We start from the raw sequence: 454,347 nt of genomic DNA, 5'->3' as shown, positions 1-454,347 counted from the left end.
TGGCGGCGAGCGAGGCGGCGACCGGGCTGCTCTGGGCCCAGCGCCCGGTACCGCCGCAGGTCGCCGCCCTGCCGGGAGCCCTGGCCCGCCAACTCATTGCTCCCGCAGCCGCCACAACCCCCGACACCACACCCGCGGGCACCCCGGGGACCGCCGCCACCGACACGCCGCAGCTGCCCGACTGGTCCCCCGACACCCCGGCCCGTCAGGCCCTGGACGCCGCCCTGCGCACCGCCGCCGACGCGGTGGCCGGCCGGGCGGGCGACCCGGCGACCGCCGTCCGGGCCGCCGCCGCACCGCCGCCGGACCCGTGGCGGCTGCGGGCGCGCCTGCTGTCCCGGGGCTCGGTGCGGTACGGGAGCCGGGTGGCACTGTGCGTCGCGGTGGCCGAGCTGGTGACGGCAGGACTGCCGCTGGACCGCGCGTACTGGGTGCCGATGACGGTGGCGTTCGTGCTCAAGCCGGACCTCGGCTCGGTCTTCCTGCGCGCGGTCAGCCGCGCGGTCGGCACCGTGCTGGGGGTGGCGCTGACCGCGGCGCTGCTGTCGCTGACCACCGAGCCCTGGCTGCTGGCCGCGGTCGCCGCGCTCTGCGTGGCGCTGCTGCCCTACTCGGCGGCGGCGCACTACGGGCTGAACACCGCGGTGATGACGCCGATGGCGCTGGTGCTGGTGCAGTTGGGCGGCCAGAGCGGGGTGGCCGAGGTCGGGCCGCGGGTGCTGGACACGCTGCTGGCGAGCCTGATCGTGCTGGTCTTCGGCTACCTGCTGTGGCCCGAGCGGGCGCCGCACCGGATCGAGCCGCGGATCGTCACGGCCACCGGCACGCTGCGCGCCTACCTGCTCTCGGTGACCGGGCCCGCCGAGCCCACCGGACCGACCGGGCCCACCGCACCCACCGCACCGACCGCACCGACCGCACCCACCCCACCCCCCGCGAAGGAGCGCGCCCCCTCCCAGGTCTGGCTGCGCCGCACCGCCTACCGCGCACTGGCGGACGCCCGGCAGGAGGTGCGGTACGGGCTGACCGAGCCGCCGCCGGCCGGGCGCCGCGCGGAGGCCTGGCTGCCGGCCACGGCCGCGCTGGAGCGGCTCGGCGGCGCCGTGGCCGCCTACGCGGCACAGCTGCGCTACGGCGGCCGGACGAACGAACCGGCGGAGGTGGCCCGGGTCCTGGCCGCGCTGGACCGGCTGGCCGCAGCCGCCCGCGCGCACCGCCCGCCGGACGGCCGCACCGAGCGGCCGGCCGGCCCGCACAACCCCGAGCGCAGCGCACTCGCCCAAGCAGCCGGGGAGTTGGAGCAGCTACTCGGCTGAAGCCGACCGGACCGAAGCCGACCGAGCCTCAGCACCAGTCCTCAGCACCAGCCCTCCTGAGGCGTTCTCCTGAGGACGCCTCAGGAGGCGTCCTCGGCCAGCTCCAGCCAGCTCAGCTCCAGCTCCTCCTTCTCCTCGCGCACCTTGCGCAGCTTCGCGTCCAGCTCGGCGATCTTGCTGAAGTCGGCGGCGTGCTCGGCCATCTGACCGTGCAGCTTGCTCTCCTCCTTGTCGAGCTTCGCGATCTGACGCTCGATCCGCTGCAGCTCCTTCTTCGCGGCCCGGGTGTCGCCCACCGGCTTCGCGGGCGCCACGGCGATGGCCGGCGCGGCGGCGGCCACCACGGCGGCGCGGCGCTCCAGGTACTCGTCCACGCCGTTCGGCAGCATCCGCATCCGGCGGTCGCCGAGCAGCGCCTGCACGGTGTCGGTGGTGCGCTCGATGAAGAAGCGGTCGTGGCTGATCACGATCATCGAGCCGGGCCAGCCGTCGAGCACGTCCTCCAGCTGGTTGAGCGTCTCGATGTCCAGGTCGTTGGTGGGCTCGTCCAGGAAGAGCACGTTGGGCTCGTCCATCAGCAGCCGCAGCAGCTGCAGCCGGCGCCGCTCGCCACCGGACAGGTCGCCGACCGGCGTCCACTGCTTGTCCTTGCCGAAGCCGAACTGCTCGCAGAGCTGACCGGCGCTCATCTCGCGGCCCTTGCCGAGGTCCACGCGCGAGCGCACCTGCTCGACGGCCTGCAGCACCCGGGTGGCGGGGTCGAGCTCGGCGACCTCCTGGGAGAGGTAGGCCAGCCGCACCGTCTTGCCGACCTTGATCACGCCGGACGCCGGCTGCACGTCGCCCTGCGTGGCGTAGGCCGCCTGCATGGCGCGCAGCAGCGAGGTCTTGCCGGCGCCGTTGACGCCGAGCAGGCCGATCCGGTCACCGGGGCCGAGGTTCCAGGTCAGGTGCTCCAGCAGCAGCTTGTCACCGGCCTTGACGGTGATGTCCTCCAGCTCGAAGACGGTGCGGCCCAGTCGCGCGTTGGCGAACTTCATCAGCTCGCTCTTGTCGCGCGGCTCCGGCACGTCGGCGATCAGCGCGTTGGCCGCCTCGATCCGGTAGCGCGGCTTGGAGGTCCGGGCGGGGGCGCCGCGGCGCAGCCAGGCCAGCTCCTTGCGGGCCAGGTTCTGCCGCTTCTGCTCCTCGGTCGCCTCGATCCGCGAGCGCTCGGCGCGCGCGAAGACGTAGTCGGAGTAGCCGCCCTCGTACTCGCGCACCTCGCCGCGCTGCACGTCCCACATCCGGGTGCAGACCTGGTCCAGGAACCACCGGTCGTGGGTCACGCAGACCAGCGCCGAGCGGCGGTTCTGCAGGTGCTGGGCGAGCCAGGCGATGCCCTCGACGTCCAGGTGGTTGGTGGGCTCGTCGAGCACGATCAGGTCGGGCTCGCCGAGCAGCAGCTTGGCCAGCGCGATCCGGCGGCGCTCGCCACCGGAGAGCGGGCCGATCACGGTGTCCAGGCCGTTCGCGAAGCCGGGCAGGTCCAGACCGCCGAACAGGCCCTGGATGATGTCGCGGATCCGGCCGTCACCGAGCCACTCGTGGTCGGCCCGGTCGGCGATCACCTCGTGCCGGATGGTGGCCTTCGGGTCGAGCGAGTCGTGCTGCGTGAGCACCGCCATCTGCAGCCCGCCGGAGTGGGTGATCCGGCCGGTGTCCGGCTCCTCGAGCTTGGCGAGCATCCGGACCAGCGTGGTCTTGCCGTCGCCGTTGCGCCCGACGACGCCGATCCGGTCCCCCTCGCTGACGCCGAGGCTGACCCCGTCGAGAAGGGCCCGGGTGCCGTAGACCTTCGTGACGGACTCGATGGTGGCGAGGTTGACGGCCACTAGTGCTGCGCTCCTGGGCTGGACGGACTGGAGCCTCCAGCCTAGGGCCTCGCGCTCGCGCCGTCGGCGCTGGTGATCACCCGGGCCCCCGGCACCGGGCCGTGGGTGGGGTGGGCGGTGCGGCAGGTGCCGGAGGCGGTCAGGGCCTCGGCGACGCTGTCGGCCGCGGCGGCGTCCTTGACCAGGAAGGCGCAGGTCGGGCCGGAGCCGGAGACCAGGGCACCGAGGGCACCGGCCGCGAGGCCGGCGGCCAGGCAGTCGGCGAGGGCGGGGCGCAGCGAGAGGGCGGCGGCCTGCAGGTCGTTGGTCAGGGCGGCGGCCAGCGCCACCGGATCGCCCTCGGCCAGCGCGGCCAGCAGCGCGCGGTCGGCGTCGGGGGTGGGCACCTCGCTCTCGGTGTGGCCGGTGCCGGCGGCCTCGCGCAGCCGGTCGCACTCGCGGAAGACGGCGGGCGTGGACAGGCCGCCCTCGGCCACCGCGAAGACCCAGTGGAAGCCGCCGCCCACCGGCAGCGGCTCCAGCAGCTCGCCCCGGCCGCGGCCCAGCGCGACGCCGCCCAGCAGCGCGAACGGCACGTCGGAGCCCAGCTCGGCGGCGAGCGCGAGCAGCTCGGGCAGCGGGGTGTCCAGGCCCCACAGCGCATCGCAGGCGACCAGCGCGGCCGCCCCGTCGGCGCTGCCGCCGGCCATCCCGCCGGCCACCGGGATGGCCTTGGCGATGTGCAGCTCGACGCCCGGCTCGATGCCGTGGTGCGCGGCCAGCAGGCGGGCGGCGCGGGCGGCCAGGTTGCTCTCGTCCAGCGGGACCAGCGCGGCGTCCGGGCCGGTGCAGGTCAGCGTGACCCCGGTGCCGGGCCGGGCCATCACCTCGTCGCCGAGCGCCACCGCGAAGAAGACGTTCGCCAGGTCGTGGAAGCCGTCGCCGCGCAGACCGCCGACGCCGAGCTGGACGTTGACCTTGGCAGGCACCCGGACGGTGATCACTGGTGGGGCCCCTTCGGCTTGTGCTCGGCGATGGCGGCGAACTGCTCGACGGTGAGCATCTCGCCGCGCAGGGTGTGGTCGATGCCGGCGGCGGCGATCGCCTGCTCGGCGGCGGCCGGCGAGCCGGCCCAGCCGGCCAGCGCGGCCCGCAGCGTCTTGCGGCGCTGGGCGAAGGCGGCGTCCACCACCGCGAAGACCTCGGTGCGCGAGGCGGTGGTGACCGGCGGCTGACGGCGGATCAGCGAGACCAGACCGGAGTCGACGTTGGGCGCCGGCCAGAAGACGTTGCGGCCGATCGCACCGGCCCGCTTGACCTCGGCGTACCAGTTGGCCTTGACCGACGGCACGCCGTAGACCTTGTTGCCGGGCTTGGCGGCCAGCCGGTCGGCCACCTCGGACTGCACCATCACCAGGGTCCGCTCGATGCTGGGGAAGGTGGCCAGCATGTGCAGCAGCACCGGGACGGCGACGTTGTACGGCAGGTTGGCCACCAGCGCGGTGGGCGCGGGGCCGGGCAGCTCGGTGACCTCCATCGCGTCGCTGAGGACCAGGTCGAAGCGGCCGGCCGCGGACGGCATCCGGGCGGCGACGGTGGCCGGCAGGTGCTGGGCGAGCAGCGGGTCGATCTCGACGGCGGTGACGTGCGCGGCCACCTCGAGGAGCGCCAGGGTGAGCGAACCGAGCCCGGGCCCGACCTCCACCACCGCGTCCTCGGGGGTCACCCCGCCGGCCCGGACGATCCGGCGCACGGTGTTGGCGTCGATCACGAAGTTCTGCCCGCGCTGCTTGGTCGGGCGGACCCCGAGCGTGGCGGCCAGCTCCCGGATGTCGGAGGCGCCGAGCAGGTGACTGTCAGGGGTGGGGTCGGTGGTGCTCACCGGGCAAGGATAGGCGTTCGCGTGGCCGCTCGATCAGTAACCGAAGGCACGCGCGGTGTTCGCCGCGATCGCGCTGCTCAGCTCCTCCTCGGTCAGCCCCAGGGTCTGGGCCATCGAGCGCACCGTGACCGGGATCAGGTACGGCGCGTTGGGCCTGCCGCGGTAGGGGTGCGGGGTGAGGAACGGCGCGTCGGTCTCCACCAGCACCCGCTCCAGCGGGGTGACGGCCAGCGCGTCGCGCAGCGGCTGGTTGGCCTTGAAGGTGACCGGGCCGGCGAAGGAGAGGTACCAGCCGTGCTCGGCGCAGACCTTGGCCATCTCGGCGTCGCCCGAGTAGCAGTGGAAGACGGTCCGCTCCGGGGCGCCCTCGGCCAGCAGCACCTCGATGACGTCCTGGTGGGCGTCCCGGTCGTGGATCACCAGGGCCTTGCCGTGCCGCTTGGCGATCTCGATGTGGCGCCGGAAGGACTCCTTCTGGATGTCCACGCCCTCGGGGCCGGTGCGGAAGTAGTCGAGGCCGGTCTCGCCGACCGCGCGCACCTGCGGGAGCGCGGCCAGCCGGTCGATCTCGGCGAGCGCCTCCTCCAGCGCCGCCGACCCGCCCGGGGTGCGCCGCTGTCCCGACCACCCGTCGCCCTCCTCTCCGGGCAGAGGCGTGCCGAGGACCAGCCGGGGCGCCTCGTTGGGGTGCAGCGCGACTGCCGCGTGCACCTGCTCGAACTCGGCGGCGAGTTCGGCGGCCCAGCGCGAGCCCGGCAGGTCGCAGCCGACCTGCACCACGGTGGTCACGCCCACTGCGGCGGCCTTGGCCAGCGCCTCGGCCGGGCTGCCGGACTGCATGTCCAGGTGGGTGTGCGAGTCGGCCACCGCGACCGCCAGCGGTGCGGGCGGCGGGGGCGGGGTGGTGCGGTCGTCCTTGGCAGCCATGGTCCAGAAGCCTAGCGGGGCGTGCCGCGCGGGCCCGTCCGGCGGGGGCGGGCCCGCGTGCGGCGGGCGCTCGGCGCGATCAGGCGGCGGGCAGCCAGAACTGGTACCAGTGCTGCCGGTACCTGGTCTCCTTGGGTGCGGCCGGCTCGGCAGGCTCCGCGTGGGCGGCGTAGCCCGGCGTGTGGTGCGGGGAGCTCTCGACCGCGGCCACCCGTCCCGGACGCATGATCCGCACGGTGTGGCCACCGCAGCCCGGGCAGCTCGGCTGCAGCAGCGGCGAGGGAACCCGCACCCCGTTGGCGTAGTACTGGACGATCGTGTGTCCGTCCTCGGCCCGGTGGTGCTGGATGTCGTACGACTGCTCCCAGCCGTAGCCGCAGCTCAGGCAGGCGAAGGAGTAGGCCTCCTGCACCGTGGCGCCGGAGGGGTGCAGCCCACCGACGTGCTGCGCGGCGGCCATGCCGCCGGTGCCCGGGTGGGGGGCACGGTCCGGGGTGTCCGGGGCCGGCTTCAGGTCGGCCACCGGAGTGCCGCCCAGAGGGCTACCGATTGTGTCGCTCATCGCGGTCTCCCAGCGCCCGCCGGACGTTCGTCCGGTTCGGGTCTTTCCATCCGATGAAATGCCCCAGCACCCCGAACCGATGCCCGGCTTGCCGAGACTTGGCCCCGAGTTGGGGATCCCTGTACGGAGGACCGGTAGAACCCCAGGTCAGTGCGGGTTTAGCAGGTCTCCGCTTTACCTTGTCACTGGACCCCGGGCGCGCGCAGGACGTCGGCGGGCCGTCCGGGGACGACGAGGACAACCGGCGTACGCGGTCGTGTCCATCACTCCACCGTACGCGCGTGCGATCCACCGGGCGAGACCGTATTCACCCATTCTGACCAGCCATGATCACGACCAGCCCGCAATGATCACGCTCCGTGCTCCGAGGGTCGGTTCTTCGCCGCCACCACCGCGTCGAAGACCTCGCGCTTGGGCCGGCCGACCGCCAGCGCCACCGCCGCGATCGCCTCCTTGCGGCGCTCGCCGGCCGCCTCCCGGGCGGCCACCCGCTCGGCCAGTTCGGCGTCCGTCAGCAGCTGCGGGGCGGCGGGCGGGGCACCGGCCACCACCACGGTGATCTCGCCGCGCACCCCCTCGGCGGCCCAGTCGGCCAGCTCGCCGAGCGGGCCGCGCTTGACCTCCTCGTAGGTCTTGGTCAGCTCGCGGCAGACCGCCGCCGGGCGCTCGGCGCCGAACGCCTCGGCCATCGCGGCCAGCGTCTCGGCGATCCGGTGCGGGGCCTCGAAGAAGACCATGGTGCGCGGTTCGGCGGCGATCTCGGCCAGCGCCCGGGAGCGGTCACCGGCCTTGCGCGGCAGGAAGCCCTCGAAGGTGAAGCGGTCCACCGGCAGCCCGGACAGCGCCAGCGCGGTGAGCACGGCGGAGGGGCCCGGCACCGCGGTGACCTTGATGCCGGCCTCGACCGCGGCGGCCACCAGGCGGTAGCCGGGGTCGGAGACCGAGGGCATCCCGGCGTCGGTGACCAGCAGCACCCGGGCTCCGCCGGTCAGCGCCTCGACCAGCTCGGGGGTGCGGCCGACCTCGTTGCCCTCGAAGTAGGAGAGCACCCGCCCGGTGGGGGTGACGCCGAGCGCCTGGGTGAGCCGGCGCAGCCGCCGGGTGTCCTCGGCCGCGATCACGTCCGCCGAGGCGAGCTCGGTGAGCAGTCGGGGCGGGGCGTCCGAGACGTCGCCGATGGGGGTTCCTGCCAGCACGAGTACACCTGTCACGCTCCCCATCCTGTCAGGCCCGCGCCCACCGGAGCGCCCCCGGACGGCCCCGGACGGCGCCCGGTGGCGCCGGACCCGCCAAGTGCGGCACCGGCGGCGAATGGTGACGAACCGGGCAGCTTCGCAGGGCGGGGGCCTGCCGTACGGCCTCGCCCCTACGATGTGCGGGTGAATGGCGAGACGGCGGCAGAGACAGCGGTGGTCGAGACCACCGCGCAGACCCCTGGCGACACCGACCAGGACGGCACGCTCCCGGAGGCCGCCGACGCGGGTGTCCCGGCCGCGCGCACGACTGCCGGGCCGGGCGGCGGCTGGCTGCGCCGGCTGGCCGCGCACGACTACCGGCCGCCGCGCCGGGCCCCGCTCGCCGACCGCCTGGTGCCGCCGATGCCGGACGGTCCCGGGGTCACCCCGAAGGAGGTCGCGCCCTCGCCGCTGCTGCTGCGGGCCGGCATCCGGCTGAACCCGCGGCTGTGGAGCTGGCTCTGCCGCTGGGCGGGCTGGCTGGGCCCACTGGCGGTGGCGCTCTTCGGCGGCCTGCTGCGGTTCTGGCACCTGGGCAGCCCGGGCGCGGTGGTCTTCGACGAGACGTACTACGCCAAGGACGCCTACGCGCTCTGGCAGGGCGGCTACGAGACCTCCTGGCCGGACAACGCCAACGCCCAGCTGGTCTCGCACCCCCAGGTGATCCCCTACCGCACCGACCCGGCGTTCATCGTCCACCCGCCGGTCGGCAAGTGGCTGATAGGCATGGGCGAGCAGCTCTTCGGGATGCATCCGTTCGGCTGGCGGTTCATGGTCGCCCTGCTCGGCACGCTCTCGATCCTGATGCTCGCCCGGATCGGCCGCCGGCTCTTCCGCTCCACCCTGCTGGGCTGCGTGGCCGGCCTGCTGCTCTCGGTGGACGGGCTGCACTTCGTGATGAGCCGCACCGCGCTGCTCGACCTGATCGTCATGTTCTGGATCCTGGCCGCCTTCGGCTTCCTGCTGCTGGACCGGGACCACACCAGGGCCAGGATCGCCCGCCGACTCGGCGAGCTGTCCGACCCCGACCTCGCCCACCGGCTGCGGCTGGGCCTGCGGCCCTACCGGCTGGCCGCCGGCGTCTGCGTGGGCCTGGCCTGCTCCACCAAGTGGAGCGGCATGTACGTGGCCGCCTTCTTCGGCCTGCTGACCGTCTTCTGGGACCTGGGCGCGCGCAAGCTGGCCGGTGCCCGCCGGCCGTACTGGTCCGTCCTGGTCCGCGACGGGCTGCCCGCGTTCGCCTCGATCGTGGTCGTCTCGCTGGTCGTCTACATCAGCTCCTGGTCGGGCTGGCTGGCCAGCAGCACGGCGCCGGGCAAGGGCGGCTACGGACGGGACTGGGCGGTGGGCCGGCACGGCCTGTCCACCGAGTTCGTCTCACTGCCGGTGTTCGGCAAGGTCAAGATGCCGTTCCAGGTGGACATGACCTGGGTACCGGGCGGCCTGCGGGCGCTGTGGCACTACCACGCGCAGATGTACAACTTCAACATCGGCCTCAGCACCCCCCACATGTACCAGTCCAACCCGTGGAGCTGGCTGGTGCTGGGCCGGCCGGTCTCCTTCTACTACGAGTCGCCGAAGTTCGGGGAGAGCGGCTGCAAGGCCAGCGCGTGCGCCTCCGAGGTGCTGGCGATCGGCACCCCGCTGCTGTGGTGGGCGGGCGTCATCGCGCTGGTCTACTGCCTGTACCGGTGGGCGCTGCGGCGCGACTGGAGGGCCGGCGCGGTGCTGTGCGGGCTCGGCGCGGGGCTGCTGCCCTGGTTCGAGTACCAGCACCGGACCATCTTCCTGTTCTACGCGGTGGCCTTCGTGCCGTTCCTGGTGCTGGCCGTGACCATGCTGATCGGCGCCATGATCGGGCCCGCGGATGCGAGCCGCGAGCGGCGGCTGGTGGGCGGCGCGGCGGCCGGCGTGCTGGTGCTGGCCGTGATGTGGAACTTCCTCTACTTCTATCCGCTGTACACCGGGCAGGTGATTCCGATCGACGACTGGCGCTCGCGGATGTGGTTCACCAGCTGGATCTGAGGGCCCCACCGGGCCGCTGGTACGCCCGTTCCCACCTGGGAGGTGTGTACCAGCTCTGTCACGAGGTGCCCCGCTGCGCCGGGGCACCCCCGGCGCAGGCTTAGGCTGGGCTGCCGGTTTCGGCCGGTCACCCAGTCCTCGTCGTCATCCCAAGGGGGAGCACCACCATGCGTCAGGGCGCGAAGACCGCCATCGTCAGCGCCATCGCAGCCGCCATGCTCGGCGCGGGCGGGTACGGGGCGTACTCACTGGTCGGCTCGGACAGCAAGAAGTCCGCCTCACCGGCTGCGCCCAAGCCCCGCACGGTGGTCGCCGAGTCACCCTCGCCCGACCTGGCGGCCAACGGCGCCAAGGCCTTCCTGGCCGCCTGGGCCAGCGGTGACCTGCAGGGCGCCAGCAAGCTGACCGACGACCCGGCGAGCGCGCTGGCCGCGCTGACCGCCTTCCAGCAGCAGGTGAAGCCGAGCGCGATCACCCTGACCCCGGGCGTGCCCACCACCCCCGCGGCCTTCGCCTCGGCCACCGCGCAGCCCTCCGGCGCCGCCGCCAAGCCCTCGCCGTCCGCCTCGGCCGGCACCTCCGGCTCGCCGTCCCCGTCGGCCTCGGCCGCACCGGCCAGCCAGGTGCTGCTCACCTTCAAGTCCCACGTCGAGTTCGCGAACACCAGCAACACCTGGGACTACACCGGGTACCTCGGCATGGTGAAGATGAGCGACGGCACGGCCGCGGTGGACTGGGCGCCGACCGTGATCAACCCACACCTCGGCCCGGGCCAGCAGATCGTCACCCAGCCGGTCTACAACCCGCCCACCCGGGTCACCGACCGCAACGGCCAGTCGCTGCAGAACTCCCCCTCGCTCAACCAGATCCTGGCGAACTTCCAGACGAACCCGCCCGCCCAGAACCCGGCCGACGCCGGCACCGGCGTGGCGATCGTGGACCCGGCGGGCAAGACCAAGCCGCAGCCGCTGTTCACCGTGATCGACCCCAAGCCCGGCCAGCCGATCAAGCTGACCATCGACGCGAACCTGCAGGCGGCCGCGCAGAAGGCGGCCGACGAGCAGTACGCCAAGGACCCGAGCCACAAGGCGGGGGTTGTCGCCATCGAGCCGAGCACCGGCAACGTCCTGGCGGTCGCGAACTCGCCGGCGACCGGGTTCAACATGGCGCTCCAGGGCCAGACCGCGCCCGGCTCCACGATGAAGGTGATCACCGCCAGCGCGCTGCTGGAGGCCGGGGTGGACCCGAACGCGACCATGCCCTGCCCGCTCAGCTACGGCAGCGGCACGATCTACCACAACGACGCCAACTTCAAGGCCGACGAGCCCAACAACACGTTCATGCAGGACTTCACCATCTCCTGCAACACCGCCTTCATCAAGCAGAGCATGGCCAGCCTGAAGTCCGGTCAGCTCAACAAGCAGGCCTCGGACGTGTTCGGGATCGGGCAGAACTGGAAGATCGGCTTCCCCACCTTCGACGGCTCGGTTCCCGGCGCGGGCCAGAGCACGGACGAGACCGAGGGCGAGTACTTCGGCCAGGGCAAGGACCTGATGAACCCGCTGACCATGGCCTCGGTCGCGGCGACCGTGGAGAGCGGCACCTTCAAGCAGCCGGTCCTGGTGGCGGGCATGCCGCAGCTGCCGGCCGCCCGGCAGCTGTCGCCGGACACCCTGACCAAGCTGCGCTCGATGATGAACAGCGTGATGACCAACCCGTCGGGCACCGCGTACAACGCGCTGCAGGGCGCCAGCGGCAACATCGGCGGCAAGACCGGCACCGCCGAGACCTCCAGCGACCCCAAGGCCGCCACCAACAGCTGGTTCACCGGCTACCGGGACAACCTGGCGGTCTCCGTCGAGGTGATCAACGGCGGCTTCGGCGCCGACGCCGCGGTGCCTGCCGCGGCCGAGGTGCTCAAGGTCGGCAACGGGAGCTGACCGGTCCGATCGTCCGACGAGACCCCCGTGCCCGCCGTCCTGGCGGGCACGGGGGTCTCGTCGTCAGGTTCCGTACACCGCCGCCACGTTGTCCTGCGGCGGGTGCGCCGCACCCGCCGGGCCGGCCGCGAAGGCCTGCAGCAGGTTCTCCGTCACCCGCTGGGTCATCGCCGCGGTCCGGGCGTCCATCGCGTGGTCCGCACCCGAACTGCCGTCGCCGCTGGCGTCCAGCGACTCCACCCAGCGCATGGTGCCGCTGGCGAAGACGCCGGCCCCGCTGGGCGCGCGGTAGAAGGCGGTGTCGCTGAAGCTCTTGCGGCCCTCGCAGACCACCGGCGAGTGGGCCAGGATCTCGATCGGGCGCGGCGTGTCGAAGCCGGTGTTCACCCGGTCGTACTCGACCCCGACCAGGTGCGCGAAGCTGTCGCCGGCCTGCACGCCGGTGCCGGCGAAGAGCCAGTGGCCCGGGTCGCCCACCACGTAGGGCGCGTCCACCGGGTAGCCGTCGTAGATCACGCCGAGCAGCGAGCTCTCCGGGTCGGCGTGCGGGGCCACCCGGTAGTCGTTGGTCGGCAGCCCGCCGGCCTTGTAGCCCGGGTCCTGCTGGAAGGAGTCCTTGTAGCAGACCACCTGCCGGTCCGGGCCGGTCGGCGAGGGCTCGTAACGCACCCGGCGGAAGCAGCAGTTGGCGCCCAGGATCGCCAGGTTGGTCCCGGCGTCCCGGGCCGCGGCCACGTTGGCGCGCTGCTCGGGCGACCAGTACTCGTCGTGCCCGAGCGAGAGCACCGCGAGCGCGCCCTTGAGCAGGCCAGGCTGCCCGGCCAGGTCGGTGCTGGTGGTGTACGCCAGCGGCAGCCCGAGCCGCTCGGCCAGGGCTATCAGCGGCGTCTCGTAGACCATGAAGAGCCCGGCGCCGTCGTACTCGTGGTACGGGCGGTCGAAGGAGACGACCAGCGAGCGGGTCGCGTACGCGCCGTTCTCGCCGTTGTAGAGGTTGTAGCCGCTCCAGGTGTTGTAGGCCTGCCAGGTGGCCACGGCGTTCACCACCACCAGCTTCCCGGCGGTCACCGCCGAGCGGACGGTGACCGGCACGTACCGCTGCCCGGCGCCGTCCGCGGCGTCCAGCCGCAGCAGGTAGCTGCCCTCGGGCCAGCCGGTGGTGTCCACCGTGGTGCTCTTCGACCAGTCGGTGCTGATCATCCGGGTGTGCGGGTCCAGGGCGGCGGCCGACTGCTTCGTCCCCGGCAGCTGGTCGGACTGCCAGACCAGCCGGCCGCGCGCGCCGCCGTACCAGCCCATCCGGTAGGCCGAGACCTTGTAGCCGGGCGCGGTGGTGGAGACGTGCAGCCCGAAGCTCTCGCCCGGCAGCACGCTGACCTTGTCCGCCCAGCCCTCGATGGCCTGGTCGGGACCGGCGTTGCCGATCCGCCAATCGGGGTTGCCCGGCTTGTCGTTCTCCCGCTGCGGGCTCGGCGCGGCGCTGCCCGTGCCGCCCGGGGCCGCGCCGGAGGAGCCACCGGCACCGCTGCTCGCCGTCGCGGCCAGGGCCCGGTTCGCCGACCCGGAGCCGGTCCCACAGGCCGTCAGGCCCACCCCGGCCGCGGCCCCGCCGGCCAGACCGAGGAACCGCCGCCGGCCGGTTCCCCGTCGCGCGGCACGCTCGTCAAGGGGCCGCCCATCAGGGGCCCGTTCCTCGGGGGACCGCTCCTCGGGGGATTCCTGCCCGGTCATCCGACTGCCTCCCAAGCACTCCGGTCGGACGCGACACGGGCGCCCTCACACGTGGTCAGCGCCCGCTAGTGGACCACCGCGACGCCTTCGGTCTCCACCGTACGTGCGGTCCCTGAGAGCCGCCCGGTCCAGGAGCGGGCGGCCAGTCGGGGCCAGATCGCCAGCACGGCGGGCAGCGCGAGGTAGCCGAACCGCCCGGCCGGCGCCAGCATGAAGGCGATCGTCAGCCCGCCGGCCAGCAGGTCGGCCGCGGCCACCGCCGAGGTCGGCGGTCTCAGCAGCAGCCAGCCGGCCACCGCCACCCCGCCCAGCACCATCAGCACGATCGAGATGGTGTGCCCCACCGGGCCGAGGTCGGCCAGCACCTTGCCGGGCAACGGGCTGCCGGCCGGGGTGCGCACCGCGGCCAGGCCGAGCGGGAAGCGGATCACCTGGTTGAGGAAGTTCTGGGTCCGGGTCAGCGCGAACGGCAGGATCACCGCCGCGCCCACCAGCACGGCGGTCAGCGCGGCCCGGCCGGCCGGGCGCCGCCCGTAGAGCCGCCAGAGCAGCAGGACGGCCACCGGCAGCGCCGGCCAGGCGGTCCATTTGAGGGTGCAGGCCAGCGCCAGCACCAGCCCCGCGGCGATCGCCCGCCCGCGGGCGGCCAGCGCCATCGCCAGGCAGCAGACGCCGATCAGCGGCAGGTCCACCCCGCCGACGGCCAGCGTCAGCGCGATCAGCGGCGAGCCGGTGAGCACGCCGAGCGGCAGCAGCGCGGAGTACTGGCGGGTGGGCCGCAGCAGCCGCCAGCTGATGGTCAGACAGCCCAGGAAGCTGAGGGCGAACCAGATCCTGGCGTCGCCGAACACCCGGCAGAGCAGGCCGTCCGTGCCGAGCAGGGCGCGCGGCAGCCCGAACAGCGCCATGGCCGGCAGGTAGGGGTTGAAGTCGGTGACCTTCGCCGGATGCGGCAGGTAGGGCGTGCCGGTGTGCAGCAGCAGCTGGGCGGAGCGCTCGACCACCATCACCTCGGACTGGTGGTGCCCCTGCGCGGCCAGCACGCCGAGCGGCAGCAGCACCGCGCCGAGCAGCGCGATCACGGCGGCCACCCGCCCGGCCCAGGGGCGCGGCAGGGTGACCACGGCCAGCCCCGCCAGCAGGTAGGCGGGAGCGGCGACGCTCCCCCAGAGCCGCTGGTTGGCCAGGTCGGAGACGATCGGGAAGGCCGCCGCCCAGCCGGCCGCGACCAGACAGCCGAACAGGTGCACCGAACGCATCCCGCCCAGCCGCATGCCCAGCGCCGCGATCCGCTGACCGCGCCCGGACCCCACGGGATCGGTGGCACTCTCCGTCGGACGCTGCCGGGGCAGTGCCGAGCGCGGCGCCGCACCGGCCTCGAGGCGGGTGCGGTGGCCGACCGGGTGGCCGCCGGGGTATCCCGCGGGTCGGCCGGCGGGCGCCTTCGTGCCGCGTCGGACGCCGAACCGGCCGCGGGCCCGAGGGGCGCCGGACGAACGGGTGGTCACCATGGGGGAAGGTTATTTCGGTGAACCGCCCGCTGTCCTCAGACTGCGGGGGCTAGCCAGATCGCAATCCATCCGTTAGAGCGTCAGTCGAACGCACGCTCCGGTACGGCGGACGCACGCGTGGTGACCTCCAGCCGGGAGTGTCGGATGCCGTAGCCGAAGTAGGCAGCGGCCGCGATCAGCAGCGCGACGCCGAAGAAGAGGAAGGTCAGCGGGTGCAGCCCGCGGATCAGGTAGAGGCAGAACCCCACGCTGAGCAGCGGCGTGACGGGGTACCCGGGCACCTTGAAGCCGCGCTGCAGCCCGGGGCTGCGCCGCCGCAGCACGATCACGCCCACCGAGACCACCGCGAAGGCGCACAGGGTACCCAGGCTGGTCAGATCGGTGAGGATGTCGAGCGGGACGAATGCGGCCAGCAGGGCGACGGCCAGGCTGACCACCAGGGTGTTCCAGACCGGCGTGCCGGTGCGTGCGGAGACCCGGGCGAAGCGCGCGGGCAGCATCCCGTCGCGGCCCATCGAGTACAGGATCCGGGTCTGGCCGTAGATCACCACCAGGGTGACGCTGAAGATCGAGACGATCGCGCCGAGCGCGAAGATCAGGGCCGGCCAGGTCTGCCCGGTGAGGTCCTGCAGGATCTGCGCCAGCCCGGCCTCCTGCCCGTCGAACTTCTGCCAGGGCTGGGCGCCGATCGCCACCAGCGCGACCGCGACGTAGAGCAGGGTGACCACCACCAGCGAGATGATGATCGCCCGCGGCAGGGTGCGGCGCGGGTCGCGGACCTCCTCGCCGGCGGTGGAGACGGCGTCCAGGCCGATGAAGGAGAAGAAGATGCCGGAGGCGGCGGTGCCGACGCCGCCGATGCCCAGCGGCATGAAGTCGTGCAGGTTGCCCGAGTGGAAGCCGGTCAGGCCGACCGCGACGAAGAGGCCCAGCACCACGATCTTGATCGCCACCATGGCCGCGTTCACCTTGGCGCTCTCGCTGACCCCGCGCACCAGCAGCAGGCAGACCAGGGCCACCAGGACCACCGCGGGCAGGTTGAAGACCCCGCCGTCGCCGGGCGGCTGCGCCAGCCAGTCCGGGATGGTGACGCCGAAGGCCAGCTGGCAGAACTTGTTCAGGTACTGCCCCCAGCTGACCGCGATCGCCGAGGCCGAGACCCCGTACTCCAGCAGCAGGCAGACCCCGACCACGTAGGCGGTGGCCTCGCCGAGGGTCGCGTAGGCGTAGCTGTACGAGGAGCCGGAGACCGGGATCGCGGAGGCCAGCTCGGCGTAGCAGAGCGCGCTCAGGCCGGCGGTGACCGCGGCCAGCACGAAGGAGAGCACCACGGCCGGGCCGGCCTCGGGCACCGCCGAGCTGAGCACGAAGAAGATCCCGGTGCCGACCGTGGCCCCGATGCCGATCGCCGACAGCTGCCACAGACCGATCGTGCGGCGCAGACCGCTCTGGGCACCGCCGCCGGTGCTCTCGGCGATCAGGGTCTCGACCGGCTTGCGCCGCAGCATGCGCTGAGCGAGGGGGGCGGTGCTGGGCACGACGGGCTCTCTTCCGGGGTTATGCATAAATATCAGTAACGAAGCATACATAACACCATCAGGCCGCACGGCACCCGGGCCGCTCGCTCCCGGCCCTCTTCGCCCTCGAACCACCCCTGGCCGGCCCCGGCCGGACCCCGGCTCAGCCCGTGGAGCCAAGCACCGCCTGCATGACCGACTTGGCGATCGGCGCCGCCAGCTGGCCGCCTGTGACATCGGTCGCATTGCTGTCCGCGATCACCACGGCGACCGCCACCGGCGGCACGTCCGAGGAGCCGGCCGGCTTGGCCCAGGAGATGAACCAGGCGTACGGCGTCCCGGAGTTGTCCACCCCGTGCTGGGCGGTCCCGGTCTTGCCGCCGACCGTGGCGCCGGGGATCCGGGCGTTGCGACCCGTCCCGTTCTGCACCACGTCGGTCATCAGCTGCTGCACCTGACCGGCCACCGCGGGGCTCATCGCCTGCTTGTAGGTGCGCGGCTTCATCAGCTGGACCGTGTCGCCGTCGGACTTCGCCAGCTTGTCCACAAGCTGGGGATACATCACCGTGCCGTTGTTGGCCACGCCCGCCGCGACCATCGCCATCACCAGCGGGGTGGCGGCGGTGTCGAACTGGCCGATCGAGGAGAGCGCCACCTGGGACTGGTTCATCTGGGTGTCGAAGTTGCTCCGTGCGGCGCGCACCGGGATGTCGAGCTTCGGGTCGTTGAAGCCGAAGTTCTCGGCCATCGCCGTCATCTTGTCCAGCCCGGTCTGCACGCCCAGGTTGCCCATGACGCTGTTGCAGGAGAGCGTCATCGCGGTGTCCAGGTCGATGTTCGGCTGGTCGCAGGAGCTGGTGTCGTTGACCAGCGTGGTGGTGGTGCCCGGCAGCACGTAGGGGTAGGGCGTGCTGGTCGGCGCGTTGATGTCGGTGACCACCCCGTTCGCCAGCGCCGCCGCGGCGGTGACCACCTTGAAGGTGGAACCGGGCGGGTAGGTCTGCCGCAGCGCCCGGTTGAGCATCGGCTGGTCGCTGTCGGCCTGCAGCTTGGTCCAGGCGCTCTGGTCGGCGCTGCTCGTCCCGGCGAACGTGCCCGGGTCGTAGGACGGGGTGCTGGCCAGCGCCAGGATCCGCCCGGTGCTCGGCTCGATCGCGGCCACCGCGCCCTTCTGGTTGCCCAGCCCCTGCATCGCGGCCTGCTGGGCGGCGGCGTTGATGGTGGTGTAGACGTCGCCGCCCGGGTTCTGCTTGCGGGCGATCGCGTTCCAGACCGCCCACCCGTCCAACCGGGAGTCGGTGCCGGAGAGGATGCCGTCCTCGGTGCCCTCCAGCTGGGTGTTGCCGTAGATCTGCGAGGAGTAGCCGGTGACGGCGGCGTACTGCTGGCCGGCGGTGTAGGTGCGCTTGTAGTTGAAGCGCCCGCCGGTGGGCGCGGAACCGGTGATCGGGGTGTCACCGACCAGGATGTTCCCGCGCGGCTGGGAGTAGCGCTCGATGGTCAGGCGTTGGTTGGCCGGGTTGTGGTCGTACCCCTTGGCCTGGAAGACCTGGATCCGGGTGGCCTGGGCGGCCAGCAGCAGGATCAGCACCAGGCAGAACAGGCCGGCCCGGCGCCCGGTGATCGAGATACCCGGCAGCCCCTGGGGGCCGTCGCCCCGGCCGCGCGATCGACGGGCCATCAGCGGGCCACCTCCGGTGGTTCGGACTGCGCACGGGCGGACCCGGGCGGGGCGGGACGGCGCGCGAGGTCGCTCATCCGGACCAGCAGCGCCACGATGATCCAGTTGGTCACCACCGAGGAGCCGCCCTGGGCGATGAACGGCAGCGTGGCCCCGGTCAGCGGGATCAGCGCGAGCACCCCGCCGGCCACCACGAAGACCTGCAGTCCGACCGCGGCGGCCAGCCCGATCGCCAGCAGCCGGCCGAACGGGTCGCGCAGCGCGATCCCGATCCGGAAGCCGCGCGAGATCAGCAGGAGATAGAGGAGCAGCACCGCCACCAGGCCGACCAGGCCGAGCTCCTCGCCGATGGTGGCGAAGATGAAGTCGGACTTGGCGGCGAACCCGATCAGCGCCGAGTGGCCGAGCCCGAGCCCGGCCCCCAGCAGCCCGCCCCAGGCGAAGGCGAAGAGCGACTGCGCGATCTGGTTGGCGCCCTGCCCGGCCGCCACCGAGGCGAGCGGGTGCAGCCACTGGTCGACCCGGGAGTGCACGTGCGGCGACAGCCAGCCGACCACCACCACGCCGGCCGCGGCCAGCACCAGGCCGATCGCGATCCAGCTGATCCGGGCGGTGGCCACGTAGAGCATCACCACGAAGATCCCGAAGTAGAGCAGCGACATGCCGAGGTCGGTCTCCACGACCAGCACGCCGATGAACGCCGCCCAGACCAGCAGCACCGGGCCGAGCACCCGCCCCGGTGGCAACGTCCAGTTCTGATTCCTGCTGGGCCAGATCCGCCGCCCGGTCAGCGCCAGCGCGTCGCGGTGCGCGGCCAGGTACGCGGCGAAGAAGATCACCAGCAGGATCTTGGCGAACTCGCCCGGCTGGATCGAGAAGGGGCCGACGGTGATCCAGATCCGCGAGCCGTACACGGCCGGGAAGAAGATCGGCACCACCAGCAGCACCAGGGCCACCAGCGCCCCGCTGTAGGCGTAGCGCTGCAGCAGGCGGTGGTCGCGCAGCAGCAGGATCACCGCGATGCACAGCCCCACCCCGAGGGTGGACCAGAGCAGTTGGGTGGGCGCCGCCGAACTGTGCGGGGTGGTGCGGTCCAGCCGGTAGATGACGACCAGTCCGATCCCGTTGAGCAGCACCGCGATCGGCAGCGGCAGCGGGTCGGCGTACCTGGCCTTCCAGCGGATCACCCCGTGCGCGAGCAGCGCGAGCACGCCGAGCGCCGCGCCGTACTCGGCCGCGTCCTTGGGAACCGTGCCGTCGATGTTGAGCCCGACCTCGATGTACCCGAACACCGCGATCGCCACCGCGGCCAGCACCAGGACGAGTTCGACGTTGCGGCCGGTTCTGGGACGCGGCCCGGACGGCTCGCCGCGCGCGGCGGTGACGGCGGATGTGGCCATGGGCGACCGCTGCTCCTGTCTGGCGCGACGTCAGGGAGTTCTGCGGGCGATTGTAACCTAATGTCCTATTTTATGTTGACTTTACGTCAGTCGTCTGATCCACCCTGTTCAGTCCGATGCCCCGGCGGGCTCGGCCGCATGCATGAGAACGGCGGCGAGCGGAGTGTTCCGCTCGCCGCCGCTGGGATCGGCCGGCCGCCGCCGGGTCAGATGCAGACCGAGTTGGGCCACCGGTCGACCAGCAGCACCGAGAGCATCTCGTGCAGTTGTTCGCGCCCACCCGCCGACAGCCGGGCGAAGAAGGCGAGCTCGGCCTCCTCGGCCACCTGCTGGGTCTCGGCCAGCGCCGCGCGGCCGGCCTCGGTGATGCCGAGGATGTAGCGGCGCCGGTCGGCCGGGTTGCGCCGGCGCTCGACGTGCCCGGCCTTCTCCAAGTCGTCGATCAGGGCGACCACCGTGGTCGGGTCCAGGTTGATCACCTGGCTGAGGTCCTGCTGGGAGAGCTCGGCCTCGCCGGAGAGCGCGGCCAGCACCAGGAAGTTGCGGAGCTTGAACCCGGCCGCGCCGAGCGCCGCGTCGACCTCCTGCTCGATCAGCAGCCCGGCCTTGTGCAGCAGGATGCCGGTGTGATCGGCGAGCGGGAAGTCGTGGCGCAGCGTGGCGGGGGCGCTCGCCGCGGTGGCGGCGGGGCGCTGGGGCGCCGGCTGGGTGCGGGGCATCGGGGGATCTCCCATCCATCGGGAGTCCGGGGCTCCAGGCCAGGTCGTGCCGCGGTCCCATGAACTCTTGGACTCTTGGACTCTTGGATTCGTGGATTTCCCGAATCCTGCCAAGAATCTATCATCGGCCCTTTCGACCATCAATGAATCGCGGCATGCCCGGCGCTCCGCCGGCGAGCCTCAGTGGCCCAGCTCGGCGCCGGCCAGCGCGCTCTCGTGCAGGTCGCGGCCGCGGATGAAGAGGAAGCCGGCCACCGCACCGACCGCCGCCACCGCACCGCAGCCGATCAGCACGTCGGTCAGCCCGTGCACGAAGGCCTCGCGCGCCGCCGTCTGGACCCCCGCCCGCAGCGGCCCCGGCACCGAGGCGGCCAGGGTGCGGCCCGCCCCGGCGGCCACCGCCTGACCCGCCGCGCCGCCCTGCGGCCCGAGCGCGGCCCCGGCCGCGGAGTGGGCGAAGGAGTCGGCCACCCGGTGCTGGAAGAGCGCGCCGAAGCCGGCGATCCCGATCGCGATCCCCACCTGCTGAAAGGTTTCGCCGATCCCGGCCGCCATGCCCGCCTTGGCCGGCTCGGCCACTCCGATCGCCAGCGAGGAGCGCGGCGGGTTGAACATGCCCATCCCCAGACCGGTGAGCAGCATGGCCGGCAGCAGCGCGAGCCAGCTGCTGCCCGGCTTGACCAGGGTCACCAGGAAGAGGCCGGCCGACATCAGGGTGACCGCGGAGCCGACCAGCAGCCGCGGCGCGACCGAGGCGGTCAGGCTGCCGGTGACCGCGGCGGCGACGAAGAGCGTCAGGGTCAGCGGCAGGAAGCGCAGCCCGGTGGCGAGCGGCGAGTAGCCGAGCACGTTCTGCATGTACGACACCTCCAGGAAGATCGCCGACATGCCGGCCGCGTTCGCCAGCAGGGTGGCCACCGAGATGCCGTTGAAGGTGACGTTGCGGAACAGGCCTAGGTCGAGCATGGCCGCCGCGCCGAGCCGGCGCTCGATCAGCACGAACACGGCCAGCAGCAGTGCCGCGCCGCCGAACATGCCGATGATCGGCGCGCTGGTCCAGCCCTCGGCCTCGCCGCGCAGGAAGCCCAGCACCAGCAGGGCGAGCGCGGCCGAGAAGACCACCAGACCGCCCCAGTCCACCCGGTGCGCGGCCGGGTCGCGCGACTCGGTGATCCGCAGCGCGCCGAGCACCATCGCGACCAGGCCGATCGGCACGTTCACCAGGAAGATCCAGCGCCAGCCGATCCCGTCGGTGAGCGCGCCGCCGATCAGCGGGCCGAAGGCGATCGCGAGGCCGGAGACCCCGCCGAAGACGCCGAACGCCAGCGCCCGGTCCTTGCCGCGGAACTCCTGTCCGATCAGCGCCGGACCGACCGCGAAGAGCACCGCCGCACCCACTCCCTGCACGCCGCGGGCCAGGTTGAGCGCCAGGATGTCCGGCGCCGCCCCGCAGGCCAGCGAGGCCGCGGTGAAGACGACGAAGCCGACCCCGTACACCCGCTTGCGCCCCAGCCGGTCGGCCAGCGAACCGCCGGTGAGCAGGAAGGCGGCCAGGGTCAGCGCGTAGGCGTCGAGCACCCACTGCAGCGCGGAGAAGTCGGCGTGCAGCGCGGTGCGCAGGTCGGGCAGCGCCACGTTCACCACGGTCAGGTCGAGCATCAGCATGAACGTGGCGATCGAGACGATGCCGAGCGTCCACCAGCGGCCGGGGGACCTGACCGGTGGTGCGGCGGAGGCGGCATCCGCCTCGGTGACGGTCGGTGCGACGGACATCGTAACCCCCAGTGATAGGAAAACAAATCATCTAGATTCCGATGATTGACGAAACTAGTGATCCGGATCCAGACTGTCAATCAATGGACGGTCCGGGTACGACGAAGGGCCGCCGATCGGTGATCGGCGGCCCTTCGGTCCCTCGTGGCGGCGCGGCTACTCGGTGCGCCGCCCGGCCAGCACGGCCGCGCCGGCGGCCACGGCCAGCAGCAGCAAGGCGGCGAGTGCCGGGGCGAGCAGCGGGTAGCACACGTGCGCCCGCTGCGAGCCGGTCATCAGCGCCCGCACGGCCTGGTTGGCGGGCGACACCGGCAGCACCCAGGCCGGCACCGTGAGGCCGAGCACCGCCAGGATCCCGTAGGAGCCGCGTAGCAGCACCGGGCGGTGGCTCAACGCGCCGACCACCGCGCCGACCAGCACCCCGCAGACGGCCGCGAGCAGGCCGGCCGCCGCCGCGTGCGGCCAGGACACCTCGAAGCCGGGCCGGATCGTGGTGCGCCCGCAGACCAGCCAGATGACGCCCACCTCCAGCAGCGCCAGCAGCAGTCCCGCGCCCAGCGCAGCGCCCAGCGAGGCCAGGTAGACGCGCGCCGGACCGGCGGGCGCCACCAGGCAGGCCCGCGCGGCCGGCGGGTCGGCGGTCAGCGCGCAGCGCATGTACCAGGCGGTGACCGGGATCAGCAGCGCCGCCGCGTAGGCGTGGCAGTCCATCATGGGCTGATCGCCCGCCACCCCCATGCCCAGGACCAGCGCGAAGCCGAGGAACGGCGGCAGCCAGCGCTGGGAGCGGACCAACAGCTCGAACTGATAGCGGAGCAGCGCGATCACCGGACCTCCTCCCGTGCTTCGGCCCCGGGCGCTTCGGTCCCGGGTGTCTCGGCCGCCGTGCGCACGTCGAGCACCCGCACCGGGGCCGACCCGGTCAGCAACCGGCGCAGCAGCGCGTCCGACTGGCCGGCGCCGACCCGCAACAGCACGGTGCCGTCCGGCTCGCGCTCCCAGCTGGGCGCGCCGGGCAGCCGATCGGGCAGCTCGGCCACCGCCACCCGGATGGACACCAGCTGCCGCGGTGCCTGGAGGGCGGGCAGCCGAACCGGCGTCAGCACGCCCTGCTCGACCCGGTGGGCCTCGGTCACCCGTCCCGCCAGCCGGGCCGGGTCGTGGTCCACGAAGAGCACCGCGCCCCCGGCCGCGGCCCGCTCCACCGCCGCCTCGTCCAGGGTGCCCCGGGCCGCCTGGTCGAGCCCGGTCCAGGCCTCGTCGAGCAGCAGCACGTCGGCCTCGGCGAGCAGCGCCTGGGCGATCGCGACCTTCTGACAGGTGCCCTTGGAGAGCCGGCTCAGCGGGGTGCCGGCCCGGTCGGCGATGCCGAAGCGGTCCAGCCAGAACTCCGCGCGCTCGGCCGCCCGCGCCGCGCTCAGTCCGTGGATCCGGCCGAGCCGGCGCAGATAGGTGGCCGGGTCGAAGGGCAGCGCCGGCGGGAAGCGCTCCGGGACGTAGGCCCGGCGCCCGCCGACCTCGACCCGGCCCCGGCTCGGCGGCTCGACCCCGGCGACCAGCTTGAGCAGCGTGGACTTGCCGCTGCCGTTCGCCCCCTCGATCCGCGCCAGGGCACCGGCCCCGAGCGTGAGATCGACCCCGTGCAGCACCCAGGGCCCCGCGCGCCCGTACCGCTTGGCCGCCCCCGCCAGCCGCAACCGATCCATCCGGTCCTCCCGCAAAATGGGTCGCGGCGGGCGCTCGGCGCCCCGCAGACTCCCCCGGTGAACAGTGCTTCCGATCGTACGGTGAGTGTCCTGCTGTCCTGCGGCGAAATGGAGTTGGGGGTGGTGGGGCCGTTCCCGGTCCCCCGGCCCCGCTGGCACGACGTGGAGCCGGTGGCCGCCCGGCTGACGGCGACGCTCGGCGTGCCGGTGGTGGTGCTGCGCCTGCTGGACGTCGAGGGCGGTGCCGATGGCCTGGGCGGACTGGTGCGCTACCACGCCGAGGCGCTGCGCGAGCCGGTGCGCGGGGCGGACCGGCCCGCCACCCCGCAGGAGTCGGCACTGCTCGCGCAGCCGCACCCGCGCCGCGCCCGCTACGCGACCGCCACCGGCGTCCGGGCCGCCCTGGCCTGGGCCGAGCGGGCGCTGGCCGCGGCCGGGCGGCCGGTGACCGGGCCGGTCGAACAGGTGAAGACCTGGAACCTGGCCGGGCTGTTCCGGCTGCCCACCGCGGCCGGACCTGCCTGGCTGAAGACCGGGCGCGGCTTCTCGGTCGACGAGGCCGCGGTGATCGACCTGTTCGACGCGGTGGAGCCGGGCTTCGCGCCGACCGTGCTGGCCGCCGATCCGGACCGGCGCCTGCTGCTGCTCGACCACGTGCCGGGCGAGGACTGCTGGGACCCGTCCGGCGAGGTCGTCGCGGCCACCGTGCCGCGGCTGGCCCGGGCCCAGGCAGCACTCGCCGCCCGCCACCCGGACGGCGCGCCCGCCGGGCTGCCGGACCGCTCGCCGCAGCGGCTGGCCGCGGCCCTCGGACCGCTGCTGGAGGGCCCGGCGGGCGCCGAGCTGACGGCCGCGGAGCTGGTGCGGGCCCGCCTGATGGCCGACCGGCTGCCCCGGCTTATCGAGCAGCTGGCCGCCTGCGGGCTGCCGAACACCGTGCTGCACGGGGACTTCCACCCCGGCAACTGGCGCTCGGCCGGTCGGGGCACGGTGCTGGTGGACTTCGCCGACAGTCACTACGGCCACCCGGCGATCGACGGCCTGCGCCCCAAGGGCTTCACCTCCCCGCAGCGCTGGGCGCAGGCGGCCGGGGCCTGGGCCGCGAGCTGGCGGGCCCTGGTCCCCGGCAGCGACCCGGTGACGGCGCTACGGCTGGCCGAGCCGCTGGCCCTGCTCGCCTACGCGGTGCGGTTCCAGGAGTTCCTGGACAGGATCGAGCCGAGCGAGGAGCGCTACCACGCGGGCGATCCGGCCGCCCAACTGCGCGCCGCGCTCGACTCCTTCGAGACGCTGACGCGGTAGCGCCCGCAGTCCCGACAGCCCCGACAAACCCCGACAGCCCTGCCCGCACGGCCGAGCCCGCCGACACACCGTCGACACGCCCTCCGGCGCCGCCGCTGCGCGCCGGAGGGCGCCCGTCCGGTTTCCATGGAAAGGAGGACCAAACAGCACAATCCGGACAGAGGAGCCCGCCATGCGCCCAGCCCTGCCGACCCGGCCCGCACCGAACAAGGCCGCACCGGACGAGAGCGGACCGGCCTGGCCCGCACCGGGCCGCCCCCTGCTCCTGGCGGCCGACGGCTCCGGGCTGGTCGCCGAGATCGAGGCCTACCTCGCCTCGCTGCCGCTCCCGGCCCGGACACTCGCGCCGTACGTCTGCCCGTACGGCCGCGTGCTGCAGCCCTGGAACGCCGAGCACCCGCTCCCCCGCCGCACCCTGCTCGACCGGCTGGCGCACCGTGCGGCGCGGCCCGTCCCGCTCAGCGCCGCCGAGCACCTGCGGCTGACCTCCCGCTACCTCACCCAGCACGGCTGGCTGCAGGGCGCGATGTGGGACGCGGCCGGCCGGGTCTGCCTGCTCGGCGCCCAGGCCGCCGTGCTGGGCCACGGCTACGGCACCGTCAGCACGGTGCGGACGGCACGCTGGCAGGTGATGGAGGTGCTGCACGCCACCGGACGGCCCGTCAGCTCGCCCGACGCGTACAACGACCGCCCCGGCACCCGCCAGGCGGACATCCACCGACTGCTGGAGCAGGCCGCGCTGCGCGCCCGCCGACTCGGGCTCTGAGGCTCTGCGAGCGGCGCATTCGTGCTGTTGCACCGCTGTGACAGGCGCTCGACAGTAACCGAACCTCCCACCGACAGTCTTTATCTCGTCCGAACAACAACCCACCAGACCACTTCCGGGGGGAAGTTCACCATGGTTGCTCGCCACCGTCGCCGCCCCGCCACCACCGTCGCCCTCGCCGCCGCGCTGAGCGCGGGTGCCGTCATGCTGCTCTCCGCCTGCGGGCCCGACGAGGTTGCGGCCACCTCCCCCGCCCAGAGCGCTTCGGCACCCGCCGCCCAGCCCGCCGGCTCCTCGCACCCGGGGACCGCCGCACCCACCGCGAAGGGCAAGTCCCCCGGAGCCTCGTCGAGCACCCCCGCCGACCCGAGCGGCACCGTCCACTCGCCCCTCACCGTCAGCAACGGCACCCCGCTGGTCATGATGAACGGCACCTCCGTCGACTTCCACACCCCGGTCCGCGACCTGTCCTGGTCCCCCGACGGCAGCAAGGCCGCCTTCGTGAACGGTGACGGCAGCCTGGTGGTGGCCAACCCCGACGGCAGCGGCCAGGTGACCGTGGCGCGCAACCCCGGCGGCCAGACCTGGTCCCACCCCACCTGGCAGGTGAACGCGGCCGGCGACGCGAACGGGGTGGCCGCCAAGAACAACGTCATCTTCACCGTCGACCAGGGCGGCACCACCCACCTGGCCTCGGTCCCGGCCACCGCCGCCGGGGCCGCCCCGGCCAAGTTGGACCTGTCGCCCGGCATCGACGACCCGGCGGTGCCGCAGAGCGCCAACGCCTGGGCGAACACGGCCGGACCGCACGGCATCACCACGGCCTACGAGAACACCGCCGACGGCAAGATCTACCTCCGCGACGACTACACCCGCGAGCAGACCCGCGCGCTCACCGCGGGCTCCGAGCCGGCCCTCGCCCCCGACGCCTCGACCGTGGTCTTCGTGCGCTCCTCCGGCGGCCACGACCACCTCTTCGAAATGCCGCTGGGCCAGCAGAACGCCACCGCCAAGGACCTCACCCCGAACGCGACCACCGACTACACCGAGCCCGCCCTGTCCCCGGACGGCAAGTTGATCGCCGCCCGCACCCCCACCGGCATCGTCACGCTGCCCACCGACGGCTCCGCCGCCCCCACGATGACCGTCAACGCGATCGGCCTGCCCGCCTTCCGGGCATGACCCGCTCCACCCGGTTTCGGCCCGGAGGTCCGGCCGCTGACTGTCCGACAGCTCGGGCGGCCGAACCTCCACCCATCCGAAGTGACCTGCCTCACAAGACCGTCGGGGAGCATCCGGACGGATCCCGGAAAGCAGAAATCCCCGCCCGGCCGAATCGGCCGGGCGGGGATTTCATGACCACTCTCGTGGCCGTTGGGTGGAGCTGAGGGGATTCGAACCCCTGACCCCCTCGATGCGAACGAGGTGCGCTACCGGACTGCGCCACAGCCCCAACGAGAAGAAACAATAGCACCTTCTGGAGGGGTCCCGTGACCACCCCCCGCTGGTGGGGCGGGGTGGGGCTACTCGTTGGCGGCGCGGGGGCGGGTGGCGTAGTGCTCGTCCGACTGGGGGGCCGACGGGAGCGGGGTCTCGTACTGGTCGAACAGGGGGGTGTGGACCGGCTCGACGGGTCGGCCCGAGCTCCAGGTGCCCGGGGCCCCGAGGTCCAGGCCACGGGAGACGCGCGGGGCCACCGGGGCGGTGACGTAGGTGGGCAGCGGGACCGGGACCGGCTCCCAGGAGTCCGGTCCGGCGGCCGCGCGCTCGCGCAGGCCGTCCACCCACTCCTGGTGGTCGGTCGCCTCGACCAGCGCCTGCCGGGCGCCGCGCGGCTCGGGCGGGGCGGTGGCGACCCGCAGCTCCGGGCGGTCCTGCTCCGGCTCGGGCGCCAGGGCCTCGACCGGCGGGACCAGGGCGACCGTGGCGGCCAGCCGGACCTGCTCGCGCTCGCGTACCCGCTGGGCCGCCTGGGCGGCCCTGACGCGGTCCAGCTTCACCTCGTAGCGCTGGCGCTCCAGGCGGCGCAGGTGGCCGATGTAGAGGGTCAGCAGCAGGGCCGGCAGGGCGGGGGCCCAGAGGAAGTCCACGCCGGCCACGGCCGCCGTGATCGCCCCCAGCGCGAAGGCCAGGAAGAGTACGGTGACCATCCGCCGGCGCCGGGCCAGCAGCCGGGCCCGGCGGTCGCCGGCGGCCGAGGCCCCGGCGATGGCGGCGGCGGACAGGGCGGGGCCGGCCGAGGGCGGTGACATGCCGTCAGCCGTCCCGGCGGTGTCCGTGCCGCCGTTTCGGGGGTCGCTCGCGACGGCGCCCGCGCCGTGGTTCGCGTCGCCGCTGTGGTCGGAGTCCGAGGTCGTGGTGGGGTCGTTGTCGCCAAGGGCCCGGGACGCCCGCCGCTCCAGCCCCGACCGCCCGGCGAGCAGGCGGATGGCGGTGCTGAAACGTTCTGTCGGGCGCGCTTCGTTGAGCTCGTCCTGCCTGCGGAGCCACATGGGCACCAGATAGGCAGCCCAGGCCCCTACGATGACCGCGTAGATGAGGCCGCTACTGCTCACGTTTCACACCGTACGGGCGATGGGTAAGGGCGGACAGCAATTTGACGCGGCGTGTCGCCGCGCCAAGCTGATTCTCTGACTATTTTGCCGGAATTTGTCACCGCTTGCCGAGGCGGTGATGCCATATCGATATGAGTTTCGAACACTTATTCAATTACCCCAAGCGCCAACGGTCCAACAGCCCTTCCGGGACCTCCTCGGCGGTCAGCGCGTAGACCAGGTGGTCGCGCCAGTCGCCGTCGATGTGCAGATAGCGGGGCCGCAATCCCTCCGAGCGGAAGTCGAGTTTCTCCACCACCCGGCGGCTGGGCCGGTTCTCCGGACGGATGCAGACCTCCACCCGGTGCAGGCCCAGCGTCCGGAAGCAGTGGTCCACGCTGAGCGCCACGGCGGTGGGCATGATGCCGCGGCCGGCCACCGCCTCGTCGATCCAGTAGCCGACGTTCGCCGAGCACATCGAGCCCCAGGTGATGCCACCCACCGTCAGCTGCCCCACCAGGTGCCCCTGGTAGAGGATGACGAACGGCAGTATCCGGCCCGCCGCGGCCTCGCGGCGCAGGTAGCGGACCATCTGACGGTAGGTCGGCCGCGGCCCGGAGGGCAGGCTCCCGGGCGGGGCCGGGGGGACGGTGGCCTCCCAGCGGCGCAGCCAGTCGCGGTTGCGCCGGCTCGCCTCCTGCCAGGCCTTCTTGTCGCGCATCCGGATCGGACGCAGCACCACCTCGCCCTCGCGCAGCTCCACCGGCCATCCGGCGCTCAGCTGGTACCCCCTTCGGGGGCGGGGGCATCGGCGGCGGGCGCCTGGGCCGGCCCCGGCCTCGGGTGGTCCCCGCCCGCGAGCTGGTCCACTGCGTGCGCCAGCAGCGGTTCCAGCACCGCGAGCCCGTCCTTGACGCCGCCCGTGGAGCCGGGCAGGTTGACGATCAGGGTGCGTCCGGCCAGCCCGGCCAGCCCCCGGGAGAGCGCCGAGGTGGGCACCTTCTCGCGTCCGTGGGCGCGGATCGCCTCGGCGATGCCGGGGACCTGACGGTCGATCACTGTGGCGGTCATCTCGGGGGTGAGGTCCATCGGCGAGATCCCGGTGCCGCCGGTGGTCAGCACCACGTCGTAGCCGGCCGCCACCGCCTCGCGCAGCACGGCTGCCACCGGCTCGCCGTCCGGCACCAGCCGCGGGCCGTCCACCGTGAAGCCCATCCGGCGCAGGCCCTCGACCAGCAGCGGGCCGCCCTTGTCCGGGTAGACGCCCGCCGAGGCGCGGTTGGAGACGGTGACCGCGAGCGCCCTCACGAGGCGTTCCCGTCGGTCGTGGCCGCGCGGGTCCAGTCACCGCTCTTGCCGCCGGTCTTGCTGAGCACCCGGACGTCCTCGATCGCGGCGCCCTTGTCGACCGCCTTGACCATGTCGATCACGGTCAGGCCCGCCACCGCCACCGCGGTGAGCGCCTCCATCTCCACCCCGGTGCGGTCGGCGGTGCGCACGGTGGCGGTGATCTCCACCGCCTCGTCGGTGACCGCGAGGTCGACGGTGACGCCGGAGATCGCGATGGGGTGGCAGAGCGGGATCAGCTCGGGCGTCTTCTTGGCGCCCATGATCCCGGCGATCCGCGCGGCGGCCAGCGCGTCGCCCTTGGGGACGCCCTCGCCGCGCAGCAGCTCGACCACCCTCGGGGCGACCCTGACCCGGCCGGCGGCGACCGCGGTGCGGACCGTGCTCGCCTTCTCGGAGACGTCGACCATCCGGGCGGCGCCCGTCTCGTCCACGTGCGTCAGGCGGTCGCCAGGGGGTGTGGTCACGTCAGTACTCCAGCAGGACGGGGTGAATACCGCGCTACGGTACCGCTCCGCCCGCGCCGGATCGGCGTCGGTCCGTCAGCGGGACGGTGGCGCTAGGCCGAAGGGCGCAGCTCGGGCAGGCCCTTGGGGGCACCGCAGGTCCGGCCGCGGACCGCTCAGTCGGTGAGCAGGACCACCTCGACGTGCTCCCCCGCCGGCACCGCCTGCGTCTCCTCGGGGACCACGATCAGGCAGTTCGCCCGGGCCAGCGCCCCGACCAGGTGCGAGCTCTCGCCGCCCACCGGCTCGACCCGCCCGTCGGCGGTGTACCAGCCGCGCAGGAACTGGCGGCGGCCGGCCGGCGAGCGCAGCGCGCCGGTGCAGACCGCCCGGACCCGCGGGCGGTGCACGTCCGGGGCGCCCAGCATGGTGCGGATCACCGGGCGGACGAAGAGCTCGAAGGAGATGTAGGCGCTCACCGGGTTGCCCGGCAGCGCCAGCAGCGGGATGCCCGCGGTGCCCTCGCCGATCCGGCCGAAGCCCTGCGGCTTGCCCGGCTGCATCTTCAGCTTGCGGAAGTCCATGCCGGCGTAGTCGGCGAAGACCTCCTTGACCACGTCGTAGGCCCCGACGCTGACTCCGCCGCTGGTGACGATCAGGTCGGCCCGGCCGAGCTGGTCCTCCAGCACGCCGCGCAGCACCGCCGGGTCGTCGGGCACCCCGCCGACCCGGAAGGCGATCGCGCCGGCCTGCTGGGCGGCGGCGGTGAGGGTGAAGCTGTTGGAGTCGGAGATCTGCCCGGGGCCCACCGGCTCGCCGGGCTGCACCAGCTCGCTGCCGGTGGAGAGCACGACCACCCGCGGGCGCGGGCGCACCCGCACCGTGCCGCGGCCGATCGCGGCGAGCAGGCCGAGCTGGGTGGGGCCGAGCCAGGTGTCGGCGGTGAGCACCCTCTCGCCGGCCAGGATGTCGCTGCCCCGGCGGCGGATGTGCGCGCCCTCGGCGACCTCCTGGCGCACCCGCACCTCCTCGCCCGCGACCGGCGGCGCCATGGTGTCGGCGGCCTGGCCGCTGCCGCTGCCGCCGTCGGTCCACTCGACCGGGGCGACGGCCTCGGCGCCGGGCGGCACGGGCGCGCCGGTCATGATCCGGGCCGCCTGGCCGGGACCGACCTTGGGCAGCTCGCCGGCGCCGGCGGCGATGTCACCGACGACGGCGAGCACGGACGGGTAGCGGGCGGTGGCACCGACGGTGTCGGCGGTGCGCACCGCGTAGCCGTCCATCGAGCTGTTGTCGAAGGCCGGCAGGTCACCGGCGGCGACCACGTCCTCGGCCAGCCGGCAGCCCTGCGCGTCCAGCAGCTGGAGCTCGATGGCGGGCAGCGGGGCGACGCCGGCCAGCACGTCGGCGAGGTGCTCGTCGACCGTCCAGTGGCGTTCGCCCGGGGCCCGCACCCCGCAGGCGTCCGCCGCGTCCCTGTGCTGTTCGGTCATCGCCACCGCCGCCTTCCGCTCAGTTCTGCTGCATCTCCGTGCCGACGAAGTCCTTGAGCCAGCCACGGAACTCCGGACCCAGGTCCTCGCGCTCGCACGCCAGCCGGACAATAGCGCGCAAGTAGTCCGCGCGGTCGCCCGTGTCGTAGCGGCGGCCGTCGAAGAGCACGCCGTGCACCTGGCCGCCCTCCTCCGGGCTCAGCGAGGCCAGCGTGCGCAGCGCGTCGGTCAGCTGGATCTCGCCGCCGCGGCCCGGCTCGGTCTTCTTCAGCACCTCGAAGACGGCCGGGTCGAGCACGTAGCGGCCGATCACGGCGTAGTTGGAGGGCGCCTCGGCCGGCTCCGGCTTCTCGACCAGGTCGCTGATGTGGAAGACGTCCGGGCCGAAGCCGTTGGCCTTGACCGCCGCGCAGCCGTAGAGGTGGATCTGCGCCGGGTCGACCTCCATCAGCGCCACCACCGAGCCGCCCAGCTCCTGCTGGACCTCGATCATGCGGGCGAGCAGCGGGTCGCGCGGGTCGATCAGGTCGTCACCGAGCAGGACGGCGAACGGCTGGCCCGCCACGTGCTGCTCGGCGACCAGCACCGCGTGGCCCAGGCCCTTGGGGTCGCCCTGGCGGACGTAGTGCATGTTGGCCAGCGAGACCGACTCCTGCACCCGGCGCAGCTTGTCCGCGTCGCCCTTGCGGGAGAGCAGCTCCTCGAGCTCGTAGGCGCGGTCGAAGTGGTCCTCCAGCGCGCGCTTGTTGCGCCCGGTGACCATCAGTATGTCGGAGAGGCCGGCCGCGGCGGCCTCCTCCACCACGTACTGGATCGCGGGCTTGTCGACGACCGGCAGCATCTCCTTGGGCGTGGCCTTGGTGGCCGGCAGGAATCGCGTTCCGAGACCGGCGGCAGGCACGACGGCCTTGGTGACGGGCATGCGGGGATTTGTCGTCGTCATGCGTTGACCTTACTAAGGCGAATGACCGCCCCGACCGGCACGAGGTCATTCGGTGACGAATGCCTCGTCGGTGCCGGTCACGGCAGCGACGATACGGGTGGCGCCGACCTGGGCGGTGGGCGCGGGAGCGGTGCAGGGCGACAGATTACCGTGCCTTTCCGAACGCCTTGTCCAGCTCTGTGCCTCCGGCAGTCCCCGCCGCTTCGCGGCGGCCAGCGAGCGGTCCGCGGCACGCAGGAGCGGGACGGGGTGACCGCCGTCGGCGGGCAGCACCGCGATGCCGGCCGAGGCGCGCAGGCCGTTGCCGCCGCCCGGGGCCGGCTTCTCGGACCAGGGAGCGCCGGACCAGTCGAGCAGCCGGTGGCGGCGCACCGTCCAGCAGAGCCGCTCGGCGACCTTGGCTGCGCCCGCCGCCCCGGTGTCGGGCAGCACCACCAGGAATTCGGTGCCGCCGTAGCGGCCCAGGGTGTCCGAGCGGCGGACCTCCACGCTGAGCCGCTGCGCCAGGTCGCGCAGGATCACCTGGCCGCGGTCGCGGCCGTGCTCGGCGTTGAGGGCCTCGAAGCCGTCGATCTCCAGCAGCACCACGGCCAGCTGCCGCCGCTCCGCCTCGGGCTGGCGCCGGCAGCGCTCCACCTCGCGCTCCAGGGTGAGTTGGAGGTGTCCGAGGTTCCACACGCCGGTCAGCGGATCGCGCGCCGCGCTGCGTGCCAGCTCCTCGCACTGCCGCTCCAGCTCGGCGAGCCGTCCGCGCAGCCGGCTCTCCCGGGCGGCGCCCGCGCCGGTCGCGCGGCGCAGCCGCACCGCCAGCAGGACGCCGAAGCCGGCCAGGGGTGCGCTGAGCAGTGCGGACGCCTGCACCAGGAGCGCGGCGGGCATCGTGGTACCCCTCTCAGGTGGTGGAGACCTCGCCGGGGCGGATACGGCTCCCGGGTCGGGATACCGCTCGCGGGGACCGGGTGCGGGAGGATCGGCTGGTCCACCCCCGTCCCGAGGAGCGGCCATGCCCGACGTCCCGCCGTCCGGTGCTTCCCTGTCCGGCGATCCCTTGTACAACGACAAGGCCGCCCTGAGGTCACACCTGCTGGCCGAACGGCGTGCACTGTCCCCCGAACGGCGGGCAGCGGACGCGCTGGCGCTGGCCGAACGGGCGCTGCCGCTGGCCGCCCCCGGCAGCACGGTGGCCGCGTACGTCTCGGTCGGGGCGGAGCCGGGCACCGGGCCGCTGCTCGAACTGCTGCGCGGGCGCGGTCTGCCGGTGCTGCTGCCGGTGCTGCTGGCGGACAACGACCTCGACTGGGCCCGTTACGAGGGCGCCGAGCAGCTGGCCCCGGCCGGGCGCGGCCTGCTGGAGCCCACCGGGCCGCGGCTGGGCCCGGCGGCCATCACCACCGCGGACCTGGTGCTGCTGCCCGGGCTCGCGGTGGACCGCCGGGGGCTGCGGCTGGGCCGCGGCGGGGGCTCCTACGACCGGGTGCTGGCCCGGCTGGCCCGGGCCGGCGCCGAACCGCTGCTGGCGACCCTGCTCTACGAGGCCGAGCTGCTGGAGCGGGTGCCGGCCGAGCCGCACGACCGGCCGGTGCACGCCGCCGTGACCCCGGCGGGCGTGCACCGCTTCTGACCGCGCCTGACGCGCCCGCCCCGCTCAGGGGGTGAGGGTCAGCGTGTTCTTGGTCGCGCTGTTCACCGCGGCGCTGGAGTACGCCCAGGTCAGCAGCTTGCCCTGGGACCAGAGCGCGGTCTGGTCGTTGTAGTTGGGGCTGAACGCGTGCCCCGACTCACCGCCCACGTTGATCCACCGGGAGGCGTCGAAGGCGCTCAGGTCGACCACCATCCGCATCGACGGGATCCAGTCCACGTCGTAGCCGGCCGCCGCGTTCCAGCCGGCCGCGTCGACGGCCGCCGAGCCTCCGGAGAGGTTGAACGGGCCGCGGTTGAGCAGCCGGTGGGTGATGCCGGAGATCAGCGAGGTGGTGTCCAGGCCGAGCGTCTGCTCCTTGAGGTTCAGCTGGTGCAGCCGGCCCCAGCTCCAGATTGAGATGTCCTTGCCGAGGTGGGCGGTGAGGTCCTGGCGGGCGTCCTTCATCGCCTCCTTCAGGATGTTGTCCAGGCCGTGCTGCTGCTGGTGGTTGGAGTCGATGTAGGTCCACCAGGAGCTGTTGGGGTTGGCCAGCTGCTGGCGCACCACCTCGGTCCAGCGGTCGCCGCCGTCCGGCTGGGCCAGGGCGGGCTTGCGGGTGCCGCACTGGGTGACCGGCTTGGCCTCGCCGCCGACCGTCCCGGCGGGCTGGTTCGGGTCCGCCTTCTGCTGGACCAGCAGGCAGTCGCCCTGGGCCCGGACGGAGGCCGGGAACTTCTGCCCGAAGGCCAGGATCAGCAGCTGGCGCCAGACGCCGTTGTAGTAGGCGGCGGCGGCCGAGTCGGCGTCCTGGTTGTAGTTCCAGTCCTTGAGCAGGTCCTGGGCCTGGCGCACGTACGGGTCGCTGATCTGCTCCTTGAGCAGCAGCGGGACCAGCGTCTTGGCCATCACGCTGGTGTTGTCCAGCTGCATCGACTGCATGTCGTCCGGCGAGATCTTGCCGCCGCCCGCGAGCTTGGCGTTGATCTGGTCGGTGATCTCCTTGGCCCGGGTGCCGTACTCCCAGTCGCTGGTGATCAGGTACTTGTAGGTCGGGTCCACCACGGCCTGGTTGGCGGTGACGATGTAGCCGGCCGGCGGGTTCCAGGCGTAGGGCAGCGACTTGAAGGGCACGTAGCCCTGCCAGGCGTAGCTCGGGTCCCAGCCCGGGGCCGGGTAGCTGCCGTCGCCCTTGCCGCGGATCGGGATCGCGCCGGGGGCCTGGTAGCCGATGTTGCCCGCGGTGTCGGCGTAGATCAGGTTCTGCGCGGGGACGGCGAAGTCGGAGGCCGCCTTCTGGAAGTCGGACCAGTTGGTCGCCCGGTCGAGCTCGAAGACGGAGTCCATCGTCCTGCCCGGGGTGAGCGCGGTCCACTTCAGCGCGACGCCGTAGCCGGTGGTGCCGCGGTCGGGCGCGGCGTTGCCGACCGGGGCGTACATGCCGACCTGCTGGTCCTCGGTGCTCTGGTCGGAGATCAGCGGAGCGCCGTCGGCGGTGGTCCGCACGGTGATCACCCGGCTCTGGCCGCCGGCCACCTTGATGGTCTCCTGGCGGGTGGTGAACTGGGTGTCCTGCCCGTTGTACAGGTAGGTGTTCGGGCCGGTGATCTTCTCCAGGTACAGGTCCTCGACGTCGGCACCCATGTTGGTCATGCCCCAGGAGATGTTCTGGTTGTGACCGATCATCACACCGGGCATGCCCGCGTAGGTGAAGCCGGTCACGTCGAACGGGCAGCTGGCGCTGACCGACCGGCAGTGCAGGCCCATCTGGTACCAGGAGTTGGGCATGCTCGGGCCGAGGTGCGGGTCGTTGGCCATCAGCGGCTTGCCGGTGGTGGTGTTGCTGCCCGCGACCACCCAGGAATTGGAGCCGATGCCCTGGCCCTGCGGGCCGAGCAGCTGCGGCAGGCCGCCCATCTGGTCGGTGATGTTCTGCAGCAGGCCCTGGGTGATGGCCGCGTTCTGCTGGGTGCCCGGCTGGCCCGCCGCGCCGGCCGCCGGCTTGTAGCTGCCGTCGGTGGCCAGCGTGCCGGTCGGGACGATGGTGCCGTTCCTGCTGTACGGGTAGCTCGGGTAGAGCTGGGCGATCTGGTCCGGGCTGAAGGTCTGGCTCAGCAGCGAGCGGTCGATCTCCTCCTGCAGGTTGCCCGACAGGTTCCAGGCCACCGCCTTGAGCCAGGCCACCGAGTCGACCGGGGTCCACGGCTCCGGCTTGTAGCCGCTGTGCTCGGTGCCGAGCAGGGTGTACTCCAGCGAGGCGCTCGCGCCGCCGGGGTGCTGGCCGAGCCAGGCGTTGACGCCGTCGGAGTAGGCCTGCAGGTACCGCTTGGTGTCGGGGCTGAGCTGGGTGTCGTACTCCTGCTGGGCGACGTTGCGCCAGCCCATGGTGCGGATGAAGGCGTCGTTGTTCACCTGCGAGGAGCCGAACATCTCGGAGAGCCGGCCCGAGGTGATGTGCCGTCGCACGTCCATCTCCCAGAACCGGTCCTGCGCCTGGACGTAGCCCTGCGCCTTGAACAGGTCGTCGGGAGTGTCGGCGTAGATCTGCGGGATCCCGTTGGCATCGCGCTTGACGTCCACCGAGGCGCTCAGACCGGGGACCTTGATCGTGCCGCTGACCTGGGGGAACGAGGACTGCACGGTGTGCACCGCGTACCAGCCGCCGGCCGCGGTGCCGCCGACCAGCAGCACGACGAGGACGAGCACGAGCAGACGGGCGCGCCGGAACTTCTTCGAGCTGCGCGAGCGGGGCATCAGGGTCCTAGCGGCAGGGAGCGGGGCAACGTCACAAGAGCTGGGCGGCCGTGACCGCTCACCACATTAGGACGACTCAGGTGGCATGAGCGCACGGGGGACACCCACGGTGGAACCAGAGGGACCATACCGGGCCCGGGTGAGCGGCAGGACGCAGCCGGTTAGGTCAAAGAGATGGCAAAATGTTAGACTGGTTAACGATCCATCCGCTGATCGTTCTACCGGTCAAGCTATCTGGCTGCCCACCGGCGGCCCGTGACCGTACCTCAGCAGGTCAGGACCGGTCCGATCGGCCGGTGACCAGATTTCCCCAGTGACCCTCCCGTGCCGCCAGCCGACCTTTCCACGGCCGCCTAACGACCCTGAGGTGCCCCTGCGTGACTGTCGACCACCTGAACAAGCTCCTGCTCGAATCCTCCGTCGTCCTGCTGGTCGCGGTGGCCGCGGTGCGAATATCCACCCGCTCCGGCCTGCCCAGCCTGCTGCTCTACCTGGGCATCGGGGTGGCGATCGGCCAGAACGGACTGGGCGTCACCTTCAACAACGCGGAGCTGACCCAGGTCCTCGGTTACGCGGCACTGGTGGTCATCCTCGCCGAGGGCGGACTCAAGACCAGCTGGCGGGAGATCAAGCCGGTGATGCCGGCCGCCACCGTGCTGGCCACCGTCGGCGTGGGGATCAGCGTCTTCGTCACCGCCGCCGGGGCGCACTGGCTGGTCGGCCTGGACTGGCGGCTGTCGCTGCTGCTCGGCGCGATCGTCTCCTCCACCGACGCGGCCGCGGTCTTCTCGGTGCTGCGCACCGTCCCGCTGCCCGCCCGGCTGAGCGGACTGCTGGAGGCCGAGTCCGGCTTCAACGACGCGCCGGTGGTGATCCTGGTGGTCGCCTTCGCCACCACCGGTCCGTTCGACTCCTGGTACGTGCTGGTCGGCACGATCATCGCCGAACTGGCGATCGGCGCCGCGGTGGGCCTGGCGGTCGGCAAGCTGGGCGCCTACGGGCTGCGCCAGGTCGCGCTGCCGTCCAGCGGCCTGTACCCCATCGCGGTGCTCGCGCTGGCCGCGCTCGCCTACGCCGGTGGCGCGCTGCTGCACGGCTCCGGCTTCCTGGCCGTCTACGTCTGCTCCGTGCTGCTCGGCAACGCCAAGCTGCCGCACGGTCCGGCCGTGCGGGGCTTCGCCGACGGGCTCGCCTGGATCGGGCAGATCGGCATGTTCGTGCTGCTCGGTCTGCTCTGCACGCCCGCCACGATGGGTTCGGCGGTGCTTCCGGCGCTGGTCATCGGTCTGGTGCTGGTGCTGGTGGCCCGGCCCCTGTCGGTGCTGCTGACCCTCACGCCGTTCCGGCTGCCCTGGCAGGAGCAGGCGCTGCTCAGCTGGGCCGGGCTGCGCGGGGCGGTGCCGATCGTGCTGGCCACCATCCCGCTGGTGGCCGAGGTGCCGCGGGCCCAGGACGTGTTCAACATCGTCTTCATCCTGGTCGTCGTCTTCACCCTGGTCCAGGGGCCCACGCTGCCCTGGCTGGCCAAGCGGCTGCGGATCTCCGAGGGCGCCATCGGGCAGGACCTCGGCATCGAGTCGGCGCCGCTGGAGCACCTGCACGGCCACCTGCTCTCGGTCTCGCTGGCGCCCGGCTCGCTGATCGCCGGGGTGGAGGTCAGCGAGCTGCGGCTGCCCGCCGGGGCCGCGGTGACCCTGGTGGTGCGCGAGGGCAGCAGCTTCGTGCCGGACCGCACCACGGTGCTGCGGGAGAACGACGAGCTGCTGGTGGTCACCACCTCGGCGGCCGAGGAGGCGACCGAGCTGCGGCTGCGGGCGGTGGACAAGGGCGGCAAGCTGGCCGGGTGGCTCGCGAGGCGCTGACAGGCCGGCGGGGGCGGGGGCGGGCGGGGGCGCTGACAGGCCGGCGGGGCGGCGGCGCACTGGCGGAGCGCCGGCGGGCCTGGTGCGTTCCGGCGCGAGGCCCGATGTTCACGAGTGTTTCGTGCCACGTCCGCCTTGGATTTCCAGTCGGACTCGTGTGATCCTCGGTAGGATGTAATCCCATACGTATCAACTGTGTAAGGGCGTGCGCTCCGGTGCCCGGTCTTGCCCATCCATAGACACCCGCAACATCTGCCTGACGCAGAGTTGGCGCGACCGCTCGGCGGCCGCGGTCCACGGCACCTCATGGCCCCCGCTTCCACGAACTGGCCAGCCGGACCCGGTATCAACCCCGGTCGACGCGCGAGAGGACGACTCTCGGCGCCGTCGGGGTTTCCCCAACCCCGGCCGCGCTACCAGGCAGCAGGAAGGACCGACCGTGGCGGCCCGCCCAACGGTCGAAAGCCCCGTCGTCGTCGACACCCCCAGCGCGCCCACGCGCGTCGGGTACGGCACCCTGCTGCGCACCCCCGGTGCGTGGACGTTCCTCCTGCCCGCCTTCGCGGCGCGCCTGCCCTACGCGATGCTCAGCATGGGCATCTCGCTGCTGATCCTGGGCACCCACGGCTCCTACGGCACCGCCGGCAGCGTGGTGGCGGCCGCCGCCGTCTCCCAGGCCCTGATCGGGCCGCAGACCGGCCGGCTGGCCGACCGCTACGGCCAGGCCTCGGTGCTGGTCCCCAGCGTGCTGGTGCACGCGGTCTCGGTCGGCGCGCTGATCGCGCTGGCGCTGGGCCACGCGCCGGTCTGGACGCTCTTCCTGATCGCCGTGCCGGCCGGTGCCACCGTGCCGCAGATCGGCGCCATGGTCCGGGCCCGCTGGGTGGCCAAGCTGGCCGACCGGCCGGCCCACCTGAACACCGCCTTCGCGTTCGAGTCGGTGACCGACGAGCTCACCTTCGCGATCGGCCCGGTGCTCACCGCCGTGATCGCCAGCACCGTGACCCCCGCCGCCGCGCTCATCGTCGAGGCCACGCTGACCCTGGTCGGCGGGCTGGCCTTCGCCGCGCAGCGCCGCACCGCACCGGCCCGGCTGGTGCGCGAGCCCGGCACGCGGCAGGCGTCCGCGCTCGCCTCGCCCGGCGTGCGGCTGCTGGCCGGCGTCTTCCTGGGCGTCGGCAGCGTCTTCGGCGGCATGCAGATCTCCGTCACCGCTACCGCCGAGGCGGCCGGGCAGGGCGGGCTCAGCGGCGTCGTCTACGGGATCTTCGCGGGCGGCTCGATGCTGGCCGGTGTGCTGTACGGCCTGATCGCCTGGCGGCGCTCGGCCCAGCAGCGGATGCTCGGCAGCTACGGCCTGCTGGTGCTGGGGTGCTCGACGCTCTGGGCGATGCCCAACCTGGTCACGCTGGCGGTTGCCGGGCTGGTCTGCGGGCTGGCCATCGCGCCGACCCTGATCACCGGCTACACGCTGGTCGAGACGCTGGTGGCGGACGGCGCCAAGACCGAGGCCTTCACCTGGCTGACCGGCGCGATCGGGCTGGGGCTGGCGGTCGGCTCGACCGTGGCCGGCCGGCTGATCGACCTGGGCGGGCCGTGGACCGGGTTCCTGGTGCCGCTGGCCGGCTCCGGAATCGGGCTGGTGGCGCTGGTCACGTTGCGGCGACTCCTGGTGGCTCCGGCCACCGAGAGCCGTACCGTTGCCAGGAGTGGCAGTGCGATGCCCTCGCTCGTCGGGGCGTCGGAGCACTGAGGCCGCCGGGGCGTCAGGGCGTCGTGGACCCGGCGGAGCGGGGTGCCGCAGCCGACGCGGTGCCGGCGTCATCGGGTCGGCGCTGGACTGATCCAGCGGAATGCCGCATCATGGACCGTCGTTAGCACTCATCAGGCGAGAGTGCCAGGAGGAAGACAAGTGCCCACGTACCAGTACCAGTGCACCGAGTGCGGCAGCGGCCTTGAGGTGGTGCAGAAGTTCACCGACGAGGCTCTGACCGTGTGCCCGAACTGCCAGGGTCGCCTGCGCAAGGTTTTCTCGGCGGTGGGCGTGGTGTTCAAGGGCTCCGGGTTCTACCGGACGGACAGCCGCTCCTCCTCCAGCAGCTCGGTGGGGGCCTCGTCCGGGGCCGCATCGGGCGGCTCGACCGGCTCGACCGGCTCCGGGGCGGGCGCGTCCTCGGCCTCGCCCGGCGCGTCGTCGTCCTCCTCGACGTCTTCGACGTCCACCTCCTCCGCGTCCTCGTCCTCGGCCGGCTGACCCGACTCGGTCGCAGCCGGCGGGAGCCGTCGCTCAACGCCCCTGGTGGCGCCCCTTCGGGGTGCCGGCAGGGGCGTTTTGCGTGCTGGGGCTGGGCTGGGCTGGGCTGGGCTGGGCTGGGCTGGGCTGGGGGAAGTTGTCCACAGGTGCGGGGTTATCCACAGAAATCCGGTGCGGCGTGGGCACGAGGGCGGCGGCAGCGGATCCTGAGCCCATGACCACGGTTCTCCCCACCCCAGCCCTGACCGCCCCAGCCCTGACCGTCCCAGACCCGACCGCCCTGGCGTCCGGGCCACGTCCCGCGATTCGGCACTGCGCCCGACGGCCGCCGCCGACTCGCGCCTCACCGCAGCCGCCCCGGCGCGCCGTACCGCAGTTCCGCCCGATCCGGCGGGGTGGCAGCGGCCGGTACCGCCTCCATCAGGCGGTGCGGCACCGACCGGCCGTGCTGGCCACCGGCCTGCTGGCGGCTGCCGCGGTCGTCGCCGGGCCGCTGCACCCGGGGGTGCCGGTGCCTGCCCCGCCGGCCGTCCCCGCCGTTGCCCAGGCTCCGCCTGGGCCGGCCGGGCTGCCGCACTGCGGGCCGGGGCGCTGACCGACCACCGGTCCTGGGCCGCCCGGCCCAGGAACTCCACCCACGGGAACTCCGCCCACGAGCAGTTGATCAGTCCCCGTGGTGCGGGGGCCGCTGGCTCTGGTACCAGTCCAGGCCGCGCGTGCCCTCGGACTCGCCCCAGCCCCGGTCGGTGTCATCGCTGGTCTGCCGGCTCAACGGGTCGGTGAAGACCAGCTTGGCCGCCTTCGCGGCGGTCGCCGCCCGCGGGGCCTGCCCTGCGTGCTCGTCCTGCTCGTCCCGCTCGTCCTGTGCTGCCATCGTTCCTGCCTCCGGTGTGGTCCGCTCCGTCCAGCCTAGGACTCCACCGGACGAGACCAGGGGCCGGGCGACTGCCCGACCCCTGGTGCTACCCACCCACCGGCAGGCCCTTGAGCGACCCGGCCTCGGCCGGGCCGGGCTCAGCGGCTCGCGGCTCCGCTCAGCCCAGCTGCGAGCTGAGGAAGTTGGCCCCGTTGTAGGAGCCCCAGCCGGTGACCTTGTCGTAGCCGGCACCCGCGCTGTACGCACCGTTGCTGCCGCTCGTCACGTCGTGGAAGGCGGACTTGTAGGAGCTGGAGGCCGCCAGCGTGTAGATCCGGCTGTTCGCGAACCCGAAGGAGGGCTTGCCCTTGGCCTTGGCCTCGCTGTTGTAGACCGCCGTGAAGGCCGCCCAGTTCGGCGCCGAGGCGCTGGTGCCGCCGTACTCGGCCCAGGAGCCCTCGGTGTAGACGGCCCAGCCCGAGGACGGGTCGGCGTCCGAGGCGACATCCGGCACCGACCGGTAGGTGCCGGTGTTGACCTTCGACTGGTAGCTCGGCGTGTTGAAGTAGGAGGAGACCCCGCCGCCGCTGCCGGACCAGGCCTTCTCGCTCTTCCAGACACCGCCCGAGCCCTGCGCCAGCGTGGTGCCACCGGCGCCGGTGACCCACGGGTCGGCGGCCGGGAAGTCGACCGAGGTGCCGCCGTTGCCGGCGTCGTCCGAGCCGCTGTCACCGGAGGCGGCGTAGACCGACTGGCCCTGCGCCGCGGCCTCCTTGAGGTCGGCGTCGACGGCCACCCGGTTGCTCGCGGTCTCGCCGGCCTCGTAGGTGCCCCAGCTGATCGAGATCACCGGGACGTTGTCGCTGACCAGCTTGCTGTAGATCGCGGTCTCACCGGCGTCGCTGTTCGGGGCCTCGTAGACCTTGATCGTCGCACCGGGCGCCAGCGCCTGGACGACCTCGATGTCCAGGTCGACCTCGTCCTGGCCCGAGGTGTCGGTGGTGCCGCCACCGGCATTGACCACGGTCGGGGTGCTGGGCTTGATGCTGAACGCCTTGTCGTAGGCCGACACGTCGGACTGCGAGAAGGCGGAGAACTCCAGCAGGCCGACCGTGACGCCCTTGCCGTTGTAGCCGGCCTTGACCGTGGAGGTCAGGTTGTAGGCGGCCTGGGCGCTGGTCGGGCTCAGGCCGGCGGGCGCCTTGGGGGTGGCGTCCGGCGTGGCCTGGGCGCTCGACTTGGTGCTGAAGTGGGTGTACTTGGCGTAGTTGTTCAGGCCGGAGACGTCGGTCACCACGCCCGCGATGTCGCCGGGGACGGACGGAGCGACGGTGTTGGCGAAGTAGCTGTGGCCGTCCTTGTTGTCCTGGTAGGTGGCCAGGCTGGTGTTGAAGGCCTTCTGCACCTGGGCCGCGGTGCCGGTGGCCTCGATGGTGAGCCGGTTGGCGGTCACCTCGCCGACCTTCAGGCCCTGCGACGCCAGGTAGGCCGAGACCTTGGCCACGGTCTGCGGGGTGGCGCCGAACCGCTGGGCGAACTGGTCCACCGTCAGGTAGTGCTGGTAGCTGGGCGAGTTCGGGTCGGTCACCTGGTTGAGGAAGGCGTCCAGCCCCGCCGTGTCCCGCTGCGTGAGGCTGACGGCCACGGATATCTGCTGGTCGGCAGCGACGTCCCCGGTCCGGACGGAGTGGCTCACGGCGGAGACGACGTCACCGCGCAGCGCGCTCGGTGACTGCGCGTCGGGCGTGGCGGCGAAGGCGGGCACGGCGGCGAGCGCGATGATCGGCAGCGGGGCGGCGAGCAGCCCGATGACAGGCCTGATGCGGGGCTTCACGGAATGTCCTCCTGGGACGGGGCGATCGACCGAGGGCACCGGCTGCCGGAGGTTCGGTCGGAACCCGGCGCCCTGGACTGCGGAGTGGATGGCTCCACGCTAGGTTTGTCAATCCACCGTCAAAAGAGGGGTATCCCTCGCTTGTTGTATGTCGCGATCGTGTCCTGGGGTGTCGCACGGCATCGTGCGATGTCGCGAGACGTCGCGTGATCGGGGTGTGTACGGGCGATGAACGGGGGACGCGCGGGCGGGCCGGGGCTGTGGGGCGGGCCGGGGCTGTGGGGCTGTCCGGAGCTGCGCGGGCGGGCGAGCCGAATCAGTCGGCTCCGGCCAGGGCGCGGGCCAGCGCGGCCCGCGAGCGGACGCCGAGCTTGCGGTAGACCCGGGAGAGCGTGCCCTCGACCGTCTTCACGCTGACGAAGAGCGCGGCGGCCACCTCACGGTTGGTCGCGCCCTCGGCGGCCAGGCCCGCCATCCGCTGCTCACTGGCCGTCAGCAGCCCGCCGTCCACGCCCGGCGGGGCGATGGGCTGGTCCACCCGCTCCGACTCCCGGGCCACCCGGGCCAGCAGCGGCAGCGCTCGGAGGTCCGCGCAGATCTCCCTGGCCTCCAGCAGCGCGGCCCGGGCACCGGGGCGGTGCCGCAGCCGGCGCTCCACCGAGCCGAGGGCCACCAGGGTTCTGGCCACCTCCAGCGGCAGCCCTGCCGCGCGCTGCCGCTCGGCCGCACCCCGCAGCAGCGCCACCGCCTCGCGTCCGTTGCCGACGCCGGCCTGCACCAGAGCGGTCGCCCGGTCCAGCGCGGCGCGGGCCGGAGCCGCGGCGCTCTCCCACCGTCCGGTCAGCTCCTCGCCCCGGCCGAGGACCCGAGCGGCGGCGGCGTGCTCGCCGAGGGCCACCAGGCCCTCCGCGAGCAGCGCCAGCCTGCGCACCGCGCCCGGATCGGCGAACCCCGCGGCCACGCTCAGCCGGTGCGCCTCCTGGAGCACCTCGACCCCCGCCGCCGTGGCGGCCGGCTCCCCGCGCAGCAGGCCCGACTCCCCCAGCACCCCGAGCGCGCGCACCTGGTGCCATCGGTCGCCGAGGGCCGCCCAGCCCGCCGCCGCCCGCCGGGCCAGCTCCCCCGCCCGCTCCGCGCTGCCGCCCACCAGCTCGGCCAGCGCGACCGCGTGCAGCGCCAGGCCATGGGTGGGGGCAGGTGCGCCCGCGCCCACCCCGGGGGGACCGGCGAGCGGTTCCCCCCGCACCGCGAGGACCTCCTGCAGCTGGACGGCGGCCGCCATCGCCGACGCACCATCGCCGAGCCGCGCGTACGCCGCGCAGCGCGGGATCAGCGCCTCGGGCAGCGCGGGGACGGGCGTGGTCTCGGCGGGCAGCACGGTCAGCGCGGTGCGCAACTGCGCCGGCCGCTCGACGGAGAGTTCCGCGTCGAGCAGCCGGTGGCGCAACTCGCGCCGGGCGGGCCGTGGTTCGACGTTCCGCAGCAGCACGGCCGCCTCGTCCAGGGCGTGGCGGGCGCCGGTGAGTTCGCCGCACCCCGCCAGCGCCAGCGCGAAGACCCGCAGCGCGGCCACCTGCTGCTCGGCCGCGCTGCCCGCGACGGAGGGCGGCACGGCGCGTGCCGCCGCCAGCGCCGCCGCCGCGGCGGTGCGGGCCTGGTCCGCCGCTCCGGTGAGCAACTGCCGCTCGGCGGACCAGCGCAGCAGCTCCGACCGCGCCCAGGAGAAGCCGGCGGCCTCCGTCCCGCCGTAGCTGTGGGGGGACACGGGGGCGAGGGTGGCGGTGGGGGCAGGGCGGGGCGCGGCGGCGACCGGATGGGACGGCAGCCGGCTGGTGGCCGGGAGTTCGGCCAGGCCGGCGTCGATCACCTCGCCCAGGCCGGCGAGCCCCTGGCCGGCCGCACGCAGCAGCACGACACGGGCGCGGGTGCGCAGCGCGAGGTGGGCGGCCAGCAGGCCGTCGGTGGGCGGCGTCCGGCGGTGCACCGCGTGGGAGGCCGACTGCGGCACCCGCGCCCCGGACGGTTCGCCGGCGGCCAGGACCTGCAGGGCCAGCGCACGGGCCTGCAGCCAGTGGCCGCTCTGCACCCCGTACTCCGCAGCGGCCACCAGCTGGCCCACCCGGCGGTGCTCGGACCGGTCGGGGGCCTGGTCGGCGGCGGAAGCGCCGCAGGCCCCGGCGCGGGGCCACAACTCCGGGTCGCCCGAGGGGAGACGGGGGCCGATCCCGCGCGCGGGATCGGCCGTCCGGGCCGCGGCCAGCAGGCACGCCTCGGCGTCCCCGCCGACGGCCACCAGGCCCCGTTGCGGGAGCGGCCAAAGCGGCGCCGTGGGAGGGCCGGGAGGCGGGGCGAGCGGAGCCTGGCGGACGGCCAGCAGGGCGAGTTCATAGGCGAGGGCGGGGGCGTCGCGGTCGCGGGCGGCTTCGCGGGCGGCTGCACCGAGCGAGCCGAGGTCGGCGGTGGGGTCGGCCAGCGCGGTCAGGCGCGCGCGCTCGACCGGGTCGGCGATCACGGCGGCGAACGCCGAGCGGGCGGCGGCGAGTTCGGCCGGCGCGGCCTGCTCCAGCAGGACCATCCGCACCACGGGCTCGCGGAAGTCCAGCTCTCCGGAACGTGGTTCGGCCGGTCTGAGCAGTTCGGCGAGCGGTCCCGCCGGTTCCGCCGCACCGGCCGTGGGTCTTTCGCCGAGCACGTCGGCGTCGTCGCGGGGCTCGTCGAGCAGTTCCAGCAGGCCGAGGCGGAGCGGGGCCTCCAGCAGGCGGAGCAGGTCGCCGCCGGGGCACGCAGAGCTGTTGGGGCGCGGAGAGCCGCTGGGGCCCGCAGAGCCACCCAAGCGCCCGAGCGCCGAGCCCAGTTCGGCCAGCGACGGCCGGGTGGCCACCGCCGCCAGCAGCAGGAGCTGCCGTTCCGCCGCCACCAGCGGGCGCACCCGGTCGAGGACCTCGGCGCGCAGGCCGCGCGGCACCCCGTGCGGGCCGGTCGGCCCGAGCCGGAATCCGGCCCGCGCCAGGTCGAGCGCGTGCCGCGGATTGCCCGCCGCCACCTGCTGGACGTCGCGCAGCAGGGCCACCGGCAGCGGGCCGCCGAGGTCGCGGGCGAGCAGCTCGGCCACGGCGGTGGGCGGCAGCGGCGGCAGCCGCAGTTCGACGGTCCCGGGCGGGCAGAGCTCCCACCAGTGGCCGGGGGCCGGGCTGTCCGCGTCCCCGCCCCTCTCCCCGACCCCGACCCCGACCCCGACCCCGTCCCCGTCCCCGTCCCCGTCCCCGTCCCCGTCCGCAGCGTCGTCCCGCGCCGTGGCCAGCAGCCGTACGCCCTCGCTCGCGTCCGTGCGGCGCAGTGCGAAGCCCAGGGCCGCCGCGCTCGGCCCGTCCAGCCAGGGCAGCCCGTCGACCAGCAACAGCAGGCCGCCGTCCGCGGCCAGCGCCCGCAGCAGCTCCAGCAGGCCGAGGCCCAGCGCCAGCCGGTCCACCCCCGCGGTCGGCAGCAGGTCGTGCAGCAGTGCGGCCCGCAGCGCCGAGCCGGCGGGCTCGGCCAGTCCGGCGAGCAGCGCGCCGAGCTGCTCGGGCGGCAGGCCGGTCAGCAGATCACCGAGGCCCGCACCGGGCAGTCCGCGCTCCGCCCGGGTTGGTGCGCAACGCAGCACGGTCGCACCGGAGTCGGCCGCCTCGGCGGCGAGGGCGGTGGCGACGGCCGTCAGCCCCACCCCGGGCGGACCGGTGAGCAGCACCGCCCCGGCGGTGTGCAGCGCCTCGCGCGCGGCACGCAGCTCCCGGCGGCGACCGCTCAGCTGCGGGCGGCGGAAGGCCGGGCCGGGGACGCCGGGGCCAGGACGGTCCGGGCGGTCAGGATCGTCCGGGCGGGGGAAGGCCGGCCTGGTCGCTCTGGGGTCCGTGCTGCCGCCGTCCGCGCCCATCCGCCGAGACACCCCCTCGTCGCCGCCCCCAGACCACCATGGACCTGACAGGCAGATCGCCAGGCCACGACCGGAGGTCCATCTCAACCCGCCGCTGACACCCCGTCAATATCTCCGACCGGGCAAGTGCGCACACGAAACGGGGAGTTCATACCCGCTTGACGCCGGTTGATCCGCCTCACACCGGAGTTCACCGGCGGCAACACCAGGCTCGGCCAACCCGCCAGAACCCGGGCGCACCAGGCCCCGGGCGCACCAGGCCCCGGGCACACCAGAACCCGGGCCCCGCACAGGGACCCGGGTCTCCGGCTCAGGGCCTGCCGACCGCTCGCGACACGAGCGCCGCTCAGGCGGCTTCGAACCCCGCGTGCCCGGCGATCTTCTTCAGCTCGGCCAGCGCGTGCTTCTCGATCTGGCGGATCCGCTCACGCGTCAGCCCGTGCTGCTTGCCGACCTCCGTCAGCGTGCGCTCCCGGCCGTCCTCCATGCCGTAGCGGGAGCGGATGATCGAGGCGGTGCGGTCGTCGAGCCGGCCGATCAGGTCGTCCAGCTCCTCGCGGCGGAGCATCACCAGCACGGCGTCCTCCGGGGAGACCGCGCCGGTGTCCTCGACCAGGTCGCCGAACTGGGTCTCGCCCTCGTCGTCCACCGCCATGTTGAGGCTGACCGGGTCGCGCGCCCAGTCGAGCACGTCCTTGATCCGGGCCTCGGTGGTGTCCAGCTCGGCCGCGATCTCGGACGGCTCGGCCTCGCGACCCAGTTCCTTGGACTTCTCCCGCTGGACCCGCCGGATACGGCCCAGCTCCTCGACCAGGTGGACGGGGAGCCGGATGGTCCGGGACTGGTCGGCGATGGAGCGGGTGATCGCCTGGCGGATCCACCAGGTCGCGTAGGTGGAGAACTTGAAGCCCTTGGCGTAGTCGAACTTCTCCACCGCGCGGACCAGACCGGCGTTGCCCTCCTGGATCAGGTCGAGCAGCGGCAGCCCGCTGCGCGGGTAGCGCCGGGCGACGGCGACCACCAGCCGCAGGTTGGAGCGGATGAAGACGTCCTTCGCGCGCTCGGCGTCGGCGGCTATCGACTCCAGCTCCTCGCGGGTGACCTCGGCGGGCAGCGCGACCCCGTTGTCGTCGGCCGCGTCCAGCAGGTGCTGGGCGTAGACGCCGGCTTCGATGCGCAGCGACAGCTCGACCTCCTCGGCGGCATCAAGGAGGGGGGTCCTGGCGATCTCGTCGAGGTACATGCCGACCAGGTCGCGGTCGGCCTCAAGGTTGGTCGGGCGGGCCGTACGAGTCCGGTCGGCCCTGTCGCGAACGACGGCACGGGTGGCCATGCTTGCTCCCTTGCTGGTGGATGCCCGGGTCTGGCTCGAGGGTCTTCGTGGGGTTCGTTGGTCTACGACACGCCTCTCGCTGATGCGGGACCCCGGGGGCCTCGCACGTAACAATCCAACGAACAGATTCCGGACAACATTCCCAAGTCGCTCAGATTAATCGGGCGATGCAGTATCCTGCGCGTTCCCGCCCCGGATCCGAACAACCCGCGACCGCTCGGATACGCTCCGACAGCTCGCGCCCACGCGCCCCGCGTCGGCGGTACTCCCACCAACGCCCCGGAGTTCGCGATCGATCCCGCACCAGGTCCGCACAAAAGATGCCAAATCGCGATGCGGCTCCCATCAGATCGACTCACGGCGCTGGGAAGGTGTCAGCCATGCACCTGACCAGCGCCCCCGACCGCCGCGCCCTGCGCGACCGGACCACGCTGCTCGCCCGGCTCCCCCGGTACGCCGCGATCGCCCTGGGCGCGCTCTCGCTGTTCGGGATGCTGCTCGCCCTGGTCGAGGGCCACTGGGGCCCGTTGGCCCGCCTCGACCAGGGCTGGGCGACGGCCCTGCACGACGCCGCCCGCCGGCAGACCGCGTGGACCGCCTCGCTGCAGACGATCACCGCACTGGGCGGCCCGCTGGTGATGCGCACCCTGCTCGGGCTCGCCGCCGCCTGGCTCTGGGCGATCGGCGCGCGCACCCTGGCGGCCTGGACGGCCGCCCAGGCCCTGGTGGGCTGGGGCGTCGAGTGGCTCGCGAAGACCGCGGTGGACCGCCCCCGCCCCAGCTGGCCCGATCCGGTGGCGCACGCCGCCGGCCCGGCCTTCCCCTCCGGCCACGCGATGGCGGCGGCGATCACCGCCGCCACCCTGGTCGCCCTGGTCTGGCCGCGGGCCGACCGCGCCGTACGGATCGTCTGCTGCACGCTGGCCACGCTGAGCACCCTGCTGGTCGGCTTCACCCGGATCGCGCTCGGCGTGCACTGGCCCAGCGACGTGCTGGGCGGCTGGTTCCTCGCGGTGGCGGTGGTCGGCGGGACCACCGTGGTGGTCGAGCTGTGGCAGCCGGGGGCGCTGTCGCGCGACGTCCGGCGGGTGGACTGGCGCACCAGGCCCCGGGTGCAGAGCGTGCTCGCTCCGGCAGTGCCGTTCCCGGACCGGCACTCGGGCGCACCGACCGAACCCTACGGACCACTCGCCGACCCGCTCGGCGGGATCTCCGGCCAGCCCGGCGGGACGTTCGGCGAGGCGTTCGGCGGCCATGGGTTCGACCCTCGGACACCTGACTGATCGTGAGATACCTCACAGGGGTGATCCGGCGCACGAAGGGGAGGGAACCGGGCACGACACCCTGAGCCCACCCAGGTCGGGTCCAGCTGGGAGAAACCGGGACCAATTCGGGCAAACAGTCCGGCAAATCAGCCTCTCGCAGCCCTCCTGGCCGTCTGCGAAACGGCCGGTTCCCGCTCCGGAGATCTCCACCACACGGCACCGGACTCCCCACTGAGTGCCTGGGTAGGGCAGACTGCTTCGGCTGGGCATACCCATGCCCAGTTCGGGGAACCGAGCACGACAGCGCGGCGGCGGCCGGTCGTCCGGAACTCGCGCCCATGCGTCAGCTCCGTACACCGACCCGACCAACGCGCTCGCTCTGCGGCAAGCCCCGCAGCAGCACCTGCCCAGGAACCGAGCGACGGGGGTTCGATGACCACGCACACGGAGGGTGAGCCGTACGGTTCGTACGGCCCGCCCGAGTCGTACGGGTCGGCGCAGCCGTACCCGGCGGCACCGACGCAGGGTCAGGCGGATCCAGCCGGAGCGCAGCAGCCGCAGGCGTACGGGCAGCAGCAGGACCCCTACCAGCAGGGACAGCCGTACGGTCAGCAGCAGCCGGAGTACCCGGGGCAGCCGGATCCGTACCAGCAGAGCCCCTACCAGCAGCCCTACCAGCAGCCGTCGCCCTACCAGCAGCAGCCGCAGGCGTACGGGCAGCAGGCCCCCTACCAGCAGCCGGTGTACGAGCAGCAGCAACAGCACGCCTACCAGCAGCAGGCCTACCCGCAGCCGGAGGGCTACGGGAGCGCGGACGGCTTCGGCCCGGCGCAGGCCTACGGCCAGGTGCCGGGGCAGGCCGGGCAGCCGAGCGCCGAGCAGTACTACGCCGGGCACTACCGCAGCGAGCCGGAGCCGTACAACGTCTCCGAGCCGTACACGCTGCCCGCCGACTACGGCATGCCGCAGATCTTCGGCGACCCGCCGACCATGTCGCTCTCGCTGCGCGCCATCGCCGACTACCAGGAGGCCCACGCCCCGGCCGCCCCCGGCCAACTGCCCAAGCAGCGCGACGCGGGCGAGCAGGAGCAGAAGTCCGCACCGTCCGAGGAGGCGGCGGCCGGACGCAACGGGCTGATCATGGCGATCGGCACGATGGCCTCGCGCGGCCTCGGCTTCGTGCGCAGCGCGGTGCTCGCCTACGCACTCGGCGTCAAGGACGTGGCGGCCACCTTCAACATCGCCAACACGCTGCCGAACATCGTCTTCACCATGCTCATCGGCGGTGCGCTCAGCTCGGTCTTCGTGCCCGAGCTGGTGAAGGCCGCGCGCACCCACAAGGACGGCGGCGTCGCCTACACCGACCGGCTGCTCACGCTGTGCACGGTGGCCCTGGTGGCGCTGACCACGGTGGCGGTCCTCGCCGCACCGTTCCTGGTCAGCGTCTACGCGCCGAGCTGGCACGGCGTGCAGCGCGACCTGACCATTGCGCTGGCCCGGTACTGCCTGCCCGAGATCCTCTTCTACGGCCTGTTCACCCTGCTCGGCCAGGTGCTCAACGCCCGCGGCAAGTTCGCCGCGATGATGTGGGCGCCCGCGCTGAACAACATCGTCGCGATCGCGGTCTTCGGGCTCTACGCGGTGATCGGCGGCCAGGCCGCGGAGGTCGGCAAGGTCACCTCCGGGCAGACCGCGGTCCTGGGCATCGGCACCACGCTCGGCGTGGTGGTGCAGGCCCTGGGCATGCTGCCCTCGCTGCGGGCGGCCAAGTTCAAGTGGACGCCGCGCTTCGACTGGCGTGGCGCGGGCCTGAGCCAGCCGCTGCGGGCGGCCAGCTGGGCGCTGCTGCTGGTCATCGTGACCCAGGTGGCGTACACCGCGCTGACCGCGATGACCACCAGCATCGACGGCGGCGCCAGCAACGCGGCGTACAGCAACGCCTACGCGCTCTTCGTGGTCCCGCAGGGCGTCATCACCATCTCGCTGGTGACCGCGATCCTGCCGGGGATGGCCCGGGCGGCCGACGAGGGCGACCTGCCGAAGATCGGCGCGGACCTGTCCCGGGTGCTGCGGAACTCGGCCGCGATGATCATCCCGATCACCGTGCTCTTCATCGCGTTCGCCGGCCAGCTCGCCGGTCTCGCCTACGGTTACGGCTCCGGCGCGTCGGGCACCTCGCTGATCAGCTACTCGCTGCTGGCGTTCGCGATCGGCATCCCGTTCTTCTGCGCGCAGTACGCGCTCGCGCGCGGCTTCTACGCGATGAGCGACGCGCGCACCCCCTTCTGGCTGACGGTGGTCTCCTCCGGCACCAACGTGCTGGTCTCCTACCTTGCGTTCCTGGTACTCAGCCCGCACTGGAAGGTCGTCGGCATGGCGACCGCCCAGACCGTGGCCTGCGTGGTCAGCATGGTGATCACCGGGCGGGCGCTGTCGAAGCGCCTGAGCAAGCTGCCCCCCGCGCCCGAGGACCCGGAGGCACGCGCCCGGGTGCTGCACGCGGCGCTGGCCGGGCCGCTGCGCAGCGGGCTGGAAGGGCGGCGCGTCTTCGGGCTGCACCTCGGGCTGGTGCTGGCCTGCCTGCCCGGTGCGCTGGTGGGGCACTTCCTGGCGGGCGGGATCGGGAGCATGCTCGGCGGGCGCTTCTTCGGCAACCTCTTCGGGCTCGGGGTCGGCTCGCTCTGCGTGCTCGCCTCGCTCTTCGTGCTGGCCAAGCCGTTCGGCGCCGGCTCGACAGTGGCGCCGCTGGCCCGCAAGCTGCGGCTGCCCTACCCGCAGGAGGCCGAGCCCAGCGGTCGGCGCCGGCGCCGCTGAGCCCGGGTCGGGTCGGGTCGGCCGGGGGCTCGGCCACGGGGCCCCAGCCCAGTGGGGCCTCAGCCCAGCGGGGCGGGCCCGCAGAGCAGGGCCGCGCGCAGGTCGAGCCGGTCGTCCAGGCGGCTCAGGTCGCGGCCGGTCAGCTCTTCGATCCGGCGGACGCGGTAGTGCACGGTGTTGACGTGGACGTGCAGCACCTCCGCCGTGCGGGACCAGGAGCAGTCGTGGTCCAGGAAGGTCACCAGGGTGGCGAGCAGCACCCCGCCGGTGCTGCGGTCGTGCTCGGTGAGCGGGTCGAGCAGCCGGCGCCGGTAGGCGGCGGCCACCACCGCCGGGATGCCGCGGACCAGGGCGGCCAGCGAGTCCAGCTCGGCGCTGGCGCCCACCGAGCAGTCGCGCGGGTGGCTCGCGGCGGCCGCGTCCAGCGCGTAGCCCGCCTGTCCCAGGCCGGCGGCCAGCTCGGCCGCCGGGCGCACGACGCGCGGGCCGACGCCGAGCCGTAGCAGGTGGCGCTCGGGCAGCCGGGCCTGCAGGCGGGGCCAGACCTCGCGCAGGCCGGCGGTCAGGTCCGCCGGGTCCGCGCCGGCCACCACGGCGATCGCCCGCCCGCTCTCGTCGGCGCCGACCACGAAGGCGGGCGCGGAACGCGGTCCGGCGGGCGCCGGTGCGGCGGCGGCCACCTGCGCGGACGGCGCCGGGGACGCAGGCGAAGCCGGGGACGGGCACGGCAGAGGGGACAGGGACGGGGACGGCGGCGGGGACGGCAGGACGCAGCGCAGCGCCTCGGCCAGCGCGTCCGCCGCCCAGGGCAGGTCCAGGCCGTCGATCCGGGCCGTGACCGGCACCAGCGGCCCGCCGGTGGGCAGCTCGCACGCGGCCAGCGCCTCGCCCAGCTCGGCGGCGTGCACCGGTGCCGAGCCGGTCAGCAGGCCGGCCAACCGCCCGGCCGCCCGGCGCTGCGCGGCCGCCTCGCCGCGGCCACGGGTCCAGAGCGTGGCCAGCACGTCGGCCAGTCCGTGCAGCACGGCGGCCTGGCCGAGCGCGGCGGCGTGCGGGTAGAGGTACCAGCCGTCGAACGGGGTGTCGCCGCCCGCGCCCACCGGCAGTGCCGGGGCGCCGGCCGACTCGCCGTCGCGGGCGGGCAGCGCGCGGCGGATCGCCTCCGGCTCCGGGTCGGGGGTCCCGGTGGAGGTGGCGATGGTGCGGCCGGCGGCGGTCACCAGCGAGCAGGGTCCGCAGCCGATCCGGGTGACGGCCCGGTCCAGCACCTCGACGGCGGGCGCGCCGGTGTACATCAGCTCGACCAGCTCGCGGCGCACGGCGTCCGGCACCGCCGCGGCCTCGTCGGCCTGCGCCCGCAGATCGCCCCACAGGCGCAGGTAGACCCGGTCGGTGACCGCGCGGAAGCTGGTGCCGGCCGGCACCGAGAAGAGCGGGATCCCGTGCACCCGGCAGGCCTCGACCAGGCCGTCCGGCACCTCGCCGTGGGTACCCTCACCGGCCAGCAGCGCGGCCACCCTGGCGCTGCGCAGCGAGGTGGCGAAGCGCAGCGCCAGGGTCTGCGCGGCGGGGTGGTCGGGCTGCCACCAGACCAGCCCGGAGAGCACCAGCTCGCCGGGCTGCAGGTAGCGGGCCGGATCCTGGAGGTCGGTGGAGGTGACGCCGGTGACCGGGCGTTCCAGCAGTTCCGGCGGGCCCCAGGCCAGCCGCAGCCGCAGGTCCGCCACGTCCAGCAGATCAGAGACGATCACCGCGACACTCCTTGGTACCGAGCGCCCGCCAGAGCGCCGCACCCGGCCGGCCCTCTTAGCAGCCAGGGATTCAGGTGCAGATGCATGGTAAATGCCAGGCGTGCAGGCCAGTAGCCCTATGGGGTGATCATCCATGGAGCGGGCCGCGGACGCCGCCGCGCTTTGGCGGTCCGGCCAGGCGCCGGTCAGCCGCCGGTCAGCCGCCCAGTAGTGCGCGGTCCACCAGGGCCGCGGCGGCACCGGTGTAGTTGGCCGGGTCCAGCAGCTCGGCCAGCGCTGCCCCGGAGAGCACGGCGCGGACCTCGGGCAGCTCGCCGAGCACCTCACCGAGGCCGCGCCCGTCCTTCGCGGCGGCCGTCGCGGCCCGGTTGAGCAGCTCCTGGGCCACGCCGCGGCCGAGCAGCGGCGCCAGCACCGCCGCGATCCGCTCCGAGACGACCTGGCCGGCGGTGAGCTCCAGGTTGGCCCGCATCCGTTCGGCGTCCACCTCCAGCCCCTCGGCCAGCTCGGCGGCCAGGTGCGCGGCTCCGCCGGCCAGCCGCAGGCACTCGCGCAACAGCTGCCACTCGGCGTGCCAGGCGCCGGCCGAGCGCTCGTCCTCGGCGAGCATGCACTGCGCCAACCCGGCCGAGAGCACCGGCACTTGGAGCGCCGCCGAGCGGATCAGCGTGGCCAGCACGGGGTTGCGCTTGTGCGGCATCGCCGAGGAGCGACCGCGCCCGGCGACGGCCGGCTCGGCCACCTCGCGCACCTCGGTACGGCCCAGCGACTGCACGTCCACCGCGATCTTGCCGAGCGCGCCGGTCAGCAGCGCACAGGCCGCGCCCAGGTCCGCGATCGGCGTGCGCAGCACGTGCCAGGGCAGGGCGGGCACGGCCAGGCCGACCTCGGCGGCGAAGGCCTCGGTGAGCCGCCGTGCATACCCGCCCGGACCGCCCTGGTCGGCCGCGACCCCGTCCGCGTACTGCAGGTAGCCCGCCAAGGTTCCTGCTGCGCCGCCCAGTTGGACCGGCAGGCCGTGGTCGGCCAGCTCCGCCAGGCGGTCCCGGGCGACCGCGACCAGCTGGTGCCAGCCGGCTGCCTTGAGCCCGAAGGTCGTGGGCACCGCGTGCAGCGACAGGGTGCGCCCCGCCATGGTGGTGTTCCGGTGCGCGGCGGCCAGCGCCGCCAGCGCCGCCAGCGTGCGGTCCAGATCGGGCAGGATCACCTCGATCGCCCGCCGGGCGACCAGCATCGCCCCGGTGTCCAGTACGTCCTGGCTGGTGGAGCCGCGGTGCACGTACTCGGCGGCGGCGGGCTCCTCGGCCGCGACCACCGCGGTCAGCGCGCGGACCAGCCCGACCACCGGATTGGCGGCCTCCCGGCCCTGCCGGGCGAGGGCGAGCAGGTCCAGGTGCTCGGCCCGGGCCGCCCGGCCGATCGCCTCGGCGGCGGACCGGGGCACCGTGCCGAGCCGGGCCTGCGCCCGGGCCAGCCCGGCCTCGGCGTCGAGCATCGCCTGCAGCCAGGCCCGGTCGCCCGTCACCGGCTCCACCGGGGTGCCGGCCCGCACCGGCGAGAGCAGGCCGGAGTCCGGCTCGATGTCGGAACGAGCGTCCGTACCAGGGCCCATGGCGCGATCTCCGAACAGTCGGTCGGCTGATCCAACTCGGCCACGATAACGGAGTTGACGCCGCGCCACCCGGCGGTGCTGTGAGCTTCGTTACATCTGACCGAACTTCTGTGCCCTTTCCCCGCGCCTGACACGTCCAAGGGACGTCAGTGCCGTCACGTCCATGGAAAAGCGGTGGGGGACCCATGTCCGATGCTGGGAAGCGCGAGGCCGCCACGGGGCGGAAGGCACTGCGGATCGCGGGCCGCGCAGTGGCCTGCGCGACCTCCGGTGCGACGCTGGCGGCCTGCGGTTTCTCCTGGTACACCTACCACGACCTGACCGCCGGACTGACCACCTCCAACGCGATCCAGGTGGTGCAGCAGGCGGCCAAGGCGCAGGGCGTGGCCGCGCCGCCGCCGCACCTGGACAAGTCGGTCAACATCCTGCTGATCGGTCTGGACAGCCGCAAGGACCAGGACGGCAACGACCTGCCCAAGCAGTTCGTCCAGGACGACCTGATGGCCGGCAGCAGCGACATCGGCGGCTACAACACCAACACGCTGATCCTGATGCACATCCCCGCAGGCGGCGGCAGGGTGGAGGCCTTCTCGATCCCGCGCGACGACTACGTGGACCTGGTCAACGTGCCCGGCGCCCACCCACTCGGCAAGGGCAAGATCAAGGAGGCCTACGACCAGGCCAAGTACTACGCCGAGGAGCAGCTCTCGCAGCAGTACTCGGGCGCCGACCTGGAGCACCGGGGACGCGACGCGGGCCGGGCGGCCACCCTGCTGACGGTGCAGAAGTTCCTCAACGTGCCGATCGACCACTTCGCCGAGCTCAACCTGAAGGGCTTCTACGACGTCGCCCAGGCGCTGGGCCCGATCACCGTCTGCCTGAAGAAGGACATCAGCGACCCGATCATCTCCCGCACCGCCACCACCGCCGGCGGCGGCTCCGGCTTCGTGGGCCACGCCGGTCTCAACCAGCTCGACCCCACGATGGCGCTGGCCTTCGTGCGCCAGCGGCACAACCTCCCCGACGGCGACTTCGACCGGACCCACCGCCAGCAGGCCTTCATCGCCTCGGTCACCACCAAGCTCAAGCAGGAGGGGGTCTTCGGCGACCTGGGCAGGATGCAGGGTTTGCTGAACGCGGTGAAGCAGGACGTGGTGCTCGACAACACCTGGGACCTGCTCGACTTCGCCCAGCAGGCCACCAACCTCACCGGCGGGAACACCGAGTTCAACACCCTGCCGATGGAGCGCTACGCGACGCTGTCCGACGGTGAGGACGTGAACATCGTGGACGTGGCGAAGGTGCAGGCGATGGTGCGCCAGGCCATCACGGGCGTCGACACGGCTCCCCCCTCGGCGGCACCCTCCGACAGCGCCACGCCGAGCCCCTCGGGCAGCAGCAGCCCCTCGACCGGCCCGACACCGGGCAGCCCGACCCCGGCGGCCCCGACGAGTCCGGCCGCGGGCACCGACGACTCGGGGGACGGCGGGGACGCGTCCCAGCCGAGCCCGACCGACAGCTACGCGGGCCCGGCGGTCGACGGCGGCGTCCCCTGCGTGAACTGAGGCACCCCGGCAGCGCTCGGCGCCCCGGCGGAAGCGGCGCGTCAGCCTCCGCACGGACCCGCCCCACCGCCGTCCGCCGCAGGAACGCCGAAGGCCCCCGCAGCTGACCGCTGCGGGGGCCTTCGGACCTGCGTCATCTACGTGCCCCAGGCAGGATTCGAACCTGCGACACCAGCTTTAGGAGAGCTGTGCTCTATCCCCTGAGCTACTGGGGCGGGGATGGACGTCCGGTCCACAGACTAGCGGATCGGATCGGCGCAGTTCTCCTGGGTGAGTGATCCCGCCGCGATCCGTGCCGGACGGGTGTCCCGGGGCGGGTTCCTCAGAGCAGGCCGCGGCCGGCCTTGAAGCGGTGGGAGAGCCGGTCGGGGTCGATGATCGGGGCGGGGTAGTCGGCGGGTGGGGTGGGGAGTTGCCAGGGGCGGTGGACGGCGCGGCCCGGGATGTCGGCGAGTTCGGGGATCCAGCGGCGGACGTAGCTGCCCCGGGGGTCGAAGCGGTCGGCCTGGACGAGCGGGTTGAGCACGCGGTTGGGGCGGGTGTCGGTGCCGGTGCCGGCCACCCACTGCCAGTTGAGCTGGTTGTTCGCCACGTCGCCGTCGACCAGCAGGCGCAGGAAGTGCCGGGCGCCGATCCGCCAGTCCTGGTAGAGCGTCTTGGTCAGGAAGGAGGCGGTCAGCAGCCGGGCCCGGTTGTGCATCCAGCCCTCCGCGGCAAGTTGGCGCAGGCCCGCGTCCACGATCGGGTAGCCGGTGCGGCCCTCGCGCCAGGCCTCGGCCTCCGATTCGCTGCGCCACCAGTGGTCGCCGCGGTCGCGGTAGTCGCGGTGGGCGGCCGACGGGCGGGCGGCCAGTACCTGGTGGTGGAAGTCGCGCCAGGCCAGCTGCCGGACGAAGGCCTCGGCACCGGGGCCGCCGTGGCGCAGCGCGAGCTGGAGCAGTTCGTTGGGCGACAGGCAGCCGAAGTGCAGGTAGGGCGAGAGGCGGGAGGTGCCGTCGGCCGTGAGGTCGTCGTGCAGTTCCTCGTACCGGTCCGGGGACCAGGCCCGCCAGCGCCGGCGGGCCGCGCTCTCGCCGCCGGGCGGCAGCGCGGGCGAGTCGGGGCGCACGGTGGGGACCGGCTCGCCGGTCAGGCCCGCGGGCACCCGCAGCGCCTTGGGGGCCGCTCGCACGGGTCGGGCGGCGAGGCGCTGCCAGGCGCGGAAGTACGGGGTGAAGACGGCGTAGTGGTCCTTGCCGGCCGGGGTCACCGCCCCGGGCGCGGCGACGGTGAGCGACTGCTGATGGACAGTCAGGCGATCGCCGAGCCGCTCGCGCAGCTGCGCCTCGCGCCGCCCGGCGAAGGCGCTGACGCCCCCGGCCACGTGCACCGACGCCGCGCCGAGCTGCTCGGCCAGCCGCGCCGTCTGCTCGGCGCAGCGGCCGTGGCGCAGCACCAGGTGTCCGCCGATCGCGCGCAGCGAGGCGTCCAGGTCCCGCAGGCAATCGGCGAGGAAGGCCTGCCGGTTGGGGGTGGCGAAGCCGGTGGCCGCGAGATCGGTGTCGAGCACGAAGAGCGGCACCACCTCCCGGCCCTCGGCCGCGGCGGCGTGCAGGACGGGGTTGTCCCGCAGTCGCAGGTCCTGGGTGAACAGGGCGATGGTGACGGTCACGGGGTGCTCCGCGGGTCGGGGGCGGGGTGCCGGCCGGCGCGGGAGCGGCGCAACTGCCGCCAGTGGTCGCGCAGCCAGCCGACCGGGTCCCAGTCGCCCGGCTGGTTCCAGGTCAGCGGATAGCAGGCCAGGCCGAGCAGGACGGCGCTGAAGTGGCCGATCGCGGTGAAGTTGAGGTCCTCGATCAGCGGCAGGGTGTAGAAGACCACCACCGCGGCCAGGTAGACGTAGCGCCAGGGGCGCACCAGCAGGTAGGTGAGCACCGCCTGGACGCCGGCCAGCGCGTAGCTGACGCCGTAGTCCAGCGTGTACTTGGCCCGTTCGGGCGCGTGGCCGTGGCGGATCGCCCAGTACAGCACTCCCTCGCTGAGGTAGGTGGCGCCGACGTGGGCGAAGGCCACCACACCGAGCCAGCGGGCGGTGCCCAGCCGGCGCTCCACCGGGGCGTGGAAGATGTTGTAGAGCACGAAGTAGAGGAACCAGCCGCCGCCCGCGATGTAGAACGCGCTGGAGATGAGCACCTGGACCGGGTCGATCGCCAGGTAGTGCAGGTTGGTGGAGCGCCGTTCCAGGATGTGGTGGGCCAGTCTCGGCGAGACGTGTCGGATGAAGACGGTCGTCGCGAAGAGGATCACCAGCCAGATGCAGGTGCCGGGGGCCCCTCGCAGAAAGGCCCAGTAGGCGCGGAGCATCTTGCCGAGGCGGTGGAGCATCTGCCCAGTCTCTCGGTGCGGGGGCCGGGCGCGGACCGTGCCACGCCCGGCCGGATCGGCCATTCGGGTGTGGTCAACGATCGACTGTCCGTCACGGACACGGCAAGTCGGCAGCCGGGAAGGGGGCAGACGGCCCGTCAGGGGACCAGCGGCAGCCGGACCGAGAGCTTGGCCCCGGGCAGCGAGGTCGGCGGCTCGGCGAGGACGGTGCCGCCCAGGCCGTGCGCGATGGTGCGGGCCAGGGCCAGCCCCAGGCCCGCGCCGCCGGTGCTGCGGGAGCGGGCGCTGTCCAGCCGTACGAAGCGCTCGAAGACCCGCTGCCGGTCGGCGACCGGGATGCCCGGGCCGTCGTCCGACACGGTCAGCACCGCCCAGCCGTCCGCGCTCTGCAGGACCACCTCGACCTGCGAACTCGCGTGCCGGGCCGCGTTGTCGAGCAGGTTGCGGACCACCCGGCCGACCGTGGCGTCGCGCCCCGGCACCCGGGCCGGTGCCACACTGCCGTGCCAGGCGAGCCCGGGGTCGGTGTGCCCGCGCTCGGCCAACTGCTCGGCGACCAGGTCGTGCAGCTCGACCGTGTGCTGCGCGGCGGCGTGGTCCTCCTCGGTCCTGGCGAGCAGCAGCAGGTCGTCGGCGAGGTCCTGCAGGCGCTCGGTGCCGGCCAGCGCGTCGACCACCACCGTCCGCCACTCGACGTCCCCGGGGTGCAGCAGCGGCACCTCCAGCGTGGTGCGCAGCACGGCCAGCGGGCTGCGCAGTTCGTGCGAGGCGTCGGCGACCAGGCGGCGCTGTTCGGCCAGCGCCCGTTCGAGTTTGGCCAGCGTCTCGTTGGTGGTCTCGGCCAGCCGCGCGATGCCGTCCCCGGAGGGCGGCACCGGGACCCGCTCGTGGAAGGCGCCGTCGCCGATCCGGTCCATCCGGCGGCGGATCGACTCCACCGGGCGCAGCGCCAGGCCGGTGACGAACCAGGCCATCACGGCCACGAAGAGCGAGCCGCCGGGCAGCAGGTACCAGCCGAGGATCGTGGTGACCTGTGCGGTGGTCCGGTCGGTCTCGTCCTCGTCGATCAGCACGTAGCCGGTGGCCCGCCCCGCGGGGATGCCGGTGCGCCCGGTGTAGGCGGCCAACTCGTCGGTGGTGAAGCTGCGGTTGGTGACGAAGGTGAAGAAGTGGTAGGCGGGGCTGCCTTTCTGCTTCGCACCGCGCAGCCGGTCGGGCAGCCGGATCGTGACCACGGGGTAGCCGCCTGCCGGGTTCTCGGCGAGCGGGTCGATCGGCGGGAAGTAGGACGACCAGAAGGAGTCGGTCGGCGGGTCGCCGGTGAACAACGAGCTGGTGTTGGCCCGCAGCAACTCGCCGTCCTGGGCCACCACCACGTAGTCGGCACTCTGGTAGGCCTCGTTCGGGCTGCCCGGGATCTTCGTCCAGATGTTCTGGAGCGCGGTGAAGGCCCGGTCCTGGGCCCGCACCAGCAGCGCGTCGTGCACCTCGCTGCTGACCCAGGCGGTGGCCAGGCCGAAGACGATCGCCGACGCCGCCGCGGCGGCCAGCGCCGCCCGGGTGCGCACCGCGAGCCGGCGCCACAGCGGCAGGACGGGCACCAGCAGCAGCCGGCCCGGGCGCCCCCCGGCCCGCCCGGCCCCTCCCCGCCCACGACGCATCGGGCCAGCGTAGAGGGTCGGCACGGCTGCGGGTCGGGGCGGGTCGGGTCGGGCGGGTCGGGTCGGGCGGGTCGGGTCGGGTCGGGTCGGGTCGACGCTTATCCGTTGTTGATCGCGGCCCCGTAACCTCGGCGTTATGAACGAGACGATGACGCCGCCGCCCGAGTGGTGCGCGGGCACCGACCTGGACAACTTCGTGCTGCTGCTGAACGGGCTCAAGCAGTCGCTGGACCAGGACCTGCGCGACGGTCCCCGGCCGGCGGCGGCCGGGGACCGGTGAGGCGCGGGCCGGCGGCCGGCCGCGCGGGGGATCAGCCCAGGGCGGCCAGCACCTCCTTGGCCGCCCGCTCGCCCTGCTCGGCGCCGCCGTCCATGAAGCCGGGGAAGTTCACCGAGGTGTGCTCGCCGCTCAGGTGGATGTTGCCCTGCGCGGTGGCCTCGTAGCCCAGGTACCGGTGCCAGTAGTTGACGGGGTAGTAGGAGTAGGCGCCGTACGAGTACGGGTTGCGGTGCCAGGCGGACAGCTGCGCCTTGCCGTTCCACTGCGCCCGGGTGCCGGGGTAGGCCTGGTCGATCTGGTCCAGCATCCGGCCCGCCAGCCCGCGCACGTACGGGTCCTGCTGCGCGGTGTTGAACGGCCCGGCGGGGCTGAGCGAGTGCGCCAGCGAGCCGCCGCCGTACTGCAGCAGGATGCCGGAGGTGCCGGGCTGCGGCTTGGTGGCGTCCCAGGTCTGCTGGAGGTCGAGGTCGCTGAACAGGTCGCCGGCCGAGATGCCGGGCCAGGGGCCGCGGCCCTGCCAGGTGCGCCGGTTGAACTGCATGTTGAGCTTGGTGCAGGTGCCCATCCGGTAGTCGCGCAGCAGGCTGGTCATCCGGGCGTCGAAGCGGGCCCGGCCGAGGTCCAGGCGCTGCATGACGCCCAGCGGCACCGCGAGGATCGTGTGGTCGGCGGTGACCGTGCGGCGGGTGCCGCCGACCGAGAAGGTGAGCGTCTGGGTGCCGTCGTCGTTGGCCCGCACCGCCAGCAGCTCATGGCCGAGCCGGACGGTGTCGGCCGGCAGCGCGTCGGCTATCGCGTGCGGGACCTGGTCGTTGCCGCCGACCACGTGGTAGCGCTCGTCGCTGTCGCCCCACAGGTTGAAGCGGGCCGGGTCGCTCTGGCCGCCGAGCTGCTGGATGATCGAGAGCGCGGACTGGCCGGTGGTGTCGGCGCCGTACTCGACGTTGTAGCCGACATCCAGCCAGCGGCCCAGCTGGGAGTGGGTCCCGCCGGGCACCCGGGACTCGATCCACTGCCGGATCGTCATCGCGTCGAAGGCCCGCCCGGCCGCCGTGCTGGCGTTCCAACTGACGTCGCCGGCGGCGGCGTTGTCGGCCTGCAGGCGTCGCCAGACGGGGGCGAAGTCCGCGTCGGCCTGCTCGCGCGGGTAGTAGCGGCCGTCGAACCAGAGCACCTCGCGGGCGCCGGCCGGGCCCGAGTTCAGGAAGTCGACCAGCGGGAGCCCGAAGCGCTTGCAGAGCGCGAGCAGCGTGACGTGGTCGGTGTCGATCAGCTCGCCGCCGACCTCGCTGGTCTGGCCGTTGTCCCAGTACGTGGTCTGCGAGTACATCCGGCCGCCGATCCGGTCCGGGTTGGCCTCGTAGACCGTGCAGCGGATCCCGGCGTCGGCCAGCGTGAGGGCGGCGTTCAGGCCCGCGATGCCCGCGCCGATCACGGCGATCCGGGCGTCCTTGCGGGGCCCCGGGCCCGCCTTGGCCGTGCTCGGCCGAGCCGCGTCGGCCGCGTGCGCCCGGCCCGCGCCGAGGCCCAGGCCGGTGCCGGCGACCGCGAGCACCGCGCCGGAGAGGGTGGCCGCACGCAGCAGCTCGCGCCGGCCCACCCCGCCGGGCGCGGCGGCGGCGTCCGCACGCAGCTCGCGCAGCTCGCCGACGGGCAGCCGCAGCCGGTCGGCGGCGGCGTGCTCGCCGGCGAGTCGGCGCAGGGCGTGCAGGGGGTTGGTGCGGGGCATGGTCGGTGTCCTTTCGACGGGGGCAGGGAGGGTCGGCGGGGAGGAGGGCGAAGGGCAGTCGGCGGGGAGGGGGAGGTCAGCTCCGGGTGGCGGGCACGGGCTGGGGAGCGGGCCGTTCGGCGGCTTCTTCCAGGATGATCCGGCCCATCCGGGCGTACCGCTCGGGACTGCGGCGCTTCATCACCAGCGCGAGCGTCAGGCCGCCCAGGAAGGTGCCGATCACCAGGTACGGGATCAGCTTGAAGAGCAGGGTGGCGGAGGCGGGCCCGGCCGCGGTGCCCATGTTCTTCACCAGCAGCACCACCACGCAGGCCATCGCCACCCCGCCGATCAGCGGCGCGGTCAGGGTGCGCAGCCAGTGCCTGGTCTCCGGGTGCCGGCCCTGGACGTGGAAGTAGCCGATCACCGCGAACGAGCAGAGCGTCTGGACGATCAGGATCGCCATCGTGCCGAGCAGCGCGAGCAGCGTGTAGAGGTGGGTGTAGGGATCCATTCCGGCCACCAGGAAGCCGGCCACCAGCAGGGTCGCGATCACCGACTGCACCGCGGAGGCGACGTACGGTGAGCCGTGCCGGGGGTGGGTGCGCCCCAGGGCGGGGTGGATGAAGCCCTCGCGGCCGATCGCGTAGAGGTAGCGGGCGGCGCACTGGTGGAAGGCCATCGCGCAGGCGAACGAGCCGGTCACCACCAGCCACTGGAAGACCTTGACCGCCCAGGCGCCGAAGTGCGCGCCCAGCGGGTCGAAGAAGAGGTTGTTGCCGTCCTTGCCCGGTACCAGTCCGTTCGCGATGTGGATGGCGTTCTGGACACCGTTGCCGGAGATGATCATCCAGGAGACGAAGACGTAGAAGAGGCCGACGCCGATCACCGAGATCAGGGTGGCCCTGGGCACCACCCGCTTGGGATCGCGGGACTCCTCCCCGTACATCGCGGTGGACTCGAAGCCCACCCAGGACCAGAAGGCGAAGAAGAGGCCGAGCCCGGCCGCCGCGCCCGAGCCGCCGACCCCCTTGAAGGCGTTGACCGGGTCGATCGCCGCCAGCGGGATGCCGTCGGGGCCGCCGCCGGTGACCGCCACCGCGACCGAGGCCGCCAGCAGCACGGTGATCTCCAGCACCAGCGCCACCCCGAGCACCTTGGCGGTCAGGTGGATGTCGAAGAACGCCATCACCGCGATCACCAGCAGGCCGAACAGCGCGTACCAGCCCCAGGGCAGGTCCAGGCCCAGCTGGGCGGCGACCAGGCCGCGCAGCGAGTAGGCGAAGAAGCCGATGATCGAGGCCTCGAACACGATGTAGGCGAGCACCGCGAGCAGGCCGGAGGCCATCCCCACCACCCGGCCCAGGCCGTGCGAGATGAAGCCGTAGAAGGCGCCGGCGGCCGTGATGTGCCTGGCCATCGCGACGTAGCCGACCGAGAAGACGGTGAGCACCAGGGTGGCGAAGACATAGGCGGCCGGGGCACCGATCCCGTTGCCCTGGCCGATGATGATCGGCAGGTTCCCGGTCATCGCGGTGATCGGCGCGGCGGTGGCGATGGCCATGAACACCACGCCGACCAGGCCCACCGAGTTCGCCTTCAACCGGTTGACCTCGCCCCCGCCTTCGCTGTCGGGGTCTGCGGGCATGCGCACTCCTTCGGGGAGGTTACGGGGGCATGTATTCCGATGGACCGTCATGATCTTTGCCCGCGCTTGACCCCCGCAAGCAACAGGTAGTCAGGTGTTTGCCCCGGTCGGTTGACGCTCTGTCCGGGTCCGGAACGGGGCTCCGGGCCGTGTGCCCACCGGCCCCGGGCGGGCCGCGGCGCCCCGCCAGGGCGCCAGGAGCAGGCAGGGGGCGTGGCCGGGTCTGAGAAAATGGCCAGAAATCGGGCTGGCTAACGACCTCCACCTCAGGGTCGCTACCATCGGCACTGGTGATGAACCCCGTACCAGACTCTCCCGGCGGACCAGCCCCGGGCTCTTGGGGCGGTTCCCACACCGATGCGATCGCTGTGTCCAGGGTGGACGCGGCGCAACCCGAAAGGCTCGTACGTGACTGCGCCCCAGGAGCACTCCTTCGCCGACCTCGGCAAGGTGCTGGTCATCATTCCGACCTACAACGAGGCCGAGAACGTCGAACGGATCGTCTCCCGGGTGCGGACCGCCGTCCCCGAGGTGCACGTCCTGGTCGCCGATGACAACAGCCCGGACGGCACCGGCAAGATGGCCGACGAGATCGCGGCGAAGGACGGCAACGTCCACGTCATGCACCGCAAGGGCAAGGAGGGCCTCGGCGCCGCCTACCTGGCCGGTTTCCGCTGGGGCATCGACAACGGCTACGACGTCCTGGTCGAGATGGACGCCGACGGCTCGCACCAGCCCGAGGAGCTCTACCGCCTGCTGACCGGCCTGCGCGGCGCCGACCTGGTGCTCGGTTCGCGCTGGGTGCCCGGCGGCAAGGTGGTCAACTGGCCGAAGTCCCGCCTGATCCTCTCCCGCGGCGGCTCGACCTACTCGCGCCTGATGCTGGGCGTGCCGATCAAGGACGTCACCGGTGGCTACCGCGCCTTCCGCAAGGAGACGCTGCTGGGCCTGGGCATGGACGAGGTCGCCTCGGCCGGCTACTGCTTCCAGGTCGACCTGGCCTGGCGCACGGTGAAGTCCGGCTTCAAGGTCGCCGAGGTGCCGATCACCTTCGTCGAGCGCGAGCACGGCGCGTCCAAGATGAGCCGCAACATCGTCTTCGAGGCGCTGTGGCGGGTCACCGTCTGGGGCGTGCAGTCCCGGGTGGCCAAGCTGACCGGCAAGAAGAAGTAGCTCCCACGCAGACGCCGAGTGGCCCGTACCTCCTGGTACGGGCCACTCGGCGTCCGTGCGTGCGGGCCGCCCTCAGCCGGTGCGGGTCAGCCGGGACATGATCGACGGCGGCGCCAGGTCGTGCTGGAGCGCGACCGGGACCTGCACCCGGGTCGGGCCGGAGCCGGCCGTCAGGGTGCCCACCGTCGTTCCGGCGGCGGCGTTGTGGCCGAGGCCGCCCGGCAGGCCGGTCAGCTGGAGGGTGGTGGAGATCCCGGTGAAGCCGGGCACCGCCACGTCCTTGGTCGCCACCACCGGCACCTGGCCGCCCATGCCGTCGTCCACGTAGCCGACCACGTCGCCCTGCTTGGCCAGGGTCTGCCCGGTCAGCGCGGCCTGCCCGGCCGTGATGATCTTCGAACTGACGGTCTGCGCAGCCTTGATGATGTTGTCGGTCGCGGTCGGCGGCTGGCCCAGGGTCACCCCGAGCAGCATCTGCCGGCTGCCGGCGACGTCCTTGACGGCGGCCCACATCAGGCAGCTGCCGGCCGGGGTGCTGGAGCCGGTCTTCACGCCGATCACGCCGTTCTTGTTGAGCAGCGCGTTGGTGTTGAGGATCTTGGTGCCGGCGATGGTGGAGTCCGGCTCGGCGACGATCTGCTGGAAGATGGCGTTCTGCATCACCACCTCGGCCAGCTTCAGCTGGTCCTTCGCGGTGCTCTTGGTGTCGTTGCTGTAGCCGGCCGCGTCCGCGTAGCGGGTGTTGCCCATCTGGAACTTGGCCGCCTGGTCGTTCATCTTCTTGACGAACGCGTCCTCGGAGCCGGAGTCCCAGCGGGCCAGCAGCCGGGCGATGTTGTTGGCGCTGGGCAGCATCAGCATCTCCAGCGCCTCGTACTCGCTGATCTGCTGGCCCTCGGTCACCTTGGCGGTGGACTGGTCGGCGTCACCGGACTCGGTGGCCGCCGCCTTGTCCACCGTGATGGTCGGGCCCGACTCGCCCTTCTTGAGCGGGTGGGCCTGCAGGATCAGGTAGGCGTTCATCACCTTGGTCACGCTGGCGATCGGGACCGGGGTCTCCGGGCCCGAGCTGCCGAGGCTGCCGACGCCGAACACCTCGGCGGCGGCCTGCCCCTTGGCCGGCCAGGGCAGCGCCGGCGGAGCGCCGGCGAAGGTGAAGGAGCCCGTGGCGGTCATCCGCAGCTGGGGCTTGGGCAGCGGACGCAGCAGCTGGGCGACGGCGGCGGCGCCGGCCAGCAGAGCGAGCAGCACGGTCCAGACGGTGGCCCGCCTGAGCACCCGGCGGGCCAGGGGAGGCTTGGGGCCGGCCTGACCGCCCTGGGCGGCGAGGGCCGCCACCGCCTCCGGGGCGCTCTCGGGGGCGACGGGCCCGGGGCCGGCCTCGGGGGCGGGGGGTGCGGGAGCGGGAGCGGGCGGCAGGGGCGGGAAGACACCGGACGGCGGGGGCGGCGTGGAGCCGACCGCGAGGGCCGCGGGGGCCGGGGGCGGCGCAGGGGTGGACGGGGCAGGGGTGGACGGGGCAGGGGTGGACGGGGCAGGGGTGGACGGGGCAGGGGTGGACGGGGCAGGGGTGGGCGGGGCGACGACAGCAGGGGCGGGGGCGGGCTCCGCGGCGGGGGCCGGCTCCGGAGCCGGGGCGGCCTTGGCCTTGAGCGTGAGGGTCGGCTCGGGGGCGGCCTTGGCCTTGAGGCTGAGGGTCGGCTCGGGAGCCGCCTTGGCCTTGAGCGTGAGGGTGGGCTCGGGAGCGGGCACCGGCTCGGGAGCGGGTGCATCGGCCGGTTCGGGCGCGGGCTCGACCGCCGCCGGCGCGGGCGCCTCGGCCGACGCGCCGTCGGTCTCCGCCGCCACCCCGTCCGTCTCGTCGTCGGTCCGGATGGCGAGACGCGGGTCCTCGGCCTCGGTCTCCTCCGTCGCCAGCGTCTCGGGCTCCGGCTCGGGCAGGCGCAGGAACGTGGTCCTGGTGTCCACTTCCCGGACGCGCAGCTGGACGGTGGGGCCGCTCTTGGGGGGAACCCGCTGACCCGTCGTCGGTGCCGCCTCGGCACCGACGGGCTGCTCGCGCTCGCCGTCCTGCACCTTCTCCGGGGCGTCGCCCACGTGTCCCTACCTCCTCGTGTTCGTGTGCTGCGAGGCCGTCGCCGCGCTGGGGTCAGACCTGAACAGTCTCCGTCACCGGGGGCCGATCACGGCCCGCCACACCCCGTCCGACCGGCGGTTATTGCGACCGACCCGGTCTGCCGCCAGCGATGACGTCACCCTGTCGGCCGCTGGTTCCCCCCTCGCGCGGGCCTCCCGGGTGGTTCCCGGCCCAAGGTCACGATTCGGAGGCGTACTCGACAAGTCCGTGTGAGAGGCGTCACGCTGTCATTCATCCACGCGGGGAGGCTTGGATGGGCAAGAGCCGTAGAACAATTCCCGAGGAACTTTTGCTGCTCGCCTTGGACCCGACCACGGGTACCACCGCGCAGCCGCAAACCCTCGACCTCGGACTCGCCGGGGCACAGCTCGTCGAGCTGTCCCTGGCCGGACGGATCGTCCCGGACGGGGACCGGATCGCCGTGGTGTTACCACGGCCCACCGGTGACCCCACCCTGGACCACGCCCTGGAGCTGCTGCGCCGTCGCGGCAGCCCGGTGCGTGCCGCGCACTGGATCGGCGGGCCCCGGCTGGGGCTGCGGCAGACCTACCTGGCGCATCTGGAGCGGTGCGGCATGGTCGCCGCCGTCCCGGGCCAGGTGTGCGGGGTGCTGCCGACAACGCGTTACCAGGCATCCGACGACTGTACGAACGCCGCGATCAAGCAGCGTCTCGACACGGCCATCAGGACCGGGGTACCACCGGACCCCAGGACGGCCGCACTGGCCGCACTGGCGCACGCCGTCGGCCTGGGCAAGCACCTCTACCCCGGCAACGAGGGCCGGTCCTCACGGTCGCGGCTGCGCGACCTGATCCGCTACGACCCGTTGGGCGGCATGGTCGCGCACGCCGTGATGGACGTGCAGAACGGCCTGCCGGCACCGGCGAACCGCACCGGCTCGGCAGGTCGGGCCCCGGCGGCGCGCAGCGGAGCCGATCCGGTCCCCCGGGCCCGGTCCGGCTCCGTCGCACCCAGCCAGGTCGGCGTCCGCTAGGCCGTGTCTCATGGGGCGGTCGTTTCCGGCATCCGCCGGGCACGACCGCCCCTGAGTCGTCTACAGATCGCATTACCACTGAAATCGCCCCAGCGGGCGGGTTTCCCGGAGTCGACAGGTGGTCGGACCAATTCACGACGGCGAACTGATCGGAGGTGACATGCTGCAGAGAAACAGGGGGCTGGTACCAGAGCCGAGGCCGACGGACGGCGCCGCACCATTGCCCGCCCCCGCCCGCACACGAACTGCCCCAAGCACCGTAGAGGTACCGCCGGAGGTCGATGTGTCCGCCAGCATCAATCCCACCGTCCGCCGCAGACGGCTGGGCGCGGAGTTGCGCAGGCTGCGCGAGCAGCGCGGCATGACCGCCGAGCAGGTCGCCGACCGGCTGATGGTCTCCCAGTCGAAGATCAGCCGGCTGGAGAACGGCCGACGCAGCATCAGCCCGCGCGACGTGCGCGATCTGTGCGACGTCTACGAGGTCATCGACCCCAAGATGCGCACCAGCCTGATGGAGATGGCCCGGGAGTCCAAGCAGCGCGGCTGGTGGAACGAGTTCGGCGACATCCCCTACAGCGTCTACATCGGCCTGGAGGCCGAGGCGTTCTCGATCCGCGCCTACGAGTCCTCCTTCGTGCCGGGCCTGTTGCAGACCCGGGAGTACGCCGAGGCGGTGGTGCACGGCACCCAGCCGGACACCGACGCGGAGGCGATCCGGCGCCGGGTGGAGGTCCGGCTCAAGCGCCAGGAGCGGCTCACCGGGCAGGACCAACTGGCCAGCTACTGGACGGTGATAGACGAGGCGGTGCTGGCCCGTGAGGTCGGCGGCCCGGCGGTGATGGGCCAGCAGCTGCGCCGGCTGCTGGAGGCGGGCGAGCAGGCGAACGTCAACATCCAGGTGATCCCGTTCCAGCGCGGGGCCCATCCGGGGATGACCGGCACATTCTCCCTGCTGGAGTTCCCGGAGTCAGCCGATTCCACGGTTGTGTACTTCGAAGGGGTGACGAGCGACCTCTACTTGGAGAAGGACGCCGATGTCCGCCGCTATACCGGTCTCTACGACCACCTGCGCGCGGCTGCTCTGAGCGTCGCCGAGTCGAGGTCACTGATAACCACCTATGCGGAGGTATACGACAATGAGCTCCAAGACCCTGACCGTAAGCCCGGCTTGGCGTAAGAGCAGCCACAGTGGCGGCAACGGTGCCTGCGTGGAGGTCGCGGTACCGGCTCCGCTGGCTGTTGCCGTTCGGGACTCCAAGGACCCGGCCGGGCCGTGGCTGCACTTCGCCCCTGACGCCTGGGACGCGTTCGCCGCGGCTGCGGGGCGCGGGGAGTTCGGCACCGTCTGAGCGGATCCGCTGCGAACCGGCCCGCCCACGATCCGGCTCGGTCACCGAGCCCACGTGCTGGCGGGAGCGCTCACCCCACCGGGTAGCGCTCGCGCCAGGCCGGTCCGGCCCCCGGGCCGTGCAGTTCGGCCCCGTGGCTCAGCTCCAGCACCAGGTCGTCGGCGAGCTGCAGGATGGTGCCGCGCCCCTCGAGTTCGGCCAGCCACTCGGCCGGCAGCGCGGTCTCCCCGTGCAGCGCGCCCAGCAGATTGCCGCAGACCGTCCCGGTGGAGTCGCTGTCCCCCGAGTGGTTGACCGCGAGCAGCAGCCCCGCGCGGACGTCCTCGGCCACCAGAGCGCAGTAGACGCCGATCGCCAGCGCCTCCTCGGCCACCCACCCCTCCCCCAGCGAGGCGACCCGCTCCGCCGAGGGCTCGCCGGCCCGCACCGCCGTCAGCGCCGCGTGCAGCGCCGCCGTCGTCTCCTCGTGCCCCGCCCGCTCGGCCAGCAGCGCGAGCGCCAGCTCGACGCCCTCCTCCACGCTCCCGCCGCGCAGCACGCTGTGCACGATCACGGCCAGCGCCCCCGCCGACAGGTAGCCGGTGGGGTGGCCGTGCGTCAGCACCGAACACTCGAGCGCCAGTTGGAAGACCAGCGCGGGCTCCCAGCCGAGCAGCAGGCCGAACGGCGCGGCCCGCATCACCGTGCCGCAGCCCTTGGAGTGCGGGTTCTTGGGCGCCGCCAGGGTGCCCAGCCGGGCGGCGTCCGGCCCGGACAGCCCCGACAGGCAGGCCTGGCCCGGGGCGCGCCGGCTGTAGAGCCACTCCTCGCGCCCCAGCCAGCCCAGATCCGCGCGCCGCTCGTCCGGCCCCCAGCCGTGCTGGGTCTCGGCCCAGCGCAGGTAGGCCTGGTGCACGTCGGTGGGCGGGTGCCAGCCGCCGGTGCCCTGGCGGACGTGGGCCCGGATCAGGCCGTCGACGGTGAACAGGGTCATCTGGGTGTCGTCGGTGACCGCGCCGCGCGCGCCGTACGCCGTGACGTAGCCGGTCACCCCCTGCGGGCCGTGCGCGGCGCGGATCCGGTCGAGCGGCTCGAACTCGATGCCCGCGCCCAGCGCGTCGCCGATCGCGCCGCCGAGCAGGCAGCCGCGCACCCGGCTGCGGTAGTCCTGCTGCTGGGCGCGCGACCACAGGGGTATCACGAGGGAACGGCCTTTCGCTGGACGGCAGGACCGCACCAGGGCCTCCCCCGGGGCGCCCCCGCACTGTAATTCGTCCGGGTGGCGCGTGGCGACCGGCCGCGTCCGGTCCGTGACGACCGGGTCCCTCGTGCCCGGGGTGCTACGGCGTCAGGCGGTTCGGGCCGCGGAAGAGGAAGACCGCCTCGCGCAGCGAGCCCAGACCGAGCAGCGCCATCAGCATCCGGCCCAGCCCCATCCCGAAGCCGCCGTGCGGCGGGCAGCCGAAGCGGAAGCAGTTGAGGTAGTCCGTCAGCGGTGCGGTGTCCATGCCCTTCTCCGCCGCCTGCTCGACCAGCACCTCGTAGCGGTGCTCGCGCTGGGCGCCGGTGGTGACCTCCAGGCCGTTCCAGAGCAGGTCGAAGCTGAGCGTCAGGTCGGGCCGGTCGGCCGGCCTGGCGTGGTAGAAGGGGCGGATGCTCGCCGGGTAGTGGGTGACGAAGACGAACTCGTGTCCCGTCTCGCGCCGCATGTGCGCGCAGAGCGCCCGCTCGCCCTCCGGGTCCAGGTCGGTCTTGGTGCCCTCCGGGTCCCAGCCCAGTTCGGTGCGCAGCAGGTGCTGGGCCCGCTCCATGGTGATCCGCGGGAACGGCGTGCTCGGGACGCGGACCTCGACGCCGAACTGCTCCCGGATCTGCTCGCCGTGCCGCTCGGCGACCAGGGCCAGGGCGTGCGCGATCATCTCCTCCTCGAACCGCTGCACCTGTTCGACGTCCTCGATCCAGGCGAGTTCGACGTCCACGCCGGTGAACTCGGTGGCGTGGCGGGAGGTGTAGGAGGGCTCGGCCCGGAAGACCGGGCCGATCTCGAAGACCCGGTCGATGCCGCCGGCGATCGCCATCTGCTTGTAGAACTGCGGCGACTGCGCCAGGTAGGCGCTGCCGCCGAAGTAGTCGAGCCGGAACACCTCGGCGCCGGACTCGGAGGCGGTGCCCATCAGCTTCGGGGTGTGCAGTTCGGTGCAGCCGGCGCCGTACGCGTAGGCGCGCATCCCCTGCTCGAAGGTGCTCTGGACGGCGAGGACCAGCTGGGCGGCGGGCCGTCGGCGCAGGTCCAGGAAGCGCCAGTCGAGCCGGGGTTCGGGCCCGGAGTGCTCGTCGATCGGCAGCGGCCCGGCCGCAGGGTTGAGCAGCTCGACCGACTCCGGGAGCAGTTCGAGGCCGCCGAGCTTGACCACCGGGTTGGCCACCACCCGCCCGGTGATCCGGACGGCGGACTCGGTGGTCAGGCTCTCCAGCAGGCCGGTCAGCTCGTCGGCACCCTTGCGGTGGGTGACCTGGACGACGCCGGTGTGGTCGCGGACCAGCACGAACTGCATGGTGCTCTGCAGGCGCAGGGTCTGGACCCAGCCCGCGACGGTGACCCTCTCGCCGGTGTGCCCGGCGAGGTCGGCGACATGGGTGCGCTCGGCGAAGACTTGGGGCGAAGCCGCTTCGGGCCGGGTTTCGTGGTGGATCATCGCAGTCCTCCGGGGACCTCGGCTGATCCCTTGGACGTGCGGGCGAGAAGGGTGACTCGCGGTGCCACCGCACGTTCGCCGCCACCTGGCCGGGCTCGGTCGGGTGGCGACCTCATTGCACTGCTCGACGCTCCGGAGTGTCTTCACCGTGGGGCACGGGACCGCCTTCACAGCTGCCGGCGGCTCTCTCGGCCCGCGGAATCCCGCGGCTACTCGTCTCCTTCATCGCGCTGAGCAGGAGGATAGAGCGGGTACCGACGGGCACGCAACGACATTCCGCTGCGTGCCCCCGGTCCGTTCCCCACCGCACCCGTCACACCACCTCGGCCAGCTCGCGCAGCAGCTTGGCCTTCGCCCGGGCGCCGACCATCGACTTCACCGGCTCGCCGCCCTTGAAGACGATCAGGGTGGGCATCGAGAGCACCCCATAGGCGGACTGCGTCCGGGGATTGAGGTCCACGTTCAGCGTGACCACCTTGATCCGGTGCGCCTCCTCCACCGCGACGGCGTCCAGCACCGGCGCGATCATCCGGCAGGGCGGGCACCAGTCGGCGGTGAAGTCCACCAGGACCGGCAGTTCGGACTCCAGCACCTGCGCGGCGAAGCTCGCGTCGGTCACTTCCAGCACGTGGTCGGCCATCGGTTCACCCTCCATGGTCGGTCGGCGATTGTCCGGTCAGTTCGCAGCGGGGTTCGGCGTCCGCGCTCGCCACCATCAGCTCCGCGCGGGCCAGTTGCCCCGCCACCTGCTCGCGCACCGCGCCGAGCCGGGCCAGGCAGTCGTCCAGCTCGGCCAGCTTGCGGCGGTACACCTCCAGCGAGGCCGGACAGGTGTCCCCGTCCGGGTGTCCGGCCCGCAGGCACTCCACGAAGGGGCGGGTGTCCTCCAGCTCGAACCCGAACTCCTGCAGCAGCCGGATCTGCCGGACCAGCCGCAGCTCCTCCTCGCCGTAGGCCCGGTAGCCGTTGCCGGCGCGCCGGGCCGTCAGCAGGCCCCGCGCCTCGTAGTACCGCAGCGTGCGGGTGGTCGTCCCCGCCCGCTCCGCCAGCTCTCCGATCCGCATGATCCGTGCCTCCTGCCCGGGCCCTGCCCGCTCCGTCCCTCGACGGTAGACCTTGACCCTGACGTCAAGGCCAGCGCTTCACCGGCCGGCCGCGCCCTCAGCGGGCGGCGAGGCACCCCGATCGCCCGGGACCGGTCGCCGGGCGTGCCCTGGTCGACGGCGCCACCGCCGGGCGGCCGGGCGGTGCGATGCCGACGGGCCGGAGCGGTCCCCTGTTCCGCTCCGGCCCGGGGCCCGCGGCGTCAGTCGATGACGCAGTCGGCGGGCTTGGAACCCTGCGGGCAGGGCAGCCGGGTGACGGTCCTGGCGTAGGCGACGCCCGCGTCCGCGAGGGACTGGGGGATCTTCATCTGCCACTGGGGGCTCAGCGCGATCGCCTCCCAGCCGGGCAGGCCGACCGGCGGCTTGTCGCGGGTCACGGTGATGCCCGGACCGGCGGCGACCTGGTCGAGCGTGGCGTTGGCCGCGGTGATCGAGACCTGGGTGCCGTCGGGACGGGACACCTTGACGGCCTCGTCGTAGAGGCCGTAGCCGTCGGTGCCGGTGATGTAGCTGAACACCTTGGTGCCGTCCGGCAGCTGTCGTTCCTGGCAGGTCGGATGCTCGTAGCCGGGCTTGCGGTCGTGTCCCTCGTCGGTGCCGCCCATCCAGTTGGCACAGGTCAGGGGGACGGGCGCACCGGGCTTGCCCGGCATCGTCGGCGGGGGGGCGTCGCTCACGTCCAGCATGACGGTGGAGGGGCCCGCGCCGTCGTTGTACTGGAGTTCGACATAGCGCCGCTGGGGACCGGTGTTGAACTTGACCGCGAAGGTGTTCAGCTTGGCCAGCTGTCCGCCGGGCGGCAGCTGGTCGTGCAGGATCTTCAGCATCGCCTGCCAGCTGAGGTCCGCCGTGGCGGGCTCGGCGGCAGCGGTGGCGCCGGTGCTCGGCGAGGCGGCGGCACTCGCGGACGCACCAGCCGTGGGCGTGGCGGCGGGGGCGGTGCCAGCCGGGGGGCTGGGCGACGCGCTCACGGCGCTCGCCGCCGTGCTCTGCGACGAACCGCCGCGCTGCGTCACCACCGCCCCCACCGTCACCAGCGCGGCCACCATCGCCGCCGCGCCGGCGGTCTGCAGCCCCCGGCGGATGCGGCGCCGCTGCCGCCCCGCCCGGCCACCCTCCGCGACCATCGCCGCGACCGGCGGGTCCAGTTCGTGCACGCTCTCCAGGAGCATGCCGGTCAGGTCGTCCTCGAAGTCCATCAGGGATGCTCCTGTTCGTGTCACACGTTCGTGCGTCTGCTCGGTTCCGGTCACTTCCGGAACAGCAACTCGCGGTCGTCGGCCAGCAGTTCACGCAGCCTGGCGAGCGAGCGGGTATTGAGGCTCTTGACGGCACCGACGCTGGTGCCCAGCGCCTCGGCCACCGCCTCGATGCTGTAGTCCTCCAGGTAGCGCAGCACCACCACCGCGCGTCCCCGGGGCGGCAGCTGACGCAGCGCCGCCACCAGGGTCAGCCGCAGCTCGGTCCCCTCCCGGTGCTCGCCGGTCGGCCGGTCGGGGATCGCGGCCACCGCCAGCTCGCCGGAGCGGCGCAGCCGGCGGTGCGAGAGGTAGGTGCGCAGCAGCGCCTTGCGCGCGTACGCGTCGATCGCGACGGTCTGACCGCCGCGCTGCAGCCGCCCCCAGACCGCGAACAGCTTGGCGAGCGTCGTCTGGACGAGGTCCTGCGCCTGGTGCCAGTCGCCGCACATCAGGTAGGCGACCTGGAAGAGCTTGCGGGCCCTGGAGGAGGCGAATTCCTCGAAGCTCAGCCCCTCGTGCATGTGGTTCCCCCGGTGGTCCTGCGGTGTTCGGATCGATCGACACCAGCTAGGACGCCGCACCCGGGGCAAGAGGTATCACGGGGGTTCGCGCGACGGCTGGGAAGCAGCGGTTCGGCAGCGGCGGAGCGGCTCCGTACCGCGGGCCGCCGGCTCAGGCCTCGGCGCCGTGCGCCCGGGCGTTCGCGAAGATCACCTCGATCAGCCAGGCGGTGAGGCCCGGCTCGAGCCGGTCGAAGTGGTCGGCGTACCGGGGGTCGTCGAGGTACGTGCGGCCGATGCAGACGTGCATCGCGTGCGGGCAGTCGAAGTGCTGTGCGAGCAGGGCGCGGTGGCGCTCGGCGAGGGCGTTGGCCGCGGCGGAGCCGGGGGCGGTGCCGGCGCGCAGGGCGGCGGCGAGGTCGGCGTTGAGGGCCTCGGCCGTCGCGGTGTAGTCCTGCCAGTCCTGCGGTGTCCGCTCGGCGGCCCGCTCGGCGTACTGCGCCCACTGCTCGGTGTCGCCCCAGCGCTCGCGGGCCTCCTCGACCCGGGCGGGCTGCCAGTCGTCGCCGAAGATCTCGACCTGCTCCTGCGGGGTCAGCCGCAGCCCGGTCCGGGAGGCCGCCATCATGCGGTCGACCGCGCCGACCATCGTCCGCAGGCGGGCGATGCGCTCCTCCAGTTCGGCGCGCTGGCGGCGCAGGTGCTCGTGCGCGTCCACCCGCGGGTCGTCCAGGAGCCGGCCGATCTCGGCCAGCGGGAAGCCGAGTTCCCGGTAGACGAGCACCCGGTGCACCCGGGCGATGTCCTCGCCCGAGTACACCCGGTACCCCGCCCTGGTGCGCTCGCTGGGGCGCACCAGCCCGATCCCGTCCCAGTGGTGGAGCGTCTTCACGCTGACCCCGACCAGCGCCGCCGCCCGGCCGACGGTGAGGCTGTCGCTCGCTGCACGGGGTTCACTGGTCACCGTGTGATTGTCACGCACCGGAGACGGCAGCCGCCGGGATGTCGAAGCCCACCTCCCGCAGGGCCGCCGCCTGCGGACCGCTCGGGTCCAGCGGGCGGGCGGCGGTCAGCACGATCCGCGCGTTCTCCGGCGTGGTGACGGTCAGCTCGACGGAGTTCCACGGCATCTCCCGCGGGCCGCCGGTGCACCCCGGCAGGAGCGCCTCGCAGCGCGCCGCGATCTCCTCGATCTGGCTCGGCACGCAGGCGACGCCCAGGCTCGTCGCCGGCGCCTGGCGAGCGCGCTCGCCGGGGACCAGGAGCACGTCCTGGAAGGCCCAGCGGCGCAGGTGGGTCAGCCGGCCGGGGATGGAGAAGAGGTCGATGAAGCCGAGCCCGCGGATCCAGAAGTCCCGCGAGGCGTCGAGGTCGGGGGTGGGGACGCTGAGGTACATCGGCATCCCGTAGATGCCCCGGTGGACCTCGGGCGCGACCGCGTCGAGGGCGGGCACGGGGACGGGGCTGGTGTAGCTGGAGCTGGTGAATTCGGTCATGCGCCGATCGTGAAGGCTCCTGCAAGGTCAGGGTCAAGCCGGAACGGTCTCGGGCCTCGGGCCTCAGGCCTGATGGCGGGAGCCGTTCATCGGACGGACTTCCCGTGCCTGGCGCACGCGCGGGCCCGGCGACTGCAGGGTGAGGACGTGGTCGGCCAGCGGGAGGAAGGTCTCCTCGTGGGTGATCAGCACGGTGGTGCGCCCGGCCATGAGTCGGCGCAGTGGGGGGATGAGCTGCTGGACGGTGCGGGCGTCGAGACCGGTGGTGGGCTCGTCCAGGACGAGGACCGGTGTGTCGCGCACGAAGGCGCGGGCGATGGCGATGCGCTGGCTCTGACCGCCGGAGAGCTGGAAGCCGTCGTCGCCGATGACCGTGCCGTAGCCGTCCGGGAGCGCGGTGATGAAGTCGTGGGCGCTCGCGTTCCGGGCGGCGCGTTCGATGTCACCGTCCGATGCGTCGGGTCTGCCGTAGGCGATGTTGTCCCGGATGGACGCGTGGAAGAGCGCTGTCTGCTGCGGCAGGAGGGTGGTGACCCGGCGCAGCGAGGTCAGGGTCAGGTCCCGGATGTCGTCGCCGTCGAGGCGGATCGTGCCGGTCCGGGGGTCCATGAGGCGCAGCACGAGCTTGGCGAGGGTGGACTTGCCGCTGCCGTTGGGGCCGACCACGGCGAGGACCTCGCCGGGGTGGATGTCGAAGCTGACCCCGCTCAGTGCCAGGGGGCCGTGGCGGCCGGGGTAGGCGGCGTGGACGTTCTCGAAGGAGAGGCGGCCCCGCACCTCGCCGGTGTCGTGGGCATCGGGGCGCTCCTGGACCGGGCTGGTCAGGTCGTGGAGTTCGAGGACGCGTTCGCCCGAGGCACAGGCGGCGCCGGCGAGCGGGGCGAGTTCGGCGAGTTGCTGGGCCGGTTCGAACAGCTGGGCCATGACGGCGGTGAAGGCGAGCAGGCCGCCCAAGGTCAGCTCGCCGTGGATCAGCTCCAGCGCGCCCACGCCGACCACGACCACTCCGGCGAGCAGCTGCAGGAAGCCCAGGAAGGGCTGGTAGAGGTCGGCCACCCGGGCGGTGGCGAGTTCGGCGCCGAGCAGGGCCCGGCCCTCCCGGTCGACCCGTGCCACCTCGCGCGCCTCCTGGCCGTTGGTGCGCGTGATGACCGCGTTGCGCAGCGTCTCCTCCAGCAGCGCCGTGACGCCGCCGGCGCGGCGCTGGACCAGCCGTTCCCGATCGCGGATGCGCCGTCCGAACAGACCGGTGGAGAGGACGAACAAGGGGACGGCCACCAGAGCGGCCAGGGTGAGGGGCCAGCTCAGGTAGGCCGCGGCGGCCGCGAACAGCAGCAGGTTGACGGCGGCCACCCCGCCCTCGACGAGACCGGTCGCGACCATCTGCTCGATCGCCGCGATGTCGGAGGTCAGCCGGGCCACCAGGTCGCCGCGCCAGCGGGACTCCAGCGTGTCGGGCGGCAGGGTGTGCAGGTGGGCGAGCGTGTCGGTGCGCAGCCGCAGCATGTACCGCTCGGCGGTCCTGGTGCCGGCGTAGGTGCCGGCGAAGGTGAGCAGGCCGGCAACGACGGCCACGCCGAGCATGGTGGAGGCGAGCGGCCAGAAGTCGGCGAAGTGCCGGGGGACGAGGACGTCGTCGATCAGGTCCTTGAAGAGCCAGACCGAGACGAGTTCGCCGAACGCGCCGAGGACGAGCAGGACCGCGCTCACCGGGAGCCAGCGCACGTCCGGGCGTACCCACGGCCAGAACCGGCGGAACAGCTCACGCAGCTCAATGGCGGGAGCGTCGTCCACCGGGCCCGGGTCGGCGGCCGAGGCCGCCGGCTCCGAAGGCGTGGCACCGCGCATGAAGAACATGACGGGGATGGCGAGGGGCCGACGGCGGAACCGTCGACCCCGGGGTGCGGGCTACGCCGGAACCGGCGCAGCCCGCACCCTCAGCGTCACCAGAAGCCGAAACGACGACGGCGGTGACGACGATTCCTGCGCCGATGGCTGTAGTAACTCATCACGACCTGCCTTTCCGTTGTTTTGGCGCACCGCAACCGTGACCGGTACCAGCGGCGCCGGTCACAGGAGTTGCGCATACTGCCCTGTTGCGAGACGGAATCCGGTGGGCGCATCGGGGACACACCCGCCTGGTCTCGTCCCACTCCCTCCAGTATCCGCCTGATGCCCGCACCCGCCTCTGGGGGCCGCAGGCCCGGACGCAGGCCGCCGCCCGCGGGCCGGCCCGCGGACCTGCAGGGGTGCCGTCACCCTGAGGGCGCGTACGGGAACAGCGCGGGCCAAGGGGCGGTGAACCGCTGAACTGCCCTTTCGCGCCGCGCACCTGACGTCGGCTCAGCCCTCCTTCATCCAGGGCGCCGCTGCTCAGGGGCCGTCCGGCCCCTTCCCCCGGTTGAGCGCTCCGGACGGCGGGGGCACCCGGGCCCGGGCAGGCTGTCCGCATGAGGGTCGCTCCCGGGCGGGGTCAGGTGCTCATCGCCGTCGTCATGTTCGCCCTGACCATGGTGGCCGGGTCGATCGACGCGATCACCTTCCTCGGGCTCGGGCACGTCTTCGCCGCACTCGCCACCGGGAACGTGCTGCTGCTCGGCTTCGGGGTGGGCGGCACGGCGGGGACGCCGATCGCCCGGCCGGCCGAGGCACTGGGCGCCTTCGCGGCCGGGGTGGTCCTCGCCCACGTCCTGATCGTGCGTCGGCTCGGCCGCAGCCGGCGCTGGTTCCTGGCGACGCTGGGCGGCGAGGCCGCACTGCTGGCCGGCACCGGGGCCTGGGTGCTGGCCGGCAACGGCACCGCGCGGCTGCCGCTGCACGGGGCGGGCCCGACCGTCCTGCTGCTCGCGGTCACCATGGGCTGGCACAGCCGGGTGGTCGACGAGGCGCGGATCCCGGACATGCCGACGACGGTGCTGCAGACCTCGCTGGTGAAGGCGATCACGGACCTCCTGCCGTTCCGGTCGGCGGCCGAGCCCGCGCCACGGCTGACCCGGATGCGCCGGATGGCGACGGTGGCCGGCATCTTCCTCGGCGGCGTCGGCGGGGCGCTGCTGCACCGGCTCGGGGTCGGCCCGGCGCTGCTCGGCGTCGCGGGCTTCGAGGCGGCGGTCGCGGTGCTCTACTCCCGCACGCCCCGGCTGGGCCCGGCTGGCCAGCGCGGGCCCTCAGTGGGTCAGGGGGCCGGGGAGGGGTAGACCAGAGCGTCGGTGACGGCGTCGACCTGGTACGAGGTCCCCTGCGAGCCGGGGTCGGAGGAGTTCGCCAGGGTCACCGACCAGCAGGGCCGCCACTGGGTGCCGACCAGCGCGGCCACCATCTGGACCTTCAGCACCGCGCCCGGATGCGCCGCGCCCACGGTCGCGACCGCGACCTGCCGCGAGACGGTGGCCGGGACCAGCTGCGGGTCCGGGACGTTGCGCGAGGTGAACTGTTCGATCCGGCCGGTCGGGTCCACCTGGACGTCCAGGCGGAACGGCTCCAGCAGCCCGTCACCCCGGTAGCGGCGGTACTCCACGGTGCGGCGCTGCTTGGCCGGGTCGGCCTGGTAGACCCGCACGGTGGTATCGGCCAGCTCCGGGGCGTACCACTGCCGGGCGAAGGCGTCCGCGACCGCCCGCGCCTGCGCGTCCGCCCGCGCTGCCGAGCCCGAGCCGGTGCTTGAGCCGGTACCCGAGCCGGGCGAGGGCGAGGGGCTGGGAGCGGCGGTGGCGTAGTCGGTGCCCTGGTTCAGCTGCCCCGACGGCCACTCGATGCTGAGCTGCGCCGTCCTGGTGTTGACCACCAGCAGGTCCGGTGTGCTGTCCGTGGCGGCCTCCTCCTGGACGGAGACGACCTCCGCGCCCGGTCCGTAGACCAGCGCGGCGTCCTTGACCGCCAGCGCCCGCTTCTCGCTCGACACCACGGAGGTGACCTTGCCCGTCACCCAGCGCGGGCTGACGGCCGAGCTCTGCACGGCGAACACGACGACGGCGCCGACCGCCAGCGGCAGCCCGCTCCAGAGCAGCTCGCGGCGGTTCGGCAGGGCCAGGGCGCGGCGGCGCCTCCAGCGCCAGCCGATCGCGAGCAGGATGCCGACGAGCGCGCCGGTGGCGTTGCCGACGAAGTCCTGCGAGTCGCAGGTCCGGCCGATCGGGAGCAGTGCCTGGGCCGTCTCGGTGCCGGCCGAGAGCAGCCAGCAGCCGGCCAGCGCGATCAGCGGCCGGTCCAGCAGCAGGGCGGTGAAGAACGCGAGCGGCGCGTACAGCGCGAGGTTCAGCAGCCCCTGCCGGTTGCCGAAGGCGCGCCACAGCTCCGTGCTGTAGGTGCAGATGTGCGAGCTGGTCAGGTTGTGCCCGGTCGGGCTGAGCGTGAGGGTCAGCTCGCCCGCCAGGCAGAGCGCGAGGAGCACGGCGAGCCTGCGGTCGAGCCCGCGGCGCGGGGCAAAGCGCCAGGCCACCGCGCCGGCGAGTAAGGCCAGCACGGCGAAGACCGGTATGAGGCCCGCGTGCGTGCGCAGGATGGCGGGGATCATGGAGTGTCCTTGCTAGGAGTTCAAGCCCAGTCCCGGGACACTACAGCGGAGATCACGGACGTCGGGAGGAGCCCCCGGGCTCGACCGCCGGCACCCGCTCAGAGCCGGTCGTAGATGTCCACCAGCCGGCGCAGCACGTCGGTGGCGACCCGCAGCGCCTGCGTGTCGTGGCCGCCCAGCTCACCGGCCAGCTCCGCGGCCAGTGCGCGGGTGCGCTCCTCGTGCCGGCGCCGCCCGTCCGGGGTGAGCGCGACCAGGACGGAGCGCTTGTCGCCCGCCGGGCGCTCGCGGGTGACGTAGCCGGCCGCGGCGAGGCCGTTGACGAGCTGGGTGGTGGCCGCGCCGGTGGTCTCGGTGCGGGCGGCGAGCCGGCCGATCGGCAGCGGGCCGTCGTCCGCCAGCACCCGCAGGGCGCGGGCGTGGGTGAGGGAGAGGGCGCCCGGGGTGCGGGTGGCGCGGCCGCGCAGCCGGGAGTCGGCGGCGCTGAGGCTGTAGGCGGCGCGGGCCAGGCCGTCCAGTGCCTGCTCGCGGTCGGACTCGGGGGCGGGGTCGGGAGCGGGTGGCGTCGACACGGGCGGGGCCTCCGGACTGGCGGGACGGAACGGGCGAGTTGACAGCCAGCTTAGCTTAAGTACTTAATGATTAAGTACTTAGCAATCACCGCTGAGCACCCCACTGCACTCCCGAGGAGTCCGTCATGACCATCCGTTCGACCGGCCAGAGCTGGGCCCTGGACATCGCCCTCGCCCAGGGCGGCTTCGACGCCCTGCACCCCGAGGCCAAGGGCACCCTGGAGCAGCTCGGCCACGACCACACCGACTTCGACAAGGTCTTCGACCTGGTGCGCAGCGGCGTGATGCTGCCCAAGGCGTGGGCCACCGTCGCCGGGCAGGCCGAGGAGCGCGCCGCCCACCACGAGCGCGGCGGCTTCGCCCAGACCGCCGCCGACCTGTACGTGCGCGCCTGCGTGATGTGGGGCCGCGCCCAGTACTCGATCTTCGACGCCGCCGACCCGCGCAAGCTCGCCTTCCGCGCCCGCGCCAACCACTGCGTGGAGCGCCTGGGCGCCCTGCGCGGCAACCGGGTGCGCCGCGTCGAGCTGGACTTCGAGGGCGGCCGGATCTTCGGCCTGCTGCACCTGCCCGCCGGCGAGGTGCAGGGCGCCCCCGCGGTGATCCTCGGCCCGGGGATGGACATGATCAAGGAGGACTACATCTACGCGGCCGAGCGCTACTACACCTCGCGCGGCATGGTCGCCCTCTCCATCGAGGGCCCGGGGCAGGGCGAGACCCGGGCCAACGGCCTGACCGTCGACCTCACCAACTACGAGCGCGCGATCGGCCGTTACCTCGACCACCTGGCCTCGCTGCCGGAGGTCGACCCGCAGCGGATCGGCATGTTCGGCATCAGCATGAGCGGCTACTGGGGCTCGCGCGCCGCCGCCACCGACCCCCGGCTCGCCGCGCTGGCCGCCTTCGAGGCCGTCACCGGTGACTTCACCACCATCTTCGAGCGGGCCCAGCCCACCTTCAAGAACAACTACATGTTCATGGCCGGCTACACCGACGAGGAGGCCTTCGACCGCGAGCTGGTCGCCCGGATGCCGCTGGGCGAGCTGGTCGGGGACATCACCTGCCCGGTCCTGTACGGCATCGGCGAGTTCGACGAACTCACCGTCCTGGAGCAGGCACTGGCCAGCTACGAGCGGGTCCGCGCGCCCAAGGAGCTGCGGGTCTACGAGAACGAGTTCCACCCGCTGGGCGGGGTCGCGGCCGAGGTCTTCCGGTTCGGCGCCGAGTGGGTCGAGCGCGCCCTGAACGGCGAGTTCCGCGCGCCCGGCCGCGACGTGCGGCACTACGTGCGCCGCGACGGCAGCACCGTCGACGGCACGGCCAACCCGGCCTGGTGGCTGGGCACCGAGCCCGCCCTGATCACCGGGGCCCGCCGGGCCTGAGCCCGGCGGTCCGGCGGCGGGTCAGTCCAGCACCGGCAGCAGCCGCGGCAGGTGCCCGTCGGAGGCCAGCGCCACCGCGCGCCGCTCCCCGTCCACCTCGCCGTAGGTGGTGGTGCGCTGGCGCGCGGGGCGGCCGACGGCCTCGGCGATCGCCTCCAGGTCGCGGATGGACTTGTAACTCCCGTACGCGGAGCCGGCCATCCGGGAGATGGTCTCCTCCATCAGGGTGCCGCCGAGGTCGTTGGCTCCGCTGCGGAGCATCTCGGCCGCGCCGTCCGCGCCCAGCTTCACCCAGCTGGTCTGGATGTTGGGGATGTGCGGGTGCAGCAGCAGCCGGGCCATCGCGACCACCGCGCGGTTGTCGCGGTGGGTCGGACCCGGCCGGGCGATGCCGGCCAGGTAGACCGGGGCGTTGGTGTGGATGAACGGCAGCGTGACGAACTCGGTGAAGCCGCCGGTGCGCTGCTGGATCGAGGCGAGCAGCCGCAGGTGGCCGAGCCAGTGCGCCGGGGTGTCGACGTGGCCGTACATCATGGTGGAGGAGGAGCGGATGCCCAGCTCGTGGGCGGTGCTGACGACCTCCACCCAGGTGTCGGCGGGCAGCTTGCCCTTGGTGAGGATCCACCGCACGTCGTCGTCCAGGATCTCGGCCGCCGTGCCCGGGATGCTGTCCAGGCCGGCCTCCTTGGCCGCGCTCAGCCACTCGCGGATGGAGAGCCCGGTGCGGGTCGCCCCGTTGACCACCTCCATCGGCGAGAAGGCGTGCACGTGGATGCCCGGCACCCGCTCCTTGACCGCCCGCGCGATGTCGAAGTACGCGGTGCCCGGCAGGTCCGGGTGGATGCCGCCCTGCATGCAGACCTCGGTGGCGCCCACCTCCCAGGCCTGGGCCGCGCGTTCGGCCACCTGGTCGAGCGAGAGGGTGTAGGCGTCGGCGTCGGTGCGGCGCTGGGCGAAGGCGCAGAAGCGGCAGCCGGTGTAACAGACGTTGGTGAAGTTGATGTTGCGGGTGACGCAGTAGGTGACGGTGTCGCCGACCACCGACCGGCGCAGGTCGTCGGCAACCTTGCAGAGCGCGTCCAGCGCCGGGCCGTCGGCCTGGAAGAGGGTGAGCGCCTGGTCGTCCGTCAGCCGGGTGGGGTCGTCGGCGGCGACCGCGAGCGCGGCGCGCACGTCGCCGCCCAGGCGGGCGGCCGGCACCGCGGCGGCCTGCTCGCGCAGCGCCTCCCAGTCGCCGTAGACCTCGTCGAAGTCGCCGCGGCGGTCGCCGGTGCGGCCCTCGGTGTCGATCTCGTGGTGCAGTTCGGTGCGGCCAAAGGAGCCGAGGTCCTCCGGCTCCTGCCAGGGGCGGCCCAGCACTGGCGCGTCCTCGCGGGCCAGCGCCGAGCCGGCCTCCAGCAGGCCCTCCACGTGCGGGCGCAGCCGCGGGTCCAGCCAGGGCTCGCCGCGCTTGAGGAACTCCGGGTAGACGGTGAGCCGTTCGCGCAGCCGGTAGCCCTGTTCGGCGGTGCGGGCGGCCAGTTCGGCGATCTGCGGCCAGGGCGCCTCGGGGTTGACGTGGTCCGGGGTGAGCGGCGAGACGCCGCCCCAGTCGTCGATGCCCGCACCGATGATCAGCCGGTACTCCCCCGCGACCAGGTTCGGCGGCGCCTGCAGCCGCATCCCCGGCCCGAGCACCACCCGGGCCACCGCGATGCAGGCGGCGATCTCCTGGAGTTCCGCGTCCGGCATGCCGCGCATCGCGGTGTCCGGCTTGGCCCGGAAGTTCTGGATGATCACCTCCTGGATGCCGTGGTACTCCCGGGAGACGGAGCGGATCGCGAAGAGCGAGTCGGCCCGCTCCTCGTAGGTCTCGCCGATGCCGATCAGCAGACCGGTGGTGAAGGGAATGGCCGTGCGCCCCGCGTCCTGGAGCGCGCGCAGCCGCACGGCGGGCTCCTTGTCCGGCGAGCCGTAGTGCGGGCCGTCGGGCTCGGACCACAGGCGGGTCGCGGTGGTCTCCAGCATCATGCCCATGCTCGGCGAGACGGGCTTCAGGCGCTGGAAGTCGGTCCAGCTGCAGACCCCGGGGTTGAGGTGCGGCAGCAGGCCGGTCTCCTCCAGGACCCGCACCGAGATCGCGCGCAGGTAGGAGACGGTGTCGTCGTAGCCGTGCGCGTCCAGCCATTCGCGGGCCTCGGGCCAGCGGTCCTCGGGGCGGTCGCCGAGGGTGAACAGGGCCTCCTTGCAGCCCAGCGCGGCGCCCTTGCGGCAGATGTCCAGCACCTCGTCCGGGGAGAGGAACATCCCCTGGCCCTCGCGGCGCAGCTTGCCGGGGACGGTGACGAAGGTGCAGTAGCGGCAGCGGTCCCGGCAGAGCCGGGTGAGCGGGACGAAGACCTTCTTGGAGTAGGTGATGACGCCCTCGCGCCCGACCGCCGCCAGCCCCTGGTCCCGCAGCCGGGCCGCGGTGGCGCACAGGTCCGCCAAGTCCTCGTCCCTGGCCTGCAGGAGGACGGCCGCCTCGGCTCTGTCCAGCGCCACCCCGTCCCGGGCCCGGCGCAGCGCTCGGCGCATCGCGTTCGCGGTGGGCCGCGCGGTGGGTGTCGGCAGCGCGGTCGGCCGCGCGCTCGCGGTCGGCTCCGTCGTCGGCGTGGCAGAGGGCGTGGCGTCCATGCGCCGACCCTACGCCAGCAGGAGTACCCGACGTCCCCCAGAACCCTGATATCGCCTCAGGGTTGCCTGGGCCACAAGGCGTACGGCGCGGCCCCCGGCCGGGCGATGTGAGAAAGCCCTGTGCGGGCTCTAATGGAACGTACAAGGGAACGGCAGAACGCAGAGCGCTACGGAGGGGCTGACGCGATGACGACCGGGTACGCGGGATTCGACAGCAACGAGGAACAGCCGGGCGGTGACGACCCGTTCGCCCGCCCCTACCGCGCGCGCCGCCGCACCGCCGTGCGGGTACTGGTACCGCTCTCGGTCGCGGCCCTCGCGGCCACCGGCGTGGCCGTGGTGCCGGCGCTGGCCAGCACGGACGCGCCGACACTGCCTCAGGTGACGGCCCAGCAGCTCATCACGAAGGTGTTCGCCGATCAGACGCAGGCACTGAGCGGCACCGTCCAGGTCTCGACCGACCTGGGCATCCCGAGCCAGGTGCTCGACCTGGCCGGGCAGGGCGGGCTCGCCGGGACGGCGAACGCCGCGGGGGCGGCGGGCGGCAGCGGCCAGGCCCGGGAGCGCAACGGCGCTGCCGCCGCCGACCCGCAGGCCAAGCTGACCGCGCTGCTGGCCGGGGACCACACGCTGCGGATCGCGGCCGACGGCCCGGACAAGCAGCGCGTCGCGCTGGTGGAGCCGCTGGCCGAGTACGACCTGATCCACAACGGGGACCAGGCCTGGGCCTGGGACAGCGCCAGCAACCAGGCGCTGCACCTGGCCGGCGGGCCGCGCACGGCCAAGGACGCCGCCGGGCACGCTGCCGGGCACGCCAAGGACCCCAGGGGTCCGCTCGACGGGGTGCCGACCACCCCGCAGCAGGCCGCCCAGCAGGTGCTGGCCGACAGCGCGGGCAGCTCGGACGTCTCGGTGGCCGGCACCACCACGGTGGCCGGGCGCAGCGCCTACCAGCTGAGCGTCAAGCCCAAGCAGTCCGGCTCGACGATCGCCGAGGTGAAGGTCGCCGTCGACTCCGCCACCGGCACCCCGCTCGCGGTGGTCGCCACCTCGACCTCGGGCAGCACCGTGCTGGACGCGCACTTCAGCGACGTCTCGTTCACCCGGCCGAGTGCGAGCACCTTCGACTTCACCCCGCCCAAGGGCGCCAAGGTGGTCGAGCAGGCCCCCGCGCAGCACGGGAAGGACGAGGCTGACGTCGCGCAGCGGCCGGGCACCGCGAACGGCGCGAAGGTGATCGGCAGCGACTGGACCAGCGTGGTCTCGTTCGCGCTCCCCGCCGCGACCGGTGCCGCTCCGCAGAGCGGCACCGGGCACCACAAGCAGCTGCCCAGCGCCGCCGAGCTGGTCAAGTCGCTCGGCAAGCCGGTGGCCGGCGGCACGCTGATCAGCACCAAGGTGGTCAACGTGCTGATCACCGACGACAACCGCGTCTACGCCGGTGCGGTCACCCTGCCGGTGCTCCAGGCCGCGGCGGGAGTGAAGTAAGTGACGCTGTCTCCGGCCGTCGACACGGCGGAGACCGCCGAGGGGGGCCGGGTCGCCGAGGCGGCCACGGCCCCCGTCGGCGGCCCGCCGGTGATCCGTACCCAGGGTCTGACCAAGCGCTTCGCCGGCGGGCAGCTGGCCGTGGACGGGCTGGACCTGACCGTGCCGCGCGGCAGCGTCTTCGGGTTCCTCGGCCCGAACGGCTCGGGCAAGACCACCACCATCCGGATGCTGATGGGCCTGATCGCCCCGACCTCCGGGGTGGCCGCCGTGCTCGGCGCACCGATGCCGCAGGCCTCGGCCAAGGTGCTGCCCCGGGTCGGCGCGCTGATCGAGGGGCCCGCGCTCTACGGCTACCTCTCCGGGCGCGACAACCTGGTCCGCTACGACTCGGCCGACCCGACCTCCGACCCGCGCACCCGCAAGGAGCGGGTGGCCCGGGCGCTGGAGCGCGTGGGGCTGGCCGCCGCCGCGGGCAAGAAGGCGCGGGCCTACTCGCTGGGCATGAAGCAGCGCCTGGGCCTGGCCGCCGCGCTGCTGCAGCCGCGCGAGCTGCTGGTGCTGGACGAGCCGACCAACGGACTGGACCCGCAGGGCATGCGGGAGATCCGGGCGCTGGTGCGCGAGGTCGCGGCGGAGGGCACCACCGTCTTCCTCTCCTCCCACCTGCTGGACGAGATCGAGCAGGTCTGCACGCACGCCGCGGTGATGTCCAGGGGCCGGCTGGTGGTGCAGGGCACGGTGGCCGAGCTGGCCGCCCGGGCGCAGGGCCGGCTGGTGGTCCGCACGGCGGACACCGAGGCGGCGCTGGCCGTGCTGACCGAGCACCGGGTGACCGGCCTGCGGGTCGGCGAGGGCCGGGTGGACGGCGAGTCGGGCGCCCTGGACGACGAGGAGGCGCTGCCCGGGCTGTGCGCGGCGCTGGTGGCGGCCGGGGTGCGGGTGCGCGGCTTCGGGGTGGAGCGGGGCACGTTGGAGGACGCCTTCGTGGCGCTGACCGGGGAGGGCTTCGATGTCGCGGGTTGAGACCGCACCGGCGGCCGTGGCGGCGGCGGTGGCCGCCGGGCCGCGGTCGCAGACGGTGCCCGGGTTCCTGGCGCTGTTCCGCAGCGAGCTGGGGCTGACCTTCCGCCGGGTGCGCACGATGGCGCTGCTCGGCGTGCTGGCCGTGGTGCCGATCCTGATCGGCGTGGTGGTGCGGCTGGAGACCGGGAACATGCGCGGCGGCGACGGCGGCCCGGCGTTCCTGGCCCAGGTGACCCAGAACGGCGTCTTTCTGACCTTCACCGCGCTGGCCACCTCGCTGCCGATCTTCCTGCCGATGACGGTGGGCGTGGTGGCGGGCGACTCGGTGGCCGGCGAGGCCGCCACCGGCACGCTGCGCTACCTGCTGGTCGCCCCGGCCGGGCGTACCCGGCTGCTGGCGGCGAAGTTCACCACGGCGATGGCCTTCTGCGTGGCGGCGACGCTCGCGGTCGCGCTCTCCGGGCTGATCATCGGATCGATCCTGTTTCCGGTCGGCGACGTCACGCTGCTCTCCGGCGACACCATCGGGCTGGGCGCGGCGCTGCTGCGGGTGGTGCTGATCTCGGGCGTGGTGGCGCTCTCACTGGCCGGACTGGTGGCGGTGGGGCTCTTCATCTCCACCCTGACCAACAGCGGGATCGCCGCGATGGCGAGCACGGTCGGGCTGGTGGTCATCGTCCAGGTGCTGGACAGCTTCCCGCAGCTGCACGCCGTCCAGCCCTGGTTGCTGACCCACTACTGGCTCTCCTTCGGCGACCTGCTGCGGCAGCCGATGTACTGGCACGGGGTCTGGCAGGACCTGGGCCTGCAGGCGCTCTACGTGGCGGTCTTCGGCTCGGCCGCCTGGGCCCGGTTCACCAGCCGGGACATCACCGCGTGACGCCGGCCGACGCCGGGGCCACGGCCGGCGCCCCGGCGTCGGCCGGCAGCGCCCGGTCGGTGCGCATCCGGCGCAACGCGTCCCAGGTGAGCAGCGCGAGCGCCGCCCAGACCAGCGCGAAGCCGGCCCAGCGGGCGGGCGGCATGGCCTCGTGGAAGTACAGGACGCCGCAGAGGAACTGGAAGACCGGCGCCAGGTACTGCAGCAGGCCCATGGTGGAGAGCGGGATCCGGATCGCGGCGGCACCGAACATGAGCAGCGGGACCGCGGTGATCGGGCCGGTCAGCAGGAGCAGCGTGAAGTGGCCCGCGCCGTGGCCGAAGACGGCGTGGCCGGTGACCGAGCGGTAGATCAGGAAGGCGAGCGCGAAGGGGAAGATGAAGGCGGTCTCCAGCGCGAAGCTCTCCAGCCCGCCGAGCGCGATCTTCTTCTTGAGCAGCCCGTAGACGGCGAAGGAGAGCGCCAGGGTGAGCGCGATCCACGGCAGCCGTCCGTAGCCGATGGTCAGCACCACGACGGAGAGCGCGCCGATCCCCACCGCCGCCCACTGCGCGCTGCGCAGCCGCTCCTTCAGCAGCAGGACGCCGAAGCCGATGGTGACCAGCGGGTTGATGAAGTAGCCGAGGCTGGTCTCCACCACGTGGCCGGAGTTCACGCCCCAGATGTAGACGCCCCAGTTGAGCGAGATCGCCGCCGCCGCGAGCGCGGAGAGCGCGAGCCGGCGCGGCTGGCCCAGCAGCGGGCGCAGCCAGGACCAGTGGCCCCGGACGGTCAGGATCAGCACGGCCACGACCAGCGACCAGCACATCCGGTTGGCCAGGATGTCCCCGGAGGCGGTGGGCTCCAGCAGCGGCCAGTAGAGCGGGAACAGGCCCCACATGCCGTACGCGGCCACGCCCAGCCAGACGCCGCGGCCCAGCTCCCGCTGGCTGCCCTGGCTCCCTCGGGTCTCCGGTGCCATGGCAGGCCTCTTCTCCGCTCGGCGCACGTGTGTCGTGGCGACGGTAGCGGGCGGGAGCCGGGCTTGTCATCTCCGTTCTCATAGTTTGGTCATGACAGAGCCGGCAGCCATGACCAGGTCGGTCATGGCAGGCCGGTCATGACCAGGAGCGCGCGGACCAGGGCACCGCGTCGACCGGCGCGGGCACCGCATCCACCGGCGCGGGCACCGCATCCACCGGCGCCGGCCGGGACGACAGCTCCGCTGCCGCCCGGCGGCCGAGCACCTGCACCAGATCGGTGTAGAGGACGGCGCGCAGCTCGGCCCGCCCGGGCGTCCGCGGCTTGCCGAGCGACACCGGCGCCGGCGTCGCTGCCGCCGTCAGTTCGGCCACCAGCCGCTGCGCCTGCGCCGCCGAGGCCGCCGCCTGCTTCGCGGCCCTGGTCGCCCGCGACGCCCGCAGGGCCAGCGCCAACGAGACGAGGATCAGAAAGTAGACAAGGACACTCGGCACGATTCCCCCCGAAGGACGCGATTTCGCCTGCCGCAGAGGCTACGCCCCGCTCCGGACAGGCCCAAGCAAGGGCCTGTCCGGCGGATCTTGCCGGACAGCCCTAGCCCACCCGCTCCCAGGGAGCCGGGCCGCTCAGGCCGTGCAGCTTCGCCGGGTTGACCTGGGCGCGCAGCTCGTGGAGCAGGCCGTCGCGGATCTCCACGGTGAGGCTGCCGATCGGGGCGCCGTCCTTGGTGAAGAGCATCGCCGGTTCGCCGTTGATCCAGGCCGGTTCGGCCAGCACGCCCACCATCTCGGGCTTGGCCAGCACGCCGAGCAGCCAGCGGGCCACGTGGTCCGGCCCGTGCAGCGGGCGGCGGGCGGCGCGCACCACGCCGCCGCCGTCCGACCAGGCGGTCACCTCGGGGGCCAGGAGCTCCATCACCCGGGCCGCGTCGCCGGTGGCGCAGGCCGCCATGAAGCGCTCGGTCGCCTCGCGGCGCCGGCCCGGGTCGGTCTCGAAGCGCGGTTGCCGGGCGGCCACGTGCTCCTTGGCGCGGTGCGCGGTCTGCCGCACGGCCGCCTCCGACTTCTCCAGCGCCTGGGCGATCTCGGCGTTGGAGTAGTCGAAGACCTCGCGCAGCACGAAGACGGCGCGCTCCAGCGGGCTGAGCGACTCCAGCACCACCAGCATCGCGAGCGAGACGGAGTCCGCGACCTCGGCGAACTCGGCGGCGTCCGGCGCGGTCAGCAGCGGCTCGGGCAGCCAGGGGCCGACGTAGGACTCGCGGCGGGCCTGGGCCGAGGTGAGCTTGTTGAGCGCCAGGTTGCTGACGGTCCGCACCAGGTAGGCCTTGGGGTGCTCGACGGCGGCCTGGTCCACCGCGGCCCACTTGAGCCAGGCGTCCTGCAGGATGTCCTCGGCGTCGGCCACGCTGCCCAACAGCCGGTAGGCGGTGGCGAACAGCAGCCGCCGGTTGTCGAGGAAGGGGTCGTCAGCGCGGGATTCGATCACCCACCCAGGCTGCCAGCGGCTCCCGCCCCCCGGCAAGGACCGGGGGGCGGGAGAACCGCCGGGAGCGGGGTGGCTCAGGCCACCGTCCAGGTGTCCTTGCCGGCCAGCAGGGCGGCCAGGTCGCCGGCCCCGCGCTGCTCGACGGCGGTCTCCAGCTGGTCGGCCATCAGCGTGTCGTAGACCGGGCGCTCGACATCGCGCAGCACGCCGATCGGCGTGTGGTGCAGGCCCTCTTGCCCATGTCCCGTGTTGTCGGCGAGGCGGGTGAGCGCGAAGGCCGTCACCGGGCTGGCCGCGTGCGCGTCGTGGACCAGCACCTCGGCCTGGTTGGCCTCGGTGAGCTCGGCGACGGTCAGCTCGCCGGTGGCCCGGTCGCGGAAGACGCCCTGCCCGGCGAAGGTGATCGGCTGCCCGTGCTCCAGGCGGACCAGCGCCCGCTCGGCGGTGGCCGGGTCCTTGAGCACCTCGAAGGCACCGTCGTTGAAGATGTTGCAGTTCTGGTAGATCTCCACCAGCGCGGTGCCCTGGTGCTCGGCCGCCGCCCGCAGCACCGAGGTCAGGTGCTTGCGGTCGGAGTCGATGGTGCGCGCCACGAAGGTGGCCTCGGCGCCGAGCGCGAGCGAGAGCGGGTTGAACGGCGCGTCCAGCGAGCCCATCGGCGTGGACTTGGTGATCTTGCCGACCTCGCTGGTGGGCGAGTACTGACCCTTCGTCAGCCCGTAGATCCGGTTGTTGAAGAGCAGGATCTTCAGGTTGACGTTGCGGCGCAGCGCGTGGATCAGGTGGTTGCCGCCGATCGAGAGCGCGTCGCCGTCGCCGGTGACCACCCAGACGCTCAGGTCCTGGCGCGAGGCGGCGAGTCCGGTGGCGATCGCCGGGGCGCGGCCGTGGATCGAGTGCACGCCATAGGTGTTCATGTAGTACGGGAACCGCGAGGAGCAGCCGATCCCGGAGACGAAGACGGTGTTCTCCCGGCGGATGCCGAGCTCCGGCATGAAGGACTGCACGGCCGCCAGGATCGCGTAGTCCCCGCACCCGGGGCACCAGCGCACCTCCTGGTCGGTCTTGAACTCCTTGGCGCTCTGCGGCGCATCGGCCTTGGGCACCAGCTTCAGCGAGGGGAAGCCCCGATTGTCAGTGGCACTCATCGTCGTCGCTCCCGTCCAGCGTTCCGATCGCCGCCCACAGCACGTCCGCCAACTGCGCCGCCTTGAAGGGCAGTCCGCGCACCTGGTTGTAGGACTGGGCGTCCACCAGGTACTTGGCCCGCAGCAGCAGGGCGAGTTGGCCGAGGTTCATCTCGGGCACGATGACCTTGTCGTAACTGCCCAGCACGGCGCCCAGGTTGGCCGGGAAGGGGTTGAGGTTGCGCAGGTGCGCCTGGGCGATGTGACCGCCGTCGGCGCGCAGGCGGCGCACCGCCGCGGTGATCGGCCCGTACGTCGAGCCCCAGCCGATCACCAGCACCCGCGCCTTGCCGTCCGGGTCGTCGACCTCGATCGGGGGCACCGTGATGCCGTCGATCCTGGCCTGCCGGGTGCGGACCATCAGGTCGTGGTTGGCCGGGTCGTAGGAGATGTTGCCGGTGCCGTCCTGCTTCTCGATGCCGCCGATCCGGTGCTCCAGACCGGCCGTGCCGGGCACCGCCCAGGGCCGGGCGAGGGTCTGCGGGTCGCGCTTGTAGGGCCAGAACTCGCCCTCGGGGGTGTTCGGGCCGCTCGCGAAGTCCGGTTCGATCGCGGGCATTTCACCGACGGCCGGGATCCGCCAGGGCTCCGAGCCGTTGGCCAGGTAGCCGTCCGAGAGCAGGAAGACCGGGGTGCGGTAGGTGACCGCGATCCGGGCGGCCTCCAGCGCGGCGGTGAAGCACTCGGCCGGGGTGGCCGGCGCCACGATCGGCACCGGCGCCTCGCCGTTGCGCCCGAACATCGCCTGCAGCAGGTCGGCCTGCTCGGTCTTGGTGGGCAGCCCGGTGGAGGGGCCGCCGCGCTGGATGTCCACCACCAGCAGCGGCAGTTCGAGCGAGACGGCCAGGCCGATCGTCTCCGACTTGAGCGCCACACCGGGGCCCGAGGTGGTGGTCACGCCCAGCGCGCCGCCGAAGGCCGCGCCCAACGCGGCCCCGATGCCCGCGATCTCGTCCTCGGCCTGGAAGGTGCGCACGCCGAAGTTCTTGTGCTTGGAGAGCTCGTGCAGGATGTCGGAGGCCGGGGTGATCGGGTAGGAGCCCAGGAAGAGCGGCAGGCCCGAGCGCTGCCCGGCGGCGATCAGGCCGTAGGCCAGCGCCAGGTTGCCGGAGATGTTGCGGTAGGTGCCGGCGGGCAGCTTGGCCGGGGCCACCTCGTAGGAGACCGCGAAGTCCTCGGTGGTCTCGCCGAAGTTCCACCCCGCCTTGAAGGCCGTGATGTTGGCCTCGGCGATGGCGGGCTTCTTGGCGAACTTGGTCCGCAGGAAGCTCTCGGTGCCCTGGGTGGGCCGGTGATACATCCAGGAGAGCAGACCGAGCGCGAACATGTTCTTGGCCCGCTCGGCGTCCTTGCGGGCCAGCCCGCTCTCCTTGAGCGCCTCCAGCGTCAGCGTGGTCAGCGGCACCTTGTGCAGATGGAAGGCGTCCAGCGAGCCGTCGCCCAGCGGGTCGGCCGCGTAGCCGACCTTGGCCAGCGCCCGCTTGGTGAACTCGTCGGTGTCCACGATGATCTCGGCGCCGTGCGGCAGGTCGGGCAGATTGGCCTTCAGGGCCGCCGGGTTCATCGCCACCAGCACGTTCGGCGCGTCGCCGGGGGTGAGGATGTCGTGGTCGGCGAAGTGCAGTTGGAAGCTGGAGACCCCGGGCAGGGTGCCCTGGGGCGCCCGGATCTCGGCGGGAAAGTTGGGCAGAGTGGACAGATCGTTGCCGAAGGAGGCGGTCTCCGAGGTGAACCGGTCACCGGTGAGCTGCATCCCGTCGCCCGAGTCCCCCGCGAAGCGGATGATCACCCGGTCGACCCGACGAATGGGCTTGGGCCGCCGGGGCGCCGCCGCGTCCGGCCGACCTGGTGGGTCGCTCGGACTGCCCCCTACTGCTGCTACCTGATCGACCTCGCTGGTCACTGCCGCGAACCTCCCTCAGGGGTACCAGCCGCGGGCGTGAGCCGTGTGCCCCGTCCGCCTGGTGCACCGATCGAATCCTATGCGGGTGGTGATTCGCTGGGATGTAACTACAGCAAAGGCATTCCCTTGAGTATTTCCGCGTCAGCGCCCAGGAACCGCGGCGTCAGCGCGGTGTCACGGCGGCGTCAGGAATTCAGGTGGACGGCAGCGCGGCGTCAGGGCGGCGTCAGGAATTCAGGTAGGTGAGCACCGCGAGCACCCGGCGGTGGTCCTCGGGGCTCTGCGCCAGGCCCAGCTTCAGGAAGATGTTGCTGACGTGCTTCTCCACCGCGCCGTCGGAGATCACCAGCGTCTTGGCCACCGCCGCGTTGGTCCGCCCTTCGGCCATCAGCGCGAGCACCTCGCGCTCGCGCGGGGTCAGCCGGCTCAGCACGTCACCCTTGCGGCTGCGGCTGAGCAGCTGCTGGACCACCTCCGGGTCCAGCGCGGTGCCGCCGCCGGCCACCCGGACCACCGCGTCCACGAACTCGCGCACCTCGGCGACCCGGTCCTTGAGCAGGTAGCCGACCCCGCGGGTGGAGCCGGCCAGCAGCTCGGAGGCGTACTGCTCCTCCACGTACTGGGAGAGCACCAGCACCCCGAGCCCCGGGTAGAGGCCGCGCAGCGTCACGCAGGCCCGCACGCCCTCGTCGGTGTGGGTGGGCGGCATCCGCACGTCGGCCACCACCACGTCGGGCAGCGCGCCGGCCTCGGCCAGGTCGTGCACCGCCTTGAGCAGCGCCGCGCCGTCCCCGACCCCGGCGACCACCTCGAGACCGCGGTCGGTGAGCAGCCGGGTCAGGCCCTCCCGGAGCAGGACCGAGTCCTCGGCGATGACGACGCGCAGCATGTGATGCTTCTCCCCCGCGATGTGGTGCCCTGTGGTGCCGCATGGCGCTCGGTGGCGCCACGCCTCACATGGTACGGATCGCGACGGCGTCGCAGAGCCCCTGCAGGGCCGCCTTGGCCGGGCCCTCGGGCAGCGGGTCGAGCAGCGCGCGGGCCTCCTCGGCGTAGCGCAGGGTCTCGCGGCGGGCCCGCTCCAGCGCGGGGTGGCGGCGCAGCAGGCGCAGCGCCTCGGCGTGCAGCTGATCGTCCGTCAGGTCCTGCTCGAGCAGCTCGCGCAGCCGGGCGTCCTCCGGGTCGCTCTCGTCCAGCGGCATCGACTGCAGCAGCAGCACCGGCAGGGTGGGCACGCCCTCGCGCAGGTCGGTGCCGGGGGTCTTGCCGGACTCGTGGCCGTCGCTGGCGATGTCGAGCACGTCGTCGGCGAGCTGGAAGGCGATGCCCATCTTCTCGCCGTACTGGGTGAGGATCTCCACCACCCAGGGCTCGGCACCGGCCATCAGCGAGCCGAAGCGCCCGGAGACGGCGATCAGCGCGCCGGTCTTGCCGGCCAGCACCTCGAGGTAGTGGTCCAGCGGGTCGTCGCCGGGGCCGGGGCCCGCGGTCTCCAGGATCTGACCGGTCACCAGGCGCTCGAAGGCGTCGGCCTGGATCCGCACCGCCTCGGTGCCCAGCTCCGAGAGCACCTGGGAGGCGCGGGAGAAGAGGAAGTCGCCGGTGAGGATGGCCACCGAGTTGTCCCAGCGGGCGTTCACGGTGGGCACGCCGCGGCGCACCGGGGCCTCGTCCATCACGTCGTCGTGGTACAGCGTGGCCAGGTGGGTCAGCTCCACGACCACGGCGGCCGGCACCACGCCGGGCGCGTACGGATCGCCGAACTGGGCGGCCAGCATCACCAGCAGCGGGCGGAAGCGCTTGCCGCCGGCCTTGATCAGGTGGCTCGCGGTGACCTGGACCAGGGGGAGCTCGCTCTTGACGGCCTCGGCCATCGCGGCCTCCACCGCCTGCAGCCCCGCCTGGACGTCACGGTTCAGATCGCGGTCCTGCACGCTGAGCCCGAAGGGTTCCACGACGGTCACGAAGACCACTCCTGTCGCCGGTCGATCATGCGGTCCGGTCCCTGTTGCGGCCGCTGCCATCCCCAGCAGCGTATCCGGTCACGAGTGGATCACTGTACGGGCGTGCGGGTAGCGCGGCGAAGATCGCGCCGGGTCCGGGGTGTGCGCCCCGGACCCGGCCTGTCATCGGTACCGCCTCGCGGGGCGGCTCAGCGGGCGAACAGCGCCGCCCTGGACGCGAGGTCCAGGAAGTACTGCGGCAGCAGCCCGAGGCCGAGCGTGACGATCACGCCGAGCGAGATCGCCATCGTGGTGAAGACGCTGGGGATCGCCACCGCCGGGCCATTGGGCTGCGGGTCGGAGAAGAACATCAGCACGATCACCCGGATGTAGAAGAACGCGGCGACCGCCGAACTGAGCACACCGACGATCACCAGCGGGGTCGCCCCACCCGCCGCCGCGGCCTGGAAGACCGCGAACTTACCGGTGAATCCGCTGGTCAGCGGGATGCCGGCGAAGGAGAGCAGGAAGAGCGCGAAGACCGCGGCGAGCAGCGGCGAGCGGCGCCCGAGCCCGGCCCAGCTGGACAGGTGGGTGGCCTCGCCCTTGGAGTCGCGCACCAGGGTGACCACCGCGAAGGCGCCCAGCGTGACGAAGGAGTACGCCAGCAGGTAGAAGAGCACCGCGCCCAGGCCCTGCCGGTTGGTGGCGATCACGCCGGTCAGGATGAAGCCGGCGTGCGCGATCGAGGAGTACGCCAGCAGCCGCTTCACGTCCTGCTGGGTCACCGCCAGGATCGCACCGACGATCATGGTGAGGATCGCCACACCCCACATCACCGGGCGCCAGTCCCAGCGCAGTCCGGGGAAGGCCACGTAGAACAGCCGCAGCAGCGCGCCGAAGGCGGCCACCTTGGTCGCCGCGGCCATGAAGCCGGTGACCGGGGTCGGGGCGCCCTGGTAGACGTCCGGGGTCCAGGCGTGGAACGGCACCGCGCCGACCTTGAAGAGCAGGCCGACCCCGACCATCGCCAGGCCGATCAGCAGCAGCGCGTCGTTGTGCGTGGTGACCGCCAGCGCCGGGGTGACCGGGGCGTTGCCGGAGATGACGTCGGCGATCTCCGGGAGCCGGAAGGTGCCCGCGTACCCGTAGAGCAGCGCGCTGCCGAACAGGAAGAAGGCCGAGGCGAAGGAGCCCAGCAGGAAGTACTTGACGGCCGCCTCCTGGGAGAGCAGCCGGCGCCGGCGGGCCAGCGCGCAGAGCAGGTAGAGCGGGAAGGAGAAGACCTCCAGCGCCACGAACATGGTCAGCAGGTCGTTGGCGGCCGGGAAGAGCAGCATGCCGCCGACCGCGAAGAGGGTCAGCGGGTAGACCTCGGTGGCTGCGAAGCCGGCCCGGGTGGCCTGCCTCTCCTGCTCGCTGCCGGGGGTCGCCGAGGCCTGGGCGACGAAGGGGTCGACCGGCACGCCCTCGGGGCGCGGGTCCAGGCGGCGCTCGGCGTAGAGGAGCACGGCGAGCACGGCGGCCAGCAGGATCACGCCCTGCAGGAAGAGCGCGGGCCCGTCCAGCGCCACCGAGCCCATCGCCAGCAGCCCGCTCCTGGTGGTGCCGTAGCCCTGGGCGGCCAGCACCAGCACCGCGACGAAGGCTCCGGCGAGCCCGGCCAGCGCCAGCGTCACCTGGGTGACGTAGCGGAACCGGCGCGGCACGAAGGCCTCCACCAGGATGCCCGCCACGGCACCGCCGAAGACCACCAGCATCGGGGAGAGCTGGCCGTACTCGATGTGCGGGGCGGGGATGCTCGGTGTGTTGCCACCGGCCGCCGCCATCCACAAGCTGTGGACAGTCACTGCTGCTCACCTCCGGCAGGGATGGCCACCGGGTGGGCCGGGGCCGGGTCGGTCCGGTGGACCTGGGAGAGGGTGTCGGCCACCGCCGGGTTCACCAGGTCGGTGAGCGGCTTGGGGTAGACGCCGAGGACCAGGGTCAGCGCGATCAGCGGCGCGGCCACCAGCACCTCGCGCGCCTTCAGGTCGGCCATGCCGCTGACGCTCGCCTTCACCGGCCCGGTCATGGTGCGCTGGTAGAGCACCAGCACGTAGAGCGCGGCCAGCACGATGCCCAGGGTCGCGATGATCGCCAGCACCGGGTAGCGGGTGAAGGTGCCGACCAGGACCAGGAACTCGCTGACGAACGGCGCGAGTCCGGGCAGCGAGAGGGTGGCCAGGCCGCCGACCAGGAAGGTGCCGGCCAGCACCGGGGCGACCTTCTGCACGCCGCCGAAGTCGGCGATCAGGCGCGAGCCGCGGCGCGAGATCAGGAAGCCGGCCACCAGCATCAGCAGCGCGGTGGAGATCCCGTGGTTGACCATGTAGAGGGTGGCGCCGCTCTGGCCCTGGCTGGTCATCGCGAAGATGCCCAGGATGATGAAGCCGAAGTGCGAGATCGAGGCGTAGGCGACCAGCCGCTTGATGTCCTTCTGACCCACCGCCAGCAGCGCGCCGTAGATGATGCCGACGACGGCGAGCACCAGGATCGCGGGCGCGAAGAACTTGGAGGCGTCCGGGAACAGGCCCAGGCAGAACCGGAGCATCGCGAAGGTGCCGACCTTGTCGACCACCGCGGTGATCAGCACGGCGGTGCCGGCGGTGGACTCGCCCATCGCGTTCGGCAGCCAGGTGTGCAGCGGCCACAGCGGGGCCTTGACGGCGAAGGCGAAGAAGAAGCCGAGGAAGAGCGCGCGCTGGGCGGTCGGGTCGATGACCAGCTTGCCGTCCGCGATCGAGGAGGTCAGCGTCTGCAGGTCGAAGGTGCCCTGCCCCTGGTTCTGCGCGACCACGTAGAGGCCGATCACGGCGGCCAGCATGACCAGGCCGCCGAGCAGGTTGTACAGCAGGAACTTGACCGCCGCGTACGAGCGCTGACGGGCCGCCTCGGGGCCGCCCGCCCGGTCGCCGAAGCCGCCGATCAGGAAGTACATCGGGATCAGCATGGCTTCGAAGAAGACGTAGAACAGGAAGACGTCGGTGGCCAGGAAGGAGACGATCACCATCGCCTCGACCGCCAGGATCAGGGCGAAGAAGCCCTGGGTGCGGCGGCGCCCCTCGAAGGTGTTGGGGTCGGAGTTGCCCTCGGGGGTGGGCGCGGGGTCCGCGTCGTGCCAGGAGGCCAGCATGACGAAGGGCACCAGCACCGCGGTGAGCAGCACCAGCACGGCGCCGATGCCGTCCACGCCGAGCGAGAAGCTGATCCCGAAGGCGCGGATCCAGCTGTGCGACTCGGTGAGCTGGTAGCGCGGGCCGCCGCTCTTGAAGTCGCTCGCCACCAGGGCGGCGAGCGCGAGGGTGACGGCGGAGAAGGCGAGCGCCGTGATCTTGGTGGTGCGCCGGCGGGTGTCGCTGGTGCCGGCCGGCAGCGCGGCGGTGAGGACCGCCCCGACGGCCGGAACGGCACACGTCGTGGTCAGCAGGAAGCTCATGCGCAGGCCTCCTGACGATGCGTCATAGTCATACGGACCTCATCAGGAGGGTGGTGGCGACCAGCACCAGCGTGCCGCCGAACATGGACAGGGCGTAGGAGCGGACGTAGCCGTTCTGCACCCGGCGCAGCCGGCTGGAGACGCCCCCGATGGTGGCGGCCAGGCCGTTGACGACGCCGTCGAGTCCCTTGCTGTCGAAGAAGACCAGCGCGGCGGTCAGCGCGGAGCCGGGGCGGACCAGGACGGCGTGGTTGAAGTCGTCCTGGAGCAGGTCGCGGCGGGCCGCGCGGGTGAGGGCGGAGCCGACCGGCGCGACGACCGGCACCGGGGTGCGGCCGTAGACCAGGTAGGCCAGCCCCACGCCGGCCAGCATGCAGGCGGTGGTGAGCAGGGTGATCGCGATCGAGGGCAGCGGCGAGTGGCCCTCGCTGTGCCCGGTGACCGGCTCCAGCCAGTGCAGGAAGGAGCTGTTGACGCTGAACAGGCCGCCCGCGAAGACCGAACCGAAGGCCAGCACGATCATCGGGATGGTCATCGTCCGCGGCGACTCGTGCGGGTGCGGCTCGTGGCCCTCCGCGTCCGGCTGCCAGCGCTTCTCGCCGAAGAAGGTCAGGATCATCACCCGGGTCATGTAGAACGCGGTGACCGCGGCGCCGATCAGGGTGACCGCGCCCAGGATCCAGCCCTCGGTGCCGCCCTTGGCGAAGGCGGCCTCGATGATCTTGTCCTTGGAGAAGAAGCCGGACAGCCCCGGGAAGCCGATGATGGCCAGGTAGCCGAGCCCGAAGGTGACGAAGGTGATCGGCAGGTACTTGCGCAGGCCGCCGTAGTGACGCATGTTCACCTCGTCGTTCATGCCGTGCATGACCGACCCGGCGCCGAGGAAGAGCCCGGCCTTGAAGAAGCCGTGGGTGACCAGGTGCATGATCGCGAAGACGTAGCCGATCGGACCCAGGCCCGCGGCCAGGATCATGTAGCCGATCTGCGACATGGTCGAGCCGGCCAGCGCCTTCTTGATGTCGTCCTTGGCGCAACCGACGATCGCACCGAAGATCAGCGTCACCGCCCCGACGCAGACGACCGCGAGCTGCGCGTCCGGCGCCAGGTCGAAGATCGCGCTCGAGCGGGTGATCAGGTAGACGCCGGCGGTCACCATGGTGGCCGCGTGGATCAGGGCGGAGACCGGGGTCGGGCCCTCCATCGCGTCGCCGAGCCAGCTCTGCAGCGGCACCTGGGCCGACTTGCCGCAGGCCGCGAGCAACAGCATCAGGCCGATCGCGGTCAGCCTGCCCTGGCTCGCCTCGTGCGCGGTGGCGAAGACCGGGCCGAAGGCGAAGCTGCCGAACTGGGTGAACATCAGCATGATCGCGATCGACAGGCCGACGTCGCCGACCCGGTTGACGATGAACGCCTTCTTGGCGGCGGTGGCCGCGCTCGGCTTGTGCTGCCAGAAGCCGATCAGCAGGTACGAGGCGAGCCCGACGCCCTCCCACCCGACGTACAGCAGCAGGTAGTTGTCCGCCAGCACGAGCAGCAGCATGGCGGCCAGGAAGAGGTTGAGGTAGCCGAAGAACCGGCGCCGGCGCTCGTCCTGCGCCATGTAGCCCACCGAGTAGAGGTGGATCAGGGTGCCGACGCCGGTGATCAGCAGCACGAAGGTGATCGAGAGCTGGTCGAGCTGGAAGGAGACGTCGGCCTGGAAGCCGGCCACCGGGATCCAGCTGAACAGGTGCTCGCTGACGGCTCGTTGGTCGGTCGGGCGACCGAGCATCTGGAAGAAGAGGACCAGTCCGAAGACGAAGGAGAGCAGCGCGGCGAAGGTGCCCAGCCAGTGGCCGAAGCGGTCCAGGGCACGGCCGCCGAGCAGCAGCACGGCAGCACCGAGCAGCGGGGCCGCCACGAGCAGCGGAATGAGAGAGTTCACTTAGGGCCCCTACAGCTTCATCAGGTTGCTGTCGTCGACCGAAGCCGAGTGCCTGGTCCTAAAGATGCTCACGATGATCGCCAGGCCCACCACGACCTCGGCGGCGGCGACCACCATGGTGAAGAAGGCCAGGATCTGGCCGTCCAGGTTGCCGTGCAGCCGGGAGAAGGTGACCAGGGCGAGGTTGGCGGCGTTGAGCATCAGCTCCACGCACATGAACAGGACGATGGCGTTGCGCCTGATCAGCACCCCGCTGGCCCCGATGGTGAACAACAGGGCCGCGAGATACAGGTAGTTGACCGGGTTCACTCCGCCTCCTCCGCATCGTCCCGGTTCGGGGTCTCCCTCGTCGGGCTCTCCTTCGTCAGCGCGGCGGTCAGCGCCGCGCGGCCCTGCCCCGCGTCCTGGGCCGGCACCGGCCGCTCGGACGGCGGGCGGCCCAGCCACTCGGAGGTGGCGTTCTCCAGCTCGGCCATCCGGTGCAGCATGTCCTGGCTGACGTCGCGGATCTGGCCGCGCTCGCGCAGGGTGGCCATCACCGAGTCCTCGGCGATGGTGCCGTCCGGCAGCAGGCCCGCGATGTCCACCGCGTTGTGCCGGGCGTAGACGCCGGGCGCCGGAAGCGGCGGGATCTGCTTGTTGTCCTTGATCCGCTGAGCGGCCAACTCGCGCTGGGTGAGCCGGGGTTCGACGCTCTCGCGGTGGGTGAGCAGCATCGCGCCGACCGCCGCGGTGATCAGCAGCGCGCCGGTGACCTCGAAGGCCCAGACGTACTTGGTGAAGATCAGCCGGGCCAGGCCCTGCACGTTGCCCTCGGCGTTCGCCTCGGCCAGGCCGGTGAAGTGGCCGAGCCTGGCGTTGGCGATGCCCGCGATCAGCAGCGCCCCGAAGCCCAGGCCGCAGAGCACGGCGGCGATCCGCTGGCCCTTGAGCTGCTCCTTGAGGGAGTCGGCGGCCGTCACGCCGACCAGCATCACCACGAAGAGGAAGAGCATCATGATCGCGCCGGTGTAGACCACGATCTGCACCACGCCCAGGAAGACCGCGCCCTGGGCCAGGTAGCAGACCGCCAGCGCCAGCATGGTGGCGGCCAGGCAGAGCGCGCTGTGCACGGCCTTGCGCATCAGCAGCATGCCGAGCGCGCCGCCGACCGCGATCACCGCGAGCACCCAGAACTGGACCGCCTCGCCGGTGGAGGTCATGAGCTCACCTCCCGCTCGTGGCGCTCCTGGGTCTCGGTGCCGGGCGCGGCGTGGGTGACCTCGCCGCGGTAGTAGGCGCCCTCGTCGGTCCCCGGGTACATCGCGTGCGGCGCCTCGACCATGCCCTCGGTCAGGCCGGCCAGCAGCTGCTCCTTGGTGAAGATCAGGTCGGCCCGCGAGGAGTCGGCCAGCTCGTACTCGTTGGTCATGGTCAGCGCGCGGGTCGGGCAGGCCTCGATGCACAGCCCGCACAGGATGCAGCGGGCGTAGTTGATCTGGTAGACCGCGCCGTAGCGCTCACCCGGGGAGTAGCGCTCCTCCTCGGTGTTGTCGGCGCCCTCCACGTAGATCGCGTCCGCGGGGCAGGCCCAGGCGCACAGCTCGCAGCCGACGCACTTCTCCAGGCCGTCCGGGTGCCGGTTGAGCTGGTGGCGGCCGTGGAAGCGGGGGGCGGTGGGCTTCTTCTGCTCCGGGTACTGCTCGGTCAGCCGCTTCTTGAACATGGCCTTGAAGGTCACGCCGAAGCCGGCGGCCGGTCCCAGCAGCGACGGCTTGTCGTCGGACTCTGGCATCTCGGTTCAGCTCCCTTCCACATGGTTGGCGCCGTGGTTGGCACCGTTCAGCGCGTCCGCCAGCTCCTGCGGCGGGGTGGCCCGCGGCACCCGGCTGCGCCGGCGCGGCACCGGCGGCAGCTCCTGGCCGGGCAGCGGCGGGACCGGGTAGCCGCCCGCCATGGGATCGAACTCCCCGGTGGCGGGGGCCGGTTCGACCCCCTTCTCCTTGTCCCGGAAGGCGTCCCAGAGCAGCGAGAGGAGCAGCAGTACGGCCACCGGCGCGCCCACGTAGAGCACCACGTTGCCGAAGCCGTTGCCCTCGTTGCGCAGCGCCCGGACGCTGGCCACCATCACCAGCCAGACCAGCGAGACCGGGATGAGCACCTTCCAGCCCAGCTTCATGAACTGGTCGTAGCGCAGCCGGGGCAGCGTGCCGCGCAGCCAGATGAAGAAGAAGAGCAGCAGCTGGATCTTGATCACGATCCAGAGCAGCGGCCACCAGCCGTGGTTGGCGCCGGCCCAGAAGGTGGAGATCGGCCACGGGGCCCGCCAGCCGCCCAGGAAGAGCGTGCTGGCGACCGCCGAGACGGTGACCATGTTGACGTACTCGGCCAGCATGAACATCGCGAACTTCAGCGAGCTGTACTCGGTGTTGAAGCCGCCGACCAGCTCGCCCTCGGCCTCCGGCAGGTCGAAGGGCGCCCGGTTGGTCTCCCCCACCATCGCGATGATGTAGACGATGAACGAGACCGGCAGCAACACCGCGAACCAGGTGGGCCGTTGGGAGTCGACGATCTGCGAGGTCGACATCGAGCCGGAGTAGATGAAGACGGCGGCGAAGGAGAGGCCCATCGCGATCTCGTAGGAGATCATCTGCGCCGAGGAGCGCAGGCCGCCGAGCAGCGGGTAGGTCGAGCCGGAGGACCAGCCGGCCAGCACGATGCCGTAGATCCCGATCGAGGCGGTGGCCAGGATGTAGAGCAGCGCCACCGGCAGGTCGGTGAGCTGCATCGGGGTGCGGGTGCCGAAGATCGAGATCTCGTTGTCGGCCGGGCCGAACGGGATCACCGCGATCGCCATGAAGGCCGGGATCGCACAGACCACCGGCGCCAGGACGTAGACCACCTTGTCCGCCCCGGAGACCACCAGGTCCTCCTTCAGGGCCAGCTTGACGCCGTCGGCCAGCGACTGCAGCAGGCCCCAGGGGCCGTGCCGGTTCGGGCCGATGCGCAGCTGCATCCAGGCGACGACCTTGCGCTCCCAGACGATCGAGACCAGCACGGTGATCAGCAGGAAGGCGAAGCAGAAGACCGCCTTGAGCAGCACCAGCCACCACGGGTCGCGCCCGAAGAAGCCCAGCGTCTCGTAGCCGGCGGCGAGTTGTGCGTGGAGCATTACCGGTCCCCTTCCGCCGGGGCGATGGTCACCAGGTGACCGACCGTGGTGCCGAGAGTGCGGTGGACGCCCTGCTCGACGGAGTTGACGGGCAGCCAGACGGTGCGGTCCGGCATCTCCGGGGAGAGCTCCAGCGGCAGTTCCAGCGAGCCGGCCGGGCCGCTGACCCGCAGGCGCTCGCCCGCTCCGATCTCCGCCGCGGTGCCGGGCGAGAGCCGGGCCACCGCCCGGTGCCGGGTGCCGGCCAGGTGCTCGTCACCCTGCTGCAGCGTGCCGCGGTCCAGCAGCATCCGCCAACCGGCCAGCACCGCCTGGCCGTTGGCGGGCCTCGGCAGTGCGGATGGGTGGCCGGCCGGGGCGGCGGGGTGGTCGCCGGACCACGGCGCGAAGGTGTCCAGCTCCAGCCGGGCGGCCCGGACGTCGGGCAGCCCGAGGCGGTGGCCGAGCGCGTCGGCCAGCATGTGCAGCACCCGGACGTCCGAGTGCAGGTGCCGGCCCATCTGCTGGTCGGGCTTGAGCGCGGCCTCGAACATCCGCACCCGGCCCTCCCAGTTGAGGAAGGTGCCGGCCTTCTCGGCCACCGCCGCCACCGGCAGCACCACGTCGGCGTGCGCGGTGACGGCCGAGGGGCGCAGCTCCAGCGAGATCACGAAGCCGACCCTGGCCAGCGCCTCCTCGGCCAGCTGCGGGTCCGGCAGGTCGTCCGGGTCCAGGCCGCCGACCAGCAGCGCGTCCAGGTCGCCGTGCGCGGCGGCGGCCAGGATCTGGCCGGTGTCGCGCCCGAGCCGGGCGGGCAGTTCGGCCACCCCCCAGGCGGTGGCGGCGTCGAGACGGGCAGCCGCGACGGTCACCGGACGGCCACCGGGCAGCAGGCCGGGCAGCGCGCCGGCCTCCAGCGCGCCGCGCTCGCCGGCCCGGCGCGGCACCCAGGCCAGCCGGGCACCGGTGGCGTGCGAGAGCCGCAGCGCCGCGGTGAGCGCGCCGGCGGTCTGCGCCAGGCGCTCGCCGACCATGATCACGGCGCCGGGGCTGCGCAGCAGCTCGGCGGCGCGTCCGGCCTCGTCGCTCAGCGGCTCCTCGGCCGCCAGCGCGCCCAGCCACTCGGCCTCGGTGCCCGGGGCGGCCGGCAGCAGCGAGCCGCCGAGCTTGGCCAGGCCGCGCGAGCGGTGGTCGGCGATGGCGACGACCTTGAGGCCCGAGCGGCTCGCCTTGCGCAGCCGCAGGAAGACGATCGGCGACTCCTCCTCGGGCTCGAAGCCGGCCAGCAGGACCACCGGTGCCTGCGCCAGCGCCCGGTAGGTCACCGGGTCCGGACTGCCGAGGTCGACCCCGCGCCCGGCCACGGCGGCGGCCAGGAAGTCCGCCTCCTCGGCGCTGTGCGGGCGGGCCCGGAAGTCCACGTCGTTGGTGCCGAGCACCACCCGGGCGAACTTGGCGTAGCCGTAGGCGTCCTCCACGGTGACCCGGCCGCCGGTGAGCACCGCGCTGCGCGAGCCGCGCAGGCCGTCGGCGGCGGCCGCCAACGCCTGCGGCCAGGAGGCCTCGACGAGCTCACCGGTCTCCCGGTCGCGCACCAGCGGGGTGGTCAGCCGGTCGCGCTGCTGGGCGTAGCGGAAGGCGAACCGGCCCTTGTCGCAGTTCCACTCCTCGTTGACCTCCGGGTCCTCGCCGGCCAGCCGGCGCAGCACCTTGCCGCGCCGGTGGTCGGTGCGCTGGGCGCAGCCCGAGGCGCAGTGCTCGCAGGTGCTGGGCGAGGAGACCAGGTCGAAGGGGCGCGAGCGGAACCGGTAGGCGGCCGAGGTGAGCGCGCCGACCGGGCAGATCTGGATGGTGTTGCCGGAGAAGTACGAGGCGAAGTCGTCACCGGCACCGGTGCCGACCTGCTCCAGCGCGCCGCGCTCCAGCAGCTCGATGAACGGGTCGCCGGCGATCTGCTGGGAGAAGCGGGTGCAGCGGGCGCAGAGCACGCAGCGTTCGCGGTCCAGCAGCACCTGGCTGCTGATCGGGATCGGCTTCTGGTAGGTCCGCTTCATGCCCTCGAAGCGGGAGTCGGCGGCGCCGGTGGACATCGCCTGGTTCTGCAGCGGGCACTCGCCGCCCTTGTCGCAGACCGGGCAGTCCAGCGGGTGGTTGATCAGCAGCAGCTCCATGACGCCGCGCTGGGCCTTCTCCGCCACCGGCGAGCTGATCTGGGTGCGCACCACCATGCCCTCGGCGACCGGGATGGTGCAGGAGGCGACCGGCTTGCGCTGGCCCTCGATCTCCACGATGCACTGGCGGCAGGCGCCGACCGGGTCCAGCAACGGGTGGTCGCAGAACCGGGGCACCTGGGTGCCGATGGCCTCGGCGGCGCGGATCACCAAGGTGCCCTTGGGGACCTGGACTTCGACGCCGTCGATGGTGAGCGTGACGAGGTCGGTGGCGGCCTTGACGGCTGATGGCTCCGTGACGGTCATGCGTGCACCTCCCTCTCGGTGACGGGCTCGGGGGTCGAGGAGCGGGGGCTCTCGGCCCAGACGGTGGCGGCGGCCGGGTCGAACGGGCAGCGGCGCTCGGCCAGGTGCCGCTCGTACTCGGCCCGGAAGTACTTCAGCGAGGAGGCGATCGGGCTGGCCGCGCCGTCGCCCAGGGCGCAGAAGGACTTGCCGTTGATGTTGTCGGCGATGTCGAGCAGCTTCTCCAGGTCGCCCTCGACGCCCTCGCCCGCCTCGATCCGGCGCAGCAACTGGACGAGCCAGTACGTGCCTTCGCGGCACGGGGTGCACTTGCCGCAGGACTCGTGGGCGTAGAACTCGGTCCACCGGGTCACCGCGCGCACCACGCAGGTGGTCTCGTCGAAGATCTGCAGCGCCTTGGTGCCGAGCATCGAGCCGGCCGCGCCCACCGCCTCGTAGTCGAGCGGCACATCGAGGTGCTCCTCGGTGAACATCGGCGTCGAACTGCCGCCCGGGGTCCAGAACTTGAGCTGATGCCCGGCCCGCACCCCGCCGCTGACCTCGAGCAGCTGGCGCAGCGTCACGCCGAGCGGCGCCTCGTACTGGCCGGGGTTGGTGACGTGGCCGGAGAGCGAGTAGAGGGTGAAGCCTGGCGACTTCTCGGTGCCCAGCGAGGTGAACCACTCTTTGCCGCGGACCAGGATCGGCGGCACCGAGGCGATCGACTCGACGTTGTTGACCACCGTCGGGCAGGCGTACAGGCCCGCGATCGCCGGGAACGGCGGGCGCAGCCGGGGCTGGCCGCGGCGGCCCTCCAGCGAGTCGAGCAGCGCGGTCTCCTCGCCGCAGATGTAGGCGCCGGCGCCCGCGTGCACGGTGATGTCGAGGTCCACCCCCGAGCCGAGGATGTCCCGGCCGAGGAAGCCCGCGTCGTACGCCTCGGCGACGGCCGCGTGCAGCCGGCGCAGCACCGGGACCACCTCGCCGCGCAGGTAGATGAAGGCGTGGTCGCAGCGGATCGCGTAGGAGGCGATCACCATGCCCTCGATCAGCGCGTGCGGGTTGGCGAAGAGCAGCGGGATGTCCTTGCAGGTCCCGGGCTCGGACTCGTCCGCGTTGACCACCAGGTAGTGCGGCTTGCCGTCGTTCTGCGGGATGAACTGCCACTTCATGCCGGTGGGGAACCCGGCGCCGCCGCGACCGCGCAGGCCGGACTCCTTGACCAGCGCGATCAGCGCGTCCGGGTCCATCGCCAGGGCGTTGCGCAGGCCCTGGTAGCCGTCGTGGCGTTGGTAGGTCGTCAGCGACCACGGCCGGTGGTCGTCCCAGGAGGCGGAGAGCACGGGGCTGAGCAGCTTCTCGGCCGGCTCGGTGGCGGTCATCACGCTTCCGTCCCTTCGTTGCGCGGGGAGACCACGCGGGCACCGGGCGCGCCGGGCAGCGACTCGCCCTTGGCCAGCCGCAGCCCGGCCAGGCTGGGCACACCGCCCGCGCCGGACTCGTCGTTGGCACCCTCGCGCGCGTCCGGGAAGCCGGCCAGGATCCGGGCGGTCTCCTTGAAGGAGCAGAGCCGGGCGCCCCGGGTGGGCCGCACCTCGGTGCCCGCCCGCAGCTCGTCGACCAGCTGCTTGGCGCTGTCCGGCGTCTGGTTGTCGAAGAACTCCCAGTTGACCATCACCACGGGGGCGTAGTCGCAGGCCGCGTTGCACTCGATGTGCTCCAGCGAGACCGAACCGTCCTCGGTGGTCTCGTTGTTGCCGATGCCCAGGTGCTCCTGGAGCCCGGCGAAGATCTCGTCGCCGCCGAGCACCGCGCAGAGCGTGTTGGTGCACACGCCCACGTGGTACGTCCCGGCGGGCTTGCGCCGGTACATCGTGTAGAAGGTGGCCACCGCCGTGACCTCGGCCGTGGTCAGCTCCACCTGCTCGGCGCAGAAGCGGATCCCGGTCGGGCTGACGAAGCCCTCCTCGGCCTGCACCAGGTGCAGCAGCGGCAGCAGGGCGGAGCGGGCCTGCGGGTAGCGGGCGATCAGCTCCTTCGCGTCGGCGGCGAGGCGCTGGTGCACCTCTGGCGGATAGGGCTTGGCCGGCAGCGCCGGCAGCCCGAGGTCGACGCCCGCATGAGGGTCGGATGTCACCGGTCAACGCCTCCCATCACCGGGTCGATCCCGGCCACCGCCACGATCACGTCGGCCACTTGGCCGCCTTCACACATCGCCGCCATCGACTGCAGGTTGGTGAACGAGGGGTCGCGGAAGTGCACCCGGTAGGGCCGGGTCCCGCCGTCGCTCACCACGTGCACACCCAGCTCGCCCTTGGGCGACTCCACCGCCGCGTACGCCTGGCCGACCGGGACCCGGAAGCCCTCGGTGACCAGCTTGAAGTGGTGGATCAGGGACTCCATCGAGGTGCCCATGATCTTCCGGATGTGGTCCAGCGAATTGCCCATGCCGTCCGGCCCGATGGCCAGTTGGGCCGGCCAGGCGATCTTCTTGTCGGCCACCATGACCGGCCCCGGGCGCAGCCGGTCCAGGCACTGCTCGACGATCCGCAGCGACTGCCGCATCTCCTCCAGGCGGATCAGGAACCGCCCGAAGGAGTCCGCGGTGTCCGCGACCGCCACCTCGAAGTCGTAGTCCTCGTAACCGCAGTAGGGATCGGTCTTGCGCAGGTCGTGCGGCAGGCCGGTGGCCCGCAGGATCGGCCCGGTGGCGCCCAGTGCCAGGCAGCCGGCCAGGTCCAGGTGGCCGACGTCGACCAGGCGGGCCTTGAAGATCGGGTTGCCGGTGGCCAGCTTGTCGTACTCGTGCATCCGGGAGCGGAAGAGCTTGACCGCCTCGCGGATCTGGTCGACCGCGCCCGGGGGCAGGTCCTGGGCCAGGCCGCCGGGGCGCACGTAGGCGTGGTTCATCCGCAGGCCGGTGACCAACTCGAAGATGTCCAGGATCAGTTCGCGGTCCCGGAAGCCGTAGATCATCAGCGTGGTGGAGCCGATCTCCATGCCGCCGGTGGCCAGGCACACCAGGTGCGAGGAGATCCGGTTGAGCTCCATCATCAGGACCCGGATCACGGTGGCCCGGTCCGGGATCTGCTCGGTGATGCCGAGCAGCTTCTCCACCGCCAGGCAGTAGGCGGTCTCGTTGAAGAGCGGGGTGAGGTAATCCATCCGGGTGACGAAGGTGGTGCCCTGCACCCAGTTGCGGTATTCGAGGTTCTTCTCGATCCCGGTGTGCAGATAGCCGATGCCGCACCTGGCCTCGGTCACCGTCTCGCCGTCGATCTCCAGGATCAGCCGCAACACTCCGTGGGTGGAGGGGTGTTGCGGACCCATGTTGACGATGATGCGTTCGTCGTCGGCACGCGCGACGGCCTCCGCCACCTCGCCCCAGTCGCCACCGGTGACGGTGAAGACCCGGCCCTCGGTGGTCTCGCGTGCTCCCGCCTCGTATTCGGTGCTCATCAGGAGTACGACCTCCGCTGGTCGGGAGCCGGGATCTGGGCACCCTTGTACTCGACGGGGATGCCGCCGAGCGGGTAGTCCTTGCGCTGCGGGTGGCCCAGCCAGTCGTCCGGCATCATGATCCGGGTCAGCGCCGGGTGACCCTCGAAGACGATCCCGAAGAAGTCGTAGGCCTCGCGCTCGTGCCAGTCGTTGGTGGGATAGACGCTGACCACCGACGGGATCCGCGGGTCGGCGTCCGGCGCGGTGACCTCGATCCGGATCAGCCGGGTGTGGGTGATCGAGCGCAGGTGGTAGACCGCGTGCAGCTCGCGCCCGGCCTCACCCGGATAGTGCACGCCGCTGACGCCCAGGCAGAGTTCGAAGCGCAGCGCCGGGTCGTCGCGCAGTGTGCGGACGGTGGCCAGCAGGTGCTCGCGGGCGATCTGGAAGGTCAGCTCGGCGCGGTCGACCACGGTCTTCTCGATCACCACGGCCGGGTCGAGCCCCTGTTCCTCCAGGGCGCCCTCCAGCTCGTCGGCCACCTCGTCGAACCAGCCGCCGTACGGGCGCTCGGCCGGCGCGGGCAGCACGATCGCGGCGGCCAGGCCGCCGAAGCCCGAGGTGTCGCCGCTGCCGTGGGCACCGAACATGCCCTGGCGCCGGCCGATCACCTCGAGCGGGATCTCCTTGCGGGTCTCCGGGACGGCGGGAGCGTCCGGAGTCTGCGGGCCTTCGGGCTGCTTGGGAGCATCGGGCTGCTTGGGGGTGTCCGTCATTGCAGCAGCCCCCGCATCTCGCTGGTCGGGGTGGCGAGCAGCGCCCGCTCCTCGGCCGCTTCCTCGGCCCGCCGCCTGTTCACGCCGAGCGGCTCGTGCTGGATCTTGTGGTGCAGCTTGATGATCGCGTCCATCAGCATCTCCGGGCGGGGCGGACACCCCGGCAGGTAGATGTCCACGGGCACGATGTGGTCGACGCCCTGGACGATCGCGTAGTTGTTGAACATGCCGCCCGAGGACGCGCAGACGCCCATCGAGATGACCCACTTCGGGTTGGCCATCTGGTCGTAGACCTGGCGCAGCACCGGGGCCATCTTCTGGCTCACCCGCCCCGCCACGATCATCAGATCGGCCTGCCGGGGCGAGCCGCGGAAGACCTCCATCCCGAACCGGGCCAGGTCGTAGCGCCCGGCGCCGGTGGTCATCATCTCGATGGCACAGCAGGCCAGTCCGAAAGTGGCCGGGAAGACCGAGGCCTTTCTCACCCACCCCGCGGCACTCTCCACCGTGGTGAGCAGAAAGCCGCTCGGCAGCTTCTCCTCGATTCCCATCTACCCATCCCTCTCAGTGGCCTCAAGTCCAGCTGATCGCACTGCTGTTGATCGCCCCCGTGGTGATCGCCCGCCCGCTGCGCGCGGCGCCTAGTCCCACTCCAGGCCGCCGCGCCGCCAGACGTAGGCGTAGGCGACGAAGACGGTGGCGATGAACAGGAGCATCTCGACCAGCCCGAAGATCCCCAGGGCGTCGAAGCTGACCGCCCACGGGTAGAGGAAGACGATCTCGATGTCGAAGACGATGAAGAGCATCGCCGTCAGGTAGTACTTGATCGGGAACCGACCGCCGCCCACCGGCTGCGGGGTCGGCTCGATGCCGCACTCGTAGGCTTCCAACTTGGCCCGGTTGTATCGCTTGGGGCCGGTCAGCGAGGCCATCACGACGGAGCCGACCGCGAACGCCGCCGCGATGGCACCGAGTACGAGGATCGGCGCGTAGGCATTCATCTGCCTCGCTCCCTCCGTCCAGTCGTCCTTGACTGCAGATCGGAACCGCCGGGTCACCCTGGGGTGATCCGGTGATCCGGTTCCCGAGATCCACCCCATGTGAGGCAGTTCACAAAGCCCGGATCGAGCGCATCCTATGCCCGTCCGCTTGTGATCTGCGACACGCAGTCAGAGGGGATCTTTGTGATCTACACCACCTCACAGACCGGTAGCCATGGCGTCAGGTCGCACGATATGAACGCAAAGAACTCAGATGGTCGCAAACAGTCACATTTATCGGCAGAGTGGCTGGTCAAAGCCGCTTTCCTATATCAACTATGCGCCGATCGACGCAAATTTCTGAGACTCAGATTGACGTGATAAGGCGGCCACTCGACCGGGTGACGAGGCGATGGCGGGCGCTTGACCCTTGCTTCACAAGGAGGCCGGCTCGGGTTCCGGGAGGTCCGCCTCGGCCGCGGGGGCGGCGGCGGCCTGGCTCGGGAGGACGGCACGACGGCCGGCCTCGGTGCCGAGCAGGACGAGCACGCCGCCGCAGAGGGCGAGCACGCTGAGGCGGTCGCCGCCGAGGGCCATGCCGAAGACCGCGGCCCAGAGCGGCTCGGTGCCCAGCAGCAGGCTCACCCGGGACGGCGAGGTGGCGCGCACCGCCCACATCTGGACGAAGAACGCGAACAGCGTGCAGAACAGCGCGAGATAGAGCAGCAGTGTCCACTGCCCCGGCCCCCACCCCGCCGCCACCCGCCACGGCGCCGGCCCGCCGAACGGGCTGGCGAGCACGAACACCATGGTGGCCGCCGCCAGTTGCACCCAGGTGAGGGCGAGCGAGTCGACCCCGCGCAGCGCCCGGCTGCGCGACATCGCCAGCACGTGCACGGTCCGCAGCACGGCCGCCCCCAGCACCAGCAGGTCCCCGAGCGAGGGTGCGCGCAGCCCCGAGCCCTCGGTCAGCAGCCCGACCCCGAGCAGCGAGAGCGCCGCCGCCCCGACGAAGGCGCGCGGGATCGCGGTGCGGGTCACCACGCTCTCGGCGAGCGGCGTGAGGATCATCGTCAGGCTGATGATCAGCCCGGCGTTGGTCGCCGAGGTGTGCACCACCCCGTAGCTCTCCAGCAGGAAGATGCCGCCCAGGATCCCCCCGAGCACCGCCCCACCCCGCCACTGCGCCGCCCCCAGGCCCCGCAGCCCCCGCCAGGCGAACCCTCCGAGCAGCGGCAGCACCACCCCGAACCGCAGCACCAGCATGGGCACCACCGTCGTGGCCGAGGCCAGGTGCTTCACCGCGAGGAAGCTCGACCCCCACACCACCGCCACCGCCAGCAACGGCAGATCGGCGAACGGCGAACGCGGGGCGGCGGCTCGCGGGGCAGCGGCTTGTGAAGGGCTTCGCATGCGGGATCCGTCCGGGGGGGGTGGGCGGTGCGTGGTCCGTGGATCGATCATCGTCGCGCATGGCCGATCGGATGATCAACGGATTTGTCTGCCCCCTGAGATGCGCTCCACCCCACCGCGAAGCCCCCCGCACGACGGCACCGGCCGGCCGGGCGGCGCGGTGATGGCGATGGTCTCGGCGATGCCGGTGAGGACGGTGGTCGCGCCTCCTGAGCGAGGCAGTCGCCCACCTTCCTCGCCCGGGTGAACCACACCGACACCGTCGCCCCAGCCCTTTCCCGCCTCGCTACTGGCGGCACGCGCGTCGAACTCGCCCTCACCGGGCGGCGGCGCAGCACGGTCCCCTCGCTTCGTCGTCACTCCTCCGCCCCCTCCGGGACGGTCACACAACCGTGGTCCTCGCCACTGTCGGTGGTGAGCGCCGCGAACAGCTCGGGGTCGGAGTAAGCCTCTGCGGTGTGCTTCCAGGCTGCGATGACGGTGCCGATGGGGTCGATCACCCCGAGGGCCGTGCTCGCCTTGGCCGTGTCCACGAGCTCGACAAGGAACTCGCGAACGGCCTCGGCAGGGAGAAACCGTACCCAGGGGAATGCTTCGGGAAAGACCCTGGTCAGCAACGTGACCGCCTGCGGATCGCTCCGCAGCAGAGCAACGAATATCCGGGTGGTGGAGTCAACGATCTCGACCGCCTGCTCGGCCCGGGCGGCAGTAGTCAGGTAGAGATCTTCGTCTCCCCGGCGCGTGAGCCGGATGCCGTGCCCCGGGGCGCGGTCCATCTTGGCGACGGTGTCCTTGGGCCTCTGAAGGAGTTCGGAGAAGGTGGCTCGCGTCGGGCTCGCAGTTAGAAACTAGTTCAGAAGTCTGGCGGTGTCGACGTCGTTCACCATTCGCCGCAGAGGCTCTGCGGCAGGACCTCGCGCCTCCCGGCATCGGCACAGCCCCCACTCAGGCCGCACTGGTGCTCCTCCCCCGTCGTCGCCCTGGTGGCGGGGCACCCGACCGGAAAGCGGCCGCCCGCCCCCACCCGCACCGTGACGACCGGGGTGCGGGCGGGGGCGGGCGGCCTCGGTGTCCCGGAGCGGCTCGGCCGAGCGGGCGGACCCGACGGCAGTGGGTCAGCAGGTGCCGACGGACCCGTTGTGGGTGGACCAGACCGGCGTCCAGGCGCCGTCGCCGTGCGGGCGGTAGACAACGAGGTTGGCGTCGTCCTGCAGCCGCAGCCAGTTCGCGGACGGGTCGCAGCCGTGGTTCGTGCCGCTGTTCCAACGGGCGTTCTGGAAGGTGTCGTAGATCACGAGGTTGCCGTCGTACTGCATGATCACCTTCCCCGGCGCGGTGTTCTGGGTGCCGCTGTTCCACAGCGCGTCACCGAACCGGTCGTACTCGACCAGGTTTCCGTCGCCCTGGTACACCAGGCGGTAGGCACCGTTCGCGGAGATCATCTGGTCACCGGGCAGCAGACAGCTTCCCCAGTTCATGTGGTCCCAGTTGCCCGGGTTCTCCGAGCAGTTCCAGTTGGTCCCCGCGTCCGCCGACGCACTCGTCGCCGCCGCCAGCCCGGCCCCGCTCACGAGCGCCACCGCCGCACCGGTCAACGCCACAGCGCGCTTCAGATCAGCCACCTTCGACATCCGTGGTCCTCTCTCCTTCGTCGCAGCCGGTCCCTCCGGCTGCGAGAAGGAGCATCCAGGGCACCGATCAACAGGAGCTGGACGGCCGACCGGACCCAGCACCGTCACACCTGCTGTGCGCGGGTGGCGGCGAGTTCGCGCACCGCCCCGGCGACGGCACCGAAGTCCTTGCGCAGGATCTTGGAGTGGTTGCTCGCGGCCTTCGCGTGGACCCGGATGTTCGCGTTGCGGGCGAGCACCGGGGCGAGGTCGGCGCGCATCCGTTCCATCTGCGCGGCGTCCCCACCGAGGTTGCCCCCGGTGGCGAGGACGTACCGGACCGGTGCGGTCGTCCCGTCGAAGACGGGGTCGAGGGCCCCGGGTGCACAGAGTTCGATGAGTTCGAGGTTGATCTCGGCATGCTGCGCGGGGCTCATCCGGGCGGCCATGCCGAGCGGGCGCAGGATCGGCATGAGCGGGCCGAAGCGGCGGAAGAGCTTGTGGACCTGTTCCGGGAGCTCCTCGTTGAACATATCGGTCGGCAGGGCGCCGTCCACGGACACCACGGCCCGGACACGGTCGGGGTGGCGGGCGGCCCAGTGCATCGCGATCATCGCGCCGTAGGACCAGCCCACCAGGATCGGCCGCTCGATGCCCCGGGCGGTGAGGACGGCGTCGAGGTCGCGCAGGCAGGCTTCGAAGGAGTAGTCCGTCGCGGTCCGGGACTTGCCGCGGGCCCGCTCGTCGTAGGTGATGTGCCGGTAGTCGTCACCCAGTTCGTCGATGACGCGCCGCCAGTTCTTCTGGGAGGCGTACGAGCCGTTGAGGTAGACCACGGCAGGGCCGGGGCCCCCGGTGTCGGTGACGGCCAGGGCGGTGTCGTCGACCGGCAGCATGCCGGTCCAGGCGGGCTGGTTGATGCTCATGGGGTGCCTTCTTACGCGGTCGCGGGCGGGCTTCGGGTGCGGATGGCGCTGGAGCGGGCGCTGCTGGAGCGGATGATGCCGGGGCGGACGATGCCGGGGCGCGCGCTGCTCAGAGGCTGCGGGCGGTGATGTCGCCGCAGTTGGTGGTGGCGCGGATGGCGAGTCCGGTGGTGCCGTCGTTCCTGAGGGCGTTGCTGATGCGGCCGGAGGCGGTGCCGGCGTCCAGCGCGGCCGAGACGCCGGCGGCGGCGCCGACCGAGATGTCGCCGGACTCGGTGCGCAGCGCCAGCTCGCCGCGCAGGGCCTCGGTGATCCGGATGTCGCCCCGTGTGGTGCTGATCTGGGCGGGGCCGCCCAGTCGGCCGACCTCGACGTCGCCGTCGACCGCGGTCAGGCGCAGGCTCGCGACCTCGTCGAGCTTGATCTGCCGGTACGCGCCCTCGAAGGCGACGTCGCCCAGGCGTCCGACGACGCGCAGTTCGCAGGCGCCGCTGGTGGCCTGGACGCGGGAACCGGCCGGCAGCTTGACGGTGACCTCCAGCGATCCGCTCGGGCCGAAGAGCTGGTTCTTGGGCTCGGCGGCGCTGATCCGCAGGACGCCGTCGGCGTACTCGACGGTCGCCTGCTCGGCGGCCCGCACGTCGCGGCTCTTGTCGGCATTGGCGGGCCGGACCTCGACGACGGTGTCGGCGCGGTCGGCGGCGATGAGCTGGACGCGCCCGGCCGGGACGTCCAGGACGGCGGTGATCGGGGCGGTGGTGGCGAACGTCTGCATCGTGCTCTCCTGAGCTCGTCCCTCGTTTCTGACAACGGAAACGCTACGTTGCTTTCCACATCTCGGCAACGGACTCGTTGCGCCAAAACCGCATCACTGCAGGTAGATAGCGGAAAACTGTTGCAGCGAGCTGAGACTTAATGCAACGTCAGCCATGCCATCCATTGCAATGAACTGAGCGTGAACGCTATGCGGCGACCGGTTGGGTGACGAGCGGACTCAGGGCACGGGCACCAACCACTCGGGCGACTTCCCGCAGGCCCGCCGCGCCGGACTCGCGCCGGAGGAGATCGGCCTGCCGGCCGAGTTCGGCGCAGCCGGTCGCCGGGCAGCCGTCCGAGCAGGTGCTGGATGCCCTCTGCGAGGCGCTGCGGTTCGACGACATCGAGCGGCGGCACCTGTCGCCCTCGCGGGCACCGCAGCCAGGCGCAAGGACCGGGCCGAGCAGGCGTCACGGCTCCGGCCGGATCGCCCGGTCAGCCGACCGCGCCGGACTGCTCCTGCTCGCCGCGGGAACCGGTCTCCGAGGCCCACCGACTGCTGCGGGCCTCGGTCCCACAGGGCAGCCTGACGTCGTGCAAGTCCGCTGTGTTCGACGCGGGTCAGGATCAGCCGGCCAGTGGGCGGATGCGGTCGGCCTGAGGACCCTTCGGCCCCTGGGAGCTGTCGTACTCGACCCGCTGACCGTCGGTCAGCTCACGGAAGCCGTCGGCTTCGATCTCGGAGTAGTGGGCGAAGAGATCGGGGCCCGGCTCGTCCGGCGTGATGAAGCCGAAGCCCTTCTCCGGGTTGAACCACCTCACGGTGCCGGTGCTCCGCTGCGAGGGGATCCGATCCTGCGGCGGGCGCGGCGGCAGCAGACGCTGCAGCGCGGCGGCACGGCGAGTGAACTCGGCGGCGAGCTCGCCCAGTGCGGCGATCTCCTGCCGCAGGCGCTCGACGTCCGCCGCCGAGAGCGGTGCGGGGTCGGGCGCATCGTGCTTGTCGGCTTTGGAAGGCCAGAACCCCATCATCGCCCTCCTATGCCAGTTCGCCGCGCTTGACACCTGCGACGAACGCGGCGAACGAGGCGGCGGGGAAGACGAGCGCGGGGCCGGAAGGGTCCTTCGAGTCACGGACGGGCAGGACACCGGGGAACCCGTCCGCGACCTCGACGCAGTTGTTCGAGTTCGCGCCGCTGTAGCTCGACTTGCGCCAAGCGGCACGGTTCAAGTCGCTGGTGGAAGTTCCCACGCGTACCGTTCCTCCATCACGTTTCGGATGAAGGCGGCCGACATCTCCGGGTCGAGTGCGGCAGCCTGCACCCGATCGTAGATGACAGTGAAGCGGGCAACATCGTCTGGACTCTCGAAGAACTGGCCGGTACTGAGCCCCTCGCAGTATGCCGCCCGGGAGCCGTCCGGCATGGTGAGCAGGCACAACGATCCACCCAGAGCGGTGCTATCGAGCGCACCGAACGGAACTACCTGTACATCGATCCGAGGGCGCTGGTTCAGCCTCAGCAGGTGAGCGAGTTGTCCGGCCATCACCTTGCGTCCGCCAACGTTCCGATAGAGAGCGGACTCGTCCAAGGTGACCCGGTACCACGGAGACTCCTCACCTTTGAGGATCGACTGCCGGGCGAGGCGGACAGGAAGCGTCTCGCTCACGGCTCCCAGTCCAATGTTCTCGCCTGCCGTGAGGATCGCCCGCGCATAGGCCTCCGTCTGGACCAGGCCGGGGATGATCAGACCGTACTCCTGCATGATCCTGGCCTGGCTCTGCCGCAGCATGAAGATCATCGCGTAATCGTCGACTCTGGCAACGCTGATGTGAAACCAGAGGTCAACCAGGTCGCCGTTCGCGTCCAGCGCCGCATCCAGCAGCTTGATCATCTCCCACCCCGGCGGATCGGTCGCCAGCTCGATCTGGGCGATCCGGTTGTGCGAGACGAAGACCAGCTGCCCCAACTGCTTCTGGGTCAGCCCCTTCGCCTCGCGTCTCTTCCGGATCTGGGCCCCGAGATAAGCGGCCACGGATGCCGTGGGATCGAGTTCTTTCGGCGCGGGCATAGCCACTCCTGTTCACACCAAGCCGATTTGAAGGCTTCCCCCCTGGCGATGCTAACTCCGGAGCGCGACGCTTATTCCACGGATCGTGAGATTCGCCCCGCCTTGCGCACTGAAAGTCAGTTATGACAAATCATCAGATCTACACTCCCCCACCCCCGTTCATCGACCGCGGCCTCCCCGAGTGCCAGTGCCCGGCCGACTGCGGCGGACGCCCGGAGGCGATGCTCCGGCTCGCCCCCAGCTACCCCGTCGTCCGCGACGACGGCCGCATGAAGCCGCCCGAGCACCCCCACGCCCCCACCGCCCGCGGCGAGTTGGTGTTCGACACGCTCAACCAGCGGGTCGGCGCCTTCATGGACCGCCAGCGCGACCTCGTCTACCTGCGCCCCGAACGCGGCGGCCCCGAGTGGGAGGTGGACGCGAAGTGGCTCGTCCGGCACTCGTGAGCCTGCCCTCCCGCCGCCAGGCCAAGGCGGCCATGGACGAGTTGGCCGACGCCCTGGACGACGCGGACATCGACGTGGACGACCTCTCCGCCGGCTGGTACGTCACCCCCGACGGCACCGTCCTCATCCAGCTCCGCCCGCTCCACCCCACCGAGGTGCGCCAACTCGCCAAGGCCATCCGCCCCGTGGACGAGGAGGAGTGACCGCAGGACGGATACCAGCGGAAGTCGGCCGGCCCGGCTTCCGCTCCCGCGTACGGCCTTCGTCACGGGTCACCCACGATCGTCACAGGCGTGCAACACAGGCGACCCGGGCACAGGCCCGGCACGTGATGACTGGGTGAGAGCGGCCGCCGGGTCGCCCTTTCGACCCAGGGGGACACTCACCATGCGCAACCGCCGACTCCTCGCCACCACCACGCTGCTCGCCGCCGCGCTGACCCTGTCGCTCAGCGCCTGCGGCCCCGACGAGACGACCGCCGCCGGCCCGGCCAAGAGCACCGGCCCGAGCGCGACGGCGAACCCGAGCGCCACCACCCCCGCCAGCACCCCCGCGACCGCCCCCGCGACCAGCGCCCCGGTCACCGCGCCCCCGGCCCCGACCCAGACCCCGACCCCGAAGACCACCCCCATCGGGCTGCCGTCCTCGCAGCCCACCTCACAGCCCACCCCGCACCCCACCACGAAGCCGACGACGGCCAAGCCCACCGCCGCCGCCCCCACCCCCGGCTCCGACTGCACGGCCGCCGCTAACCACCCCGGCCACAAGGTCATCAACGCCACCGTGGCCTGGGGCGACCCGAACCGGATCGGCGCCAACGCGACGACGTTCGTCTGCGGCCCGGACGTCCCCAACGACGGCTACTACCAGGCCGTCGCGCCGAACACCGGCTACACCTTCGCCCCGGGCGCCAAGGCCACGCTGCTGGGCCGCTACGTCTCGACCGACCCCAGCACGGCCGTCTCGATCACCGACCTGCTGACGCACATCAACCAGTGCGTCCAGCACCCCGGCGCGGACGGCCCGCACCTCTGCTACGGCAACAACTACGACATCACCGTCAACGGCGCGGGCCAGATCACCACCATCACCGAGCTCTACCACCCCTGAGGGGCCCTCAACGCGCTGCTCACCCGGCCAGCGCGGCGAAGCTCGCCTCCAGCCCGCCCTTCGCCGCGCTCAGCCGCCCGGCCACCGTGTCGAGCCACCCGGTGTCGGCCCGCAGCGCCTCCCGGGCCGCCGCGAGCAGCCGCCGGAACTCCGCGGGCTGCGGCCCGCCGAGTCCCCGGTAGCAGGCCACCATGCTGACCGGGTCCAGTGCCGCGCGGAACTCCTGCTCCGTCATCGGGAGTTCGGCGGCAACGCCGTCGAACTCGGCCGCGATCTCGCGGTACAGCCGAAGCGCTTCGGCGAAATCGAGCCGCTCGACCGTCAGACCGGCGCCGCGCCCGTAGGTGACCAGCGCGGAGGCGAACCGGTGGCCGACGTGGAACGGGACGTCGGCGTCGCGCTGCAGCACGTTCGCCAGCTCGGAGGTGGTCGAGTAGTCGGAGCGCACCTCCTCCAGCGCGGCCCGCTCGTCCAGCCGCAGCCCGGCGACGATGGCGTTGACCTCGCCGAGCATCGCGAGGGCTCGGTCCAGGGTGCGCTGCGCCTCGGCCCGCTTGTAGTCGGTCAGCCCGGAGCAGACGTTGTGGGCGGCGAGCGCGGTGGACACCCCGTCGCCTATCACCTCGCTGGCCAGCAGCCGGGCCCGGTTCAGTGCGACGGGGTTGCGCTTCTGCGGCATCAGGGTGCTCGGGCTGAGCAGGTCGGTGTTGTCCAGGGTGATCCACGGCCGCGCGTGGTGGTACTGGGCGTGCACGTCCTGGACGAAGGTGCCGATCGACAGCGCCAGCCCCATCGCGGCCGACGCCACCTCGAAGCCGACGTCGATCGGCGAGAGCTGCGCGGCGTCGAAGGAGTTCTGCACCGGCTCGTCGAAGCCGAGCAGTTCGGCCAGCCGGTCCCGGTCGACCGGGAAGCTGGAGGTGGCCAGCGCGGCGGCGCCCAGCGGGCAGGCGTTGAGGCGCGGGTAGGCCTCGGCCAGCCGGTCGGCCGAGCGCCGCAGGGTCGCCTCGTAGCCGAGCAGCAGGTGCCCGAAGGTGGTCGGCTGGGCCTGGACGCCGTTGGTGTAGGCGGGCACGATCGCCGTTCCGTACCGCTCGGCACAGGCGAGCAGGCCCGCGCGCAGTTCGCCGAGCGCGCGGTGCACCAGCACCAGGCGGTCGCGCAGCAGCAGCCGGTGGACGGTGGGCAGCATGTCCTGGCGGCTGCGGCCCGAGTGGATCCGCGAGCTGTCCGGCCCCACCAGCCGGCGGACCAGCGGCTCCACCTGCAGGTAGTCGGTGGGCCGGTCGGCGCCGGGCGCCTCGGCGTCGGCGAGCACCTTGACGATCGCGGCGGCCGTGCGGGCGCCCACCTCGCGCGGTGCGATGCCCGCCTCCACCGTCATCACGGTGGAGGCCTTGTCCAGCTCGCAGAGCCAGTGGAAGGTGTCCCGGGTCTTCAGATCATCAGTCATACAGAGGCTCCTCAAAACGATGACGTTGGGGCCGGCCGACCGGGGCCGGCCGCCAGACGGCGAGCGCCACCAGGACGCTGACGCCGACCACCGCCGCCAGCAGCGCGGCGCACGCGCTCCACCCGGCGGCGGTGTAGAGGGGTGCGGGTGCGACGGCGCCGATGCTGCCGCCGGCGTAGTAGGAGGTCAGGTAGAGCCCGACCGCGCTGGACCGGGCCGCTCCCCCGGCCTCGGCGGCGTAGCCGATGGCGCAGGCCTGACCGGAGAAGACGCCGGTCGAGGAGGCCGCCAGGCCCACGATCACGGCCGGTGTGGACGGCACGAGGGTCAGCGCGAGGCCGGCCAGCGAGACCAGGCCGACCAGCAGGTAGGTCCGCAGCCGCCCGATCCGGCCGATCAGCCGCCCGGTGAGCGGGGTGACCACCACCGCGACCAGGAACACCGCGAAGACCGCGCCGATCTCGAAGGTGCTCAGCCCGAACGGCGGGGCCTTGAGCCGCATCCCGGCGTAGGTGAACGCACCCACCTGGAGGAAGAGGATCGACGCCCCGATGACGCAGGTGCCGAGCAGCCGGGCGTTGCCGAAGTGCCCGCCGATGCCGCGCAGGCCGGCCAGCAGCGAGTCCGAGGGCGTGAAGCCCCGCTCCCGCGGCAGCCAGGCCACGGTGGCCGCCAGCGTCACCAGCAGCACGAGCGCCAGCACGACGAACGAGGACCGCCAGCCGAACCGCTCGGTGGCCGCCCCGGACAGGAACCGCCCGCAGAAGCCGCCGAACGCCGTGCCGGAGACGTAGAGGGCGTTGGCCCGCTGCGCCACCGGCCCGGTGTACTCCTCGGCGAGGTAGGAGACGGCCACCGCGAAGACGAACGGGATCAGCAGGCCCTGGGCGAGGCGGAACACCAGCATCGCGGCGAAGTTCCAGGCCACCGCGCAGGCGAGGGTGGCGGCGAGCGCTCCCGCGATCGCCGCCACCATCACCCGCTTGCGGCCCAGCCGGTCCGAGACCGACCCGGCGAACGGGGCGACCAGCGCGACGCCGAGGGTGGTCGCGGTGATCGTCCAGGTGCTGCGCCCGAGCGGGACGTGCAGGTCGTGCGCGAGGTCGGGCAGCAGCGGCTGGGTGGAGTAGATGTTGAGCAGGGCGCACAGGCCGAGCAGGAAGACGGCCGTCCTGGCCCGCAGCGACACTACGCCGACCTGTCGGCCGCACCGGCCCCGGCGGACCCGGCGGACCCGGCGGACCCGCCCGGCGCGGCCCCGGCCCCGGCGTGGTCGAGCTTCCAGGTCAGGTGCCGCTTCACCGCGGGCCACTCGCCGGCGATGACGCTGTAGTAGCAGGTGTCCCGCAGCGTGCCGTCGGGCAGGATCACGTGGTTGCGCCAGACCCCCTCCAGCTTCGCGCCGAGCCGTTCGATCGCCCGCCGGCTCGGCATGTTGAAGAAGGCGGTGCGGAAACCGACCGCGATGCAGTCCGCCTCCTCGAAGGCGTGCTGGAGCAGCAGCAGCTTCGCCTCGGTGTTGAGCGCGGTGCGCTGCACGCTGCCGCGGTACCAGGTGTGCCCGATCTCCAGCCGGCGGTTGTCGGGGTCGACGTTCATGTAGGCGGTCATGCCCGCGACCCGCCCGGCGGCGTCGAGCACCGTGAAGGGCACCATCCGGCCCTGCTCGGCCAGGCCGAGGCGCCACTCGATCTCGCGCCGCATGCCGACCGGGGAGGGCACGGCGGCGAACCAGGTGTCCCACACCTGGCCGTCCTGCACGGCCTCCACCAGCCGGTCCTCGTGCCGTTCCTCGAGCGGGACCAGCGTGACGTGGTCGCCGTGCACGCTGAACGGGTTGATCCAGCGGGCGTGCTGCTGCGTGGTGCCGGTCATGCGGACTGCTCCTTGAGGGACGCGGGGGCCAGGGCGGTGGTGAGGGCGGTGGGGTGCTGCCGCGGCGTCAGCAGGTGGTCGGTCATGGCCCGCACGGCCGCGGCGGCGTCCGCGGTGATCCGGGAGTCGACCCCGGGTGCCGGCAGCATGTTGGTGAAGTAGTGCGCGCCCTCGGTGAGGTGGCCCAGTGCGCAGAGGTTCGGCACGACCGCGCCGTCCGCGCCGATCAACCGCCCGGCGGTGTCGATGTCCAGCCCGCCGGGCCGGAATCCGTCGTTGTCGAAGGGACGGGCGTGCCCGCCGGCGAGCAGCGAGCGGACCAGCGGCGAGGCGTCCTGGTCGGGCAGGAACGAGTCGATCGCGGCGCCCACCAGCACGTCGCAGCGGGTCGCCGGGGTGGACTGCAGGCCGCTCTCGATGACGAACCCGGCGCTGTCCGGGTCCGGCCGCACGGCGGCCCCCGGCCCGGCCCCGAGCTGCAGCAGGCCGCTCTCGAAGAGCGCGCGCCACTCGCGCGAGCGGGAGGCGGGCGGTCCCGCGGCCACGGCGTTCAGCATCGGGGCGTACACCTGGCAGAACCGCCGGTGCGATTCGGCCGTCAGCCCCCGGTGCTCGACGGCCCAGCGCAGCACGTCGCGCAGGTCGCGCAACGCGTCGGTGGCGGCCTTGACCGGATTGCGCAGGTTGCCCTCGGCGGCGCGCCGCTCGTCGGTCCGCAGGAAGTCGACGAGTTCGGCCTGGTATTCGCCGAGGGTTCGGCGAACGGGTTCAGGGGTGCGGAGAATCGACTCGATTTCGTCGGAGCCCGGTATTCCACCGGCCGTTTCGGCGGCCCGGCGCAGTTCGGCCCGCAGCAGCGGCAGCAGGTGTTCCTCGAAGTCGAGCTGCCCGTGTCGCAGTTGCAGGGTGCGCAGCTCCTCCGGGGTCAGGAATGCGGGTCGGTACACGTCCGCCGGTGTTTTCTGGTTCACCGCCCGCGGGGAGAAGATCCGGCCACTTCGTGAGTAGACGTGCAGCTGCGGCTCCTCGCCGCTGGGGCGGTAGACGAGGTCGCCGTCGGCGCCCGGCACGAACCGCCCGCCGCGGCCGGTGGTGAGGCTGGCGACCGTGTCGACCGCCGACAGCCCCATGCCGCGGACCGCGACCCGGGCGCCGGGCTCGATGGTCTCCAGCTTCTGCAGCGGGTAGCAGCTGCGCAGGTAGCGCAGCTTGGGGTTGGCGTGGCGGTGGTCGGCGACGAACTGCTGGATCCGCTGGTCCGCGCCGGTCGGGTGGTTCGTGCCGTGCCCGGTGGTCAGGAAGACGAAGTCGGCGGCGACGATCGCACCGTCCGACAGCTGGAGTACCCAGGACCCGTCCCGCAGCGCGCGCAGCGTCTCGGCGCTCGCCCGGTGCTCGTGGATCCGGACCTTGTCGGGCGCGTGCCGGCGCAGCCGCCGGTAGCAGTGGCCGAGGTAGCGGCCGAGGACGGCGCGCGGCAGGTAGGTGTCCTCGGGGACACCGGCCCAGTCGGCCAGGCTCGGGCCGGAAACCGGCTGTCCGGCAGCGGCGCTGTCGCCGGTGCGGAACATCGTGACCTGGCCGGCGACGGTGTTCATGAGCAGATAGTTCGGCTGATCCGGGTAATGCGTACCGGCGCCGGGCTGGTGCGGGTCGATGAGGTGGACCGACAGGCCGTCCCAGGGAATCCGGGCCAGGCCGCAGATCCGCTCCAGAACGCTGAGCCCGCGCGGGCCCCCACCCACGATTGCTACGGACACGTGTGTCGAACTCAAACCCACCCCTAGGTAAAGGAAACGCAATGGTTCCGGAAATCCCCCTTAATGCTGATATTCAACTTAGTCATAACGATCTGATATTGAGAAGTTGACTTCCGGCCAAGAATGTACTGGGGTTCAGCCATTGGTCAGCAGAGGTGAGCGCAGGTCAGGAGGGCCGTCCATCCTGGCGTTGACCTGCCGGGACGACACCGGCCCGCCGATCCGGAATGACTTGTGTGACCGGTGGGCATGACGTTGTGCGCATGACACCCCGCATGACGCCCCTTCAGCCGTCTCCCGAGAGGTCCCCATGGCCCGCACCCGCCTCGCCACCGCAGCAGCAGCCGCCACCCTGGTGCTCTGCGCGACCAGCGCCGCCTCGGCCGCCACCGTCTCGCCGGACGCCAAGCCGGCCCCGGCCGCCCCCGCAACCGCCGGGGCACCCGCCAACTGCGGCTACACGAAGGCCGTGCCCGCCGACAAGTTCCAGGGCATCCCGGTCTTCGACGCCGCGAAGGCCGCGAAGCCGTACCACGCCACGCTGCGCACCAGCCAGGGCGCGGTGACCTTCCAGGCGCTCACGGCGGCGGCCCCGTGCACCACCTTCTCGTTCCGCTTCCTCGCCGACCACCACTACTACGACGACACCCACTGCCACCGGCTCACCACCCAGGGCATCTTCGTGCTGCAGTGCGGCGACCCCACCGGGACGGGCAGCGGCGGCCCCGGCTACTCCTTCAACGACGAGAACCTGACCGGCGCCACCTACCCGGCGGGCACCGTGGCGATGGCCAACGCCGGCCCGAACACCAACGGCAGCCAGTTCTTCTTCGTCTGGAAGGACACCAAGCTGCCCCCGGCCTACACGCCGTTCGGGCGGGTGACCGGCGGGCTGGACGTGCTGCAGAAGATCGCCGCCGGCGGCGAGGACGACCAGAACGGGGCGGGCGACGGGTTCCCGACCCTGCCGGTGAACATCCACGGCGTGCGGATCAGCAACCACTGACCCGGCGCCACTCGCCGAACGCCTGTGCCCCGCCCTGGGGGGCGGGGCACAGGTACGGCGCGGGCCCCGGGCGGGGACCGGTCAGGCGTTCGGCGCCACCTTGGCCAGCCCGTTGATGATCCGGTCCATCGCGTCCCCGCCCTGCGGGTCCGTCAGGTTCGCCAGCAGCTTCAGCGTGAAGCGCATCAGCATCGGGTGGGTCAGCCCGCGCTGGGTGGCCAGCTGCATCACCTTCGGGTTGCCGATCAGCTTCACGAAGGCCCGGCCGAGCGTGTAGTAGCCGCCGTAGACCTCCTTGAGGGTGGCCGGGTAGGCGTGCAGCGCGCGCTCGCGCCCGCCGTCCGTCACCCGGGCGGAGGCCTGCACGATGGTGCGCGCGGCGATCTGGCCGGACTCCATCGCATAGGCGATGCCCTCGCCGTTGAACGGGTTGACCATGCCGCCGGCGTCACCGACCAGCAGCAGCCCGCGGGTGTAGTGCGGCTGGCGGTTGAAGGCCATCGGCAGCGCGGCGCCGCGGATCGGGTCGGTCATGTTCTCGGGGGTGTAGCCCCACTCGGCCGGCATGCTGGCGCACCAGGACTTGAGCACCTCGCGCCAGTCCAGCTCGCCGAAGGCGGGCGAGGAGTCCAGGATGCCCAGGCCCACGTTGGAGGTGCCGTCGCCCATGCCGAAGATCCAGCCGTAGCCGGGCAGCAGCTTCTTCTCGCCGCCGCGGGTGTCCCACAGCTCCAGCCAGGACTCCAGGTAGTCGTCCGAGCCGCGCGGGGAGGTGAAGTACGTCCGGTAGGCGACGCCCATCGGGCGGTCCTCGCGGCGGTGCAGGCCCATCGCGAGCGAGAGGCGGGTGGAGTTGCCGTCGGCGGCCACCACCAGCGGGGCGCGGAAGACGACCTCGCGCTTGTCCTGGCCGAGCTTGGCGGTCACGCCCACGATCTTGCCGGTGCGGTCGTCCAGCACCGGCCCGGAGACGTTGCAGCGCTCGTAGAGCCGGGCACCGGCCTTCTCGGCCTGACGGGCCAGCAGCTCGTCGAAGTCGGCCCGCTTGCGGACCAGTCCGTAGTCCGGGAAGGAGGAGAGCTCCGGCCAGTCCAGTTCCAGCCGGACCCCGCCGCCGATGATCCGCAGGCCCTTGTTGTGCAGCCAGCCGTTGGCGGTGGAGACGTCGATGCCCATGTCCACCAACTGCTTGGTGGCGCGCGGGGTCAGGCCGTCGCCGCAGACCTTCTCGCGCGGGAACTCGGTCTTCTCCAGCAGCAGTACGTCGAGCCCGGCCTGGGCCAGGTAGTAGGCGGTGGTCGCGCCCGCCGGGCCGGCTCCGACCACGATGACGTCAGCGGAGCTCTCGACGGCGGTCTCGGTCACGGTGGGCACTCTCCTGGCACTACGGGACTGGCTGACGGTCCCGAGCAGTCTACGGCGCTTTGACCCGGCGCCCCGGACAGGTCCGACAGCTCCGGCAGGTCCGGCGGCTCCGGCGGGCTCGGCGCCTCAGGCCTTGGTACCCCGGTGCAGCGCGACGATGCCGCCGGTGAGGTTGCGCCAGGCCACCTTGGTCCAGCCCGCCTCCTGGAGCAGCACGGCGAGCGAGGGCTGGTCGGGCCAGGCGCGGATGGACTCGGCGAGGTAGACGTACGCGTCGGGGTTGCTGCTCACCCTGGTCGCCACCGGCGGCAGCGCGCGCATCAGGTACTCGGTGTAGACGGTCCGGAACGGGGTCCAGGTCGGCGTGGAGAACTCGCAGATCACCACCCGGCCGCCGGGCTTGGTGACCCGGTACAGCTCGGCCAGCGCCGCCTCGGTCCGGTGCACGTTGCGCAGCGCGAAGGAGATGGTCACCGCGTCGAACGAGGCGTCGGCGAACGGCAGCCGGGTTGCGTCGCCGGCGGTCAGCGGCAGCTCGGGGTGGCGCTTCTTGCCCTCGGTGAGCATGCCGATCGAGAAGTCGCACGGGACGACCTTCGCGCCGGCGGCCAGGAACGGCAGCGAGGAGGTGCCGGTACCGGCTCCGAGGTCGAGCACCACGTCGCCGGGGCCGGCGCCGACCGCCTCGGCCACCGCGCGGCGCCAGGCGCGGGCCTGGCCCAGCGAGAGGACGTCGTTGGTCAGGTCGTACTTGGCGGCGACGTCGTCGAACATGGCGGCGACTTCGTGGGGCTGCTTCTCCAGCGAGGCTCGGGTCACGCACCCATTGTTCACCCTGGCGCGGCCTGCCCGGCCGCGGGGCTCGGCGCGCCGACCGCGCGCCCGCCGCTCGCGCGCCCGCGGCCCGGCTCAGCGCAGCGCGCGGCGCCCGCCCTTGCGGCGGCGGCGCGAGCGCTTGCCCTGGGTTATCGCAGGCATCCCCTCGGCCAGCGCCTCGGTGGCCAGCGCCACCGTCGCCACCACCTTGGCGCGCCGGCCCCCGACGCCGGCGGAGCGGCGGTGCCGGGTGATCCGCAGCACACAGAGCAGGCAGAACAGCAGCGCCACCGGCACGCTGATCTGTGCCAGCCGGACGCCGGCCGGCTGCGGGTAGTGCTCGTTGCAGGCCCGCACCGCACCCGCGTCCTGGGCGGCGTGCTCCAGGCAGATCGGGTCGCCGACCTTGACGTCGTCGGGCAGCGCGAGGTCGGTGGCGGTGCGCAGCCGGCCGTCGGCCAGGTACTTGACGCCGCTGTAGCTGGCGCTGCCCCCGGGGAGCTGGGTGATCGTGCCCTGGACCTGCACCGGGTCGGCGCCGATCTTGTCGGCCAGCGCGGCCTGGTGCCACCCCAGCAGGCACATGCCGACCGCCAGCACGGCGCTGAGCACCGCCGCGAGGTACCAGCCGCGGCCGATCCTCTTGACGGCGGGCATGGACGGGGATCGCATGGCTGGGCTGACCTGGCTTCCCGTGAGACATGTGGTGAGGCAGGCCCTGCGCCGACCGGGGGACGGCCGGACGGGCGGAGGACCGACCGGGATCGTAACCGCTGACCGGCCCTCAGGTCACGGCGAACCGGAATCAGAACGGCCGCGCAGGAGGTGAGTTCGAGGACCGACCATCCCGCTCCCCGTTGGGAACAGGCCCCTCAGCGCCCCCGGTACACCAACCTACCGGCGAGTACCGTGCCCAGGCACTGGCCGGTCTCCCGATCGAAGATGGCGAAATCCGCCCGTCCGCCGACGGCCAGCGTCCCGTTCGGGACCGCTTCGAAGGCGAGGGCGTGCAGCGGCTGCGGCGGGTCGAACGGGGCCAGCACCCGCAGCCCCGAGCGGCTCACCGCCGTCCGCACCTCGGGCCGCTCGAACGGGCCGGCCAGGGCCGTCGTCCCGTGCCGGAGCATCAGCTGCAGCCCGCGGCGGGCGCTGCCGCCCGGCCCGCCGTACTGTCCCGCCGCGAAGCCGCCGCTCGGCAGCGGCCGGGGCTCGACGCCGATGCCCTCGCGCGGGTCGGGGTGGTAGTGGTGCTCCAGCAGGAGCGCGCCGTACGGCTGCGCCCCACCCGGGGTCAGCCGCGCGCCGGTCCACTCGCGCAGCCGGGCGTCCGGGTGGGCCGCCGCCAGCTCGGCGTACGGGCCGAGCGCGGCGATCCGGTCACCGTGCACCAGCACCGCCCCGTCGTCGATCGACGGGGCGGTGCCGGAGGGCGCCAGGACCGTGGCCCGGTGCAGCGTGAGCACGGCGGCGGGGCCTCAGTTGGTGGAGAGGATCTTCAGCTCCGGGTGCGCCGTGCCGCCCTCGATCGCGGTGGAGGCGATGTGCGAGGCGACCCGCGGGTCGACCGGGTCGTTGGCCGGGTCGTCCAGCACCCGCAGGTGCTCGTAGGTGGTGGCGCGCTGCGCCGGCACCCGGCCCGCGGTGCGGATCAGGTGGATCAGCTCGGTCAGGTTGGAGCGGTGCTTGGCCCCGGCCGCCGAGACCACGTTCTCCTCCAGCATCACCGAGCCGAGGTCGTCCGCGCCGTAGTGCAGCGACAGCTGGCCGGCCTCCTTGCCGGTGGTCAGCCAGGAGCCCTGGATGTGCGCGATGTTGTCCAGGAAGAGCCGGGCGATCGCGATCATCCGCAGGTACTCGAAGACGGTCGCCTGGGTCGAGCCCTTGAGGTGGTTGTTCTGCGGCTGGTAGGTGTACGGGATGAACGCCCGGAAGCCGCCGGTGCGGTCCTGCACCTCGCGGATCATCCGCAGGTGCTCGATCCGCTCGGCGTTGGTCTCGCCGGTGCCCATCAGCATGGTGGAGGTGGACTCGACACCCAGCCGATGCGCGGTCTCCATGATCTCCAGCCAGCGCTCGCCCGACTCCTTGAGCGGGGCGAGCGCCTTGCGCGGGCGCTCGGGCAGCAGCTCGGCACCGGCGCCGGCGAAGGAGTCCAGACCCGCGGTGTGGATCCGGGTGATCGCCTCCTCGATGGAGACGCCCGAGATCCGCGCCATGTGCTCGACCTCGGAGGCGCCCAGCGAGTGGATCACCAGCTGCGGGAAGTCCGCCTTGATCGCGGAGAACGCGCGCTCGTAGTACTCCACGCCGTAGTCGGGGTGGTGGCCGCCCTGGAACATGATCTGGGTGCCGCCCAGCTCGACGGTCTCCGCGCAGCGGCGCAGGATCTCGTCCAGCTCGCGCGACCAGCCCTTGTCACTCTTCGGCGGCACGTAGAACGCACAGAACTTGCACGCCGTCACGCAGACGTTGGTGTAGTTGATGTTGCGTTCGATGATGTAGGTCGCGATGTGCTCGGTGCCCGCGTACCGGCGCCGGCGCACCGCGTCGGCCGCCGCGCCGAGCGCGTGCAGCGGCGCGGAGCGGTAGAGCTCCAGCGCCTCCTCGGCCGAGATCCGACCGCCGGCCGCCGCGCGGTCGAGGACGGCCTGCAGGTCGGTGCTGGACGCGTCGAGAGTCGCTACGGGCTCGGACACCTGGCGGCCTACTTTCTTGCTCACGGATGCCGGGCCGGCCCGGCGACATGACCGAACCAGCCTACGCCAGGCGTTTCGGCCGCCCGTGGGTGTGCCACCGGTGTGCCCTCGGCGGTCGGGGGCCGGGTCAGGAGACGCGGGTGAGGTCGCCCGATCCACCGTCGACGTCGAGGTGCAGGCTGCCGTCGGAGTTCCGGGTGTACACCCGCGGCTGGTCGTCCGCGATGCAGCCGAGGCCGCCCTTCAGCTGCTTGATCATGAGCACCACCTCGTCAGGGCTGGCCGAGACCAGGTAGTCGGTGCCGGTGCAGGTGGTGCCGTTGGACCAGAAGCTGGTGGCGTCGGCCACCACCTGACCCACCGTGCCCTGCCGCAGCGTGACGCGGTAGGTGACCGAGCCGGTGAGGCCCTGGGCGGTCAGGTCCCCTTTCCAGCTGCCGAGGAACGGCTGCGGTATCGCACCGCCCGAGGCGGGGGTGGCGCTCGACGGGGCGGCGGCCGGGGCGGCGCCCGACCCGGAGGGTGCGGACGCCCCGGCCGGGGTCGGCGACTGGCCGGTCGGGGCTGTCGGTCCGGACGCCGTCGCCGACCGGCCGGCCGTCGACGAACCCGCCCCCTTCGACAGCCACAGCGTGGCTCCCACCGCGACCACCGCGACCAGCACCGAGGCGCCGAGCACGGCGGGCCAGCGGCGACCGGCCCGGAGCGGCGCCTGCGGGTGCACCTGCGGGTGCGGGTGCGGCTGGGCCGGGTGGTACGGCTGGGTGGGGGTGTGCGACGGCGATGGGTACCCCGCCGGGGGATTCCCGGGCGCCGGGCGCGGCCGGGCGCCCGGCCCCGCGTCCACCGTCGTCGCGAGCCGGGTCCGGCTTGGACCCGGATCCGGGCCGGGCTCCGGGCCGTGGTCGAGGTGCAGCAGTTCCACCGCCTGGCGGCCCACCGCCGCCGCCAGCGCCGCCGGCAGCCAGGTCCCCCCGCCCGGCCGGGCGGTGCCGGCTCCGGCCGGGTCCAGCCGCTCGCCCAACCGGGCCGGCGTCAGCCGACCGGCGGGGTCCTTCGCCAGGCAGGCCAGCACGGTCGCGTGCAGGCCGGGGTCGAGCTCGGCCAGCCCGTCGAGCCGCGGCTCCTCGTGCAGCACGTTGTAGAGCAGCACGTACGGGTTGGAGTCGCCCTCCCCGAACGGCGGGACGCCGGTCGCCGCGTACGCGAGCAGCGCGCCCAGCGAGAAGACGTCCGAGGCCGGCCCGGCGGCCACCCCCTGGGCCTGCTCGGGGGACATGAACCCGGGCGAGCCGACCAGGTGGCCGGACCGGGTCAGGGCCGTCCCCGCGTCCAGCGCCCGCGCGATGCCGAAGTCGATCAGCAGCGGGCCGTCCAGCGTGAGGAGCACATTCGACGGCTTGACGTCCCGGTGCACCAGCCCGAGCCCGTGCACGGCCGCCAGCGCCTGGGCCAGCCCCGCGCCCAGCGCGCGCACCGAGGCGGCCGGCAGCGGTCCGAAGTCGCGGACGGCCGCGCTGAGCGCCGGCCCCGCGACGTACCCGGTGGCCACCCACGGGGGGCGGCCCTCGAGGTCCGCGTCCAGCACCGCGGCCGTCCAGCGGCCGCCCACCCGCCGGGCCGCCGCCACCTCCTGCCGGAAGCGGGCGCGGAACTCGGCGTCCTCGGCCAGATCGGCTCGGATCACCTTGACGGCGACGTGGCGCCCGCCCGCCGTCCGCCCCAGGTAGACGCGGCCCATCCCGCCGGCGCCGAGCCGCCGCAGTAACTGGTACCCGCCCAGCCGGCGCGGGTCGTCCGGCTCCAGTGGCTCCACGGTGTGTTCCCCTCCCCGGCCGACACCCCGGCCGGCTGGGCACGACCGTACCGGTCGGCGACACGCCGCGGAACCGCGATCAGCGATCCGTGAAACACATGTGACGATCCATCAGCCGAGGCGGGCGGGAGGTCAGGACGCCACCGGCTCCAGCAGCCGGAAGCTCACATCGGGCTCGAAGCCGCTGTCGTGCGCGACCCGGCGGGCGAACTCCGCGATGCCGGCCAGCTGCCGCTCGCCGAGCGAGAAGTCCAGCGCCTCGCTGAAGTAGCGCTCCAGCACCGTTGCGTCGAAGGCCTCCCAGCGCGCCGCCTGCGCGGCCACCTGGTCGGCCTCGGCCAGCGACAGGTCGCGCGAGTCCAGGAACGCCCGGTGCACGGCCGCCACCAGCTCCGGCCGGCGCTCGACGAACTCGCGCCGGGCCGCCCAGACCGCGAAGACGAACGGCAGCCCGGTCCACGCCTTCCACATCTCCCCGAGGTCGTGGACGGTGTAGCCGCTGTCCGCCCGCGCCTCCAGGGTGGCGCGCAGCGCCGGGTCGCCGATCAGCACGGCGGCGTCCGCCTGCGCCAGCATCGCGTCGAGGTCGGGCGGGCAGCTGAAGTACTCGGGGCGGACGCCCACCTGCTCGGCCAGCAGCAGCTGGGCGAGCCGCACCGAGGTCCGGCTGGTGGAGCCGAGCGCGACCGGGCGGCCGTCCAGCTCGTCGAGCGGACGCTTGCTGACGATCACGCAGGACATCACCGGTCCGTCGCTGCCGACGGCGATCTCCGGCAGCAGCACCAGTTCGTCCGCGTGCCGCAGGTACTCGACGCAGGTGATCGGGCCGATGTCCAGCGCGCCGTTGACCAGCAGGTCGCTGAGCTTCTCCGGGGTGTCCTTGGTGAGGTCCAGATCGAGCAGGCTGCCGGTGCGGGCCAGGCCCCAGTAGAGGGGCACGCAGTTGAGGAACTGGATGTGGCCGACCCGGGGCCGGGTGAGCGGTGCGCCGCCCGAGCCGCCGTCACCCGTCGCGCTCGCGCCCACTGCCGCTTCTACCGCCGATTGCACCAGCTCAGCCACGGTGTACTCCCTTGCCCGTCGGTCCTGTGCTGGCAGCGTATGCCCGCGCCTTCCGCGGTTCGGCGCGACCCCCGCGCAACACGCTTTCAGCCATCTCCGACACGCCCCTCAGGTCCCGGCAGACACCTCTGGTCGAGCCCGCGCCTGCGTGCTACGGTTTCATCCAGTTGCAGTTTGATTCCCCTTGCAGTACTTGAAGCCTGCGGAGCATGTAACCGCGGGCTTTTTGTAGTTTTTCAGCATTGCAGCATTATGCGAAAAACTCCGGGTCCACTCCGGAGGCGGGGCGATCAGCGCAGCGGACCGGTTACCACACGGTGTGGTAACCAATACGTCCCTCGCAAGGAGAACGGCATGGCCACGGGAACCGTCAAGTGGTTCAACGCTGAGAAGGGCTTCGGCTTCATCGCCCAGGAGGGCGGCGGCCCCGACGTCTTCGTCCACTACTCCGCCATCAACGCGAACGGTTTCCGCTCGCTGGAGGAGAACCAGCAGGTCACCTTCGACGTCACCCAGGGCCCCAAGGGCCCGCAGGCGGAGAACGTCACCACCGTCTGACCTTACTTCTCTGCTGACTGATCGCTCAGGCCCCGGCCACCACCGGGTGCACCCGTGGCCCTCCCCGGGCCGCCGAGCATGACACGCACCACCAAGGGGGCCTGCCGGGCGATGCCCGGCGGGCCCCCTGCCGTTTTCGCTTCCGGGGCGATTCCGGGCCCGTTTTTGAGGTTGGCTCAATTGTGATGGCGCGTTAACCCCTGCACGCTCCCCGGGCGTGCGCCGCCCGGCTTTCCGGCCGCCCGCTCTTCCAGTCGTCCCGCAGCACCCGGACCGCACGTAGTACCCGGGAGACTTCGCCGCAGAGATCGACCAGTTGGCCGCAGATGTAACGCAGGATCCAGAATCCGCCTGCCAGATACGCCGCAATCGAGGCGGTCCAACCAACCGTTGCCACTGGAGAGTCGCTCTCTCCCCCCGGTGGTGCCGGCACGTCGGGCCGGCCCTGGCCACCGCTCCAGGGTCTGTCGGACAGGCCCTGACACCAGCACGCTACCCGGCGCACCGTGCGCGGAAACGCGCGCGGACGCGGCGCGGGCCGGAGCCGTCCTGCTCGCTCCGGCCCGCGCCGCGTCCCCCCAGGCCCTGCGTCAGGCGGCGGCCGGCACCCGCTCGCCCGCGGCCTGGGCCGGCACCACGGGGGCGTCGGCGTCGGCCTCGTACAGCTCGCGGCTGGTCGGGGCGTTGTAGGCCGTCAGGTCCAGGGTCTTCTCGCGGGCCGAGACCAGAATCGGCACGACGACCTGACCGGCGACGTTGGTCGCGGTGCGCATCATGTCGAGGATCGGGTCGATGGCCAGCAGCAGGCCCACGCCCTCCAGCGGCAGGCCCAGGGTGGACAGCGTCAGGGTCAGCATCACGATCGCGCCGGTGAGGCCGGCGGTGGCCGCCGAGCCGATCACCGAGACGAAGGCGATCAACAGGTAGTCACCGATGCCGAGGTGGATGCCGTAGACCTGGGCGACGAAGATCGCGGCGATCGAGGGGTAGATCGCGGCGCAGCCGTCCATCTTGGTGGTCGCGCCGAACGGCACCGCGAAGCTCGCGTACTCGCGCGGGACGCCCAGCCGCTCGGTGACCCGGCGGGTGACCGGCAGGGTGCCGACCGAGGAGCGGGAGACGAAGGCGAGCTGGATCGCGGGCCAGGCGCCCTGGAAGAAGCGCACCGGGTTCAGCCCACCGGCGAAGCGCAGCAGCAGCGAGTAGACGACGAACAGCACCAGCGCGCAGCCGACGTAGATGTCGGCGGTGAAGGTGGCCAGCGGGCGCAGCAGGTCCCAGCCGTACTTGGCGACGGACTTGCCGATCAGGCCCAGGGTGCCCAGCGGGGCGAGGCGGATGACCCACCACAGCGCGGTCTGCACCAGTTCGAGCACCGACTCGTTCAGCCGGAGCACCGGCGCGGCCTTCTCGCCTGCCTTGAGGATGGCGGCACCGGCCACCACCGCGAGGAAGACGATCTGCAGCACGTTCACCTTGAGGAAGGCGTCGGCGATGTTGGTCGGGATGATGCCGGTCAGGAAGTCCACCCAGGAGCCGGAGTCGGCCGGGGCCTTGAGGCCGGTGGTGGAGAGGTTGGTGCCGTGGCCCGGGTCGGTGAGCAGACCGATCGTCAGGCCGATGGAGACCGCGATCAGGCTGGTGATCCCGAACCAGAGCAGGGTGCGCGCGGCGAGCCGGGCGGCGTTGGTGACGTTCCGCAGGTTGGCGATCGAGACCACGATGGCGGTGAAGACCAGCGGCGGCACCGCCAGCTTGAGCAGCTGCACGAAGGTCTTGCCGATGGTGTCGAGCGTGGTGCTCAGCCAGGAGACGTCGTTCTGCCGGGCGATGAAGCCGAGCACGACGCCGAGCACCAGGCCGGCGATGATCTGCACCCAGAACGGGGTGCGGAGCAGCCGGGCCGGGCCCGAGGGCGTCCGGGTATCAGGGGCGGGGGCGGTGGCGGACATGGCAGTGCGGCTCCGGGGGGCAGGGGGAGGGCAGGAGAGGAGAGGGAGAGGGCGGGCGACGCACCGGACTCGTTCGCGTCCGACCGGTCCTGACCGGCGATCGGCCGGTCGTTCGCGGGATCCGCGGGGAGGTGCGCCGCCTAGCTACAGCTCGGAACGCGACACGCGCCGCGGCAGGCGTCCGCCGCACCACCGGCCCCCAGGCAGGGCGGCATCGACGGCAGCGCGCACGGCATGAGCGGACCGCTCATGTCCTGCTGCCGGAGTGCGCCTGGGGTGGTCATGGTCAACACATTAACAGTAAAAATTTGAGATCTTCAAAGTAGTTGTTTGATATGTGAGACACCCCGTGGTCGCCCCGCGGTCCGCCTCGCGGTCCACCGCACCTGACGGACGGTCGGATTGACCTCGCGTAGTTATACGTATAACTTGACTGTTCTCCGCCGCCGCATGCCCAGCCGTGCCGCCGTGCGGGCCCCGCCCCCTTGCCGTCCGCCACCGCCCGGGAGACCCCCCGTGGGCTACCTCGCCCTGCTCCGCGCCCCCCACGTCACCCGGCTCCTGCTCGGCACCCTGCTCGGCCGGCTGCCCGCCGGCATGACCGCGCTCGTCATCGCCCTCGCCCTGCGCGAGGCCGGGGCGCCGTACAGCAGGATCGGGCTGGCCACCGCCGCCTACGCGATCTGCGCCGCGATCGGCGGCCCGGTGCTCGGCCGGATCGTGGACCGCACCGGACAGCCGCGGGTGCTGCTCTGCGCCGCCGTGGTGGCCGGCTTCGGCTACGCGCTGCTCGCCCTCGCACCCGGCAGCGCCCCGGCCGCGATCGGCGGCGCCGCCCTCGCGGGCCTGGCCATGCCGCCGCTCGAACCCTGCCTGCGCGCCCTGTGGCCCGACGTGGTCGCCGAGGAACAGCTCGACACCGCCTACGCCTTCGACTCCGCCTCCCAGCAGATCCTCTACGTCGCCGGGCCGCTCGCCGTCGCCGCCCTGGCCGCGGTCGCCAGCCCCGTCGCCGCGCTGTGGACCGCCGCCGGCCTCGGCCTGGCCGGCGCCCTGGTGGTCGCCACCGCCGCGCCGGCCCGCCGCTGGCAGGCGCCGCCGCGCGAGCACGGCGCCGGGCTGCTCGGTCCGCTGCGCTCCCCCGGCCTGGTGCTGCTGCTGATCGGCCTGGCCGGCGCGGGCTGGACGGTCGGCGCGCAGAACGTGCTCTTCATCGCCTACGCCGAGCGCCACCCGCACCAGCTGCCCGGCGGCGCCGGCCTGCTGCTCGCCCTGGCCGCGCTGGCCGGCCTGCTCGGCGCGCTCGCCTACGGCGCGGTCCGCTGGCGCAGCAGCACGGCCACCCGCACCTGGGCGATCGCCCTGGCGATGGCCGTCTGCTACCTGCCGCTGCTGCTGCTCCCCGCCCCCGGCCCGATGGCGGTCCTCGCCTTCGTCTCCGGCATCGGCCTGGCACCGCTGCTCGCCGCCGCCTTCGTGCTGGTCGCCGAGCTGGCCCCGACCGGCACGGTGACCGAGGCCTTCGCCTGGCTGGTCACCCTCTTCGCCACCGGCAACGCACTCGGCTACGCCGTCTCCGGCGCGCTGGCGGGCAACTCCCTGACCGGGGTGGCGTACTGCTCGGTCGCCGGGATCACCCTCGGCGCCCTGCTGCTCTTCGCCGCCCGCCGCCGACTGCAGCCGGTGGCCGCACCACAGGCGGTGGCACCGGTGCCGGTGAGCCTGGCGGGTTGAGCCCGGGGCACGGCCCCGTGCGGCCGCCCGGCGCGCAACCCGCTGCCGGGCCCTACGGCTTGGCCGGTCCGGTGGAGGAGCGGACGATCAGCGAGGTTGCCAGCGGTGCGACGGGCGCGACCTCGCGGCCGTCCAGCCGGGCCGCCAGTGCCGCCACGCCCGCGCGGCCCAGGTGCTCGCCGGGGAGGTCGACGGTGGTCAGCGGCGGGGTGAGCAGCGCGGCGACGGCGACGTTGTCGATGCCGACCACCGAGACGTCGGCGGGGATGCGCAGGCCCAGGTCGGCGGCGGCCTGGTAGAGGCCGGAGGCGACCACGTCGTCGTCGCAGACCACGGCGTGCGGGCGGTCGGGCCGGGTCAGCAGCTCGGTGGCGGCGGCCCGGGCGGCGGCCTCGCCGCGGTTGAGGGTGACGCCGACCTCGATCACCTCCAGCCCGTGGACGGCGGCCTCGAAGGCGGCCTGGCGGACCCGGAAGGTGTAGGCGCTGTGGGTGGAGCGCAGGTGGCCCAGCCGCCGGTGCCCGAGCGCGGCCAGGTGCGCGACGGCGGCGGCCATGCCGCCCGCGAGGTCGAGTTCGACGGTGGGCGCGCCGCCGGCCGAGGCCGGGTCGGCGTCCAGGAAGACGGCCGGGGTGCCGGCGGGCAGGGCGCCGAGCTGGCTGTCGTCCGGCGAACAGATCAGCAGACCGTCGAACCGGCTGGTGGTGGCGGCCTCGGCCAGGGTGGCGGCGCTCCAGCCGGAGCTGACCACGACCTCCAGCCCGTGCCGCGCGGCCTCCTCGTGCACACCGGCCAGCACCCGGCCGAAGAACGGCCCCTGCAGGTTGGGCACCGCGAGCAGGGCCAGGCCGCTGCGCCCCAGGCGCAGCTGTCGGCCGGCCGCCTGCGGGCGGTAGCCGAGGCCGCGGGCCGCCTCCAGCACGCGGTCCCGGGTGGCGGCGGAGACCCGGTGGCCGGCCTCGGAGCCGGAGAAGACGAGGGAGACGGTGGCCTGCGAGACGCCGGCCAGCTGGGCCACGTCGCGCCCGGTGGGGCGGCGGGCGGGTCCGGGCGCGGGGGGCGGCTCGGGGCGGCTCGCCACGCGGGTCAGGACTGCTGGGCCGGAGCGGGGGTGGCAGGGCTCGCGGCGCTCGCGGCCCGAGCCGCGTCGTCGGCCGCGTCCTCCTCGGCGTTCTGCTCCGCGATCCGGTCGGCGGTGCGCGAGCGGATGCTGCTGACCTTGCTGACGACCTGCTCCGACATCTCGTCGCGCTGCTTGCTCAGCACCACGTAGCTGATCGGCGCCGAGAGCAGGGCGGCCAGCAGCACCAGGAAGACGAAACCGGTGGCACCCACCACGGGAATGATCCCGAAGTGGCCGAGCAGCGTGGTGACCAGCAGGCAGGCGAGGAAGATGCTGGCCCGCAGGGAGGTGTAGCGGAGCGTGGCGTGGGACTTGCTGCTGCTACCGGGGCTGCTGCTCACGGGTGGCTTCCTTCTCGACGGGCGGTGGGGCTACGGCGGGCCTTCGCAGGAGTGACGGGGCCTCCCAGTGAAGCATGCCCACCGGAGCGCCCCTCGCCCGCCTCGGCACGACGGCGGGCCCGGCCCCGGTGCGGCCGCCCCGGCGCAGGTGTCCCGGCGCGGCCGTCCCGGCGCAGGCGCCTCAGCGCAGGTCGAGCCAGAAGGTGATGTCGTCGCGGTCGTCGCCCGGCGCCACCCGGATCGCGCCGGGCACCCGGCCCACCTCGGTGTAGCCGCAGCGGCCGTAGAACTTCTCCAGCCCCATCCCGCCGCGCGCGGTGAGCTGCAGCCCGGCCAGGCCCCAGCCGCGCGCGATCCGCTCCGCCTCGGCCATCAGCTCGGCGCCGTAGCCCAGGCCCTGGCAGGCCGGGGCGACCATCACCCGCTTCAGCATCCGCCAGTGCTGCATGAGTTCGAAGCGCATGGACTCGAAGAAGAGCACCCCGGCCAGCGGGCCACCGGGCTCGGCCCGGGCGATCAGCAGCCGGTCGGGCCCGCTCCCCCCGGGGCCGCCGAGGCCGGCGAGCTGCTGCTCCGCCGTCGGCCGCACCCGCTCCTCGGTGACCGGCGGCACGAAGCCGACCGCACCGCCCGCGTTCGAGACGTCCGTCCACAGCGTGATGATCTCGGCGCGCAGCCCCGCGGTCGGCTCGGGGTCAAGGGTGAAGTGCAGCGTCATGCTCCCGGATGCTACTGCGCGGCACGGACACCCGGCGCAGGCCCCGGATCGCCGGGGTGAGCAGCAGCGCCGCCACCACCGCGACCGTGACCCCGGCCCCGAAGAAGAGCACCGCCCGCGCCCCGTACGCGTCGGCGGCCGGACCGGCCAGCGCGCTGCCGAGCGGGACCATGCAGACCGAACCGGCCACCTCGTAGGCGTGGATCCGGTTGAGCACCTCGCCCGGCACCTGGGTCTGCACGCTGGTGGCCCACATGACGCCCCAGAAGGTGTAGCCGGTCCCGGCGACCAGCAGGCAGCCGATCAGCGCGGGCACCGGCAGGTCCAGCGCGATGCCCAGCGGGTAGAGCGGCGCGGCCAGCATCGCCAGGCTGCCGGCGGCCAGCGGGCGCACCGGTTTGAACCGGATCGCCAGCACGCCGCCGACGACGGTGCCCACGCCGTAGGCGGAGTTGAGCAGCCCGTACACCGCCGAGCCGTGCGCGGGCACCAGCACGCTCGCGGCCAGCGGGACCACCGGCCCGTAACCGAAGACGCTGTAGCCCATCCAGATCAGGATCACGCCCCACATCCAGCGGCGGGAGCGGAACTCGCGCCAGCCGACCACCAGGTTGCGCCAGAGACTGTCGCCGGGCGGCGGCGCGGGGACCGGGCCGAGCCGCAGGGCGAGCAGGCAGAGCGCGCTCAGCCCGAAGGTGCCGGCCGCGATCACCATCACCCAGCCGGTGGCCGCCGCGCCGACCAGGGCGCCGGCCACCGCCGGACCGGCCAGTGCGGTGACGGCTTCGGCGGTGCGCAGCACGCCGTTGGCGCCCTGGACGTCCCGGGCCACCAGCGGCACCGTGCTGGCCGCGCCCGGCTGGAACATCGCGCCGGCGGCCCCGGCCAGCGCGAGCAGGCCGTAGAGCTGCCAGGTGTGCTGGATGCCGTGGAAGAAGAGCAGCGCCAGCAGGAGCCGGGTGGTCAGGTTGGTCAGGTCGGCGCCGATCATCATCCGGCGGGCGGTGAACCGGTCGGCCAGCACCCCGCCGATCAGGATCAGGGTGGCGAACGGGGCCAGCCACCAGGCCAGCGCGTAGCCGACGGTGCTGACGGAGTGTCCGGAGCCGATCAGGCCGGCCGAGACGGCGACCGGCAGCATCGCGTCGCCCAGCAGGCCCGAGCTGCGGGCGGTGAAGTAGAGGCGGAACGAGCGGGACCAGATGGCGGGGCCGTCAGCAGGCCTGGGGCCGGTGGGAGCTGAGGGGCCGGTGGGAGTGCTGGGACCGTTCACAGGCAGCAGGGTGGTATAGACCACCGCGGAATTCCAGAGGTTTCCGGTCACGATCCGGATGCGTGGCCGACGCGCACGCGCCGTCGCCCGCCACAGGGCGACGGCGGCCGCCGGGTACCCATCCCGGGCGGCCGCCGGTACGGGCCCTGACCCGCACTGGGCGCTCCGCACTCGCCAAGGCGCCGACAGCCGATCCGGCCCGTACGGGCCCGATCCCCCTGGCTGACCTGCCCTTGGCGTCCCCTCGCGACGGAGAGCTCACCCAAGGGTGATCAGCTGGATACGTCACGTCAATGGTTTGTCGGAAATTCCGAAGGGTTGCGCTGGCTTTCGGCCTGCCGACCAGCCGGATCCGGCCGCCGACCAGCCCGGGAGCCGGTCGGCACGGCCCGTCAAGACCGCCCGCCAGGACACCCCGCGCGAGCCCGTCAGGCCGTCAGCATCCCGTGCTCGCGGGCCGACCCGCCACCGGCCAGCGGGCCGCGGTCCAGCTCGCACCAGACCAGCTTGCCGGAGCCCTGCGGGCACCAGCCCCAGCGGGCGCAGAGCAGTTCGACCAGTTCCAGCCCGCGGCCGTTGGTGGCCGAGGCCGCCGCGTGCCGGGGAGCCGGCGCGGTGCCGCTGGCGTCGGACACCTCCACCCGCAGCGGTGCCGCCGGGTCGGGCGGCCAGCTGAGCCGCAGCGCGGCGGGCCGCCCGGTGTGCACCACCGCGTTGGTCACCAGCTCGGAGACCACCAGCACCAGAGTCTCGGCGAACGGCGACCCGGGGTCCGCCCCGAAGGCGAGCACCTGGGCGCGGACCCATCGGCGGGCCCGGCCGACCTCCACGGGGTCGGCGGCCACCGCGAGCTGTACCTGAAGCACCTGCACCGCTCCACCACCTGCATGACGAGCTACCGGTAGGACTGTCCGGGCGTCGGCGGCCCAGGGCCTGTCCGGCGTGACGAAACCTACCGCTCCAGCCCCGGTGACCAGCTGTGGCCACGCGGCGAAACCACCCGTGCGACATATGTCCAGCCGCGCTCGAACAGCTCCACCCAGCTCTTCTGATAGCCGGTCTCATCCGATAGCCCCGTTCTTCCGATCCCGTGCTCTTCCGATCCCGTGCTCTTCCGACAAAGGGCCTCCAAGCGGCGGCACCCGCCACTACCGTGGTGGCATGACCGCCCTCGACTGGGACCAGCAGATGCGGTCGCGGTTGGCCCGCGGCGAGGAGAGCGCGCTCGGCGAGCTCTACGACCAGCTGTCACCCCTGGTGCACGGCCTGGCCGGACGGATCCTGGGCGACGAACAGGCCGCGGCCCACCTGACCCGCGAGGTCTTCGGCCACCTGTGGGAGCACCCGGAGGAGTTCGACCCCGAGCTGCGCTCGCTGCGCTCCTGGGTGGGCGAACTCACCCAGCGGCGCGCCGTGGAGCGGCTGCGCCGGGCCGAGCTGGGCGCCGAGGAGATCCACGACCGGGCCGCCGCCGCGCAGGTGCAGTACGTGGTGGCCGCGCTGCCACCGCCGCTGCGCGAGACCCTGGAGACGACCTGGCTGGACGGCCGGACCTACCAGGAGACCGCCCGCCGCCTGGGCATCAGCGAGCAGGCCGCCAAGCAGCGCCTTCGCCTTGGCCTGCAACTGCTCGCCTCTGAACTGGAGTTCGGGTCATGATGAGAGCACCTTGCTGACCGGCAAGCGGCTGTGACGGGGGATCGGCTGTGACGGGAGATCGGGCCGTGCTGACGGAGCAGGACCACGAGGCGCTGCGCGCCCTGCTCGGTGCCTGGGCGCTGCGCGCCTGCCTGCCCGAGGAGGGCGCCGCGCTGGAGCGGCACTTCGCCCGGTGCCCGGACTGCGCCGAGGAGGGCGAACGCCTGCGCCGGGCCGCCGCCCGGCTGCACACCGACGACCCGCTGGACCAGCCGGACGGGCTGCGCCAGCAGGTGCTCGACTTCTGCCTGACCCGCCGCGCCGCCGAGCTCCCGGTGGCCGCCTGGGCCGCGCCGTACGCCGCGGAGACCGCCAAACTGGACGCGCTGCTGCGCGACCTGGGCCCCGGCGAGTGGCAGGAAACGGCCGAGCTGCCCTGGCACGGCGGGGTGCTGAGGCGCCGTCCGGCCGAGGTGCTCTGCCACCTGGCCGCCGTGGACGGCCTGCTCGCCCAGGCGCTGGGCCTGCCGGACCCGGTGACCGGCGCCGAGGGCCGGGTGCCGGCGCAGGCCGGCCCGTCCGCCGGCTCCGCCGATCCGTTCCACGCGCTGCTGGACCGCTCCGACCGGCTGGCCCGGACCCAGGCCGACGCCGCCCCGCAGGAGGTGCGCTCGCTCTGGCGGGCGCAGAGCCGGGCGATGCTGCGCGGCGCCGAACCGGCCGCCGCCGACAAGTGCGTGGACTACGGCTTCGCCGTCGTGCCGGTCCGCGACGCCTTCCTCGACCGGGCCTTCGAGACCTGGATCCACGGCGAGGACGTGGCCCGCGCGGTCGACTACCCCTACGCCGCCCCGGCCCCGCCGCACCTGCGGCAGATGGTCGACCTGGCCGCCCGGATGCTGCCGGTGGCGCTGGCCGGGCAGCGGCAGGCGGCCTACGCGGGCACCGCGCCCGCCGCCGACGGCTCGGCGCGCACCCTGCGGCTGGTCATCGAGGGGCCCGCCAACGGCGAGTGGCTGATCCCGCTGGACGGCGCCGGGCCGCAGCAGGAGTCCGGCGAGCCCGCCGCGACGGGCGATCCGGTCGCCGAACTGGTGATCGATGGCGTGGAGTTCTGCCAGCTCGCGGCGGCGCACCGGGACCCGGACCGCCTCCCGGTCGGCGAGTACGGCGACCGGGCGGCGATCCGCGAGGTGCTGGCGGCGGTGCCGCTGCTCTCCCGCCCGTAGCCCCGGGGGCTCAGGCGAAGACGACGGTCCGGGTGCCGTTCAGCAGCACCCGGTGCTCGCTGTGCCACTTCACCGCGCGGGCCAGCGCCTGGCACTCCACGTCCCGGCCGAGCGCGACCAGCTGCTCGGGCGTCACGTCGTGCTGCACCCGGGCCACCTCCTGCTCGATGATCGGGCCCTCGTCCAGGTCGGCCGTCACGTAGTGGGCCGTCGCGCCGATCAGCTTCACGCCCCGGGCGTGCGCCTGGTGGTAGGGCTTGGCGCCCTTGAAGCTCGGCAGGAAGGAGTGGTGGATGTTGATCACCCGGCCGCTGAGCGCCTTGCACAGGTCGTCCGAGAGCACCTGCATGTAGCGGGCGAGCACCACCAGGTCGACCCGCTCGGCCTCGACCAGGTCGAGCAGCTGCTGCTCGGCCTGCGCCTTGGTCTCCCGGGTCACCGGGATGTGCACGAAGTCGACGCCGTGCGAGGCGGTCAGCTCGGCGAAGTCGGTGTGGTTGGAGACCACCGCGACGATCTCGATCGGCAGCGCGCCGATCGAGGTGCGGAAGAGCAGGTCGTTGAGGCAGTGGCCGAACTTGCTGACCATCAGCACCACGCGCATCTTCTCGGTGGCCGGGTGGATCTCCCACTCCATGCCGAAGGAGGCGCCGATCGCGGTGAAGCTGGCCCGCAGGCCGTCCACCGTCACCGGCGCCTCGGCGGAGAAGTGCACCCGCATGAAGAACAGCCCGCTGTCGGTGTCCCGGTCGCCGAACTGCTGGCTGTCCATGATGTTGCAGCCGGTCATGAACAGGTAGCTGGAGACCGCGTGCACGATCCCCTGCTTGTCCGGGCAGGACAAGGTCAGCACGTACTGGGTCGGCTCGGTCGCGGTCCGCTGCTCCACCACTGGTTCTTTCACTGGTCCTTCGCTGTCGCCCGGCTTCGAGGGACCGGTCCTGAATTCCGTCAAGGGTGGCACAGCCGGGCACCGGTCAGCCGATCCGGGTGAGGATCCTCAGCACTTCGAGCGACCGCGGCGGCGCCGCCGGGTCCTCGCCGTCGTTGACCGCCAGCAGCTCGTGCGCGGCGCGGGCGGCGGCCACCGCCTCCGGCCAGCCCGGGTGGCCGAGGTAGGCGGCGGCCGGGGCGTCGGCACCCACCTCGTGCAGGATGCGCAGCACCCGCAGCACCGCCGCGTCCACCAGGGCCGCCTCGGTGGCGTCCCGGACCACGGTGCCTATGTACTTCTCGGCGGACCAGCGGTCCAGCCAGCTGTCCTCGACCAGGCGGTAGACGGCGTCGGTCACATCGCCGTAGCCGGGGCGGCCACCGGCCCAGTACTCCTGCTGGAAGGCAGGGTCGGCGAGCATGTGCAGGGCGGAGCGCAACCGGGCGCGCCAGCGCCACCAGGGCAGATCGTTGAGCGGCATGCCGCCCATGGTGCTGGAGCGGCGCCCCGAACGAGAAGGGTTTCGCGGAGAGCCGTCCGAAGAATCTGTGCTGAGCGCCATGGCAGACGATCGTACGTTCCCCGTCCACTCGGCATCTACACGCGTCCACACTCCGAGTTCATCGCCGCGTTCCGCAATGTTCCCCTGGCCGACCTCTGGTGGAGTGAACCCGCGTCAAGGCTGTCGGCCATCGGAACGGCCGTCGGACGTGGGGGTAGCGAGCAGATGAGCACCGTTGTACCCGGGCGACCGGCGGCCCGGCGCCGGCGCACCGGCGGTGCGGCCCTCGCGGTCGCCTTACTCCCCGTGCTCCTGGGCACCGCCGGCTGCGGGGGCCCGGCCGGCGCCGCCGGCGACAAGGCCGAGCTGACGGTGATGACCTGGGCGCCCGCCAACACCGGTTCGGCCGACCGGCCCGGCATGACGGCGCTGGCCACCGCGATCGGCGACTCGCTCAACTCCCAGGGCGGTGTGGCCGGCCACCGGCTGCGGGTGCTCACCTGCAACGAGCACAACACCGCCGACGGCGCCGCCGCCTGCGCCCGGCAGGCCGTGACGGGCGGCGCGGTCGCGGTGATCGGCTCCTACAGCCAGTACGGCGACGCCTTCATGCCGCTGCTGGAGACCAGCGGGATCCCGTACATCGGTGGCTACGGGCTCTCCAGCCCCGAGTTCACCAGCCCGGTCTCCTACCCGGTGGCCGGCGGCACGCCCGCGCTGATCGCCGGCAGCGGCCGGCAGCTGGTGGCGGCCGGCTGCCGCACGGTGGCGCTGATCCGCCCCGACACCCCGGCCGGCGACACCCTGGTCGGCGCGCTGGGCGCGGCCCTGACGCCGGACAACGTCAAGCTGACCGACATCCGGGCCAACGAGACCTCCAGCGACTTCACCAACCAGGCCCGCCAGGCGATCGGCACCGACCAGCCCGGCAACTGCATCACCGCCGCGCTCAGCGCCGTGCCCACCCTCAACCTGCTGGACTCGCTGCGCCGCCAGCCGCACCAGAACACCAGGCTCGCCTCGGTGATCGGCAGCTTCCAGCAGTCCGTGGTGGACTCCACCGGCGGCGACGCGGGCCCGCTCAACGGCGCCTACGCGACCGGCTGGTACCCGCCGGAGGCCTCCAAGGTCTGGGACCCGCTGCGCGCGGTGGTGCGCACCAGGGACGCCGCCGACCTCACCAGCATCGACGTCTCCGACCCCGGGGTGGAGACCACCTGGGTCGCCTACCAGGTCTTCGTCCAGGCCGTGCAGCGCCTGGACAGCCAGCCGGTCACCGGCAAGGCACTGCGCGACGAGCTGGACAACGGCCAGCCGATCAGCACCGGCGGCGCCACCCCGCCGCTCAGCTGGGCGATGACCAACATGCTGGCCAGCGCCAACACCCCGCGCCTGGTGAACACCTCGGTCACCTTCCAGCAGGTCCAGGGCGGGCAACTGGTGGAGCAGCAGCCGGGCTTCGTGGACGTCCGCTGGGTCCTCACCGGCGGCACGCCACCGAGCGGCCCCGACACCCCCTCCCCCGCCCCCTCCTGAGCCGGGACAGGCGCTAGCCCGGCGGCACCGCCGGTGCCGGGCCGAGGGTGGTGGTCCCCGGGGCGGCCTGGTGGCCCAGGCCGCTGCGGTAGACGTCCAGCGCCTCGGCCGGCCGGCCCACGCGGCGCAGCAGGTCGCCCAGCAGCCGGCACAGGTCGGCCAGGTCGGCCACCGCGCCGGCGTCCTGAAGCAGTTCGAGGGCGGTGCGGTAGTGCGTCTCGGCCGCCGCGAGGTCGCCCTCCTCCTCGGCGATCCGGCCCAGCAGCCGGTGCGCGGCGCCCGCGTGCACCGCGCCGCGCCCCGGGTGCAGCGGGCCCAGCAGGTCGGCCAGCAGCGCCGCGGCCTGCGCGGTGCGGCCCGACCGGTGCAGCACGTCGGCGAGTTCGACGTCGATCTGCTGGGTGTAGAGACTGACCCGGCCGTCCTGGCGGCCGCTCAGCAGCTCGCGGGCCGTGCGCAGTTCGCGCTCGGCGGCGGGCAGGTCGCCGTCCTGGGCGCGCAGGTAGCCGCGCATCCAGTGGCAGTGCGCGAGTTCGGTGCGGATGTGCAGCTGCCGGTAGAGCTCCTGGGCCTTGGCGAGCGAGGCGTCGGCCTCCACCGCCCGCCCCTCGGCGAGCAGGGTGCGGGCCACCGAGCGGTGCAGCCGGGCCACCAGGGCGGGGTCGGCCACCTGCGGGGCCAGCGCCAGGGCGAGTTCGGCGGCCCGGGCGGCGCGCCGGTGGGCGCCCAGGTCCAGGTAGGGCGCGATCACGGCCGAGTAGAGCAGCAGCAGGGCCTGCGGGTCGGGCAGGCCGCTCGCGTTGAGCTGGTCGATCGCGCTTTCCAGCAGGTAGCAGGAGTAGCGCAGGTCCCCGGCGAGCAGGTGGGCGACCGCGCGGCCCCGCAGGGCGGGCACCCGCTGCGGCAGCGGGGCCGCGCGCAGCAGCTCCTCGGCGGCCTGGAAGTGCTCGATCGCCTGGTCGAGTTCACCGGTGTCGAGCGCGCAGTCGCCCAGGCCCGTCAGCGCGCCCGCGCGCTGCTCGGGCAGGTCGTAGCGGGCGGCCTCGGCGGCCAGTTCGGCGTACCGGGCCGCGGCCCGCACCGGGTCGCCGGCCGCCAGCTCCTGGTGCGCCTCGGCCAGCCGCAGGCCGAGTTCGGTGGCCAGGTGGGCCGGGCGGCCGGTGACCAGCTGCTCGACGCTGACCCCGAGCCGGCCCGCGAGGTGGCGCAGCGCGGCCTCGGAGGGGCGGACCTTGCCGGACTCCACGGTGGAGACGTAGGCGGCGGTGTAGTCGGGCTCGGCCAGCGCCCGCTGGGTGAGCCCGCGTTCGGTGCGCAGCGCCAGCAGGCGCCGGCCGAGGTCGGTGCGGTCGATCGTCTCGCTCATCACGCTCGTCATTCCTGACCGTCTGCCGGGCCAGGGTATTGCGGGTCCGGCACCCTGCCAACTAGCTTAACCGCCGATGTAAGTGAACTTACATCAGAACTTAACGCCCGTGCCCCCAGCGAACGGACCCCCACCCATGCGCATCCGGCAGACCGTCATCGGCGCCACCACCACTCTCGCGGCCACCCTCGGGCTGCTGGCCACCGCCCCCGCGGCCGGCGCGGCCCCGCTCGCCCCCGCCGTCCCCCTGCTGCCGCACTCGGCCGCGGCGGCGGCCACCACCGGACCGATCTGCTGGTTCGGCGCCTGCTACGACTACGTGAACGGCCGTCAGGTCACCGACGCGAGCGGAGCGACGATGCGGATGATGGTGGCCGCCCCCGCGATCAAGCCGGGCGACACCGACTCGCACTCGCTGCAGGAGCTGGCGCTGCAGTCCGGCGACCAGAAGTCCACCGTGGAGATCGGCTGGACGGTCGACCTCGGGCTCAACGGCGACCTGCGCCCGCACCTGTTCGTCTACCACTGGGTGGACGGCGCGGAGAGCTGCTACAACGGCTGCGGCTTCGTCCAGGTCTCGCACAGCGCGAAGGCGGGCATGGCGCTGCCGGCCGGCTCGGCCGCCCGGTTCGCCATCCAGAACGTCGGCGGCGACTGGTGGGTCTTCTACGACGACCAGCCGGTGGGCTACTTCCCCGGCTCGCTCTGGCAGGGCACGTACACCCGGGCCCAGATGATCAGCGCCTTCGGCGAGGTGGCCCACGCCTCGGGGAGCACCTGCGAGCAGATGGGCGACGGAAAGGCCGGCACCGCGCACGGCTCGGGCTGGATCGACGACTTCCACCTGATCGGCGCCACCGACCGCTCGCACCTGACGGTCACCGCCACCAGCCCGGCGCTCTACGACGCCGGCCGGGTCACGCCGACCTCGTTCCACCTCGGCGGGCCGGGCACCGGCCCCTGCTGACCGGCGCCCGCCCCGGGGAGGGTCCGGTCAGAGCTGGATCGGGCCGTACGAGGGCAGGCCGGCCTGCTGGGCGATCGCGTTCCAGGTTTCGGAGGCCTGCCCCTTGGCGGTGGTCGCGGCGCCGCTGGCCTGGTCACCGGAGGACAGGTTGGGGTCCGAGCCGACCTTGGTCGGGTCGCAGCCCTGGGCGAAGTCGCCGGCCCAGGCCGCATAGGCGTCGTCCGCGTTGGCGGAGGCCTGCCAGGCCTGGTTGAGCTGGTCCACCAGTTGCTTGCCGGTGGGCAGCTTGTCCACCTTGAGGGTGGCCAGCTTGGTCATCAGCTGCTTGCGCTGGGCCGAGGCCTGGGTCAGCGCGGTCTGGGCAGCCGCCGGGTTGTCGCACTTCTTGACCGCGCCGACCGCGCCGACCACCGCCTGACGGCTGGAGTTGGCAGTGCTCAGCAGGGTGGACAGCGCCTGCGCCTGGGCCTGGGCGTCCGCGCTCAGCGCGCTGGAGCCGCTGGAGCCGCTCGGCTGGGGGCTGGCCGAGGTGTCGGTGCCCTGCGCCGCCGTGTGCTTGGCCTTGGCCTTCTCCTTCGTCTTGGTGTCACCGCCGCCACCACCGGCGAGCACCCCGACCAGGATGCCGCCCACCACGCAGAGGCCCACCACACCGGCGACCACCGTCCGGCGGGACATCCGCGAGCCGCCGCCGGACCCGGCCGGGGGCAGCGAGGCGCGGCCCAGGCGGGTGGTCTGCTCGTTGGGGGTCTGGTACTCGCCGGCGGCGTAGCCGGCGGGGGCGAAGGACTGCTGCCCGCCGTAGGTCGGCTGCCCGGCCGGCGGCTGGCCGCCGAAGCCCTGCTGGCCCCCGTAGCTCTGCTGGCCCGGGAAGGCCGGCGGGCTCTGCGGGAACGACTGCTGCCCGCCGAAGCTCTGCCCCGGCGCGGGATGCCCCTGCGCGGGCCCCGGCTGGCCCGGCACGGCGCCCGCCGTCGGGTCGCTGGTCGGGTACGGCGGCAGGTACTGGGTCTCCCCCGCGGCCTGCTGCGCCACCTCGGGCACGTAGGCGGTCGGCGCATCGCCCCAGGACGCCCCCGGGCCGAGGTACTCGGGCCCGCCCTGGCCGGCCTGGGTGACCGCCGGTGGCTGGGGTGCTGCCTGCGGCGGCACTGGCGGCTGCTGCCCCGGAGCCGGCTCCGGGCGGAACAGGTCGTCCAGGTTGAAGTCACCGGAGTTGGGGTACGAGCGGCGCTGGCTCAACGCGAATCCTCACCTGTGCACGGCTGCGGGCGCACCGGGACAGCAAGCGGCGGCCGGGCGGCCCCATGACGGGTGGACCGCCCGCGCTCCCTGTCCGGTGTGAGCACCCGGGCCTTCCTCGGTTCTTCCGCGCGCTAGCTGACGGCGGACCACTTCTGGAGTTCCTCACTACCTCCGGCCCACGCTACCGGTTCACCGCTACGGGTGACCACGCGGGCAGGTGTTCCCGTCCGTTCGCCGCAGGATCGCGCGCGGCACCGTCAAGTTTTGGTCACGCGGCCTCCACGTCAGCACGCTGCTGGAACTCGCGCACCACCCGGTGGTCACGGAACGGCTCCAGCCGCCGCCGGAAGTCGTCCAGGTACTCCACGCCCCGGTTGGAGCGCAGCCCGTTGAGCAGCCGCACCGCCTGGGCCCCGGTCTCGCAGGCCCGTTCGATGTCCCGCTGCTGCAACTGCGCGGTGGCCAGCAGCACGAGGTCCACCGCGCGGCGCCGCACCCGGGTGGGCGGGTGCAGCTCCAGGGCGATCCTGGCCTGCCGCTCGGCCTGCTTGGACAGCTCCAGGTCGCGGTAGCAGTGCGCCAACTCGTCGGCCAGGTAGGCCGCGTCGAAGTGCGCGATCCAGTCCGGGTCGTCCTCGGGGCGGCGCTGCTCCATCGCCTCGATCGCCCTGGCCGCCACCAGCTCGCAGGAGCGGGCGTCGCCCAGCAGCGCGTGGCCGCGCGCCTCGGCGGCGTAGAACATCGCCATCGCGGTCGGGGTCGCCACCGAGCGGGCGCCCTCCTGCGCGGCGCGGGCCAGCTGCGCGATCTCCCGGGGGTTGCCCAGGGTGGCCGCGAGGTGACTCATCGACGCGGCCAGCACATAGCCGCCGTAGCCGCGGTCGTCCGCGGCCTGGGCCAGGCGCAGCGCCTGGATGTAGTAGCGCTGGGCGAGCCCGGGCTGCCCGGTGTCCACCGCCATGTAGCCGGCCAGCTCGGTCAGCCGGGCCACCGCCGCGAACAGCTGGCGCCCGGTCTCCTCCCGGTAGCCGCCGCTGAGCAGCCCGGACACCACGCTGTTGAGGTAGTGCACCACCACCGGGCGGACGTGTCCGCTGCCGAACCGGTGGTCCAGGTCGACCAGCATCTCGGTGGTGGCCCGGATCGCCGCGACGTCGGCCGGCCCGACCCGCGGGCCGCCGCTGCGGGCGACCACCGGGTCCGGCGGGGTGATCAGCCAGTCCCGGCTGGGCTCGACCAACGCGGAGGCGGCCACCGAGGCACCGTTGAGGAAGTCCCGGCGGCTGACGTCGCTGCGCCACAGCTCGCAGACCTGCTCCAGCGCGCCGCTGAGCGTGGCGGCGAACTGCAGGCCGACGCCCGAGGTGAGGTTCTTGCCGTCGGCCATGCCGATCTCGTCCACCGTGACGCCGCGGCCGAGCTTGCGGCCCAGCGCCTCGGCGATCACCGCCGGCGCCTGGCCGCGCGGCTGCTGGCCGCGCAGCCAGCGCGCGACCGAGGTCTTGTCGTAGCGCAGGTCGAGCCCGTGCTCGGCACCGCAGAGGTTGACCCGGCGGGCGAGCCCCGCGTTGGAGCAGCTCGCCTCCTGGATCAGCGACTGCAGGCGCTCGTTGGGCTGTCGTGCGACGAGTGGTCTCGCGGCCATGGGCTTCGCCTCCCCAGCGCCCCCGGTTCCGGCCGGCGGGCGTCGACTCTGCTGCTCTGGTTGCCGAGGCGCCGGACGTGGCTCCGCAGGGGGCCCGGTGGCGCGCCGACTACCCGGCCAGTGAAGGAACTTGAGGCCAGGTTAGCGATCAACGACACCATCGGGATACCCATGTGAACGACTGGATCAGCGTGCGCGCCCTGGAAAATGCTCCTGTGCGCCCCCGCTGCGCCCACCTGGACGACGGGGGGCGAACGCCAGGGCAACGCCGCGCCAACGCCTGCGGAGCGCCACCTTCCGCGCCAGGGTCCGCCACCGCGCGCGGCGGCGGACCGCACCACCGGTCACCACCCGCCCGGCAGTCAGAGCCGTGGCGCGACTCACCGGTTCGGGTGACATTGCCGGTTGCGGGCCGCTCGCCCCCGGGCATCCCGTAACCCGCCCCACGGCCGGTAGTTGTGCAGCACGTGGAAGAGACCCCAGGAGCCCCGCAGCCGGGCAGTGACGGCAAACCGATCTCCCCGCTGCTGATCGAGGCGGTCAGGTACGCGGAGGACCGGCACTGGGAGGTCGTGCCCGGCACCCACCTGATCGAGGACGACGGCCCGGCCCGCTGCTCGTGCGGAGCGCCCAGCTGCCCGCTGCCGGGCGCGCATCCCATCACCCAGGACTGGCACCGGCGGGCCACCTCGGGCCCCGGCGTGGTGCGCCGCTGGTGGACCGAGAGCCCGCACGCCTCGATCGTGCTGCCCACCGGCCGCTCCTTCGACGTACTGGACGTCCCCGAGGTGGCCGGCTGCCTGGCGCTGGCCCGGATGGAGCGCCTGCAGCTGCAGCTCGGCCCGGTCGCCTCGGTGCCGGCCACGCCGGGGCAGCGCGGGCGGCGGCTGCTCTTCCTGGTGCTGCCCGGTGCCCAGGCCAAGGTGCCCGAGGCACTGCGCAAGCTCGGCTGGGCGCCGGGGCGGCTCGACCTGACCTGCCACGGGGACGGCGGCTGGATCGTCGCACCGCCCTCCCGGATCGGCGCGTACACCTTCGCCCAGTGGGCCCGCCAGCCCTCCGCGCTGAACCGGTGGCTGCCGGACGCGGACGAGTTGATCAACCCGCTCGCCTACGCCTGCGGCCGGGACGCGCCGGCCGCCCGGCTGGCCCCGCCGCAGGCGAAGGTGCCGGTCACCGCGCCACCGCGGCGCTAGACAGGCAGTGCGCCACCGCGGCGCCAGGCAGGCAGTCGCTGCGTCGTGATCTGACGTTGCATCAGCCACTTGAGCGGGTCCGGTAATCCGGGCCCGCTGCCGGTGCTGGCGGCAGGCCCCGGTGATCGTCCTGAGGAGCTGGCGTACCCGGTGCCCACCGGGGCAAGCCGCTCGGACGAGTGACAGGGCCCGGGGATTGGCATCCGCCACCCAGGGGATGAATGGCTGCAGACGGGGACCGCACAAACCACGACGAAAGGGACCACCGGGAGCAAGGACAAGGGACCAGGGCCACGGGGAACGGGCCATCGGGGAACCGCCGGAGACGGCCGTCGGGGAACGGCCATGGGGGAGCAGGACCGGGGGAGCCGGGGGAGCGCCTGGACGGGGAAGCCGGGCGTGGCGCAGGAGGGGAAGCAGGAGGGGAGCGGGGGGACCGGGTGGGGATCAGGGTGGGGCCGCCGAGGGCCCCGGCGCGCGGGGACGCGCCGGGGCCCTCGGTTCACCTGCCCGCGCGGCGGGCGCGACGGGCTACGGCTGCGCCACGAAGACGTGCTGGGCGATGTCCTTGCCCAGCTCGGCCGCGTCCGCGCCACTGCCGACCAGCACGCCGCCGACCGCCGGGGCGACCTGCACGGTGGCGCCCGGGCGGATCCCGGCCCGGCGCAGGGTGCGCATCAGCTCCTCGTCGGTCTGGATCGGCTCGCCGATCCGGCGCACCACCACGCTGGCGCCGTCGTCACCGGGGCGCAGCGCGTCCAGGGTGACCAGGGCGGCGTCGAAGCCCTCGCCCTCGGCCTTCATGTCGCCCAGCTCGTCCAGGCCGGGGATCGGGTTGCCGTAGGGCGACTGGGTGGGGTGGCCGAGCATGGCGAGCACCTTGCGCTCGACCGTCTCGCTCATCACGTGCTCCCAGCGGCAGGCCTCCTCGTGGACCTCCTCCCACTCCAGGCCGATCACGTCGATCAGCAGGCACTCGGCGATCCGGTGCTTGCGCATCACCCGCACGGCGAGCCTGCGGCCCTCCTCGGTCAGCTCCAGGTGGCGGTCCCCGGCGACCTGGAGCAGGCCGTCGCGCTCCATCCGGCCGACCGTCTGGCTGACCGTGGGGCCGCTCTGCTCCAGACGCTCGGCGATCCGGGCGCGCATCGGGGTGATGCCCTCTTCCTCCAGCTCCAGGATGGTGCGAAGGTACATCTCAGTCGTGTCGATCAGCCCAGACATCGCCGCAGGCTCCGTTCCTCGGTATCCTCACCGCCAATTCTGACGTACCGCACGGACAACCGAGCCCGGCGCAATCCGCTTCCCGCCGGTTTCGTCCCTGTTGACAGCCGGCCCGGCCAGGCAGCACCGTGCTCGCCGTAGCTTTCTCCACTGGCGGTTAGGGAAGATCTTCATGGATGACCTGGTCGGGCAGTACTTCGCCGCGGCGGCGGCCCACCTGGAGCGGGTGCACGCCGAGGAGGCCGGCGCGATCGACCGCGCCGGCGCGCTGCTGGCCGACGCGGTCGCCGAGGGCCGGCGGATCTTCGCCTTCGGCGCCGGCCACTCCTCGCTGGCCGCCCAGGACGTGGTCTACCGGGCCGGCGGCCTGGTCGTCCTCAACCTGCTGAACGTGCCGGGCACCACCGGCGTCAACGTGATCCCTGCGCACCTGGGCAGCGCGCTGGAGCGGGTCTCCGGGCTGGCCACCGCGACCCTGGACCTGACCCCCGCCACCACCGGCGACCTGCTCTTCGTCATCTCGCTCTCCGGCCGCCAGGTGATGCCGATCGAGCTGGCCGCGCACGCCCGGGCCCGTGGCCTGCACGTGGTCGGCGTCACCTCGCTCGCCTACCCCGGCCGGGTCAGCTCCCAGCACCCCTCGGGGACCTACCTGAAGGACCACTGCGACGTGGTGCTGGACAACAAGGTCGCGGTGGGTGACGGCGAGCTGACCCACCCGGACGTGCCCACCTCGTTCGGCCCGGTCTCCACCATCACCACCAGTGCCCTGATGCAGGCCGTGGTGGTGAGCGCGGTCGGCAAGCTGGCCGAGCGCGGAATCAGCGCCCCGCTGTTCCGCTCCGGCAACGTGGACGGCGGCACCGACTGGAACGCCAAGGTGATGGCCGAGAACGCCGACCGGATCTTCTACGCGTTCTGACCGACCGCGCCGTCCACGCGCACGAGCCCCGCAACAAGCCCCGCGCACTTCAACCGCCCCGACACGGCGGCCGCCAGCCCTGGGCGCGCGCCCGGCGAACGCCCATACTGGGCCGGGCGAAAGGCGTACCCGCCCTCCGCCGCGGGCAGTACGTCAGTGTCCATCGAGAGGACAGCTGACGGACCAGTGGACACCACGCGCACGGGGGGACGGGATGGCAGCCGGCGCACAATCGACGGAGCCGGTCCACGAGGCCGAGCTACTGCCCGAGCTGTTCCGGGTCGCCGACCTGGCCTCGCGGCGCGGCCAGCGCCACTCGATCACGCTGGCCCGCTGGCAGCTGCTGCTGCTCACCGCCGGGGCGGCGGTCGGCTCGCTGGCCGGGCGACCGTACGCCTGGGTCGCCGCCGCGGCCTACCTCGGGGCCGGCGGGCTGGCCGCGCTGGTCAGCCGGCAGAACCCGCAGGGCCTGTGGTACGAGGGCCGGGCGGCGGCCGAGTCGGTCAAGACGCTGGCCTGGAAGTTCGCGGTGCGGGCCGACGCCTACCAGCCGCTCGCGGCCACCCTGCCGGATGCGGAGGGGCTCTACGACCTCCAGCTGCGCGGCATCCTGCGCGGCTTCAGAGACAGCCCGGTGCTGCCGGGCGACGCCGAGCGGCGCGCGGGGGTGACGGCCGCGATGCGGGAGCTGCGCGCGCAGCCGCTGACCGTGCGGCGGGAGGTCTACCTGCGCGAGCGGGTGGCGGTGCAGCACGACTGGTACCAGGCCAAGGCCGGCTACTGCGACCGGGCCGGGCGGACCACCGAACTGCTCGGTGTCGCGCTGCCGGTCCTGGGGCTGGTGCTGGCGGTGCTGCGGGCGCTGGGCGCCGTCTCCTTCGACCAGTTGGGCACCGTCTCGGCGGTGGCCGCCTCGGTGACCGCCTGGGCCCAGCTGCGCCAGTACCGGCCGCTGGCCGCCGCCTACCGGCTGGCGGCCGACGAACTGGAGCTGGTCCGCGCCCAGTTGACCCAGCTCGACCTGTCCGCCGCCGACTCCGAGGAGGTCTGGGCCCGACTCGCCCGGGACGCCGAGGACGCCGTGTCGCGCGAGCACACCACCTGGCAGGCCCGCCGCGAGGTCCGCGGGCCCGGCCACTAGCGGCCTGGCGCGGGCGGTGGCCCGCTCCCCCGGCATCCGCAACAGGCCGTCCGCGGCCTGTGCCGGTCCCGATCCCCTACCCGTGTTCCCCGACTTTGGAGGTCCCCGGCGTGCAGCCCCGACTGGTGAAGACCGCCGACTGCCGCAGGCTCGCCGTGCAGACCTTCGGCGACCCCGAAGGCCGCCCGGTCTTCCTGATGCACGGCACACCCGGCAGCCGGCTCGGCCCGACCCCGCGCAGCAGCGTGCTGTACAACCTCGGCGTCCGGCTGATCTCCTTCGACCGCCCCGGCTACGGCGGCTCGGACCGCCTGCGCGGCCGGCAGGTGGCCGCGGCCGCCGCCGACGTGCAGGCGATCGCCGACGAGTTCGGGCTGGAACGTTTCGCCGTGGTGGGCCGCTCCGGCGGCGGACCGCACGCGCTGGCCTGTGGCGCGCTGCTGCCCGGCCGGGTCCACCGGGTGGCCGTGCTGGTGGGCCTGGCCCCCTGGAACGCCGACGACCTGGACTGGTACGCCGGGATGACCGCCGCCAACATCCGCGACTACCGCGCCGCCGAGCGCGACCACCAGCGGATCGCCGCCACCATGGAGCAGCGGGCCCGGCGGATGCGCGACGATCCGGCCACCCTGCTCGCCGGACTGCGCCGCGAGCTGACCGCCGTGGACCGCGCGGTGGTCTCCGACGCCGGCATCCGCCGGATGCTGCTGAGCAACTACCGCGAGGCATTCCGGCAGAACGCCGACGGCTGGATCGACGACGTGCTCGCCTTCACCACCGACTGGGGGTTCAAGGCGCAGGACGTCACGGCCGCCACCTGGCTGTGGCACGGCGCCGACGACATGTGGTCGCCGGTGGACCACTCCCGCTGGCTGGCCGCGCACATCCCCGACGCCACGCTCTTCCTGGAGCCGGGCGCTGCTCACTTCGGCTCGCTGCGGGTGCTCACCGCCGCCCTGAAGTGGGCGGCGGGGGGCGTCGACTGACGGCACGCCACGGCATCAGATCGGCTGCGGCTCCAGGTCCCGGTTGATCCGCTTCCAGCCCCGGGCCGAGACCGTGTTGGGGTGCTCCTCGCCGAGCTGGCGGATCAGCTCGGCCACCGCGCGGGCACGCAGCTCGGTGGCCTGGTTGACCTTGCCCTGCGAGCGCAGCGTGACGGCCAGGTTGGCCTGGCAGGCCACCGCGTCAGGGTGACGGGGACCGTAGCGCTCGCACAGGCCTCGGTAGGCGGACTGCTCCAGCTCCTCGGCCTCCACCAGCCGGCCCTGGTCGCCGTAGGCGTTGGCCAGGTTGATCATCGCGTTGAGGGTGTAGGGGTGGTCGGCACCCACCGTCCGGGTCAGCGTGTCCACCGTGGCCTCGCCCAGTTCCAGCGCCTCCGCCAGACCGCCGCTGCCACGCAGGTAGATCACCAGGTTGTTGGCGCAGACGAGGGTGAACGGGTGCTCGGGCCCGTAGAGCTGCTGGTGGCCGACGTAGACCTGACGGGCCAGATCGCGGGCCGCGTCCTTGTCCCCGCCCGCGCTGTAGTCGGCGGCCAGGTTGAGCGCGCAGGCCAGCGTGTCCGGCGCGTTCTCGCCGTAGCGCTCCAGGTAGCGCTCGTAGGTCTCCTTGGTGAGCCGGCGCGCCTCGGCCTGCCGGCCCACCTTGCGCAGCGAGACGGCCAGCGACTTGGCGTTGCGCAGGATCTCCGGCACGTCGATGTCGAGCACCTCGGCGAAGGCCTCGGCGACCTCCTGGTGGAGCGTCACCGAGCCCTCGTAGTCGCCGGACTCGCGCAGGTCGCGGGCCAGGTTGGACTTGGTGGACAGGGTGTAGGGGTGCTTGGGGCCGAGCACCAGGGCCCGGCGGTCCAGGGTGTCCTGGTCCAGCTCCTGGGCGTCCTTGCTGTTGCCGGCCAACCGGTAGTCGACGGCCAGGTTATTGGCACAGGACAGGGTGCGCGGGTTGTCCTCGCCGAACTGCTCGCGGAACCGTTCGAGCGCCTCCCGGTCCAGCCCCAGCGCCTCGTCGAAGTCGCCGACCGCGCGCAGGTCGGCGGCGAGCGAGCCGGCCGTCATCAGGGTGTACGGGTGGTGCGCGCCCAGCACCCGCTGCTGCCGCTTCAGGGTGTCCTTGTCCAGCTCCACCGCCAGCGCGTACTGGCCCTGCGAGCGCATCACGTTGGCGAGCTGGAAGCGCAGCAGCAGGGTCTGCCGGTCGTCCTCGCCGAGCTTGGCGGTCCACGCCTCGTCCAGCAGGTGGCCCATCCGGCGGGCCTGGCCGAACTCGCCGCGCTTCCACAGGTAGCGGACCCGGTCGATCATCAGCTGCCGGGTGTCCGACTCGTCGCAGTCGTGCGCCCGGGAGGGCGACAGGTGCGGCCAGATCTCCTCGAAGACCGGCCAGTTGGCCGGGTCGTCGGTGTCACCGGTGACCGGGCGGGCGCCGATCAGGATCCGGTGCACCTCGTGCACGGTGTCGACCTGCTCCTCGGGCGTCATCTCGGAGCGGATCACCTCCTGGACCAGCCGGTGCACCTGGATGCTGTTGGTCCCCGCGTCCACCTTGGCCAGCGCGTACCGGCCGATCGCCTGGATCACCCGGCCGAGCAGGAACTTGTCGCTCAGCCCCGGATCGTAGGGCACCAGCGCGCGGATCATCTGGTCGCTGTAGAACAGGCTCATCGAGATCGGCTCGGGCGCGAAGTAGGCGCACAGCTGGAGCATCCGGGCGGCGGCCGGGGACTGCTCGCGCAGCCGGGCGATGGAGACCCGCCAGGTGGCGCCGACCGTCATCGGGTAGTCGACCGGACGGCCGAGCTCCAGCACCCGGGAGGCCTCGGTCTGCAGGGCCGCGATGTACTCGGCGACCGGGGTGCTGGTGGCCTTCAGCCAGGCGCCCGCCACCTCGACGGCCAGCGGCAGGTCCCCCACCGCCTCGGCCACCGCGTCCGCGTCCACCCGGCTGAGTGCACCGCCGGTGCGCCGGGTCAGGTGGTCGATGCTCTCGCCGCGGGTGAAGACGTCCATGGTCAGCGCCTCGGCGTGGGTGGCCCAGGCCTGGTTGCGCGAGGTGACCAGGATGTGGCCGTTGCCACCGGGGAAGTAGCGCCGGATCTCGCCCGGGTCGTCCGCGTTGTCGAAGATCAGCAGCCAGCGCTTGGACCGCTCGCCGCGGCGCAGCGACTCCAGCGCGATCTCGGTGGCCAGCGCCACCGGCTCGTTGCTGGCCCGGCCCATCTTGCGGGCCAGCTCGGCCATCTGGCCCTGGATCTCGTCCTCCTGCTCGGCCGAGACCCACCAGACCAGGTCGTAGTCGGCCATGAACCGGTGCGCGTACTCCAGCGCCACCTGGGTCTTGCCGACGCCGCCGAGCCCGTAGAGGGTCTGCGGCACCGGCAGCACCGCGGTCGCGCCGCCGCCGAGCTGGTTGCGCAGCCGCTCCAGCAGCTCGGACCGGCCGGTGAAGTAGGTGTTGCGGGGCGGGACGTTCCAGATCTCCGGCTGGGTGCCGGGGAACCGCGGCCCGCTCGCGGTGTCCACCGCAGGCACCTCCTCCCGGCCCAGCGCCTTGACCAGGGCCAGCAGCGCCTGCGGCTCCTTGAGGTTGACCAGGTCCACCGGGTTGCGGCTGCTGAACGGGGCGGCCAGCGGCGTGGAGCCGACCCGCACCGGGATCAGCTGGCGGCGGGTGCCGGAGGGGTCGGAGCCGACCACCGACTCCCACAGCGCGCGGGCGTGCGGGGAGCGCAGGTAGGCGGGCGAGAGCACCGCGACGGTCCGGTAGGCGGCGTCCACCGAGCGCTCGGTCTCGGCCCGCGCGTCGGTGCCCGCCCCCACGTCCCTGGGCAGCACCCGGAAACCGGCCGCGCCGAGCACGAACTCGATCCAGTCGGCCCACATCCGGTCCTCGGGCACGTAGCTGAGGTAGATGTCGGCCGGCACGGTGGGGCGGCGGCGGGTGAACGCCTCGATGTAGCGCAGCCGCACCTCCTCGTCCATCGGCGGCAGCGAGGCGACCCGGCCCGCGGTGATCACGTCGGTCAGCCGCTCGCAGGCCGAGAGCATGCTGGTCGGGGTGCCGACCTGGTCGCCGAAGGTGGCCAGGATCTCCTCGTAGGCGTAGAACGGCCGGTAGGGGATCTCCACCGAGCCCCAGTAGTGCACCAGTTGCTCGTTGGTCAGCCCTGAGGGCAGCCCGTCGAAGCGGATCCGGGCCAGCGCCCGCCCGGCGTCCGCCTTGTCCTTCTCGAAGTCGTCGATCCGCATCGGCACCGGCAGGATCCGGATGCCGCGGTCGCGGTAGCGGTCCGCGATGTGCTGGGCGATCCGGGAGGCGCCGTCGATGCTCTGGTCGCTCAGCGTGAAGCAGACCACCAGGTCGTCGGGCATCTGCACGGTGCAGATCTCGGCGGTGTCGGACAGGCCGGTGCGGCTGTCGATCAGCACGTAGTCGTAGCGCTTGCGCATGTCGGCGCGGAGCGCGTCGAAGAACTGGCCGCCGTCGAACCGCTCGTAGAACAGGTCCCAGTCCAGGCTGCCCAGGGTGCCGGAGTAGTCCCGGTCCTGGCGGCCCGCGGCCAGGAAGTCGATGCTGCCGCCGGCCGGGAAGCCGCCCCAGGAGAGCGGCACCGCGTGGCCGGCCACCTTGGCGAAGTCCAGGTGCCAGCCCGGGTGGTGGCCGATCTCCAGCAGCTCCTGCTGGTAGCGCTCGGGTTCGAGCAGCGCGTCGGCGTGCAGCTCGGTCTCCCGCAGCGCCTCCTCGCGGTAGTCGTTGATCAGCGTCATCACGCCCGGCGAGTCGGCGAGTTCGGCCGCGTCCAGGAAGGGGTGGAAGAACTTGGCCAGCCCGGGGGCCTCCAGGTCCCAGTCAACGGTGAGCACCCGGAAGCCGTTGGCGGCCAGGATCCAGGCGGTGTTGGCCAGCGCCATGGTGCGCCCGGTGCCGCCCTTGTAGGAGTAGAAGGTGATGATCCGGCCCTGGCGGTCCTCCTCGCCGGTCCTGGCCGGCGCGGGTCCGGACGCGGTCAGCTTGGCCGCTGAACTACGCCCACCCACCCGGAGGTTGCGAGTCTGGTCAGACGTCATGATCTCCTCCTTCGTCATCCTCGTCGAACTCACCGTCGAGATCGGGGTCGAACTCGCCGTCGTGCTCGTCCTGCTCGTCAAACTCGCGGTCGTGCTCGTCGTTCTCCAAGGGCGGACCCGGGTCGGCATGGGGGTCGGCGTAGCGGTTCTGCGACGGCCGGCCCGCGTCACCGAAGGCGTCCCGCAGCCGCGGCCGGGACTCGCCGGTCACCGGAGGCCTGGGCAGCGCGCGTTCCTTGTAGGCCTTCTGTGCGCGGATCGCGGCGTGCTGGAAGGCCAGGCCGAAGTCGCTGGCGGTGGGCACCCCTTCGGGATCGGCGCCGTCGCCCGCCACCGGGCGGAAGGACGGGCGCACGCTGCCGCCGCGCTGGCGCAGCACCTGCTCGCTCAGCGCGGCCAGCGACCCGGTCTCGGCCGCGCACTGCGGATCGTCGCGGTTCCACGGCTCCACCACCGCCACCCAGGCGGGGTTGCGGCGGGCGAACTCGCGCACCAGCGCGCAGCGCTGGGGGTCCTGCAGGACCCAGCGGTCGACCAGCAGGACACCGGGGCCCTGCGGCCGCTCCAGCTCCATCAGCCGGGGGGCCGCCAGCTCGAACTCGTGGATGGTCGGGTTGAGGTCGCACTGCCGGGCCAACTGTGCGGCCTTCTCGGCCAGCGCGGCGTCCCCGCCGCGCACGTACGGCTGCCAGTCGGTGCGGCGCGCCCCGTAGTAGCCCCGGTCGCGGTGCGCCGGCACCTCGCTGTCCTTGAACGCCAGGACGGCGATGGTGAGTTCATCGGCGGGCGAACGGCCGGGAAAGGCCGAGGGATTGGTGGTGAAGTCGACCGGCTCGACCACCGGGACCACCGTCTCCAGTGCCACTTCGACAATGCGCCGGGCCAGTTTGTAGACCACCTTCTCGTACAGACCCTGGTGATGGCGCTGGGCCATCAGCGCGTACAGGCCGTCCTCGGCATAGGCACGCGGAAAGCTGGAGTGGTTGAACTGCACGGCGCTGGCCACCTGCGGCAGCGCGCCCTCGCGCATGCCCACCCAGAGCACCGGCACGATCGCGCTGTTCTGTGCGGTGCCGCCGGGGGCGTTGGCCGCGCGCTGGGCGAAGGTGTACCACTCCTGACCGCACGGGGTGCTGCGGAACAGTCTCGGGTGGTAGAGCGGCACGAAGACCCGGCAGGTCGCCAGCGCCTCGGAGATCTTCACCGCCCAGTTGTCCCCCTGGTGCATGGTCTCGTCCATGAAGCCGACCGGATCCGCGGTGGGCAGCGGCGTCAACTGCAGCACGGCCTCGCAGAGGTCCTCGTAGAACTGGCTGACCCGCGAATTGGGATTTCGCGTACCGACCGGCGGCATGTGGGCGTAACTGAGGAAGAAGTGCGGCTTCGCCGAGGCCTTCTGCTTGCCCGCAGCGTCGTTCACACGCGCCTCCCCAGGGGCCTGTGCCGCCCCGCTCAGGGCATCCTCAGTGTAGGAAGCCCCGCTTCCCGAGTGGAATACCCCGGTGGAAAACCTCTGCCACCAGCTCCACTGATCATGCGTCAGTCAAGCTGGTGGTGTCAGCGGTTTGCCCGAATCGGATCAGCCACAACCGTCGCCCGCTGCCGCAGGTGCCACCACCGCGCCGCGTCGACCGCCTGCACCACGGGCATCAGCAGGCACTCGGCGCCGCCGATCCGGCCCTCCCGCGCCCCGGTCAGCCGCGGCCGGATCGCGGCCAGCATCTGCGGGAAGTACTGGTCGTCCAGGTCGAGCCCGTCGAACCGCACCCAGGCCGGGCGCCCGGCGGCGTCGCGGACCATGCAGCCGTAGCGCTTCACCGGAGCGTCGGGCACCCGGTACTCGGCCAGCTGCAGGGCGGTGCAGCGCTCCGGCGAGGCGCCCAGCATCAGCACCGAGCCGCCCGCCCGGTAGAGCGCCCCGAGCGGCGAGTACTCGCCGAGGTGGCAGTCGAGCCGGTGGTCGGCGGTCAGCTCGGCGGCCCGTGGTCCGAGCGCAGCGAACGAGGTCTGCGGATGCGTGCTGCGCAGCGCGCCGGGCGTGGTGCGCAGCTCCTCGGAGAGCCGCCCCATGGTCGGCGAACTCGGGGTGGTCGCCGGGTCGAAGGGCGCCATCGCGCGGCGGTAGGCCAGCAGCTCCGCCCGGCTCAGCCCGGCGGTGACGGCCGCGTCGAGCCGGGAGGTCTCGGAGTTCTCCGGGGTCGCGGTGAAGGCCAGCAGCGTGCCCTCCGGGCCGAGCGCGCCGCGCAGCGCGGTGCTCAAAGCGGTGACCACGCCGGCCGAGCCGCCCTCCACCGGGCCGAGCGAGCGCAGCGCGGCGTGCACCAGCACCGGCCCGCAGCGCGGCGACAGGCCGAGCCGGCGCAGCTGGTCGGTGAGCTCGGGGACGGTCAGCACGGCGGGCCTCCTCAGCGTCCGGCGGGAGCGGAGTGATCGGCGGGGGCAGGGCTGTCGGCGGGCGCGTGGTGGTCGGCCGGCACAGCGCGGTCGGCCGGAGCGGCGGCTGCGTCACCTACGGACCGGTCCGCCGGCACGGCCGGCGCCCCCAGCGGCATCGCCAGGCAGGGCTCCAGCGACTCCCGCAGGCCCACCGCGAACCGCTCGCCGAGCGCGGTGAGCGAGCCCGAGCCGAGCAGGGCGTCGAGCGCCTGCTCGGTCTCCCCGCGTCGGCGCCCGAACTGCGCGCGCGCGTGCTCGGCAGCCTCGCCGCCCACCCCGTGGTAGGCGCGCGCCCGGCTGCCCCAGAACTCGGTCACGGCCAGCTCGGCGTAGGCCTCCTGGAACAGGTCGGCCAGCGGGCGCGGCTCCTCCTGCCAGGGAGCCCGGTAGCCGCGCCGGTCCGCCCGGTCGTACAGGTCGTGGAAGTCCAGCACCCCACCCAGCTTGACCAGCTGGAACCCGTGCACGAGCAGCCGGGCCAGGGCCGGCGCGGTGCGCGGGCGGGCGATCGCGACGGCGCCGAAGGCCTGCCGGTCGGCGCCGCCGAGCTCCCGGCCTGGCGGGCCCGGGCGCAGGGGGGTAAGGGTGGTCAGCCCGGCGCCGATCCCGGCGGCGTACTGCGGCAGTTCGCGCAGCAGCAGTTCCCAGGCCTCGCGCAGGGCACCGGTCCAGTCGCCCAGCTCGGCTTCGGTCAGGCGCGCTTCGGCCGGCCACCGGTGGCGGTCCCGCTGCGGGTCGGTGTCCTCCAGCGCCACCGACCAGCCGCCGAGCAGGCCGAGCCGTCGCACCGGCAGCCAGCTCCGGTCGGCGGGCTGGTCGAAGCCGATCACCCGCTCCACCCCGCCCGCGGTGCGCACGGTGAAGCCGTCGGCCCCGCTGCGCACCACGGCCTGCCCCGAGCCGCCGACCAGCACCCGGCCCAGGGTGGGCAGCTGGATCGCACCGCCGCGGACCGGGACCGGCAGCTCGGCCGCCAGTCGTGCCCGGATCAGTGCGGCCGCTGCGATCTCGGCCAGCGTGTCCGGCTCGGCCTGCGGCTCGCCCGCCTCCGCGCGCAGCCGGCCCACCGCCCAGCCGCGGACGTACGGGTGGGCGAGCACCGCGTCCACCGCCGCGGGCGCCGTTGCGTCCAGCTCGGCGAGCGCCTGCCAGGACTCCCCCACCGCCGGGCCGACCGCCGCCAGCAGCCGCCGGGTCAGGTCCAGCTGCCCGGCGGCCAGCGCCGCGACGGTGGCCGCGTCCCCGTGGCCGCGGGCCAGTTGAGCGAGCTGCTCCGGGCCCGGGCCGGCCGCCGGGGCGCCGGGGTCCGGGCTGACAGGGTCAGGGACCGCGCAGGCCGCGGGTCGGGCCGGGGCGATCCGGTCCCGGATGGTGGTGATCAGGCGCATGAGGTCTCCGCAGAAGACGGAAGGGTTGTCGAAGCCGGCGCCGGTGCGCCAGCGGTGCGCGTAGAGACCGCCGCCGCAACTGCGGACCACCGGGCAGGCCCGGCAGGTCGCGGTCAGCCCGGCCAGTCCCGACTGCCGGGCCATCATCCCCGGGTGCCGGGCCACTTCGTCCAGGCTGTTCGCGAAAACGTCGAAACCGGTCGCCGGTGCACCGTCATAGGCCGTTTTCAGACTGTCGGCCTGCTCGAACGTGCCGTCCGTCTCGATCACCACCAGATCGGCCGGATCGAGTCCGAGTGCCTCGGTCAGGCTGGCCCGGCCGCGGAGCGTGCGGTACACCGAGTCGAAGGTGCGCACCGGGACCGGCCGGCCCTGCTGCTCCCAGCGCCGATGGATCGTCAGCAGCCATTTCGCGTAGGGGTGTTCTCCCAGCTCGGCAGGGCGCTTCGGCGGCTGGTCCCAGGTCGCGTGCGGGAGCAGGAAGTCGATGCGCGGGGGCTCCAGCGCGCGCAGCGCCTCGTAGACCGCGACCGGGTCGTTCTCCACGTCGATCGTGCAGAGCAGGCCCGCGTACAGATGGCGGAACTCCGGGCGGCGCAGCAGCTCGACGGCGGCGAGCACCTGGGCGTGGCTGCTGCGGCCGTCGGCGAACCGGCGGTGGCGGTCGTTGGCCGCCGCGTCGCCGTCCAGCGAGATCCCGACCTTGATGTCCAGCTCGTCGAAGAGTTCGCAGAACGCGCGGTCCAGCCGCACCCCGTTGGTGTGGATGCGCAGGTCCAGCGCACAGCCGGCGGGCAGCGCGGCACGGAGCCGCTCGGCGGCCCGGCGCAGCACTCGCGGGCCGGCCAGCAGGGGTTCACCCCCGTGCAACACCACGTGAACGGCCGGCAGCCGGTGCTCGGTCGCGTGCTCCGCGATCCGTTCGGCCACCCGGTCGAGGACCACCCCCGTGATCGCCCGTGGTCTGCCGCGCCAGCTGGTGTCGGCGTGCTCATAGACGTAGCAGTGGTCACAGGCCAGGTCGCAGCGACTGTGAACCTTCAGTACGAACTGTGAGAATGGCACCAGCTGGTGCGTCATGTGACTTCCTGCTGTTGAGAGATGACACTCCGCCAGAACAACTGCAGTACCGGCAGGGCGGAGCTGTCAACCGGGCGTCATCTCCGCGCGCCCTTCAGATCGAGGAGTTGAAGCCCTTCTCGACCTCCGGCTCGCCGTCGAGGACCGGCAGCGACCGGTAGAGCGAGGCGAGCAGCACATCGGTGTCCTGGGTCGACAGCTCCGCGAGCGAGGGGCGCCCGCCCTGCGACGCGAGTGGCTTGCCGGACGTGGTTCCCGCGACTTCCAGCATGGTGTGCATACTTGACGATCCTTCCGGACCTGGCACGGTTGAACCGTGCCGAACGGGGGTAGTAGGGCGCTGGGGAGTGTCCCACAGTGGCCCTGGCACCAACCTAGTGTCTGGCCAGCCTATTTCCAGTCAGCGCCGGAGACGATTCCGGGCCCCCGGTCGTTCGGACCGGCACGATCTGCCCGGACTCCCAGCTCACCACCCAGATTTGGGACACCCTCGTGATCGAGTTCACCCGTTGCGGTGATCGGCCGTTCCGCCATTCGACGTAGCGATCTTCACCGCGCGTCGACGCCGTGTCCGCCATGTGGACGGACCGCCTACCCAACCGGCCCGGGGATACATCCGAATGGCGGATACAGCCTCAGAGCAGGTACAACTCGACCTGGACATCGAGCCGCTTGCGGACGACCACCGCGCGGGTGAGCGCGTGGCCCTCCCCCAGCGCCGTGCGCGCCAGGTCCGCACAGCGCCCCGCCAATTCCTCGGCCGGCCCGCGCTCGCCGACCGCGGCCAGGTCGAGCGCCAGGTTGGAGCCGGCCGCCAGCGCGTGGTGATGCGCCGTGCCGACCGTCGCGGTCAGCAGTTCCAGCGCCCGGGTGCCGGTGCGGACCGCCTGCGCCGGGTCGCCGACGGCCTGATCGGTGGCCCGGTTCACCAGCAGCGCGCCCAGGTCGCAGTGGTCCGGACCCATGGCGGCCTCGAACCGCTCGGCCGCCTCGCGGGCCAGCACCGCCGCCTCCTCGGTGCGCCCGGCGGCCCGCAGTTGGGGCGCCAGGTTCCCGGCCAGCAGCACGGTCAGCGGGTGCCGGCCGCCGAACCGGGCCCGGCCCTCGCGGTAGGCCCGCTCGCCGACGGCCACCGCCCGGACGTGCTCGCCCAGCGCGTGCCGGACGGCGGCCAACAGCGCGGCGGCGCCCAGCGCCTCGTGGCTGCCCGCCCCGAGCACCTCCTCGGTACTCCGGTGGACCGGTTCGGCCAGCTTCTCGGCTTCGGCGAACCGGCCAAGGCGGTAGTAGGTCGCGGCCAGGCCGTCCCGGGCCAGCAGGGTCCGCGGGTGCCGCTCCCCGAGCAGGTCCCGGCAGTCGCGCGCGGCCTCCTCGGCCACCCGGAGCGCCTGCGCCGGGCGGCCCGCCTCGCGCAGCGACTGGGCGACGCAGATCGCGGAGGACAGGGTGGTCGGATCGGCCGGCGCCGACCGGACCCGCTGCCGCCAGGTGCGCTCGTGCAGGCCGAGTGAGGCCACCCGGTCACCCACCGCGTAGAGCGCGACGGCGAGGTTGTTGGCGCAGAGCAGCCGCTGCGGATCGCCCGGTGCCAGCTCCCGCTCGGCCCGGCGCAGGGTGGTGCGGTCCAGCTCGCACGCCTCGGCGAACCGGCCCAGGCAGCGCAGGTCCGCGCCCAGGCTGTTGGCGGCGGACAGGCTGTGCGGGTGGCCGTCGCCCAGCTCCCGGGTCAGCTGGGCGAACACCTCCTTGTCGATGGCGTAGCACTCGCGGTAGCGCCCGAGGACGCGCAGCGTGTTGGCGTACTGCCGGCGCAGCTGGGGCACCTGGACGGCGCTCTGCGTGCCCGGCTCCGCGTCCCGCTCCGACCAGCACGCGAGGATGCGCTCGGCCAGGTCGCACGCCTCCTGGCTGAGCCCGCGCTGGTAGAGGTAGCGCACCGAGTCGATCAGCCAGTCCCGCACCGCGGGGTCGGTGCTGTGTGCCGCACCGCTCGGCCCCAGGTGGGGCAGCAGCTCCTGGTAGACGGGCCAGCCGTTGACCAGACCCGGCGCCGGTCGCTCCGCTCCGGCGAGCAGCCGCTGCACCGTGCCGCGCAGCTGCTCCCGGCGCTCCGGCCCGACCTGCTCCCGGATCACCCCCTGGACCAGCCGGTGCACCGTGAGCGTCTCGGTGCCGCCGCCCGCCCGGGCCAGCCCGCTGCGGTGGATCGCCTTGATCAGCTCGCCGACCGCCAGCCGGGCGTCCACCGCCCTGCCCTCCCCCGCCCAGGCGTCCACCGCCGAGCCGTCCGCCGTGCTGCCTGCCGCCGCGCCGCCCGCACCCGGGCCCGGGCCACCCGCCAGGCCCGGTCCGGTGACCGGCGTGCCCGGCAGCGGTGCGAAGAGCAGCCGGGTGGGGATCGGCTCGGGCCCGAAGTGGACGCAGAGCTCCAGCAGCTCGGCGGCCGCCGGGTTGACGCGCCGCAGCTCGGCCAGCGAGAGCAGCCAGCTCGCGGCGGCCGAGTGCGGGTAGTCCCCGTCCGGCAGCCAGCTGCGCTCCAGCAGTTCGGTGGCCGTGGCCGCGAGCAGCTCCAGGTATTCGGCGACCGGCATGCCCGTCTCCCGCAGCCAGGCCGCCGCCGGGACGATGGCCAGCGGCAGGTCGCCCAGCGCGGCGGCCAGCTTCGCGGCGGCCGCCACCGGCAGTTCCGGGTTCAGCCGCTCCAGCAGCTGCAGGCTCTCCGCCCGGCGCAGGACGCCGAGTTCGAGCACCCGGTCGCGGCGGGCCCAGGCCGCGTCGCGCGAGGTGATCAGCAGGTGGCCGCCGGGCGGCGGGTCGGGGAGCCGGCCGCGCAGCTCGGCCGGGTCGCCGGCGTTGTCCAGGATCAGCAGCCAGCGCGGGTGCGGCCGCCCGGCGCGCAGCGCCTCCAGCACCTGGGCCGCGGTGTCGGCGCTGTCGTCGGTGGCGGTCAGGCCGAGCCGCGGGGCCAGCTGGGCCAGCCGCGGGGCGATGAACTCCGGCTGCTCGGCCGCGATCCACCAGACCACGTCGTACCCCGCCGCGTACCGCCGGGCGTACTCGGCCGCCGTCTGGGTCTTGCCGACCCCGCCCATGCCCTGCAGCACCTGGACGGCCGGCCCGCCCGGCGCCAGGAACCCGGCGCGCAGCGACTCCAGCACCTCGTCCCGCCCGGTGAAGTTCGAGGTGGGCACCGGTGCGTCGAAGACCGCGGGGCGCTCCCCGGGGAAGCGCGGGCGCGGTCCGCGCGCGGGCCGGGCGGTGACGGGGGCACCGCCCGCGGCCACCGGCTCCCCCGCCAGGGCGGCCAGTTGAGCTGCGGCCACCGTCGCGTCGGCCGCGAGCTGCTCGCCCGGCACCTGGTCGCCGAAGGGCGCGGGCAGCGGGTCGGTGGACTCACCGACCCGGACGGACAGCAGCGTGGGGCGCCCGGGGGCCCACGCGTGCCCGGCCAGCGCGCTCCACAGCCCGGCCGCCGCCGGATGGCGCGGATAGTCGGGCGACAGCAGCGCCAGCACCCGGCCCCGGCCGTCCAGCGCCTCCTGCAGCGCCTGGTCGGCGCCGGCCGTCCCGAGGCCGTGCAGGGCGGCGGGCCGGCCCGCCGCGGCGAGCTCGGCGGCCGCCCACTCGGCCCACAGCCGGCCGGCCGGGGCGTAGCTGAGGTGGACCGGCGGCGGCTCGGGCGCCGCGACGGGGAAGGCCCCGACGAACGAGCCGAGGTCCAGTCCCGGCAGCCCGGGCAGCCGGGCCCGCCCGGCCGCGAGCGCGATCCGGTCGGTCAGCACGTCGAGCACCTGGTGGTACTCCGGCCCCGGTGGCTCCTCCGCCAGCAGCGAGCGCAGCCCGACCCGCGGGTAGCGCTCGCCCATGGCCGGTTCGCTGTACTGGAGTTCCGCCACCGGCCCGGGCAGCGCCCCGGCCACCGGCCGCCAGAGCACCGGGACCAGCGCTCGGGGGTCCCAGCCGGTCTCCGCGCGGAACGCGACCACCCTGGAGTGGAAGGCGGTCCACTCCTTGCCGCAGTAGGAGCTGGCGAAGTAGCCGGGCGAGTAGAGGGCCACCATCGCGCGACAGCCCGCGACCGCGTCGGCCAGCGCCCGCTCCCAGTCCGCGCCGAGCCGGATCTGCTCGACGTCCCGGAAGGGGGGCAGCCCGGCGGCGGCCGGGTCCCGCGCGAGCAGCCGGGCGCCCAGGTCGCGGTAGAAGGCCGCGATCAGCGGACTGTCGTCCGCCCGCGCGTAGCTCAGAAAGAAGTACGCCTCCACCCGCGCCCCCACCGTCCGTCGTCCACTCAGTGTGGACCGGCGCGCGCCGTTTCCGAAGGGGGCGGATGGAGCAATTCCCGCGCTGGGCAAGCCTCTACGCGCCGTCGCGCCCGGCGGCGCCGAGCGGTGGACCGACCCGTTACTACGGGCAGAGCCGCTCCACCGTCCAGCCGTCCGGCCCCGCCGTGTACCGCAGCCGGTCGTGCAGCCGGTTGGGGCGGCCCTGCCAGAACTCGACCGAGCGCGGGATCACCCGGTACCCGCCCCAGAAGGGCGGCACCGGCACCCCCTCGCCCTCGGGGTAGCGCGAGGCGAGCTCGGCGAAGCGCTGCTCCAGCACCTCGCGCGAGGCCACCGGGCTGGACTGCTCGCTGGCCCAGGCGCCCAGTTGCGAGCCGTGCGGGCGGGTGCGGAAGTAGGCGGCGGTCTCGTCCCGGCCGGTGCGCTCGACGCCGCCGGTGACGATCACCTGACGGTCGATCTGGTGCCAGGGGAAGAGCAGCGCGGCGTTGGGGTTGGCGGCCAGCTCGGTGCCCTTGCGGGAGCCGTAGTTGGTGAAGAAGACGAAGCCGCGCTCGTCCACTCCCTTGAGCAGCACGGTGCGCGCGCTGGGGCGCCCCTCGGCGTCGGCGGTGGAGACCACCATGGCGTTGGGCTCCACCAGCCCGGCCTGCTCGGCCTGCTCGAACCAGCGGACGAACTGGGCCACCGGATCGGGGGCCAACTCGTGCTCGGCCAGGCCCTCCTCGGCGTACTGACGGCGCATCCGGGCGAGATCGGGGACGGATGTCTGGTGCGCGGGCTGGGCGCGTTCCGGGGTCTGCACGTCAACATCATCCCGTACGACAAGCAGCGGACCATGCGCCGCCTATGGAATCTCGACATCGAGAGATATGGTGGCTCGCCATCGCTCGCCCCTGGCGGTCCCGTGCGGCCCCCGGCGGTCCGCACGATCCCGCGGATTGCCCGGTTCGAACCGGTTTGCCATGGAAGATCCCGGAGACATACCGGTTCCGACAGGAAATCGGGCGGCCACTGGGGAAACATCACCGCAGTGGTGTATGGCGCAATGCACCCAGTGCCTGCCACCCTGGCACCGAGTGCCAAACACCAAACGGTCGCCGGCCCGCCGCCCCACCACGGCGCAGGGCCAGTCACGTCACTGAGGAGCCGCGTGATGTCCGATTTCGTACCCGGGCTTGAGGGAGTCGTCGCTTTCGAGAGCGAGATCGCCGAGCCGGACCGCGAGGGCGGTGCGCTGCGCTACCGCGGCGTCGACATCGACGACCTGGTCGGTCACGTCTCCTTCGGGAACGTCTGGGGCCTGCTGGTGGACGGGAAGTTCAACCCGGGCCTGCCCTCCGCCGAGCCGTTCCCGATCCCGGTGCACTCCGGCGACATCCGGGTCGACGTGCAGTCCGCGCTGGCCATGCTCGCGCCGGTCTGGGGCCTCAAGCCGCTGCTCGACATCTCCGCCGAGCAGGCCCGCGACGACCTCGCCCGGGCCGCCGTGATGGCGCTGTCCTACGTGGCCCAGTCGGCCCGCGGCCAGGGCCTGCCGATGGTCCCGCAGAGCGAGATCGACAAGGCCGAGACGGTCGTCGAGCGGTTCATGATCCGCTGGCGCGGCGAGCCGGACCCCAAGCACGTCAAGGCGATCGACGCCTACTGGACCTCGGCCGCCGAGCACGGCATGAACGCCTCCACCTTCACCGCCCGGGTGATCGCCTCCACCGGCGCCGACGTGGCCGCGGCGCTCTCCGGCGCGGTCGGCGCGATGTCGGGCCCGCTGCACGGCGGTGCCCCCTCGCGCGTGCTGGGCATGATCGAGGAGATCGAGCGCACCGGCGACGCCGCCGCCTGGGTCAAGAACGCGCTGGACAAGGGCGAGCGCCTGATGGGCTTCGGCCACCGCGTCTACCGCGCCGAGGACCCGCGCGCCCGCGTGCTGCGCCGCACCGCCAAGGAGCTCGGCGCCCCGCGCTTCGAGGTCGCCGAGGCGCTGGAGAAGGCCGCGCTGGAGGAGCTGCACAACCGCCGCCCGGACCGGGTGCTGGCCACCAACGTGGAGTTCTGGGCCGCCATCATGCTGGACTTCGCCGAGGTCCCGGCGCACATGTTCACCTCGATGTTCACCTGTGCCCGCACCGCCGGCTGGTCGGCGCACATCCTGGAGCAGAAGCGCACCGGCCGCCTGGTGCGTCCGGCCGCCCGCTACATCGGCCCCGGCCCGCGCGGCCCGCAGGAGATCGAGGGCTTCGAGTCGATCGCGCACTGACGCCCGAGAGCTGACAGCAGGTCAGTTCGACTCCGCCCGCCGGCCGCTGAGTCCTCCATCTCAGCGGCCGGACAACGGGCGAAATCCCGGCAGCGGGCACAGTAGGCTGCGCCCGTGGCCCACATTCAGATCCCCGCTGACCTCAAGCCCGCCGACGGCCGTTTCGGCTGCGGCCCGTCCAAGGTGCGCCCCGAGGCCCTCAGTGCCCTCGCCGCCACCGGTACCTCGCTGCTCGGCACCTCGCACCGCCAGGCTCCGGTCAAGGACCTGGTCAAGCGCGTGCGGGCCGGCGTGAGCAGCCTCTTCTCGCTTCCCGACGGCTACCAGGTGGTGCTCGGCAACGGCGGGTCCACCGCCTTCTGGGACATCGCGGCCCTCGGGCTGGTGCGCCAGAAGTCGCAGCACCTGCACTTCGGCGAGTTCTCCTCGAAGTTCGCCGCCTCGGTCAAGGCCGTGCCGTGGCTGGACGACCCGAGCGTGATCAAGAGCGAGCCCGGCACCCACCCGCTGCCCAGCGCCGAGGCCGGGGTCGACGTCTACGCGCTCACCCACAACGAGACCTCCACCGGTGTCGCGATGCCGATCCGCCGCCCGGCGGGCGCCGACGCGGGCTCGCTGGTCCTGGTGGACGCCACCTCGGGCGCCGGCGGCCTGCCGGTGGAGATCACCGAGACCGACGTCTACTACTTCGCGCCGCAGAAGTCCTTCGCCTCCGAGGGCGGGCTCTGGCTGGCCGCCTTCTCGCCGGCCGCGCTGGAGCGGGCCGCCGAGATCGCCGGCTCCGGGCGCTACGTCCCGCCGTTCTTCGACCTGCCGACCGCGATCGACAACTCCTCGAAGGACCAGACGTACAACACCCCCGCGATCGCCACGCTCTTCCTGCTGGCCGACCAGCTGGAGTGGCTGAACGGCAACGGCGGCCTCGACTGGGCCGTCACCCGTACGGCTGAATCCGCGGCCCACCTGTACGGCTGGGCCGAGAAGTCCGCCTTCGCGCAGCCGTTCGTCGCCGTGCCCGAGCAGCGCTCGCAGGTGGTCGGCACCATCGACTTCGACGACTCGGTGGACGCCGCCGCGGTGGCCAAGGTGCTGCGGGCCAACGGCATCGTGGACACCGAGCCGTACCGCAAGCTGGGCCGCAACCAGCTGCGGATCGCGATGTTCCCGGCGGTCGACCCGGCGGACGTGCAGGCGCTCACCGCCTGCATCGACCACGTGGTCGAGCAGCTCTGACCCACTGCGCAAGGGCCGCCACCGTTCGCCGGTGGCGGCCCTTCCGCGCGTCACGGGGCGGGCGCCGGCGTCACTTCTGCACCAGCGCGCCGATCAGCACGGCGACCAGGAGCAGCCCCAGGGCGCCGGAGACGATACGCATACGAGTCTTGGGATCCACGCATCGAGCGTACCCGGCCGCCCGGGTCACACCCCGAGGTGGGAGCCCCCCGTGCCATCCAGCACCTGACCGGTGACCCAGCGGGCGTCGTCGGAGGCCAGGAAGGCCACCGCGTCGCCGATGTCCGCCGGCTCGCCGACCCGGTTGAAGACCGAGAACGCGGCGGCCTGCGCCTGCGCCGCGGGCTCCCGCAGCTCCGCGGTCAGGTCGGTGTTGACCAGGCCGGGGGCCACCGCGTTGACGGTGATCCCGCGCGGGCCCAACTGCTGGGCCAGGGTGAGCGTGAGCGTGTTGATCGCACCCTTGGTCATCGAGTAGGCGCTGGTGATCGGGTAGGCGATCCGGGTCACGCCGGAGGAGATGTTGATCACCCGACCACCGTCCCGCAGGCGCTCCAGGCCCTGCTGGACGATGAAGTACGGCGCCTTGGCGTTGACCGCGAAGACCCGGTCGAAGTCGGCCTCGGCCACCTCGCCGACCACTCCGTACAGGCCCACGCCCGCGTTGTTGACCAGGATGTCCAGGCCCGAGCCGCCGCTGTGGGCCGCGAGCCCCTCGTCGAAGGCCGCCCAGAGCGCGGCGGCGTCGCCCGGCACGCCCAGCTCGGCCCCGAGGGCGAACGCCTGGCCGCCGGCCTCCTCGATCCCGGCCACCGTCTCCTTGGCGGCGCCCTCGTTGGTCCCGTAGTGCACCGCGACCAGCGCACCCTCGGCGGCCAGCCGCAGCGCGATCCCCTTGCCGATCCCCCGACTGCCGCCGGTCACCAGTGCCGTCTTCCCGGAAAGCCTGCTCATCGCCCACGCCTCTTTCTGTAGCGGTCGCTATAGAAAGGAACGTAGCACGACTTCTGTAGCGGGCGATATAGAATCTGGGCATGACCAGCACCCAGCCCGGCGCGACCCGCGGCCGTCCCCGGTCCTTCGACCGCGAGGCGGCGCTGGCCGCCGCCACGCTGCTGTTCTGGGAGAAGGGGTACGAGGCCACCTCGATCGCCGACCTGACCGAGGCGATGGGCATCCGGGCACCCAGCCTGTACGCGGCCTTCGGCGACAAGCGGGCCCTGTTCGAGGAGGTGGTGGCCGACTACGGCAGGGCGTACGGCGCCTTCGGCCTGCGCGCGCTGGAGGAGGAGCCGACGGTGCGCGCCGGCATCGCCCGGCTGCTGCGCGAGACGGCCGCCGAGTACACCGCCCCCGGCCACCCGCACGGCTGCATGATCATCAGCGCCGCGGCCAACTGCAGCAACGAAGAGGTGATGGCGAGCCTGCGAACGATCCGCACCGCCAACATCGCGGACCTCGAACAGCGGATCGCGGCAGCCGTGGCCACCGGCGAGGAGCCGCCGACCAGCGACCCGGCGACCCTGGCCCGGCTCGTCGGCGCGGTGATCCAGGGCATGTCGCAGCAGGCGAGGGACGGCGCCGATCGAGCGGAGCTGGAACTGGTCGCCGAGGCGGCCATGCGCGCCTGGCCGCCACCGCTCAGCCCGAGTTGAGCTCCCAGCGGTCCACGGTGGTGTAGCGGGACCGGCCGCTGCCGAAGTCGCTGCGCATCAGCTGAAACTCCGTCACCGGCCACTCGACGCCCTGGAACTCGACGAGTTGCTCGGCTGCGGCACGCAGCGCGGCACGCTCCTCGCGCCCGGGGTGGCCACCGCGCCCGGTACGCGCCAGCGTGAGGTGCGGGTGGTACGTGAACTCCTCCTCCACGCCCAGCACTTCGCCCGTCACCTGGGTCACCGCCCGGGCCAGCGACCGCAACGCCCAGGTCTGCCCGGCCAGCCCCACCCACAGCACCCGGTCACCGAAGTGCCCACCCCCGGCCAGCCGAAGCCGGTGCGCCTGGTACCCCGCGGCCGCCTGCGCCAGCCCGTCACGGAGCCCGGGCAGCTGCTCCTCCGCCACCGACCCCAGAAACGCCAGCGTGAGGTGCCACCCCTCCTCACCCGTCCACCGCAGCCGCCCCGCCCCGGGCAGCGCGTGCAGCGGAGCGACGGCGACAGCCAGCTCGGCGAGGGCGTCGACGGAGGGGTGAGCGGCGACGAAGAGCCTCATGCCCCCATTGTCACGGCGCACGCCCCGCCCTTCCCACCGCTACGCCATCGCTCGCACGCCAGCACCAGCTGTCAGATCACCGGAGGCCGCCCAGGATGGCAGCCACCAGCCCGCAGGAGGAGCGCGCGCGGGCCGTCCCCTCACTCCCCCTCCGCCTCCCGCCGTCGCGCGTAGGCGCGGGCTGCGCGGGTGCGGTCGCCGCGATCCTGGATGCCCGCCGGGTGGTGCCCGCCCACTTCGACAGCCGGGCCCACTTCACCGAGGGCCGCGAGGCCCTGGTGGCCGCGTTCACCGCCGCCGACTGGCCGACCGCCTGCAGCCGAGCTGACGGGCCGGCCCTTCCCCTTGTCCGCGCCGGGTACTAGAAAGAGGGGATGAAGATCCGCAACGGTGGCCCCGCAGACGTCCCCGCGATGATCGCCCTGGCCGACTCGGCGGTCGCCTGGCTGAACGCCCGGGGCATCACCGAGCAGTGGGGCGAGGTGCCCTGGTCGAACCGCCCGGCCGACGTCGAGCGCCTGCACCGCTACGCCCGCGACTACCTGCTGCGGGTCGCCGAGGACGCGGACGGCCAGGTGGTCGGCGTCTGCGTGCTGGCCGAGGAGCTGTCCGACTACGTCGCCCGGGTCGCCCCGGCCGTCATACCCGAGCTGTACGTCCGGTTCCTGCTCACCGACCGCACGCGCAGCGGCAGCGGCATCGGCGCCGCGCTGATCGCGGACGCGCGCGAGGAGACGGTGCGGCGCGGGCTGACCCTGCTGCGGGTGGACTGCTTCCGCGGCGAGGACCGGGCGCTGGTGCGTCAGTACGAGACGCTCGGCTTCACCGAGAGCCTCGCGTTCGACCTCCCGCGCCCCGACGGCAGCACCTGGCCCGGCCAGATCCTGGAGATCAGGATCTGACCAGGGCTCAGGTAACGCATCGTCAGCAGGCGGGCGCCAGCTCGCTGTTGCGGCTGCGCTGGCGCGGCACGAAGGCCACCACCCGGCTGCCGCGGTGCAGGTCGACCCGCAGTCGCAGGTCCGCGCAGCGGGCCAGCACCAGGCCGACCCCCGCCGCGGCCAGCGCCGAGACCACGCCACAGGCGAGCAGGCCCACCCGGGCCCCGTAGGCCCCCGTCACCCAGCCGACCAGCGGGGCGCCGATCGGGGTGCCGCCGGTGAAGACCAGCACCAGCAGACCCATCACCCGGCCGCGCATCTCGGGGTCGGTGGACAGCTGCACATAGGAGTTGACCGAGGTGTTGAAGGTCAGCCCGAAGATCCCGATCAGGGTGAGCAGCACCGCGAAGCTCCAGTAGCCGGGCGCGGCCGAGGCCAGCACCTCCAGCAGCCCGAAGACCAGCGCCGCGCCGGCCAGCCAGCGCAGTCGCGGCGCGCCCCGGCGGGCGGCGTAGAGCGCGCCGGCCAGCGAGCCGAGCGCCATCGCGGTGTTCAGCAGGCCGTACTGGCCGGGGCCGACGTGGAAGGTGCCGCGGGCGAAACCGGACAGCAGGGTCGGGAAGTTGAAGCCGAAGGTCCCGATGAAGCCCGCCAGCACCAGCGGCCACATGAGGTCGGGCCGCTCCTTGACGTACCGCAGCCCCTCGCGCAACTGGCCCTTCTCGCGCGGGATCCGGGCGACCGGCCGCAGCTCGCTGGTCCGCATCGCCAGCAGCCCGCCGATCACGGCCGCGAACGAGAGCCCGTTGAGCGCGAACGCCCAGCCGCTGCCCACCGCCGCGATCAGCAGACCGGCCACCGCCGGGCCGACCAGCCGGGCGGTCTGGAAGTTGGCGGCGTTCAGGCTCACCGCGTTGCTCAGGTGGTCGGGGCCGACCATCTCGGAGACGAAGGCCTGCCGGGTCGGGGTGTCCACCACGGTCACCAGGCCGAGCAGCAGGGCGAAGGCGTAGACGTAGTACTCGGTCACCGCACCGGTGATCGTGAGCACCGCCAGTGCGGCGGCGAGCAGGCCCATCGCACCCTGGGTGGCGATCAGCAGCCGGCGCTTGGGCATCCGGTCGGCGAGCACGCCGCCGAAGAGGCCGAGCGCGAGCGTGGGCAGGAACTGCATGGCGGTGGTGATGCCGACCGCGAGCGGGCTGCCGGTCAGGCTCAGCACCAGCCAGTCCTGGGCGATGCGCTGCATCCAGCTGCCGGTGTTGCTGACGATCTGCCCGGCGAAGAAGTACCGGTAGTTGCGCACCCGCAGCGAGGAGAACATCCCCCCGGGCCGGGTGAACCGCGCCGACGCGGCGGGGTCAGCCGCCGCGGTGCGTTCGCAGGGGTCGTCGTCGCCGGGCGGACTCACCGGCGTGGCCACGGGAGTGGCAAGGGTCGAGGTCGGGATGGTGGTGTCGTCGGGACGGTTGACGGCGCCGGCTGCGCCCTGCGGTGTCACGTACTGCTCCCCTCGTGGCGCGGCTCCGGTGGTGGCCGGAACCGCGCTGCTGGTCTTCCTGGTCGGTCCTGCGGTGATGCTGTGGTCCTCTCTCTCGTCCGATGTCCTGCTGCGCCTGCGCTACAGGTGCGCGAGCTTGTACAGCGCGGGCGCTGCCGCGCGCACGGTCGCCCACTCCTCCTCGGTCAGGCCGGAGGCCAGCTCCGCGAGCCAGGCGTTGCGCCGCCGACGGCTCTCGTCGAGGATCGTCTGGGCCTGCTCGGTCATGCTGACCACCACTTGCCGCCGGTCCTCGGGGTGCGGCTCCCGCCGCACCAGCCCCTTCTCCTCCAACATCGCGATGATTCGCGTCATCGACGGCGGCTGCACATGCTCCCGCCGCGCCAACTCCCCAGGTGTGGCACTGCCACACCGCGCGAGCGTCCCCAGCACACCCATCTCGGTGGGACTGAGGGACTGCTCCACATGCTGGTGCCGCAACCGCCGCGCCAGCCGCATCACGGACGACCGCAGCTGACTGACAGCGGCGAGGTCGCCCTCGGACATCTCGGACATGATACTTAGCTTACGTCATTACTCTCTCTAATTAAAAATCGCCCCACCGCCCCACCACCCCACCACCCGAGCGCGCACCACGGACAGCAGCGAGGGCGGCACCGGTGGGGAACCGGTGCCGCCCTCGGCGGTGGTCATGCGCCCGGCAGGCCCGGGCGGGGCGCCTGCTCGGTTGCGGCTCAGCGCGGGAAGGCCCGACGCGAGCGCCAACTGCTGTGCTCACGCGCCACCGCGTCCTCGACGTCGCCGGCCAGCAGCGACCAGGTCGACTCCGCGTCCGTGTCGTTCGGATCCAGCACCGACAACTTGCCCCACACCAGGTCGAGTTCCTTGGCGGCCAGCTGGTAGGCCGAGACCAGCGGGCGCAGTTGCTTGAGCTGGGTCCAGGCGATGATCGCGGCGGCGGCGGCCGAGCAGGCGCCGAACAGGCTCACCGAGATCGCACCGGTGGCCTGCGCCACGGCGGCGGCGCCACCGATGATCATCAGCGCGACCGTCCCCAGCCCCCAGGAGACGGCCTGCGACTCGCAGGCGTCCGCCTTGGCCAGGTACCAGGTGCGCTGGCCCTCCACCCGCAGCCGCAGGTACATGGTGCGCCGCGCGGTCAGCCCGGCGGCGCGCAACTCCCGCATGCCGTCGGTGATCTCCGGCACCGCGTCGGGCGGCAGCACCCCGGTCTCCTCGAAGGTCCGCAGCACCTCGGCGATGTGCGCCCGGTACTCCTCGTCGACCTCGGGCGAGTCGGCCGGGCCGCCGAACGGGCGAGCCCGCACCGTGTACTTCCAGGCCAGCGTCTTCACCGACTCCGCGGCGGCGCGCGAGGCGTACCAGCGGGCTTGCGGGTTGGCCTGCCGCAGCCTGGACCAGAAGTAGCCGGCCGCGAGGAAGGCCGCCACCGAGATCAGCGGGGCGACGCTGCCGTGACCGCCGCTGCCCGGACCGATCACCGCGCTGACCGCCGCCGCGACCACCAGCATCAGGATCAACCCGCGGTACCAGCGCAGGGTCTGCCGCTGCGCCTCGACCGAGGCCTGGTCGGCGGTGCGGAACTGCTCCGGCAGGAAATCCGCCTCGTCGATCCCCGTTGGGTCCCATCGCGCCATCGGCAAGTGCCCCCTCACACCTCACGGGCAGTATGCCCAGCGCCAACTGGGCTACACAGCACGGTTTCCGGTCAGCCCCGGCGTCCGGAAACCGGTGTGACCCGACGTCATCACCGCTCAGAACACAGCGAGTTCGCCCCCTCAGGTCCCCCTGCCAGGGCATCCCGTTCTCTACGCTGCCCCCATGACCGGCGACAGCCCCGACCCGGCGGCAGGCCCGAAGCTGCTCTGGTACGCCGCCTACGGCTCCAACCTGCACCTGGCCCGGCTCACCGCCTACCTGGCCGGGGGCCGCCCGCTCGGCGGCGCCCGCGACTACCCGGGCTGCCGCGACCCGCGTCCGCCACGCGACAGCCGCGCGATCCGGTTGCCGGGCCGGCTGTACTTCGCCCTGGAGTCGACCGTCTGGACCGGCGGCATGGCCTTCTACGACCCCGCCGCCACTACCGCCACCACTGCCGCCCCTGACACCGGCTCCCCCGGCCACGACGGCACGGCGGCGCGCGCCTACCTGATCACCGCCGCCCAGCTGAGCGACCTGGCCGCCCAGGAGATGCGCCGCCCGCCCGGCACCGACCTCGACCTGCGCCAGGCCCTGCGCGAGGGCCGCGCCGTCCTGGGCCCCGGCCGCTACGACACCCTGATCCACCCGGGCGACCTGGAGGGCCGCCCGCTGCTCACCTTCACGGCCCCCTGGCCGCTGGCCGAGGCCCCGCTCAACCCACCGTCCGCCCGCTACCTGCACCACCTCGCGGCCGGCCTGCGCGAGGCGCACGGCTGGCGCACCACCGAGATCGCCGCCTACCTGAGCACCCGCCCCGGCGCCGCCGGCCACTGGAGCCCGCAGCAGCTCACGGACCTGCTGACCTGACGCACCGTCAGCACCTCGTCGCGGAATGGGCCTCGTCCTCTGCTCCAAGGCCACCGGCAAGCCCCTGTGGTCCCCGGTCACCTGGGGCCACTCCGGCGCCTCCGCCGTCATGCAGCCCGACGGCAACCTCGTCGTCCACGGCCCCGACGGCAGGGCGCTCTGGGCCACGGGCACCTACACCTCCGTCCCCGGCGGCCACCTCGTGGTGCAGAACGACGACAACCTCGTGCTCTACGTCACCGACACCGGCGCCGCCTGGTCCAGCGGGACCTACGGCCAGTCCTGACCCCGCGCCGTACGCCGTGAGCCCGGTCCCGCACACCGCGGGGCCGGGCTCACGACGGGTCGGGCGAGCGCTACTTGGCCAGCCCGAGCGCCGGCATCATGTAGTAGAAGGCGAAGACCGCCGCCACCACGTACAGCGCCACCGGCACGCTGCGCCCGCGCCCGGTCGCCAGCCGCAGCACGCAGAAGGTGATGAAGCCCATCCCGATGCCGTTGGTGATGCTGTAGGTGAACGGCATCAGCACCATGGTCAGGAACGCCGGAATGGCGATCGTGTAGTCGCTCCAGTCGATCTCGCGGATCGAGTTGGCCAGGATCAGGAAGCCGACCGTGACCAGCGCCGGGGTCGCCGCCTGCGCCGGCACCATGGTGGCCAGCGGGGTCAGGAAGAGCGCGAGCATGAAGAGCGCGCCGGTGACCAGGCTGGCGAAGCCGGTGCGGGCGCCCTCGCCGACGCCCGCCGTCGACTCGACGAAGCAGGTGTTGGCCGAGGAGGAGGTGGCGCCGCCCAGCGCGGTGGCCACGCCGTCGACCATCAGGATCCGGTTGATGCCCGGCAGGTCGCCGTTCCGGTCGAGCAGGTGGGCCTCGTCGGCGACGCCGAGGATGGTGCCCATCGCGTCGAAGAAGGCGCTCATCAGCACGGTGAAGACGAAGAGGATCCCGGTCAGCACGCTGACGTGGTGGAACCCGCCGAACAGGCTGACCTGGCCGACCAGCGAGAAGTCCGGGGTGGACACCGGGTTGCCCGGCCACTTGGGCACCGTCAGGCCCCAGGCCTCGGCGGGCAGGTTGGCGGCCTTCTGGATCACCACGGCGACCAGGGTCATCACCACGATGGAGATGAGGATCGCGCCCGGCACCTTGCGCACCACCAGCACGAGGGTGAGCAGCACCCCGAGCACGAAGACCAGCACCGGCCAGCCGTGCAGGTGACCGCCGATGCCGAGCTGCAGCGGGACGGTGGTGTGGGCGATGTCGGGCACCCGGCTGACGAAGCCGGAGTCGACCAGGCCGACCAGCGCGATGAAGAGGCCGATGCCGATCGCGATCGCCTTGCGCAGGCCGAGCGGCACGGCGGTCATCACCCGTTCGCGCAAGCCGGTGGCGACCAGCAGCATGATGCAGATGCCGGCCAGCACGACCATGCCCATGGCGTCCGGCCAGGTCATCTTGGGCGCGAGCTGGAGCGCGACGATGGTGTTCACGCCCAGGCCCGCGGCCAGGCCGATCGGCACGTTGCCGATCACCGCCATCAGCAGGGTGGTGAGCCCCGCGGTGAGCGCGGTCGCCGTGACCAGCTGAGGGAAGCTCAGCGCGTGCTTGTTCACGTCCACGGCGTTGGACAGGATGATCGGGTTCAGCACCAGGATGTAGGCCATGGTGAAGAAGGTGGCGACGCCGCCACGGATCTCCCTGGGCAGGCTGGAGCCGCGCTCGGAGATCCGGAAGTAGCGGTCGAGGGCCGCGGAAGGCATGCGATATGTCCTCTGGTGGGGGCAAAGGAGGGCCTTCAGTATGTGTTCATGGTCGTGCACGCGCCATCTTCGCGCGTAGATTCGGCGCCCCTCCCGAGCGCGCATCAGTCCAGGTGGCGCACATCCGAAGCCGTAGGCTGAACCCCATGCCGAAGACCCCGCTGCACCCCTCACCGCCTCCCATGGAAGCCAACGACGTCGCGATCGTCGGCGGCGGGACGGCGCTCTGGTTCCTGGGCTTCGTGGTGCTGCTCCCGTTCCACAGCACGCTGCGGGAGCACGGGCACGGCAACTGGCCCTGGGTCTGCCTGGCCGGCGGCCTGCTCGGGCTGATCGGCGTGTGGTACTGCCGGGGCAGGCGGGCGGCGATCCAGCGCTCCCGGGCCGCGGACGCCGCGGCGTCCGCCACCGGGACCCCGACGGACGGTGTCCGCCGCGAGGAGGACTGAGCCCCCCGCCGAGTGGTCCACCCGGTCGGCCCGACCGGTCCCATAGAGGGACGCACCGGACATTTCCCGCCCGTAGAGTCGGTGCCATGACGCACCCCGCCGACCGGAGCACGCCAGCCGACGACCCCGCCGACGCCCCGGCCGCGGCCGGCCCGGGCACCCTCGTCCGTCCGGGTGGCCTGAGCGCCGCCGAGGTGGCGCAACGGGTGGCCCAGGGTCAGGTCAACGACGTACCGGTGCGGTCCAGCCGGTCGGTGCCGGAGATCGTCCGGGCCAACGTCTTCACCCGGTTCAACGCGATCATCGGCGTGCTCTTCGCGGTGATCCTGGTGGTCGGCCCGATCCAGGACGGCCTGTTCGGCCTGGTGATCGTGGCCAACACCGCGATCGGCGTGATCCAGGAGGTGCGCGCCAAGCGGACCCTGGACAGCCTGGCGCTGATCGGCGAGGCCCGCCCCGAGGTGCGCCGCGACGGGCAGGTGGCGCAGATCGCGGTCGGCGAGATCGTGCTGGACGACACCGTGCTGCTGGGCATCGGCGACAAGGTGATCGTGGACGGCGAGGTCACCGAGGCGGACGGCCTGGAGATCGACGAGTCGCTGCTCACCGGCGAGCCCGACCCGGTGCACAAGCGCCCGGGCGACGCGGTGATGTCCGGCAGCTTCGTGGTGGCCGGCTCCGGCGCCTTCACCGCCACCAAGGTCGGCCGCGAGGCCTACGCGGCCCAGCTGGCCGAGGAGGCCAGCCGGTTCACCCTGGTCAAGTCCGAGCTGCGCACCGGCATCGACACCATCCTGCGGTTCATCACCTACCTGCTGGTCCCCACCGCGATCGGCCTGGTGATCAGTCAGTGGTCGGTCGAGCACAACGACTGGCGCGAGGCGGTGCGCCGCACGGTGGCCGGCATCGTGCCGATGGTGCCCGAGGGCCTGGTGCTGCTGACCTCGGTGGCCTTCGCGATCGGGGTGGTCCGGCTGGGCCGCAAGCAGTGCCTGGTGCAGGAGCTGCCGGCGATCGAGGGGCTGGCCCGGGTGGACACCGTCTGCCTGGACAAGACCGGCACCCTCACCGAGGGTGGCATGGACGTGCAGGAGCTGCGCGCGCTGGACGGCGACGCGCAGCCCGGCCGGCTCCAGCAGGTGCTGGGCACCCTGGCCGGTGCCGACGCCCGGCCCAACCCGAGCATGCGGGCGATCCTGGACGCCTACGGCACCGCCGCCCCCGAGGACGATCGCACCGGCGACGGTGACAGCACCGCCGACGGCGGCGGCTGGCGGGTGCTGGAGGCGGTGCCCTTCTCCTCCGCCCGCAAGTGGAGCGGCGCCCAGCTGCGCGAGCCGGACGGCGCCGAGGCCGGCTGGCTGCTCGGCGCCCCCGACGTGCTGCTGCCCACCGGCCACCCCGCGCTGACCGCGGTGGACGAACTCGGCGCGCAGGGCCTGCGGGTGCTGCTGCTGGGCCGCACCACCGTCCCGCTGGACGCCCCCGACCCGGCCAAGGGCCTTGCGCCGCTGGCCCTGCTGGTGCTCCGGCAGCGGCTGCGCCCGGACGCCGCCGCGACGCTGCGCTACTTCGAGGAGCAGCGGGTCCAGGCGAAGGTGATCTCCGGCGACAGCGCGGTCTCGGTCGGCGCGGTGGCGGCGAGCCTGGAGCTGCCGGGCGCCGACCACCCGCTGGACGCCCGCACGCTGCCCACCGAGCCCGAGGCGCTGGCCGACACCGCCGAGCGCACCACCGTCTTCGGCCGGGTGACGCCGCAGCAGAAGCGCGAGCTGGTCGGCGCGCTGCAGTCGCGCGGGCACCACGTGGCGATGACCGGCGACGGCGTCAACGACGTGCTGGCGCTCAAGGACGCCGACATCGGGGTGGCGATGGGCTCGGGCAGCGAGGCGACCCGGGCGGTGGCCCAGATCGTGCTGCTGAACGACAGCTTCGCCACGCTGCCCTCGGTGGTCGCCGAGGGCCGCAGGGTGATCGGCAACATCGAGCGCGTCGCCAGCCTGTTCCTGGTGAAGACGGTCTACTCCGTCCTGCTGGCGCTGCTGGTGGTCTTCACCCAGGTGCCGTACCCGTTCCTGCCCCGGCACTCCACCGTGCTGAGCGCACTGACCATCGGCATCCCGGCCTTCTTCCTGGCGCTTGCGCCGAACAACGAACGGGCCAGGCCCGGGTTCGTGCGCCGGGTGCTGCGGCTGGCGATCCCCGGCGGGGTGATCGCGGGCACCGCCACCTTCGTCGCCTACGTGCTGGCCCGCGGCGACCACGCCACCGACCTGAAGGCCGACACCAGTGTGGCCACCCTGACGCTCTTCATCGTGGCGATCTGGGTGCTGGCGATCGTGGCCCGCCCGTACACCTGGTGGCGGCTGCTGCTGATCGCCACCATGTGCGGGGCATTCGCCCTGGTGCTGGTGGTCCCCTGGCTCTCCGACTTCTTCCAGCTCAAGCTGGTCGGCATCCGCGACCCCTGGACGGGGGTGGCCGTCGCCGTGGTCGCCGGCCTGCTGCTCGAGGTGGTCTGGCGGTTCGTCCGGCGCTCGCTGGACGAGGAGTAGGACGAGCAGCGGCCGGGGCCCCAGGGCCTGTCTGACGCGGCACTAGGACGCGAAGAAGGTCTTCGCCCGTTCCAGTGCCCCGAGATCCTCGGCGATCTGGCCCGGCTTGTTGGCGGTGCCGAGCAGCGCGCCGCCCCAGCGCATCCTCAGGTACTCGGCGGACAGCCGCAGGGTGCCGACCAGCGGGTCGGCCGGCGCGTGGTCCTCGGTGGTCAGCACGGTGACGCCCCAGAGCGTCTTGGCGGCCATGCCCGCCTTGAACTGCGCGCCCGGCACCCGCATCCAGCTGGCCCAGTGGTCCAGGTAGAGCTTGGCGTCGGCACTCACGCTGTACCAGTACAGCGGCGAGGCGATCACCAGGTCGGTGGCCCACAGGGTGGCCTCCAGCAGGGTCCTGGCGTGGCCCTCGGGCTGCGGGTAGCGGCCCTCGCCCGCGTGCCGGATGTCGGTGAACGGCGGCAGCGGCAGCTCGCTCAGCCGCAGCCAGCGCTGCTCCACCGCGGCGGGCAGCTGTTCGGCCGCCCGCCGGGTGAGCAGTTCGGTGTTGCCCTCGGAGCGGGTGCTCGCGAGCAGGAAGAGGAACCTGCGCCCGGTGGCGCCCTCGGCTGTGTCGATCACGGCCACAGGGTAGCCACCGGGGCTCGCCGGACTCCAGGGCCTTTCTCAGGACTCGAAGTCGCGGGCCGCCGAGAGCTCGTAGGCCCGGTCCGGCTCGGTGAGCGCGGCCAGCACCTCGAAGCGCCGGTGCCACTGGCCCACCGACCAGGCCAGCCCGGCGGCCAGCCCCTCGGGCGTGGCCGCGTGCAGCAGCCCGGCCACCGGCGGCACCTCGAACTCGCCGCCCACCGTCGGCCAGTAGGTGCCGTCCTCCTCGTCCTCGGCCTCGGTCAGCTCCGGGTCGTAGGGCAGCTCGGGCGAGGGCGCGGCGGTGTCCCAGCGCCAGTCGACCGCGGCCTCCTCGCCGTCCGGGCCGACCACCAGCAGCTCCTCGTGCTCCTCGTAGGCGGCCGGGCAGCCGGGCAGCAGCTCCCGGACGAACGAGGGCACCCGGTGCAGCGTGCCCTCGGAGAGCACCCGGCCGCCGGCCACCTCGCTGGCCAGCGAGACGTGCAGCCGCTCGGCGAGCGCCGGAGCCAGCTCCGGGGCCACCGGGACCAGCGGGTAGGGGTGGAGCAGCTGCACCAGGTCCGGGGCGTCGGCGACCACGGCCTCGGTGGCGTCCACCACCACGGTGTGCGCCGGGCGGCGCCCGGTGGCCTCGTCCAGCGGCGGCAGGGCGCGCACCTCGTCGTGCTCCTCGCCCCAGCCGGGGTCCGGCGAGGATCCGCCCTGCACGCCGGCCAGCGCGGTGTAGATGCCGTGCAGCTGACGGTGCGAGACCTCGCTCGCCGGGTCGGTGAGGTGGTCCAGCAGCTCCTCCGAACCGTGCGGCTCGGCGAGCAGCGCGGCCAGCGTGGTGCGCACCCCGAGCGCGTGCAGGAACTGCTCGTCCAGCGTGGTGCGGGCCTCGTCGTAGAGGCCGCGCAGCAGCCAGTCGCCGCCCGCCGCGCGCAGGCCGGCCGGCTCGCGGCCGTCCAGCACCGGGTGGTCGCGCAGCCACCAGGCGGTGTAGGGCGGCAGGTCGGTGTAGCTGCCGTCGGGCAGCAGGGCGCGCACGGGGGTGATCACCGCGTCCCGGTAGGGCGGCCGGGCGAGCCGGGCCAGCGCCTCGGGCCAGGCGTCCTCGTCCACCAGGTCCAGGTCGCGCACCACCAGCAGCTCCGCGGCCACCGGCGGCACCCCGACCTCGGCGTCGTCGATGTGCAGCTGCTCCAGGACCTCCTCGCACCAGTCGGCCAGCCCGTCCGGCGCCTCGTCCAGCAGGCCGGTCGGGTTGCCGCCGACCGCCCGGTCGGCGGGCGCGGTCGGGTCCAGCCGCTCCAGGTCGTCCGGGTCGAGCACCGCGTCCTCGGCGCGCACCAGCACGAAGTCGCCCAGCACCCCGACGGCGGCCAGCACCTCGGGGCCCCAGCGCTCCAGCAGGTCCTCGTCCACGAAGGGCGCGTCCTCGGGGCGGGCCAGCCGGGCGAGCGGGCCGTCGGGCAGGATCAGCTCGCCGGCCCGGGCCAGCTCGCCCTCGTCGTCCGGCAGCGCGAGGCGGGCCAGCCACGGGTGGTCCCCGGCCTTCGCCCCCGCGGCCCGCACCAGCCCGAGCACCGCGTCCGCCAGCTCGGCGGCGGCCTCGAAGTCGTCCTCGCCCAGGTCGAGCGAGCGGGCCACGGCGGCCCGCAGCTCGGGGGTCGCCAGCACCCCGGCCGGGGTGGCGACGGTGGCGCCGAGCTTGGCCAGCAGCGGGTGCGCGGCATCGGGGTGGGCCAGCCGCAGGTCCAGCAGGTCGAGCGCCTGGGCCAGCGCCTGCGGGTAGCCGGGGAAGCCCGCCCAGTCGGCGTCGTCGGAGGGCAACAGCACCCGGCGCGGCCCGGTGACGGTGCGTCCGGTGGCCAGCGGCACCGGCAGCGCGCCGAGCGCCTCCGGGTCGGCGCCGGCCAGCGCCCCGTACAGGCTGCGCCACCAGGCCGGCTCCCGGTCCAGGCCGCCGAGCTGGTCGACCACCTCGGCCAGCGGGATCCGGCGCACCTGCAGGGCGCGCAGCTCCGCGCGCCGCTCCAGGCCGGCCGGCAGCAGCCCCGGGAAGATCGGCGCCAGCGCCTCGACCACCGAGGAGTCCGCGCCCTCCAGCAGCGTGGCGTCGCGCGGGCGCAGCGCCGGGGTGCCCTCCTCCACGGCGGTGGGGTGCGGCAGGAAGGCGGTGCCGGGCAGCCGGGAGAGCACCGCGGCGCGCAGCGCGTTGTCCAGCGCGCCCTGGCCCAGCGGCCCGGGCACCAGGACCAGCGAGCCGAGGTCGGCGCCGCGGGCCCGCAGCAGGTCGGTGTAGGCCTCGGCGGCGCGCTCGGTCAGGAAGTCGGCGAGCGGCCCGGGTGCGACGTGGCGGCGGGTGGAGTCCAGCGGGTAGGAGGCGATCAGCAGCGCGGGCAGGCCCAGCGGCTCCTCGCTCGGGGTGGGCGCGTGCAGCACCGGGGCGACCGGCAGCGGCTGCGGGGTACCGGCGGCGGAGACCGGGACGGCCCAGGTCACCGTCCAGTACGGCCGGGTGCGCTCCTCCACCGGACGGTCCGCCAGCAGCTCGGCGGCCAGCGCGCCGGTGCTGGTGACGGTCTGCCAGATGGAGACCGCGGTGCCGCTCCCGCTCTGCTCCGTGAGGGTGACCTGGCCCAGGCCGCCCTCCTCGGCGTGCTCGGCCCGCTCGACGGCCGAGCGGGTCAGCGTGCGCACCCGCCCGTCCGGCATCTCGATCACGATCTCGCCCAGGCCCGGCAGGGTGAGCAGCAGCGCGTCGTCCACCCCGTCGAGCAGACGGCGGGTCAGGTCCTCGGCGGCACCGTCGCGCAGCGGCAGCAGCACCACCGTGTCGTAGCCGGCCGGCGGCTCGCCCTCGGCGGCCAGCGGCAGCCGCAGCAGCGGCACGTGGCCGTCGCGGCGGCGCAACTCCTCCGCCAGTGCGGGCGCCTCCCCCGCCGCACGATCGGTCAGCGCGCGGGCCTCGGCCAGCGACCAGCGCACCGCGCCGCTGTGCCCGAGGATGGCCGGCTCGTCGCTGACCGCCAGCACGGCCGCGAAGCCGACCCCGAACCGGCCCACCGTGGGGGTCGTGTCGGCGCGCTTGGAGGAGGCCCGCAGGGTGGAGAGCGACTCGACGGCGGCGGCGTCCAGCGGGGCGCCGGTGTTGGCCACCGCGAGCACGCCGTCGCGCAGGGTCAGCCGCAGCCGGCCCGGGCCGCGTCCGGCGCGCGCGGCGGCGTCGGCCGCGTTCTGCGCCAACTCGACCACCAGCCGGTCCCGGTAGCCGCCGAGCGCCAACTCCTCCTCGGCGTTGGCGTCCTCCCGGAACCGGGCCGCGGCGGCCGTCCAGCCGTCCAGCACCCGGCGGCGCACCTCGGCCGTGCCGAAGTGGTCGGCCGCCTGTCCGTCGCCGCCACTGCCGATGATGCGAGGCTCCACAGGACCCGCCCGCCTTCCCCAACCGTCACACGAGATCCGTTGGGGGCATTCTCCCCCGTGTCGGGGCGCCCGCCGACCACGGCCACCGGGGACGGGCCCGGACCCGGCGGAGCCCCGGGCGGCGAACGCTCCGGGGCTCCGGTACGACGGTGCGGGTCAGCTGGTCAGGAGTGGCCCAGCTCCTCGGCCGGGGCGTCCGGCTCCACCGAGCCGCCGGCCCGGTCGGGGTGCAGGTGCAGCGGCTCGACCACGGTCTCGTCCAGGATCAGCTCGGCGGGCACCGGCGGGGCCGGCAGCACGGCCGCCTCGGAGTGGCCGCCGCAGCCGTAGGCGAGCGAGACGATCTGGCCGTCGGCCGGTCCGTACTCGTTGCCGCAGATGCCGAAGGCCTGGCCGAGCGAGCCGCCGATCGCGATCAGGAAGCCGCAGCTGGTGCAGGAGGCCGGGGCGGACTGCGCCATCGGGCTCTGCGGGCCGTGCGTCTTCTCCCAGCGGTCGGCGGCCAGGTGCAGGCCGAGCCGGGAGAGCACCCGCGGGCGGGCCATCCCCAGCTCGTCGGCGACCGCGCCGATCTGCGCGCGGGCCGGCGCGGGCTGCACGTGCGGGTCGGACAGCTCCAGGTCCTCCTCGCCGTCGAAGACGGCGGAGTTGGGCGCCGGCTCGTCCTCGCCGGACCAGCCGGGGGTCAGCCGCTCGTCGTCGGCGCCGGTGGGCAGCAGGTCGCCCGGGCCCAGGTCGCCGGGGCGCAGCCGCTCGCTCCACGGCACCCACTGGGGGGCGAGCACCGCGTCGGCGCCGGGCAGCAGCACGACCTCGTCCAGGGTCACCAGCTTGGCGCGCGGCGCACGGGCCACGGTGACGGCCCACTGCCAGCCACGGTAGGCGGCGTCCAGGCACTCGAAGGTGTGGGTGACCACCCGTTCGCCTTCGGCCCGGGCCGCCAGATGCGCGCCGACAGCCTCGGCGCCGACCGCCTCGATCGCTGCCTGCCTGGCGAGTTCGACGGCCTCGGCACAGAGCCGGTCTGGGGTACGGCTTCGCATCGCAGCACTCACGGCGTCGGTTCTCTCCAGTCTTCTTACCTGCAGCCTAATCGCCCGGTGTCTCGCCCGGGCCGTTCGGGACGTCTCGGCCACCGGGGGCGCGCGCCCGTGGCCACCGCGTCGTCGACCGAACCGCGGTACCGCTCGCTCGAGGTACCGGCCCCTATTCTGCGTGACCGCGAGCCTCACGGGGACCGGCCGCGCCGCCGTCGGGCCAGGCCGACCGGCGCACCGCGCGCTCCACCCTAGGGCTCGTAGTGCAGGCTACCCGCCGCGCAGGTCCACGCGACAGCCCGATGAGCGGCCGTCGAGAGTAGCAGCTGTGCCCGACCGCGCCGAGCGGGCCGTAATCCCTCGTCCCGGGCGGGTTTGTCAGGCAGGATTGCCTGTGTGGCGGACGAAACTCCGTCGCAGCACGCCAGGCCGGTCGCCGTGCCGCGACAGCAGCTCTCGATCCCCGGGGTGGACGATGCGGATCCGCACCCGGCGGACGGATCCCCGCTGCCCGGGTCGCCCGCGACCGGGACGAGTCCGCCGGTCGACCTGACCAAGTCCGCGCGCCCCGAGATCAGGGCTCCGCAGCCCGATCCCGGCCCCGGACCGGATCTCGAACCAGATCTCGAACCGGACCCGGCCCCGGAGGCCGACCTCGATCCGGTCCCGGAGCCCGAGCCGCCGGCCCGGCGCAACCTGCTGCTCCGCGGTGCCTCGGCGGCCGGTCTGGGCACCGGGCGGGTGGTGCACGGCACCGGACGGCGGATCCGCAAGGCCACCTCGGCCGACGGCGCCGGCGAGTCCGGGCTGGCCAAGCTGATCGAGCTGCACGCGCTCAACTCCTTCGGCGACATGCTGATCACCATCGCGCTCGCCTCCACCATCTTCTTCTCGGTGCCCACCAGCGAGGCCCGTGGCCGGGTGGCGCTCTACCTGCTGGTCACCATGGCCCCGTTCGCGCTGCTCGCCCCGGTGATCGGCCCGCTGCTGGACCGGCTGCCGCACGGCCGCCGGGCCGCGATGGCGATGGCGATGCTGACCCGGGCGGTGCTCGCCTGGACCATGGCGGGCTCGATCGCCGACGGCAACCTGACGCTCTATCCGGAGGCACTGGGCTGCCTGGTGGCCTCCAAGGCGTACGGCGTGGTGCGCAGCGTGGTGGTGCCCCGGCTCAAGCCCGCCCGGGTGACGCTGGTGAAGGCCAACTCCCGGGTGACCCTGGCCGGCCTGCTGGCCACCGGCCTGGCCGCCGCGGTGGGCGGGCTGCTGCACCTGGCCGGGCCCTCGTGGCCGCTGCGCGGCGCCTTCCTGGTCTTCGTGATCGGCACGCTGATGGCCTTTCACCTGCCGCACCAGGTGGACTCCGCCAAGGGCGAGCAGCGCGCGGTGCTGCACGCCAGCCCGCACGCCGACCCGCAGGACGCGACCGCGCAGGACGGCCGGGCCGATGCGGCGCCCCGGCCCAAGGGCACCCTGCGCACGGTGGGCCCCGCGGTGATCCTGGGCCTGCGGGCGGTGGCGGCGCTGCGCGGGCTGAGCGGCTTCCTCACCCTCTTCCTGGCCTTCCTGGTGCGGGTGGCCCCGGTCGGCGGCGTATCGCCGACGGTGGGCCTGGGTCTGCTGGCGGTGGCGGCGGGCGGCGGCAACGCGCTCGGCTCGGTCTTCGGCTCCTGGCTGCGCAGCCGCGGCTCGGAGGCCCTGATCACCGCGATGCTGCTGCTGGCCACCGCAGCCGCGGCAGCCGCCGCGATCTGGTACAACCTGGTCACCGTGCTGGCGGTGGCCGCGGTCGCCGGGATCGCCGCCTCGCTGGCCAAGCTCGCGCTGGACTCGCTGATCCAGCGCGACGTCCCCGAGGCGGTGCGCACCTCCACCTTCGCGCGCTCGGAGACCCTGATGCAGCTGTGCTGGGTGGCCGGCGGCGCGCTCGGCATCCTGCTGCCGCTGAACGGCACGCTGGGTCTGTCGGTCGCCGCCGCGATCCTGGGCGTGGCCCTGCTCTGGACGGTGCTGGCGCTGGTCCGGCTGGGCGTTCGCGGCGGCGCACCGCACCCCCGCGTCGCGTGACCGGCAGAGTTGGATAGCCTTCGTCCATGAGCCTCAGCACCCGTGTCATCGCCGCCCTCGGCGCCGTGGTCGTGATCGGCGCCGGCACGCTCGGTGGGTCCATCGCCTACGCCTCCGGCCAGCCCAAGCCGATCGCGACCAAGGCCACCGTCACGATCGGCCGTTCCTCGCAGGAGTTCACGCCGGACCCGGTCTGCTACAACGGCGGCAAGCCGCTGGACGCCGCCGCCAACCAGGCCTGCGCCGCGTTCTCCAACCAGCCCGCCCAGTTCCGCAAGCTGTCGATCAAGACCAGCGACCAGATCGGCGTCGGCCTGGACCCGGACAGCGCGAAGAACGGCTGGCGCGCCTACACCAACGGTGGCGGCGGCCAGGGCACGGCCACCATCGCGAACTACCAGAAGACCAGCACCTTCTCCGGCCTGGTCCCGGCCGTGAACGTGCTGACCCAGGTCCGCGACACCACGCTGACGATCATCGAGTTCGACCCGAAGACCGCCGACTCCGCGAAGCCGGGCATCATCGCGGTCTGGTTCCTCGACCTGCAGAACGACGCCGCCCCGGTGGGCCAGCAGCAGTCGCAGGACGCCAGCCAGGGTCAGGACCCCTCGCAGGGCCAGTGACCCTGCCCCAGCGCGCCGACGAGCAGCCGAGCCCTCCTGGGGGTGCTCGGCTGCTCGTCGTGGTCGCGGTGGCCGCCGAGGCCGAGGCGGTGCTGCGCGGCGCGGGCGCCGACCGGGTCACCGTGGTGACCGCGGGAGTCGGCCCGGCCGCCGCCGCCGGTGCCACCGCCCTGGCGCTGGCCACCGGGCGCCACCCGCTGGTGGTCTCGGCCGGCATCGCCGGCGGCTTCGCCCCGCACGCGCCGATCGGCTCGGTGGTCGCGGCCGACGCGATCGTCGCCGCCGACCTGGGCGCGCAGACCCCCGACGGCTTCCAGGACGTGGCCGAGCTGGGCTTCGGCACGGTGCGGCACACCCCGTCGCCGGCCGCGCTCGCGCTGCTGGCCGGGGCGACCGGGGCGGTGGTCGGGCCGGTGCTGACCGTCTCGACCGTGACCGGCAGCGCCGAACGCGCCGCGGAGCTGACCGGCCGCCACCCGGGCGCCGTCGCCGAGGCGATGGAGGGCTTCGGGGTGGCCGAGGCCGCCGTCCGGTGCGGTGTGCCGGTGCTGGAGCTGCGTACCGTCTCCAACGCCGTGGGCCCGCGCGACCGCGCCGCCTGGCGGATCGGCGAGGCGCTGGGCGCGCTGGAGCGCGCCTTCGCCGCGCTGCCCTACGACCGACTTACCGCACTGCACCCGCTCGACTGAGGAGACCACCGGTGGCTGAGCCGCTGCGGATCGCGTACTCGCCCTGCCCGAACGACACCTTCGTCTTCCACGCCTGGACGCACGGCCTGCTGCCCGGCCAGGAGGCGCCCGAGGTGCTCTTCGCGGACATCGACGTCACCAACGGGCTCGCCGAGCGCGGCGAACTGGACCTGCTCAAGGTCAGCTACGCCGCGCTGCCCTGGCTGCTGGACCAGTACGCGCTGCTGCCCTGCGGCGGCGCACTGGGCCGCGGCTGCGGCCCGCTGGTGCTCACCCGGCCCGGCGAGGAGGGCGACCTGAGCGGGCGCCGGATCGCGGTGCCCAGCGAGCGCTCCACCGCCTACCTGCTGTTCCGGCTCTGGGCCGCGACCGCGGTGCCCGGCGGGTTCGGCGAGATCGTGGTGCTGCCGTTCCACGAGATCATGCCGGCGGTGCGGGACGGCCGGGTGGACGCCGGGCTGGTGATCCACGAGGCGCGCTTCACCTACCAGGAGTACGGGCTGGCCAAGCTGGCCGACATGGGCGAGGCCTGGGAGGCGGCGACCGGGCTGCCGATCCCGCTGGGCGCGATCATCGCCAAGCGCTCGCTCGGTGCGGCCAGGCTGCGCGAGCTGGCGGCGGCGGTGCGCGGCTCGGTCGAGGCGGCCTGGGCCGATCCGGCCGCCTCGCGCGCATACGTGCTGGCGCACGCGCAGGAGATGGACCCGGCCGTTGCCGACCAGCACATCGGGCTGTACGTCAACGAGTTCACCGCCGGGCTCGGCGACGAGGGCTACGCGGCCGTGCGCGCGCTGCTGACCCGGGCGGCCGAGGAGGGCCTGGTGCCCGCCCTGGCGCCCGAGGCGCTGGCCTTCCCGTAACGCGGCACGGGAAGGCCTGCCGCAGCTCGACGTCTCAGATGTCGAACTGGTCGGCCACCGCGCGCAGCACCACGGCCAGCTTCTGCCCGGCCGGCTTGGCCGGGTAGCGGCCGTGCTGCAGCCCCGGCAGTGCGGCGTCCAGCATGGTGATCAGGTCCTGGACGATCGGTGCCATGTCGTCGGCGCTGCGGCGCTGCGCGGCGGCCACCGACGGCAGCGCGTCCAGCAGGGTGACCCCCATCGCCTGGTCGCCGCGGTGCCCGGCGACCACCCCGAACTCCACCCGCTGCCCCGGCTTGAGTGCGCTCACGCCGGCAGGCAGCGCCTTGCTGTGGACGAAGACGTCCTCACCGTCGTCGCGCGACAGGAAGCCGAAGCCCTTCGTCTCGTTGAACCATTTGACCTGGCCGGTGGGCATCTCGAATGTCCTCAGTGTGGATGGGGTGGGTGTGGCGGCGCCCCGGCGTCGTCGTCGGGGTGCCCGGTGCGGATCAGGGACGGGCCGGTCTCACCTGCGGTGCGTCGTGCGCGGTGCGCCCGGCGGGGGGTCGCGGGTGGCCGCCGACCCGGACGGGCCGGTGAACGGCGTCCGTCGGCGGCAGGCTAACGGCCGGTCAAGGGTTTCACTCGCACACGTCCGGTGGTTGGTATCCGGCTCTGGCGAGTGTGGCCGGCCAGGGCGTGACACGGCCTGCTGACGACGGCTGGGCGGACGTCACGGCTCACACCCCCTTGGCTGGACGATGGGATCGGGCGACCCCGTGCGAAACCTGCATACCCCCGCCACCGGGAGTCCGAAACTCGCTGTCCCCGGCGAACCGCAGGCAGTGACGAGGCCCGGATCGACGCAGGTGGCGAGGGGTCGGCCGGCACGGGCCGGGCCACGGGCGGGCTCGCGGTCCGGTTTGCGGTCCGGGTTCTGCGAGACTGGGGCGATGGCTCCGCGGGAGTGCCGCGGGCGGGCGACAGGTGCAGCAGGAGGCGGCCGTGAGCAGCAAGGCGTCGGGCGAGGGCCTGGTCCGGATCGGAGCGGTGGTCTTCATCGTGGGCGCGCTGGCCACCATCGCGACCTTCGTCCCGCTCTTCTTCCACCTCACCCCGCTGCCGACCCCCGCCTACTTCGCGAGCATGCTGATGCCGCTGGGCTTCCTGCTCGCGCTGGTCGGCCTGTTCCGCTCGGCCCGCGCGCAGCGCCGCCGGGCCGACGCGCAGGCCTGAGCCCGCGCGGCGTCAGCCGCGGCGGTGGTCGGCCAGCCAGGCGGGGAACTCCCGCAGGTCCGCCAGCACCACGTCCGCCCCGGCCTCGGCGAGCTGCCCGGCGTCGTAGGGCCCGGTGGCCACCGCGACCGCCAGCGCCCCGGCGACCCGGGCGCCGATGATGTCGCCGAGGTGGTCGCCGACGTAGATCCCGGCGCCGTGCTCGCGCAGCGCCGCGCCCTTGGTCTCCGCCCACAGGTCGCCGACCAGCGCGTCGTGCTCCAGGTCCGCGTGCTCCAGGTGCAGGCGCGCATTGGGCTCGTACTTGCCCGTGATCACCACCACCCGGCCGCCGGCCGCCCTGACCGCCGCCACCGACTCCCGCGCGCCGGGCAGCGGCACCGTCGGCGCCAGGGCGTGCTCGGGGTAGAGGGCGCGGTAGCGCTCCAGCGCGGCCGGCAGCCGCGCCTCGTCGAACCAGTTGGCCAGCTCGACGGTGAGCGGCGGGCCGAGCCGGGTGACGGCCAGGTCGGCGTCGATGTAGGTGCCGGTCTCGGCGGACAGCGCCAGGTAGGTGGCCCTGATCCCCGGACGGGTGTCGAGCAGGGTCATGTCGAGGTCGAAACCGACGGTGAGCGGGGCAGGCGCTGAGATCGCAGACATGCCTTCACCTTAAGGCGCTCAGCATCCCGTTATATTTCCGGCAAATAGGACATCCTTCCCGGGGGCCTGCAGCGCCCGATCCTGACGCCGTTCCCCGCCCCCACCCGGCCGCCGAGGAGCCCGATGCACCGTCACCCACCGCGCCGAGCCGTGCTGGGCGCGGCCCTGGCGACCGCGCTCGGCAGCTGCCGCCGAGCCCCGGCCGTGCGGCCTCCGCAACCGGTGAACACCGCCACCGCCGCGGCCACCGCCACCGTCACGGCGGCGACCGGGGCGGTGGCGGTCCCGGGCCGGCCGCTGCGGGTGGTGGCCCTGGACACCGCCGAGCTGGACTCGGCGATGACCCTGGGCATCACCCCCGTCGGCGCCTGCCGGGCGGCCTACGACACCGGCCTGCCGGGCTACTGGCCGACCACCCGGCTCGCCGAGGTGGCCGACGCCGGCACCATCGGGACGCCGGACCTGGACCGGATCGGCGCGCTGCGCCCCGAACTGATCCTGGGCAACGCGCTGCGCGACGGCGCGCACTTCGAGGCGCTGCGCGCGATCGCGCCCACCGTGCTCAGCCGGACCACCGGATACCCGTGGAAGGACAACGTCCAGCTCCACTCGAGAGCGCTCGGCCGGCCGGTGGAGGCCGACGCGGTGGCCGCCGCCTACCGCGGCCAGATCGCCGCGACGAGCCGCGCGCTCGGCGGCCCGGGTGCCACCGGCGGGCGCAGGGTCAGCCTGGTCCGGTTCGTCCCGGGCGGGCGGATCCGGCTCTACGGCCGGCAGAGCTTCCTCGGCACGATCCTGGCCGACCTCCAGCTCGGCCGCCCCGATGCGCAGAACGTCGACCAGTTCGACGTCGAGATCACCCCCGACCAGCTCGCCGGGGCCGACGGCGACGTCCTGCTCTACGCCGTCCACGGCGGCCCGGCCGCCGCAGCCGCGGCCGTCCTGACCGGCCCGGCCTGGCACGCCCTGGGCGCGGTCCGCGGCCACCGCGCCTTCCCGGTGGACGACCAGCTCTGGTTCGAGGGGATCGGCTACACCGGAGCCAGCCTGATCCTCGCCGAGCTGCAGACACTGCTCACCTACTAGGCCAGCCTCGTCCCGGGCGCGTACCCGCGTGCTCCCGCCGGCGCCGCCCGACCTCTTGTGACCCGCGCCACAGCGGGACCACCATGGCGGTATGACGAACACTCAGCTCCGAGGTGAGTCACCCGCCGGGCAGGACGAGGCGTCCCATCGCCGCAAGTCCGCGCTGGCCCACGCGTTCTCGCTCGCGGCCGACGAGTACGACGAGGCCAACGGCGGCTTCTTCAATCCGATCGGCGCCCGCCTCGCCCGGCTGGCCGGCCTGCGGCCCGGCGACCGGGTGCTGGACGTCGGCTGCGGCCGGGGCGCGGTGCTCTTCGCCGCGCTCGCCGAAGTCGGGCGGGAGGGCTACGTGGTCGGCGTGGACCTGGCTCCGGGCATGGTCCGCGCCACGGCCGCGCAGGCCGCCGGGCGCGGCCTGCGCAACGTCTGCGTCCGGGTCGACGACGCGGAGGCGCTGGGCTTCCCGGACAGTTCCTTCGAGGCCGCGCTCTCCTCGTTCGCAGTGATCTTCACGCCCGATCCGGCGGCGGCGCTGGACTCGGTGCACCGGGTGCTGGTGCCCGGCGGGCGGTTCGCCTTCACCGCCTTCGGCGCGGACGAGCCCGGCTGGGAGCGGCCCGGCGCGGCGCTCAACGCCTTCCTGCCGCCCGAGGCGGCCCGGGTGCGGCAGAGCAGGGCGGCCAGGTTCAATCCGCTGGGCCGCAGCCCCGAGGAGGCGGCCGAGCTGCTGCACCGGGCCGGTTTCGGCGACGTCCACACGGTCGAACACCCTGCGGCCACCCACTACCCGGACGCCGAGGCCTGGTGGCGCTCGCAGCGGGCGGGCGGGTGGCGCGCCGTGCTGGAGGCGATCCCGGCCGAGCGCCTGGACGAGGCGCGAGCGGCGGCACTGGCCGAGCTCACTCCGCTCATGGCGGCGGACGGCAGCCTGGTGCGGCGCACCGCGATCCGCTACACGACGGCCCTGCGGGCGTAGCGGCGGCCGATCGTCGCGGCGTGCAGCCGGTGCAGCACCGGTATCAGCCCGTACACCACCACCGGCACCACGATCCCACTGAGGATCAGGGTTCGGACGACGAGCGGCAGGTGGGCGGTGTGCGGGCCGAGCAGCCCCAGCACCAGGGTGATGGTCGGGTAGACGGCCACCCAGGTGATCACGGCGCGGTGGTGCACGGACGGAGCGGACATGGCGAGGCCCCCAGGGAACGCAGTAACTCCAACTGACTGGTTGGAATGAGTCTGGCACGCGCCCCGGGCTATGTCCAACCATTTAGTTGGACATCTCGCCCTAGACTGCCGCCATGGCATGGGACACCGAGAGAACCAAGCAGCTGCTGCTGGACGCCGCCGTGCGGGAGTTCGCCGAGCACGGCCCCGAAGGTGCTCGGGTGGACCGGATCGCCAAGCTGGCCGGCGTCAACAAGGAGCGGATCTACCAGTACTTCGGCAACAAGGAGCAGCTCTTCGGGCACGTCATCGACCAGGAGCTGGCCAAGGTGATGGCCGCCGCCTCACCGCTGCCCGAACACTGCGAGGACCTCGGCGAGTTCGCCGGGCTGCTCTTCGACTGGCACGCGGCCAACCCCACCTTCCTGCGCCTGCTGCGCTGGGAGGGGCTGCTGATCGAGCCGCAGCCCACCGCCCGGGACAACGAGCGGGCCGCCTACTACGCCCAGCGAGTCACGGCGATCACGGAGGCGCAGCAGGCCGGGACGATCAGCCGCGAGCTGCCCGCCCAGCACCTGCTGTACGCCGTCTTCGCGCTCTCCGCCTGGTGGTTCACCGCGCCCAAGGTGATCGCCATGGTGATGGCGGGGCTGACGGACGACGACCTGGCCAGCCGGCGCGCGGCCCTGGTCAAGCTGGCCCGCAAGCTCGGGGAGTGACCCGGGGCCGGCTCCCCCGCGTCAGCCCAGCGGGCGCCGGCGCAGCGCCACCGCCAGCAGGAAGACGGCCGACAGCACCCCCGCCAGCCGCAGCACCCCGGGGGCGGCGGTGAGGGTGGCGTGGGTCACCGGAGCACCCTTGGCCAGCGCATCGCCCCAGCGGCCCTCGGAGCGCCCCCAGAACCAGATGCTGGAGGCGGTCATGGTGATCATCGGGATGCCGAAGACCGCGAACTTCTTGGTCAGGTTGCCGAGCCGGGCCGAGAGGTAGGCCAGGCCCCAGCCGGCCAGCAGCACCAGGATCACCCCGCTCACCGCGCCGCCCACCAGCACCGCGGCGGCGAGCAGCAGCAGCGGCGAGGGGCGCCGGCCGGCCAGGACCGAGGCCGCGGGCAGCTCGCCCGCCGCCTCGATCCCCTGCTCCGGCTCCGGTTCCACCGCGGCACCCTTGCCCGGTCTGCCGCGCCGGCCCGCCTTGCCCCCCTTGCCGGGCGGCTGCTCGGGGACGGGCGCCTCCTCGGCCGGCGGCTCGGCGCTCTCCGTGTCGTCCGGCGGGAACTCGATCGTGACGGCGTCCCAGCCGGGGAAGTCGGCAGCAGCCGGCGGGCGGCCCGCGCCGGGACTGGCCGGCGCGATCAGCCAGGCGGCGGGGGCTCCCTCCTCGGGCGCGACGGACGCCTGCCGCGGGATCTCGGCGGCTGGTTCACGGCGGGCCGCGGCGGCCGGGGTGCGCTTGCGGAAGATCGAGTGCGGCGCCCGGCGCGCCGGGATCCCGGGCCCGGCGGACGGGGAAGCCGTGGGGACGGCCGCAGTGGGCGGCGCGGTCGGGCGCGGCGGCACGGCGGACCCACTCAGGTAGACCCCGTCCTCGACGCCCGCCTCCGCCGCCTGCTGACCCGCACCCCGGCCCGCCGTCGACCCGGGCTCCGCGGCCGCGCCGGCGCCCGGCACGGCGCCCAGCACCCGCCAGGGTCCGTCCACCCGCCACCACTCGCCGCCCGACAGACCGCCGGTCAGCCGCTCGCCGACCTCGCCGTCCGCAGGCCGCGCACCGCCCCGCTCGCCAGGCCGCCCGCCCGACTGCCCACCCGCCATCGTCCGCCACCCTGTTCCGTACGCCAGGCCCCGCCGTCCGCTGACGCTACCGACTGCCGCCCGGCCATGCGAGAGCTACCCGCCCTATGCCCCGCGCGTCGCCGCGCCACCCCCGGTGCCGGGACCGCCCGGCGGGCGGCACCGCCCGCCCGGGGATCCCGCACCGGCGCGGCCCCCGCACGCCAACCGCTGCGACTACGCTGGGTCGGATGACCACCGAGCCGAACGGAGCCTCCGGCGGGGCCCGCACCCTCGCCGACGAACTCCGCGCCAGCAGCGACCAGGCACTCGCCACCCTGCTGCGCCTGCGCCCCGATCTGCTCAACCCCGTGCCGACCGACCTCACCCAGCTGACCGCCAGGCTCTCCAGCCGGGCCTCCGCGCTGCGCGCGCTGGAGCGGCTGGACCGCTTCACGCTGCAGGTGGCCGAGGCGCTGGCCGCGATGCCGGACGGCGGCGCCGCCACCGTGCTGCGCGACCTGCTGGCCGGCCCCGCCCGGGTCAAGGCGCACCCCGGCGCCGAACCGGTGGACCGGGCCGCGGTGATCGCCGCGCTGCCCCGGGCACTGGCCGCGCTGCGCGAACGCGGGCTGCTCTGGGGTCCCGACACGGCGCCGCACCTGGTGATCGCGGTCCGCGAGGCACTGGCCCCCAGCGCCGCCGGGCCCGGCGGCACCGGCCTCGGGCCGACCCTGGGCGAGGCCACCCTGGGGATGTCCCCGGCCCGACTGCAACAGCTGCTCGCCGGCGCCGGCCTGCCCGCCACGCCCGACCCGGTGACCGCGGTGGCGGCCCTCGGCGCGCTGTTCGCCGACCGCAAGCGGTGCGCCGCGCTGCTCGCCGAGGCGCCGCCGGCCGCGCTCGGGGTGCTGGACCGGCTGGTCTGGGGCCCGCCCACCGGCACCGTGCCCGACGCGGCCCGCCCGGTCACCGCCGATCAGGCGCGCAGCCCCGTCGAGTGGCTGCTGGCCCGCGGCCTGCTGCTGCCCTCCGGCCCCGGCACCGTGGTGCTCCCCCGCGAGGTCGCGCTGCACCTGCGCGGCGGACGCAGCCACCGCACCGTCACGCCGCTCGCACCGGTGGTGGTCCCCGTCGCCGAGCGCGATCCACAGGCTGTGGACAGCGCGGCGGCCGGCCAGGCCCACACCGCGGTCCGCACCGTCGAGGAGCTGCTCGACCTGTGGGGCCTGCAGCCGCCCGCCGCCCTGCGGGCCGGCGGCCTGGGCGTGCGCGACCTCAAGCGGGCCGCCCTCGCCCTGGAGACCGACGAGGCGGGCGCCGCCTTCTGGCTCGAACTCGCCTACGGTGCGGGCCTGCTGGCCCCCGACGGCGAGGTGGGCGAACTGGCTGGGCGGACCGGCGAGGTCTGGGCCCCCACCCCCGCCTACGACCTGTGGCTGCAGCAGCCGACCGCCGAGCGCTGGGTGCTGCTGGCCCGCGGCTGGCTGGCCGGCACCCGGGTGGCCGGGCTGGTCGGCGCACCCGACGGCAAGGGCAAGGCGCGCGCCGCACTCGGCCCCGAGCTGGACCGGGTGCTGGCGCCGGTCACCCGGCGCGCGGTGCTCGGCCTGCTCGCCGAGCTGCCGCCCGGCACGGTGGCCGACGCCGAGGCGCTGCTGCCCGTCCAGCGCTGGCACCGCCCGCTGCGCGGCGGCCCCACCGGCCCCGACGGACGCGAGCTGCGCGACCAGCTGACCTCGTGGAGCCTGGCCGAGGCCGAGCTGCTCGGCGTCACCGGGCGCGGCGCGCTCGGGTCGGCGGGCCGCGCCCTGCTGGCCGGGCAGGACCCCGCGCCGGTGCTCGCCCCGCTGCTGCCGCAGCCGCTGGACCACGTGATCCTGCAGCCCGACCTGACCGCGATCGCCCCCGGGCCGCTGCTCACCCCGCTCGCCCAGGCGCTGGCGCTCTGCGCCGAGATCGAGTCCAAGGGCGGTGCCACCGTCTACCGGTTCACCGCCGAATCGGTCCGCCGGGCGCTGGACGCCGGGCGCAGCGCCACCGATCTGCACGCCTTCCTGGAGCAGCACTCCCGCACGCCCGTCCCGCAGCCGCTCAGCTACCTGATCGACGACGTCGCGCGCCGGCACGGCGTGCTGCGGGTCGGCGCGGCCGGCGCCTACCTGCGCTGCGACGACCCCGCGCTGCTCGCCGAGGTGCTCGCCGACCGCCGCGCCGCCGAGCTGCGGCTGCGGCTGCTCGCGCCCACCGTGCTGGCCGCCCAGAGCGGCCCGGAGACGGTGCTGACGGTGCTGCGCGCGATGGGCTACGCGCCGGCCGCCGAGTCCGCCGAGGGCGACCTGGTGATCACCCGCCCCGACAGCCACCGCACCCCGCCGCGCAGCGCCCCCGCCCCGATCGCCGACGGCCCCACCGCCCCGGACGACGTGCTGCTCGGCGCGGCCGTCAAGGCGATCCGGGCCGGCGACCGGGCCGCCACGGCGCACCGCCGCGAGACCGTCACCGGCCCCGCCGCCACCCGCCCCGAAACGGGCCCGGCCCGCACCGACACCCGTCACCTGCCGCGCACGGCGGCCGCCGACACCCTGGCCGCGCTGCAGACCGCGGTGCTGCTCGGCGAGCGGATGTGGATCGGCTACATCAACGCCGAGGGCCTGGCCTCGCAGCGGGTGATCGACCCGGTCAAGGTGGAGGGCGGCTACGTCACCGCCTTCGACCACCACGCGGAGAAGCTGAACACCTTCGCGCTGCACCGGATCACCGGCGTGGCCGAACTGGACGAGGGCTAGCTGGGTAGGGTCGCCGGTATGGAACTCGCCCCCGGCATCCGCTGCGCCGTCTCCGACCGCCACGGCGGCGTCAGCCCCGCCCCCTACGGCCGCAACCTGGGCGGGGCCACCGCCGACGACTACCAGAACGTGCTGCGCAACCGGGAGCTGACCGCCCGCCAGTTCGGCCTGGCGCCGGACAGGGTGGTCTGGATGCGCCAGGTGCACAGCGCCACCGTGCAGCAGGTGAAGGCCCCTTGGGGCAGCGAGGCGCCCGCGCTGGACGGCGTGTGGACCACCGAGCCCGGCCTGGCCCTGGCCTCCCTGGGCGCGGACTGCGCGGCCGTGCTGCTCGCCGACCCGGTGGCCCGGGTCGTCGGCGCCGCCCACTCGGGGCGGGTCGGCACGCTGACCGGTGTCGCCCCGAACCTGGTGGCGGCGATGGCCGAGGCCGGCGCCGAGCCCGGCCGGATGACCGCGCTGATCGGCCCCGCCGCCTGCGGCCACTGCTACGAGGTCCCGGCCGCGATGCGCGAGGAGTCCGCCGCCGTCCTGCCCGAGGTCTGGTCCACCACCCGCCAGGGCACCCCCGCCCTCGACCTGCGGGCCGGCATCACCGCCCAACTGACCCGCGCCGGCCTCACAGACATCCGCCACGACGCCCGCTGCACCATCGAGGACCAGGCCCTCTTCTCCCACCGCCGCGAACAGGCGACCGGCCGCTTCGCCGCCTACATCTGGCTCCAGCCGCAGGCCTGAGAGACGGCCCCGCCCGGCGCGCGGTGGGCCCGCCCGCCCCCGGCTGCCGGGCTCCGGCCCCGAAGGCCCCACCGATGCGGGACACTGGAGGGTCTGCGCCTGACCCGATGGAGGACTCCTCACCGTGAACAACGGGCCACTGATCGTCCAGAGCGACAAAACTCTCCTGCTGGAGATCGACCACCCCCAGGCGGCCGACTGCCGTCGCGCGATCGCGCCGTTCGCCGAACTGGAGCGGGCGCCCGAGCACGTGCACACCTACCGGGTGACGCCGCTGGGGCTGTGGAACGCGCGGGCCGCCGGGCACGACGCCGAGCAGGTGGTGGACGCCCTGGTGACGTACTCGCGCTACCCGGTGCCGCACGCGCTGCTGGTCGACGTCGCCGACACGATGGCCCGCTACGGGCGGCTCCAGCTGCTCAAGCACCCGGTGCACGGGCTGGTGCTGACCACCACCGACCGCCCGGTGCTGGAGGAGGTGCTGAAGTCCAAGAAGATCGCCCCGCTGGTCGGCGCCCGGGTCGAGCCCGACACCGTCGCGGTGCACCCCTCCGAGCGCGGGCAGATCAAGCAGGTGCTGCTCAAGCTGGGCTGGCCGGCCGAGGACCACGCGGGCTACGTGGACGGCGAGGCGCACCCGATCGAGCTGGACCAGAACGGCTGGCAGCTGCGCCCCTACCAGCAGCAGGCGGTGGAGGGCTTCTGGCACGGCGGCAGCGGCGTGGTCGTGCTGCCCTGTGGTGCGGGCAAGACGCTGGTCGGCGCGGCGGCGATGGCCGAGGCCAAATCGACCACGCTGATCCTGGTCACCAACACCGTCTCGGCCCGCCAGTGGAAGCACGAGCTGGTCAAGCGCACCTCGCTGACCGAGGACGAGATCGGCGAGTACAGCGGCACCCGCAAGGAGATCCGCCCGGTCACCATCGCCACCTACCAGGTGATGACGACCAAGCGGAAGGGCACCTACGCCCACCTGGAGCTGTTCGACGCCCGCAACTGGGGCCTGGTGGTCTACGACGAGGTTCACCTGCTGCCCGCGCCGGTCTTCAAGTTCACCGCCGACCTGCAGGCCCGCCGCCGGCTCGGCCTGACCGCGACGCTGGTGCGCGAGGACGGCCGCGAGGGCGACGTGTTCAGCCTGATCGGTCCCAAGCGCTTCGACGCCCCGTGGAAGGAGATCGAGGCGCAGGGCTACATCGCGCCGGCCGACTGCTGCGAGGTGCGGGTGACCCTGACCGACTCCGAGCGGCTGGCCTACGCGACCGCCGAGCCGGAGGAGCGCTACCGGTACTGCTCCACCACGGCGACCAAGCGCCGGGTGGTGGAGGCGCTGGTCAAGAAGCACGAGAAGGACCAGACGCTGATCATCGGGCAGTACATCGACCAGCTCGACGAGCTGGGCGAGGTGCTGGGCGCGCCGGTGATCAAGGGCGAGACCAGCAACGCCCAGCGCGAGAAGCTCTTCGAGGCGTTCCGGAGCAAGGAGATCAGCGTGCTGGTGGTCTCCAAGGTGGCCAACTTCTCGATCGACCTGCCGGAGGCGACGGTGGCCATCCAGGTCTCCGGGACCTTCGGCTCCCGCCAGGAGGAGGCCCAGCGGCTGGGCCGGGTGCTGCGGCCCAAGGCGGACGGGCACTCCGCACACTTCTACTCGGTGGTCGCCCGGGACACCGTCGACCAGGACTTCGCGGCGCACCGCCAGCGGTTCCTGGCCGAGCAGGGGTACGCCTACCGGATCATCGACGCCGACGACGTGTAGCGGACGGCAGTCGTCCGACGGCTACCGGACGACTACAGCTTGACGCCGTCGCGCCCGAGGAGGACCACGCGCGCGGCGGTGTCGAGCACGATGCCGACGTTGCGCACGGCCTGCTTCAGGGGCGGTCGCCGGCGGGGGCCGTCGGCCGCGGAGGCCGCGGTGGCGCCGGCCAGGGACTCGGTGGTGGTGCGCGCCCGGGGGGTCTTGGCCGCTGCCGGGGGCGCCGTGACGTTGACGGTGCTCATGTGTTCCACGGTAGTTTTCGCGCGCCGTCAGCACATCGGCCCAAAGTCCGTACCCGAAGAGGCAGAACTCGTCCCCGCGGCGTACCCGACCCCGTACCCGACCCTCAGGTGCTTGTGCGGCGAATATCCGTTAGCGCGGGGGCGAACGGCGCTCTATGCTGTCCGGTCTGCCCCCTCCCGAAGCGTGGTGCCGTCCGTGGCAGCCGTGGGAGGCCCTGACCGCTCGGCAACCGGTCAGGTTCCTTCACTGTGAGCTACGACGAGACCGCCGCGACCGCAACGGCGCGGCCGGGAAGGTTCGCTGTGCCATCCCCCGCCACACCCGACGCCCTGACCGACCTGCCGTCCGACCCGCTGCAGCGGGAGCGCGACCACCTCGCCTCGTCCCGGGCCGCCCTGCGCGCGATGCGCGAGGACGCCCAGGCGCTGGACATCTCCGACGTGGCCGGCACCTGGGTGACCGCCGAGGTGCTGCGCAAGCAGGTCGAGCGGCGGATCGCCGCCCTGGCCGACCTGGCCCACACCCCGCTCTTCTTCGGCCGGCTGGACTTCCTGCACGCGATCTCCGGCGACGCGAGCGAGGGGGCAGGCGGAGAGCGCTTCTACATCGGCCGGCGCCACGTGCACGACGCCGAGGGCGACCCGATGGTGATCGACTGGCGCGCGCCGGTCTCCCAGACCTTCTACCGGGCCAGCCGCAAGGACCCGATGGACATCGGCAAGCGGCGCCGGTTCGGCTACACCGGCGGCGAGCTGACCGCCTACGAGGACGAGAACCTGAGCGACCCGGCCGAGCTGGAGAGCGCCTCCGCGCTGCTGGCCGCCGAGATCGAGAAGCCCCGCGTCGGCCCGATGCGCGACATCGTGGCCACCATCCAGCCCGAGCAGGACGAGATCGTGCGCGCCGAGGTGACCGGCACGGTCTGCGTGCAGGGCGCGCCCGGCACCGGGAAGACGGCGGTGGGCCTGCACCGGGTGGCGTACCTGCTGTACGCGCACCGCGAGCGGCTCGCCAAGTCCGGCACCCTGGTGATCGGGCCGAACGCCTCCTTCCTCTCCTACATCGAGCAGGTGCTGCCCGCGCTGGGCGAGCTGGACGTCGCGCAGGCCACCGTCCAGGAGCTGGTGCGGCACGTCGAGGTGCGCGGCACCGACTCGGCCGAGGCGGCCCGGATCAAGGGCGACGCGCGGATGGCGCAGGTGCTGCGCCGGGCCGTGCGTTCGGGCATCACGCTGCCCACCGAGCCCTGCGTGGTGGTGCGCGGCTCCCGCCGCTGGCGGGTCCCGGCGTACGAACTCGTCGAGATCATCAAGGAGCTGGCGAGCCGGGACATCCGCTACGGGGCCGCCATGGAGGCGCTGCCGCAGCGCGTCTCGCACGCGGTGCTGCTGAAGATGGAGCAGGGCGGCGAGGCCCCCGACGACCGGGTGCAGGACGCGGTGGCCCGCTCGCGCGAGGTCAAGGCCCTGGTCAAGGCCTGCTGGCCGCCGGTGGACCCGGCCAAGCTGGTGCACCGGCTGCTGACCGACGCCGAGTTCCTGGCGAGCTGCGCGGACGGGATCCTGGACGCCGCGGAGCAGGCCGCGATCCGCTGGGAGAAGCCGGGCCGCTCACCGAAGACCGCGCCGTGGACCGCCGCGGACGCGGTGCTGGTGGACGAGACCGTCGACCTGGTGCACCGCACCCCCTCGCTCGGCCATGTGGTCCTCGACGAGGCGCAGGACCTCTCACCGATGCAGTACCGCGCGGTGGGCCGGCGCTGCACCACCGGCTCGGCCACCGTGCTGGGCGACCTGGCGCAGGGCACCACCCCGTGGGCGACCGGCAGTTGGCCCGAGGCGCTGCACCACCTGGGCAAGCCGGGCGCGCACGTCGAGGAGCTCACCACCGGCTTCCGGGTGCCCGAGGAGGTGATCGCCTACGCCTCGCGCCTGCTGCCGGCGATCGCCCCGGGCCTGGCCCCGGCCACCTCGATCCGTACCGCCGCAGACTCGCTGACGATCCGCCGGGCCACCGGGGAGGAGCTGGTCGCGGCGGTCGTGGCGGCCTGCCGGGAGGCGCTGGCGCACGAGGGCTCGACCGGCCTGATCGCCGCCGACGCGCGCCTGCCGCTCTTCGAGGCCGCGCTGGCCGAGGCCGGTCTCGCCTTTCTGACGCCGGGCACCGAGACCACCGCGGAGAGCCGGCTCACCCTGGTGCCCGCCTCGCTGGCCAAGGGCCTGGAGTACGACTACGTGGTGCTGGACGAGCCGGCCGCCGTGGTGGCCGGCGAGCCGGACCGGCGCACCGGCCTGCGGCGGCTGTACGTCTCGCTGACCCGTGCCGTCTCCGGCCTGACGGTGCTGCACGCCGAGCCGCTGCCGGCCGAGTTGGGCTGAGCCCGTCGGCGGCGCTCCGCAGTGCGGACCGCCGCCGACCGGACAGGCCGCTCAGCCGCTCAGCCGTCGATCAGCGCTCGCCACCGGGCGACCTTGGCCGCGTCGACCGGCGAGTTCCAGCCCGCTGTCCGCACCGCGCCACCCACGTGGAAGGCGTCGAAGCCCTCGGCCCGCAGCCGCGGCAGGTGCTCGGCGTGCAGACCGCCGCCGATCAGGATCCGCTGCCGGTAGCCGGGCTCCCCCGACTTGGCCAGCTCACCGGCCAGCACCTCGCCGCCCGCCGCGACCCCCGCGGCGGCCCCCGAGGTGAGGAAGGTGTCCAGGCCCGGCAGCTCGCCGACCGCGGCGCGCAGCGCGGCCCGGTCGGCGCTGTGGTCGATCGCCCGGTGGAAGGTCCAGCGGCAGCCCGCCACCGCCTCGGCCACGGTGCGCACGGCGGGCAGGTCGACGTTCCCGTCCGCGTCCAGGAAGCCGAGGACGAACTCCTCGGCGCCCTCGGCGCGCAGCGCCACCGCCCGGGCCACCAGCTCCGCGAGGTCACCGGCGCCGAAGCCGTCCCGGATCCGCAGCATCACCCGCAGCGGCAGGTCCACGGCTGCCCGGATCGCGGCGAAGTCGGCGAGCGCGGGGGTCAGCCCGTCGGCGGCCATGTCGGTGACCAGTTCGAGCCGGTCGGCACCGCCCGACTGCGCGGCCTGGGCATCGAGCGCCGTCAGCGCGATGACTTCGAAGATTGGTCTAGACATATCAGCTACCCTGCCACATCACCCGACCCACCGGCGAGCCCCCGGCAGGACCCGGCGTACGAAAGACGGGCCGTCAGCCGACCGGGGTGCCGCCCCGCCGCGGGGGGCGAGCACAATGACCGTCATGCCTACCGACCCGCACCCCGCCACCGACGCCCTGCTCGATCGCTGGACCGCCCTGTTGGAGCGCTGCTCGGCCACCGTCGACCCCGAGCCGTACGGGCGCGCGCTGCTGGCGCGCTGGGCCGAGCCGCATCGCCGGTACCACACCACGGACCACCTGCTGGCCGTGCTGGACGAGGTGGACGCACTCGCCGAGTACGCCGACGCGCCGGACACCGTCCGGCTGGCGGCCTGGTTCCACGACGCCGTCTACCAGCCGGACCGGTCCGAGAACGAGGAGCGCAGCGCCCAGTTGGCGATCCGCGCGCTGCGCGAGGCGGGGCTGGCGGCCGGGCTGATCGAGGAGGTGGTCCGGCTGGTGCGGCTCACCGTCAGCCACTTCCCGCGCCCCGGTGACCGGGACGGCGAGGTGCTCTGCGACGCCGACCTCGCGGTGCTCGGGCGCTCGCCCGAGGCGTACGCCGGCTACGCCGCCGCGGTCCGCGAGGAGTACGCCTTCATCCCCGAGGAGGTGTTCCGCCGCGAACGCGCGCTCATCCTGCACCAGTTGATCGCGCTGCCGGTGCTCTACCGCACCCCCGCCGGGCACGCCCGGTTCGAACAGCAGGCCCGCGCCAACCTGCTGGCGGAGATCAACACCCTGATCGCCTAGCCGTCGCCTAGGGCTGGAGCGAGCCGACCGCCGCCACCACGACGCCCTCCTTGCCGCACACCCAGTGCGGGTCGGGCCCCAGCTCGGGCTCCACGCCGAGCGCGTGCGGGTCGCCCTCGCGCGCGCAGTCCTCGCACAGCGGCCAGCGGCCGTAGCCCTCCAGCAGCGCGTCCTGGACGTCCTGGGCGAGCAGCCCGGCCACGAACTCGACGCCGTCCGGCCACTGCTCCAGCCACCAGCGCCGGTGCGTCACGGCGTCCTCCACCATGGACACCACGGCGGCGTCCGCGGCGGGGTCGCGGTCCAGGACGGCGCGGGCGGACAGGTCGGTGAGGATCAGCGCGCGGGCCTGGTGCAGGGCGGCTTCGATGTCGGACATGCACCCATTCTCGCGCACCCCCGGGGGCGGGTGGGCATGCGAAAGGGCGGCCTCCCGAAGGAGGCCGCCCTGTTCAGAACCCGTGATCCTCGGTGGAGGATCAGAAGTCCATGTCACCGCCCGGCATGCCGCCCGGAGCGCCGGCAGCGGCCTTCTCCGGCTTGTCGGCGATGACGGCCTCGGTGGTGAGGAAGAGCGCCGCGATGGAGGCGGCGTTCTGCAGCGCGGAGCGGGTGACCTTGGCCGGGTCGATGATGCCCTCGGCGATCAGGTCGACGTACTCGTTGGTCGCGGCGTTCAGGCCGTGGCCGGCGGGGAGGTTGCGCACCTTCTCCACCACGACGCCGCCCTCGAGGCCGGCGTTGACCGCGATCTGCTTGATCGGGGCCTCCAGCGCGACCTTGACGATGTTGGCACCGGTGGCCTCGTCGCCCTCCAGCTCCAGCTTGTCGAAGGCGACCGACGCCTGCAGCAGCGCGACGCCACCACCCGCGACGATGCCCTCCTCGACGGCCGCCTTCGCGTTGCGAACGGCGTCCTCGATGCGGTGCTTGCGCTCCTTGAGCTCGACCTCGGTGGCCGCGCCGGCCTTGATGACGGCCACGCCGCCGGCCAGCTTGGCGAGGCGCTCCTGGAGCTTCTCGCGGTCGTAGTCCGAGTCGCTGTTCTCGATCTCGGCGCGGATCTGGTTGACCCGGCCGGCGACCTGGTCGCTGTCGCCGCCACCGTCGACGATGGTGGTCTCGTCCTTGGTGATGACCACCTTGCGGGCGCTGCCCAGCAGGTCGAGACCGGCGTTCTCGAGCTTGAGGCCGACCTCCTCGGAGATCACGGTGCCACCGGTGAGGATGGCGATGTCGCCGAGCATGGCCTTGCGGCGGTCGCCGAAGCCCGGGGCCTTGACGGCGACGGACTTGAAGGTGCCGCGGATCTTGTTGACCACCAGGGTCGACAGGGCCTCGCCCTCGACGTCCTCGGCGATGATCAGCAGCGGCTTGCCGCTCTGCATGACCTTCTCCAGCAGCGGGAGCAGGTCCTTGACCGAGCCGATCTTGGAGTTGGCGATCAGGATGTACGGGTCGTCGAACGACGCCTCCATCCGCTCCAGGTCGGTGGCGAAGTAGGCCGAGATGTAGCCCTTGTCGAAGCGCATGCCCTCGGTGAGCTCGAGCTCCAGACCGAAGGTGTTGCTCTCCTCGACGGTGATGACGCCTTCCTTGCCGACCTTGTCCATGGCCTCGGCGATGAGCTCGCCGATCTGGGTGTCGGCGGCCGAGATGGAGGCGGTCGAAGCGATCTGCTCCTTGGTCTCCACATCCTTGGCCTGGGCCAGCAGCTGGTCCGAGACGGCCGCGACGGCCTTCTCGATACCGCGCTTGAGGGCCATCGGGTTGGCGCCGGCGGCGACGTTGCGCAGACCCTCGCGGACGAGCGCCTGGGCGAGCACGGTGGCGGTGGTGGTGCCGTCACCCGCGACGTCGTCGGTCTTCTTGGCGACCTCCTTGACGAGCTCCGCGCCGATCTTCTCGTAGGGGTCCTCGAGCTCGATCTCCTTGGCGATGGAGACACCGTCGTTGGTGATCGTGGGGGCGCCCCACTTCTTCTCAAGGACGACGTTGCGGCCCTTGGGGCCCAGCGTCACCTTGACGGCGTCGGCAAGCTGGTTCATGCCGCGCTCAAGGCCGCGGCGAGCTTCCTCGTCAAACGCGATGATCTTGGCCATCGGAAGTGGTCCTCCAGGACACGGTCGACTGCTCGGACCAGTGGTGCCCGCGACGGACGGCCCTGGTATGCGGGGGTCCTGTCCCCTACCGCTCCCGGAGCCTCACCGACCCGGTCCGTTGTCACTCTCAAGCTGTGAGTGCTAACGCCAATGATTAGCACTCCGGCATGGCGAGTGCAAGCTCCTCGGGCGACCCGACGACAACTCGCGGCAAAACGAACGGCAGGCCCGCGGGACGTCCCGGTGTCCGGGAAGTCCCACGGGCCTGCCGCTGAACCACCAGCTCGGTGAGAGCCGAGGCTCCGAGGTTCGGAAAGGTCAGACCGCCGCGCGGACCATGTCCGCCTGCGGGCCCTTCTGCCCCTGGGAGATCTCGAACTCGACCCGCTGGCCCTCTTCAAGGGTGCGGTAGCCGTCCATCTGGATCGCGCTGTAGTGGACGAACACGTCCGCACCACCGTCGACCGCGATGAAGCCGTAGCCCTTCTCCGCGTTGAACCACTTGACGGTGCCCTGAGCCATTCCGAACTCCCCTAGTGCTGTGCTGGCCCTTCGCGCACCCGCAGGTCACGGGCGCGGGTCTTGGTGGAGCGACCCGAGGAATCCCCCCTGGGCGCGCTCCCGCATGCCGCAGCGTCCCACCCCCGGGCGCCAGTTGGCGCTGACGAAGCAGGCGCATGCATCGACCGCGGCTGAATGTATCCGCATCGGCGCCCTGTGCAACAGGGCCACTGAACGCCAATTCGCTTGGGGCGCCAAGGGATAGTCGGGGATGAATGCGACAGACCTCGGCAATTCGGCTGGGACATAGCGGACGAAACCCGCAAATAGTCCAAAGAATTCTGACGAGGCGCCGACAGGGTTCGGGCGATACCTCGGCAGATGCGTCTCACCGGCCGGACGGCTCCAGCCGCGCTCAACTGCCGTGCGAGCGGCGGGGCGAGCCGGACCCGGACATCGGGGACAGCCTATGCCCTGCCGGAGACAGCCACGGACACCGGCCGGGCCGCCGCGCCACCGGCGGGCGGCCGACAGCAGGGCGCCGCCCGGCCAACAGCCGGACGGCGCCCTGGAAACGCGCTCGAAGGGGCGCTGACGCCTCGTCAGCAGCCGCCCGCCACCGCCGGGATGATCGAGACCCCGGCGCCGTCCCCGACCTCGGTGGCCAGGCCCTCGGCGAACCGCACGTCGTCGTCGTTGACGTACACGTTCACGAAGCGGCGCAGCTTGCCCGCCTCGTCCAGGATCCGCGCGGCGATGCCGGGGTGGTTGCGCTCCAGGTCGGCGATGACCTCCTGCAGGGTGGCGCCCTCGGCGCTCACCTCGGCGGCGCCCTCGGTGTAGGTGCGCAGGATGGTCGGGATACGGACGTTCGCGCTCATCGGTGTCTCCTCGCTTGCTGAACTGCCGGCTGAGCCGCTGGCTCAGCTGCTGGGGGTGGGGTCAGGACGCCAGGCCGGCGGCGCGGAAGGATTCCAGGGTCGGCCGGATGGTCGCGGTCAGGCCCGCGTCGGCCACCGCGTCCAGCGTCTTGAGGCCGTCCCCGGTGTTGATCGCCACGGTCTCCTTGGCCGGGTCCAGCAGACCGTTCTCGACCAGCTTCTTCAGCACGCCGATGGTCACGCCGCCCGCGGTCTCGGCGAAGATCCCCTCGGTGCGGGCCAGCAGCCGGATCGCCGCCACCACCTCGGCGTCGGTGACGTCCTCGACCGCGCCGCCGGTGCGCCGGGCGATGTCCAGCACGTACGGGCCGTCCGCCGGGTTGCCGATCGCCAGCGACTTGGCGATGGTGTCCGGCTTGACCGGGCGGATCGCGTCGTGACCCGCCTTGAAGGCCGCGGAGACCGGCGAGCAGCCGGCCGCCTGGGCACCGAAGATCTTGTAGGGCCGGTCCTCGACCAGGCCGAGCTTGATCAGCTCCTGCAGCCCCTTGTCGATCTTGGTGAGCTGCGAGCCGGAGGCGATCGGGATCACGATCTGCTCCGGCAGCCGCCAGCCGAGCTGCTCGCAGATCTCGAAGGCCAGCGTCTTGGAGCCCTCGCCGTAGTACGGGCGCAGGTTGACGTTGACGAAGCCCCAGCCCTCGCCGGCCGGGTCGCCGATCAGCTCGGAGCAGAACCGGTTCACGTCGTCGTAGTTGCCCTCGATGCCGACCAGCTCACCGCCGTAGACCCCGGCCATCACGACCTTGCCCTGCTCCAGGTCGTGCGGGATGAAGACGCAGGACTTGAAGCCGGCCCGGGCCGCCGCGGCGCCCACCGCGCCGGCCAGGTTGCCGGTGGAGGAGCAGGACAGCGTGGTGAAGTCGAAGGCGCGGGCGGCCTCGATCGCGCAGGCCACCACCCGGTCCTTGAAGGAGTGGGTCGGGTTGCCGGAGTCGTCCTTGACGTGCAGCTGGGCGGTGAAACCGAGCTCGCGGCCGAGGTTGTCGGCCTTCACCAGCGGGGTCCAGCCGGGGTTCAGGTTGGGCTTGCCGGCCACGTCCGCGGGCACCGGCAGCAGCGGGGCGTAGCGCCAGATCGAGGCGGGGCCGGCCTCGATCCGCTTGCGCAGCTCGTCGGCGTCGTAGCCCTCGTAGTCGTAGGCGATCTCCAGCGGGCCGAAACACTCCAGGCACGCGAAGCTGGGACCGAGCGGGAACCGGGTGCCGCACTCGCGACAGGACAGCGCGGCGGCGGGGCCGAGATCGACAGGACCGACAGCTGCAGGGGTAGCGGTAGCCATGATGGCGAGGCCTCTCTCCTCATCTTCCCCATGGCGCGGTCGCGCCACAGGCCGGAATTGGCACCTGCCCCGCCGGGGCCCGCGAAGGCCGGACGAGAAGGTTGCCGGGACGTCGACGGGCCGTTCCCTCAGTCCCTCTGGATGAGCTCTGTGAAGTTGTGGACACCAGGAATGCTGGCGAGTCCGAGCGATCGACCCCGGCGTGCGAAGGTCTGACCGCAGTACGAAGACTGTATCCGAAGGGCGGTCCACCGAGGCCGACCGTCCGACCCGCGAGACGAGATTCACAAGGAGCGAGATTTGCCTGCCGAGCAGAGCCCCGCGCTACTCCCGGAGGCGGCCGACTGGCTGCGCCGACGCTCCTGGCGGGCGGGCGACCGGCCGCCCGCCGCGCTGCTCGCCGCCAAGCAGGCCGCGGGGGCGGCCGGCACCGTCAGCGTGGTGCTGCCCGCGCTGGACGAGGAGTCCACGGTGGGCGACATCGTCACGGTGATCCGCCGCGAGCTGATGGAGCGGCTGCCGCTGGTGGACGAACTGGTGGTGGTCGACTCCGGCTCGGCGGACCGCACCGCCGAGGTGGCCGCGGCGGCCGGTGCCCGGGTGGTGCACCGGGACGCGATCCTGCCCGGACTGCCGGCCGTGCCGGGCAAGGGCGAGGTGCTCTGGCGCTCGCTGCTGGTGACCAGCGGGGCGATCGTCTGCTTCATCGACGCCGACCTGCGCGCATTCGACCCGGCCTTCGTCAGCGGCATCATCGGCCCGCTGCTCACCGACCCCGACCTGCAGTTGGTCAAGGCGATGTACGACCGCCCCCTGGAGACCGAAGGAGCGGTGGTGCCGGCCGGCGGCGGCCGGGTCACCGAGCTGGTCGCCCGCCCGCTGCTGGACCTGCACTGGCCGCAGCTGGCCGGCTTCGTGCAGCCGCTGGGCGGCGAGTACGCGGCCCGCCGCTCGCTGCTGGAGCGGCTGCACTTCCCGACCGGTTACGGGGTGGAGCTGGGCCTGCTGGTGGACGCGCTGGAGCTGGTGGGCCTGGACGCGCTGGCCCAGGTGGACGTGGGGGTGCGCCACCACCGCCACCAGGACAGCCAGGCGCTGGGCCGGATGGCCGCCACCATCTACCGCACCGCCCTGGAGCGGCTGGACCGCACCCACCGCCTGAAGGCCGCCGAGAACCTGGCCCGCCCGGTGCTGACCCAGTTCACCCGGGACGCAGTGACCCGCGACTTCACCGCCCACAGCCACCAGGTGATCGCGCTGGAGCGGCCCCCGGTGATCGGGCTTCCGCAGTACCGGGCGCAGAGCGTGTGACCAAGGTCCGGGTTTGCGTCCGCACGCCCCCGGCAAGGTTGAAGATATGTCCGATCACACGCCCGCACGCATCCTGGTGGCATCCAACCGGGGTCCGGTCTCCTTCAGCAGCGGCCCGGACGGCACGCTGACGCTGCGGCGCGGCGGCGGCGGACTGGTCTCGGGGCTCTCCGCGATCGACGACCCGGGCACGGTCTGGGTCTGCGCGGCACTCGGCGAGGCGGACCGCACGGCGGCCCGGCGCTCGCCGCAGGGGCGGCTCGACCAGGGCGGCTTCGATGTCGGCGGACAGGCCGTCCGGATGCTGGACATCGCCCCCGAGGTCTTCGACCAGGCCTACAACGGGGTGGCCAACTCGACCCTCTGGTTCCTGCACCACCTGCTCTACAACACGCCCACCGCACCCGTCTTCGACGCCGACGCCGACGCCCGGTGGACGGCCTTCGAGGCCTACAACGCGGCCTTCGCCGAGGCGCTGGCCGCCGAGGCCGCCCCGGGCGCCGCCGTGCTCGTGCAGGACTACCACCTGACCCTGGTGCCGGCGCTGCTCCGCGAGCTCCGTCCCGACCTGCGGATCAGCTACTTCCTGCACATCCCGTGGGCCCCGGCGGACTACTTCCGCATGCTGCCGGACGAGCTGGCCCGCGCCGTGCTGACCGGGGTGCTGGGCGCCGACCGGGCCGGCTTCCACACCCGCCGCTGGGCCGAGGCCTTCGCGGACTGCTGCGAGCAGCTCCTGGACGCGAAGATCATTTCTGGGGCGGGCCCCCGGTCCGACCTCTCGGTCAGCCACCAGGGCCGCACCACCAGGCTCGGGGTGCACGCGCTGGGCGCCGACGCCGACTTCCTGCGCGAGCGCGCCCACCGGCCGGACGTGGACGAGCGGCTGGCCGCGCTGCGCGAGGCGGTGGGCGGGCGGCGGACCATCGTGCGGGTGGACCGGACCGAGCTGAGCAAGAACATCGTGCGCGGCCTGCAGGCCTACCGGCACCTGCTGCGCAGCCGCCCCGAGTGGCGCGAGCAGGTGGTGCACATCGCCTTCGCCTACCCCTCCCGGCAGGACCTGGCCGAGTACCGCGACTACACCGCGGCCGTGCAGCGGCTCAGCCAGGAGATCACCGAGGAGTTCGCCACCGACTCCTGGCAACCGCTGATACTCCAGGTCGAGGACGACTTCGCGCGCTCGCTGGCGGCCTACCGGATGGCGGACGTGGCGCTGGTCAACCCGATCAGGGACGGCATGAACCTGGTCGCCAAGGAGGTCCCGGTGGTCTCCGACGCGGGCTGCGCGCTGGTGCTCTCCCGCGAGGCCGGTGCCCACGCCGAGCTGGGCGCGGACGCGCTGAGCATCAACCCCTACGACGTGGTCGGCACCGCCGAGGCGCTGCACCGGGCGTTGAGCATGCCGGCGGCCGAGCGGGCCGAGCGCACCGGACGGCTGGCCGCGGCGGCCACCGCGCTGCCGCCGCAGCAGTGGTTCCTGGCTCAGCTGGCCGAACTGAGCGACTGACCCAGCCGCTCCAGCAGCTCCACCACGCCGGCCGGCCCCGCCACCAGCAGGTCCGCCTGCTCGGCGATCTCGCGCACCGGCGGCTCGCCGGTCACCGGTCCGCTGGCCACCAGCAGGCCGCCCCCGCCCGCCGCACGCAGTCGGCGCACCGCCGCGAAGGCGGCCAGATCACCCAGGTCGTCGCCGGCGTAGAGCACCGACCGGGCGCCCCGCTCGCTCACCAGGCCGCTCAGCGCGGCTCCCTTGTCCACCCCCGGCGGACGCAACTCCAGGACCAGGCGGCCCGGTTCGACGGTCAGGCCGTGCGCCGCCGCCAGCGCGGCCAGCGGCTCGCGCAGCAGCTCGAAGGCGGCGGCGGGGTCGGCGGTGCGGCGGGTGTGCACCGCGACCGAGCGCTCCTTGTCCTCGGTGCCGGTGCCCTCCGGCGCGCCCACCGCGGCCAGCAGCGCAGGCAGTTCGGCCCGTACGGCGGCCACCCCCGGGTGCGGCGGCGGCGCGGTCAGGGTGCCGCCCGCCCAGCGCTCGGCGCCGTAGTGGCCGAGCACCACCAGGGGTTCGAGCCCCGGCTGCCGGTCGAAGCCGCCCAGCCGCACCGCGCTGAGCACCGGACGCCCGGTCACCACGGCCACGGTGCCGACCAGCGGCGCCAGCGCGGCCAGCGCGGCGGCGGCGCCGGGGTGCGCCCAGGCCTGCTCGGGATCGGCGACGATCGGGGACAGGGTGCCGTCGAAGTCCACGGCGACCAGCGCCCGCGCCGGATCGGCCAGCAGCGCGGCCAGCCCCTCGCGTCCCTCGGCGGTCCTTGGTTCCAGCGCGATACCCATGACGGCCAACCTACCCAGGGCCGCCGCGGGCTAACGCTCGGCGCGACGGGCGGCGCGGACCCGGCGCAGCCGGTTGACCAGCACCGGGCTGTGCGCCAGCGCCTCCGGGCGGTCCAGCAGGCCGTTCAGCAGCTGGTAGTACCGGGTGGCGGAGATGCCCAGGCGCTCCCGCACGGCCTGCTCCTTGGCGCCCTGGGTCCGCCAGCCGGCCGCCTCCAGGGCGAGCACGGCCAGCTCCCGTTCGGTCAACTCGGTCATGGGGCCATTGTGCGCGCGAGCCGCTACTGCGGGCGCTTGCTCTTGGCCTGGTCCACGGCGTAGTTCTGCAGATCACTGAGGACCGGCTTCGGGTCGCCCTGCACCGCCGTGCCGATCTCGGTCTTGATCCGGCCGCTGACGGTGTCCCAGGCCGGGTCGCCGAACGGGTAGAAGGAGGCGTTCGGCAGCGCGTCCAGGAACGGCTTGAGCTCGGCGTTCTGCCCGTTCGCGGTCATCGCCGCCAGGCCGTCCTGGGTGACCGGGAGCAGGTTGTACTCCTGGTCGAACTTGGTGGTGTTGTCCTTGTTGAACGCGAAGCTCAGGAAGGTGCGGATCTCGTTGCGGTGGCCGTTGGCGCTGTAGGCCATCATCCAGTCGGCGACCCCGAGCGAGACCGGCTTGATCTGCGTGTTCTTGACCGGGATCGGCGCGGTGCCGAAGTCGATGTTGCCCTGGTGGGCCTGCTGGAGCAGGGTCGGGTGCCCGTTGAGCATCGCCACCTTGCCGTTGGCGAAGTCGGTGAAGGCGTTCTGGCGGTTCACCTTGCCCGGGTCCGGATAGGTCAGGTGGGCGTCGACCAGGTTCTGCTTGAGCCAGTTGAAGGTGTCGACGTTCTGCGCGCTGTCCAGGGAGTAGACGCCGGCGGCGTCGGTGATGCCGCTGCCACCGCTCATCGTCCACATCGAGGTCTCGGCCTGGGCCTCCTCGGGGCCGAGCGGCAACGCGTACGGGGTGACCCCGGGGACCTTGGCCTTGATCAGCGCGGCGTCGTTCTTCAGGTCGTCCCAGGTGGCGGGCGGCTGGGTGATCCCGGCCTGGCGGAAGATCGCCTTGTTGTAGAAGAAGGTCCGCGAGGAGGCGGCGAAGGGTATGCCGTACTGGGTCCCGAGCACGTTGCCGGCGCGGTTGAAGCTGTCCAGGAAGTTGGTCTGGGTGTCGATCGAGAGCACGTCGCTGGCCGGGTAGAGCTGGCCGGCGGCGACCTTGTCGGCGAAGCCGCCGGTCTGCACCAGGTCCGGCGAGTTGCCGGCCTTGACCATGTCGGCCACCTTGGCGTCGATGTCGCTCCAGCTGAAGACCTGGACGTCCACCTTGATCTTGGGGTTGGCCGCCTCGAACTGCTTGGCCAGGTGGTTCCAGTACTTCTGCGAGCTGGTGTCCGGAGTGGTCCCGTAGTCGGCGGCCACCAGCTTGAGGGTGACGGTGCCACCGCCGCCCAGGCCGAGGAAGCTGCAGCCGGTCAGCCCGCAGGTCAGCAGGGTGCCGGCGGACAGCACGGCGAAAAGTCGGGACTTCAACGGGGACCGCCTTCGAGCACAGGGGTGGGACCTCCCGGGGACAGAGGTGGGCGAAAGGGTGTCAAATTCCGACCCTTGTGGTCCACACCAGAGGCCCCTGGGCGAGGAACGTTACCTAAGTGATCGCCCGCATTGCACATCCTGCAACCGGCGCCGATCAGACCGTCAGCACACGAACGCCCGCCTCGCGGAAGGCGGTGACGAGGTCCGCCCCGGCCGCCTCGTCGGTCACCAACGTGTCGATCGTCTCAAGCCCGCAGATCCGCGCGAAGGCGCGCCGGCCCAGCTTGGAGGAATCGGCCGCCACCACCACCCGCCGGGCCCGCTCGGTCAGCAGCCGGTTGACGCTGGCCTCGCCCTCGTGGTGCGCACTCGCACCGACCTCGACGTCCAGCGCGTCCACGCCCAACACCGTGACGTCCAGCGTCAGTTCGGCGAGCACGGTACTGGCCAGCGGTCCGATCAGCTCGTAGGACTGCGGGCGGGCCACCCCGCCGGTCACCACGATCTTGACGGCCGGGCGCACGGTCAGCTCGTTGGCGATGTTGAGCGCGTTGGTCACCACGGTCAGCGCGTGCCCCGCCTCGGCGCCCTCGGTCAGCTCCGGGCGGACCGCGAGCGCGCGGGCCACCTCGGTGGTGGTGGTGCCGCCGTTGAGCCCGACCACCTCGCCCGGCGCGATCAGCGCGGCGACCGCCTGGCCGATCCGCTGCTTGGCCCCGGCGTTGCGGGCGGTCTTGTAGCGCAGCGGCAGGTCGTAGGAGACGTTGTGCGCCACCGCGCCGCCGCGGGTGCGGGTGACCATCTGCTGGCGGGCCAGCTGGTCGAGGTCGCGGCGGATCGTGGCAGCCGACACGCCCAGCGCCGCAGCCGCCTCCTCGACCTCCAACTTGCCGTGTTCGGCAAGGAGTTCAAGAAGACCGTTCCACCGCTCGTATCTGGACACGCCACACCTTCCCTGCCGACCGCATGAGTACGTACTCCGACCCCGCCCACCGCCTTCGTGGACAGCGTCGCACAGCACCGGTCACATGCTGGGCCGCATTTCGTACCCGCTCCAAGGTCTTGCGCGATCCTGCGCGAAACAGCTATAAATCAATCAGTTTCACGCAGACGCGTGAGCAGAAGGGAGCCGTAGGCATGACAGCCATCGACAGCTCACTCACCGCCGAGGAGCTGGCCACCCAGCCGGACTGCTGGCGCCGGGCGGCGACACTGGCCGGGACGTCGGCGGCGGCACTGCCCCGGCGCGGCGAGCGGATCGCCGCGGTCGGCTGCGGAACCTCCTGGTTCATGGCGCAGTCCTACGCGGCGCTGCGCGAGGCGGCCGGGCAGGGCGAGACCGACGCCTTCGCCGCCTCCGAGTTCCCCGGCGCCCGGGACTACGACCGGGTGGTGGCGATCACCCGCTCGGGCACCACGACCGAGGTGCTCACCCTGCTGGGGGCCCTGCGCGGGCGCACCGCGACCACCGCGCTGACCGCCGACCCGCACACCCCGGTGATGACCGCCGCCGACCAGGTGGTGGTGCTCGACTTCGCCGACGAGCGCTCGGTGGTGCAGACCCGCTTCGCCACCAGTGCGCTGGCACTGCTGCGCGCCCACCTGGCGGGCGACGGCGCCGGCGGCGAGGGGCCCGGCAGCGTCGCCAAGGCCGCCGCGGACGCCGAGCGGGCACTCGAAGAGCCGCTGCCCGAAGGCCTGCTGACGGTCGATCAGGTCACCTTCCTGGGCGGCGGCTGGACCAACGGCCTGGCCCTGGAGGCCGGGCTCAAGATGCGCGAGGCGGCCTGCTTCTGGACCGAGGCCTACCCCGCGATGGAGTACCGGCACGGCCCGATCGCGATCACCGGCCCCGGGCGCGCCGCCTGGATGTTCGGCGAGCTGCCCGAGGGGCTGGCCGGCGACATCGCCGCCACCGGCGGCCTGCTGGTGGCCGGCTCCGGCGCCGGCGGTCTTGACCCGATGGCCGACCTGGTCCGGGCCCAGCGGCTGGCCGTGGCCCTGGCCACCGCGCGCGGGCTCGACCCGGACAACCCGCGGGCACTGACCAGGTCGGTGCAGCTCTGATCCGGTCCCTCTCCCCCGCGGCAGGGGGCTGCTGAGCGACCAAGGTCACCTCGCCCGGTTCAGACAAACCCGACCACTGGACTAGACCTCTCCTCCTCGGTCAAGGGAAACTGTCCCCCGTGAAGCACGTCATCGCACTCGATGTAGGCGGCACCGGCATGAAGGCCGCGCTGCTCGCCCAGGACGGCTCCGTGCTGTTCGAAGCACGCCGACCGACCGGGCGGGAGCACGGCACGGACGCCGTGGTCACCGCCATCCTCGACTTCGCCGCCGACCTCGGTGAGGAGGGCCGCCGCCGCTTCGGCGAGGCCCCCCTGGCCGCCGGCGTCGCGGTGCCGGGGACGATCGACGAGAAGAACGGGATCGCGGTCTTCTCCGCCAACCTCGGCTGGCGCGACCTGCCGATGCGCAAGCTGCTCGGCGAGCGGCTCGGCGGTCTGCCGGTCGCCCTCGGCCACGACGTCCGCTCCGGCGGGCTGGCCGAGGGCCGGCTCGGCGCCGGTCGCGGGGTGGAGCGGTTCCTGTTCATCGCGCTGGGCACCGGCATCGCCGGCGCGATCGGGATCGACGGACGCATCGAGTCCGGCGCGCACGGCTACGGCGGCGAGATCGGTCACGTGGTGGTCCGCCCCGGCGGCCCCGCGTGCGGCTGCGGCGCCCGCGGCTGCCTGGAGACGCTGGCCTCGGCCTCGGCGGTCTCCCGGGCCTGGGCCGAGGCGTCCGGCGACCCGACGGCCGACGCGGCCGCCTGCGCGCTGGCCGTCGAGGCCGGCGACCCGCGGGCGGTGGCGGTCTGGCAGAACGCGGTGGACAGCCTGGCGGACGGCATCGTGCTGGCCCAGAGCCTGCTCGACCCCGCCACGGTGATCGTCGGCGGCGGCCTCGCCGAGGCCGGTGACACGCTCTTCACTCCCCTGCACGCGGCGGTTGCCGAGCGGCTGACCTTCCAGATGCCCCCGAAGGTCGTACCGGCCATGCTCAAGGACACTGCCGCATCCCTGGGTGCCGGGCTGCTCGCCTGGGACCTGCTCTCGTTGGAGGTGACCGCGTGACCGCGGAGCAAACCGCACTGGCCGGGGCCCGGCTGGTACTGCCCACCGGCGTCGTCGAGGACGGCCGGCTGGCCTTCTCGGGCACCACCATCGCGGAGATCGGCGGCGAGCGCGCCCCGGGCGATCTGGACCTGAGCGGCTACACGGTGGTTCCCGGCTTCGTGGACCTGCACGTGCACGGCGGCGGCGGCGCCTCGTACGCGGCCGGCATCGCCGAGGAGGCGCTGACCGCCGCCCGCACCCACCTCGAACACGGCACCACCACCACGGTCGCCTCCACCGTCACCGGGGAGATCGACGAGGTCTGCCGGCAGGCCGCCGTGCTGTCCGAGCTGGTCGAGGAGGGCGTGCTGGCCGGCGTCCACTTCGAGGGCCCGTTCATCTCGCCGGGGCGCTGCGGCGCGCACCGCCCCGACCTGCTGCGCGACCCGGACCCGGCGCTGGTGCGCAAGCTGGTCGACGCCGCCCGCGGCACCGCGAAGATGGTCACGCTCGCCCCCGAACTGCCCGGCGGCCTGGAGTCGGTGCGCCTGCTGGCCGACCTCGGGGTGATCGCGGCCGTCGGCCACACCGACTCCGACTACGCCGGGACCCTGGAGGCGATCGAGGCCGGCGCCACCGTCGCCACCCACCTGTTCAACGCGATGCCGGGTATCCAGCACCGCGCGCCCGGACCGATCGTCGCGCTGCTGGAGGACGAGCGGGTCACCGTCGAGCTGATCAACGACGGCACCCACCTGCACCCCTCGGTGCTGGACCTCGCGTACGGCACCGCCGGCGCCGCCCGGGTCGCGCTGATCACCGACGCGATGGGCGCGGCCGGCATGGGCGACGGCCTCTACCCGCTGGGCCCGCTGCAGGTCCGGGTGGAGCAGGGCGTCGCGCGGCTGGTGGAGGGCGGCTCGATCGCCGGCTCCACGCTGACCCTGGACGTCGCCTTCAAGCGCTCGGTGACCGTCAACAAGCTGAGCCTGACCCAGACCGTGCAGTCGATCTCGACCACGCCCGCGGCCCTGCTCGGGCTCGCGGACACGGTCGGCTCGCTGACCGTCGGCCATCGGGCCGACCTCGCCATCCTCGACTCCGACACGTACGACCTGGTCGCCGTGGTCCGCCGCGGCGAATGGATCAAGGGCGCCGAGCGCTTCTCGACCGGAAGCTGAGTCCTCCTCAGCTTCTCCTCTCGGAAGGTGAGCGGTGGCGCTGGTCAACGACCGGGTCGCCCGCACCCACCTTCCCGAGGGGACACCCATGCCACTGGCCCGTACCGCCGACCTGCTCGCCGAGGCCGTGGAGGCCCGCCGCGGCCTGCCCGCCTTCAACGTGATCACCCTGGAGCACGCGGAGGCGATCACCGCCGGCGCCGAACTCGCGGGCACCCCCGTGATCCTGCAGATCAGCCAGAACGCGGTGGCCTACCACGGCGGGCGGCTGCTGCCGCTGGCCCGGGCCTGCGCCGAGGTGGCCGAGGCCGCCCGGGTGCCCACCGCGCTGCACCTGGACCACGTGGAGGACGTCGAGCTGCTGCGGGCCGCGCCCGGGGCCGGCTTCTCCTCGGTGATGTTCGACGCCTCGCACCTGGACCACGCCGACAACCTCCAGGCCACCGCCGAGGCGGCCGACTTCGCGCACTGGCACGGCCTGCACCTGGAGGCCGAGCTGGGCCGGGTCGGCGGCAAGGACGGCGCCCCGCCGCTGCCCGCGCACGCCCCCGGCGCACGCACCGATCCCGCGGAGGCCGCCGCCTTCGTCGAGGCCACCGGGGTGGACGCGCTGGCCGTCGCGGTCGGCAGCTCGCACGCGATGACCAGCCGGACCGCCTCGCTGGACCACGAGCTGATCGCCCGGCTCGCCGCCGCGGTGCCCGTCCCGCTGGTGCTGCACGGCAGTTCCGGGGTGCCGGACGCGGAACTGGCGGCGGCGGTGGCGGCGGGCCTGGTGAAGATCAACATCGGGACGGCGCTGAACTCCGCCTTCACCCCGGCGGTGCGCGCCGCACTGGCCGCGAAGCCGGACGGGGTGGACCCGCGCGGCTACCTCGCGCGCGGCCGCGAGGCGATGGCCGGCGTGGTCGCGCACCTGGCCCTGGTGGTCGCCTCGCTGCCGGGCGGCGGGCCGCACACGGCCGGGCCCCGCTCAGGTGTCCCCGAGCAGGGCCCGGTGCTGCCGTCGGCGCGTCAGGAGGCGGAGGGCGAGGCCGCCCCGGGCGCGGCCGGGTAGCTGCCGCTGCCGTTCCCCGCGGTGATCGCGGCCTGGTCCAGCAGGACCGGGCCGCCGGCCGGGGCGACCGTGAAGGTGTTCGTCCCGGCCTGCAGGTCCGCGTATATGTAGGTGTAGGACCAGGAGCGCGAGGCGTCGCCGTTGCTGCCGGGCCAGCTCTTGAAGTTCGTGCCGCCCGCGTGGTCCTGGCCGTTGACGCCGATCGCCACGTGCACCGTGGAGCCGCCGCTGTTGTTGTAGTGCAGCCAGAAGGTGTACTGGCCGGCGGTCGCCACGTTGACCGTCCAGGTCGCCGTGGTGCCCTGCTGGAGCGTCAGGTAGGAGCCGTCGGAGGAGACCGCGCCCTTGACGGTGTTCGCCGTGCCGGCGCCCTGCGCCGTGGAGGCGTCCAGGAAGGTGGTCCCGCTGCCGACGCTCGCCGAGGCCGAGGGCGAGCCGGAGGGCGAGGCGGAGGCGGAGGGCGAGGCCGAGGAGCCGCCGGCCGGGGACGAGGGCCCGCCCGAGGAGTGGCCGGCCGAAGGGGCCGGGGCCGGCGCCGCGTTGTCCTTGGTGCTCTTGCCGTCGTTGCCGGACAGCGCGATGCCCGAGCCGATCGCTATCGCCGCGACCACGGCGACCACCGCGATCACCGGGCCCCGGCTGCGCCGGCGCGGGGCCTCGTCACCGGGCTGCGGGCGCGAGCGCTCGGCGTAGCGCGGCTGCTGGTTCGGCAGCTGCGTGGTCGCCTCGGGACCCGGCCCGTAGGGGCGCTGCTGCTGGTACTGCGGCGGGTAGCCGCCCTGCTGCTGGTGCTGCTGCTGATACGGGGCGCCGCCCGGCGGCGGGTAGGAGGCGGGCGGGCCGTACTGGGCCCGGCCGACCTCCATCGGGCGGGTGTACGGCGTGCGCGGCACGCCCGGCGCCCGCTCCGGCGCGCTCTCGCCCTCGCCGCCCTCGGGACGGTAGAGGTACGCGAACGGGTCGTCCGCAGCAGCCGGCTGCTCTGCGCCCTCGGGTCCCTGGCTGCCATCGACTGTCATCGCGGTGGTCAACTCCCCTGTGCCGTGTCCGGACCCGTACCCAGGGCACCCTACCCGCCTGGCATGAGCGAAGAGAAAGCCGGTCAACGGGCGAGCCGTGCCGGACCCCGGCCCGGCGCACCCGCGCCGGCCGAGCCGGCGTCAGACCGCGCGGCGGTGGGAGCGTTCGCCCCGCGCGCCGCGCACCGCCCCGCCACGGGCCCGCTTCTCGTCGTACATCCGCTTGTCGGCCGCGTGCAGCACCTCTTCGATGCTCATCCCGCAGCCCGCCCAGCCGATCCCCATGCTGACCCCGACCCGGACCACCCGGCCGGCTATCCGCATCGGCGGGATGACCGCGTTGCGCAGCCGCACGGCCAGGTCGCTGGCCTCCTCGCCGCCGATGCCGTCGGCCAGCACCACGAACTCGTCGCCGCCGAGGCGGGCCACCGTGTCCCCCTCGCGGACCGCCTGCTGCAGCCGCCTGGCCACCTCGACCAGCACCGCGTCCCCGGCGTTGTGGCCGAAGCGGTCGTTGACCGACTTGAAACCGTCCAGGTCGCAGAAGAGCACCGCGAGCCCCTTCTGCGCGGGCGCCGCGGTGCCGCGCGAGCGGCCGTGCCAGGGTTCCGGCGGACTCTCGGAGCCGACGCCGGTGGGCACCACCGCGTGCACGTGGTCCGGGGCCGGGGCGCCGTAACCGGAGCGCTCGGGCGCGCCCGGGCGCTCCGAGTAGCCGTGCACCAGCGTTCCGCCGCGCGGCGGAACGCTCCAGCCGCCCTCCAGCGGGCCCGCGGCGGGCTCCAGGCTCTCCTGCCCGCAGCGCGGGCTGTGCGGCCCGTAGGCGCCCGCGGAGACCGCTGCGGTGGCCGCTCCCTCCAGCGCGCAGGGCACCTGCTCCACAGCGCCGTGCTCGGCGGCGCCGCCCGGGCCCTGCGGCATCGAACAGAGCCGGCGGGCGAGGCGGGCCCGCAGCTCGGACCCGTTCGGCAGACCGGTGAGCGCGTCGTGGCTGGCCCGGTGGGCGAGCTGGAGCTCGTGGCGCTTGCGGTCCTCGATGTCCTCCACGTGGGTGAGCAGGAAGCTGGGGCCCTCGGCGGGGTCGGCGACGATCGAGTTGCGCAGGCAGACCCACTGGTAGCCGCCGTCGCGCCGGGCCAGCCGCAGCTCGGCCCGGCCGCTCTCGGCGCTGGTGCGCTCCAGCAGGCCGCGGTCCTCGGGGTGCACCAGGTCCAGGAAGCTCTGCTGGCGCAGCGCCGCGCGCGGGCGCCCGAGCAGCCGGCAGAGCGCGTCGTTGACCCGGGTGAGCTGGCCGCGCCCGGCGCCGTGCAGCTCGGTGATGGCCATCCCGCTGGGCGCGTACTCGAAGGCCTGCCGGAAGCTCTCCTCGCTGGCCCGCAGCGCCTGCTGCTCCTTCTCCAGCCGGGCGAGCGCGCGCTGCATCTCCGCGCGTAGCCGGGCGTTGCCGATGGCGATGGAGGCCTGCAGGGAGAACATCTCCAGCGCCTCGCGGGTCCAGGCGCCCGGGCGCTTGCCGCTGCGCGGGCGGTCCACGCTCAGCACGCCGAGCAGCTCGCCGCCGGCGCTGTACATCGGGGCCAGCAGCCCGTCCTCGGGGTGCCAGTCGTTGGCGTAGACGGGCAGCGGGCCGTCGCCGGTCCAGCGCGGGATGTCGGTGCCCACCGCCCAGCCCCGGTCGTGCGGCAGGAACCGCAGGGTGCCCCAGTGGTCGCTGACGGCCAGCAGCCGGTCCCAGGACTCTCGCGAGCCGACCTGGCCGAGCAGCACCGCGGGGCCGCCGTAGTCGCGGTCCTCGTACTCCCAGACGGCCGCCACCACCAGGTCGCCGTCCGGGCGCACCAGGCTCAGCGCGGCCGCGTCGAAGCCCAGGCCGTGGACCGAGCCCTCGACCACGGCCTGCAGGGTGCCCGCCAGGCTGCGGGCAGCATTGAGGTCCGCCACGACCCGGTGCAAGGTGCGGAGGGTCGCGAGGCGGACGTACGGCTCCGACTCGGCTTCCATGCGGGGGCTCCCCGGCTTCTTCGGATAGGTCTTGATGGTTATCGTCCGATTGCCAGAAGAACTGAATCACAGCGAGCACAGCGATCGGCACGCTCGGTCAGCAATAGGTCGTCACTTGTGACTCAAATCACACAACGCATAGACAGGCAAACCCGGTTCATCCCGGTCATGCCCGGACACGATGTTGCGATGGCCATCCTCGGGTTCGGTCGGGTGCGGCCGATTCTGTAGCCGCCGCCCGCCGCTTCGCCGCAGGAGTTCACCGCTGCGGGTGAGAACGGTCCCGACCAGGGTGAACCCCCCGCCGCCAGACGGCCGACCGCCGGGGCCGCATCCCGTTCCCAGGGCCTAGGACCACCGCCTGATGCCACGGACCCCGTGCGACGGCTACCGTGCGGTACGTGTCCATGTCGCCGCAGCCCGCCGCTGCCTCCCTCGCCACGCCGGACGAGTTCCGGGCCGCCCTGTCCCAGCTCGCCGCCGGCGTCGCGCTGGTGACCGTCCACGACGCGGGCGAGTCCGGCGCGACCGACCAGGGGCCGGGCGAGGACGCCGGGATGACCGCGACCTCGTTCCTGTCGGTGTCGCTGGAGCCGCCGCTGGTGCTGATCTCGGTGCGCGAGGACTCCCGGATGGACGAGCTGCTCTCCCGGATCGACCTGTGGGCGGTCTCGCTGCTCGGCGAGCAGCACCGGACGCTGGCCTCGCGGTTCGCCATGAAGGGCCGGCTGAGCGACCGGCTGCTCTTCGCCGACACCCCGCACGAACGCGGCCCGGCCAGCGGCGCACCGCTGGTGACCGGGGCGCTGGCGACCGTGGAGTGCCGCACCGAGCAGCGGATAGCCGCAGGCGACCACACGCTGCTGGTCGGGCGGGTGCTGGAGGCGCGGGTGCCCGCACCGGACGGGCGGCCGCTGCTCTACTTCCGGTCCGGCTACCGGCACCTGGCCTGAGGCGTCAGTCGCCCCGCAGCGGGCCGCGCCCGCGCTTGACCTCGGAGCGGCGCCGCTTGTTCTCCAGCCGCCGCTCCACCATGCCCCGGCTCGGCTTGGTGGCCCGGCGGGCCTTGGGCGGCGGCGCGGTCGCCTCGCCGAGCAGCGAGGAGAGCCGGGCGGCGGCGATCTCGCGGTTGCGCCACTGCGAGCGGTGCTCGCTGGCGCGCACCACCAGCACCCGGCCGTCCACCAGGCGGGCGGCCAGGCGCTCCAGGGCGCGCTGCTTCCAGACCTCGGGCAGCGCGGCCGAGGCGACCAGGTCGTAGCGCAGCTCGACCTGGGTGTCGGAGGTGTTGACGTGCTGGCCACCGGGGCCGCTGGAGCGGGAGAACCGCCACTGGAGCTCGGCCTCCGGAACCACCACCGAGCCCCGCACGCGTATGGGCTCGGGCATGCGTCCATCATCCCCGCCGCGCCCCGCCGCCGTCACCCGGTTATCGCGCAGGGCCGCGGGCCGCGACAATGAGCGCGTGATCGAGCTCGGCTACTCCCTCTCCGTCCGGTTCCCCGACCCCCCGCAGACCGACTACCGCACCGCGGACGTGCGGTCGCTGCGCCACGACCTGTTCTGCGGCGACGTCTACCTCGCGGACGACGAGCAGGAGTTGTCCACAGCCTGGGGATGGGTGCCGGTGCTGGACTTCGCCTGGGCGCTGTGCGACATCGTCGAGCGGCTGGACGAGGACCCGCGCGGCAGCCGGGCGGCCACCATCCAGCGGGCCGACCTGGACTTCACCCAGAACACCGAACTGCTGCAGTTCGCCCGCCGGTTCGGCCTGGTCGAGGTCTGGGCCACCTGGCTGGACGAGGAGCCGGTGGTGGTGCGGCACGCCACGCTGCGCCGCGAGGCCCGGGACTTCCTGCAGGACGTGCTGGCCGACCTGGTGGACCTGCACCCGGAGCTGGCCGACAACCCGCACATCTGGACCGTCCTGGCGCGCTTCCCCCGGGTCTGACCAGGCCGGAGGGAACCACCGCGCCCACCGCCGACGTTGCCCAGGGGACGGCACGTCGACGAAGGGACCGGAAACGATCATGGCTGTGAGCCTGACCAAGGGCGGCAACGTCTCGCTGACCAAGGAGGCCCCCGGGCTGGCCGCGGTGACCGTGGGTCTGGGCTGGGACGCCCGGACCACCACCGGCGCCGAATTCGACCTGGACGCCAGCGCGATCGTGCTGGACGCGAGCGGCAAGGCGCTCTCCAACGGCCACTTCGTCTTCTTCAACAACCTGCGCACCCCCGACGACACCGTGGTGCACACCGGCGACAACCGCACCGGCGACGGCGAGGGGGACGACGAGGCGATCAACGTCCACCTGGACGGTCTGCCCGCGCAGGCCGAGCGGATCGTCTTCCCGGTGACCATCTACGACGGGCTGGCCCGGGCGCAGAGCTTCGGCCAGGTGCGCAACGCCTACATCCGGGTGCTCAACGCGCACGGCGGCGCCGAGATCGCCCGCTACGACCTCTCCGAGGACGCCGCCACCGAGACCGCGATGATCTTCGGCGAGCTCTACCGCAACGCCGGCGAGTGGAAGTTCCGCGCGGTCGGCCAGGGCTACGCCTCCGGCCTGGTCGGGATCGCCCAGGACTTCGGCGTGAACGTCTGACCCGCCCCGCAGACAGCTGAGCCCGGCTCTCTTCGAGCCGGGCTCATGTTTCGACGGACGGCCGGCGACCGGCCCGAGGGCGAGTCCCACGGCCTAGCCCTGGTTGGCGCGCAGCTCCGGCAGGTCGAGCAGCTCGGTCTCGTCGTCGGGCGACAGGTCGACCACCTCGGGCCGGCGCTCGTGCTCGGCCACCACCTCGTCGCCGAGCACGTCCGCCAGGTCCTGCTCCGGCACCGGGCGGCCCACCGTCACCGGCGCGGCGGCGGGCGCGGCGCGCTCGACCAGCTCGGAGCGCTCCCCCAGCTCGGCGACCGAGCCGACCGTGGGCGCCGGCGCGGCGGCCCGCACCGCGGCACCGCGGTCGAAGAAGCTGAAGCCCGCGCCCCGGGCCCCGCCCTGCTGCGGGCGCGGTCGCTGGCGCTCCACCGGGACCATGGCCGCGGCCGTGCCCGCCTCGGCCGCCATGGCCGGCAGCGCGGGGCGCACCGGCGAGGCGGCCACGGCGGGCCGCTCCTGGTGCTCCTCGGGCGGCGTCAGCCGGCCGATCCGCCCGGCCGGCACCGTCGGGGCCGGGCCGGCGGGCAGGTAGGCGGTGCGCGCCTCGGGCAGCGCCGCGGGCCGGGCACCGGCAGCGGGGCCGTCCGCCGGTCCATCGGCAGCGCTCCCATCGGCGGGCCGGACGGGCGCAGGATCGACAGCGGGAGGCCGGACGGCAGGTGACTGCGCGGCAGCAGGCTGCGCGGCGGGCCGGGCGAGCAGCCGGGCGACGGGCTGGGTGGCGACCACCGCGGCGGCCGAGGCCGACGCCTGCCGACGGGCCGTCAGCTCCGCCTCGGCGGTGGCCCGCGCGGCCCGCTCCGCCCGCCGCTCCAGGAAGCGCAGCGCGTTGGCCGCCCGCAGGTAGGCCACCGGCGTCACCGGGTGCAGCGGGCGGGCCGCCTCGACCGCCTGCTGCGCGGCCTCGGCCTCCTTGAGCGCCTGCGCGGCCGCCTGCACCGCCCGCTCGCGCAGCAGCCGGGCGATCTCGGTCTCCGCCTTCGCCAGTCGCGACTTCTCCGCCGTCAGCCGCCGCCCGAGCCGGCTGGCCCGCTCCTCGGCGACCTCGGCGGCGTACTCGGCCTCGGCCAGCTGCTCCTCGTACCGCTCCTCGTCGCGCACCCGGCGCACCGCGGCGGTGTCCGCCGCCGCCCGCGCCGCGCGATCGCGCTGGCGCAGCACCATGGCCAGGCCGAGCACCGCGAGCACCGCCGCGACACCGACCGAGCGCACCACCACGCCGTCCGCGCTGGCGAGCAGGGCGGCGAGGGCGGCCAGGGTGAGGACGGCGGCCGCGGCGAACGGGAGCGCGCGGTTGAGCAGAGAGGAGTGTCGGTGGCGTCCGCGAGACATGAGCAAGAAACTAGCGTGCGAATAGCGGCACTGTCAGCCTGAGCACACATCCCGGCCGGTCCGCCGCGAGGTCCGCCCGCCGCCCGGCACGACCTGACGGACCGTCACCGCGCGGAGGGGGCAGCGCCCTTGCCGTTGTGGCCGCCGCCGTCCTCGGGCAGCTTGCAGATGTGCTGGAGCCAGAGCGCCGCCGCCACCACACCGGCCCCGGCGACCACCGCCAGGCCCGCCGTGATCGCCGCGCCCCGGTGGGCGTTGAAGTCGGGCAGCGTGACGAGCACGATGCCCAGGCCCGCGTAGACGCCGCTGACCAGCGCCGAGACCAGCGCGCTGGCCTGCCCGAGCACCACCGCCCGGGCCGCACCCAGCGGGTCCACCCGCTTGGCACCCGGCGTGCGCTCCCGCATCGCCTTCAGCCGGGAACGCAGCGAGATCGCCGTCGCGAGCAGGATCACCGCGATGACCGCCAGCACCACCGGGGCAGCCGCCGGGACCCCGGGCAGGGTGTCCAGCGAGTTCCAGAGCTTGGCACCGGCCCAGGCCAGCGCCGTCGCGATCACGAAGATGCCCAGCAGGAGACGGAGGCGGAGCGGCTTCACTGGAGAGGGGGTTCCTTCCGGGCGGCGGGTGGTGCGGGCAGCGCCAACCCACCGTACCCGCACCCGGGCCACCGCCTGCCGGCCACCGGCCGCCCCACGTGCGGGACGGGCCTACTCCGGCAGACGCAGCTGGATGTCGGTGCGACGGTGCACGCCCTGGGCGCCCTCGCCACCGAGCCGGCTCAGCAGATCGGCGACCTTGCCGTGGTCCGGCAGCTCGCCGTCCGGGTCCGCGTCGCTCCACGGCGCGAGCACGAAGACACGCTCGTGCGCCCGCGGGTGCGGCAGCAACAGCACCGGGTCGCTGCTCAGCATGCCCTCGTAGGTGATGATGTCGACGTCCAGCGTGCGGGCGCCCCAGCGCACGGTCCGCTCGCGCCCGAAGGCGTCCTCGATCGCGTTGGCCCGCTCCAGCAGCGAGTACGGCGGCAGCGTGGTGCGCAGCACCACCACCGCGTTGTAGTAGTTGGGCTGCTCGCCCGGTCCGCCCAGCGCGGCGGTCTCGAAGACCGCGGAGACGGCGGTGATCCGCAGGCCCGGCGTGTCCGCCAGCGCGTCCACGGCCCCCTGCAGGGTCTCCAGCCGGTTGCCCAGGTTGCTCCCGAGGGCCAGCACCGCGGTGCGCGGGTTCTGCAGGGTGGTGTCGACGCTGTCCACCCGGTACTCGAGGTTGAAGGTGGTCGGCGAAGCGGTCGGGTCGCTGGTGCTCATCGGTAATCCTCTTCGGCTGGCGGCTCGGCTGCGGGAATCACCGTAACCCTTATGCGCGGCGCCGGAGGATGGTGATGGTCACATCGTCGAACGGCACGGTGATCGGTGCGTCCGGCTTGTGGACGGTGACCTCGACCTCCTCCACGGCCTCGTGCTTGAGGCACTGGTCGGCGATCCGCTGAGCCAGGGTCTCGATCAGGTCCACCGGTTCACCGGCGATGATCGCCGTGACCTCCTCGGCGACGATCCCGTAGTGGGCCGTACGAGTCAGGTCGTCACCGGAGGCGGCCGGGCGGGTGTCGAGGAAGAGGACCAGGTCGACCACGAAGGTCTGCCCCTCGATCCGCTCACGCTCGAAGACGCCGTGGTGGCCGCGGGCACGCAGGCCCCGCAGGGTGACGCGGTCCAGCAACTGAATCACTGCTCCTGATCTTGGAACGGCAGGCGCGGTCGCCCGCCGTCCGTCGAATCTACCCTTGCAGCCACAACGGACCGCGACTCAGTCCTCGTCCTCGTCATCCCCGCTGGTCAGCACGGGTGAGCCATGGTGCGACCAGAGACGCCAGCCGGAGGCGGTGCGACGGAACAGGTTGCTGGAGACGACCTTGCCGCCGACCAGCGGTCCCAGCTCGCCCTCCTCCTCGGCCTCGCCGCCGGACAGGATGTTCTCGGTGCAGGTGACCAGGGCCACATCACCCTGCACCTCGCACTCGACGTCGGTCAGGAAGAACTGGATGTACTCGGTGTTCATCATGATCAGCAGGTACGACCGGGTGACCTGCGCCCGCCCGCGCAGCACCGGCCACCCCGGGTGCACGCAGACCACGCCGGACTTGTCGTCGGCGTCCGCGGCGGAGAGCCAGACGTCCTCGATGGCCTCCAGGTCACCGTTCTCCAGCGCCTCGTAGAGCCGCTGGTTGGCGGCCAGCACTGCCTCCCGGTCGGCGGCGGCCCGAGCGGCCGCCGCGCCGTTGCCCAGCATGCCGTTGCCCACCGTGCCGTCACCAGTCACGCCACCACCCGCTTCCGTTCGCGTCCTCGTCCGTCCGGCTGCTGCTCCGCCCCTGCTCCCCGGCCCCCTGGCCCGGCCACCGCCGGCTCAGCCGGCCGCGGCCGCCCGCCAGGCGGCCACCACCCGGACGGCGTCCGCGGTGCCCGCCACGTCGTGCACCCGCACGGCCCAGGCCCCGGCCCGGGCCGAGAGCACCGAGATCGCCGCGGTGGCGTCGTCGCGCTGCCGAGCCGGGCGCAGCTGCCCGGTTTCCGGGTCGGCGAGCAGCGTACCCAGGAAGCGCTTGCGGGATGCGGCCACCAGCACGGGGCGGCCCAAGGCGGTGAGCGCGTCCAAACCCGCCAGCAGCGACCAGTTGTGCTCGCTGGTCTTGGCGAAGCCGAGCCCGGGATCCAGGATCAGCTGCTCCTCCTTGACCCCGGCCGCCAGCAGCGCCTCGATCCGCACCGTCAGCTCGGCCACCACGTCGGCCACCACGTCGCCGTAGACCGCGAGCCGGTCCATGTCGGCCGACTGGCCGCGCCAGTGCATCACCACGAACGGCGCCCCGTGCTCGGCCACCACCGCGGCCATCGCCGGGTCGGCCAGCCCGCCGGAGACGTCGTTGACCAGCACCGCCCCCGCCGCCAGCGCCTGCTCGGCCACCACGGCCCGCATGGTGTCCACCGAGACCAGCACCCCGGCCGCGGCCAGCTGCCGGACCACCGGCAGCACCCGGCGCAGCTCCTCCGTCTCGGTGACCCGCGTCGACCCGGGGCGGGTCGACTCCCCGCCGACGTCCACCAGGTCCGCGCCGCGGGCCACCAGGTCAAGACCGTGCGCCACCGCGGCGTCCGGATCCAGCCACTGCCCGCCGTCCGAGAAGGAGTCGGGCGTCACGTTGACGACGCCCATCACGGCACAGCGCTCGAGGTGCGGAAAACCGGGCAGCGGGTTGTTCATGAGCCCATTATCGGCCCGCTGACCGGCGGGGTCATGAGATGCCCCGGCCCCTGCCGGCCGGGGCCGGGCAGGGGCTGGGGAAGGGCCGAGGAGTGTGCCTAGGCGGCCGGCGCGATCGACGTGCCCTCGCCCGCGGTCACCGGCATCAGGCCCTGACGCTGGCGCTTGCGGCCGAACTTCGGCATGCCCAGCGTGATGAAGGCCTCGGCCTGCATCACCGCGAAGCCGATCCGCGGCAGGTCCCGGGTGTTCGGGTAGACCATGAACCGCGGCTCCCACTCCGGCTGGAACTTGGCGTTGAACTTGTACAGCGACTCGATCTGGAACCAGCGCGAGAGGAAGACCAGCAGCCCGCGCCAGGCACGCAGCACCGGTCCTGCGCCGATCCGCTCACCACGGGCCAGCGCGGAGCGGAACATCGCGAAGTTCAGCGAGACCCGGCGGATGCCCATCGCGGGCACCGCCTGCAGCGCCGCCACGATCAGCAGCTCGTTCAGGCCGGGGTCCGCCGCCCGGTCGCGGCGCATCAGCTCCAGCGAGATGCCGTCCGGGCCCCACGGCACGAAGTGCAGCACGGCCTTGAGGTCGTCACCGCCAGTGTTGCTCGGTGACTCCCCTTCTTCCGGGGCCTTGTGCGCGGTGACCACCACGCAGTTGTCGTCGGCGGGGTCACCGAAACGGCCCAGCGCCATCGAGAAGCCGCGCTCGGTGTCGGTGCCGCGCCAGCGGGCGGCGGCGTCGGCGATCCGCAGCTTCTCCTCGCGGGTCAGGTCACTGACCCGGCGCACCTGGCAGGAGTAGCCGTTGCGCTCGATCCGCTTGACCATCTGGCGCACGTTGCGCATCGCGCGGCCGGCCATCGAGAAGGTGGTCGCGTCGACGATCGCCTCGTCGCCCAGCTCCAGCGCGTCCAGCCCCGCCTCGCGGGTCCAGACCTCGCCGCCGACCTCGCTGCAGCCGACCACGGCCGGCACCCAGGCGTGCTCACGGGCCTGCGCCATGAAGACCTTGATGGCACCCGGCCAGGCCTCCACGTCGCCCACCGGGTCACCGGAGGCGAGCATCACGCCGGAGATCACCCGGTAGGAGATCGCCGCCTTGCCGGTCGGCGAGAAGAGCACACTCTTGTCCCGGCGCAGCGCGAAGTAGCCCAGCGAGTCGCGCTCGCCGTGCCGCTCCAGCAGGGCGCGGACCTTGACCTCCTCGTCGGCGGTCAGCTCCGGCTCCGGCTTCTCCGGGCGCAGCAGCAGGTAGGCGGTGGAGAAGGCGGTCAGCAGGCCGAGGCCGGCCAGCGAGTAGCCGACCACGTCGCCGATCCGGTCCGGGTGGTAGCTGATCGGGCCGTCCAGGCCGAACAGGCCCCAGACGGTCTCGTGCAGCCGGTCGATCAGACTCGGGCGGCCCATCTCCTTGGCCGGGTGCGCGCTGACGATCAGCAGGCCCAGGCCCAGGCTGATCGCGCCCATCACGACCAGGTTCAGCAGCGCCCGCCAGCGGGTGCGCGGGTCGGCCTTGGCGTAGAACTCGCGGCGGTGCACCAGCATCACCGCGAAGAGCACCACCGAGACGACGGCGGGGCCGACCTGGTGCCAGCGCAGCACGTGCAGCGCGGCGCCGACCGGCAGCAGCACGCAGACCATCCGCCAGGCCCGCTGCTTGCGGCGGCGCAGCGCGTGCGCCAGCAGCACCAGCAGGATGCCGACCAGCAGGGTGCCCGCGGTGGCCAGCGTGGTGGTGGTTCCCGGCAGCTGACCGGCCCAGGTGTGCATCCTGGTGCGGCGCAGCTTCGGGAAGACGGCACTGGCGATGTCCACCAGCCCGATCAGCAGGCAGGCGTAGCCCACCGCACCCGGCAGCCAGGCGCGCGGTACCGCGGCCGCCTGGCTGCGCAGCGTCTGCAGACCCTTTCGGCGGGGCTGCTCCGGGGCCTGAGAAGGCTGCTCAGTGGACACGGGAACACTCATGAGAACTCAGCCTAGAGGGTGTGCACAGCTGCCCGGTCACCCAGAAGGATGAGCCGTGATGGGCCTTCATACGTATGTCCTTACCTTGACCATGAGACCGTCAAGAGCGAGTAATGGCTGGTCCACCCCGTGGGACCGGCCGCTGGGCGGACCGGTCCTGGCCCCCCGCACGAGTGGCGACGCCGAAGTCTAGAGCCTTGGTTCCTGTGGGTGAAGCCGACCGGCTGGCGGCGGCGCACCCGTGCCGCCCGCCATTCACCTGGCGTTGCCCCAGTGGGCTCGAACGGCTCCGGTGGCTGCCCGCCGATCGGTCTCGGATGATGAGTCAGCGGTACCCGCCGACTACGTGTTGAACCCCGTGGCGCCTGACCGGGACTGTCTTTGACGCCCCGCCAGCCCGTCCGGCGCACCAGGGAAGGCTCTGGGATGGAACTGACCAGCAGCACGCTGGTGTACGTCATGGTGGCGTTCGCCCTGCTGACCACCGCAGCCGTGCTCTGGTTCTGGCCCCGGCTCGCCGGGCCCGGGCCGGTGCACCTGTTCGGCCGCCTCGGCATACTGACGGTCACTCAGGTGGCGGTGCTGGCCATCTGCGCACTGACCTTCAACGACACCTACGGCTTCTACACGTCCTGGCACGACCTGCTGTCGCCCGACACCAGCCAGCTGGCGCTCGGCCCGGTGCCGGGCGGCAAGGGCGGTCCGCCGAACGCCGGCACCCTGGTGCAGCCGGCCGAGGAGAGCGGGCTGTCCACCATCACCGACCTGCCGCAGGGCAGACCGGAGGAGGTCGGCCGGGTGGATTCCATCCGGGTGACCGGCAAGGCCACCGGGATGTCGGACCAGATGTTCATCTATCTGCCACCCGAGTACTTCAATCCGAAGTACTCCCGGGAACGCTTTCCTGTCGTGCTCTCCCTGGCCGGTTTTCCGGCCCCCGCGCTCGCCCTGCTGAGCGACCTGCACGCCCCGCAGACCGCCTGGGAGCTGCAGCGCACCGGCCGGATGGCACCCACCATCGTGGTCATGGCCCGGCCCGCGGTGGCCGCCCCGCGCGACACCGAGTGCGTGGACGTCCCGGGCGGCCCGCAGAGCGAGACCTGGTTCGCGAAGGACGTGCCCGCCGCGCTGCGCTCGGCCTACCGGGTGAGCCGCTCGGCCGCTTCCTGGGGCGTGTTCGGCTACTCCACCGGCGGCGCCTGCGCGCTGCGCCTGGCGCTGCGCGACCCCGACGCCTACGGCGCGGCGGCCTCGCTGCACGGGGACTACCAGGTGGTGCCCGACCCGTGGGCCAGCGGCGACCTGTTCGGCGGCAACCAGCAGCTGGCGCAGAGCTACGACCTGGGCTGGCGACTGCACAACCTGCCCGTCCCGAAGAGCTCCCTGATGATCGTCACCACCCGGACGGAGGAGGACTACCCGGCCACCGAGCAGTTCCTGAACTCGGTGGCGCCGGTCACCGCCGCGCACCCCGAACTCGTCGTCGACTCGCTCTTCCTGCCCGACGGCGGCCACAACTTCGATGCCTGGCGCCGGGAGCTGCCCGCCTCGCTGGAATGGATGAGCGACCACCTGGCGACGCCCCAGGACCGCGAACCGCGGACCTGAGCGGGCGTCGAGGCGGCCGGCGAGGGGCCGCCGGAAGGGGCGCCGACCCGGGTCAGCGCCCGATGATCAGGCTCATCGCCTCGGCGCGGGTCGCGGGGTCGCGCAGCTGGCCGCGGACGGCCGAGGTGATGGTCTTGGCGCCGGGCTTGCGGATGCCGCGCATCGACATGCACATGTGCTCGCACTCGATCACCACGATCGCGCCGCGCGGCTCCAGGATCCGCATCAGCGAGTCGGCGATCTGGCTGGTCAGCCGCTCCTGCACCTGGGGGCGGCGGGCGTAGACGTCGACCAGCCGGGCCAGCTTGGACAGGCCGGTGATCTTGCCGCTGGTCGCGGGTATGTAGCCGACGTGCGCCACGCCCTGGAACGGGACCAGGTGGTGCTCGCAGGTCGAGAACACCTCGATGTCCTTGACCAGCACCATCTCGTCGTGGCCCAGGTCGAAGGTGGTGGTCAGCACGGACTCCGGCTGCTGCCAGAGGCCGGCGAAGATCTCCTTGTAGGCCCGCGCGACCCGGGCCGGGGTCTCCAGCAGCCCCTCGCGGTCCGGGTCCTCGCCAACGGCGATCAGCAGCTCGCGCACCGCGTTCTCGGCTCGCTTCTGGTCGAAGGTGCCGACGGCGGCCTGTCCGTCGAGCGTCACCGGATCGATCATGCGAACCTCACACACGTAGCTGGGAAGGGTGAGCGGCACCGCTCACCACGAATGCCGCGCCTCCAGGGTACAAACCCTGGAAACGCGGCATCCATTCCGTTCGGCGTTCGTGGCCGTCCGGCGCAGGGGGTCAGCCCTCCGAGGAGTCCCCGCCGACCGGCGGGAGCTTGACGATGTCCACCGGGGCGGCATCGACGGAGGCGGCGGAGCCGTTGGTCAGCGCCAGCTCCTTCGGGGACTGCACCGGCGGGCGGGTCGACGGGGTGCGTCGGGCCGAACCGGTCCAGGCCGGGCGGGCCGGGCGCTTCACGATGGGGGCGAAGATCTCGGCGATCTGCTCCTTGTTCAGGGTCTCCTTCTCCAGGAGCTCCAGCACCAGGTTGTCGAGCACGTCGCGGTTCTCGACCAGGATCTCCCAGGCCTCGTTGTGCGCGTTCTCGATCAGCTTCTTGACCTCCTCGTCCACCAGCCCGGCGACCTCTTCCGAGTAGTCGCGCTGGTGGCCCATCTCGCGGCCCAGGAAGGGCTCGGAGTTGTCGGAGCCGAACTTGATCGCACCCAGGCGCTCGGTCATGCCGTACTGGGTGACCATCGCGCGGGCCGTGGCGGTGGCCTTCTCGATGTCGTTCGAGGCGCCGGTGGTCGGGTCGTGGAAGACCAGCTCCTCCGCCGCGCGCCCGCCCAGCATGTAGGCCAGCTGGTCGAGCATCTCGTTACGGGTGGTCGAGTACTTGTCCTCGTCCGGCAGCACCATGGTGTAGCCGAGCGCCCGACCGCGGGACAGGATGGTGATCTTGTGCACCGGGTCGCTGTTCGGGCAGGCCGCCGCGACCAGGGCGTGGCCGCCCTCGTGGTACGCGGTGATCTTCTTTTCCTTCTCGGACATGATCCGGGTGCGCTTCTGCGGGCCGGCCACCACGCGGTCGATCGCCTCGTCCAGCGTGACGTTGTCGACCAGCTTCTTGTCCGAGCGGGCGGTCAGCAGCGCGGCCTCGTTGAGGACGTTCGCCAGGTCCGCACCGGTGAAGCCCGGGGTGCGCTTGGCGACGGCCTTGAGGTCGACGTCCGGCGCGACCGGCTTGCCCTTCTGGTGCACCTTGAGGATGTCCAGGCGGCCCTGCAGGTCGGGGCGCTCGACGGCGATCTGCCGGTCGAAGCGGCCCGGGCGCAGCAGCGCCGGGTCCAGGATGTCCGGGCGGTTGGTGGCGGCGATCAGGATCACGCCGCCCTTGACGTCGAAGCCGTCCATCTCGACCAGCAGCTGGTTGAGGGTCTGCTCGCGCTCGTCGTGACCGCCGCCGAGGCCGGCGCCGCGGTGGCGGCCGACCGCGTCGATCTCGTCGACGAAGACGATCGCCGGGGCGTTCGCCTTGGCCTGCTCGAAGAGGTCGCGCACCCGGGAGGCACCGACACCGACGAACATCTCGACGAAGTCGGACCCGGAGATCGAGTAGAACGGCACGCCCGCCTCACCCGCGACAGCGCGGGCGAGCAGGGTCTTGCCGGTACCGGGCGGGCCGTAGAGCAGCACGCCCTTGGGGATCTTGGCGCCGACCGCCTGGAACTTGGCCGGCTCCTGCAGGAACTCCTTGATCTCGTGGAGCTCCTCGACCGCCTCGTCGGCGCCTGCGACGTCGGCGAAGGTGGTCTTCGGGGTGTCCTTGGTCAGCAGCTTGGCCTTGGACTTGCCGAACTGCATGACCCGCGAGCCGCCACCCTGCATCTGGTTCATCAGGAAGAGGAAGACCAGCACGATGATGACGATCGGCAGCATCGAGAGCAGCAGGCTGACGAAGGTCGACTGCTTCTCGGGGCTGATCGTGTAGCCCTGCGGAAGGTTGCCGGCGTCCTGCTGCTTCTGCAGCTCGGTGGCCAGCGCGGTGCCCTGGCCCTGCTCGTTGATGTATGAGGCCTGGAACTTGCTACCGGAGGGTGCCTTCCCAGAGCTGCCGGGGACGAGCGTGGCGCCGTCCTTCAGCTGGATCTTGATGGTCTGGGAATCACCGGTGGTGAGCTGGGCCTGCTTGACCTGGCCAGCGTCGATCGCCGCAACCACCTGGCCGGTGTCCACCGTCTTGTAGCCGTTCGAGTCCGAAACGACCTGCATCAGCACAATGACGGCGACGACTGCCAGGAGGATCCATGCGATCGGCGCGCGGAAGTATCGCTTGACGTCCATCCATGCGGGGCGTTGCCGCCCCGTCCCTCCTGCCACTCAACGGCACCCTCAGGACCGATTGGTCCCTCGGTGCAATCCGATATGTGCGAGTGCACTCCGCCCTCGTCAACACGCTCGTACGACGAGAGGGTAATTTGACCGTACAGCAGTAGTGCCCCGCTCTGTGGAAGCAAGGCGCCACCACTCTGTGCAGTTGTACGCCCGCCGACTCCAACGGGTGAAATCGGCGGACTGTTCCCCGGCGTCCCGCCTTCGGCCCAGCGGGGCGCTCAGCCGCCGTAGACGTGTGGGGCGAGCGTACCGATGAACGGCAGGTTGCGGAGCTTCTCGGCGTAGTCCAGGCCGTACCCGACCACGAACTCGTTGGGGATGTCGAAGCCCACGTACTTGACGTCGATCTCCACCTTGGCGGCGTCCGGCTTGCGCAGCAGGGTGCAGACCTCCAGCGAGGCCGGACCGCGCGAGCCCAGGTTGCCGAGCAGCCAGGACAGCGTCAGGCCGGAGTCGATGATGTCCTCGACGATCAGCACGTCGCGGCCGGCGATGTCGGTGTCCAGGTCCTTGAGGATCCGCACCACCCCGGAGGACTTGGTGCCCATCCCGTAGGAGGAGACCGCCATCCAGTCCATCGTGACCTGTGAGTGCAGCGCCCGGGCGAGGTCGGCCATGACCATGACCGCACCCTTGAGGACGCCGACGATCAGCAGGTCCTTCCCGGCGTAGTCCCGGTCGATCCGCTCAGCCAGCTCCAGCAGCTTCGCGTCGATCTCGTCCTTGCTGATGAGCACCTTCGCCAGGTCGGCGCCCATGTCCTTGTCGTCCACCGGGAGTACGTCCTCAAGGGTTTGTGGTCCTGTGCCGGCGGTCAGTCGTCCTGCCGCCGAAACACCAGGTTGCCACACCTTCGGGTGACCTCGACGCCCCCGGGTAGCTGCAGCGGCCCCTGGCCGCGCCAACCGGTGACCAGCAGGTCGACCGTCTCCAGGTGGCGGGCGAACAGGTCACCGGCCGGGGAGCCGGTGCGCAGCGCCGCCCGGCGCAGCACCCGGCGGCGCACCGCGGCGGGCAGCTCGGCCAGCGCGGCCACCGGCAGCACCCCCTGGCCGGCGCTGCGGTCCGGGCCCTGCTCGGGCCGGTAGAGCTCCTGCTCGGCCCGCCCGGCCCACTGGTCCAGCGCGTCGGCGTCGTCCCGGAAGAGCCGGGCGGTGCGGGCCAGGGCCTCCACCACGCCGTGGCCCAGGTGCTTCTCCAGCACCGGCAGCACCTCGTGGCGCACCCGGGCCCGGGTGTAGGCGGGGTCCAGGTTGTGCGGGTCGTCCCAGACCGGGATGGACTGCGCCGCGCAGGCCTGCCGGGTGGCGGCGCGGTCCAGGTCGAGCAGCGGGCGGCGGTAGCGGCCCTTCTGCGCGGGCATGCCGGCCAGCGAGCGGGCGCCGGAGCCGCGGGCCAGGCCCAGCAGCACCGTCTCGGCCTGGTCGTCGCGGGTGTGGCCGAGGAAGACCGCCAGCGCCTGGTGGCGGTCGGCAGCCTCGTCCAGGGCGGCGTAGCGGGCGTCCCGGGCGGCGGACTCCGGCCCGCCCTGCCGGCCGACCCGGACCGGAACGGCCTCCACCGGGTCCAGCCCGAGCGCCCGCAGGCGTTCGGCGACCTGGCGGGCCCGCTCGGCGGAGCCGCTCTGCAGGCCGTGGTCGACGGTGACCGCGCCGACCCGCAGGCCGAGCTTGGGGGCCTCGAAGGCGGTGGCGATGGCGAGCGCCATGGAGTCCGCGCCACCGCTGACGGCGACCAGGACCAGCGGGGAGCCGGGAGCGGCGGGGATCCGGGGCAGCCCGGAGGGATGGCGGCGGGCGTTGCCGATCAGCACGGTGCTCGGCGCACAGACGCTCGCGGCGGCCACCGGTGAGGTGGCGGCCGGGCCGGCGGGGGCGGACCCGGCGCAGGCGGAGCCGACCGGGGTGGGGACGGCTGCGGTGGGAACGGGGATCGGTGCGGCGCGGCGCGGGGCGGCGGCCGGGATCGGGACGGCGGCCTCGGCCGCGAGGTCCATCAGAGCGCGGCGGACGGCCAGGCGTATCGCCGCGACGGCGGGGTGTGGGCCCACGGTGGAGCAACTCCTCAGGCTGGTGGTGACCGAACGCTCACAGATCGTCGCAGAAAGGTGGGCGGCCCTTGGCCCCCCGCGCCACCGGTACGACCACCGTCCCACGGACGGGTGAATGAAGAAACGTTCCGCCGACACTCCCCCTCACTCGTCCGGGGGCTTTGGCTGGGACTGGCGTCCGACTCGGGCCACCCAGGCGGCCGGGTCGTGGATCTCGTCCTTGGTCGGCAGGGTGTTCGGCGAGGTCCAGATCCGGTTGAAGCCCTCCATGCCGATCCGGTCCAGCACTCCGCGCACGAAGACCGCGCCGTCCTGGTACTGGCGCAGCTTGGCGTCCATCCCCAGCAGCTTGCGCAGCATCAGGTCCAGTCGGCTGGCGCCCTTGTCCCGGCGGCGCTGGAACTTCTCCCTGATCTCCAGCACGCTGGGCACCACGGCCGGCCCGACCCCGTCCATCACCACGTCGGCGTGCCCTTCGAGCAGCGACATCACCGCGGTCAGCCGGGCCAGGATCTCGCGCTGGTTCGGAGTCTGCACCACGTCCAGCAGGGTGCCGGCGCCGCTGCTCGGCCGCTCGCCCGGGGCCAGCACCTCGCGCAGCCGCTCCAGCAGCGCCATCGGCTCCACGTCGGTCTCGGCCAGGAAGGCCTGCACCTCGGACTGCACGTGGTCGCGCAGCCAGGGCACGGCGCTGAACTGGGTGCGGTGGGTCTCCTCGTGCAGGCAGACCCAGAGCCGGAAGTCGTGCGGATCGACGTCCAGCTCCCGCTCCACCTGGACGATGTTGGGGGCCACCAGCAGCAGCCGGCCGGGCCCGGTGGGGTCGCCGCCGAGCCTGGGCTGGTCGAGGAGGTCGGCGGGGTCGGCCGGGGCGCTCACGGGGCCCGCGCCCGGGTCGGGGGCGGCGAAGGTCTCGTACTGGCCCAGCACCTTGCCGGAGAGCAGCGCCAGCACCGCGCCCACCTCGACGCCGGTCACCTTCTCGCCGACCGCGCCGAGCACCGCGCCGCCGGGCGTCTCGGCCCGCCGGGCGGCCAGCTTCTGCACCAGCGGGCGGATCACCGTGCGGAAGCCCGCGACATTGGCCCGCACCCAGCCCGGGCGGTCCACCACCAGCACCGGCGCGGACCCGTCGGCGGCCAGCCGGGCCGGGCGCATGCCGGTGTACTCGCGCACCGCGCCCTCGGCCGCCAGCGCGTGCCCGCGCAGCTCGCTCACCACGGTGCGGGCTTCCTCCCGGGTGACCTGCGGGCCCGGCCGGGCCAGCCGGGTCGCCGTCGCGACCGCGAGATTCCAGTCGACCATGTCAGCACCGCCGCTCGCGCTCGTCATGCCCTCACGGTACGTGCTGGCGGCCCCCGGCCCCACCCCTGCGACCGCTCGGAACCGGGCTACTTGCAGCCGCAGGAGACCAGCTTGGCCACGATCCGGTCCATCGCCGCCCGGGCGCTGGTGGCGTCGGCCGGCGTCCTGGTCATCAGTGCGAAGGAGAGCAGCCGCCCGTCGGCGTCCACCAGGGTGCCGGCCAGCGTGTTGACGCCGCTGAGGCTGCCGGTCTTGGCCCGCACCACGCCGGCTCCGTCGGCCGAGCCCTGGGCCGCGACGAAGCGCTTGTCCAGCGTCCCGGTCAGCCCGGCGATCGGCAGGCCGGTCAGCACCGGGCGCAGCTGCGGGTGGTCGGGGGAGGCGGCCAGCGCCAGCAGGTCGGCCAGCACCACCGGCGGGATGGTGTTGTGGACGTTCAGCCCGCTGCCGTCGTTGATCGAGACCCCGGCCATCGGGATGCCCAGGCCCGCGAGCGTCTGGGTGACCGCCTGCGCCGCGCCGTCGTAGCCGACCGGCTGGTGCTGGGCCACCGCCACCTGCCGGGCGACCGCCTCGGCGAGCGTGTTGTCGGAGTTGGTGAGCAGCCGCTCCACCAGCCGTGGCAGCACCGGGGACTGCACCTGGGCGATCGGCGCGGCGTTCGCCGGGGCCTGGGTCTGGGCGGGCTTGCCGTCGACCTTGACGCCCTGGGCACCGAGCAGGTCGGTGAACTTGGCCACCGCCTGCGCGGCCGGGTCGGCCACCCGCACCGGGGCGTCGACGTCCTGGGTGGCGTCCACCCGGCCCTCGTCGATCATCAGCGCGGACATCGGACCGATGTTGGTGCCGTCGTTGAACTTGTGCGCCGCCGGGCCGGTGTACAGCGAGGTGTCGTACGACAGGTGCACGGTGGTGACGCCGGCCGCCTTGAGGGCGGTGGCGGTGCGGTTCGCCAGGTCGATCAGCGAGGCGGGCGCCGAGTCGGCGTCCACCGGGGAGCCGCCGATCCGGATCTGGTCCGCCGGCAGGCCGGTCAGCGTCGGATCCCCGCCGCCCACCAGCACGATGTCCGCGGGGGTGGCGCCGTGCACCACCTTGGTGGTCAGCCGGGTGTCGGCGGGCAGCAGGCTGAGCGCGGCCACGGTGGTGGCCAGCTTGGTGGTCGAGGCGGGGGTGGACGGGGTGGTCTCGCCCGAGCCGAGCAGCAGCTTGCCGCTGCCGCCGTCGGCGATCGCGAAGGTCAGCGTGCCGAGCGCCTTGTCCGAGGTGAGCTGGCCGAGGGCAGCGGTCAGGCCCGCCGCGGTCGGCAGGCCGTCGCCGCCGGTGGTGACGGCCGGGGCGAGCACCGCCGCCGCGGCCGGGGGTGCGCCCGGCGCTGCGGCCGGTCCCGAGGCGGGCTCCTGGGCGTACGCCCGCTGCCCCGCCGTCCCGCCGCCGACCAGCAGGGCCAGGCCCGCCACCCCCGCGACCACGCTCGCGCCGACACCGCCGCGGACCCCCGCACGTGTCCCTGCCCCTGTCACAGCCCATCCCCTTTCCACAGCACTCCCTCGCGTAGGAGACACTTGGATTCTGTCAGTCCCTACCTTGGAGGAACCGTTGGAGTTCGACGTCACCATCGAGATCCCGAAGGGCTCCCGTAACAAGTACGAGGTCGACCACGAGAGCGGTCGCCTTCGGCTGGACCGGATGCTCTTCACCTCGACCCGCTACCCGGCCGACTACGGCTTCGTCGAGGGCACTCTCGGCGAGGACGGCGACCCGCTGGACGCCCTGGTCATCCTCGACGAGCCGACCTTCCCCGGCTGCCTGATCAAGTGCCGCGCGATCGGCATGTTCCAGATGACCGACGAGGCGGGCGGCGACGACAAGCTGCTCTGCGTCCCGGCCACCGACCCGCGCTGGGAGCACCTGCGGGACATCCACCACGTGTCGGAGTTCGACCGTCTGGAGATCCAGCACTTCTTCGAGGTCTACAAGGACCTGGAGCCCGGCAAGTCCGTCGAGGGCGCCGCCTGGGTCGGCCGGATCGAGGCCGAGGCCGAGATCACCGCCTCGATCAAGCGTCTGCAGGAGTCCGGCGACGCGCACTGACGCCAGCCGGTCGTTCTCGTTCTTTCGAGGCCCGCTGACGGCTGGTGTTCCCGGAGGCCGGGGCTGATGGAGTGTCATCCATCGGCCCCGGCCTCCGCCGTGCGCCCGGCTTCCGCGCCGGGTCAGACGACCGCGCGGATCTCGCCGACCACCGCGCCGCCGCCGTGCAGCGGCACGGTCCCGATCCGCGCCAGCACCTCCTCGGCGCCGGGCAGGCCGATCCGGCGCAGCACGGCGGCCAGCACCGGGCCGAGCGCCCGGCTCGCACCGTCGTCGATCTTGAAGGCCAGCGCCCGGCCGTCCGGCAGCGCCACCGCCTGCACGGCCTCGGCGCCCATCTTGGACAGCGCGCCGGGCACCGCCCGCATCAGCCAGGTGTCCGGGCGCCGGGTGCCGGCCACGTACTCGGGGTGGGCGCGCATCGCGTCCGCCACCCGGCGCGGCGCACTGCCCTCCTCGGCGCGCAGCAGCGCCCGGTAGCCGCGGGCCAGGCCCACCAGCGAGACGGCGTGCAGCGGGGCGCCGCAGCCGTCGGTGCCGGCCGCGGCTATCGCCTCGTCGGCGTGCTCGGCCAGCGCCTCGGCGGCCAGCAGCTGGATCGGGTGCTCCGGGTCCAGGTAGTTCGCGGTCGGCCAGTGGTTGGCCATGCTGGCGGCCAGCCAGGCGGCGTGCTTGCCCGAGCAGTTCATCACCAGCGGCTCGCGGTGCCCGCCGCCGGCCAGGTAGTGCTCGGCCTCCACCGGGTCCAGCGGCAGGTCCGCCGGGGTCCGCAGCGCGTCGGCGGTCAGCCCGGCGGTCGTCAGGATCCGCCGCACACCGTCCAGATGAAACGATTCTCCGGAGTGGCTCGCGGCAGCGAGCGCCAGCAGCTCGCCCTCGATCGGCAGGCCCGCCCGCAGCGTGGCCACGGCCTGGAACGGCTTGTTGCACGAACGCGGGAAGATCGGCCGCTCGGGCTCGCCGAGGGCGAAGTCCACCGACCCGTCGGGGGCGAGGACGACCAGCGAGCCACGGTGGTGGCCCTCGGTGAAACCGGAGCGCACGACCTCGGCGAGGACGGGCAGCTGGGCGGCGGAGTCAGGCATCGGCGGTAGCGGCCTTCCGGGACGGTGAGGGAGGGACACCGGCCCCCGCAGGCCCGCTGGGTCTCAGTCGGGCAGGTGGGGACCGGCCAGCAGGTCGTCGACCCGCGCTTCCCCCTCACGGTACCGCCGGGTGATCTCGGCGCTGCAGCCGTCCGCCGTGCGCTGCAGCAGCTGCCGGCGCCCGGAGACCTCGCGCTCGTGCGCGGTGAGCCGGTCCAGGGCGGCGAGCAGTTCGGCGGAGGCGTGCGCGGCCAGGTCGGCCAGCTGGACGTCGCCCATCAGGGCGTCGGCCTGCGCCTGGTACTGCTCGCCGCGCGGGGTGCCGAGGGTGACGTGCCGAGCCGACTGGCGCACGTTGGAGGGGGCGTCGGCGAGGATCTGCGGCAGCCGGTGCAGCAGCGTGTCGGGACGCGGCGGGCGCGGGTGGCGGTCCAGGGTGCGGCGGTCGAGTTCGGCCCGCAGGATGTCCACCCGGCCCTGCAGCAGCCGGCGCAGGTACGACAGGTCGGCCTCCTGCTCCAGGGCGTCGCGGCGCAGCGTGCGCAGCTCGTCCAGGGCCAGGCCCGCGGTGTCCAGTACAGCCGCCGCCGGCACCACCGCCACTGGCTCCGCGCCCGGGGCCTTCGGCCCGCCGGGCACCCTGTTCGTCTCCATTACCCAACCGCCTGCCATCGCTCTGTTCCCACCCTTGCCGCCCCTCCCCCCGTTGCACGCCCAGCGGCCCCGGCGGGTTCCCGACGTCCGGGGCCGTCACCCACTCGGGCGAGCGCCGTCAGTACGGGCATACGAACGCCACGAACGGCCGTCCGGGTCGCCGGCGCGGCCGACTTGGGCATCGTGCCACCCCGGGCCCGCCCGCGGGGCGTGGATGCACCCGAACGGGCGCCTGGCGAACGGGTAGCCCTGCACCGGACGCGGGTGCGGCGGGCCGGTCGGGCGCGGGCACAATGGCCGGCATGCGAGCAGTGGTGCAGCGGGTGAGCGAGGCCGCCGTGACGGTGGCCGGGGAACAGGTCGGCGCGATCAGCGGGCCGGGGCTCTGCGTCCTGGTGGGGGTCACCCACCAGGACACCGAGGAGCAGGCGGCGGCGCTGGCCCGCAAGCTGTGGACGCTGCGGCTGTTCCCCGGCGACGGGACGGAGCTGTCCTGCTCCGACCTGGCCGCACCGCTGCTGGTGATCAGCCAGTTCACGCTCTACGGCGACGCGCGCAAGGGCCGCCGCCCCACCTGGAACGCCGCCGCCCCCGGGCCGCTCGCCGAGCCGCTGGTGGCCGCGGTGGTCGAGCAGTTGCGCGCGCTGGGCGCCGAGGTGGCCACCGGCCGGTTCGGGGCGGACATGAAGGTCTCGCTGGTGAACGACGGGCCGTTCACCGTGCTGGTGGAGGTCTGAGGCTCCCGGGCCGTGCCTACGGCGCGACCACGGCGTCCTGGCTGGCCGGCACCGTGCCGGCCAGCAGCACCGCGTCGAGCGGCACGTTCCGCTTGACCAGGGCGAGCGCGATCGGGCCCAGCTCGTGGTGGCGGGCCGAGGAGGTCACGAAGCCCAGCGCCCGCCCGTCCGGCTCGGTGGCCAGGCGCACCTCGGTGCCGTGCGGGGGCAGCACCTCCTCGGTGCCGTCCAGGTGCAGGAAGACCAGCCGGCGCGGCGGCTTGCCCAGGTTGTGCACCCGGGCCACCGTCTCCTGGCCGCGGTAGCAGCCCTTGTTCAGGTGCACCGCGGAGTTCAGCCAGTCCACCTCGTGCGGGATGGTGCGGTGGTCGGTCTCGAAGCCCAGCCGCGGGCGGTGCGCCTCGATCCGCAGCGCCTCGTACGCCCAGATCCCGGCCGGGGTGCCGAACCCCTGGGCCAGCTCGGCCAGTTCGGCGCGCGGCAGGAACAGGTCGCGCCCGTAGGGCAGTTCGCGCACCGCGGCGGCTGCGGTGACCTCGGCGGCGGAGCCGGCCGGCAGGTGCACCACGGCGAACTCGGCGGTGGCGTCGGCGATCTCGACCCGGTACATGAACTTCATGCGCTCCAGGTACTCGATCAGCGCGCCCTGGGTGCCGGGCTCGACGTGCGCCCAGCTGGTGGTGCCGTCGTCGACCAGGTAGAGGGCGTGCTCGACGTGCCCGTTCGGGGAGAGGATCAGCGCCTCGGTGGCCTGGCCCGGCGGCAGCGCGCTGACGTGCTGGGTGAGCAACAGGTGCAGCCAGGCGAGCCGGTCGGGGCCGGTCACGGTGACCACCCCGCGGTGCGACAGGTCGGTGAAGGCACGGCCCGCCGCCAGCTCGCGCTGCTCGCGGAAGAGGTCGCCGTAGTGGGCTGCGACGCCCTCGTCGGCTCCCTCGGCGGGGACGGCTCCGGGCAGGGACAGCAACGGGCTCTTCATGCCCGCCAGCTTAGAGGGTCCGCCAGTAGGGGGCCGGCGTCGCGACGCCGGCCCCCTACTGGCGGACCCTCTAAGACCGGCCTGCTACGACTGCGGCTCGGCGAGCCGGGCGGTGCAGTCGGCGCAGCGGCCGAAGATGGCGAAGTGCTTGAGGTCGGTGTCGAAGCCGTGCTGGGCGCGCAGGCTCTCGATCAGCGGGGTGGCGATCGCGGTGTCGGTCTCGGTCACCGTGCCGCAGTCCCGGCAGACCAGGTGCAGGTGGTGGTGGCGGTCGGCCAGGTGGTAGGTCGGGGCGCCGTGACCCAGATGGGCGTGCGAGACCAGGCCGAGCTCCTCCAACAGCTCCAGGGTCCGGTAGACGGTGGAGATGTTGACGCCGCTGGCGGTGCGCCTGACCTCCACCAGGATCTCGTCCGGGGTGGCGTGGTCGAGCGCGTCCACCGCCTCCAGCACCAGCTGGCGCTGGGGGGTGAGGCGGTAGCCGCGCTGACGCAGGTCGCTCTTCCAGTCGCTGGAGGCGGCCGCTCCGTTGTTCGCCACGCTGCTCTGCACCTGCCCTGGTCGCCGGCCGTGCCCGCACCCGGGCCGTGCCGACAAGTGTAGGGACCAGGGCGCGGGCGGGCGGCTCAGCGGAAGAAGGCGATCCCGTCGTCCGGCAGGTCGTTGATGTCCTCGATCAGCTGGGCGGGGCTGAGCACCTTCTTCAGCTGCGCAGACATGTACGGGCGCAGCGGCACCTCGGGGGCGGCCTTCTCGCCGACCCAGAGCAGCTCCTCGTTGACGAAGCCGTAGAGCCGCTTGCCACCGCTGTAGGGGGCCGAGCCCTCGATCCGGGCGACCGCGTCGGTGGACACGTTGACCTGCGGCTTGCCGTCGGCCAGCTCGCCGTACCAGACCTCCACGGTGCCGTCGTCGCGGACCATGGAGATCTCCACGCCGCGCACGCCGCTGGTGCCGTGCTGGTTGCTGGTGATCCGCCAGAAGCCGTGCTCGTTCTCCAGCGGGCGGATCTTCTCGCCCTCGCTGTTCAGCACCCAGGTGCGGGAGCGGAACTCCAGGAAGGGCCGGCCGTCGTGCCGGAAGACGACCTCCTGGCCGAAGTTGCACTTCTCGCTGCCCGGGAAGTCGAAGACGCCCGCGCCCTCCCAGGTACCGAGGAGGAAGGCCAGCGGAACGACGTCCTTGTGGAGGTCAGAGGGGATCTCGATCATGGTCCTGTATCGCAGTCGTCGGCGGTGGGCTCCCCCTACGGTACGGGAGAGGTCAGCGCTGGCCCTGGTACAGCTTCGAGACGGAGAAGATGGCGAACCAGACGATCACGACGGCCATGATGCCGAGCAGGCAGTCGAAGAAAAGCTCGAGACCACTCACGGTGGGGCTCCCGGTGCGGTGATGGCGGACAGGACGATGACGGCGCGAGTCTATCCGGCGGGGCCGCGCGGCTCGCGGTGAGGGGCGCCACACGCGCCGTGCCGGGCCCTCTAGGCTGACGGGATGTCGAAGAAGCTGGTCATCAAGGTCACCGCCGGAGCCGACGCGCCCGAGCGCTGCTCACAGGCGTTCACGGTGGCGGCCGTCGCGGTCGCCAGCGGGGTGCCGGTCTCGCTCTGGCTGACCGGGGAGTCCTCCTGGTTCGCACTGCCGGGGCGGGCAGCCGAGTTCGAGCTGCCGCACGCCGCGCCGCTGCCGGAGCTGCTGGAGTCGATCCTGGCGGCGGGCACGGTGACGCTGTGCACCCAGTGCGCGGTGCGGCGCGGCATCGAGCAGGCGGACACGCTGCCTGGTGTCCGGATCGCGGGCGCCCAGGTCTTCGTCAGTGAGATCATGGCCGACGGCGTCCAGGCGCTCGTCTACTGAGTCGTCCGAGTCGTCCTACTGCGGCCCCGGCCGCCCCTCGTGGGCGGGACCCTCATGGGCGGGCCCCTCGTGATCGGGCTTGTCGCGGTCGTGGCCCGGCTGGTCCCAGCGGGGGTCGTCCCAGCGCGGGTCCTGCCACCAGTCGTCCTCGGGGTCGCGCTTGTTGGCGAAGACCGCGGCCAGCGGCGGTATCACCATGGCGACCACGCACATCCCGATCGCCGCGCCCACCGAGAAGAACCGCACCACGCCCCACGCGAGGACGAAGAGCCCCAGGCAGACGCCCATCGCGCCGAAGTAGTAGTAGTGCCTGCGCCGCTGCTGCACACCCCCAACGGTAGCCCCGCAACGCGCCTGGAGCCCCCGTCGGGACGGGGGCTCCAGGAATTCCGCGACGCTCGCCGCAGTGGCTCAGACCGCGATCGGGACCTCGGTCAGGGCGCCCTGGGAGGCGACCACCTTGCGGTCCACGGTCGCGCCGGGCACCAGCGCGCGCACGGTCCAGCTGCCGGGGGCCGCGAAGAAGCGGAACTGCCCGGTGGCCGAGGTGGGCACCTCGGCGGTGAACTCGCCGCCGTCGTTCAGCAGCCGCACGTAGCCGCTGACCGGCTCGCCGTCACGGGTCACCGAACCCTGGATGATCGTCTCGTTCGCCACGTCAACTCCTGCCAGGTCCGGCCCGCCAGCCTTCGCACCACACATGTCGTCTGTCTCCTCGTTGCTCGGGTACGGCGCGGTGCCGGTCAGGCGCCGATCTCGATCGGCACGCCCACCAGGCTGCCGTACTCGGTCCACGAACCGTCGTAGTTGCGGACGTTCTCCTGGCCGAGCAGCTGGTGCAGCACGAACCAGGTGAGCGCCGAGCGCTCGCCGATCCGGCAGTAGGCGATGGTGTCCTTGGACAGGTCGACGCCCTCCTGCGCGTAGAGCGCGCGCAGCTCGTCGTCGGACTTGAAGGTGCCGTCGTCGTTGGCGTTCTTCGACCACGGGATGTTGCGGGCGCTGGGCACGTGGCCGGGGCGCTGCGACTGCTCCTGCGGCAGGTGGGCCGGGGCGAGCAGGCGGCCGGAGAACTCGTCGGGCGAGCGCACGTCGACCAGGTTCGTGGTGCCGATGGCGGCGACCACGTCGTCGCGGAAGGCGCGGATCGCGGTGTTCTGGGCCTGCGCCTTGTACTCGGTGGCCGGGCGGCTGGGGACCTCGGAGCCGTCGACCAGGTCGCGCGAGTCCAGCTCCCACTTCTTGCGGCCGCCGTCCAGCAGGCGGACGTCGCCGTGGCCGTACAGCTTGAAGTACCAGAAGGCGTACGAGGCGAACCAGTTGTTGTTGCCGCCGTAGAGCACCACGGTGTCGTCGTTGGCGATGCCCTTGGCGCTCAGCAGCGCCTCGAAGCCGGCCTGGTCGACGAAGTCGCGGCGCACCGGGTCCTGGAGGTCCTTCTTCCAGTCGATCCGGACGGCGTTCCTGATGTGGTTCTTGTCGTACGCGGAGGTGTCCTCGTCGACCTCGACCAGGACGACCTTGGCGTCGTCCAGGTGGGCCTGGACCCAGTCGGCGTCGACCAGGACGTCGCTGCGGCTCATGATGTGTCTCCATCCGGGGGCGGTTGGCGGAAGGTGAGGGTGCCGGGCGGCGCGCTGCGGGCTCCGGGTCGCCGGTCCCGGGCCGATCGTCGAAGATGTCCGAAAATCAGTCCGAATAGTGGGACGAAGCAGAGGATGCAGGGTCCCGGCCCGAAAGCTGGGGCAAGGGCGCCGCGAGGCGGGTTTTCAAGGGGCGGCCGCAGACGGGAAGTGCCTGGTCGGGCCGGAAGAACGGGCGTGGCAGCAGGTCGATTCTGCCGGAGCCGGCTGCCTACTAGCGCATTCGACACAGGCAGGCGGCCACGCGGCAGAGGTCCACCGCCCGCCGCTTCGTGAGATCCGCCTGTCGCTTCATGGGGACGATGCTAGGGAGCCGGGCCCGCCCCTGTCATCAGCGTATCGAATGGCGAGACTAAAATGGTCGAATAGTGAGATTTGACCCGCGCTTGCCCGTGCCCTGCCCCGCGGCCCGCCCCCAAGGATCAGCTGTTGGACAGCCGGACGTGGGAGCCGCCGAACTTCAGCGCCAGGCCGTCCGGCTCCGGGGTGACCTGGTCCAGGTCGAGGCCCACCGGCATGCCCTGCAGGGTGAAGCTCCGGGTGCCGATCGCCGAGTCGACCGCCGAGCCGATCCCCGGCAGCGCGCCCAGCCCGGACAGCTCGCCCACGCTGTCCACCAGCACCTTGTTGCCCTCGGTGCGCAGCTTGACCGTGGCGCTGATCTTCTGCCCCAGCATCGAGGCGCTCACCTTGACCTGGCCGGGACCGCCGTAGCCGAGCGACATCCGGGAATCGAGGTCGAGCAGGGTCTGCACCTGCTGGTAGCTGATCCTCCCGGTGCCGGTGCCCGAGTCCACCGTCGCGGAGTTCTCGTCACCGCTGATCCGAACACCCTTCAGATCGGCCGCGAAGTCGCTCAGTTGGAAGCTCTGACCGGCGCCGCTCAGCTGCACCGCCGAGGCCGAGATGTGCAGGTCGTCGACCTTGCGGTCGATCAGGTCGGTCAGGAACGGGAAGTCGCCGATGGAGACCGAGGGCTTGCCGGTGATGCCCTGGTGGCCCGCCAGCTTGTCCGCCGCCTCGTTCTGCGCCACCACCACCGCGATCCGGTCGGCGCCCACCAGCAGGCCGGCCAGCACCGCGACGGCGATGACCGCCTTGATCCAGCTGCGCATCGCACACTCTCCCCGTCGGTTCCGGTCCTGGTCGTCTACCGCGATACGACGATCCGACACCACCCTTGGTTCCGAACAACCGCTCGATGCCCGGCCGCCGGAGCCGGGGCACCGGCCCCGCCCCCGGCCGCCGGATGCCACCCGGCGTCCCGCTCAGCCCCCGGCGAACGGCGGCAGCACCTCGACGGTGCCGCCCTCGGTCAGCTCGACGGTGGCGTGGTCGCGCCCGCCCACCGGCGCGCTGTCCACCAGGTAGGAACAGATGCCCAGCAGGCGGACGAAGGCCGACCGCTCGGCGTGCCGCGCCCTCGCCTGGGCCAGCGCCTCGGCGAGGCTGGCCGCCCGGTACGGCTCCTCGGCGACGCCCGCCTCGGCCTTCGCGGCGGCCCAGTAGCGGATCGTCCCGGTCACCACGGTGGTGGAGGGCTCGGTGGTCGCGGTCATGGCGGCCCCTTCTCGAAGGTGTACACATACGTGTGCCGGTCGGTGCCGTGCTCCATGATGGCCCGCGCCCCCGACCGACCGGGAATCGCGCAGGCCAGCACGGTCGTACCCCGGGCGCACGGCCGTGAACGCGACCTTGATCACGCCTGGTGGCCCCTTCGCCGACCGGGTCCGTTGGGCTATTCTCAAGGCGTAAGGGATCCGGGCAGAGTCGCCCCCGGGTCCTTTTGTGCTTTCAGGGCTCCGAACCGGACGTCCTTGCGAGTGGCAGCCCACGCGGAGAAACACCACGCGGCGAAGAAAAGAGGACGACCCGGGTATGAGTTCTCTCCTCCTGCTCACCAACGCACTGCAGCCATCGGCGGAGGTGCTGCCGGCCCTTGGACTGCTGCTGCACCAGGTGCGGGTGGCCCCGGCCGAGGGGTCCGCGCTGGTCGATACGCCCAGCGCCGACGTGATACTGGTCGACGGCCGGCGCGACCTGCCACAGATCCGCAGCCTGTGCCAGCTGCTGCGCTCCACCGGCGTCAGCGCCCCCCTGCTCCTGGTGGTCACCGAGGGCGGACTGGCGGCGGTCACCGCCGAGTGGGGGATCGACGACGTGCTGCTGGACACCGCGGGCCCCGCCGAGGTGGAGGCCCGGCTGCGCCTGGCGGTGGGCCGCCAGCAGCAGGTGACCACCGACGAGAGCCCCACCGAGATCCGCAACGGCGACCTGACCGTGGACGAGGCCACCTACTCGGCCAAGCTCAAGGGACGGGTGCTCGACCTCACCTTCAAGGAGTTCGAGCTGCTCAAGTACCTCGCCCAGCACCCGGGCCGGGTCTTCACCCGGGCCCAGCTGCTGCAGGAGGTCTGGGGCTACGACTACTTCGGCGGCACCCGCACCGTGGACGTGCACGTGCGGCGGCTGCGGGCCAAGCTCGGGGTCGAGCACGAGCAGCTGATCGGCACCGTGCGCAACGTCGGCTACCGCTTCGTGATGCCCGCGCAGGGCGAGAAGGGCGAGCGCGGCGGCGCCCCGAGCGACTTCGAGCAGCCCGTGACCGACCCGGCCGCCGCGCGTTAGGCCGTGCCTAGTGCCGCGCGTGTCGTCCCGGCCTCCCGGCGGGACCGCCCCGCTGGGGGGCTGGACAACACGCGTAGACTCCCTGCGTGGCCAAGGTGACGCGTGACGACGTAGCTCGACTGGCTGGGACCTCGACCGCGGTCGTCAGCTATGTCATCAACGATGGCCCGCGCCCGGTCGCGCCCGCGACCAAGGAGCGGGTGCTCGCCGCGATCGAGCAGCTCGGCTACCGGCCGAACAGCGTCGCCCAGGCGATGGCCTCCCGGCGCACCAACCTGATCGGCATGATCGTGCCGGACGCCCGGCAGCCCTTCTTCGCCGAGATGGCGCACGCCGTCGAACGCGCCGCCTCCGACCGCGGCAAGCTCGTGCTGATCGGCAACTCCGACTACGCCGACGACCGCGAGATGCACTACATCCAGGCCTTCCTCGGGATGCGGGTCTCCGGCCTGATCCTGGTCAGCCAGGGTGCCCCGCAGCGCGCCGCCAAGGAGTTCGCCGCGATGGAGGGCGCCAAGGTGGTGCTGCTGCACCGCCGCCCCGACGCGATCGACGACGTTTCGGTGGTGACCGACGACGTCGGCGGCGCCGAGCTGGCCGTGCGCCACCTGCTGGAGGAGCACGGCCATCCGTACGTGGCCTGCTTCGGCGGCCCGGTGGAGTCCCCCGCGCCCGGCGACCCGGTGATCGACCACGTCGAGGGCTGGCAGCGGGCCATGGACGCCCACGAGCTGCCGGCCGACCAGCATCTGATCGACGCGCCCTTCCACCGCTACGGCGCCTACGAGGTGGCGCTGGAGCTGCTGCGCTCGCCGAACCGGCCGCCGGCCGTCTTCTGCTCCACCGACGACCAGGCGATCGGCGTGCTGCGGGCCGCCCGCGAGCTGGGCCTGCGGGTCCCCGAGGACCTCGCGGTGGCGGGCTTCGACGACATCCCCGAGGCGGCGCTGGCCGACCCGCCGCTGACCACGGTGGCCAGCGAGCGCGAGGCGATGGCCCGCGCGGCGGTGGAGCTGGTCCTGGACGACTCGCTGATGGTGCCGGGCTCCGGCACCGAGCGGGTGCGCAAGTTCCCCTCGCGGCTGGTGGTGCGGCGTTCCTGCGGCTGCCCGGGTGAGGACACGGGGTCCGCAGGGTAGCTCGCCTTTATGAGAAGTCAACGGGCTTCTCTGGGCGTTCTGACTCGACTCTCATCCATTCTTCATGCCCCGGGCGGACGGTTTGGTCCATGAGCGACCAGTACCGCACCACCGCAGATGAGTCGGGGTATCCGCTCCCGCCGAAGCCGGCCGGAGCACCCACCGCTCACGAGGACACCACGGTCTTCCCGGTCACCCCCGGCTACCCGGGCGAGCCGGTGTACACCGCCGGCCCCGACTACCCCGGCGCGGACGCCGGCGGCCAGCCCCCGTACTACGGACCGCCGCCCACCCTGCTCGGCCAGGCGCCCGAGCCCGCCGGCCCCGCGCACAGGGCCCGCAGCGGCTTCCTGCGCGGCCGGCTCGCCCTGGTCACCGCCGTCGCGGCGGTCGCCGCGGTCCTCGGCGGCCTGGCCGGCGGCGCGGTCGCCGACGCCCGGCACAGCAGCAGCACCACCGCGAGCTCGACCACCCTGGTCAGCCCGGTGGCCGCGAAGTCCGACGGCACCGCGAACGTCGCCGCCATCGCCGCCAACCTCTCCCCCAGCGTCGTCCAGATCACCGTGCAGACCAACTCCGGCACCGCGACCGGCACCGGTGTCATCCTGACCGCGAACGGGCAGATCCTCACCAACTACCACGTGATCGCCGGCGCCGTCAGCCAGGACGGCACGATCACCGTGATGTACCAGAACGGCAGCAAGACCAGCGCCACGGTCACCGGCAGCGACAAGTCGATGGACGTCGCGGTGATCACCGCGAGCGGCGCCAGCGGCCTGACCCCGGTGGCCTTCGGCGACTCCGACGCGCTCTCGGTCGGCGACCCGGTGGTGGCCATCGGCAACCCCGACGGCCTGACCGGCACCGTCACCTCCGGCATCATCAGCGCCAAGAACCGCCAGGTCACCGTGCAGGTGGACGAGACCACCACGCGCGGCAACGGCGGCTTCGGCTACCCGTACTTCCCCGGTTACGGCGGCAACGGCCCGTCCCTCGGCTCCGGCTCCGGGTCCGGCTCCTCCTCCGACAGCGCGACCTACTCGGCGCTGCAGACCGACGCCGCACTCAACCCCGGCAACTCCGGCGGCCCGCTGATCAACTCGGCCGGCCAGGTGATCGGGATCAACTCGGCGATGTACTCCGGCAGCGGAAGCAGCTCCAGCAGCAGCAGCCAGGCCGGCAGCGTGGGCCTCGGCTTCGCGATCCCGATCAACGCCGTCAAGCAGGTCCTGCCGAAGATGCAGGCCGGCCAGACGCTCTAGGCCGTGTCTCACAATTCCCGCCAGGCGCGCGACGCCGGGCATCCCGGCTCACCCCGGGTGCGCCCGGTCACCCCGCCCGAACCCGCACAATGGCTAGACCCCTTCCAGACCCAGAGAGGGCCACACCGCCGATGACTCCCCCCGCCGACGACCGCACCCCTGCTGAGCAGCCGACCGCCGCGCGCCTGCTCGTGGTCGACGACGAACCCGCGCTGCGCGACGCGCTGGAGAGCAGCCTCGCCTTCGAGGGTTACGAGGTCACCACCGCCACCGACGGCTACGAGGCACTGGAGGCCGTCGAGCGCGACCAGCCCGACCTGGTGCTGCTCGACATCATGATGCCCCGGATGGACGGCCTGACCGCCGTGCGCCGGATGCGCTCGCGCGGGGACACCGCGCCCGTCCTGATGCTCACCGCCCGCGACGCCGTCGGCGACCGGGTCACCGGCCTGGACGTGGGCGCCGACGACTACCTCGCCAAGCCCTTCGAGCTGGACGAGCTGCTCGCCCGGGTCCGCGCGCTGCTGCGCCGCAACGCCCTCGCCACCGAGGCGGCCGCCCGGGCCACCGCCGTCGAGGACGACTCCGAGGTGCTCGCCTTCGCCGACCTGCGGATGAACACCGCCACCCGCGAGGTGACCCGCGACGGCCGTCCGGTGGAGCTGACCCGCACCGAGTTCATGCTGCTGGAGATGTTCCTGGCCCACCCGCGCCAGGTGCTGACCCGCGAGCAGATCCTCAAGGCGGTCTGGGGCTTCGACTTCGAGCCCTCCTCCAACTCGCTCGACGTCTACGTGATGTACCTGCGCCGCAAGACCGAGCAGGGCGGCATGCCGCGCCTGATCCAGACCGTGCGCGGAGTGGGCTACGCTCTGCGCGCGCCCAGCGGGGCGACGGCCTGAGAATCATGGCGCGCAAGGCAGGAGCACGGGGGCGGGGACGGATGAAGGGGTGGTACCGGGGCAGGTCGCTGCGCAGCCGGCTGGCCATCATGGCTTCGGTGGCGGTCGCGCTGGCGATCGCGATGTGCTCGGTGGCCGCCTGGTTCATCGTCCAGGAGAAGCTCTACGACCTCCAGCGGGTCCAGCTCTCCAACGTGCCGCTGCCTTCGGTGCCGTTCACCCACACCCTGCCGAGCTGCGCGACCACCGCCCCCGGGGCGCTGACCCAGGTCAAGACGGCGAACACGGAGTGGGAGGCGGCTCATCCCAACGGGCCCTTCCCCGGGCCGGGCCGCGGCGGCGACTCGGAGTACCTGCCCGCCGGCAGCACCAGCGTCTGCCTGAGCCTGGGCGCCAACCGCGCCATCGTGGTGGCCCCCTCCGACTACGACGTGCTCAACCTGCCCCCGAACCAGGGCAACTTCCGGCAGGGCCACTTCACCGACGGCACACCGGCCATGATCCGGGTCACCCACTACGTGGACCGGGCCTCCGGCCAGGACATGGTGATGCTGCTCGCCTCGCCGCTCACCGACGTCGACCACTCGCTGCAGCAACTGGCCTTCCTGCTCGCGGGCGTGGCCGCCATAGGCGTGGCCGTGGCCGGCATCACCGGCCGCATCGTGGCCCGCGCCGCGCTCAAGCCGGTGCACGACCTCACCGACCTGGTCGAGCACATCGCCCGCACCGAGGAGGTCGGCACCACCATCCCGGTGCACGGCAACGACGAGATCGCCCGGCTCTCCGACTCCTTCAACTCGATGAGCACCGCGCTGGCCAACTCCCGCGAACGGCAGACCCGGCTGATCGCCGACGCCGGGCACGAGCTGCGCACCCCGCTCACCTCGCTGCGCACCAACGTCGACCTGATGATCCGCAGCGACTCCACCGGTCGCCCGCTGCCGCCCGCCACCCGCACCAAGCTGCTGGGCAACATGAAGGCGCAGATGCAGGAACTCACCCTGCTCATCGGCGACCTGCTGCAGCTCTCCCGGCCCGACTCGCCGCGCCCCGGGCAGAACGTGGCCACCGTCGCGTTCCACGACATCACCCAGCGCGCCGTGGACCGGGGCAAGCTGCGCGGTCCCGGGCTGACCTTCAACGTGGTGCTGGAGCCCTGGTACGCGCGGGCCGACGCCGCCGCGCTGGAGCGGGCCGTGATGAACCTGCTGGACAACGCCGTGAAGTACAGCCCGCCGGCCGGCTCGATCGACGTCGAGCTGCGCGAGGGCCGGCTGACCGTGCGCGACCGCGGGCCCGGCATCCCGGTCGACGAGCTGCAGTACGTCTTCGACCGGTTCTGGCGCTCCCCGTCCTCCCGGCAGCTGCCCGGCTCGGGCCTCGGGCTGTCGATCGTGGCGCAGACCGTCCAGGACTCCGGCGGCCAGGTGGCGCTGGGACCGGCCCAGGACGGCGGGCCGGGGGCGCTGGCGGTCATCCGGATGCCGGGCGCGCCCCGGCCGCCGAGCGGGCCGGGCGGCGAGCCGGCCGAGCACTGAGCGAAGGTCCGTCCCGTGCCGGTCCCGCCCGCCCAGGCGGCCGGGCCGGGCCGGGGCCGGGCCGGCGGTTCAGATCTCCGGCTCGGCCGCCAGCTGCCGGTCGGCGCGGACCCGTTCGGCCACCATGTCCTCGGTCATCGCGCGGTCCGTGTAGACCAGCGGGCGCTCGCTGTCGGTGATGATGTGCTTGACCACCTGGACGTTGCCATTGACGTCCCAGACCGCGATGCCGGGCGACAGGGTCGGGATGATCTCCACCGCCCACCGGGGCAGGCCGAGCACCCGCCCGGTGGCCCGGGCCTCGTCGGCCTTCTGCATGTAGATGGTGCGGGTGGAGGCCATCTTCAGGATCGCCGAGGCCTCCTTGGCCGCGGCCCCGTCCACCACGTCGGACAGGTGGTGGACCACCGCGACGAAGGACAGGCCCAGCCGGCGGCCGAACTTCAGCAGCCGCTGGAAGAGCTGGGCGACGAAGGGGCTGTTGATGATGTGCCAGGCCTCCTCGACCAGGAAGATGCGCTTGCGGCGGTCGGGGCGGATCCAGGTGTGCTCCAGCCAGACGCCCACGATCGCCATCAGGATCGGCATCGCGATCGAGTTGCGGTCGATGTGCGAGAGGTCGAAGACGATCAGCGGGGCGTCCAGGTCGATACCGGTCGTGGTGGGCCCGTCGAACATGCCGCGCAGGTCACCGTCGACCAGCCGGTCCAGCACCAGCGCCACGTCCAGGCCCCAGGACTGCACCTCCTCCGGATCCACCCCCAGCGACTCCACCGAGGACAGGTCGGGGCGGCGCAGCGTGTCGATGATGTCGCCCAGGATCGGCTGACGGTCGGTCACGGTCGCCCGCACGTGCGCGTGCGCGGCCTTCAGCGCGAAACCGGCCCGCTCCTCCAGACCGCGCCCCATCGCCACCTCGATGATGGTGCGCAGCAGCGAGAGCTGACCGGTGGTGGTGATCGCCGGGTCCAGCGGGTTGAGCTTCACGCCGCCGTCCCGGGCCGCCATCGGGTCCAGGCGCACCGACTTTATGCCCAGCGCGTCGGCGATCAGGTTCCACTCGCCGACCCCGTCCTCGCCCTGCGCGTCGAGCACCACCACCTGGCGGTCGCGGAACCTCAACTGGCGCAGCACGTAGGTCTTCTCCAGCGCCGACTTGCCGTTGCCGGACTCGCCGAGGACCAGCCAGTGCGGGGCCGGCAGCTGCTGGCCGTAGAGCTGGAACGGGTCGTAGACGTACCCCTTGCCGCTGTAGACCTCGCGGCCGATGATCACCCCGGAGTCGCCCAGCCCCGGTGCGGCCGTGGGCAGGTAGACCGCCTGGGCCTGACCGGTGGAGGTGCGCACCGGCAGCCGGGTGGTCTCCACCTTGCCGAACATCAGGCTGGTGAAGGCGTCGGTCATGTTGCCAATCGCCAAGGGGGGCCTCCAGGGCAGGTCAGCGGCGGATGCCGGTGGCGAACGGCAGGGTGTTGACGAAGGCGCGGTGGTGCTCGCGGTCGCACCACTCCAGCTTGAGGTAGCTCTTGCCGGCCGAGGCCCGGATGGTCCGCTTGTCCCGGGCCAGCGCCTCGGGGCTGCGGGAGGAGACCGTGATGTAGCCGACCAGGTTGACCCCGGCGGCGCCGGAGGCCAGGTCGTCGCCGCGCTGGTCGACCCGGCCGGTGTGGGCCAGGTCGCGCGGGTCGACCGTGCGGTTCATCTTGGCGGCCCGGCTGGCCTCGGCCTCGTCGTTGGTCTTCTCGGTGAGCATCCGCTCGATGGCCACGTCGGTGGGCTCCAGGTCCATGGTGACGGCCACCGTGCGGATCACGTCCGGGGTGTGCACCAGCAGCGGGGCCAGGAAGTTGACACCCACCGGGGTGAGCGGCCACTCCTTGACCCAGGCGGTGGCGTGGCACCAGGGCTCACGGGTGACCGACTCGCGGGTCTTGGCCTGCAGGTACTGCGGGTGGGTGGCGTCCAGCTCGGCCGGCCAGGCGTTGCGCCGGGTCATCGCCTGGATGTGGTCGATCGGGTGGTCCGGGTCGTACATCGAGTGCAGCAGCGAGGAGAGCCTGGCCTGGCCCAGCGGCTGCCGCACCCGGATGTCGGCCTCGGCCAACCGGGCGCAGATGTCGGTCAGTTCACGGGCCATCACGGCGGCGAGGCCGTCGTCGTCCCGGGCCCGCTCGCCGGTGGCGCTGCGGCCCATCGCGTGCGCCTCGGCGGCCAGGTCACGGGTGTAGTGCATGCAGGCCACCAGGTAGGCCCGGTGCTGCTCGGAGGAGGTGGAGACCATCGACTGCAGCTGGTCGTAGGAGTCCTTGAGCCAGCGCGGCGCCTCGTGGTCACCGCGCCGCTCGACGTCCTTGGCGTGCGCGTCCGGGTCGGCGGGCAGGGTGCGGGCCAGGATCTGCAGCCGCGTCACGAAGCCGTCCCCGTTGGCGACGTGCTTGAGCAGCGTGCCGAACCGGTCGACCAGCGCCTCCTGGTCCTCGGAGTCGCGCAGGCCCACGCCCGGCCCCTCGATCTCGATCGCCGCGGTCACCGTGCGCCGCTCCAGGTGCATCAGCACCCCGACCTCGTCCGGCCCGAACGGCGCGCTCAGCCAGCGCAGCCGGCCCACCCCGGGCGGCGGGCCGACCTCGACCTCCCGGCCGCTCAGCGCGGTGCCCGCGTCCATCGCGGTGGACTGCCACACTGCCCGGCCGCTGCGCAGGGTGCGCCGGTAGGTGCGGTTGATCTCGGCCCACTTGTAGAAGGTGCGGCGCCGGTAGGGGACGTAGACCGCGGCCAGCGCCAGCGCCGGCAGGCCGACCAGGCCGGCGATCCGCAGCGACAGCACCGGCATCAGCAGGCCCCAGAGCATGCCCAGGAAGGCGCCGAAGATGATCAGCAGGATCTCGCCGGACTCCCGGTTGCGCCCGATCGGCGCGTTCGGCCGGGCCTTGCCGATCAGGTAGGTGCGGCGCTGGTGGACATAACTCTGGGCGTACTGCCCCCCGTACTGGCCGAGCGGTTCGCTGCTCAAGGTGCGTCACCCTCCCTTCGCTGGGTTCTGTGCCGGGGCCGGAGCCGGAGCCGGCGGCTTGGCGGGGGCCGGCGGCGCCGTGCTGCGCGAGGCGTGCGCGGCGATGCCCGGGGCGACCGAACCGCCGCCGGCCCCGCCACCGCCACCGCCACCGCCGCCCTCGGCACCGCCGCGCGAGCCGTGCGTCGAGATGCCCTGCTTCACCAGGTTGGCCGGCCCGTTGATCATCGCCGATCCGGCCGACACGGCGCTGGCCCTGGCCTGGCGCAGGTGCAGCATCTCGTCGCCGAAGCCGGGCACGAAGCGGTAGATGGCGCTGCTGGCGAAGATCGACAGGAAGAGGATGGCGAGCCCGGAGAGGATCCGGGCGAAGTCGTCCGAGGCCCCCGAGCCGGTGGAGATCGCGCTGGCCAGGCCCAGGATGATCACGATCACCGGCTTGGCCAGGTCGATCGCGGCCATCAGGCCGGCCCAGCGGCGCACGTGCTTCCACAGCTGCTTGTCCACCAGGCCCGCGTAGACCGCGGTGCCGAGCAGCGCTCCCACGTAGAGCATCGCGGCCCGGATCAGCAGCTCGATCCAGAGCACGGCGGCGGCCAGCACGCCGATCAGCGAGACCAGGATCAGGATCAGCGGGCCGCCGCCGATCGTGCCGTGCTCCAGGGTGTCGGCCAGGCCGCCCAGGTAGGTGCCGGTGTCCGACTTGGTGCCGGAGGCGATCGCGGCGGTCAGCCCGTCGGTCGCGCCGACCAGGGTGTAGAGGATCAGCGGGGTGAAGGCGGAGGCCACCACGGTCAGCCAGAGGAAGCCGATCGCCTCCGAGAAGGCCTGGTGCAGCGGCACCCCGCGCACCGCCCGCTTGGTCACGGCGAGCAGCCAGAGCACCAGGGTCACCACGGTGGCGCCGGCGAAGACGACGGCGTACTGCTGCAGGAAGCTGGCGTTGGTGAAGTCCACCTGCGTGGTGCCGTTGATCGCGCCGGACAGGCTGCGCACCACCCAGGCGGCGGCCTGGGCGCAGGCCTTGGCGAGGGAGCCGAGCGGGTCGGTGACGGAGCCGACGGTGGAGGAGCCGGGGAGGCCACCGCCGCCGCCCTGCGCGCAGTACACGTCACTGCCGGGCAGGGGGAGGACGTTGCAGTTGCCCGTCGACGAAGGAGACGGGACCGCCGACGGGCTCGGGCTCCCCGAAGGTGGGGCGCTGGGGGCCGCGAAGACGCGCTGGGCCAGCAGCAGCGCCCCCAGTTGCAGCGTCGCCAGCGTCCCCGCCAGCGCGCCGGCGCGGCGGGCGAGGGAGGGCTGTGGGCCGTCAGCGGGCATAGCGGAAGCCTCCGAACTGCTGGACGGCGCCGGTGATCTCATCGGCACTGGCGGCCTGTTGGTCGGCGGGGACGGGCGCGGGGCCGTCCTGGCGGGTGTAGTCGGTGAGCTTCCAGTCCCCGCCGGTCCAGTGCAGGGTCAGCGTGAGGGTGTACCAGGAGGCGCTCACCGGCTTGGTCGAGGAGGTCCCGGCCAGGCCGCCGAGCCCCGTGCACCAGACCAGCGCCTTGGTGCTGTCGGCCGTGTAGCCGTCGGTGCGGGTGCCGATCGGCACCGCGCGGCTGACGAAGGTGAGCCCCTTGGGCGCCTGGCCCTGGGCGTCCAGGCCGTAGCCGCTGAGCACGGCGGGGGTGATCGCCTGGTCCAGCCGGGCGCGCAGCGCGTCGGCGACGGCCGGGTCGGCGATCGCGGCGAGCACGGTGCGCCGCCCGTCGGGCCGGAACATGTCGGCGCCGCCGAGCGCGACGGCGTAGTTGGCCGCCGCCGACTGGGCGCCCTGGTCGGTGTCGGGGTAGCCGGTGCCGATCCCGTTGCTGGTGGTGCCGACCGGCTGGGTGCCGCTGGGCGCGGTGGCCGCGGTGGCGGGCGGGAGGGGGGCGGGGCCGTGCTGTCCGTCGGCCGAGGAGGCGGGCTTGTCGTGGTTGGCGATCACGAGGGCGACCACCAGCAGGGCGACGACCAGCAGCACGGTCAGCAGGGCGCGCAGCGGGCGCGGCTGACGGCGGGTCGGGTACGGGGAGGACTGTTCGCCGACCGGCAGCCGCGTACGGGTGTGCGGCTGGTCGTCGGGCAACGGCACGGCGGCCCTCCTGGGACAGGGAGCCGGTGGTGGGCTCCAGCGTGACAATCCGGTCGGTTGCGGCAGCCCGACCGACCGGGGCGGTCGGATCCGGGATCCCTGGGACGAGCCGGGCGGGCCTGCCCGGTCCGTCAGGCCCGGTACGCCTGACGGCGACTGGGCCCGGCCTGCCTGGTCCGCCGGATCCGGTCATCCGATTCTGACCGATGCCGACCACAGTCGACCAGCGCTGACCGGCGGCCCCGCTGGGCCGACCGACCAGCCGGGTCAACCGACAGGGACCAGTGTGACTGGTCTGCCTGTCTGATCGTCAGATGGCCATGCCGTAGACAATGGTGAACAGGGTGCCCAGGGATCCGATGATGAACACGCCGGTCAGGCCGGCGATGATCAGGCCCTTGCCCTGCTCGGCACTGAAGGTGTCACGCATCGCGGTCGCCCCGATCCGCTGCTTCGCGGCGCCCCAGACCGCGATCGCCAGGCAGGCCAGGATGGCCACCGCCATCACGACCTCCACCATGATCCTGGCTTCCGAGCCGAGCGTGGAGAACGGACCCCAATCCGGGGCGATACCACCGATAATGGTGTCGATGTTGCCCTTCTTGGTGGTCGGGTCGTCGGCCAGCAGACCGCTGGCGTAGCCGCTCACGGTGTTGCCCACACTCATCACTGTGTCACTCACGTGCATTCCTGTCTCACCGCCCGGTCAGCCAATTGAAGGCCCCTCACCTGGGGACTGCGAAGAGCCGGGACCCATTCTTGGCCAGATCTGATGTCGACTTGGCTACTTCTTGAGGATTGGTCGCGCGATACGGGACATGTGCGCCAGGATGTCCACTGTACGAAGGATACCGCTCACTCTTTGTATCTCCGATGATTGCGCTGAGCAACGCCCTCCAGCAGACTGGTGGGGGTGCCGGCCGATCGACCTGGCGCGTGCGGGGGGCATATGCGTACCGGTGTCGCGCCGGAGGCTCCACCCCTGGCTCCTCAGGGGCACAAGCACTCTGACACTGCATCGGGATGGTGCTGATGGTACTCCGGAAAGGCGCCCGTGCGGCGATCGCGGGGGGAGCTGTTGCGACCGGCTTCCTGCTGTTGATCGGGGTCGGCACCTACGCCGCCAGCGGCTACGCGCAGGCCGGTTCGGCGCCCGGGCTGGCGCCCGGCACGGTCCCGGCCGCCTACCAGAGCCTGGTCCAGCAGGCCGGCAGCAGCACGTGCCCGCTGGTCACGCCGCCGCTGCTGGCCGCCCAGCTGTACCAGGAGAGCGGGTTCGACCCGACCGCCCACAGCAGTGCGAACGCCGAGGGCATCGGCCAGATCATCCCGAGCACCTGGGCGTCGTACGCCCAGCCCGGCCAGAGCCCCTGGAACCCCTCGGACGCCATCCCGGTCATGGCCCGGATCGACTGCGACTACGCCCAGCACATCACCGGCATCCCGGGCGACCCGGTGGCCAACATGCTCGCCGCCTACAACGCCGGCTGGGGCGCGGTCCAGCAGTACCAGGGCGTGCCGCCCTACACGGAGACCCAGGGCTACGTCCGCTCGATCCTCGCCCTGGTGCCGAGCTTCACCGCCGCCACCTCTCCCGTGGCGGTCTCCCCGCAGGCCTCGGGCGCCATCTACTTCGCCCAGACCAAGCTCGGCACCCCCTACCTGTGGGGCGGTGAGGGACTGTCCTCGCAGAACGGCCAGTTCGACTGCTCGGGCCTGACCCAGGCCGCCTACCTCTCGGTCGGCATCAGCCTGCCCCGGGTGGCCAACGACCAGTGGTACGCGGGCCCGCACCCCTCGCGCGACCAGCTGCGCCCCGGCGACCTGGTCTTCTTCGCCACCGATCTGACCGACCCGCGCAGCATCCACCACGTGGGCATCTACGTCGGCGGCGGATACATGATCAACGCCCCGCACACGGGCGCGGTGATCCGCTACGACTCCATCGATCAGAAGGACTACATCGGCGCCACCCGGGTCACTCAGGACGGCGCTGCCGCGCTGCCCGTACGCGGCAGCGACGGCACCATCACCGGCGGCCCCGCGACCGGCCAGCAGCAGCCCACCAGCGCCTCGCCCGCCCCGGGCGCGCCGGGCACGAACACCCCGGGCCCGAGCGCCCCGAACCCGGTCCTGCCCGCCGCCCCGCCCGTGCCCGCTCCCACCGGCACGCCGTTGAAGCGGGCCTGACGCCCCACCAGATCTGACCATCCCACGTCAAGTTTCCATAACACCCGGTCGGCGTGGAACGCTGTGACCTGCCCGCCTCGTTAACTCCCAGGGCAAGCACCACAGGATCAGCCGACCCTCGCAGCAGGCCGGCGGAGCACAGGAGGTACGGCGTGTCGACGCTGTCGGCCGACACCGGCAACCCGGACCTCGAACTGCTCTACACCGTCAACGGATGGGCCAGGGACGCCCCCGGCTGGCTGGACGGCCTGGTCTCCTGGATCGGCGAGTACGGCATCCTGCTGGGCCTGTTCGCGCTCTGCGCGGTCGGCTGGCTGCAGGCCCGGCGCCGCCCGGACGCGCCGGTGGCGGTGGCCGGGGTGCTCTGGGTGCCGCTGGCGGTCGTGGCCGCCGAGCTCGCCAACCTGCCGATCGCCGCCATCGTGAACCGGCCGCGCCCGTTCGTCGACCACCCGGGCCTGGACGTGCTGGTGGCCGGCAAGGCCGGGACCCACTCCTTCGTCAGCGACCACGCGACCATGTCGATGACCGTCGCCGTGGCGCTCTTCCTGGTCAATCGCCGGCTGGGCGCGATCGCCGGCGCGCTGGCGCTGCTGCAGGGGTTCTGCCGCCTGTACATGGGGGTGCACTACCCCACCGACGTGCTGGGCGGCTACGCGCTGGCCACCGCCGTGGCGCTGCTGCTCGCCCCGCTCGCGATGGCCCTGCTGGTGCCGCTGTGCCACGCGCTCTCCCGCACCGCGGCCGGGCCGCTGATCACGGCCGGCCCCGTCGGCGCGCCCAGGCGCCGGCGCCGCGGTACCGGCACCGAGCAGCCGCGGCCCGAGCAGGAGCGTTCGGCGGCCACCGACTCCGACCTGGCGGCCTAGGCCGGCCGGGGGCGGTTGAGCGCCCGTCAGCCGTCCGGCTGCGCGAGGTGCTCGGCGGCGTCCCGCCGGGCCCGGTCGCGCGAGCGCCGGGCCGGGGCGAACCAGCCGCAGGAGCACGCCGCGTGGGCGAAGGAACCGCGCTCGGAGACCTCGGTCCGGTGGGCGGGTGCCGAGCCGCTCCCGGCGGCGTTCCCGGCACCCTGCTCGACGACGTTCTCGGACGGGTCACCGCGGGAGTCGGACCGGGCCGACAGCTCCGTATGCACGGCTTCAACGGTAACCCGGTTTCCCCGCCCCGAACGCCCCACGGCCCCGGCGCGCGCCGACCGCCGCACGCCGTCCGCCGCGTAACCGGGGCGGACCGCGGTCGTTCTCGCCAGTACCGGCCCCGCCCAGCCAGGGGCGGCGGCCCGCAGGTCATCCGGCCCGAGGGGGCCCGGATCACCATGGGGGTTGAGATCACCATGACCACGTCGCCCACCACCCGCGCCCTGCTCCCGGCCGCGGCCACCGTGCTGCTAGCCGCCGCGCTGACCGCCTGCGGCGGCACCTCGGGCGGCTCAGCCGACGCGAACGCGAGCGCCTCCGCGAGCCAGAGCCCGGTGGCCGACAAGCTCGCCGACGACCCGGTCACGGCGGTGCGCAACGCCGCCGACATCACCGGCCGCACCGGCTCCGCCCAGGCCGCCACCCAGCTGACCACCGAGTCGGCGGACAAGAAGGCCGCCTTCACCGGCACCGGCGCCTACGACTACGTCAAGCGGATCGGCCGCATCGAGGTGCAGGTCCCGCCGGGCGCCGCCACCACCGGCAAGGTGGTCGAGGTGGTAGAGCCGGGCATCGTCTTCCTGCAGAACAGCGGCGCCAAGGTGCCCGCGGGCAAGTGGGTCGAGCTGGACGTGCGCCAGCTGGCCGACGGCAACCTGATCAGCAACGGCGCCACCGACCCGGCCACCGCCGCGGGCGCGCTGCGCGGCGTGCAGCAGGCGAGCGTGGTCGGTGACGAGACGCTGGACGGGGTGCCGCTCAAGCACTACAAGGGCACCCTGGACCTGTCCAAGGCGGCCGACGCCACCGGTGGCCAGGGGGCGAACGGCCTGCGGATGGCGGCGAGCACCTTCACCGTCAAGGACGTCCCGTTCGAGGCCTGGCTGGACTCCGAGGGCCGGCTGCACAAGGTCACCGAGATCTTCACCTTCGCCGGGGTCGCCGGTTCCAAGGATCCCAAGGACCAGGTGAAGGTGACCTCCACGGTCGCGCTCAGCGCCTTCGGCCAGCCGGTCCAGGTCAGCGAGCCGCCCGCCGCCGACGTGGTCGAGATGAAGGACTCCAGCGCCTCCCCGAAGTGACGCGCCGTCACCGCCCGGGTGCGGCGGCGCGGGCGGCCCACCCGTTTCGGTGGCAGAGATGACCCGTCCGTGCCATGGGGGGCGGGCCACGCACTCTCTAGGCTGGGGGACGGGTGCCTGCCGCCCCGGCGAGCGGGTGGTGAAGGGGTGGTGCAGGGTGTCGTCCTCGGCGGATCGGACAGGTGGAGCGGATCGGACCGCCGGCCACGAGAGCGCGGCCCTCGACGAGATCGAGCTGGCCGGTGAGCTGATGATCGCCGCCACCGCCAGCAACGCCGAGCGGCTGCCCACCGCCCGGATCGACGAGGTGCTGCTGCACCAGCCGCCGGAGGCCGAGGAGCCGGGCGCCCCGGAGGGTCGCAACAGCTAGGGCCTCAGCTCCGCAGCAGTCGGCTGATCGCCGTCATCGCCTCGCTGACCTTCTCGTCCATCGCCGAGCCGCCCTCCTCGACGGCCGCCGCCACGCAGTGCTTGATGTGCTCGTCCAGCAGCGCCAGCGCGAAGGACTGCAGCGCCTTGGTGGTGGCCGAGACCTGGGTGAGGATGTCGATGCAGTAGACGTCCTCCTCCACCATCCGCTGCAGGCCGCGGGCCTGACCCTCGATCCGGCGCAGCCGCTTGAGGTGGTCCGCCTTGTGCGAGCTGTACCCGTGCGGGCCCGCCCCGTGCGCCGGGCCGGCCGGCGCCCCGGTCGGCTGGGTGCCGGTGCTGCTCTCCGTGTTGCTCGTGGTCATCGGCCTGCCCCGTTCTCGTCCCTCGCCCGGCCGATTCCCGCCGGTGCTCCCACGCCCGGCGGGAATCGTCAGACAGACCCTAGTGTCCCGCACCCCGGGCCCCGGTGGTGTTACCCCGTCCGGGCGGCTGATCGGGATCATCGGGCGCCGGGCAGGCGCATTCCCCCCGAGGTTCCGTCAGACTGGGACCTCACAGATCCACCGACCCGCACGCCGACGTACGGGGTCCCCGCCGGGGTCTGACGGGCCGGTCGACCGGCGACTCGGAAGAGGAGCATCCGGTTCCCAGGCGCGCACCCCGTTTGCACAATCCTGACGCAGAGCACCTAGCATCGTTCAGTCCACTCCCCGCTCATCGGAGATTTCCGTGCGTTTTAGCCTGACCCCGAAGGAGACGAGCTTCTACGACATGTTCGCCGCCGCCGCGGAGAACCTCGTCGTCGGATCGAAGCTCCTGCTGGAACTGCTGGGCTCAGACGTGGCAGCCCGCGCGGAGATCGTCGAGCGCATGCGCGCCGCCGAGCACGCGGGCGACGACACCACCCACGCGATCTTCCACCAGCTGAACTCCTCCTTCATCACGCCGTTCGACCGCGAGGACATCTACAGCCTCGCCTCCTCGCTCGACGACATCATGGACTTCATGGAGGAGGCCGTCGACCTGGTCGTGCTCTACGACATCCAGACCCTGCCCAAGGGTGTGGAGGAGCAGATCGAGGTGCTGGCCCGGGCCGCCGAGCTGACCGCCGAGGCGATGCCGCGCCTGCGCAGCATGGCGCACCTGAACGAGTACTGGATCGAGATCAACCGGCTGGAGAACCAGGCGGACCAGATCCACCGCAAGCTGCTGGCCCACCTGTTCAGCGGGCAGTACGAGGCGATCGAGGTGCTCAAGCTCAAGCAGGTCGTGGACGTGCTGGAAGAGGCCGCCGACGCCTTCGAGCACGTCGCCAACACGGTGGAGACCATCGCCGTCAAGGAGTCCTGACCAGCGTGGACATGGCAGCACTCATCTGCGTCATCGGTGTGGCGTTCTTCTTCACCTACACCAACGGCTTCCACGACTCGGCCAACGCCATCGCCACCTCGGTCTCCACCCGGGCGCTGACGCCGAGGGCCGCTCTCGCGATGGCCGCGGTGATGAACCTGGCCGGCGCCTTCCTGGGCAGCGGGGTGGCCCAGACCGTCTCCAAGGGCCTGATCGAGACCCCGCAGGGCAGCCAGGGGATGACGGTCCTGTTCGGCGCGCTGGTCGGTGCGATCGCCTGGAACCTGGTCACCTGGTACTTCGGCCTGCCGTCCTCCTCCTCGCACGCGCTCTTCGGCGGCCTGGTCGGCGCGGCACTGGCGGCCGGCACCGGGGTGATCTGGCACGGCGTGATCGAGAAGATCATCATCCCGATGGTGCTCTCGCCGGTCGTCGGCCTGGTCTTCGGCTACCTGGTGATGCTGGCGATCCTGTGGATCTTCCGCAAGGCCAACCCGCACAAGGCCAAGCGCGGCTTCCGGGTCGCGCAGACCGCCTCGGCCGCCGCGATGGCGCTGGCCCACGGTCTGCAGGACGCCCAGAAGACGATGGGCATCGTGGTGATGGCGCTGACCATCTCCGGACACCAGAGCGGCAACGGCATCCCGATCTGGGTGAAGATCTCCTGCGCCACCATGCTGTCGCTGGGCACCTACGCGGGCGGCTGGCGGATCATGCGGACCCTGGGCCGCAAGATCATCGAGCTGGACCCGCCGCAGGGCTTCGCCGCCGAGTCCACCTCCGCCGCGATCATGTACGTGACCTCGTACGTCTTCAAGGCGCCGATCTCCACCACGCACGTGATCACCTCGGCGATCATGGGCGTGGGCGCCACCAAGCGGGTCCGCGCGGTGCGCTGGGGAGTGGCCAAGAACATCGTGCTCGGCTGGTTCATCACCATGCCGGCCGCGGCCCTGGTCGCCGCGCTCGTCTACTGGCTGACCGACCTGGCCGTGGGCTGACGGATCCGGCCGGGGCCCCGATCACGGGGTCCGCACAGCAGGAGGGCCCGCCCCCGTGTCCCGGGGGCGGGCCCTCCTGTCGTACTCCGCGGCGGCACCGCCATGCAGCACCGCGGAGCAGTCGGTGTGCTCTAGCCGAAGCGGCCGGAGATGTAGTCCTCGGTCGCCTGGACCGACGGGTTGGAGAAGATCCGCTGGGTGTCGTCCAGCTCGATCAGCTTGCCCGGCTGGCCGACACCGGCCAGGTTGAAGAAGGCGGTGCGGTCCGAGACGCGTGCGGCCTGCTGCATGTTGTGGGTCACGATGACGATCGTGAACCGCTCCTTGAGCTGGCCGATCAGGTCCTCGATCGCCAGCGTGGAGATCGGGTCCAGCGCCGAGCAGGGCTCGTCCATCAGCAGGACCTCGGGCTCGACCGCGATGGCGCGGGCGATGCACAGACGCTGCTGCTGACCACCGGACAGGCCCGCGCCCGGCTTGCTCAGCCGGTCCTTGACCTCGTTCCAGAGGTTGGCGCCCTTCAGCGAGTTCTCCACCACGCCGTCCAGCACCGCCTTCTTCCGCACCCCGGCCAGCTTCAGGCCGGCGACCACGTTCTCGTAGATCGACATGGTGGGGAACGGGTTGGGCCGCTGGAAGACCATGCCGACGGTGCGCCGCACGGCCACCGGGTCGACGCCGGAGCCGTAGAGGTTCTCGTCGTCCAGCATGACCTTGCCCTCGACCCGGGCGCCGGGGATCACCTCGTGCATCCGGTTGAGGGTGCGCAGGAAGGTGGACTTGCCGCAGCCGGAGGGGCCGATGAAGGCCGTCACCGAGCGGGGCTCGACGGTCATCGAGATGTCCTCGATGGCCCGGGTGGCGCCGTAGTAGGCCGACAGTCCGCTGACGTCGATGCGCTTTGCCATGATCTTTCGTCTCTCTCGTCTGTTCGTACGTCAGTCGGTCGGTCAGTGGCCGGTCTTGGGCGAGCGCCAGCGGGCGATGCCCCGGGCGATCAGGTTGAGCCCCATCACCAGGGCGATCAGCACCAGCGCGGCACCCCAGGCACGGGCGTACCCGTACTGGTTGTTGACCTGGGAGTACTGCTGCCAGATGAAGACCGGCAGCGACTCCTGGGGCCCGACGAACGGATTGGCGTTGATCGAGTCCCAGACGCCGACCAGCATCATCACCGGCGCCGTCTCACCGGCGATGCGGGCGATCGCCAGCATCACACCGGTGGCGATGCCGCCGATCGCGGTCGGGAGGACGATCCGCAGGATCGTCTTCCACTTGGGCACGCCGAGCGCGTACGAGGCTTCGCGCAGCTCGTTCGGGACGAGCTTGAGCATCTCCTCGGTGGACCGGACGACCACCGGCATCATCAGGATCGCCAGCGCGAGGCTGCCCGAGAAGCCGGAGTAGGCGAAGCCGAGCCCGATGTTCCAGACGGACAGGACGAACAGACCGGCGACGATCGACGGGATGCCCGTCATGACGTCGACGAAGAAGGTGACGACCTTCGCCAGCGGACCCCGGCCGTACTCGACCAGGTAGACCGCGGTGAGCAGGCCGATCGGAGCGGCGATCGCGGTGGCGAGGCCGATCTGCTGCAGGGTGCCGAGCAGCGCGTGGTAGACGCCGCCGCCAGGGCCGGAGGAGGCCACCACCCCGCGCATCGAGTGGCTCAGGAAGTCGCCGTTCACCACGCCGGCGCCCTGCTGGATGGTGTAGACCATCAGCGAGACCAGCGGGATGATCGCGAGGATGAAGGCGACCCAGATCAGCGAGGTGGCGATCCGGTCCTTGGCCTGCCGGACCCCCTCGACGCGGGCCGAGAGGCCGAAGGTGATCGCGACGAAGAGCAGCGCGGCGATCAGGCCCCACTGCAAGTGGCTGACCAGGCCGAAGCCCGCGCCGATCGCGCAGCCGAGCGCGATGGCGAGCACGGCTGTGCCGGGCGGGGCCCAGCGGGGCAGCCGGGCGGCGGTCAGCGAGTGGCGCAGCAGCGGGACCGGCGTGCGGTCGGCGACAGAAGGCGCGGTGGTCATGCGTTGGCCCCCGAGTACTCCTTGCGACGGGCGATGATCAGCCGCGCCGCACCGTTCACCAGCAACGTGATCGCGAACAGCACCAGGCCGGCCGCCATGAGGGCGTCCTTGCCGACGGTGCCCGCTTCACCGAACTTCAGCGCGATGTTCTGCGCGAAGGTACCGCCACCCGCGTCCAGGATGTGCAGCGACAGCTCGCTGCTGGAGGACAGCACGGTGGCCACCGCGATGGTCTCGCCGAGCGCCCGGCCGAGGCCGAGCATCGAGGCGGAGATGATGCCCGGACGGCCGAAGGGGATCACCGCGGTGCGGATCATCTCCCAGCGGGTCGCGCCCAGCGCGAGCGCCGCCTCCTCGTGCATCCGCGGCACCTGGCGGAACACCTCGCGGCTGACCGCGGTGATGATCGGCAGGATCATGATCGCCAGGATGATCCCCACGGTGAACAGGCTGCGTGCCGGCGCCCCGGGGTGGGTGGTCTTGAAGATGTAGGTCCAGCCGAGGTAGTCGTTCAGCCAGCTCATCAGGCCGTTCAGGTGCGGCACCAGGAAGAGCGCGCCCCACAGGCCGTAGACGATGCTGGGCACGGCGGCCAGCAGGTCCACCAGGTAGGCGAACGGCTGGGCGATCCGGCGCGGCGCGTAGTGCGAGATGAACAGCGCGATGCCGATCGCGACCGGGACCGCGATGATCATCGCGATGGCCGCGCTCGCCACGGTGCCGAAGGCCAGCACCGCGATGCCGAAGCTCGGCTTGAGGAGGTTGTCCGGGTCCCACCCGAAGGTGGTCAGGAAGTTCGTCTGGTCCTTGCTGATCGCCATCCCGCTGCGGTACAGCAGGAAGCCCGCGATCGCGGCCATGATGACCAGCAGCAGGATGCCGGACCCGGCCGAGAGGCCGAAGAACAGGCTGTCACCGAAGCGGCTGTTGCCCTTCAGCGAGCTGCGCGCGGGCTGCTCGGCGGACGCGGGTGGACGGCCCTGGACGGAGGTGGCTGGCCCTGGCTGCTCAGCGGAGCCGGGCGGTGGGGAGGAGGTCATGAGGTTCTAACTCCGGTCTGGCGGTGCGGCCCGGCGGGCGGGCGGCACCATGGCGGCGGTGCCCCGGACGAAACGTTCAACGGAAAGCGCTGTGGTCGGCCGGCGATCCCGTCCCCCCGACGCGGGACCGCCGACCGTTGAGCAGAGCTCGGATCAGCTCAGGTTGCCGATGGCGGCCTGGACCTTGCTGGCGATCGGGGTCGGCAGCGGGACGTAGCCCTTGGTGGCGATGGCCTGCTGGCCGCCGTTGCTCGCGATGTAGTTGAAGAAGGACTTCAGCGCCGGCAGGGTGGCCGCGTTGTTGCCCTTGTCGCAGGCGATCTCGTAGGTCACCAGGACGATCGGGTAGGCGCCCTCGGCCTTGGTGCCGTAGTCCAGCTGCAGCGCCAGGTCGTTGCCGGTGCCGATCACGGTGGAGTTGGCCAGCGTGGTGGCGGCGTTCGCGGCGGTGGCCTCGACGGCCTTGGTGGCGCCGGTGGAGATCGAAGCCGTCTTCAGGCTGTTGTTCTGCGCGTAGGACAGCTCGACGTAGCCGATCGAGTCCGAGGTCTGCTTGATCTGGGCCGCGACACCGGCGCTGCCGGTGGCCGACTGGCCGCCCTTGCCCTGCCAGGTCTTGTTCGGCGCGTAGCTCCAGGCGCCGTTCGAGGTCTTGGCGAAGTACGAGGTCAGGTTGTAGCTGGTACCCGAGTCGTCCGACCGGTGGAAGGTCTGGATGTTGTCGCCCGGCAGGTTCACGCCCGGGTTGAGGGCGGCGATGGCCGGGTCGTTCCACTTGGTGATCTGGCCGTCGAAGATCTTCGCGGCGGTCTGGCCGTCGAGGGTCAGGTTGTCGACACCGGGGACGTTGAAGACCAGGGTGACCAGGCCGGCCACCATCGGCAGGTCGATCGCCTGGCCGCCGTTCTGGCAGACCGCCTTCGAGGCGTCGATGTCGCTCGCCTTGAGGGCGAAGTCGGTGCCGGCGAAGGCCACCTTGCCCTGGTTGAACTGGGCGACACCGGCACCGGAGCCGACACCGTTGTAGCTGACCTGCGAGCCCGAGCAGGCGTCGCCGTAGGCGGCCTTCCAGACGTCGACCGCGTTGCCCTGAGCGGTCGAACCGGCACCCTGGAGGGGGGACTGCTTCGAGGCGCAGGTGATCGCCGCGGCGCTGGAGGCGCCACTGGCGGTGCTGCTGGTCTTGGTGGTGTTGTTGTCCGAGCCGCAGGCCGCGAGCGACAGCGAGCTGACGAGCGCCACGGCACCGATTGCGAGGGCCTTGGTGCGGCCGTTCCGCTGGAGCTTCACAGGGTGTCCCTTTCTTTGGCACAGGCCACGGCGCCCGGCCGGAAGACGGGGGCGAGGTGTCCTAGCTGTTGGTCCGGGGCCTCTTCGGCCCGCCGGTAGGACCGAAGCTAGGCCGGACAGGTGACGCATCAGCCGGTCGCAAGTGAACGGAGAGTGAACCTCGGAGGGATGCCAGGAAACACCGGCTCGTAGTCACGGTTGCATCACGGTAAGAAATCGGCCAAGACACGCTGTCAGGTGACGGGGCGCCATCCAGCAGGCAACGCGGGCCGCACGCGCCCGTGCTCAGCCGACCAGCGGCGCCAACTGCTCCAGTCGCGCCAGCAGCGCGTCGATCAGCTCCCGGTCCCGGGCATGCGTGAGCTTGGCCCGCGCCTTCTCCGGCTTGAGCCACTTCATCCGGTCCACCTCCCGGTTGGGCCGGAACTCCCCGCGCACCGGCACCGCCGCCCAGTACCGCACCTCCTTGGGCCGCCCCTGCGCCCGGTAGTGCTGGGCCGGCAGCGGCGCGAGCAGCCGGCAGACCAGCCCCGTCTCCTCCTCCACCTCGCGCAGCGCCGCCTGCCACGGCGTCTCGCCGGCCAGCAGCTTGCCCTTGGGCAGGCTCCAGTCGTCGTACTTGGGACGGTGGATCAGCGCGATCCGCGGCTTGCGCAACCCGTGGCCGTTCTTCCGCGGGCCGCCGGGCAGCCAGAGCACCGCTCCCGCCGCCAGCACCGTGCCCGGACGGACCGGCTGCTCACCGTGCGTCACACCGAACGGCCCACCGGACGACTGCCCGCACGCCTCGCCGCCCGGGTGGGACGGGAGCAGCGGGCCGCGGCCGGGACCGGTCCACGGCCCCTGCCGCTTGGCCTCCCGCCGCCGGCGACGCGCCAGCTTCTCGGCCGCCGCCGCGGACGGGGCCGACGGGGCCGCCATCCGGGGGTCCGGGTACCGCTCAACGCTCAGGCGCTCGCCCATTCATGCCATCCGTGCTGCGGGAGGGTCGGCCACTGACGGCCGAAGGCGTATCTCGCCGCCTCGACCTCCAGTCGCTGATCAGCATGCACCACCCCCAGCACATAGGCCGTCGCGGGGGTGATCCGTGGCGTGCGCGCCGCCGTGGCCACCGTGACCGCCGCCTCCGCCGCCTCCTGGTGCCGGTCCAGCACCTGGTCGAGCACGTCCAGTTCGGCGCCCGGGCGGCTGCACACCTCCAGCGCGTAGCGGGCCCGCTTGGCCAGGACCCGGGTGCGGTGCCACGGCGCGTCGTCGGCCGCCAGCGCACCGTCCGCGTCCCCCGCCGCCCCTGCCGCCCCCGAGCGCCCCTGCGCCGGCAGCGGTGCGGCGACGGGCGCCGGGGCCGGCGCGACCGCGCCGAGCCGGTGCAGCGCGTCCCCCTGGTACGCCGTCGCCGCCCGCTGCCACGGCAGCGCCTGCACCGCCTGGCCCAGCTCCCCGAACGCCACCGCCGCCTGCGGCAGCAGCAGCTCCCCCGCCGCGATCCCGGCCGCCGCCACCAGCGGCGCCTCGCCCACCAGCAGCGTCATCCGGTCCGCCAGCGCGTGCAGCCGCGAGGAGCGCAGTTCCTGCAGCACCGAGCTGTGCACCCGGGTGCGGGCCAGCGTCAGCTGCCGGTCCAGCAGCGCCCGTGCCTTGGGCGCACCGGGATGCCCGGCCAGCATCCCCGGCCCGCGCAGCTCGCCCGCGGTGCCGGGCGCACCCGTGCCACCGGTGGAGCTGAGCGTGTCCAGCGCCGCCAGCAGCCGCGCCGAACGCCGCAGATAGGCCGGCTCCTGCGCCAACAGGTTGAGCAGCCAGCGCAGTTCGCTGCGCGACTCGTGGGCCCAGCCCGGCTCGAACACCGCACCGAAGGTGTGCAGCGCACCGCCGATCCGGCGCACCGCGCGCAGCAGCTCCCCCGTTCCGGCGCTGCCCGCGGACGAGTTCAGCGAGGGCAGTGCACCGGGCCGGGCTCCGGCCTCCCCCACCGCCTGCGGCAGCGCGCGCAGGAAGAGGCCGGCCTGTTCGTTGAGGTACCGGGAGAGGACCTCCCCGGCGGTCGCGGTGGCCGCCGGGGTCGTCATGGGCGCGTCAGTCATGTCGTGGGTACTCCCCGTTCCCCCAGGGCAGGCGACGGATGGTCAGGGACGGTCGGCGTGGGTCACAGCGACGCGACGGCGCTCCTGCGGCGCTGGCGCGAGTCGATGAGCAGTTCCTGGATGTCCCGCAGGCGGTGCCCGTCGGCGTCCTGGCTGCGCCGGCTCCAGGCCCCGTCCGGGCCCAGGTGCCAGGAGGCGGTGTCCTCCGCCATGCCGAGGTCGATCAGCCCGGACAGCTCGGCCCGGTGGGTCGGATCCGCGACCCGGACCAGGGCCTCGATCCTCCGGTCCAGGTTACGGTGCATCATATCCGCACTGCCGAACCAGACTTCGGGATCACCGCCGTTGCCGAAGACGAAGATCCGGGAGTGCTCCAGGAAGCGTCCCAGGATGCTGCGGACCCGGATGTTCTCGCTCAGCCCCACCACCCCGGGCCGGATCGCGCAGATCCCGCGCACCCAGACGTCCACCGGCACACCCGCCTGCGAGGCCCGGTAGAGCGCGTCGATCAGCTGCTCGTCGACGATCGAGTTCACCTTGATCTTCACGTACGCCGGCAGGCCGGCGCGGTGGTTGGCGACCTCGTTCTGGATCCGTGCGATCAAGCCGTCGCGCAGCCCGCGCGGGGCCGTCATCAGCCGGCGGTAGGACTCCCGGCGCGAGTAGCCGGAGAGCCGGTTGAACAGGTCCGAGAGGTCGGCCCCGACCTGCGGGTCGGCGGTGAGCAGCCCCAGGTCCTCGTACAGCCTGGCGGTCTTCGGGTGGTAGTTGCCGGTGCCCACGTGCGCGTAGCGGCGCAGCGTGTCGCCCTCCTGGCGCACCACCAGCGACAGCTTGCAGTGCGTCTTCAGACCGACCAGGCCGTACACCACATGGCAGCCCGACTCCTCCAGCTTGCGGGCCCACTTGATGTTGGCCTGCTCGTCGAAGCGCGCCTTGATCTCCACCAGCACCAGCACCTGCTTGCCGGACTCGGCCGCGTCGATCAGCGCGTCCACGATCGGCGAGTCACCCGAGGTCCGGTACAGCGTCTGCTTGATCGCCAGCACGTGCGGGTCGGCCGCGGCCTGCTCCAGGAAGGCCTGCACCGAGGTGGAGAAGCTGTCGTACGGGTGGTGCAGCAGCACGTCGCGCTCGCGCATCGCGGCGAAGATGTCCGGCTGAGAGGCCGACTCCACGTCGGTGAGACCGCGCGCGGTACCGGCCACGAACTTGCCGTACGTCAGATCCGGACGGTCCAGGCCGGCGATCCCGAACAGCCCGGTCAGGTCGAGCGGGCCGGGCAGCGGGAACACCTCCGCCTCGGTGATGTTCAGCTCGCGCACCAGCAGGTCGAGGATGTAGGGGTCGATCGACTCCTCCACCTCCAGCCGCACCGGCGGCCCGAACCGGCGGCGCATCAGCTCCTTCTCCAGCGCCTTGAGGATGTTCTCGGTGTCGTCCTCCTCGACCTCGAGGTCCTCGTTGCGGGTCACCCGGAAGGCGTGGTGGGCGAGCACCTCCATACCGGGGAAGAGCTCCTCCAGGTGCGCCCCCATCACGTCCTCCAGCGGCACGTACCGCTGCGGCGAGGCCTCCAGGAAGCGGAAGAGCGACTGCGGCACCTTCACCCGGGCGAAGTGCTTGTGCCCGGAGACCGGGTTGCGCACCACCACCGCCAGGTTCAGGCTCAGGCCCGATATGTACGGGAACGGGTGCGCCGGGTCGACGGCCAGCGGGGTCAGCACCGGGAAGATCTGCTGCCGGAACAGGTTGTGCAGGCGGCCCTGCTCCTTCTCGGTGAGCTCCGCCCAGCGGACCAGCTCGATGCCCTCGGCCGCGAGGTCCGGCAGCACGTCGTGCTGGAAGGCCGCCGCGTGCCGGGCCATGAGCTCCCGGGACCGCGTCCAGATCAGATCGAGCACCTCGCGCGGCTGCAGGCCCGAGGCGCTGCGCTGGGCGACGCCGGTGGCGATCCGGCGCTTGAGGCCGGCCACCCGCACCATGAAGAACTCGTCCAGGTTGCTGGCGAAGATCGCCAGGAACTTGGTCCGCTCCAGCAGCGGGATCTGCGGGTCCTCGGCCAGCTCCAGCACCCGCTCGTTGAACGCGAGCCAGCTGCGCTCCCGGTCCAGGAAGCGGCCCTGCGGCAGCTCGTCCAGCTCGGGCTCCTCGACACCGTCGGGGAACTGGTCGAGCGACACCCCCAGGGTCTTGGTCAGCCGGGACGGGGCGGGCACGCCGGGGGACTCGGGCATGGCATCGGCTCCTGAGGGGTCTGGCGCTTCGGGCGTCGTACCGGCCGCGACCGGGCGGGGGACGGTCATGGGTTCCAGCTCCTCCAGCGGCGTGAGATCCGCGTGCCCGGGCGCGGCCGGTGTCCGGCTGTCCTCACCCGGTTCCGCCACCCGCAGCGAGGCGGACCCACCGCTCGGGGCGGTCGATAGCCGACCGACCCCGGCGATGTGGCCCAAGCTGCGGGAGCGAGACACTACGGACGTCATCCTGTGATCTTCGCGTCGGCAATTGAATCCACGGTAAACACCGCATGGCCGGGAGGAAAGCTGAGTCGGTCGGCCCTGCGGCCCGCTAGCCCACTCGACGACCCTCGGTGACCCGATACATCAGGTCTACCTCGTGCACCGTGAATCCCACACGCTCGTAGACCCGCACCGCGGCCACGTTGTCCGCGTCGACGTAGAGCAGCACGGTGGGCAGCCCGCGGTCCGCCGCCAGATGGCGCAGTCCGGCCGCGGTCAGCGCCTTGCCCAGGCCGTTGCCCTGCTCGGCCGGGTCCACCCCGACCACGTAGACCTCGCCCAGCTCGGGCTCGGCGGCGGTGGCCGGGTGCACCTTGGTCCAGTGGAAGCCGACCAGGCGCTCGTCCGCGGTGCCGGCGCCGCGGACCGCGAGGAAGAAGCCGGCCGGGTCGAACCACGGCTCGGCGATCCGGTCGGCCAGGTCGCGGGCGGTCCAGGAACCCTGTTCCGGGTGGTGGGCGAAGGCCAGCGCGTTGAGCCGCAGCCAGGCCTCGTCGTCCGCACCGGGCCGGAAGGTCCGCAGCGTGACGCCCTCGGGCAGCGGCACCTCGGCCGGGGCCGCCGCGGTGCGGCGCATCTGCCGCAGCTCACGGACCAGCTCCGCACCGAACGCCTCGGCCAGTCGCCGGGCCGCCGGGTGGCCGCCGTGCGCCCAGAAGTCGACGGCCCGCTGCTCGCCGGCCTCGGCGAGCACCGCACCGGCCAGCGCCCGGCCCAGCCCCAGCCCGCGGCGGTCCGGGTGCACGGCCAGCTCGGCGGTGGCGGACTTCTCCTGGAGCTCGACCTGCGCGTAGCCGGCCGGGGCGTCGGTGCCGCCGGCCACCAGGTGCCGCACGCCCTCGCGCGGCTCGGCCACCCGCAGCCGCAGGCGGCCCGCCTCCGAGACGGCCTCGCGGCCGTCGGCGGCCGCAGCGGCGCGCAACACGGCGTGCGCGGTGTCGAGCTGCTCGGCCGTCAGACCGGCGCTCACCTGGATCTCGGGGCTCACGTGGGACTCGGACTCGGGAGTCTTGGCGGTATCCATGGACGGGACCTTACGCTGCCTCACATGTCATCAGATGCCATACGAAGAGTTCGTCCCGCGGCCTATGCGGTCTGCGTCGAGGACGGCCGGATCCTGCTCGCGCGCTGGGTCGGCGCGGACGGGGAGCGGCTGTGGACCATGCCCGGCGGCGGGCTCGACCACGGGGAGGACCCGTACGACGCGGCGATCCGGGAGGTGCGGGAGGAGACCGGGTACGAGGTCGAGCTGGTCCGGTTGCTCGGGGTCGACTCGGAGAACTTCCTCGTTCCGGCGAGCTCCTCGAACCCCCAGGCGCGGGACTTCCACGGTCTGCGGATCCTCTACGAGGGCCGGATCACCGGGGGCGAGCTGCGCAACGAGACCGACGGCTCGACGGATCTGGCGGCCTGGATCCCGCTGGCGGAGGTCGAGGGACTGGAGCGGGTGTCCTTGGTGGACATCGCCGTCGCGCTCCACCGGGAAAAGCCGGCACTGGGTCGCATCGTGCGATGAAAATCGTGCGGTGAGAGCCGTGCGGAGTGAGCCCTGAACGCAAGAAAGCCCCCTTCCCGAAGGAAGGGGGCTTTCTTGGAATTATTGTTCGGCGGCGTCCTACTCTCCCACAGGGTCCCCCCTGCAGTACCATCGGCGCTGTGAGGCTTAGCTTCCGGGTTCGGAATGTAACCGGGCGTTTCCCTCACGCTATGACCACCGAAACACTATGAAACTGCCGACCGCAACCCGCCCGTCTTTCCCTGGCGGGGGTCGTTGTTTCAGAACAACACAGTGGACGCGAGCAACTGAGGACAAGCCCTCGGCCTATTAGTACCGGTCAGCTCCACCCCTTACAGGGCTTCCACATCCGGCCTATCAACCCAGTCGTCTACTGGGAGCCTTACCCTCTCAAGGAGGTGGGAGTGCTCATCTCGAAGCAGGCTTCCCGCTTAGATGCTTTCAGCGGTTATCCCTCCCGAACGTAGCCAACCAGCCATGCCCTTGGCAGGACAACTGGCACACCAGAGGTTCGTCCGTCCCGGTCCTCTCGTACTAGGGACAGCCCTTCTCAACACTCCTACGCGCACAGCGGATAGGGACCGAACTGTCTCACGACGTTCTAAACCCAGCTCGCGTACCGCTTTAATGGGCGAACAGCCCAACCCTTGGGACCTACTCCAGCCCCAGGATGCGACGAGCCGACATCGAGGTGCCAAACCATCCCGTCGATATGGACTCTTGGGGAAGATCAGCCTGTTATCCCCGGGGTACCTTTTATCCGTTGAGCGACGGCGCTTCCACAAGCCACCGCCGGATCACTAGTCCCTGCTTTCGCACCTGCTCGACCCGTCGGTCTCACAGTCAAGCTCCCTTGTGCACTTACACTCAACACCTGATTGCCAACCAGGCTGAGGGAACCTTTGGGCGCCTCCGTTACTCTTTAGGAGGCAACCGCCCCAGTTAAACTACCCACCAGACACTGTCCCTGATCCGGATCACGGACCCAGGTTAGACATCCAGCACGACCAGAGTGGTATTTCAACGTCGACTCCACAACAACTGGCGTTGCCGCTTCAAAGTCTCCCACCTATCCTACACAAGCCGAACCGAACACCAATATCAAGCTATAGTAAAGGTCCCGGGGTCTTTCCGTCCTGCTGCGCGAAACGAGCATCTTTACTCGTAATGCAATTTCACCGGGCCTATGGTTGAGACAGTCGAGAAGTCGTTACGCCATTCGTGCAGGTCGGAACTTACCCGACAAGGAATTTCGCTACCTTAGGATGGTTATAGTTACCACCGCCGTTTACTGGCGCTTAAGTTCTCAGCTTCGCCCCGACGAATCAGAGCTAACCGGTCCCCTTAACGTTCCAGCACCGGGCAGGCGTCAGTCCGTATACATCGCCTTACGGCTTCGCACGGACCTGTGTTTTTAGTAAACAGTCGCTTCTCGCTGGTCTCTGCGGCCGGCCCCAGCTCGGGCAGCAAGTGCCTCCACCAGTTCCGGCCCCCTTCTCCCGAAGTTACGGGGGCATTTTGCCGAGTTCCTTAACCATAGTTCACCCGAACGCCTCGGTATTCTCTACCTGACCACCTGAGTCGGTTTGGGGTACGGGCCGCCATGAAACTCGCTAGAGGCTTTTCTCGACAGCATAGGATCATCCACTTCACCACAATCGGCTCGGCATCAGGTCTCAGGCTCATGTTGTGCGGATTTGCCTACACAACGCCCTACACCCTTACCCCGGGACAACCACCGCCCGGGCTGGACTACCTTCCTGCGTCACCCCATCGCTCACCTAATACCCTGTTGGATCAGCGGCTCCACCACGTCCCTTTGTCCGAAGACTCCGGGCCGGCTTCACGGCTTTAGCATTCAGAGGTTCAGCGTTGGCGCTTCAAAGCGGGTACGGGAATATCAACCCGTTGTCCATCGACTACGCCTGTCGGCCTCGCCTTAGGTCCCGACTTACCCTGGGCAGATCAGCTTGACCCAGGAACCCTTGGTCAATCGGCGCAAGAGTTTCCCACTCTTGTATCGCTACTCATGCCTGCATTCTCACTCGTATACCGTCCACGACTGGATTCCTCCGCCGCTTCACCCGGCACACGACGCTCCCCTACCCATCCACAGCGCCGTTGGGCGTATTCTGTGAATGACACGACTTCGGTGGTGTGCTTGAGCCCCGCTACATTGTCGGCGCGGAATCACTTGACCAGTGAGCTATTACGCACTCTTTCAAGGGTGGCTGCTTCTAAGCCAACCTCCTGGTTGTCTCTGCGACTCCACATCCTTTCCCACTTAGCACACGCTTAGGGACCTTAGTCGGTGTTCTGGGCTGTTTCCCTCTCGACCATGGAGCTTATCCCCCACAGTCTCACTGCCACGCTCTCACTTACCGGCATTCGGAGTTTGGCTAAGGTCAGTAACCCGGTAAGGCCCATCGCCTATCCAGTGCTCTACCTCCGGCAAGAAACACGTGACGCTGCACCTAAATGCATTTCGGGGAGAACCAGCTATCACGGAGTTTGATTGGCCTTTCACCCCTAACCACAGGTCATCCCCCAGGTTTTCAACCCTGGTGGGTTCGGTCCTCCACGCGGTCTTACCCGCGCTTCAACCTGCCCATGGCTAGATCACTCCGCTTCGGGTCTTGGGCATGCAACTCAACCGCCCTATTCGGACTCGCTTTCGCTACGGCTACCCCACACGGGTTAACCTCGCTACACACCGCAAACTCGCAGGCTCATTCTTCAAAAGGCACGCAGTCACGGCTGATCAGCAAGCTGACCAACGACGCTCCCACGGCTTGTAGGCACACGGTTTCAGGTACTATTTCACTCCGCTCCCGCGGTACTTTTCACCATTCCCTCACGGTACTATCCGCTATCGGTCACTAGGGAATATTTAGGCTTAGCGGGTGGTCCCGCCAGATTCACACGGAATTTCTCGGGCTCCGTGCTACTTGGGAGAAGCTCAAGTGAGCCGTACAAGTTTCGTCTACGGGGGTCTTACCCTCTACGCCGGACCTTTCGCATGTCCTTCGACTACCCATACGGTTTCTGACTCACCCGATCGCCGGCAGACGACCGAAGAACTTTCCCACGACCCCGAAGTGGCAACCCCTGCCGGGTCTCACACCACAACGGTTTAGCCTCATCCGGTTTCGCTCGCCACTACTCCCGGAATCACGGTTGTTTTCTCTTCCTGCGGGTACTGAGATGTTTCACTTCCCCGCGTTCCCTCCACATACCCTATGTGTTCAGGTATGGGTGACAGCCCATGACGACTGCCGGGTTTCCCCATTCGGACACCCCCGGATCAAAGCTCGGTTGACAGCTCCCCGGGGCCTATCGCGGCCTCCCACGTCCTTCATCGGTTCCTAGTGCCAAGGCATCCACCGTGCGCCCTTAAAAACTTGGCCACAGATGCTCGCGTCCACTGTGCAGTTCTCAAACAACGACCAGACACCCACCTACACAACCAAGCAAAAACCCGGCGTGTCCGTGGGACCGGCACTGAGACAACGATTACTCGTTCCCTCAGGACCCAACAACGTGCCCGACACACCAGATCACCCGTAACCGTTCCACGCCGAAGCAGTACTAGGAAACAACCAACCCTGTGTGCCGAATAGTCAACGTTCCACCCATGAGCAACCGTGCGAGACATTCGCTCGCATCCGGCCATGTGCTCCTTAGAAAGGAGGTGATCCAGCCGCACCTTCCGGTACGGCTACCTTGTTACGACTTCGTCCCAATCGCTGGTCCCACCTTCGACGGCTCCCTCCCAAGGGTTAGGCCACCGGCTTCGGGTGTTACCGACTTTCGTGACGTGACGGGCGGTGTGTACAAGGCCCGGGAACGTATTCACCGCAGCATGCTGATCTGCGATTACTAGCAACTCCAACTTCATGGGGTCGAGTTGCAGACCCCAATCCGAACTGAGGCCGGCTTTTTGGGATTCGCTCCACCTCACGGTATCGCAGCCCTTTGTACCGACCATTGTAGCACGTGTGCAGCCCAAGACATAAGGGGCATGATGATTTGACGTCGTCCCCACCTTCCTCCGAGTTGACCCCGGCAGTCTCCTGTGAGTCCCCATCACCCCGAAAGGCATGCTGGCAACACAGAACAAGGGTTGCGCTCGTTGCGGGACTTAACCCAACATCTCACGACACGAGCTGACGACAACCATGCACCACCTGTATACCGACCACAAGGGGGCGACTATCTCTAGCCGTTTCCGGTATATGTCAAGCCTTGGTAAGGTTCTTCGCGTTGCGTCGAATTAAGCCACATGCTCCGCTGCTTGTGCGGGCCCCCGTCAATTCCTTTGAGTTTTAGCCTTGCGGCCGTACTCCCCAGGCGGGGAACTTAATGCGTTAGCTGCGGCACCGACGACGTGGAATGTCGCCAACACCTAGTTCCCAACGTTTACGGCGTGGACTACCAGGGTATCTAATCCTGTTCGCTCCCCACGCTTTCGCTCCTCAGCGTCAGTAATGGCCCAGAGATCCGCCTTCGCCACCGGTGTTCCTCCTGATATCTGCGCATTTCACCGCTACACCAGGAATTCCGATCTCCCCTACCACACTCTAGCCTGCCCGTATCGAATGCAGACCCGGGGTTAAGCCCCGGGCTTTCACATCCGACGCGACAGGCCGCCTACGAGCTCTTTACGCCCAATAATTCCGGACAACGCTCGCACCCTACGTATTACCGCGGCTGCTGGCACGTAGTTAGCCGGTGCTTCTTCTGCAGGTACCGTCACTTGCGCTTCTTCCCTGCTGAAAGAGGTTTACAACCCGAAGGCCGTCATCCCTCACGCGGCGTCGCTGCATCAGGCTTTCGCCCATTGTGCAATATTCCCCACTGCTGCCTCCCGTAGGAGTCTGGGCCGTGTCTCAGTCCCAGTGTGGCCGGTCGCCCTCTCAGGCCGGCTACCCGTCGTCGCCTTGGTAGGCCATTACCCCACCAACAAGCTGATAGGCCGCGGGCTCATCCTGCACCGCCGGAGCTTTCCACCAACCCCCATGCAGAGGAAGGTCGTATCCGGTATTAGACCCCGTTTCCAGGGCTTGTCCCAGAGTGCAGGGCAGATTGCCCACGTGTTACTCACCCGTTCGCCACTGATCCACCCCGAAGGGCTTCACCGTTCGACTTGCATGTGTTAAGCACGCCGCCAGCGTTCGTCCTGAGCCAGGATCAAACTCTCCGTGAATGTCTGCCCGTAATCGAGCAACACCCGCGTCGAGCGGCACGACAACCACCGGAATAGGGTGGCCTCGCGCACTGCGTCCTCGCTAGTGTTTTACTTCAAAAGGAATCTCCAACCCCAGTCCGAAGACCAAGGCCGGGGATGTCAACATATCTGGCGTTGACTTTTGGCACGCTGTTGAGTTCTCAAGGAACGGACGCTTCCTTCGCAGCCACTTCCGTGGCCCCTCCGGGCGCTTCGTTCTTTCTTCTCTTCGAGCTTATCAGACCCGCCTCTCGGCGTTTCCCGACTCGCTCTCGGTGTTTCCAACCTTACCAGGTCTTCCGCACCGCTCGGCCTCAAGAGGCCTTCGCCGTAACCGACCTGACGGCCTGTCCGACGTGTTGAACTTTAGCCCAGCCCCGCTCCGAAAAGCGAATCGGGCCCACTCGCCGAAATACCGGCACGACAAAAGAAGCCCGCCGCAGAAACGCGCAAAAAGCGACGCGTCAACGACCGACGATCTTGCCGAGGGTGGTATTTCAGGAGAGTGGCTGCGCTCGGGACCGTCCGCACAAGTGTGAACGTCCGGTGCTCCCTGACAGGCAGCTCGAAGAACACTAGACCTCTTCGAGAAGCGAGTCAACCCCCGCCTCGGCGTGCGGCAGCTGGAAGGCCAGCACCGCCACGTCGTCGTCGTGCTCCGCCGTCACCCCCATGGCCCGCAGCAGCCTGGCGCAGACCACCTCGGGCGAGCCGACCGCGCCGGCCAGGGTGCGGGCCAGCAGGCCGAGGCCCTCGTCGATGTCCTGGTCGCGGCGCTCCACTAGTCCGTCCGTGTAGAGGACACCGGTGGTGCCGGCGAGCAGGCGCAGCACGTGCGAGGTGTGGGAGCCGTCGCCGGTGCCCAGTGGCGGGCCGTTCTGCTGCTCCCCCTGGAGCACGGTGCCGTCGGGGCCGCGCAGCATCAGCGGAAGGTGTCCGGCGGAGGAGTAGGTGAGGGTGCCGGCGGGCGGGTCGTAGACGGCGTAGACACAGGTGGCGATCTGGTTGGCGTCGATCTCCATGGCCAGGCCGTCGAGCAGGCCCATCACCTGGTGCGGCGGCAGGTCGAGCCGGGCGTAGGCGCGCACGGCGGTGCGCAGCTGCCCCATCACGGCGGCGGCGCGCAGGCCGCGGCCCATCACGTCGCCGATCACCAGGGCGGTGCGCCCGCCGCGCAGGCTGATCACGTCGTACCAGTCGCCGCCGACCGCCGCGTCCGCGCCGCCGGGCTGGTAGGTGGCGGCGACGCGCAGCTCGGCGGGCTGTTCGAGCTTCTGCGGCAGCAGACTGCGCTGCAGGGTGACGGCGGCCTCGCGCTGGCGGCGTTCGGCCTCGCGCAGCCGGGCCGCGGCCTGCACCTGGTCGGTGACCTCGGCGGCGTAGATCAGCACGCCGATGGCGGGCGGCGGCTGTCCGTCGCGGCCGGCCGAGCGCGCGGTGCGGGCGGTGCGTTCGGTGGAGCGCAGGGGGACGCAGGAGACGTTGAAGCAGCGGGTGCGTCCGGGGCCGGCCGCCGGGTCGGTGATGCTGCGCGCCTTGACGCTGCGGTCGCGACCGCTGCGCAGGACCTGGTCGAGCAGCGGGAGCAGGCCGAGCTCGGCGAGTTCCGGCATCGCCTCCTCCGCGGTCAGGCCGGTGGCGCGGGTGCCGAAGAGTTCGCGGTAGGCGTCGTTGGCGTAGCCGAGGCGGTGCCGGGGGCCGTAGGTGATCACGACGGGAGCGGGCAGTCGGCCCAGCAGGTCGCGCAGGTCGTACAGCTCGTGCAGGTCGAGCAGTGGCTCCGGGCCGAGCAGGGGTCCGCCGAGGCCGAGTGGGTCGCGCGGCCCGGGCAGGGCGACCGGGTCGTCCGCGGGGGCGGCGACACGCCACGGGGCCGCGGTGAGCCGCGCACTCCAGCGCATGAGGTTCAACCGACTGTCGCTTTCCTCGGATCGCGGGCCGTCACAGTTCGTACTGATGTTTGCACAGGCCGTGACGGGGTGTCACGCAGATCCTGTCAGGTGAGGGTGCGGTTCCGGAAGTCGTACGTGTGTTGGTCGTGTTGTAGCCCTGAGGGTGCCCCGCGCAGAACACCCAGAACACGCAGAACGCACGGAACACGCAGAACGCCTCAGTGGTCCCGGCCGCCGCCCAGCACCCAGTCCGCCAGCACCCGCACCCGCCCCTGGTTGCTCGGCAGTCCGCGCAGCGTGCGGGCGCGCTGCAGCAGCCAGGCCCGGTGGCCGGACAGGCCCTTGCGCGCCGGCCCGGCCACCAGCCGCAGGCCGAGCGGGTCGGCGGCGTGGCGCGGGTCGGGCCGGTAGCCGCGCGGCGGGCGGGCGGCGGCCACCGCGAGCAGGTTCTCGGCCAGCAGCCCGCCCTGGGTCAGGGCGTGCCGCGCGTCGCGGCCGCAGAGCTCCGGGCCCAGCGGGACGGCGGCGCAGTCACCGGCCGCCCAGGCGCCGGGCAGCGCCCGCCCGTCGGGGCCGAGCACCTGGAGGGTGTCCAGGCAGCGGATCCGGCCGTCGTCGCCGGTGGGCAGGTCGGTGGCGCCGAGCACCGGCGCGGGGCGCGCGCCGGCCGTCCAGACCAGGGTGCGGGCGGCCAGGCGGGTGCCGTCGGAGAGCGCCACCGCGTGGTCGCGTGCGGAGTCGAGCGCGGTCTTCAGGCGGACGTCCACGTTCCGCTCGCGCAGGTGGGACAAGGCCTGTTCGGCCAGTTCCGGCTCGGCCTCGGCGAGGATCCGCTCGCCCCGCTCGACCAGCACCCAGCGCAGGTCCGCGGGAGCGATGTTGGGGTAGCCGCGCAGCGAACGGCGGGCCATGTCCTCCAGCTCGGCGAGCGCGCCGACGCCGCCGTAGCCGGCCCCGACGAAGACGAAGGTCAGTGCGGCGTCGCGCAGTTCGGGGTCGCGGGTGGTGGAGGCGAGGTCGAGCTGGTCGCGCACGTGCCGGCCCAGCGCGACCGCCTCGCCGACCGTCCCGAAGCGCAGGCCGTGCTCGGCGAGGCCGGGGACCGGGGCACCGCGCTCCGTCGAGCCGGCCGCCAGCACCAGCTCGTCGTACGCCAGTTCGCTCTCGACGCCGTCTTTCGGGGTGAGCCAGGCCAGCCGGCGGGCGTGGTCGATCCGGGCGACCCGACCGGTGAGCACCCGGCAGTCGGGCAGCGCCTGGCGCAGCGGGACCACGACATGCCGCGGATCGATGGATCCGGCGGCCACCTCGGCGAGCAGCGGACGGTACGTCAGATAGGGTGCGGCCTCAACCACGGTGACTTCCGCGCGCCCGGCCCGCAGCTCCGACTGGAGTTCCCGCTGGAGCCGTTGGGCCGTGGCCAGCCCCGCACAACCGCCGCCCACGATCAGAACCCGGATGGTGCCACCTCCGCTCGAATCGGTGTCCTGGTGAGAAATGTGACCTGGTTCACGCCTCCATGACGCCCTGCCGAGGGGTCTCTTGTCCACACCGCGTCAGCAGTTTTCGGAGCGCGTTCCGACGAGTTCGGGCAAGTCCGGGCAAGTCCGGGCGACTCCGGAGCCGGTTCGGCGCGGCTCCGGCCACGGCGAGGCGGACGGGTCGTGCGCGGGTGGCGTGCCCGAAAAGCCGTCACCCCGGGTGGTGAATCCATTACGGCCTGATTTACCGTTGGCCGACCAGCCCGACTGGCCGAGCTTGAAACGGGGAAGGGTAGTCCGCGGATGATCCTCGCCCGTACGGGCCGTGCGTCGCCGAACGGCGCGGTGGCGGTCCCGACGGGGCCGGTGCGGGGGCCGGGTACTGGGAGCTGGCTGGACCCTTGGCAGGTCACCAGCGGCTGCGACGACTTCGCACGAGAGCCCCGAGGTGGGCTCCTCCGGGGGAGGGTTGGGATTGAAGGAACAGGATCACAGGCTGGGCGAACCGGCTGTGCCGCAGGTCGGGGCGGGTGCGAGCACCGTCCCCGAGCAACGCGCGCCACTGTCCGGCCCGTACCGGTCCGGCGCCGGTTCCGGAACCGGCGGAACCGGAACCGGCCGTCCTGAGACGGGAATCGGGGCCCGCACGGGAATCGGCACCGGAGCGGGGGCCGGGGCAGACACGGGCTTCGGGCCCGGCACGGGCGCCGGTCGGACGGTGCCGGAACCGGTGGAGGAACGGCGCGTGGGCAGCCCGCGGTTGCGGGTGGACGCTCGGCGGAACCTGGAGAGCGTGCTGCGTGCGGCCCGCGAGGTCTTCGGTGAACTCGGGTACGACGCACCGATGGAGGAGGTCGCACGGCGGGCCGGCGTGGGTGTCGGCACGGTGTACCGGCGCTTTCCCAGCAAGGAGGTGCTGGTCCAGCGGATCGCCGCCGAGGAGGTGGCCTGGCTGACCGCGCGGGCCCGGGAGGCGCTCTACGGGCCGGCCGGCCCCTGGGAGGCGCTGGCCGGCTACCTGGCCACCGCGGTGGGCACCGGGGCCGGGCGGCTGCTGCCGCCGGAGGCCTTCGGTTACGCCGAGGAGCTGGCCCGGGTGCCGGAGCAGCGGCTGCCACCGGACGCCGCACCGGAGGCCGGTGAGCCGCTGGGCGCGGTCGGGGTGCCGGACGCCGATCCGCGGCTGCTGCTCCAGTTACTCGCCGCATTGGTGACCAGGGCGGCGGCAGCGGGCGAACTGCGGCCCGGGGTCACCGTCTCGGAGATCGTGCTGGTGCTGACGGCGGCCGTGCCACCGGCGATCGGGCGCACCCTGGCGGCCCGGCAGGACGCTGGTCCGCTGCCCGGCGGGCCGGTGCCCGAGCCGGCCGAGCGGCTGCTGCGGATCCTGCTGGACGGTCTGCGGGCGGGCTGAGCCATCGTGACGGCCGACCCCGCGGCTGACGCGGGAGCGCTCCCCGGCGGCCGTGGCGGTGGTGGTGAGGGTGACGGTCGTGACGGTCGCGGTCGTGACGGTGGCGACCGAGGCGTGCCCGTCGGGCAGTGGAACGACGGGCGCCGGGGCCGCGGGCAGGCGGCGTGCGGACCGGGGCCGGGCGGCGCCGGTCGTCAACCCGGCGTCAACTGGCTGCGCCGGAGCGGGGAAGTCGGACCTCGGGCGCTTCCCCGGAAGAGTGGGTCACACCGTCCGTGGCTTCCCGTGCACGTCCTGCTATGCCATTCTTTGGCCGTGGTTGGAGCCAATGTCCCGGTGCACACCCTTCGCGGTGCCATGACCGCCGCGCACACCGGCGCAGGCGATGGCGCATCGCAGCACGCCCTTCGTCGGTGTGCGCCCCCAGGATGGGCGTTGGCGTCCGGCCCGGTCCGGCAGGCGGTCCGATGACCCCCGAGGAGCCGAACGAGCGCGGCGGCGAGCGCAGCACCGAGCCCGGCGCCGAGCCCGTGACCGGCCAGGTGCCGGGGCAGGGCGGCGCGCCCTCGCGCGAATCGCTCAACCCGCCGCCGGAGTCGCCGTCCCCGCTGCCTGCTCCCGCCTCCGAACCGCTCGCGCCGCTGACCGGCCGGGTGCCGGGGCAGGCCGTCGCCGGGCAGGGCAGCGTGCTGCCCGAGGCGTTCGTCGCCCCCCAGGCGAACACCGGCGCGAGCCGCGGCCGCTCCCCCGAGGAGGCCGATCCCACTGCGCCACTGGCCGTCGTGCCACCGCCCGCCGACCCGGTGGACGGCGAGCGCCCGCCCTCCGACGCCGAGTTGACGGCGCTGGTGCGCGGCGGCGACGACGGCGCCTACGAGGAGCTGTACCGCCGGCACGCCGATGCGGTGCGCCGCTACGCCCGCAGCTGCTGCCGCGACAGCTTCACCGCCGAGGACTTGGCCGGCGAGGTCTTCGCCCGCACCTTCCAGGCGCTGAAGGCGGGCAAGGGCCCGGAGTTCGCCGTCCGTGCCTACCTGCTGACCGCCGTGCGCAACATCGCCGCCACCTGGACCCGCGGCGAGCGCCGCGAGCAGCTGATCGACGACTTCGGCGCCTTCAGCCAGTCGACGGCCGCCGCCACCATCGAGTACGACCTCGCCGACCCCGGCGCGGACGCCTGGGCGATCGCCCAGGCCGACCAGCGCATGGTGATGCAGGCCTTCATCGAACTGCCGGAGGACGACCGGGTGCTGCTCTGGCACACCGAGGTCGAGCGGGAGTCGCCCAAGGCCGTCGCCGTCCTGCTGGGCAAGACCGCGAACGCCACCGCCGTGCAGGCGCACCGGGCGCGCGCCCGGCTGGCCGCCGGCTTCCTGCAGGCTCATGTCTCGGCCACCCCGGCCCAGGGCTGCGAGGAGTACGCCAACCGGCTCGGCCTCTACGCCCGGGGCGCGCTGCGCAAGCGGGCCTCGGCCGAGGTCGGCGAGCACGTGCGCGGGTGCACGGCGTGCACGGCCGCGCTGCTGGAGCTGGTCGACATCAACCACGCGCTGCGGCTGCTGCTGCCCGGTGGCGTGCTGGTGTGGGTCGGGGCCGGTGCCTTCTCGGCCGTCGCGGCGGCGCTGGGCGCCGGCGCGCTCGCGGGCGGCGCCGCGGCCGGTGGTGCGGCAGCGGCGAGCGGTGCGGCAGCGGCGAGCGGCGCGGCGGCCGGTGCGAGCGGCGCGGCAGCGGCGAGCGGCGCGGCTGGTGCTGCCGGTGCGGGAGGGGCCGCCGGGGCCGGGGGTTCCTCCGGTGGTGGCGCCGCCGCAGCCGCCGGGGAGGGCCTGGGCACCGCCGCGAAGGCGGGCATCGCCGCCGCCGTGGCGGTGGCCGCCGCGGCCGCCGTCGCCTATGCGCTGACCGGCTCCCCGGCCCCCGCGCCCACGGCCGCCCCGGCGCCCCCCGCGCCGAGCGCCTCGGCCGGCCCGGCCCCGAAGCCGTCCGCCGCGCCGAAGCCGCCCGCACCGAGTCCGCAGCCGCCGACCCCGCAGGCCCCCACGCCGACGCCCGCCCGGCCGACGCCGAGCCCGGCACCGCCGGCTTCGAAGCCCACGCCCACCCCGGCACCCAGGCCGACGCCGACGCCGACGGTGTCGCTGCCCACGCTGCCGCCGGTGCCGACGCCGACCGTGCCGGCGATCCCCACCCCGGAGATCCCGACGCCCTCGATCGCGGCCCCGCCGGCCCCGCCCGCACCGACACCGTCGGCGCCGGCGCCCACCCCGGCGCCGAGCATCCTGCCGAGCTCGCTGCCGACGCTGCTGCCCAGCCCGCCGGTCCCGAGCAGCTTCTGGATGGACCAGCTGCCGTTCAGCAAGGGCTCGAACCGGGTGCCGCCGGACGGTCCGACGATCAACCGCCAGGACGGCAGCGGCTGGCTGCTCCAGCGCGACCGGCTCCGGGTGGGCGGCACCGCCTACAAGAACGGCGTCAGCGTGGCCGCGCCGTCCACGGTGGCGATCGACCTGAACCGCGCCTGTACCGCCTTCGACGCGGTGGTCGGCGTGGACGACCTGACGCTCGTGCCGGGCGCCGTCCGGTTCTCGGTCACCGACGCGGACGGGGCGAGCCTGTGGCGCTCACCCGATCTGCGGGCCTGGGACGCGGCGGCGCCGGTGCACGTGCCGCTGGCCGGGCGGACGTCGATCCGGCTGGTGGTGACGCCGGTGGACGGCTTCTGGTCCAACGGCAGCATCGCGGACTGGGCCGACGCCCGGTTCAGCTGCTGAGGTGAGCTGAACCGGGCGCCGGCCCGGGAGCGGGAGCGTCAGATCGCGCAGGCGCCGTCGGCGCACGCGTCGTCGCCGTGGCCGTGGGCGGCGGCCCCGGCCTGCTGCTCGGCGTGCTGCTGCTCGCTCGCGACCTGCTCGAAGACGCGCAGGAAGGTCTCCACCTCCTGGCCGCCCTGGACGGCCCACTGCCCGTCGAAGACGAAGGTCGGCACGGCGCTGATGCCCAGCTGCCGCGCCTCGTCCAGCTGGCGCTGCACCTCGTCGGCGCCCTCGTCGCCCGCCAGGTACTCGGTGACCCGGGCCCGGTCCAGGCCGGCCGCGACGGCGACCTCGGTGAGCGCGGCGCGGTCGCCGACGTCCACGCCGTCGGTGAAGTGCGCCTTGAGCAGCGCCTCCTTGAGCACGCCCTGGGCGGCGGTGCCGTACTCCGTCTCCGCCAGGTGCAGCAGGCGGTGGCCGAGGAAGGTGTTGGCGTGCAGCGCGGCGTCGAAGTCGTAGTCGATGCCCTCGGCGCGGCCCAGCTCGGTCACCCGGTCGTCCATCGCGCGCGACTGCGGCCCGTAGCGCTCGGCCAGCCAGGCGCGGTGCGGGCTGGCGGTGGCGGGGGCGTCGGGGACGAGCTGGTAGGGGCGGAAGGTCACCTCGACCTCGCCCTTGCCCTCGAAGCGCTCCAGGGCCTGGTCGAAGCGGCGCTTGCCGATGTAGCACCAGGGGCAGGCGATGTCCGAGTAGATCTCGACCTTCATGGGGGCTGGCTCCTCAGCGGGGTGGGACGGGCGGTTCGGTGTTCGACGCGGTTCAACGTGGAGGGTGAACCGATATGTCCTGGTCCGCATTCCCGATCCGAGCAGATATGTCCGATTACCGTATTTCTGCGTCCGGATGGGCCGCATCCTGGCTCGGAAGATCAGCTGACCATCGCACTGCCGCACCACTGGACCGAGCGCGCCCTGGCCGCAGCGGCGGGCCGCGTGGCGCTGGAGGCGGATGCGGGGCGTGGGCGCATGTCGCGCGCGTCCACGAGCTCGAGGGCGCGGTCGCGATCGGGGGCGCGGAGTGACGGCCGCACCGACCGGGGCACTGGCACCGCGATCTGCCTGCGCTGCTCGATGGCGGGCGGGTTCGGGATGTACGCGAAGTACTGGGGCGCGTGGTGCGGGAGTTGGCCCAGGGATTGAGATCCGCGGCGACGCCGGAAAGTCTGACTGGATGACTTTCCGGCGGGATTTGCGTGAGAAGTCGACGGGAAAGTCGGGGATGTCGACTTCTCGTGCATTCACATGAACGGCCATAAGGCGAGAAGCATCGCGGCGAAGGTCAGCACCCCGGTGATCGAGACCACGTAGATCGCGACCCGTTCCGCGAGACCGGGATATTCGGGCTCGTCGTCACCGCTGCGCAGCAGGACGCAGGCGAGGACGCGGTGCACGAAGCCCGCCAGCAGGGGCACCCGGAGCGGGAGTTCGACCTGGTCGGCTTCTCGCCGGTTCGTCATGTGTCGTCGGCCAATCGTCGGAGGGCGTCGATGAGTTCACCCACCTCGGGGAGGGTGAGCGGGCGGAGTTGGAGCAGGACGGCGCCGGCGGGGGTGATCAGCCATCCCCCGGCGGCGTCGGGCAGGTCGACATCCGCGGCGTCCAGGGCGTCGGCCAGATCCGCGAACGCGGCGGCGGCTTGGCGGCGAGGAGAGCTCACTTGGCCGCCTCCTCGACAGGGCAGGCGGCGGCCGGGCGAACCAGCCAGCGCGGGTCAGCCTCCCATTCCGCTCCCCCGCGCTCCGGGCGCAGGTAGATCGTGCCACCCATTCGGTCCATCAGGACACCGTGTCGATCGTTGAGCGCGTCGAAGACCAACTCACCGACACTGCGGGGCTCGTACGGCTCGGAGGGGGGACGGGCATCGCCGGGGCGGACGATCGGGTACGCGGGGGTCATGCGACGGCTGGCCTCGGGACGGCCACCGCAGTTCGCGGGGCACTGGCACTCGGGCAGGAGCCGGTCTTTCTGATGATCCATCATATGTATTACTCCGGCGTGCTTTTGGGAGCGATGAATTTCCCGCTCTGTCCCTCAAGCGTGGGGCTTCGCGGTTAGCCTGGGAAGGCAGGGATCGTTCCAGGTCCGAAAGCGGAAACATGGAGGAGTCTTCTGATGCCAGGCTTCCAACCTCGTCCGCTCCACCCGGAGCGTTCTGCGCGGGATCTGTACGGGGCTGAAATCCGGCGGCTCCGTGAGGCGGCCGGGATGTCGCTGACCCGGCTCGCGGAGATCCTGAAGTTCTCCAAGGCGCACCTGTCGCGGATCGAGACGGCGGAGTCGCCGCCGCCGGAGGGGCTGTCGGAGAAGCTGGACGCGGCGTTCGGGACCGGGGGGACGTTCGTCAGGCTGTTCCCACTGGCGAGATTGGAGCAGTTCCCGGACAGGTACCGGCGATATATGGAGTTGGCCGCTCAGGCAGTGATCCGTGAGAGCTTCACTGAGACCATCCCTGGCCTCCTGCAGACACCCGCGTTCGTAGAGGCGATCCTGCGCGCAGGTGCTCCGTTCTCTGATGAGGACGAGATCCAGCACAAGATCACAGCACGCCTCAAGCAGCAGGACCGTCTCCACGGAGCGAACCCCCCGCGGTACTGGTTCATCATGGACGAGGCTGCACTGCGCAGGCTCGTGGGCGGACCACTACTCATGCGGGATCAGATGAAGGCCTTGCTTGAGGCCGGCAAGCTTCGCCATGTGACACTCCAGGTCCTACCGTTCAGGGCCGGCGGCCACTCTGAGCTGGGCGGCTCACTGATGCTGCTGAAGCTGCCAGGCGGTTCAGTTGTCGCGTACGAAGAAGGCAGCCGCAACGGCCTGTTGATCGAGAAATCGGACATCGTCGCGAAGCGCCAGGCGTACTACGATCTTCTCAGGGCGCAAGCTCTGTCGCCGGAGGACTCCTCCGCGATGATCAGTGCGGCACTGGAAGGATTCGACCATGCAGCTCGCCCGGTGGCGGAAGAGTAGCTACAGCAACCCGGATGGCGGCGATTGCATCGAGATCGATGACGCCAACCCCGGCCACGTCCGCGACTCCAAGGACCCCAACGGCCCGTTCCTCACGTTCCGTCCGTCATCCTGGCAGAGCTTCGTCCACGCGACCGCAAGCGGGGAGTTCACCCATGAGCACCTGGCGTAAGAGCAGCCACAGCAACGGCGACGGCGGCGAGTGCATCGAGGTCGACGACGCCGCCCCCGGTCACGTGCGCGACTCCAAGGACCCCGACGGCCCGTTCCTCACGTTCCACCCCACCGCCTGGCAGGCGTTCGTCCGGGCCGTCGCAGCAGCCGAGTTCAGTCCAGCTCGCGGATGACCCGAGCGGGGTTGCCGACCGCCAGCACGCCGGCGGGCAGGTCCTTGGTGACCACGCTGCCCGCCCCCACCACCGTGTTCTCGCCGATGGTGACGCCCGGGCAGACGATCACACCGCCGCCCAGCCAGACGTTGTCGCCGATGGTGATCGGCAGCGCCTTCTCCCACCCGGCCCGGCGCCGCTCGGTGTCCAGCTCGTGGTGCGGGGCGAGGAGTTGGACGTTCGGCCCGATCTGTACGTCCGCGCCGATGGTGATCGGCGCGGTGTCCAGGAAGATCCCGCCGAAGTTGACGAACGACCGGGCGCCGATGCCGATGTTCCAGCCGACGTCGCAGCGGAACGGCGGTCGGACGATCACGCCGTCGCCCATCGCGCCGAACAGCTGCCCCAGGATCGCCCGCCGCTCGGCAGGTGCGGGTACCTCGATGGCGTTGAAGGCGGCCAGCAGCTTCGCGCAGCGCATGACGGCCTCGCCCAGTTCGGGGTCGTCCGCGATGAACCAGTCACCGGCCAGCATCCGGTCCTTCATCTCGCCCACGAGCAGCCGCCCTCCCACCTCGGTCTGGTTCGTTCACGCTCCCCCGCAGCTCCTCACCCGTCAAGCGAATTGCGGCAGGCGTCCAGCAGCAGGCTGACGTTGCGGTCGGTGCTCGCCGGGTGGACGACGAGGTAGCTCTGCAGCCGCAACGCCCCGCCCGCGAACGGGCGGAACGCCACGCGGGTGGTCGGCAGCACGGCCGCCTTGGCCGCGTAGAAGACCGTCCACTGGGCCCGCCCCGCACCGATCGCCGCCAGGGTGTCCTGGTCGGTGGTGAAGGCCGGGCCCATCAGTGGCTCGAAGCCCGCCGCCCGGCAGGCGTCCGTCACCAGGTCGACCAGGTGCGGATTGGCCTCGCGCGGGGCGATCCGCAGCGCCAGTTCGGCGAGTTCGGCCAGCTCCACGCTCTCCCGGGCCGCCGCCGGATGGCTCGCCGGGAACGCCGCCACCAACTCGTCCTGCCAGAGCGGGATCAGCTCCAGCCCCGGGCTGTGGGTGATCCCGCGGACGAGGGCCGCGTCGAGCCGTCCGTCGCGCACCTGCTGGAGCCGCTCGCCCGGTGCCGCGCTGACCAGCTCCAGGTTCACGCCGGGCGCCAGCGCCTCCAGCTCCGTGAGGATCCGCTCCAGCCGGCCGCCGAGCCCCACGTTGGTGCCGAGCCGCAGCACCGAGGACTGCTCGGCGCGCAGCTCGGCCATCGCCGCCAGCGCGGCCCGCTCGGCGTCCAGGATCGCCTGGGCCTTGGCCACGAAGACACTTCCCGCTGCTGTCAGGGCGACCGTCCGTGTCGTACGGTCGAAGAGGTCGACGCCCAGCTCCCGTTCCAGCCGCCGGATCTGCTGGCTGACGGTGGGCTGGACGATGTGCAGCCGCTCGGCGGCCCGACCGAAGTGGAGTTCCTGCGCCACCGCGAGGAAGTAGCGCACCTGCCGGAGTTCCATCACGCCCCCCATTCATCACGTTTGATGATGAGTCTAAGAGCTGAGCGCTCATTGGTCGGCGGCGCCTCCTGCACTGAAATGGGACCTGTCAGCAGGGAGAACCACCAGAGGGAGTGACCACCATGTCGTACGCCAAGGTCAACGGGATCGAGCTCTTCTACGAGCGGACCGGCACCGGCGACCCGATCGTGTTCCTGCACGGGTTCGGCACCAGCGGCCGGGTCTGGGGCGCGCAGGTCGCCGACCTGGCCGCCGACCACGAGGTGATCACCGTCGACTGGCGCGGCGCCGGGCGCTCGGACCACCCGGCGACCGGCAACACCATCGCGGACAACGTCGCCGACATCCTCGCCCTGATCACCGAGCTGGGCCTGGACCGCCCGGTCGTGGTGGGCAGCTCGATGGGCGCCACCTTCGCCCTGGAGGCCGCGCTCGCCGCGCCGGAGCTGGTGCGCGGCGCGGTCTCGGTCAACGGCCCCGGCTACTGGCCGGGCCAGGGCATGACCGAGCTGCTCGACCAGCTGATCGGCAATCTGGTCACCGACCGCGCGGGCACCCTGGCCGGCTGGGTCCCCAGCTGGTTCGGCCCGGTGGCGGGCCCGGCGCTGATCGACTGGACGGTGCGGCAGACCCTGGACTCCGGCGTCTTCATCGACGCGCTGCTGCTGGAGGCCGCCGCCTACGACCCGCGGGAGGACCTGCCCCGCCTCGCCGTCCCCGCCGTCTTCGTGCACGGCGTGCTGGACAGCGAGATCCCGCTCGCCGTCTCCGAGAACCTGGCCGCGCTGGCACCGCTCGGCAGCGTGCAGGCCATCGAGGGCGCGGGGCACCTGCCGCACCAGGAGCTGCCCCTGGAGTTCAACCTCGTGCTGCGCGCCGCGCTGGAGCGGATCGAGGCGGAGCAGGGCGCCCTGGCAGTCGCCGCCCGGTGACCGGGACTCAGCCTGGCCGACCGGCCGCGGACTCCACCAGCCGGTCGGCCAGGGTGCGGAAGACGAAGAAGTTGGGGATCCGGCGGACCGGCGTGGCGGTCATGTTCAGCCAGCGGCCCTGCCGCTTCACCGTGAGGTGGCCCTTCTCGGTGCTGATCGCCTGGACCTCCGACCAGCCGACCGCCTTCGAACCCGCGGTCAGGCGCTCGGCGCTCACCGTGTAGGGGCCGAACTGCAAAGTCTGCCCGGCCTGCACGGCGGCCAGGGCGAGCGGCAGCTGCGCCGCGGTCACCTGCTGCTGGATCTCCCCGCCCCAGGTCCCCGGATTCTCGAAGGCGCCGACCGTACCGCCCTTGACCCGGCTGCTCCCGACGCCCGGCCCGGCGAACGTGTAGACGTGGGTGGTGCGCATGTGCGCGCCGCCGCGGTGGTACTCGGTGATGTCCTGCAGGACGGACATGGACTCCCAGCGGTAGGCGTCGACGGTCGCGCCGCCGGTGCCGACCACGGCCACTCCGCTGTCGTGGATGCGGATCTCACGCCCCTTGTCGGCCCGCTGCTGGAGCGTGTACCGGATGGAGCTCGCTGCGAAGAGGCCGCCCGCGGTCACGGTCATGAACAGGCCGAACAGCGGGACCGCGGAGATGATCATGAAGAGGATCGTGCCCAGGACGCCGAAGGCGGCGACCACCGCGAACACGACGAGCACGCGCTCACCGTTCGTCCGCTCGCTCCAGAGCCGCGGGCGCGCCGGGCGGAACGTCCGCCGTAAGCCGCCCAGCCCCGCCTGCTCGGTGAGCGCGTCCACGTCCGCCGTCATGCCGTCCCCCTCGAGGTTCCGTCCCATGGTTTCGTCACCGCTCGGCAGGACGCGGATCGGCGCCCCACGGGTTCACCGCCCCGGTTACTGACCGGCCGCTGCCCGGCTACTGCCCGATTACCGTCCCAGGTGCAGCGCGCTCATACCGGCGATGACGATGCGCAGGCCGTGCTCGAAGCCGGCGTCGGTGTCCTCCTCGAAGAGGTCGCGGTGCGCCTCGGCGGTGAGCGGGAACCGGGTGGCGTCGAGGTCCCGGAAGATGCGGTTGGCGCGGTAGGGGTTGTCCTCGTCGGCGTAGTCGGCGCCCGTGCGGGCCTGCTCCTCGATGGTGAAGCCGACCGTGAAGTGCAGGATCACCGGGAAGCTGCGGGCCGCGTCCCGCACGGCGAAGCCGCCGTCCTGCAGGGTGCGCAGCATCAGCTCCGTGCCGCGGTACTGGTCCGCTCCGGCGGTGGCGGTGCCAGCGAAGACCCGGCCGCCGTCGCGGTAGCGCAGCATCGTGACGCGCAGCCGCCGCGCCCAGTCGGCCGCCCAGTCGGCCCAGCTCTCCTCGCGCCGTGGGCCTTCGAGGCCCTCGGAGGCGTCGGCCATCATCACGGTGGCCATGGCGTCGAGGAGTTGGCGCTTGTTCTTCAGGTGCCAGTAGAGGGTGGCGACCTGGACACCGAGGCGCTGGGCCACCTGGCGCATGGTCAGCCCGTCCAGCCCGGACTCGTTGAGCTGCTCCAGCGCGGCGCGGGCGATGGCCTCGGCGGTGATCTTCGCTGCGGTGATCTTCACGGCGGGGGCGCTCTTCGGCGCCGCCTTCGACTTTTCTGACACGACTTCAGTTTAACGCTGGCCAAGTGCAATCGAACAGAGTTAGGGTCAGTTGAACGTTGTTCGGGAGAGCGTGGTTCAGGAGAGCAAGGGAGGGCTCATCATGGCAACAGTGATGATCGCGGGCGCGGGGCCGACCGGGCTGATGCTCGCCTGCGAGCTGCGGCTGGCAGGCATCGACGTGGTGCTGGTGGACAGGCTGCCGGGCCGCAGCGGGCAGTCCAGGGCCGGGGGCATGCACGCCCGCACGATGGAGGTGATGGACCAGCGCGGGCTGCTGGACGGCTTCCTCACGGGCGGCGTACCGATGCAGATCGGGCACTTCTCCGGCCTGGAGCTGGATTTCAGCGGGCTCGCCACCCGCTACCCCCACATGCTGCGCATCCTGCAGTCGGACGTGGAGGTGCTGCTGGAGGAGCACCTGGCCAAGCTCGGCACCCAGGTGCGCTGGTCGGCGGGGGTGACCGGCATCCGGCAGGGCGAGCACGGGGTCACCGTGGAGCTGGGCGGCGACTCGGGCGACGGTGAAGAGCTGGTCGTGGACTACCTGGTGGGCTGCGACGGCGGGCGCAGCACCGTGCGCAAGCTGCTCGGGATCGGGTTCCCCGGCACGGAGCCCACCCTCAGCTCGATCCTCGGCGATGTCGAGCTCACCGATCCGCCGGCCGCGCCGATCGTCGAAGAGCGGCGCCCGAACGGGCGGCTCAGCGTCTTCGCCTTCGGGGAGAACTGGTGGCGGGTGACGACCACCGAGTACGACGCCGGCGTCGCACGCGACACCCCGGTCGACGTCGAGGACTTGCGGGCGACCCTGATCCGGGTCGCCGGCACCGACTTCGGGATGCACAGCCCGCGGTGGGTCTCCCGGTTCAACGACAGCACACGCCAGGCAGATCGGTACCGGCAGGGCCGGGTGCTGCTGGCCGGCGACGCCGCGCACATCCACTTCCCCGCGGGCGGCCAGGGCATGAACCTCGGCATCCAGGACGCGGTCAACCTCGGCTGGAAGCTCGCCCTGGTCGCCCGTGGCCAGGCTCCCGCCCACCTGTTGGACAGCTACCAGGCCGAGCGGCACCCGGTCGCGGCCCGCGTGCTCGCCAACACCCGGGCGCAGACGGCGCTGGGCCGGCCCGACACCCACACCAGCGCGCTGCGGGAGGTGTTCGAGACGCTGATGGCCCAGGACACGGCCGGCCCGCAGTACCTGGCCGCCATGGTCAGCGCGCTCGACATCCGCTACCCGCTCGGTGACGGCCACCCGCTGACCGGGCGTCGGGTGCCCGATTTCGACCTGACGACGGGCTCGGGCTCGGGCTCGGGCGGGCGAAGCCGGGTCTTCGAACTGCTGCACGGTGGCCGAGGGGTGCTGCTGGATCTCGCCGGTCACGCCGGGACGGCCGCGGTGCTGAGCGGCTGGGCCGGGCGGGTCGACCTGGTCACCGCGAGGCGCGCCGAGCCGACGGTGGCGGTGCCCGGCCTCGGGCGCTGCGTGCTGCCCCGGGTGCTGCTGATACGCCCGGACGGGCACGTGGCCTGGTGCGGGCCGACCGAGCCGGCGGGCGACGGGGTCGGCGTCGACCTCGGGGCGCTGCACGCCGCGCTCACCGACACCTTCGGCCCGGCCGAGCCACCCCACGCGCCTGCAGCGAAGGCTACCTGACTTACCGTCAGCGGGGCGAACCGTCCGGCGTGAAATCGCGTGTACATGTCTGGGACCGGGAGGGCCGGCCCCAGACGGGGAATACTCAGATGAAACGCAAAGCGGCCTGCGCCGCCGTCCTCTGCACACTCGTCGTGGCCGGCTGCTCCAGCGACTCGGGCAAGCAGCTCAAGTACGGCGAGATGGCCACCTTCTCCGCCAAGTCCGGCGGGTCGTACGGGGTGACCGTCATGCGCGTCGAGAAGGGCGACAACTCCGACCTCAGCGCGCTCAGCCATCCGTCGGACTACGCCGGCGACACGCCTTACTACGTGCACTACTCGCTCACCAAGACCAGTGACGGCTCGGTCCAGCCCGATGTGTCGCTCGACGCGGCCGACGGGAGCACGCACCTGACGATGCTGAGCCTGCTGCCGTCACTCGACTTCAGCGACCCGCTCCACCCGAAGACGCAGACCTTCGCCAAGTGCCCCGGCAGCACCGACAGCCTGGACAAGACGGCAAAGGGGGAGAGCGTCAGCGAGTGCGTCATCTTCCTCGCCCACCAGGGGACGGGCGACCCGACGTCCGTCGCCATGACCCAGGGAAAGTCGAACACGGCCGTCGCCACCTGGAAGTGACGCCTGCGCTCAGCGGCAGGGTCCTCAGCAACAGGGTCCTCAGAGGCAGGGTCTTCAGCGGCGGGCCGGCGGGGCCGGGACCACGAGGACGGGGCAGGCCGCGTGGTGCACGGCGGCGGTGCTGACCGAGCCGAGCAGCAGGCGGGTGAAGCCGCCGTTGCCCCGGGCGCCGACCACCAGGGTGTGCTGGCCGACACTGGCGGCCAGCAGCACCTCCACCACCCGGCCCAGCACCACGTGCAGCGACACCGGCCCCTCGAACGGTCGGCTGCGGGCCTGCTCGACCGCGCGCAGCGCGCGGCGCAGACCGTCGGCCATGCTGCCGCTGAGCCGCTCGATGCTTTCCTGCACCAGCTCGGCCATGCCCGGCGGGTAGCCGCCGGGGGCCGGGTCGACCACGCCGAGCAGGTAGAGCGGCAGCTCGTAGCGCTCCGCCTCGGACATCGCGCGGTCCAGCGCCCAGAGCGCGCCGTCCGAGCCGTCGCAGGCGGCCAGGATGCCGGGCGGCTGCGGCGGGCCGGGCGGCGTGCCGGCGATCGGGAGCACCTGGGCGGCGCGGCCGTCGGCAGTGGTCACGGGGGCCTCCTGGGGTGAGCGTCGAGCCCATGATCCGCCGACCCGGCGCCAGATCCCGGCAGGCGGAACGGCGCGCTCCTGTCGCCGCGGGCGGACGGGTGGCGGCCGGCGCCGGGCAGCCGCTACGGGAGGTCGATGCCGGCGGCGCGCAGCCGCTCCTCGATCAACGCGGTCATCCGGGCCCAGGCCGGCTTCTCGTCCTCGCCGTGGTGGCTGAGCAGCTCGCGCCGGAGCGGACCGTCGTCGCGGTTCTGGAGCTGGGAGAGGCCGGGCAGCAGCGACGGGTGTCCGCCTCACGGGAACTGCGCGACCGCCAGGGCGCGGCGCTGCGGCAGGGGCAGGCCGGTCCAGCAGGAGCCGTGGCTGCGGGCCTCGAAGCGGCGCAGCCACAGCTCGACGGCGACCAGGTCGGCCAGGCCGTCCAGGGCGCCGGGCGGCAGGTCCGCATACGGGTCGGCGGCCTGGCGCAGGGCACTGCGGACGGCGGGCAGGTCGATCAACCCGGCCTCGGCGAGCAGCGGTTCGCGGAACAGCTCGGCCAGCGGGTCGGCGGCCCGGCGCAGGCCGGCGCGGGCGGCTTCGGCCCGGTCGGGGCGCGGGGCGCGGCCCCAGTCCACGGGCAGGTCGGCGCGGCCCGCGCCGGCCAGCACCGCGCGCAGCAGGGCGTGCCGGGCGCCGGGCTGCAGCCGCAGGTCGGCGGGGAGCAGGCGGGCCGCGCGGATCACCCGGTTGTCGAAGAACGGCGCGTGCAGCCGCTGGCCGTGCTGCTCGGCGGCGTGCACCAAGGTCCGGTAGCCGCGTGCGTGGTGATGCAGCGCCAGGGTGGCGCGCCGCAGGCCCGGCGGCTCCTCGGGTACGGGGCCGCGGGCCGCCAGGCGCAGGCGCAGGGCGACCTCGGAGAGTGCGTCGTCGGAGAGCCAGCGCGCGGCCGGTCCGGGCACGCACCAGGTCAGGTCGGCCACCGAGGAGGCACCCGCGGTGAACCGTGCGCCGGGCCGCGAACTCGGCCTGATCGGGCCACGGCGGGCCGTGAGCTGCACGGCCGCGTCCTCCAGCGCCTCGGCGTAGCCGCCCCGGGCCAGCCGGCGGGCCGCGCGCAGCACGGTGACCGGGGTGCGCAGGGCGCCGGTCAGGGTGCCCGCCAACGCGCGGTCCACTCCGGCCAACACCGCGACCGGGGGCAGCAGTTCGCGCGGGCGCCCGTGCCGGATCAGGTCGGCGAGCCGGGCCGGGTGCCCGTCCAGCACCTGGCGGGCGCCGTGCCCGGTGAGGTGGTCGGCGCCGCCCGCGCTGAGCCGGGCGGCGGTGCCGTGCGCGATCACCAGGGCCCGGCCCGGCTCGTCGGTGAGCGGCCCGGCCAGGGCGGCGGCCAGCGGGTCGGCCAGGGCTCCGGCCGACGAGTCGGCGGCCAGGTCGGCGTAGGGGAGGGTGTCGGGGCCGGCGTCCAGCACGGTGTGCCGCAGCCGGGGGCGGCCCACCTCGCGCGGCGCCTCGGGGGCGGTGCGGGAGGGCTCGCAGACGGTGACGGCAGCGAGCTGCTCGGGCTCCGCGGCGCCCACCGGGGGCTCGGCCGACGGCGCGGGGCGGGCCCACGAGCCCTTGGTGGCGCCGGTGCGCCGGTGCGAAGCGGCGGGCGGCCCGTCCGCGTCCACCACCGCGTCGACGTCCGGCAGCGAGGGCGCCGCGGCGGCCGGGCCCGGACCGATCGGGACGGCCGCGGCGAGCACGGCCAGCGCGGTGGAGGCCGTGCCGTAGGAGAGGTCGGCGCCGATCCGGGGCCGCCGCGGCCCGGGGCCGGGGACGCTGGGCGCGCTGCGGATCCGGAACCGGACGGCCTCCAGCAGGCTGCGGGTCAACTCCCGTACCGCGGCCGCCTCGCCGGTGCCGCCCGGCGCCGCGCTGTCGGTGGCACCTCCGTCGTCGTACCGCGTCAGGTGGGGCCGCCCGCTGCGGATCGCCAGGGTGTGGCCCGGCGGGACCCGTCGCACGCCCTGGTACGGCGTGCCGTTGCCGACCGCCTCCGGGGACTCCGGGCAGGCGAGGGTCGCCGCCAGGTGGCCGGTGTCGACCGGCGCGCCTACCAGGTCGGCGAGCGGCAGGGCGGCGGTGGCGTAGGCGGTGCCGCCGCACCACGGGGTGTGGAAGACCGGCCGCAGCCCGGCCAGGTCGGTGAGCAGCAGGGTGCTGCGGGTGCCGATCCGCAGCACCACGGTGTAGCTGCCGGGCCAGTTGGTCAGGTGCCGCACCGCGCCGCCGCGGGCGACGGCCAGGCCCGCGGCGAGCTCCTCGTCCGCGGCGCCGCAGTGGCCGAGCACCAGCAGGCGGGTGACGCCCTCGGTGTCCTGGCCGAGATCGGTCGCGTGCGGCCCGGTGGTGACGGTGGGGCGGGCACGGCCGGGGTGGACGACGACCTGGCGGATCTCCTCCGGGCGCCAGTCGCCGACCGCCCAGAGCGGGTCGGGCCCGGTCCACAGCGGGGTGGCCGCCAGCGGGCGCACGGCGGCCAGCGCCGCCAGCGCCTCCTGGACCAGGACGGGGGCGGCCGCGGTGCTCGGCTCCCGGCGCGGCACGGGCAGCCGGCCGGCCGGCGGCCTGGCGTGGGACACGCTGCCGCTCCAGCCCGTCAACCACCGCATCGCGCCTCCACCGGGTGTGGCCCGTCCCTGGGCGCGCGACGGGGTGCACGGGGGTGTGGGGCCGCCGTCCGCGAGCCTTTGGGCCATGGTGCCACTGCGGGCGGGCCGGGGGGACGGGGGTGAGGTCGGGTGATTCTGGGGAGGGACGGGCGAATTGGGTGACAGGCGGGTGAATTCGGGCGGCGGCGACGGGCGCGGGAGGGGTGGCGGCGGGGCCGGAGCGGGCCGGCGCGGGGTGGGGTGCGGGGGTGGCTCGTGCGCGGGCGGGCCCAGCCGCGTGCGGGCGGGCGGTCGGCGGCGGACCGGCGGGCGTTGCCGCAGCGGGGAGTTGGGTGCCGCGCGGGCCGGGCCTCCCCCTCCATGGCCCGGGCCGCGCGGCGCGGACGGCACCGGCCGGGATCCACCCGGCGCTCGCCGTCCGAGCTCTGGGGTCTGGTCCGACGGGCGCCACGCGTCCGATTCGCGGCGCCCGCCGGCCCGGCGGGCCGGGACCCGGGTGTCCGCGGGCCGCTCACCGGACCGCCCGGCGCGCACGCCCACCCGCGCCCTCGTCGGCGCACCGGCCGACGCACCCGGACCCCCAGGCGCACCGGCCACCCAGTCACCACGGGCCACCACTGCCTCACGGCCTGCCCTCAGACCGTCCCCGTCACTTGCCTGATGACGGCATGGCCATGCCCACATGGCCAAAAAGTGACTCAAGCCCGGGAGGGCATCCGCATGCCCTCCCGGACCTCGGCCACCACCCGCGGGGAACTGAGGCGGCGGCATCCCCCGGCCCGCCGGGTCCTCGACGGCGGGCCGACCCACAGCCCCTAGCGAACTGCCGCGCGAGGCCGGCAACCAGGGGGCACAGGTGGGCGCACGTCAACACGCGACCGGAGCACGACGCTCCCCCTGACCCACCGGCCACCGGGAGATCGTCCGGGCGACCGCCGGACCCGGCCGGCCCCCGTCAACCCGGCGCCCACCCGCGCCGAACCAGCCACCCGGACGGCCACCGCCCTTGGCCCGCCACGCCTGGCGCAGGTAGCGATCGGGCCAACCGGAATGCCGCCCCTTAACCCTGGGAACCCGGCCGACTACGCTAGGTACCACCGCCGGCCGGTCAGGGCAGGCCCTGGCCCCCGGGCCGCGCCCGGACGCCGCGCGCGAAAGACCCACCGGCGAACACCGACAAGGGGGGTGCCGTCGCATGAGCATCAGTCCACGGGGACCGAACGAGCGCCTCGGCTCCCTGCTGACCCAGGCCCAGATCAGCAATGCCGGCCTGGCCCGGCGGGTCAACGACCTCGGCGCCCAGCGCGGCCTGACGCTGCGCTACGACAAGACCTCGGTGGCCCGCTGGGTGACCAAGGGGATGGTCCCGCAGGGTCCCGTCCCGCACCTGATCGCCACCGCGATCGGCGGCAAGCTGGGCCGCCCGGTGCCGCTGGAGGAGATCGGGCTCGGCGACACCGACCCGACCCCCGAACTCGGCCTGGCCTTCCCCCGCGAGGTGTCGGAGGCGGTGCGCTCGGCCACCGACCTGTGGCGGGTCGACCTGGAGCTGCGGCGCGGCCCCGGCGGCGGGCGGTGGAGCGAGGGGCTGGCCGGCACCTTCTCGGTCGCGGCGTACGCGACCCCCGTCTCGCGCTGGCTGATCACCCCGGCGGACGGCTCGGTGGCGCGCGGCGTGGAGAGCGGCGCCGCCGAGCGGGGCGCGGAGCGGGAGGCGGAGAGCGGGCAGGCGTGCGAGGCCGGCACGGCCGGCGGGCGACCGGCCCCGGCCCAGGCCCAGGCCCAGGCCGCCGAGAAGGTGCCCGGGCCCCGCACCGACCGCACGGCCGACCGCACCACCTACCGGGTCGGCCAGTCGGACGCCGCCAAGCTGCGCGAGGCCGCCCAGGAGGCCCGCCGCTGGGACTCCAAGTACGGCGGCGGCGACTGGCGTTCGTCCATGGTCCCGGAGTGCCTGCGGGTGGAGGCCGCCCCGCTGCTGCTCGCCTCCTACAGCGACGCGGTCGGCCGCGCGCTGTTCGGCGCGACCGCCGAACTCACCAGGCTGGCGGGCTGGATGGCGTTCGACACCGGCCAGCACGAGGCGGCCCAGCGCTACTACATCCAGGCGCTGCGGCTGGCCCGGGCCGCCGCCGACGTGCCGCTCGGCGGCTACGTGCTCGCCTCGATGAGCCTGCAGGCCTGCTATCGCGGCTTCGCCGAGGAGGCGGTCGACCTCGCGCAGGCCGCGCTGGAGCGCAACCGGGGCCTGGCCACCGCCCGGACGATGAGCTTCTTCCACCTGGTGGAGGCCCGTGCCCAGGCCCGAGCGGCCAACGCGGCGGCGTGCTCGGCGGCGCTCACGGCAGCCGAGAGCGCTCTCGAACGTGCGCGCGCCGGGGATCCCGATCCGGCGTGGATCGACTTCTACGCCTACGACCGGCTGGCCGCCGACGCCGCCGAGTGCTTCCGCGACCTCGGCGTGCCCGCCAAGGTCCGCCAGTTCACCCGGGAGGCGCTGGCCCGCCCGACCGAGGGCTTCGTCCGCTCGCACGGCCTTCGCCTGGTCGTCTCCGCGATGGCCGAGGCCGAGGCCGGCAACCTGGACGCCGCCGTGGAGGCCGGCGAGCGCGCGGTGGAGGTGGCGGGCCGGATCTCCTCCCAGCGCAGCCGGGAGTACGTGCTGGAGATGATCCGCCACCTGGAGCCGTTCCAGGGCGAGCGCCGGGTGCGCGAGTTGACCGAGCGCGCCCGCCTGGTCCTGACGGCACCGGCCTAGCGCACCGGCCTAGCGCCGACGGGCGCCGAGCGGCCGGGCGGTGCCGGGCGGTGCCGTCAGGACCAGGCGGGCGGCCCAAGCGCCCTGGGGTCCGCTCGGGGACGTCTCGTAGACTCGACGGCATTGTGACTGCGACTGCCTCCACTCCCCAGCCCGCCGCCCAGGCACCCGCCGCCCGGCCCTCCGCCCGCCTGTCGGCGGCCCCCGCCGGCTACCCGGCCCCGATGTATCCGCACCGGGCCACCGAAGAACAGCACAGCGAGCGGCGGATCCGCAGCTTCCAGCCGCGCCGCGGCCGGATGACCCCGGCCCAGGCCGGTGCGCTGGACCGCAACTGGGACGACTGGGGCCTGGCGATCGACGGCAGCCCGCTCGACCTCACGAAGCTCTTCGGCGAGCTGCCGGTCACCCTGGAGATCGGCTTCGGGATGGGCGAGACCACCGCCGCGATGGCCGCCGCCGACCCGGCGATGGGCATCCTGGCCGCGGACGTGCACACCCCGGGCCACGGCAACCTGCTCAACCTGCTGGAGCAGAGCGGCGCGCAGAACGTCCGGCTGGCCGCCGGCGACGCGATCATCCTGCTGCGCGACATGCTGCCGGACGGCTGCCTGGCCGGGCTGCGGGTCTACTTCGCCGACCCGTGGCCCAAGCCCAAGCACCACAAGCGGCGCCTGGTCCAGGCGGGCTTCCTCGACCTGGTGCTGCCGCGACTGGCCCCGGGCGCGCTGGTGCACTGCGCCACCGACTGGGAGCCGTACGCCGAGCAGATGCTGGACGTGCTCGGCGCCCGCCCCGAGCTGGTCAACCTGCACCCCGAGGGCGACGGCAGCGCCTGGACGGACGAGGAGCGGCAGGCCGACGGCACCGTGCCCGGCTACGCGCCGCGGCCCGACTGGCGCCCGGTGACCAAGTTCGAGCGGGCCGGTCTGGCCAAGGGGCACGTGGTGCACGACCTGCTGTTCCGCAAGGTCTGACAAGCGATTTCCATTATCGGACAGCTTCCCGTACTGTTGGGTTCACCGACGCGGGGTGGAGCAGCTCGGTAGCTCGCTGGGCTCATAACCCAGAGGTCGCAGGTTCAAATCCTGTCCCCGCTACTCAGTAGCACAGAAGGACCCGGTGGAGATCACTCCACCGGGTCCTTCTGCTTTCCCGCCGCGAAAAAGCCGTTGCCCCGCCGCGCGGTGCCTGCCTATCGTGGCAGCAACACGAAAGGAGGTGATCCTGAGTTGAGTACCCACGCAACTGCGCTCTCGCACGCGTCTGACCAGCTCGGGCGCGCCTCCGTGGAGCCCACGGCCTGAGCCGAGCCCCACGGACGGGAACGCGCAGAAGTTGGCGAGCCCCCGGGATGTCCTCATGGCGAGGGCCCGGGGGCTTCGTCATGCCACCAGCTGCCCGGCGATCGGACCGGCCGGGCCCATCGGACCGACCAGAGAATCGGACGCGACATGACCGACCTGCAGAAGCTGCTCGCCCAGGACTCCGTCGAACCGACCCCCGAGCTGGTCGCCGAGCTGAGCGCGGCGCTGCGCTCGCCGGATCCGCAGGTCCGCGACGCCCAGGCGTACGAGCTGCTCGACTACTGCATCCCGCTCATGGAGCCGGAGCTGCGCGACTGGCTCGGCCAGCAGATGGCCGCCCGGTTCACCGACCCGCAGATCCAGGCCCGCACCTTCGCACCGCTGATCCTGGCCGTCCTGGTCCACCACGGCGCCTACCGGCCCGCGTGGCAGGCCGCCTTCGCCCGCTGGTACCCGGCCGAGACCGATCTGCGCGGCCACCACCCCGAGCTGGGCTGGCTGCACGCGGTCGCCCACGGCGCCGACCTGCTGGGCGCGCTCGGCCGTTGCCCGCAGGCCGACCCGGCCCCGCTGCTGGAGCTGGCCCGGGAGCGGCTGCTGGCCCCGACCGGGCACCTCTTCGACGCGATGGAGGACGACCGGCTCGGCCGTGCCGTCGCCCTGGTGCTGACCCGCACCGAGCTCACCGAGCAGCAGTCGGTGGACTGGCTGGCGCCGATCGCCGCCGATTTCCGGGCCGGCGAGCCGGGGCCGGTCCCCGCGCACGCCTCGAACACCATGCGCACGCTGCGGGTGCTCTACCTGCTGGCCGACCGCGGGGTGCGGGCGCCCCGGCAGGAGGACGGGCCGGCGCTGGCCCTCGCCCATGCCGGGGCGGTCCGCGAGGCCGTCGCGGCCACCCTCGCGGTCTGCTCGCCCTACGCGGGCTGAGCGGTCGCTCAGACCAGCCGCTGCAGGTAGCCGTTGGTGACCAGCCAGCCGACGTTGACGCTCGCCGGTGCGCCGGGGATCAGCGTGCCGTCCAGCTGGTACTGCCAGCCGAGGCCGGGCTGGCCGAACCACGGGGCGATCGGACCGCCGTGCACCGAGAAGGACTTGACCACCCGGTAGTCGTGGTAGTTGCAGCCCGCCGCCGGGTTGCCGTCCAGGCTCGACGGCGGGATCGCCCGGCTCGCGTAGGAGGAGCCCTCGGGTGCCAGGAAGCTGCCGTACTCGCTGCCGTAGCGGTCGATGTCCTGGCCGGGCAGCAGCGGCTGGGTCAGTTCGAGCGGCTGCCCGTTGACCACCAGGTAGCCGTTGTCCGGCGGGTAGCGCCAGCTGCCGGCGGCGCTGTCGTAGTACTGGGCGAGGAAGGCCGACTCGCTCGTGCCGCCGGTGCGCTGGTAGCCGAAGAGCTGCCACCCGACCGGTCCGGTGCCGGGCAGCTGGGCGGGGCCGAGCCGGGCGTCGCCGTTCGCGAAGGCGGCCGAGCACTGGTCGCTCGGGGTGGCGTCCGCATGGGCGGCCGGGGCGGCGGTGCAGAGCGCGGCCCCGGCGGCCAGTGCGACGAGCAGGCGACCGGGCTTGGGTATGGAGATCGTCATTCGCGCAAGGTAGCGCGCAGGCCGTGGAGTTCGGCCTCTTTCAAGCCATGGGCCAGCAGGTAGTCCTCGACGCTGCCGTGCCGCTCGCGGATCCGCTCCAGCGCACCGGTGAGCAACTCGGCCGGCACCGGCTTGGTGTAGCGGGTCACGCCCTGCGGGTCCACGTACGGAACCGGCCCGTCCAGCACGCCCAGGCCCTCGTTGGAGAGCAGGTAGTCGGCGAGGATCTCCTCCTGCGGCACGTCCAGCAGGTCGAGCAGCAGGGCGATCAGCAGACCGGTGCGGTCCCGGCCGATCGCGCAGTGCACCAGGGCGGGCAGCGCCTGCGGCTCCAGCAGCCGGCGCAGCGCGGCGACGAACACCGGGCCCGCGGAGTCCATGATCAGCGCGTACGTCTCCTCGGGCGGCAGGCCGTGGTGGTAGGAGCCGTCCTGCGGCAGGACCGGGAAGTTGGCCAGATCGACGTTCAGATCATGCGTTCGATCCGGCTGGCCGACCAGCTCGTCCGCGTCGCGCAGGTCCAGCACGGTGCGCAGGCCGAGCTTGGCCAGTGCGCGGGCACCCTCGTCGGTCAGGTCGACAAGCCAGGCGGACCGGTAGACCAGCCCGGGACGGACCGCGCCGAGTCCGCCGACGTCGCGCAGGTTGCGCAGACCGGGTATCGCCAGGAGCCGGGATGCGCTCAGGTGTTCATCCATGGCACCGCACGGTAGCGGTGATGCCGGGTCAGCGCGAGAACGTAGCGGCGCCGCCCGTCCCCCGGGGCCCGCACGGTGCGCAGCTCGCTGTGCACGCCCCGGCGGCCGAGCTCCTCGCGCAGCAGCGGCAGCCGCGGGCTGCGCCGGCTCAGCGCGTCGTGCAGCGGGTGGACCAGCACCTCGGCCTGCGGGGCGGTGACCCGCACCAGCTCCAGCAGCGCGGCCAACTGGTCGGCCGCGGAGAAGCGTTCGGGGTAGGCGAAGAGCAGGTAGGAGCTGAGTGTCAGGGCGAAGGTGCCGTCGGCGAAGGGCAGCCGCGGCAGCGCGGCGGCCAGGTAGTCGCCGGGGTGGGCGGCCCGGTCGGCGGCGAAGAGCCGGCGGGCCCGGTCCCAGCTGCGCAGGTACTTCTCGTACGGCAGGTGGCGCGGGCCGAGGTAGCGGGCGGGTGCGGCGGGCATCGCGCGGGCCATCGTCCACCGGGCGGCCTCGGCGCCGGCCAGCAGCTCGGTGCCCGGCACGGCGTAGGCGGGGTCGACGGCCAGCACCCGGCAGCCGAGCACGCGGGCCTCGGCGACCACGCCGGCCGCACCGCCCGGGCAGTCCAGCACCGGGCCGGGCAGCGCGCGCAGGGCCGCCCGGGTCAGGCCGAAGAAGCCGCAGTACTCGTCCAGCGGCCGGGAGGTGACCAGCATGGACTCACCTGAACACGCCGCCGCCCACCGCGCACCCGGGGGTGTGCGGTGGGCGGAACGGGCCGCCGGTCGGCCGGTCAGCCGCGCAGCAGCAGCCAGGCGGCGCCGCGCGAGACGTTGGTCAGCAGGTGGGTCAGCCGGGCGGTGAGGAAGATCAGCAGGATGCCGACCAGCGAGACGCCGGCCACCTGCCAGAGGTGCGAGAGGTAGTAGTCGTGCTGCACACCGTGCACCGAGTAGGTGAACAGCCGCAGGCCGGGCCAGCTGGTGTAGGCCGGGAAGACCCAGTTGTAGGCCGGCAGCAGCGCCATCGCGAGCCCGACGGCCCACAGGGTGACGGACAGCACGAAGCAGAAGACGTGCCAGGGGAACATCACCACGTGGTGGAGGACGGCCTTCCAGCCCGCCGGGTCGCGCAGCTGGCGGGTGACCACGCTCCACGCCCCGCCCCCGGCCGGGCGCACCGCGCGCGGCGCCCGCAGCCGCAGGCCCAGCTGCCCGGCCACCCGGGCGCGCTCCAGGGCGCCCAGCGCGCGGGCACCGGCCAGCAGCAGCGCGAGCAGCGGCAGGCCGAGGAAGGTCATCGCGGTGCCCGCACCGACGGCGAACATCGGCACGGTCCAGGCGAAGCCGATGATCGCGGTGAAGAGCGAGGTGAGGATGTAGCCGAGCTCGCGGTAGGTCTCCCGGGCGAACGGACCGCGCCAGAAGTACGGCACCTCGAAGGCGTCGTCGTGCCGCCGCTCGGCGGCGTCGTCCGGGCCGGCTGCGGCGTCGAAGGAGGCGAACGGGGCGGCGGTCGTCGTCATGCCGACCACTCTGCCGGGCGGGGCACCCCTGCCGGTAGGCGGCTGCCCGGCGAACCCGGGGTGGGGTTAACCCCACCCTCGTGCCGCCACCGCCCGGCCCGACGGGTGCGAAGATCGGGACATGGACCTGGACGACCTGCGGCTCGCACCCCGACCGCACACCGCTGAGCTGCTGCGATGGGCCGAGGAGCAGGGGCTCGCGCCGGCGCCCGAGGCGGCGGTGACGGCGGTGCTGACGCTGCTCGAACTGGGCGACGCCCAGCTGCACGACGGCTTCCCCGAGCTGACCTCCCCGCTGCTCCAGGAGCTGCTCTACGAGCGGCTGCACCTGTACGTCCAGCCGGTGCCCGAGCAGCCGCCGCACGCCTACGGCGACGCGGTGCGGCTGCTGATCGACCACCAGCGGGCGGCGAAGCGGCTCAACGCCAAGCGGCAGCAGCGGCTGCACGAGGAGGCCGAGTGGCAGGGCGAGCTGCTGGCCGGACTGCTGCGCCAGCCGCACCTGCTGACCTGGCCCCGGCTCTACACCCTGCTGCTGCGCGAGGCCGGCGTCGACACGGCCGACCCGGCGGCGGTCCGGGCCTGGCTGGAGGGTTTCCGGGCGCTGGCCGAGCCCGAGCGGATCGCCGCCTTCGCCGCGCTCGCGGAGCTGGAGCAGCCCGAGGGCGAGGAGGGCTGGACCGAGGGCGTGCTGCTGTCGATCGGGATGGCCACCGACGGGGCGCGGCTGCTGGTGGAGAACCGCCTGATGCAGCGCAGCTACCGCAACCTGGCCGGGCTCACGGCGCTGGGCCTGCCGATGCCGGCCGAACTCGCGGGCGACTTCCCGGCCTTCGAGGCGGCCGTGCAGGCCGAGGCGCTGCGGCTGCTCGGCGAGTGGACCGTGCCCGGGCTGCCGGAGCTGCTGCTGACGGAGTACCAGGACCTGGCGCCGGAGCCGGGCGCGGCCGAGGTGGACGGCTACATCGTGCGGCGCGGGCTGGTGGACCTGCCGGACATCGGGCTCTGGGCGGGCGAGGCGGCGCCGGAGCAGTAGCACCCCGGCCGCCGCGGTGTCGCGGGGCCGGGTGCCGCTGCCGGTGCGGTCGCGGGCGGTGCCGCGGCCGGGCGGTGGCGCGGTCAGACGGTGGCGCCGTGGGCGGCCAGCCAGGCGGCCGGGTCGACCGGGGCGCCACCGCCCGGGCGGACCTCCAGGTGCAGGCGCGGGCCGATCGGGGCCGCGCCCGGCAGCAGGCTCGGCGAGGCGCCGGTCGCGCCGACCGTGCCGAGCACCGTGCCGGGAGCGACCTCGCCCGCGGTCACCGCGATCGAGGCCAGGTGGCAGTACCAGAGCTCGGTGCCGTCCGGCAGGGTCTGGACGACCCGGTAGCCGTAGGCGCCGGACCAGCCGGCCGAGCTGACGGTGCCGCCGGCGACCGCGCCGACCGGGGTGCCGGCGGCGGCGGCGAAGTCCAGGCCGGTCCGCAGCTGGACCCAGGGCGAACCGGACGGGGCCACGGTGTACTTGGCCAGCGGCAGGCGGGCGGTGACCGGGGCGGCCGCGGCCTCGGCCTGCGCGGCGGCGGCCTCGGAGGCGGCCTGCGCGGCAGCGGCTTCCGCGGCGGACCGGGCGGCGGCGGCCTGCGCGGCGGCGTGCTCCTGCTCGGCCTGGGCGGCAGCCTGGGCGCGGGCGGCGGCCTCGGCCTGCGCCGCGGCCTCGGCCTGGGCGGCGCGCTTGGCGGCGGCCTCGTTGGCGGCCTCCAGCCGGGCGGCCTCCTCGGCGGCGGTGCGCTGGTCGGCCTGCTGCTGGATCCGGGCGGCGAGCGCGAGGCCGGGGTCGGCGGCGCCGTCGGACTGAGCCGCGGCCTGCTGGTCGGGAGCGGTGAGCATGGTGGCGGGCGCAGGCACCGGGGTGGTGGCGGCAGCCGCGGCGGTGGCCGACAGGCCGGTGGCGCCGAGTGCGGCGGCCATCGCGGTGACGACCGTGGGGGCACTGCCCAGCCGGAGGCCGGCGGAGTTGGCACCGGCGCGCGCCTGGCGGGGCACCTTGGGCCGGGCGGTGTCCGCCGTCGCGTCGGGGTGGTCGAGCAGGCCGGTGGTGCCCGATTCCGTGTGGCTCTCCGGGGAGTGCGACAACGCCACGGGGGCGCGCTCCTTTCCTTCCCTCGCGCCTACCGGGTTAGCTGACGGGTTCGGAGCAGGAAGGTCTCCTACGGTCCGACCTGGACCGCAACGGCCCAGGACGATCCGATTCACCCCAAGGAACGGTGGTTCCCCGGCTCCCGGCCCAACCCGAAGGCCAGGTCCGTGGATTAGGCGACGGCGCACGGTGCCGTTTCGGGTACGGCGTTGCCGACCGCGCTGCGTTATCAAACGTTAATCCCAGGAGCGCGCGATTCCAAGCCGCTCCGGTCGAACGGGCACATTCCCCGGGCGTCATGCTCCCGTCATGCCGAGAACCGCCCGGGCCCGATCTGAGTAGTCGTACTCAGGTGCGCAGCACGGCAGTTGGCCATCCTTCAGGTATGACTTCCACGGTTCAACCACGGACCACGTCCGCTTATTACGTGCAGGCGATCCTCTCCTTCGCCCTCTCCGCCGGCGGCCTCGCGGTGGGTATCGCCTACCTGCCCATCAGCTCCTGGATGCGGGCTTTCCTCGCGCTCGGCCTGCTCTACGCACTGACCTCCGCGTTCACCCTCGCCAAGGTGGTCCGGGACCGCCAGGAGGCCGGCGAGATCGTCACCCGGGTCGACCAGGCCCGGCTGGAGAAGCTGCTCGCCGAGCACGATCCGTTCCGGGCCGAGGGGCTGTAGGGCCTGCCCGGCGCAGCTGCGCGGAAGGGGTTGACGGCTATGGCTATTAGCCATAGCTTTGTGGGTGTCGGCAAGCCGCCGGCACCCACCGTTCGCCAGGCCAGGAGGCCGCCATGAACGCCACCACCGCCCCGCAGACCCAGTTCCTCCAGCTCCCCGGCGGCACCATCGCCTTCGACGACACGCTCGGCGCCGACAGCCGCGGCACCTCCGGCGAGGACAGCACCCCGGTGGTGCTGCTGCCCGGCATGCTGGAGCCGCGCGCCAGCTTCCGCTACCTGCGCCCGCTGCTGCTCGCCGCGGGGCAGCGCGTGATCACCATGGACCTGCGCGGCCTCGGCGAGTCCTCGTCCGCCTGGGACGACTACTCCCCCGCCGCGATCGCCGGGGACGTCGTCGCACTGCTGGACCACCTGGGCATCGAGCGGGCCGTCCTGGTCGGCCACTCCTACACCGGCGCCACCGTGCTCAAGGCCGCCACCACCGCCCCCGAGAAGGTGGCCGGGATCGTCCTGCTGAACGCCTTCGTCGAGCAGCCCGAGGCCGGGGCGCTGAAGCGGGCGCTGGTCCACGTGATGGGCAGCGCGGTGATCGCCTTCCCGAAGTTCTGGGGCTTCTACCTCGACAAGGTCGCCTTCCCCACCACCAAGCCCGCCGACCACGGCGAGTACATCGCCCGCCAGGTGCGGGCGGCGCGCACCCCCGGCCGCAAGCGGACCACCCGCGGCTACGTCCGGGGCAACTCCGCGCCGGTCGGCTGGACCGAGGGCGTGCGCTGCCCGGCCCTGGTCGTGATGGGCGCCAAGGACCCCGACTTCACCGATCCGGAGCTGGTGGCGGACCGCCAGGCGGCGGCGCTCAAGGCCCGTAAGGTGATGATCGACGGCGCCGGGCACTACTCGATGACGGACCACCCCGAGGCCACCGCCGCCGCCCTGCTCCCCTTCTTCACCGAGGTTGCCTGATGCCCCGCGCCGGACTGACCCCCGACCTCGTCGTCGACCACGCGCTCGGCCTGATCGACGACCAGGGCCCCGAGGCCCTGACCCTGGCGGGCGTCGCACTGCGGGCCAAGGTCGCCGCCCCCTCGCTCTACAAGCACGTGCCCGGCGGCCTGGGCGGGCTGCGCCGGCTGGTCGCGATCAGGGTCACCGCCGACCTGGCGGCCCGGCTCCGGCAGGCGACCGAGGGGCTGCGCGGGGATGCGGCGGTCGACGCGCTGCTGCGGGCGTACCACGGCTACGCGATCGAGTACCCGCACCGCTACGCCGCCCTGCCGCAGAGCCCCTCCGGCGCCGACCCGGAGCTGATCGACGCGGCCACCGCGCTGGTCGGCGCGATCTTCCGGGTGCTGGAGGACTACGGGATCGCGGACTCCGAGGCGGTGCATGCGACCCGCACCGTGCGCGCCCTCGCGCACGGCTTCGCCTCGCTGACCATCGCCGGCGCCTTCCAGCTGCGGGAGGACCTGGGGGTGACCCAGCAGCGGCTGATCGGGCTGCTGACCAGCGGGCTGCGGTCCTGGCCGGACGGGGCCTGAGGCAACGGCTGGTCAAACTCTGGTCAACCCTGTCGCTGAACCTCTGGTCAGACTATGGACTGATCGGATAGCACTAGGGAAAAGGGACTAAAGTCCCAGCCGGTACGCATTCGGACAGGGATCGAGACCGATTCGTCGCCGAACGAAGGTCAGACTGAGCCCCGCCCGGGTAGCAGCAAGCCGAGGCGTACCACCCGCGAGTCCGCTCGCGGCTCACCCGCGAAGGACGAGGGCCCATGACGCAGCCGACCACCGCCCACCGCGCGGCCCTCGGGAGCTCCCCCGCCGCGTTCCCCGCCCAGCGCACCGCCGCCGTGCCCCCGCGTCCCTCCGGTCGCCCGGCGAGCGTCCGCTCGGCCGGCCTGACCCGCCTGGCCGCGATGCGCCGGGGCCTGGCGATCGTGTGCGGCGTGCGCTCGATGAGCAGCGTGCCGGCCCGGCCGCAGCCCGGCTACGGGGAGTCGGACGGGCAGTAGCGGCCCCCGGTCGTCCATACGGGCAGCGGCCCGGCCCGCCCGGCCGCCCAGCCGCCCGGCCGCCCGGCGCTCAGGCGAGCGCCTCGGGTTCGGGATCCTGGCGCTCCTCGGTGAGGTGCCAGTACAGATCGCGCACGCCCGGCTCCAGCGACATCCGGGTGATCAGCTGCTCCATCGCGCGGGCCGGATCCCCGGCGACCGCGACCGTGGCGCGCAGCTTGGTGGTGTGCTCGTCCTCGCGCCGGGCGCGCAGCCCGGTGGGGGTCAGCCCGGCCGTGGTCATGGCCTGCAGCAGCAGCGCGCGCAGCTGCGTCTCCGACTTGCGGTCGCAGAGCAGGTGGATGCTGGCCCGTACGCCCTCGACGTCCGGGTCGTCCTGCGGCACCCGGTCGAGCAGCCGGCCCGCCGGGCGCAGGGTCAGGTGGACCGCCAGCACCCCGAGGGTGCCCAGCAGCGCGAAGAGCAGGTTCCCGGAGGCCGCCAGCACCCCGACCGCCGCCGAACACCAGAGCGTGGCCGCGGTGTTCAGGCCGCGCACGCTGGCGCCGTCGCGCAGGATCACCCCGCCGCCGAGGAAGCCGATGCCGGAGACCACGTAGGAGGCGACCCGGGTGGTGGAGCCGGGGTCCAGCACCGAGGCGCTGTACAGCACGAAGAGGGTGGCCCCCGCGGCGACCAGCGCGTTGGTGCGCAGGCCCGCCATCCGGGCCCGCCACTGACGCTCCACCCCGATCAGCGCGCCGCAGCCGACGCCGACGGCGAGCCGGGTGACGAAGTCCAGGGTGCTCAGGGTGGCGGCCACGGCCGCACTCTACGACGCGCGGCGGTACGGGTGGGGGACCCCGCACCGCCGCCCGGGCGAACAGCCGGTGGCCGGCCGTCGCCGGTGGTCAGCCCTTGGGGGCCGGGCTCATCCGGGTGCTGACCGCGATCCGGTTCCACGCGTTGATGGTGGCGATGACCGAGATCAGCTGGGCCAGCTCGGCCTCGTCGAACTGCGCGGCGGCCTCCTGGTAGACCGCGTCCGGCACGTGGCCCTCGGTCAGCAGGGTGACCGCCTCGGTCAGCGCCAGCGCGGCCCGCTCGCGGGCGGTGTAGTACGGGGTCTCCCGCCACGCGGCCAGCGCGTAGATGCGGTGCTCCTCCTCGCCGGCCTTGCGGGCGTCGGTGGTGTGCATGTCGATGCAGAACGCGCAGCCGTTGATCAACGAGGCGCGGATCTTGACCAGTTCGGCCAGCGCTGGGTCAAGTCCGGTGTGCGCGGCGCCGGTGAGCTGGAGCATGGCCTGGTAGACGCCGCCGGCGGCCTGGGGGAAGGCCAGGCGCGGGGCGGGAGCCGGAACGGTCTGCTGGTGGAGCGCGGTAGTCATGCGAACCACCCTAGGGACTCCCGGGCGGTGAACAGGCCTGCGACACGGGTGCTTTGAGCACCACTCAGCCGCGGTGCGCGCCGAGCCAGAAGAGCAGGTAGAGGAAGGCCGCGAAGCCGTGTGCGGCGGCCAGGTAGATGCAGACGCGGATCAGCACCCGGCGGTCGGTGCGCTTGCCGCCGTCGGTGGTCGGGGCGTAGTGGGGGCGGGGCTGCTGGATGGCCATCGGTCGAACTCCTTGTCCGAAACGTGCCGGGGGTGTCGGGGTCTGCCTCGGTGCAGGCGGGCGGTCAGTGCGACCGGGCGGTCAGTGCGGCCGGGTCGGGACCGGCAGGCACAGCTCGCTGGCCGGGCTCTGCACCAGGGTGTGGACGAAGAGCAGTTCCACGCCCTCGCTGCCCTCCGCGGCGAGCTGGTGCGGGGTGAGCGAGTCGAACTGGGCGCTGTCGCCGGGCTCCAGGACGTAGCCGGTCTGCCCGAGGGTCAGCCGCAGCCGGCCCCGGATCACGTGCAGCCACTCCTCGCCGGCATGCACCCGGACCACCGCGTCCTGCAGGCCCGGCGGGATGTGCACCCGCAGCGCCTGCATCGCCAGGCCCGCCACGCCGGCCCGCCGGTAGCCCCAGCCGCCGGCGCGGCCCGGGGCGATCTCGCCGCCGCGCACCACGGGGTCGGCGGCGGCGGTCTGCTCGCCCAGCAGACCGGCCACGGTGGCACCGTAGAGCCGGGCCAGCGAGAGCAGCACCGGCAGCGAGGGCTGGCGGCGGCCGGTCTCCAGCCGGGACAGATACGCTGGGGAGAGCCCGGCCCGGGCGGCCGCGGCCTCCAGGGTGAGGCGACCGGCCAACCGGTGCTCGCGCAGGCGGGCACCGAGTCCGGGCAGTTCGCCCTCGTCCGGGGCCGGCTCGCCCTGCGGTTCGGTGGTCATGGGACCAGTCCACACCTGCTGTGCCGCAGAGGCAACAAATGTGCCTCAGAGGCAAAAAACGCCGAGCCGCCGCCCCGACCGAAGTCGGGGCGGCGGCTCGTCCGTTGTCGCCCGGCCGTTCCCGTCCGGCTACTCCGCGGCCAGGTGCTCCGCTCCGGACAGCACGGCCCCGATCTGCGGGCCGGCCTGGGAGGTCCGGCGGGCCGGCTCGCGCCCGGGCGGCTGGACCGGCCGCTCGCCGCTGACCGGCTTCCCGGTGGGCCGGCGCACCGGTGCGCCGACCTCCACCCAGAGGAACTCGCCGTCGTGCTGGAGGCGCAGCTTGTCGCCCTCGCGCAGCGTGTAGGTCGTCTCCTCGTGGGTGATCTCCACCCGCAGCAGGTGGTGGCGCACCCGCATCGAGAAGCCCAGCCGGGTCAGGCCCGCGGGCAGCCGGGGCCGGAAGCCGACCACCTCACCGTAGTCCCGCAGGCCGCCGAACCCGGCCACCAGCGCGATGCAGGCCCCGGCCAGCGAGGCCATGTGCAGCCCGTCGCGGGTGTTGCCGCCCAGGTCGTGCAGGTCCATCAGGGCGGCCTCGGCGGTGTAGTCGTAGGCCAGGTCGAGCTGGCCCACCTCGGCCGCCATCACGGCCTGGGTGCAGGCCGAGAGCGAGGAGTCGCGCACCGTCAGGCGCTCGTAGTAGGCGAAGTTGCGCGCCTTCTGCTCCGCGGTGAAGGCGTCGCCGCGGATCTGCATGGCGAGCACCAGGTCGGCCTGCTTGACCACCTGCTTGCGGTACAGGTCGAAGTACGGGTAGTGCAGCAGCAGCGGGTACTTCTCCTGCGGGGTGTTCTCGAAGTCCCAGAGCTGGTGCAGGGTAAAGCCGTCGGCCTGCGGGTGCACGCCGAGCGTCTCGTCGTACGGGATGTACATCGCCTTGGCCGCGTCCCGCCAGGCGGCGGTCTCCTCGGAGTCGACGCCCAGGGCGGCGGCCTCCAGCTGGTGCCGGTTGGCGGCCTCGGCGGCGGCCCGCAGGTTGCTCTGCGCCATCAGGTTGGTGAAGACGTTGTTGTCCGCGATCGCGGAGTACTCGTCCGGCCCGGTGACGCCCTCGATCCGGAACTTGCCGGAGGGGTCGTGGTGCCCCAGCGAGCGCCACATCCGGGCGGTCTCCACGAGCAGTTCCAGCCCGTAGGTGCGCTCGAACTCCACGTCCCCGGTGGCCCGGACGTAGCGCACCACGGCGACCGCGATGTCCGCGCCGATGTGGAAGGCGGCGGTGCCGGCCGGCCAGTAGCCCGAGCACTCCTCGCCGCGGATCGTGCGCCAGGGGAACACCGCGCCGGCCAGGCCCAGTTGGGCCGCCCGCTCGCGGGCCAGCGGCAGCGTGGTGTGCCGCCAGCGCAGCGCCTGGGCAACCGCGCCGGGCAGGCAGTAGGTGAGCACCGGCAGGACGAAGGTCTCGGTGTCCCAGAAGCTGTGCCCGTCGTAGCCCGGGCCGGTCAACCCCTTGGCCGGGATGGCCCGTTCCTCGCTGCGGGCGGAGGCCTGCAGGACGTGGAAGAGCGCGAACCGGACGGCCTGCTGGAGCTCCACGTCGCCGTCGAGCTCGATGTCGCTGTTGTCCCAGAAGTCCGCCAGGTACTGCCGCTGTTCGGCCAGCAGGCCGTCCCAGCCGGAGTAGCGGGCCGCGGTGATCGCGGCCTCGACCTGGTCCCGCACGGCGGGCACCGAGCGGGTGGCCGACCAGCCGTAGCCGATGAACTTGGTCAGCCGCAGCCGCTGGCCGGGCTGGAGCACGGTGGTGGCGCTGATCCTGGCCTGGTCGTCGCGGGCCTCGGAGGTGACGCTGACGCCCTCCGGACCCTCGATCACGTGGTCCATGCCGGCCGCGATCCGCAGTCCGCTGAAGCGGGTCCGGTGCACCAGCGCGGCCTTCGTGCCGTGCGCGTGGTGCTCCTCGGCGACCAGCGGCGCCTCCAGCACCGCGGCCGCCCGCGGGTCGCCCTCGCCGCCCTGCGGCAGCTGCTCGTTGGCCACCAGCTCGGACTGGACCACGATCCGGACCGGACCGTCGACCGCCTCCACCTCGTAGTCCACCGCGGCGATCGCCCGCTGGGTGAGCGAGACCAGCCGCGCCGAGGTGATCTTGACGGTCCGGCCGGCCGGCGAGGTCCACTCGGCCTCGCGCCGCAGCACTCCCTCGCGGAAGTCCAGCGAGCGGCGGTGGCCGCGCAGTTCGCCGTAGCGCAGGTCGAACGGCTCGTCGTCGACCAGCAGCCGGATCAGCTTGCCGTTGGTGACGTTGATGACGCTCTGGCCGGACTCGGGGTAGCCGTAGCCGCCCTCCGGGTAGGGCAGCGGGCGCAGTTCGAAGACGCCGTTGAGGTAGGTGCCGGGCAGGCCGTGCGGCTCACCCTCGTCCAGGTTGGCCCGCAGGCCGATGTGGCCGTTGGAGAGTGCGAAGACGGATTCGCTGCGGGCCAGGCCCGACAGGTCCAGACGGTGTTCGGTGACGCTCCACGGATCGACCGCGAAGCCCTCCTGTGCGGTCACTGCGCCGCCCCCTCGATGAGTTCGGAGAGATCGTCCACCACCAGGTCCGCGCCGTGCTCCAGCAGAGCCTCGCGCTGGCCGGTCCGGTTGACCCCGACCACCGTCCCGAAGCCCCCCGCACGCCCCGAGGCCACGCCCGCGAGCGCGTCCTCGAAGACCGCCGCGTGCTCGGGCCCGATGCCCAGGGCCTTGGCGGCGGCGAGGTAGGTGTCGGGGGCCGGTTTGCCGGGCAGGCCCTGCGACTTGGCCGTCTGGCCGTCGATCACGACGTCGAACAGACCGTCGATGCCGGCCGCCTTGAGGACGTCCCGGCAGTTGGCGCTGGACGAGACCACCGCCCTGGGCAGGCCGAGCACCCGCAACCGGTGCAGGTACTCCACCGAGCCCGGGTACGGCTGCACGCCCTGCTCGCGGATCAGGCGCAGCACCAGGTCGTTCTTGGTGGTGCTCAGACCGTACACGCTGCGGGTGCCCGGTGGGTCGGCTTCGTCGCCTTCGGGGATGTCGATCGAACGCGAGGCGAGGAAGGTGCGCGTACCGTCCAGACGAGGGCGGCCGTCCACGTAGCGGTCGTAGTCCTCGACCGGGTCGAACGGCACGAACTCGTCGCCGGTGCGGCGGGCTTCCTCACGCAGGAAGTCGTCGAACATCTTCTTCCAGGCGGCGGCGTGCACCTTCGCGGTCTGCGTCAGCACGCCGTCGAGGTCGAAGAGGTAGGCGCGGATGTCGTCAGGTAGCCCCAGCATGGTTGCAGTCTGGACCAGATCGCCCGGCTGCGGGTCGATTCGGCACGGCGCGCCGTACAGCGTTCACTTGTGACCCTTACCACCCAGCGGTCAGGGCGGGCTCATGGCTGGTCGAACCACCCGTGCCGCAGCAGGGCGCGGGCCAGCCGGTCGGCCGGGCCCTCGGCCCCGACGACCGCGACCCCGGGCAACTCGGCCGCCACCGCGCTGCGTTCGGAGGCGGAGTCGTCCAGGTGGACGAAGGCCTCCAGTGGCAGGCCGAGCACGGCGGCGGCCCGGCGCAGCTGTTCGGCGGCGCCCAGCGGCGGCAGCGGCAGCGCACGGACCGGGCCCGCCGGCTCGCCGCCCACCAGGACCAGGCGAACGCCCTGGTCACGCAGCCGCTCGACGGTCCGGCGCAGCTCGCCGGCGGCCTGCGTCCAGAGCGGGCTCGCCAGGTCGATGGCCAGCGCCCGGCGTGAGAGCCCCGCCTCCGCCTGCACGATCCGGCGCACCTCCTGGGCGAACAGAAGCAGGGCACCCGGGCTGTAGTACGCCGGTGCGGTGGGCCCGAGGGGGTCGGCAGGCGCGCGCACCGGATCGGCGCGGGCCGGCACCGGAGCCTCCGCGAGCAGACCGACCAGGTCGACCACCCGCACCCTGGGGTACTCGTCCGCCAGGGCGAGCAGGCTCGCGTTGAGCCGGTGCCAGAGCCCGGTGAGCGCGGCCCGGGCCCGGCTGCCGAGCACCGCGTCGCGCAGCACCCGCGGCAGCGGGACGGTGTGCAGCACCACCACCGCCTCCCCCGCGCCCAGCGCCGCGCCCAGCAGGGTGCGCAGCACCGCGAGCCGCTCGGCGAGGTGCGGCCAGAGCTCGGAGGGCGCGGTGGGGTCGGCGGGGGCAATGGCGGCGATGGGGTCGATGGGGTCGAACGCGGAGCCGGGGCCGAAACCGGGTCCGGAGCCGAGGCCGGAGCCGGCTCCGGCGCCGGGGCCGTGGTCGGGCTCGGGCTCGGGCTCGGGTGGCAGGAAGAACGCCGGGTCCAGCAGGCAGAGCAGCAGATCGGCGCCGAGCGGGCGGCCGCCGGCCGCCAGGGTGGCGGCGAAGGCCCGGGGCGGCGCGACGATCAGCCCGGGCCGCACCCCGGCGCCCACCAGGCAGGCGCGCAGCAGGGGTTCGAGCTCGCCGGGCGGGCAGCTCGGCAGCACCGTGATCCGACGGTACGTCAGACCTTCGTCCACGTCGCCCAGTTCGCGCAGCTCGCGGCCGGCCGCCAGCAGGGTGGCGAGGTCCTCGGTCCGGGCCAGGGCGAGCCGCAGCTCCGGCCCGGGGGCCGTCCCGGACCGGACGGCGATGCGGATGGCGTCGATCAGCCCGGGCACCGCGTGCTCCCCGGGCGTTGTCGTCCGTTCACGTCCCACACGATCCATTCCCGCTGCCTGCCCAGCGCCGCCTCCGGTAACCCCGGCTCTCCTCCTTCCCCGTTCACGGTCATCCGATCTGCCGGGCCCGGCCCTGCAGTTGGTCGGCCAGCTCGCGCCAGCTCTCGGCGCACTCCAGGGCCAGCTCCGCCACCACCGGGAGCAGGTGCGGGGGGATCAGCTGGAGCTCGCGCTCCGCCTCGCCGACGGCGACCAGACGGCGGTGCAGCCAGACCAGCAGGGCCCGGCCGTGGTCGGTGAAGCGCAGCGAGGGATCGCGGCGCAGCAGTGCCAGGCCGGCGAAGGGCTCACGGGCCGACCGGCCGTTCGGCCCCCGGCGCGGGCCGAGGCGGCGCACGGCCGACTCGGCGGGGGCGGTCGCCGCCGGGGCGGCGGACGGTGCGGCCGGCGGTGCGGCCGACGGCGGCGGGGCGACCGAGCGCACCGGCGGGTGCGGGCGGTGCGGGGCGGCCGAGCGGGGGCCGCTGGACCGGTCGGCGGCCGGCGCGGGGGCGCGCCGCACCGCGACGGGCGCGGGCGCCGCCGCAGGTGCCGGAGCCGGCGCTGCCGCGGGCGCCGGACCACGCTCCGCCGCGGCCAGCCGGGCCGCCGCCTGGACGGCCGCGTGCGTGGGCACCGCCTCCTCGCCGCGGTGCACCCGGCTGCGCACGCCGTGCGCCGTCCCCAGCGAGACACCCGCCGCCTGGGCGATCTCCCGCAGCGAGGCCCCCGGCCGGGCCCGGAGCACCTCCAGCACCCGCCGTCGGCCCTCGTCCGGGTTGATCGGGCGCAGCCGCCCGTCCCGGCCCATCCGGGTACTGGCCTGCGCCCCGCCCGCCACGGCGCGCCGGCGGATCTCGCCGACCGTCTTGGCGGAGAGCCCGACGCCCTGCGCGATCGAGCGGTCGGAGAGCTCCGGGCGGCCCCTGACGATCCGTTCGGCCGCCGCCTTGCGCTCGGCCACCGACAGCGGCAGCCCCTCGGCCTCGATGTTGCGTTCCACCGCGAGGGCGAAGGCGGCCTCCGCCGTCCCCTCGAAGTACTCGACGGCGACCAGCGGTTCGCCCCGCAGCGCGGCGGCCCGCAGCCGGTGGGCGCCGTCGATCACCCGCATGCTCGGCCGGTGCACCAGGATCGGCGGCGGCTCGGTGGCGAGCTCGGCGAGCCGGGCGGCGTGCGCCTCGTCCACCGGCGTGAAGCGCGGCGAATCGCCGGGCCGCACGCACTCGCGGGCAATTCGGTCCACGCCGCCCATGAAAGCCTCCCGGATATCCGCGCCAGCACTGCGTCCAGTAGCCGTCAACACGCCGCCGGCTTGCGGCGATTCCCGGATCATCGCAGGTCAGCGTGCCTCTTTAGGGGCACACGGGATCCCTCTCCAGCGGTATCGCGCCACCCCTGCGGGCACCCTGACGGCCCGCCCCGCGGAACGAAAAAGACCAGGTCGACGATGAGCCGACCTGGTCTCTCACGGTGGGGCGCCAGGGGCTCGAACCCTGAACCTACGGATTAAAAGTCCGCTGCTCTACCCATTGAGCTAGCACCCCTCCATCGTGGACATCATGCCAGACCGCGCCGCGGCACGCCGCAAGGTTCTGCGGCAGGGCGCCCGGGCGGCCGGTCAGGCCGCGGCCAGGGGCGTCAGGTTCGCCAGGCGCACCCGGCGCAGCCAGTCCTCCACCGGCCGCTCGTCGGGGGCCGCCGGCAGCACGCCGGGGCGGTCGAGGCGGTGCTCGGCCTCGGCGAGCAGCGGCTCGGCGCTCTCGGGGCGGTCGGCGATCCGCTCGCCCAGCTCCCAGATCCGCTCGGGCTCGGCGAGCCGGACCCGCAGTTCGCCGGTCTCGTGCAGCCCGACCGCCTGCTCGACCAGCCGCACCAGGTGCCGCGCGTGCTTGGCCGCCCGGGCGCGGGTCTCGGGGAGGCTGGTGTCGCGGGTCCGCAGTTTGCGCAACTGCTGCCCGGCGTAACCGAGATAGGCCGAGCGCACCGCGCCGGCGCTCAGGAAGGAGTGCCGCAGCCCGATCAGCTCCGACCCCAGCGGCGTGCGTTCCTCGTACAGGTCCTCGGGCAGCCAGAGGAGTTCACCGGCCGTCGGATTGCAGACCAGCGCGAGCCGGCACCACTTGGCCGCCTCGTGGAAGGTCCGGTCCGGCGCCGTGGTCACCACCGACTCCGCCGGGCGCCGCAGGCCGTGCAGCTCCTCGGTCGCCACCGCGAAGACCCCGAGCCGGTCGACGTCCGAGCCCGGCCGCGCCAGCCCGTACGCCGTCGACCCCACCACCCCGGACAGCAGTACCCGCACCACCGCCACCTCCCTTCACCAGCGCCGCAGTCAGGGCAGTCTCCCCTCCGCCGCGCGCCCGGCGCACCCGGTTTACCGGGCGGCCCCAGGGGCGCGTGGAGCAGGCGGGTTAGGCTCGTCGCGCGTCACCGGGAAGATCCGGCAGACATCCGAGCAGAGTTCGAGCGACAGGAGAGCACCATGGCGAAGGCGGCGACCACCCTGATCGCGGCGACCGGCCTCATCGGCGGCTACGGCGCGGCGCGCTGGAGCGGCAAGCGGGAGCTCGGCGGAGCCGTGCTGGCGGTGGCGGGCGCCGGGGCGGCCTACCGGTGGCGGCGGACGGCCGGGACCGGCACCGCCGCCGCGCTGACCGGTCTGTACGTGGCCGCGTTCGGCGGCTCGCACCCGCTGGCGAAGAAGATCGGCGCCTGGCCCTCGGTCCTCGTGGTGACCGGCGTGGTGGCTGCCGCCTCGGCCCTCGCGGAGCGCGGTCGGGGCTGACCGCGCGGCCGGTCGGCAGGTGGTCGCCCGGCCCTGGTGACAGCGGCGCCCGAACGGGGCAGGATCAGAGTGGCTACCCAGGAGGCCGCACGGGTCACGCGGAGTCACCCGTCAGGGCCCGGGGCGGCCTCGGACCGCAAGCGGGGGCGGGCGTCGGGGGGACAGGGGGACGACGATGGGCCGGGACGGCCACGAGGTGCTGCTGGGGTGTTGGTGGGCCGGTCTGGTCCTGCTCGTGGTGGGCGTACCGGCCATCACGCTCGGGCTGACCCGGTTCGCGCGGCGCGGTACGGAGGTCCAGGGGACCGTCTCCGAGGTGCTGCTGCTCCCGCGCCGGGGCGGGGCCGGCGCGCTGGTCCCCGTGGTGCGGTTCACCGATGCCGCCTCCGAGCGCGAGGTGATCGGGTCGCCGTCCTGCGGGCGGGTGCCGCTGGCCGGCTGGCCCGGGCAGCCGATCACCGTGCGCTACCTGCCGAGCGCCCCGGAGCGGTTCCAGGCCGGGCCGCAGACCAGCGTCTTCGACGCCGCGCTGAGCAGCCTGCTGGTCATGACGCTCGGCTCGGTCGCCCTGGTGCTGACCCGGTGGACCGACCCCGACGCGATCGCCACCAGCGCGGTGCTCGGCGCCTCCGGCGTGGCGCTCGGCGCGGCCACCGTGCTGACCCGCCGGGCGAGCCGGTCCGAGCGTTGTACGGCCCTGCGGGACAAGGGAGTTGTCAGCTACGGCCGGATCGTCGGCTCGCTCGTGGTGGACGGCGGCGGGGACAACGCGCACCACTACCACCCGGTGCTGGCCTTCACCTCGGCCGCCGGCGAGGAGGTGCTCGGAGCCGACCTGCAGACCATGAGCAGCCAGAGCTACCCGGTGGACGGCGCCCCGGTCCCGGTGCGCCACCTGCCGGAGAACCCGCTGCTCTTCGCCCTCGACGCCACCGTGCGCCGGCGCTCCGCCACCACCGGCCCGGCGGCCCGGATGTTCGGCCTGGTCACGGTCCTCGCCTGCTGCGGGGTCCTGATCATGGTCGGCGCCAACCTCGGCCACCGCTGACGGACCCGGCCGGCCCGCCCGGCACCCCGCCGTCGGGCAGCCCCCGCCGTCGGGCAGCCCCGCCAGGCACCCGTCACGCGCCCCGTCACGCGCCCCCGTCAGGCACCCCGAACCGCGCCTCGAAGGCCGCCCGGTTGGCCGACACCCGCGCGCGGTCCCAGACCGCGAAGACCACCCGCTCGAAGGCCGCCCCGAAGGACTCCAGCGCCACCGCGAACGCCTCGGCCACCTGCACCGGGTCGTTGCGGAAGACCCCGCACCCCCAGGCGCCCAGGACCAGCTGCCGCAGCTCGTGCCGGGCCGCCACCGCGAGCACCCGGGCGGCCCGCTCCCGCAGCACCTCCGCCAGGTCCTCCCCCTGCCCGCGGACCGCCAGCTCCCCCGCGTTGGGCGCCGCCGAGGTCAGGAACGAGACCGGGTACGGCCGGGCGAGCAGCGCGCCGCGCCCGTCGCGGATCACCGGAACGTCCGGCGAGAAGACCACCCGGTGGCTGTAGCGCAGGTCGTCACTGGCGCGGTGCGCGGCGTAGTAGTCCGGCGCCGCCAGCAGGCACTGGTAGAGCAGCGCGGTCCGGCAGACGTCCTCCTCCTGCGCCTTGGCACCCCGCAGGTAACCGCCGCCCGGGTTGCGCGCGGAGGCGAAGTTGAGCACCCCGACCCGGGCCTCCGGGCCGCCCAGGGCCACCAGCCGGGCCGCGGCCTCGAGGCTGCCCTCCGCGGTGACCTCGATCGCCGGCCGCCCGGGGCCCGGCACCACCGTCCCCCTGCCCCCGGTCGGCCCGTCCGGCCCGTCCGGCCCGTACGAGACGGTGCCGGCCCGCGCCGCCGCCAGCAGCCCGCCGATCGTCACCGTCGCGCCGCCGGGCTCCCGGTAGCCCCCGCGCTCGGCGATCTCTTCGTTCTCCCGGGCCACTTGGTGCAGTCTGCCGCTCATCCGTCCGACGGTAGGGCGAACCCGCCCCCGCCCACCAGCGAATTGAGGGTGCGAAAACGCCGGCGGGCCCGCTCCACCGAGGTGGAGCGGGCCCGCCGGACGGTCAGGCTACTGCGTCAGTTCTTCCAACGCGGCTTGCGGTCGCCGCCGTTGAAGCTGCTGCCGCCACGGTTGTCACGGTCACCACCGAAGGAGCGGCCACCACCGCGGTTGTCGCGGTCGCCGTAGGACGAGCCGCCCTGCGGACGGCCGCCCGCGCGGTGGTCGTCGCGGCGGGCGAACGGACGGCTGCTGCCGGCGCCGCCGCGGTTGTCACGGTCGCCACCGAAGGAGCGGGCCGGACGGTCACCGAAGGAGCGGTCGCCACCGAAGGAACGGCCGCCGCGGTCGTCGCGGTCACGCGAACCGAAGCCACCGCGGTTGTCACGGTCACCGAAGGAACGCGCCGGACGGTCACCGCCGAAGGAGCGGCCACCACGGTCGTCACGGTCACGCGAACCGAAACCGCCACGGTTGTCACGGTCACCGCCGAAGGAGCGGCCGCCGCGGTCGTCACGGTCACGCGAACCGAAGCCACCGCGGTTGTCACGGTCACCGAAGGAACGCGCCGGACGGTCGCCACCGAAGGAGCGGCCACCACGGTCGTCACGGTCACGCGAACCGAAACCGCCACGGTTGTCACGGTCACCGCCGAAGGAGCGGCCACCGCGGTCGTCACGGTCACGCGAACCGAAGCCACCGCGGTTGTCACGGTTGTCACGGTCACCACGGCCGCCGCGGTCGCGGTCGCCGTAGGACGGACGCTCGTTGCGCGCCTCGCGGTACGCCGGCACCCGGTCCTCGCGCGGCTCGCGCACCTCGCGCACCGGCTCGGTGACGACGGCCTCGGCAGCCTCGACGGTCTCGCCCTCGGCCGCCTCGACCGGCGCCTCGTCCTCGATGCCCAGCTCGGCCCGCTCGCGAGCGGCCCGCGCGGTGAGGCGGTCGGCCTCCTCGCGCAGCTCGTTGGCGCGGCGCTGCGCGCGCTCCAGCTGGCGGGTCATCTCGGCGACCTCGCGCTCCGCCGCACCGGCGATGCCCGAGGCGCTCTCCGCCTGGACCTCGATCAGCGAGCGGGCGCCGGTGATCTTGGCGACCTCGGCGTCGAAGGCGTGGTCCAGGATGTGGCGCGAGGCGTCCACGCCCGCGTCCTCCATCAGGCGGAAGACGCCACGGCGCTGGTGCGGCAGCACCAGGGTGACGACGGCGCCGGAGCGGCCCGCGCGGGCGGTGCGGCCGGAGCGGTGCAGGTAGTCCTTGTGGTCGCCGGCCGGGTCCACGTTCAGCACCAGGTCGATGCCGTCCACGTGGATGCCGCGCGCGGCGACGTCGGTGGCGACGACCACGTTGACGTAGCCGTCCTTGAAGTCGCCCAGCACCCGGGTGCGGGCGCCCTGGGTCATGCCGCCGTGCAGCGCGTCGGCCTTCACACCGGCCTCGATCAGCTGCTCGGCCACCCGGTCGGCACCCATCTGGGTGCGGACGAAGATGATCGTGCGGCCCTTGCGGGCGGCGATCGCGTTGGTGATCGGGGCCTTGTCCTTGGGCTTCACCACGAGGATGTGGTGGGTCATGGTGGTGACCGCGCCGGCCGACGGGTCGACCTCGTGGGTGACCGGGTTCTTCAGGTAGCGCTTGACCAGGCTGTCGATCTCGTTCTCCAGGGTGGCGGAGAAGAGCAGGCGCTGGCCGCCGGCCGGCACCTGGTCGAGGATCTCGGTGACCTCGGGCAGGAAGCCCATGTCGGCCATCTGGTCGGCCTCGTCGAGCACGACGGTCTGGACGTCGGCGAGCTTGGCGCTGCCGCGGTTCAGCAGGTCGCGCAGGCGGCCGGGGGTGGCGACCAGGACGTCGACGCCGCGCTCCAGCGCGTAGATCTGGTTCGACATCGAGGTGCCGCCGCAGACGACCTTGAGCTTGAGGCCGAGCACCGAGCCGAACGGCTCCAGCGCGTCGGCGACCTGCATGGCCAACTCGCGGGTCGGCACCAGGATCAGGCCGCGCGGGTGCTTGGGCTTGGTGCGCTCGCCGTCGGCGAGGCGGGTGAGCAGCGGCAGGCCGAAGCTCAGGGTCTTGCCGGAGCCGGTGCGGCCACGGCCGAGGACGTCCTTGCCCTCCAGCGCGTCCGGGATGGTGGCGGCCTGGATCGGGAACGGGGTGGTCACGCCACGCTTGGCGAGGGCACGCACCACGTCGTCGTGCAGACCGAGGTCACCGAAGGTGACGGTCGGCTCGGCCTCGGCCTCAACCTCGGCGGCGTCGGTGTCGACGTCGGTGTTCTCGACGTCGGCCTCGAGCTCGGCGATGGAGGCGTCGATGGTGGTGTCGGTCAGGTCGGCGGCGGCGAGGGCCTCGTCCTGGGCGTCAGCGGGCATGACGAAGCGGGCGTCGTCAACGAGAGACAATGCAAAACCTTCCGGAAGTGGCACGCGCCTAAGTCCGGGGTTCTGACTTACAACCGCCTCTATGCGGTCAGCCACGGATCGCCGGAACGCGCCAAGGGCGCCAGGTGAAAATGAGGGCGCCAGTCAAATGGATCAAACGAACGATCTCCCACCATAGAGGAACCATCACTCCGAAGGCAAACCCGGGGGCCGACCTGGTCAATGTGCGGCCGAACCGGCACTCCCGGTCGTAGATCCACTACTGCTCGCGGAGGGCGCCGGCGCACCCGTCGGCGAGGCCGGTGCGCCGGACGGGTGAGGCGACCCCGCCGAGGAGCCGCCGGAGGTCCCGGGGCTGGCGGCGCCGCCGGACGCCCCGCCGGTGCCGCCCGCCCCGGCGGAGGAGCCGGGGCTCGCCGTCGTCCCACCGCCGCCGGTGCCGCCCGTGCCACTGCCGGTGCCCGCGGTGCCGCCCCCACCCGCACCCGTGGCGCCGCCCGTGGTCGGCCCGCCGGTGCCGCCGCCGCCCTGCGCACCGCCGGTACCGGCCGCGCCCCCGCCCATGCCGCCCGTGGCACCGGCGGCGGGCCCGCCACCCTGCGCGCCGCCCGCCGCGGGTGCACCGCCCGCCGCCGCGGGCGCCCCCGGCTCGGGCGGCGGCGCGGGCACCGCCACCACGCCCCCACCGGCCCCGGGCGCCGGGGACACACCCGGGCTCGGGTCGTTCACCGGAGCCACCTCGCCGCCGGCCGCGCCGGCCGGAGCCCCGCCGGGCGCCCCTGACGCCCCCTCAACCCGGCCGCCGGGGCGCTCCGGGCGGACGGCGGTGCCACCGGCCCGCGGCTGGCCGGGGGCCCCGCTGGCCCTGCCGCTCGGACTGGCCACCCCCGAGACGTGGCCGACCGGCTGCTGTCCCTGCCCCGACCCCACCTCCATGCAGCCGGTCGCGGTCAGCCCGGCCAGCGCCAGCACCGCCGTGCGCGCCGCCGCCCGCGCCGCCACCGACCGCAGGGCCACCCGGCGCGAAGCCGCGGCGTCCGCCCCCTGCCCCGCGGCCGCCCGGGCCGCCCGCACCCGGGCGGCCACCGAGATCCGCGCCACCGCGGACCGCCCGCGCCGCCCCAGGGGACCGCCCGAACGCCCGCCCGACTGCTCGTCCGGCTGTCCGCTCGCACCCGTCGGAACCATTGCCGCCGCCTCTCCGCGCACCCCACCCTGGCCGCACCGACCGGCGGCCCCTTGCGGTGCCCAACGCCCGTCGCGCCCCGGGGACACGGCCACCCTCCCGGCGGATCCGGCCGACCGCACCGGTCCGAGGCGCCATCACCTGGCACGGCTTCAGCCCGCCCGGGACAATGGCCGGGTGGACATGAGCCGGGACGAATTCGAGACGCTGGTCAGCGACGCCCTCGACCAGATCCCCCCGCAACTGGCGGCGATGATGGACAACGTGGCCGTCTTCGTCGAGGACGAGCCCGACCCCGCCACCCCCGACCTGCTCGGCCTCTACGAAGGCACCCCGCTCACCGAGCGCGGCGAGTGGTACGCCGGGGTGCTGCCCGATCGGATCATCGTCTACCGCGGCCCGACCCTGCGGCAGTGCGAGACCCGCGAGCTGGTCGTCGCCGAGGTCCGCACCACCGTGATCCACGAGGTCGCCCACCACTTCGGCTTCGACGATCACGAGCTGCACGAGCTCGGCTGGTCCTGACCCGCGCCGCACCCCGGGCCGCGCGCTGCGCAACACCGCTGGTCGCGGCCCCGACCCCCCGGCCCGCCCCCGGCAAACCCGTTTTGGCGTTCCCGCCCGCATCCCATATGCTTCTCACGTCCCCGACCGCTGGAGAACAGCCGGGCGGGCCGCAAGCCCTCATCGTCTAGTGGCCCAGGACGTCGCCCTTTCAAGGCGGTAGCACGGGTTCGAATCCCGTTGGGGGCACGCAGTACCAGGCAGTAAACGTAGTACAGTTCAGGGCCGTAAGGCTCTGTCGAGGTCCTGTGGAGCAGTTGGTTAGCTCGCCACCCTGTCAAGGTGGAGGTCGCGGGTTCAAGTCCCGTCAGGATCGCTCGTCCCGCAAGGGACGGTGCAGTACGGCCAGGTAGCTCAGTTGGTACGAGCGTCCGCCTGAAAAGCGGAAGGTCGCCGGTTCGACCCCGGCCCTGGCCACATAGTTTGGCCAGCCATGATGCCCTCGAAGCAGCTCGCTTCGGGGGCATTTTCGCGTCGTTTGACGCCAACGGGACAGCGGACGGTCAGACCCTCCACGTCTTTGCCGCAGCGCCACCACCCCTGCCGTCACGCCGCGTCGGCGTGACGATGGGGCACGAAGCGCATCGTCGTCCTTCCGTCCAGGGGGGCCAGCCGGATGTCGAGGTCTGCCTCCAACGCCTCGGCGAGCCGCGCCAGAAGGGGAAGGGTCGGGGTCGTGTCCCCCAGTTCCACGCGGGAGATGCCAGGCTGCGTCATGCCGGCCCGCCGGGCGAGTTCGGTCTGGGAGATCCCCAGTTGCCTTCGCCTGTCCCGCAGAGCGGCCGACAACTGCTGCCCATAGTCCACGGCTTCCTCCTGGCTATGCGGCGCGAGCGGCGAAGCTGACTGCCGTGCCCGAGGTCGCCAGATGGACGTCCACAGACACCTCCAGAGCCGCGGCAATCCGGAGAAGCAGGTCGGACGTGACCGGGAGGACTCCACCAACCTCGATGTGTTCCACCTCGTCAGCGGTGCTACCGAGGCGAACCGCCAGATCGTCCTCGCTCAGTCCCAGCTGGGTACGCCGGTCGTAGACGAGCTGGCCGAGTGCCATGGCCAGACGAATCTGCTCTCGCTCGGCGATGATCGCGGGGGGCTCGATCTCCCTGTGAAGTGCGCGCTTGTCCCGAGCCAGCTGCCAGCGTGCGTGGTTCACCGTTCCTCCTCCGCCGTGTTGCGACTGTAGATCTCATGAGCTTCCGGGTGCCCCGTCTCGCACGCCAGCTTGGCGGCCTTGGCCCGCTTGACCTCCGCCTCCTCACGCATTCGGGTCTTGCGAAAGACGGTGAGCAGAACGATGCGGCGTCCAGGCGCCAGCCAGTAGCTGATCCGCACCGCGTTCCCGCTCAGACCGAGGCGCAGTTCCCGCACCCCATCACCCAGGTTCCGCGAGTGCGGTTCGTCGAGCGTGGTCGGGTACTCGGCAAGGAGATCAGCCTTCTCCTCGACCTGCCGATAGTGCTGCGGGGTGAGACTCGCAAGCCAGAGACGCACCTCCGCTTCCAGCTCGATGGAGTAGCGCTCGCCCATACCCGCCACTGTATATCACGCAGATGGTATGGGCCGTCGGTTCGGTTTCAAGCGTCCCGTGCGTGCGGGTGGCGTCAGCCGCGCAAGGCCCGGTCGTCGAGCCGGCGCAACAGGCCGGGCAGGTGCCGGTACTTCTCGCGGAGCGCGGCCACTCGTTGCCGGCACTGAAGGCCGCGCCCGACATGATCACAGGCGTCGCGGAGCTCGACCAGAAGGGCCACCGCGGCGTCGTAGCGGGCCACCTGCTTGCGGGCGACGTGGTTCTCGACCTCCCGCCAGATCGCCTCCTCGTCGGCGGCCAGGGCGGTCAGCTTCTTTGCCCGCGCCTCGTCTCGAACCCGCTCGGCGCGCTGTCGGCGCCCGGCGGCCCGCGCGTGCGCTGCGTCCAGCAGTTCGGCTGCGGATCGCTGCCCCGGCGCGGTCGCGACGGGCGGTTCGCCGCGCAGGCGGCGCAGGAGCTCGGCTCCCAGCTGAGGCTCACCGCCCAGGGCCAGGCGCAGCAGGAGGTCGTTCTTCTCCTTGTCGGGGAGTGCGGCGATCAGCGGTTCCAGCTCCTTCTTCCCGGGCCGCTTCGGAGGCCCGGCAGCGGGCGGGCTGGCCTGGGCGGCGACCGCCAGCAGGTCGGCATCAACGCGCAGGAAGTCCGCGAGCGCCCGCTGCGGTGCGGTGAGCCGGTCGAGCCCGGCCGGGACCGGGGGCTCGACCGCTTCCCGGTAGACCTCCTCATCGTCCTCCTGGAGTGCCCAGGCGCCGATGGCGGACAGCCATGCGAGGTACAGGGCGCGGTGATCACCGGCGGCCAGCTCAGCCCGCACCCCGGCGATGGCACCGAGCGAGTCCTCGGCCCCCTCGTCCCAGTCCCCGCTCTCGTCCTCGCTGCGCAGGTCCAGGACGAGGTGGGTCTTGGTCATCCATGCCTCGACGCACTCGTCGAAGCAGTACGGCTCCAGCGCCCGCAGCGGGAGCTGCCCCTTGGGCAGGCGCAGGATCACCTGACGGGTGCCCCAGTTGGTCAGGTAGAGGTGGGCGTCGTAGTACTGCTCCACCATCCGTCGAGGGTCGCCCCGGAAATTGCCCCACTGATATTCGTTGGTGAAGCTGGTCGCGGTGATCCGGGCCCGGGTGGACAGCGACCGCAGCTGCTCCTGTTCGTCGCTGGTCAGCGGTCGGTCGATCGCCAGGAACTCGTAGTACTGGTACTCGCTCATCGCTGCGACCCTAGCGGGAATGCCGATCCTCCTTGATGGAATCCGTCAAGCCCGGAGCAGGCAGGAAGCGGCGATGGAACCCGAGCAGCCAGGCACCGTCGAGCAGGTCCGAGGTCTCGTCAGCTGGATCGGCGCGGGACGCAAGCTCACCCAGACAGGCAAGGTCACCCTTGCGGACGCGCGGACCCTGGTCACACTCCTGGAGACCGGCGACACCATCGACCCGGCCATCGGTGACAGGACCTTCAAGACCAAGTCCAGCCAGGAGCTGTACCACCTGAACCTGCTGGTCGAATGGGCCAAGGCAGCCCGGCTGCTGCGGGTCACCGCCGGCCGCCTGGTGCCCGTCAAGAAGAACGCGCGCGTACTGGAGGATCCCGAGCGCGTCCTCGACGCGCTGTTCGAAGCCCTGCCGCGCGTCGGCGAGGCGGTACTCCCCTCCGGGTGGCTCGGCTCCATGCTCGCGGAGGAGTACCCTGCCGGGCTGCGGGCGGTGCTGACGAGCCTCTACGCCACGGACCTTCCGGCGCCGGAGCAGAAGCTGCGGACTGCGGTGTGGGAGACACTGTCCGGGTTCTTCGTCCTCGACGACCTTCCCGAGGATCGCCTTCGCCTCCTGCGTCAGAGCAACGACCGCGACGTGGACCGCCTCCTCGCCACGTTCAAGGGCCGCGGGGCCACCCAGCAGACCGGCAAGTCCGTCACGCTCACCTCGGACGGCCGTAAAGCCCTGGCCCGGCTGCGCGGGGAGCCACGCCCTGGCGACCCGGTCTACCAGCTCCGCATCCAACTCGCCGATGTGGATCAGCCTGCGGTGTGGCGCCGCGTCCAGGTGCCGGCCGGTATCCGCCTCGCCAACCTGCACCGGGTCGTCCAGGCGGCGATGGGCCGGCAGAACTGCCACCTGCACGCGTTCAGCGCGAACGGCATCGACTACGGGCGCCGTTCGTCCGAGCTCGACTTCGTCGACGAGACCACCGTCGCCCTGGACACTGTCGCCAAGGAGGGGGCACACCTCGATTACACCTACGACTTCGGCGACTCGTGGGATCACCGCATCACCGTCGAACACCGGATGACAGCCGAGGCGGGCCACCACTATCCCGCCTGCGTGGACGGAGCGGGGGCCTGCCCACCCGAGGACTGCGGCGGCCCGGGCGGGTACGAAGACCTCAAGCAGACCCTCCGCGACCCCGCCCACCCGGAGCACGAGGACCTGCTGCGCTGGATCGGTCTCGACTCAGCAGCCGACTTCGACCCGGCCCACTTCGACCTGCGCGAGACCAACCGGCAGCTGCGCACACTCGGCTGGTGAGCAGGGTCCCATCCCGTGAATCCGGTTGACGCCAGCACTGACGCCAACCGCCGTGCGCGATGACGTCCGCAGCCGCACTTCCACGGACGTCAGAACCGCTCAAAACAGGGCATCCAGACGCCTCGGCTTGGCCTGAAAAGCGGAAGGTCGCCGGTTCGACCCCGGCCCTGGCCACACAGTCTGACCACGATGCCCTCGAAGCAGCTCGCTTCGGGGGCATTTTTGCGTGGCTTGACGCCAACGGCGCAGCGGAGGGTCACCGTACACCTGCCCGAGTACTTGACGTACTTGACGTACTTCGCGCCGGGCGCGACCCTGGTTCTCGGACAGGGAGGCTCCCCATGACAGCGGTCCACTACGAGAGCTACACCGAAGCCCGCGCACACCTGAAGGATCTGCTGGACGCAGCCGGGCAGGGCCGGGTCGCGACCGTTCGCCGGGACACCGGGTATGCGGCGGTAGTCGACGCGGGGCGGCTGCACCACGCGCTGACGCTGCTGTGTCCGTCCAAGGCCGAGGTGGTCGCTGAGGGCGGTGGCTGGTCGGTGTTCCTCCCCGGCCTGCCGGTCGCAGCGGACGGCGCCACGTTCGACGAGGCCATCGACGAGATGATCGACGCGCTTCGCGAGTACGCGGAGGACTGGCAGGACCGGCTTCTAAACGCGCCCAATCATCGTGACAATTGGGGCCTGGTTCAGTTGATCGGTCTCAGCGACGACGCACAGCTTCGTGATTGGCTGCTCGGAGTCGCGAAGTGACCTGGCCTCAACCGACACGCGAACGGCACGAGCAGTTCCGCAAGGTCGAAAGCTGGGAGCGCGTGCGTGACGCGCGTGGCCGCACCGGCACCCACCACATCACCTATGAGTTCGGGCTCCCCGACGGGCGGATCCTGCGTACTCGGGTATCGCATCCGGTCGACCGCACCGTGTACGGCGCGAGCATATGGGCGCACATCCTCCGCGATCAGCTGGACGTGACGGAGGATGCCTTCTGGCCGTGCGTTCTGGACGGCGCGCTTCCCGATCGAGGTGTGCCCGAGCCGCCACGCGAGGCGCTTCCCGTAGATCTGGTCCACCTGCTGATCAATCGCGTCGGACTCACCGAGGACCAGGTCGCCGAGCTGGACAAGGCCCAGGCGATCGCGCGACTCCAGCAGTTCTGGACCGAGGGCCACTGACACACACTGCCCTTGCTGCCGGTTCAACGCGCCCAGCGTGCCGCGCTCCCACCTGGGGTCTGGGAGCTCCGAAGCGCCTTCACCACGGCGGCGCGACGCACATCGCCCCGCCCGAGCGCTTCGGGCGATCCCCTGGTCAGCGGTCGGCCAGCAGCGCGCTCGCCAACGCCGATGCGGTGCTCGGCGCCTTGCCGTGGCGCGGTCGTGCTCCGGACAGTGACGGCATGCGCTTGGGACCGCGTTCCTGGCGGGCCTTCTCGATGACTGTCGTCCCGGTCTCCGCCTCCTGCACGGGGGCGTAGCCGGCAGCCCGAAGCGCGGCAAGGGTTGCTTCGGGCTCGACTGTGCTGATCAGCACGGTCGGCGCGATGCGTCGCAACCCGAGCCTGGACAGCGCACGGGCCGCGGCGAGCTCCGCCACCAGTGCCACGTCGTCGGAGCGGATGCAGCAGGCGGAGCGCACCACTCGCATCCGGCCGTGGGTCCGCGCGGTGTCCTTGATCAGGTACTCCAGGGGCTGCGGGAGCGGCCGCCCGCCCTCCGAGACGTCGGCCAGCCGAGCCAGCAGGTCGGCGGCGTCCAATCCGGAGTCCAGCGCCCGGCGGACCGCCGCAGGGGTGATCCGCCACACCACGGCATGGCCTTCCGACTCCCGGTCCGCACAGGCGACCAGCAGGTCGGTCAGCTCTGATGCGGCAGCTCCGGCGACCACGACCGTAAGGTCCGCCTGGAACCGGGCGGTGGTCTGCGGCACGGGCAGCAGCGCGTCCAGGGCTGTGGACAACCGCCGAACCGCGTCCTCCAGAGCAGGACGGTCGCGCAGCGCCGGCCCGGCGCCCGGAACGGCGGGGAAGTGGCGGTGTGCACCCGCCCTCAGGAGCCCGAGCACGGCGTGCCCGAGCGTAGTCAGCGCTCCGTGGGCGACGACCCCGAGCATCTCCGCCTCCGCCAGGGTCGCCTCGACCCGCTCAGCCTCCCACGAACCTTGGGCGAGGGCGGTCGGGCGGAACCAGGCCGCCGTGGCGACGAGACCGGCGAGAGCGGTCGCCCGCGCGCGAGCGGACTTGCCGGTGGGCACTCCGTGCTCGGCCGGAAGGGTGGCCAGAGCCTCCAGCACGGCATAGCGCAGATCGACGGCCTCGCCGTCCTCCGGCGTGACCAGCGCGACCGGGGTGTCATTCTCCTCCGGCCAATGGCTGAACACCTCGGGCACCACCGCCCAGGTGGCGACGAGCGGCAGCAGCCGCTGAGCGGGTGGAGCCGCCAGCCACTCGTCGTACCGCTCGGTGGGCAGCATCCGGGCAGGTGGCTGGGATTCCGGCCGACGCGCTCGGCCCCGTCCTCCCGCCGGGGCCTCCGGTTCCTCGGCGCACGGGGTGATCAGGTCCGCGTTGTTCGCCAGGTCGAGCCACAGCCGGGCTTGTTCCTCCGACATGCCGGACACCTTCGCCAACCGGCGGGTGTCCCGGACTGCGATTCCGCCCGCCTTGCGCACAGCGAGCGGCTGCACGGCCACCTGACGGAGCATCAGTTCGACCCGCGAGGCCGCCTCGGCCAACGCCGCCTGCGCCTGGCCCTCGACTGCACCACCTGGGATCTCCACCGTGCCCTCGACCGGGGGCGGGGCGGACTGGTAGCTCGGCGCGCGGTCGTGGTCGCGCAACGCGTCGGCCACCTCGCGCGGCAGTTCCGTCAGGTCCTCGTCCACCGGAACGACCAGGCCGCGGGCGGCCAGCCAGTCCGTGCCGGGATCTCCCGAACCGCCTTCCCGGAAGGTGAACTTACCTCCGGAGCCCGGGTAGAATCCGCGGTACCGGGAGACGAAGCAGTGCGTGCGCAGCAGTGGCGGGCCCGGGACCAGTTTGTCCAGCAGGTCCAGAGCCGCGGGCGGCGCCTCGGCGGCCATGGCGCGCACGCGCTTCGCGTCCCTGAGCACGTCCACGATCTGCCGCTGCGCCTCGTCCCGGGTCCGCGCCTTCGCGAGCCCCATCCCCAGCGCGACGCGGTGAATCTCCGGAGCGTTGAAGGCCTCGGTGAGCAGTTGTTCGGCGGGCCGGCCGTAACCGCCGCCTTCACCCGCCTGACGGTGGACCAGGATCGGAACGATGACCCTGCTTCCGGACGAGGGCAGTACCAGGGCCCGCTCGGCCAGCCCGGACAGCGCGGCCTCGGCTGCGGACCGACCGGCGCCGTCGAGTTGCAGGAATCGGAAGAGCTGGTCCCGGGTCACGGACCGGTCAGCGGGGTCGACCGTAGGCGCGTCGAGCCGTGGTGAACGGCCGCCGTAGCCCATGAACAGGTGATGAGCGGGCGGGACGGCCGGTAGCGGACCGTGCAACCGTTCGGCCAAGGTCGCCACAGCGACCAGCAATTGAAGGTCCCCGAGGCTGATCTCGCTCAGCCCCAGGGCCGTCGAGGCATCCGTCAGCAGGTGGCCGGCCAGGTCGGCCAGGCTCGCCACCTCGGCCGCGTAAGGAAGTTCGCGCTGTTCCAGCAGTTCGGTCAGCTGCGAAGGAGTACGGTCGGCCAGCCAGATCGCGAGGCTTCGTGCGGCTTTCACCGTACCAAGCGTAGTGAATCGCCAGCGGGGACGGGACCAGAGGTTTGAAGCCAGGGACCATCCGCCGTCGCTTGACGCCGACGCGAACCGAAGTGGACGAGGGCATCCGAAGACGCCCTCCGTCCCAGCCTTCGGCCGGGATGTGCCCCCAGCGGATGGTGGTCCCTCGCGAAGTGCCTGGCATCAACCGCGCAGAGCCCGGTCGTCGAGCCGGCGCAACAGGCCGGGCAGGTGCCGGTACTGCTCGCGGAGCGCGGCCACTCGTCGCCGGAACTGAAGGCCGCGCCCGACATGGTCACAGGCGCCACGGAGTTCGGCCAGGAGGGCCACGGCGTCGTCGTAGCGGGCCACCTGCTTGGACCGACCCGCACATGGTGGGCGGCGTCGCGACGCTCGGACTCTCGGCTGAACCTGACGCGGCACTAGGCTGGAGCATCGGCCGACTCACCCGGAAGGGCACCGCGCATGAACCCCGAGCACTTCGCGCTCCTTGAAGAGGCCCGCAGGAGCCTGCCAGACGGGTTCAAGGTCGAGCTCTCCGGCGACACCATCGTCATGATGGTCAGCCCCTCGGGGATTCACCAACGGAATCTCTTGGTGGTGCGCCGCCAGTTCGACGCGTACGCCCCGGCAGGACTACTACCCAGCGAGAACACGGACCTCGTCTCGCCCAATGTCGGCAAGAGCCGCAATCCCGACCTGACGTACCTGCCGGACGATGCACTCACGACCAGGGACAACCAGGTTCCTGCCGAAGTTGCTGCGATTGCCGTCGAACTGGTCTCACCGTCCAACCCGGAGAACGACTGGGTGGGGAAGGTACGGGACTACCCGCTCATGAGAATCCCTCTCTACCTCGTGATCGACGCAAGGGAGAAGGCGGTCACGCTCTTCAGCCGACCCGACGGCACGAAGTACCATCGCCGCGAGGACATCGCTTTCGGCGAGACCATCCATATCCCGGAGCCGTTCGACTTCGAGCTGGTCACCACCGGTCTGCTCCCCTACTGAGCACGCCCAGCACATGTGAAGCTCCGCCGGTTGACGCCAACGCCGACGCCAACCGTCCCGAACCATGGCGTCCGGCGGCGGCCCTCCATGGACGACAGAAGCATCCAAACCGGGGCACCTCACCGCCCCGGCTTGGCCTGAGAAGCGGAAGGTCGCCGGTTCGACCCCGGCCCTGGCCACCAGCACGACCCACGGAAAGCCCCCGAGCGAAGATCGCCGGGGGCTTTTTCGTGTCACCCCGGCCGGTCCTGCCGCGACTCGAAAGGCGGGAAAGATACTCCTCGGGGTCCCCGGAACCCCGCGCGGGGCGCATACTGGCCAGGATGCCGAATTCATCCGCGCCCCGGCGCCACCTGCCGACCAGTCCCTTCCGCGCCGAGACCCCGGCGCCCGCCAAGCGGTTCGCCGCCGGTGACCGCGTGTCCCACGACCAGTACGGCCTCGGCCGGGCCATCAGTGTCGAGGGCGAGGGCACGACCGCAGTGGTCGTCGACTTCGGCTCCCGGCAGGTCCGGATCGTCGCCCCCTTCACCAAGCTGTTCCTGCTGTAGGCACGCCGCTGCAGGTACGGCACAGCCCCCACCGGTGACGACGGTGGCACCGGTGGCACCGGTTGACGCGCCCTTCGACGCCAACCGGCCCATAGATGTGTCGACTTTGTGGCCGTTCCGGGGCGAACTGTGGTCACGCCTTGGCAAAGCTTCGCTGCCTTAAGGCACCAAGCGTCCCAAGTACCCCATTCATCACGCGGTGCCCGGAGACCCGTGGTCCTAGGGTGTGCGAGTTCAACTCGCCACTACAGGACCATCCGGGGGAACCATGCGCATCGCGCGCGCCCGCCTCTTCGGCCTTTCCTCAGCCGTCTGCGCACTCGCCGTGGGGGCTTTCGCCGTCCCGGCCCACGCAGCCGAACCCACGCTGACCGTCACCGCACCCGGTTTCGTCGCGGTCGACCCGACGCCCGACGCCAGTGACTCGTGGAACCAGCAGGTGTCGCTGAACCTGAACGTGGCGAACAGCGGGACGCAGTCGCCCTGGGTCGTCGCCCAGATCGACGTCAGCGGCCTCAAGGGCATCGCGGACGTGCAGCCCCCGAGCGGCTGCACCCTCGCGGGCACCCTCCTGACCTGCCCCCAGATCCCGGTCTACCAGGGCCAGACCCGGCTGGACCTCAAGCTGACCCCGGCGAAGGGCGGCACCGTCGGCGCCACCGGCAGCCTGCACGTCAGTGCGCACCTGCAGCAGGGCGACGCCCCCGCGGTGACCGCCGACACCAAGGTCATGCTGGGCGGCACCCGGCTCACCGGCCAGGACGTTCCGCTCAACAAGAGCCTCAAGCCCGGGGACGTCTGGAAGCCCGACCTGGTGGTGACCAACAAGGGCCAGGTGACCGCCCCGCAGCTGGTGTACGTCTTCACCGGCGGCATGGGGCTGGACTTCAAGTCCCGCTTCGCCAACTGCGAGTACGGCACCAACGCCAGTGGGGAAGCCGTCATCTGCACGGTCGACTCGCCCCTCGCCCCCGGCGGGACGGCCCGTCTGGACCCCGTCGAGATCGGTGTGGAGCCCTCGGCCTACTACGCCTACGAGGACATCTCGGTCCTGCCGCAGGCCCCCGCCCCGGACTCCTGGGTGCGCAGCTTCCACTTCACCCCGGGCCCGGCCGGCAGCCCCCGGCTGACCGTCGGCAAGCCGGAGAGCACGCCGCAGCCCGGCCAGGTCATGGACCTGACCCCGAACGGCGGCGGCTTCAGTCTGCAGGCCGAGGTCCCGAACACCACCGACTTCGCCACGTTCGGCGCCTGGGCCCCGGGAGCGGACGGCAAGCCGGGCAAGCTCACCGTCGGCATGACCAGCAGCGGCCCCGCCACCATCTACTGGCGCGCCGGCGACGACCCGGGCGACGTCGCGGTGACCCTGCCCAAGCAGGTCAAGGTCGTCTCGGCGCCCGACAAGTGCCGCCCGGACACGCAGTTCAAGAGCGACACGCAGACCCGCTACATCTGCCAGACCTCGCCGCTCGTTCCGGCCGGTTTCAAGGGCTCCTTCGACTTCACCCTGCAGGCCGACCCCGCCGCGGGCGCCTCGGCCGTCGTGTCGCTCTCCTCCCTCGACGAGGGCGACCAGGACAGCGGCATGCCGTGGGACCCGAACAAGGCCGACAACACCTCCACCGTGGCGCTCGGCAGCCAGGCCTCCGGCTCGGTTCCCACCGGCGGGACCACCGTCGTGCCGGTGCCCCCGACGGCACCGGCCACGGCCGCCCCGACCTCGGCCGCGGCGGCCACGCCGTCCCGTGGCACCGGTGGCACCACGGCCCCGGCCGCGGACACCGGCGCCGCCACCCCGAGCACCGCCACCCCGAGCGGCGCCGCCCGCGCCACCGCGAGCAGCACCGCCGCCGCCGACGCCCTGGCGTTCACCGGCGCCCAGGGCATCGGCACCATGACCGGCCTCGGTGTCGGCGCGCTCACCCTCGGCGGCGTGCTGACCTTCGTCGTCCGCCGTCGCAAGGCAGGCGCGCACAGCTGACACCGGTCGACCGTGCCGGCTCCCATCGCCCCGCACGGCCCCGCGGTACGTCCCGAGCGACGTCCGCGGGGCCGTGCGGGTCCGGCAACCGGGCCGTTCTCACCTGGTGGTGCGGAACCGTGCCGCGTAGGCGGAGGGCGCGACACCGAGGTGGCGCAGGAAGACGCGGCGCAGGGTCTCGTCGCTGCCCAGACCCGAGCGGTGGGCCGCGCCGGTCACCGACTCGCCCGCCTCCAGCAGGCCACGGGCCGCCTCCAGGCGCACCTGCTCGACGTGGCGCGAGGGGGTGGTGTCGAGCTGCGCCCTGAACAACCGGGCCAGCTGACGGGCGCTCAGGCCGACCCGCGCGCCGAGGGCGGCCGCCGAGTGGTCGGCGGCCGGGTCGGCGGCGACCGCGTCGAGGGCGGCGCGCAGCGCGTCGTGGCGGGGGCGCGGGGTGCGGGCGGGCACCGAGAACTGCGACTGGCCACCGGAACGCTGCATGAAGACCACCAGGTCACGGGCGACTTCGCGGGCGGCCTGCGGGCCGAGGTCGTCCTCCACCAGGGCGAGCGCGAGGTCCAGCCCGGCACTGACGCCGGCCGAGGTCAGCAGGTGGCCGTCGCGGACGTAGATCGAGTCCGGCTCGACGGTGATCCGCGGGTAGCGCCGGCCGAGGGCCGCCGTGTGCCGCCAGTGCGTGGTGGCCCGGCGACCGTCCAGCAACCCGGTCTCGGCCAGCACGAAGGCGCCGGTGCACACCGAGGCGACCCGGCTCGCCGAAGCCGCCAGCGCGGCGGCCGCGGCCACCACGCCCTCGGGGACGCGTCCCTCCGGCAGGGTCGGCGACCCGGGCACCAGGACGGTGTCCGCGCGGACGGCGAAGGCGTCGGCCGCCACCGACAGGACGGTCCCGGTCGAGGCGGTGACGGCGCCGCCGCCGGGCGAGCAGAGCGTCACCTGGTAGGCCCCGGCGGTGCCGAACACCTCCAGCGGCGCGGCCAGGTCCAGCAGCCGCACCCCGTCGTAGGCGAGCACGGCGACCCGCGGCGCGCGCACAGTGGTCATCCCCCGAGCATACGGCGCGGCGACGGCAGGATCTGTGGGTCGGCCGTCCGTCCGGACATGGCGGCGGAGCACCCCTTGCTGCGAGTGTCGGTGGGGACGGCAGGACCACCGAAGGAGCTCCCATGACGCAGCGACCGCCCGTTCCCCCCTTCACCGAGGCCACCGCCCTGCTCAAGGTCCAGGCCGCCGAGGACGCCTGGAACAGCCGTGATCCCGAACGGGTCGCGCTCGCCTACACCGAGGACTCCGAGTGGCGCAACCGCGACGTCTTCCTGCGCGGGCGCCCGGAGATCGTCGCCTTCCTGCGCGCCAAGTGGGAGCGCGAGCTGGACTACCGGCTGCGCAAGGAGCTGTGGGCGTACACCGGCAACCGGATCTCGGTGCGCTTCGAGTACGAGTGGCACGACGCGTGCGAGCAGTGGTGGCGCAGCTACGGCAACGAGCAGTGGGAGTTCGACGGCAACGGCCTGATGCGCCGCCGCTACGCGAGCATCAACGACCTGGCGATCGGCGCGGGCGACCGTGGGCTCGGCCGGTAGCGGCCGAGCCCACGGAGCCGGGCCCACGGATCCGGGCCCACGGATCCGGGCCCACGGATCCGGGCCCACAAGAGCGGCCCCACGGCGCCGGACTCACGGGTGCCGGGCCCTCAGAGCGAGGCCAGGTACGCCGCGGTCAGCTCGGGCGTGGCGAGCCAGTTCGCGTAGTCGCCCGGCTCGGCGTAGGTGTTGGCCAACCGCCGGGCCACCTGCGGGTGTTCGGCCGCCGCGCCGAACACCCGCTGCAGGTGCTCCGGCATGTCGAGCATGGTGGCGGTGAACTCCACGCTGTGGCGGGCCTCTTCACGCCAGTGCAGGTCGAAGGTCCGCCGCATCCAGTCCGGGGTGAACGCCGCCTCGCCGTGCTCGGTGATCGCCCGCAGGTAGCGCGCGGCGGCCCGCGTCGCATTGTTGGCGCCCTGGCCGGTGATCGGGTCGTTCAGCACCACCGTGTCGCCGATGCCCAGCACGTGGCAGCCGTGGTCGAGTTCGGCCACCGGGTGCCGCACCGTCGGGGTCACCGCGCCGTAGAGGTTGCCGAGCGCGTCGGTGGGCTCGGCCTCGGCCCACAGCTCGTACTCCCAGGGCAGGAAGTCGCGCAACAGGCCGCGCATCCGGTCGAGTTGCTCCACCGGTCCGGGGCGGTCGGGAAAGCAGTCCAGCGGCCCGCCCGGCACCGCCTCCCAGAGCAGGATCGCGCAGGGGCCGGAGAGGGTCAGCGCGGGCTGCAGGTAGAGCTCGCCGCCCTGCGGGATCGCGTTCATCCGCGCCCGCGGCCCGGCGCCCGGGTCCGGCGAGCCGACCCCGTGCGCGTAGAGGCAGCAGAGCGTGCGCCGAGGCTGCGGGGCCGAGCGCGCGGCGTCCCGGGCGAAGAGCTCGGCGAGCTCGCCCCGACCGCTCGCCACCACGGTCAACTCGTGTGCTTCGGCGATCTGTTGGAGGGCGGCGCGGTCGACCGTGCGGTACTCGGTGCGACCGCCGCGCTCGGCGAACAGCTCCAGCCAGCCGGCCATCTTCAGCCGCTGGTCGACCGACTGCGCCGGCTCGTCCAGGGTCATGGTGTACGCCAGCGCCCGCACACCGGGCGGGGCGGCGAGGACGGCGTCCACCGAGTGCACCGCCGGGGCCCGGTCCGCCCAGAGGTCCAGGCCTGCGGCCCGCTCGATCCGCAGCGCGGGCCCGAACAGCGCCTGGGTGGACAGCACCCGCCCACCGCGCAGTTGCTCCGGGGTACGCGCGGCGACCAGGGTGACCTGGTACCCGGCCGCCAGCAGGCCGAGCGCGAGGTGCAGCCCGGCCTGGCCCGCTCCGACGACGGCGATCCGGCGCATGGGGTCTCCCGAGGAGGGGTGGGGACGAGGGGTCGAACAGCGACCTGATGGTATGTCAGGCCGGGCCGGATCGACCCGTGCCGTGCGCGACCGGGGATAAGGTGGCAGCCGGCCACGAGCTGGTGACCGCACGCAGCGGTGCCCACCCGATTGAGGCTCGGGTGGGCACCGCTGTCAGGTCTGCACGACCGTCATGTGCGCGAACGTCACATGCAGGTGCGCGAGGACCAGTGGCTGCAGAAGATCGACTCGACGATCGACTCGGACTCCTCGTGCAGGCCCTGGAGGTCGAGGATGAAAGCCATGACACACCTCATTTCTTCGTAGCTGCCGGGGCTCTGTGGTGCCGCCGGCGGGGGGTTTGGTGTTACTTGTGCACCGCGGACACCGGAGCGCCGTGGTGGTCCAGGAGGGGAAGGGCGGTGCCCTTCCGGGCCGACGCCGCGTGCAGCGCCAGCAGGATGCCGGCCGAGCCGGTGGCCAGGTCGGTGGAGAGCCGGTAGAGGAGCTGGCCGGGGAAGGCCGCGCGGTCCTGGTGGCGGACCAGGTGCCAGGAGAGCAGTGACACCTGCCGCTCCAGCTGCCGCCCGTCACCGCCGGCCGCCGCGAGTGCGCAGACCATACCGGCCCGGCCCTCGAACAGCCCCGGCATCAGGAGGAATTCGGCCGCACAGGCCTGGTCCAGCAGGGGCACGGCCTGGGCCAGCGCGGCGTCCTCGCGGTGCCGCAGCAGCCCGCGGGCGACCAGCGCCGCACCCGCCGAACCGGCGCCGAGGTAGGCGGTGCCCTGGCCGTCCTGGGTGAGCAGCATGCCCTTCTCGTCCACCTGCGCACCGGCCAGGTCGCGGCCGAGCGCGGCGAAGGCGAGATCCAGCCAGCGCTCCTCGCCGGTGTGCTCGTGCAGCCGGGTCAGGAAGAGCGCCACGCCCGCGCCGCCGTGCAGCAGCCCGACCCGGCCCCTGCCGAGCGGGGCGCCGGCGGCCAACCGCTCGCCGTACTCCCGTGCCTGCTCGGCCAGGGCGACCTCGCCGCGCCGGTCGGCGAAGTGCAGCAGGCTCAGGCCGATGCCGGCCAGACCCCCGGCGAGGTCGGCGCCGAAGACCCCGAGCCGCTGCCGGGTCTCGGTCAGCTCGCGGGCACGGTCCAGGATCTCGCCGGCCTCGGCGGTCAGTCCGAGCCGGTCCAGGGCAATGGCCGTGCCGTGCAGGCCGTCGTAGAGGCCGGGCCGGACCACCTTGGGGTCGCGGGCCGCCTGCAGCAGCCACTCCACGTGCTGCTCGGGCACCGGGTAGCCGCTCTCCGCCAGCGCGTAGATCACGCCGGCGGCGCCGTGCGCCAGGTCGATGCCGTTGCGGTTGAACTGCTCCGGGTCGCCGGGGTAGAGCCGGCTGGTGCGCTCGGGGGTGGCGGCGGCCAGGATGCCCTCGGCCAGTTCGTCCATCACCCGCCGCCAGGCGTCGTCCGAGGCGCCGTCCGGCACGACGAGCGGGCGCCCGGTCCCGGTGCGCTCGGTGGTGCCGGCCGGCAGCTGCCCGCCGGTCGCCGCGCGCAGGTCGGCCACCAGCTGCGCGGCCCAGCCTTCGGGCAGTGCGAAGCGCTCGGCGGCGGCCTCGGCCAGCGCCTCGGCCTTGCCCGAGTCCAGCTCGATCAGGAAGGTCAGCGGCAGGAAGAGGAACAGCCGCATGCAGGCCAGCGCGTAGCTGTCGATCGCGGTGCCGGTGCGGGCGGCGTGCGAGATGAAGCCGGGCGCCCCGAAACCGGGCGGTGTCCCGTCGACCAGGTCGAAGGCCAGCTCGAAGTCGACCAGGGCGAGCCGGCCGTCGGGCCGGACCAGCACGTTGCCCGGGTGGAGGTCGCCGAAGGCCACCCCGTGCTCGTGCAGGGTGCGCAGCATGGCGGCCAGCTGCTCGCCGTAGTCCAGCGCCAGCGCGGTGTACTCGGCCAGCGTGGCGGCGTCCGGCTCGGCGCGCAGCAGCGGGTAGCGGCCGGTGAACAGGTGCCGCTCCAGCTTCTCGCCCTCGATGAACTCCTCGACCAGGTACTCGTGCTCCCAGACCACCAGGTGCTCGTGCAGCGCGGGCACGAAGTCCAGGCCGGAGAGCCGGCGCAGCACGTCGCGTTCGCGGTGCAGCCGCTCGACGGCGTCGGTGCCGCGGTGGTCGAGCCCGGCCATCGGGCGGGCCTCGCGCAGCACCACCACCTCTCCGGTGCGCCGGTCGCGCGCCTTGTAGACGCCGCCGCCGTTGGAGAAGTGCAGCGCCTTCTCGATGTCGTAGGGGAAGTCCTCGGGAGCGGCGTCGCTCCTGGCCTCGATCTGCTCGCGCAGGAAGTCGGGGACGGTGATCCACTCGGGGACCGCGAAGACCGGGCGGCGCAGGTCCGGGACGAGCGTGCCGTTCGCGTCGCGCAGCGCGGAGACCGTGCGGCCCTGCTCGTCCAGGCAGTACAGCTGGCGGTAGGCGCCGTAGCGGACGTAGAGCAGGCTGTCGCGCCAGCGCAGGTCACTGAGGATGTAGGGACCCCGCCGGCCGGCCAGCAGCGGCTCCAGGCCGGTGAGCGTGCGGTGCAGTTCGGTCTCGTCCCGCGGGTAGAGGGTCAGCAGCTTTCCGCTGGAACCTCGCGGTGCGTATTTCGAATTCGCCTTCAGCACGGTTTCCCGGCTGCGCAGGAATTTGACGCTCAGTTCCTGTTCATGACAGAAATCGAGGACGATGTCGATGATCTCGGGCGCCTCGTCGAGGGTGCCGGAGACGTGCACCTTCCAGCCCTGGTCGGGCAGCGTCTGGCCGTCGGGGTGCAGGTAGACCCAGACGCTGTCGCCGCTGCGGCGCCAGCCCTCGGGGACCGGGGCGACGGCCGGCGGGTAGAGGCTCTGGGCGTCGTCCCGGGCGCCGGGGTCGTCGTAGAAGACGGGATCCGCCTGGCAGAACTGCTCGTAGTCCGAAGGCCGCACCGGGAGATCCCTCCACACGCTCTCGACGGGCCGTGCGGGATGGTGCCCGGCCTTCTCCACCGACCGGGCCCGTTTGTGGCCCGGTGTTGGGTCGGATTTATAGCCGGGTCTCCCGGCCGGACTCAAGCCTTGCGAGAGCAATAACGGCGTGTTAAACGCGCGCCCCTGGACGGCGTTCCTGAAAAGCCAGGACGGCTGGAAAAGCATGAACCCGCGGCCGGACCCGCTCCGTGTCCCGACCGCCGTCCCCCCACCGTCCCGAGCAGCGGCGAGGTCCTGCGTAAACGAACCGATGACCCGGCGGCACCCCTGTGCGACCAGGGGCGATTTCCGGCCAACCCTGTCCGATCCTCGCCCCGGTGCCCGATCGCGCCCCCAACCTCACGGGTCAGAACACCTAGCGCAGCACGGCTTCCAGCAGGTCGGTCCCCAATCGGGCACTGACACCCAAGTCCAGGCGGTACAGCACATATCGGCCACGCCGCCGGCTGAGCACCAGCTCGGCCCTGCGCAGCACCGCGAGGTGCCGGGAGACCTCCGGCTCGGTCAGCTGCCAGGCCGCGGCCAGCTCGCCGGTGGTGTGCTCACCACGCGCCAGGGTGCGGGCGAGCCGGAGCCTGGCCGGATTGGCGAGCGCCTCCAGCCGCTGCTGCACCCGGTCCAGCGCGGCCGGCGCCTGCACCCCGGACTCCGCGACCGGGTACTGCACCACCGGGCGCCAGCCCGCGGCGTACACCACCACCAGGTGCGGACGTCCGAACACGGTGGGCACGAAGGTCAGGCCGGTGCTCGCCGCACTGGTCGAGCTGGACTGCAGCTTGTCGATGACGATCCGCCCCTGCCGGGCGTCGTAGCCCACCGCCGGGGAGACGGCCGCCAGCGCCTCGGCCAGGCCACGGTGGGCCAGCAGGTCGGCCTTGTGCCGGGCGTCGGCGGCCAGCACCGGCAGCACCCGGGCCCAGGCGTCCGCGAAGAAGGCCTCGGCGCAGTCCTCCAGCAGGCGGCGCACGATGGCCCGGACGGCAGCCGGATCGGAGAGCAGCCGGTCGGCGAAGGCCGCCTGCCTGGGCCCGCGGGCGTTCGCCAGCTCGATGGCCCGCTCCCGCTCCACCGGGTCGGTCAGCGGCGAGTGGGGGCGCAGCGCGAGCCGGTTCAATCCGCAGCTGGCGATCAGCGCACCGGCCACGTAGCGCTCGTCGTCGAGCCGGTCGATCGCGTCCAGTTCCTCGGCCAGCGAGGCCCCGGGGATGGCCGGGAGCAGGAAGTCGGCGCGCGACGAGCGCCAGAGGAAGTCCGCCTCCAGCAGCCGGTCCGCCAGCTCGGGGCGCAGCGCGGCGGCAGTGGTGCCCGCCCAGCCGTGCAGCGCCGGATGGTGCGCCGGCTCGGCGAGCACGTGCAGCATCGCGGTCAGCTCGGCCAGCGGCGAGGGGGTGAAGAGCAGCCGCTCGGGCGGCAGTCCGGCGGTCTCGATGATCACGCTCATCCAGCGATCGTCGCAGGTCCGGCGGGTGTGGACGGATCGATTGACGCACGGCGTCAATCGACGTGACCGCGGCGGGGCAGCGGGCGCAGCGTGTCGGGCATGACCTCGACCAGAACCCCGGCGGCACCGCCCGCGACTCCTCCCCTCCCCCGCCCCGAACGCATCGGGCGGCTGCTGGGGCCGCTGCCCGGCGGCCCGAGGTACGCGACCGCGCTGGTGGTGGACGCGCTCGGTGCCGGCCTGCTGCGCCCCTTCCTACTGCTCTACGCGATCGGGGTGCTGCACCTGGGGGCCTCGGTGGCCGGACTCGCGCTCTCCGCAGGGATGCTGGTGGGGCTCGCGGCGGTGGCCCCGCTGGGCCGCTGGATCGACCGGGGCGCGCGCTCCCAGGTGGTCACCGCGACCCTGCTGACCCGGGCCGCGGGCGTCGGCGCGCTGCTCGCCGCGCCCGGCACCACCGGCTTCGTGCTCGCCGCGGCGCTGCTGGGCACCGGCACCCAGACCTGGCCGACCGCCCACGCCGCGCTGGTGGCCACCCTGGTCGAGGGCCGGGCCCGGGACACCGCGCTGGCCGCCGGCCGCTCGCTGCGCAACGCCGGGCTCGGCGCCGGCGCGCTGATCGCCACGCTGGCGCTGGCCGGGGGTGCCGGCACGCTGCGCGGCCTGGCGCTGCTCACGGCGGCGGGGTACCTGCTGGCGGCGGCCCTGGCCTGGTCGCTGCGGGTCACCGCCCCACCGGCCACGCCACCGACCACGCCCGCCCGACGGGCCATCACCCGGCGGGCAGGGCAGTCGCCCGCCCTGCCCGGGATGACCGTGCTCGGGCTGGCGAACCTGCCCTTCGCGCTCTGCTTCGACGTCCTGGAGGTCGCGCTTCCGGTGCTGCTGGTCACCCACCTGCACGCCTCGCCGGCCTGGTCCTCGGGCATCTTCGTGGGCAACACCGCGCTGGTGATCATCGCCCAGGTCGCGGTGGTGACCCGGCTGGCGCACCGCTCGCGCCGCTCGGTGCTGGCCGGCTCCGGCGTGCTGCTGGCCCTGTCCTACGCCGGTTTCTGGCTGGCCGAGCGGCTGGGCGGGGTGGGCGCGCCGGCGGCCGTGGCGCTGGTGGCGGTGCTCTACACCTGCGGCGAGATCGGCTACGCAGGCAGCGGGACGGCCCTGGTGGTGGCCACCGCCCCGCCCGAGCGCCTGGGCCGCGCGCTCGCCCGCTGGGAGCTGTCCAACGGGCTGGGCCGGGCGCTGGCCCCCACCGTGCTCACCGCCCTGCTCGCCGCGGGCAGCGGCCTGCTCTGGGGCACCCTGGCCGCCGGCACCCTGCTGGGCGCGGCGGTGATCAGCCGCCGGCGGCCCGGCCTCACCTGATCACCGCCGGGCAGTTCTGTACCTAGCCCTGGAACAGGTTGTGCCCCACGTCCGGCGGCACCACGTCCTGGATCGGCTTGCTGCCCTTGCCGGGCATCGCCTCGCCGGGGATCGGCGCATCGCCGACCCGGTGCAGCAGCACCACGCCGTCCTGCGCCCAGATCTGCTGGTAGCCGTTGGCCAGCAGCAGCTTCACCCGGTCGGCCTGCTCCTGGGAGGTGGCGAAGGGGAAGGCCCGCTCGTCGGGGCGGATCAGCACGTAGTCCATGCCGCGCGGCGTCTGGTCGACCAGCACCACGTGGGTGCGGGAGGTCAGCCGCGGCACCACCTGGTTGTCGGCCTCCACCGTGGCGCCGTCGGGGATCAGCTTGCTGGCCCGCAGCATCGCGGCCTCGGTCGGCTTGGCCTTCCAGTAGCCGGGCTGCGCCAGGTAGTACAGCCCGAGCGGCACGGCGAGCGCCACCGTGATCGCGGCGGTGGCCACACCGAGCCGCTGGGCGAGCCTGCGGTGCCGCTCGCCGGCGTGGAGCCGGCCGAGCGTCTCGATCGAGGCGGTCAGCAGGATCGGCCAGATGAAGGAGTCGTAGTGCCGGGCGATCGACCAGTGGTTGGGGTTGGTCGACAGGATCCGCTCGGCGAGCAGCGGCACGGCCGCCAGCACGGTCAGCGAGCGCAGCGGGAGCAGCAGCAGGGTGCCGAAGAGCCAGAGCACCAGCAGCGGCTTGAGCGTCTCGTTGAACGAGCCCTGGACCAGCAGCCAGGGGTCGGTCAGCACGTGGCGGGCGGCGTCGCCGACGTTGGCGCCCAGCTCCTGGTAGTTCCAGTAGTAGCCGCGCTCGCCGCCCATCGCGGGAATCAGCCACTGGATCGCGACCACCGAGGCCACCGGTCCCGCCACCAGCAGCCCGGCCCCCAGGCGCAGCCCGCGCCGGTCGGCGGCGCGCCGGCTGCGCAGGATCAGCACCAGTCCGTAGGCGCCGACCATCAGCCCGAGGTCTTCCTTGGTGCAGCAGATCAGCAGCGCGGCGAGGGCGGCGGTGCCGTACCGGCGCGCCATCGAGCGCTCCAGCATCAGCAGGGTCAGCGGGACGGCGAAGGCCACCTCGTGGAAGCCGACCCGGGAGGCGACCAGCAGCGGCCAGCCCAGCCCGTAGGCGAGCGCGGCCAGGTCCTTGGCCCGCAGCCGGGCCTTCGGCTCGGCTGCGGCGAAGGCTATCGCGGTGATCCGCCGGATGAGCGGCACCCCGGCGGCGAAGAGCAGGGCCTGGCCGAGCAGCAGCGAGCGCGGGTCGTCCCAGATCCAGTAGAGCGGTGCGAGCAGCGCCAGCACCGGCGAGAAGTGGTCGCCCAGGATCGAGAAGCCGGGCGGGAACTCGTGGTGCACGCTCTTGACCGTGGACAACGGCAGCCCGAAGTGGGCGTAGCCGCGCACCCCCTGGTCGAAGATCCCCAGGTCGAAGCCGCCGAGCTGGACGGAGGTCCACTGCTGCAGGCCGATCGCGAAGCAGGCGGCGAAGCAGATCAGGCTCAGCAGCACGGTCCGGCCGCGCTCGGAGGAGACCTGGGCGAGCACCGGCCCGAGCGCCGGCGGCCGGGTCCGCTGCCCGGGGACCGCGGCTGCCGGCCGCAGGTCGGTGCGCTCGGCGCGGGCGCTCGGCCCGTCGGTCCGGCTCTCGGTCGGCCCGTCGGTCTGGCTGTCGGTCGGGGAGGTCATCAGCTCTGCCTTGTCAGGGAGGCGTCCTGCGCGCTCAGGTCGGCCGGCCCGGACTCACTGCGGATGCGGCGGGCCAGGGACGGTCGGTGGATCCGCAGCAGTCGCAGGCCCGTCACGGCCAGCACCACGACCCCGGTCACCGGATAGACCGACGAGGGTAGCTGCCAGTACCAGGGGACGCCCAACCCGCCTGCTTGCGGCACCAGCCACATCGCGTAGGAGAGGAAGACCAGCGCGGTGCCGGCCAGCACCAGCCGCCAGCGCAGCCGGCGTATCCCGCGCGGCAGGCGCAGCTCCTGGGAGACCTCGGCGGCGAGCAGGACCAGCAGCGGCACGCACCAGATCCAGTGGTGGGTCCAGCTGATCGGCGACAGCAGCAGCGCGGTGATCGCCGTGCAGACCACGCCCCAGGCCTCGGCCCGCCGGATCTCCCGGGTGGCCCGGGCGGCCAGCACCGCGATGGTCAGGCCCAGTACCAGGCACAGACCGCTGGCCAGGGTGGCGATCAGGCCCGGGGCGTGCTTGCTGAGCAGCCGGGCCACCGCCCCGCGCATCGACTGGTCGTCGACCAGCTCGGTGACGCCGACCCGGCTGGAGTCCCAGACGTACTTGGTCCAGAAGCCCCAGGAGGCGCCGGGCAGCGCGACCACGCCGATCAGCGCGGTGGCCAGGAAGGTGCCGCCGGCCACCATCGCGGCGCGTACCCGGCCGGTGAGCAGCAGGTAGACCGCGAAGAGGCCGGGGGTCAGCTTGATGCCCGCGGCGATGCCGATCGCGATGCCCTTGCCACGGTGCTGGTCGGGGCGGGTCAGGTCGTACAGCACCAGGCAGGCGATGCCCAGGTTGACCTGGCCGTACTGGATCGTGGTGAAGACGGGCTCCAGCCAGACCCCGAAGCCGGCCACCAGCACCGTCGCGGCCGGGCGGAAGCGCCGGCGCGGCCAGCCGGCCAGGGTGAAGGAGTACCAGCCCAGCAGCCCGAGCAGGCCGACGTTGGCCAGCGTCACCAGCGCGCGCAGCGCGGAGATGTCGAACCAGGTGCTCGGCACGAAGAGCATCGCCGCGAACGGCGGGTAGGTGGCGGCCAGGTCCCAGACCGGCACCCGCATCGTGTAGAGGTCGTGCCCGCTGACGACGGCCTGGCCCTCGGCCCGGTAGACGATCATGTCCACCATCGAGAACGCCTGGAAGTGCCGCAGGATCGCGAAGACGCCCAGTGAGATCAGGGCCGCGACGGCCGCCGTGCCGGTGGAACCCGACAGGAACGAGCGGGTCCGGGCGAGCCGCTCCGGCTCGGTGCGGTCACCCACGAGACGCCGCAGGGTCCGGGGTCACTGAGCACTGCCGCGTGGTCGTGGACATCCTTCTGCTACTGCCTCTCATGCGTGGAGCCCGGGTGCGAACGGTCGGCGCGACGTGTCCCAGGTATCCAGTCTCGATACGCTCATCGCACCGCCGTCCACCACCTGTGACTGCGCTCACACGAACCGTCACAGGGATGTCACACCCGGTTGATGGTATCGCCACCCGAACGACTGCCCAGGTTGCTGACGGAAACCCAACAGCCCCACCGGTGCCGGCCGCCGTCGGCCCGCCGCGAGGGCCGGTACGGCCCGGTACGGCCCGACCGCCGCGTCCAGCAGTCCCACAGCATCGACCCGGCGGATGAGAAATTCCTTGGCGCTACCCAGGTGTGACACTTAAGACCGACCGGCCGCCGCCCCACCGCGCCGGCCCAAGAAACGGGATGCGGTCCGCAGCCGCTCCTTGCGACCCTAGAGGGATGCCCGCGATGAGTTCCCCCGCTGTCCAGCCGGCCGACGCGCCCACCATCGGCGAGCTGGCCACCCGGCTGCCCGAGCTGATGCTGCGCGACCAGCAGCGCATCGGCCGCCGCCTGGACGGTGCCCGCCGGGTCCGCGCGGCCGACGCCCGCCAGAAGATCGCCGCCGAGCTGGCCGCCGACATCGCCAAGGCCGAGCAGCGCCTGGAGCAGCGCCGCGCGGCGGTGCCGGTGATCGGCTACCCGGCGGAGCTGCCCGTCAGCCAGAAGAAGGACGACATCCTCGCCGCCATCCGCGACCACCAGGTGGTGATCGTGGCGGGTGAGACCGGCTCCGGCAAGACCACCCAGATCCCCAAGATCTGCCTGGAGCTGGGCCGCGGCGTCAAGGGCCTGATCGGCCACACCCAGCCCCGCCGGATCGCCGCCCGCACGGTGGCCGACCGGGTGGCCGAGGAGCTGAACACCGCGCTGGGCGAAGCGGTCGGCTGGAAGGTCCGGTTCACCGACCAGGTCGGCCAGGACACCCTGGTCAAGCTGATGACCGACGGCATCCTGCTGGCCGAGATCCAGACCGACCGCGAGCTGCGCCAGTACGACACCCTGATCATCGACGAGGCGCACGAGCGCAGCCTCAACATCGACTTCATCCTCGGCTACCTGAAGCAGCTGCTGCCCCGCCGGCCCGACCTCAAGGTCGTGATCACCTCGGCGACCATCGACCCGGAGCGCTTCGCCCGCCACTTCGGCGACGCCCCGATCGTGGAGGTCTCGGGCCGCACCTATCCGGTGGAGGTCCGCTACCGCCCGCTGGTCGACGACAACGAGGCACTGGACGAGGACGACTCCGAGGTCGACCGCGACCGCGACCAGATCCAGGCGATCTGCGAGGCGGCCCAGGAGCTGCAGGCCGAGGGACCGGGCGACATCCTGGTCTTCCTCTCCGGCGAACGCGAGATCCGCGACACCGCGGACGCGCTGAACAAACTGAACCTGAAGTTCACCGAGGTGCTGCCGCTCTACGCCCGGCTCTCCTCCGCCGAGCAGCACCGGGTCTTCCAGCGCTCCAACTCGCGCCGGATCGTGCTGGCGACCAACGTGGCCGAGACCTCGCTGACCGTTCCCGGCATCAAGTACGTGATCGACCCCGGCACCGCCCGGATCTCCCGCTACAGCCACCGCACCAAGGTGCAGCGGCTGCCGATCGAGGCGATCAGCCAGGCGAGCGCCAACCAGCGCAAGGGCCGCTGCGGCCGGACCAGCGACGGCATCTGCATCCGGCTCTACTCGGAGGAGGACTTCCTCGCCCGGCCCGAGTTCACCGACGCCGAGATCCTGCGCACCAACCTGGCCTCCGTCATCCTGCAGATGACCGCGGCCGGCCTCGGCGACATCGCCGCCTTCCCGTTCCTCGACCCGCCGGACTCACGCAACATCAAGGACGGCGTCAGCCTGCTCCAGGAGCTGGGCGCGCTCGACCCGCAGGAGAAGGACCCGCGCAAGCGCCTGACCCAGCTGGGCCGCAAGCTCGCCCAGCTGCCCGTGGACCCGCGGCTGGCCCGGATGGTGCTGGAGGCGGACAAGAACGGCTGCGTGCGCGACGTCATGGTGATCGCCGCCGCGCTCTCCATCCAGGACCCGCGCGAACGCCCCACCGAGAAGCGGCAGGCGGCCGACGAGCGGCACCGCCGGTTCAACTCCGAGACCTCGGACTTCCTCTCCTACCTGGCGATGTGGCGCTACGTCAGGGAGCAGCAGAAGGAGCTCTCCTCCTCGGCCTTCCGCCGGATGTGCAAGTCGGAGTTCCTCAACTACCTGCGGATACGGGAGTGGCAGGACATCTACACCCAGCTGCGCACGGTCGCCAAGCAGTTGGGCGTCACCATCGACGAGCCGCACCCTGATGCCGAGCCGGACGCCGACCGGATCCACCAGTCGCTGCTGGCCGGCCTGCTCTCCCACCTGGGCCTGTACGACGTGGAGAAGCGCGAGTACGGCGGCGCCCGCGGCGCCCGGTTCGCGGTCTTCCCGGGCTCGGGCCTGTTCAAGAAGCCGCCGCGCTGGGTGATGTCCGCCGAGCTGGTGGAGACCTCCCGGCTCTGGGCCCGGATCAACGCGAAGATCGAGCCCGAGTGGGTCGAGCCGCTGGCCGCCCACCTGATCAAGCGCACCTACAGCGAGCCGCACTGGGAGAAGAAGGCCGGCGCGGTGATGGCCTTCGAGCGGGTCACCCTCTACGGGATGCCGATCGTCGCCCAGCGCAAGGTGAACTACGGCCGGATCGACGCCGAGCTCTGCCGCGAGCTGTTCATCCGCAACGCCCTGGTCGAGGGCGACTGGGAGACCCACCACCACTTCTTCGCCGCCAACCGCAAGCTCCTCTCGGAGGTCGAGGAGCTGGAGACCCGCGCCCGCCGGCGCAACATCCTGGTCGACGACCAGACCCTCTTCGACTTCTACGACGCGCGGCTGCCGGAGACCGTCGTCTCCACCCGGCACTTCGACGCCTGGTGGAAGAAGGCCCGGCACGACACGCCCGACCTGCTCAACTTCGAGAAGTCGATGCTGATCAACGATGCCGCCGACGGCATCACCGAGGCCGACTACCCGGACTACTGGCAGCAGGGCAAGCTCCGCTTCAAGCTGACCTACCAGTTCGAGCCGGGCAGCGACGCGGACGGCGTGACCGTGCACATCCCGCTGCCGGTGCTCAACCAGGTCTCCTCCGAGGGCTTCGACTGGCAGATCCCGGGCCTGCGCGGCGAGCTGGTCACCGCCTGGATCCGCTCGCTGCCCAAGGCGATCCGGCGCAACTTCGTACCGGCGCCGGACTACGCCAAGGCCGCGCTGCGCGAGCTGACCAACCGCCAGGAGCCGCTGCTGCCCACCCTGGAGCGGATCCTGCACCGGATGGGCGGCCAGCCGATCCCGCCCGAGGCCTGGGACGACGAGCGGATCCCGGAGCACCTGAAGGTGACCTTCCGGGTGGTGGACGGCAAGCGCAAGCTCGCCGAGTCCAAGGACCTGGAGGAGCTGCGGCGGGGGCTCACGCCCAAGCTCAAGGAGACCCTCTCCTCGGCCGCCTCCGGCCAGGGCATCGAGCGCACCGGCCTGACCGCCTGGCCCGCCGACCTGCCGCTGCTCCAGCGCACCTTCGAGCAGCGCTCCCGCGGCCACTCGCTGCGCGCCTACCCGGCCCTCACCGACGAGGGCGCCAGCGTGGCGATCAAGCTCTACGACACCCCGCAGGCGCAGCAGCAGGCCATGTGGGCGGGCACCCGCCGCCTGCTGCTGCTGACCGTCAACTCCCCCGCCAAGGGGATCCAGGCCCGGCTGGGCAACCAGGCGAAGCTGGCGCTGTCCTACAACCCGCACGGTTCGATCCCGGCGCTCTTCGAGGACATCACCACCTGCGCCGCCGACCGGCTGATGGCGCTGAACGGCGCGCCGGCCTGGGAGGAGGAGGCCTTCGCCAAGCTGTACGACAAGGTCCGGGCCGATCTGTACGAGCTGGCGGCGGACACCACCTTGAAGACCGCCTCGGCGCTGGTCGCCTTCCACCGGGCCCAGGGCCGGCTGAAGGCGGTCAGCAGCCCGGTGCTGCTCTCCGCGGTGAACGACGTCAAGCTGCACCTGGCCTCGCTGGTCCACCCGGGCTTCGTGACCGACACCGGCTGGCAGCGCCTGGGCGACGTCAAGCGCTACCTGGTCGCGGTGGACCGGCGCCTGGAGGCGCTGCCCAACCACCCGCAGCGCGACCTGCTGCACCTGCGCAAGGTGCAGGACGTGCAGCAGGCCTACGGCGAGCTGCTGGCGGCGGTGCCGGCCGGGCAGCAGCCGTCCGCGGAGATCCGGCAGATCCGCTGGATGATCGAGGAGCTGCGGGTCAGCTTCTTCGCCCAGTCGCTGGGCACGCCGTCCCCGGTGTCGGAGAAGCGGATCCTCAAGGCGATGGACGCGGCTGCGGCCACGCTCTGACCGGGGCCCGCGGTCCGCCCCAGGTCGAACCGGCTGCCTCGCCCGCAGCCGGTTCGACCTGGGGCCCCCGGATGCAGTACGATCTGTCTTGTCGCCGCCACGAGCGGCGGAAAAACACTGGGAATCAGCGATGAAACTCAGTTACATGCCTGGCCCTGTGGAGCAGTTGGTTAGCTCGCCACCCTGTCAAGGTGGAGGTCGCGGGTTCAAGTCCCGTCAGGGTCGCCATCCACAAGAGGCCCGGAACCGTCAGGTTCCGGGCCTCTTGCCGTTGCCGCCACCGCCAACCGCCGTCCCCACTGCCACCGCCGGCCCCGCTCCCGCGCAGGTCGAACGGCCCGGCGCGGGTCGACCCCCCGTCGACGACACGTCAGGTCGGCATTATCGACGCATTGGTCCAGGCCACAAGAGTCACTCCTGTGACGGTCGTCACTTATCTTTCCTTGAACTTGGTCAGGTCGAACCCCCCCTGAGCGTACGCTGATTTAATATGTAAAATTGTACTGGCTCCCACCAGACTCCCAGCATTCCCCCTGTTTCGCCCCTTGGATTTCGCCCCACCTCAGGAGTCACAATAGCTATCCGACAGTCGACTATTTCCTGGTCAATCAACAGCCATGAAATGGTTGACGCTCATGTCGGTCAAGACAAAGAAAAGGGGATCGCCTCCCGGACCCGGCGGAGTCCTGGAGGCGATCCCTTTCCACTTCTACAAGCATTCCCGCGAGCGGTACGGCAGCCGCCCCGGGAGGCCCGTCAGGCTTCGGTGCGCTGGGCCGGAATCCCGGCCAACAGAGCCCGCACCTCCGCCTCCCGGTAGCGGCGGTGGCCGCCGAGCGTGCGGATGGACGTGAGCTTGCCGGCCTTGGCCCATCGCGTCACCGTCTTGGGGTCCACGCGGAACATGGTGGCTACCTCTGCCGGCGTCAGCAGGGGCTCAGCGTCTGGGGTACGAGCGGTCATGAGCGGCCTCCTCGGAGAACCGAACCAGGGCGGTTCTATCCTTCAAATTCTGCACCTTGGCCCGCGATGCCCGAAATGGCACAGACGGACCGAGTCGGTTATAGGACGAACGGCTTGTCCTGGTGTCTACAACTACACCATCCGTCCAGCCCTATCGACCAAACCGCCAAAATTGGCCCCTCACGGGTTCAAGAGCGACGGAAGGCGATGGACCACCCCATAGCGGACAGTCATCATATCGTGACAACCGGTGATGGAGAGGCCAGACCCATCGATTCCCCCCAAAGGGCACACCAACCCCAGATCCACCCAAAAGTGGGCAAGACTGAGGAGAGTTGGGCTGGTTGTCCCATTTTTACCTTTCACTGCTACTTCGCGTCAACAGTGAGTAGTGTCACGTTCGGGGGGTATTGACCCGAACCGGGACCTTGGTCCCGGGCATGCCGAACACGCCGCTGACACCGCCGGTTGCTGGTAACCCCGTTGATCCCCCGTCACATCCCCCGCCGCGCCCGGCTGCCCCCGCGCCGCGTCCCCGCGTTGATCCCCCGTCAGATACGGCTGTCCCCGGGTATCCCCCCGCCACGGCTCCGGCATGCCCCCCGGCACACCTGCGCTCAGTTCGCCTGCCGCAGCGCCAGCACCTCGCGCCAGCGCTCGACCACGGCCTCGTACGCCCGGGCCGCTCCCTGAGTGTCCCCCACCCGCAGCGCGGCCAGTCCTTCGGCCACCTCGGCGGCCGACCGGTCGGCGGCCAGCCGCTGGGGACCGAGCAGGTGCACCAGCCCCCCGTAGTCCAGTTCCACCAGCGAGCGCGGATGGAACTCCTCCAGCCAGCGCCCCACCTCCTCCGCCCCGAGCGCCAGCGGTGTCCCCTTCACCTGCTCGCGCAGCACCCGGTAGCCCCGCGCCACCCGCCGCCTGGCCTGCGCCATCGAGGTCAGGTAGAAGAGCGCGGCCGGCCGCGCCGCCGCGTCGGCCCGCTGCGCGCCCCCGGGGTCGGCCGGGCGGTACTGCCGCTCGTCCGCCCCGAACGGCAGGAACCAGCGCACCGGGACCTCCCAGCGACTGGTCAGGATCCACGGCCGGGCATCGGGGTGGGAAGCCCGCCAGCGGGCCTGGGCCGCCTGCGCCTGCTCCCGCACCGCCGTCGGCAGCACCGTGTCCAGCAGCGCCACCGGCAGCGAGTCGCGCAGCTCGTCCAGGGCCTGCCAGCTGCGCAGCCTGGTCGCCCACGGGCAGACATAGGTGACCGAGTCGACCACCCGCACGAAGGCCCGCTCGCTCTCCTGCTCCGGCAGTGCCCGCGGGGTCCGGGCGAGCAGCTCGGCCAGCGCCCCCCGCTGGGCCTCCAGCGCCGCCTGCGCCACCGGCTCGGCGGCCGACGCCGCGTCAGGTCCCCGCTCGGCCACGTAGGCCTGCCAGCGGGCCCGCTCGGGTTCGGGGTACGCCGCCAGCGGCTCGTACACCCGCAGGTGGGCGGCGTAGGGCGGCAACACGGAGGTGTGCACAGCGGTCACGCCCTGCATCGTCGCACGCGCCACCGGCACACCGGGAGGGATCCGTCCGATGCGGTCCGTTCACGATCCGGACAAGGGGGCATCCCCGGCCGGTGGCTCGCACTACGCTTCGCCGTAGATGCCCGCACCACAGCAGCGGGCCAGCAGATACTGGAGTCACCACAGTGACCGACGTACGCACTGAGACCGCATCGCACCCCGCACCAGGTGTGCTGAGCCGGATCTTCCGTACCGAGCAGGACGGCGCCCCGGGCGACGGGCACGAGCAGGTCGTGCTCTGCCACGACCGGACCTCCGGCCTCAAGGCGATCATCGCCATCCACTCCACCGCGCTGGGCCCCGCCCTGGGCGGCACCCGCTTCCACCAGTACGCCACCGAGGAGGAGGCCCTGGAGGACGCGCTGCGCCTGTCGCGCGGCATGAGCTACAAGAACGCGCTCGCCGGGCTCGACCTCGGCGGCGGCAAGGCCGTGATCATCGGCGACCCGCGGGCCAAGACCGAGGGCGGCGACAAGTCCGAGGCCCTGCTGCGCGCCTACGGCCGCTTCGTGCAGTCGCTGGCCGGCCGCTACGTCACGGCCTGCGACGTGGGCACCTACGTCCAGGACATGGACGTGGTCGCGCGCGAGAGCGACTTCGTCACCGGCCGCTCCCCCGAGCAGGGCGGCGCGGGCGACTCCTCGATCCTCACCGCCTTCGGCGTCTTCCAGGGCATGCGGGCCTCGGCCCAGGCCCGCTGGGGCCAGCCGACCCTGCGCGGCAAGCGGGTCGGCGTCGCGGGCGTCGGCAAGGTCGGCCACTACCTGGTCGGCCACCTGGTCGCCGACGGCGCCACCGTGGTGATCACCGACGTCTCCGAGGCCGCCGTCAACCGGGTGCGGGCCGCCCACCCGGACGTCGAGGTGGTCGCCGACACCCGGGCGCTGCTCGGCGCCGCGCTGGACGTGTACGCCCCGTGCGCGCTGGGCGGCGCGCTGGACGACGAGACGGTCGCCCAGCTGACCGCGGCCGGCACCTCCGTGGTCTGCGGCGCGGCCAACAACCAGCTGGCCCACCCGGGCGTGGAGAAGGACCTGGCCGACCGCGGCATCCTCTACGCCCCCGACTACCTGGTGAACTCCGGCGGCGTGATCCAGGTGGCCGACGAGTACGAGGCCACCAAGGCGCACCAGGGCTACAGCTTCGAGCGGGCCAAGACCAAGGCCACCCGGATCTTCGACACCACCCTGGAGATCTTCACGCTGGCCACCTCCGACGGCGTGCCGCCGGCCGTGGCCGCCGACCGGTTGGCCGAGCGCCGGATGCGCGAGATAAGCGCGCTGCGCAGCGTCCTGCTCCCGGGCGCCCGCAAGGGCTGATCGTCTGCGACCGGTGACCGGTGGAGTGCCATCGGTCACCGGTCGGCGGCCGATTGATCCGGATGGGCGACCTCCGGATCACAATGTGGAACCGGATTCCCGGTTGTCCCCCGATCGGGCGCCCCACAGGCCCACGGTCGGGGGATAATCGGTCGCGGAACGACGGTCCCGGCCACCCCCGGGCACCCTGCGAATGCCTGGGAACCCCCGCCCGACCAGGTGAGACCTGGTCCTGGGGGGCAACTGTGCGCGCCACGTCACACCGGCGACGTACCGTCCGAGGGCGGAAACAGGTACCGTTGATGCTCCAAGGGACGGCTCTCCCACTTCGGGCAAGCCGCTCCTGATCATGAACACGTGTCAGACTCGGGGCCGTGAGCCCCATCGTTGAGGGGGTCGACCCATGGGGCGCGGCCGGGCCAAGGCCAAGCAGACGAAGGTCGCCCGCGAGCTGAAGTACAACAGCGGCGGCTTCGACGCTAACCGTCTGTCCAGCGAGCTGGGCGTTTCACCCGTTCCATCGATCAACCCTGAGCCGGTGGTCGAGGACGAGGACGACGATCCCTACGCGGCGTACGCGAACTACTACGCGGACGACGACGAGGACGACGACGAGGAGGCGGGCGCCTCGCACCAGCAGGCCCGCCGCCGAGCGTAGCTCACGCCCTGACCCGGCCCAGCGCGAGACCGCGCCGGGCCGGTTTTCGGCGTTCCCGGGGCCTTTCGGACACCCCGTTTCACCCGGTGCTGTGAACGGCTGCGGCCCCCTGCTCCCGGGCCGGGAGCAGGGGGCCGCAGCCTCACCACCTCAGTTCGCGTACTCCCCGTACAGCGCCGCGCCGGCCTCGTGCCCGGCGTCGCGGGCCACGATGTCGCCCAGCAGCCAGGCCTCCACGTCGCGGTCCTCCAGGATGGCGAGCACCACGTCGACCGACTCCGGCGGGACCACGGCGACCATGCCGATGCCCATGTTGAGGGTCTTCTCGATCTCCAGGGTCTGCATCCGGCCGACCGAGGCGACGGTCTGGAAGACCGGCAGCGGGGTCCAGGTGCCGCGGTCCAGGCGGGCGTGCAGGTGGTCCGGGATCACCCGGGCCAGGTTGGCCGCCAGGCCACCACCGGTGACGTGCGAGAAGGCGTGCACCTCGGTGGCCCGGGTGAGCGCCAGGCAGTCCAGCGAGTAGATCCGGGTCGGCTCCAGCAGTTCCTCGCCGAGCGTGCGGCCGAACTCGGCCACCTCCCGGTCCAGCTTCCAGCCGGCCTCGTTCAGCAGCACGTGGCGCACCAGCGAGTAGCCGTTGGAGTGCAGCCCGGAGGCGGCCATCGCGATCACCACGTCGCCGGCCCGCACCCGCTCGGCGCCCAGCAGCGCGTCCGCCTCGACCACGCCGGTGCCGGCGCCCGCGACGTCGTACTCGTCCGGGCCCAGCAGGCCCGGGTGCTCGGCGGTCTCGCCGCCGACCAGCGCGCAGCCGGCCAGCACGCAGCCCTCGGCGATGCCCTTGACGATCTGGGCGACCCGCTCGGGGTGGACCTTGCCGACGCAGATGTAGTCGGTCATGAAGAGCGGCTCGGCGCCGCAGACCACCAGGTCGTCGACGACCATGCCGACCAGGTCGTGGCCGATGGTGTCGTGCTTGTCCATCGCGGCGGCCAGCGCGACCTTGGTGCCCACCCCGTCGGTGGCCGAGGCCAGCAGCGGGCGCTCGTAGCGCTTCAGGGCGGAGATGTCGAAGAGGCCGGCGAAGCCGCCGAGGCCGCCGACCACCTCGGGCCGGCTGGTCTTCTTCACCCACTGCTTCATGAGTTCGACCGCGCGGTCGCCCGCCTCGATGTCGACTCCGGCTGCGGCGTAGGTGGCGCCACTGTCTGTGCTGGTCACTGCGGCCCTTTCGGGTCTGTGGGGGTTGCCAAAACAGCGGCGGGGCCCCGGTCGGGGCCCCGCCTGAGGTACTACGGGCGGCGCAGCGCGTCGGCCGCGCCGTGACCGCCGAGCAGCGACTGGACGCCGTCCAGGTCGGAGCCGGTCGGCTTGCCGCGGACGGGGGGCTGCTGCTTGCTGCCGGCGATCTCCGCTTCGAGCAGGAGCTTGCCGAGCAGCGCCGGGTCGGGCAGCTCCATCGGGTACTCGCCGTCGAAGCAGGCCCGGCAGAGCCGGTCCTTGGGCTGCTTGGTGGCCTCGATCATGCCGTCGATCGAGATGTAGGCGAGCGAGTCGGCGCCGAGCGTCTTGCCGATCTCCTCGACCGTCATGCCGTTGGCGATCAGCTCCGCGCGGGTGGCGAAGTCGATGCCGAAGAAGCACGGCCACTTCACCGGCGGCGAGGAGATGCGGATGTGCACCTCGGCGGCGCCCGCCTCGCGCAGCATCCGCACCAGCGCGCGCTGGGTGTTGCCGCGCACGATCGAGTCGTCCACGACCACCAGCCGCTTGCCGGCGATGACCTCGCGCAGCGGGTTGAGCTTGAGCCGGATGCCGAGCTGACGGATCGTCTGACTGGGCTGGATGAAGGTGCGCCCGACGTAGGCGTTCTTCACCAGGCCGGAGCCGTAGGGGATCCCGCTGGCCTCGGCGTAGCCGATCGCGGCGGGGGTGCCGGACTCGGGAGTGGCTATCACCATGTCGGCCTCGACCGGCGCCTCGACGGCCAGCCGGCGGCCCATCTCCACCCGCGACAGGTGCACGTTGCGCCCGGCGATGGTGGTGTCGGGGCGGGCCAGGTAGACGTACTCGAAGACGCAGCCCTTGGGCCTGGCCTCGGCGAAGCGCGAGGAGCGCATGCCGTTCTCGTCGATGGCGATCAGCTCGCCCGGCTCCACCTCGCGGATGAAGCTGGCGCCGCAGATGTCGAGCGCCGCCGTCTCGGAGGCGACCACCCAGCCGCGCTCCAGGCGGCCGAGCACCAGCGGGCGGATGCCCTGCGGGTCGCGGGCCGCGTAGAGGGTGTGCTCGTCCATGAAGACCAGCGAGAAGGCGCCCTTGACCTTCGGCAGGATCTGCCGGGCGGTCTCCTCGATGGACAGGTCGGGATTGCCGGCCAGCAGCGCGGTCACCAGGTCGGTGTCGTTGGTCGCCGCGGTGCGGCCCGAGCGCGAGACGTGCTCGGCTCCGGGCAGCTCGGCGACCATCGCTGCGAGTTCGGCGGTGTTGACCAGGTTTCCGTTGTGGCCGAGGGCCAGCGAACCGTGAGCGGTTGCCCGGAAGGTCGGCTGGGCGTTCTCCCAGACCGAGGACCCGGTGGTCGAGTAGCGGGCATGTCCGACGGCGATATGCCCGTGCAGGGATCCCAGCGAGGCCTCGTCGAAGACCTGGGAGACGAGTCCCATGTCCTTGAAGACGAGAATCTGGGAGCCATTGCTCACCGCGATACCGGCGGATTCCTGTCCGCGGTGCTGCAGGGCGTAAAGGCCGAAGTACGTGAGCTTGGCGACCTCCTCGCCGGGAGCCCAGACACCGAAGACGCCGCAAGCGTCCTGGGGGCCTTTCTCACCGGGAAGAAGATCGTGGTTGAGTCTTCCGTCACCACGTGGCACGCCTTCGAGTCTAGGGCAGTTGAGACCGAGTTCCGAAGCCCGGGAAGGCGCCTGGACTGGCGATTTGACCGGCAACGCGCGTAGATCGAACCCCTTACCACGGCGCTCGGGCAGGTGGCACAGGGACAACGGTCGGCGCGGCGTGACCCTCGTCACGCTCGGTCATGCCGGCAGCAGCAGGCCCCAGGCGTCCGGTTTGGCCAGCCAGGTGCGGGTGGGGACCGGGCCCGCCGGGCAGCCGTCGGCCTCGTAACCGAAGGTGCGCCCGTCGACCGTGACGCTGGCCGCCCGCACCCGCAGCAGCGCGCCGCCGGGGCCCGAGGGCCGCACCAGCACCTCGGCCAGCGCCGAGCCCGCGGGCAGCCGCAGCGCGACCAGCCGCAGCTCTCGCCCCGCCTCGGCCAGCGCCCGACCGTCCGCCTCGACCCGGAGCCGGTCGGGCGAGGGATCCACCTGCTCGGCTGCAATCAGTTTCGCCCACAGCGAACGCCATCCCCCCGGTTGGCTCTGCCGCCGACCCGGGATCCGCACCTCGCCCAGCACCACCCCGTCGCCGTCGTCCAGCAGCAGGCCCAGTTGCCTGGGCGCCCCCGCGAGCACCGCCCGGGCCGCCGCCACCGGCTCCAGCGGCACCCCGAGCGAGCGGGCCAGCAGCACCGCCCGGCCGTGCCCGACCGGGACCAGGCCGAGCGGCCCGGCGCCCAACTCGCGCTGCTGGTGCAGGGCCTGCACCACGCGCTGGAGCGCGAGGTCGGAGCCGATCACCACCGGACGGCGCCTGCCCCGGTGCGCGAGCACCCGGTCCAGCTCACCGGCGCTCTCCGGCACCACCACCTTGACGTCCGCGCCCCCGGCCAGGACGTCCCGGGCGATCCGCACCGCCTCGCCGTCGGCCTCCTTGGCGGCCGGGTCCAGCAGCACCAGCAGCGGGGCGCCGCCGGGCGGCCCGGCGGCGTCGGAGGGTCGGGGGGCGGGCGTGGACAGGGACGACACGACCGGTCCTTCCTCAGGTAATCTCTCGGTGCAAGAGCCCCTTGCGCTATTGCGCCAGGGGCTTCGTCTATCTCGGGGCAGACTGCGGCCTACGCAGGATGCCCCAACCGGAAGGGGTGTACGCCTGTGCCGGCACTCGTGCTCGTTGGTGCCCAGTGGGGAGACGAGGGCAAGGGGAAGGCCACGGACCTCCTCGGCGGCTCCGTCGACTACGTCGTCCGCTACCAGGGCGGCAACAACGCCGGTCACACGGTGGTCATCGGCGACCAGAAGTACGCGCTGCACCTGCTGCCTTCCGGCATCCTCAGCCCCAACGTCACGCCGGTCATCGGCAACGGCGTGGTGATCGACCCGGGCGTGCTGCTGTCCGAGCTGGCGGGGCTGAACGACCGTGGCATCGACACCTCCAAGCTGCTGATCTCGGGCAACGCCCACCTGATCACGCCCTACCACCGCACCCTGGACAAGGTCGTCGAGCGCTTCCTCGGCAAGCGCAAGATCGGCACCACCGGGCGCGGCATCGGCCCGGCCTACGCCGACAAGATCAACCGGATCGGCATCCGGGTGCAGGACCTCTTCGACGAGTCGATCCTGCGGCAGAAGGTCGAAGCGGCGCTGCACGACAAGAACCAGATCCTGGTCAAGCTCTACAACCGCCGCGCGATGCCCGCCGACCTGGTGGTCGAGGAGTACCTGGGCTACGCCGAGAAGATCCGCCCGTTCCTGGCGGACACCACGCTGGTGCTCGACCAGGCGCTGAAGGCGAACAAGGTGGTCCTGCTGGAGGGCGGCCAGGGCACCCTGCTGGACGTCGACCACGGCACGTACCCCTTCGTGACCTCGTCCAACCCGACCTCGGGCGGGGCCTGCACCGGTGCCGGCATCGGTCCCACCAAGATCGACCGGGTCATCGGCATCCTCAAGGCCTACACCACCCGGGTCGGCTCGGGCCCGTTCCCGACCGAGCTGCTGGACGAGGACGGCGAGGCGCTGCGCCGGATCGGCGGCGAGCGCGGTGTCACCACCGGGCGCGACCGGCGCTGCGGCTGGTTCGACGCGGTGATCGCGCGCTACGCGACCCGGGTCAACGGCCTGACCGACTTCTTCCTCACCAAGCTGGACGTGCTGACCGGCTGGGAGCAGATCCCGGTCTGCGTGGCGTACGAGATCGACGGCCAGCGGGTCGAGGAGCTCCCGTACAACCAGTCGGACTTCCACCACGCCAAGCCGATCTACGAGACCCTCCCCGGCTGGAGCGAGGACATCAGCAAGGCGAAGACCTTCGCCGACCTGCCGAAGAACGCGCAGGCGTACGTGAAGGCGCTGGAGGAGATGTCGGGCGCCCCGATCTCCGCGATCGGCGTCGGCCCCGGCCGGACCGAGACGATCGAGATCAACTCGTTCCTCTGATCGCCTGAACCGCCACGCGAAGGGCCCCGCACCATCGGTTGATGGTGCGGGGCCCTTCGCGTGGCCGGCCCAGATCCGGAATCATTGCACTAGATCAATGACCTATTGCAGCTAGTGCATATCGGCGCTACCGTGCTGATCATGACCGCCAAGACTCCCGCCCCCGTCACCCTCACCGGCAGCCACGTCCGCCTGGAGCCGCTGGGCCGCCACCACGTCGCCGACCTCTTCGCGGTGGCCCACAAGGACGAGGAGGTGTTCCGCTGGCTGTCCTGGAGCGCGCCGCAGCACGAGTCGGACGTCGCCGCGATCGTGGAGGGCTACCTGACCAACGCCGGCTGCGAGCCGTTCGCCGTGATCGCGGCCGACTCGGGGCGCGCGGTGGGCATCACCTGCTACTACGACTGCAACGCCCGCGAGGAGTGGGTGGAGATCGGCGGCACCTGGTACGGGCGCTCGGTCTGGCGCAGTGCCGTCAACACCGAGGCCAAGCTGCTCCTGCTCACTCATGCCTTCGAGGAGCTCGGCATGGGCCGGGTGATGTGGAAGACCGACAACCTCAACGAGCGCTCGCAGAACGCCATCAAGCGGCTCGGCGCGCAGTACGAGGGCACCTTCCGCCGGGCCCGGCGCCGGCCGGACGGCACCTGGCGGGACACCGTGTACTTCTCGATGCTGGCCGAGGAGTGGCCCGCGGCCAAGCAGCGGCTGACCGAGCGGCTCGCGGCCGGCTGAGCGCCGGGGGCAGGAGCGGGCGCGGCGGGGCAGGGGGCTGAGCGGGCGCGGGCGCCGCGGGGCAGGGGGCTGAGCGGGGCGGGCGCGGTGCGGTGTTCGGTCACTCCAGGGTGAGGACCACCTTGCCCTGGACCCGTCCCGAGCCCACCAGCTCGAAGGCCCGCGCCACCTCGGCCAGCGGCAGCTGCTCGGCGATCTCCACCCGCAGCTCCTTGCGGTCGATCAGCTCGACCAGGCCGCGCAGCCCGGCCAGGTCCGGCTCGACCAGCACGTCGGTGATCCGCCGGCCGGTCGCCCGCGCCTGCTCGGCCGCCGCCGGGTCCACCCCGCCCGGCACCGCCACCAGCAGGCCGCCCTCGCGCAGGGTGCGCAGCGAGCGCAGCTGGTGCTCGGGGTCGCCGATGTTGTCGACCACCAGGTCGAGCTCCGCGACCACCTCCTCGAACGGGCGAGCCGTGTAGTCCAGCACCTGGTCCACGCCGATCGAGCGCAGGAAGTCGTGCTTGGCCGCGCGGGCCGTGCCGATCACGTACGCGCCGCGGGCCTTGGCGATCTGCACCGCGAGGTGGCCCACCCCGCCGGCCGCCGCGTGCACCAGCACCCGCTGGCCGGCCGTCACCTCGGCGGTTTCCACGATGATCTGCCAGGCCGTCAGGCCTGCCAGCGGCAGCCCGGCCGCCTCGGCGTGGCTCAGCGCGGCGGGCTTGCGCACCCAGTGCCGCGAAGGCGCCGTGACGTACTCGGCGAAGCCGCCGGCCAGCCGGGGGAAGTTCGGCATCCCGAGCACCTCGTCGCCCACCTCGAGCGTCGTCACCCCGAAGCCGACCGCCTCCACCGTGCCGCTGACGTCCCAGCCCAGCGTGTAGGGCGGCTCGCCGTAGTACCAGGACAGCCCCTCGCCGCGGCTGGTCTTCACGTCGACCGGGTTGATCCCGGCCGCGTGCACCTTGACCAGCACCTCGGTCGGGCCGGGCGCGGGGCGCTCGGTTCGGGCGATCCGCAGCACCTCGTCGGGGGCGCCGAAGTGGTCCTGGGTCACCGCGTTCATCTGTGTCGTCATGGCTCCAGGCTGCCGCCGCGCACCGCACCGCGGCCAGACGGAACCTGGCGGAAACCTGCCGGAATACCCGCCGCAGGCTGCGCGGTTGCCGAGATCATGAACGAGAGTGACCAGGACCGCTGCCCCTGCCGACCGCTGCTGGACCGCCTCGGCGACCGCTGGTCGGTGCTGCTGCTGGTCACCCTGCAGGAGGGCCCCGCCCACTACGGCGACCTGCTGCGCCGGATCGGTGACATCAGCCGCAAGATCCTCGCCCAGACCCTGCGCAGCCTGGAGCGCGACGGCCTGGTCATCCGGACCGTGCTGGCCGACTCCGTGGTCAAGGTCCGCTACGAGCTGAGCCCGCTCGGCCACAGCCTGGCCGAGCCGCTGAGCGCCATCCGGAGCTGGATCGACGACCACCAGCCCACCGTCGAGGCCCACCAGCGCGCCTACGACGCCCGCACCGACGACCCCGGTGTCACCGAGCTCCGCCGCCGCCGTGCCACCCCAGCCCGCCCGGCGGTGCCACCCAGAGGCTCATTCGGTAGCACTGCTGGTAGCACTCGGGTACCCTCCATGGTATGAAGATCAGTGTCAGCCTCCCCGAGGCGGACGTCGCCTTCCTCGACGAGTACGGGGCCAGGACCTCGACCGATTCCCGGTCCGCCGTGATCCACACCGCCATCGAACTGCTCCGTGGCGCCCAGCTGGAGGACGACTACCAGCAGGCATGGCAGGAGTGGGAGCAGGACGAGTCCGCCGCCGGCTGGGAGGCCACGACCGAGGACGGCCTCACCGATGCTGCGCGGTGACATCTACCTGATCGACTTCGACCCCGTGCGCGGGAGCGAGGCCTACAAGGCCCGGCCGGCCGTCATCGTCTCCAACGACTCGGCGAACCGATCCGCGGCCAGGCACGGCCGCGGCGTCTTGACCGTCGTACCGATCACCTCGAACACCGACCGGGTCTTCCCCTTCCAGGTCCTGCTCGACGCTGCGTCCTGCGGCCTGGAGCGGGATTCCAAAGCACAGGCCGAACAGGTCCGGGCCGTGGCGATCGAGCGCCTGCTGCACCGGATCGGCTCGGTCCCACCGGCTGCGCTGGCCCGGCTCGACGCGGCCCTGCGCCTGCACCTCGCCCTGTAGCGCCGCGCCCCGTGGGCGGCGGAATGCTTCCGGCAGCCGATGGGGTTGGATGTGGGCATGGCTTCTCGTGCACGCGTCCGCGCCCCCGAACTCATCGGCGCCGGCGGCTGGCTGAACACCGGCGGCAAGGATCTGACCCTGGCGGACCTCAGGGGCAAGATCGTGATCGCCGATTTCTGGACCTTCTGCTGCATCAACTGTCTGCACGTCCTGGACGAGCTGCGGGAGCTGGAGGAGAAGCACCGCGACACCGTGGTGATCGTCGGGGTGCACTCGCCCAAGTTCGTGCACGAGGCCGACCACCAGGCCGTGGTGGACGCGGTGGCGCGCTACGAGGTCGAGCACCCGGTGCTGGACGACCCGCAGCTCGCCACCTGGAAGCAGTACGCGGTGCGGGCCTGGCCGACGCTGGTGGTGATCGACCCCGAGGGGTACGTGGTCGCCCAGCACGCCGGCGAGGGGCATGCGCACGCGATCGAGCGGCTGGTCGAGGAGCTGGAGGCGGAGCACGCCGCGAAGGGCACGCTGCGCCGCGGTGACGGCCCGTACGTGGCGCCGGAGCCGGTGGCCGGGGCGCTGAAGTTCCCCGGCAAGGCGGTGCGGCTGCCCGGTGGCGGGTTCCTGGTGGCCGACTCCGGGCACCACTCGCTGGTCGAGCTGGCCGAGGACGGCGAGAGCGTGGTGCGCCGGATCGGCGACGGCGAGCGGGGCTTCCTGGACAGCGCCGACGGCACGGCGCCGCGGTTCAGCGAGCCGCAGGGCCTGGCGCTGGTACCCGAGGGGCTGGACCTGGGCTACGACGTGGTGGTGGCCGACACCGTCAACCACGCGCTGCGCGGGGTGCGGCTGGCCGACGGCACGGTGACCACGCTGGCCGGCACCGGCCGGCAGTGGTGGCAGGGCTCGCCGACCGAGGGCCCGGCGCACGAGGTGGACCTCTCCTCGCCGTGGGACGTCGCCTTCTTCGACGGCCGGGTGTGGATCGCGATGGCGGGCGTGCACCAGCTGTGGGCCTACGACCCGGCCACCGGCACGGTCGCGGTGGCGGCCGGCACCACCAACGAGGGCCTGGTCGACGGCCCGGTGACCGAGGCCTGGTTCGCCCAGCCCTCGGGCCTGGCGGTCTCCGCGGACGGCGAGCGGCTCTGGGTGGCGGACTCGGAGACCTCGGCGCTGCGCTGGGTTTCACGTGAAACACAGTCCGTACACAGTGCGATCGGCACCGGCCTCTTCGACTTCGGCCACCGGGACGGCACCGCCGAGCAGGCGCTGCTCCAGCACCCGCTCGGCGTCACCGTGCTGCCGGACGGGTCGGTGGCGGTCGCCGACACCTACAACCACGCGCTGCGCCGCTTCGACCCGGCGACGAACGAGGTCAGCACGCTGGCCACCGACCTGCGCGAACCCTCGGGGGCGGTGCTGGCCGGCGAGGACATCGTGGTGGTGGAGTCGGCCCGGCACCGGCTGACCCGGCTGCGGCTGCCCGAGGAGGCGGTGCGGGTGGAGTCCGTCGCGCACCGCACCCAGCGCGCCGCTACTGAAGTGGCCCCGGGCACGCTGCGGCTGGACGTGGTCTTCACCGCGCCCAGCGGCCAGAAGCTGGACGAGCGCTACGGCCCCTCCACCCGCCTGCTGGTCAGCGCCACCCCGCCCGAGCTGCTGGTCTCCGGCGCCGGCGCGGACAGCGCGCTCTCCCGCGAGCTGGTGCTCTCGGCCGAGCTGACCGAGGGCGTGCTGCACGTCTCGGCGATGGCGGCCTCCTGCGACGACGACCCGGCGATCGAGTACCCGGCCTGCCACGTGCACCAGCAGGACTGGGGCGTGCCGGTGAAGCTGGTGGCGGGCGGCGCGAGCCGGCTGCCGCTGGTGCTGGCCGGGATGGAGTGACGCGACGGGTCAGGGGCGGCCGGAGCCGCCCCTGACCGCGTCCGCGCCGGGCGTCAGCCTTCGAGGAACGCCTTCAGCGCCGAGGCCAGCAGGTACGGGTCCTCGGCGCCGCACAGCTCGCGCGCCGAGTGCATGGAGAGCGCGGCGATCCCGCAGTCCACCGTGGTGATCCCGAGCCGGGCCGCGGTGATCGGGCCGATCGTGGTGCCGCACGGCATCGCGTTGTTGGAGACGAAGGTCTGCCACGGCACGCCGGCCCGCTCGCAGGCGGCGGCGAAGACCGCCCGGCCCACGCCGTCGGTCGCGTACCGGTTGTTGACGTTGACCTTGAGGATCGGCCCGCCGTTGGGGACCGGCTGGTGGCCGGGCTCGTGCCGCTCGCTGTAGTTGGGGTGCACGGCGTGCCCCATGTCGGAGGAGAGGCAGACGGTGCCGGCCAGCGCCCTGGCCCGGTCCTCCAGGGTGCCGCCGCGGGCGTTGATGCTGCGCTCCAGCACGTTGCCGAGCAGCGGGCCCTGCGCGCCGGTGTCCGACTCGCTGCCCGTCTCCTCGTGGTCGAAGGCGGCCAGCACCGGGATGTACGGCAGCTGGTCGGCGCCCTCCGCGCTGACGGCGGCGGCCAGCGCGGCGGTCGCCGCGTGCACCGAGAGCAGGTTGTCCAGCCGCGGGGCGGCCAGCAGCTCGCGGTCCCGGCCCAGGTACGACGGCGGCTGGACGTCGTGGGTCATCAAGTCCCAGCCCACCACCGCGCTCGCGTCCAGCTGGGCGCGCTCGGCGACGTAGGCGATCAGGCCGCCCTCGTCCACCTTGCCCAGCCCCCAGACGGGGGTCAGATGCCGCTGCTTGTCCAGCTTCAGCCCGTCGTTGACCTGCCGGTCCAGGTGGATCGCCAGCTGCGGGACGCGCAGCAGCGGCTCGTCCAGCTGCACCAGCCGGGTCGAGCCGTCCCGCAGCACCAGCCGGCCGGACAGACCCAGGTCCCGGTCCAGCCAGGTGTTCAGCGGCACGCCGCCGTAGATCTCCACCGCGACCTGCCGCCAGCCGGCCGCGCCGGTGTCGGGCAGCGGCTTGACCCGCAGGTTGGGCGAGTCGGTGTGGGTGCCGACCACCCGGAACGGTGTGGCCGGGCCTGCGCTCTTGGGCACGTACCAGGCGATCAGCGCGCCACCCCGGATGACGTACCGCCCGCCGGCGGTGCCCTCCCACCCGTCGGTCTCCGCCACCTGCCGGAAACCCGCCTTCTCCAGCCGCTCGGCCGCGCCGGCCACCGCGTGGTACGGGGACGGTGCGGCGGCCAGAAAGGCGATCAGGTCGTCGGTGTGGGTCCGGTCGAAGAACACCGGTCGGTCGGCGGTGGACATGCTGCTCCTGGGTCGAGGGAAGTGCGGAGAGCCGGCGGTGCGAAGGCGCCCTCCCACCCGAGCATATGCCCGTACACCGTCAGGACGGTCAAGAGTTGGTATTGGTCCGGAGTGGCTGATGCGCCATCATCACCGCCCTGTTCACCTACTGTCCGGTACCTGGGAACCGGGCCGCTCGGGGCCGAACGATCCCCGGACACCGGGAGGGCGTCCGGCACCGGGACAGCACTGTGGGGCCCGCACGCAAGCGCGGGCCCCACAGTGCTGAGGGTGTGTCAGGCGGTCAACGGGATCAGAACGCGTCCTCGGCCAGCTCCATGACGTCCAGGTCGATGCCCTCGGCGATCAGGCGCTGGGCGCTGATGGTCGGCAGGATGTTGCGGGCGAAGAACCGGGCGCCGGCCACCTTGCCCTGGTAGAAGGCGAGGTCCTTGCCGGTGGCGCCGGCCTCGATCTTGGCCTGGGCCACGACGGCCTGGCGCAGCAGCAGCCAGCCGACCACCACATCGCCACAGACCAGCAGCAGGCGGGTGGTGTTCAGGCCCACCTTGTGCATGTTCTTCACGTCCTGCTCGACCGCGGACAGGTCGCTGAGGACCTTGCCGACGATGGCCTCCAGGTCGCCGGCGGCCTTGGCGAGCAGCTCGCGCTCGGCGGCCAGGGCGTCGCCGCCCTCACCGGCGCCGAGGAACTTCTGGATCTGCTCGGAGACCGAGGTGAGCGCCTGGCCGCCGTCCTTGACGATCTTGCGGAAGAAGAAGTCCAGGCCTTGGATCGCGGTGGTGCCCTCGTAGAGGGTGTCGATCTTGGCGTCCCGGATGTACTGCTCGATCGGGTACTCCTGCAGGTAGCCGGAGCCACCGAAGGTCTGCAGGGACTGGGCGAGCTGCTCGTAGGACTTCTCCGAGCCGTAGCCCTTGACGATCGGCAGCAGCAGGTCGTTGAGGCGCTCGGCGGCCTCGTCCTGCTCGCCGCGCAGGCGGGCGGCGAGCATGTCGTCCTGGACCGAGGCGGTGTAGAGGACCAGGGCGCGCATGCCCTCGGCGTAGGCCTTCTGGGTCAGCAGCGAGCGGCGCACGTCCGGGTGGTGCGTGATGGTCACGCGCGGGGCGGTCTTGTCCAGGAAGTTGGCGATGTCGGCGCCCTGCACGCGCTCCTTGGCGTACTCCAGCGCGTTCAGGTAGCCGGTGGAGAGGGTGGCGATGGCCTTCGTGCCGACCATCATCCGGGCGAACTCGATGATCTTGAACATCTGGCGGATGCCGTCGATCTTCTCGCCGACCAGCCAGCCCTTGGCCGGGTGCTTGGCGCCGAAGGTCATCTCGCAGGTGTTGGAGGCCTTGAGGCCCATCTTGTGCTCGACGTTGGTGGCGTAGGCGCCGTTGCGCTCGCCCAGCTCGCCGGTCTCCCAGTCGAAGTCGAACTTGGGGACGATGTAGAGGCCCAGGCCCTTGGTGCCCGGCTTGCCGCCCTCGGGGCGGGCCAGCACCAGGTGGATGATGTTCTCGGACATGTCGTGCTCGCCCGAGGTGATGAAGCGCTTCACACCCTCGATGTGCCAGGAGCCGTCCTCCTGCTTGATCGCCTTGGTGCGGCCGGCGCCCACGTCGGAGCCCGCGTCCGGCTCGGTCAGCACCATGGTGGCGCCCCAGAGCCGCTCGGTCATGAGCTTGGCGATCTTCTGCTGCTCCTCGGTGCCCTCGTCGAAGACGACGCCGGCGAAGGCCGGGCCGGAGGAGTACATCCAGATTGCCGGGTTCGAGCCCAGGATCTGCTCGGCGTAGGCCCAGATCAGCGAGGACGGGGTGACCTGGCCGCCGATCTCGGTCGGGATGCCCAGCCGCCACCACTCGGCGTCCATGTAGGCGTCGTAGCTCTTCTTGAAGGCGGCCGGGATCGGCGCGGTGTTGGTCTCCGGGTCGAAGACCGGCGGGTTGCGGTCGGTGTCCGCGAAGGAGGCGGCGAGGTCGTTCTCGGCCAGGCGCGAGATCTCGCTGAGGATGCTCTTCGCGGTGTCGACGTCCATGTCGGCGAACGGACCGGTGCCGTACACCTGGTCGCGGCCGAGCACCTCGAAGAGGTTGAACTCCACGTCCCGCAGGTTGGACTTGTAGTGACCCATGGCCGTTTCTCCGGTTCGTCGCTTCCGGGTGCGCCGCTAAGGTTTCCTGAACGCACCTACCCGCCAGTAGACATCATGATGCTACCGGTTAGTAACTTCTTCAAGCCTTTCACCGTTAATCCGGCGTGAACGTAGTCACGTCCAGGGCGGTACTCCCCCACCGGACCCACGCGCCGTCAGTTCCCGACAGGACCATCCCACCGCACGTTGTCCGATCCGACCGCCCCGCGGGGCGGGCCCGGTTCGCTAGCCTGTCCGTGTGTACGGCTACGAGCAGAGCGCGAACGGCGGCTACCCCGGCGACCCCTACCAGCAGGCGGGGCAGCAGGGCATGGGCGGCGGCTACGGGCAGCAGGGCTACGGCGCGCAGGCCGGCGGAGCCGGAGGGTACGGCGAGCAGCCGCAGGCCGCCGGTCAGTCGCTCTACCCCGAGCCCTCGCCGCCCTCGCTCGCGGACGCCGTGCGCGCCTTCACCACCGGCTCGATGCCGGTGGAGGACTTCCAGGCGATCTTCATCACCTCGAAGGTGCACTGCCCGCGCGGCGACCGCCCCGGCTTCCTGGCCCTGCACAACACGCCGACGCCGGTGATCCCGATGTTCAGCTCGCTCAAGGAGCTGCGCCGGTACGCGGGCAAGGACTCCAAGCACTTCACCGTCTCCGGCGCCGAGGTGCTGGACCTGCTGCCGACCGGCTACGGCTTCGCCCTGGACATGGAGGGCGAGCACCGGATGGTGTTCGACGCCAAGGCCGTGGAGCAGATGGTCGACTTCACCATGCGGCGGATGTACGGCTGACCCACCCCGCGCCCGGCTCCCGCCGGGACTCGTCCCGGCCGACCCGCCCATCATGGTTGAACGTTCAACTTGCTTCTTGTTGAGCATTGAACTAACCTCGCAGAGGTAGGCCCGAGCACCTCAGAAGGAGGCCGACATGCCAGCCGTGACCGTCGAGAACCCGCTTGTTCTGCCGCGCATCGCATCCCCCGCCGAAGGCGCCCGGCCGCGGCCCGTGCTGGCCGTGTCGACCGCGCTCAGCGGCTTCGAGGGCGAGGGCTTCCCGGTCCGCCGGGCCTTCGCCAAGATCAACCAGAAGTACCTGGACCCGTTCATCATGATGGACCAGATGGGCGAGGTGGACTACGCGGCCGGCGAGCCGAAGGGGACCCCCTGGCACCCGCACCGCGGCTTCGAGACCGTCACGTACCTGATCGACGGGACCTTCGTGCACCAGGACTCGCACGGCGGTGGCGGCGTCATCACCGACGGCGACACCCAGTGGATGACGGCCGGCTCCGGCCTGCTGCACATCGAGGCCCCGCCGGAGTCGCTGGTGATGTCCGGCGGCCTGTTCCACGGGCTGCAGCTGTGGGTGAACCTGCCCGCCGCGGACAAGATGATCGCGCCCAAGTACCAGGACATCCGCGGCAGCAGCGTGAAGCTGCTCGCCTCGCCCGACGGCGGCGCGCTGGTGCGGCTCATCGCCGGCGACATCGCGGGCCACCAGGGCCCCGGTGCCACCCACACCCCGATCACGATGATCCACGTGTCCGTGAACCCCGGCGCCGAGGTCACCCTGCCCTGGCGCCCCGACTTCAACGGCCTGGCCTACGGCCTCGCGGGCAGCGGCTCGGCCGGCGAGGAGCGGCGCCCGTTCCACCTGGGCCAGGCCGTCGTCTTCGGCGAGGGCGACTCCCTCACCATCCGGGCGGACGAGACCCAGGACTCCCGGAGCGCCAACTTCGAGGTGGTGCTGCTCGGCGGCCAGCCGATCCGCGAACCGGTCGCCCACTACGGCCCGTTCGTGATGAACAGCCACCGCGAACTGCAGCAGGCCATGGAGGACTTCCAGGCCGGCCGCCTGGGCACCATCCCGGCCGGCGCGGGCTGACCGCACCGAGCCGCCGCCCGCGGCGGCACCGAGCTCGGGGGTACCGTCCTTACCCGGATGAGCCTGGGACCGACGGCCTGCCGCAGATCCCAGGCCTACGCCTGCCCCCGCTGCCTCCGGAACCAGGCGAGGCGTCCGCCGATGGATGTCGCCATCAGCACGGGAATCACCACGCCCGTCGGGTCGTCCCCGAACAGCGGGGCGGCGAGTGCGGCTGCCAGGCAGCCGACCATCGACGCCCACATGAGCTTCTCGCCGGGAACCGCCGGCTGCGCCTGCGCAGCCGGCGTCCGCGCTGCCTTCTTCATCAAACTCTCGCTCCTTCAGTCCGGTCCAGAACACTGACAGCAGATCGATGCGGTCAAGTGCGCCGACACTGCTCTCCGCCATGACCCTGCCCGGCGACGCGGGTCCGCCCGAAGACCTTTGGAGCAGCCAAGGCTCAAGTCGGGCTCAAGGCGCGAACTAAACGGAATCGCTGCTCGTCCTCCTAGCTGAGCGTCCGATTCAACTCGGGAGGCGACCCGTCGATGGCCCAAGCGCAGCTACGATCCCAGTTCACCGAGGACGAGTTGGCGCAGCTCGCCGCGCACCGGGTGCCGTTCGGGGTCGGTGCCGAGTTGGATGCCGTCGAGCTGGCCGCCGCCTGGGGCGAGCAGGTCGCGCGGATCGACGCCGACCGTGCGCTGCCGCCCTTCGACCGCGACGCGTGGAACGCCTACGACCTGGCCGGTGCCCTCTTCCTGCGGGACCACCTGGCCACGGCGCTCGTCAAGCTCCCCCCGCAGCTGCGCGCACGACTGGAGCAGCTCGCCGTCCAGCAGGCCGACGACCGCTACCGCTCGTTCACCGTGGTCGACGACGGCCGGCGGATGGCGCAGGTCGCGCAGCTGGAGCTGGCCGGCCGCGCCTGGTGGTGGTTCCGGACGCCGGCCAACGGACCGATCGCCGACGACATGGTGCGCCACGAACTGTGCGGGTCATGGCATCTGACCTTCCGTCAGGCACGATAGCGTCGAGCCCGCTGACCATTCACCCGACCCTATTGGGGGCACCGACATGAAGCTCGGCCTGCACTACTGGAAGTACACCACCCCCGAGGACCCGGCGCTGATCGCCCCGACCCTCGCGCGCACCGCCCGGATCGCCGAGCAGGCGGGGGTCGCCCGGTTCACCGTGATGGACCACTACTTCCAGATGGAGACGCCGCACTCGGTGGCCACCGAGCCGATGCTGGAGGGCTACACCACCCTCGGCTACGTCGCCGCGGTCACCGAGCGGATGCAGCTCAACCTGATGGTCACCGGCGTGATGTACCGCTACCCGGGCCTGCTGGCGAAGATCGTCACCACCCTGGACGTGCTCTCCGGCGGCCGGGCGCAGCTGGGCCTCGGGGCCTCCTGGTACGAGCGGGAGCAGCGGGCCCTCGGGGTGCCGGTGGTGCCGATGAGCGAGCGCTTCGAGCGGCTGGAGGAGACGCTGCAGATCTGCCTGCAGATGTGGAGCGACGACGACGGCCCGTACCAGGGCCGGCACTACCAGCTGGCCGAGACGCTCTGCGTGCCGCGCCCGCTGCGCAGCCCGCGCCCGCCGATCGTCATCGGCGGCAGCGGCGAGAAGAAGACGCTGCGGCTGGTCGCCCGGTACGGCGACGCGTGCAACCTGTTCGGCACCGGCGTCGCGGAGGTCGCCCACAAGCTGGACGTGCTGCGGGCGCACTGCGCGGACGCGGGCCGCGACTACGAGGCGATCGAGAAGACCGTGATGTGCAGCCGCCGTCCGGTGCTGGGCGAGCTGGACGCCTTCCTCGGCGAGGCGGAGCAACTGGCGAAGCTGGGCGTCACCGAGCTGCAGGTGGTGCCGGAGGCGGGCCGCAACCCGGTGGAGTTCGCCGAGGAGATCGCCGAGCACCTGCTGCCCCGGCTGGCGCAGATCGGCTAGTGCCGCGTCAGGCACTAGGACGCAGATCGACCAGGGCCCCGATGCAACTGACGTAGCCTCAATTGACGCTGGACAGCCGCCCGGTGGTGATCCACTCTGGGAGCATGAGCGACGCACCCGTGGCCGTGGTCACCGGCGGAAACCGCGGCATCGGCCTGGAGACCTGCCGCCAACTGGCCGCGCTGGGCCACCGGGTGGTGCTGACCGCCCGGGACGCCGCCAAGGGCGAGGCCGCCGCGCGCAAGCTGGGCGCCGGGGTCGAGGCCCACCGGCTGGACGTCACCAGCGTCACGGACGCCACCGCGCTGGCCGAGCACCTCGCCGACCGGTACGGCCGGCTGGACGTGCTGGTCAACAACGCGGCGATCGGCTACGACACCTGGCAGCGGGTCTCGACCGCCGACCTGCACCAGGTGCGCGAGGCCGCCGAGACGAACGTGTACGGGCCCTGGCAGTTGGTCCAGGCGCTGCTCCCGCTGCTGCGCGCCTCCCGGCAGGCGCGGATCGTCAACGTCTCCAGTGGCGCCGGTGCGATCGACGACCTGGGCGCGGGCACCCCGGCCTACTCGATCACCAAGCTGGCGCTGAACGGGCTGACCCTGATGCTCGCGCGCGACCTGCGCCACGACCGGATCCTGGTGAACGCGGTCTGCCCGGGCTGGGTCGACACCGACATGGGCGGGGGCGGCGGCCGCCCGGTCGCCGAGGGGGCGGCCGGCGTGGTCTGGGCCGCCACCCTGCCCGGCGGCGGCCCGACCGGCGGCTTCTTCCGCGACCGGCGGAAGATCCCGTGGTGACCGGCCCGGCGGTGCGGCTGGTCGAGAGCGGTCAGATCAGCGCGTAGAGCGCGGTGGCGTCCTCGCGGGCCGGGTCGCGCGGCCAGCGCTCGCAGCGCGGGTCCAGTGCCTCGGCCTCGCGCACCCGGGCGATCAGCGCGGCCGGACCGGCCTCGGCCAGCAGCCGCAGCGCCGCGGGCCAGTCGCCGAGCGCGAACGGCACGGCGTACCGGGCCGCCCCGCCCGTGACGGCGCCCAGCGAGCGCAGGGCGGTCAGCTTGACGAAGCCCGTCTCGGCCCGGGCGGCGGCCTTCGGGCTGGCGGCGGCGATCCACGGCCCGTTCCCGGTGTTGCGCACCGCGCGCACCGCCAGCGCGTACCGCAGCCGCAGCGCGGCGCGCTCGTCGCTGCCCGGCTCGGCCGCGTGCAGCGCCCGGCGCAGTTCCTGCCCGGCCGGGTACGGCTGGTTGTCGCCGACCACCCGCACCGGCCCGTCGCGCGGCTCCAGCAGCAGCAGCGCGTCGCCGAGCACCAGGTACTCCAGCGAGGCGCCGTGCAGCCGGGCCGCGACCACGGAGGCGGCCGGGGTGCCGGGATGCGCCAGGTCGCAGCGGGCGCCGTGCAGCGCGGCGGTCTCCGCGAGGGCGTCGGCCAGGCACTCGGCGATGCTGCGGTCCGGCCGGTCGGTCAGCCGGGCGAGCAGGTGCACGCCCAGCCGGCGGACGTACCAGGCGGTGCCGTGCCGGCAGCCCGACTCCATGCCCGCGGGCGAGCCCGACCCGTCGAGCAGCACCAGGGCCTCGGGGGTGCCCGCGGCGAAGTCCTCGTTCTGGTGGCCCGGTTGCCCCGGCTCACCGGCCAGTCGTACCTGCATGCCGCCAGTGTGCGGCGCCGGGGCACCCGGCGGACAGTCCTCGGCACGGGTTCGCCCGAACGAGGTGCGGTGGCAGGGGCCCCACTTTTCACCTAGCGTCACATATCGGGCATATCGGTACGACAGAGGCGGAGACTGGCATGTGGTGGCAGGCGATCGTGCTGACCGTGGCTTCGTTCGTGTTTCCGACCATGGCGCTGCTCTTCTTCATCGGCGGCCCGAACTGGCGCGACCGCGCGCCCGACGGACGCCGGAACTGACGGCGCGTCGGCCGCCGGGCGTGACACAGTGGCAGGCGGCACGACCATGCACCAACCCGTCCAGGAGGTCCGTATGAGCAGCAGCGACGCAGCATCCGTGGCAAGCGAGGAGAACCCCGAGCCCACCGCCGCGGCCGACCAGGACGATGTGAAGGCGAAGTTCCTCGCCGCACTGCAGCGCAAGCACGGTGTGAAGACGGACGGGGCCGCCGGCGGCCCCGGCAACGAGTCCAAGGTCCACGGCGCGCACAGCGCCGCCGGCGGCAAGCGCACCTTCCGCCGCAAGAGCGGCTGACCCCCCGGGGTTCGCGGGGCCGGCACCCGGGGCGGGTGCCGGCCCCGCGTCGTGCCCCGGGGATCGCCGGAGATCGCTACGGCCGCCAGTGCGGATCGCGGCCGAGCAGCAGCAGTGCGCCGTCGAAGGGCGCACCCGCCCCGCCCGGCCGCACGGGCGCGAAGGCGTGCCCGGGGCCGCGGGACCCGGCGTCGGACGGGACCTGCTCGGCGATCCGCAGGGTCAGCTCGGCCAGCTCCGGCGGGCAGTCGAACGGCACCCCGAGGGTGGCCGCCAGGTCCCAGCCGTGCACCAGGGTGTCGAGCAGGTGGAACCCGATCGCCTGGGCGGCCGGGAAGCCGTGACCGGGCAGGACCTGGGGCAGCGCGAACAGCGCGCCGCGCGCCTCGGCGGCCGCGAAGGCCCCGACCAGTTCGGTCGCCGAGTCGGCGAAGCCCGCCAGCACCGACAGCGCAGCGCCCGGGCCGGCCGCCACCGGCCGGTCCGCCCAGACCGCCAGGTCCGCGCCGTCACCCCGGGCCGCGGCCGCGAAGCCGTACTGCTGGCCGATCAGGTGCGCCAGCAGCCGGCGCAGCGGCCAGCCTGCGCACGGGGTGGGCAGATCGAGCCGGTCGACCCGGATCCCGGCCACCAGCGGCGCGATCAGGGCGAGCGCTTCGGCGTGCAGCGGCGCGAGTACCGGCCGGGTCGTCAGGGTCGTCATTGGTGGTGCCTCCGTCAGCTAGTGGCCGGTGGGAAGAACGCGTGACCTCTCCCGGCGGACATTAGCACGATCGTTCGGTCAGTTTTAGGGTGCGGACCGACCTGCCGTGCCCCGCGCGGGCGGTCAGGCCGCCGGCAGCAGCGAGCCGTCGACCGACTCGGAGCGGAGCAGCAGCAGCACCGCGCGCCGGGCCCGCGCGTACGGCGCCTCGTCCTCGTGCAGCAGGGACATCGCGTTGGCGTACTCCAGGAAGCTGATCATCTCGAAGGCGAGCTGCTCCAGATCGGCGTCCGCGTGCAACTCCCCCGCCGCACGGGCCGATTCGAGCAGGTCCAGCACGATGCGGTGCCAGCGCAGGCTGCCCTCGGCCAGCACGTCGCGCACCCGCCCCGGCTGGGCGTCGAACTCGGCGCCCACCGCGTAGAAGAAGCACCCGCCCGCGAAGACCCGCCCGCGCGAGTACTCCAGCCAGCGCAGCGCCAGCTCCCACACCTGCCCCACCCCGGACGGCAGCCGGCGCACCGGCTCGATCACGGTGTCCCGGTAGATCCGCTGGGCGGCGCGCACGGTGGCCAGCTGCAGCTCCTCCTTGGAGCCGAAGAGCGCGAACACCCCGCTCTTGCTCAGCGACAGCTCGCTCGCCAGGCGCCCGAGCGAGAGCCCGCCGAGCCCCTCGACCGAGGCGATCGAGACCGCCCTGGCCAGCACCAGGCGGCGCGTCTCGTTGCCCTTCTGGACCCGGCCGTCGGTGGAGTCGACCGCGGTGTCCAGGGCCGGGCCCGGCGCGTGGTTCGTGGATTCCGTCACTGCACACCACCGTCTTCCCAGGGACCGCCCGGCGACTGCTTTCCGGCCAGCGTAAAGCCTGATACGGATGGTCCGGCACCGCGCAACCTCGCCACCACCCGCGAAACCCTCCAGGAGCGCCGCATGTCCGCCACCGCTGCCCGTCCGGGCGCCGCCGACCCGCTCGACCTGCTCGCCGTGGGCGAGCTGCTCACCGACGAGGAGCGGCTGATCCGCGACACCGTCCGCCGCTTCACCGACGACCGGATCCGCCCGCACATCGCCGAGTGGTTCGAGCGCGGCACCTTCCCGGCCCGCGAACTGGCCCCCGCACTGGGCGAGCTGGGCCTGCTCGGGATGCACCTGGAGGGCTACGGCTGCGCCGGGGCCGGGGCGGTGGCGTACGGCGTGGCCTGCATGGAGGTGGAGGCCGCCGACTCGGGGCTGCGCAGCTTCGTCTCGGTCCAGGGCTCGCTGGCGATGCGGGCGATCCACGCCTTCGGCTCCGAGGAGCAGAAGCAGCGCTGGCTGCCGGAGCTGGCGGCGGGACGGGCGATCGGCTGCTTCGCGCTGACCGAACCGGACTTCGGCTCCGACCCGGCCGGCATGCGCACCACGGCCCGGCGCAAGGGCGCGGACTGGGTGCTCTCCGGCAGCAAGATGTGGATCACCAACGGCAGCGTGGCGGACGTCGCCGTCGTCTGGGCGCAGACCGAGGAGGGGGTGCGCGGCTTCGTGGTGCCCACCGACACCCCCGGGTTCACCGCCACCGACGTGCCCGGCAAGCTCTCGCTGCGGGCCTCGGTGACCAGCGGGCTGAGCTTCGAGGAGCTGCTGCTGCCGGGCGACGCGGTGCTGCCCGGCGTGGTCGGGCTGCGCGGGCCGCTGTCCTGCCTCAACGAGGCCCGCTACGGGATCCTCTGGGGCACGGTCGGCGCCGCCCGGGACTGCTACGAGGCCGCGCTGTCGTACGCCAAGAGCCGCATCCAGTTCGGCCGTCCGATCGCCGGCTTCCAGCTCACCCAGGAGAAGCTGGTGGAGATGGCCGTGGAGCTGGAGAAGGCCTACCTGGTCGCCTGGCGGATCGGGCGGCTGAAGGAGGCCGGTCGCGCGAAGGCGGCTCAGGTGAGCTTCGGCAAGCTCAACAACGTGCGCTCCGCGCTGGCGATCGCGCGCAGCGCCCGGACCGTGCTGGGGGCCAACGGGATCACCACGGACTACCCGGTGCTGCGGCACGCCAACAACCTGGAGTCGGTGCTGACCTACGAGGGGACCAGCGAGATCCACACCCTGGTGCTGGGCGAGGCGATCACCGGCGAGTCGGCCTACCGCTGAGCCGGCTCAGCCCTCCGCGGCGTGGCTGTCCGGGAGGTAGGTCGACCGGTCGTGCTCGTCCGCCAGGAAGGGCACCGACTGGAACCAGACCACCCCGCAGGACCGGCAGCAGGGCTCCTTGGTCCGCCCCCACTCGGTCGGTTCCAAGGTGGCCGCCCCCTCGGCCAGCTCACGTCCGCACAGCCCGACCAGCTGCTGGTCCTGGACCATGTGCCACTGCTTCACCGGGCCGGATCGGCCCTGGTCGCCGTACTCGGCGTGCATCCGATGCAACATATCTCCACAGTGCCCCCGGCCCGGTGCGGGCGCCAGGCGAGCGGGCCGGCGGACGGCCGGGCCCTGCGCTTCAGGAGGCCACCCGCAGGGCCTGGCGGTTGAGCAGCTTGTCGAAGCTGACGATCGCGCCGCGCTGGGGGTGGTTGCGCAGGTGGACGTGGTCGGTCAGGGCGCGGATCAGGAACAGGCCCCGGCCGCTCTCGCCCAGCAGGTCCGGCAGCACGTCCAGGTCGGGCAGCCGGGGCGGGGCGGTGTGCGGGCGGCCCGGCGGCAGTACGTGGGTGTCGTAGGGGGTGGGACGGGAGCGGCGGGCCGGGCCGAGGGCGGCGGGGCCCGGCAGGGTGGCCCGGCCGCGGCGGCGGCGCGGGCGGGCGTGCCCGGCCTCCGGCAGGGGGCGCTCCGGCGGGGCGGACAGCGGGCGGCGGGCCGGGACCAGCCGGGGTGCGGCGGGCAGGCCCGGGCCGGAGTCGATCACCTCGATCCGCAGCAGGTCGCCGTCGAGCGTGGCGGTCACCTGGAAGCCGTCGTCGGCCCTGGGGTGGCCGGGGCCCGCGTGCTCCACCGCGTTCGCGCAGGCCTCGGTCAGCGCGAGGCCGAGGTCGTGGGCGATGCCCGGGTCGACCCCGGCGCTCTCCATGGTGCCGAGCAGGAAGCGCCTGGCCAGCGGCACGCTGGCCAGCTCGCGCTTGAGATGCAGAGTCCACCAGATGTCCACGACCGGTCCCTCCTGGCTGGGGCTCCACATACAACTAGGTATTTCCGAGGGATCGGGCCGTGAACCGTCGCGCTGCGGGCGGTCCGCCCATTCGGCGGATGGACGAGCGCGGCGCGTTGTGCCGAACGGCGCGCATCTGCCACCACACGCCGGGGCCGTTGGAGTTACGGCCGGTCCGGGGCCACTCCCGCTGACGCTCCGGCACTTTCGCACCCCGCCCCGATCGGGCCGGGGCCCGATGAGATGATGGCCCGGCCATGACTGACCACCACCCCGCCCCGCAGCCGGGCGCCGCCGAACCGGCGCGCCCCGGTGCGCTGCGCGCGGGGTGGGACCTGCGGCTGCTGCGCGCGGTGCCGTTCGCGGTGGTGTGCACGGTGGTGGCCGCCTTCGGCCACAACCTGAGCGGCGGCGGCGATGTCGCGCTGCCCTCGCTGCTGCTCGGCTTCGCCGTGGTGGCCGCGCTGGCGGCACTGCTCGGCGGCCGGGAGCGCTCGCTGCCGGGGATCGCCGCGGCACTGGGGGGCGGCCAGCTCGCGCTGCACCTGCTCTTCCACTGCGCTGGTCCGCACGCGATGCCCGGGATGACCCTGGATCAAGTGGCAGGGCGACTGGTCTGCAACGACATGCCCGGGATGGCCCGGGTGCTGCCCCCCGGGGTGAGCCCGGCCCAACTGGTCAACAGCGCGGGCCTGGACCCGCGCAGCTACCACGCGGTGGCCGCCGGTCCCTGGTGGCTGTTCGGGCTGACCCCGGCGATGCTGCTCGGTCACCTGGCCGCCGCCGTGCTGGCCGGCTGGTGGCTGCGCCGCGGCGAGGCCGCGCTGTGGCGGCTGATCCGGCTGGCCGGCAGCGCCGCCCGCGAACTGCAGCAGTGGAGCGCCCCGCTGGGGCGCGCGCTCGCGCTGGTCGCCGCCGTGCTGCGCGGCCTGCTCGGCGTGACCGGGGCCGGGGTGCGGATACCGCGCTCCGACCGCGAGGAGCACCGGCTGCCGGTGGCGGCCGTGCTGCGGCACAGCGTGGTGCGCCGTGGCCCGCCGGTGGCGGCCTTCGCGCGCTGACCCGCCGTCATCGCCACGCCTTCCCGGCGTCGGCCGACGGGGCCGGGTGTCGGCGCCGCGTACCCCGCAGCTCGTCACCCCACCTGTCCAGGGCACCCGTGTGTCCTGCTCCCGATGGAGACCGCCACCGATGCGTTCGCTCACCGCCCGCCGTTCCACCGCCGCCGCCGTCCTCGCCGCCGGTGCCGTGCTGGCCTCCGCCGTCCCCGCCTTCGCGCACGTCACCGTGAACCCGAACACCGCCACGCAGGGCGGCTACACCGCCGTCGCGTTCCGGGTGCCGGACGAGAGCGACAAGGCGAGCACGGTCAAGCTGGAGGTCACCGTGCCGACCGACCACCCGGTGGTCTCGCTCTCCACCCAGCCGGTGCCCGGCTGGACGGCGACCGTCGACAAGACCCACCTGGCCACCCCGGTCACCACCGACGACGGCCAGGTCACCGACGCGGTCAGCAAGGTCACCTGGACCGCCGACGCCACCGGCAAGATCGGCCCCGGCCAGTTCCAGGAGTTCAAGATCTCGCTCGGCCCGCTGCCGAAGGACGCCGACCAGATCGTCTTCAAGGCGCTGCAGACCTACGACGACGGCACCGTGGTGCGCTGGATCGACGAGGCCAAGCCCGGCCAGGCCGAGCCGCAGCACCCCGCGCCGACCCTGCGCCTGACGGCCGCCACCACCACCGGCACCGCTCCCTCGGCCGCCGCCGGCGCCTCGCAGGACGGCAAGTCGACCACCGCCGCGGCCACGTCCGACGACTCCACCGCCCGCGCGCTGGGCATCGCCGGCCTCGTGGTCGGCGTGATCGGTACCGCCCTCGGCGTGGCCGGCCTGCGCCGCAAGAGCGGCACCCCCGCCTCCTGAGGCCGGTCGCCGGGGCCGGCCCTCCGCTGGACGGCCGGCCCCGGCGGGCGACCCACCGCCACGAGCCCGAACGAACGGACCCCCACCATGAAGCTGCTCTCCCCCGGCCGCCGCGTCGCCGGTGCCGCCGCCCTCGCCCTGACCGCAGCCCTCGCGCTGACCGCCTGCGGCTCGGGCACCAAGTCGACCACCGGCGCTGCCGTCGTCTCCCAGCAGTCCCAGAACTCGCCCTACCAGGGCACCGTGCTGGCCAAGCACTTCGACATGCCCGACCTGGTGCTGCCCGACACCAGCGGCCAGCCCTTCGACCTGCGCCAGCGCACCGCCGGGAAGACCACGCTGCTCTTCTTCGGCTACACCAGCTGCCCGGACGTCTGCCCCACCACGATGGGCGACATCGCCGTGGCGATGCAGAAGCTGCCCGCGGACGAGCAGGCGAAGATCAACGTGGTCTTCGTCTCGACCGACCCGCAGGTCGACACCCCGAAGGTGCTGCGGACCTGGCTGGACTCCTTCGACAAGAACTTCATCGGGCTGACCGGCGACCTGCAGAAGGTCAAGGCGGCGGCACTGAGCCTGGGCATCCTGGTGGAGGACCCGGTGGTCAACAAGGACGGCACGGTGACCTCCTCGCACGGCGCCCAGGTGCTGGCCTTCCAGCCCTCCGACAACAAGGCGCACCTGGTCTACCTGAGCAACACCTCGCAGGACGTCTTCGCCCACGACCTGCCGCTGCTGGCCAAGGGGGTGGCCGCCTGATGGGCGCCAGGACCTTCCGGCAGACCGCGCTGACCGGGGCCGCGGTCGCCGCCGTGCTGACCGCGGGCGCGATAGTCGTGGTCTGCGGCGGCGGCAGCAGCCAGGCGTCGAGCGCCAGGCTCAGCATCGCGGACTCGTACATCCCGCTGCCCGCCGGCAGCCCCGGCAGCGACAGCATGGCCGCCGGGTACCTGACGGTGCGCAACACCGGCGGCACGGCGGACACCCTGGTGCGGGTGAGCAGCCCCGGCGCCGGCTCGGTGAGCATGCACCGGTCCACCGAGACCACCATGCAGGAGGTGGACAGCCTGCCGGTGCCGGCGAACGGCGCGTTGCAGCTGACCCGCGGCGGTGCCCACCTGATGATCATGGGGTGGCAGAAGCCACCCGCCGTCGGCGACCAGCTGGAGCTGGACCTGACCTTCGCACACAGCGGCACCATCGCCGTCCAGGTGCCGGTGAAACCCCTCACCTACCGCCCCGGGAGCTGACGAAGAGATGCGCAAAGCCTGGGCCTGGCTCACCACCGCGGGCACCCTGCTGCTCCTGCTGCTGGGCACCGCCGCACCCGCCTCGGCGCACGCGGCGCTGCTGCAGACCGATCCGGCACAGAACTCGGTGGTGGCGAGCGCGCCCACCTCCGTGACCCTGACGTTCAGCGAGGCGGTGACGCTCGACGGCGACGCGGTCCGGGTGCTCGACCCGGCCGGCAAGCCGGTGGACACCGGCAACGCCGCGCACGCCGGCGGCAAGGACGACACCGCCACCGTCGGGCTGCGCCCGGGCCTGGGCAACGGCACCTACACAGTGGCCTGGCGGGCCATCTCGGCGGACACGCACCCGGTCGGCGGGGCGTTCACGTTCTCCGTCGGCGCGCCCTCGACCACCTCGGTCTCGCTCTCGCAGGCGAACGGCGCCAAGGCCGACGAGGTGGTCTCGGCGCTCTACGGCACCGGGCGGGCGGTGGCGTACGGGGCGTTCGCGCTGCTGGTCGGGGCGGCGGCCTTCGTACTGCTGTGCTGGCCGCGCGGGGCGGCGAACCGCTCGGTGCAGCGGCTGCTGATGGGCGGCTGGGTCGCGCTGCTGGCCGCCACCGTGGCGGTGCTGCTGCTGCGCGGGCCCTACGAGCGCGGGAGCGGGCTGGGCCAGGTCTTCGACCTGTCGCTGGTGCGCGGCACGCTGGACGAACGGCTCGGCACCGCGCTGGCCGCGCGGCTGCTGCTGCTGGCGGCGGGCGGGGTCTTCCTGTCGCTGCTGGTCGGGCGGCTGGGCCAGGAGGAGGACGCGGAGCCGGGCGAGGCCGCTTCCACCGGGGACGCCGAGGAGGACGAGCTGCGCCGGCTGGAGCGGCGGGCCGCGGAGCGCCCGCTGCGCGAGGCGCGGCTGGCGCTGGGCGCGGGCGGGCTGGTGCTGGCGCTGGCGCTCGCGGCCACCTGGGCCGCGGCGGACCACGCGGCGGTCGGGATCCAGGTCTGGGTGGCGCTGCCGTTCGACCTGCTGCACCTGCTCGCGATGGCCTGCTGGCTGGGCGGACTGGTCACCCTGGTGGCCGCGCTGCGGCACGGCGGCGGGGCGGCGGTGGCCGAGCGGTTCTCCAAGGTCGCGCTGGTCTCGGTGGCCTGCCTGGTGGTCACCGGCGTCTACCAGGCCTGGCGGGGCGTGGGCAGCTGGGACGCACTGGTGGACACCGAGTACGGGCAGCTGGTGCTGATCAAGGTCGGGCTGGTGCTGGTGATGCTGGGCACCGCCTTCTTCTCGCGGCGGTGGACGGCGCGGCTGCGGACGGCCCCGGCGCAGGAAGTCGAGCAGGTCGACGTTGTGGTCGGCGGCCGGTCGGCCGAGGCCGCGGACGCGGATGCGGCGGGGACGGGGACGGGGACGGCGACCGATGGCACGGCGGCGGACCCGGTGCGGCGCGAGCAGCTGGCCCGCCAGCGGGCGGCGGTGGCCGCGGCCGGGGTGCGCAAGGCACAGAACGGCACCCCGGTGCAGGCGGGGCTGCGGCGCTCGGTGCTGATCGAGGCGGCGGTGGCGATCGGCGTGCTGGTGGTGACCACGGTGCTGACCAACTCGCCGCCCGGGCGGGTGGCGGCCGAGGTCGCCGCCGCCAGCGGCACCGCCGCCCCGGCGCCGAAGACGGCCGCGAAGAGCGTGGAACTCAAGCTGCCCTACGACACCGGTGGCACCGAGAAGGGCGCCAAGGGCACCGCCGTGCTCACCGTCGACCCGGCCGCCACCGGCAGCAGCCGGCTGACGCTGCTGGTCACCGACGGCTCGGGGCAGCCGGTGGACGTGCCCGAGACCCAGGTCTCCTTCACCCTGCCGGACCGCGATCTGGGCCCGCTGGCGGTACCGCTGACCAAGGCCGGCACCGGGCGCTGGACCGGCACCGCCCAACTGCCGCTGGCGGGCGAGTGGGTGGCCGCGGTCGTCGTCCGTTCCTCGGACATCGACCAGGACACCGAGACCAAGCAACTGACGATCGGCTGAGGTACGGGTATGTCCACGCAGGAGACAGGTGGTGCGCCGACCGCTCGGCAGAGCGCGGGCGGCTTCTCGCGCCGGACGCTGTTCGCGGGCGCCGGGGCCTCCCTCGCCGTCGGCGCGGCCGGCGGGATGCTCGCCCAGGGGGCGAGCGCCGACGGAGGCGACCGCGCGCCCGCGCTCGGGGCCGCCAAGGTCGGCTTCCAGGGGCCGCACCAGGCCGGGATCGTCCAACCGGCGCAGGCCCGCGTGCAGTTGGCCGCCTTCGACCTGGCGCCGAACGCCGGGCGGGCCGGGCTGCAGGCGCTGCTCAAGCTCTGGTCGCAGACCGCGGCCCGGCTGGCGGTCGGCGAGCCCGCCCCCAGCCACGAGAACCAGATCGCGCTGGACGCCGGGCCCAGCTCGCTGACCGTCACGGTGGGCTTCGGCGCCACCCTGTTCGACAAGGTGGGCCTGGCCGATCGCCGGCCGCCGCAGCTGAACCCGCTGCCGGACTTCCCGCAGGACGCCATCGACCGCTCGCGCAGCGACGGCGACCTGTGGGTGCAGATCGGCGCGGACGACGCGCTGGTGGCCTTCCACGCGCTGCGGGTGCTCCAGCAGCAGGCGGCCGGCACCGCCGCCGTCCGCTGGCAGATGGCCGGCTTCGCCCGCACCCCCGGCGCCACTGCCAGGCCGATGACCGGGCGCAACCTGATGGGCCAGGTCGACGGGACCAACAACCCCAAGCCGACCGACGCCGACTTCGCCGCCAAGGTCTTCGCCACCGGGCCGGACTGGATGGCCGGCGGCAGCTACCTGGTGCTGCGGCGGATCCGGATGCTGCTGGACGACTGGGAGAACCTGTCGACGGACCGTCAGGAGCGGTTCGTCGGACGGCGCAAGTCGGACGGCGCCCCGCTGTCCGGCGGCACCGAGACCACGCCCGTCGACCTGACGAAGCAGAACCCGGACGGCACCCTGGCGATCCCCGCCGACGCGCACATCCGGGTGGCGGCGCCGGCCGCCAACGGCGGGGCCGCGATGCTGCGGCGCGGCTTCTCCTACGCGGACGGGGTGCTGCCGGACGGCTCGCCGGACGCGGGCCTGCTCTTCCTCGCGTTCCAGGCGGACCCGGCGCGCGGCTTCGTCCCCGTGCAGCAGAAGCTGGCACGCGGCGACGGCCTGACCCGCTTCCTGCGCCACGAGGCCAGCGGGCTGTACGCGGTGCCGCCCGGTGTCCAGGGCGACGCGGGGTACCTGGGGCAGGCGCTGCTGGAGGGGTAGCCGGCCGCGGGCGGGCCCAGCTCGTGGGACGGCGGCACCGCGGGCGGTCCGAAGTGGCTAAGGTGGCACGTCTGGTATCGGTACCGAAGCTCATGGAGGCGCGGCATGTCGGCTACCCGCTACACCTACCTCGGGCCCGCCGGCACCTTTACCGAGGCCGCCCTGCACACGCTGCCGGAGGCGGCGACCCGGGAACTGGTGCCGCTGCCCTCGGTGCAGGCGGCACTGGACGCGGTGCGCGCCGGCGAGGCCGCCGGGGCCTTCGTGGCCATCGAGAACTCTGTGGAGGGCGCGGTCACCGCGACCGCCGACGAACTGGCGGGCGGCGCACCGCTGATGATCTACCGCGAGGTGCTGCTGCCGATCAGCTTCGCGCTGCTGGTACGCCCCGGCACCGCGCTGGCCGACATCAAGACCGTCACCAGCCACCCCGTCGCCCAGCCGCAGGTGCGCCGCTGGCTGGGCGAGCACCTGCCGCACGCCCGCTGGGAGGCCGCCGCCTCGAATGCGGACGGGGCGCGGCTGGTGCAGGACGGGCAGGCCGACGGCGCCTTCGCGGGCGAGTTCGCCGCCGCGCTCTACGGGCTGGAGCCGCTGGTCACCGACATCCACGACGCGCAGAACGCGATCACCCGCTTCGTGCTGATCGGCCGGCCCGGGCGGGTCTCCTCGCCGACCGGGGCGGACAAGACGTCCATCGTGGCCTGGCTCGGTGACAACCACCCGGGTGCCCTGCTGGAACTCCTGCAGGAATTCGCGGTCCGCGGGGTCAACCTGATGCGGATCGAATCGCGGCCGACCGGGCACGGGCTCGGGAACTACTGCTTCTCGATCGACTGCGAGGGTCACCTGACCGAGCGCCGGGTCTCCGAGGCACTGATGGGCCTGCGGCGGATCTGCCCGCAGATCCGCTTCCTGGGCTCCTACCCGCGGGCCGATCAGCGCACGGCCACGCCGCGCCAGCCGGGCACCTCGGACGAGGATTTCGACCGGGCCGCCGACTGGCTGGCGCGCTGCCTGGACGGGCGCGGCGAGGGCTGATCCAACGGCCGGTTCCCGGACCGCTTCACCGGCCGGTTCCCGGCCGGACAGCCGGGGGACGGCCGCCCGAAACCCGGCGTACATCCGGGCCCAAGGCCGTTCCCGCACGTCATCCACAGGCCCGGAGCCGGTCCTCCGGTCATCCACAGGCCGCTTCCCCGAGGCAGTTATCCACCGGTTATCCACAGGCCTGGGGATGAGTCGACAAACCGGCTTAGCCACTCCCAGGTCCGATCTGATCATCGGTAAACGGGATAAAGAGGACTCTTCAGACCAGAGTCACCCTTCTCCTCAGAATTCACCACTCCGAGTGAGTGAATTCCCTCGGCCGTGCGGGCAGATCGAGGTTTGAAACATGGAAAACGCGATTCGAGGCCCGTTGGTTACGCCGCTCTCCGCCATCCACAGGACAGCGCCCGTCCCTGTGGACAAATGGCGGGCGACGGCCTTCCGGGGCGAGTTATCCACACGGATCGGCGAGTTATCCACAGGGGACCCCGATCCCGGTAGGCTTGGCCCCGTGATTGACCTTCGCCTGCTTCGTGAGGACCCTGACCGAGTGCGCGCCTCGCAGCGCGCCCGTGGCGAGGACGTCGACCTGGTCGACGCCCTGCTCGCGGCCGACGAGCGGCGCCGATCCTCGGGCAGTCGCTTCGACGAGCTGCGCAATGAGCAGAAGGGTCTGGGCAAGCAGGTCGCCAAGGCCCAGGGCGAGGAGAAGACCGCCCTGCTCCAGCGCACCAAGGCCCTGGCCGAGGAGGTCAAGGCCGCCGACGCCGAGCAGTCGGGGGCCAAGGAGGAGGCCGAGCGGCTGCTGCGCTCGCTGGCCAACCTGATCGACCCGGCCGCCCCGGTCGGCGGCGAGGAGGACTTCGTCACCCTCGAGGAGATCGGCACCCCGCGCGACTTCGCCGCGGAGGGCTTCGAGCCCAAGGACCACGTCGAGCTCGGGCAGATCCTGGGCGCGATCGACACCGAGCGCGGTGCCAAGGTGGCGGGCGCGCGGTCCTACTACCTGACCGGCCCCGGCGCCCTGCTGGAGCTGGCCCTGGTCAACATGGCGATGGCGCAGGCCGGTGCGGCCGGCTTCATCCCGATGATCACCCCGACCCTGGTGCGCCCGGCCGCGATGGACGGCACCGGCTTCCTCGGCCAGGCCGCCGAGAACGTCTACCACCTGCCGCAGGACGACCGGTACCTGGTCGGCACCAGCGAGGTCGCGCTCGCGGCGTACCACATGGACGAGATCCTGGACGCCGAGCAGCTGCCGCTGCGCTACGCCGGCTTCTCCTCCTGCTTCCGCCGCGAGGCCGGGACGTACGGCAAGGACACCCGCGGCATCATCCGGGTGCACCAGTTCGAAAAGGTGGAGATGTACGTCTACACCACCCCGGAGGAGGCGGAGGCCGAGCACCGGCGCCTGCTCCAGTGGGAGAAGGACTTCCTCAACGCGCTCGAACTGCCCTACCGGGTGATCGACGTGGCCTCCGGCGACCTCGGCGCCTCGGCCGCCCGCAAGTTCGACATCGAGGCCTGGATCCCGACCCAGGGCAAGTACCGCGAGGTCACCTCCACCTCGAACACCACCGAGTACCAGTCCCGCCGGCTGTCGATCCGGATGCGCGAGGAGGGCAAGGTCCGTCCGCTGGCCACCCTCAACGGCACCCTGGTCGCCGTGCCCCGCGTGATCGTGGCGCTGCTGGAGAACCACCAGCAGGCCGACGGCTCCGTGGTGCTGCCCGAGGCGCTGCGCCCCTACCTGGGCGGCCGGACCACGCTGGACCCGGTCAAGTGACCGACGGGTTGCCGTACCGGCTGGTCGCCACCGATCTGGACGGCACCCTGCTCACCCCCGAGGAGACCGTCTCCGCCCGGACCCGGGCCGCCCTGGCCACCGCCACGGCGGCCGGGGCCACCCACGTCATCGTCACCGGCCGCTCGGCCCCCTGGGCCCGGCCGGTGCTGGACGAGATCGGGTACTCCGGGATAGCGGTCTGCGCGCAGGGCGCCCAGGTCTACGACGCGGGCGCGCACAAGCTGCTCACCTCGATGACGCTGGACCGCAGGGTGGCCCAGCTGGCGCTGGCCAAGCTGGAGGCGGAGCTGGGCCCGCTGGCCGCCGCCGCCACCCAGGACGGCCTGGACGGCCGGGTCCTGGCGCTGCACTCCTACCGGCTGGAGATCGGCGGCGATCTGCCGCTGCAGCGGGTCGGCACCAAGGCGGAGCTGTTCGGCCAGCCGATCAGCAAGCTCTACATCCAGCACCCCGGGCTGACGGACGACCAACTGGCCGACGCCGCCCGGCGGGTGGTCGGCGACCTGGTCGGCGTGACGATGGCCGGACCGGGCATCGTGGAGCTGCTGCCGCTGGGCCTGTCCAAGGCCACCGGGCTGGCGGTCGCCGCCCGGCGCCTGGGCCTGCGGGCGAAGGACACCATCGCCTTCGGCGACATGCCCAACGACCTGCCGATGTTCCAGTGGGCCGCGCACTCGGTGGCGATGGCCGGCGCCCACCCGGAGCTGCTGGCGGTGGCCGACGAGGTCACCGCGAGCAACGCGGCGGACGGCGTCGCGCTGGTGCTGGAGCGGCTCTACCCCAGCTGACCAGCCGTCACCCCGGTCAGTTGTAGCTGAGGTTGGAGCACGGGTCGTCGTCGGCCGAGCGGGCGTTGTCGCTGATGCTGGACGGCAGTGGGGCCGGGGCCGCGCTGCCGGGGGAGGCCGGAGCACCGGCGGCGGCGCCGCCGTTCGCCGCCGCCGCGTAGTCCTTGCCCAGGATCAGGTTCAGCGCCGCGGTGCTGCTCTTCTCCAGGGTCGCCCCCGGGAAGAGCTGCGCGAGCGCCTGGGCGGCCTTGGCCTGGTTCGGACCGTACTCGATCACCGTGGTGTCGTGGTCCTGGGTGGCCGCGTTGGCGGCGCCGGCCACGGTGAACCTGGCGTCCTTGAGCTTGGCCGAGGCCGAGGTGGTCAGGCCCGGGGTGGTGGTGCCGTTGTAGACCATCACCCTGGCCCCCGCGCCGTTCACGTCCCCGGCCGCCGGGGCGCTCGGTGCCGCCGGGCTGCTCGGGGCGGCGGACGAGGGGTTCACGCTCGGGCCGGCGGAGACCGGGGCGTCGGGGTGCTGGCCGCTGGCGTCCTGGCCGTCGAGGGTGCGGTCGGCCTTCAGGGCGGCCCACAGGTGGTCGGCGTCCGGCTGCACCCAGGCCACCCGGGGGCCCTCGAAGCGCCAGGGCACGGTGATGAACTTGATGTCCTTCAGGTCGATGTTCTTCATCGACAGACCGAAACCGAGCAGCTTCTCCGCCGAGCCCAGGTCGGGGTCGACGGTCAGCGACTTGGTGGCGGCGTCGGCCAGCGGCAGCAGGGTGGTGGGGCTCATCCCCTCACCCTTGACCTTCTTGATCAGCGCGGAGAGGAAGGCCTGCTGACGCTGCATCCGGCCGATGTCCGAGCCGTCGCCGATGCCGTGCCGCACCCGGACGTAGTCCAGCGCCTGCTGCCCGGCCACGCTCTGCACGCCCTTGGTGAAGATCTGCTTGCCCTTGCGGCCCAGGTTGGGATTGAGGTCGCCCTCGTAGACCGCGTTCGGCACGCAGACCTGGACGCCGCCGACCGCGCTGGTCATCGAGGCGAAGCCGTTGAAGTCGACCACCAGGGTGTGGTCCACCCGCATCCCGGTCAGCTTCTCGACGGTGTTCTGCGTGCAGGCGGGGTTGCCGGTGTCGGTGTTCCCCATCGAGAAGGCCGCGTTGAACATGGTGTCGGGCTGCGGCTTGGTCCACTTGCCGTTGACCAGGCAGGAGGGGATCGTCACCAGCGAGTCGCGGGGTATCGAGATGCCCACGGCGTGCTTGTGGTCGGCGTAGACGTGCAACAGGATCGTGGTGTCCGAGCGGGCACCGTCGTCGCCGCCACCGCCCAGGGTGTTGTTGCCGCTGCCGCGCGAGTCGGAGCCGATCAGCAGGACGTTGACCGGCTTGTTGCCGTTGGCGTCGGCGGTGGCCTCCGGCGGGCGGTCGGTGGCGATGCCGGCCTTGTCGAAGCTCTTGATGTTGCCGTTCAGCTTCAGGTAGACCGCGCCGGTGCCGGCCGCGAGCAGGATCACCGCGGAGGCGGCACTCCAGGCGATGATCTTCTTCTTGCCGGTGGGCCGGCCCGGCTTGCGGCGGCCCCGGCCCGCGGCCCGGTTCTGGGCCCGTCCCTGCGCCCGGCGGGCCTCGGCCCGGCCGCCGGGGCGTGGCTGCTCGGCGGCATCGGTGGCACCGGTGGGATGCGGTTGCGGCGCGTCGTGGTTCGACGCACCCGACCTCTGGCCTGACATTCGTACACCCTCCACCGGCCACTGACGGAGCTCCTGTAGAGGTCCAGACCTCTACAGGAGCAACGCCGAGCGCCCTCGGGGACGTGCCGCGATGCCCTGTGGCCCCGCTCTCATCCCGCACCGACACATTGAGCTATTCAGCGGAGCATATAAAGCCATCATCACGAAGTCACGGGGGAGTCTTGACCTGGACTTTTACTTGCAGGATTGCGCAAGCCGCCGAAGGGTCCGCGACGACCCCACGAGGGGTCAGTTGTAGGATGACCGGGCAAAGAGGTTGTAGGATGACCGGGCAAGCACGACGGGTGATCGGAGGTGGCAGGTGAGCAGCGAGAACGGCAACGGCGGCAGCCTGCGGGCCGCCGGTCGGCGCTCCCTGGTGGACGTCGCGATCGAGCAGCTCCGGGAGCAGCTCGCGGCCGGCGTCTGGGCCGTGGGCGAGCGGATCCCCACCGAGCACGAGCTCGCCGAGCGGCTGCAGGTCGGCCGCAACACCGTGCGGGAGGCGATCCGGGTGCTGGTGCACGCGGGGATGCTGGCCACCCGCCAGGGCGAGGGCACCTTCGTGCGCAGCACCAGCGACCCCGCCGCCGTGCTGCGCGGCGTGCAGCGCTCCGGCGTGCGCGACGTGCTGGAGGTCCGGGCGGCGCTGGAGGCCGAGGCGGCCCGGCTGGCCGCCGTGCGGCACACCCCCGAGGACCTGGACCGGATGCGGGCCGCGCTCGCCCGGGAGGCCGAGGTGATCGCCGCACACACCGAGCGGGTCGGCCGCGAGGCCACCGTCGAGCACGACCTGGAGTTCCACACCGCGGTCGTCGAGGCCGCCCACAATCCCGCGCTGACCGAGGTCTACCGCTACTTCGGTGCCTCGGTCCGTGAGGCGATGCGCACCGCGTTCGGCGACCACGAGATGCCCGAGGTGGTCGTGGCCACCCACGCGGTGCTGGTCGACGCGATCGCCAGCGGCGACCCCGACCGCGCCGAGGCCGCCTGTCGCGCGTTGCTCCTGGAGCCCATCGCGGCCGTCGAGCAGCTGCTCGCGGAGTTCGCGGCGCGCAAGTAGTCGGAAGCACCCCGCCGCGCCACCACAGCGCGCGCCCGGCTTCCCCCTGCCACTCCCTCATCCCTAGAAATGGCACCACCATGTCCGTCACCCGGGTTCAGCAGCCGCTGCCCACCTCGGCCGTCCGTGTCCGTACCAGGCTCGCCCACCCGGCGCTGCTGCTGACCGGGATCGTGCTGGTCGCGCTGAACATGCGGGCCTGTCTGGCCGCGCTCTCGCCGATGGTGGGCGAGATCCAGCACACCTTCGGCCTGTCGGCCACCGTGAGCGGGCTGATCACCACCGTGCCGGTGCTCTTCCAGGGCGTGGGCGCGCCGCTGACGCCGCGGCTGACCCGGCGCTTCGGCACCGAGCGGGTGGTGCTCGGGGCGGTGCTGCTGCTGGGTGCGGGGGTGCTGCTGCGGGTGCTGCCCTCGGTGGTCGCGCTCTTCGCGGGCTGCGTGGTGATCGGGGTGGCCATCGCGGTGCTCAACGTCTCGATGCCCGGCCTGGTCAAGCGCGAGTTCCCGGAGCGGGCGGCGACGATGACCGGGGTGTACTCGACCACCATGCTGGTCGGCGCCACGCTGGCGGCCGGCAGCTCGGTGCCGCTGGAGCACGCGCTGGGCGGCGGCTGGCGGGCCTCGCTCGGGGCCTGGTCGCTGCTGGCGCTGATCGCGGCGGTGGCCTGGCTGCCGCAGGTGCTGCGGGCCCGTCAGGAGCGGGCGGCGCAGCTCTCCCCCGCGTCCGCCGCCCAGCCGCAGCCGGTGGCCGAGAAGCCGATCGCAGGGATCTGGCGGCTGCCGCTGGCCTGGCAGATCAGCCTGTTCATGGGCATCTCCTCGCTGATGGTCTACACGCTGGTCGCCTGGATGCCCACGATCCTGGCCGACCACGGGATGAGCCGCGACCAGGCCGGCCTGGTCTTCGCCTTCAGCAACCTGGTGCAGGTGGCCGGCGCGTTCCTGGTGCCGCTGCTGGCGGGCCGGCTGCGCAGCCAGCGCTGGCTCGCGGTGGCGATGGCCGGGCTGAACGCGCTGGGCGTGGCCGGGCTGCTGATCGCCCCGGTCTCGGGGGCCTGGATCTCGGCGGCGGTGCTGGGCCTCGCGCAGGGCGGCTCGCTCGGCCTGGCGCTGGCGTTCATCGTGCTGCGCACCCGCAGTGCCGCCGGGGCCGCGCAGCTGGGCGGGATGTCGCAGGCGGTCGGTTACCTGATCGCCGCGATCGGCCCGGTGGGCGGCGGCGCGCTGCACCAGCTGACCGGCAGCTGGACGGCGGTGCTGGTGGTGCTGCTGGTGCTCGCGGCGGCCGCCTCCGTCGCGGGCTGGGGCGCGGGACGCGACCGCACGCTGTAGCGGAGAGCACGCACCAGGGGTGGGGCCGCGGTGATCGCGGTCCCACCCCTGGTGCGTGCTCGGTCGGCGGCGCTGCTATTCGCCCGAGTTGAAGGTCAGGCCGGCCAGCCGGACCGCGGCGAAGGCGGTGGCACCGACGATGACGACGAGCAGCAGCGGGACGGCCGCGCCGAGGCCGACCGAGGCGGTGATCGCGTCCGGGGCGGCGACGCTCTTGGCGATCGACAGGCCCCACTGCTGGATGCTCAGGGTCTTGGCGCCGTCGACGAAGTTGCCGATCAGGCTCTCCCAGATCAGCGCGTAGGCCAGGCCCACCACCACCGCGTTGCGGGTGACCACGCCGAGCAGCAGGAAGAGCGCGCTGTAGGCGGCGCCCGCCACCAGCGTGCCCACCGCGTAGCCGACCGCCAGGCCGTCGGTCGTGCCGTTGATGACCAGCCCCGCGACGAGGACCGGGATCGCGGTGAAGAGCCAGGTGGTGACGACGGCGACGGCCAGCTTGGTGGTGATGATCCGCCACCGCGGCAGCGGCTTGGAGAGCAGGTAGACGATCGAGCCGTCGTCGATCTCGGTGGCGATCACGCCGGTGCCGACCACCAGGCCGAGCAGCGGGACGAGCGTGCCCAGACCCAGCTTGCCCACCACGTTGACGGCGATGTCGTGCTTGTCGGTGCCGGAGTTGCCCGCCACCACGGACAGCAGCAACAGCAGCGCCGGGACCACCAGCAGCAGGATGCCCCGCCGCCTGCCGAGCAGACCGCGTACGGTCAGCCGCGCCACGGTCAGGTTCACGGTGTCAGCCTTTCTACGGCGGAGCTGGGCAGGGCCCGGTGGGGCCGGGGCCCGTGGCGCAGGGAACAGCGGAGCAGCGAACAGTGGCTCAACGGGCACCGACCAGGTAGGAGAAGACGCTCTCCAGGGACTCGTCCGCCGGGGAGACGGTGAACAGCCGGATCCCGGCCTCCTTGGCCACCTTGGGCAACAGGGTGGTGAAGCCCTGGAAGTTGATCGCCTGGATGCGCAGCGCCCGCTCCTGCCAGTCCAGTTCGATCCCGGCCGTGGAGCCGTCGGCGATCAGGGCCGCCGCGAGGCGCCGGTCGTCGCTGGAGCGCACCAGGTAGCGGTGCGGACGGTCCGTCATCAGCCGGCGGATCTTGCGGAAGTCGCCCGAGGCGGCGTGCCGTCCGGCCACCACCACCTCGATGTGCCGGGCCAGTTGCTCGACCTCCTCCAGGATGTGCGAGGAGAAGAGCACCGTGCGCCCGTCGGCGCCGAACCGCCTCAGCAGCTCCATCAGCTGGAGCCGCTGGCGCGGGTCCATGCCGTTGAACGGCTCGTCCAGCAGCAGCACCGCGGGGTCGTGGACCAGCGCCGAGGCCATCTTGACCCGCTGCTTCATGCCCTTGGAGTACGTCCCGGTGCGACGCTCCTGCGCGTGCTCCATCTCCACCAGGGCCAGCGCCCTGCGGGCGGCGGCGCCGGGGTCGGAGAGGCCGTGCAGTTCGGCGTTGGCGAGCACGAACTCCCAACCGGTCAGGTAGTCGTACATCGACTCCCGTTCCGGCACCAGGCCGATCGCCCGGTAGACCTCCTGGTTGCGCCAGATCGGCGCGCCGTCCAGCGTGACGGCACCCGCCGAGGGGGCGAGGAAGCCGCTCATCATGTGGATCAGCGTGGACTTGCCGGCCCCGTTGGGCCCGAGCAGGCCGGTCACCCCCGGGCCGATCGACATCGAGATGTCGTTGACGGCGACCACGTTGCCGAACCAGCGGGAGACCTTGTCGATGGTGATGACAGCCATGACGACCCCTCAGACCTTCCGGTAGCGGCGCAGCAGCAGCGCATAGGCGCCGGCCACGAGGACGACGATCTCCAGGCCGAAGACCACCGCACCGGCCGCACCGGGCGTGGTCGGGAGGTCCGGGGCCAGGCTGAAGACCCGGTTGACGAAGCGCTCCACCAGCGAGCTGGGCCCGAGCACGTAGGCCCACGCGCTGGAGCCGGACGTCGGGTCGCCGTGCAGGCTGGCGAGTACGGAGGCCACCGCCTCGGAGACGAGCAGCACGCCCATGATCGCCGCCACGCCGAAGCCGCGGCGGGGCGTGGTCGCCGCGATCACCAGGCCGATCGCGGAGAAGACCAGCGAGTAGAGCACCGCGGCCAGCAGGCCGATGCCGAAGTGCACGGTGTTGCGCGTGAAGTCCATCCCGCCGAGCAGCGCGCCCACGTAGAGCACCAGCAGCGGCAGCACCATGATGACGAGCGTCGCGGCCACCATCGCCGCGCACTTGGCCCGCACGTAGTCGCCGCGGGTGATCGGGCGGGAGAAGTACAGCGGGACGGTCAGGTGGCGCAGGTCGCGCGAGAGCAGCACCGGTGCCTGGGCCGCCACGAAGATCTCGAAGAAGAGCAGGCCGATGTTGCTGAGGTACTGCGGGTAGTCGGTGCTCAGCTGGTCGCTCTTGCGCACCAGCGCCAGGACCACCACCATGGCGGCCGGCAGCGTGGCCGCCGCCAGCATCAGCATCGGCAGCACCTTGGACTTGGCCGACCGGCCCAGCCCGAAGGCACCGCGCAGCCCCTGCACGAAGAGCGAGCGGGTGGCGTAGCTGCGGCCGAGCCGGGGGCCCTGGTAGCCGCGGTAGCCGATGTTGTGGATGACGCCGTCGGTGGCGCCGGCCCGGGCCGGCGGGACCGGGAGGTCGGACTGCGTGGTCATCGGCGCTCCCCGGCCGGCTCGGTGAGGGTGTCGGAGTCGGGGGCCGCCCCGGACTGCGCCTCGGTGAAGATCTCGGAGACGCGGTGGCGGCGCTGCTCCAGGCGGACCAGGCCGAGGCCGAGGTCGGCGACCGTGTCGCGGATCAGGTCGTAGGTGTCGTCGCCCGCGATCTCGACCAGCAGGATGTGCGCGGAGTCGGCGGTGACGGTCAGCCCGGCGGCGGTCAGCCGCTGCCTGACGTCCGCGTCCGCGGTGCCCTCGGCGTTGTCCGTCACCTCCACCGCGAGCAGTTGGGTCGCCTCGGTGAAGGAGGCCGTGGAGGAGGAGCGCAGCAGCCTGCCGCCGTCGATCACCACCAGGTGGTCGCAGGTGCGCTCCAGCTCACCGAGCAGGTGGGTGGTGACCAGCACCGAGATGCCGAAGTCGCTGTGCACGCGGCGGATCAGCGCGAGCATCTCGTCCCGGCCGGCCGGGTCGAGGCCGTTGGTCGGCTCGTCCAGCAGCACCAGCCGCGGGTCGTGGACCAGGGCCTGGGCCAGCTTCACCCGCTGCTTCATGCCGGTGGAGTAGCCGCCGATCGGCCGGTAGCGCTCCTCGTACAGCCCGACGTGGCGCAGCACGTCGGCCGTGCGCTCGCGGGCGGCGGTGGCCGGCAGCCCGGACATCCGGGCCATGTGGACGACGAACTCGGTGGCGGAGACGTCCGGCGGCAGGCAGTCGTGCTCCGGCATGTAGCCGACCCGCTCGCGGATCGCCGACCCTTCGGTGGCGACGTTGAGGCCGAGCACTTCGCCGCTGCCCGAGGTGGCCGGGGCGAGCCCGAGCAGGATCTTGATGAGGGTGGACTTGCCCGCCCCGTTGGACCCCACAAGCCCCACGACGCCCGGCTGCACCTCTACGGTGAGCTGATCGAGCGCGGTGACGGCGGGGAACCGCTTGGTGAGGGCGTCCGTTCTGATGACTGGGGTCGAGGTGGACACGCATCGAACTTAGCCTGTGGGGTGCGTCCTGGGAGCTGGCTGGAGGACGGAGGTCCCTCGTGCTGCGGGATGACCGGGGTGCGGACGACCCCTAGGGGTCGCCGGTTGCTGAGGCACCGTCAGTTCCGCTATTCGAGCAGCTTCGCCTGGAGGCCGGCCACTTGGCGGAAGGCCTGCTCGGGCACGCCGTGCGGGTCGGTCATCAGCACGGTGACCACGACGTCGCCCGCGTTCAGGTAGGCGATCTCACCGGTCGGCGCCTGCGAACCCTGCCGCGGCGTGGTCCGGACGCAGTCGTTGGAGACGATGTTGCCGCTGACCGGCAGGTCCGGCCCGGACACCGCGTGCGGGACCGCCTTCGGGCTGCCGTTGTCGTTCAGTCCCTCGTAGAAGTCGTCGCCCTCGGTCGACGAGCCGAACCTGAGCAGCCAGATCTCGGTGCGGGTGCCGTCCTTGGTGGTCCACACCCGGGTGGCGGCGGTGCGGCACGCGTCGGTGGTGAGCAGCGTCGGCAGCTCGGCGGCGTCGTCGTGCAGCTTGGCGTAGTCGGCGCAGGAGGTGGTGGCGGGGGCGGTCGCGGTGAGGGTCGCGCCGGCGGACGGGGTCGCGGTGGGGGATGCGGTCGTGGTGGGGGATGCGGTCGTGACGGGCACGCTCGGGCTCGGGGCCGACGAGATGTCCGCGACGTCGGCGGCGCCGGAGGGGCTGGACGTGCTGCTGGGGCTCGGGCCGGAGGTCGGGCTCTGGCTCGGGGCGGGGCTGTTGCGGGTCGGCCCCGAGCCCGCCACCGAGACGGCCTCCTTCGGTGCCGGCAGCAGGAGTTGGCTCAGGTCCGCGTAGTGCCGCTGGTGCGCCCGCGGGTCGGCCGGGGAGGGCAGGCCGGCCGGCAGCCGCGGCAGCGACAGCGGGGCGAAGGTGTAGCGGCCGTCGCTGCGGGTGGCGAGCCCGGGGAGGTCGGTGCGCGGCGGCGCCATGACCGCGAAGGCCGTCCCGGTGGCACCGGCTGCCAGGAGCAGCGTGGCCGCGCTCCAGCGCAGCACCGCGGCCCGGCGGGGGCGGCGGCGCGGGCGCGGGGCTTCGGCGGTGGCGAGCGGGTCGACGGCGAACTGCGGGGCGGGGGCGGCGGGCTCGGCGGGCGCGGTGGGCGCGGTGGGCTCCACCAACGTGGCGGGCGTCAGCGGCTCCGCCGGCTTGGTGGGCGCGGCGGGCTCAGCGGGTTCGGACGTGCTCTGGTCGGTCATGCGGATGCTCCCGGAATGGCCAGCCGCTCCAGCTGCTGACGGAAGATGGACACGGCCTCGCTCTTCGGCAGCGGCGCGACTCCTTCGACGTGCATGCTCACCAGCAGGTCGCCCACGCCGGCGGTGCAGTCCAGTTCGTCCAGCGGCGCGCCCGGATCGAGCGGCGGCAGGAAGCAGTGCGCGTCCGGGTAGCCGGGGACGGCCGGCCCCTGGCGGAACAGCCCGGAGTCCGAGAGCGCGCCGATGACGGCGCTCTCCGCCTCCACCGAGTGCTGGTTGAACTGGTCGAGCCAGAGCGTGGCGACCGTCTTCCCGTCCGCGGCACGGTAGCTGCGCACGCCCGCGCCCTTGCGGCCCTCGGCGCGCAGGGCGGCCTTCACCTGGTCGCGCTTGTCCTTGGGCAGGTCCTTGACCCGCTCGTCCAGGTAGGAGTTGAGCTGGTCCGGCGTCAGGTCGGTGTCGTTGCCGTAATCGCCTTCGTCCGGGCCCAGTTGGTAGCCGGCCGGCAGGGGCAGCAGCAGATCGCGCAGCGAGCCGAAGTGCGCGCCGTTCGACCAGGCGCCGTAGGAGTTCGGCGACGCGCTCGGGGCGGGGGCCGCCGGCCGGCCGCTCGGAGCCGACGCGGCGACCGGGGCGGGCGCGTCGCCGTACCCGGCCTTGATGACGGCGACCCCGATGCCCGCGCCGAGCAGCACGGCAGCGGCCACGGCGGCCGTCACGCGCAGCACGCGGCGGGCGCGCGGGCGGGGGTGCGGGGCTTCGGTGGCCGGGGCGACCGGGGCAGCCGGGGCAGCCGGGGAGGCTTCAGCGGCCGGGGTGGCCAGGGCCTCCGGGGACGGCCCGGGGTTGTCGAGGTCGCTCACGCCAGTCGCTCCCACTGCTGCTTGGCCAGGTCCCTGACCACGTCCGCGCTCACCTGGGCGGTGCCGAAGGCCTCCACGTCCACCACCACGTCGCCCCGGCGGGTCAGCGCCCGGCCGTGGTAGAAGGACTCGGTGGTGTCGGCGTAGGTCTCCTGCGTCGCGGGCGCCGCGTAGGCACCCGCCATGCCGCCGCCGAACGGCGTGCCGGTGAAGCGCATCGAACTCATGGCCGCGAGCGCCGAGTAGGAGTTGTCGGAGAAGTACTGGACCAGCTGGACCCGGTACTTCACGCCGTCCTTCTGCCAGGAGGTGACCGCCGCCCGGCGGAACCCGTTGGTGGCCAGCTGCGTGAAGTTGTCGGCCGAGTGGCCGGTCTCCATGGCGATCTGGCTGATGCTCTCCCAGTCCCCGGAGTCCGCGAGGCCGAAGTCGTCCCAGTCCTGGGCCCCGTCCGGCCTGGGCAGCAGCAGCGGGCGGAGATCGCCGTCGATGGCCAGCGGCCGGGGAGCGATCGCCGCCGAGTCCTGGGCGTCGAGGTGGGCCGCCGGATAGGCGGGGGCCGCCGCCGGCAGCAGGGCGGGCAGCGGCGTCGGCGGGCGGTGCTGCTGGACCGCATAGCCGATGCCGGCGCCCAGCAGCGGTCCGAGCAGCAGGGCACCGACCAGCAGCAGCGCGGTCCGCGGACGCCGGGCGGCCGGCTCCTCGTCGGGGCGCGTGGCGTCGGGCTGCGCGTCGTCAGGCAACGCGTCGTCGGGCAACGCGTCGTCGGGCAGCGCGTCGTCGGGCTGCGCGTCAGGTACGGCGGCGGGGGTGCTCAGGGCGGGCTCCAGCGCGGTGGGAACGGGGGTCGGGGGCGGACCGCTGAGGTCCCCGGGCTCAGCCACCGGCGACCAGCCGATCGTGCTGACGCTTCATCACATCGGCGAGCAGCGCCTTGTCCGGGTCGCCCTTCACCGAGACCTTCACCTCGTACTCGACGTCGCCGACCCGGCTGACGCCGACCAGGCCACCGGTGTAGGCCTGCTGCTCCGGCTTGAAGACGAAGCCCTTGGCCTCGCTGTCGCCGTCCACGGAGGTCGGCGGCCCGTCACCGTAACTCGCGCCCTGGAGCCATGCCTTGGCGTTGTCGGCGGAGGAGAAGCGCATCAGCCGGGCCGACACCTCCGCCCTCCCGTCGGCGGTGCGGTACTCGCGGTAGACCGCCTCCTGGTAGCCGTAGGAGTTTAGGACCGGCTTGATCTGGTCGGACTGCGCGTAGTCCTTGGCCAGGTCGTCCAGGTCGAGCGCGACGCCGTCCGGCGAGCCGTAGGACTCGCCGCCGTCGGGGATCGGCAGCAGGAAGTAGCGCAGATCGCCACCGTGCGTCGAGCCGTTGACCGTGCCGTGCAAGGTGCTGCTGGGCGCGGGGGCGAGGGTGATGGTGGGCAGCGGCACCGGGGAGGGGCTGTCGCTCGGGCCCAGGTCCCCGCCCGGCGCCGGGCTCGGCGAGGAGTTCGCGCCGGCCGCCACCGACCGGGCGTGCCCGTGGTCGGGCCTGCCGATCGCCACGGTGACGGTGGCGCTGGCCGCGGTCACCACGAGCAGGCCGACGGTGGCCAGCGTGACGGCCGCCGCCCGGGAGCGCCGGCGAGCCGCGGCGGGGACCTCGGGCACTGGCTCCGGCTGCCCTGCTGACGCGTGCTGGACCACGGTCGGTGTCTCTGCTGACTCGTGGTCAACGGCGTTTTCGGGCGCGGACAAGGGACTCCCCCCAGGAGTGAAGCACCATCAGGCAGGAGGAAATTATGAGAGACCGGCGTGGACGGCCTCAACGCGACAATCCACGCCTTTCACCCCATGGCTTCACCAATCAGACACGTCGTGATCGAACCGCAATGGTTCGCTCAGCCGAGCTGGGCCATCGCCTCGGTGGCGATCCGCTCGAAGACGGCGAGGTCGCTCGCGAAGATCGAGTCCGGCACCGGCCAGTGGACCACCAGCTCGGTGATTCCGATCTCCTGGTACCGCCCCGCCCAGTCCACGAACGCGTCCAGCGACTCGAGCGGCCGCTCCGCGGTCGACCCCTGCAGCAGCACCTTCTCCAGCTCGGCCACGTCCCGCCCGCGCGCCTCGCAGGCGGCCCGCAGCTTGGCCAGCTGCCCCTCGATCACCGCGGGCGCCTGCTCCACCGGCACGTCGCCGGGCCCGCGCGGGTCGCCGTAGGTCACCCAGCCCTGCCCGTACTCCGCCGCCAGCCGCAGCCCGCGCGGCCCCGTCGCCGCGACGTAGAACGGCACCCGGGGCTGCTGCACGCAGCCGGGGATGTTGCGCGCCTCGACGGCCGAGTAGTACCGGCCCTCGCTGGTGGTGGCGTCCTGGGTGAGCAGTTCGTCCAGCAGCGGCAGGAACTCGCCGAACCGGTCCGCCCGCTCCTTGCCCGACCAGGCCTCCTGGCCCATCGCCGTCGCGTCGAACCCCGACCCGCCGGCCCCGATCCCGACCGTCAGCCGGCCGTCCGAGATGTCGTCGACGGTCAGCAGCTCCTTGGCCAGCGTGACCGGGTGGCGGAAGTTGGGCGAGGTGACCAGGGTGCCGAGGCGGATCCGCTCGGTGGCGGCGGCAGCAGCCGTGAGGGTCGGGATCGACCCGAACCACGGCTCGTCGCGGAACGAGCGCCAGGAGAGGTGGTCGTAGGTGTACGCGGCATGGAAGCCGAGGTCCTCGGCCTGCTGCCAGATCTTCTGACCCGCTGACCAGCGGTGGATGGGGAGGATCACGGTGCTCAGTCGCATACCGCCGACCCTATGCCCCCGACGGTCATGGAACCCAAACCACGGCATGACGTAGCAGCTCACCATTCGGCGAACGATGGAGAGACGAAATTTATTCCGCCAATCCGAGAGATAACCTCCGGTTACAGTGGCCTAAATTTTTCTGTCCCGATGACTGGGATCACTCCTTCGCCATCCAGAGCTTTGAGTGTCCCCAGGAGTTTGCCCTGGGCCCAGCTATTCCATGATTTAGCGATCAGGTTATAGGAGCTCTTGCGTCCGGCGCTGGTCCCAAGGAGTACTCGGTCGCGAAAAAATCGATTCCGCAGAACAAGGCGTGGATCCTTCTGATCCATGTTGGCACCAGATACCAATCCGTTGGCCCAGTCCTCAATCCTATCGGCGTACTCCGTGCGCGCAGCCTGGGCCAGAACCACCAGATGGGTGGGCTGGTTGATTCCTGCCGCCCTGTAGGAGGCGGCGGCTAGGGGGGCCAGGTTGACCAGCTCTGGCCAGGCGGCCACCGCCCTCAGGATATCGGAAGTTGTCGCCTTGGTGTCATAGAAGCCGTCAAATAGAGTCACCGGATCCCACATCTTGTAGAGCTGGCCGATAATTCGGGCCGCAGCCGCCACGATCACGCGATGCGGGATCTTCAGAAGCTGAGCTGCTTGGCGCCTATGTCCTGCATCGAGAACGTCAAACGTCTCGACGAGACAGTTTGGAATCACGAGCATCTCAACCGAGACATTCGAGAGCTTGATCGCCTTCAGTCAATGCTGCCCGTCGAGCAGCTTGCCCGTGGTATCGAATGCGATTCCTTGATGAGTTGTCCTCCACTCCCCCCTTGCCATGGATCGTGCATAGCGTTCGTAGACCGTGTCCGAGAGAACGCGATTGTGCTCCGGATTGCAGTGGGTGAGCCAGAGGTCTGCCATATGTGGCGTAATGATCATGTAGGACGGGCCGTCGGGGAGCGGCGGGAGCTTTACGGTCGACAAAAATTACTCCTCTACAAAAGGGATACAGAAATTTCCGTCGGTAATTTTAGCCTCAGCTCCCGATTGCGGCTAGCGATTGCTTGATAGTAGGCAAACTGCGACAGAATTTATTTGATTTCTGATCGATCTTCCTTCGGATCCGACTCTGTGCGCCATGAGGATCGACTGTATGGACGGCGGCGCGAACAGTCTCAGCAGCCACGGCCCCAGTCCTGGAGAGCCTCTGGCCGGCCGCCGTCGAGGTCATCTACGACGAGGACGACGGGATGGCCTTTGCTGCGCGCTCCACGGGATGCCGGGGAAGCTCTTTGCGGCCCTGCCCTCGCGGGCTGCAAGCGGCACCAGGGCCTGCTGCACCGGCGCAAGCCCTGGTTCTGCGAGAGCAAGCCCCGCCCGAGCGTCTCCGTGATCGGCGAGCGCCAGTGAGTTCGCTGCGAGTGGGCCCGAGGTTCAGCAGGGCCCGGCGCGTGCCGCGTACGTCTGGGCGCTCGGGCGCTCGGTCGCTCGTAGGGGTGACATGGCGGCTTCCAATGAACAGTTGCATAAGGCGCAAGCTACTCTTCAACTTATGCAATCTCCTCCGCCGGCGCTGCTGCCGCTCCTACGAACGCCGTTCCAGGGAGAGATGCTGGCCTGGTTGTACCTGCATCCGCAGGAAGAGACCTCGCTGGCCGACATCGCCGCGCGCTTCGGCGTCTCGACTGCAACCGCGAGCCGCGAGGCGGACCGGCTGGTCGAGGCAGAACTGGTCACAGAGCGACGGCACGGAAACCTCCGACTCCTGCGGGCCAACGCCATTGGGCGGCTGGCAGGCCCACTGACCGAGTTGTTCGCCCTCACCTACGGTCCGATCGCCGTGCTCGGCGACCTGCTGCTGCCGATTGCCGGCGTGGAGGAAGCCCGCATCTACGGCTCCTGGGCAGCCCGCTACTCAGGAGAGCACGGTGGGGTGCCCAACGACGTCGATGTGCTCGTGGTGGGTAGCCCCGACGAGGACGAGCTGTACGAGGCTGCACGCAAAGCGGAGCGCCTACTCGACCGAGAAGTCAACGTTCACCGGGTCTCATCGGCCCGCTGGCACGAGCCGGGCACGGACCCGTTCCTCACGGGCATCAGAAGCCGGCCGACGGTTCAGCTCGAAGCGTTCGAAAGGAAGCACAAGGGATGAAGTGGCAGCAGGGCCGCGCCGCAGTCGAAGGCATGTTGACCCGCAAGGAGCTGGAGCGAGTACCCGCGAGCCGGGAGCAGGCCGACAACCTGCTGGCTCAAGCGTCGAACCACCTCAAGGCAGCAGAGGCGGTCGTGTCATTCGATGCCATCGGCGCCTACCAGCTTCTGTACGACGCAGCCCGCAAGGCGCTGGTCGCAGTGCTGGAGAACCAGGGGCTGCGACCGACCAGCCGAGGGGGTCACATCGCGGTCCTGGAAGCCGTCAGCGCGCAGCTCGATCCACCTCTCGGGGCGACCCTCAGGCCCTTCGACCGCATGCGCCGACGCCGGAATCAGGCGGAGTACGCGGATCTGGACGCACCCGGGATCGAAACCCAAGACGTGACCAACGATGTCCCGAAGGTCAAGGCGATCATCGAGCTTGCGCAGCGCGTCCTGGATGAAATGAGCCCGTTCTGACGTACTTCGGTGACCGCCCGGGGCGATCGGACCAGGTCAGACTGCGATAGGTGAACGAGGCTTGACCGAGGTGACCAGGGTGCCGAGGCGGATCCGCTCGGTGGCGGCGGCAGCAGCCGTGAGGGTCGGGATCGACCCGAACCACGGCTCGTCGCGGAACGAGCGCCAGGAGAGGTGGTCGTAGGTGTACGCGGCATGGAAGCCGAGGTCCTCGGCCTGCTGCCAGATCTTCTGACCCGCTGACCAGCGGTGGATGGGGAGGATCACGGTACTCAAGCGCATGCTGTCGACCCTAGTCCCCAGCCGCACCCGGGGCCCCGTCCACCGCTCGTGGGTCAGCCCTCGAACACGCGCCGGAAGTCCGCCAGGACACTGCGCGAGAACTCGTCCTCGGCCGGGTCCGCCGGGGTCACCAGCGACACGAGGAAGAACTCGGACATCAGCAGTTCGACCCCGTCGGCCGCGGTCGCCACCTCGTGGTCCGCTGCCTCGATGCCCTGCAGTCGGGCACCGATCCGCGAGCGGTGGAATTGATAGAAGATCGAGAAAGGACCCTCGCCGTTGACGTCCAGGGAATAGCCGGAGTCTTCCCAGAACTCTTCCATCTCGGCGCCGCTGGAAAATGTCAGGATCTCCGAGTACTTGGCGTCGGGATCGATCTCCAGCTGCCATTCGGCACCGAAGGACTCGGCAACCGGCACTCCGCCGAAGTACAGCGAGGGCCACCGCTCGCGCTGCGCCTCGATGAACCGGACGACCCGCTCGCCGAACGAGAAATCGATCAGGAAATCTGTCCCGAATCCCGTGATCTCCATCGAACCCCTCCAAGAGACGGTGCGCCGACGCTAGCCCGACCAGCCCGACGTCGGTCCATGATAGGTGATCGACCCCTTGGGGATCCGTATGTCATCCGGGCTGAACCAGACGTGGGAACGCCCGCCGCGAATCCTTCCGGGAAACTGGTCGGCCGGCACCTGGAATTCGATGAGGTATTGCGATTTCTCGTTGGTGATGCCCAGGAACGACTTGAAGCCGCCTTTTTTCGCGAGGATCTCCGCAGGACTCATGGGTGTCACGTAGACGCCGCGCGGATGCCCCTTGTCCGGCGAGGAGGCCTTGAGCAGGATGCTCTCCTTCGACCCGCCGCTCATGATCTTCTTGTAGCTGTCCTCACTGGTGAAGTGCCGGATGGTGACCGGATCGGCCGCCTTGGGCGTCTCGGGGGCCCGGGAACGGCTGGAGCCGCGGTGCGGCGAGAGCCCGAGGTGGTCGGTCCACGTGTGCGGGTTGTGGACGTAGGCCTCGTAGTTCTGGGCCGGCGCCAGCCCCAGCGGGTCAGGGCTGACGTAGCGCGCGGTCTCCGGGTCGTAGTAGCGGTGGTGGTTGTAGTGGAGCCGCGTCTCGGGGTCGAAGTACTGGCCGGGAAAGCGCAGCGGGGTGTAGGTGGCGCTGCCGGCGGGCCAGGAGGTGGCTCCCCACAGCGTGGCGGTGGCGCGCCACGCCACGGAGTCGGTCGCCGTGTCGACCAGTTCGACCGGCGTGCCGACCAGGTCGGTCACGATCGCGAAGAACCGGCGCTCCGATCTGCCCGGGGCCGCGATCGTCTCCGTCTGCGCCAGCGGGTGGAGCCCGTCGTGGTCCCAGCTCAGCGTGTGCGGACCGGGCAGGTAGGGCGCGTGCGTGGTCTGCTCGGCGAGGGTGGAGCCGTCCCAGGTGAACTCCGTGCGTTCCACCACGGCCGAACCGTCCAGGCGCTGCTTGGCGATGCGCCGCCCGAGCGGGTCGTAGAGGTACTGCCAGCAGGCGCCGTCCGGTGTCGTGACGCCGGTGAGGCGGTCCTGCGCGTCCCAGGTGTAGCGCCAGGTGTCCGGCTCGCGCGACTGCCGCGCGACCTGCCGGAGCGTCATGCGGCGGGCCGCGTCGTACGCGTAGCCGACCCGCCCGGCCGAGACGAGCCGGGTCCCGGCGTAGGAGCGGGCTCCGAGCGCCGCCCGGCCGGCCGAGGAGGCGGGCCAGTCGGCGGCGGTGAGGTTGCCGGCCGGATCGTAGGAGTAGTTCTCGGTCCAGCCGGCCGCCCGCACCGCGGTGACCCGGCCCACCGCGTCGAGGACGAACTCCCGCGGCCCACCGAGCAGATCGTCGAGGCCGATCAGGCCGTCGTCCGCACGGTAGACGTAGTCGTGGCGTCCCAGCACGGTGTCCGGGGTGCCCAGCACCCGGCCGATCAGCCGGTTGCGGCTGTCCCAGCTGCTGGTCAGGGTGAGACGGCCGCCGATGACCCGCCGGGTCTCCCGGCCGGCCCGGTCGTGGGCGAAGTCGAAGGACCCGCCGGGGGTCGTGAGGGCCGTCGGCCGCCCGGCCGCGTCGTAGCTCCACGTGCTGACGTGGCCCGCCGGTGTGGTTCTTCGGACCACCCGGCCCAGCGGGTCGCGGTCACTGACCAGGGTTCGCCCGTTGACGGTCTCCGTCCGCACGTTGCCGACGGCGTCCACGGTGCGAACGAGCTCGACGCCGGGGCCCGTTGCCCCGATCAGGTGGCCACCGGGGTCGTAGCTGTACCGCGTGGTCCGTCCGGCGGCGTCCAGCGAGACGGTACGGCCGAGCCGGTCGCGCTCGTACCGCAGCTGCTGTCCCAGCGGATTGACCAGCGTGCCGAGCTGCCCGGCGGCATCGAGCCCGTACCGGACCGTCCGTCCGTTGAAGTCCCGTTCGCCGACCAGGCGCCCGGCCGCGTCGTAGCTGTAGGTCCACCGCAGGCCGAGCGCGTTGGTGACACCCGTCAGCTGCATGTGGGCGTCGTGCTCGAACGCGTAGCGGGCGCCGTCCGGGTCGGTCCGGGCGGCCAGGGTCTCGAAGTGGCCGTACTCGTAGCCGGTGACCTGGCCGAGTTGGTCGACATGGGCGAGCAGGTTGCCCTCACCGTCGTACGTCCAGGTCTCGCAGGCGCCGTCCGGTGTCGTGCGCGAGGCCGGGTAGCCCTCGATCGTCCAGGACAGCCGGGTGACCGCACCGAGCGGATCGGTGTGCGCCACGATCCGGCCGAACGCGTCGCGCTGGTAGCCGTTCGTGGCGCCGCTCGGATCGGTGATCCGCACCAGGAGGCCGGCCGCGTCACAGACGACCCTGGTAACCCCGCCGAGGGCATCGGTGACGGTACTCAGGTGCCCGTGCTCGTCGTAGCCGTAGGCCGTCGTGGCGCCGAGCGGATCGACGAGCGCGATCCGTCGCCCGGACTCGTCGTAGCTCTGCTGCCAGGTCGCCCCACCGGGTTCGACGACCTCGGTCGGCAGCGCGCCGCAGTCCGCGTAGCGCGCCGTGGTCCGTTCGCCGTCCGGGCGGGTGACCGTGATCAGGTCCCCCGCGCCGTCGTACGCGTAGCGGGTGGTGCGGCCCAAGGGGTCGGTCCGGGCGAGGAGGCGGTCGTACTCGTCGCGTTCGTCGTGGGTGGTGTGGCCCAGCGGATCGGTGACGGCGGTGATCTGGGCGTGTTCGTTGACGGTGTACGTGGTGGTGTGGCCCAGGGCGTTGGTCTCGGTGTGGGTCCGCAGGCCGGTGACCGGGTCCGGGTCGCCGTAGGTGAAGCGGAACTTGAGGGAGCCGTCGGCGCCGCCCTCGTCGATGACGCGGTCGAGGTGGTCGTAGACGTAGCAGTACTGGGAGTCGTTGCGGTCGGTCCAGGACAGGATGCGGCCGCCGGCGTCGTTGGCGAAGCGCATGGGCCTGCCGGAGGAGTTGTAGACGCTGGTCAGGTGGCCGTCGGTGTAGCCGTAGCGCAGCAGGAGGGCGTCGTGGCCGTCCGGGCCGGCACCGGCCAGGCGCAGGGCGGTGATGCGGTCGTTGTCGACGGTGACCAGCAGGCGGTAGCCGCCGGAGTGGGTGATGGAGTGCGGGGTGCCGTGCTCGTCGTAGGCGAGGTCGTAGTGGCGGCCGGAGCGGTCGCGGACCCGGGTGAGCAGGGCCTCGGTGCCGCCGGGCTCGAGGGTGAACTCGCGGACCAGGCCGGTGGCGCGGTCGGTGAGGGTGTAGCCGCCGGGGGCCAGGGCCAGGTCGCGGCGCTCGCCCGCGCTCGCCCGGACGGGATCGCCCGGTCCGGGGTGGGGGTAGGCCTGGGTGCGGCGGTCGGCGCCGAGGTGGACCACGCCCTCGGCGTCGATCTCCAGGCGCTCGTCGAAGGTGCAGACCCAGCGGCGGCCCATCCAGCGCCCGGCCCGGTAGCCGGACTCGAAGGTGCGGGTGAAGAGCAGCGGGAGCGAGCCGGGCAGCGAGGCGTCCACCTGGTCGATGAACATCCGCCCGGTGGCCATGTCGACGGGCTCACCGCCCGGGCAGACCGCGTCCTCCGTGCGGCCGGCCTCGCGGGGGTCGGCCGCCTGGCGGCGACCGGCGCCCTCGTCTCCCGGCTTGGACCGGTCCCCGCTCCCGCCCGGCAGGTGCGGCTCGTCGTGCTCGGCGTCCCCCATGATCTTCTTCAACGCCGACTCGTGCTCGGCGTCCGCCTCAGCGGTGCGCTTGGCCACGGTCTTCAGCTTGGTGCCGGCCGAGTGGTAGAGGTCCTTGACCGTCTTGCCGGCGTCCTCCGCCAGCGTCTTGCCCAGCCGCCTGGCGCCGTCCTCCAGCGCCTGCACGATGCGGTTGCTCATGTGAAGTCCACCCCCGTCAGCCGGCCCTTCAGCAGTTGGGCGTGGCCCTCGACCTCCTGGGCGTGCGAGGTCACCGTGTCGGCGTGGTCCTCCAGGGCCTTCGGGTCGATCATGAAGCCGCTGCCGCCGGGCCCGGCGCTGCCCGGGACGCCCAGGACGCCCTCGACCGCTTCGAAGGCGAGACCGCTGACCGCCTTGGCCACGATGTCCACCAGCGGGCCGATCGCGGCCTCGATCACCTCGCCGATGATGTACTGCTCGAGCTGCTGCTCCAGGTAGTCGGTGATGCGCTCGGCGCCTTCGACGATCAGCGCCATGCCGGCCTCCGCCAGGCCCAGCGTCATCACCGAGGCCGCCTGGTCGGCGGCGAACGTCACGGCCAGCCCGCCGAGTTCGCCGATCGCCTGCCACTTCATCGCCACGATCGTGTCGGCCGCCGCGTCCAGCGCGGTGGCCACCGTGTGGCAGGCGTCGACCAGGTCGGTCATGTGGGTGGACGACAGCTTCGCCCAGCTCGCCACCAGCGTCTCGTAGGAGGCGCCCTGGTAGCTGGCCGCCAGCTGGTGGACGGTGGCCGTCGCCTTCTGGTGCGTACCGTCCACGCCGTCCGCGAACTCCCGGATGTGGGAGGCCATGTCGCGGACCTTGTCCTCGTTCACGTTCGGCCAGTTCACCCCGATGAACTGGAGCATCGAGACGACTTCGCCCGGTAGTTCGATCGCCATGCTTCCCCCGTCAAGTCACATGCGCGAAACAGACGTTAGTCCACCGGGCGGACGGTGCGAAGGGCTCTGGCGAGCTTCACCCGATCGGCGTGCCCCGGGGAGGTGCGCAAAAGTGCACCTCCCCGGGTGGAGCTGGGCCCAGGACGCCGGGCAGCGGCCTCCGGCATCGTCACAGGTGCCGAAGGCCGGCATCCGACGAGGGGGCACAGTGTCCGAGACCATGCAGGCAGTGCGGGGCGCCGCCCCGGGCAGGGCCGTGCCGCGGTCCCGCTTCTGGCGGGCGACCGCGGTGTTCACGATCGCGACCTGGCTCGGCGCCGGCGCCCTGCTGGCGCTCCAGCCGGTCGTCCGCCTCGATCCGCAGCTCCTGATGCTGCCCCAGTTCGGGCCGAGCCTCGGGGTGCTGGCGGTGCTGGCGCTCTGCCGCCGCGGGCCCGGGACGGCGGGGCACCGGCCCGCCCCGGGCATCCGGGCGGTGCTCGCCCGCTGCGCGGTGGGGGCCGGCGTGCTGGGCGCGATGTTCGCGCTCTGCCTCGGGGCGCTCCGCCTGATGGGCCGACCGGTCCACCTGACCGGTCCCGGATCGTTCGCGCACCCGTTCTGGCTGATCGCCGTCCTCCAGCTGATCGGCGCGTGCGGCGAGGAGCTGGGCTGGCGGGTCTTCCTGCAGCCGCACCTGGAGAGCCGCCGCTCGGGCCCGGTGGCGGCGCTCGTCGTCGGCGTGCTGTGGGGGACCTGGCACGTGCAGTACTACGCGTTCGGCGCCGCGTTCGTGGCAGCCTTCCTGGTGATGACGGTCGCGATCTCCGTCATCATGAGTGACCTGGTCAGGGGTGTGGGGGCGGGCGGCGGGGCGCTGCTGGTCGCCGGCTCGTTCCACTGGCTGATGAACCTGGGCACGCTCACGCTGCTCGACTGCGAGAAGGGGAGTCTCGTCAACATGGTGATCCTCGCCGGCGGTTCGACGGCCGCCGCGACAGCGCTGCACACCCTCGTTGGCCGCTACCGGAGGATGTCCCGGTGAAGAGTTCCGCGAACCGGGGTGGCGCCGACAGCTGGGCCGACCGCCTGCTCGCCCCCGGCCGGGGCCTGCTGCTCGCCTGGTGGGCACTGGCCGAGGCTGCTGTGGTGCTCGCCCTCACCGCGGCCGGTCTGCTGCTGGGCGCCGGCCTCGGCTGCTACCTGCTGCGGCCCTCCTTCGACGGGCTGCGCCGGGTGGCCACCACGGCCCGCGACCGCGCCGAGCGCTGGGGCGGCGTGGCGATCCCCGCGCCCTACCGTGCGCTGCCGCCGCCGCGGGCCGGGCTCCGGGGCCGGATCCAGGAGGGCCGGGCGCTGCTGGACGACCCGGCCACCCTGCGCGACCTGTGGTGGTCGATGACCGACCCCTACGTCGGGGCGGCGCTCGCGAGCGCGCCCGCCGCGCTGATCGGGTACGGCGCCTTCGGGGCCTTCGTCCAGCCCTTCGTCTGGCGGCCGATCGAGCGGGCCGGGGGCAGCAACTGGTACACCGCCGTCCACGTGCACTCCACCGCGACGGCGCTGGCCGCGGCGGCCGTCGGGCTCGCGCTGATCGCGGCCGGCCTGCTCGTCGGGCCGCCGGTCCTGCGGCTGCACGCCCGGTGGACCGCGCTGCTGCTGGCGCCCTCCCGCTCGGCGCGACTGCACCAGCGCGTCACGCACCTCGCCGACACCCGCGCCGAGGCGGTGGACACCCGGGCCGCCGAGCTGCGCCGGATCGAGCGCGACCTGCACGACGGCGCGCAGGCCCGACTGGTCGCCGTGGGCATGAGCCTCGGCAACGCCGAGCAGCTGATCGGCGCGGATCCCGAGGCGGCCCGGGAGCTGGTGGTGCTGGCCCGTGAGGCGTCGTCGAAGGCGCTGGAGGAGATGCGGAACCTGGTGCGCGGCATCCACCCGCCCGTCCTCGCCGACCGCGGGATCGCCGACGCCGTGCGCGCACTGGCCCTCGACGCGCTGCTGGACGTCGAGGTGCGGGCGCAGCTGGCGGGGCGGCCGACCGCGCCGATCGAGTCCGCCGCGTACTTCGCGGTCAGCGAGCTGCTCGCCAACGCGGCCAAGCACAGCGGCGCGAGCCGGGTGGACGTCGTGATCGGCCACCGGGACGGCACACTGACCGTCGAGGTCGGCGACGACGGCCGCGGTGGCGCCGACCCCGCCCTGGGCACCGGCCTGCGCGGCGTGGGGCGCCGACTGGCCGCCTTCGACGGCACCCTCACCGTGGCCAGCCCGCCTGGCGGCCCGACCACCATCCTCCTGGAGATCCCGTGCGTGTTGTCCTCGCAGAAGACCTCTTCATCCTGCGGGACGGACTGGTCCGCACCCTGACCGGGCACGGCTTCGACGTCGTGGCGTCCGTGGACAACGGGCCGTCGCTGCGCAAGGCGCTGATCGACCACCGGCCGGACATCGCGGTCGTCGACGTCCGGCTGCCGCCGTCCTGCACCGACGAAGGGCTGCAGGTCGCCCTCGAAGCGCGCCGCCGCACGCCCGGCCTCCCGGTGCTGGTGCTCTCGCAGTACGTGGAGCAGCTCTACGCCCGCGAGTTGCTGGCCGACGGCGCCGGCGCGGTCGGCTACCTGCTCAAGGACCGGGTCTCGCACATCGGCCAGTTCGTCGACGCGGTCACCCGGGTCGCCGCCGGGGGCACGGTGATGGACCCGCACGTCATCGCGAAGCTCCTGACCCGCGGCGACGCCCGGGGCCGCACCGCCGCACTCAGCCCGCGCGAGCGCGAGGTGCTCGAACTCATGGCGGAGGGCCGCTCGAACGCGGCGGTCGGCCAGCGGCTGGGCATCACGATGAGCGCGGTGACCAAGCACACCGGCGCCATCTTCGACAAGCTCGGGCTGCCGCCCTCCGACGACGACAACCGCCGGGTGCTCGCCGTCCTGGCGTACCTCAACCGCTGACCGCCGCCGCGGGAGCCGCGGCCGGCGGAAGGTTTCCGCGAAATCTCCCCGCGTTCCGCCGTGAGTTCCCGGCCGTCTCATGACACTGTCTCAGCACTCGTGCCGCTCCGGGGCACCGTACGGGACAGGACAGCCATGAGCGCTATCAATCGTCGCCGGTTCATCCAGATGGCCGGTGGTACGGCCGCGTTGTCCGCGCTTTCGACCAGCATCGCGCGCGCCGCCGAGATTCCCGCCCACCGACGCACCGGCAGCCTGCAGGACGTGGAGCACATCGTCGTCCTGATGCAGGAGAACCGCTCCTTCGACCACTACTTCGGGACGCTGCGCGGCGTGCGGGGCTTCGGGGATCCGCGCCCGGTGACGCTGCCGAGCGGGAAGCCGGTCTGGTACCAGTCGGACGGCAGCAAGGACGTGCTGCCGTTCCGGCCCACTGCCGACCACCTCGGGCTGCAGTTCCTGCAGGACCTCGCGCACGACTGGAACAGCAGCCACCAGGCCCGCAACCAGGGGCGGTACGACCAGTGGGTACCCGCCAAGACCGCGACCACGATGGCCTACCTCACCCGCGAGGACATCCCCTTCCACTACGCGCTGGCGGACGCGTTCACCATCTGCGACGCCTACCACTGCTCGCTGATCGGCCCCACCGACCCCAACCGGTACTACATGTGGAGCGGCTACGTCGGCAACGACGGGCGCGGCGGCGGCCCGGTGGTCACCAACGCCGAGGCCGGCTACTCGTGGACCACCTACCCCGAGCGGCTGGAGCAGGCCGGGGTCTCCTGGCGGATCTACCAGGACGTGGGCAACGGACTCGACGCGAAGGGTGGTTGGGGCTGGATAGAGGATGCCTACCGGGGCAACTACGGGGACAACTCGTTGCTCTACTTCAACCAGTACCGCAACGCCAAGCCCGGCGAGCCGCTCTACGACAAGGCCAGGACCGGCACCGACGCGCAGGGCGGCGAGGGCCTCTTCGACCAGCTCCGGGCGGACGTGACGGGCGGCAGGCTCCCCCAGGTCTCCTGGATCGTGGCCCCCGAGGCGTTCACCGAGCACCCGAACTGGCCCGCCAACTACGGCGCCTGGTACGTCTCCCAGGTGCTGGAGGCGCTCACCGCGGACCCGGAGGTGTGGAGCCGCACGGCGCTGCTCATCACCTACGACGAGAACGACGGCTTCTTCGACCACGTGGTGCCGCCGTACCCGCCCGCCACCGCGGCCCAGGGCCGCTCCACCGTCGACACCACCGGGGAGCTCTTCACCCCGGCCGCGGGGGACTCCAGCACCGCCGGTCCGTACGGGCTGGGGCAGCGGGTGCCGATGCTCGTCGTCTCGCCCTGGAGCAAGGGCGGTTCGGTCTGCTCGCAGACCTTCGACCACACCTCGATCATCCAGTTCATCGAGCGGCGGTTCGGGGTGCACGAGCCGAACATCTCGCCCTGGCGCCGCGCGGTCTGCGGCGACCTCACCGCGGCCTTCGACTTCCGCACCCCGGACGCGCAGGTCCCCGGGCTGCCCGACACCAGCGGCTACCTGCCGCCGGACGACAACCGGCACCCCGACTACAAGCCGGTGCCCCCCGCCGACCCGCAACTGCCCCGGCAGGAGCGCGGACTGCGGCCGGCGCGGGCGCTGCCGTACACCCTGGAGGCCGACGGTCGGATCGGCTCCGACGGACGGCTGCGGATCGACTTCGCCAGCCGGGGCCGGGCCGGTGCGCACTTCCTGGTGACCTCGCGGTCGCAGCCGGACGGCCCGTGGAGCTACACGGTGGAGGCCGGGCGCGAGCTGTCGGCCGACTGGAGCCTCGCGGAAAACGGGCCGGACGGCTACGACTTCACCGTGCACGGCCCCAACGGCTTCCAGCGCCGGCTCACCGGCCGCCCCGGCGGCGCGGCGGTGACGGTGACGGCCTGCCAGGACGGCGACAGCGGGCAGCTGGTGGTGACCCTGACCAACGACGGGGACAGCACCGTGCGGCTCACCGTCGCCGACGGCTACGGCAAGGAGCAGCCCGCGCAGTACCGGCTGCGGGCGGGCGCCCACGCCACGCACCGGGCGCGCACCGGGCAGAGCAGCGGCTGGTACGACCTGGCGGTCACCGCCGACCAGGACGCCGCCTTCCTGCGCCGCCTCTGCGGCCACCTGGAGACCGGGGCGGCGAGCACCAGCGACCCGGCCATGGCCACGGACTGAGCGGGGGCGGGGCGTAAGGGCGCGGGACCGAGGAACACTGGGTCGCATGAGCGAAGCGAGCGAGCAACCGGGCGCGGCCGGGTTCGAGCGGTTCCGCATGCAGTGCCCCAGCTGCAGCCAGGGGGTGCGCACCCGGCCCCGGACGGGGGCCAGGGCGACGGTCCGTCACGACGGACGGCAGGTCATCGTGGTCGGTACCAGCTACGTGGGCGAGAACTGCGCGGACTGCGACGGCGCGGGCTGGCTGCCGCTGGGCTCCGGGGACTGGCGCGGCCGGCCCGGGGCGGAGCCGGGCACCGAACCCGACCTCGCCCCGTGAGCGGCCCGGGCCCGGCGGCCGTCACTGCCGCCGGGCCCGGGCGCTTCCGGTGGGCCGGAGCGGCTGGAGTGGCCGGGGCGCTTCCGGTGGGCCGGCGGGCCGTCAGCCGCGGAGGACCGCCCGCTGGGCGGCCCCCGGGTGGCGGATGGGGCAGGCCCTACCTCCCGGCGGCGGGCTGCGGGCTCTCGGCGCGGGTGAAGGCCTCCGCGGCCGGGGAGTGGTAGGCCGCCGCGAGGCGCAGCAGGCGGCGGGTCTCGGTCTCGAAGTCCAGCTCCGCGAAGCTGCCCGCCGCCGCCGTCAGCTCGGGCGGGTCCGCGACGGCGCCGCCGGCCGGGACGCGGCCGGCCAGCCGCTGCGCACAGGTGACGCGCAGCCAGAGCGCCTCGGCCAGCGCCTCGCCCGAACCGGGAGCGGCGTCGTCGGCGGTGGCCGCTCGGTCCGCCCGGGCCCGCAGCTCGTCGTCGGCGTGACCGGCAAGCACCAGGGCCGCGTCGCGGATCTCGATCACCCGGCGGTGCAGCAGCACCCGGGGGCTGCGCCCGAGCGGGGCGGTCAGCACCACCTCGGGCACCGCCGCGGTGAGCGAGGCCCACAGCGGCTGCAGCCGGCGCACCGTGCGCCAGGCCCGCAGCGCGGCGAGGGCGACCCCGACCGCCGGCATCGAACTGCCCAGCAGGACGAGCGCGATGGCCAGCCACTCGATGCCGTACAGCAGCGAGGCGGGCAGGAACATCGGCCGGGCGTCGAGTTCCAGCAGCACCTGGCAGACCCGCAGCACGGAGTAGCCGAGGCCGGCCGCCGAGCCCGCCGCGAGCACCCGCAGCCCGCTGCGCAGCCAGCCGGCCCCGGCCCGCCGCGCGTAGGTGCCGAAGAGCCAACTGGTCACGCCCATCGCGGAGCCCAGGTAGCCGGCCACGATCAGCGCGTACAGCGCGGCCGGCACCGATCCCGGGTAGGCCTGGTAGAAGTCGGTGACCTCGCCGTCCTGCCGGATCAGTGCGAAGCAGACGACCAGGCCGCTCTGGGCCGCGAGCAGCACGGCCAGCTGCGGCCGGCGCAGCCGGGGAGCGAGGTCGGGCCGGGCGGTCTGGGCGACGAAGGCGACCATCGCCGCGCAGGCGACCAGACCGATCACGTGCTTGATCGGCACCACCACGTTGGGCAGACCGGTGCTCGTGTCGACCCAGGCCGTCAGGCCCGGCAGGCCCAGGGTGACCATGACCGTCACGCCGGCGAAGGCGGTCCACAGCATCCGCTGGCGCGGGTTGCGCACGGCCGCCGGCAGCCGCCAGGCGGTCACCAGCCAGAGCATGGCCAGCACCACCACGTGGGAGAGCGGCACCGGTGTGTCGGCGGCGGGGGCGGCAGCGGCCAGCGGGTGCGCGAACGGGGCGGCGAGGGCGAGCGGCGGGGAGGTCATCAGGGAGGCCGGATTCAGGTGGGTGGCGGTCGGCGTGGGTCAGGTGCGGCGGGCCGGGTGGCCCAGGGCGTCGTTGAGCCGGGACAGCACCTCGGTGGAGCAGGGCGAGACGGCCTCGGCGCCGACCCGGGTGGCCCGCTCCAGGATCAGGGTGGCGAGCGACTCGGCGTCGGCCTCCTGGCGGCTGCCGTAGCCGTCGCGGGCCAGCAGCGCCATCAGCCGGTCGGTGGCCAGTCCCAGTTCCAGGTCCGCGGCCCGGGCGGCGGCCTCGGCCTCGATCGCGGCGGCGGCAGCGGTGGCGATCGCGCTCACCGCCTCGGGCGAGAGCGCGGGACCGGCCGACTCGGCGGGCGCCACCAGCGAGGTCAGCGAACCCGCCTCGGGGGAGACGTGGTCGAGCAGCATGTGCGAGATCTCGTGCAGCACGATCTGGGTCTTCAGGATCGGCGCCGCACCCGCCTCGTAGAAGATCAGGTCGGCCGTGTCCAGGCTGACCCAGAGTCCGCACGGCAGGTCGGCACCGGCCGCGTTCTCCACCGGCACCAGGTGCAGCGGACGGCCGCGGTCCTCGGCGATGGCCGCGCAGAACTCGGTGAGGTCGAAGGGGGTGGGGACGACGAGCCGGTCCACCAGATCGGACAACTCGGACCGCGGCTGCCTGCGCCATCTCATGGCCGCCTGCCCTCTCCACTGTCGCCGTGCCGCCGCCCGACCGCCGCGGCCCGCCAGCCGCTCCCGGACGTTCGAGCCTGTAGCTTAAACGTTCCGTGGAGCGACGGTCACGTGTGGCGCTGTGCAGGTGCGGTGCGGGCTGCGCCCCGGCTCCTTCACCGGGAGCGGGCGCCGTACGGAGGGCGGGAGCCGGGGTCAGCGGTCCCGTCCGCGCCCGCGCTTGGTGCGGCCCACCTCGGGCAGGCCCTCCACCGCGCGGACCTGGTCGACGATCGCCCGCAGGCCCTTGAGCGCGCGCGGCGACAGTCCGGCCAGCCGGAAGGCGACCGCGCGGATGTCACTGTCCGCGAGCACGTCGGCCAGTTCGTCGGCCGGGGTCGGCGCGGGAGCCGGCGAAGGGGTCGGCGAAGGGGGCCGCGCGCTGCTGGCAGCGCTCCCACCGGCCGGTTCGGCCGCACCGGCGCCGGCGGCCCGGCCACCGCTGCCCGGACCTGCCTTCAGCTCGCGCACCCGGGCTTCCACCCGCTCGGCCACCGTGTCGTCCAGGAAGTAGCCGACCGGCACCCCGAAGAAGGCCGCGACGGCCTCCAGCGTCTTCACGGTCGGGTTGGTCTTGGCGCCGGTGCGGATCTGCTGCAGCGTGCCGTGCGAGACGGTCGGACCGTCCGGCCCGGCCTGCTCGCGGATCGCCTGCGCGACCTCGTGGTAGCTGAAGGGGCCGCGGCCGGCGGGATGGATCTCCTGGAAGAGGTGGTCGAGTCTCTCCGCGATGGTGCGCCGGCGGTCCTCGGCCTGCTCGGGCATCGACATCGCCACTCCCTGATCCCCCGATCCGCGGGGTACACCGCGACCCACCCCTGCGCTCCGGCACTTGACGCTGTTCGTGTTGAAGGCCCCAGTATCCACTGAAATGGACGCGGACGACGAGCGAACGGGAAAGTCCCTGGTCAACCGCTACTCTCCGTTATCACGGTTGACAGCCCGGGGAGGGTTCAGCGTATGTTTCAGCGCATGCCGTCCAACAAAATAGACGGCACTGGGACGGCGCGCGGTCACACGGGGGTTGACCGCGCGCCGTCGGCCTTTGCCGTTGCCCCCGGGAGCCCGATCGGCACCTGCGAGGATGGACGGGTGACCCAGGCAGCCGCGCGCCCCCGACTGATCGCCACCGACCTCGACGGCACCCTGCTGTGCAAGGGCGGCACCGTCTCACCGCGGACCGCCGCTGCGCTCACCGCCGCCGAGGACGCCGGCATCGAGGTCGTCTTCGTCACCGGCCGCCCGCCGCGCTGGCTGCGGCTGCTGGGCGAGCACATCGGCGGCCACGGCGTGGCGATCTGCTCCAACGGCGGGGCGGTCTTCGACGTGCGGCGCGAGCGGCTGCTGGAGACCTTCCCGATCGCCGCCGCCGACGCCCGTGCGGTGGTGGACCGGCTGCGCGAGCGACTGCCCGACACGGCCTTCGCGTTCGAGTCCGCGGGCGGCCTGACCCGCGAGCCGCAGTACGAGGCGCTGATGTGGGGCGACGACGAGGCCTTCGCGGTGGCCCCGGCCCGGGAGCTGCTGGCCGACGCCACGGCGGACACCGCCGCGGGAGCCGCGGCGGGCTGCTACAAGATCCTGGCCAAGCACCCGGGGCTCGACCCCGACAGCTTCCTCGCCGAGGGCCGCCCGGCCATCGGCGAGCTGGCCGAGATCACCTGCTCCAGCCCGATCGCGCTGCTGGAGATCAGCGCGCGCGGCGTCACCAAGGCCAGCACGCTGGCCCGCTGGTGCGCCGAGCGGGGGATCGACCGCAGCGAGGTGGTCGCCTTCGGCGACATGCCCAACGACCTGGAGATGCTGGCCTGGGCCGGCACCTCCTACGCGGTGGCCAACGCCCACCCCGAGGTGCTGGCCGCCGCCGCCCAGCACACCCTGAGCAACCAGGACGACGGCGTGGCCCGGGTGATCGAGGAGCTCATCACCCGGGCCGGCAGCGTCTCCTGACGTCACGTCACCGCGCTCAGCCGAAGCGCCCGTTGACGTAGTCGGCGGTGCGCTGGTCGACCGGATCGGCGAACAACTGCTCGGTCGGGCCCGCTTCGACGATCCGGCCCGGCGTGTCGTGGCTGGCCAGGAAGAACGCGCAGGACTGCGAAACCCGCTGCGCCTGCTGCATGTTGTGGGTGACGATGACGATGGTCAGCCGCCCGCGCAGCTCGGCGATGGTCTCCTCGACCCGGCGGGTGGAGGTGGGGTCCAACGCCGAACACGGCTCGTCCATCAGCAGGATCTCCGGCTCGACCGCCAACGAGCGGGCGATGCACAGCCGTTGCTGCTGGCCGCCGGAGAGCGCGCCACCCGGCGTGCCGAGCCGGCTGCTCACCTCGTGCCACAGCCCGGCCCGGCGCAGGCTGTCCTCCACCAGGTGCTCGCGGTGGTCCCGGCTCACCTTGATGCCGGCCAGCTTCAGCCCGCTGGCCACGTTGTCGGCGATCGACATCGCCGGGAACGGGTTGGGGCGCTGGAAGACCATGCCGATCCGGCGGCGCACCTCGGCCGGCCGGCGGCCGTGCGCGTAGACGTCCTCGCCCTCCAGCAGGACCTCGCCGGCCAGTTGGGCGCCGCGCACCATCTCGTGCATCCGGTTGAGGATGCGCAGGTAGGTCGACTTGCCGCAGCCGGAGGGCCCGATCAGCGCGGTGACCTCGCCGGCCGCCATGGTGAGCGAGACCCGCTCCAGCACCTTGTGCGAGCCGAACCAGGCGGAGATGTCCCGGGTCTCCAGGCCGCGGAGCCGGGCCGGCTCCGCCGCCAGGGGCTCCCGGGGGACGGTGGTGGTCATCGGGCGGGTCCTTTCAACAGCTCAGTAGCGGTCGGGCAGCAGCTCGGTACAGGTTCGGCGGCGGCTCAGTACAGGTTCGGCAGCAGCGCTGCGGCGTTCTCGTAGCAGGCCCAGAGCAGCGCCGCCAGCACCGGCGCAAAGGTCAGGTAGGCCGCCCGCCGGTGCCAGGAGCGCACCGCCAGGGTGGCCAGCAGCACCGCGCCCAGCAGCGCCGCGCCCCAGAGCTGGAAGGCGGCCAGCGCCCCGGTGTCCTGGGCCAGCGCGTGGTCCGCGGCGGACAGCGCGGGGCGGCCCAGCGGGTTGGGCTGCGGGTCGCCGTCCAGCCGTGCCCCGACCTGCACGGTGCCGGTCGGGATCCAGCCGGAGTCGCTGGTGGTGAGCACCATCCGGTCGGGGGCGGCGTCCTGGACGGGGTGCCCGCCGTCGCCGTAGGCGTTGACCGTGTAGCTGAACCGGCCCTGCCCGGTGGAGACGAAGATCCGGTCGCCGGCCCGCAGTTCGGACAGCCGCCCGAACGGTGAGCCGAACGAGGCGCCGCGGCCGAACAGCACGCTGACCCCGGCCTGGCCCGGCAGCGCGGTGTCCCGCCGGTGGCCCGGTCCGCGCATCAGGTCGCGACCGGTGGTGCCCTCCACCACCACGGCGTGGTGCAGGCCGATCCGCGGGATGTCGAGGATCGCGACCGGCGCACCGTCCGCCGCCGTGCCGACCGGCGCGGTGGCCTGGGCGAGCTGGTAGCGGAAGGTCTGGTAGGCCGCCGCCTGGTAGTGCATCTCCTGCAACGGGGAGAGCGCGGCCAGGTAGACCGCGAAACCGAGCAGCAGGGCGGCGAGCAGCGTGGCGGCCCAGGCCGCCTGGAGCAGCCGGCGCCGCAGGGGGGAGGGCCCGGCGGCCGGCGGCGGCTCGGTGCCGCCGGCGGGCGGGACGATCCGCTCCAGCACCACGGTGTCGTCGCCGGCGCCGGCGCCGGTGTCCGTGGGGGCCGTGGCGGGCGCGCCGGCCGGGCTCATCGCGGGCCCCCGGTGGAGCCGGCCGACCGGCGGCGGCGCAGCCAGCCGCCGAGGAACGGCGGGACGGCCACCACGGCCAGCAGTTCGACGGCGGTGATCGTGGTCAGCGCCCAGTTCTGCGGCCGGCCACCGACGTTGACCACGCTCGCCGCCACGTCGCTGGCACCGCCGCCACCGTCCGGCACCACCTGGCCGGTCTGCGGGTCGATGGTGGTCCCGCCGCCGGCGCCGCCACTGCCCGCACCGCCCGCACCGCCCGAGCCGCCGCTGCCGCCCGCACCGCCGACGCCGCCGCCAGAGCCCCCGGCGTTGCCGGTGGAGCCGCCGCCACCACCGGTGGTGCCGGAACCGCTCCTGGTACCGCCGGTCCCCGCACCCGGCTTGCCGGTGGCGCCGGTGCCCCGGCCGGCCGAGCCGCCGCTACCGCCCGCACCACCAGTGGAGCCGCCACCGGGGCCGCCCGCACCGCCCGAGCCGCCGCTGCCGCCCGTACCGCCTGCGCCGGCCGTACCGCCGCCGCCACCCGAGCCGCCCGCACCGCCCGTGCTGCCGCCGCTGCCCGAACCGGTCGGGTTCCCGGTGGGGTTGCCGGGGTCGCAGCCGAGCGGGGCGCCCTGGTGGTCGCACTCGCTGGGCATCGGGGCGTTGGTCAGGATGGTCAGCTGACCCGAGGAGTCGAAGGTCGGGTTGGGGCAGTTGCTCAGTGTGTTGGGGTCGACGTTGCCGTTGTAGCCCGGGATGTGGGTGACCTGGAGCAGCCCGCCGCGCACCAGCCCGCGCGGGATCGGGGAGTAGCCGATCGAGTCGATGCCGCTCTTGCCGGTCGCCTGGCCGCCGCAGAGCACGTAGTCCAGGTACTGGCTCAGCGCGGCGCCCTTGGCGTCGTTGAAGCGCGGCGGTGGCGGCTGGGCGGCCCCGGCCCGCGGCACGATCACGTAGCTGTAGCTGGAGATCGGGTACGAGCGCTTGTCCGGGTTGCTGTAGACGCCGTCCAGGTCCTGCTGCAGGAAGTCCGGGTCGGTCGGGGGGGTGTTGTCGTCGACGCCGCGGATCTTGGCGGCGGTCAGCGCGACCGCCACGTTGGAGGCGGTGGGCAGCGTGTAGTACCCGGCCGGGTTGAGCACCTTGACCACCGGCCAGCCGCTGGTGAGGGCGAAGGCGTACTCGTCGTAGCCGATCGCCCCGGTGTCGGCGGGCTGCTCGATGTAGTGGGCCACCTGGTCCGAGCCGTTCTGCGCGATCATGCGGCCGGAGGGCGGGAAGAACTCGGTGTAGTCGCCGCAGCCGACCTGGTTGACGCTCTGGCAGTACTGGTCCCACTGCGCCTGGTGGGTGTGCTCCATCCAGCGGGAGAACTGCGCGGTGGCGCCGGAGCCGTCGGAGCGGATCACCGGGGTGACCTGGATGTGCGGCAGCGTCTTGGGGTAGGAGGCCTTGATCTTCGGGTCGTCCCACCAGGTGATCTTCCCGGTGAAGATGTCCACGATGTTGTCCGGGGACAGCCGCAGGTCGGTGATCTGCTTGCCGCCGATCGACAGGTTGTACATGAAGGCGGTGCCGCCGGCGGTGATCGGCACGTAGGAGTAGCCGTAGGTCGGGTTCTCCGCGTTGCCGACGCCGGCCCCGTGCTGGTCCTGGGAGGCGCCGTTGTCGGTGGCGGTGCGGAACGGCACGTCGGAGGCGGTGAAGTCGTCCTGGCCGTTCTCCCACTGCTGGCGGCCCGCCGCCGAGCCGTTCGGGTTGAAGTTGAGGTTGATGCCCTGGTTGGCGACGTCGGTGCGCCACTTCTCGATGGCCGGACCCGCCCAGCTCGAACCGTCGGCGTTCAGCGTGGTGCCGGCGAAGGCGGTGCCCTGGCCGAGCAGCAGCACGAGGACGGTGAGCGCGAAGGAGAGCAGCAGGGCCGGCGTCCGGCCGGCCCCTCGACGGGCGCCCGGGGCGCGGGCGGGGCGGTGAGCGGTGGCCCACGGCATGGCGGTTCCTCCGGTACGGAAGGCGGTGGATGTGCTGACGCGGCGTCTGTTCATCGGCCGACCGCCGCCCGACGGGCGATCCTGCGGCGCTGACGGCCGCTCAGGTCGCCCGGACGCCGGCCGCCGATCAGGCGCGCGGTGACGAAGAGGACCAGCACCACGACCATCAGGGTGAGCCCGGCGGCGAAACCGCGGGCCACCATGGCGGAGTAGGGCTGGCGGACGTAGGTCCAGATGAACAGCGGCAGGCTCATCTGGTGGCCGGCGAACGGGTTGCCGTTGAAGCCGGCGGTGACCCCCGAGGTGAGCAGCACCGGCGAGGTCTCGCCGACCCCGCGCGCCATGCCGAGGATCACCGCGGTGGCCAGGCCCGGGCGGGCGGTGGGCAGCACGACGTTCCACACGGTGCGCCACTGGCTGCCGCCGAGCGCGTAGGAGGCCTCCCGCAGCGTGCCGGGGACCAGCCTGATCACCACCTCGGCGGCCCGGGTGACGATCGGCATCATCATCACGGTGAGCGCCAGCGAGGCCGCGAAGCCGCTGGGCTCCAGACCGAAGGTGAGGATCACCACGCCGAGCACGAACAGGCCCGCGACGATGGACGGCAGCGCGGTCATCGCCTCCACCAGGGTGCGCACCGGCCGCGCCGTGCGGCCGCCGACCTCGGACATGAAGACGGCCGCCGCGATCCCCAGCGGCACCGCGAAGAGCGTGGCCAGGCCCAGCTGTTCGAGCGTGCCGACCACCGCGTGCAGCGCGCCGCCCGAGCTGATCGCCGAGGTCGCCGAGGTGCGGTTCATGGTCTGGGTCAGGAAGTTGGCGTGCTCGGCCGCGGGCAGGCCGCGGACCGCGAGGAAGCCGAGCTGCTCGACGATCAGGAAGGCCAGCAGCAGCCCGGAGCTCCAGGCGACCAGGGCGACCAGCCGCTCGCGCACCACCGGCCTGGGCCACTGCAGCACACCGAGCGCGTAGCTGAAGCCCAGGAAGAGCAGGTACCAGAGGATCAGGAAGCCCTGCGCCCCGCTGAACGGCAGCAGCCGCTCGTAGAGCAGCCAGTCGAGGGCGAGCGAGCCGGCCAGGGCGGCGAACAGGGTGCCCACCTCGGCGCGGGTGACCCCGCCGAGCTTGCGGCGGCGCTCGGGCGCCGCGGGCGCGGCGGCCGGCGCAGGGACGGGCGCGGAGGTCCCGGTGAGCTGCACGGTGGTCACGGGTGGCGAGCCTTTCTCGGTGCGCGGTTCGGTGTGGGCCATCGCGGTCAGTCCGCCGTCGAGGCGCCGGAGCGCGAGCGGGCGACCACGACCCCCGCCAGCACGTTGACCACCAGGGTGAGCGCGAAGAGCACCAGGCCGGCCGCCATCAGCGCGGAGAGCGAGATCCCGTCCGACTCGCTGAAGCGCAGCGCGATCAGCGCCGAGATCGAGTTGGCCCCCGCCTCCAGCACATGGCCGGTGATCTTGAACGCCGGCGAGATGATCAGGGCGACCGCGATGGTCTCCCCCATGGCCCGCCCGAAGCCCAGCATCACCGCGCCGATCACCCCGCCGCGGCCGAACGGCAGCACCACCGAGCGGACCATGCCCCACCGGGTGCTGCCCAGCGCGTAGGCCCCCTCCCGCTCGCCCTGCGGGGCCTGCGAGAAGACCTCGCGGCTGAGCGAGGTGATGATCGGGATGATCATCAGCGCCACCACCAGGCCCGCGATGAAGGTCGAGGAGGTGTAGGAGGTGCCGATGTCCCCGGTGCGCACCTTGAGGAAGGGCAGCACGCCGCCCAGGTGCAGCGCCATCCAGCGGACCAGGCCGAGGATCCGCGGCTGGAGGAAGAAGAACCCCCACAGGCCGTAGATGATGCTCGGCACCGCCGCCATCAGGTCGACCATGGTGGTCAGCGGGCGGCGCAGCCGCACCGGCGCGTACTCGGCGATGAACAGCGCCGCCGTCAGCGAGACGGGCACCGCGAAGACCAACGCGACCACCGCGATCAGCACGCCGTCCGGCAGCACGGCCGCGATGCCGAAGACGTGCGCGGCCGGGCTCCACTTCTGGGTGGTCAGGAAGGACCAGCCGGTGGCCCGGAACGCGTCGCTGCCGCGGATCAGCAGGAAGGCGGCGATCAGCCCCATGATCGCGAAGACCGAGTAGCCGGCCAGCCGCAGCGCGATCCGGAAGACCAGGTCGCCGCGGGTGGCGGGGGCGGTGATCCGGCGCGGGCGGTCCAGCTCGGCGGCGCCCGGCGGCGGGGGTGGTGGCGGGGGTGGTGGCGGGGGTGTCACGGGCGGTGCAGTGGTCATGGCGGATCTGCTCTCCGGCTCCGAAGGGATGGGCGGTCCCCGGCCAGCCGGGGAGGGGCGGTCCTCGGGCCGGTCGGCCGGGCCCCCCGGAACGGAGGGGCCGGCCGACCGGCGGACCGGGGCAGCGGGCGACGGGCGACGGGCGACGGGCGACGGGCAGGCCCTAGGCCGACGGTCCGCCGCGGCCGATGGCGCCGCGCAGCCTGGCGACCACCCGGGCCCCGGCCGGCGTCCCGCCGAGGACCAGCCCCGCCGGGCCGCCGACCAGCAGCACCGCGCCGGTGATCAGCACCACGGGCAGCAGCACCCGGGCCACCCCGGCCCGGTCGGGCGCCGGGGTGCCGATCACCGCGACCGGGGCGGTGGCGGGCTCGGTGGTGCTCGGACCGGGCGAGGCCGTGGCGGCCGGGGAGGCGGTGGACGGGGCGGTGTCGGCGGGCGGGGTCGCACCGGAGCCGCCGTCGGCGCCCGTGCCGAGGCCACCGCCGGTGCCGGCGCCCTGGCCCGAAAGACCGTTGCCGGAGCCGGAGTCGGCGGGCGCGGCGGTGAGACCGGAGCCTCCTGCCGTGCCCCCGGAGGTGTCCGGCTGGGAGGCCGCCGCGGGCGCGGACGGCTGGTCGCCGGTGGACACCGCAGTGACCGGGATGGCCGGGGTGCTCGCGGGCGGGGTCGCCGCGGCGCTGGTGGGCGGGGTCGCGGGCGGGGTGGTCGGCGGCGGGGTCGGGCCGGTCTGGTTGCCCGGCAGTGCGCTGTCCTGGGCCGCGACGTGCTGGACGGCGTCCTGCGCGAAGCCCTGCTGACTTGGCGTCAGATCGGTGTAGCCGGGCCCGAGCCGACCGGGCGCACTGCCGTAGAGCTGGCCGCCCCCGAGGTCGGTGACCTGCTGGAGGAACTGCGAGACCGCCGTCGCCTTGGCGGTGTTCAGGCCGGAGGTCGGCGCCATCGCGTACTGCACCATGGTCAGCGGGTAGGCGTTCGGGTCGCTCGCGTAGCTCGTCCCCGGTGCGCCGTACGGCAGTTGCTGGGTGTAGGTCTTCGGGTCCACCGGCATGTCGTTGACGGCGGCCTGCATCGAGCCGATCAAGGGCGCCACGAAGGAGCCCTGCTGGTTGAGGAGTTGGGCCTCCGGCAGGCTGTAGGCCTCGGCGTCGGCGCTGTCGATGATGCCGATCAGCTGGCGCTGGCCGACGAAGGGGGCCGGGCAGTGCGGGTTCGAGCCGGTGCCGTCCTTCAGGACCAGCAGGCAGGTCGGCTGGTCCGACAGGAGGTGTCGCACGGTGTCCGTGAGACCGCTGAGCACCGGCGACCACTCGTACTGCTTCATGTGGTTGTCCGCACCGGTCGGCGGTGGGCTGACGTAGCCGGTGCTGTCCTGCGGGATCAGCGTGTCGACCGGGTAGCCGGAGAAGGCGGGACGCTGGTAGTACGGGTCGACGTGCATGCCCCACGGGTCGGCCGAGCCCTGCAGGAAGGCGGCCGCGTCGGGGTCGGCCGCGATCCAGCCGGTGAGCTGGTGGACCATGTCGGTCGAGTTGCCGACCACGATCGGCAGGCTCTGCGGGTTGCTGGTGTCGCAGGCCGGCCACTGGAGCGGGGCGATCGAGCTCGCCGGGTTGAGCGCCAGGAACTCCGGGTCCTCGAAGAGGCAGCGCGGGTTGCCGGCCACCGAGGCCGGCGCGAAACCGGCTGGGGACTGCGAGTAGGACTGGGTGAGCTCCTTGGCCAGCAGCCGTGCGTTCAGCCGCAGTTGCCGGATCTGCCGGCCGGTTGCCGGGTCGTCCACCTCGAACACCACGGAGACGGCGGAGTTGGCGAGCGGCACGTAGACGTAGGGCCGGGGCGCCGGGGCGGTGTCGGGCCGGGAGGTCAGCGCCACTTCGGCGCCACCACCCCCGAGGAAGGTCTGCCGCGCCTGCGGCTCGCCCTGGGAGGTGTAGCCCGCGTAGATCGGCGATGCGGCCAGGCAGGCACCCGCCCGCCACTGCTGGATCGCGCGCTCGGCCATCGGCAGGCCGGCGGTCGCGAAGTCCGCGCTCGCGGCCTTGCAGCTGTCGGCGGTCGGTGCGAAGGAGAGCGGCACGACGGTCCGCTCGTTCCAGGCGCACCCCTCGCCCGAGGCGTTCCGGTTCACGTAGTTCTGGCTGAACAGCTCCGAGTCGGTGGCCAGGTCGAGGCCGCTCACGGTGTCGTAGGTGTGCACGTCGCAGTGGAGCGCGCCGGTCTTGTCGTGGCCCAGGTAGGCGGTGAGACCGCGGCTGTCGCCACCGTAGTTGGGCTCCACCACGATCGAGCAGGGGTGGGTGGAGTCGCAGCCGAGCGAGGGGCTCTGCTGCGAGGTCCAGGTCTCGATGTCCGCCGCCCCCGTGCCGTCCGCCCCGGTCACCCCCATCACCATGTTCGTGGGCAGGTCGGGCGTGGTCGTGCCGGCCGGGCGTCCGGGCTGCTGGAAGCCCTTGGTCCGGTCGCCGCCGTAGAGGGTCGAGCCGTAGCAGTCCGTCACCTGCGGGTCGGTCCCGCGGCACTCGTAGACGCGCACCGCGTAGCGCACCGTGCTGCTGCGCGGCTGGACGTTGGTGGCCTGCGCACCGTTGGCCGTGTAGACGCTGGGGGTGAACCCCTTCCAGGACACGTGGACGACCTGGTCGGTCAGATTGCCGGTCGCGGCCGCGGTCACGCTGCCGTTCGGCCCGTAGGTCCCCTTGGCCGGCTGCCAGAGGGCCGGCCCCTGGACGGTCACCGGCCCCGAGTCCGCCCGAGCCGACTGGACGGTGCCCAGGCTCAGCGGCAGCACCGCGAGCAGGGCGAGGACCGCCCAGGCGACGGTGGTGGACAGCCAGGCTCTGGCCCACCACCCGAGCCCTCTCGGGCTTCGGTCTCGGACTCTCATGAGGGAACCTCCGGCAGTGCACGGTGCGGGCGTGCGACGAGTACGGGGCCTGCAATGGGTACTGGCACGCGAATGGACCCACGGATTCCCGTGAGTCCATTCGCCCATGGGCATATGACGCTTGATGGCCGGTCAGATGTACGAGGCCCCAACCGGGCCCCGATGGCAGGGGTCCGCGTCGGTCAGCTGCCCGCGGTGAAGGTGAGCACGCCGGTGCCCGCGTGCTGGCGGGCGGTGAAGAAGGTGGTGGCGAGGTTGGTGTCCGCGTAGCTCGCGGCCTGGGCGTCGATCTCCAGGTCGCTGGAGGTCAGGGTCTGGGTGGCGCCCGCGGCCGTGATGACCGGGCGGGCCGGGTCGAGCAGCTTGACCGGGGTGGTCCGGCCCAGCGGCACGCCGGTGACCGCCCACTGGCCCGCGTTGAAGGACAGGTTGGTGAAGATGACGGTGCGGCCGTTGGTGACGTTCACCAGCAGCAGCCCGCCGCCGAGCTGGACGGTGCCGTAGAACCCGTTCAGGTTCGCCGCGCCGCCGGTCACCGGGAAGGTGGCCGAGAAGCCGGTGGCGGCGCTGAAGCCGGGGGTCGCGTTCGGCAGCGCGATGGCGAGGATGCCGTTGGAGGCGGCGTTCTGCAGGAAGGTGCTGTCCTCCTGGACCGCCAGGCTGCCGGAGGCGGTGGTGGTGGCCGGGGCGGCGGCCAGCGCGCTGCCGCCCGGACCGGTGACGGCCAGGGCGGCGGTGAGGACAGCGGCGGCGGCGGCGATTCTGACGCTGGTGCGGCGCATGGTGATCTCCTTCGTGCACGGGCATTGGGCGGGGAGCGGACCGGCGGCCAGGGGAGGTTCCCCTGGCCGCCGGGTGTGGCGCTGTACGACTACCGGTCGAGCGGTTGGATCAGGAGTGGGTCACGGCGCCGCAGGCGAACAGCGGCAGGGCCTGGAAGCCGTAGCTGGCGATGTCGGCCGCGGCGGTGGGGTCGCTGCAGATCCAGCCGGTGCCGCCGAAGATGTTCTGCAGCGCGGTGGAGAGCGTGCCGGTGCCGTTCAGCTCCGAGTCACGCAGCACGTTGTAGACCGTGCGGCCGTAGTTGGTGGCGGTGAAGGCCGGGTTCAGCGCGTTGCCGGCGATCGGGCTGGTGCCGTCCACGCTGCGCAGCGACAGGTAGCCGGGGGCGTCGGTGGTGGTGGTGTGACCGCCCACGGTCTGGCCGATGTAGTGCGCGGCGGAGTACGGGAAGACGGCGTTGACGTCGTTGAACACCGCGTCGGTGCCCTCGTTCTCCTCCGGGGTGTAGGCCTTGACGCAGGAGCCGGGGGTGACCGAGGTGCCGCCGCCGATGGCCTGCAGGAAGAACGCCCGGGTGCCGGAGTTGACCTGCGGGATGTAGGCGTCGATCGCGGCGTTCGGGCCGGTGTAGCCGGAGACGTCGGTGATCTGGTTCCAGTTGGTGATGGAGCAGGTGTAGATGCCGTTCAGGTCGGCGGTGCTCAGGTTGGCCGGCGCGTTGCCGCCGGTCTTGCCCGCCCAGGAGACGGCGTCACGGGCGAAGGCCACGAAGTCGTCGGTGCTCGGGTCGGTCGACTGCGGGGCGCGGGAGGAGCGGGCGAAGTTCACCGTGGAGCTGGTGTTGTTGTTCAGCGCGGTGATGCCGGCGCCGGAGCCGTTCGGGCGGGCGATGCTGGTCGCACCGGTCTTCGTGGTGATGTTGCCGGCCGGCGTGGCGTCGTAGCTGTACAGGCGCGGCGAGGTGGTGTCACCGGCGGCGGTCAGCGAGGCGTTGTAGTCGGTCGAGAACTGGCCAAGCACGGCCTGGATGGTGTCCGAACCCACGCCCACGATGTCCTGGGCGGCCGGGGTGACGGTCGGGTCGGCGCTGGCCTGGCCGGCGGCGACGGTGGCCAGCGAGGTGGCGATCGCGGCGGCGGCGAACAGCTTGGCGGCAGTGTGACGCATGGTGCTTTCCTCCGGTGGGAGAGGCAGGCATGACGTGTCCGGGTCCGGGGTCGGACCCGGGGTGCCAGGGGCCGCTGTCGCGTTGGCCCCTCTCGGCGGGACCGATCCTGTCCAGTCCGCGGCGGCGCCGGAAGCCTCGTCCCGGGCGGCCCAAGTACCGGTGAACTTCTGGGTTTTGTCGACTTGGTGGTTTAGTCGCAGGCCCCGCAGCCGCCGGTGCGGCCGTCACCCGGGGCAGCGGCGGCCGGCACGGCCCGACGTTCTTCTCGCGGTGGCGATTCGGGTCGCAACTGGCAACCTGGCGGTCACCAGGGCCACCGGCCCTCGCTGCCCACGGTCCGCAACTCCCGCTCCAGCGCGTTCAGTCCGCCCCGGAAGCTCTCCACGCCCTGGCGGCACTGGTCACGCCGCAGATAGCCGCGGGCGCTGCGGGCGATCGGCTCCTCGGCGAGCGGGCCGGGGCGGGTGGTGCGCGGCGGGAGGTAGGCCGACCAGCACCAGGCGCGCGAGGCGTCCTGTACGAAGGCATAGCGCAGCGAGGCCCGTTCGATCAGCAACTCGCGCAGTGCGGCGGCGAGTTCGGGCTCCGAGCGGTAGAGGCGGGCGGACCTGGCGAGCTGCCGCCCGTTGCTCGCGGCGAGGGACCAGCCGACCAGTCGGCCCGCGCCCTGCACGGCGAGCAGGCGCGGGCCGCGGGGGGCGGGGCGGGCGGGGCGTCCGGCCGGGCGTTCGGCCGGGCGCTCCGCCGGATGTTCGGCCGGGCGTTCAGGCATCGCCGCCGGATCTCGGCGGTCTCAGCGATCCGGGCCGGTCGGCCCCGGCCAGGGGGGAGCGCTCCCGCGCCGCGGTCGGCGGGTCCGCCGGTCGAGCCGTCGAGTGGGCCGGCGGGTCGACCGCCCGAGCCGTCGGGTCGGCCCCCGGGCGGGCCGCGGACCCGCCGGCCGGCTGGCGTTCCAGCAGCGCGGTGAACCGGCGGAACGCGTTCTGGCAGGTCGCATAGCGCTCGTAGGCCCGGCTGGAGCGCGCCTCCGGCACCCCGCGCGGGCCCGGGACCACCCAGATCCAGCCGATCCCGTCGCGCACGTGCGTGATCCGGGCGGTCAGCTCCACCGCGTACCCCCGTAACGCGGCAAAGGCCAGGTCGGCCTCCTGCGGCGACTCGTGCACCATCGCGGAGACCGCCACGATCCGACCGTTCGGTGCCTTGAGCTGCCACTGGTAACGGCCGTTCGCCACACGCTCGATCTGCACTCCGCCCCGGACCGTGTCCGCCCCGGACCGCCCGCCATCAGCTTGGCCCACCCGGCCCACCCGCCCCGTCCCCGGCGCCCCGCGGCCCCGCGCGGTGGCGAGAACACGTGGGCGTCACGTAGAGATCCCGTGCTCGGCACCCAATCGGCGCAACCGTATGTGTGCGGAACTGGACACGGATAGAGCGGATGCCCGTTCGGCAGCTCTATTGGCCGGGAAGTTCTCCCCCGTTAATCTTCGGCGGGCCCGGGGCCGGACGGGAGTGCCGCGCCGTGGCACAACTGCCCTGTGGGGCAGGCGAACTGAGCAGATGTGCGGTGGCCGTCAGCCGAGGCCGTGGTACCCGAAGGAGTAGGACACCGCCGGCTCCCCGGGCACGGTGACGTAGGAACCGCTCCCCCGCAGCCCGGTCAGCTCGCCGGTACCCGAGTCGGGGACGACCTCGAAGGCGCAGCGCACGCTGCCGTCCTCATGAAAGGTGCCGCGCTGCTCGATCACGAAGCCGCCCGTGCGGCCGTCGAGCCGGCCGGTCAGCAGCTCGAGGCCGTTGAAGGCGCCGGTCTTCCCGGTGGCGTAGCAGAGGGTGTACTCGCAGACGGTGCCGGTCGCCTCGATGCCGCCGGTGTAGTCGTTGGCGACCCGGACCCTGGCCAGCCGCGGGGCCGTGCCGCCGGCGCCGATCGGGTGCTCCTGCCAGTCGGTGGAGGTGAAACGGCCGGTGGTGGTGGTCGTGTTGCTGCTGGTGTCGGTCATGACGGTCCTCTCGGTGGGGTTGCCCGCACCACCCTGGCGGGGATACCTGCCACCTTCTGTCAGGTATCCCCGCCGGTTCCGGCAGGATGGCCGGATGCGCGCCGACCGCCTTCTCGCCCTGCTGCTCCTGCTGCAGAACCGCGGCCGGCTGACCGCCGCGACGCTGGCCGCCGAGCTGGAGGTGTCGGTCCGGACCGTCTACCGCGATGTCGAGGCGCTCGGCGCAGCCGGCGTCCCGGTGGTCACCGAGCGCGGCCCGGCCGGCGGCTACCGCCTGCTGGAGGGCTACCGCACCCGGTTGACCGGGCTGACCGACGCCGAGGCCGGCTCGCTCTTCCTGGCCGGCGCCCCCGGACCGGCCCGCGACCTGGGGCTCGGGGCCGCGCTCACCGCCGCCCAGCTCAAGCTCCAGGCGGCGCTGCCGGAGCAGGCGGCGGCCCGGGCCCGGCGGATCCAGGACCGGTTCCACCTGGACGCCCCGGCGTGGTTCCGCGAAGCCGAGCAGGTGCCGTGGCTGGGGGATCTCGCCCGGGCGGTCTGGGAGCAACAGGTGGTGCGCTGCCACTACCGGCGCTGGGGCGGGGAGGTGCGGCGCGAGCTGCGGGCGCTGGGGCTCGTGCTCAAGAGCGGGATCTGGTACCTGGTCGCACTCGCGGAGCCGCAGCCGCAGCCGGAGGCGGTAGCAGAGGGGGCGGGGCCGGAGGGGGCGGAGGGGTCGGAGGCGGGGACGAACGAGGCGGACGGGGTCGGGGCGGCGGACGGCGGCGAGCGGCGCGGCCCGCGGACCTACCGGGTGTCGCGCTTCCTGGCCGTGGAGCAGACCGGCCGGAGCTTCGAGCGCCCGGCGGACTTCGAGCTGGCCGCCTACTGGACGGCCGCCGCCGACCGGCTGACCGCCATGCTCCACCAGGGGACCGCCGAGCTGCGACTCTCCCCGCGCGCAGCGCAGTTGCTGCCGGCCCGCTTCGGTGCCGTCGGCGCACGAGCGCTGGCTCGGGCGCAGGCGCCCGGACCGGACGGCTGGATCCGGCTCACCCTCCCGGTGGAGTCGCCGGCCGTCGCGGTCGGCGACCTGCTCCACTTCGGCTCGGAGGCCGAGGTGGTGGGCCCGCCGGAGCTGCGGGCGGCGCTGGCCGCCGAGGTGGCCGCGCTCGCCGCCCGTTACCTGCCCTAGGGAATGGGGCCGGTCCGGAGACCACCGGCCATTGCCGTCGAACCCTCCATTGTTCTATAAGTAATAGAGCAGACAGACAAGAGCGGGGGCCACCGTGATCCTCACCCTCGACCTCACCGGCGAGGTCCCGATCTACCAGCAGATCCGGGACCAGGTGGTGGCGGCCATCGCCGTCGGCGACCTGGTCGCGGGCAGCCCGCTGCCCGCCACCCGCCAGCTCGCAGCCGACCTGGGGATCAACTTCCACACCGTCAACAAGGCCTACGACCTGCTGCGGCAGGAGGGCCTGCTGATCCTGAACCGCAGGACCGGCGCGGTCGTCCAGCGCGACCCGGGCTCCGGCCCGCCGTCCGCCGAGTTCGCCGAGCAGTGGCGGCTGCGGCTGCACACGCTGCTCGCCGAGGCGGTGGCCCAGGGCCTGGACGGCCCCGCCGCGCTGGCCGCCTGCGCGACGACGCTGCGCGGCTTCGGCCTGCCCGTCCCGCCAGTCCTGTCCGCAGCCGTACCAGACACACCTGTACCGGAGTTGGGGGATTCGACATGAGCACCACCGTTGTCCTGTTACTGACCGCCATCGGGCTGCTGCTGCTCGGCGCGGCCTGGCTGATGCCCTCGCTGGCGCTCGCGACGCTGCCGTTCGGCGTACGGGTCCCGGACGAGCGGGCCGATGCGCCCGTGGTCGGTGAGCAGCTGCGGGCCTACCGGTGGTGGATCGCCCTGGCGGGCGGCGCGGTGCTGGCGGCCGGGACCGCCTGGGGGCTGGCCGGCGGCGATGCCGCGGCCCTGCCGGTGACGCTGGTCGCCCTGCTCGCCGTCCAGTTGGCCGGCTACCTGCGCGCGCACCGGGCGATCGCCGCGGTCAAGCAGCGCGAGGGGTGGTTCGACGGGCTGCACGAGGGCGTGGCCGCCGACACCTCGCTGCGCACCGACCCCGCGCGCTTCCCGTGGCTCTGGTCGCTGCCCGCCGTGCTGCTGACCCTCGGCACCGCGGTGGCCGGCGCGCTGCGCTACCCGTCGATGCCGGCCCAGCTGGCGATGCACTTCAACGGCCCCGGCCGGGCGGACCGTCTGGCGGCCAAGTCGGTGGGCAGCGCCTTCGCGCCGGTCATCGCGCAGGTGGTGCTGACGCTGGTCATGCTGCTGGTCGGCTGGGCCGTCTTCCGGGCCCGGCCCGACCTGGACCCGGCACGGGTGAAGGTGACCGCCGAGCAGCACCGGCGCTTCCTGGCCCGGATGGCGCGCAGCCTGATGGTGCTGACCTTC

Annotated in this window: 405 protein-coding genes, 9 tRNA genes, 3 rRNA genes, 2 pseudogenes and 2 riboswitches (2 of these 421 only partly in view); of the genes and pseudogenes, 157 read left to right on the top strand and 262 right to left on the bottom strand. The window is 72.8% G+C overall.

Going from position 1 to position 454,347, the window contains the following annotated elements:
• A protein-coding gene (locus OG500_RS22620; RefSeq protein WP_329582920.1) for an FUSC family protein crosses the window boundary here: on the top strand, nt 1-1,316 show its 3' portion. It extends 775 nt beyond the left edge of the window; 1,316 of the gene's 2,091 nt are visible here — the last part of the coding sequence; the start codon falls outside the window, past its left edge; its stop codon occupies nt 1,314-1,316.
• Between the two features lie 80 nt (nt 1,317-1,396).
• Here the strand turns inward: OG500_RS22620 and OG500_RS22615 are convergent, their stop codons facing one another.
• The 6 genes from OG500_RS22615 to rsmI all read right to left on the bottom strand — a co-directional run bounded on the left by OG500_RS22615 (nt 1,397) and on the right by rsmI (nt 7,751).
• Entirely contained in the window at nt 1,397-3,190 is a 1,794-nt protein-coding gene (locus tag OG500_RS22615; RefSeq protein ID WP_329582918.1) for an ABC-F family ATP-binding cassette domain-containing protein, read from the bottom strand.
• Between the two features lie 41 nt (nt 3,191-3,231).
• Complete coding sequence (locus OG500_RS22610; RefSeq protein WP_329582915.1) at nt 3,232-4,173, bottom strand: 4-(cytidine 5'-diphospho)-2-C-methyl-D-erythritol kinase; 942 nt, start codon at nt 4,171-4,173, stop codon at nt 3,232-3,234.
• Nucleotides 4,170-5,051, bottom strand: coding sequence for a 16S rRNA (adenine(1518)-N(6)/adenine(1519)-N(6))-dimethyltransferase RsmA (rsmA, locus tag OG500_RS22605; protein ID WP_327068509.1), 882 nt, complete (start codon nt 5,049-5,051; stop codon nt 4,170-4,172). Before rsmA ends, OG500_RS22610 begins: the two co-directional genes overlap by 4 nt.
• 33 nt (nt 5,052-5,084) lie before the next feature.
• A complete protein-coding gene (locus tag OG500_RS22600) occupies nt 5,085-5,978 on the bottom strand; it encodes a TatD family hydrolase (RefSeq protein ID WP_329582910.1) in 894 nt (297 codons plus the stop codon).
• Between the two features lie 79 nt (nt 5,979-6,057).
• Nucleotides 6,058-6,540, bottom strand: a complete 483-nt coding sequence (locus OG500_RS22595) for a hypothetical protein (RefSeq protein ID WP_329582908.1) — start codon at nt 6,538-6,540, stop codon at nt 6,058-6,060.
• 350 nt (nt 6,541-6,890) lie between these two features.
• Complete coding sequence (gene rsmI, locus OG500_RS22590; RefSeq protein WP_327068506.1) at nt 6,891-7,751, bottom strand: 16S rRNA (cytidine(1402)-2'-O)-methyltransferase; 861 nt, start codon at nt 7,749-7,751, stop codon at nt 6,891-6,893.
• Nucleotides 7,752-7,949: 198 nt separating this feature from the next.
• Between rsmI and OG500_RS22585 the strand changes: the two genes are divergently transcribed.
• The gene (locus tag OG500_RS22585) at nt 7,950-9,800 is read left to right on the top strand and encodes a dolichyl-phosphate-mannose--protein mannosyltransferase (protein ID WP_442907146.1); all 1,851 of its coding nucleotides are present in this window, start codon (nt 7,950-7,952) and stop codon (nt 9,798-9,800) included.
• Between the two features lie 167 nt (nt 9,801-9,967).
• Entirely contained in the window at nt 9,968-11,740 is a 1,773-nt protein-coding gene (locus OG500_RS22580) for a penicillin-binding transpeptidase domain-containing protein (RefSeq protein ID WP_329582904.1), read from the top strand.
• 63 nt (nt 11,741-11,803) lie between these two features.
• On the opposite strand, the gene OG500_RS22575 is transcribed toward OG500_RS22580, so the two are convergent.
• The 9 genes from OG500_RS22575 to OG500_RS22535 form a co-directional block, all read right to left on the bottom strand.
• Nucleotides 11,804-13,471: a N,N-dimethylformamidase beta subunit family domain-containing protein gene (locus tag OG500_RS22575; RefSeq protein WP_329582901.1), complete on the bottom strand. Its 1,668-nt coding sequence runs from the start codon at nt 13,469-13,471 to the stop codon at nt 11,804-11,806.
• Nucleotides 13,472-13,536: 65 nt separating this feature from the next.
• On the bottom strand, nt 13,537-14,982 hold the full coding sequence (locus OG500_RS22570) for a glycosyltransferase 87 family protein (protein ID WP_327068502.1): 1,446 nt from the start codon (nt 14,980-14,982) through the stop codon (nt 13,537-13,539).
• A gap of 80 nt (nt 14,983-15,062) precedes the next feature.
• The gene (locus OG500_RS22565; protein ID WP_442907053.1) at nt 15,063-16,547 is read right to left on the bottom strand and encodes an APC family permease; all 1,485 of its coding nucleotides are present in this window, start codon (nt 16,545-16,547) and stop codon (nt 15,063-15,065) included.
• Nucleotides 16,548-16,662: 115 nt separating this feature from the next.
• The gene (locus OG500_RS22560) at nt 16,663-18,180 is read right to left on the bottom strand and encodes a penicillin-binding transpeptidase domain-containing protein (RefSeq protein ID WP_329582895.1); all 1,518 of its coding nucleotides are present in this window, start codon (nt 18,178-18,180) and stop codon (nt 16,663-16,665) included.
• Nucleotides 18,180-19,580, bottom strand: a complete 1,401-nt coding sequence (locus OG500_RS22555) for an FtsW/RodA/SpoVE family cell cycle protein (protein WP_327068499.1) — start codon at nt 19,578-19,580, stop codon at nt 18,180-18,182. Before OG500_RS22555 ends, OG500_RS22560 begins: the two co-directional genes overlap by 1 nt.
• Before the next feature lie 206 nt (nt 19,581-19,786).
• Nucleotides 19,787-20,299, bottom strand: a complete 513-nt coding sequence (locus OG500_RS22550) for a MarR family winged helix-turn-helix transcriptional regulator (RefSeq protein WP_327068498.1) — start codon at nt 20,297-20,299, stop codon at nt 19,787-19,789.
• 180 nt (nt 20,300-20,479) lie between these two features.
• Nucleotides 20,480-22,072: an MFS transporter gene (locus OG500_RS22545; RefSeq protein WP_329582890.1), complete on the bottom strand. Its 1,593-nt coding sequence runs from the start codon at nt 22,070-22,072 to the stop codon at nt 20,480-20,482.
• A gap of 156 nt (nt 22,073-22,228) precedes the next feature.
• Entirely contained in the window at nt 22,229-22,900 is a 672-nt protein-coding gene (locus OG500_RS22540; RefSeq protein ID WP_329582886.1) for an ABC transporter, read from the bottom strand.
• Complete coding sequence (locus OG500_RS22535) at nt 22,897-23,778, bottom strand: ABC transporter ATP-binding protein (RefSeq protein WP_329582883.1); 882 nt, start codon at nt 23,776-23,778, stop codon at nt 22,897-22,899. Before OG500_RS22535 ends, OG500_RS22540 begins: the two co-directional genes overlap by 4 nt.
• A gap of 81 nt (nt 23,779-23,859) precedes the next feature.
• On the opposite strand from OG500_RS22535, the gene OG500_RS22530 reads away from it, so the two are divergent.
• The 3 genes from OG500_RS22530 to OG500_RS22520 all read left to right on the top strand — a co-directional run bounded on the left by OG500_RS22530 (nt 23,860) and on the right by OG500_RS22520 (nt 27,028).
• On the top strand, nt 23,860-25,080 hold the full coding sequence (locus tag OG500_RS22530; protein ID WP_329582880.1) for an aminoglycoside phosphotransferase family protein: 1,221 nt from the start codon (nt 23,860-23,862) through the stop codon (nt 25,078-25,080).
• Between the two features lie 172 nt (nt 25,081-25,252).
• Entirely contained in the window at nt 25,253-25,846 is a 594-nt protein-coding gene (locus OG500_RS22525) for a DUF6197 family protein (RefSeq protein ID WP_329582877.1), read from the top strand.
• Nucleotides 25,847-25,978: 132 nt separating this feature from the next.
• The gene (locus tag OG500_RS22520; RefSeq protein ID WP_327068492.1) at nt 25,979-27,028 is read left to right on the top strand and encodes a hypothetical protein; all 1,050 of its coding nucleotides are present in this window, start codon (nt 25,979-25,981) and stop codon (nt 27,026-27,028) included.
• Between the two features lie 197 nt (nt 27,029-27,225).
• Here OG500_RS22520 and OG500_RS22515 read toward each other — a convergent pair.
• The 8 genes from OG500_RS22515 to OG500_RS22480 all read right to left on the bottom strand — a co-directional run bounded on the left by OG500_RS22515 (nt 27,226) and on the right by OG500_RS22480 (nt 33,488).
• Nucleotides 27,226-27,299 (bottom strand) — tRNA-Ala (locus OG500_RS22515).
• A 70-nt stretch (nt 27,300-27,369) separates the two neighbouring features.
• A complete protein-coding gene (sepX, locus tag OG500_RS22510; RefSeq protein ID WP_327068491.1) occupies nt 27,370-28,401 on the bottom strand; it encodes a divisome protein SepX/GlpR in 1,032 nt (343 codons plus the stop codon).
• Nucleotides 28,402-28,555: 154 nt separating this feature from the next.
• Nucleotides 28,556-29,143, bottom strand: coding sequence for a GNAT family N-acetyltransferase (locus tag OG500_RS22505; RefSeq protein ID WP_442789200.1), 588 nt, complete (start codon nt 29,141-29,143; stop codon nt 28,556-28,558).
• A gap of 14 nt (nt 29,144-29,157) precedes the next feature.
• Nucleotides 29,158-29,688: a MogA/MoaB family molybdenum cofactor biosynthesis protein gene (locus OG500_RS22500; protein WP_329582874.1), complete on the bottom strand. Its 531-nt coding sequence runs from the start codon at nt 29,686-29,688 to the stop codon at nt 29,158-29,160.
• Nucleotides 29,685-30,194, bottom strand: a complete 510-nt coding sequence (gene moaC, locus OG500_RS22495; RefSeq protein WP_329582872.1) for a cyclic pyranopterin monophosphate synthase MoaC — start codon at nt 30,192-30,194, stop codon at nt 29,685-29,687. Before moaC ends, OG500_RS22500 begins: the two co-directional genes overlap by 4 nt.
• A 155-nt stretch (nt 30,195-30,349) precedes the next feature.
• The gene (glp, locus tag OG500_RS22490; RefSeq protein ID WP_329582871.1) at nt 30,350-31,666 is read right to left on the bottom strand and encodes a molybdotransferase-like divisome protein Glp; all 1,317 of its coding nucleotides are present in this window, start codon (nt 31,664-31,666) and stop codon (nt 30,350-30,352) included.
• Between the two features lie 19 nt (nt 31,667-31,685).
• Nucleotides 31,686-32,609 (bottom strand): UTP--glucose-1-phosphate uridylyltransferase GalU, encoded by a 924-nt coding sequence (gene galU, locus OG500_RS22485; protein WP_327068487.1) that lies wholly within the window; start codon nt 32,607-32,609, stop codon nt 31,686-31,688.
• Between the two features lie 45 nt (nt 32,610-32,654).
• On the bottom strand, nt 32,655-33,488 hold the full coding sequence (locus tag OG500_RS22480; protein ID WP_327068486.1) for a GGDEF domain-containing protein: 834 nt from the start codon (nt 33,486-33,488) through the stop codon (nt 32,655-32,657).
• Nucleotides 33,489-33,612: 124 nt separating this feature from the next.
• On the opposite strand from OG500_RS22480, the gene OG500_RS22475 reads away from it, so the two are divergent.
• Nucleotides 33,613-34,230 (top strand): 5-formyltetrahydrofolate cyclo-ligase, encoded by a 618-nt coding sequence (locus tag OG500_RS22475; RefSeq protein ID WP_329582867.1) that lies wholly within the window; start codon nt 33,613-33,615, stop codon nt 34,228-34,230.
• 24 nt (nt 34,231-34,254) lie between these two features.
• On the opposite strand, the gene OG500_RS22470 is transcribed toward OG500_RS22475, so the two are convergent.
• Complete coding sequence (locus OG500_RS22470; protein WP_329582863.1) at nt 34,255-36,981, bottom strand: penicillin acylase family protein; 2,727 nt, start codon at nt 36,979-36,981, stop codon at nt 34,255-34,257.
• A gap of 377 nt (nt 36,982-37,358) precedes the next feature.
• Between OG500_RS22470 and OG500_RS22465 the strand changes: the two genes are divergently transcribed.
• The 4 genes from OG500_RS22465 (at nt 37,359) to OG500_RS22450 (ending at nt 41,692) form a co-directional block, all read left to right on the top strand.
• The gene (locus OG500_RS22465; protein ID WP_327068483.1) at nt 37,359-38,843 is read left to right on the top strand and encodes a potassium/proton antiporter; all 1,485 of its coding nucleotides are present in this window, start codon (nt 37,359-37,361) and stop codon (nt 38,841-38,843) included.
• Between the two features lie 439 nt (nt 38,844-39,282).
• Entirely contained in the window at nt 39,283-40,596 is a 1,314-nt protein-coding gene (locus tag OG500_RS22460; RefSeq protein ID WP_327068482.1) for an MFS transporter, read from the top strand.
• 159 nt (nt 40,597-40,755) lie between these two features.
• A complete protein-coding gene (locus tag OG500_RS22455) occupies nt 40,756-41,097 on the top strand; it encodes an FmdB family zinc ribbon protein (RefSeq protein WP_327068481.1) in 342 nt (113 codons plus the stop codon).
• A gap of 427 nt (nt 41,098-41,524) precedes the next feature.
• Nucleotides 41,525-41,692, top strand: a complete 168-nt coding sequence (locus OG500_RS22450) for a hypothetical protein (RefSeq protein ID WP_327068480.1) — start codon at nt 41,525-41,527, stop codon at nt 41,690-41,692.
• A 69-nt stretch (nt 41,693-41,761) separates the two neighbouring features.
• Here OG500_RS22450 and OG500_RS22445 read toward each other — a convergent pair whose 3' ends face one another.
• The 4 genes from OG500_RS22445 to OG500_RS22430 form a co-directional block, all read right to left on the bottom strand.
• Nucleotides 41,762-41,971, bottom strand: a complete 210-nt coding sequence (locus OG500_RS22445; RefSeq protein ID WP_329582857.1) for a hypothetical protein — start codon at nt 41,969-41,971, stop codon at nt 41,762-41,764.
• A gap of 160 nt (nt 41,972-42,131) precedes the next feature.
• On the bottom strand, nt 42,132-43,787 hold the full coding sequence (locus OG500_RS22440) for a S53 family peptidase (protein ID WP_329582854.1): 1,656 nt from the start codon (nt 43,785-43,787) through the stop codon (nt 42,132-42,134).
• 316 nt (nt 43,788-44,103) lie between these two features.
• A complete protein-coding gene (locus tag OG500_RS22435; protein WP_329582851.1) occupies nt 44,104-47,700 on the bottom strand; it encodes a helix-turn-helix transcriptional regulator in 3,597 nt (1,198 codons plus the stop codon).
• Between the two features lie 346 nt (nt 47,701-48,046).
• Nucleotides 48,047-49,033, bottom strand: a complete 987-nt coding sequence (locus tag OG500_RS22430; RefSeq protein ID WP_327068477.1) for a sigma-70 family RNA polymerase sigma factor — start codon at nt 49,031-49,033, stop codon at nt 48,047-48,049.
• 380 nt (nt 49,034-49,413) lie between these two features.
• On the opposite strand from OG500_RS22430, the gene OG500_RS22425 reads away from it, so the two are divergent.
• Together OG500_RS22425 and murJ are read left to right on the top strand one after the other, a co-directional pair.
• Nucleotides 49,414-50,316 carry a phosphatase PAP2 family protein gene (locus tag OG500_RS22425; protein WP_329582847.1) on the top strand — a complete coding sequence of 301 codons (903 nt, stop codon included), beginning with the start codon at nt 49,414-49,416 and terminating at the stop codon, nt 50,314-50,316.
• 414 nt (nt 50,317-50,730) lie between these two features.
• On the top strand, nt 50,731-53,112 hold the full coding sequence (murJ, locus tag OG500_RS22420; RefSeq protein ID WP_329582844.1) for a murein biosynthesis integral membrane protein MurJ: 2,382 nt from the start codon (nt 50,731-50,733) through the stop codon (nt 53,110-53,112).
• 59 nt (nt 53,113-53,171) lie between these two features.
• Here murJ and OG500_RS22415 read toward each other — a convergent pair whose 3' ends face one another.
• Together OG500_RS22415 and pcaB are read right to left on the bottom strand one after the other, a co-directional pair.
• Nucleotides 53,172-54,863, bottom strand: coding sequence for a PucR family transcriptional regulator (locus OG500_RS22415; protein WP_329582842.1), 1,692 nt, complete (start codon nt 54,861-54,863; stop codon nt 53,172-53,174).
• A 196-nt stretch (nt 54,864-55,059) separates the two neighbouring features.
• Nucleotides 55,060-56,475: a 3-carboxy-cis,cis-muconate cycloisomerase gene (gene pcaB / locus OG500_RS22410; RefSeq protein WP_329582839.1), complete on the bottom strand. Its 1,416-nt coding sequence runs from the start codon at nt 56,473-56,475 to the stop codon at nt 55,060-55,062.
• A 185-nt stretch (nt 56,476-56,660) separates the two neighbouring features.
• Between pcaB and OG500_RS22405 the strand changes: the two genes are divergently transcribed.
• Entirely contained in the window at nt 56,661-58,040 is a 1,380-nt protein-coding gene (locus tag OG500_RS22405; RefSeq protein WP_329582836.1) for an LCP family protein, read from the top strand.
• 142 nt (nt 58,041-58,182) lie between these two features.
• Here the strand turns inward: OG500_RS22405 and OG500_RS22400 are convergent.
• From OG500_RS22400 to OG500_RS22385, 4 genes are all read right to left on the bottom strand, one after another.
• A tRNA-Arg gene (locus OG500_RS22400) sits at nt 58,183-58,255 on the bottom strand.
• 107 nt (nt 58,256-58,362) lie between these two features.
• The gene (locus OG500_RS22395) at nt 58,363-59,691 is read right to left on the bottom strand and encodes a cryptochrome/photolyase family protein (protein WP_327068471.1); all 1,329 of its coding nucleotides are present in this window, start codon (nt 59,689-59,691) and stop codon (nt 58,363-58,365) included.
• Nucleotides 59,688-60,404 carry a rhomboid-like protein gene (locus OG500_RS22390; protein ID WP_327068470.1) on the bottom strand — a complete coding sequence of 239 codons (717 nt, stop codon included), beginning with the start codon at nt 60,402-60,404 and terminating at the stop codon, nt 59,688-59,690. Before OG500_RS22390 ends, OG500_RS22395 begins: the two co-directional genes overlap by 4 nt.
• Before the next feature lie 137 nt (nt 60,405-60,541).
• Nucleotides 60,542-62,065, bottom strand: coding sequence for a sensor histidine kinase (locus OG500_RS22385; protein ID WP_327068469.1), 1,524 nt, complete (start codon nt 62,063-62,065; stop codon nt 60,542-60,544).
• A gap of 136 nt (nt 62,066-62,201) precedes the next feature.
• Here OG500_RS22385 and OG500_RS22380 point away from each other — a divergent pair, with 136 nt between their 5' ends.
• Entirely contained in the window at nt 62,202-62,345 is a 144-nt protein-coding gene (locus tag OG500_RS22380) for a hypothetical protein (RefSeq protein WP_327068468.1), read from the top strand.
• Nucleotides 62,346-62,376: 31 nt separating this feature from the next.
• On the opposite strand, the gene OG500_RS22375 is transcribed toward OG500_RS22380, so the two are convergent.
• Both OG500_RS22375 and OG500_RS22370 read right to left on the bottom strand, forming a co-directional pair.
• On the bottom strand, nt 62,377-64,074 hold the full coding sequence (locus OG500_RS22375; protein ID WP_329582831.1) for a flavin monoamine oxidase family protein: 1,698 nt from the start codon (nt 64,072-64,074) through the stop codon (nt 62,377-62,379).
• A gap of 76 nt (nt 64,075-64,150) precedes the next feature.
• Complete coding sequence (locus OG500_RS22370) at nt 64,151-65,701, bottom strand: APC family permease (RefSeq protein ID WP_327068466.1); 1,551 nt, start codon at nt 65,699-65,701, stop codon at nt 64,151-64,153.
• A 408-nt stretch (nt 65,702-66,109) separates the two neighbouring features.
• On the opposite strand from OG500_RS22370, the gene OG500_RS22365 reads away from it, so the two are divergent.
• A complete protein-coding gene (locus tag OG500_RS22365) occupies nt 66,110-66,874 on the top strand; it encodes a polyprenol monophosphomannose synthase (protein ID WP_327068465.1) in 765 nt (254 codons plus the stop codon).
• Nucleotides 66,875-66,946: 72 nt separating this feature from the next.
• On the opposite strand, the gene OG500_RS22360 is transcribed toward OG500_RS22365, so the two are convergent.
• The gene (locus tag OG500_RS22360) at nt 66,947-68,971 is read right to left on the bottom strand and encodes a D-alanyl-D-alanine carboxypeptidase family protein (protein WP_329582828.1); all 2,025 of its coding nucleotides are present in this window, start codon (nt 68,969-68,971) and stop codon (nt 66,947-66,949) included.
• A 293-nt stretch (nt 68,972-69,264) separates the two neighbouring features.
• On the opposite strand from OG500_RS22360, the gene OG500_RS22355 reads away from it, so the two are divergent.
• From OG500_RS22355 to OG500_RS22345, 3 genes are all read left to right on the top strand, one after another.
• Nucleotides 69,265-70,005, top strand: coding sequence for a GOLPH3/VPS74 family protein (locus OG500_RS22355; protein WP_327068463.1), 741 nt, complete (start codon nt 69,265-69,267; stop codon nt 70,003-70,005).
• Between the two features lie 283 nt (nt 70,006-70,288).
• A complete protein-coding gene (locus OG500_RS22350) occupies nt 70,289-71,182 on the top strand; it encodes a helix-turn-helix domain-containing protein (protein WP_327068462.1) in 894 nt (297 codons plus the stop codon).
• Nucleotides 71,183-71,213: 31 nt separating this feature from the next.
• Entirely contained in the window at nt 71,214-71,354 is a 141-nt protein-coding gene (locus OG500_RS22345; protein WP_442789199.1) for a DUF397 domain-containing protein, read from the top strand.
• A gap of 70 nt (nt 71,355-71,424) precedes the next feature.
• Here OG500_RS22345 and OG500_RS22340 read toward each other — a convergent pair whose 3' ends face one another.
• From OG500_RS22340 to OG500_RS22300, 9 genes are all read right to left on the bottom strand, one after another.
• A complete protein-coding gene (locus OG500_RS22340) occupies nt 71,425-72,534 on the bottom strand; it encodes an ADP-ribosylglycohydrolase family protein (protein ID WP_327068460.1) in 1,110 nt (369 codons plus the stop codon).
• Nucleotides 72,535-72,673: 139 nt separating this feature from the next.
• Nucleotides 72,674-74,029, bottom strand: coding sequence for an aspartate--tRNA(Asn) ligase (aspS, locus tag OG500_RS22335; protein ID WP_329582823.1), 1,356 nt, complete (start codon nt 74,027-74,029; stop codon nt 72,674-72,676).
• A gap of 313 nt (nt 74,030-74,342) precedes the next feature.
• Nucleotides 74,343-74,669, bottom strand: a complete 327-nt coding sequence (gene trxA, locus OG500_RS22330) for a thioredoxin (protein WP_327068458.1) — start codon at nt 74,667-74,669, stop codon at nt 74,343-74,345.
• 4 nt (nt 74,670-74,673) lie between these two features.
• A complete protein-coding gene (locus OG500_RS22325) occupies nt 74,674-75,093 on the bottom strand; it encodes a MerR family transcriptional regulator (protein WP_329582819.1) in 420 nt (139 codons plus the stop codon).
• 242 nt (nt 75,094-75,335) lie between these two features.
• The gene (locus OG500_RS22320) at nt 75,336-76,334 is read right to left on the bottom strand and encodes a hypothetical protein (protein WP_329582816.1); all 999 of its coding nucleotides are present in this window, start codon (nt 76,332-76,334) and stop codon (nt 75,336-75,338) included.
• Nucleotides 76,335-76,384: 50 nt separating this feature from the next.
• Complete coding sequence (locus tag OG500_RS22315) at nt 76,385-76,897, bottom strand: SigE family RNA polymerase sigma factor (protein WP_329582813.1); 513 nt, start codon at nt 76,895-76,897, stop codon at nt 76,385-76,387.
• 151 nt (nt 76,898-77,048) lie between these two features.
• Entirely contained in the window at nt 77,049-77,840 is a 792-nt protein-coding gene (locus OG500_RS22310; RefSeq protein WP_327068454.1) for a MerR family transcriptional regulator, read from the bottom strand.
• A gap of 10 nt (nt 77,841-77,850) precedes the next feature.
• The gene (locus OG500_RS22305) at nt 77,851-78,372 is read right to left on the bottom strand and encodes a VOC family protein (protein ID WP_329582810.1); all 522 of its coding nucleotides are present in this window, start codon (nt 78,370-78,372) and stop codon (nt 77,851-77,853) included.
• A 63-nt stretch (nt 78,373-78,435) separates the two neighbouring features.
• Nucleotides 78,436-80,229: an ABC transporter ATP-binding protein gene (locus OG500_RS22300; protein WP_329582807.1), complete on the bottom strand. Its 1,794-nt coding sequence runs from the start codon at nt 80,227-80,229 to the stop codon at nt 78,436-78,438.
• 593 nt (nt 80,230-80,822) lie between these two features.
• Here OG500_RS22300 and OG500_RS22295 point away from each other — a divergent pair.
• Entirely contained in the window at nt 80,823-81,569 is a 747-nt protein-coding gene (locus OG500_RS22295; protein WP_329582804.1) for a YoaK family protein, read from the top strand.
• On the opposite strand, the gene OG500_RS22290 is transcribed toward OG500_RS22295, so the two are convergent.
• Both OG500_RS22290 and OG500_RS22285 read right to left on the bottom strand, forming a co-directional pair.
• Nucleotides 81,548-82,885, bottom strand: coding sequence for a VanZ family protein (locus tag OG500_RS22290; protein ID WP_329582801.1), 1,338 nt, complete (start codon nt 82,883-82,885; stop codon nt 81,548-81,550). The genes OG500_RS22295 and OG500_RS22290 overlap by 22 nt on opposite strands.
• 98 nt (nt 82,886-82,983) lie before the next feature.
• Nucleotides 82,984-83,457, bottom strand: a complete 474-nt coding sequence (locus tag OG500_RS22285; protein ID WP_329582798.1) for a MarR family winged helix-turn-helix transcriptional regulator — start codon at nt 83,455-83,457, stop codon at nt 82,984-82,986.
• A gap of 125 nt (nt 83,458-83,582) precedes the next feature.
• Here OG500_RS22285 and OG500_RS22280 point away from each other — a divergent pair, with 125 nt between their 5' ends.
• Nucleotides 83,583-84,839 (top strand): alpha/beta hydrolase, encoded by a 1,257-nt coding sequence (locus OG500_RS22280; RefSeq protein ID WP_327068448.1) that lies wholly within the window; start codon nt 83,583-83,585, stop codon nt 84,837-84,839.
• A gap of 21 nt (nt 84,840-84,860) precedes the next feature.
• Here the strand turns inward: OG500_RS22280 and OG500_RS22275 are convergent, their stop codons facing one another.
• Nucleotides 84,861-87,494 (bottom strand): bifunctional FO biosynthesis protein CofGH, encoded by a 2,634-nt coding sequence (locus OG500_RS22275; RefSeq protein ID WP_329582794.1) that lies wholly within the window; start codon nt 87,492-87,494, stop codon nt 84,861-84,863.
• 186 nt (nt 87,495-87,680) lie between these two features.
• On the opposite strand from OG500_RS22275, the gene OG500_RS22270 reads away from it, so the two are divergent.
• From OG500_RS22270 to OG500_RS22260, 3 genes are read left to right on the top strand one after another with little or no spacing between them, the layout of a single operon-like run.
• Nucleotides 87,681-88,982: a LolA family protein gene (locus OG500_RS22270; RefSeq protein ID WP_329582792.1), complete on the top strand. Its 1,302-nt coding sequence runs from the start codon at nt 87,681-87,683 to the stop codon at nt 88,980-88,982.
• Nucleotides 88,983-90,008 carry an ABC transporter ATP-binding protein gene (locus tag OG500_RS22265; RefSeq protein WP_442907050.1) on the top strand — a complete coding sequence of 342 codons (1,026 nt, stop codon included), beginning with the start codon at nt 88,983-88,985 and terminating at the stop codon, nt 90,006-90,008.
• The gene (locus OG500_RS22260) at nt 89,995-90,888 is read left to right on the top strand and encodes an ABC transporter permease (RefSeq protein ID WP_329582789.1); all 894 of its coding nucleotides are present in this window, start codon (nt 89,995-89,997) and stop codon (nt 90,886-90,888) included. The genes OG500_RS22265 and OG500_RS22260 overlap by 14 nt, the downstream gene beginning before the upstream one ends.
• Here the strand turns inward: OG500_RS22260 and rarD are convergent.
• The 25 genes from rarD to OG500_RS22135 all read right to left on the bottom strand — a co-directional run bounded on the left by rarD (nt 90,878) and on the right by OG500_RS22135 (nt 118,503).
• Entirely contained in the window at nt 90,878-91,849 is a 972-nt protein-coding gene (rarD, locus tag OG500_RS22255) for an EamA family transporter RarD (protein WP_329582786.1), read from the bottom strand. The genes OG500_RS22260 and rarD overlap by 11 nt on opposite strands.
• A 136-nt stretch (nt 91,850-91,985) precedes the next feature.
• Nucleotides 91,986-92,342, bottom strand: coding sequence for a hypothetical protein (locus tag OG500_RS22250; protein WP_329582783.1), 357 nt, complete (start codon nt 92,340-92,342; stop codon nt 91,986-91,988).
• A 100-nt stretch (nt 92,343-92,442) separates the two neighbouring features.
• Complete coding sequence (locus OG500_RS22245; RefSeq protein ID WP_327068442.1) at nt 92,443-93,336, bottom strand: RNA polymerase sigma-70 factor; 894 nt, start codon at nt 93,334-93,336, stop codon at nt 92,443-92,445.
• Nucleotides 93,337-93,410: 74 nt separating this feature from the next.
• On the bottom strand, nt 93,411-94,484 hold the full coding sequence (locus tag OG500_RS22240; RefSeq protein ID WP_327068441.1) for a 2-oxoacid:ferredoxin oxidoreductase subunit beta: 1,074 nt from the start codon (nt 94,482-94,484) through the stop codon (nt 93,411-93,413).
• Nucleotides 94,471-96,330 (bottom strand): 2-oxoacid:acceptor oxidoreductase subunit alpha, encoded by a 1,860-nt coding sequence (locus OG500_RS22235; protein ID WP_329587670.1) that lies wholly within the window; start codon nt 96,328-96,330, stop codon nt 94,471-94,473. Before OG500_RS22235 ends, OG500_RS22240 begins: the two co-directional genes overlap by 14 nt.
• Nucleotides 96,331-96,652: 322 nt before the next feature.
• Complete coding sequence (locus OG500_RS22230) at nt 96,653-97,312, bottom strand: response regulator transcription factor (RefSeq protein ID WP_327071635.1); 660 nt, start codon at nt 97,310-97,312, stop codon at nt 96,653-96,655.
• Nucleotides 97,313-97,379: 67 nt separating this feature from the next.
• Nucleotides 97,380-98,390, bottom strand: a complete 1,011-nt coding sequence (locus tag OG500_RS22225; RefSeq protein WP_327068440.1) for a polyprenyl synthetase family protein — start codon at nt 98,388-98,390, stop codon at nt 97,380-97,382.
• Nucleotides 98,391-98,578: 188 nt separating this feature from the next.
• Nucleotides 98,579-100,198 carry an NADH-quinone oxidoreductase subunit NuoN gene (nuoN, locus tag OG500_RS22220; protein WP_327071634.1) on the bottom strand — a complete coding sequence of 540 codons (1,620 nt, stop codon included), beginning with the start codon at nt 100,196-100,198 and terminating at the stop codon, nt 98,579-98,581.
• Between the two features lie 17 nt (nt 100,199-100,215).
• On the bottom strand, nt 100,216-101,847 hold the full coding sequence (locus tag OG500_RS22215; RefSeq protein ID WP_327068439.1) for an NADH-quinone oxidoreductase subunit M: 1,632 nt from the start codon (nt 101,845-101,847) through the stop codon (nt 100,216-100,218).
• 28 nt (nt 101,848-101,875) lie between these two features.
• Complete coding sequence (nuoL, locus tag OG500_RS22210; protein ID WP_327068438.1) at nt 101,876-103,771, bottom strand: NADH-quinone oxidoreductase subunit L; 1,896 nt, start codon at nt 103,769-103,771, stop codon at nt 101,876-101,878.
• 9 nt (nt 103,772-103,780) lie between these two features.
• Nucleotides 103,781-104,080 (bottom strand): NADH-quinone oxidoreductase subunit NuoK, encoded by a 300-nt coding sequence (gene nuoK, locus OG500_RS22205; RefSeq protein WP_327068437.1) that lies wholly within the window; start codon nt 104,078-104,080, stop codon nt 103,781-103,783.
• Nucleotides 104,077-104,973, bottom strand: coding sequence for an NADH-quinone oxidoreductase subunit J (locus OG500_RS22200; protein ID WP_327068436.1), 897 nt, complete (start codon nt 104,971-104,973; stop codon nt 104,077-104,079). Before OG500_RS22200 ends, nuoK begins: the two co-directional genes overlap by 4 nt.
• Complete coding sequence (gene nuoI / locus OG500_RS22195) at nt 104,970-105,545, bottom strand: NADH-quinone oxidoreductase subunit NuoI (RefSeq protein WP_327068435.1); 576 nt, start codon at nt 105,543-105,545, stop codon at nt 104,970-104,972. The genes OG500_RS22200 and nuoI overlap by 4 nt, the downstream gene beginning before the upstream one ends.
• Nucleotides 105,546-105,551: 6 nt before the next feature.
• On the bottom strand, nt 105,552-106,922 hold the full coding sequence (nuoH, locus tag OG500_RS22190) for an NADH-quinone oxidoreductase subunit NuoH (RefSeq protein WP_327068434.1): 1,371 nt from the start codon (nt 106,920-106,922) through the stop codon (nt 105,552-105,554).
• Nucleotides 106,922-109,378 carry an NADH-quinone oxidoreductase subunit G gene (locus OG500_RS22185; protein ID WP_329582776.1) on the bottom strand — a complete coding sequence of 819 codons (2,457 nt, stop codon included), beginning with the start codon at nt 109,376-109,378 and terminating at the stop codon, nt 106,922-106,924. The genes nuoH and OG500_RS22185 overlap by 1 nt, the downstream gene beginning before the upstream one ends.
• On the bottom strand, nt 109,375-110,739 hold the full coding sequence (gene nuoF / locus OG500_RS22180) for an NADH-quinone oxidoreductase subunit NuoF (RefSeq protein ID WP_327068432.1): 1,365 nt from the start codon (nt 110,737-110,739) through the stop codon (nt 109,375-109,377). Before nuoF ends, OG500_RS22185 begins: the two co-directional genes overlap by 4 nt.
• Nucleotides 110,739-111,494, bottom strand: a complete 756-nt coding sequence (gene nuoE / locus OG500_RS22175) for an NADH-quinone oxidoreductase subunit NuoE (protein WP_327068431.1) — start codon at nt 111,492-111,494, stop codon at nt 110,739-110,741. The genes nuoF and nuoE overlap by 1 nt, the downstream gene beginning before the upstream one ends.
• Nucleotides 111,491-112,816: an NADH-quinone oxidoreductase subunit D gene (locus OG500_RS22170; RefSeq protein ID WP_327068430.1), complete on the bottom strand. Its 1,326-nt coding sequence runs from the start codon at nt 112,814-112,816 to the stop codon at nt 111,491-111,493. Before OG500_RS22170 ends, nuoE begins: the two co-directional genes overlap by 4 nt.
• Entirely contained in the window at nt 112,816-113,574 is a 759-nt protein-coding gene (locus OG500_RS22165) for an NADH-quinone oxidoreductase subunit C (protein ID WP_329582771.1), read from the bottom strand. The genes OG500_RS22170 and OG500_RS22165 overlap by 1 nt, the downstream gene beginning before the upstream one ends.
• Nucleotides 113,571-114,125 (bottom strand): NuoB/complex I 20 kDa subunit family protein, encoded by a 555-nt coding sequence (locus tag OG500_RS22160; RefSeq protein ID WP_327068428.1) that lies wholly within the window; start codon nt 114,123-114,125, stop codon nt 113,571-113,573. Before OG500_RS22160 ends, OG500_RS22165 begins: the two co-directional genes overlap by 4 nt.
• Nucleotides 114,126-114,215: 90 nt before the next feature.
• On the bottom strand, nt 114,216-114,575 hold the full coding sequence (locus OG500_RS22155; RefSeq protein ID WP_014137597.1) for an NADH-quinone oxidoreductase subunit A: 360 nt from the start codon (nt 114,573-114,575) through the stop codon (nt 114,216-114,218).
• A gap of 414 nt (nt 114,576-114,989) precedes the next feature.
• Nucleotides 114,990-115,967, bottom strand: coding sequence for a DMT family transporter (locus tag OG500_RS22150; protein WP_329582767.1), 978 nt, complete (start codon nt 115,965-115,967; stop codon nt 114,990-114,992).
• Between the two features lie 356 nt (nt 115,968-116,323).
• On the bottom strand, nt 116,324-116,743 hold the full coding sequence (locus OG500_RS22145) for a hypothetical protein (protein WP_329582764.1): 420 nt from the start codon (nt 116,741-116,743) through the stop codon (nt 116,324-116,326).
• Between the two features lie 339 nt (nt 116,744-117,082).
• A complete protein-coding gene (locus OG500_RS22140; protein WP_329582761.1) occupies nt 117,083-117,589 on the bottom strand; it encodes a hypothetical protein in 507 nt (168 codons plus the stop codon).
• Between the two features lie 113 nt (nt 117,590-117,702).
• Entirely contained in the window at nt 117,703-118,503 is an 801-nt protein-coding gene (locus OG500_RS22135; protein ID WP_329582758.1) for an alpha/beta hydrolase, read from the bottom strand.
• 3 nt (nt 118,504-118,506) lie between these two features.
• Here OG500_RS22135 and OG500_RS22130 point away from each other — a divergent pair, with 3 nt between their 5' ends.
• The gene (locus OG500_RS22130) at nt 118,507-118,632 is read left to right on the top strand and encodes a hypothetical protein (RefSeq protein WP_327068423.1); all 126 of its coding nucleotides are present in this window, start codon (nt 118,507-118,509) and stop codon (nt 118,630-118,632) included.
• On the opposite strand, the gene OG500_RS22125 is transcribed toward OG500_RS22130, so the two are convergent.
• The 4 genes from OG500_RS22125 to OG500_RS22110 all read right to left on the bottom strand — a co-directional run bounded on the left by OG500_RS22125 (nt 118,613) and on the right by OG500_RS22110 (nt 121,329).
• Nucleotides 118,613-119,278 carry a DUF4097 family beta strand repeat-containing protein gene (locus OG500_RS22125; protein ID WP_329582755.1) on the bottom strand — a complete coding sequence of 222 codons (666 nt, stop codon included), beginning with the start codon at nt 119,276-119,278 and terminating at the stop codon, nt 118,613-118,615. The genes OG500_RS22130 and OG500_RS22125 overlap by 20 nt on opposite strands.
• Nucleotides 119,279-119,886: 608 nt before the next feature.
• Complete coding sequence (locus OG500_RS22120; protein ID WP_329587667.1) at nt 119,887-120,108, bottom strand: cold-shock protein; 222 nt, start codon at nt 120,106-120,108, stop codon at nt 119,887-119,889.
• 190 nt (nt 120,109-120,298) lie between these two features.
• Nucleotides 120,299-120,490 (bottom strand): DUF397 domain-containing protein, encoded by a 192-nt coding sequence (locus OG500_RS22115; protein WP_329582752.1) that lies wholly within the window; start codon nt 120,488-120,490, stop codon nt 120,299-120,301.
• The gene (locus OG500_RS22110) at nt 120,487-121,329 is read right to left on the bottom strand and encodes a helix-turn-helix domain-containing protein (RefSeq protein ID WP_329582749.1); all 843 of its coding nucleotides are present in this window, start codon (nt 121,327-121,329) and stop codon (nt 120,487-120,489) included. Before OG500_RS22110 ends, OG500_RS22115 begins: the two co-directional genes overlap by 4 nt.
• 122 nt (nt 121,330-121,451) lie before the next feature.
• On the opposite strand from OG500_RS22110, the gene OG500_RS22105 reads away from it, so the two are divergent.
• The 3 genes from OG500_RS22105 to OG500_RS22095 all read left to right on the top strand — a co-directional run bounded on the left by OG500_RS22105 (nt 121,452) and on the right by OG500_RS22095 (nt 122,885).
• Nucleotides 121,452-121,775 (top strand): hypothetical protein, encoded by a 324-nt coding sequence (locus OG500_RS22105; protein WP_329582746.1) that lies wholly within the window; start codon nt 121,452-121,454, stop codon nt 121,773-121,775.
• On the top strand, nt 121,772-121,978 hold the full coding sequence (locus OG500_RS22100; protein ID WP_329582740.1) for a hypothetical protein: 207 nt from the start codon (nt 121,772-121,774) through the stop codon (nt 121,976-121,978). Before OG500_RS22105 ends, OG500_RS22100 begins: the two co-directional genes overlap by 4 nt.
• A gap of 184 nt (nt 121,979-122,162) precedes the next feature.
• The gene (locus OG500_RS22095) at nt 122,163-122,885 is read left to right on the top strand and encodes a hypothetical protein (protein ID WP_329582737.1); all 723 of its coding nucleotides are present in this window, start codon (nt 122,163-122,165) and stop codon (nt 122,883-122,885) included.
• Between the two features lie 19 nt (nt 122,886-122,904).
• Here OG500_RS22095 and OG500_RS22090 read toward each other — a convergent pair whose 3' ends face one another.
• The 4 genes from OG500_RS22090 to OG500_RS22075 are packed head-to-tail and all read right to left on the bottom strand — an operon-like array spanning nt 122,905 to nt 127,973.
• Nucleotides 122,905-124,338 carry a lyase family protein gene (locus OG500_RS22090; RefSeq protein WP_327068416.1) on the bottom strand — a complete coding sequence of 478 codons (1,434 nt, stop codon included), beginning with the start codon at nt 124,336-124,338 and terminating at the stop codon, nt 122,905-122,907.
• Complete coding sequence (locus tag OG500_RS22085) at nt 124,331-125,527, bottom strand: MFS transporter (RefSeq protein ID WP_329582734.1); 1,197 nt, start codon at nt 125,525-125,527, stop codon at nt 124,331-124,333. Before OG500_RS22085 ends, OG500_RS22090 begins: the two co-directional genes overlap by 8 nt.
• On the bottom strand, nt 125,527-126,213 hold the full coding sequence (locus OG500_RS22080) for a GNAT family N-acetyltransferase (RefSeq protein WP_329582731.1): 687 nt from the start codon (nt 126,211-126,213) through the stop codon (nt 125,527-125,529). The genes OG500_RS22085 and OG500_RS22080 overlap by 1 nt, the downstream gene beginning before the upstream one ends.
• Nucleotides 126,210-127,973 (bottom strand): FAD/NAD(P)-binding protein, encoded by a 1,764-nt coding sequence (locus tag OG500_RS22075; RefSeq protein WP_327068413.1) that lies wholly within the window; start codon nt 127,971-127,973, stop codon nt 126,210-126,212. Before OG500_RS22075 ends, OG500_RS22080 begins: the two co-directional genes overlap by 4 nt.
• A 310-nt stretch (nt 127,974-128,283) precedes the next feature.
• Here OG500_RS22075 and OG500_RS22070 point away from each other — a divergent pair, with 310 nt between their 5' ends.
• Nucleotides 128,284-128,979, top strand: a complete 696-nt coding sequence (locus tag OG500_RS22070; RefSeq protein WP_327068412.1) for a peptidylprolyl isomerase — start codon at nt 128,284-128,286, stop codon at nt 128,977-128,979.
• Between the two features lie 81 nt (nt 128,980-129,060).
• Here OG500_RS22070 and OG500_RS22065 read toward each other — a convergent pair whose 3' ends face one another.
• From OG500_RS22065 to OG500_RS22035, 7 genes are all read right to left on the bottom strand, one after another.
• Complete coding sequence (locus OG500_RS22065) at nt 129,061-130,344, bottom strand: geranylgeranyl reductase family protein (protein ID WP_327068411.1); 1,284 nt, start codon at nt 130,342-130,344, stop codon at nt 129,061-129,063.
• Nucleotides 130,345-130,470: 126 nt separating this feature from the next.
• Complete coding sequence (locus tag OG500_RS22060) at nt 130,471-131,163, bottom strand: demethylmenaquinone methyltransferase (RefSeq protein WP_327068410.1); 693 nt, start codon at nt 131,161-131,163, stop codon at nt 130,471-130,473.
• Nucleotides 131,164-131,253: 90 nt separating this feature from the next.
• Nucleotides 131,254-131,817, bottom strand: a complete 564-nt coding sequence (locus OG500_RS22055) for a hypothetical protein (protein ID WP_327068409.1) — start codon at nt 131,815-131,817, stop codon at nt 131,254-131,256.
• 215 nt (nt 131,818-132,032) lie between these two features.
• Nucleotides 132,033-132,623: an imidazolonepropionase-like domain-containing protein gene (locus tag OG500_RS22050; protein WP_329582726.1), complete on the bottom strand. Its 591-nt coding sequence runs from the start codon at nt 132,621-132,623 to the stop codon at nt 132,033-132,035.
• A gap of 12 nt (nt 132,624-132,635) precedes the next feature.
• Nucleotides 132,636-133,856: a cyclic dehypoxanthinyl futalosine synthase gene (gene mqnC / locus OG500_RS22045; protein WP_329582724.1), complete on the bottom strand. Its 1,221-nt coding sequence runs from the start codon at nt 133,854-133,856 to the stop codon at nt 132,636-132,638.
• Nucleotides 133,857-133,983: 127 nt separating this feature from the next.
• The gene (locus OG500_RS22040; RefSeq protein WP_327068406.1) at nt 133,984-135,672 is read right to left on the bottom strand and encodes a serine/threonine-protein kinase; all 1,689 of its coding nucleotides are present in this window, start codon (nt 135,670-135,672) and stop codon (nt 133,984-133,986) included.
• 132 nt (nt 135,673-135,804) lie between these two features.
• Entirely contained in the window at nt 135,805-136,698 is an 894-nt protein-coding gene (locus tag OG500_RS22035; RefSeq protein ID WP_327071632.1) for a menaquinone biosynthetic enzyme MqnA/MqnD family protein, read from the bottom strand.
• 390 nt (nt 136,699-137,088) lie between these two features.
• Between OG500_RS22035 and OG500_RS22030 the strand changes: the two genes are divergently transcribed.
• Nucleotides 137,089-137,292, top strand: a complete 204-nt coding sequence (locus tag OG500_RS22030; protein ID WP_184936065.1) for a cold-shock protein — start codon at nt 137,089-137,091, stop codon at nt 137,290-137,292.
• A 590-nt stretch (nt 137,293-137,882) separates the two neighbouring features.
• On the opposite strand, the gene OG500_RS22025 is transcribed toward OG500_RS22030, so the two are convergent.
• Nucleotides 137,883-139,244, bottom strand: coding sequence for a dicarboxylate/amino acid:cation symporter (locus tag OG500_RS22025; RefSeq protein WP_329582719.1), 1,362 nt, complete (start codon nt 139,242-139,244; stop codon nt 137,883-137,885).
• A gap of 516 nt (nt 139,245-139,760) precedes the next feature.
• Here OG500_RS22025 and OG500_RS22020 point away from each other — a divergent pair.
• A complete protein-coding gene (locus OG500_RS22020; protein ID WP_329582717.1) occupies nt 139,761-140,978 on the top strand; it encodes an MFS transporter in 1,218 nt (405 codons plus the stop codon).
• Nucleotides 140,979-141,030: 52 nt separating this feature from the next.
• Here the strand turns inward: OG500_RS22020 and OG500_RS22015 are convergent, their stop codons facing one another.
• The 5 genes from OG500_RS22015 to OG500_RS21995 form a co-directional block, all read right to left on the bottom strand.
• Nucleotides 141,031-142,059 carry a LacI family DNA-binding transcriptional regulator gene (locus OG500_RS22015; protein ID WP_327068402.1) on the bottom strand — a complete coding sequence of 343 codons (1,029 nt, stop codon included), beginning with the start codon at nt 142,057-142,059 and terminating at the stop codon, nt 141,031-141,033.
• Between the two features lie 5 nt (nt 142,060-142,064).
• A complete protein-coding gene (locus OG500_RS22010; RefSeq protein WP_327068401.1) occupies nt 142,065-142,442 on the bottom strand; it encodes a DUF4229 domain-containing protein in 378 nt (125 codons plus the stop codon).
• A gap of 181 nt (nt 142,443-142,623) precedes the next feature.
• Nucleotides 142,624-143,160, bottom strand: coding sequence for a GNAT family N-acetyltransferase (locus OG500_RS22005; RefSeq protein WP_327068400.1), 537 nt, complete (start codon nt 143,158-143,160; stop codon nt 142,624-142,626).
• Nucleotides 143,138-144,433: an MFS transporter gene (locus OG500_RS22000; RefSeq protein WP_329582712.1), complete on the bottom strand. Its 1,296-nt coding sequence runs from the start codon at nt 144,431-144,433 to the stop codon at nt 143,138-143,140. The genes OG500_RS22005 and OG500_RS22000 overlap by 23 nt, the downstream gene beginning before the upstream one ends.
• Before the next feature lie 428 nt (nt 144,434-144,861).
• Complete coding sequence (locus tag OG500_RS21995) at nt 144,862-145,305, bottom strand: ATP-binding protein (RefSeq protein WP_442789197.1); 444 nt, start codon at nt 145,303-145,305, stop codon at nt 144,862-144,864.
• A 289-nt stretch (nt 145,306-145,594) separates the two neighbouring features.
• Here OG500_RS21995 and OG500_RS21990 point away from each other — a divergent pair, with 289 nt between their 5' ends.
• Both OG500_RS21990 and OG500_RS21985 read left to right on the top strand, forming a co-directional pair.
• Nucleotides 145,595-146,092, top strand: a complete 498-nt coding sequence (locus OG500_RS21990; protein ID WP_329582709.1) for a sigma-70 family RNA polymerase sigma factor — start codon at nt 145,595-145,597, stop codon at nt 146,090-146,092.
• Nucleotides 146,093-146,157: 65 nt separating this feature from the next.
• The gene (locus OG500_RS21985; RefSeq protein ID WP_329582706.1) at nt 146,158-147,300 is read left to right on the top strand and encodes a maleylpyruvate isomerase N-terminal domain-containing protein; all 1,143 of its coding nucleotides are present in this window, start codon (nt 146,158-146,160) and stop codon (nt 147,298-147,300) included.
• Nucleotides 147,301-147,310: 10 nt separating this feature from the next.
• Here the strand turns inward: OG500_RS21985 and purU are convergent, their stop codons facing one another.
• Both purU and OG500_RS21975 read right to left on the bottom strand, forming a co-directional pair.
• Complete coding sequence (gene purU / locus OG500_RS21980) at nt 147,311-148,192, bottom strand: formyltetrahydrofolate deformylase (RefSeq protein WP_442907145.1); 882 nt, start codon at nt 148,190-148,192, stop codon at nt 147,311-147,313.
• An 85-nt stretch (nt 148,193-148,277) separates the two neighbouring features.
• Nucleotides 148,278-148,715 carry an SCO4402 family protein gene (locus OG500_RS21975; protein ID WP_442789196.1) on the bottom strand — a complete coding sequence of 146 codons (438 nt, stop codon included), beginning with the start codon at nt 148,713-148,715 and terminating at the stop codon, nt 148,278-148,280.
• 246 nt (nt 148,716-148,961) lie between these two features.
• On the opposite strand from OG500_RS21975, the gene OG500_RS21970 reads away from it, so the two are divergent.
• Nucleotides 148,962-150,272, top strand: coding sequence for an ABC transporter substrate-binding protein (locus tag OG500_RS21970; RefSeq protein ID WP_329582699.1), 1,311 nt, complete (start codon nt 148,962-148,964; stop codon nt 150,270-150,272).
• Nucleotides 150,273-150,285: 13 nt separating this feature from the next.
• Here OG500_RS21970 and OG500_RS21965 read toward each other — a convergent pair whose 3' ends face one another.
• Nucleotides 150,286-151,638, bottom strand: a complete 1,353-nt coding sequence (locus tag OG500_RS21965; protein ID WP_329582696.1) for a helix-turn-helix domain-containing protein — start codon at nt 151,636-151,638, stop codon at nt 150,286-150,288.
• A 136-nt stretch (nt 151,639-151,774) separates the two neighbouring features.
• Between OG500_RS21965 and OG500_RS21960 the strand changes: the two genes are divergently transcribed.
• Nucleotides 151,775-152,605 (top strand): neprosin family prolyl endopeptidase, encoded by an 831-nt coding sequence (locus tag OG500_RS21960; protein ID WP_329582693.1) that lies wholly within the window; start codon nt 151,775-151,777, stop codon nt 152,603-152,605.
• A gap of 27 nt (nt 152,606-152,632) precedes the next feature.
• On the opposite strand, the gene OG500_RS21955 is transcribed toward OG500_RS21960, so the two are convergent.
• Together OG500_RS21955 and OG500_RS21950 are read right to left on the bottom strand one after the other, a co-directional pair.
• Nucleotides 152,633-153,847, bottom strand: a complete 1,215-nt coding sequence (locus OG500_RS21955) for a hypothetical protein (protein WP_329582691.1) — start codon at nt 153,845-153,847, stop codon at nt 152,633-152,635.
• 271 nt (nt 153,848-154,118) lie between these two features.
• Entirely contained in the window at nt 154,119-155,495 is a 1,377-nt protein-coding gene (locus tag OG500_RS21950) for a transcriptional regulator (protein ID WP_327068389.1), read from the bottom strand.
• Between the two features lie 467 nt (nt 155,496-155,962).
• Between OG500_RS21950 and OG500_RS21945 the strand changes: the two genes are divergently transcribed.
• On the top strand, nt 155,963-156,691 hold the full coding sequence (locus OG500_RS21945) for a bifunctional DNA primase/polymerase (RefSeq protein ID WP_327068387.1): 729 nt from the start codon (nt 155,963-155,965) through the stop codon (nt 156,689-156,691).
• Between the two features lie 531 nt (nt 156,692-157,222).
• Here the strand turns inward: OG500_RS21945 and OG500_RS21940 are convergent.
• Complete coding sequence (locus OG500_RS21940) at nt 157,223-157,915, bottom strand: metal-dependent transcriptional regulator (RefSeq protein ID WP_327068386.1); 693 nt, start codon at nt 157,913-157,915, stop codon at nt 157,223-157,225.
• Nucleotides 157,916-158,087: 172 nt separating this feature from the next.
• Between OG500_RS21940 and OG500_RS21935 the strand changes: the two genes are divergently transcribed.
• The 3 genes from OG500_RS21935 (at nt 158,088) to OG500_RS21925 (ending at nt 160,964) form a co-directional block, all read left to right on the top strand.
• Nucleotides 158,088-158,837 carry an SIS domain-containing protein gene (locus tag OG500_RS21935; protein ID WP_327068385.1) on the top strand — a complete coding sequence of 250 codons (750 nt, stop codon included), beginning with the start codon at nt 158,088-158,090 and terminating at the stop codon, nt 158,835-158,837.
• Nucleotides 158,838-159,051: 214 nt separating this feature from the next.
• Nucleotides 159,052-159,978 (top strand): DUF4231 domain-containing protein, encoded by a 927-nt coding sequence (locus tag OG500_RS21930; RefSeq protein ID WP_327068384.1) that lies wholly within the window; start codon nt 159,052-159,054, stop codon nt 159,976-159,978.
• A gap of 110 nt (nt 159,979-160,088) precedes the next feature.
• Nucleotides 160,089-160,964, top strand: a complete 876-nt coding sequence (locus tag OG500_RS21925; protein WP_327068383.1) for an alpha/beta fold hydrolase — start codon at nt 160,089-160,091, stop codon at nt 160,962-160,964.
• 15 nt (nt 160,965-160,979) lie between these two features.
• On the opposite strand, the gene fxsT (OG500_RS21920) is transcribed toward OG500_RS21925, so the two are convergent.
• From fxsT (OG500_RS21920) to pdxH, 7 genes are all read right to left on the bottom strand, one after another.
• Complete coding sequence (gene fxsT / locus OG500_RS21920) at nt 160,980-165,050, bottom strand: FxSxx-COOH system tetratricopeptide repeat protein (RefSeq protein ID WP_442789195.1); 4,071 nt, start codon at nt 165,048-165,050, stop codon at nt 160,980-160,982.
• Nucleotides 165,040-166,470: a TIR-like protein FxsC gene (locus tag OG500_RS21915; RefSeq protein WP_327068382.1), complete on the bottom strand. Its 1,431-nt coding sequence runs from the start codon at nt 166,468-166,470 to the stop codon at nt 165,040-165,042. Before OG500_RS21915 ends, fxsT (OG500_RS21920) begins: the two co-directional genes overlap by 11 nt.
• Nucleotides 166,471-166,607: 137 nt before the next feature.
• Nucleotides 166,608-167,444: an aminoglycoside N(3)-acetyltransferase gene (locus OG500_RS21910; RefSeq protein WP_327068381.1), complete on the bottom strand. Its 837-nt coding sequence runs from the start codon at nt 167,442-167,444 to the stop codon at nt 166,608-166,610.
• An 11-nt stretch (nt 167,445-167,455) separates the two neighbouring features.
• Nucleotides 167,456-169,954 carry an FxsB family cyclophane-forming radical SAM/SPASM peptide maturase gene (locus tag OG500_RS21905; protein WP_329582681.1) on the bottom strand — a complete coding sequence of 833 codons (2,499 nt, stop codon included), beginning with the start codon at nt 169,952-169,954 and terminating at the stop codon, nt 167,456-167,458.
• 94 nt (nt 169,955-170,048) lie between these two features.
• Nucleotides 170,049-170,234, bottom strand: a complete 186-nt coding sequence (locus OG500_RS21900; protein ID WP_327068379.1) for a hypothetical protein — start codon at nt 170,232-170,234, stop codon at nt 170,049-170,051.
• Between the two features lie 355 nt (nt 170,235-170,589).
• Nucleotides 170,590-174,228: an FxSxx-COOH system tetratricopeptide repeat protein gene (gene fxsT / locus OG500_RS21895; protein WP_329582677.1), complete on the bottom strand. Its 3,639-nt coding sequence runs from the start codon at nt 174,226-174,228 to the stop codon at nt 170,590-170,592.
• Nucleotides 174,229-174,358: 130 nt separating this feature from the next.
• Entirely contained in the window at nt 174,359-174,982 is a 624-nt protein-coding gene (pdxH, locus tag OG500_RS21890) for a pyridoxamine 5'-phosphate oxidase (protein WP_329587661.1), read from the bottom strand.
• Between the two features lie 411 nt (nt 174,983-175,393).
• Here pdxH and OG500_RS21885 point away from each other — a divergent pair, with 411 nt between their 5' ends.
• The gene (locus tag OG500_RS21885; RefSeq protein ID WP_327068377.1) at nt 175,394-176,494 is read left to right on the top strand and encodes a citrate synthase 2; all 1,101 of its coding nucleotides are present in this window, start codon (nt 175,394-175,396) and stop codon (nt 176,492-176,494) included.
• A 114-nt stretch (nt 176,495-176,608) separates the two neighbouring features.
• Entirely contained in the window at nt 176,609-177,727 is a 1,119-nt protein-coding gene (gene serC, locus OG500_RS21880; RefSeq protein WP_329582672.1) for a phosphoserine transaminase, read from the top strand.
• Between the two features lie 186 nt (nt 177,728-177,913).
• On the opposite strand, the gene OG500_RS21875 is transcribed toward serC, so the two are convergent.
• Entirely contained in the window at nt 177,914-178,681 is a 768-nt protein-coding gene (locus OG500_RS21875; protein WP_327068375.1) for an SDR family oxidoreductase, read from the bottom strand.
• An 80-nt stretch (nt 178,682-178,761) separates the two neighbouring features.
• Between OG500_RS21875 and OG500_RS21870 the strand changes: the two genes are divergently transcribed.
• Nucleotides 178,762-179,382, top strand: a complete 621-nt coding sequence (locus OG500_RS21870) for a TetR/AcrR family transcriptional regulator (protein WP_329582669.1) — start codon at nt 178,762-178,764, stop codon at nt 179,380-179,382.
• Here the strand turns inward: OG500_RS21870 and thpR are convergent.
• Nucleotides 179,369-179,941 carry an RNA 2',3'-cyclic phosphodiesterase gene (gene thpR / locus OG500_RS21865; RefSeq protein ID WP_329582667.1) on the bottom strand — a complete coding sequence of 191 codons (573 nt, stop codon included), beginning with the start codon at nt 179,939-179,941 and terminating at the stop codon, nt 179,369-179,371. The two genes, OG500_RS21870 and thpR, sit on opposite strands and share 14 nt — an antisense overlap.
• A 95-nt stretch (nt 179,942-180,036) precedes the next feature.
• On the opposite strand from thpR, the gene OG500_RS21860 reads away from it, so the two are divergent.
• Complete coding sequence (locus tag OG500_RS21860; RefSeq protein ID WP_327071822.1) at nt 180,037-180,306, top strand: hypothetical protein; 270 nt, start codon at nt 180,037-180,039, stop codon at nt 180,304-180,306.
• 9 nt (nt 180,307-180,315) lie between these two features.
• A complete protein-coding gene (locus OG500_RS21855; RefSeq protein ID WP_327068371.1) occupies nt 180,316-180,843 on the top strand; it encodes a GNAT family N-acetyltransferase in 528 nt (175 codons plus the stop codon).
• A gap of 22 nt (nt 180,844-180,865) precedes the next feature.
• Here the strand turns inward: OG500_RS21855 and OG500_RS21850 are convergent, their stop codons facing one another.
• From OG500_RS21850 to OG500_RS21840, 3 genes are all read right to left on the bottom strand, one after another.
• Nucleotides 180,866-182,323 (bottom strand): MFS transporter, encoded by a 1,458-nt coding sequence (locus tag OG500_RS21850; protein WP_442789194.1) that lies wholly within the window; start codon nt 182,321-182,323, stop codon nt 180,866-180,868.
• Between the two features lie 120 nt (nt 182,324-182,443).
• A complete protein-coding gene (locus tag OG500_RS21845) occupies nt 182,444-182,878 on the bottom strand; it encodes a MarR family winged helix-turn-helix transcriptional regulator (RefSeq protein WP_327068370.1) in 435 nt (144 codons plus the stop codon).
• Between the two features lie 179 nt (nt 182,879-183,057).
• A complete protein-coding gene (locus tag OG500_RS21840) occupies nt 183,058-183,981 on the bottom strand; it encodes a DUF4231 domain-containing protein (protein ID WP_327068369.1) in 924 nt (307 codons plus the stop codon).
• A gap of 184 nt (nt 183,982-184,165) precedes the next feature.
• Here OG500_RS21840 and OG500_RS21835 point away from each other — a divergent pair, with 184 nt between their 5' ends.
• Both OG500_RS21835 and OG500_RS21830 read left to right on the top strand, forming a co-directional pair.
• Entirely contained in the window at nt 184,166-184,852 is a 687-nt protein-coding gene (locus OG500_RS21835) for a histone deacetylase (RefSeq protein WP_329582662.1), read from the top strand.
• A 25-nt stretch (nt 184,853-184,877) separates the two neighbouring features.
• The gene (locus OG500_RS21830; protein ID WP_329582659.1) at nt 184,878-185,138 is read left to right on the top strand and encodes a hypothetical protein; all 261 of its coding nucleotides are present in this window, start codon (nt 184,878-184,880) and stop codon (nt 185,136-185,138) included.
• Nucleotides 185,139-185,208: 70 nt separating this feature from the next.
• Here the strand turns inward: OG500_RS21830 and OG500_RS21825 are convergent, their stop codons facing one another.
• Entirely contained in the window at nt 185,209-186,615 is a 1,407-nt protein-coding gene (locus tag OG500_RS21825; protein ID WP_327068366.1) for an NCS2 family permease, read from the bottom strand.
• A gap of 146 nt (nt 186,616-186,761) precedes the next feature.
• Between OG500_RS21825 and OG500_RS21820 the strand changes: the two genes are divergently transcribed.
• Entirely contained in the window at nt 186,762-187,064 is a 303-nt protein-coding gene (locus tag OG500_RS21820) for a DUF2530 domain-containing protein (RefSeq protein WP_327068365.1), read from the top strand.
• Between the two features lie 86 nt (nt 187,065-187,150).
• Complete coding sequence (locus OG500_RS21815) at nt 187,151-189,619, top strand: HAD-IC family P-type ATPase (protein WP_329582656.1); 2,469 nt, start codon at nt 187,151-187,153, stop codon at nt 189,617-189,619.
• 42 nt (nt 189,620-189,661) lie between these two features.
• Here OG500_RS21815 and OG500_RS21810 read toward each other — a convergent pair whose 3' ends face one another.
• The 3 genes from OG500_RS21810 to OG500_RS21800 form a co-directional block, all read right to left on the bottom strand.
• Nucleotides 189,662-190,234, bottom strand: a complete 573-nt coding sequence (locus OG500_RS21810; protein WP_442907144.1) for a flavodoxin family protein — start codon at nt 190,232-190,234, stop codon at nt 189,662-189,664.
• Between the two features lie 48 nt (nt 190,235-190,282).
• A complete protein-coding gene (locus OG500_RS21805) occupies nt 190,283-193,657 on the bottom strand; it encodes a sacsin N-terminal ATP-binding-like domain-containing protein (protein ID WP_327068362.1) in 3,375 nt (1,124 codons plus the stop codon).
• A gap of 164 nt (nt 193,658-193,821) precedes the next feature.
• Nucleotides 193,822-194,700: a DUF3027 domain-containing protein gene (locus OG500_RS21800; protein WP_327068361.1), complete on the bottom strand. Its 879-nt coding sequence runs from the start codon at nt 194,698-194,700 to the stop codon at nt 193,822-193,824.
• A gap of 690 nt (nt 194,701-195,390) precedes the next feature.
• Here OG500_RS21800 and OG500_RS21795 point away from each other — a divergent pair.
• Genes OG500_RS21795 through OG500_RS21780 form a run of 4 tightly spaced genes read left to right on the top strand, consistent with a single transcriptional unit; the run spans nt 195,391 to nt 198,933 of the window.
• A complete protein-coding gene (locus tag OG500_RS21795; protein ID WP_442789354.1) occupies nt 195,391-196,761 on the top strand; it encodes an MFS transporter in 1,371 nt (456 codons plus the stop codon).
• A gap of 26 nt (nt 196,762-196,787) precedes the next feature.
• Nucleotides 196,788-197,384, top strand: a complete 597-nt coding sequence (locus OG500_RS21790; protein WP_327068360.1) for a hypothetical protein — start codon at nt 196,788-196,790, stop codon at nt 197,382-197,384.
• Complete coding sequence (locus OG500_RS21785; protein ID WP_327068359.1) at nt 197,381-198,073, top strand: futalosine hydrolase; 693 nt, start codon at nt 197,381-197,383, stop codon at nt 198,071-198,073. The genes OG500_RS21790 and OG500_RS21785 overlap by 4 nt, the downstream gene beginning before the upstream one ends.
• Before the next feature lie 11 nt (nt 198,074-198,084).
• The gene (locus OG500_RS21780; RefSeq protein ID WP_327068358.1) at nt 198,085-198,933 is read left to right on the top strand and encodes a 1,4-dihydroxy-6-naphthoate synthase; all 849 of its coding nucleotides are present in this window, start codon (nt 198,085-198,087) and stop codon (nt 198,931-198,933) included.
• A 34-nt stretch (nt 198,934-198,967) separates the two neighbouring features.
• On the opposite strand, the gene OG500_RS21775 is transcribed toward OG500_RS21780, so the two are convergent.
• Nucleotides 198,968-199,351: a cold-shock protein gene (locus OG500_RS21775; protein ID WP_327068357.1), complete on the bottom strand. Its 384-nt coding sequence runs from the start codon at nt 199,349-199,351 to the stop codon at nt 198,968-198,970.
• A 569-nt stretch (nt 199,352-199,920) separates the two neighbouring features.
• Between OG500_RS21775 and OG500_RS21770 the strand changes: the two genes are divergently transcribed.
• On the top strand, nt 199,921-200,151 hold the full coding sequence (locus OG500_RS21770; protein WP_329582648.1) for a hypothetical protein: 231 nt from the start codon (nt 199,921-199,923) through the stop codon (nt 200,149-200,151).
• A gap of 12 nt (nt 200,152-200,163) precedes the next feature.
• Here the strand turns inward: OG500_RS21770 and OG500_RS21765 are convergent, their stop codons facing one another.
• Complete coding sequence (locus OG500_RS21765; RefSeq protein ID WP_327068355.1) at nt 200,164-200,793, bottom strand: HAD family hydrolase; 630 nt, start codon at nt 200,791-200,793, stop codon at nt 200,164-200,166.
• Between the two features lie 123 nt (nt 200,794-200,916).
• On the opposite strand from OG500_RS21765, the gene OG500_RS21760 reads away from it, so the two are divergent.
• Nucleotides 200,917-201,879, top strand: coding sequence for an iron-siderophore ABC transporter substrate-binding protein (locus OG500_RS21760; protein WP_329582646.1), 963 nt, complete (start codon nt 200,917-200,919; stop codon nt 201,877-201,879).
• Between the two features lie 91 nt (nt 201,880-201,970).
• Nucleotides 201,971-202,855, top strand: a complete 885-nt coding sequence (locus OG500_RS21755; RefSeq protein ID WP_327068353.1) for a class I SAM-dependent methyltransferase — start codon at nt 201,971-201,973, stop codon at nt 202,853-202,855.
• On the opposite strand, the gene OG500_RS21750 is transcribed toward OG500_RS21755, so the two are convergent.
• Nucleotides 202,831-203,067, bottom strand: coding sequence for a hypothetical protein (locus OG500_RS21750; protein WP_327068352.1), 237 nt, complete (start codon nt 203,065-203,067; stop codon nt 202,831-202,833). The genes OG500_RS21755 and OG500_RS21750 overlap by 25 nt on opposite strands.
• A 113-nt stretch (nt 203,068-203,180) precedes the next feature.
• On the opposite strand from OG500_RS21750, the gene OG500_RS21745 reads away from it, so the two are divergent.
• On the top strand, nt 203,181-203,765 hold the full coding sequence (locus tag OG500_RS21745; protein ID WP_327068351.1) for a TetR family transcriptional regulator: 585 nt from the start codon (nt 203,181-203,183) through the stop codon (nt 203,763-203,765).
• Nucleotides 203,766-203,786: 21 nt separating this feature from the next.
• On the opposite strand, the gene OG500_RS21740 is transcribed toward OG500_RS21745, so the two are convergent.
• Nucleotides 203,787-204,860 (bottom strand): hypothetical protein, encoded by a 1,074-nt coding sequence (locus OG500_RS21740; protein WP_329582643.1) that lies wholly within the window; start codon nt 204,858-204,860, stop codon nt 203,787-203,789.
• Between the two features lie 209 nt (nt 204,861-205,069).
• Between OG500_RS21740 and OG500_RS21735 the strand changes: the two genes are divergently transcribed.
• From OG500_RS21735 to OG500_RS21725, 3 genes are all read left to right on the top strand, one after another.
• On the top strand, nt 205,070-207,607 hold the full coding sequence (locus OG500_RS21735) for a helicase-associated domain-containing protein (RefSeq protein WP_327068349.1): 2,538 nt from the start codon (nt 205,070-205,072) through the stop codon (nt 207,605-207,607).
• A gap of 18 nt (nt 207,608-207,625) precedes the next feature.
• Complete coding sequence (gene pgeF / locus OG500_RS21730) at nt 207,626-208,345, top strand: peptidoglycan editing factor PgeF (protein WP_327068348.1); 720 nt, start codon at nt 207,626-207,628, stop codon at nt 208,343-208,345.
• Between the two features lie 124 nt (nt 208,346-208,469).
• Nucleotides 208,470-210,104, top strand: coding sequence for a DNA repair helicase XPB (locus tag OG500_RS21725; RefSeq protein WP_327068347.1), 1,635 nt, complete (start codon nt 208,470-208,472; stop codon nt 210,102-210,104).
• A gap of 32 nt (nt 210,105-210,136) precedes the next feature.
• Here the strand turns inward: OG500_RS21725 and OG500_RS21720 are convergent, their stop codons facing one another.
• On the bottom strand, nt 210,137-210,349 hold the full coding sequence (locus OG500_RS21720) for a hypothetical protein (RefSeq protein ID WP_327068346.1): 213 nt from the start codon (nt 210,347-210,349) through the stop codon (nt 210,137-210,139).
• 303 nt (nt 210,350-210,652) lie between these two features.
• Here OG500_RS21720 and OG500_RS21715 point away from each other — a divergent pair, with 303 nt between their 5' ends.
• Nucleotides 210,653-212,728, top strand: a complete 2,076-nt coding sequence (locus OG500_RS21715; RefSeq protein ID WP_329582640.1) for a HelD family protein — start codon at nt 210,653-210,655, stop codon at nt 212,726-212,728.
• 59 nt (nt 212,729-212,787) lie between these two features.
• Here the strand turns inward: OG500_RS21715 and OG500_RS21710 are convergent, their stop codons facing one another.
• A complete protein-coding gene (locus OG500_RS21710) occupies nt 212,788-213,474 on the bottom strand; it encodes a copper homeostasis protein CutC (RefSeq protein ID WP_327068344.1) in 687 nt (228 codons plus the stop codon).
• A 115-nt stretch (nt 213,475-213,589) separates the two neighbouring features.
• On the opposite strand from OG500_RS21710, the gene OG500_RS21705 reads away from it, so the two are divergent.
• A complete protein-coding gene (locus tag OG500_RS21705; protein WP_327068343.1) occupies nt 213,590-214,249 on the top strand; it encodes an HD domain-containing protein in 660 nt (219 codons plus the stop codon).
• Nucleotides 214,250-214,256: 7 nt separating this feature from the next.
• Here the strand turns inward: OG500_RS21705 and OG500_RS21700 are convergent, their stop codons facing one another.
• The 5 genes from OG500_RS21700 to thrC all read right to left on the bottom strand — a co-directional run bounded on the left by OG500_RS21700 (nt 214,257) and on the right by thrC (nt 219,075).
• Nucleotides 214,257-214,628, bottom strand: a complete 372-nt coding sequence (locus OG500_RS21700; RefSeq protein ID WP_327068342.1) for a hypothetical protein — start codon at nt 214,626-214,628, stop codon at nt 214,257-214,259.
• Nucleotides 214,629-214,728: 100 nt separating this feature from the next.
• Nucleotides 214,729-216,351 (bottom strand): chaperonin GroEL, encoded by a 1,623-nt coding sequence (gene groL / locus OG500_RS21695; protein ID WP_327068341.1) that lies wholly within the window; start codon nt 216,349-216,351, stop codon nt 214,729-214,731.
• 318 nt (nt 216,352-216,669) lie between these two features.
• A complete protein-coding gene (locus OG500_RS21690) occupies nt 216,670-216,873 on the bottom strand; it encodes a cold-shock protein (protein WP_030289665.1) in 204 nt (67 codons plus the stop codon).
• A 581-nt stretch (nt 216,874-217,454) separates the two neighbouring features.
• A complete protein-coding gene (locus OG500_RS21685) occupies nt 217,455-217,733 on the bottom strand; it encodes a MoaD/ThiS family protein (protein ID WP_327068340.1) in 279 nt (92 codons plus the stop codon).
• 61 nt (nt 217,734-217,794) lie between these two features.
• The gene (gene thrC / locus OG500_RS21680) at nt 217,795-219,075 is read right to left on the bottom strand and encodes a threonine synthase (RefSeq protein WP_327068339.1); all 1,281 of its coding nucleotides are present in this window, start codon (nt 219,073-219,075) and stop codon (nt 217,795-217,797) included.
• 16 nt (nt 219,076-219,091) lie between these two features.
• Nucleotides 219,092-219,223, bottom strand: a riboswitch (SAM riboswitch).
• Between the two features lie 152 nt (nt 219,224-219,375).
• Here thrC and OG500_RS21675 point away from each other — a divergent pair.
• Together OG500_RS21675 and OG500_RS21670 are read left to right on the top strand one after the other, a co-directional pair.
• A complete protein-coding gene (locus OG500_RS21675) occupies nt 219,376-220,386 on the top strand; it encodes a glucosyl-3-phosphoglycerate synthase (protein WP_329582635.1) in 1,011 nt (336 codons plus the stop codon).
• A 46-nt stretch (nt 220,387-220,432) separates the two neighbouring features.
• On the top strand, nt 220,433-221,896 hold the full coding sequence (locus tag OG500_RS21670) for an alpha,alpha-trehalose-phosphate synthase (UDP-forming) (protein WP_329582633.1): 1,464 nt from the start codon (nt 220,433-220,435) through the stop codon (nt 221,894-221,896).
• On the opposite strand, the gene otsB is transcribed toward OG500_RS21670, so the two are convergent.
• The 4 genes from otsB to OG500_RS21650 all read right to left on the bottom strand — a co-directional run bounded on the left by otsB (nt 221,872) and on the right by OG500_RS21650 (nt 225,222).
• Entirely contained in the window at nt 221,872-222,720 is an 849-nt protein-coding gene (otsB, locus tag OG500_RS21665) for a trehalose-phosphatase (protein WP_327068336.1), read from the bottom strand. The genes OG500_RS21670 and otsB overlap by 25 nt on opposite strands.
• 30 nt (nt 222,721-222,750) lie before the next feature.
• A complete protein-coding gene (locus tag OG500_RS21660; RefSeq protein WP_327068335.1) occupies nt 222,751-222,978 on the bottom strand; it encodes a DUF3263 domain-containing protein in 228 nt (75 codons plus the stop codon).
• A 23-nt stretch (nt 222,979-223,001) separates the two neighbouring features.
• Nucleotides 223,002-224,276, bottom strand: coding sequence for an extracellular solute-binding protein (locus OG500_RS21655; RefSeq protein ID WP_327068334.1), 1,275 nt, complete (start codon nt 224,274-224,276; stop codon nt 223,002-223,004).
• 157 nt (nt 224,277-224,433) lie between these two features.
• Complete coding sequence (locus tag OG500_RS21650; protein ID WP_327068333.1) at nt 224,434-225,222, bottom strand: DeoR/GlpR family DNA-binding transcription regulator; 789 nt, start codon at nt 225,220-225,222, stop codon at nt 224,434-224,436.
• 194 nt (nt 225,223-225,416) lie between these two features.
• On the opposite strand from OG500_RS21650, the gene OG500_RS21645 reads away from it, so the two are divergent.
• From OG500_RS21645 to OG500_RS21630, 4 genes are all read left to right on the top strand, one after another.
• The gene (locus tag OG500_RS21645) at nt 225,417-226,346 is read left to right on the top strand and encodes an SIS domain-containing protein (RefSeq protein WP_329582630.1); all 930 of its coding nucleotides are present in this window, start codon (nt 225,417-225,419) and stop codon (nt 226,344-226,346) included.
• Between the two features lie 119 nt (nt 226,347-226,465).
• Nucleotides 226,466-227,398 carry an ROK family protein gene (locus OG500_RS21640; protein ID WP_327068331.1) on the top strand — a complete coding sequence of 311 codons (933 nt, stop codon included), beginning with the start codon at nt 226,466-226,468 and terminating at the stop codon, nt 227,396-227,398.
• Nucleotides 227,395-228,561, top strand: coding sequence for an N-acetylglucosamine-6-phosphate deacetylase (nagA, locus tag OG500_RS21635; RefSeq protein ID WP_327068330.1), 1,167 nt, complete (start codon nt 227,395-227,397; stop codon nt 228,559-228,561). The genes OG500_RS21640 and nagA overlap by 4 nt, the downstream gene beginning before the upstream one ends.
• 88 nt (nt 228,562-228,649) lie before the next feature.
• Nucleotides 228,650-229,618, top strand: coding sequence for a class II fructose-bisphosphate aldolase (locus tag OG500_RS21630; RefSeq protein WP_327071627.1), 969 nt, complete (start codon nt 228,650-228,652; stop codon nt 229,616-229,618).
• Here the strand turns inward: OG500_RS21630 and OG500_RS21625 are convergent.
• Both OG500_RS21625 and OG500_RS21620 read right to left on the bottom strand, forming a co-directional pair.
• Nucleotides 229,576-230,637, bottom strand: coding sequence for a hypothetical protein (locus tag OG500_RS21625; RefSeq protein ID WP_327068329.1), 1,062 nt, complete (start codon nt 230,635-230,637; stop codon nt 229,576-229,578). The two genes, OG500_RS21630 and OG500_RS21625, sit on opposite strands and share 43 nt — an antisense overlap.
• Before the next feature lie 141 nt (nt 230,638-230,778).
• Nucleotides 230,779-232,638, bottom strand: coding sequence for a GGDEF domain-containing protein (locus tag OG500_RS21620; RefSeq protein ID WP_327068328.1), 1,860 nt, complete (start codon nt 232,636-232,638; stop codon nt 230,779-230,781).
• A 407-nt stretch (nt 232,639-233,045) separates the two neighbouring features.
• On the opposite strand from OG500_RS21620, the gene OG500_RS21615 reads away from it, so the two are divergent.
• Nucleotides 233,046-233,591: a flavin reductase family protein gene (locus OG500_RS21615; RefSeq protein ID WP_327071626.1), complete on the top strand. Its 546-nt coding sequence runs from the start codon at nt 233,046-233,048 to the stop codon at nt 233,589-233,591.
• 4 nt (nt 233,592-233,595) lie between these two features.
• On the opposite strand, the gene arfB is transcribed toward OG500_RS21615, so the two are convergent.
• Nucleotides 233,596-234,027, bottom strand: a complete 432-nt coding sequence (gene arfB / locus OG500_RS21610) for an alternative ribosome rescue aminoacyl-tRNA hydrolase ArfB (protein ID WP_327068327.1) — start codon at nt 234,025-234,027, stop codon at nt 233,596-233,598.
• Nucleotides 234,028-234,103: 76 nt separating this feature from the next.
• Here arfB and OG500_RS21605 point away from each other — a divergent pair, with 76 nt between their 5' ends.
• Both OG500_RS21605 and OG500_RS21600 read left to right on the top strand, forming a co-directional pair.
• The gene (locus tag OG500_RS21605) at nt 234,104-234,589 is read left to right on the top strand and encodes a hypothetical protein (RefSeq protein WP_327068326.1); all 486 of its coding nucleotides are present in this window, start codon (nt 234,104-234,106) and stop codon (nt 234,587-234,589) included.
• A 79-nt stretch (nt 234,590-234,668) separates the two neighbouring features.
• Entirely contained in the window at nt 234,669-235,244 is a 576-nt protein-coding gene (locus OG500_RS21600) for a TerD family protein (RefSeq protein WP_327068325.1), read from the top strand.
• Between the two features lie 93 nt (nt 235,245-235,337).
• Here OG500_RS21600 and OG500_RS21595 read toward each other — a convergent pair whose 3' ends face one another.
• The 7 genes from OG500_RS21595 to OG500_RS21565 all read right to left on the bottom strand — a co-directional run bounded on the left by OG500_RS21595 (nt 235,338) and on the right by OG500_RS21565 (nt 241,861).
• Nucleotides 235,338-236,633: a hypothetical protein gene (locus tag OG500_RS21595; RefSeq protein ID WP_329582627.1), complete on the bottom strand. Its 1,296-nt coding sequence runs from the start codon at nt 236,631-236,633 to the stop codon at nt 235,338-235,340.
• 104 nt (nt 236,634-236,737) lie between these two features.
• Nucleotides 236,738-237,232, bottom strand: a complete 495-nt coding sequence (locus OG500_RS21590) for a DUF3180 domain-containing protein (RefSeq protein WP_327068323.1) — start codon at nt 237,230-237,232, stop codon at nt 236,738-236,740.
• Between the two features lie 111 nt (nt 237,233-237,343).
• Nucleotides 237,344-237,943, bottom strand: a complete 600-nt coding sequence (gene folK / locus OG500_RS21585) for a 2-amino-4-hydroxy-6-hydroxymethyldihydropteridine diphosphokinase (protein WP_327068322.1) — start codon at nt 237,941-237,943, stop codon at nt 237,344-237,346.
• Nucleotides 237,944-237,992: 49 nt separating this feature from the next.
• Nucleotides 237,993-238,352, bottom strand: a complete 360-nt coding sequence (folB, locus tag OG500_RS21580) for a dihydroneopterin aldolase (protein ID WP_327071625.1) — start codon at nt 238,350-238,352, stop codon at nt 237,993-237,995.
• Between the two features lie 90 nt (nt 238,353-238,442).
• Nucleotides 238,443-238,925, bottom strand: a complete 483-nt coding sequence (locus tag OG500_RS21575; RefSeq protein WP_327071624.1) for a nuclear transport factor 2 family protein — start codon at nt 238,923-238,925, stop codon at nt 238,443-238,445.
• Between the two features lie 117 nt (nt 238,926-239,042).
• Nucleotides 239,043-239,897 carry a dihydropteroate synthase gene (gene folP, locus OG500_RS21570; protein ID WP_329582624.1) on the bottom strand — a complete coding sequence of 285 codons (855 nt, stop codon included), beginning with the start codon at nt 239,895-239,897 and terminating at the stop codon, nt 239,043-239,045.
• Nucleotides 239,898-239,995: 98 nt separating this feature from the next.
• Nucleotides 239,996-241,861 (bottom strand): phosphatidylglycerol lysyltransferase domain-containing protein, encoded by a 1,866-nt coding sequence (locus OG500_RS21565; RefSeq protein WP_329582622.1) that lies wholly within the window; start codon nt 241,859-241,861, stop codon nt 239,996-239,998.
• A 426-nt stretch (nt 241,862-242,287) separates the two neighbouring features.
• Here OG500_RS21565 and OG500_RS21560 point away from each other — a divergent pair, with 426 nt between their 5' ends.
• Entirely contained in the window at nt 242,288-243,469 is a 1,182-nt protein-coding gene (locus OG500_RS21560; protein ID WP_329582621.1) for an alpha/beta hydrolase, read from the top strand.
• A 52-nt stretch (nt 243,470-243,521) separates the two neighbouring features.
• On the opposite strand, the gene folE is transcribed toward OG500_RS21560, so the two are convergent.
• The 6 genes from folE to dacB form a co-directional block, all read right to left on the bottom strand.
• Complete coding sequence (gene folE, locus OG500_RS21555) at nt 243,522-244,127, bottom strand: GTP cyclohydrolase I FolE (protein ID WP_327068318.1); 606 nt, start codon at nt 244,125-244,127, stop codon at nt 243,522-243,524.
• 130 nt (nt 244,128-244,257) lie between these two features.
• Nucleotides 244,258-246,306, bottom strand: coding sequence for an ATP-dependent zinc metalloprotease FtsH (gene ftsH / locus OG500_RS21550; RefSeq protein ID WP_327068317.1), 2,049 nt, complete (start codon nt 246,304-246,306; stop codon nt 244,258-244,260).
• A 269-nt stretch (nt 246,307-246,575) separates the two neighbouring features.
• Nucleotides 246,576-247,130, bottom strand: a complete 555-nt coding sequence (hpt, locus tag OG500_RS21545) for a hypoxanthine phosphoribosyltransferase (protein ID WP_035798821.1) — start codon at nt 247,128-247,130, stop codon at nt 246,576-246,578.
• A 41-nt stretch (nt 247,131-247,171) separates the two neighbouring features.
• The gene (gene tilS, locus OG500_RS21540) at nt 247,172-248,407 is read right to left on the bottom strand and encodes a tRNA lysidine(34) synthetase TilS (protein ID WP_329582617.1); all 1,236 of its coding nucleotides are present in this window, start codon (nt 248,405-248,407) and stop codon (nt 247,172-247,174) included.
• 144 nt (nt 248,408-248,551) lie between these two features.
• The gene (locus tag OG500_RS21535) at nt 248,552-249,739 is read right to left on the bottom strand and encodes a zinc-dependent metalloprotease (protein WP_327068315.1); all 1,188 of its coding nucleotides are present in this window, start codon (nt 249,737-249,739) and stop codon (nt 248,552-248,554) included.
• 59 nt (nt 249,740-249,798) lie between these two features.
• Nucleotides 249,799-251,235, bottom strand: a complete 1,437-nt coding sequence (gene dacB / locus OG500_RS21530; protein WP_327068314.1) for a D-alanyl-D-alanine carboxypeptidase/D-alanyl-D-alanine endopeptidase — start codon at nt 251,233-251,235, stop codon at nt 249,799-249,801.
• A gap of 76 nt (nt 251,236-251,311) precedes the next feature.
• Here dacB and OG500_RS21525 point away from each other — a divergent pair, with 76 nt between their 5' ends.
• Entirely contained in the window at nt 251,312-251,806 is a 495-nt protein-coding gene (locus OG500_RS21525; protein WP_184936162.1) for an inorganic diphosphatase, read from the top strand.
• Nucleotides 251,807-251,928: 122 nt separating this feature from the next.
• On the opposite strand, the gene OG500_RS21520 is transcribed toward OG500_RS21525, so the two are convergent.
• Both OG500_RS21520 and OG500_RS21515 read right to left on the bottom strand, forming a co-directional pair.
• On the bottom strand, nt 251,929-252,891 hold the full coding sequence (locus OG500_RS21520) for an asparaginase (protein WP_329582614.1): 963 nt from the start codon (nt 252,889-252,891) through the stop codon (nt 251,929-251,931).
• Between the two features lie 63 nt (nt 252,892-252,954).
• Complete coding sequence (locus OG500_RS21515) at nt 252,955-253,545, bottom strand: RsiG family protein (protein ID WP_327068310.1); 591 nt, start codon at nt 253,543-253,545, stop codon at nt 252,955-252,957.
• A gap of 302 nt (nt 253,546-253,847) precedes the next feature.
• Between OG500_RS21515 and dtd the strand changes: the two genes are divergently transcribed.
• Complete coding sequence (dtd, locus tag OG500_RS21510; protein WP_327068309.1) at nt 253,848-254,282, top strand: D-aminoacyl-tRNA deacylase; 435 nt, start codon at nt 253,848-253,850, stop codon at nt 254,280-254,282.
• Nucleotides 254,283-254,298: 16 nt separating this feature from the next.
• On the opposite strand, the gene ygfZ is transcribed toward dtd, so the two are convergent.
• From ygfZ to OG500_RS21495, 3 genes are all read right to left on the bottom strand, one after another.
• On the bottom strand, nt 254,299-255,261 hold the full coding sequence (gene ygfZ / locus OG500_RS21505) for a CAF17-like 4Fe-4S cluster assembly/insertion protein YgfZ (protein ID WP_327068308.1): 963 nt from the start codon (nt 255,259-255,261) through the stop codon (nt 254,299-254,301).
• An 84-nt stretch (nt 255,262-255,345) separates the two neighbouring features.
• On the bottom strand, nt 255,346-255,801 hold the full coding sequence (locus OG500_RS21500) for a Fur family transcriptional regulator (RefSeq protein WP_327068307.1): 456 nt from the start codon (nt 255,799-255,801) through the stop codon (nt 255,346-255,348).
• 86 nt (nt 255,802-255,887) lie between these two features.
• Nucleotides 255,888-256,472 carry an FABP family protein gene (locus OG500_RS21495; protein WP_329582610.1) on the bottom strand — a complete coding sequence of 195 codons (585 nt, stop codon included), beginning with the start codon at nt 256,470-256,472 and terminating at the stop codon, nt 255,888-255,890.
• Between the two features lie 283 nt (nt 256,473-256,755).
• Between OG500_RS21495 and OG500_RS21490 the strand changes: the two genes are divergently transcribed.
• Entirely contained in the window at nt 256,756-257,118 is a 363-nt protein-coding gene (locus OG500_RS21490; RefSeq protein ID WP_329582608.1) for a DsrE family protein, read from the top strand.
• A 15-nt stretch (nt 257,119-257,133) separates the two neighbouring features.
• Here the strand turns inward: OG500_RS21490 and OG500_RS21485 are convergent, their stop codons facing one another.
• From OG500_RS21485 to OG500_RS21465, 6 genes are all read right to left on the bottom strand, one after another.
• Nucleotides 257,134-257,445 carry a DUF3099 domain-containing protein gene (locus OG500_RS21485; RefSeq protein ID WP_329582606.1) on the bottom strand — a complete coding sequence of 104 codons (312 nt, stop codon included), beginning with the start codon at nt 257,443-257,445 and terminating at the stop codon, nt 257,134-257,136.
• An 84-nt stretch (nt 257,446-257,529) separates the two neighbouring features.
• Nucleotides 257,530-257,820 (bottom strand): DUF1416 domain-containing protein, encoded by a 291-nt coding sequence (locus OG500_RS21480; protein ID WP_327068303.1) that lies wholly within the window; start codon nt 257,818-257,820, stop codon nt 257,530-257,532.
• Between the two features lie 41 nt (nt 257,821-257,861).
• On the bottom strand, nt 257,862-258,701 hold the full coding sequence (locus tag OG500_RS21475; RefSeq protein WP_327068302.1) for a sulfurtransferase: 840 nt from the start codon (nt 258,699-258,701) through the stop codon (nt 257,862-257,864).
• 274 nt (nt 258,702-258,975) lie between these two features.
• On the bottom strand, nt 258,976-259,056 hold the full coding sequence (locus OG500_RS38215; RefSeq protein WP_369405619.1) for an Ms5788A family Cys-rich leader peptide: 81 nt from the start codon (nt 259,054-259,056) through the stop codon (nt 258,976-258,978).
• Nucleotides 259,057-259,183: 127 nt separating this feature from the next.
• Nucleotides 259,184-259,876, bottom strand: coding sequence for an LmeA family phospholipid-binding protein (locus OG500_RS21470; RefSeq protein ID WP_327068301.1), 693 nt, complete (start codon nt 259,874-259,876; stop codon nt 259,184-259,186).
• Nucleotides 259,877-260,029: 153 nt separating this feature from the next.
• Entirely contained in the window at nt 260,030-260,320 is a 291-nt protein-coding gene (locus OG500_RS21465) for a MoaD/ThiS family protein (protein WP_329582604.1), read from the bottom strand.
• Nucleotides 260,321-260,639: 319 nt separating this feature from the next.
• Between OG500_RS21465 and OG500_RS21460 the strand changes: the two genes are divergently transcribed.
• The 5 genes from OG500_RS21460 (at nt 260,640) to OG500_RS21440 (ending at nt 266,230) form a co-directional block, all read left to right on the top strand.
• Nucleotides 260,640-261,389 (top strand): response regulator transcription factor, encoded by a 750-nt coding sequence (locus OG500_RS21460; protein ID WP_327068299.1) that lies wholly within the window; start codon nt 260,640-260,642, stop codon nt 261,387-261,389.
• An 86-nt stretch (nt 261,390-261,475) separates the two neighbouring features.
• Nucleotides 261,476-262,528 (top strand): LacI family DNA-binding transcriptional regulator, encoded by a 1,053-nt coding sequence (locus OG500_RS21455; protein ID WP_327068298.1) that lies wholly within the window; start codon nt 261,476-261,478, stop codon nt 262,526-262,528.
• An 89-nt stretch (nt 262,529-262,617) separates the two neighbouring features.
• Nucleotides 262,618-263,790 (top strand): S1C family serine protease, encoded by a 1,173-nt coding sequence (locus tag OG500_RS21450; RefSeq protein WP_327068297.1) that lies wholly within the window; start codon nt 262,618-262,620, stop codon nt 263,788-263,790.
• 131 nt (nt 263,791-263,921) lie between these two features.
• Complete coding sequence (locus tag OG500_RS21445) at nt 263,922-264,692, top strand: response regulator transcription factor (protein ID WP_327068296.1); 771 nt, start codon at nt 263,922-263,924, stop codon at nt 264,690-264,692.
• A gap of 89 nt (nt 264,693-264,781) precedes the next feature.
• Complete coding sequence (locus tag OG500_RS21440) at nt 264,782-266,230, top strand: HAMP domain-containing sensor histidine kinase (protein ID WP_329582601.1); 1,449 nt, start codon at nt 264,782-264,784, stop codon at nt 266,228-266,230.
• A gap of 69 nt (nt 266,231-266,299) precedes the next feature.
• Here OG500_RS21440 and OG500_RS21435 read toward each other — a convergent pair whose 3' ends face one another.
• From OG500_RS21435 to OG500_RS21415, 5 genes are all read right to left on the bottom strand, one after another.
• Nucleotides 266,300-267,634, bottom strand: coding sequence for an ATP-binding protein (locus OG500_RS21435; protein WP_327071623.1), 1,335 nt, complete (start codon nt 267,632-267,634; stop codon nt 266,300-266,302).
• A gap of 34 nt (nt 267,635-267,668) precedes the next feature.
• Nucleotides 267,669-269,243 carry an SCO6880 family protein gene (locus tag OG500_RS21430; RefSeq protein ID WP_327068294.1) on the bottom strand — a complete coding sequence of 525 codons (1,575 nt, stop codon included), beginning with the start codon at nt 269,241-269,243 and terminating at the stop codon, nt 267,669-267,671.
• A gap of 6 nt (nt 269,244-269,249) precedes the next feature.
• Nucleotides 269,250-270,563: a hypothetical protein gene (locus tag OG500_RS21425; protein WP_329582599.1), complete on the bottom strand. Its 1,314-nt coding sequence runs from the start codon at nt 270,561-270,563 to the stop codon at nt 269,250-269,252.
• Entirely contained in the window at nt 270,553-271,362 is an 810-nt protein-coding gene (locus OG500_RS21420) for a hypothetical protein (RefSeq protein ID WP_329582597.1), read from the bottom strand. Before OG500_RS21420 ends, OG500_RS21425 begins: the two co-directional genes overlap by 11 nt.
• Before the next feature lie 310 nt (nt 271,363-271,672).
• Complete coding sequence (locus tag OG500_RS21415; protein WP_327068291.1) at nt 271,673-272,029, bottom strand: hypothetical protein; 357 nt, start codon at nt 272,027-272,029, stop codon at nt 271,673-271,675.
• A 365-nt stretch (nt 272,030-272,394) separates the two neighbouring features.
• Here OG500_RS21415 and OG500_RS21410 point away from each other — a divergent pair, with 365 nt between their 5' ends.
• Nucleotides 272,395-273,552 (top strand): NlpC/P60 family protein, encoded by a 1,158-nt coding sequence (locus tag OG500_RS21410; protein WP_327068290.1) that lies wholly within the window; start codon nt 272,395-272,397, stop codon nt 273,550-273,552.
• A 152-nt stretch (nt 273,553-273,704) separates the two neighbouring features.
• A complete protein-coding gene (locus tag OG500_RS21405) occupies nt 273,705-274,421 on the top strand; it encodes a phosphatase PAP2 family protein (protein ID WP_329582594.1) in 717 nt (238 codons plus the stop codon).
• Nucleotides 274,422-274,447: 26 nt separating this feature from the next.
• On the opposite strand, the gene OG500_RS21400 is transcribed toward OG500_RS21405, so the two are convergent.
• Nucleotides 274,448-274,687, bottom strand: a complete 240-nt coding sequence (locus OG500_RS21400) for a hypothetical protein (protein ID WP_329582592.1) — start codon at nt 274,685-274,687, stop codon at nt 274,448-274,450.
• 198 nt (nt 274,688-274,885) lie between these two features.
• Here OG500_RS21400 and OG500_RS21395 point away from each other — a divergent pair, with 198 nt between their 5' ends.
• Nucleotides 274,886-275,770, top strand: a complete 885-nt coding sequence (locus OG500_RS21395) for a hypothetical protein (protein WP_329582590.1) — start codon at nt 274,886-274,888, stop codon at nt 275,768-275,770.
• Between the two features lie 157 nt (nt 275,771-275,927).
• Nucleotides 275,928-276,140, top strand: coding sequence for a hypothetical protein (locus OG500_RS21390; RefSeq protein ID WP_327068286.1), 213 nt, complete (start codon nt 275,928-275,930; stop codon nt 276,138-276,140).
• A gap of 4 nt (nt 276,141-276,144) precedes the next feature.
• On the opposite strand, the gene OG500_RS21385 is transcribed toward OG500_RS21390, so the two are convergent.
• A complete protein-coding gene (locus OG500_RS21385; protein ID WP_327068285.1) occupies nt 276,145-276,504 on the bottom strand; it encodes a metal-sensitive transcriptional regulator in 360 nt (119 codons plus the stop codon).
• Between the two features lie 367 nt (nt 276,505-276,871).
• Here OG500_RS21385 and OG500_RS21380 point away from each other — a divergent pair, with 367 nt between their 5' ends.
• Together OG500_RS21380 and OG500_RS21375 are read left to right on the top strand one after the other, a co-directional pair.
• On the top strand, nt 276,872-277,492 hold the full coding sequence (locus OG500_RS21380) for a DUF47 domain-containing protein (RefSeq protein ID WP_327068284.1): 621 nt from the start codon (nt 276,872-276,874) through the stop codon (nt 277,490-277,492).
• A 5-nt stretch (nt 277,493-277,497) separates the two neighbouring features.
• Nucleotides 277,498-278,493: an inorganic phosphate transporter gene (locus OG500_RS21375; RefSeq protein ID WP_327068283.1), complete on the top strand. Its 996-nt coding sequence runs from the start codon at nt 277,498-277,500 to the stop codon at nt 278,491-278,493.
• Between the two features lie 131 nt (nt 278,494-278,624).
• Here OG500_RS21375 and pstB read toward each other — a convergent pair whose 3' ends face one another.
• The 8 genes from pstB to mshD form a co-directional block, all read right to left on the bottom strand.
• Nucleotides 278,625-279,401 carry a phosphate ABC transporter ATP-binding protein PstB gene (gene pstB / locus OG500_RS21370; RefSeq protein ID WP_329582584.1) on the bottom strand — a complete coding sequence of 259 codons (777 nt, stop codon included), beginning with the start codon at nt 279,399-279,401 and terminating at the stop codon, nt 278,625-278,627.
• Between the two features lie 42 nt (nt 279,402-279,443).
• Nucleotides 279,444-280,526, bottom strand: coding sequence for a phosphate ABC transporter permease PstA (gene pstA / locus OG500_RS21365; protein WP_329582581.1), 1,083 nt, complete (start codon nt 280,524-280,526; stop codon nt 279,444-279,446).
• Nucleotides 280,523-281,566 (bottom strand): phosphate ABC transporter permease subunit PstC, encoded by a 1,044-nt coding sequence (pstC, locus tag OG500_RS21360; protein WP_327068280.1) that lies wholly within the window; start codon nt 281,564-281,566, stop codon nt 280,523-280,525. Before pstC (OG500_RS21360) ends, pstA (OG500_RS21365) begins: the two co-directional genes overlap by 4 nt.
• Before the next feature lie 153 nt (nt 281,567-281,719).
• Complete coding sequence (gene pstS / locus OG500_RS21355; RefSeq protein ID WP_327068279.1) at nt 281,720-282,856, bottom strand: phosphate ABC transporter substrate-binding protein PstS; 1,137 nt, start codon at nt 282,854-282,856, stop codon at nt 281,720-281,722.
• Between the two features lie 285 nt (nt 282,857-283,141).
• Nucleotides 283,142-283,609: an NUDIX hydrolase gene (locus OG500_RS21350; protein WP_442789353.1), complete on the bottom strand. Its 468-nt coding sequence runs from the start codon at nt 283,607-283,609 to the stop codon at nt 283,142-283,144.
• Between the two features lie 194 nt (nt 283,610-283,803).
• Entirely contained in the window at nt 283,804-284,940 is a 1,137-nt protein-coding gene (locus OG500_RS21345; protein WP_329582575.1) for a CHAD domain-containing protein, read from the bottom strand.
• A 62-nt stretch (nt 284,941-285,002) separates the two neighbouring features.
• A complete protein-coding gene (locus OG500_RS21340) occupies nt 285,003-287,246 on the bottom strand; it encodes an RNA degradosome polyphosphate kinase (protein WP_329582572.1) in 2,244 nt (747 codons plus the stop codon).
• A gap of 262 nt (nt 287,247-287,508) precedes the next feature.
• The gene (gene mshD, locus OG500_RS21335) at nt 287,509-288,483 is read right to left on the bottom strand and encodes a mycothiol synthase (RefSeq protein ID WP_327068276.1); all 975 of its coding nucleotides are present in this window, start codon (nt 288,481-288,483) and stop codon (nt 287,509-287,511) included.
• Between the two features lie 24 nt (nt 288,484-288,507).
• On the opposite strand from mshD, the gene OG500_RS21330 reads away from it, so the two are divergent.
• Entirely contained in the window at nt 288,508-288,975 is a 468-nt protein-coding gene (locus OG500_RS21330; RefSeq protein WP_327068275.1) for an NUDIX hydrolase, read from the top strand.
• Between the two features lie 86 nt (nt 288,976-289,061).
• Here OG500_RS21330 and rrf read toward each other — a convergent pair.
• From rrf to OG500_RS21305, 5 genes and pseudogenes are all read right to left on the bottom strand, one after another.
• Nucleotides 289,062-289,178 (bottom strand): 5S ribosomal RNA (rrf, locus tag OG500_RS21325).
• Nucleotides 289,179-289,264: 86 nt separating this feature from the next.
• Nucleotides 289,265-292,382: ribosomal RNA gene (locus tag OG500_RS21320) — 23S ribosomal RNA — on the bottom strand.
• 277 nt (nt 292,383-292,659) lie between these two features.
• A 16S ribosomal RNA gene (locus OG500_RS21315) occupies nt 292,660-294,181 on the bottom strand.
• The 16S, 23S and 5S rRNA genes sit together here, the layout of an rRNA operon.
• A 608-nt stretch (nt 294,182-294,789) precedes the next feature.
• Nucleotides 294,790-296,112, bottom strand: a pseudogene (locus OG500_RS21310) (PP2C family protein-serine/threonine phosphatase); the annotation flags it as partial.
• Nucleotides 296,113-296,312: 200 nt separating this feature from the next.
• Nucleotides 296,313-297,539 carry an NAD(P)/FAD-dependent oxidoreductase gene (locus OG500_RS21305; protein WP_329582568.1) on the bottom strand — a complete coding sequence of 409 codons (1,227 nt, stop codon included), beginning with the start codon at nt 297,537-297,539 and terminating at the stop codon, nt 296,313-296,315.
• A gap of 781 nt (nt 297,540-298,320) precedes the next feature.
• Here OG500_RS21305 and OG500_RS21300 point away from each other — a divergent pair.
• Complete coding sequence (locus OG500_RS21300; RefSeq protein WP_327068273.1) at nt 298,321-298,989, top strand: TetR/AcrR family transcriptional regulator; 669 nt, start codon at nt 298,321-298,323, stop codon at nt 298,987-298,989.
• A 467-nt stretch (nt 298,990-299,456) separates the two neighbouring features.
• Nucleotides 299,457-301,757, top strand: a complete 2,301-nt coding sequence (locus tag OG500_RS21295; protein ID WP_329582564.1) for a sigma-70 family RNA polymerase sigma factor — start codon at nt 299,457-299,459, stop codon at nt 301,755-301,757.
• Nucleotides 301,758-301,795: 38 nt separating this feature from the next.
• Here the strand turns inward: OG500_RS21295 and OG500_RS21290 are convergent, their stop codons facing one another.
• The 4 genes from OG500_RS21290 to OG500_RS21275 form a co-directional block, all read right to left on the bottom strand.
• Nucleotides 301,796-302,506 carry a DsbA family oxidoreductase gene (locus tag OG500_RS21290; protein ID WP_327068271.1) on the bottom strand — a complete coding sequence of 237 codons (711 nt, stop codon included), beginning with the start codon at nt 302,504-302,506 and terminating at the stop codon, nt 301,796-301,798.
• Between the two features lie 530 nt (nt 302,507-303,036).
• The gene (locus tag OG500_RS21285; protein WP_329582561.1) at nt 303,037-303,255 is read right to left on the bottom strand and encodes a hypothetical protein; all 219 of its coding nucleotides are present in this window, start codon (nt 303,253-303,255) and stop codon (nt 303,037-303,039) included.
• Nucleotides 303,252-303,455, bottom strand: coding sequence for a hypothetical protein (locus tag OG500_RS21280; RefSeq protein WP_327068269.1), 204 nt, complete (start codon nt 303,453-303,455; stop codon nt 303,252-303,254). The genes OG500_RS21285 and OG500_RS21280 overlap by 4 nt, the downstream gene beginning before the upstream one ends.
• On the bottom strand, nt 303,452-303,778 hold the full coding sequence (locus OG500_RS21275) for a hypothetical protein (protein ID WP_327068268.1): 327 nt from the start codon (nt 303,776-303,778) through the stop codon (nt 303,452-303,454). Before OG500_RS21275 ends, OG500_RS21280 begins: the two co-directional genes overlap by 4 nt.
• A 132-nt stretch (nt 303,779-303,910) precedes the next feature.
• Between OG500_RS21275 and OG500_RS21270 the strand changes: the two genes are divergently transcribed.
• From OG500_RS21270 to OG500_RS21260, 3 genes are read left to right on the top strand one after another with little or no spacing between them, the layout of a single operon-like run.
• Nucleotides 303,911-304,765, top strand: coding sequence for a helix-turn-helix domain-containing protein (locus tag OG500_RS21270; protein WP_329582559.1), 855 nt, complete (start codon nt 303,911-303,913; stop codon nt 304,763-304,765).
• Nucleotides 304,737-304,937 (top strand): DUF397 domain-containing protein, encoded by a 201-nt coding sequence (locus OG500_RS21265; protein ID WP_329582556.1) that lies wholly within the window; start codon nt 304,737-304,739, stop codon nt 304,935-304,937. The genes OG500_RS21270 and OG500_RS21265 overlap by 29 nt, the downstream gene beginning before the upstream one ends.
• A complete protein-coding gene (locus tag OG500_RS21260) occupies nt 304,921-305,112 on the top strand; it encodes a DUF397 domain-containing protein (protein ID WP_329582552.1) in 192 nt (63 codons plus the stop codon). Before OG500_RS21265 ends, OG500_RS21260 begins: the two co-directional genes overlap by 17 nt.
• Here OG500_RS21260 and OG500_RS21255 read toward each other — a convergent pair.
• Both OG500_RS21255 and OG500_RS21250 read right to left on the bottom strand, forming a co-directional pair.
• A complete protein-coding gene (locus OG500_RS21255) occupies nt 305,093-305,650 on the bottom strand; it encodes a sugar O-acetyltransferase (protein ID WP_329582549.1) in 558 nt (185 codons plus the stop codon). The two genes, OG500_RS21260 and OG500_RS21255, sit on opposite strands and share 20 nt — an antisense overlap.
• A 53-nt stretch (nt 305,651-305,703) precedes the next feature.
• A complete protein-coding gene (locus OG500_RS21250) occupies nt 305,704-306,591 on the bottom strand; it encodes a LysR substrate-binding domain-containing protein (RefSeq protein WP_327068263.1) in 888 nt (295 codons plus the stop codon).
• A gap of 122 nt (nt 306,592-306,713) precedes the next feature.
• On the opposite strand from OG500_RS21250, the gene OG500_RS21245 reads away from it, so the two are divergent.
• Nucleotides 306,714-307,523: an alpha/beta fold hydrolase gene (locus tag OG500_RS21245; RefSeq protein WP_327068262.1), complete on the top strand. Its 810-nt coding sequence runs from the start codon at nt 306,714-306,716 to the stop codon at nt 307,521-307,523.
• 7 nt (nt 307,524-307,530) lie between these two features.
• On the opposite strand, the gene OG500_RS21240 is transcribed toward OG500_RS21245, so the two are convergent.
• Nucleotides 307,531-308,370, bottom strand: a complete 840-nt coding sequence (locus OG500_RS21240) for a DUF6585 family protein (RefSeq protein WP_329582544.1) — start codon at nt 308,368-308,370, stop codon at nt 307,531-307,533.
• A 90-nt stretch (nt 308,371-308,460) separates the two neighbouring features.
• Entirely contained in the window at nt 308,461-309,165 is a 705-nt protein-coding gene (locus tag OG500_RS21235; RefSeq protein WP_329582541.1) for a TetR/AcrR family transcriptional regulator C-terminal domain-containing protein, read from the bottom strand.
• Nucleotides 309,166-309,265: 100 nt separating this feature from the next.
• On the opposite strand from OG500_RS21235, the gene OG500_RS21230 reads away from it, so the two are divergent.
• Together OG500_RS21230 and OG500_RS21225 are read left to right on the top strand one after the other, a co-directional pair.
• The gene (locus OG500_RS21230) at nt 309,266-310,822 is read left to right on the top strand and encodes an FAD-dependent monooxygenase (RefSeq protein WP_329582538.1); all 1,557 of its coding nucleotides are present in this window, start codon (nt 309,266-309,268) and stop codon (nt 310,820-310,822) included.
• An 89-nt stretch (nt 310,823-310,911) separates the two neighbouring features.
• Entirely contained in the window at nt 310,912-311,442 is a 531-nt protein-coding gene (locus tag OG500_RS21225; RefSeq protein ID WP_329582535.1) for a hypothetical protein, read from the top strand.
• 54 nt (nt 311,443-311,496) lie between these two features.
• Here the strand turns inward: OG500_RS21225 and OG500_RS21220 are convergent, their stop codons facing one another.
• Nucleotides 311,497-312,018 carry a universal stress protein gene (locus OG500_RS21220; protein WP_329582532.1) on the bottom strand — a complete coding sequence of 174 codons (522 nt, stop codon included), beginning with the start codon at nt 312,016-312,018 and terminating at the stop codon, nt 311,497-311,499.
• 293 nt (nt 312,019-312,311) lie between these two features.
• Entirely contained in the window at nt 312,312-314,624 is a 2,313-nt protein-coding gene (locus OG500_RS21215) for an asparagine synthase-related protein (protein ID WP_329582529.1), read from the bottom strand.
• Between the two features lie 1,225 nt (nt 314,625-315,849).
• On the opposite strand from OG500_RS21215, the gene OG500_RS21210 reads away from it, so the two are divergent.
• The 4 genes from OG500_RS21210 to OG500_RS21195 all read left to right on the top strand — a co-directional run bounded on the left by OG500_RS21210 (nt 315,850) and on the right by OG500_RS21195 (nt 319,649).
• Nucleotides 315,850-317,412: an MFS transporter gene (locus OG500_RS21210; protein WP_329582526.1), complete on the top strand. Its 1,563-nt coding sequence runs from the start codon at nt 315,850-315,852 to the stop codon at nt 317,410-317,412.
• Nucleotides 317,413-317,537: 125 nt separating this feature from the next.
• Complete coding sequence (trmB, locus tag OG500_RS21205; protein WP_327068254.1) at nt 317,538-318,389, top strand: tRNA (guanosine(46)-N7)-methyltransferase TrmB; 852 nt, start codon at nt 317,538-317,540, stop codon at nt 318,387-318,389.
• Between the two features lie 49 nt (nt 318,390-318,438).
• Nucleotides 318,439-318,512: transfer RNA gene (locus tag OG500_RS21200), tRNA-Met, on the top strand.
• Between the two features lie 354 nt (nt 318,513-318,866).
• A complete protein-coding gene (locus OG500_RS21195) occupies nt 318,867-319,649 on the top strand; it encodes a DUF2785 domain-containing protein (protein WP_329582521.1) in 783 nt (260 codons plus the stop codon).
• A gap of 8 nt (nt 319,650-319,657) precedes the next feature.
• Here the strand turns inward: OG500_RS21195 and OG500_RS21190 are convergent, their stop codons facing one another.
• The 4 genes from OG500_RS21190 to OG500_RS21175 form a co-directional block, all read right to left on the bottom strand.
• A complete protein-coding gene (locus tag OG500_RS21190) occupies nt 319,658-320,302 on the bottom strand; it encodes a TNT domain-containing protein (RefSeq protein WP_329582518.1) in 645 nt (214 codons plus the stop codon).
• Complete coding sequence (locus tag OG500_RS21185) at nt 320,299-321,000, bottom strand: tyrosine-protein phosphatase (RefSeq protein WP_327068251.1); 702 nt, start codon at nt 320,998-321,000, stop codon at nt 320,299-320,301. Before OG500_RS21185 ends, OG500_RS21190 begins: the two co-directional genes overlap by 4 nt.
• Nucleotides 320,985-321,692, bottom strand: a complete 708-nt coding sequence (locus tag OG500_RS21180; RefSeq protein WP_327068250.1) for a hypothetical protein — start codon at nt 321,690-321,692, stop codon at nt 320,985-320,987. Before OG500_RS21180 ends, OG500_RS21185 begins: the two co-directional genes overlap by 16 nt.
• A 77-nt stretch (nt 321,693-321,769) precedes the next feature.
• Complete coding sequence (locus OG500_RS21175) at nt 321,770-322,501, bottom strand: sensor domain-containing protein (protein WP_327068249.1); 732 nt, start codon at nt 322,499-322,501, stop codon at nt 321,770-321,772.
• Nucleotides 322,502-322,622: 121 nt separating this feature from the next.
• Between OG500_RS21175 and OG500_RS21170 the strand changes: the two genes are divergently transcribed.
• Nucleotides 322,623-323,537 (top strand): hypothetical protein, encoded by a 915-nt coding sequence (locus tag OG500_RS21170; protein ID WP_327068248.1) that lies wholly within the window; start codon nt 322,623-322,625, stop codon nt 323,535-323,537.
• 83 nt (nt 323,538-323,620) lie between these two features.
• On the opposite strand, the gene OG500_RS21165 is transcribed toward OG500_RS21170, so the two are convergent.
• Complete coding sequence (locus tag OG500_RS21165) at nt 323,621-324,622, bottom strand: M23 family metallopeptidase (protein ID WP_329582511.1); 1,002 nt, start codon at nt 324,620-324,622, stop codon at nt 323,621-323,623.
• 11 nt (nt 324,623-324,633) lie between these two features.
• Nucleotides 324,634-324,809: riboswitch (cyclic di-AMP (ydaO/yuaA leader) on the bottom strand.
• Between the two features lie 196 nt (nt 324,810-325,005).
• Here OG500_RS21165 and OG500_RS21160 point away from each other — a divergent pair.
• From OG500_RS21160 to OG500_RS21145, 4 genes are all read left to right on the top strand, one after another.
• On the top strand, nt 325,006-325,296 hold the full coding sequence (locus OG500_RS21160) for a YiaA/YiaB family inner membrane protein (protein ID WP_327068246.1): 291 nt from the start codon (nt 325,006-325,008) through the stop codon (nt 325,294-325,296).
• A gap of 113 nt (nt 325,297-325,409) precedes the next feature.
• Nucleotides 325,410-326,261 (top strand): alpha/beta fold hydrolase, encoded by an 852-nt coding sequence (locus tag OG500_RS21155; RefSeq protein ID WP_329582507.1) that lies wholly within the window; start codon nt 325,410-325,412, stop codon nt 326,259-326,261.
• Complete coding sequence (locus tag OG500_RS21150; protein WP_329582504.1) at nt 326,261-326,836, top strand: TetR-like C-terminal domain-containing protein; 576 nt, start codon at nt 326,261-326,263, stop codon at nt 326,834-326,836. The genes OG500_RS21155 and OG500_RS21150 overlap by 1 nt, the downstream gene beginning before the upstream one ends.
• Before the next feature lie 236 nt (nt 326,837-327,072).
• Nucleotides 327,073-327,312: a hypothetical protein gene (locus OG500_RS21145; protein WP_327068243.1), complete on the top strand. Its 240-nt coding sequence runs from the start codon at nt 327,073-327,075 to the stop codon at nt 327,310-327,312.
• Between the two features lie 70 nt (nt 327,313-327,382).
• Here the strand turns inward: OG500_RS21145 and OG500_RS21140 are convergent, their stop codons facing one another.
• The 10 genes from OG500_RS21140 to OG500_RS21095 form a co-directional block, all read right to left on the bottom strand.
• Nucleotides 327,383-328,114: an MgtC/SapB family protein gene (locus OG500_RS21140; protein WP_327068242.1), complete on the bottom strand. Its 732-nt coding sequence runs from the start codon at nt 328,112-328,114 to the stop codon at nt 327,383-327,385.
• Nucleotides 328,115-328,202: 88 nt separating this feature from the next.
• Nucleotides 328,203-328,682, bottom strand: coding sequence for a carboxymuconolactone decarboxylase family protein (locus OG500_RS21135; RefSeq protein WP_327068241.1), 480 nt, complete (start codon nt 328,680-328,682; stop codon nt 328,203-328,205).
• Between the two features lie 64 nt (nt 328,683-328,746).
• On the bottom strand, nt 328,747-328,908 hold the full coding sequence (locus OG500_RS21130) for a DUF6126 family protein (RefSeq protein WP_327068240.1): 162 nt from the start codon (nt 328,906-328,908) through the stop codon (nt 328,747-328,749).
• 81 nt (nt 328,909-328,989) lie between these two features.
• Entirely contained in the window at nt 328,990-329,610 is a 621-nt protein-coding gene (locus OG500_RS21125; protein WP_329582499.1) for a helix-turn-helix domain-containing protein, read from the bottom strand.
• Nucleotides 329,611-329,739: 129 nt separating this feature from the next.
• Complete coding sequence (locus OG500_RS21120) at nt 329,740-332,148, bottom strand: glycoside hydrolase family 65 protein (protein ID WP_327068238.1); 2,409 nt, start codon at nt 332,146-332,148, stop codon at nt 329,740-329,742.
• Entirely contained in the window at nt 332,145-332,894 is a 750-nt protein-coding gene (locus OG500_RS21115) for an HAD family hydrolase (RefSeq protein ID WP_327068237.1), read from the bottom strand. Before OG500_RS21115 ends, OG500_RS21120 begins: the two co-directional genes overlap by 4 nt.
• Before the next feature lie 101 nt (nt 332,895-332,995).
• Nucleotides 332,996-334,255 carry a hypothetical protein gene (locus tag OG500_RS21110; RefSeq protein WP_329582494.1) on the bottom strand — a complete coding sequence of 420 codons (1,260 nt, stop codon included), beginning with the start codon at nt 334,253-334,255 and terminating at the stop codon, nt 332,996-332,998.
• 109 nt (nt 334,256-334,364) lie between these two features.
• Nucleotides 334,365-335,540, bottom strand: coding sequence for a hypothetical protein (locus OG500_RS21105; RefSeq protein ID WP_329582491.1), 1,176 nt, complete (start codon nt 335,538-335,540; stop codon nt 334,365-334,367).
• Between the two features lie 228 nt (nt 335,541-335,768).
• A tRNA-Lys gene (locus OG500_RS21100) sits at nt 335,769-335,841 on the bottom strand.
• 74 nt (nt 335,842-335,915) lie between these two features.
• Nucleotides 335,916-336,599 carry a nucleotidyltransferase domain-containing protein gene (locus OG500_RS21095; RefSeq protein WP_442907047.1) on the bottom strand — a complete coding sequence of 228 codons (684 nt, stop codon included), beginning with the start codon at nt 336,597-336,599 and terminating at the stop codon, nt 335,916-335,918.
• Nucleotides 336,600-336,776: 177 nt separating this feature from the next.
• Between OG500_RS21095 and OG500_RS21090 the strand changes: the two genes are divergently transcribed.
• Entirely contained in the window at nt 336,777-337,079 is a 303-nt protein-coding gene (locus tag OG500_RS21090) for a hypothetical protein (protein ID WP_329582488.1), read from the top strand.
• Between the two features lie 175 nt (nt 337,080-337,254).
• On the top strand, nt 337,255-338,127 hold the full coding sequence (locus OG500_RS21085; RefSeq protein ID WP_327068233.1) for a DUF3592 domain-containing protein: 873 nt from the start codon (nt 337,255-337,257) through the stop codon (nt 338,125-338,127).
• An 85-nt stretch (nt 338,128-338,212) separates the two neighbouring features.
• On the opposite strand, the gene OG500_RS21080 is transcribed toward OG500_RS21085, so the two are convergent.
• The 3 genes from OG500_RS21080 to OG500_RS21070 form a co-directional block, all read right to left on the bottom strand.
• Nucleotides 338,213-339,061 carry a TIGR02452 family protein gene (locus OG500_RS21080; RefSeq protein WP_327068232.1) on the bottom strand — a complete coding sequence of 283 codons (849 nt, stop codon included), beginning with the start codon at nt 339,059-339,061 and terminating at the stop codon, nt 338,213-338,215.
• Between the two features lie 116 nt (nt 339,062-339,177).
• Nucleotides 339,178-341,475, bottom strand: a complete 2,298-nt coding sequence (locus tag OG500_RS21075) for a DEAD/DEAH box helicase (protein WP_327071620.1) — start codon at nt 341,473-341,475, stop codon at nt 339,178-339,180.
• 228 nt (nt 341,476-341,703) lie between these two features.
• Nucleotides 341,704-342,672 (bottom strand): hypothetical protein, encoded by a 969-nt coding sequence (locus OG500_RS21070; RefSeq protein WP_329582483.1) that lies wholly within the window; start codon nt 342,670-342,672, stop codon nt 341,704-341,706.
• Nucleotides 342,673-342,853: 181 nt separating this feature from the next.
• On the opposite strand from OG500_RS21070, the gene OG500_RS21065 reads away from it, so the two are divergent.
• From OG500_RS21065 to OG500_RS21050, 4 genes are all read left to right on the top strand, one after another.
• Complete coding sequence (locus OG500_RS21065; RefSeq protein ID WP_327068230.1) at nt 342,854-343,195, top strand: metallopeptidase family protein; 342 nt, start codon at nt 342,854-342,856, stop codon at nt 343,193-343,195.
• A gap of 155 nt (nt 343,196-343,350) precedes the next feature.
• A tRNA-Glu gene (locus OG500_RS21060) sits at nt 343,351-343,423 on the top strand.
• 53 nt (nt 343,424-343,476) lie between these two features.
• Nucleotides 343,477-343,550 (top strand) — tRNA-Asp (locus OG500_RS21055).
• 27 nt (nt 343,551-343,577) lie between these two features.
• Nucleotides 343,578-343,651: transfer RNA gene (locus OG500_RS21050), tRNA-Phe, on the top strand.
• A gap of 129 nt (nt 343,652-343,780) precedes the next feature.
• On the opposite strand, the gene OG500_RS21045 is transcribed toward OG500_RS21050, so the two are convergent.
• The 4 genes from OG500_RS21045 to OG500_RS21030 all read right to left on the bottom strand — a co-directional run bounded on the left by OG500_RS21045 (nt 343,781) and on the right by OG500_RS21030 (nt 345,972).
• A complete protein-coding gene (locus OG500_RS21045; RefSeq protein WP_327068229.1) occupies nt 343,781-344,041 on the bottom strand; it encodes a helix-turn-helix domain-containing protein in 261 nt (86 codons plus the stop codon).
• 13 nt (nt 344,042-344,054) lie between these two features.
• Complete coding sequence (locus OG500_RS21040) at nt 344,055-344,390, bottom strand: helix-turn-helix domain-containing protein (protein WP_327068228.1); 336 nt, start codon at nt 344,388-344,390, stop codon at nt 344,055-344,057.
• Entirely contained in the window at nt 344,387-344,764 is a 378-nt protein-coding gene (locus OG500_RS21035; RefSeq protein WP_327068227.1) for a type II toxin-antitoxin system RelE/ParE family toxin, read from the bottom strand. The genes OG500_RS21040 and OG500_RS21035 overlap by 4 nt, the downstream gene beginning before the upstream one ends.
• Nucleotides 344,765-344,838: 74 nt before the next feature.
• The gene (locus tag OG500_RS21030; RefSeq protein ID WP_329582478.1) at nt 344,839-345,972 is read right to left on the bottom strand and encodes a hypothetical protein; all 1,134 of its coding nucleotides are present in this window, start codon (nt 345,970-345,972) and stop codon (nt 344,839-344,841) included.
• A 73-nt stretch (nt 345,973-346,045) separates the two neighbouring features.
• Here OG500_RS21030 and OG500_RS21025 point away from each other — a divergent pair, with 73 nt between their 5' ends.
• The 4 genes from OG500_RS21025 (at nt 346,046) to OG500_RS21010 (ending at nt 348,467) form a co-directional block, all read left to right on the top strand.
• The gene (locus OG500_RS21025) at nt 346,046-347,287 is read left to right on the top strand and encodes a plasmid pRiA4b ORF-3 family protein (RefSeq protein ID WP_329582475.1); all 1,242 of its coding nucleotides are present in this window, start codon (nt 346,046-346,048) and stop codon (nt 347,285-347,287) included.
• Between the two features lie 96 nt (nt 347,288-347,383).
• Nucleotides 347,384-347,461: transfer RNA gene (locus tag OG500_RS21020), tRNA-Phe, on the top strand.
• Between the two features lie 167 nt (nt 347,462-347,628).
• Complete coding sequence (locus OG500_RS21015) at nt 347,629-348,045, top strand: prevent-host-death protein (protein WP_327068224.1); 417 nt, start codon at nt 347,629-347,631, stop codon at nt 348,043-348,045.
• Complete coding sequence (locus OG500_RS21010; protein ID WP_327068223.1) at nt 348,042-348,467, top strand: cytotoxic translational repressor of toxin-antitoxin stability system; 426 nt, start codon at nt 348,042-348,044, stop codon at nt 348,465-348,467. The genes OG500_RS21015 and OG500_RS21010 overlap by 4 nt, the downstream gene beginning before the upstream one ends.
• A 136-nt stretch (nt 348,468-348,603) precedes the next feature.
• On the opposite strand, the gene OG500_RS21005 is transcribed toward OG500_RS21010, so the two are convergent.
• Together OG500_RS21005 and OG500_RS21000 are read right to left on the bottom strand one after the other, a co-directional pair.
• A complete protein-coding gene (locus tag OG500_RS21005) occupies nt 348,604-351,027 on the bottom strand; it encodes a helicase-associated domain-containing protein (RefSeq protein WP_327068222.1) in 2,424 nt (807 codons plus the stop codon).
• Nucleotides 351,028-351,210: 183 nt separating this feature from the next.
• Complete coding sequence (locus tag OG500_RS21000) at nt 351,211-351,378, bottom strand: hypothetical protein (RefSeq protein ID WP_327068221.1); 168 nt, start codon at nt 351,376-351,378, stop codon at nt 351,211-351,213.
• 114 nt (nt 351,379-351,492) lie between these two features.
• Between OG500_RS21000 and OG500_RS20995 the strand changes: the two genes are divergently transcribed.
• From OG500_RS20995 to OG500_RS20985, 3 genes are all read left to right on the top strand, one after another.
• Entirely contained in the window at nt 351,493-352,038 is a 546-nt protein-coding gene (locus tag OG500_RS20995) for a Uma2 family endonuclease (RefSeq protein WP_327068220.1), read from the top strand.
• Between the two features lie 323 nt (nt 352,039-352,361).
• A complete protein-coding gene (locus tag OG500_RS20990) occupies nt 352,362-352,589 on the top strand; it encodes a hypothetical protein (protein ID WP_327068219.1) in 228 nt (75 codons plus the stop codon).
• A 268-nt stretch (nt 352,590-352,857) separates the two neighbouring features.
• On the top strand, nt 352,858-354,570 hold the full coding sequence (locus OG500_RS20985) for a hypothetical protein (protein WP_327068218.1): 1,713 nt from the start codon (nt 352,858-352,860) through the stop codon (nt 354,568-354,570).
• A 99-nt stretch (nt 354,571-354,669) separates the two neighbouring features.
• On the opposite strand, the gene OG500_RS20980 is transcribed toward OG500_RS20985, so the two are convergent.
• Entirely contained in the window at nt 354,670-355,617 is a 948-nt protein-coding gene (locus OG500_RS20980) for a GlxA family transcriptional regulator (protein WP_327068217.1), read from the bottom strand.
• 122 nt (nt 355,618-355,739) lie between these two features.
• Here OG500_RS20980 and OG500_RS20975 point away from each other — a divergent pair, with 122 nt between their 5' ends.
• Nucleotides 355,740-356,156: a nuclear transport factor 2 family protein gene (locus tag OG500_RS20975; RefSeq protein WP_327068216.1), complete on the top strand. Its 417-nt coding sequence runs from the start codon at nt 355,740-355,742 to the stop codon at nt 356,154-356,156.
• A 110-nt stretch (nt 356,157-356,266) separates the two neighbouring features.
• On the opposite strand, the gene OG500_RS20970 is transcribed toward OG500_RS20975, so the two are convergent.
• The 3 genes from OG500_RS20970 to OG500_RS20960 form a co-directional block, all read right to left on the bottom strand.
• On the bottom strand, nt 356,267-357,487 hold the full coding sequence (locus OG500_RS20970) for a styrene monooxygenase/indole monooxygenase family protein (protein WP_327068215.1): 1,221 nt from the start codon (nt 357,485-357,487) through the stop codon (nt 356,267-356,269).
• A gap of 367 nt (nt 357,488-357,854) precedes the next feature.
• Nucleotides 357,855-360,440 carry a class III lanthionine synthetase LanKC gene (gene lanKC / locus OG500_RS20965; protein WP_329582466.1) on the bottom strand — a complete coding sequence of 862 codons (2,586 nt, stop codon included), beginning with the start codon at nt 360,438-360,440 and terminating at the stop codon, nt 357,855-357,857.
• A 397-nt stretch (nt 360,441-360,837) separates the two neighbouring features.
• Complete coding sequence (locus tag OG500_RS20960) at nt 360,838-361,923, bottom strand: DUF5937 family protein (protein ID WP_327068212.1); 1,086 nt, start codon at nt 361,921-361,923, stop codon at nt 360,838-360,840.
• Between the two features lie 99 nt (nt 361,924-362,022).
• Here OG500_RS20960 and OG500_RS20955 point away from each other — a divergent pair, with 99 nt between their 5' ends.
• On the top strand, nt 362,023-363,288 hold the full coding sequence (locus OG500_RS20955) for an MFS transporter (RefSeq protein ID WP_327068211.1): 1,266 nt from the start codon (nt 362,023-362,025) through the stop codon (nt 363,286-363,288).
• Nucleotides 363,289-363,310: 22 nt separating this feature from the next.
• Here OG500_RS20955 and OG500_RS20950 read toward each other — a convergent pair whose 3' ends face one another.
• Both OG500_RS20950 and OG500_RS20945 read right to left on the bottom strand, forming a co-directional pair.
• On the bottom strand, nt 363,311-365,002 hold the full coding sequence (locus tag OG500_RS20950) for a DUF2079 domain-containing protein (protein ID WP_327068210.1): 1,692 nt from the start codon (nt 365,000-365,002) through the stop codon (nt 363,311-363,313).
• Nucleotides 365,002-366,312, bottom strand: coding sequence for a glycosyltransferase 87 family protein (locus OG500_RS20945; protein ID WP_327068209.1), 1,311 nt, complete (start codon nt 366,310-366,312; stop codon nt 365,002-365,004). Before OG500_RS20945 ends, OG500_RS20950 begins: the two co-directional genes overlap by 1 nt.
• 482 nt (nt 366,313-366,794) lie before the next feature.
• Here OG500_RS20945 and hrpA point away from each other — a divergent pair, with 482 nt between their 5' ends.
• Together hrpA and OG500_RS20935 are read left to right on the top strand one after the other, a co-directional pair.
• Nucleotides 366,795-370,763, top strand: coding sequence for an ATP-dependent RNA helicase HrpA (gene hrpA / locus OG500_RS20940; RefSeq protein ID WP_329582459.1), 3,969 nt, complete (start codon nt 366,795-366,797; stop codon nt 370,761-370,763).
• Between the two features lie 151 nt (nt 370,764-370,914).
• Nucleotides 370,915-370,991: transfer RNA gene (locus OG500_RS20935), tRNA-Asp, on the top strand.
• 528 nt (nt 370,992-371,519) lie between these two features.
• Here the strand turns inward: OG500_RS20935 and bldC are convergent.
• Nucleotides 371,520-371,726: a developmental transcriptional regulator BldC gene (bldC, locus tag OG500_RS20930; RefSeq protein ID WP_014137253.1), complete on the bottom strand. Its 207-nt coding sequence runs from the start codon at nt 371,724-371,726 to the stop codon at nt 371,520-371,522.
• Nucleotides 371,727-372,343: 617 nt separating this feature from the next.
• Nucleotides 372,344-373,246 (bottom strand): hypothetical protein, encoded by a 903-nt coding sequence (locus tag OG500_RS20925; RefSeq protein ID WP_442789192.1) that lies wholly within the window; start codon nt 373,244-373,246, stop codon nt 372,344-372,346.
• Between the two features lie 164 nt (nt 373,247-373,410).
• Between OG500_RS20925 and OG500_RS20920 the strand changes: the two genes are divergently transcribed.
• A complete protein-coding gene (locus OG500_RS20920) occupies nt 373,411-374,604 on the top strand; it encodes a Glu/Leu/Phe/Val dehydrogenase dimerization domain-containing protein (RefSeq protein ID WP_327068207.1) in 1,194 nt (397 codons plus the stop codon).
• A gap of 403 nt (nt 374,605-375,007) precedes the next feature.
• Entirely contained in the window at nt 375,008-375,262 is a 255-nt protein-coding gene (locus OG500_RS20915) for a DUF3073 domain-containing protein (protein ID WP_327068206.1), read from the top strand.
• A 150-nt stretch (nt 375,263-375,412) separates the two neighbouring features.
• On the opposite strand, the gene purM is transcribed toward OG500_RS20915, so the two are convergent.
• The 3 genes from purM to OG500_RS20900 all read right to left on the bottom strand — a co-directional run bounded on the left by purM (nt 375,413) and on the right by OG500_RS20900 (nt 379,131).
• Nucleotides 375,413-376,486, bottom strand: a complete 1,074-nt coding sequence (gene purM / locus OG500_RS20910; protein ID WP_327068205.1) for a phosphoribosylformylglycinamidine cyclo-ligase — start codon at nt 376,484-376,486, stop codon at nt 375,413-375,415.
• A 71-nt stretch (nt 376,487-376,557) separates the two neighbouring features.
• Nucleotides 376,558-378,138 (bottom strand): amidophosphoribosyltransferase, encoded by a 1,581-nt coding sequence (gene purF, locus OG500_RS20905; RefSeq protein ID WP_327068204.1) that lies wholly within the window; start codon nt 378,136-378,138, stop codon nt 376,558-376,560.
• A 162-nt stretch (nt 378,139-378,300) separates the two neighbouring features.
• Nucleotides 378,301-379,131: a diacylglycerol kinase gene (locus OG500_RS20900; RefSeq protein WP_327068203.1), complete on the bottom strand. Its 831-nt coding sequence runs from the start codon at nt 379,129-379,131 to the stop codon at nt 378,301-378,303.
• A 126-nt stretch (nt 379,132-379,257) separates the two neighbouring features.
• On the opposite strand from OG500_RS20900, the gene OG500_RS20895 reads away from it, so the two are divergent.
• Both OG500_RS20895 and OG500_RS20890 read left to right on the top strand, forming a co-directional pair.
• Nucleotides 379,258-380,541, top strand: a complete 1,284-nt coding sequence (locus OG500_RS20895; protein WP_327068202.1) for an adenylosuccinate synthase — start codon at nt 379,258-379,260, stop codon at nt 380,539-380,541.
• Between the two features lie 141 nt (nt 380,542-380,682).
• The gene (locus OG500_RS20890; protein WP_329582452.1) at nt 380,683-381,276 is read left to right on the top strand and encodes a GNAT family N-acetyltransferase; all 594 of its coding nucleotides are present in this window, start codon (nt 380,683-380,685) and stop codon (nt 381,274-381,276) included.
• A 100-nt stretch (nt 381,277-381,376) separates the two neighbouring features.
• Here OG500_RS20890 and OG500_RS20885 read toward each other — a convergent pair whose 3' ends face one another.
• The gene (locus OG500_RS20885; RefSeq protein WP_327068200.1) at nt 381,377-382,336 is read right to left on the bottom strand and encodes an NADP-dependent oxidoreductase; all 960 of its coding nucleotides are present in this window, start codon (nt 382,334-382,336) and stop codon (nt 381,377-381,379) included.
• A gap of 96 nt (nt 382,337-382,432) precedes the next feature.
• On the opposite strand from OG500_RS20885, the gene OG500_RS20880 reads away from it, so the two are divergent.
• Genes OG500_RS20880 through OG500_RS20865 form a run of 4 tightly spaced genes read left to right on the top strand, consistent with a single transcriptional unit; the run spans nt 382,433 to nt 385,351 of the window.
• Nucleotides 382,433-382,903, top strand: a complete 471-nt coding sequence (locus tag OG500_RS20880) for a winged helix-turn-helix transcriptional regulator (RefSeq protein WP_329582448.1) — start codon at nt 382,433-382,435, stop codon at nt 382,901-382,903.
• The gene (locus OG500_RS20875) at nt 382,900-383,130 is read left to right on the top strand and encodes an antitoxin (protein ID WP_329582445.1); all 231 of its coding nucleotides are present in this window, start codon (nt 382,900-382,902) and stop codon (nt 383,128-383,130) included. The genes OG500_RS20880 and OG500_RS20875 overlap by 4 nt, the downstream gene beginning before the upstream one ends.
• Nucleotides 383,117-383,464 carry a type II toxin-antitoxin system PemK/MazF family toxin gene (locus OG500_RS20870; protein WP_329582442.1) on the top strand — a complete coding sequence of 116 codons (348 nt, stop codon included), beginning with the start codon at nt 383,117-383,119 and terminating at the stop codon, nt 383,462-383,464. The genes OG500_RS20875 and OG500_RS20870 overlap by 14 nt, the downstream gene beginning before the upstream one ends.
• A gap of 57 nt (nt 383,465-383,521) precedes the next feature.
• Nucleotides 383,522-385,351: an NHL domain-containing thioredoxin family protein gene (locus OG500_RS20865; protein WP_329582440.1), complete on the top strand. Its 1,830-nt coding sequence runs from the start codon at nt 383,522-383,524 to the stop codon at nt 385,349-385,351.
• Nucleotides 385,352-385,404: 53 nt separating this feature from the next.
• On the opposite strand, the gene OG500_RS20860 is transcribed toward OG500_RS20865, so the two are convergent.
• Together OG500_RS20860 and OG500_RS20855 are read right to left on the bottom strand one after the other, a co-directional pair.
• The gene (locus OG500_RS20860; RefSeq protein ID WP_327068190.1) at nt 385,405-386,712 is read right to left on the bottom strand and encodes a M18 family aminopeptidase; all 1,308 of its coding nucleotides are present in this window, start codon (nt 386,710-386,712) and stop codon (nt 385,405-385,407) included.
• A gap of 292 nt (nt 386,713-387,004) precedes the next feature.
• Nucleotides 387,005-388,834 carry an acyl-CoA dehydrogenase gene (locus OG500_RS20855; RefSeq protein WP_327068189.1) on the bottom strand — a complete coding sequence of 610 codons (1,830 nt, stop codon included), beginning with the start codon at nt 388,832-388,834 and terminating at the stop codon, nt 387,005-387,007.
• A gap of 259 nt (nt 388,835-389,093) precedes the next feature.
• Between OG500_RS20855 and OG500_RS20850 the strand changes: the two genes are divergently transcribed.
• On the top strand, nt 389,094-389,630 hold the full coding sequence (locus OG500_RS20850; protein WP_442789190.1) for an SseB family protein: 537 nt from the start codon (nt 389,094-389,096) through the stop codon (nt 389,628-389,630).
• Between the two features lie 136 nt (nt 389,631-389,766).
• Entirely contained in the window at nt 389,767-390,723 is a 957-nt protein-coding gene (locus tag OG500_RS20845; protein WP_329582434.1) for a pirin family protein, read from the top strand.
• 95 nt (nt 390,724-390,818) lie between these two features.
• Here the strand turns inward: OG500_RS20845 and OG500_RS20840 are convergent, their stop codons facing one another.
• Nucleotides 390,819-391,031 carry a hypothetical protein gene (locus tag OG500_RS20840; RefSeq protein WP_329582431.1) on the bottom strand — a complete coding sequence of 71 codons (213 nt, stop codon included), beginning with the start codon at nt 391,029-391,031 and terminating at the stop codon, nt 390,819-390,821.
• A 222-nt stretch (nt 391,032-391,253) separates the two neighbouring features.
• Here OG500_RS20840 and OG500_RS20835 point away from each other — a divergent pair, with 222 nt between their 5' ends.
• The 3 genes from OG500_RS20835 to OG500_RS20825 all read left to right on the top strand — a co-directional run bounded on the left by OG500_RS20835 (nt 391,254) and on the right by OG500_RS20825 (nt 393,461).
• Nucleotides 391,254-391,736, top strand: a complete 483-nt coding sequence (locus OG500_RS20835; protein ID WP_329582428.1) for a hypothetical protein — start codon at nt 391,254-391,256, stop codon at nt 391,734-391,736.
• A 46-nt stretch (nt 391,737-391,782) separates the two neighbouring features.
• Nucleotides 391,783-392,664 carry an LLM class F420-dependent oxidoreductase gene (locus tag OG500_RS20830; protein ID WP_327068184.1) on the top strand — a complete coding sequence of 294 codons (882 nt, stop codon included), beginning with the start codon at nt 391,783-391,785 and terminating at the stop codon, nt 392,662-392,664.
• 104 nt (nt 392,665-392,768) lie between these two features.
• Nucleotides 392,769-393,461 carry an SDR family NAD(P)-dependent oxidoreductase gene (locus tag OG500_RS20825; RefSeq protein WP_329582420.1) on the top strand — a complete coding sequence of 231 codons (693 nt, stop codon included), beginning with the start codon at nt 392,769-392,771 and terminating at the stop codon, nt 393,459-393,461.
• 31 nt (nt 393,462-393,492) lie between these two features.
• Here OG500_RS20825 and OG500_RS20820 read toward each other — a convergent pair whose 3' ends face one another.
• Nucleotides 393,493-394,314 carry an integrase gene (locus OG500_RS20820; RefSeq protein WP_327068182.1) on the bottom strand — a complete coding sequence of 274 codons (822 nt, stop codon included), beginning with the start codon at nt 394,312-394,314 and terminating at the stop codon, nt 393,493-393,495.
• Nucleotides 394,315-394,647: 333 nt separating this feature from the next.
• On the opposite strand from OG500_RS20820, the gene OG500_RS20815 reads away from it, so the two are divergent.
• The gene (locus OG500_RS20815) at nt 394,648-394,869 is read left to right on the top strand and encodes a DUF5302 domain-containing protein (RefSeq protein ID WP_327068181.1); all 222 of its coding nucleotides are present in this window, start codon (nt 394,648-394,650) and stop codon (nt 394,867-394,869) included.
• Between the two features lie 76 nt (nt 394,870-394,945).
• Here OG500_RS20815 and OG500_RS20810 read toward each other — a convergent pair whose 3' ends face one another.
• A complete protein-coding gene (locus OG500_RS20810; RefSeq protein ID WP_327068180.1) occupies nt 394,946-395,572 on the bottom strand; it encodes a TIGR03086 family metal-binding protein in 627 nt (208 codons plus the stop codon).
• Nucleotides 395,573-395,695: 123 nt separating this feature from the next.
• On the bottom strand, nt 395,696-396,379 hold the full coding sequence (locus OG500_RS20805) for a TetR family transcriptional regulator C-terminal domain-containing protein (protein ID WP_327068179.1): 684 nt from the start codon (nt 396,377-396,379) through the stop codon (nt 395,696-395,698).
• 123 nt (nt 396,380-396,502) lie between these two features.
• Between OG500_RS20805 and OG500_RS20800 the strand changes: the two genes are divergently transcribed.
• On the top strand, nt 396,503-397,693 hold the full coding sequence (locus OG500_RS20800; protein ID WP_327068178.1) for an acyl-CoA dehydrogenase family protein: 1,191 nt from the start codon (nt 396,503-396,505) through the stop codon (nt 397,691-397,693).
• A gap of 6 nt (nt 397,694-397,699) precedes the next feature.
• On the opposite strand, the gene OG500_RS20795 is transcribed toward OG500_RS20800, so the two are convergent.
• Both OG500_RS20795 and OG500_RS20790 read right to left on the bottom strand, forming a co-directional pair.
• The gene (locus OG500_RS20795) at nt 397,700-397,957 is read right to left on the bottom strand and encodes a hypothetical protein (protein ID WP_327068177.1); all 258 of its coding nucleotides are present in this window, start codon (nt 397,955-397,957) and stop codon (nt 397,700-397,702) included.
• A gap of 82 nt (nt 397,958-398,039) precedes the next feature.
• Nucleotides 398,040-398,684 carry an ATP-binding protein gene (locus tag OG500_RS20790; RefSeq protein ID WP_327068176.1) on the bottom strand — a complete coding sequence of 215 codons (645 nt, stop codon included), beginning with the start codon at nt 398,682-398,684 and terminating at the stop codon, nt 398,040-398,042.
• A gap of 257 nt (nt 398,685-398,941) precedes the next feature.
• On the opposite strand from OG500_RS20790, the gene OG500_RS20785 reads away from it, so the two are divergent.
• The 9 genes from OG500_RS20785 to OG500_RS20745 all read left to right on the top strand — a co-directional run bounded on the left by OG500_RS20785 (nt 398,942) and on the right by OG500_RS20745 (nt 408,761).
• Nucleotides 398,942-399,745 (top strand): hypothetical protein, encoded by an 804-nt coding sequence (locus tag OG500_RS20785; RefSeq protein WP_329582413.1) that lies wholly within the window; start codon nt 398,942-398,944, stop codon nt 399,743-399,745.
• A gap of 130 nt (nt 399,746-399,875) precedes the next feature.
• Nucleotides 399,876-400,607, top strand: coding sequence for a YcnI family copper-binding membrane protein (locus OG500_RS20780; RefSeq protein ID WP_327068173.1), 732 nt, complete (start codon nt 399,876-399,878; stop codon nt 400,605-400,607).
• 87 nt (nt 400,608-400,694) lie between these two features.
• Nucleotides 400,695-401,366, top strand: coding sequence for an SCO family protein (locus OG500_RS20775; protein WP_327068172.1), 672 nt, complete (start codon nt 400,695-400,697; stop codon nt 401,364-401,366).
• Nucleotides 401,366-401,857 (top strand): copper chaperone PCu(A)C, encoded by a 492-nt coding sequence (locus OG500_RS20770; RefSeq protein ID WP_327068171.1) that lies wholly within the window; start codon nt 401,366-401,368, stop codon nt 401,855-401,857. Before OG500_RS20775 ends, OG500_RS20770 begins: the two co-directional genes overlap by 1 nt.
• Nucleotides 401,858-401,864: 7 nt before the next feature.
• Entirely contained in the window at nt 401,865-403,856 is a 1,992-nt protein-coding gene (locus OG500_RS20765; RefSeq protein ID WP_329582407.1) for a copper resistance CopC/CopD family protein, read from the top strand.
• 9 nt (nt 403,857-403,865) lie between these two features.
• On the top strand, nt 403,866-405,116 hold the full coding sequence (efeB, locus tag OG500_RS20760; RefSeq protein ID WP_329582404.1) for an iron uptake transporter deferrochelatase/peroxidase subunit: 1,251 nt from the start codon (nt 403,866-403,868) through the stop codon (nt 405,114-405,116).
• A gap of 105 nt (nt 405,117-405,221) precedes the next feature.
• On the top strand, nt 405,222-406,157 hold the full coding sequence (pheA, locus tag OG500_RS20755) for a prephenate dehydratase (protein WP_329582401.1): 936 nt from the start codon (nt 405,222-405,224) through the stop codon (nt 406,155-406,157).
• Nucleotides 406,158-406,677: 520 nt separating this feature from the next.
• Complete coding sequence (serS, locus tag OG500_RS20750) at nt 406,678-407,952, top strand: serine--tRNA ligase (protein WP_329582398.1); 1,275 nt, start codon at nt 406,678-406,680, stop codon at nt 407,950-407,952.
• Entirely contained in the window at nt 407,949-408,761 is an 813-nt protein-coding gene (locus OG500_RS20745; RefSeq protein ID WP_329582395.1) for an HAD family hydrolase, read from the top strand. Before serS ends, OG500_RS20745 begins: the two co-directional genes overlap by 4 nt.
• A 16-nt stretch (nt 408,762-408,777) precedes the next feature.
• Here OG500_RS20745 and OG500_RS20740 read toward each other — a convergent pair whose 3' ends face one another.
• The gene (locus OG500_RS20740) at nt 408,778-410,478 is read right to left on the bottom strand and encodes an LCP family protein (protein WP_329582392.1); all 1,701 of its coding nucleotides are present in this window, start codon (nt 410,476-410,478) and stop codon (nt 408,778-408,780) included.
• Between the two features lie 322 nt (nt 410,479-410,800).
• On the opposite strand from OG500_RS20740, the gene OG500_RS20735 reads away from it, so the two are divergent.
• Both OG500_RS20735 and OG500_RS20730 read left to right on the top strand, forming a co-directional pair.
• Entirely contained in the window at nt 410,801-411,541 is a 741-nt protein-coding gene (locus tag OG500_RS20735; protein ID WP_329582389.1) for a FadR/GntR family transcriptional regulator, read from the top strand.
• Between the two features lie 80 nt (nt 411,542-411,621).
• Entirely contained in the window at nt 411,622-412,875 is a 1,254-nt protein-coding gene (locus OG500_RS20730; protein ID WP_329582386.1) for a CynX/NimT family MFS transporter, read from the top strand.
• A 75-nt stretch (nt 412,876-412,950) separates the two neighbouring features.
• Here OG500_RS20730 and OG500_RS20725 read toward each other — a convergent pair whose 3' ends face one another.
• The 10 genes from OG500_RS20725 to OG500_RS20680 form a co-directional block, all read right to left on the bottom strand.
• Nucleotides 412,951-413,667: an ABC transporter permease gene (locus tag OG500_RS20725; protein ID WP_327068162.1), complete on the bottom strand. Its 717-nt coding sequence runs from the start codon at nt 413,665-413,667 to the stop codon at nt 412,951-412,953.
• Between the two features lie 88 nt (nt 413,668-413,755).
• Nucleotides 413,756-414,676, bottom strand: a complete 921-nt coding sequence (locus OG500_RS20720; RefSeq protein ID WP_327068161.1) for an ABC transporter ATP-binding protein — start codon at nt 414,674-414,676, stop codon at nt 413,756-413,758.
• A gap of 9 nt (nt 414,677-414,685) precedes the next feature.
• Nucleotides 414,686-415,594, bottom strand: a complete 909-nt coding sequence (locus OG500_RS20715; protein WP_329582383.1) for an ABC transporter permease — start codon at nt 415,592-415,594, stop codon at nt 414,686-414,688.
• Nucleotides 415,591-416,574, bottom strand: a complete 984-nt coding sequence (locus tag OG500_RS20710) for an ABC transporter ATP-binding protein (protein WP_329582380.1) — start codon at nt 416,572-416,574, stop codon at nt 415,591-415,593. The genes OG500_RS20715 and OG500_RS20710 overlap by 4 nt, the downstream gene beginning before the upstream one ends.
• Before the next feature lie 128 nt (nt 416,575-416,702).
• The gene (locus tag OG500_RS20705; protein ID WP_329582377.1) at nt 416,703-417,815 is read right to left on the bottom strand and encodes a hypothetical protein; all 1,113 of its coding nucleotides are present in this window, start codon (nt 417,813-417,815) and stop codon (nt 416,703-416,705) included.
• A complete protein-coding gene (locus OG500_RS20700) occupies nt 417,812-418,678 on the bottom strand; it encodes a hypothetical protein (RefSeq protein ID WP_329582374.1) in 867 nt (288 codons plus the stop codon). The genes OG500_RS20705 and OG500_RS20700 overlap by 4 nt, the downstream gene beginning before the upstream one ends.
• Nucleotides 418,675-419,562 (bottom strand): hypothetical protein, encoded by an 888-nt coding sequence (locus tag OG500_RS20695; protein ID WP_329582371.1) that lies wholly within the window; start codon nt 419,560-419,562, stop codon nt 418,675-418,677. Before OG500_RS20695 ends, OG500_RS20700 begins: the two co-directional genes overlap by 4 nt.
• A complete protein-coding gene (locus tag OG500_RS20690; RefSeq protein WP_329582369.1) occupies nt 419,555-420,331 on the bottom strand; it encodes a hypothetical protein in 777 nt (258 codons plus the stop codon). The genes OG500_RS20695 and OG500_RS20690 overlap by 8 nt, the downstream gene beginning before the upstream one ends.
• A gap of 230 nt (nt 420,332-420,561) precedes the next feature.
• Nucleotides 420,562-421,449 (bottom strand): LLM class flavin-dependent oxidoreductase, encoded by an 888-nt coding sequence (locus OG500_RS20685; RefSeq protein WP_329582367.1) that lies wholly within the window; start codon nt 421,447-421,449, stop codon nt 420,562-420,564.
• Between the two features lie 122 nt (nt 421,450-421,571).
• A complete protein-coding gene (locus OG500_RS20680; protein ID WP_329582363.1) occupies nt 421,572-422,165 on the bottom strand; it encodes a hypothetical protein in 594 nt (197 codons plus the stop codon).
• 832 nt (nt 422,166-422,997) lie between these two features.
• On the opposite strand from OG500_RS20680, the gene OG500_RS20675 reads away from it, so the two are divergent.
• Together OG500_RS20675 and OG500_RS20670 are read left to right on the top strand one after the other, a co-directional pair.
• Complete coding sequence (locus OG500_RS20675) at nt 422,998-423,597, top strand: MarR family transcriptional regulator (protein ID WP_329582361.1); 600 nt, start codon at nt 422,998-423,000, stop codon at nt 423,595-423,597.
• A complete protein-coding gene (locus OG500_RS20670; RefSeq protein ID WP_327068150.1) occupies nt 423,594-424,058 on the top strand; it encodes a HEPN domain-containing protein in 465 nt (154 codons plus the stop codon). Before OG500_RS20675 ends, OG500_RS20670 begins: the two co-directional genes overlap by 4 nt.
• A 39-nt stretch (nt 424,059-424,097) precedes the next feature.
• On the opposite strand, the pseudogene OG500_RS20665 reads toward OG500_RS20670, so the two are convergent.
• From OG500_RS20665 to OG500_RS20650, 4 genes and pseudogenes are all read right to left on the bottom strand, one after another.
• Nucleotides 424,098-424,340, bottom strand: a pseudogene (locus tag OG500_RS20665) (LLM class flavin-dependent oxidoreductase); the annotation flags it as partial.
• A 53-nt stretch (nt 424,341-424,393) separates the two neighbouring features.
• Nucleotides 424,394-424,873 carry a hypothetical protein gene (locus OG500_RS20660; protein ID WP_329582355.1) on the bottom strand — a complete coding sequence of 160 codons (480 nt, stop codon included), beginning with the start codon at nt 424,871-424,873 and terminating at the stop codon, nt 424,394-424,396.
• A 30-nt stretch (nt 424,874-424,903) separates the two neighbouring features.
• The gene (locus OG500_RS20655; RefSeq protein WP_329582352.1) at nt 424,904-428,698 is read right to left on the bottom strand and encodes a DUF6531 domain-containing protein; all 3,795 of its coding nucleotides are present in this window, start codon (nt 428,696-428,698) and stop codon (nt 424,904-424,906) included.
• A complete protein-coding gene (locus tag OG500_RS20650; RefSeq protein WP_327068146.1) occupies nt 428,695-429,423 on the bottom strand; it encodes a WXG100 family type VII secretion target in 729 nt (242 codons plus the stop codon). Before OG500_RS20650 ends, OG500_RS20655 begins: the two co-directional genes overlap by 4 nt.
• 220 nt (nt 429,424-429,643) lie before the next feature.
• Between OG500_RS20650 and OG500_RS20645 the strand changes: the two genes are divergently transcribed.
• The 5 genes from OG500_RS20645 (at nt 429,644) to OG500_RS20625 (ending at nt 434,877) form a co-directional block, all read left to right on the top strand.
• On the top strand, nt 429,644-430,447 hold the full coding sequence (locus OG500_RS20645) for a CPBP family intramembrane glutamic endopeptidase (RefSeq protein WP_327068145.1): 804 nt from the start codon (nt 429,644-429,646) through the stop codon (nt 430,445-430,447).
• Nucleotides 430,444-431,772, top strand: coding sequence for a sensor histidine kinase (locus tag OG500_RS20640; RefSeq protein ID WP_329582346.1), 1,329 nt, complete (start codon nt 430,444-430,446; stop codon nt 431,770-431,772). Before OG500_RS20645 ends, OG500_RS20640 begins: the two co-directional genes overlap by 4 nt.
• The gene (locus tag OG500_RS20635) at nt 431,712-432,356 is read left to right on the top strand and encodes a response regulator transcription factor (RefSeq protein ID WP_327068143.1); all 645 of its coding nucleotides are present in this window, start codon (nt 431,712-431,714) and stop codon (nt 432,354-432,356) included. Before OG500_RS20640 ends, OG500_RS20635 begins: the two co-directional genes overlap by 61 nt.
• A gap of 135 nt (nt 432,357-432,491) precedes the next feature.
• A complete protein-coding gene (locus OG500_RS20630; RefSeq protein WP_329582341.1) occupies nt 432,492-434,558 on the top strand; it encodes a phosphocholine-specific phospholipase C in 2,067 nt (688 codons plus the stop codon).
• 46 nt (nt 434,559-434,604) lie between these two features.
• Nucleotides 434,605-434,877 (top strand): hypothetical protein, encoded by a 273-nt coding sequence (locus OG500_RS20625; RefSeq protein WP_327068141.1) that lies wholly within the window; start codon nt 434,605-434,607, stop codon nt 434,875-434,877.
• A 157-nt stretch (nt 434,878-435,034) separates the two neighbouring features.
• On the opposite strand, the gene OG500_RS20620 is transcribed toward OG500_RS20625, so the two are convergent.
• The 3 genes from OG500_RS20620 to OG500_RS20610 all read right to left on the bottom strand — a co-directional run bounded on the left by OG500_RS20620 (nt 435,035) and on the right by OG500_RS20610 (nt 437,779).
• Nucleotides 435,035-436,297, bottom strand: coding sequence for an MAB_1171c family putative transporter (locus tag OG500_RS20620; protein WP_329582336.1), 1,263 nt, complete (start codon nt 436,295-436,297; stop codon nt 435,035-435,037).
• A gap of 39 nt (nt 436,298-436,336) precedes the next feature.
• Nucleotides 436,337-436,969, bottom strand: a complete 633-nt coding sequence (locus OG500_RS20615) for a hypothetical protein (protein ID WP_327068139.1) — start codon at nt 436,967-436,969, stop codon at nt 436,337-436,339.
• 195 nt (nt 436,970-437,164) lie between these two features.
• The gene (locus OG500_RS20610) at nt 437,165-437,779 is read right to left on the bottom strand and encodes a helix-turn-helix domain-containing protein (RefSeq protein ID WP_329582333.1); all 615 of its coding nucleotides are present in this window, start codon (nt 437,777-437,779) and stop codon (nt 437,165-437,167) included.
• 321 nt (nt 437,780-438,100) lie between these two features.
• Between OG500_RS20610 and OG500_RS20605 the strand changes: the two genes are divergently transcribed.
• Nucleotides 438,101-438,958, top strand: a complete 858-nt coding sequence (locus tag OG500_RS20605) for an HAD family hydrolase (protein WP_327068137.1) — start codon at nt 438,101-438,103, stop codon at nt 438,956-438,958.
• A 16-nt stretch (nt 438,959-438,974) separates the two neighbouring features.
• Here OG500_RS20605 and OG500_RS20600 read toward each other — a convergent pair whose 3' ends face one another.
• The 11 genes from OG500_RS20600 to OG500_RS20550 all read right to left on the bottom strand — a co-directional run bounded on the left by OG500_RS20600 (nt 438,975) and on the right by OG500_RS20550 (nt 451,910).
• Nucleotides 438,975-439,796: a phosphate ABC transporter ATP-binding protein gene (locus tag OG500_RS20600; RefSeq protein WP_329582329.1), complete on the bottom strand. Its 822-nt coding sequence runs from the start codon at nt 439,794-439,796 to the stop codon at nt 438,975-438,977.
• A 65-nt stretch (nt 439,797-439,861) separates the two neighbouring features.
• Nucleotides 439,862-440,806, bottom strand: coding sequence for a sortase (locus OG500_RS20595; RefSeq protein ID WP_329582326.1), 945 nt, complete (start codon nt 440,804-440,806; stop codon nt 439,862-439,864).
• Nucleotides 440,803-442,779 (bottom strand): substrate-binding domain-containing protein, encoded by a 1,977-nt coding sequence (locus OG500_RS20590; protein WP_329582323.1) that lies wholly within the window; start codon nt 442,777-442,779, stop codon nt 440,803-440,805. The genes OG500_RS20595 and OG500_RS20590 overlap by 4 nt, the downstream gene beginning before the upstream one ends.
• Nucleotides 442,780-442,829: 50 nt before the next feature.
• A complete protein-coding gene (gene pstA / locus OG500_RS20585; protein WP_329582320.1) occupies nt 442,830-443,987 on the bottom strand; it encodes a phosphate ABC transporter permease PstA in 1,158 nt (385 codons plus the stop codon).
• A gap of 47 nt (nt 443,988-444,034) precedes the next feature.
• Nucleotides 444,035-445,069, bottom strand: a complete 1,035-nt coding sequence (gene pstC, locus OG500_RS20580) for a phosphate ABC transporter permease subunit PstC (protein WP_329582317.1) — start codon at nt 445,067-445,069, stop codon at nt 444,035-444,037.
• A 163-nt stretch (nt 445,070-445,232) separates the two neighbouring features.
• Nucleotides 445,233-447,956 (bottom strand): hypothetical protein, encoded by a 2,724-nt coding sequence (locus tag OG500_RS20575; protein WP_329582315.1) that lies wholly within the window; start codon nt 447,954-447,956, stop codon nt 445,233-445,235.
• 182 nt (nt 447,957-448,138) lie between these two features.
• Entirely contained in the window at nt 448,139-448,738 is a 600-nt protein-coding gene (locus OG500_RS20570; protein WP_329582312.1) for a hypothetical protein, read from the bottom strand.
• Between the two features lie 109 nt (nt 448,739-448,847).
• Nucleotides 448,848-449,906, bottom strand: a complete 1,059-nt coding sequence (locus tag OG500_RS20565) for a substrate-binding domain-containing protein (RefSeq protein WP_329582308.1) — start codon at nt 449,904-449,906, stop codon at nt 448,848-448,850.
• A 305-nt stretch (nt 449,907-450,211) separates the two neighbouring features.
• The gene (locus OG500_RS20560) at nt 450,212-450,679 is read right to left on the bottom strand and encodes a hypothetical protein (protein WP_329582304.1); all 468 of its coding nucleotides are present in this window, start codon (nt 450,677-450,679) and stop codon (nt 450,212-450,214) included.
• Nucleotides 450,672-451,157 (bottom strand): hypothetical protein, encoded by a 486-nt coding sequence (locus OG500_RS20555; RefSeq protein WP_329582301.1) that lies wholly within the window; start codon nt 451,155-451,157, stop codon nt 450,672-450,674. Before OG500_RS20555 ends, OG500_RS20560 begins: the two co-directional genes overlap by 8 nt.
• A 324-nt stretch (nt 451,158-451,481) precedes the next feature.
• Complete coding sequence (locus OG500_RS20550) at nt 451,482-451,910, bottom strand: DUF3224 domain-containing protein (RefSeq protein WP_329582299.1); 429 nt, start codon at nt 451,908-451,910, stop codon at nt 451,482-451,484.
• 94 nt (nt 451,911-452,004) lie between these two features.
• Here OG500_RS20550 and OG500_RS20545 point away from each other — a divergent pair, with 94 nt between their 5' ends.
• The 3 genes from OG500_RS20545 to OG500_RS20535 all read left to right on the top strand — a co-directional run.
• The gene (locus OG500_RS20545; protein ID WP_329582296.1) at nt 452,005-453,084 is read left to right on the top strand and encodes a helix-turn-helix transcriptional regulator; all 1,080 of its coding nucleotides are present in this window, start codon (nt 452,005-452,007) and stop codon (nt 453,082-453,084) included.
• 94 nt (nt 453,085-453,178) lie between these two features.
• Entirely contained in the window at nt 453,179-453,628 is a 450-nt protein-coding gene (locus tag OG500_RS20540) for a GntR family transcriptional regulator (RefSeq protein ID WP_329582293.1), read from the top strand.
• Nucleotides 453,625-454,347 carry the 5' portion of a DUF1648 domain-containing protein gene (locus OG500_RS20535; RefSeq protein ID WP_329582290.1) on the top strand. Its footprint extends 408 nt past the window's final position, so 723 of the gene's 1,131 nt are visible here — the first part of the coding sequence; the start codon lies at nt 453,625-453,627; its stop codon lies beyond the right edge, outside the window. The genes OG500_RS20540 and OG500_RS20535 overlap by 4 nt, the downstream gene beginning before the upstream one ends.

Source organism: Kitasatospora sp. NBC_01250 (assembly GCF_036226465.1).
Lineage (GTDB): Bacteria > Actinomycetota > Actinomycetes > Streptomycetales > Streptomycetaceae > Kitasatospora.
The sequence above is the reverse complement of the archived record's forward strand: the minus strand, read 5'-3'. Positions and strand labels throughout refer to the sequence as shown.

What these genes read in the sequence shown, in the direction of transcription:
- mshD (WP_327068276.1), bottom strand. Translation starts at nt 288,483, where the DNA reads ATGGATACCGCCAAGACTCCCGAGTCCGAGTCCCACGTGAGCCCCGAG.
- OG500_RS21630 (WP_327071627.1), top strand. Translation starts at nt 228,650, where the DNA reads ATGCCACTGGCCCGTACCGCCGACCTGCTCGCCGAGGCCGTGGAGGCC.
- OG500_RS20560 (WP_329582304.1), bottom strand. Translation starts at nt 450,679, where the DNA reads ATGCCTGAACGCCCGGCCGAACATCCGGCGGAGCGCCCGGCCGAACGC.
- OG500_RS21230 (WP_329582538.1), top strand. Translation starts at nt 309,266, where the DNA reads ATGGCAACAGTGATGATCGCGGGCGCGGGGCCGACCGGGCTGATGCTC.
- OG500_RS21855 (WP_327068371.1), top strand. Translation starts at nt 180,316, where the DNA reads ATGAAGATCCGCAACGGTGGCCCCGCAGACGTCCCCGCGATGATCGCC.
- OG500_RS22560 (WP_329582895.1), bottom strand. Translation starts at nt 18,180, where the DNA reads ATGGCCCGTCGATCGCGCGGCCGGGGCGACGGCCCCCAGGGGCTGCCG.
- OG500_RS20545 (WP_329582296.1), top strand. Translation starts at nt 452,005, where the DNA reads ATGCGCGCCGACCGCCTTCTCGCCCTGCTGCTCCTGCTGCAGAACCGC.
- OG500_RS22475 (WP_329582867.1), top strand. Translation starts at nt 33,613, where the DNA reads ATGCCCGACGTCCCGCCGTCCGGTGCTTCCCTGTCCGGCGATCCCTTG.
- OG500_RS21845 (WP_327068370.1), bottom strand. Translation starts at nt 182,878, where the DNA reads ATGTCCGAGATGTCCGAGGGCGACCTCGCCGCTGTCAGTCAGCTGCGG.
- nuoN (WP_327071634.1), bottom strand. Translation starts at nt 100,198, where the DNA reads ATGGCGGCGGCCGGTGGCAACACACCGAGCATCCCCGCCCCGCACATC.
- OG500_RS20820 (WP_327068182.1), bottom strand. Translation starts at nt 394,314, where the DNA reads ATGCAGGTACGACTGGCCGGTGAGCCGGGGCAACCGGGCCACCAGAAC.
- OG500_RS21860 (WP_327071822.1), top strand. Translation starts at nt 180,037, where the DNA reads ATGGCAGCCACCAGCCCGCAGGAGGAGCGCGCGCGGGCCGTCCCCTCA.
- OG500_RS21690 (WP_030289665.1), bottom strand. Translation starts at nt 216,873, where the DNA reads ATGGCTCAGGGCACCGTCAAGTGGTTCAACGCGGAGAAGGGCTACGGC.
- OG500_RS21720 (WP_327068346.1), bottom strand. Translation starts at nt 210,349, where the DNA reads ATGAGCACCGTCAACGTCACGGCGCCCCCGGCAGCGGCCAAGACCCCC.
- OG500_RS21080 (WP_327068232.1), bottom strand. Translation starts at nt 339,061, where the DNA reads ATGAGCGGCAGACTGCACCAAGTGGCCCGGGAGAACGAAGAGATCGCC.
- OG500_RS20660 (WP_329582355.1), bottom strand. Translation starts at nt 424,873, where the DNA reads ATGGAGATCACGGGATTCGGGACAGATTTCCTGATCGATTTCTCGTTC.
- pstC (WP_327068280.1), bottom strand. Translation starts at nt 281,566, where the DNA reads ATGACCTCCTCCCCACCGCCCGGCTCCGCTGAGCAGCCAGGGCCAGCC.
- OG500_RS21885 (WP_327068377.1), top strand. Translation starts at nt 175,394, where the DNA reads ATGTCCGATTTCGTACCCGGGCTTGAGGGAGTCGTCGCTTTCGAGAGC.
- OG500_RS22110 (WP_329582749.1), bottom strand. Translation starts at nt 121,329, where the DNA reads ATGCCCGCGCCGAAAGAACTCGATCCCACGGCATCCGTGGCCGCTTAT.
- OG500_RS21840 (WP_327068369.1), bottom strand. Translation starts at nt 183,981, where the DNA reads ATGGCGCGATGGGACCCAACGGGGATCGACGAGGCGGATTTCCTGCCG.
- rarD (WP_329582786.1), bottom strand. Translation starts at nt 91,849, where the DNA reads ATGGCACCGGAGACCCGAGGGAGCCAGGGCAGCCAGCGGGAGCTGGGC.
- OG500_RS22580 (WP_329582904.1), top strand. Translation starts at nt 9,968, where the DNA reads ATGCGTCAGGGCGCGAAGACCGCCATCGTCAGCGCCATCGCAGCCGCC.
- OG500_RS22565 (WP_442907053.1), bottom strand. Translation starts at nt 16,547, where the DNA reads ATGCATAACCCCGGAAGAGAGCCCGTCGTGCCCAGCACCGCCCCCCTC.
- OG500_RS21900 (WP_327068379.1), bottom strand. Translation starts at nt 170,234, where the DNA reads ATGCACACCATGCTGGAAGTCGCGGGAACCACGTCCGGCAAGCCACTC.
- OG500_RS21145 (WP_327068243.1), top strand. Translation starts at nt 327,073, where the DNA reads ATGACGCAGCCGACCACCGCCCACCGCGCGGCCCTCGGGAGCTCCCCC.
- ftsH (WP_327068317.1), bottom strand. Translation starts at nt 246,306, where the DNA reads ATGGACGTCAAGCGATACTTCCGCGCGCCGATCGCATGGATCCTCCTG.
- OG500_RS20625 (WP_327068141.1), top strand. Translation starts at nt 434,605, where the DNA reads ATGAGCGAAGCGAGCGAGCAACCGGGCGCGGCCGGGTTCGAGCGGTTC.
- OG500_RS22595 (WP_329582908.1), bottom strand. Translation starts at nt 6,540, where the DNA reads ATGAGCGACACAATCGGTAGCCCTCTGGGCGGCACTCCGGTGGCCGAC.
- OG500_RS21285 (WP_329582561.1), bottom strand. Translation starts at nt 303,255, where the DNA reads ATGACGAACCGGCGAGAAGCCGACCAGGTCGAACTCCCGCTCCGGGTG.
- OG500_RS21760 (WP_329582646.1), top strand. Translation starts at nt 200,917, where the DNA reads ATGCACCGTCACCCACCGCGCCGAGCCGTGCTGGGCGCGGCCCTGGCG.
- OG500_RS21465 (WP_329582604.1), bottom strand. Translation starts at nt 260,320, where the DNA reads ATGACCGCGACCACCGAGCCCTCCACCACCGTGGTGACCGGGACGATC.
- efeB (WP_329582404.1), top strand. Translation starts at nt 403,866, where the DNA reads ATGTCCACGCAGGAGACAGGTGGTGCGCCGACCGCTCGGCAGAGCGCG.
- OG500_RS21800 (WP_327068361.1), bottom strand. Translation starts at nt 194,700, where the DNA reads ATGCGAAGCCGTACCCCAGACCGGCTCTGTGCCGAGGCCGTCGAACTC.
- folP (WP_329582624.1), bottom strand. Translation starts at nt 239,897, where the DNA reads ATGAACAACCCGCTGCCCGGTTTTCCGCACCTCGAGCGCTGTGCCGTG.
- OG500_RS21345 (WP_329582575.1), bottom strand. Translation starts at nt 284,940, where the DNA reads ATGACTGACGCGCCCATGACGACCCCGGCGGCCACCGCGACCGCCGGG.
- OG500_RS21065 (WP_327068230.1), top strand. Translation starts at nt 342,854, where the DNA reads ATGAGCCGGGACGAATTCGAGACGCTGGTCAGCGACGCCCTCGACCAG.
- OG500_RS20655 (WP_329582352.1), bottom strand. Translation starts at nt 428,698, where the DNA reads ATGAGCAACCGCATCGTGCAGGCGCTGGAGGACGGCGCCAGGCGGCTG.
- OG500_RS21705 (WP_327068343.1), top strand. Translation starts at nt 213,590, where the DNA reads ATGACCGTCATGCCTACCGACCCGCACCCCGCCACCGACGCCCTGCTC.
- ygfZ (WP_327068308.1), bottom strand. Translation starts at nt 255,261, where the DNA reads ATGAAGAGCCCGTTGCTGTCCCTGCCCGGAGCCGTCCCCGCCGAGGGA.
- OG500_RS22185 (WP_329582776.1), bottom strand. Translation starts at nt 109,378, where the DNA reads ATGACCGTCACGGAGCCATCAGCCGTCAAGGCCGCCACCGACCTCGTC.
- aspS (WP_329582823.1), bottom strand. Translation starts at nt 74,029, where the DNA reads ATGATCCACCACGAAACCCGGCCCGAAGCGGCTTCGCCCCAAGTCTTC.
- trxA (WP_327068458.1), bottom strand. Translation starts at nt 74,669, where the DNA reads ATGGCCGACCACGTGCTGGAAGTGACCGACGCGAGCTTCGCCGCGCAG.
- OG500_RS22090 (WP_327068416.1), bottom strand. Translation starts at nt 124,338, where the DNA reads ATGACTGATGATCTGAAGACCCGGGACACCTTCCACTGGCTCTGCGAG.
- otsB (WP_327068336.1), bottom strand. Translation starts at nt 222,720, where the DNA reads ATGGGTATCGCGCTGGAACCAAGGACCGCCGAGGGACGCGAGGGGCTG.
- OG500_RS20720 (WP_327068161.1), bottom strand. Translation starts at nt 414,676, where the DNA reads ATGGCTGTCATCACCATCGACAAGGTCTCCCGCTGGTTCGGCAACGTG.
- OG500_RS21450 (WP_327068297.1), top strand. Translation starts at nt 262,618, where the DNA reads ATGAGCGACCAGTACCGCACCACCGCAGATGAGTCGGGGTATCCGCTC.
- OG500_RS20810 (WP_327068180.1), bottom strand. Translation starts at nt 395,572, where the DNA reads ATGACGACCCTGACGACCCGGCCGGTACTCGCGCCGCTGCACGCCGAA.
- OG500_RS21270 (WP_329582559.1), top strand. Translation starts at nt 303,911, where the DNA reads ATGCCAGGCTTCCAACCTCGTCCGCTCCACCCGGAGCGTTCTGCGCGG.
- OG500_RS20705 (WP_329582377.1), bottom strand. Translation starts at nt 417,815, where the DNA reads ATGACCGACCAGAGCACGTCCGAACCCGCTGAGCCCGCCGCGCCCACC.
- OG500_RS20565 (WP_329582308.1), bottom strand. Translation starts at nt 449,906, where the DNA reads ATGCGTCACACTGCCGCCAAGCTGTTCGCCGCCGCCGCGATCGCCACC.
- OG500_RS20550 (WP_329582299.1), bottom strand. Translation starts at nt 451,910, where the DNA reads ATGACCGACACCAGCAGCAACACGACCACCACCACCGGCCGTTTCACC.
- OG500_RS20675 (WP_329582361.1), top strand. Translation starts at nt 422,998, where the DNA reads ATGCAATCTCCTCCGCCGGCGCTGCTGCCGCTCCTACGAACGCCGTTC.
- OG500_RS22535 (WP_329582883.1), bottom strand. Translation starts at nt 23,778, where the DNA reads ATGGATCGGTTGCGGCTGGCGGGGGCGGCCAAGCGGTACGGGCGCGCG.
- OG500_RS22430 (WP_327068477.1), bottom strand. Translation starts at nt 49,033, where the DNA reads ATGGCCACCCGTGCCGTCGTTCGCGACAGGGCCGACCGGACTCGTACG.
- OG500_RS22150 (WP_329582767.1), bottom strand. Translation starts at nt 115,967, where the DNA reads ATGCGAAGCCCTTCACAAGCCGCTGCCCCGCGAGCCGCCGCCCCGCGT.
- OG500_RS22290 (WP_329582801.1), bottom strand. Translation starts at nt 82,885, where the DNA reads ATGATCCCCGCCATCCTGCGCACGCACGCGGGCCTCATACCGGTCTTC.
- OG500_RS20680 (WP_329582363.1), bottom strand. Translation starts at nt 422,165, where the DNA reads ATGCTCGTGATTCCAAACTGTCTCGTCGAGACGTTTGACGTTCTCGAT.
- galU (WP_327068487.1), bottom strand. Translation starts at nt 32,609, where the DNA reads ATGACGACGACAAATCCCCGCATGCCCGTCACCAAGGCCGTCGTGCCT.
- OG500_RS21950 (WP_327068389.1), bottom strand. Translation starts at nt 155,495, where the DNA reads ATGGCCGCGAGACCACTCGTCGCACGACAGCCCAACGAGCGCCTGCAG.
- OG500_RS22270 (WP_329582792.1), top strand. Translation starts at nt 87,681, where the DNA reads ATGACGACCGGGTACGCGGGATTCGACAGCAACGAGGAACAGCCGGGC.
- pgeF (WP_327068348.1), top strand. Translation starts at nt 207,626, where the DNA reads ATGGAACTCGCCCCCGGCATCCGCTGCGCCGTCTCCGACCGCCACGGC.
- OG500_RS21625 (WP_327068329.1), bottom strand. Translation starts at nt 230,637, where the DNA reads ATGACAGTCGATGGCAGCCAGGGACCCGAGGGCGCAGAGCAGCCGGCT.
- OG500_RS22135 (WP_329582758.1), bottom strand. Translation starts at nt 118,503, where the DNA reads ATGAGCATCAACCAGCCCGCCTGGACCGGCATGCTGCCGGTCGACGAC.
- OG500_RS21595 (WP_329582627.1), bottom strand. Translation starts at nt 236,633, where the DNA reads ATGTCTCGCGGACGCCACCGACACTCCTCTCTGCTCAACCGCGCGCTC.
- OG500_RS21170 (WP_327068248.1), top strand. Translation starts at nt 322,623, where the DNA reads ATGGACCTGGACGACCTGCGGCTCGCACCCCGACCGCACACCGCTGAG.
- OG500_RS22525 (WP_329582877.1), top strand. Translation starts at nt 25,253, where the DNA reads ATGCGCCCAGCCCTGCCGACCCGGCCCGCACCGAACAAGGCCGCACCG.
- OG500_RS20785 (WP_329582413.1), top strand. Translation starts at nt 398,942, where the DNA reads ATGACTGACCACCACCCCGCCCCGCAGCCGGGCGCCGCCGAACCGGCG.
- OG500_RS20865 (WP_329582440.1), top strand. Translation starts at nt 383,522, where the DNA reads ATGGCTTCTCGTGCACGCGTCCGCGCCCCCGAACTCATCGGCGCCGGC.
- OG500_RS20995 (WP_327068220.1), top strand. Translation starts at nt 351,493, where the DNA reads ATGAACCCCGAGCACTTCGCGCTCCTTGAAGAGGCCCGCAGGAGCCTG.
- OG500_RS21600 (WP_327068325.1), top strand. Translation starts at nt 234,669, where the DNA reads ATGGCTGTGAGCCTGACCAAGGGCGGCAACGTCTCGCTGACCAAGGAG.
- OG500_RS21645 (WP_329582630.1), top strand. Translation starts at nt 225,417, where the DNA reads ATGACAGCCATCGACAGCTCACTCACCGCCGAGGAGCTGGCCACCCAG.
- OG500_RS21035 (WP_327068227.1), bottom strand. Translation starts at nt 344,764, where the DNA reads ATGGGCGAGCGCTACTCCATCGAGCTGGAAGCGGAGGTGCGTCTCTGG.
- OG500_RS22425 (WP_329582847.1), top strand. Translation starts at nt 49,414, where the DNA reads ATGCACCTGACCAGCGCCCCCGACCGCCGCGCCCTGCGCGACCGGACC.
- OG500_RS21265 (WP_329582556.1), top strand. Translation starts at nt 304,737, where the DNA reads ATGCAGCTCGCCCGGTGGCGGAAGAGTAGCTACAGCAACCCGGATGGC.
- pdxH (WP_329587661.1), bottom strand. Translation starts at nt 174,982, where the DNA reads ATGCGCCGTCAGTACGCCGAGGAGGGCCTGGCCGAGCACGAGTTGGCC.
- OG500_RS22545 (WP_329582890.1), bottom strand. Translation starts at nt 22,072, where the DNA reads ATGTCCGTCGCACCGACCGTCACCGAGGCGGATGCCGCCTCCGCCGCA.
- OG500_RS22280 (WP_327068448.1), top strand. Translation starts at nt 83,583, where the DNA reads ATGACCATCCGTTCGACCGGCCAGAGCTGGGCCCTGGACATCGCCCTC.
- OG500_RS21905 (WP_329582681.1), bottom strand. Translation starts at nt 169,954, where the DNA reads ATGACGCACCAGCTGGTGCCATTCTCACAGTTCGTACTGAAGGTTCAC.
- OG500_RS20970 (WP_327068215.1), bottom strand. Translation starts at nt 357,487, where the DNA reads ATGCGCCGGATCGCCGTCGTCGGAGCGGGCCAGGCCGGGCTGCACCTC.
- OG500_RS20870 (WP_329582442.1), top strand. Translation starts at nt 383,117, where the DNA reads ATGCTGCGCGGTGACATCTACCTGATCGACTTCGACCCCGTGCGCGGG.
- OG500_RS21245 (WP_327068262.1), top strand. Translation starts at nt 306,714, where the DNA reads ATGTCGTACGCCAAGGTCAACGGGATCGAGCTCTTCTACGAGCGGACC.
- OG500_RS20880 (WP_329582448.1), top strand. Translation starts at nt 382,433, where the DNA reads ATGAACGAGAGTGACCAGGACCGCTGCCCCTGCCGACCGCTGCTGGAC.
- OG500_RS22470 (WP_329582863.1), bottom strand. Translation starts at nt 36,981, where the DNA reads ATGCCCCGCTCGCGCAGCTCGAAGAAGTTCCGGCGCGCCCGTCTGCTC.
- OG500_RS22600 (WP_329582910.1), bottom strand. Translation starts at nt 5,978, where the DNA reads ATGGCTGCCAAGGACGACCGCACCACCCCGCCCCCGCCGCCCGCACCG.
- murJ (WP_329582844.1), top strand. Translation starts at nt 50,731, where the DNA reads ATGACCACGCACACGGAGGGTGAGCCGTACGGTTCGTACGGCCCGCCC.
- OG500_RS22380 (WP_327068468.1), top strand. Translation starts at nt 62,202, where the DNA reads ATGAACGAGACGATGACGCCGCCGCCCGAGTGGTGCGCGGGCACCGAC.
- OG500_RS22550 (WP_327068498.1), bottom strand. Translation starts at nt 20,299, where the DNA reads ATGCCCCGCACCCAGCCGGCGCCCCAGCGCCCCGCCGCCACCGCGGCG.
- thpR (WP_329582667.1), bottom strand. Translation starts at nt 179,941, where the DNA reads ATGAGGCTCTTCGTCGCCGCTCACCCCTCCGTCGACGCCCTCGCCGAG.
- OG500_RS20800 (WP_327068178.1), top strand. Translation starts at nt 396,503, where the DNA reads ATGTCCGCCACCGCTGCCCGTCCGGGCGCCGCCGACCCGCTCGACCTG.
- OG500_RS20670 (WP_327068150.1), top strand. Translation starts at nt 423,594, where the DNA reads ATGAAGTGGCAGCAGGGCCGCGCCGCAGTCGAAGGCATGTTGACCCGC.
- OG500_RS21560 (WP_329582621.1), top strand. Translation starts at nt 242,288, where the DNA reads ATGGAACTGACCAGCAGCACGCTGGTGTACGTCATGGTGGCGTTCGCC.
- OG500_RS21025 (WP_329582475.1), top strand. Translation starts at nt 346,046, where the DNA reads ATGGAACCCGAGCAGCCAGGCACCGTCGAGCAGGTCCGAGGTCTCGTC.
- OG500_RS21935 (WP_327068385.1), top strand. Translation starts at nt 158,088, where the DNA reads ATGGATGACCTGGTCGGGCAGTACTTCGCCGCGGCGGCGGCCCACCTG.
- OG500_RS21615 (WP_327071626.1), top strand. Translation starts at nt 233,046, where the DNA reads ATGTCGCCGCAGCCCGCCGCTGCCTCCCTCGCCACGCCGGACGAGTTC.
- OG500_RS22375 (WP_329582831.1), bottom strand. Translation starts at nt 64,074, where the DNA reads ATGCCCCGCACCAACCCCCTGCACGCCCTGCGCCGACTCGCCGGCGAG.
- OG500_RS21175 (WP_327068249.1), bottom strand. Translation starts at nt 322,501, where the DNA reads ATGACGACGACCGCCGCCCCGTTCGCCTCCTTCGACGCCGCAGCCGGC.
- OG500_RS20620 (WP_329582336.1), bottom strand. Translation starts at nt 436,297, where the DNA reads ATGACCTCCCCGCCGCTCGCCCTCGCCGCCCCGTTCGCGCACCCGCTG.
- OG500_RS21385 (WP_327068285.1), bottom strand. Translation starts at nt 276,504, where the DNA reads ATGACCACGAGCAACACGGAGAGCAGCACCGGCACCCAGCCGACCGGG.
- OG500_RS21435 (WP_327071623.1), bottom strand. Translation starts at nt 267,634, where the DNA reads ATGACCGACGCCTTCACCAGCCTGATGTTCGGCAAGGTGGAGACCACC.
- OG500_RS22300 (WP_329582807.1), bottom strand. Translation starts at nt 80,229, where the DNA reads ATGTTCTTCATGCGCGGTGCCACGCCTTCGGAGCCGGCGGCCTCGGCC.
- OG500_RS21090 (WP_329582488.1), top strand. Translation starts at nt 336,777, where the DNA reads ATGGCGAAGGCGGCGACCACCCTGATCGCGGCGACCGGCCTCATCGGC.
- OG500_RS21470 (WP_327068301.1), bottom strand. Translation starts at nt 259,876, where the DNA reads ATGCGCAGCTGGATCAAGGCGGTCATCGCCGTCGCGGTGCTGGCCGGC.
- OG500_RS20780 (WP_327068173.1), top strand. Translation starts at nt 399,876, where the DNA reads ATGCGTTCGCTCACCGCCCGCCGTTCCACCGCCGCCGCCGTCCTCGCC.
- OG500_RS20825 (WP_329582420.1), top strand. Translation starts at nt 392,769, where the DNA reads ATGAGCGACGCACCCGTGGCCGTGGTCACCGGCGGAAACCGCGGCATC.
- OG500_RS21740 (WP_329582643.1), bottom strand. Translation starts at nt 204,860, where the DNA reads ATGGCGGGTGGGCAGTCGGGCGGGCGGCCTGGCGAGCGGGGCGGTGCG.
- OG500_RS21875 (WP_327068375.1), bottom strand. Translation starts at nt 178,681, where the DNA reads ATGAGCAGGCTTTCCGGGAAGACGGCACTGGTGACCGGCGGCAGTCGG.
- bldC (WP_014137253.1), bottom strand. Translation starts at nt 371,726, where the DNA reads ATGACCGCTCGTACCCCAGACGCTGAGCCCCTGCTGACGCCGGCAGAG.
- arfB (WP_327068327.1), bottom strand. Translation starts at nt 234,027, where the DNA reads ATGCCCGAGCCCATACGCGTGCGGGGCTCGGTGGTGGTTCCGGAGGCC.
- OG500_RS20570 (WP_329582312.1), bottom strand. Translation starts at nt 448,738, where the DNA reads ATGCGCCGCACCAGCGTCAGAATCGCCGCCGCCGCCGCTGTCCTCACC.
- OG500_RS21290 (WP_327068271.1), bottom strand. Translation starts at nt 302,506, where the DNA reads ATGAAGGTCGAGATCTACTCGGACATCGCCTGCCCCTGGTGCTACATC.
- fxsT (WP_442789195.1), bottom strand. Translation starts at nt 165,050, where the DNA reads ATGACGTCTGACCAGACTCGCAACCTCCGGGTGGGTGGGCGTAGTTCA.
- OG500_RS22570 (WP_327068502.1), bottom strand. Translation starts at nt 14,982, where the DNA reads ATGGTGACCACCCGTTCGTCCGGCGCCCCTCGGGCCCGCGGCCGGTTC.
- OG500_RS22315 (WP_329582813.1), bottom strand. Translation starts at nt 76,897, where the DNA reads ATGCACGAGGGGCTGAGCTTCGAGGAATTCGCCTCCTCCAGGGCCCGC.
- OG500_RS21660 (WP_327068335.1), bottom strand. Translation starts at nt 222,978, where the DNA reads ATGACCGAGTTGACCGAACGGGAGCTGGCCGTGCTCGCCCTGGAGGCG.
- OG500_RS21495 (WP_329582610.1), bottom strand. Translation starts at nt 256,472, where the DNA reads ATGATCGAGATCCCCTCTGACCTCCACAAGGACGTCGTTCCGCTGGCC.
- OG500_RS20980 (WP_327068217.1), bottom strand. Translation starts at nt 355,617, where the DNA reads ATGACCACTGTGCGCGCGCCGCGGGTCGCCGTGCTCGCCTACGACGGG.
- OG500_RS21565 (WP_329582622.1), bottom strand. Translation starts at nt 241,861, where the DNA reads ATGAGTGTTCCCGTGTCCACTGAGCAGCCTTCTCAGGCCCCGGAGCAG.
- OG500_RS21475 (WP_327068302.1), bottom strand. Translation starts at nt 258,701, where the DNA reads ATGAGCCGCAGCGACGTCCTGGTCGACGCCGACTGGGTCCAGGCCCAC.
- OG500_RS21960 (WP_329582693.1), top strand. Translation starts at nt 151,775, where the DNA reads ATGCGCATCCGGCAGACCGTCATCGGCGCCACCACCACTCTCGCGGCC.
- OG500_RS21210 (WP_329582526.1), top strand. Translation starts at nt 315,850, where the DNA reads ATGAGCATCAGTCCACGGGGACCGAACGAGCGCCTCGGCTCCCTGCTG.
- OG500_RS22025 (WP_329582719.1), bottom strand. Translation starts at nt 139,244, where the DNA reads ATGTCCGCCACCGCCCCCGCCCCTGATACCCGGACGCCCTCGGGCCCG.
- OG500_RS20845 (WP_329582434.1), top strand. Translation starts at nt 389,767, where the DNA reads ATGCCAGCCGTGACCGTCGAGAACCCGCTTGTTCTGCCGCGCATCGCA.
- OG500_RS21490 (WP_329582608.1), top strand. Translation starts at nt 256,756, where the DNA reads ATGTCGAAGAAGCTGGTCATCAAGGTCACCGCCGGAGCCGACGCGCCC.
- OG500_RS21755 (WP_327068353.1), top strand. Translation starts at nt 201,971, where the DNA reads ATGACGAACACTCAGCTCCGAGGTGAGTCACCCGCCGGGCAGGACGAG.
- pstA (WP_329582581.1), bottom strand. Translation starts at nt 280,526, where the DNA reads ATGACCACCGCGCCTTCTGTCGCCGACCGCACGCCGGTCCCGCTGCTG.
- OG500_RS21445 (WP_327068296.1), top strand. Translation starts at nt 263,922, where the DNA reads ATGACTCCCCCCGCCGACGACCGCACCCCTGCTGAGCAGCCGACCGCC.
- OG500_RS21440 (WP_329582601.1), top strand. Translation starts at nt 264,782, where the DNA reads ATGGCTTCGGTGGCGGTCGCGCTGGCGATCGCGATGTGCTCGGTGGCC.
- OG500_RS20610 (WP_329582333.1), bottom strand. Translation starts at nt 437,779, where the DNA reads ATGTCGATGCCCGAGCAGGCCGAGGACCGCCGGCGCACCATCGCGGAG.
- pcaB (WP_329582839.1), bottom strand. Translation starts at nt 56,475, where the DNA reads ATGGGCCCTGGTACGGACGCTCGTTCCGACATCGAGCCGGACTCCGGC.
- OG500_RS21745 (WP_327068351.1), top strand. Translation starts at nt 203,181, where the DNA reads ATGGCATGGGACACCGAGAGAACCAAGCAGCTGCTGCTGGACGCCGCC.
- OG500_RS21685 (WP_327068340.1), bottom strand. Translation starts at nt 217,733, where the DNA reads ATGAGCGCGAACGTCCGTATCCCGACCATCCTGCGCACCTACACCGAG.
- OG500_RS21790 (WP_327068360.1), top strand. Translation starts at nt 196,788, where the DNA reads ATGAGCCTCAGCACCCGTGTCATCGCCGCCCTCGGCGCCGTGGTCGTG.
- OG500_RS21735 (WP_327068349.1), top strand. Translation starts at nt 205,070, where the DNA reads ATGACCACCGAGCCGAACGGAGCCTCCGGCGGGGCCCGCACCCTCGCC.
- OG500_RS20840 (WP_329582431.1), bottom strand. Translation starts at nt 391,031, where the DNA reads ATGAAGAAGGCAGCGCGGACGCCGGCTGCGCAGGCGCAGCCGGCGGTT.
- OG500_RS22295 (WP_329582804.1), top strand. Translation starts at nt 80,823, where the DNA reads ATGAGGGTCGCTCCCGGGCGGGGTCAGGTGCTCATCGCCGTCGTCATG.
- OG500_RS21180 (WP_327068250.1), bottom strand. Translation starts at nt 321,692, where the DNA reads ATGCTGGTCACCTCCCGGCCGCTGGACGAGTACTGCGGCTTCTTCGGC.
- OG500_RS22480 (WP_327068486.1), bottom strand. Translation starts at nt 33,488, where the DNA reads ATGCCCGCCGCGCTCCTGGTGCAGGCGTCCGCACTGCTCAGCGCACCC.
- OG500_RS21130 (WP_327068240.1), bottom strand. Translation starts at nt 328,908, where the DNA reads ATGGCCATCCAGCAGCCCCGCCCCCACTACGCCCCGACCACCGACGGC.
- OG500_RS21015 (WP_327068224.1), top strand. Translation starts at nt 347,629, where the DNA reads ATGACAGCGGTCCACTACGAGAGCTACACCGAAGCCCGCGCACACCTG.
- OG500_RS21250 (WP_327068263.1), bottom strand. Translation starts at nt 306,591, where the DNA reads ATGGAACTCCGGCAGGTGCGCTACTTCCTCGCGGTGGCGCAGGAACTC.
- pstC (WP_329582317.1), bottom strand. Translation starts at nt 445,069, where the DNA reads ATGACCACTGCACCGCCCGTGACACCCCCGCCACCACCCCCGCCACCA.
- OG500_RS20645 (WP_327068145.1), top strand. Translation starts at nt 429,644, where the DNA reads ATGCAGGCAGTGCGGGGCGCCGCCCCGGGCAGGGCCGTGCCGCGGTCC.
- OG500_RS21125 (WP_329582499.1), bottom strand. Translation starts at nt 329,610, where the DNA reads ATGACCACCGAACCGCAGGGCGAGCCGGCCCCGGACGAGGGCGAACTG.
- OG500_RS21940 (WP_327068386.1), bottom strand. Translation starts at nt 157,915, where the DNA reads ATGTCTGGGCTGATCGACACGACTGAGATGTACCTTCGCACCATCCTG.
- nuoH (WP_327068434.1), bottom strand. Translation starts at nt 106,922, where the DNA reads ATGCTCCACGCACAACTCGCCGCCGGCTACGAGACGCTGGGCTTCTTC.
- OG500_RS22445 (WP_329582857.1), bottom strand. Translation starts at nt 41,971, where the DNA reads ATGGCAGCACAGGACGAGCGGGACGAGCAGGACGAGCACGCAGGGCAG.
- OG500_RS22165 (WP_329582771.1), bottom strand. Translation starts at nt 113,574, where the DNA reads ATGACGGACACCCCCAAGCAGCCCGATGCTCCCAAGCAGCCCGAAGGC.
- OG500_RS21965 (WP_329582696.1), bottom strand. Translation starts at nt 151,638, where the DNA reads ATGAGCGAGACGATCGACCGCACCGACCTCGGCCGGCGCCTGCTGGCG.
- glp (WP_329582871.1), bottom strand. Translation starts at nt 31,666, where the DNA reads ATGACCGAACAGCACAGGGACGCGGCGGACGCCTGCGGGGTGCGGGCC.
- OG500_RS20990 (WP_327068219.1), top strand. Translation starts at nt 352,362, where the DNA reads ATGCCGAATTCATCCGCGCCCCGGCGCCACCTGCCGACCAGTCCCTTC.
- OG500_RS20835 (WP_329582428.1), top strand. Translation starts at nt 391,254, where the DNA reads ATGGCCCAAGCGCAGCTACGATCCCAGTTCACCGAGGACGAGTTGGCG.
- OG500_RS20685 (WP_329582367.1), bottom strand. Translation starts at nt 421,449, where the DNA reads ATGCGACTGAGCACCGTGATCCTCCCCATCCACCGCTGGTCAGCGGGT.
- OG500_RS21075 (WP_327071620.1), bottom strand. Translation starts at nt 341,475, where the DNA reads ATGCCCGCTGACGCCCAGGACGAGGCCCTCGCCGCCGCCGACCTGACC.
- OG500_RS20650 (WP_327068146.1), bottom strand. Translation starts at nt 429,423, where the DNA reads ATGGCGATCGAACTACCGGGCGAAGTCGTCTCGATGCTCCAGTTCATC.
- OG500_RS21815 (WP_329582656.1), top strand. Translation starts at nt 187,151, where the DNA reads ATGACGCACCCCGCCGACCGGAGCACGCCAGCCGACGACCCCGCCGAC.
- OG500_RS22005 (WP_327068400.1), bottom strand. Translation starts at nt 143,160, where the DNA reads ATGACGCTGCACTTCACCCTTGACCCCGAGCCGACCGCGGGGCTGCGC.
- OG500_RS21260 (WP_329582552.1), top strand. Translation starts at nt 304,921, where the DNA reads ATGAGCACCTGGCGTAAGAGCAGCCACAGCAACGGCGACGGCGGCGAG.
- OG500_RS21085 (WP_327068233.1), top strand. Translation starts at nt 337,255, where the DNA reads ATGGGCCGGGACGGCCACGAGGTGCTGCTGGGGTGTTGGTGGGCCGGT.
- OG500_RS21460 (WP_327068299.1), top strand. Translation starts at nt 260,640, where the DNA reads ATGAGTTCTCTCCTCCTGCTCACCAACGCACTGCAGCCATCGGCGGAG.
- OG500_RS21295 (WP_329582564.1), top strand. Translation starts at nt 299,457, where the DNA reads ATGACCCCCGAGGAGCCGAACGAGCGCGGCGGCGAGCGCAGCACCGAG.
- OG500_RS21195 (WP_329582521.1), top strand. Translation starts at nt 318,867, where the DNA reads ATGACCGACCTGCAGAAGCTGCTCGCCCAGGACTCCGTCGAACCGACC.
- OG500_RS20960 (WP_327068212.1), bottom strand. Translation starts at nt 361,923, where the DNA reads ATGAGCGTGATCATCGAGACCGCCGGACTGCCGCCCGAGCGGCTGCTC.
- OG500_RS22215 (WP_327068439.1), bottom strand. Translation starts at nt 101,847, where the DNA reads ATGAGCTTCCTGCTGACCACGACGTGTGCCGTTCCGGCCGTCGGGGCG.
- OG500_RS22030 (WP_184936065.1), top strand. Translation starts at nt 137,089, where the DNA reads ATGGCCACGGGAACCGTCAAGTGGTTCAACGCTGAGAAGGGCTTCGGC.
- OG500_RS21395 (WP_329582590.1), top strand. Translation starts at nt 274,886, where the DNA reads ATGACCACGTCGCCCACCACCCGCGCCCTGCTCCCGGCCGCGGCCACC.
- OG500_RS20830 (WP_327068184.1), top strand. Translation starts at nt 391,783, where the DNA reads ATGAAGCTCGGCCTGCACTACTGGAAGTACACCACCCCCGAGGACCCG.
- OG500_RS22275 (WP_329582794.1), bottom strand. Translation starts at nt 87,494, where the DNA reads ATGGACGCCACGCCCTCTGCCACGCCGACGACGGAGCCGACCGCGAGC.
- OG500_RS20855 (WP_327068189.1), bottom strand. Translation starts at nt 388,834, where the DNA reads ATGGGTCACTACAAGTCCAACCTGCGGGACGTGGAGTTCAACCTCTTC.
- OG500_RS22305 (WP_329582810.1), bottom strand. Translation starts at nt 78,372, where the DNA reads ATGACCGAATTCACCAGCTCCAGCTACACCAGCCCCGTCCCCGTGCCC.
- OG500_RS20630 (WP_329582341.1), top strand. Translation starts at nt 432,492, where the DNA reads ATGAGCGCTATCAATCGTCGCCGGTTCATCCAGATGGCCGGTGGTACG.
- OG500_RS22390 (WP_327068470.1), bottom strand. Translation starts at nt 60,404, where the DNA reads ATGCTCCACCGCCTCGGCAAGATGCTCCGCGCCTACTGGGCCTTTCTG.
- OG500_RS22385 (WP_327068469.1), bottom strand. Translation starts at nt 62,065, where the DNA reads ATGCGTCGTGGGCGGGGAGGGGCCGGGCGGGCCGGGGGGCGCCCGGGC.
- OG500_RS22240 (WP_327068441.1), bottom strand. Translation starts at nt 94,484, where the DNA reads ATGAGTGCCACTGACAATCGGGGCTTCCCCTCGCTGAAGCTGGTGCCC.
- OG500_RS21410 (WP_327068290.1), top strand. Translation starts at nt 272,395, where the DNA reads ATGGTACTCCGGAAAGGCGCCCGTGCGGCGATCGCGGGGGGAGCTGTT.
- OG500_RS22080 (WP_329582731.1), bottom strand. Translation starts at nt 126,213, where the DNA reads ATGACCGGCACCACGCAGCAGCACGCCCGCTGGATCAACCCGTTCAGC.
- OG500_RS21670 (WP_329582633.1), top strand. Translation starts at nt 220,433, where the DNA reads ATGTCCGATCACACGCCCGCACGCATCCTGGTGGCATCCAACCGGGGT.
- OG500_RS21275 (WP_327068268.1), bottom strand. Translation starts at nt 303,778, where the DNA reads ATGATGGATCATCAGAAAGACCGGCTCCTGCCCGAGTGCCAGTGCCCC.
- groL (WP_327068341.1), bottom strand. Translation starts at nt 216,351, where the DNA reads ATGGCCAAGATCATCGCGTTTGACGAGGAAGCTCGCCGCGGCCTTGAG.
- OG500_RS21225 (WP_329582535.1), top strand. Translation starts at nt 310,912, where the DNA reads ATGAAACGCAAAGCGGCCTGCGCCGCCGTCCTCTGCACACTCGTCGTG.
- folE (WP_327068318.1), bottom strand. Translation starts at nt 244,127, where the DNA reads ATGATCGATCCGGTGACGCTCGACGGACAGGCCGCCGTCGGCACCTTC.
- OG500_RS22320 (WP_329582816.1), bottom strand. Translation starts at nt 76,334, where the DNA reads ATGGACTTCGAGGACGACCTGACCGGCATGCTCCTGGAGAGCGTGCAC.
- OG500_RS21515 (WP_327068310.1), bottom strand. Translation starts at nt 253,545, where the DNA reads ATGGAGACGAACAGGGTGCCCGGCGGGCCGAAGGCCCCGGGCGCGGAG.
- OG500_RS22325 (WP_329582819.1), bottom strand. Translation starts at nt 75,093, where the DNA reads ATGCGGATCGGAGAGCTGGCGGAGCGGGCGGGGACGACCACCCGCACG.
- OG500_RS20950 (WP_327068210.1), bottom strand. Translation starts at nt 365,002, where the DNA reads ATGACCTCCCCGACCGACAGCCAGACCGACGGGCCGACCGAGAGCCGG.
- OG500_RS20575 (WP_329582315.1), bottom strand. Translation starts at nt 447,956, where the DNA reads ATGAGAGTCCGAGACCGAAGCCCGAGAGGGCTCGGGTGGTGGGCCAGA.
- OG500_RS21975 (WP_442789196.1), bottom strand. Translation starts at nt 148,715, where the DNA reads ATGCCGCTCAACGATCTGCCCTGGTGGCGCTGGCGCGCCCGGTTGCGC.
- OG500_RS21750 (WP_327068352.1), bottom strand. Translation starts at nt 203,067, where the DNA reads ATGTCCGCTCCGTCCGTGCACCACCGCGCCGTGATCACCTGGGTGGCC.
- OG500_RS21185 (WP_327068251.1), bottom strand. Translation starts at nt 321,000, where the DNA reads ATGGATGAACACCTGAGCGCATCCCGGCTCCTGGCGATACCCGGTCTG.
- OG500_RS20765 (WP_329582407.1), top strand. Translation starts at nt 401,865, where the DNA reads ATGCGCAAAGCCTGGGCCTGGCTCACCACCGCGGGCACCCTGCTGCTC.
- OG500_RS21520 (WP_329582614.1), bottom strand. Translation starts at nt 252,891, where the DNA reads ATGCCTGACTCCGCCGCCCAGCTGCCCGTCCTCGCCGAGGTCGTGCGC.
- OG500_RS21930 (WP_327068384.1), top strand. Translation starts at nt 159,052, where the DNA reads ATGGCAGCCGGCGCACAATCGACGGAGCCGGTCCACGAGGCCGAGCTA.
- OG500_RS21115 (WP_327068237.1), bottom strand. Translation starts at nt 332,894, where the DNA reads ATGCTGGGGCTACCTGACGACATCCGCGCCTACCTCTTCGACCTCGAC.
- OG500_RS22145 (WP_329582764.1), bottom strand. Translation starts at nt 116,743, where the DNA reads ATGGACCGCGCCCCGGGGCACGGCATCCGGCTCACGCGCCGGGGAGAC.
- OG500_RS38215 (WP_369405619.1), bottom strand. Translation starts at nt 259,056, where the DNA reads ATGAAGCGACAGGCGGATCTCACGAAGCGGCGGGCGGTGGACCTCTGC.
- OG500_RS20875 (WP_329582445.1), top strand. Translation starts at nt 382,900, where the DNA reads ATGAAGATCAGTGTCAGCCTCCCCGAGGCGGACGTCGCCTTCCTCGAC.
- OG500_RS21155 (WP_329582507.1), top strand. Translation starts at nt 325,410, where the DNA reads ATGAACGCCACCACCGCCCCGCAGACCCAGTTCCTCCAGCTCCCCGGC.
- pstB (WP_329582584.1), bottom strand. Translation starts at nt 279,401, where the DNA reads ATGGCAAAGCGCATCGACGTCAGCGGACTGTCGGCCTACTACGGCGCC.
- OG500_RS21160 (WP_327068246.1), top strand. Translation starts at nt 325,006, where the DNA reads ATGACTTCCACGGTTCAACCACGGACCACGTCCGCTTATTACGTGCAG.
- OG500_RS22125 (WP_329582755.1), bottom strand. Translation starts at nt 119,278, where the DNA reads ATGCAGACGTTCGCCACCACCGCCCCGATCACCGCCGTCCTGGACGTC.
- OG500_RS22170 (WP_327068430.1), bottom strand. Translation starts at nt 112,816, where the DNA reads ATGAGCACCGAATACGAGGCGGGAGCACGCGAGACCACCGAGGGCCGG.
- OG500_RS20975 (WP_327068216.1), top strand. Translation starts at nt 355,740, where the DNA reads ATGACGCAGCGACCGCCCGTTCCCCCCTTCACCGAGGCCACCGCCCTG.
- OG500_RS22105 (WP_329582746.1), top strand. Translation starts at nt 121,452, where the DNA reads ATGACAAATCATCAGATCTACACTCCCCCACCCCCGTTCATCGACCGC.
- OG500_RS20890 (WP_329582452.1), top strand. Translation starts at nt 380,683, where the DNA reads ATGACCGCCAAGACTCCCGCCCCCGTCACCCTCACCGGCAGCCACGTC.
- OG500_RS20815 (WP_327068181.1), top strand. Translation starts at nt 394,648, where the DNA reads ATGAGCAGCAGCGACGCAGCATCCGTGGCAAGCGAGGAGAACCCCGAG.
- OG500_RS20795 (WP_327068177.1), bottom strand. Translation starts at nt 397,957, where the DNA reads ATGCACGCCGAGTACGGCGACCAGGGCCGATCCGGCCCGGTGAAGCAG.
- OG500_RS21775 (WP_327068357.1), bottom strand. Translation starts at nt 199,351, where the DNA reads ATGCCCACCGGCCAGGTCAAATGGTTCAACGAGACGAAGGGCTTCGGC.
- OG500_RS22370 (WP_327068466.1), bottom strand. Translation starts at nt 65,701, where the DNA reads ATGCCCGCAGACCCCGACAGCGAAGGCGGGGGCGAGGTCAACCGGTTG.
- OG500_RS20715 (WP_329582383.1), bottom strand. Translation starts at nt 415,594, where the DNA reads ATGACCACGCAGTCCGACCTCCCGGTCCCGCCGGCCCGGGCCGGCGCC.
- pheA (WP_329582401.1), top strand. Translation starts at nt 405,222, where the DNA reads ATGTCGGCTACCCGCTACACCTACCTCGGGCCCGCCGGCACCTTTACC.
- OG500_RS22405 (WP_329582836.1), top strand. Translation starts at nt 56,661, where the DNA reads ATGTCCGATGCTGGGAAGCGCGAGGCCGCCACGGGGCGGAAGGCACTG.
- OG500_RS20985 (WP_327068218.1), top strand. Translation starts at nt 352,858, where the DNA reads ATGCGCATCGCGCGCGCCCGCCTCTTCGGCCTTTCCTCAGCCGTCTGC.
- OG500_RS21135 (WP_327068241.1), bottom strand. Translation starts at nt 328,682, where the DNA reads ATGACTACCGCGCTCCACCAGCAGACCGTTCCGGCTCCCGCCCCGCGC.
- OG500_RS21825 (WP_327068366.1), bottom strand. Translation starts at nt 186,615, where the DNA reads ATGCCTTCCGCGGCCCTCGACCGCTACTTCCGGATCTCCGAGCGCGGC.
- OG500_RS21190 (WP_329582518.1), bottom strand. Translation starts at nt 320,302, where the DNA reads ATGACGATCTCCATACCCAAGCCCGGTCGCCTGCTCGTCGCACTGGCC.
- OG500_RS21535 (WP_327068315.1), bottom strand. Translation starts at nt 249,739, where the DNA reads ATGACGAGCGCGAGCGGCGGTGCTGACATGGTCGACTGGAATCTCGCG.
- OG500_RS21620 (WP_327068328.1), bottom strand. Translation starts at nt 232,638, where the DNA reads ATGGAAGCCGAGTCGGAGCCGTACGTCCGCCTCGCGACCCTCCGCACC.
- OG500_RS21480 (WP_327068303.1), bottom strand. Translation starts at nt 257,820, where the DNA reads ATGTGTGGTGCGAAGGCTGGCGGGCCGGACCTGGCAGGAGTTGACGTG.
- OG500_RS20615 (WP_327068139.1), bottom strand. Translation starts at nt 436,969, where the DNA reads ATGAGATGGCGCAGGCAGCCGCGGTCCGAGTTGTCCGATCTGGTGGAC.
- OG500_RS21575 (WP_327071624.1), bottom strand. Translation starts at nt 238,925, where the DNA reads ATGCTGGGCAACGGCGCGGCGGCCGCTCGGGCCGCCGCCGACCGGGAG.
- OG500_RS21425 (WP_329582599.1), bottom strand. Translation starts at nt 270,563, where the DNA reads ATGCCCGCTGACGGCCCACAGCCCTCCCTCGCCCGCCGCGCCGGCGCG.
- OG500_RS21030 (WP_329582478.1), bottom strand. Translation starts at nt 345,972, where the DNA reads ATGAGCGAGTACCAGTACTACGAGTTCCTGGCGATCGACCGACCGCTG.
- OG500_RS22160 (WP_327068428.1), bottom strand. Translation starts at nt 114,125, where the DNA reads ATGGGAATCGAGGAGAAGCTGCCGAGCGGCTTTCTGCTCACCACGGTG.
- OG500_RS20775 (WP_327068172.1), top strand. Translation starts at nt 400,695, where the DNA reads ATGAAGCTGCTCTCCCCCGGCCGCCGCGTCGCCGGTGCCGCCGCCCTC.
- OG500_RS20590 (WP_329582323.1), bottom strand. Translation starts at nt 442,779, where the DNA reads ATGCCGTGGGCCACCGCTCACCGCCCCGCCCGCGCCCCGGGCGCCCGT.
- hrpA (WP_329582459.1), top strand. Translation starts at nt 366,795, where the DNA reads ATGAGTTCCCCCGCTGTCCAGCCGGCCGACGCGCCCACCATCGGCGAG.
- OG500_RS21830 (WP_329582659.1), top strand. Translation starts at nt 184,878, where the DNA reads ATGGGCCTCGTCCTCTGCTCCAAGGCCACCGGCAAGCCCCTGTGGTCC.
- OG500_RS20860 (WP_327068190.1), bottom strand. Translation starts at nt 386,712, where the DNA reads ATGTCCACCGCCGACCGACCGGTGTTCTTCGACCGGACCCACACCGAC.
- OG500_RS22355 (WP_327068463.1), top strand. Translation starts at nt 69,265, where the DNA reads ATGGGCAAGAGCCGTAGAACAATTCCCGAGGAACTTTTGCTGCTCGCC.
- nuoF (WP_327068432.1), bottom strand. Translation starts at nt 110,739, where the DNA reads ATGACCGCCACCGAGCCGGCCGAGAAGCTGCTCAGCCCCGTGCTCTCC.
- OG500_RS22070 (WP_327068412.1), top strand. Translation starts at nt 128,284, where the DNA reads ATGGCCCGCACCCGCCTCGCCACCGCAGCAGCAGCCGCCACCCTGGTG.
- OG500_RS22055 (WP_327068409.1), bottom strand. Translation starts at nt 131,817, where the DNA reads ATGCCCGCCGTCAAGAGGATCGGCCGCGGCTGGTACCTCGCGGCGGTG.
- OG500_RS21710 (WP_327068344.1), bottom strand. Translation starts at nt 213,474, where the DNA reads ATGTCTAGACCAATCTTCGAAGTCATCGCGCTGACGGCGCTCGATGCC.
- OG500_RS22520 (WP_327068492.1), top strand. Translation starts at nt 25,979, where the DNA reads ATGGTTGCTCGCCACCGTCGCCGCCCCGCCACCACCGTCGCCCTCGCC.
- OG500_RS21990 (WP_329582709.1), top strand. Translation starts at nt 145,595, where the DNA reads ATGACCGCCCTCGACTGGGACCAGCAGATGCGGTCGCGGTTGGCCCGC.
- OG500_RS22155 (WP_014137597.1), bottom strand. Translation starts at nt 114,575, where the DNA reads ATGAATGCCTACGCGCCGATCCTCGTACTCGGTGCCATCGCGGCGGCG.
- OG500_RS20740 (WP_329582392.1), bottom strand. Translation starts at nt 410,478, where the DNA reads ATGTCAGGCCAGAGGTCGGGTGCGTCGAACCACGACGCGCCGCAACCG.
- folK (WP_327068322.1), bottom strand. Translation starts at nt 237,943, where the DNA reads ATGAGCACCAGCGACCCGACCGCTTCGCCGACCACCTTCAACCTCGAG.
- OG500_RS22435 (WP_329582851.1), bottom strand. Translation starts at nt 47,700, where the DNA reads ATGGGCGCGGACGGCGGCAGCACGGACCCCAGAGCGACCAGGCCGGCC.
- OG500_RS21765 (WP_327068355.1), bottom strand. Translation starts at nt 200,793, where the DNA reads ATGTCTGCGATCTCAGCGCCTGCCCCGCTCACCGTCGGTTTCGACCTC.
- OG500_RS21070 (WP_329582483.1), bottom strand. Translation starts at nt 342,672, where the DNA reads ATGGTTCCGACGGGTGCGAGCGGACAGCCGGACGAGCAGTCGGGCGGG.
- OG500_RS21330 (WP_327068275.1), top strand. Translation starts at nt 288,508, where the DNA reads ATGTCATCAGATGCCATACGAAGAGTTCGTCCCGCGGCCTATGCGGTC.
- OG500_RS21150 (WP_329582504.1), top strand. Translation starts at nt 326,261, where the DNA reads ATGCCCCGCGCCGGACTGACCCCCGACCTCGTCGTCGACCACGCGCTC.
- OG500_RS20730 (WP_329582386.1), top strand. Translation starts at nt 411,622, where the DNA reads ATGTCCGTCACCCGGGTTCAGCAGCCGCTGCCCACCTCGGCCGTCCGT.
- OG500_RS20955 (WP_327068211.1), top strand. Translation starts at nt 362,023, where the DNA reads ATGACCTCGACCAGAACCCCGGCGGCACCGCCCGCGACTCCTCCCCTC.
- OG500_RS22200 (WP_327068436.1), bottom strand. Translation starts at nt 104,973, where the DNA reads ATGACCTCCACCGGCGAGGCGGTCCAGTTCTGGGTGCTCGCGGTGATC.
- OG500_RS21700 (WP_327068342.1), bottom strand. Translation starts at nt 214,628, where the DNA reads ATGTCCGACATCGAAGCCGCCCTGCACCAGGCCCGCGCGCTGATCCTC.
- OG500_RS21835 (WP_329582662.1), top strand. Translation starts at nt 184,166, where the DNA reads ATGACCGGCGACAGCCCCGACCCGGCGGCAGGCCCGAAGCTGCTCTGG.
- nuoI (WP_327068435.1), bottom strand. Translation starts at nt 105,545, where the DNA reads ATGCCAGAGTCCGACGACAAGCCGTCGCTGCTGGGACCGGCCGCCGGC.
- OG500_RS22095 (WP_329582737.1), top strand. Translation starts at nt 122,163, where the DNA reads ATGCGCAACCGCCGACTCCTCGCCACCACCACGCTGCTCGCCGCCGCG.
- OG500_RS21820 (WP_327068365.1), top strand. Translation starts at nt 186,762, where the DNA reads ATGCCGAAGACCCCGCTGCACCCCTCACCGCCTCCCATGGAAGCCAAC.
- OG500_RS22555 (WP_327068499.1), bottom strand. Translation starts at nt 19,580, where the DNA reads ATGGCCACATCCGCCGTCACCGCCGCGCGCGGCGAGCCGTCCGGGCCG.
- OG500_RS22260 (WP_329582789.1), top strand. Translation starts at nt 89,995, where the DNA reads ATGTCGCGGGTTGAGACCGCACCGGCGGCCGTGGCGGCGGCGGTGGCC.
- OG500_RS20600 (WP_329582329.1), bottom strand. Translation starts at nt 439,796, where the DNA reads ATGACCACCACCGTCCCCCGGGAGCCCCTGGCGGCGGAGCCGGCCCGG.
- OG500_RS21240 (WP_329582544.1), bottom strand. Translation starts at nt 308,370, where the DNA reads ATGGGACGGAACCTCGAGGGGGACGGCATGACGGCGGACGTGGACGCG.
- OG500_RS21340 (WP_329582572.1), bottom strand. Translation starts at nt 287,246, where the DNA reads ATGACCGTCCCCCGCCCGGTCGCGGCCGGTACGACGCCCGAAGCGCCA.
- OG500_RS21870 (WP_329582669.1), top strand. Translation starts at nt 178,762, where the DNA reads ATGACCAGCACCCAGCCCGGCGCGACCCGCGGCCGTCCCCGGTCCTTC.
- thrC (WP_327068339.1), bottom strand. Translation starts at nt 219,075, where the DNA reads ATGGCTACCGCTACCCCTGCAGCTGTCGGTCCTGTCGATCTCGGCCCC.
- OG500_RS20915 (WP_327068206.1), top strand. Translation starts at nt 375,008, where the DNA reads ATGGGGCGCGGCCGGGCCAAGGCCAAGCAGACGAAGGTCGCCCGCGAG.
- OG500_RS20770 (WP_327068171.1), top strand. Translation starts at nt 401,366, where the DNA reads ATGGGCGCCAGGACCTTCCGGCAGACCGCGCTGACCGGGGCCGCGGTC.
- OG500_RS21415 (WP_327068291.1), bottom strand. Translation starts at nt 272,029, where the DNA reads ATGAGTGTGGGCAACACCGTGAGCGGCTACGCCAGCGGTCTGCTGGCC.
- dtd (WP_327068309.1), top strand. Translation starts at nt 253,848, where the DNA reads ATGCGAGCAGTGGTGCAGCGGGTGAGCGAGGCCGCCGTGACGGTGGCC.
- OG500_RS22575 (WP_329582901.1), bottom strand. Translation starts at nt 13,471, where the DNA reads ATGACCGGGCAGGAATCCCCCGAGGAGCGGTCCCCCGAGGAACGGGCC.
- OG500_RS21970 (WP_329582699.1), top strand. Translation starts at nt 148,962, where the DNA reads ATGAGCACCGTTGTACCCGGGCGACCGGCGGCCCGGCGCCGGCGCACC.
- OG500_RS20885 (WP_327068200.1), bottom strand. Translation starts at nt 382,336, where the DNA reads ATGACGACACAGATGAACGCGGTGACCCAGGACCACTTCGGCGCCCCC.
- OG500_RS20595 (WP_329582326.1), bottom strand. Translation starts at nt 440,806, where the DNA reads ATGAGCCCGGCCGGCGCGCCCGCCACGGCCCCCACGGACACCGGCGCC.